The following is a 461,373-nucleotide window of genomic DNA, read 5'->3' on the forward strand; positions in this document are numbered from 1 at the left end:
TGTTATGATTTGCGTTTTCCTGAGTTGGCATTATCGCTACGTAATTTAGGTGCAAATATACTGACTGCCCCTGCTGCTTTTACTTATTTGACCGGTCAAATGCATTGGCAATTGTTATTGCAAGCGCGTGCGATGGACAGTCAATGTCAGATCTTAGGTGCAGCGCAGCAAGGTTGGCATGGTGAAAAACGTCAAACTTGGGGACATGCTGGAGCCACCAATAGTCGTGGTCAGGTGCTAGATCTTGTTCATGCTGAGGGTGCTCAATTGATTACGGTGCCTTTTGATTTAGAAGAACAGGCGAAAATCCGTGAATCAATGCCATTAATGCAACATCGAAAATTAATTCAGTTTTAAGCATTTACGCTTTGTAAAAATTACAAAATCACTGCTTATTTTATCTGCAAAATCAGCCACGATCTTAATTCATTATAATGAATTAGGATAAGTTCATGTCTTTAGAAAAAATTGCTTATACCGCAAAAGCCAAAGCCACGGGTGGTCGTGATGGTCGTGCAACATCATCAGACGGAATTTTAGATGTGCAATTGGCTGTGCCTAAAGAAATGGGTGGACCGGGAGGCGGAACCAACCCTGAACAATTGTTCGCTGCGGGTTACTCGGCATGTTTCTTGGGTGCAATGAAGTTCGTTGCCAATCGCGATAAAATCAGTATTCCAAAAGATGCTTATATTGAGGGTGAAGTGAGCATTGGTCCGATTCCTACAGGGTTTGGAATTGCGGCAACACTTAATATTCATTTGGAAGGTTTAGAGCAAAGTGAAGCACAAAAGCTCGTGGATGCTGCGCATATTGTCTGCCCTTACTCAAATGCGACACGCAATAATATTGATGTGACGTTGAATGTGATTGTTTAACGATAGGTTAACATGCTGATATGTATCGACATATTAGCATTTCTATGAACAATATATCTCTGTTATTCCCAAGTAGAAATGTCCTACCTAATAACCAAATAGAAATGTCCTATATGGAAATTTCCAAGTCAAGCACAGGATTCAGATTTCGTTGTTCAATCGCTGTTTTCTGTGCTCGTCTACGTGGCATCTTTTGAGAACGATTGCGTTTGTTTTGTTGTTCCAGTTGTTCATGCTGTTGTTGAATATGTGCCAGCACAGAACCCAAACGTTTATTCTCAACGATCTCTCGTTGATTGAGCTGACTTAATTTATCGAAGAGGCTGTAACTGATTTTTCTTCCATGATATTCAATGGCTACAGTACCATCCGGATATTCCAGGAACTCAAGATACTTGCCGATCAAACTTTGATTTTCTTCTGTGTTTTCCAACATATATACGCATTTATCATAAGTAATTGTCAGGCTGTTAGTGACCCTGCGGGGTTCACGCCAGGTAAAAATATCATCTAATTCTTCGGCTGTTTCAGTGACAGTCCGATGCAGATCCTTGGGATTAAAGGCCATCTTGGCAAATTTACGATTAAATTGCTTAATAAAGCACGGCAGCCAGGCATTCGCTTGCTCAATCGAACTAATACCTTCCAGGCGCATTTCTTTAATCAAACGGTCTTGAAGTGTTCTATTGGCGCGTTCTACACGACCTTTGGCTTGAGGGGAGTTAGCGAAGATGATATCGATATTGAGAGTGCTCAGCACACGTCCAAACTGGGTAATCTTGGTGTCTTTCTTGCTGCTTTGATTCACCCTAAAAACTGAATGTTTGTCACTGTAAAATGCCAATGGCTTACCATGCTGTTCGATATATAAACGTGTCGAAATCATATAGTCAAAGGTTGATTCTGATTCACAGAAGCGTAAATGCTGTAATTTACCTGTGGCATCATCGATAAACACCAGCAGACAGCATTTAGCAGCGCGTCCTTCAAACCAGTCATGGTGTGAGCCATCAATTTGGATCAGTTCACCAAAGCAATCCCGGTTGTAACGAGGCTGATACCGGCGTTTCAGGCGCTTGGATCGAGGAATCCATAAATCGGCTGCAATCATCCAAGAACGCAGGGTTTCTACTGAAAGATCGAATCCATGTACGGTGGTGAGCTTTTCATGCGCTAAAGTGGGTCCAAAACCATGGAGTTGGTCAGAAACAATATTGAGACACTTGAGTCTGATTTCTTCAGGAATTTTGGAATTGCTGATTTGGCCACGACCGGCATGGGCTAATGCAGCGGGACCTTGAGCTTTGTATTTGTGCAGTAAGCGTCTGATCTGACGTTCTGAGATATGAAGTAGCTGAGCAGCCTGGGATTGAGTTATGCGTTGATCACAGATTTCCTGCAAAACCGACAATCGTTTAAGTTCTTTATCCGACATAGACACCAACATATCAAACCGTCCGCTAAGAAAATTGCAAAAGTGCATATTCTAAAAGCGGACATTTTTACTTTGGAGAAACCGGACATTTCTATTTTGGGCTTACAATCTCATTTCGCATAAGAAATTTTATGTTAAATATTGCATAGTCCAAATAATCAGAGAATAACAATGGGAATAGAATATTTTATTATCGGAATGAGTAGTGATGGTGCTGCTACAAAAAAAGAAGTCTTAGAAATATTTAGTCCTTATTATACTGAAAAAGAAGAGAACTATTACTTTCTAGATTATGGCAAAGAAATTCACGACGGATACATAGTTCATAATGAATGTCACTTTGATATAGACTTTTATGAACATAATTTAGCTGTAAAGGCTGTAACAATCTTTAAACCTTGTAGTGATATTAGATTAGAAAAAGCTGTTTTTCAGTTAATACATTTATTCCCTATGATTTTTACTTATCCAGTGGATCCTTTAGTAGTTATCACCGCAAATCAGAAATGTATTGAAGTGATTAAGGAAGAACATCCTGATTTATTACCTGATTTAAAAATAATTTCATCGTTTGAAGAATATAATGATGCTATTTAAACAGCCCAAGTACAGCAGCTTAGGATTTTTTGTAGAATCTTAACGTTTCACGCTTTATTTAAAATCAACACATCATTGTTTTATTGAGATTTATTTAATAATTTTTAGATCAATTCGCCGCTTCATTCGTGACCCTTAATACTTCTTCAAGCGTGGTCTTTCCTTCTAATACTTTACGCAATCCATCTGCTCGAATCGAACCTGCTTGCTGACGCACATAATTTTCAAGTTCATATTCAGCAGCATTGCCATGAATTAAACGACGCATTTGTTCATCAACAGGTGCAATTTCATATATCGCAGTTCGACCACTAAAGCCCGTATGCGAACAATGTTCACAGCCTTTTGGATGGGGAAGTTTTAAATCAGAGTTCGAATTCACTTCTTTAAAAATTTCTTTTTCAAAACTGTCTGCTTCATGCCACGTATGGCAATGCTTACACAAAGTCCGAACCAATCGCTGTGCGATGACTCCAATCAGTGAACTTGCCAATAAAAATGGTTCAATGCCCATGTCTTTAAGACGTGTCACTGCACCAATCGCAGTGTTGGTATGTAGCGTCGATAACACCAAGTGTCCGGTTAGTGAGGCTTGAACTGCAATTTCAGCCGTTTCTAAATCACGAATTTCACCCACCATCACCACATCAGGGTCCTGACGAAGCATGGCTTTTAAAGCACGAGCAAAGGTCATATCCACTTTGGTATTGACTTGAGTTTGCCCAATCCCTTCAAGTTGGTACTCGATGGGATCTTCAGCGGTCAGAATATTTTTAGAGCCATCATTGAGGTCAGACAATGCGGCATACAGCGTGGTGGTCTTCCCCGACCCTGTTGGACCTGTCACCAAGATAATGCCATGCGGTCGATGTACCAATTGAGTTAAACGGGTGTAATCATTTTCCATTAAGCCCAAATGGGTCATGTTCAAGCGACCGGCTTGTTTATCGAGCAAACGCATGACCACTCGTTCACCATGGGAAGATGGCAATGTCGAAACACGCACATCCACTTCTCGCCCTGCAAGACGTAGCGATATACGACCATCTTGTGGAATGCGTTTTTCCGCAATATCCAGTTTCGCCATGACTTTAATACGAGATACCAACAGTGGTGCAAGCTCACGGCGGGGTTGTACAATCTCACGCAGTTGACCATCGACCCGTAAACGCACAGAGAGTTTTTTCTCAAACGCTTCAATATGAATATCAGACGCACCGACCCGAATCGCTTCAGACAATAAAGCATTGATTAAACGCACAATCGGCGCATCATCTTCTTGATCCATCAGATCTTCGGTTTCAGGCACTTGATCGGCTAGACTGAGTAAATCAGGATGGTCTTCTAAACCTGCAGCCACTTGTTGAGACTCCCCGGTCTCGCCTGCATAGCTGGAAGTCAGCATCTGATTAAAATCTTGATCGGTAAACAGCTGATGGTGTGCAGTACGTCCTAAAAAACGACGTGCTTCTTGAATGGCAATGAGTGAAGTATCTTGACGGCGCACAATAAAGGCTTGATCACCCTCGTAACGGAGCAATACGCCATGTTTTTTGGCAAAACTGTAAGGTATTTGTAGTTGTTTGAGGACTTGCATTACAACTTATTATGATGATTTAAATTGAATTGAGTGTACTCTAAGCATATGACAGCGTGAAGCCTGTTTTTTCAAAGAATTTCGTTATAGGACGCTTAAGGGTGTTTCAGCAGCAAGAATTAAAGACCAACCCTCCCGTTATGAAGTGGTGGGGAGAACAAAAATTCGAATTGAATCAAGCTAAAGCGTGGCAATTTGGCTCGCTTTTACTGAGAATTACCCGAGGCTTGCAAGAGTGGCGTTTGGAATATTATCGGCCATTGGTTCAATACGACTATGAACAAGCTTGGCATGAAATTGAGGATGTGAATTTTACCTTTCCGCAACCTGTGCATGTGGAACGCTATATGTTTCGAAAAACCGATGCCAGCTTTCAACTGACGCCACGTTTGGCCGATCGTTCGGTGGTGATTCGTCCTGTCGATCCGATTTATATTCCTGCCGGTCAGCGTGGCACGCTGTATATCAGTACTCCGCTTTGGATTTCAGGTTATGTGCAAGGTCAAAAAGATCCGTTGTTCGATATTCCTGTGATTCAGCCCAAAGATACTTGGTTTGGTCCTGACCACCGCAATGGCGATATGTGCTATGCCACCTCAGTTGATGGTCGTACCGAGCTTCAGCTGCTACGCCCTCGTGCCTTTCGTGCCGTGACTCCGATTGATTTTCATAATATCAGTGGGCATCAACTGCGTTTTGACCGAATGAATGTCCCCGTTCCGGCATTGCCTTTATTTCATAGTGAAAGTACCGAGCGACTGTGGACTTCACAGATCAAAGTCATTCATGAAGGCATGGATCGTCCAGCACGGATCAAGATTGAAAATCGCACCCCACCGCTTGCCGGTGAAGTGTCCTATGTCAATCAGGCACGTGCGCCGGCTGGGGTTTTATTTAACATGTTCGATTCATTCTTTTAAGAGGACGCTATGGCAGAAAGTATTTCCAAGACCATTACCGACAGTCTTAAAAGTATCTTTACCAATATCAATACTGAACGTGTGACTGAAATTTTAGTCGCAATTATTTTGTGTTTTATCGGCTTTTTGATTGCACGTTTGGTATCTAACACCTTTATTCGCACCATTGGCAATAAGTTTAATGCACACCAACGTTTGGTTTGGCGACGCGGGATTTTCTATTTTATTTTCCTGATTTTTGTCATGGCAAGTTTAAAAGAAGCCGGCTTTAAACTCAGTGTATTTTTGGGTGCTGCGGGAATTTTAACCGTGGCATTGGGTTTTGCCTCGCAAACCTCAGCCACCAACTTAATCAGTGGTTTGTTTTTGATTGGTGAAGGTTCGTTTGAGATTGGCGATACCATTCAATTGACCTTGATTCGGGGGCATGTGATTGAGGGGGAAGTGATTTCGATTGACCTGCTCTCGGTTAAACTTCTCACACAAGACAATGTCTATGTGCGACTCCCGAATGAACAACTGATTCGCGCCCCGGTGCACAATCTCTCCAAGTTTCCGATACGGCGGATTCCAATCACGCTGGCGATTAATTTCCATGAAGACATTATTAAAGTACGTGAAGTGTTATTGGGCGTGGCGCAAACCTATCCATTGGTATTGGCTGACCCGAAACCTGCGGTAACGGTGACCGCCTTTCGGGAATCCTCAATTGAATTGCTCTTTGCCGTGTGGTGTGAACGGCATAACTTTCTTAAAGTGCGCGATGAAATGCAAGAACGGATTCGCAATGGTTTCCTTGCCAATCAAATTGAAATTCCTGTACCGAAAATGGGCTTTGTCGATCGACCGCCGACTCAAGGCTTGGAAGATGAAGACTTAGATCGGTATGCCAATGCAAAAGATTTAAAACGTGAACCGAAAGCTTAACGCTATTTAAAGTCGTCCATAAACACAAGAAACCCGCTATTTCCGAGCGGGTTTCTTGTGTTTGGAAGCATGCCCCAAAATTTAATTCAATCAATAAACACCTTTTGAGTTAAGAGGCATCCATCGCAATGCTTTTATCGGATTCAGGCATGGGTGCAATATAAGCAATGATCAGCATCACCAAACCTGCGCCCAAGAATGAAATTACACGAGTCAAAGTCCCAACATGAGATAAATCGAGCAGCACCAATTTTAAAGTCACAATCAATAAAATACTGCCGCCTAAGATCCATAGCGAACGCAGTTGTTGACGTGTCGCAATACTCATGGTGATAAAGGCCAGACTGACCCACAGTAAAGTTAAGCTCAATTGAATGGTGGCATTGTCCCAAATCGCAACAGCGTTATACGGCGTATGCAGATACACATGTAAGCCACGCAGCACGATATAACTACTTAGCCACAGTAAGCTCAACACCATGAGCATCGCCCCCATACCGCGATCCAATCCCGTTTTCACCTGTAAGTTCAGCATCCATAGGAAGCATGCCAACATTGCTAAACTCACCATGTCGAAAGGATTCAGCACCGGTATCAAATACCCCTGAAATGCCTGCTGTGAAAACAGTTGTGAGCAGACAATCCACAGCATCATCAGCAATAAACTGCTTCGAGCTTGCCAAAACCGTTGCCAATCCAGATTCTGTTTTTGTAGATAACTAAATCCACCAAAGGCCAAAGGCAATATCACTGCGCTGATAAATGGCATACTTGGCACAATACACACGCTACTGAGGGCTAAACTCGCCAATGTGCCAAAGGCCACGCCTTCTTTTTCGGCACGTACGCCCAACATTGGACGGAACCACAACACGGCGAGCAACAGTGCACTTAGGGCAAAGCCGAACCTTTCAGTCAAACTGAACCACTCAATTGCACCCTGCTGTGTCCGATACACCACCAAACCTAAAGCAAACAGCATTAATGGAATCATGCCAAACCATTTTGGCACTAACCATGAACCTGTGGCTTGGGTACGCATCAAAGCTTCATTCAATACCGCATACATGAGGGTGACAATAAATAGGCTATACACATACTGCAATGCCCCTGAGAAATAATCCAATCCGAGCAGTAACAACATACTGCTTGCAGATAAGCTCAGAAGACTCAAGAAAATGACACTCCCCAGCGACAACTGCTGTTGGTACATTGGCTTGATATTGGACCCCACCACCACAGTCAAATAACTCAGACTTAAAACACTAAACATCAGTTGCGGAAGCTGCCCCAAGTCAACCCAATAATACAGCCCAGACAGCCCTGCCATGACCAACAGTCCCATCGCCAAATAACGACTGATATTGGATGTACGTTGCAAAGCAAACAGATAAATCACGGCGCCTTCAATCGCCCATCCCATCACGCTCCATTGTTCTTTCAACAAAATCGGTGGAATCAGTGCCAAGAAAATCAAACTTAAGCTTAAATAACTTTGTGAAATCAGACTGATCGATTGATTGGCTTTGGCAAGTTGGTATAAGGCTGCATACAGCATAGCAAACAAAAAACTGATGCCGGCTTGCCAAAGCGTATCTTCAAAATACATCAGATAGATAAAGCCAAACGCCACAATTGGTGCACCGAAAATCAGTCCGATATCTAAAGCGGGTTTAAGCTTAAATTGCGCCACATCTGCTTTGGCAAGCAATTGGCTAAAGCGGAAACTGAGCCAAATAAAAATCGCACTATGTGCTAAAACCAAGAGGGTCATCTGTTGTCGATCTTGTACATGCCCATGTACAAAGGCGTAAGCTCCACCGATGATGACCGTGGCTAAAAAAGCAATTTGATTGAGTATTTTCCATGGACGCAGTGTACTCAGAATCGCGACTGCAACATTCACCCCTAAATAATAGGCAATGAGCTCAACTGCGGTGGCTTCACGAACCGGCAAAGTAAAGGGTGCAAGATAGGCCACCATCATGGCCATCAGCGCCAATTCAATCGCTTGCTGACGAAGACTTAACAGCACCGTAATCAGCATAATCACGCCATACAGCATGGCTGCTGTGAGCAGACTCGCAATCACATGATTGTAATAGGCAAAGAATAGGGTCAAAAATAATCCTGCCAGACCCAGCCCTTCTAGCGCCAAAGCAAAACTGCGGTTTTTATTAAACGTCAGATATCCTAATGCCGTAATCACTATACTGACCACAGCAACAATCGACAGCTTCAATGCCAAACTCAATTGCCAATGCTCGGTGGCAAAGCGTAGCAATAAAATCACTCCAATCACCAACACCACAATCGCAACTTTAAGCACGGGGTTGCCTTGAAACAGCCAATGTTTAATTTGATCGATAAAACCAAGTTCTGTTGGGGTGGAGGAATGATCTAATGCACTTGGCTGAGACACTGCTTCTGACGATGAGACATGCGCTATAAGTTGAGATACAGAGTGTTGCTGAATAGCGCTTAATCTGAGGTGTAAATCGTTGAGATTATTTTCTAAACGCCTTAACCATCTCAAAAAGAAGAAAATCCAAGCGGTGGCCCCGAGCCCCACCAACCAAGACCAATGCATGACACCACCGACCACAGCCACCAAGGAGGCAATATACAACGGAATTTTAGAGGTGTATTGCACAGGATGTTGTAGCTTGAGCTGAGCATTTTCCACAACTGCTTGTGTGGGCTTTTGAATGGCGTCCACATACTGAATCACACTCACCACCAATGCGATAATGCAAAGATAGGTCAAAATAGGGGTATCTAAAAACCATGCCCCCACGGCGCTGATGATCAGCACCATTAACCAAATCATTCTGATTTCACTGTGTATTTTCAGCATATTTATTCGCCTTATCCCTGAAACTTGATCATACAACAGCTGTTTTGCCAGATGCGCTTAATTCATCAGATATTCGGTAAGCATGTGTCGCATCAAGTTTCTGCGTAAGCGCAAAAAATCACGTACAATAAACCCGTTATTTGGATTAGGAACGTTTCGATGCCACCATTTGTCTTGGTTGATGGGTCATATTTTTTATTTCGTGCTTTTCATGCACTACCACCGTTAACCACGTCAACAGGTTTACAAACCAATGCGATTCGTGGTGCGATTTCTGCCATCCAAAAGTTGATGCGTCGTGTGCAACCGACACATATGGCGGTGATTTTTGATACACCAGAACCGACCTTCCGTCATGCACTATCTCCAATTTATAAAGGGGATCGACCAAGTATGCCGGATGAGTTGTCGCAACAAATTCCGTATTTACACAACTTGATTCGTGCACTGGGTATTCCTTTGCATGTGTTGCCGGGCGCAGAAGCCGATGACATCATTGGTACATTGGCTAAGCGTGCAGAAAAAGCCGGTCACCAAGTGCTGATTTCCACAGGCGACAAAGACATGGCACAATTGGTCACAGACAAAGTGACTTTAGAAGATAGCTTTAAAGACAAGCCGATGGATGTCAACGGCGTGTTTGAAAAGTTCGGGGTCTGGCCAAACCAAATTATTGATTACCTCACCCTAATGGGCGATGCCTCTGATGGCATTATGGGCGTACCGGGTGTCGGTGCAAAAACTGCGGCGAAGTTATTAAACGAATATGGCTCGATTGGCGGCATTTTAGAAAATGTCGATAAAATCAAAGGCAAAGTCGGTCAAAGCTTAAAAGACAATGTCGAAGGCATTACCCTTGATCATCAATTGGCGAGCATTGTCTGCGATCTTGACCTCAATCTGACCTATGATGATTTGAAACTTCAAGACCCGAATGTTGAAGAACTTCGTCGCCTGTACACCGAGCTTGAGTTCCGTAATCAACTGCAATCTCTGGATCATCCCAACAATCCCAACAGTTCTGTTTATAAAAAAACATCCAAAGTCATTGAACAGACTTCAGCATCAAGTATCGTGCCTGATGATCAAGCCACAGCAACCAGTTCAGATGATCAATTGGGCAAAGCCACCTATCATACGGTATTAACGCAAGAAGATTGGGCAAGCTTCTTTCAACGTTTTAGCACGGCGAAACGCTTTGCTTTTGACACTGAAACCACCAGTTTAGATTATCGTATTGCTGAAATGGTTGGCTTCTCGGTGGCCTTTGATGCACAAGATGCCTATTACGTTCCATTAGCACATGATTATGAGGGCGCACCTGAACAACTGAATCGTGATGATGTGCTTGCACAGATCAAACCAATTTTAGAAAATCCTGAGGTTCAAAAAATTGGTCATCATTTAAAATATGATGCACATATTTTAGAAAATCACGGCATTCATTTGCAGGGTTGGTATTTCGATACCATGTTGGCCTCTTATGTACTCAATGCTGTGGCCACCCGTCATGGGATGGATGATGTTGCGCGTGTTTACTTAAGTCACTTCACGACGACCTTTGAGCAAATTGCCGGTAAAGGCGCGAAGCAAAAAACCTTTAACCAAATTGAATTAGAGGTTGCAGCGCACTATGCTGCGGAAGATGCGCATGTCACCTATCGTTTGTATGAAGTGCTTGAACGTAAACTCAAAGAAACCCCGCCACTGCTTGAGCTCTTACAAAAGATTGAAGTGCCTACAGCTACCGTGTTAACCAGTATGGAAGAAAATGGCATTGAATTGGACTTGCAATTTCTAGATCAATTGGGCTGTGAGTTTGCAGACACCATTCAAAATCTTGAACAACAGATTATTGAAATCGCTGGTGAAAGCTTTAATGTCAGCTCACCGAAACAGGTCGGTGAAGTGTTGTTTGATAAATTAGGACTCAAAGGTGGCAAGAAAACGGCGACAGGTCAATACAGTACGAGTGAAAGTATTTTAGAAAAAATCGATCATCCGATTGCGGAATTGATTTTGGAATATCGCGGTCTGACCAAACTCAAAAGCACCTATACCGATGGTTTACTCAAACAAGCCAATGAACAATCCGGTCGTGTGCATACCAGTTATCATCAAGCCCTCACCGCTACAGGTCGTTTGTCTTCCACCGATCCAAACTTACAGAACATTCCGATTCGTGAAGAGATTGGTCGTCAAATTCGTAAAGCCTTTGTCGCACCTGAAGGTCGGGTGTTGTTGGCGGCCGATTATTCACAAATTGAATTGCGTTTAATGGCGCATTTCTCTCAAGATGATGCCTTGGTCGATGCCTTTAACAATGGACAAGACGTGCATCGCCGTACTGCGGCAGAAGTATTGAATGTCGCACTTGAAGATGTCACCCATGACCAACGTCGTCAAGCTAAAGCGGTGAACTTCGGTCTGCTCTATGGCATGTCGGAGTTTGGTTTGATTCGTCAATTGGGCTTTACCCGTGAAGAGTCGCAGAACTATATCAAACAATATTTCCATCGTTATCCGGGCATTTATGAGTATATGCAACGCACCCGTCAAGTCGCATTGGAACAAGGTTTTGTCGAAACGATTTTGGGTCGTCGCCTCTATACTCCTGATATCGACGCTCGAAACATGATGGTGCGTAAAGCCGCTGAACGTGCTGCAATCAATGCACCACTACAAGGTTCTGCGGCTGAAATCATTAAACTGGCCATGATTGCGGTCGATAAAATCCTACCGAAAGATCAGGCAAAACTCTTACTGCAAGTCCACGATGAATTGGTGTTTGAAGTGGATGAAGCGATTGCGGATGAATTGGCAGTGAAAATTGCTGAAGCGATGCAAAATGTCGTGAAAATTTCAGTGCCTTTATTGGTTGAAGTCGGTAAAGGTAAAAATTGGGGTGAAGCGCATTAATTGCTTTCATTCCCTCTCCTTCTAGGACGAGGGTTAGGGAGAGGTCATAAATCTCCCTAAATCCCTCTTTACAAAAGAGGGACTTTAACGCCCTCCTTTTCAAAAGTGCGACACACCATTTTACAAGCGAGCGTTTATAAAATTCGTTCCAATAAAAAAGGACTCCATTGAGTCCTTTTTTATGATCCATCTTTAGCCTTAGCCAATCGACTTCAGCATCATTTCCGCAATATACAAAGTAAAAAATGCCAAGATTGGAGATAGATCAATCATGCCCATATTTGGCATAATTTTACGGAATGGCGCCAACATCGGTTCAGCCAATTCTTGCAACACTTCAATATACGGTGAACGAGACTGCGTAAACATCACAATCCAACTGCTAATGATATAACCAAACAATAAATATTTAAGAATGGTCACCAAAGACTGTAACATCGCCAATAAAGTCGAAACGATGAAATACACCGTCGAGCCTGTCGGTTGTGCATTTAAATACTTAAAACCAAAAACTTTAAGAAAATAAAGCAGGACCGCAAGCACCAATGCCGCAAGGTTGACACGTCCTTTGCCTACAGTCGGCAAAATACTGCCAAACACATCGACAATCTTTGTCGCTTTCACCGTAGACATCACGACTGGGTTATAAGGACTTACCCCCGCCAATTGCATCAAAAAGCGGAAGAACACCAGTAAAATCGCAACATTAATAATAATGTCAAAAAATAGCGCAGCACTTGCACCCATACTTCAACTTTCCTAATTCAATCGTTTATTTAGCGCTAGCGCTTAAGTCTTGAGCCAATTCTTGACTACGTTTTTGTGCCGCAACCAGTGCGGTCTGAATATTTTGAGATATTTGGGTTTGATCAAACACTTCAATTGCCGCTTGGGTGGTGCCATTCGGCGAGGTCACATTTTTACGCAATTCCGCCGGAGAATTGGCACTGGTGATCGCCATTTGCGCCGCACCCAATGCGGTTTGCAAAGTTAAAGCGGTTGCAGTTTTTTCATCCAAGCCCATATTTTTACCGGCTTGAATCATACTTTCCATCATATAGAAGAAGTATGCCGGACCTGAACCCGACACCGCAGTGACCACATCAATTTGCGCTTCTTCATTCACCCAAAGGGTTAAGCCTGTCGCCGCCAAAATTTGGCTCGCCAATTCACGCTTCTCAGCATCCACCACAGGATAGGCAAATAAACCATGTGCGCCGGTTTGCACCAATGCCGGTGTATTTGGCATCACCCGCACTACCAAATCAGTTCCAGTAAATTTGGAAATGGTGGCAATTTCAGCACCTGCCACAATCGACACAATTAATTTATTCTTCAACAAGCCTTTTAAAGGGGTCAATACCGATGCCAACACTTGAGGCTTAACCGCAAGCACCACCACATCTGCATCAGCAATCGCTTCGATATTGTTCTCAGTCACATGCACATCTTTGGCTTGTAATGTCTCACGGATCTGTGCCACTGGATCAGAGACTGTAATGCGTGTTGCTGGTAAGCCACGACTGATCAAGCCACCAATCAGCGCTTGAGCCATATTGCCACCACCAATAAAACAAATATTACAATTTAAAGCAGTACTCATGAATTCATCGACCTTGAATTTTTTTATAACGAAGAGACTAACTTTGGTTGCCAGCCACCGACTTCACAGTATTCAGACTGAGCCAACCAAAACCCTTTTGGCGTAAAAACACCAAGCATAACATTATCTATGCTCAATATTTGAATTGTATGTCGCATCCATGGAAAAATTTGTGCCTCTTGAATGGCTTTTTTGAGTGGCCAACTGCCGACACGTCCATAGAGATGAATCTTTTCCCCACCCTGTCGATCGTGCAAGTTCAGGTCTTTTTGAAGCAAGGCTGGGCTTAATCCCATCGCTTGCGTAGCGACTTGATAATTACCACTTACGAGCTTACATGCTTGATTCAATTCAAACTGAATCGCCTGAACATGCTTTTCGTTATGCTGTTCGGCAAGATAGATCTGTTTTTCTAAACGATGGACATAGCCTTGGTAGCGGACATAATAAAAACCATTCCAATGCAAGGCGGCTTTGGCATCAGCTTTTGCCTCAATCACCTCATGGATTAAGCGTTGCACCATATCTAAAGCCGGTCGATAGGTCGAATCCCCACGCATCCAAACAGATAACAACTGACGTTGCCGAGCTTGTGAGAGAGTATTTAAAGCATCAATCGATAAACGTTCTGCTGTGCCACAGCGATTTAAATCTTGCACCAGTACCTCTTGCAAAATTTCATTGGCATCTTGCATCAAGACACTGGTGCGTGAAATCGCTTGCTGCATTTTAGGGAACCGACTTTGCAAAATATGCCAAAGTTCATTTCGGCACCATGCCCGGTCATAATGCGTGTCTAAATTGGTCGGGTCATCCACATAAGCAATTTGATCTTGACTCACCCATTGGCAAATCTGCTCACGGGAAATATCTAAAAGCGGACGCCAAATCGTGAGTTGCTCACGTCGATCTACTTTCTTCATTGCAGACAAACCCTGCACGCCTGCCCCTGAAAGCAGACGGAGCATTAAGGTTTCGGCTTGATCTTGTTGATGATGTGCGAGTACTAAAATTTCATTTTTTTGAATATGATTTTGGAAAGCGTGGTAACGGGCTTCACGGGCTTGGTTTTCAAGATTACCCTCAGCCACGTCAACCGCTTCAATGATCAAGGGAATAGCGAGCTGTTGGCATTGTGCTTGAATAAAGTCAGCCCAATCATCACTGACTTTTTGCAGTTGATGATTAATATAAATCGCGCGGATTCGATTAGGGCAAATTTCAGCCATCAGAAACAGCAACAGCATGGAATCCATGCCGCCGCTACATCCGATTAGGAAAGTGGTGTTTTCAGCAAATTGTGAAATTTGTTTTAAGCAGTCAGACCTAAATTGTCGCTGCCAAACTTCATCAAACGTTGGTAACGTGCTTCGCATCTTGCATCAGCATCCATAGGAACAAGTTCATCAAGTGCTTGTTGTAACACGTCTTTGAGTTTTTCCATAACCTCAACAGGATGTAAATGAGCGCCTTCACCCTCATCCACCACGTATTCAACGATACCCATTTGTTGCAGCTTTTCAGCGGTTAATGCCAAAGCTTCACTGGCTTGCTCTGCTTTCTCAGCAGTTTTCCACAGAATAGAGGCACAGCCTTCAGGTGAAATCACCGAATAGATACTGTGAGATAGCATAATCACGCGATCTGCTACACCAATTCCGAGTGCACCACCTGAACCACCCTCACCCAAAACCGTTGCAATGACAGGCACTTTTAAAGAAGACAATTGAGCCAAACTGGTTGCAATCGCTTGCGCTTGACCACGTTCCTCTGCACCCACCCCTGGGTATGCGCCCATGGTGTCGATAAAGGTAAATACGGGCAGATTAAAACGTTCCGCCATGTCGAGCAAACGCTGTGATTTACGGTAGCCTTCAGGATTACTCATGCCGAAGTTATGCTGGAGTTTTTCACGGGTACTACGACCACGATGCTGACCCACCACCATCACAGGTTGACCATTAAATCGTGCTAGACCACCGACCATTGCACCATCATCTCCATAGAGACGGTCGCCATGCAGTGCATCAAATTCAGTAAAAATTTCACCGACATAGTCCAAGAACTGTGGACGTTCTGGGTGGCGCGCAATTTGTACCGTTTTCCAAGCTTTAGACTGAGCAGCTTTATTTTTCATAAGTCGATGAATGTCCCAAAATTAACTTTTAACCAGTCAATCAATAAAATTCTGTTTTTATCAATCCATCAAAATGAATCGATAAATTTTTCCGACTGAATATTCAACACAATATCCCAATGTTTAAATTGCACTTGCTCATCATGCAAATCTGCAACCAACAAAGGCCATTGTTTGGCATCACCAGAAACACTAAGTTGCCATTGTTGCGCATCTAGTACCGTTAATTCAATGGCAGGAAGCATCTCATCACTTCGACTATGATTCAGCAAAATAGCCAAACGCAAAAGCAGACTTAAATATACGAGCTTGATTCCGCCCACTTTCATCACATCATTTTTGGCTTCCGCGCGGAGTTTACGACGGTGATGAGCGACCAAATGTGACAAATAATTTTGGTCAATTTGCGAAAATCCCGGAATGTCGGAATGTTGTAACAAATACGCCCCGTGACGATGATAACCGGCATGACTGATGGCTAAACCAATTTCATGTAAATACGCTGCACGACGCAGTAAATCACTGTCATCACTGTTCAGTTTTAAAGATTTTCGTACGCTATCAAACAGTTTTTGTGCAGTTTCCACCACACGCTCAGCCTGTTTCGGGTCGGCACCATAACGCCCCATCAAGGCTTGTACACTACGATCTCGCACATCTTCATGTTGGAAACGACCCAATAAGTCGTACATGACGCCCTCACGCAATGCGCCGTCTGAATAGACCAGTTTATCGATATTCAGCACGTCAAAGACCGCATAAAGAATCGCAACACCCGCAGGCAATACCGCACGGCGATCTTCTTTCAGCCCTTCAAATTCCATTTCTGAAATGTGTTTATATTTTAAAAGTTTGTCTTTGAGTTTATCTAAGCCGGCACGGGTCAGATTTTCCTGATCATCACTCCAGCCCATATTGACTGCAATTTGACGACAGGCTTTGATGGTACCACTTGAACCGACCACGGTATCCCAGCCCGCAGCTTTATAAGTATTGACCAAACCTGAGACTTCTTTACGTGCCGCTGTCATGGCTTTTTCAAACGCTTTTTGACTGATTTCGCCATTTTCAAAAAACGCTTTGGTAAATGCCACACAGCCCATTTGTACAGATTCAGTATGAATCGGTTCGAACTCTTCCCCAATGATCAGTTCGGTTGAGCCGCCACCAATATCAATCACCAAACGACGACCTGAATTGGCCATGGTATGCGAAACACCCAAATAAATCAGACGTGCTTCTTCACGCCCTGCAATAATTTCAATGGGTTTCGGTAAAATTTCTGCAGCTTTTTGGATAAACTCATGTCCATTTTTGGCTTGGCGTAAAGCATTGGTCGCCACAATCCTTAAGCGTTTCGATTGAACTGAACTTAGACGCCCTACAAATCGTGCTAAACATGCTAAACCGCGTTGCTGTGCAGCTTCCGTTAAATTTTTATTTTCATCTAAGCCTGCAGCGAGTTGTACTTTTTCTGACATCGATGCGACTTTTTTCACTTCGCCATGATCGACACGTGCAATGGCCAAATGGAAACTGTTCGAGCCCATATCAATGGCTGCAAGTAATTCTTCATCAATCAAAAAATCAGACATTATTTAGACAAGTTTATCCAGAATTGTGCTTAGATTAATTCACATGCCTATAATTGAAAAGTCATTTGTTCGGACAATTTCATCAGATTGACATTTTTATCTAAACTGATCACTTCTGATCCTCCGATCATCGATATCGTGAGCATCAATTGGACAAATTCACAATTAAGATCGAAAATTTACGCATTCCCCTACTTTGTTAAAGAGGTCTATGTAATACTTATATTCATAGATAGACCATCTTTAAAAATATATTTGGAGCACTTTCCATGTCTGCGAACATCGTAAATACAACTGATGCGAACTTTGAAGCTGATGTTTTAAAATCTGAAACGCCTGTACTTGTTGATTTCTGGGCAGGCTGGTGCGCACCGTGTAAAGCAATTGCACCTGTACTTGAAGTGCTTTCTACCGAATACGAAGGCAAAGTGAAAATTGTGAAAGTTGACGTAACCACGTGTGAACAAATCGCTGTTGATTACAACATCCGTAACATCCCTGCACTTTTGATGTTCAAAAACGGTGAAGTGGTTGCACAACAAGTGGGCGCTGCACCGAAGTCTAAATTGGCTGCGTTCATCGAAGAAAATATCTAATTTTCGATTTCGAATTTAGATTAAAAAAGCGCTATTTTAATAGCGCTTTTTTTCATGCTTAAATTGACAAAGCCCCCCATCTCACTTATATTGCTTATTCAAGAAATACGTGGATCATTCTTCCCTCTTTCTTACAAGACACAAAACATAAGATCGCCGCTCGGCTAAAGAAATTGTTTTTACACATTTCTCCTCGAAAGAACTTACTAGATTCTGAGTTTGTTATTGTGCAACTTCAATTGCTACTCTTTTCTTGCACTGCGGACGACTTTTGCTTCTTTTCTACCGTGTACCACACATCCTTAATTCAATCTGACCATTTATGAACTTAACTGAACTCAAGAAAAAACCAATAGGCGAACTCATCAAAATTGCTGAGTTCATGGGCCTAGAAGGAATGGCACGTAACCGCAAGCAAGACATTATTTTCGCAATTTTGAAACGCCATGCTATGAATGGTGAAGAAATTTTTGGTGATGGTGTTCTTGAAATTCTTTCTGATGGTTTTGGCTTCCTACGTTCTGCAGCTGGCTCGTATCTAGCAGGTCCTGATGATATCTACGTCAGCCCATCGCAAATTCGTCGTTTTAACTTACGTACTGGTGACACCATTACCGGTACGATTCGTCCACCGAAAGAAGGTGAACGTTATTTTGCTTTACTGAAAGTCAATCAAATCAACTACGACACGCCTGAAAACTCACGCAATAAAATCTTGTTTGAAAACTTAACTCCATTGTTCCCAACAGAACAAATGATTATGGAGTTAGGCAACGGTTCGACTGAAGATTTGACTGCACGTGTAGTGGACTTGGTTGCCCCAATTGGTAAAGGTCAACGTTCAATTATTGTTGCACCGCCAAAAGCCGGTAAAACGATGTTGATCCAAAACATTGCCCAGTCGATTGTACGTAACAACCCAGAAGTGATTCTGATTGTTCTTCTGATTGATGAACGTCCTGAAGAAGTGACCGAAATGGAACGTACGGTTCGCGGTGAAGTCGTTGCATCGACTTTCGATGAATCGCCTGCACGTCACGTTCAAGTGGCTGAAATGGTGATTGAAAAAGCAAAACGTTTGGTTGAACACAAAAAAGACGTTGTAATTTTACTCGACTCGATTACTCGTTTGGCTCGTGCATACAATACTGTGATTCCATCTTCTGGTAAGGTGCTTACAGGTGGTGTGGACGCGCATGCTTTAGAGCGTCCAAAACGTTTCTTCGGTGCTGCACGTAATATTGAAGAAGGGGGTTCACTCACCATCATTTCAACTGCCTTAATTGAAACAGGCAGTAAAATGGATGAAGTGATCTATGAAGAATTCAAAGGTACAGGTAACCAAGAGATTACCCTTGATCGCCGTATTGCTGAAAAACGTGTCTTCCCTGCAATGAACATTAAGAAATCAGGCACACGTCGTGAAGAACGACTCATGTCTGAAGACAACTTGCGTAAAGTCTGGATTCTACGCAAATTGCTTCATCCGATGGATGAATTGGCAGCCATGGAATTCTTACTTGATCGTATGAAAGAAACCAAAACCAATGATGATTTCTTTGATCAAATGAAGCGTAAAGCGACCAATTAATTCATAGTATGAATTATCTAAAAGCCATCATTTATGATGGCTTTTTTATTAGGTTGACTTTTTTTACATAAATACACATTTAACGGTTTTTTCTGTAAAGTTAATTGACGATTTTTGCGAAAAATTAAATCGTTTATAAAAACATCATATCTTATAAAAGCTTAGTTTGCTTACAGGCTATTTAAAAGTCCAAATTAATTGTAATTATCTGTTAAAAAATGATCAATTTTTTGTATTTTTCATCACTTTTTTTGCATTGCCTAGTAGTATTTAAAAATGCACAGTGATAGCATGTCGGCATACCAGTTAGGCTGAACCATGCCTTATTAAGCTGACCAAAATCAGACATAATAAAAGCACACAACAGACTAACTCCGGTTTTTTATGTCTCTAATTTTTATGAGAGTGATGCCATGTTATTCAAAAAAATCGCTATTGCTGCTGCCGTTGCTACTACTTTAGCTTTCGTTGGTTGTGCTAAAAAAACTGAAGAAGCTGCTGCTGACGCTAACGCTGCTGCATCTGAAGCTGTTGAAGCTGCATCTGAAGCTGTTGTAGCTGCTGACGCTGCTTCTGCTGCTGTTGCTTCTGAAGCTACTGCTGCTGCTGACACTGCTGTTGCTGCTGCATCTGAAGCTACTGACGCTGCTGCTGACGCTACTGCTGCTGCTTCTACTGCTCAATAATAATCGCTTTAGATTATTATTCGAAAAAAGAGAACCTTGGGTTCTCTTTTTTTATGCCTAAAAATTGTGAGTTAGACCTTATAAAATAAAAACAACAAGATCTAATCACTCACACCTATACGCATAAAAAAAAGCCCCGAATAGCGAACTATTCGAGGCTTCTGATCAAATCAATTAATCAACTTGTTCTGTACCAACACGTTGTCTAAATTTTTGACCTGCACGGAATGTCACTACACGACGTGCCGAGATTGGGATTTCTTCCCCTGTCTTAGGATTTCGACCTGGACGTTGACGTTTGTCACGTAGTTCAAAATTACCAAAACCTGAAAGTTTGACGTGCTCACCCGCAATTAATGCCTGGCTAATTTCATCAAAAAACAACTCAACCATTTGCTTAGCTTCACGACGGTTTAAACTCGTCAGCTCGCTCAAATGATCAGCCATTTCTGCTTTTGTTAATGCTGTCATGAGGCCCTCAATGTCGCTTGGTAAGTGTCTTGCAACACTTGAATAATGTGATCCATACCGGATTTGATTTCAGCATCTTCAAGTGTTCGTGATGGATGCTGCCAAAGAATTGCAAATGCCAATGAGCGTTTGCCCTCTTCAACACCTTGACCCGTATACACATCGAACAACCAAGTAGAGTCTAAAAGCTCACCACCTGTTTTTTCGATAAGTTGCTGAATTTCACTAACATTAATCTTATCACTAATTAAAAGCGCAATATCACGTCTAACCGACGGAAATCGTGATAATTCTGTAAAATTAGATACATAAGTTTGCAAAACAGCCGATTGATCGATTTCTGCCACCCAAGTTGTGCTCAAGTCGAGGGTTTCTTCAAGCGAAGGGTGTAAACGACCCAAGTAACCCACAGATTGACCATCGATCAAGATTTCAGCCGATTGACCCGGATGCAACCACTCACGCTCTGAACGTACGTATTCAACTTGGACACGAGCAGAAGCAAAAATTTCTTCAACTTCACCTTTTAAGTCAAAGAAATCCATTGGCTGAGCTTTGGCATGCCAAGATTCTGCTGTTTTTGGACCTGTTGCAATCATGGCCAAAGTTGGGATTTGTTTAAGATCATGAATGCTTGCTGCATCTTGATAATCAAAACGCAAGCCCAATTCAAAGAAACGAACACGGCTTTGTTGACGGTTCACGTTGTATTGCACACATGGAATCAAGCTTGAAAGTAAAGTTGAACGCATGACAGCCAAATCACTTGAAATTGGGTTTGCCAATGCCAATGGATTTACGCTTGGGTTCAATTGTTTTTCAAGTTTCAAATCCGCGAAGCTAAAGCTGATCGCTTCTTGATAACCCAAAGTCACCAGAGTTTGGCGTAATTGTGGCAATTCGAATTGATCTTGATGTTTTGCCAATTTAACATCGATCACAGGCAAGCTGATTTGAATGTTGTCATAGCCGTGAATACGCGCCACTTCTTCAATCAAATCTTGGTAAATCGCCATGTCATAACGATGTGATGGTGGAACAACAGACCATTGCCCTTCTGCTTTGACCGTAACTGCACAACCTAAACGCTGTAGAGCATCAGTAATAAAGTTTGATTCAACTTTATAACCTAAAAGTTGATCCACTTGTGCTTGGTTCAGTTCAATCGCTTCGCGTGTCGGTAATAGCGCCGCATTTTCAGCAACCGTGATTGGACCAAACTCACCGCCTGCAAGCTCAGCAATCAACTGAGATGCACGGTGCATCGCGATCATTGGTAATTCGAAATCGACACCACGCTCATAACGTTGCGAAGCATCAGTATGCAAACCAAATTTACGTGCACGACCTGCAATTGCAAGCGGTGCAAAGAATGCAGACTCAAGGAAGATTTCAGTCGTTGCATCGGTCACAGATGAAGATAAACCGCCCATGATCCCTGCAATCGCCAATGCTTTCACATCATCTGCAATCACCATTACATCTTCAGATAATTCAACTTCTTGTTCATTCAACAACGTCAGTTTTTCAGCAGCCGTTGCTTGACGCACATGTACTGAACCTTCAACTTTACCACCATCAAATGCATGTAAAGGTTGACCGAGTTCCATTAATACGTAGTTGGTGATGTCGACCAAAATACTATGCTGACGAATCCCTGAACGTGCCAAAGCGCGTTCCATCCACTCAGGTGTCGCTGCTTTGGTATTTACATTTTTAATCACACGACCTAAGTAACGTGGGCAACCCTCAGTTTCCACCACGACCTTTTTCTCATCAGAGATCGTTGCCGTCACTTCTTTGATTTCAGGTGCAACCACAGGCAATTGGTTAATTACCCCAATTTCACGTGCAATCCCACGAATACTAAAACAGTCACCACGGTTCGGCGTGATGCTGATGTCAATCACGTTGTCATCTAGGTTTAAATATTCACGGATATTCTGACCTACAGGTGCATCGCTTGGTAACTCCAATAGACCATCGATTTTATCTTCAAGGTCAATTTCAGAAGCACCACACAGCATGCCTTGTGATTCAACACCACGAAGTTTGCCTTTTTTGATTTTGAAATCACCTGGTAATACAGCACCAATGGTTGCTACTGGGGCTTTCATACCTGCACGTACATTTGGCGCACCACAGACAATTTGTAAAGGCTCAGCTGTACCGATATTCACAGTCGTTACGCGTAGACGGTCTGCATCAGGATGTTGTTCTACGGTGAGGACTTCTCCAACAACCACACCGGTGAATGGTTTCGCCGCAGGTGCAAGTTCGTCAACTTCAAGACCCAACATCGTCAATTGGTCTGACAAAGTATCACTATCGATAGCAGGGTTCACCCACGTGCGTAGCCAATTTTCGCTAATTTTCATACATTCATTTCCTGAATCTCCCCTAGCTGTGCATTTCAACAGTTCCGCCCATTCTTGCGTGAGTTTTAAAAGCAGTGCTTTAAAACCCACTCAGGGGGATTTAGGGGGATTTTAAAATCCAAAAATAATCTATTTTCCTCTTAACCCATTTCAGGGAGAGGTTTAAAAGTCTTAAGCAAACTGGCGTAAGAAACGCACATCGTTTTGGAAGAAAAAACGTAAGTCATTCACGCCATAACGTAGCATTGCAAAACGCTCTACACCTAAACCAAATGCAAAGCCTTTATATTTTTCAGGGTCGATGCCAGCAGCTTGTAATACATTCGGATGCACCATACCGCAGCCCAACACTTCCAACCATTTGCCACGCTCATCCATAATATCCACTTCTGCACTCGGCTCTGTAAATGGGAAATAAGATGGACGGAAACGGACTTTCAAATCTTTTTCAAAGAATTCGTTGAGCAAATTAATCAACAAACCTTTCAATTCAGCGAAGCTTGTGTTTTCTGCGACATACAAGCCTTCGATTTGATGGAACATTGGAGAATGGGTTTGGTCAGAGTCACAGCGATAAACACGGCCTGGACATACGATGCGAATCGGGGGTTGTTGCGTTTCCATCGTACGCACTTGCACACCTGAAGTATGGGTACGTAGCAGATGGTTCACGTCAAAATAAAACGTGTCATGCATTGCACGTGCAGGGTGATGACCCGGAATATTTAAGGCTTCGAAGTTGTGATAATCATCTTCAACTTCAGGACCTGTCGCAACAGTAAAACCTGCTTTGGTAAAGAACTGGCAAATACGATCTTGCACTTGCGTCACAGGATGGATGCTACCCGCAGTTTGACCACGACCTGGCAATGTAATATCAATTTGTTCACTTGCCAGTTTTTGTTCTAACGCTGCTTTTTGTAATGAAGCTTGACGCTCCGTTAAAGCACCAGTGATCGCTTCACGAACCGCGTGAATTTGTGCACCGAAAACTTTACGTTCTTCAGGATCCATTTTACCCAGTGCTTTCGATTGTTCAGCAAGCTGGCTTTTTTTACCCGTAAACTGCACTCGAACTTGGTCAAGTGTAGCAAGGTCCTCTGCTGCTGCAATTGCAGCGAGCGCTTCAGTGGTCAGGGCTTCCAGTGACATAGTAACTCTCAAAGCAACGATTTTAGAAAAGAATATAACCCGTTATTCTAACAGTTTTTATGCAGTTGGATGAAGCTTCCGCGACAGTAAATCGACAAGAAAATGTGTTTGTAAATTTGATTGGTATTTTGAATTATAAAAAGGATAAGATAATGTGACTGTCACACTAAAAGAGAAGCTATGGCACTCGACCCGATTTGGAAACAACAGCTCACGCTCGTCACCTATGGTAATGAATTTTTAAGTCAAGATTTAAGCTTTAACGCATGGCTTAAACATTCGATTTTTAATCAACATTATTTTGCATTTCGTGATTTAAATTCACAGCATTTGTTGGCGCAACATTTCCAAGTGTGGCTTGAAGGCTTAAAAAAACAAGGTGTCAGCCGAATTAGTCTACATAATTCAAGCCTGTTGCTGGATGAAAAGAATCCCAACCCGAATGTAGAATTGCTTCCTTATGCGCATTTTATCGTGAGTCATTTGGGTCATCATAAAACTGCATGGATTTTTGGTAAAGAATTGGCGGAGTGGTATACCGCTGACAATGATTATGAAGTGCCTACTGCTCAAAAAATTAGTACGCGCATTGAAACGTTGTGGCGCTACGAGCTAAATACCAGCCATGCCAAACGGGTCGACGCTGACTTACAACAGCCGAATTGGGAAGACATACAGGTCTATACTGACAATGAATTGTTTGATCAAAAAATTGCACAAGGTTTAGTCCCTGCTGTGGCGTTGGGTGAGTCGTATTATGGTTATAGAACATCGAAAATGGATGAGAATCCAATTCAAAACAGCCTCGATTTACCGCTTTTGCCCAACGACTATAATGCAGCTTATGCTCATGAAACCTTAATTCGCCTTGAAGCCCTAGATCAGGCTTTAGAGAAAAAACTTAAAGCTCCTGTCAATGAATTGGGCGAAGCGCTGTCTTCAGAAGAAATTCTCAATATTCGTCACTTCAAGCAAAAGCTTGAAGATTTAACGGCGAAGTTTGTGACCAAAGTGGCGAACCACTATAAAACTGCACGTGTGCGGCCTGCACAAGTCAGTTCACCGCTAGATGAACCTGCATCACCCCAATCCAAGCAAAAACGTTTCTTTAATGATTTGGAACCTAAAAATAGAGCCGTAGCCACCAAGTCAGGCAAATCAAGCGTGTTTACTTTGATTTTAATCACAGCAGCCATTTGTATTTGTGCGTATTATTTCGGCTTATGATATTTCTCTAGAAAATGATGAATATCATTTACCGATCTTAATCGAATCCAATGAATGTGCGACCATTCATTGGATTGCATCATTTCTAGATATTGTTTTCGATTTTTTCGATGCGTCTTCATCATCCACAAAATAATAGATTCGCGGCTGAATAACTTTTTAAAGGTCTCTTGATTATTCGAACTGTTCCATAATTTTTGTTTTGATACCGCTCTGTATATTGCTCTTTTTACAGCACGATACACATTTACATGAAAAGGCAAATCCAACCAAATAATTGTATCAATGTCTTTCCACTTAATGTGTTTGGTTCGGGTGTAATTGCCATCAATGACATATCCATCTGATGCTTGATCGATTTTCTGCTGTAATTTTTTAAAAAATGCCTGATCAGACGACTCTTGCCAATCATCTAACCAAAACAAATCATCCAATTCGATATAACTTAAATTCAGCTGCTGTGCTAATGCTTTGGAAAACGTACTTTTACCTGAAGCAGATGTGCCTACCACATTGATTCTTTTCACAGCAATTCCTTCACATTAATTTTATTTTATATTCAGCCAAATAAGTCTCTTTAATCATAAAATAAATCATCTTCATCAATATTGATAAAGTTCGGCTGTGGCATTTTTTCAAATTGCACAGCAGATATTAAACTTAAATTTTGCATGTGAGCTTTCGCAACTCGATGCATCCCATCCATCACTCTTCCTTCAGGACAGAGAATAATCGGGTAAGCTAAGTTAGCCTCTTGGATTAATTTAAAATGCTCAATCAATTCAAGGGTGTTGGGATACCGTTTCGGAAACCAATAGGGCTCATGGAGCTCTTTGATCTGATCGAGTGAGACTTCAATGACAGGTAAATGTCTACTTAAAGCAATAAGTTGATCAACATCCCAAATATAGGTGTCTTCACCGACTTTTCTAAAATGATATTGCTTTCGCATCTACATATAACCTTTTATCCAAACTCATGAGCTTGCATCAGTTTAAATGAAATAAAAAAAGACCGCTAAAAAGCGGTCTTTTTTAAGTCATAAAGACTTATGCAGCTAATGCGCTTTTCGCTTTTTCAGCGATCGCAGCAAATGCAACTGCGTCATGCATAGCGATGTCTGCAAGTACGCGACGGTCGATAATCACTTGCGCTTTTTTCAAGCCAGCGATCATACGGCTGTACGACAAACCATTTAGACGAGCACCAGCGTTGATACGTGCAATCCACAAAGCGCGGAATTGACGTTTCTTTTGACGACGGTCACGGTAAGCATATTGGCCAGCTTTGATTACAGCTTGGAACGCTACGCGATATACGCGTGAACGAGCACCATAGTAACCTTTAGCACGGTCAAGAATTTTTTTATGACGACGATGCGCCTGTACACCACGTTTTACACGAGCCATTTATAAATCTCCTTAGATGTATGGGCACATACGGCGAACTGAAGCAACGTCACTTACGTGAACCATTACACAGCCGCGTAATTGACGGATACGCTTAGCAGATTTTTTGGTCAAAATGTGGCGTTTGAACGCTTGTTTACGCTTAAAACCGTTTGCAGTCGCTTTAAAGCGTTTAGCTGCACCACGGCGAGTTTTCATCTTAGGCATAACAACCTCTTTTGAACACCTGTTCGGAACGTTTGCACCATTGCAAAAACGACCTGCAGGTAAGGGAGCGAATATTCTAAAGCATCTATGTTCAAAACAAAAGCAGATAAACCAAATTAACTGATTATTCTGACGAGTCATCTTTCTCTATTCTCAGCAATGTAAATACATTCTGATGCAAATCATTTCAACGATTCAGCAGTATACTGCTGAACATCAAAACAACAGTGGACGTCTATGAACCCTGCACAGGATGCATTTGCCGCTTTACGCTATCGCGACTTTTCCATCATTACCCTCAATCAATTTTGTCTGACGCTTGCCATCCTTATTCAAGAAATTATTGTGGCTTACTCCCTCTATCAAATTACCAAAGACCCACTCACACTGGGGTTTATTGGTTTGGCAGAAGCGATTCCCTTTATTGGGTTATCGCTGTGGGGTGGTTATGTCGCTGACCGTTTTAACAAACAAACCATCATGAAAATCTGTTTGTTTTTTGCGATTCCCATGCCTCTCATTTTATATAGTCTGTTTCATTTTTATGGCTTAGGGCAGATTGGCGTCAGTACGTTGTCTTGGGGCATTTACGCCGTCATCTTTGGCTTAGGGACGATTCGAGGTTTTTACAATCCCTCTGCAACCTCTTTAAAACCTTTTCTGATTCCGCGTGAACTGTATGCCAATGGTGCCACTTGGACGACTATCGGCTGGCAAAGTGGTGTGATCATTGGGCCGATGCTCGGTGGCTTTATGTTGGCTTTTCTAGGTCGTGAATACAGTCTACTGAGTGTGGCTGTCTTGGTGAGCGTTTGCTTTATTTTGGTCAACTTATTACAGAAACGTAGTTTCCCAAGCATTGAAACTGACAATATTTTAAAGAGTCTAGGTGAGGGATTCCGTTTTATTTGGAAAACCAAGATTGTGTTATGGGCCATTTCCCTCGATTTAGTTTCAGTGCTTTTTGGTGGCGTGATTGCCCTTCTGCCAATTTTTGCTGAAGATATTTTAAAGGTTGGTCCCGAAGGACTCGGTTATTTACGTGCTGCACCTTCGATCGGTGCATTAATCACCATGATCGCACTTACCAAATTTCCACCGACGCAAAAGGCTTGGCGCAATATGCTATTGGCAGTCGCAGGCTTTGGTCTATTCACCCTGCTGTTTGCCTCTTCCAATATCATGTGGTTGTCACTATTTGCTTTGGCGATGACGGGCGCTTGTGACAGTATTTCGGTGGTGGTGCGGCAAACGATTTTACAGATTTACCCCCCTGAACAGATGCGAGGGCGTGTGGCTGCTGTGAATGGGATGTTTGTATCATCCAGCAATGAACTGGGCGCTTTTGAATCCGGACTCGCAGCTAAATATATGGGTCCGATTATGGCTACCGTGTTTGGTGGCTGTATGACCATGGCGGTAGTTGCCATCAGTTGGATCAAAACCCATGATTTATTTAGCGTAGATATTCGTGATGGATCAAAATCCGACTAATCTGTTATTTGCGAGTGGAGCAAATTCCGTCATACTCGCAGCAAAATCAAATTGATTTATTTTTTGCCGTATCAAACTCAAGAATAAAACTATGAAACCAATATTCTGCTTATCTTTATTGCTCTGTTTTGCAAGCACTGCAACGCACAGTAAAGTGAATAGCAAAGACAACGCCGCACAGCAACTTGCAGTACAACGTTCAACTGCTGAAGCTGCGCATTTGACCACCCGTATTCAATGGCTCAAATTTCCACAGCTGAAATATTCAGATGCAGATTTGAATGGGCTGGATCGTTTTGCCATTGTGCGTGTGAAGGCAGATGAATCGGGTAAAGTCATCAGTGCGACCGTAAAAGAAAGTACTGGTTTAAAAAGCCTCGATGACAGATTGGTGCAAGCGGTGTTAAAAGCCAAGACCAAGCCTGCACAGAAAAATGGCAATGCGGTTGCCATGGTGGGTTATCAGTCGTTCACCTTCAATTTAACAAAAGACCCAGCGGATCGTTGCCAGTTTAAATTTGACTCCAAAAACTGGATCAAACAACAGGCACAGCAAAAGACACCATTTAGCTATCAAACTCAGCCTGAACTCGACATCAGTAGTGAAGACTTAAATGGTTATGATCGTCGCGTCAAATTCAGCTTTAAAGCGGATAAACATGGCAATGTTAAAAAGGCCAAAATCAGCAAAGGTTCAGGACGCTATGAACTCGATCAACAGGTCTTAGAGGCCGTGCAAAATGCCAAAGTCGACGTGCCACGCAAATACTGGATCTATAAAAAATCTCATTTAAAAGATGAGATTCAATTTAAGCTAGATGAGTGTAAGCAATAAACTGGATAGATCCAAAAAAAAAGAGGCGTTAGGCCTCTTTTTTTTATGCTGAAATGTGAATACCTAGAGTCCGAATTTCTTTTTGGTTTTCTTATATTCTGAAATTGACCATACCATCGCGAGTGCCATCAGTGCATAACGCGTCAAAGAATAACGCATCGTAAGCGGTTCAACCGCTTGAGCAATAGCTTGATGGTTTTGCCCAGTCATGCTTTCCACCAACACTTGAACATGAACAGCTTCACCAACCAACAACAGTAAACATGCCACCAAACCCACAATAATGCTCGCATAAATTTTGGCATTATGTTCGATCACTTTGGCGAAATTTAAGATAAAAGCTTTCATGATGAATCCACTCATAGGCAATAAAAAAACCACCCATCAGGTGGTTTCACTGTGTTGCGCTATTTTATCACATTCACACTGTGCTTTCAGAGCAGATGCCATTACTCGGTTTATTTCAACTGAATCAAAAGTGCCTTTTGTACAGCAGGACGTGCAGTTAAACGCTCTATATAATCTTTCACCTGTGGGTAATCCTCTAAAGCAATACTTTGCCACTCATGGCGCAATAACCACGGTAAAATCGCCATATCCGCAATCGAATATTCACCTGCCACATACTTCTGTCCAATCAGGTGTTTATTCAGCACACCATACAATCGCTTGGTCTCATTGATATAACGCTCAGCTGCATAGGCAATTCGTTCAGGCGCGAATTGATTAAAATGATGGTTTTGACCGAGCATTGGCCCAAGCCCACCCATTTGCCACATCAACCACTGCTCAACCTCCACCCGCGCCAATTCGTCGCTTGGGTAAAATAATCCGGTTTTACGCCCCAAATATTGCAAGATTGCACCGGACTCAAACACCGAAATCGGCTCACCGTTTGGACCATCCTGATCCACAATGGCAGGGATTTTATTATTGGGAGAAATCTTTAAAAAATCAGCTTGGAACTGATCATCTTGCAAAATATTAATAGGGAAAATTTGGTAATCTAAGCCCATTTCTTCAAGTGCAATGGTAATTTTATGACCATTGGGCGTTCCCCAATAATATAAGTCAATCATATTGAATCCTGATTTGTTGTAAGCGTCGTTGTTGGATTTTGCAACATTTATAGCATGTTTAATGTGGTGAATGGATATAAGAATTGCGTATAAGCACTGAAACTTAATCCCCAAGCATCCCCCAAAAAAAATTAAAAAAAGTTTAAAAAATATTCTTGAAAAATTTTGAGCTATCCCGATATTAGAATCACAGCAAGGATCATTGGATCTTGCTCAAACACTGTCGGTGCCATGCACAACAGTTTAAATCTTGTTTTTATAACTTTGCTGACCTCAGGAGGTTCTATCAATGAGTAATATCAGTCTTACTCCACTGTTCCGTCGTAGTATTGGCTTTGACCGTTTAAATGATTTGTTTGACTATGCCATGCAAAGTGAAACACCGAATTACCCTCCCTATAACATCGAAAAAGCAGGCGACAACCAATATCGCATTGTGGTGGCGACCGCAGGATTTAAAGAAGAAGAGTTGGCGATTCACTTGGAAAACCAAGTGCTGACCATTACCGGCAAACCTGCTGAACAAGAAGCAGATAGTACCGTAGAGTTGCTACACAAAGGCATTGCACGTCGTTCTTTTAAATTGTCTTTAAGACTTGATGAACACATTGAAGTGCAACATGCCAACTATGAAAATGGTTTATTGAGTGTGGAATTGCAACGCATTATTCCTGAAGAAAAAATGCCGCGCCAAATTCCCATTGGTCGTAAACTCAGTCCTGCTGCAATTGAAACCGACGCAGCTTAATGTATCGCTACAATAAACAAAAAAAGACCAGCACTGTGCTGGTCTTTTTTTTATGATCGATTGAACAGTTAGTCTTTAAACCGTTAAAAAAAAGCACTGCATGATGCAGTGCTTTTTCTCACGACAAATACGTCATTACTTTTTCTTTTTAGGACCAAGTAACATACCCATTTGACGACCTTCCATTTTAGGCGCTTGTTCGATGACACCGAACTCAGCTACGTCAGCTTCAATTTTTTGCAATTGAGCCAAACCTAACTGTTGATGCGCCATTTCACGACCACGGAAACGTAGAGTAATTTTAACTTTGTTCCCATCTTCTAAGAAACGAAGAATGGCACGCAGCTTGATGTTGTAATCACCAACGTCTGTACCAGGACGTAACTTAATTTCTTTCACCTGAACTTGATGCTGCTTTTTCTTCGCATCTTTTTGCTTTTGCTTCAGATCAAATAAATGTTTGTTAAAATCCATGATCTTACAAACAGGTGGCTCTGCATTAGCAACGATCTCAACAAGATCAAGCTCAACTTCTTCCGCAGCACGCAATGCTTCAGCTAAAGAAACGATGCCCTTTTGCTCTCCTTCAGCACCAACGAGACGTACTTCTTTTGCACGGATCTCGTCATTTAATGCAGGACGATTGCTTTTAGCACCTTGTTGTTGGTTACGGTCAGGCTGTTTAATCTTTCTTACTCCACAATATACCGGCCGCGTTCGGCTACGGCTGCTTTCACTAAGTCAACGAAGGCATCAATTGACATAGTACCTAAATTTGTTCCAGAGCGAGTACGTACATTCACAGTACCTTCCTCTACTTCTCGGTCCCCAAGTACCAATAAGTAAGGAATACGCTCTAAAGTACGCTCACGAATCTTAAAGCCGATTTTCTCATTTCTCAAGTCTGAAATCGCACGAATGCCATTTTCTTTGAGTTTAGCAACCACGTGATCACACGCTTCGGCTTGAGAATCGGTAATATTCATGACGCATGCTTGGATTGGAGCCAACCATGGTGGCATGAATCCCGCGTAATGTTCAATAAGTATACCAATAAAACGTTCAAAACTACCAAGAATTGCACGATGTAACATAACTGGATGATCACGATCATTATCTTCAGTCACATACGAGGCATCTAAACGCAACGGTAAGTTGAAGTCACACTGAATTGTACCGCACTGCCAGATACGGCCTAAGCAGTCTTTCAATGAAAATTCAATTTTTGGACCGTAGAATGCGCCTTCACCGGGTTGTAAATCCCAAGATAAGCCAGCAGCATCCAAAGCATCCGCCAAAGATTTTTCCGCCACATCCCAAAGTTTGTCATCACCGACACGTTTTTCAGGACGTGTTGATAATTTCATTTGCACTTCTTCAAAGCCAAAGTCTTTATATACATCAAGCGTTAACTTGATGAAATCTGCAACTTCCTGACCAATTTGTTCAGTGGTACAGAAAATGTGTGCATCATCTTGGGTAAAGCCACGAACACGCATAATGCCGTGTAAAGAACCCGATGGTTCGTTACGGTGACATGAACCAAATTCCGCTAAACGAATTGGCAGGTCACGGTAAGATTTCAAGCCTTGGTTAAAGACTTGTACGTGACATGGGCAGTTCATTGGTTTTACTGCATAGTTACGACTCTCAGAATGCGTCGTAAACATGTTTTCAGCATAGTTTGCTGCGTGACCTGATTTTTCCCAAAGCGAGAAATCCACAATTTGTGGGGTTTTAATCTCTTGGTAACCATTGTCTTGCTGAACTTTACGCATGTACTGTTCAAGCACTTGGTAAATGGTCCAACCATTGGCATGCCAGAACACCATACCCGGTGCTTCTTCTTGCATATGGAATAGATCTAATGCTTTACCAATTTTACGATGGTCACGTTTTTCCGCTTCTTCAATACGTTTGATATAAGCCGCAAGCTGTTTTTTATCTGCCCACGCTGTACCATAAATACGTTGAAGTTGTTCGTTTTTCGCATCACCACGCCAGTAAGCGCCTGACATTTTGGTCAATTTGAATGCTTTTAAGAATTTTGTGTTCGGTACGTGCGGACCACGGCACATATCCAAATAGTCTTGATGGTAGTACAAGCCCATTTGGGTTTCTTCAGGCATGTCTGCGATCAAGCGAAGTTTATAATCTTCACCACGTTTGGTGAATTCTGCAATCACTTCATCACGTGGGGTCATTTTCTTAATGACATCGTAATCTTGATCGATGAGCTTTTTCATACGCTCTTCGATGGCAGCCATATCATCTGGTGTAAATGGCTTTTCACTGAAGATATCGTAATAGAAACCATCTTCAATGACTGGACCAATCACCATCTTTGCTTCTGGGAACAATTGCTTGACAGCATGACCCACCAAGTGTGCGCAAGAGTGACGAATAATCTCTACGCCTTCTTCATCTTTAGGCGTAATGATTTGCAGCGTCGCATCTTCAGTGATCAAGTCAGATGCATCGACCAAGCGATCGTTTACACGACCTGCAACGGTGTTTTTTGCAAGACCTGGACCAATGCTCAGCGCAACGTCCATAACAGATACGGCGTGATCAAACTGCTTTTGATCGCCATTCGGCAAAGTAATAATTGGCATAAAAAATCCTTAAGGAGTGATGCCCCGTACCATAGGGCATTTCACCGCGAGATTATGATCGAGGAAAACCTCAAAAGATAAAATCGGTGCAATAAATCTAAGTGCGAAAATTTTACACCCTTAATGATTTTTTATAAACCATTCCATAGGATTAAACACAAAACAGTGCTATTTTTTTTCGTTTAGCTTTCTAATCCTGCTGTTTTTTAAATATTGTCGCTGTTATTTTCATTTTTAAGCCCATCTTGGCATGGATTCATCGATGCTTTAAACACTCAATTGCATATTGCATATTCAAATTGAACCTATTTTTAACGCAAAGTGCTGTCATTCAATTCAAAGCAGAGCAATCTTTCATCGATAAAAGCAAATTTTAAATTTTTCAATGTAATGCTTATCACTTTTCAAATAAGCACAATTTTTCGACTAAAGGATTAAAGCATTTACTCTAAAAAGCACATATCTTTTGGGTAGGAATTATAAAAATGATGAACACGGAGTTAGAATCATGTCGAGCGCGTACGATGCATTACCTCGCACCCCTGCCAATTTTGTTGCTTTATCGCCTTTACGTTATTTAGAACGTGCTGCCTATATTTATCCCGATCAAGCAGCCATGATTCACGGCGCGCGACGTATTACTTGGCGTGAAAAATACAACCGTTGCCGTCAATTTGCAGACCAACTCACCAACTTAGGGGTCGGTAAAAACGATACGGTTTCTGTGCTTTTACCGAACGTTCCTGCCATGTTGGAGGCGCATTTTGCGGTGCCTATGGCGGGTGCTGTACTGAATACCTTAAACACGCGTTTGGATGCCAAAACTTTGGCATTTATGCTCGAACATGCCGAATCTAAAGTACTGTTGGTCGATCCTGAATTTGCAGGTTTGGCACAAGAGGCTTTGGCATTGATATCCCAAGACATCTATGTCATTGATGTTGCGGATGCTGAATACGAACATCATGCCAATGCAATTTCAATAGGTGAAATTGAATACGAAGACTGGCTCAAAGGTGGCGATGCCAATTTTGACTGGCAACTTCCGCAAGATGAATGGGATGCCATCAGTTTAAGTTACACCTCAGGCACGACCGGTAATCCGAAAGGCGTGGTGTATCACCATCGTGGGGCATACATTAACGCAGCCAGCAATATCATTGCTTGTGGGATGACCCCGCGTGCCACCTATTTATGGACACTTCCGCTATTCCACTGTAATGGTTGGTGTTTCGGTTGGACCATGGCAGCCAATGGTGGAACCAATATCTGCTTACGTAAAGTCGACCCTGAATTGATCTTTAAATTGATTGCTGAACATAAAGTCGATTATTTCTGTGGTGCACCGATTGTGCTTTCCATGATGATCAACACGCCTGAAGAAAAACGCCAAAAAATCGAACATCGTGTTGAAGTGATGGTGGCCGGTGCTGCACCTCCTGCTGCAATCATTGAAGGGATGCGTCATTTAGGCGTGAATGTGACCCATGTTTATGGTTTGACCGAAACCTATGGCCCATCTGCACTGTGTGCTTCGCAAGCTGGCTGGAGTGATTTATCCATTCAAGAACAAGCGCAACTGCATTCACGTCAAGGTGTACCATATCCACTGCAAGATGGTATGAAAGTGATCGACCCTGAAACCATGCAACCGGTCCCGCATGATGGTCAAACCATGGGAGAAATCATGTTCCGTGGCAACATCGTGATGAAAGGTTATTTGAAAAATAAACAAGCCACTGAAGAAGCCTTTGCCGGTGGCTGGTTCCATACCGGTGACTTGGCCGTGTGTCAGCCCGATGGCTATGCCAAAATCACCGACCGCTCTAAAGATGTGATTATTTCAGGCGGTGAAAATATTTCATCACTCGAAGTCGAAGAAGTGCTGTACCAACACCCTGCCGTAATGACCGCAGCTGTCGTGGCAAAACCTGACCCACGCTGGCAAGAAGTCCCATGCGCCTTTATTGAGTTAAAAGAAGGTAAAGAGGCGACGGCTGAAGAAATTATTGAATTCTGTAAACAACATTTGGCCCGTTTTAAAGTCCCAAAAGATGTGGTGATTACTGAAATTCCAAAAACCTCGACCGGCAAATTACAAAAATTCGTTCTTCGTGATTGGGCCAAAGAGCGCTCGGTGGGTGAATTTAGCTAATCTATTTTTGTTTTCCGATTTGCACCGAAAATGAAAAACAAAAAATGACCCGTATGGGTCATTTTTTATATTGGCGATGAAGATTAACAATTATAAAGCTGAAAATTCACGTCGAATCAAAATCGTTTGTTGGCAAATGCCTTCCGCGCGGTGCTGTTGTTCAAACACTTCAGGACGCATCACCTCAAAGTGGTCAAAAAAACTAATTTCTTCATTATTGATGTCATAGATCAGCGAGTGATTGCCCACACCATCTGGCATATCGTAATACACAATTGCCCAATGGTTTTGCTCAACAGCATCTTTCAATTCCACATAGCTCAATGGCGCTAAAATCGGGATTTGTAGACGTTCAGCTTCGGCATAACTCGGCAGTTCTTTCGGATCTTTATGCAAGTCTTCAGCCGTATGAAATACGACTTTGAATCCCATTTTCTTCAAGCCGACCGCAAGCCCAATGGTAAAAGTCCCATCCTCTTGATCATAGCCACAGACTTTCGCCAAATCAGCGATATCCAGTTCAATATCGCAATGTTGCAACAGCATCCACACGGCATAGATCCCGCAATTGGCAGGCAAATTTTGCAATTGTTCAGGAATATCTAAACTCATTCGGTTGGCTCATCTATGGATATTGTCAGAGAAAATACAGGATAAAAAAGCGACCTGAATAGGTCGCCTTTTTAGATTCAAGCTACAACTTACTTAAGTGTTGTCCGAGATTAAAGCCACTTGTTGAATATAATTGAACATATTCAATTTTGACTTCGCAACCGCTTCTTCACCCAAGTTTTGTTTAATGTCACGTTGTACACGTAAAATATGCTGACGAATCGGATGATGCTCAGCCGCATTAAACATTTTCATGAATTCTTTAATCGCAGGGTCACCTTGAGCAATCATACGATCGACCCAACGATGCAACTGCGCAGTTTTCTTTAACCCTTGTTTTGGGGTTAAATAAGATAAGATCACGCTTTCATCTTCATTACGCAACAGTTTACCAATGCGTAAGAATTGACGACGACGTGCTTCACCTGAGGTAATTGAGCGTACATCTTCTAAAGCTTCGATCAGACGCTCTTCCACAGGAAGATTTTTAATTTGTTTCGGACTCAATTCAGCGAGTCTTTCACCCAAAGCAGCCATGCGGTGCACAGCTTTCTTTTGTTCGGTTTTGCTTGCACGTCCTTCTAAAGACTCAAAGTCATCTTCAGTAAAACGTTGCGTTCGACGTGCCACAGTTATTCTGCCTCGTAAAATTTTGCTGCGAATAGCGCTTGAATCTCAGACGAAGCTTTTTCTTCATCTGCACCCTCAACCACCAAACGCAAAGTAGTACCTTTGCCTGCACCGAGCATCAGCAAAGACATAATGTTTTTGGCATCAACCAATTTATCGCCCTTACCAATTTGGATTGAACTGCGAAATTTAGTCGTGACTTCAATGAGCTTGCCAGAAGCACGCGCATGTAATCCTAATTTGTTAATAACGTCAACAGTTGTGTCAATCATGACCAGTGCTTCATTTCTCTATGCAAGACTTGAATAGACCATTTTGCCTCAAGTGCTTTTTTTAGTCTATCTACAATATATACAGAACGGTGTTGACCGCCCGTACAGCCAATCGATACCGTAATATAATGGCGATGCCCTTCTGCAAATGCAGGCAACCATTTTTCTAAAAACTGATTCAAATCTTGGAACATTTCATGGGTTTGTTCAAAGCTGTTGAGAAAGCGTTGAACTGGTTCATCTAAACCCGAGTATGGACGAAGTTCATTGTCCCAATGTGGATTCGGCAAATGACGCACATCAAAAATAAAATCTGCATCCAATGGAATACCGTGTTTATAGCCAAAGGATTGTAAAATCACAATCAGCTTGTCCACCTGTCCAAGCTTGGATAATAAGGTATCTTTTAAGTCATGAACACTTTTATCTGACGTATCAATCTGTACCGTGGCTTTCATCTGAATCGGACGAAGTAGTTGTTTCTCTTCTTGGATACATTGATTCAGACTTTTAAAACGATTGGCCAAGGGATGCGGACGACGTGATGCACTAAAACGTGCAATCAACTCTTGATCTTTGGTAGTGAGATAAATCACATCCACTTCGCCATGTTTTTGCAGTTGCTGAAAGACTTGATCAAACTCTTGCAAGTCGGCACGTGTGCTTCGTACATCCACACCCAATGCCAACTGCTCTAAGTTATTTTCTTGATCGAGCTTTCCCACAATTTCAGGCAATAATGCCAAAGGCAAATTGTCGATACAGTAATAACCGAGATCTTCAAGTACCTGTAATGCAGATGACTTCCCTGATCCTGATTGTCCTGTCACGATTAATATGCGCTTCATGCATGATTACCTATCATTCAATTCAAGTTAAGCGCTGTGGCTCACTTGTAAATTATCGATTAAACGGGTTTTGCCCAGTTTGGCTGCAACAAACAGCACCACATCCTGATCAAACTGTTCCACCGTTTGTAGCATAGGACTGCGTGCTTCCACATAATCCACTTCAAAACCCTGTGCTGTAAGATCAGCACGAATCTGAGCCAAGACATCAGTCAAAGCTTGACCATTTTTTAAGTCTGTTTCAGCAGCTTTCAGTGCTTTATAAATCGCAGGTGCGGTTGCACGATGCTCTTCAGACAAATAGCCATTACGTGAACTTAAAGCCAAGCCATCTTCTGCACGCGTAATCGGCACACCAATCACTTCAATGGGCATGTTTAGATCTTGCACCATTTGCTTAATCACCGCCAATTGCTGATAGTCTTTTTGACCAAAGAAGGCAAAGTTCGGTTGCACAATATTAAACAGTTTCGTCACCACCACAGCCACGCCATCGAAATGACCTGGACGCTGTGCACCACATAAGTCGTTGGTAATTTCAGACACGCTGATGGTGGTCAGTCGTTTGTTTTTACCGTACATCTGCTCTACAGAAGGTGCAAAAATGATGTCACAACCGACATCAGCCAACAAATTGCTGTCTTGTTCCAATGTTCGTGGGTAGCTATCGAAGTCTTCATTCGGCCCAAACTGAATCGGATTGACAAAGATACTGACCACCACCACATCACATATTTTGCGGGCTTCACGAACCAGATTTAAATGACCTTGGTGAAGATTCCCCATCGTTGGCACAAAACCAATGGTTTTACGAGATTGGCGTGCGCTACTCAGTGATGCAGATAAACCTTGAATGGTTGTTTCAGTTTTCATTTTTACAGCTCAACTTGTTACAATTCGACTTAACTGTTCAATATGGACTCAAATTTACAAGACTTAAATCAGACTTATAGCTCAACCTGAAACATATGCTCTTTGGCTGGGAAAGACTGATCCTGTACCGCAGCATGATAGGCTTTGAACGCATCTACAATCGCAGTTTCACCGGATTGTTCTTTCATAAAGTTACGGACAAAACGCGCCACTTTTCCGAAGGTTAAACCCAACATGTCTTGAACCACCAAGACTTGACCGTCGGTATCGGCACCCGCACCAATACCAATCACAGGTACGGTTGGGAACAATTCCGTGATTTCTTTACCGAGTTGTGCTGGCACACATTCAAGTAACAGCACTGCTGCACCGGCTTCAACCACCGCTTTACAGTCTGCAATCAATTGATCCGCTGCATCACGGGTTTTAGCTTGCAATTTATAACCGCCGAATACATGCACCGATTGCGGGGTTAAACCCAGATGCACACACACTGGAATACCATTACGAGTCAAAGTCGCAACCGTTTCACTGAGCCAAGCACCACCTTCGATTTTGATCATCTGCGCGCCGGCTTGCATCACGGTTTTGGCATTGATCAAGGCATCATTTAAGGTGGCATAACTCATAAACGGTAAATCCGTCATAATAAAAGAATGCTGATTACCACGGCGTACATTCGCCGTATGGTAAGCCATGTCCGCCACATTGACAGGCAATGTTGAGTCATGCCCTTGTACCGTCATTCCCAATGAATCACCAATGAGAATAGAATCAATTTCAGCAACTTCCATTGCTTTTGCCATACTTGCATCGTAGCAAGTCAAACATGAAAATCTGCGACCTTGCTGTTTGAATTGTCTTAAATCGCTGAGACTAATCATTAAGATGTCCTCTAACACAGTTCCTTAGAACATTCTAAAATTAAATATTGATCCAAGACGGGTCTGCAAGCACGGTCAAAGTCGACTGCTTGAGAACATCTAAATCCTTAATGGGTTGACCCCGTACAACCAGTTCAGGGTCTAAATCTAACAATGGCACCAACACGAAATCTCGCTCAAGCACACCCACATGCGGTACGGTTAAACGTTCATTTTCAATGCTGTCTTGCGCATAAATCAGTAAATCTAAATCCAGTGTCCGTTCACCCCAATGGCGCAAACGCACACGTCCTGACTCTTGTTCAATTTTTTGTAATTGATCGAGCAAATCCAGTGGTGCAAGATCGGTCTTAAGTTGCACCACCGCATTATGATAATGCGGTTGATCTTGCGGTCCCATCGGGGGGCTTTGATACAGCTTAGACGCTTTGACTTGCCCCAAGCATGCCAACTTTCGCACCGCCTCAGCCATAATCTGCTGAGAATCCCCTAAATTACTCCCTAAGCCAATATAGGTCAGCTGACTCATTGTGTTGGACCAAAAACCACTTGTTTCAAATCACGTTGTACACGTCGACGTTTTAGAATCGGATGATCCGCATGAATCGTTCCTGGTTCGACCTGTGCCACTGGCGCACGACCACCACGTGAATCTCGATTGTTCTCGTAAGGCTGTGCAGCCGGCTTACGCGAACGACGGCTACGAGATTCCGTTTCTTTCACCAAAGGCTCAATGCGTGCAGATACTTGCTCTTCAGGCACCTGTTCAGCACTGGAAGCTTTACGACGACTCTTATTGCGTTGACGGTTATATTGACCAATCGCACGTTCTTTTTCGTCATTCGACATGACTTGGTAGCTTTCCCACCAAATGCCCATGCCTTGCGTGGTTTCATCACCTGATTTTTCACGCAGCAACATAAAGTCAAAGCCGGCACGGAAACGCGCATGACTCGACAGTGCTTGTATTTGCTGTGGTTTTGGATTCAGCAAACGGGTTTGCATTTCCCACACTTCACGAATAAAGGTTTCAGCAAAACGGGGAATAATAGTGCGTGTCGCTTGACGTTTTAGAACATCCAAACCGGCTTGGGCACGTGCTTCAGCAGCTACGGTACCTTTATTGGCATAAAATTCACAACGCTCTAAAAATGGCTTCCACAACAACACCGCATAGAAAAATGCCGGATTGATGGTTTTGCCCATTTGAATCCGTTGATCGGTATTTTTTGCGGCACGTTCCATAAATGGATTGATGACCGGTGGAATATCAGCAAATAACTGCTTCCAAATCCCGAACTCGATCAACATTGGCATCACACGATTGAGATGTCCCATGGTAAACAGTTTTTGCGATTCATCATAGAGACGATGCGGTGACACATCACGCAATAACATGGTCAATTCAGGGGTAAAGACCTTGAGAATGGCAGGATCAATACTGAAATTCAGTTTTGCTGCGAAGCGCAGGGTCCGCAACATACGTACCGGGTCTTCTTCAAAACGCAACGTTGGATCACCCAAGAGGCGTAAAGTTTTGCTTTTAATGTCATCTATGGCATTACAGAAATCGAGCACAATGCCTTTGCGGGGTTGATAATACATCGCATTGATCGAAAAATCTCGACGCACGAAATCCTCTTCAATGCTGCCCCAATTGTTATCACGCAAAATCATGCCTGAAGCTGACGTCACCGCTTTCTTTGGCGGTGCTCTAAATGTTGCCACTTCAATCAACTCACGCCCTGAATAAACATGCGCAAGCTCAAAACGTCGACCAATAATACGGCAACGTCGTCCGAATACTTCTTTAATTTGAGAGGGTGTTGCATTGGTTACGGCATCAAAATCCTTGGGTTCTAAACCCAACATTAAGTCTCGTACCCCACCACCAACGATATAGGCTTCATAGCCTGCTTTTGTTAAAGAATCAATAACATCTAAAATCGAAGAAGGTAATTGAGTGGTGGATAATCCACACTTTGACGCGTGCAAAGTTTGCAAAAGACGCTGTCTCCTACGTCAGGACGTAAAAATCATAATTATGCTAATCATATCTCTAACACAATCAAAGGGCAATTTGATTATCTGAATCTTGCGGGCAAACTTACAACTTTCATGCGCATCGGCACTCTTTCATTTTTACTGCAATTGAGTGAATGCTGATTTATAAACTTAAACGTGATCGATTCTTTTCCACTAACTTTGGGCCAATGCCTTTAACATTTTCAAGCTCAGCAATGCTTTTAAATTTTCCATGCTGATCTCGATACTCAATAATCATTTGCGCTTTCTTTTCCCCGACGCCATTCAGTTGTTGCAATTCCGTCAGATTGGCAGAATTTAAATGCACTTTGTCATTTGAACTCAATGCGCCCTGTGCTTGAATGGAATTCGAAGATTTGGCTCTAGCTGACTTTAAATTAGATTTCGATCCACTTGATTTGGATAAATTGGGTTTGGAGAGATAATAATTTGGATCATTGGCTTTTAATTGAGCATCGGCCTTTTCTTGCTCGGCTTTCCATTTCAGATAAGACTGATCAAACTGCTGGGCATAAACGGTATTTGACCCGGTAGCACTGATCAAAAGAATCACAAAACACACGAAATTAAAAGTATTCAACTTCATCGCTCAGCCCTGCTTATTGTTTTTTATTGGATTAATTTTGGGTTGAATGAATAACATCCATGCAACCCGATTGTTTGATTATTTCATTCAGTTCAGTCATCACTGGATTTCCAACCAAGCTATAGTGATCACCGAACTACAGATTTCACCGTTTTGGCTTACACAAAAGAATGTCTCAAATTAAGCTTTCGATTGTGCACGAAGAAAGACTTTGGCTTGATCCCACAACTGATCCATTTCCTGCAAACTCATCTGTTCTAGATCTCTGTGCTGTAGCGCCACTTGATCTTCAATATATTTAAAGCGTGATTTAAACTTGTGAATGGTGCTTAACAATGCCATTTCACTCGATATACCGAGTTTACGTCCAACATTGATTAATGAAAATAAACAATCCCCAAATTCATCCTGCATTTCATCGGAATTATTGTGAAGTACAGCTTCATTAAACTCAGCCAATTCCTCTTCCAACTTGCCATAGGCATCTGCGACATGTTCAAAATCAAAGCCAATTTTTGCGACATTTTTTTGAATATTTTCCGCTTGAATTAAAGCAGGTGCGTGTTTGACTTGATCTAAACGAGATTTTGGCTTGCCTTGTTTTTCTGTGGCTTTAATGTTCTGCCAGAGACTCGTCACCTCTTGCTCAGTCATCGTTTCATATTGCTCAGCTTGAAATACATGTGGATGACGGCGAATTAATTTTTCACATATTGTTTCCACCACATCATTAAAATCAAAAGCCCCTTGCTCACTGTACATCTGTGCCTGAAACACCACTTGTAACAACAAATCACCTAACTCTTCTTTCACATGCTCAGCATCTCCTGAGCGCACAGCCTCTTCAACCTCATAGGCTTCTTCAATCGCATAACGGGTCAAAGATTCAGGGGTTTGTGCTTGATCCCATGGGCATTTTTCTCGAAGCGTTTGCATGATATTGAGTAAATTTTGCATAAAAAGACCTGAACGATTAAATACGAAATAAATGAGATGACTTGAAAAAGATGTTGAAATTATGCTCAACTGCAGATCATTAAAATATTAACAACACATATATCTGCAAAAAAATAAAAGGACTTAAAAACATGACACAGAGTATTTTCATTAGTGGTGCAGCACAAGGCATTGGGGCAGCGATAGCACGCTTATTTTATCAAAAAGGCTATAAGGTCGGCATCTATGACATTAACGCTGTTCAGGCACAGCAATTGGCAGAACAACTCGGATCCAATGCCAAAGCGGGCTTACTCGATGTCGCCAACTATGAAGATTGGCAAAATGCTTTGGCTGAATTTAGCACTTGGGCAGGTGAACTGAATATTTTAGTCAATAATGCAGGGATTTTATATTCAGGTGATTTTGAAAAAACCGATATTCAAGCCCATCATCGAACTATCAACATTAACGTCAATGGCGTACTGAATGGCTGTCATGCCGCACTGCCCTATTTAAAACAAGCTTCTTTCGCACGGGTCATTAATCTATCCTCAGCTTCTGCCATTTACGGTCAAGCCGATCTGATTTCCTATTCTGCGAGTAAATTTGCAGTCCGAGGCATCACCGAAGGCTTAGATGTGGAATGGCAAAAATACGGTATTCGTGTGCTTGATGTCATGCCCTTGTTTGTACAAACTGCGATGGTCAAAGACATGGATGCAGGCACTATTCAAAATATGGGCGTAAAGCTTAAAGCTGAAGACGTGGCAGCACAAATTTATAAAAGTGCCACTGCAAAAGATCGGGTGACTCTACCGACCCATCATCCTGTTGGCTTTGAAGCGGGAGTGATGTATCACTTGTCTCGATTCAGCCCGCAAGCCGTTAATCGCATCAGCAATCTTTTTTTAAGCAAAAAGAAATAATTTTTGCAACCAACATAAAAGTATATTAAAAAAAAAGCCTGCTCAAGCAGGCTTTTCTCTAGTTAAGTTCAATATCAGTTACCTTGAACCAAACGACGTGCACTAATGATGCCCGGCTGTTGCTCTAAACGTGCCAACAGACGTGATAATTGTGCCAAGCCTTTCACTTCAATCAACAACTTCATATTGGCAATACCATCCAATTCAGAAATGGTATTGACCTGTCGAATATTGATTTGATCGGAGAAAATCACTTGAGTCAGATCTTTCAACAAACCACGGCGGTCATACGCTTCCACCACAATCTGTACACTCTGACCACGTGTGGGTTGCATTTCCCAATCGGCTTCGACTGCACGCTCAGGTTCCTGACTGATCATACGCATATAGTCTGGACACGCCACTTTATGAATACTGACCCCACGGTTTAAAGTGATATAGCCTGCAATCGACTCACCATGTACAGGTTGACAGCATTGCGCAATGTGTAGTTCCACATTGTCCAAACCATCAATCAAAATACCATGTGCCGACAAGGTATGACTGGCACGCGGATTCAAAGTTGGTTTAAGCACCAGTTCAGGTTCATCCTGATCCAGATGCATATGACGATTGACCTGATTAATCAAGGCATGAAGGCTAATGTCGCCACTGACCAAAGACACCAAGATGTCTTCACCGGTTTTGACATTGAAATGCTGACAATAGTCATTCAAATCAATACTTTTCGGGTGAATCGCCAAACGAGAGAGCTCTTTGGCCAGCAGTTCACGACCGACTTCAAGATTTTTACTGCGGTCTTGTTGGCGGAACCAGTGGCGTAATTTGTCACGTGCACGTGAAGTCTTGATATAACCTAAAGAATTCACCAACCAATCTCGATTTGGTTCACGGTCTTTCTTGGTTAAAATCTCAACTTGTTCACCGGTTTTTAAGGTGTAAGTTAAAGGTACATAACGTTGATTAACCCGTGCGGCATAACATTTATTGCCGACTTCAGTATGCACATGATAAGCAAAGTCTAAAACAGTTGAATTACGCGGTAATTCTTTAATGTCGCCATCACGACTAAACACATAAATCTTTTCAAAGTCTTCAAAATCTTGAAGCTGATCAAAGCTTTCAGTTTCATCTTCATTCGGATGACCACTGGTTTCGTTGCGCTCTTGATAATGCTCAAGTACCGAACGCAATGAATGTAAGCGATGATTAAATGAATAATCCGTGGTTTTCGAGCCTTCTTTATAATTGAAGTGCGAACACACCCCTAGCTCCGCTTCATTGTGCATTTCATGGGTACGAATTTGAATCTCTAAGGATTTATTTTCCGCAATCACCGCAGTATGCAATGAACGGTAGCCATTGGCTTTTGGGTTGGTAATATAGTCATCAAACTGATGCGGAATATGACGCCAAATTTGGTGCACGATCCCGAGGGTGTGATAACACTCAGGCACTTCATCCACCAAAACACGTAAAGCACGAATGTCATAAAGCTGATCAAAGCTCAAATTCTTGCTTTTCATTTTTCGGTAGATCGAATAAATATGTTTGACCCGTCCTGAAATTTCCGCCCGAATGCCATGTTCCGACAACTCGCCACGTAATTTATCCACCACAAACTGAATATATTGCTCACGCTCGAGTCGTTTTTCATTGAGTAAAGATGCGATTTCTTTATAGCGTTCAGGAGCCAAATAACGGAAGGCTAGATCTTCAAGCTCCCATTTCAGTTGTGCAATACCCAAACGGTGTGCCAAGGGTGAGTAAATGGTCAAAATCTCACGTGCCACACGTTCTTGGCGTTCACGGGTCGAATGTGCCAACTCACGCAGGGCCAAAGTACGTTCAGCCAGCTTAATCAGCACAACACGCACATCTTCGGTGACCGAAATCAGCATTTTATAAATGCCAGTCAAATGCTCACGTTGATTGTTATTGAAATGGTCTTCTAGACGTTTATTTTTTTCTATCAGCTCAGACAGTTTACCCATCGCCAAAGTGCCTTTGACGAGGTTATAGACATTTTCACCAAATTGCTTTTTGATTTCCTCAAGTGTGGTAAACCCCTCACGCACACTCCGGTACAGCATCGCGGCTGATAAAGTATCTTCATCAACATGCAGATGCGCCAAAATATCCGCCATACCCAAGCCTGTGGCAAAGGTATTGGTTTTATGATTGATGGTGGCACTCAGTTCTTTTTGCAGAACTGTTTGAGCCACTTGTTCTAATTGTTTAAGTTCAATACCGTCTAAAATGACACGCGCACGGTCGAGCCAAGTCGCCAATCCCAATTGCGCTTCAGCGGCATGTTCTACAGTCGTTTCCTCAGATAACTCGGTGAGTCGTCCAGGTAACTGTTCACGAACTGTGACCATACCATTCTCCTTTAAATCTACTCTTCATTATATTCAAAATAATATGCAAAATATTCAAACTAAATCTTGGCTTTAACTTTTCTCAAATAAAGCAATAGATTCAACATGCCCCGTATGGGTAAACATGTCCATAACACCCGCTTTTTTTAATTGATATCCATGTTGTACTAATAGTCCAGCGTCTCTCGCTAATGTAGCAGGATTACATGACACATAAACGATTTTTTTTGCACCAAAATTAGGCACATGCTGCATAATTTCCTCTGCGCCTGCGCGTGGAGGATCTATTAATAGTGCATCAAAACCTTGATTTGCCCAAGAATGTTGCGAGAAATCTTTTGTTAAATCTTGTGAATAAAATTTAACATTGGTGATGCCATTTTTCAGTGCATTTTCTGTACCTCGCTTCACCATATCTTCACTACCTTCAACACCCACGACTTCACCTTGCGAACCGACTTGACGTGCCAATGGCAATGAAAAATTACCCAAACCACAGAACAAATCCAAAACACGTTGACCCTGCTGCAGTTCAAGCAAATCACATGCCAGTTTGACCATTTGTGGGTTCACCGTTGGATTGACTTGGGTAAAATCTGTCGGATGAAACCCAAATTCCACATCAAATTCATCTAAACGGTAATGTAATCGCATCGCAGCATTCGGATCATCCACACGATGCACACTGCTTGGTGTCGAAGGTTGCAAATACAATTGCCATTGTCTATCTAACGCAAATTGCGTCAATAGGTTGACATCAGCTTGATTTAATTTATTGATATGCCGAACCAGTAAAGCCACCTCTTGATCACCCTTAGCCAGTTCAATATGTCCAATATCCGATTTACCTTTCAAATTTTGTAAGAGCTTGCGGATTTCAGGCAATGCTTGATCAAGCTCAGCATCTAAAATTTTACAGGTGTGAATTTCAGTGAGGCGATTACTTTGCGCTTCACGAAAACCCATCAACACCTTGTCTTTATTGGGTAAATAACGCACCCCAATACGGGCTTTGTGACGGTAATCAATACGGGTTGAACGCAAGGGCTCAAGCCATTGTTCAGGCTGAATCCCGGCAAAGTGCTCAAAATGAGATTTGAGCACGTCTTGCTTTAAGCGAATTTGTTCATCCGGTTGAATATGTTGCATGCTACAGCCACCACATACCCCGAAATGCGGACAAATCGGGGCAATTCGGTGTGGATTTGGCTCGCTAATCAGTTGAATACTGTCTGCTTCTTCGAGTTTTTTGGCTTGATTGGTAATTTGAGCTTCAACCGTTTCACCCGGCAAAGCATAGCGAATAAAGACTTTTTTGCCCTGCTTATTGCTCGGATGATCCATTCCTTCGGCATAGTGTGCGATCCCTCGCCCTTCGTGTGAAAGTCTCTCAACTTTAAACATATAACGGGGAAGCTGAGATGGGCGAGATGTTGCTCTATGTTTCAAAGGAATACCTAATATTGAATGTCTGGAGGTTGAATCGTTTCAAAATCTGATGCTGTAAAATCAGTCTGTTTCGACGTGGTTTGCCATACCTGCAAAAATTCTTTTTGCTGTGGCTGACCTTGTAGATAATGAATGGTGGCTTGGATCCATAAACGATGATCTTCTGGCAGGATTTGACCTTTCAACAGTAAGAAGCGTAAATACACCAACCACGTATTGAGCACATCCCCCTCACAATAACTGGTCATTTCAAGCCATTGCTGATTGCGAACATACTCAGGGATCAAATAGCTTGCTGGACCACGTTTACCGGGATAACCCAGCAAATGGGCAATATCGTCTAACTTTTGAAAGTTGCGCCCATTAAACATGGCCATAATGTCCATCAAATCGATATGACGATGATGGTAGCGGTTCTGATAATTATTATAACGCTTTTGCGAATCAATTTCGCCTTGATCGAACAAACTCGGTGCAGATAAACCATGGTACATGGCACGGAATAAAATTACCGGCAAATCAAACTGTGAACCATTCCAACTCACCAAAGTCGGATTACGCTTTTGAAAAATAGAGAAAAATTTCTGTAAAATTTCAGCTTCCGAGTTGTGCTCGCGGCTAAAAGAGAACAGTTTCATCTCAGCTTTTTCATCAACCCAAAGGCCTGAAATACATACAATTTCATGCAGGGGCAAGCGTTGAAAATCACTGCCTGATTCTTGACGGCGCAGTTTGGTCAGCGCTTGCTCAAGATCACCTTCGGGAAGATCCAAGCCATATAAATGCGCTCCCGATTTTAGATCAGTTAAGGTTTCGATATCGAACACTAAAACAGGAAGACGCATAAATAGACTCTTATATTTAATTTAATCCTCTACAGAGAACAGCCCTGTAGACAAATAGCGATCACCACGATCACATACAATACACACAATCACCGCATCTGGATGCTGTTCTGCGATTTTAACCGACGCCCATACTGCACCGCCTGAAGAGGTGCCTGCACTGATGCCTTCTTGACGTGCCAATTGACGTGCCGTTTTTTCCGCTTCAATTTGCGGAATATCCATAATTTGATCGACACGGGCTGGATCAAAAATGGTTGGTAAATATTCGGTGGGCCAACGGCGAATACCCGCGATATTTGAACCTTCAGAAGGTTGTAAACCAATGATCTGAATATTGGGATTTTGCTCTTTCAGGTATTTGGAAATTCCCATAATTGTGCCAGTAGTACCCATAGAGCTTACAAAATGGGTAATTTTACCGCCGGTTTGCTGCCAAATTTCAGGACCCGTGGTGAGGTAATGCGCTTCAACATTGTCCGGATTACCAAATTGATTCAGCACCAAGCCCACGCCATCTTTTTGCATTTGCAGCGCCATATCACGGGCTTCTTCCATGCCTGTCGCTTCAATCAGCTCAGCACCATAGGCACGCATGGCATCTTTACGTTCTTGACTCGAATTGGCCGGCATGATGAGTTTCATTTTATAGCCACGCATGGCAGCAACCATCGCCAAAGCAATACCGGTATTGCCACTGGTGGCTTCAATCAAGGTATCGCCGGGTTTAATTTGCCCGCGCTTTTCCGCCTGCATAATCATGTTATAGGCTGGACGATCTTTGACTGAACCCGCTGGATTGTTGCCTTCCAATTTGGCCAACACTGTTGCTTGAGTATGACTCGCTAAACGCTGTAAACGCACCAAGGGGGTTTTGCCCACGAAATGGTCTAACAGAAAATCGTCCGCTGAAAAGTCAAATTGTGTATTACTCATTATTCGCACCTATATCGAGGTGCGGCTATTGTATGAAAAAATAAACTCAACTGCATTAACTTCAACGGCTTTTTATCGAATATGATTAAAGCTCAAGCATTTTAAACAAAGCATGCTAATATCCTGAGCATGGGGAATGAGCCGCTGAATACATGTCGAATTTCAACAATAAACTGTTCAAAAGATTAAAACTGAATCACGCTTATGGGCAATTGATTGCCTTGATTTTTGTACCGATTGTGGTGCTTGCCAGTGTCGGTTCTGCCTTGGTATTGACCGAAACCTCTAACTCTGCAAAATCTGAACAAAAATTTGCCGCCAATGCGGTGTTAAATCGTTACAAATTTACCGCAGAAAAGCTCACTTTAGCCTTGGAACGCAACCCCAGCATCGCGCAACAAGACCGTGCCAAAAGCATTCTGCAAAGCATGTTCAATGAAAAATATGTACTCAGCGTTGCCATCTTAGATCAGCATCAAAAAAAACATTTAGGGCTCGGCTATAACATTGACCGAGAATGGCCCAAATTCCCAACCAACGGTGCATTTTTTGGTCCGATTCAAACCGAGCATAACAACTTATATGGTATGCGCCTCAACACCCCATCAAATCATCCCAAATGGTTGGTGATTGAACTCGACAATCAACCGCTCGAAATTTCTCAATATCGGGTATTTGTGGTGCTGATCACTACGGGTCTACTGACCCTGCTGTTGTTGTTACTGTGTTTGAATTTTTATTCAAGACGGTGGATTGCACCGATGTACGAAATTCGGATGCAATTACAACGTTTAAATGCAGATACGCTTGATCAGCACATGGTGATTAACAGTACGGGTGAGCTGCGCCTGCTACAACGGGATATCGCCAATGTGGTGAAACGACTGCATTTCAGCTTCTTAGAACTCAAAGAACATACCGAACAAACCGAAGATGATTTGCGCCGCACATTGGACACCTTAGAAGTTCAAAACATTACTTATAAACAAGCGCGTGATCAGGCGATTTCATCCAATCAGGCCAAGTCTGTGTTCTTGGCCAATATTAGTCATGAGCTACGCACGCCATTAAACAGTATTGATGGTTTTATTCACCTGTTATTGCGTCAAGATAACCTCAGCAATGACCAGAGTTTGTATTTGCAAACCATTCGTAAATCTTCTGCGCATTTGTTGGCTTTGATTAATGACGTTTTGGATTTCTCAAAAATTGATGCCGGCAAACTTGAGCTTGAAACTGCACCCTTTGATTTAGAAGAAGCGATTTTCGATGTCATGGACATGCTCTCGCCTTTGGCGGCGCAAAAACAAATTGATATGGCATTCTACTTTGCTGACACCGTGCCGAAGCATGTGATTGGTGATGCTTTAAGGGTGAAACAGATTCTGACCAATCTGATTTCCAATGCGATTAAATTTACCCCCGATGGTGAAATCATTGTCCGTGCACGGATGGAGCATGATGATATTGGGCAGTGTTTATTGCATTTTAGCGTGCAAGACAGTGGTATTGGACTCAGTGGAACGGATCGTAAACGTTTGTTTGAATCTTTCTCGCAAGGCGATGCATCCGTCACTCGTCAGTTTGGTGGTACAGGACTCGGTCTTGCGATTTCCAAACAACTGGTCAATCTAATGCATGGTCAAATTGGTTTTGAAGACAACCAAGAGCGTGCGCCAACAGAAAAAGGTTCAACCTTTTGGTTTACTGCACAATTTATGGTGGATGAAGAAGAGATTGTGCATCCTGATTTCTCCGATATGCATGTTATTTCCTATTTGGCACACCCTGCCACCGCCAATGTACTGCGCCATTATTTAGAAAATTATCAGGTCGAGCATTTAGAAACCCAATCGATTTTAGATCTGTTTAGTCGACTGAATAGCAATCACATTGACCCTGAAAATACATGGCTCATTGTGGATCATAGTGGTGACACCGAAGCTCTACTGAAAGAAATTCGCGGGCGCTATCAAGGGCATATTGCGGTTTATGGCTATCAGATGGCGCTTGATTTAAACATGCTGAATGAATACAAGGCTCGTCCATTGTATCAACCGCTGAGTCGAACCTCACTGATTCATTTACTTGAAAACAAACCAATGTTTGAAGCTGAACCGCATGATGATTTAAAAGAACTGAACTTGCATGTCTTGGCAGTGGACGATCATTTACCCAATCTAATTGTACTTGAGGCTTTACTCGGGGAAATCAACGTCAAAACAACCAAAGCACAAAGCGGTCAGGAAGCCTTACAAATCTTGCAAGATCGCATCCAACAAGGGGCCAAACCCTTTGATCTGATTTTTATGGATATTCAAATGCCGGTGATGTCAGGGATTGATACCACACGTGCGATTCGCTCGCTTGAATCGACCCTCGATGGCTTAAAAATGCCGATCATTGCCCTCACCGCGCATGCGCTTGCCGATGAAAAACAAAAACTGTTAAAAGTCGGTATGGATGACTATGTCACCAAGCCGATTCAGATGGATCAAATCATTCAGATTCTAACCCATTGGACCAGCGACACATTTATCCAACCGAGCAAAGCACAAGAGAAAGTCACTAAAGCCGACAATATCGATCCGAGCATTTTAAATTGGAAGCAAAGTGTTCAGTTGGCTGCCAATAAAGAAGATTTAGCCCAAGACCTGATTAAAATGTTGGTGGATAGTTTTCCAACCGAACTCGGTGAAATTGAACAGTTGATTGAGCTTGAAGACTTTCCGCAACTTGAGCATGTATTGCATCGACTCTATGGCGCAACCCGTTATGTCGGTACGCCAAAACTGCAACAGGTCACGGGTGACTTTGAACAATTTGTTTCCACCTTACGTAAAGAACGTCGCAAAGCCGATGACAGCTTCATCCAAGAAACGCTCGACCGTTTAAATGAATTACAAGATGTGATTCATGACGTTGAACAAGCGGTTAAACAGGTTTTGTCGTAGCTAAAAAAGAGCCGTGTCAATGCTTGGATTTTTGAGTGACTGCACTGTCATCCATCTACAAATCAGCCATGCTATGCTCTATGGATGGAACAATAAATAAGAGTTGGGAAAATGGCTTTACTCCGTATCGAAAAAAATCAAGGCATTGCGACTGTTTACTTAAATCGTCCTGAAAAACGCAATGCCATGAGCTTTGCATTGCTCAAAGAATTGGTTGCGACCGCAAAAAAGATTAAAGCAGACCGCTCGATTCGCTGTGTCATTTTAACCGGTGAAGCATCAGTCTTTAGTGCCGGCATTGATTTGGCAGATTTAAACAATCCCAAGAATCGCGCCTATGCCGCTTGGGAGTTAGTGAAACCGGGGCAAAGTCTATTTCAAAAAGCCTTTCTGATTTGGCAAGAACTGCCTGTTCCTGTAATTGCAGCGATTGAAGGCTTTTGTTTTGGTGCAGGCATGCAGTTGGCTTTGGCTGCGGATATTCGAATTGCCCATCCTGCAACGCAAATGTCGATTATGGAAACCCGTTGGGGCTTGGTGCCTGATATGGGCTTAACTCGTTCAATCAAAGGCATCATTGGTGTTGACCTTGCTAAAGAACTATCTCTAACAGCACGTATTTTTGACGGTAACTATGCCAAAGAAATCGGCTTAGTCACCCATTTAGATGAATCACCATTGGTGAAAGCTCAAGCCATTGCAGAAGAGATGTTACAACGCTCACCTGATGCCTTGGCTGCGGTTAAACAAGTGCTTGATGCAATGGAGCATCAACCTAAAAAATCATTACGTTTAGAAAAAATTTGGCAACTCAAATTACTACTCGGTAAAAACAGCCAAATCGCACGTAAAAAGGATAAACATCCTGAGGTGGAATTTTTACCGCGTCAGTATAAATAATCTCTCAATTTTGAAGTGAATAAATTAAATCAAGGATGGAAAACGGTTCAATGCATTTAAATCAAGACACGCCCATTGCATTTTTAGGGATGGGACTCATGGGCAGTCGTATGAGTACTCGACTGCTTCAAGCCGGTTATTCCGTTGCGGTATGGAATCGTACCGCTTCAGCCTGTGACCCGTTGCTTCAACACGGTGCAATCTTGCTTGATTTCAATCAAATCGCTAACTATCCCCTGATTTTAATCTGCCTATCGGATGATGCTGCTGTCGATTCGGTCTTTAGCCAAATTGAAAATCAGCTACAAGCCAATCAAGTGATTGTGGATTTTTCCAGTCTGTCTGTGGATAAAACCCTACAACTTGCGGAAAAGTCACAGAACCGAAATGTGCACTGGATCGATTCCCCTGTGTCTGGCGGTACTGCAGGTGCTGAACAAGGTAATTTGGTGATTTTCGCAGGCGGTGATGCACAATTGATTGAAGAGTTAAATCCAATTTATGCAGTGCTATCACAACGCGTTACCCGTATGGGGGATATAGGCACAGGACAAGCCACCAAGATTTGTAATCAACTGATTGTCGCTGCCAATAGCACCTTGATTGCAGAAGCTGTAGCTTTGGCAGAGCGTTCAGGCGTGGATACAACTTTATTGGCACCCGCACTGGCTGGTGGCTTTGCTGACTCTAAACCTTTTCAAATTTTGACCCCACGCATGGCAACACAACAGTTCGAACCTGTGCAATGGAAAGTCAAAACCCTGTCTAAAGATTTAAATAATGCCTTAAGTTTAGCGGCGAAATTTGATCTTGATATTCCTGTGGCAAAGAAAGCGTTTACGCAACTCACAGCGCATCAAGATCAGGGACATGCTGAAGCCGATTTATCCAGTATTATCCAACAGCTTAATCATTAATTTTTAGATTGTTAAAAGCTGTGATGTTTATCCTTTGATTCAATCAAATCACACCATCACATAATCCCTGCAAGGAGTGCATCCATGATCAAACTGGCGGTCAATTTATCGATGATCTTTAGCGAAGTTCCGCTCATCGAACGCTTTGCTTTAGCCCGTCAACACGGTTTCGATCACGTTGAAATACAATTCCCTTATGAACTCAGCATTCAACAGATTCGTGAGCAGCTAAATCAACACCAACTCAGCCTGTGTCTGATCAACGTTCCCGCGGGCGATTTGATGCAAGGAGGCAACGGTATTGCAGGTATTCCGGGACGTGAAGTTGAATTTAGCCAAGCTGTCGATTTAGCCCTCGAATATGCAGTGGCATTGAATGTACCGAGCGTGAATATTTTGGCAGGCAAGCAACCGCTTGATTCAGACTTGCTTCCTTGCTTGAACGCCTTAGCGAACAATTTAAAATATGCCTGTGCTAAATTCAGCAAGCAACATATTCAACCCGTGATTGAGATGATCAATGGCACCGACATGCCCCGTTTCTTGATTCAAAATATTGCTCAAGCCCAAGACATTTTGGATGCTGTGAATCATTCTGCCTTAAAGTTGCAATACGATTGTTACCACATGGCCATGATGCAAGAACATGTGCTCGAAGCTCTTCAAGAAAACATTCATAATATTGGTCATATTCAATTTGCCGACTGTCCACACCGTCATCAGCCTGATACCGCAAATCTCCCGTATGCCGATATTTTTGAATATTTAGCACAAAGTGATTACCGAGGTTTTGTCGCGGCAGAATATAAACCCAGTCCAAACTCTGAACAATCTTTTGCATGGAAAGAAAAATACTTTAGCGAATCATGATTTAACTCAAGATTGGTTTGGCTTAAAGCTTTACACAGCGGTTAGATTTGAATTTAAACAGCAAAAGCACTATACTGAAAGATGAGTTATAGTCAGGATAAAACACTTCTCATGAATTTAGAACCATCGCCCGGCGCTTCTAATTCTCACGAACTCTCAATGAATTCTCAAAATCAAATCGTACAAGCGTGTATCGAAGTTGTACGTGAAGCATTACTCGACGTTAAAGCAAAAGATATTACTGTGCTTGACGTGAGCTCTGTGAGTAATGTTGCGGATGCTATCGTGATTGCATCTGGTACCTCTACCCGCCATGTAAAAGCGTTGTCTAACAACGTGGCTGATGAAGCGCGTAAAGCTGGCTTCCGTCCAATTGGTATTGAAGGTGAAAGTGACGCTGAATGGATCCTTGTCGATCTAGGCAATGTCGTTGTTCATCTTATGTTGCCAACAGCACGTAAGTTCTACGACCTAGAAAGCTTGTGGCGCAATGCTGCAGCAGACAGCGAATCAGTAGCGTAAAATTTTAAAAGCGACCTTAGGTCGCTTTTTTAATGTCTGAAAACTGTAGAAATTCAATTGACACTGAATCGCTTATCAATACTCGATTGTTTACAGCATGATTTAGGTTACTCATCATTTATAATACTCATCAATCGGATAATATTGATTGTGCTCTTTCCATTTTCCCTGAATCAGTTTTCGTTCAGTGACTTTTACACGCTCGCCACCGACTGCTGAAGTCGCATCCTCAATCAGTTCTTCTACTAAAACCAAACCCTTTTTTGGAAGCACTTGATATTGCAGTGTCTCGTGATAACAACAACCACCTTTGGAACAGGTCATGATTCTTTTCTTAATTGAGTCCACTTCAAACATACCCAAATTTTCACGGGTTAACGAAGCCAAGTCTTCACTATAGACAAATTGTTTTTTATTTTTGTGATAAACATAGACATCATAGGTCAGTCCCATACGCCCCACTAAAAAATCAAAATATTAGCCCTAGAAAAGCCATAGCTTATTAGAATGCATGATAGTTGCAGTATTAGATCGACTTGATTATTTATACGTTTGAAACTTGAAAATTTTTTCTGAAATCATACCAAGGGCTACAGTTTTTCCATTTCAATTGTATGTAATCTATACCCCTTTCACAGGTAAGTTTAACAATATTTTGAACAGTATCGTCTGAGCAACTGGCGCCAAATACAATACCTTTTAAAGCATATTTAAAAGGAAATAGAAGGTTTTTCTCTGCATACCCTTGCAATATAAATCTATATTCGTTTTCGTTTTTCCAATCTTCTAATTTTTCAAAAAACAATCGATCTTTAAATCTTTGAGCATGCAAGGAAGTATAATTTTCTAAACCCAATTTTTCCAACTGATCGATATTAATAAGGTAGGCTAAGTCACGCTCACTAATGAAACGATCTTTATAAGTCATACTCTGCATAAAGTGAGTACAGGAAGAGAATGTTTCTATAAAAAACTTTTCTAATAATTTTTTATCGAAAATCAAACATACACCTGAGTGGTTTTCAGCGTATTGCGCCCACATCCTCGAATGCCCATATCCTCTTCGGGTTATATCTTCCATATGATCGCCACTTAGTGGCTGATCTTTAGTAAAACAAATCATATATGTAGATGATTTAATAGATTTGTCTACCTTAGATGATATTACATCTGAATCATATTTATCAAAATCGGAATTTCGAAACGTATTTAATTCAAATGTCCAATTCTTACATTCTTTAGGGTCATTAGTATTCAGCATACTCCCAAGTTGTAAATTTTGATTTTTCAAGATGAAATTAATTGCTGTAGAAGCCTTGGTATAATGATATAAATATGTATTTTCGTCAGTTTCAAATATAGTCATTGTTTAATCTCAATTTTTTAATATTTTAATTTATTTTCACATCTATTACCATGCAGTTCAAAAAAATATCTTTTATTTATCAATTAAATAAACTCATTATAACCGCGCCACATTCACTGTGGGTTTAGCGTTTTTATCTAAATAAAAATTTAAATCTTCGGATTCGAACGCATCCACTCTTTTTTGAGTATTTTTCTGATACAAGCTCATTTTGCCAAATCCTGAACACTTATCCACCGTGCAATGCTTTATCTCAATTTTTGCATCGTACAGGTTAGAACCTTCTCGAATCATAAAGGTGTGTGCAACGACTTGAGCGCTTAACATTATTCCACTCAACATCAAAGCACATGGAAAGATAAATTGCATTAAAGGCATTATTTTTGTGGTTTTAAATAGCTTGTCTAAATTCAGTATAAATAAGAAACCACCCGAAGGTGGTTTCTTATTGTTTAAAGCTTTAGAGCAACTTAGTGACCACCGCCATTAATGGCTTTAGTCATGTCTTCCACAACTTTCTTCGCATCACCAAAGATCATCATGGTTTTTTCGTTATAGAACAAGTCATTATCTAAACCTGCATAACCAGTTGCCATAGAGCGTTTGATCACCATAATCGTACGTGCTTTATGCGCTTCCAAAATTGGCATACCATAAATTGGTGAGCTAGGATCATCTTTCGCCGCAGGGTTCACCACGTCATTCGCACCAATCACCAGCACCACATCTGTTGCAGGGAAATCAGAGTTGATCTCATCCATTTCCAAGATGTCTTCATACGCAACATCTGCTTCTGCAAGAAGTACGTTCATGTGACCTGGCATACGACCGGCTACAGGGTGAATCGCGAAACGAACCGTTACACCTTGCTCTTTTAACACTTCACACAGTTCTTTTACTGCGTTCTGTGCACGACCTTGCGCCATACCATACCCCGGTACAATCACTACGCTGTCCGCATTTGACATCAAGAAGCCGGCATCATCCGCAGAACCTGAACGATGGTTACGTTGAACTTTTTCACCATTGTCTGATGCTGCAACCGCTGCACCCCCCATCGCACCACCAAACAGTACGTTGATGATTGAACGGTTCATGGCTTTACACATGATGTAAGACAGAATCGCACCTGATGAACCTACAAGCGAACCCGCAACAATCAACATATTGTTTTCTAAAGTGAAACCAATCCCTGCTGCCGCCCAACCTGAGAATGAGTTCAAAAGCGACACCACCACCGGCATATCACCGCCACCGACAGGTGCAATCCACACCCAACCGAAAGCCAGTGCTAAAGCAGTCATTGCCCAGAATGCAGTCATATCACCTGTGGTGAAGAAGTAGACCCCACATGCGAGCATCGCAACAAAAATCAAAGCTTGTACAGGTTTAACCCATGCACCTGAAATGGTTTTCGCCCATTTTTTCGCAGCCAACTTACCATAAGCAAATACAGACGCGGTAAAGGTAATTGCGCCGACAAAACAACCGACAAACAATTCAAACTTATGCACGGTGCTCATGTGCGCATGTTCAACACCCGCAGCAGTTAAAGCCGCCTCATTGTCCGCAAACAATGCCGTCAATTGGTTGTTATGCAAAATTGCAGCAACGGCAATTAATACCGCTGCCAAACCCACCAGTGAGTGCATCAATGCAACCGTTTCAGGCATTTGGGTCATAGGGACTGTTTTGGCACGTGCAATACCCACGATCGCACCCAATACCATTGCCCCCACGATCATCCAAACCACTGGATTGTCAGCAACAAAGAAGGTGGTCATGACGGCAATTGCCATCGCAATCATACCGTAGCGATTACCTTGAATCGCAGTTTTAGGCCCTGACAAACCACGCAGGGTTAAGATAAAAAGAACAGCACCAATCAGGTAGAACCATTCTGCATAGTCTCGAATGAATTCCATGGTTTAGCCCTCTTTTTTCTTTTGCTTCGGCTTGAACATTTCAAGCATACGTGCGGTTACTGCGAAACCACCAAAAATATTGATACTCGCAAGAAATACTGCGATTGCACCCAATACGCTCACCACATTAATGCTTTGGAAATCAACACTGCCTTCCACACCCACCATCGGCAAACCCACAGTTTGAATCATTGCACCGACAATAATGATCGAGGACAATGCATTGGTCACCGCCATTAATGGGGTATGTAATGCAGGCGTAACACCCCAAACCACGTAGTAACCTACGAAAATAGCCAGGACGAAAATAGTAATTGTTTCAACCATGATTATTCTCCTTAACCACGTTTCAACAGCACTTGTCCGCTGTGCGTAACAAGTAATGCTTTTTGAATTTCTTCTTCTGGATTGATCTTGAAATTTTTCTCTTGATCAAACAGGGTTTCTACAAAGTTATAGACATTACGCGCATACAGTGCAGATGCTTCTGTCGCCACCGTTGCAGGAATATTCGGGATGCCTAAGATTTTCACGCCATTGGCCGTCACTGCAGTTTCGCCACAGATTGAACCTTCAACGTTACCACCCGATTCCACCGCCATATCCAAAATGATTGAACCCGGTTTCATCTTCGCCACAGTTTCAGCTTTGATTAAACGTGGCGCATCACGACCTGGAAGCAATGCGGTAGTAATCACGATGTCTGCATTTGAAACCGCTTTATCGACAATCACGGCTTGATCTTTAATGTATTGTTCACCCGGCATCCAGCCATAACCATTTTTGGCAGCATCGGCAGCTTTCTGCTTTTCTTCCTCAGACATCGGTACGTCTAACCATTTACCACCGAGTGATTCCACTTGGTCACGTGCAGTCGGACGTAAATCGGTCGCTTCAACCACTGCGCCCAAACGTTTTGCGGTTGCAATCGCTTGTAGACCTGCAACACCCACGCCCATGATCACCACACGTGCAGGTTTAACTGTACCTGCTGCTGTCATCAACATGGGGAACATGCGTTGATATTCTGCTGCTGCCAGTAGCACAGATTTATACCCTGCCAAGTTGGCTTGAGAAGACAACACATCCATGTTTTGCGCACGAGATAAAGTTCGTGGCAAAAGTTCTAATGCAAATGCGGACACTTGTTGAGCGGCAAATTGATCCAACTCAGGGTTGCGGTAAGGGTCAAACATTGCAACCACTGCGGTATTGGCTGCAAGCTTTTGAATTTCTTCACCTTTCGGGGAACGAACTTTCAAAATCAATTGGCTACCGGTGTAAGCATCGTCGGTGAGTGTGGCACCCACTTGCTCATAAGCACTGTCAATATAAGCGGCTTTTACGCCAGCTCCACGTTGGATAACGACGCTATGTCCTGCGCCAATCAACTTCTTTACTGTTTCTGGTGTCGCAGCAACACGCGTTTCACCAGCGACAGTCTCAGTAGGGATTCCGATCTGCATGAGCATTCCTCAAGCTAATTTTTCTTAAAGCAACATTGCATTTCGCAACGTTTCTTCTCACGATTATTCGTATGAAATTTGGATTCTAATTGAACATTTTTAAAATACTACCCAATATTTATTTAATAAATACCCTCATTTTGAACTGATCGTTCACGAATATCATTTTTAAACATGTTCAGTATCGTTTTTATTTTAAGCAAATATGCATTTTTCGCTTATCAGTTGAATAAATAATAAGAGCAATTATGAATAATTTTTTTTCATTTAAAGACTGTATATTTTTTTCAAAATGATTGCTTTGATCTTTCTGACAAAATAACAGATCAAAATGGCAACTCTGTCAGTCGATTAAAAAGAGATTTTAGCTATAAAATATAAGTTATTAGCACTAAACTTCGCCATCTATTTGCTTTTCTGACAATTTTTAACATTCATAACCAATTTCTAATTTGAATTAAATAAAAATTTATAAGTCATTTCAGCCATAAACTAGCCCAAAGTCTAACATGCAAGTGTTTAAGTTTTGAGCCATTACTCTTGCACTATTCTCTGAACTCAAAATGCTTCATTTTTTTGCATCAAATTGCAAAAATAAATGGCGGTGTATTTTCTCCGATGATATTGATCAAGATTTTTTCGATCTTCAATTTATATGCACCAAAATAAAGCACACGTAGCGCAAAGTATCTAGGTTCGTCTATTTGCCTTCACCATGAGCATGCATGAATCAGGCTGCAGCACATCTATTCTTATTGGTTATGGATTAGATCATTTTTTTGCATTTTAAGTTGTTTGAATCAGCCCCTATACTGCATGGATCGAGAGACTTGTATCGTTAAACAAGCCTGAGCTTGGCAATCCATCTTCATGAAATTATCACTATCTAGCGTTCAAATCGGTTCGATTTTAGCGCTTGGCGCAGCTTTTTTATTTAGCACCAAGGCCATTTTTATTAAACAAGCCTATGCGCTCTCGCCGTTGGTCGATGGCACAGTGCTGATGGCTTTACGTATGCTCAGTGCATTGCCATTCTTCCTTGCCATTGCCTGGTTCAACCGCAGACATAATCAAGGGTTGAAAGGCACAGACTGGGGCTTATTGGTGTTGGCAGGCTTGGTCGGTTATTACTTTTCAAGTTGGCTCGACTTTGCAGGATTGATGTACATCAGTGCTTCACTTGAGCGAATCATTTTATTCCTTTACCCCACCCTCACAGTGATTGCTTCAAGTTTCATTTATAAACTTAAGCTCAGTCTAAAAAGCATCCTCGCAATTGCTTTAAGTTATGGCGGTACTGTGATCGTGATGTTACAAGAACAAAGCAATGTATCACATGAGGGAGATTTTTGGATTGGGGTGAGTTTGGTCTTTGCCAGTGCCGTGAGTTTTGCCAGTTATTTACTGATGACCCCAAAACTGATTGCCAAATTCGGCTCATGGAATTTTACCGGCTTAGCACTGAGTATTGCCTGCATCGGAACGCTCATTCACTATGTCATTAGCACACCTGCACCGATTCAGTTACTTACGCAACTGCCGAGCAGTGTGTTGTGGTATGGCATCGCTTTAGGTTTGGGTGTCACCGTGCTTCCTACTATATTAGTGGCACAGAGCATTGCACGAATTGGTGCATCGCAGACCGCCATGATTGCATCTCTAGGCCCGATTCTCACCATTATTTTAGCCACCCTATTTTTAGGTGAAAGTATGAATACCATTCAATGGTTCGGCTGTAGCTTAAATATTATTGGCGTCATGATCATTACGCTTTCTAAGAAGAAATTGGGGCATTAATTCTGTATGATCATGCGCATGGTCGATTTAAATTAATTATTTATATACAGAATTTTTCAATATGCATGAAATGACAAATCCCCTCGATATCAGTGAAGATAAAGCACTCCTTTGGCTGATGGCGATCGCATGTGGGATTTGTGCCGGTGCAAACTACTATGCACAACCCTTAATTCATTCGATTCAATTGTACTTTCAAGCATCGCAATCTGATGTCGCTTTAACCGTCACTTTTGCGCAAGTGTCTTATGCCTTGGGCTTACTGTTTATTGTGCCGATGGGCGATATCTTAAATAAAACCAAATTTATTCCCCTACTGATGTTTTGCGCCGCAATGGGTTTATTCATCTGTGCATTCTCAATTAATCTGCCGATGCTATGGCTCGGCACTATTATTGCGGGTTTATTTTCTGTGGCTGCACAGATTCTGATTCCTTTTGCCACCATGGCGGTGAAACCTGAAAAAACGGGTGAAGTGGTGGGGTTGCTAATGAGTGGGCTTTTGGTGGGGATTTTACTTTCGACCAGCCTTGCAGGTTTGCTGTCCAACTTATTCAATTGGAAAATTATTTATATTGTCAGTGGCATTTTAATGCTGATGGTTGCTGTGGTTTTAAACGCACGTCTACCACATTTAGCCTCTCAGAAAATGAGCTATTTCGGCATTTTCAAATCGATGGGACAATTGATCAAACAGGAACGGCGTTTGGTTTACCGTTCATGTGTAGGCGCTTTTGCCTTTGCCACCATGAGTATTTTGTTCTCCACGATCGCAATTTTGATGACCCAATCCTTTCAATTGTCGGATGTCATGGTGGGATGCGTGACTTTGGTTGGGGTGTTCGGGGCATTGTCGACCAAGAAAATCGGAAAAATTGCCGATCGAGGATTTAGTAAAAGCATCACTTGGATTGGCATCGGCATTTTAGCCAGCGCATGGATTTTTCTGTATTTTGGGCAATATTATTTACTCAGTTATATCGCAGGCTTTGGCTTAATGAATTTAGGCTTGGCCACCGTACATACCAGCAATCAAAATATTATTTTCCGCTTAAGACCGGATGCCAAATCACGCATTAACTCGATTTATATGACCAGTTATTTTATTGGCGGTGCATGTGGCTCTGCTTTGGGGATTTTTGCCTGGCATCATGGCGGTTGGCTTAGCGCATGTTTGGTGGGCATTGGGCTGATTATGGCTTGCGCTGTGTTTGCCCTGCTCGATCTGAACTTTGTGAAAAAACACGTTGTTTAATAGAATGCTTTTAGGACATATGCATGATGGGATAAAACGGCTTGGTAAAATCGAGATGCTGCGCATTTTCAATCAGCACTTCCAAAAACACAGGCAACAGCATCAAAAGAATATAGCAACTATCTTTTAATTGTTGCCGATTCATTGCGCTGTTATAACTGGTGCCTCCCAATAAGATTTGATTTTTCAGTGTGAGTAAGCGCTCAAATATAGTGACAATAATCCGTTGCGTATCTTTGGCTTGAAAGGCTTCAAGGACACGTTGTTGTTCAACGGCAAAATTGGATTTCCACGTCAGCTGAGAAATTTTCTGATTTTTATAATTCCAATAGTCTTGAAAGGCGTATGGATGATCCAGCAACCACTGAATTTGCTGAGGCATTTTATTCCACACCAGATGACTGATTTTTTGACTATGATCTTGTGGGTAAAGACGTTCTAAAAAAACATGAAATTGGCTACTTGATGTTTGATGACATTGCTCTGCTGCATCGAGGTCTTGTGCATGCATGGCATTAAAACTAATCCATAGGCTTAAAAATTGGAGATCTAAATCATCTTGAATATACGCCGCCTTTCTCAGCCAACTTAAAGCACGTTGAATACGTAAGTTAAACTGCTCTGAGTTTTCATTTTTTTTACTTTTAAAGATCTCTTCTAGGACATAGACCATATCGACCTCTGCTTTTATTTTTATATTGTCTCTAACATACGCAATTTATAGCGTATTCACAATTTTTCTCGGTTTCATTTTGAAACTCTAAAATGGCTTCACTGCGTCTACAAGCAGACAAGGCTGTCGATTTTGTGCGAAAGCTCGTATAATTCGGCGCTCACCATTTTCTCTGTCACGGATTATTGTCTATGTCTGCCATCCAATCTTTAAGCCCTCGCATTTCGGTCGCTCCGATGATGGATTGGACCACCCGTGACTATCGTTTTTTTGCGCGTTTGTTTAATCCAAACGTGATTCTATATACCGAAATGGTGACCACCGGTGCGATTCTATTTGGTGGTGCAAACCGTCACTTAGACTATAACAATGAAGAACATCCGATTGTGTTACAACTTGGCGGTTCAAACCCTAAAGATTTAGCGACCTGTAGCAAAATGGCACAAGACTGGGGTTATGACGAAGTCAATCTCAATGTCGGCTGTCCAAGCGACCGTGTGCAGAACAACAAAATCGGCGCATGCCTGATGGCTGAACCTGATTTGGTGGCTGAATGTATTGGCGAAATGCGCAATGCGGTTGATATTCCTGTAACGGTAAAGCATCGTATCGGGATTGACGACATGCAGTCTTATGAAGAGATGTTACATTTTGTCGATACTGTGGCAAAAACAGGCTGCAATAATTTTATCGTGCATGCGCGTATTGCTTTACTGCAAGGTTTATCACCGAAAGAAAATCGTGATGTTCCACCCCTGCGTTATGAAGATGTCTATCGTTTAAAACAAGAGCGTCCAAATCTTTTAATTGAGATTAATGGTGGTGTCAAAACTTTTGCGGAAACCCAAGAGCATCTGAAATATGTGGATGGTGTGATGATTGGTCGTGAGGCTTACCACAACCCTTACCTGTTGGCTGAATTGGGTCAGTTGTGGAATTTAGAGATGCCGAATCGTTTTGAGATTATGGATCAGATGATGCCGTATATCGCAAAACGGATGCAAGAAGGTGCGCCTTTATCAATCATCACCCGTCATATTTTAGGCTTATTCCAAAACTTGCCGGGTGCACGTAAATGGCGTCAGGCTTTGAGCGGTGGCAATGCCAAAACGTTTGCTGATGTTGAAAATGCGATTGTGAATATTAAAGATGCAATGCAGCGTACAGAAGAGTATTTAAAAGAAAATGAGTTGAAAGCCAATCAGACTGAGGCTTAATTTAAAAAGTTAAGAATTTTAAAAGCCCCAATTTTGGGGCTTTTTGATGCGCTTCTTTTTAAGTTTTCAACATTAAACCTTTGGCTTTTTTTGATCTAACTTTTTTAACACTTCTGACACCGCCACCATCGCAAAACTAGATGTTACTACCACTGCAGAACCATAACCACCACAGCGTAAGCCTGCACTTGGGCAAACCTCTGCACTTGAGAATGGATTATCGATTGAATAAACACAGGTAATCCCAAACTTCTCTTTAGGCTTTTTACAGATGCCTTTACTACGTAATTGTGTGCGTAACTTTGCCAACATCGGGTCTTGTTCAGTTTTAGACAAATCAGCAACTCGAATTTTTAAAGGATCCAATTTACCACCTGCCCCACCTGAAACAATCAAAGGGATCTTGTTAAAGCGACAATGTAACATCAAAGCGAGCTTCGCCTTAACATCATCGATGCAATCTAAAATCAGATCAGGCTTGCCTTCTAAAATTTCAGCCACGTTGTCAGGCGTCAAATAATCATCGATCAAATTAATTTTGATACGTGGGTTGATCGAGCGACAACGCTCTGCCATCACTTCAATTTTTTCATGACCTAAGGTTGAGGTCATCGCCGGTAACTGACGGTTGATGTTCGAGGCCGCAACCACATCCATATCGACAAGGGTTAATTCACCAATACCGGTACGTGCTAAGGCTTCAACTGCCCAAGACCCGACACCGCCAATACCGATCACCATCACATGACTTTTTTCATAATGATTAAACGCCTCTTCCCCATAAATTTTGGCAACACCTGCAAAACGGCGGTCATATTCATCATCTTGGAGAAGTTCGGTCATTGCTTACATCAAATCTAATAAAAAACAGAGTTACATTTTATCAAATTCGTCCAGCTTTTTGAGGATTAATCTTCGTGGCTTTCATCGTAAGTGACATCACATTCAGATCAAAGCATCTGTCGGCAGCTTTCATGCCTTTTTATTGAATACGTCGATCTGATCTTTGCATTAGGCTTGTAGCGATTCATTGGCCTTCAATCGGAATGAAAATGATCTTCTAATGCTAAAACCGCTAAGGTATTTTTCCACACCTGTTGTGCAACATGTGTGTGTGGTAGGTTCAGGCTATGTGCCAAACCCTCCAACACATACGGTAAATTTACTGGGGTATTGCGAGTCCGATGTTCAGTCGAACTTTGACAGCACAGCGGTGTCATATCGGGGCAATCGGTTTCTAAAACCAAATGCTCAACACCAACGGCTTGCACCACATGATGCAGTTTTTTGGCCTGTGGGTTGGTAATTTGACCCGTGACGCCAATTTTAAAACCCATTTTCACAAATGCTTTGGCTTCTTCCACGCCACCGCCAAAAGCATGTGCAATCCCGCCGTGTTTAAATTGATGCTTTTTCAGCATTGCCAGTACATCGGCATGGGATTTTCGGATATGCAGTAAGATCGGCTTATCAAACTGCTGTGCTAGTTCAATTTGTGCATCAAAAAAGATTTTTTGCTTGGCAAATATATCAGACTGTTTGTGTTGCTTTAAAAAGGTGTCTAAACCAATCTCACCAATCGCAACACAGTATTGCGTTCTTAGCATCTGTTCAAGATCAAGCAAATGTTGTGGCTGATGTTGCTCGATATAAAACGGATGTAGACCCGGTGCTAAAAAGCTGTTTGGTGCATTTGTCAGTTGATTCAACTGCTGATGGGTTGAAAGCAAAGTTTGGAATCTTTCTTGCACAAAGCCAATCAAGACCAATGCCTCTACCCCAACCTGCTTGGCTTGAACAGCCAAAGCTTCACGGTCAGCATCAAAATCAGATACGTCAAAATGAGTATGCGTATCGAACAATGGAAGCACTGGCATGGACTTGGAATCCATTATTCAGCTTGGGTTTTCGGTGTAGAGGTCGTTGATACTACAGCTTCAGAAGCAGCAAGCTGGTTTTTAACAGACTCAGGTAAATACTCAGCTTTTAAAATCCCCTGTAGCTGATCATAAGGCAAAATCAAGCGCGGTAATCCCACGACATAAGGGCCAATTTCATATTCTTGATACTGCAAAATCAGCCCTTGTTTAGCCAAGTAAAAATTATCACTGAGCTTAAATTTCCATGCCTGCTCATATTCATCGACATTGTCGGCAAGCTTGGCATCCATGACCCATTTTTTAAAGGCTTCATGGGCTAAAGCTTCGAGCTTGGCCTGTTGCTTGGGCTGTAGCAATTGCGCCAACTCAACTTGCTTCTGCTGTTTTAAATCAAAATTAAAATAATGTTGTGCTGACGAACCGTGTGCCCCACCCAAATAACTACTGGTATTCAACACCACCGTTGCCAAAGGTCCATCTGAATTTAAAATTTTAGGACTGACACTCAAACTGATTTGATGACTGACGCCTAAGGTTTTCAATTCTTTATCAAGTGCAAGGAAACTGTTCACATAGGGTTGCACGCGATCCGACATTAATTGAACGGGTGTCTTTGGTGCAGCCAATTCACTGGCTGCACGTTGTTCGTCTACGGTCAACGGTTGATCTTGTTTTGCCTGATCCGTCGGGTGGGTGGTGTCGAGTATCTGGTGAAGCTGTTTTAAAATCGCATCATCAATCAAACTGTCGAGGACAAACTGATTGGTGCTGAGTCGGTCAATCGAAATTTCAGGGCAAGTGTTGCCATCACATTCAGTCACATGCACAGGCACTTGTTGGGTGCTGCCTTTCAATGTCAATTGTTCAACCACAGCTTCAGATACCGGGTTTTCATCAGCCTTTGTTTCAGTTTTTTGATCCGATTTGGGCTGACACGCAGTTAAAGCGACCGTAGCCACCACCATACTTAAACGAGTTAAACGCAGCACATCTAGACTTTTATTTTTTAACATCATTCTAACCTTTAGCTAGATATTTCATTCATTTATAACATTAGCCTAGCTCGGTCTGAGGTATGGCTCAAGTCAGTATTGTATGTGTTTAGATGCAAACTTAAGCTTTATTCACATAACGCTGTCTAAACTTACACTTTGCGTATTTAAAACATTTTTTGGAAAATATTCGGTTGCACAATCTGTTGCGTCTGCGCTTTGCTCAGATAAATATCGAGTTGTGTTCCGTCTTTGACAATTTCATTGGCACGATAATGCACACCTAAGCCCTCATCATCAAAGAACCAATCATTTTGACCCCAATATAATTTTTTCGGCGCTGACTTTCTCACTTCCGTTTTTTGTTCTGTCAACCATTCTTGATACTTGGCTTGAATAATCTCATTCATGACGTTTTGCTGCTTGCTTTCAATCACATCAAGCAAGGACAATTTTTTATGTAATTTACGGTCAACCACAAAGAAATAGCCACGATCTTTAACACTGACGTCTTCTTGCTTGGTGTTCACAATCACTTGTAATAAGACATACTGATTGCGCTGCGCCGCAATCCGAGTTTGCATATCCAAAGCATAGGCTTGATTGGCTTTAAAATCTTGCTGCCATGCATCGGAAGCTTTGACATAAGCATTAATCGCTTGCTGCAAGCTCATCGCCTGTTTTAAACCCAATTGATCTTGAATGACTTTGGCCTGACTGTCCGCAATCCATTGATTGATGAATGCATCTTGAGTATGAATGGTCTGAATTTTAACATCGATACAGTCTTTCTTCTCACAGAAAGGTAAGGCATATTTGGCCGGTTGCTCTTGAATATTTAAAAATGGTAATACTTCGGCTTTTTCAGTAGGCTGGAGTGTCTTTGGCTGTTTTTGATCATTCACTTTATCTTTGTTCTTTGGGTCACATGCCACCAACCCAGTCAAACTCAGACCAATAAACACAGCGGTCAAATGATGTCGAGTTTTATTCTTTTGCACAGCTCTATTTCCTTTTTTTACATGCATTCTGTCATACACACATGGGCATATCTATGACTTTATTTTACGTGTTTCCGAAATAAAAACAGCTTCTCTAGGAAGCTGCTTTTATTCAGTACACAGAGAATAATGATAAATTAATGTTCACGCGTCGCACGGAATACGATGTCAGGATAACGCTCTTGCATTAACTGTAAATTTACACGACTCGGTGCAAGATAGGTTAGATGACCACCGCCATCGACCGACAATTGATCATGTGCTTTTTTCTTAAATTCATTGAATTTCTTTTCATCATCACATGAGACCCAACGCACTGTATTAATACTGACAGGCTCGTAAACGCAGTCGACTTTGTACTCTTCTTTTAAACGGTATGCCACCACTTCAAACTGGAGCACCCCCACAGCACCCACGATCAAATCATTGCTGTTTTGTGGCATGAACACCTGTGTTGCGCCTTCTTCTGAAAGCTCTTTTAGACCTTTTTGAAGCTGTTTCGACTTCAAAGGATCTTTTAAGCGTACACGGCGGAACATTTCAGGGGCAAAGTGTGGAATACCGGTAAATTGAAGTTTTTCACCTGACGTAAAAGTATCGCCAATTTGAATGGTCCCGTGGTTATGTAAACCAATAATATCGCCCGGCCATGCTTCTTCTAAATGTTGACGGTCACCCGCCAAGAAGGTCAAAGCGTCACTAATACGGACATCTTTATCAAGGCGCACATGTTTCATTTTCAAACCACGTTCATATTTACCTGAACAGATACGCATAAAGGCAATACGGTCACGATGTTTTGGGTCCATATTGGCTTGGATTTTAAAGACAAAACCGGTGAAGCCTTCTTCCGTTGCATCCACTTTACGGTCTGCGGTTGGATGTGCTTTAGGCTCGGGGGCATATTGGCTGAATGCATCCAGAACGTGATCAACACCAAAGTTACCTAACGCTGTACCGAACAATACTGGGGTTTGTTTGCCTGCTAAGAATAAGTCACGATCCAATGGTTCATTGGCCATTTGAACCAATTCCAACGACTCTTCAAAAGCAGCCCAAGCCAAATCACCGACTTTTTCACGAAGGTCAGCATGATCATAACCATCACGCACTTCAATATCGGTAATCGTTGAACCAAAACCGGCTTTATAGACATAGAACTTTTCTTCGATCAGGTTAAATACCCCTGCGAAGTCACGCCCTGTACCTAAAGGCCACGTAATCGGAACACATTTAATTTTAAGAACGTTTTCAATTTCATCCAACAGCTCTAAAGGCTCACGGATTTCACGGTCCATTTTGTTCACAAATGAGATGATCGGTGTATCACGCATACGACACACGTCCATCAATTTAATGGTCCGTTCCTCGACCCCTTTTGCACCATCAATCACCATCAACGCCGAGTCTACAGCAGTCAGGGTACGATAAGTATCTTCCGAGAAGTCCTCATGCCCTGGGGTATCGAGCAAGTTAACCATCTTGTCTTTAAATGGAAACTGCATCACTGAGGTGGTGATCGAAATCCCACGCTCTTTCTCCATTTCCATCCAGTCCGAAGTCGCAGCACGGTCAGATTTACGACTCTTTACCATTCCTGCCACCTGAATTGCTTGACCCCATAACAGCAGTTTTTCTGTCATGGTGGTTTTACCGGCATCGGGGTGGGAAATGATGGCGAACGTACGTCTTTGAGCGACCTGGGCCGCTAACTCATCTTTAAAACTCATGGAAAATACCTACTGCAGAGATGCAGTGCAAAGATCAAGTGCTGATCAAATTTAAAAATTGGCGGTATTGTAGCAGATCAATCAAGATTTTGAATGCAGTGAACAGTAAAGCCCAACAAAACTGGGTTAAGTCTTAAACCTTAAAAGTCGACTCTAAACGATCTACCGGCAATGGCATACCAAGCAAATAGCCTTGGAGTTGCTGACATCCCAAGCGTTTTAAAATATCTGCTTGCTGTTCCGTCTCAACCCCTTCAGCAGTCACAATTAAACCCAAACGATTTGCCAGTTGAATAATACTTTCTAAAATAATTTCTTCTTTGGTATTCGGCGCAAGATTTTTAATAAATTCACGGTCAATTTTTAATTCATCGACTGGTAAATCTTTCAAGTATAAGAAACTTGAGTGTCCTGTCCCAAAGTCATCAATCGCGAGAGAAATACCCAAATTACGTAAATTTTCGAAGGTACGGATGCTGACATCAATATGGTGCATCGCGGTTGATTCCGTGATTTCAATAATCAAATTTCCGGCATCAATTTGATATTTCTCAATCAACTTACGCAAGGTTTCAATCAAGGGCTTATGTTCAAACTGTACCGCAGACAAGTTCACTGCAATCGGGCAAAAAGGACGATTTTGTGCCGTCCATTCTTTAATTTGCATACACGCTTGCTCAAGCGCCCAATAGCCCATTTTAATGATCAGACCGGTTTGCTCCGCACCTTCGATAAACATATTGGGTGCCAGCAAACCCAAGCTAGGGTGCTTCCAACGGATCAGCGCTTCGACCCCACAGATCTCGCGATTTACCGTAAATTTCGGTTGATAGAACAATACGAACTGTTGCTCTTCAACGGCTTTATATAAATCATTAATCAGTTTCGATTGGCTACGTGCGACTTCTTGCTGATCGAGCGAGTAATTAAAAATGCTATAGGTATTACGCCCCTGATCTTTCGACATCAGCATGGCTGCATCGGCATTGATCAGTAAGTCATGTAAATTGGTGCCATGGTCAGGGTAATACACCACACCTAAACTGGCTGACACATTGATCTCTTTGCCTGCCACATTAAAACTTTCTTGAATCTTTTGCAGCACTGAATCTGCGACCCGTTCAATCCGATCTGGAGAAAAGTTTTCGAGTACCAATAAAAATTCATCACCACCAATGCGAATCAGCTTCTGATCAGGCTCAAGTAAGGCATGTAAGCGCTGTGCGAGCTTCACCAACAACTCATCGCCAATGTGATGACCGAAAGCATCATTCACCGCTTTAAAACGATCTAGATCGATATAGATCAATGCAATTTTATGGTCTGAAAATTTGTATAGAGAAAACAGTGAACTGGTGTAATCAATCAAAAATAAACGATTTGGTAATTTGGTCAGATTGTCTTGCAGTGCCAAGTTTTCCAACTCTTTATTCATTCTTAACAGTTGTTGATTACGCTCTTCTAGACGTAACTCTAAAACCGCAACAATAAAGGTCGAAATCAGAATCAAACTGGTCACGAATACCGCAATAAATAGCAGTAAACCTTGCCCTTTTTGAAATTGTTCAAGTTGACTAACTGTGGTATGCGATGAATGGAAGGACGTGGCGGCCATACCAGTATAGTGCATTCCCACAATACTCAGCGCCAATACACTCGCGGCCACGAATTTTAATAACTTCGATTGGGTTTCATCTTGCTTGAGTTTAAACATCAACCAAAATGCCACCCCTGAGCCAAAGATTCCAATCAGTACCGAGAACACCACAAGAATGGCGTTATAGCCCAATACATAATTTGGAACGATCAAGCCCATCATACCGGTATAGTGCATACCCGAAATTCCAGCCCCCATTAAGAACGCCCCTAAAATGAGGCGACCGAGAGGCAAAGTATCACGGGTGGTGAGCCATACTGCGAATATGGAGGTTAAAGCGGCGATCACATAGGAAAAGAACGTTAAACTCGGTTCGAAACTAAAGCCTCTGGGCAAATGGCAGGCCAGCATGCCAACAAAATGCATGATCCAGACGGCAAGACCAAACACCATCCCACTGACTGCAACCAATACTTTTTGGCGGGTCGGATTAGAATTGCTAAAAATGAGTTGTTCTAATGAAATAGCAATATAGCAGGTAATCACTGCGACAATGGCAGAGCCCGCTACTAATGCATAATCATAACTCATATGAATCATATAAAAACTATTCCATTCCCGAACCTAATTATTTTTGTATTCAAACCCCAAAAGTACCGCAATATAAATGTAAGAAGGTTCAACTTTTTAATGAGCATTTGTCGCTTACAACAATATCACCATCTCCTTGAAGGTCAAGTTCTTTTTAGATTTGCACATTAAAAAATGGCATATAAAAATATGCCATTTTTAACTCAATCTTAATAACGCCTGTAGCTATTTTCTTAAATCAGCCAAATCCAATAGCACATGAGCGGCTTCCATCACAAAGGTTTCCTCCTCAGGTAATGCAGGTCTTTGATTTGCTTTCATTTTTGCCCGAGACTCAGCCAATGCATCAAGTGATGCTTGGTAGCTTTCCCAATTTGAATACGGTTTTTTGCCGGTTTCAGTACGACGTTTGTTTTCAGCCGCCAAAGTTTTCTGCTCAAGCGCAATCAGTTCAGCCTTGCGTTTGTTGATATCGAGCACAATTTTCTTTTGCTCTTTGGCGGTTTGTGCCACCGCTTTACGCGCTTCTAGATATTTAAACTGCGAGTCTGCCTCAACACGCTGTTTCGATTTTGCACTGAGCTGTTCAACATAGGCCTGAATTTCACCCTCACGCTTAAACGGTGCAGTTGGAATCGTATCCCACTCCAAAGCATTCTTCGCCTTACGTTCACCAAATTCTTCGTCATAAATGTCGACCAATTTAATGTCTGGCACCACGCCTTTATTCTGGGTACTGCCGCCAGTAATTCGGTAGAACTTACGTTGCGTTAAAGTTGCTTGACCATAAGCCAAGCTGTCTAATTGAACCTGCGCAGTCCCTTTACCGGTGGTGGTACTGCCAATAATCACACCACGACCATAGTCTTGAATCGCAGCCGAGTAAATCTCACTCGCTGAAGCAGAGGCCAAGTTGATCATCACGGCTAGAGGGCCGGCATAAGTCTGTTTACCGCCATCAGTGTCTTCAAACACACTGACATTGCCATTGCCATCACGGATCTGCACCACAGGGCCAGATTTGACCACCTGTCCAATCATTTTCGACACTTCTTCTAGTGAACCGCCCGGATTATTACGTAGGTCAATAATAATCCCTTCGACTTTTTGATCCGCTAAAGTTTTCAACGCTTTATTGGTGTCTTCAGAGACAGAACGATATTCAGCCCCTGCACGGCGGGCACGATAGTTCAAATAGAAGGATGGGATTTCAACCACGCCAAAGGTATGTTTTTTACCGTCACGGGTCAGATCGATGGTACGGCTACGTACACCGGCATCTTCTTCTTGAATCACATCACGCACAATGGTCACGGTACGCGCTTGACTCATCGACGCTCCTGTACCGAGCAGTTTGACCGTGACTTTGGTGCCACGTTTACCACGAATTAAACCGACAATTTCTGAGCTCGGCCAACCAATGACATCTACCATCTTTTCGCCGTCTTGCGCCACACCAATAATGCGGTCGCCTGACTTCACTTGACCCGTTTTACTTGCTGGCCCACCATCCACGATGGTTTCAATTTTGGTGTAGTCTTCATTGCCACGTTCCGGACGAATGGATACCCCAATCCCCTCCAACTGCAAAGTGGTTTGACGATTGAGTTCCATCGCATCGACAGGTGGGAAATAATTACTGTGTGGATCATAGGTGGCCAACATTGCGTTGAGTGTTTTTTCTAACACATCATCACTTTTAATCCGTGACATGCGCTCAAGTTGACGGGTATAACGCTTGGTCAAAGTTTGAACTGGGGTTAAATCCTCTGCCGCTGTCAAATCCTGACCATCGGCTAAAGTTGGATCATCTTTCAATGCTTTTTGCTTGGCTTGATCTTCTTCTTTTGAAATCGTGAGATTGATCAGCTGTGACACCAACATTTTACGCCATTGGGTCTCTTGCTCAGCACGGGTATTGAAATACGGCGCTTTTTCACGATCAGTTTCAATATAGCTATCCGGCTGATTTAAATTTTGCGGTTTTTTCAGCTCGGCCAACATGAAAGTATAGAACTGCTTTAAACGGGCACGATATTGCTCATGAATACTGTATGGACCTGTGAGGTTACCGGCTTTTAAAGCTGCCCCAAAAGTTGGACCGAATTTCTTTTTATAATTGGCCACTTCATCGCTTAAAAACAAACTGTGATCGGGATCTAAGCTGTCCAAATACATGTCTAAAATACGATTCGATGTATTGGCATCTAAACGCATATTTAAGTAATGCTGTCGATCGACCAAGGTTGCAAGCTGTCGAGAAACCAAGGCTTGCTCTTGTGTTGGTTGAATACTTTGAGCCACCGAAGTCATAGGCTCACTCGCCGCAATGGCTTCATTCATCGCATGAGTAAAGAATAAACCACCCGTTGCAACTGCAACTGCGCAAGCTAATGTTTGAAGTTTCATAAATACTTTGACGTTCCTTGGATTAACCAAATGCTATGCTGTTTTTCGATGAGAATGCTTCAGATTCAAAATCTTAAACAACTTTATATGTTTATGCCGTGTAGTTTTATCATAATCTGTACTGAGAAAATGTAGCAAATCATTGCAGAATTCGGGTATTGTTTTCTCTTTTTAAAAATACAACCACGGACTCCACTATGATTGGCGCTTTGATGCTTGATATTGCGGGCACACACCTTACTCAAGAAGATATTCAACTATTGCAAGCTCCGCAAGTCGGCGGCGTGATTTTATTTTCAAGAAATATTGAATCGCCTCAACAAGTTCGTGCCTTGACTGATCATATGCGTCAAGTTCGTCCTGATCTTCTCATTGCGGTCGATCAAGAAGGTGGACGTGTGCAACGTTTAAAAAATGGGTTTACCCTGCTACCGGCTATGGGCAAATTTGGTCAACTTTATTTAACAGAACCCGAACGCGCGTTGAAATTGGCGGAACAATGCGGTTGGCTCATGGCAACCGAAGTGTTGGCGGTGGGCATTGATTTTAGTTTTGCCCCTGTTTTAGATATCAATGCTATTAGCGATGTAATTGGAGATCGTGCTTTTGCCACAAATGTGCAGGACATTATCTCGCTTGCCAGTGCCTTTATGCGTGGGATGAAACGTGCAGGCATGGCCAATACCGGCAAACATTTTCCCGGTCATGGCTCAGTCAAAGCGGATTCACACGTGGCAGCAGCGGTTGATCCACGTAGCTTTGATGAAATTTATAAAAACGACATGCAAAGCTTTATTCAGTTGCAACCACAACTCGATGCTTTAATGCCTGCACACGTGATTTATGAAAACGTCGATCCGAATCCTGCTGGCTTTTCACCGTATTGGATTCAAAAAGTGTTGCGTCAGGAAATGCAATTTGATGGCGTGCTGTTTTCTGATGATCTGACCATGCAAGCGGCCTGTGTTGCCGGTGGCGCAGATGCTCGGATTAAAGCCGCATTGGCTGCCGGCTGTGACATGGGCTTGGTGTGTAACCAACGTGAAGCTGCATGTTTGGCCCTTGAAGCGATTACCGATTTACCGCTACCAAATCAACAGCGCCTAGAACGCATGCGCGGTAAAATCCCTCAGATTCAGATTGGTGAACAACTAGACCTAGGTGCCGAATGGGCTGAGATTAAACAGGCGATAGAACAGTTTAAACAGTCTGCTTAACTCACTGGTTCATTCGGTTTTAAACCAAAAGGAACATGAAAATGTTCCTTTTTTTATGGCAAGCTTGTTATGCTAAAAACATGTTACTGGCTGCGTGAAGTTTTCATGCCCTTGCATGGCGATTGCTTCAACAGCAGATAGATCAAGAATAAAATGTAAGAATAATATAAGGACGCTTATGTCTTCACACGATTTAAAAAGCAACTCTACACCCGATGTAAAAACCTCTAAGCATCGTCATATCTCATTTACGGCGCATTATACCGGTTATATTTGGTATCAAATGGGGATTTCGCACCCTGCTTTTGCCACACAAAAAGGGCATTTTTTGGCAAAAATGGTCAGCCCCATTGAACGTGTAGCGGAGCGCTATATTGGCGGCAGTATGCGCACCACGCTAAAAGCCCGTCATACCCTTTTGGATGCGCATTTAACGGGGCTGATTGAGCAATATCCTGACTTACAAGTGCTTGAAATTGCGGCAGGACTCTCCCCTCGAGGTTGGTGGTTTAGAACGCATTACCCGCATATTGATTATCGGGAGCTCGATTTACCTGCAATGGCAGAAATCAAAAACACAGCTTTACAATCGATCGATTCCAATAGCCCTGCCATGTTGTCAGCCGATTTATTTACAGACGATTTCAAGTCTGCATTTGGAGTATTCGATCCGAACCGACCATTGCTGGTGATCAGTGAGGGTTTAATTAATTACTTTGATAAAAATCTATTACAACAGTTACTCAAATCGATTGTGAACTATGGCAAAGGCTTTAAAGCCTTGCATTATTTAACGGATGTATATCCTGAACCTGTAAAAAATAAGTTGGCAAAAGTGATTTGGTCGAGCAGTAAATTACTTAAACTCATGTCACGAAGTGCGTTTAGTTTTCACTTTGTGGACCCAACTGAAGTTGAAACTTTTTTTAAAAACGCAGGTTTTCAACAGGTCAATGTGGTTCAACCGCAGCTTTATTTTAATCAGCAAGAAATAGGAGATCAGCCAAGTGCTGAACCTGAACGACAGCACAATGAAGTGCAAGAACATCAAGGTGATTTGGTTTGGATGATCTATGCAAGCCATCAGGCTTAAGTACTGACCTGCAAATTGAGCTCAGACTTTGCAACATATCACATTGAAACGTACAACAAGGCTCGAATATATAAAGCTTGGGCTTGAAGTGGGCTTAAACCCCTTCAAGCATTTCAACAGTTTGAGTTTGCGCGCAGATAAATTTAAGTAAACGATCTGCCACATCAAATGAACCGTGTTTAAATAGCGCTCGAATGCCGTTTTGGTCCGCTTCAAAAATCAAACATTCCACTTGAAACTCACCCTCTTCATCAGACAAATGCAATGCCAAATCACGTGGATGTTGCTGGACAAAATTTAAATCCTGAGCATCAATCAACTGGATATGGACACCAAAATAGTTAATATCCACCACCTCAACAGCGACTGTTTCATGACGACCACACAAACTGAGCTGAGTATGTGAATCGACTAACTGAATACGTTCCTCACCACGACGTTCCATGTGGAGCATTTCTTCACGAGTTAAAGTGATAATACCTTCGACTTTGGAAATATCCTGCTCTTTCAAGAAAGTGGTAAATAGGTTCATGGTTTCTTTACGGCGCTGCAACTGCGGGACGTGGTCGGCATTGGCAATCATGGCAAATTGCATGTCAGGACATTGCAATGCAAAATTGGCATTTTCATGCGGTAAGGTGAAGCTATCAAACTGACCACAGGCCACTAAAGTTTTGCATTGTGGAATCGGCACATTTTCAAGGCGAAGCAACCGATTACAGTTGATTTCGTAACGCTCTTGCTCTGTTTCGGTAAATTGTGCCATCTGTTTAAAGAATAAACGCTTCGCGGTGGGTGACATGCGGGTTTTGTCAAGCTTGGCATGATTAACCAAATATAGAATCACCGCTTGACCAAATTCATCCATGCGCTGTTCTTTCATCAACATTAGTGATTCTTCAAGCAGCATGCGCCAACTTTTGCGGGTCTTTTGCATCACTCCCATCAGAATCATGCGATCCATCAGTTCAGGTCGTTGTGCTGCAAAACAAGAAGCCACCACTGAACCCAAAGACATGCCCATGACTGAAACTTTGGATATCCCCACAATATCGAGCCATTGTCCTAACATTCTAGACAGTTCAGGTAACTCTAAAATCCCTGCCGACTCGCCTGTATCACGATTACGAATTTGTTGGTTAGAACCTAAAGATGGTAAATCGATCAGGATCACCGGACCTTTTTCAAACAACTGCTCGACACAATATTTATAAGAATTAAAGTTTTGAAATGCCCCACCGACAATCACAATTGGGGTGTTATGCATGGTTGCAGGGTCAGCAATCGCCATATATTCAATTTTCCAACCCTCAATCCACGTTACACGTGGCGGTTGTTTGAAGCTATTCTTGTTATACATATCGAAAAAACTAAACCCAGCATCATTGGGGTAGATTTCATCATCCATTCGTATCATGGAATTCATATCCTTATCTCCATTCTGGCTTTATTGTTTTATTTAGCTCGCCACTTGTCCTGTCGCTAATACATCGTATGGTCTTCCATCTCACCATACTGCTTTTATCTTAGGCTGTATCTTCAGTGCTTAATCTTGACTGTAAACATGGCTTTGATGAATCTTTTGACCACGTTCTCAAATATTATCATTTTAGCAACGCAATCAGCATTTGCTTTCATTCTATACAAGTGAATGTTTTCTACGCAATCATTGTATTGACCATTTATCGTGTTTCTCAGCCCAATTGAGAGAAAATTGAAAGAAAAATGGTTACAAGTTTTATCTGCGTTTGGGTTTTTTTGTTGAATAATCATAGATTGTTCAATCTCGCACTGCTACTATTTGAGTGAGATTTTTAAGTGATCAATTTAACGGCTATGCAAGTTTCAATCGAACAGTATATGCAAATGGTAGGTCAAAATGCCCGTGAAGCGTCACGCTTCTTGGCAGGTGCCTCTACATTTGAAAAAAATAATGCGTTATCGGCTATTTACACTGCATTGGTAAATAACGAATCGCAAATTTTAGCAGCCAACCAAATCGACATGACCCAAGGTCGTGAAAAGAATTTGGACAGCGCTTTACTGGATCGTTTGGAACTGACCCCCACACGCTTTAAGGGCATGCTACAAGGCCTAAAAGATGTGATTGCACTGATTGATCCGATTGGTGAAATTACTGATTTAGCATACCGTCCTTCTGGGATTCAAATTGGCAAAATGCGGGTGCCTTTGGGTGTAGTCGGCATGATCTATGAGTCTCGTCCAAACGTGACCTTAGAAGCGGCTTCATTGGCCATCAAATCCGGTAATGCGATTATTTTACGTGGTGGTTCTGAAGCTCTACAGTCGAATAAAGCCATTGCCGCAGCGATTCAACACGGTTTAAAAACCGCCGGTGTACCTGAAAATGCGGTGCAAGTGGTGAATACTGCGGATCGTGCTGCGGTCGGTCAGTTGATCACCATGTCTGAATATGTCGATGTGATTGTGCCTCGTGGCGGTAAAGGGCTGATTGAGCGGATTACCCATGAAGCCACCATTCCCGTGATCAAACACTTAGATGGTAACTGCCATGTGTTTGTGGAAGCACAAGCCGATTTACATAAAGCCCTGCCAATTGCATTGAATGCAAAAACCCATCGTTATGGCGTATGTAATGCCATGGAAACTTTGTTGGTCGATGCAAAAGTGGCGGAAGAATTTTTACCGCGTATTGCTGAACTGTATGCCGAAAAGCAAGTCGAATTACGTGGCTGTTTAGAAGTACAACGCATCTTGGGCAGTGCCGTAAAACCAGCATCAGAAGAAGATTGGTATGAAGAATACCTTGGTCCAATTTTGGCTGTGAAAGTGGTGAGTGGTATTGACGAAGCGATTCTACATATCAACAAATATGGCTCACACCACACTGACTCGATCATTACTGAAAACTTTACCCTCGCACGTAAATTCTTAACTCGCGTGGACTCAAGTTCAGTGATGGTGAATGCATCGACCCGTTTTGCCGATGGTTTTGAATATGGTCTTGGTGCTGAAATTGGTATTTCCACCGATAAAATCCATGCCCGTGGACCAGTGGGTCTTGAAGGTTTGACCTCACAAAAATGGATTGTGTTGGGTGATGGTCAAATCCGCCAATAAATTGATCTGATTCAATTTACCTGAATACTTTAATGCAATCTTGTTAATATATTAAAAATCAGCTCCATATTTGGGGCTGATTTTTTTTGGGGGAGTTTACTAAAAATACCCGATACCCTATCGGATCAACTTGATCATTTCATTTATGGTCAGATTTGAGGGGCTTTTAAAAACTTTGAACGCTAGGGTCTAGATTGTTGTTTTTCATCTTGGTGATACAAACTGTTTTGTTTTTCTCATGATTTTGATTAAATTTTGCATAAATAATCATCAAAAATTCAATATCGTGCTATTTTTAGCCATTCTAAACGTTTTAAAAGCCAACTTTTTAATAAGTTTAACCTATCGAATGATAAATTTTAATTATTATTCAAGATTAGGTCGATAGTGCTTAAGTCTAATCTGCTAAAGTCTATCTAGGACACTAAATAAACGCATGATACAAAGAACACACAGATCGCTTGCTTTGAAAAGCATCAATCTGAGGACATAAAAATTAAGTACGAGAGTTTACAGTAAGGGAAATACAACATGTCTAAGTCAGTACTGGTCATCAATTGCGGTTCTTCATCAATTAAATTTGCATTATTGCTTGAAGACCAAGAATTCCGCATCCATGGTTTAGCTGAAAACTTGGGCACACCTGAAGCACGTATCAAAGGTGTTACGGTGGGCAATGAACCTGTTGATATTCGTATTCCCAATGCAGACCACAAAGAAGCCTTAGAAGTCGGTTTGTCGCGTTTAGCCAACTATAAACCAGATGCAATCGGTCATCGTATTGTGCATGGTGGAACCTTAACCAAAGCTGAATTGATCACCCCTGAGATTATTGATCGTATTCGTGAAGCAACGCCGCTTGCTCCACTGCACAACCCTGCACATTTGGTGGGGATTGAAGCGACTCAACGTTTATTTCCAGATTTACCTCAAGTGGCCGTATTTGATACTGCATTCCATCAAACCATGCCCGCACATGCATACCGTTATGCATTGCCAAAATTTCTTTATACCGAACACAATGTACGCCGTTATGGCTTCCACGGCACCAGTCATGCTTATGTCTCTGAACGTGGTTCGGAACTTGCCGGCAGCTATAAAGAAGGCGGTTGGTTAACGGCGCATTTAGGCAATGGAAGCTCGACCTGTGCCATTTGGAATGGTGAAAGTGTGGATACTTCTATGGGCTTAACCCCACTTGAAGGGGTAGTGATGGGTACACGTAGTGGTGATGTTGACCCAAGTATTCACTCTTTCCTTGCACAAAACTTAGGTTGGGATATTTATAAAATTGACAAAATGCTGAATAGCCAAAGTGGCTTATTGGGCTTATCCGACCTATCGAATGACATGCGTACCTTGATTGAAGCCTCTGAACAAGGCAATGAAGATGCAAGCCTTGCGATTGAGGTATTCTGCTACCGTCTAGCTAAATCATTAGCAGCATTAAGCTGTGGCTTACCTCGCCTTGATGGTTTGTTCTTTACTGGTGGTATTGGTGAAAACTCGGCGTACATCCGTGAAAAAACCATGTCGTACTTACCGCACTTTGGTTTTAATTTAAGCAAAGAACGCAATGATGGCTTAAAGCGTGGAACAGAAGGTCGGATTGATTCAGGCAAGGGTCCACAAATTTGGGTGGTACCGACCGATGAAGAAGGTCGTATTGCGCAAGAAACCAAACAAGTGGCCTTTCATGAATTTGATGCTGAGCCTGAATGCCTAAAAAAGTCTGAACACGGCATCGCATTGGCATAATCGTCTAGTGCTTTGAGTCATTTGGTGATGCAGGGTTTTGTGCGATTGGCTACTGCCCTGTTTATAGATGATTGAGAACGCTCTAGGTCATTTATTCTGATATTTATTTTTTAGATTTTGAAGCTTTTATGAAAACAATCTTATTGGTTCCGACGGGCGAAGGTGTTGGTTTAACATCAGCATGCTTAGGTTTAATTTATGCTTTGGAATGCCAAGGCGTTAAAGCGGGGTTTTTAAAACCCTTTTCACAAGATGAAAAAGCCTCAGCGGAAGACCGCACGACAGCGTTGTATCGTCATTTATTTAAAAATGATACAGTAGAACCCCTTTCTTTCGCGTCTCTTACCGATCAACTCAATCAAGATCAAACCGATGAAGTGCTCGAAGAAGCGGTTCGTTTGCAGCGTGAAATTGCCAAAAAGCATGACATCATCATTGTTGAAGGTTTAGTGCCGAGCAGTCGTGATGCCTTTGCCACTGAGCTCAATGCTGATTTAGCCAAAGCGCTCGATGCCAAAGTGATTATTGTCGGGACTGCGGACGTCAACAACCCTGTTAAATCCGCCGATAAAATTGACAATCAACTGCGTAGTTTAGGGGGCTTGAGTAGCAACCGCTTGGCAGGTGTGTTGTTTATGCGTACTTTGGGCTTGCCTGAAGAATCCGCACAGATTCCGGTTACCCTCGATTCCAATCTGCGTCTAGTTGATGAAACGACACAATTTATTCAAGCCTTGCAAAAGACCCATGCTCATTTTGGTACGACACAACTGCCTGTGATTGGTTTAGTGCCGTTCAGTAACATCTTGAGTGTGCCGCGCATGTCGGATATTGCGCAGCAAATTCAAGCTGAGTGGGTGAATTTAGGCGATGCGCAATTGCGCCGTGTTTTACACAGTAGTTTAATTGCTTCAAACATTGAACATGAAATGCATAAATTTGTCGCAGGTGAGCTGATCATCAGTGCTTCTGACCGTATTGATGTCTTGCTTGCAAGTAGCTTGGCGAGTAGCAATGGCATTCCACTGGCAGGTTTAGTGCTCACTGAACACTATGCGCCAAATCCATTGGTACTGGACTTCTGCCAAGTGGCGATCAAGCAAGGGTTACCGATTTTACATACCGGTTTAAGTACTTTTGAAACAGCGCAACAACTCTCTAACTTAAGCAATGAGATTCCGGTCGATGACACCGAACGTGCTGAGCAAGTGACCCGATTTGTATCGAGTCATGTCGATCCTGAATGGATGACTGCCCTACTCAATGGTTCCTATCAGCCTCGCCTGTCGCCGTCTGCATTCCGTCATGAACTGATCCAAAAATCCGTTGCTGCGAAAAAACGGGTGGTTCTTCCTGAAGGTGATGAACCTCGTACCATTGAAGCAGCTGCAATTTGTCAATCTCGTGGGATTGCACAGTGTATATTACTGGCTAAACCCGAAGCGGTGGTTGAAGTGGCTAAAGCACGTGGCATCGAATTACCACATGATTTAGAAATTATTGATCCTGATTTAATCCGAGATCAATACGTTGAAAAAATGGTAGAGCTACGTAAAGGTAAACTCAACGCGCTTCAAGCCACAGAACAACTACAAGACACGGTTGTCCTCGGCACCATGATGTTGGCACTCGATCAAGTGGATGGTTTAGTCTCAGGCGCGGTACACACCACCGCCAATACGGTACGCCCTGCATTTCAATTGATTAAGACCGCACCTGATTATTCATTGGTGTCATCTGTGTTCTTTATGCTGTTGCCAGATGAAGTCTATGTCTATGGTGACTGTGCAATTAATCCGGATCCTGATGCTGAACAACTGGCAGAAATCGCCATTCAATCGGCCGACTCTGCGAAAGCCTTTGGTATCGACCCTCGTATTGCCATGATTTCGTATTCCACAGGCACTTCAGGTGCAGGTGCAGATGTTGAAAAAGTGGCGAAAGCGACTGAAATCGCAAAACAACGCCGTCCTGATTTACTGATTGATGGACCTTTGCAATATGACGCAGCATCAGTTGAAAGCGTGGGACGTTCTAAAGCCCCTGATTCAAAAGTCGCAGGTCGTGCCAATGTATTTATTTTCCCTGATTTAAATACAGGTAACACCACCTACAAAGCCGTGCAACGTGCTGCCAATGTAGTTAGCGTAGGTCCAATGCTGCAAGGCTTAAATAAACCCGTGAATGATTTATCACGTGGTGCGTTGGTGGATGACATTGTATTTACCATTGCTTTAACGGCGATCCAAGCGGATCAGCAAACTGCTTAATCTGATCAATAAGCCGTTTGCATAAATTCAGATTAAAGTGTCATCCGGCCTAAGTCCTATGGCACTTTTTTTGAGCATCGAAACTAAAAAATAAGCTCAATATTGACGGATTGAGTCTTTTTGAATTGAGCAATGTATAGCATAGCTATAAGCATATTTCTAAGCAGATTTTCAAGTAGTCGCCTTCAAGCTCGCATTAGACTTTCGCTTAATAAAATGGTAAATCTCGCACAAAACTCAACTTATCCCTTATAATTTAGCCCGCTAGCTATCAGCCCGCTCAAGAGATATTTGATATGACAACTATTATCAAGCAAGATGACTTGATCACATCGGTCAAAGATGCGCTTCAATTTATTTCTTATTATCATCCGCAAGACTTTATCCAAGCGATGAGCCGTGCTTATGATCGTGAAGAAAACAAAGCTGCGAAAGACGCGATTGCACAAATTTTAATTAACTCTCGTATGTGCGCGGAAGGACATCGTCCAATCTGTCAAGATACGGGTATTGTGAACGTATTTCTTGAAGTGGGCTTAGACGTTAAATTTGATTTAACCATGAGCCTAGATGATGCAATCAATGAAGGTGTTCGCCAAGGTTACCTAGAGAACTCTAACATTCTTCGTGCATCTGTACTTGCTGATCCTGCTTTTGGTCGTAAAAATACCAAAGACAATACCCCTGCTGTGATTCATTACAAACTCGTACCGGGTAACAAAGTCGATATTACGGTTGCTGCTAAGGGTGGCGGTTCAGAAAATAAATCTAAACTTGCAATGTTGAACCCTTCAGATTCAATTGTGGATTGGGTACTGAAAACTGTGCCAACCATGGGTGCAGGCTGGTGTCCTCCAGGTATGCTCGGTATTGGTATCGGTGGTACTGCTGAGAAAGCCATGATGCTTGCAAAAGAAGCATTAATGGAAGAAATCAACATGGACGAACTGCTTCGTCGTGGCCCACAAAGCAAACTTGAAGAACTACGTATTGAAATCTTTGAGAAAGTAAACGCTTTAGGTATTGGTGCGCAAGGTCTTGGCGGTTTAACCACTGTTCTTGATATTAAAATCAAAGACTACCCTTGCCACGCTGCGGGTAAACCCGTCGGTATGATTCCAAACTGTGCGGCAACGCGTCATGCTCACTTCCAATTGGATGGTTCAGGTGTTGCTCATATTCAAGCACCAAGCTTAGAAGACTACCCTGCTGTGACTTGGGACTCTTCAAGCTCTAAACGTGTTGATCTAGACAATATCACCCAAGAAGAAATGAATGCTTGGCAACCAGGCGATACATTACTACTCAACGGTACGATTTATACGGGTCGTGACGCTGCGCATAAGCGTATGGTCGACATGCTCAATAATGGTGAAGAACTTCCTGTAGATCTTAAAGGTAAGTTCATCTACTACGTAGGCCCTGTTGATCCAGTAGGTGATGAAGTCGTAGGTCCTGCTGGTCCAACAACAGCAACACGTATGGATAAATTCACACGTCAAGTGCTTGAAGCAACGGGTCTTTATGGCATGATCGGTAAAGCGGATCGTGGTCCTGCTGCCGTTGAAGCCATCAAAGACAATAAAGCGACTTACCTTATGGCTGTGGGTGGTGCTGCGTATCTCGTATCGAAAGCTATTCGTGAAGCAGAAGTGGTGGCGTTTGCTGACCTAGGTATGGAAGCAATCTACAAATTTGTCGTAAAAGACATGCCTGTATCTGTGGCAGTTGATGTAAATGGTACATCTGTACACGCAACTGCACCAAAAATCTGGCAAGCAAAAATTGGTAAAATTCCAGTCGTTGACGCTGCAAAATAATTTTACTGATTTTTAAAGTGTCCTGATCTTCACAGATCTTAAAAAAGCATCCAATCGGATGCTTTTTTCATTTAAATTGATTGAATAAAATTTTAAAACAATCCTAAAAACATAATCAGCCAAGCATGAAAATAACAACGATTTTATCCATTACCCTACTCATACTGATCAATCAGAAAAGCTTTGCCAAACAAGCCACTGAGCAAAGCGTCAATCAGCTGATTCAAGTCATGAATATCAATTCAGTTCTGCAAGAAACACTCAAGCAAATACGTCCTCAAATGGATCAAAATGCGTATGTCACGGTTAAAAGTATTATTAAACATGATCAGCTTAGTCCACAAGAGCAGATTGTTGCCAATGAGCTTGCAGATCAGATGTATCAGCAAAGTGTCAAAATACTGGCTTGGGAACAAATGAAACCGATTTATGAAAAAGTCTATCGTGAGGTCTATAGTGGTGAAGAAGTTCAGGCTCAAATTGATTTCTATTCAAGTGAGATCGGTCAATCCATTCTTCGAAAATCACCACTTGTCGCTCAAGAATCGATGAAAATTATCAATACACAAATCGGGAAAATCTTACAGACTCAAGAAAAAGACCTGCAAAAGCTCAATCTAAAATTAGGGCGTGTTCTCATTTCAAAGAATGATGGTGTAAGCATAATTCGATCAGTGTAAAATCTACTTCTTATTCATTTTATTGATATTTTGAACATGACACGCCGAGTTATAACAGATGATATATGGTTGCAATTACAAGAAACAATGCAGCTTTATGGATGTTACCGCTCTAAAAACAGTAGAAATATCATGGAAGCCATATTTTGGAAGCTGCGCACTGGAGCAACTTGGCGCGATATCCCTGAAGACTTATGTCCTTGGCAAACGGCTTATAATCGATTTAATCGTTGGGCTATTAAGGGCTTGTGGGATAAGTTTTTTTTAGCTTACGAGGAACATTGGATACAGAATGGGTATTCATTGATGGAAGCTACATCCGCGCTCATCAGCATGCAAGTGGAGCTAGGTACGGTGAAAATAGAGCAATTGGAAGCTCAAGAGGCGGAGCAACTACAAAAATACACTTGGCCACCGATGCCAATGGATATCCGCTTGATTTTGAAATCACTGGAGGTGAAGTCCACGACAGTCAAGTTGCACCGCGGTTAATTGACTTGATTGGGAGTGCTGAATATTTGGTGGCAGATAAGGGTTATGACTCTGAAAAAATTAGAGAATATGCTAGAAATCACGCCATGATTGCAGTTATTCCTAGAAAATCCAATAGCGCCAAAAGCAATCCTGAATTTGATGCTTACTTATATAAGCTACGCCATTTAGTAGAAAATGCCTTCGCACGCTTAAAGCATTTTCGTAGCATAGCAACAAGATTTGATAAATTAGCGAGAAATTATAAAGCCATGCTTAGACTCGCCTGTATATTTATTTGGTGTAAAGCCAAATGAGAACACACCCTAGATAATTTGAAAAAAGCAGCAGAACAAAAATAAAGCTTATGCATAATTTATCAAGAAAATAAAAAGAGGGATCTCTCCCTCTTTATCGCTCTTAGAGTATCTTTACCACGTTCTTGGATCATACACTTTAAAAGGTTTGTTCAAGCGAACATCATCACTGGCTTTATATTTTCCACTGTCAATTTTTTCACGGCTTTTGATAACTTTACCATCCGAAGCGACTTCAGCGACATAATTTAAACCTGGTGATTTCAATTGGGTCATCCCAATTTCTTTCAAAGCCTGTTTGGTTGGCATCTGCATCAATGGCCCAACTCTCAGCAAATCGGCATCACCATTAGGACCACCACGGAACTGTTCCTCTTCATATTTAAGGAAATAATGTTGACCTGCCTTCACACTAAAATTGGCGACCAACGGCTTTTGGAAATGCATGACGGCAAGCGGACGACTTAAACTTAAACGGTAATCGCCTTCCGCTAATTCAATCCAGTAATAATGATTACTGATGAGACTTGGAATTTTTTTACCATTTAAAAAGAAGCTGGGTGCAATAATTTCTTGTCGGTTCCATTTACTGTCAGGACGATATAAATACACCACCGCAGCATGAGGATGTTGCGGTTTTACAATTTTAAAAAACTGACCCGGTTGCTGATTGACCCAAGAGCCTGTGCTAAAACCCGCCACTTTATATTGATCTAACTTCGAACTGATCAATCCAGGCTTCTCTGAAAAATCAACAGGACCCAAAGTAGAAATGATCTGACTCTGCTGAGCTGAAGTTTCAGTTAGTACATGACCACATGCCACCAAGCCCGTGGATGCCAACAGCATAAATGCCCAATAACGCATGATTATTCCTCATCACGTATTTTTTATTTTTTCGGTTTTGATTCGATTTATCGTTCGAGCTTAACATTTCACTTTAAGATAAAAAATAAAAAAGGTGGAAAAAGTCGCACTTTTCCCACCTTTCGGATGAAATACCATTATTGATCAATAACAGTATCTCTTAGTTGAATGAATCTCTTAAGCAGATTTACTGTCTAAAATTTTCAGATCAACTTTCTCTTCCACTTTTTTTTCAGCTTTCGGTTGACGCTCAGCTTGATAGGTAGGCTCCGCTTTATCATTGATAACAGCATCATTGATAATCACGGTGCCAATATCCGTACGGCTTGGTAAGTCATACATGGTTTCAAGCAACACATTTTCCAAAATTGAACGTAAACCACGTGCACCTGTATTACGCTCTAAAGCTTTCTTCGCAATCGCACGAAGCGCAGAATCTTCAAATACAAGATCTACGTCTTCCATTTCGAACAAGTACTGATACTGACGGGTTAATGCATTTTTTGGCTCAGTCAAAATTTGCATCAACGCTTCTTCATCTAGCTCTTCAAGCGTTGCAATCACAGGCAAACGACCGATAAATTCTGGAATTAAACCAAATTTAACCAAGTCTGCTGCTTCAACTTGACGGAACAATTCAGACACTTTTTTGGTGTCATCTTTGCTCTTCACATCTGCAGTAAAGCCGATGCCGCCTTTTTCTTGACGCTGTTGCACCACACGCTCAAGACCTGAGAATGCGCCACCACAGATGAATAAAATGTTCGATGTATCAATTTGAATAAACTCTTGTTGCGGATGCTTACGACCACCTTGAGGCGGAATTGAAGCAACCGTACCTTCGATCATTTTCAAAAGCGCTTGCTGAACACCTTCACCCGACACGTCACGTGTAATAGAAGGGTTTTCAGATTTACGGGTAATCTTGTCGATTTCATCGATATAGATAATGCCTTTTTGTGCCTTATCTACATCATAATCCGCTTTTTGAAGGAGCTTTTGTACAATGTTTTCAACATCTTCACCGACATAACCAGCTTCAGTTAAAGTGGTTGCATCAGCCATAGCAAAAGGTACATCTAAAAGACGAGCCAGTGTTTGTGCCAGCAAGGTTTTACCTGAACCTGTTGGACCAATCAGCAAGATATTACTCTTGGCCAATTCAACACGATCTTCAGTCTTGCTTTCAGTTTGAGTCACTTTCAAACGTTTGTAATGGTTATAGACTGCAACAGACAAAGTCTTTTTCGCAGTATCCTGACCAATCACATACTGATCAAGCGCCGCACGAATTTCATGTGGCTTTGGCAATGGACGAGATGCCCATTCGCCTGTTTCAACTTGCTGACTCGTCTGAACCAAATCTAGGCATACATCTACGCATTCATTACAAATGTAAGCGTCCTCGCCTGCAATGAGTTTACCCACTTCAGACTGCGTTTTACCGCAAAATGAACAATGCTTATGTCCTTGAGGATTTTCAGACATCTTCACTCCAAATTTCTAATCTATGCTTATATAAGCTTAAAGTTGTGGGCGTTTTGATAATACTTCATCAACCAAACCATATTCTTTTGCAGCCTGTGCTGTCATAAAGTTATCACGGTCGGTATCACGCGCCACAGTCTCATAATCTTGTCCACTGTGTTCTGCCATTAAACGGTTTAAACGCTCTTTAATGAACAAAATTTCACGGGCATGAATTTCAATATCTGATGCTTGACCACGGAAACCACCGAGTGGTTGGTGAATCATCACACGCGCATTTTCTAAACAGTAGCGTTTACCCTTCGCACCCGCATTCAATAAGAATGCACCCATCGATGCTGCTTGCCCCATACAGTAGGTCACAACATCCGGTTTAATAAATTGCATGGTATCGTAAATCGCCATACCTGCAGTCACTGAACCACCTGGTGAGTTGATATATAAGTGAATATCTTTTTCTGGATTTTCTGCTTCTAAAAATAACATTTGCGCAACGATTAAGTTCGCCATGTTATCTTCAACTTCGCCGGTTAAAAAAATCACACGTTCACGTAAAAGACGTGAATAAATATCAAAAGAACGCTCGCCACGAGAAGACTGTTCTACCACCATCGGCACGAGTGCGTTATCAATTGTTGGAACATACATACGTTATTTATTCCTAATTTTTTGTTACTCAACACATAATCACAATATGAGGGATAATTTATGAAAATGCAAAATATTCCCCATTAAATATCAGAATATTTTTGAATACTCTATGTGAATAAAGATCATTGTGACAATGTGGCAGTCGTAAAAAAAGGCGCCTTACAGCGCCTTTTTTCAATCAAGAAGCGATTAGCCTTGTTGACGAGCTTGTTGCTCTTTCAAAAGCTCTTCATAGCTTACTTTAGTGTCAGTCACTTTAGCAGAAGCTAAGATGTGATCAACCACTTGATCTTCTAACACAACGCCTTCGATTTGAGCGCGTTGTTGTTTATCATTTTTGAAGTATTCAATCACTTCGTTTGGATCTTCGTAAGAAGATGCCATGTCAGCGATGTAAGCTTCAACACGTGCTGGATCAACTTCAATCTTAGATTCAGCCAACACTTTGCTTACCAATACGCCCAATTTAACTGCTTTTTCAGCTTGTTCTTTGAACAACTCATCTGGAAGCATGCTTGAATCAAACGCTTTAGCGCCTTGAGCACCAAACTGTTGAGTGAACTGTTGAATCATTTGTTGACGTTGACGGTCAATTTCTTGAGCCAACATAGACTCTGGAATTTGAACTTCGTTTGCTGCTACAAGCGCATCAAAAGTTGCACCTTTCACTTGGTTACGAAGACCATTTTTCACTTCGCGTTCCATGTTTTTACGAACGTCAGCTTTTAATTTTTCAACGCCTTCTTCTTCAGTTAAACCAAAGATTTTAAGGAATTCAGCATCAATTTCTGGAAGTTTTTGTTTTTCAACAAGCTTAACCGTGATTTTGAATTGAGCAGCTTTACCAGCAAGGTTTTCAGCTTGGTAATCTTCAGGGAAAGTAACATCGATTACTTTCTCTTCGCCTTTCTTCATACCCACGATGCCGTCTTCAAAGCCCGGGATCATACGACCTGAACCTAGAACAAGTTTGAAGTCTTCAGCAGCGCCGCCTTCAAATTTCTCGCCATCCACAGTACCTTCGAAATCGAAAGTCACTTGCATGTCTTTTTTCGCCATGCCTTTAGTTTCAGTCCAAGAAGCACGTTGCTTTTGAAGATTTTCGATCATTTGATCAACGTCTTTGTCGTTCACTTCAGTTGATTTACGTTCAACTTCAAGACCGTCAAATTTCACTTCAACTTCTGGATAAACTTCTACAGTTGCTTCGAAAACAAGTGCATCTTCTTTGTTTTCAACTTTATCAATGTTTGGCATGCCAACAGCATTGATTTTTTCTTGCTGAATTGCTTCGAATACTGTGTCACGAATTACATCGTTCACAACTTCTTGATAAATGCCTGCGCCATATTCACGACGTACCACGTCTAGAGGCACTTTACCTGGACGGAAGCCGTTAATCTTAACAGTTTTAGCAGTGCGTTTTAAACGAGCTTCGAATTGCTCATTCACACGGCTCGTCGGTACAGATACAGTTAAACGACGGGCTACGCCCGAAACCGCTTCAGAAGTTACTTGCATGGCTTCCTCGATATAGAAATAGTAGTTGCAATTTTTAAAGTGCCACATTATATGACAACATTGGAAGATATACAAAATACATTCATTTCTCCATCATTATTTTTATTAATCTCCTATTTTTATTAGATTTTTTTATGTAAGGATAATTTCATTTTTATGATTCTGCTGATAATAATTCAATCTATCATTTTAACTCCACCATCACAGAATTCTCATTTTTCATAGTGGATAAATTCAATCTCAAAATAAATTTAAGCTTAACTTTTGATTATACATCACAGATTTCCAAATAAAAAAAGCAACATATTGATCAAAAAATGAATTCTCAATCGCTCTCTAACTTTACATCGAATTCTTAGATTTATAATAAAAATCAGTAGATTGAGTCATAATAAATACATTATAACATTTAATAAATGAATTAAATAATTAAAGTCAATCGCTAAATCCGCTTATAATTGAATGTAATTTCAAACAAGAATCATTATTATTCGCAAACAAATTCATACTACACTTTTTGAGTAAGTAATGGCCTTCATTAAAACACGCAAAAAAATCGTATCATCTGCGATTGTGTCATCTCTCTCGGTGATGGCAGGACATGCAATTGCACAAGACCAAGTCACTCAGCTTGCAACAATTGAAACAAAAGCCGAAAAAGAACAAGGTTTTAAAGTTGATCAATCAGCCAATGCTAAATTTGTTGCACCACTTTTAGACACAGCTAAGTCAGTGTCGGTGATTTCAAAGCAAATGCTTGAAGATACCCAAGTGACAACATTAGCAGATGCATTGCGTACTGTACCGGGGATTACCTTAGGCGCAGGTGAAGGCGGTAACCCAAATGGTGATCGTCCATTTATTCGTGGTTATAGCTCAGAAAGTTCAATGTATGTTGATGGTGTGCGTAATGCATCATCACAAAATCGTGAAATGTTTGCGATTGAACAAGTTGAGGTCACTAAAGGTTCTGCTTCTGCAATGGGCGGTGGTGGTTCTGTCGGTGGTAACGTCAACATGATCTCGAAGCTTGCTAAACAAGGTAACTTTTTAGAAGGTTCGGTTGCGGCAGGTACAGACAGTTATCAACGTATTACCTTAGATGGTAACAAAGATTTTGGTAACGGGATTGCGGCGCGTGTTGCCATTTTAGGCCATCATAATGAAAAAGCAGGTCAACATGATGGTGCTGAATACAGCCGCGTGGGTATTGCACCGAGCATTTCTTTTGGTCTAGACACCCCTAACCGTGCGACCTTAAGTTACTACTATCTACAATCAGATGATACTCCAGATGCGGGTATTCCATATAACAACCCAAACAACACCACTGGCCGTGCTGGACATCCAATTGATGTAAAACCAGGTACTTATTATGGCTGGCGTGATCGTGATTTCCAAAAGCAAGAAAATCACATTGGTACACTTAAATTAGAACATGATTTTTCTGATAATCTAACCATCAGCAATACAGCGGTTTATAGTAAATCAAAGAACAATTATGTCTGGACTCAACCAGATGACTCTACAGGTAACTTTATCAATACCGCAACAGGTGAGTTACAGGACACAGGGGTTTGGCGTCGTGCCAATACGCGTATCACAGATACCCGTACCTTTACCGATCAATTGGCTTTAACAGGTAAATTAAATACAGGCTTTATTAAACACTCATTTAATCTGGGTGCTGAATTTAGCCGTGCAGAATCAGATAAAGGTTCATACAACATTGCTGATGGCTCAACAGCAGATATTACCAAAACGGCTTGTGGTGCAGGTATCACAGCATCTAACGGTTGGTGTGCTTCAACCTTCCATCCAAATGCCTATACACCATTCAATGGCACCATCACTGCAAATGCTAAAGCTACAACGACCACCAGTGAAAATACCGGTATCTATTTCTTAGACCATATGGAACTCAGCAAACAATGGATGCTTGATTTTGGTATGCGGTGGGATAATTTCGATTCAGAAGTGGTGTATAACAAAGCCACTACAGGTCGTAACCCTGTACCTGCAGGTTCAGTATTTAATGCACGAGATGACTTTTTCAGCTGGAATGGTGGCCTTACCTTTAAACCTACCGAAAATGGCAGTATCTATTTCAACTACGCATCATCAACCAATCCAATTGGTGTAGACCAAGGTGATGGTAGTGAGTCTCTTGCAACAGCTCAATTACAAAATGAATTGAAGCCAGAAAGTGCTCAAACCTTTGAAATTGGAACCAAATGGGATCTATTCCAAGAGCGTTTAAATGCGACTGCGGCAATTTTCCATACCAAAAAGAAAAATACACGTATTGAAGTTGAGCCTGGCTTAACAACCAATGCAGGTGAAAGTACCGTTGACGGAATTGAAGTTGGCTTAAACGGTAAGATTACCGATAAGTGGGATATTTCACTGGGTTATACCTACTTAGACAGCGAATTAACCAAAGCGGCTTATAATGCAACCAACGAAGGTAAACGTTTAGCCAATGTACCAAGAAACAGTGCAACACTGTGGACAACCTATCAAGTGCTTCCTAAACTTCAACTTGGTTTCGGTGCTTTAGGTATGGATCGAGTGTACGGCAGTAGCAATGATGGTAAAGAAAAATATGTACCAGGTTATGTCCGTTTTGATGCCATGGCACGCTATGACGTGAACAAAGACCTAAACGTTCAAGTCAACTATAACAACTTAGCGAATCGTCATTACTTTACCAAAGCTTATGCTTCTCACTATGCAACTGAAGCAGAAGGTGCAAATGCAGTCTTGTCTGTAAACTTTAAATACTAATTTAAAGTCAAAACAGAATCCCATAGTTAAATTATGGGATTTTCTAAAAAATAGCCTCATAATGAGGCTATTTTTATATCGATTATAATATTCAATATAGGTGCTGTTGTGATTCATCATATTCCCAATGTACTCAGCAAAGAACAAGTCCAACTTTTTCGTCAGGAAATGGATCAAGTGGAATGGGTCAATGGTAAAGTGACCGCAGGTACCCTGTCAGCGACCGTTAAACAGAATCAACAACTGCCTGAAGATCATCCGCTTACCCATCGACTTAGTACCATTATTTTAGAATCCTTAGGACAGCACCCACTTTTCTTGTCGGCTGCGATTCCACTCGATATTATTCCCCCATTGTTTAATCGTTATGAAAACAATCAAGCATTTGGTTTTCATGTAGACAACTCTATTCGTCGTATTCGTGGCACTAATGAACGTTTGCGTACTGACTTATCTTGCACGGTATTTCTGAGTGAACCTGAAGAATATGAAGGTGGAGAACTGGTCGTGGAAGACACGTATGGATACCATGAAGTCAAACTGCCTGCAGGCGATATGATTCTCTACCCATCCACCAGTTTGCATGAAGTCACTCCGATTACTTCAGGCTGTCGCATCGCATCATTCTTTTGGGTTCAAAGTATGGTGCGTGATGACGCTGAACGGCATATGTTGTTCAACTTAGATCAGAGTATTCAGAATCTACGTATGCAACTGGGGGATCAGCATGCGGAAGTAATCAAACTCACCAATCTCTATCATAATCTCATGCGTAAATGGGCTGAGCTTTAGTAGAGATAAGGCTGTAAAGATAAATCATATTCAATACTCAATATGATTTATCCCTCCCCTATTGCATCTCTTGAGTATTTAAACCAGCGACATATTTTATCATTTGTCGCTTTTTACCCACAGATCCTTTATATTTTTTAATCCACGTCTATTTTTAGAAAAATTTAAAGACAAAATAGCAATCAAACGGAAATATTTTTCACACAATAATTAATATAAGAAAATCTTTATTAACATACGACTAAAATCCATAAAAATAGGAAAAACATTTCGATTTAACTCGATTAAACTTTAAGTTATAGGTTTGCAAAGTTTTAAACATATATCTGAGTTTTCAGCATTTTATTTAAAAAGTCATAATTTGTTGCAGACTAAAATTTGTAAACCGCTTACGTAGACACAATCTATATTGGTAACCATCCATTGCCTAAATCAAAAATACGAGCAATACAGGTTACACAAGGAGTTACCTCATGATGTTGGCTGATCCAAGTAAAAAATACCGTCGCATGTACCAACGTGTGGACTTGCCAGACCGTCAATGGCCGAACAATGAAATCAATAAAGCGCCTATTTGGATGAGTACCGACCTGCGTGATGGTAACCAAGCGATTTTTGAACCAATGGACATTGAACAAAAATTCAAAATGTTCCAAATGTTGGTAAAAATCGGTTTTAAACATATTGAAATTGGTTTCCCTTCTGCCTCTCAAATCGATTTTGACTTCACCCGTAAATTGATTGAAGAAAACCATATTCCAGATGATGTATACATCGAAGTATTGGTTCAGGCACGTGATCACTTGATTCAACGTACCTTTGAGTCTTTACAAGGTGCGAAACGCGCGATTGTGCATATTTACAATTCAAACTCTCCAACGTTCCGTGAAAAAGTATTGAATGTCGATATTGCGGGTGCGAAGCAATTGGCTGTGAATGCCGCACAAAAAGTGAAGGAATATGCAAAGCAATATCCTGAAACTGAGTTTGTGTTTCAATACTCTCCAGAATGCTTTACAGCCACTGAATTAGAAGTAGCGAAAGATGTCTGTGATGCGGTGACAGAAATTTGGGAAGCTTCACCAACGAATAAAGTGATCTTAAACTTACCTGCAACGGTTGAAGTTTCAGGTCCACATGTTTATGCCGACCAAATCGAATGGATGCATCGTAATATTGAACGTCGTGATGGTGTGATCATTTCGGTACACTGTCATAATGACCGTGGCTGTGGAATCGCAGCATCAGAACTTGCAATTATGGCCGGTGCTGATCGTGTTGAAGGCTGTGTGTTTGGTAATGGTGAACGTACCGGTAACGTCGACGTTGCTGCGATTGCATTGAATATGTATACCCAAGGTGTTGCGCCTGAACTTGATTTCTCGAACATTAACGAAATCATTGCGACCATTGAGGAATGCACAGGTTTGCCGGTACATCCACGTCATCCGTATGCCGGTGATTTGGTCTTTACCGCGTTCTCAGGTTCACATCAAGATGCCATCAAGAAAGGCTTTGAGTTCCAAAAAGACCAAGACATGTGGGACATGCCTTATTTACCAATCGATCCAAAAGATTTAGGTCGTGACTATGATGCGGTGATTCGTGTCAATTCACAGTCAGGTAAAGGGGGTATTGCGTACTTGTTAGAATCGAACTACAACGTGGTATTACCGCGTCGTTTACAAATTGAATTCTCTCAAGTGGTGCAACAAGTCACTGATGAACAAGCCAAAGAAATTTCTGCACCAGACATTTGGGCATTGTTTAAAGACACCTATGTTGCCACTAAAGATGCACATTATTCTGCACAGAACTATCGTTTATCCGATGAAAATGGCAGCCAAGTGATTGAGCTTGATGTGGTCGTGAATGGTGAAACTCAGCACTTACGTGGTGAAGGGAATGGTCCAATCTCTGCGATCTTAGATGCATTACAATTGCCAATTGATGTCTTGAATTATGAAGAACGGAGCATTAGTTCAGGTGCAAGTGCAAAAGCCTTGGCATTGATTGAGCTTCAAGTCAAAGGAACCGGTAAATCTGCATTCGGTGCAGGTGTCCATGACAACATTGTGACCTCATCAATTGAGGCGATTATTGCCAGCACCAACCGTTTAATCGAGCAAGGTGTACTCAGCACTGAACAATTGGTGGCTGCTGCGGTATAAGTAATTGCGATATGCAATAACATTAAAATGACTTTAGAAGGATACCCTCAAGTGGTATCCTTTTATTTATTCATACTAAAGATTTAAGGCGAATTATTCCTGTGTCTTTTCCAGCTGACTCTGTGGGTATTGTTACGCCACAAAAGTTTCAATTTGAAGAACCACTGGCATTAGAATGTGGTCGAATTCTCCCTCGTTTCGACTTAATGGTTGAAACTTATGGCACGCTCAATGCCGATAAATCCAATGCCATTCTGATTTGCCATGCCCTCTCTGGTCACCACCATGCTGCAGGCTATCATCATGAAGATGATAAAAAAGCCGGCTGGTGGGATGCATGCATTGGCCCAGGCAAAGCGATTGATACCTCTAAATTTTTCGTGGTTGCTTTAAACAACATTGGTGGCTGTAGCGGTTCTACAGGTCCTACCTCACCGAATCCTGAAAATGAAAATCGTCCTTATGGTCCAGATTTTCCATTGGTGACAGTACGTGATTGGATCAAGACCCAAGCGATGCTGTCGGATCGTTTGGGTATTGATGTTTGGTACTCTGTGATTGGTGGCTCACTCGGTGGGATGCAAGCGTTGCAATGGTCGGTGGATTATCCTGATCGTTTAAAAAACTGTGTGATCATTGCCAGCGCACCAAAACTGTCTGCACAAAATATTGCCTTCAACGAAGTGGCACGTCAGTCAATTTTATCTGATCCAGATTTCCATCATGGCCGTTATTTGGAAAATGACAGTTATCCTAAACGTGGTTTAATTTTGGCCCGTATGGTCGGTCATATTACCTACTTGTCTGAAGAAGCGATGAAACAAAAATTTGGTCGTGACTTAAAGTCAGGCAAATTTATGTATGGCTTTGACGTCGAGTTCCAAGTTGAAAGTTATTTACGTTATCAAGGTGAGCAATTCAGCCGTAACTTTGATGCCAATACCTACTTGATCATGACCAAAGCATTGGATTATTTCGATCCTTCGCGTGAATACGAGCAGTCTTTGCAAAAAGCCATGGCCAACACGAAGTGTCGTTTCTTGGTGGTGTCATTTACCACGGATTGGCGGTTTGCGCCTGAACGCTCTCAAGAAATTGTCGATGCACTGATTACCAGTCAAAAACCGGTCAGTTATATCGATATTGATGCTGAACAAGGACATGATTCGTTCTTGTTCCCGATTCCTCTGTATGTAAAGACACTGCGTGCGTTCTTAGGTGGCCCTGAACATTTACAAGCAACACCGAAGGAGACTGTGTAATGCGTATTGATCAACAACTCGCAGATAAATGGATTAGCCCGGGATCTAGTGTGCTTGATTTGGGCTGTGGTGATGGCGAATTGTTATCGCAAATGGGCAAAAAACACCAAATTCGTGCATACGGTATGGAAATTGATCAGGAAAAGATTGCAATTGCGGTCAGTCGCGGGTTAAATATCATTCAACAAGACTTGAACCTCGGTTTGGGACGCTTTGCCGATCAGTCGTTTGACTATGTGGTTATGGCACAAGCTTTGCAAGCTGTAGATGCACCTGATGTACTTTTGCGTGATATGGTGCGTGTAGGGAAACAAGCGATTATTACTTTTCCTAACTTTGCCCATTGGAAGACGCGTTCTTTCTTGGCTCTCAAAGGAAAGATGCCTGTTTCAGAAGCTTTACCGTATATGTGGTATAACACACCGAATATCCACCTATGCACCTTTAGAGATTTTGAAGCACTGTGTGCAGAAAATCAGATTAAAATTATTGATCGACTTGCCGTAAATGGGAATCAACAAGGCAGTATGCTCAGCAAGCATCTGCCAAATTTGTTCGGTGAAGTCGCTATTTATCGAGTGAGCGCTCTATGAAAAAATTATTATTAGGCAGTACTTTATTTTTGGGTTTATTGAATTTCCAAGCCCACGCTGAATATGTACCACAGCAATCAACCACGGCTCAGGCAGCTCAGTACTCACGTATGAGTATTGCTGATTTGCAAAAAGCAGCCAAAGCGGGTCAAGCGCCTGCTCAGTTCTATTTGGCAACCTATTATCAAAAAGGCACTGGTGTTCAAAAAGATGCCAAGCAAGCGTTTAGCTTATTTAAAGCGGCGGCTGATCAAGGTCTGACGGCGGCACAACTGAATGTCGGTCGTATGCTGATGGAAGGTCATGGTACGTCTAAAAATGAAGCATTAGCGCGTTCGTATTTTGAGAAAGCGGCGAGTCATGGTGACAACCGTGCCAGCTTCAATCTTGCGATGATGGAAGAGCAAAAGAAAAATTACATGGGTGCATATCAGTGGTATGAACTATCTACCCGTGATGGCATGCTCGACAACCGTGTGATGAATTTATCTGAAACCAAGAAAACTGCTTTGGCTGCCAACTTGACCCCTGAACAAATTCGTCAAGCCCGTGATCGTGCTGATCAATGGATTCAAGCGCAATAATGGAAGCGCATTAGAATTCAAAGCTTATTACGAAAAAAGCACCTCAATTCAGGTGCTTTTTTTACGTTAAATTTTAAGCAATGAGCGACTCAGAACGTCTAGAATTTCTTTATACAGCTTGGTATGCTCATCAATATCTTCTTCACGTGATTTCAGTAACTCAATCAGATATTGCTTTTCCACGGCATTGGTTGCCAGTCCAGCAATAATTTGGGTTTTGTCCTGAATTTCTTCAGTGCCCAGATCAATTTCAGATGCCAACTCAATCAACAGGCTTTCTGCTTTATCCAAAATATAGCGTTGAGTGGCTTTCATTATGGCTGCGGTCTTAAAGTAGTATGTTGACCCACATATTTTAATAATTTTAAACTGAATAGCTACCTCTAATCGGCTTGATCCGTCTGTTTATACGACAACCTCCGCCATGATTGATCGTGCTTTCTTCTACTGGCTCATTTCGAGCTTGATCTGCCAGATATTCAAGCGTGACCGAAATCAGTTAAAATAATGTTTTTAATATTTGAGTTTTTGAAATGTCTGCACAAGATTGGCTGTCTCAAGGCACTTTGGTTTTAGCAAGCAACAACAAAGGCAAAATTGCTGAATTTGAAAAACTTTTTGCTGAACTAAATCTGCCTGTAGAAGTGGTGCCACAGGGTAAACTCAATATTGAAGATGCGATTGAAGACGGTCTTAGCTTTGTTGAAAATGCGATTATCAAAGCACGTCATGCCTCACGTATTTCAGGCAAACCTGCCATTGCAGACGATTCAGGACTCTGTGTTCCTGCTTTAGGCGGTGCACCCGGGATTTATTCGGCGCGTTTTGCCGGTGAACATGGCAATGATGCAGCCAACAATGCCAAACTTCTTGCAGATTTAAAACCATTACGTAAAGACGGCGAAGTCATTGAAGGGATGTTTGTCTGTGTTTTAGCATTGGTGCAACATGCAGAAGATCCACTGCCACAAATTTTCCAAGGCATTTGGTCAGGTGAAATTTTAGCGCAAGCCCGTGGTGAAAATGGCTTTGGTTATGATCCATTGTTTTGGGTCAAGGAACTGAATATCTCAAGTGCTGAACTAACTAAAGAAGAGAAAAATAAAATCAGTCATCGTGGTCAAGCGATGCAGCTGTTTAAAGCAAGTTTGGAAAAATAACTTACGCTTATTACGCCCTCTCCCCTTGGGAGAGGGCTGGTGTGAGGGAGCGAGTTTAAACCCTCTCCTTTTAGGAGAGGGAATTTACAGGGTGGGTATCATTAAATGCAGCAACGCCCCATAAATACTGATGATGATTGCACTGGCAAGCGTGCCTGAAGCGATATATTTGGCTGAGATGCCCGTACCTTGATAATGCGTTTCTAAAGCCACAATATTGGCCGCAGGTGGCAATAAGAAAAACATAAAAATAATCGCATAGGTCAACTGTTGATGCGGAATTGGCAAAATAAAATAAGCCAAGATACACAAGAATAATGCGATTACAGAGCGGCTTAAAATCAGGACTAAACTTAGTTTTAAATCAGCCCATCCGATTTTAACAGCACTCAGCCACATGCCTAAAATACACATGCCACTAAAGGTCACTAACACTTTATTGGCGGCATAAATGCCAGTTAAAACTGGGTTATGTTCAAAGGCATGGAAATCCCAAAAGGATAATACCCCTGCAATGCTCAGTGCCATCACCGGTGGCGAGGTCAACATATTTTTAATAATAAAGCCAGTCTCTTGCTTGGTTTGACTCACTGCCATCACCGCGCAGACATTACCAAACAATGACCCACCAATGTACATCGCTACTATGGTTGCACTGGCTTGCGGTCCAAAAAGTGCCAAGGCAAAAGGAAACCCAAGCCACGCCCCATTTAAATAACTAAAACACAACGCCCGTAATTTATCTTTTTTCCAGATATAAAAAATACTGAAGAACACGATCGAACTAATCAGACTCAACAGGATCAGCCATAAACTACCTTGCTGATAAAACACCATGTTGTAAATAATCACCAGAGGAATAAAAATCTTCGCCAATAAAGACGCCAAAATCGGACGAATGCTTTTTAAATACTGAACGCCCCAATAACCCATCAGAAAAGAGATTAAGGGCAAGATTAAAGCCATAACAATCTAAGCGTATCGATCTGAATTGAATTGATCCTATCACAGTACCGCGCTTCCCTTATTTTGAATCGCTGATATGGCTTATCTGAAATAACAGAAAGTCTTGTCTTTAAACTGACATATTTTGGTCACATGCGTGTCATCTACATCTGTTCAGATAAATGCATAAATAAAACAGGAGAACACCATGATGGGACTTTCTATTTGGCATGTACTCATTTTTGCAATTGTTGTCATTCTATTGTTTGGTACATCCAAACTGAAAAACTTAGGCAAAGATGTCGGTGGTGCAGTCAAAGACTTCAAAAAAAGTATGAAAGAAGATGAAGCTGAACAAGCACGCTTGCAAGCGCCACAAACGCTTGAAAATACTGAATCTAAATCCGTTCATTCGCATTCAGTTAAGAGTTAAAAGTCTGAGAATAACGATAAGAGAATGACATCATGCTGAATGTTGGAATGACGGAATTACTCTGCTTTGCCATTATTGCACTATTGGTTTTAGGGCCTGAAAAACTGCCTGAAGCTGCTCGCTTTACTGCAAAATGGTATGGCAAGGCCAAACGGATGATCAGTAGCATTCAAACTGAAATTGATCAAAGTTTAAAGTTGTCAGAGTTTCGGGCAGAAATGCAAAAAGAGATTGCACGCATGACTGAAATTGAACAGCGGCTTCAACAAAAAATGGATCTTTTGAATCAGCAATATCAGACGCAGGCTCCATCTCAAAGTTCTCTAAATTCTAATCCTCAGCCTACTGATGCGATGACTGATACGACTCAAGCTCATATTGAAACGGATACGTCTGCTCACCTTAGTGTGATTCCGTCACTGCACCAATGGAATTTTACATTTATGAAAAAGCATGATGCACATTATGAGCGTGTTCCATTTAAACAGGCCTTTATTCAAGTTCAACACCCCCTGTCCCCAACCTTGGCACATCCATTCACGAATAACACCAATAACCCAATGAAGATTGCCGTATGAGTGAACTGCATATAGAGACTGAAAAGTCAGAACATCTAAAACAAGAACACCTTACACAAGAACAGCTTGAACAGATGCCTGTGATGCAACATTTGGTCATCCTTAGACAGTCTTTGTTTAAAATCGTGGGCATTATCTTACTGTTATTTTTTTGCCTACTGCCCTTTCGAAATAACACGTATCAGCTTCTCTCTGATCCATTGACTCGACAACTGCCCGCAACATCCACCATGATTGCCACCGATGTAACGGCGACGTTTATGGCACCATTTAAACTCAATTTGTTTGTGGCATTTATGCTGTCTATGCCCTTTATCATTTACCAAATTTGGTCGTTTGTCCGACCTGCCTTATATGAAAAAGAGCGTCATCTGGCGATTCCACTGCTGCTCGGCAGTATTTGCTTATTCTATATCGGCATCGCATTTGCCTATTTCATTACCCTGCCTGCCATTTTGCATTTCTTTATCAGTGTTTCACCAGACAGTGTTGCTCCGATGACCGATATCAATAGCTATTTAAGCTTTTGCTTAAAGCTGTTTTTGGTGTTTGGTTTAACCTTTGAAATTCCCATCATCACTTTGGTTTTGATTCTTATCGGTGCGGTCAGTACGCAGACTTTGGTCAAGAAACGCCGTTTTATTATTGTCGGTTGTTTCTTTGTGGCGATGTTCGTCACACCGCCTGATGCGCTGTCTATGCTGATGCTTGCCGTGCCGATGTGGCTACTCTTCGAAATGGGTTTAGTCTTTGGCAAAATTTTAGAAAAACGTACACACTCGAATACTTAAAACTTTTTCATTCAAAAGCTTCATGCCATCTGGCATTGAAATGCACTGAATCCCCCTTCAGTGTATTTCTGTTTGGATCAACAGTATATCCACAATGAACATTGATCTGTCACTCATATGCGTGTCTTTAAACTGACTTCAAACTGTCAAAATACCGTCATTTACCCTGCATACAATCGTTGAAGATCAATATAAAAACTGAACTTAAACACTTCAAATTAAACAAATGACAATGGATTTTAATATGACAGCAAACACAGCTCAGCCTAGTCGTCGTGATCTACTTAAATGGTTTACCGGCATTCCTTTTCTTCCCCTTGGGGCAATGGCGACCGCAGCCTCACTGACAGGTTGTAATGAGGACAATAATAATCCGAATGTCATCACCCCGCCTGTCAAACCTGCCAACCTTAAGCATGCAATTTTTACTGCAATGGCAGCACCCATTGCACTTTCAGATCGTGCAAAAACATCGGTGAGTTCTAAACTTAAAATCGATTGGGATGATGCTTCAAGTACCGAATATCAACTCGGCTATAAAAGCTTTTTCGAGACAGGCTCAAAAGTCCCGAAATGGGGTGGCGGTGAAATCATTGCCGGTGGTTATTTCAATGCAAAGGGCGAGCCGATTATAGATGTTTCAGTTCCAACCTTACCTCGCCAATACTTTTCAGACTGCCCCGATGGTTCCTCTCTTATTCATCTAGACAATGCGAAAGTAGACGACGTCAAAAATCCGGTGTTTCATGTGGTGCAATTTGAATATGCCTCACAAAACCAAGCCGGACAAAGTGAATATGGCAACTTGCCCTCACCGATTGCTATTTTGACCTTAGATCAAGATCAAAATACCGGACACTTAGAACTGAAAAAATACTTCAATGTCGATACCTCCCCTGCGCATGGTTTGTGGATTACTTGTGGTGCCAGCATGTCGCCTTGGCATACCCATTTATCCAGTGAAGAGTATGAACCGGATGCCTTTCAACAAGGCATTGGTGGACCCAGTGTCGAGGGTTATGGTCAAAACTTTTTTGGTGATGCACGCTTAGCCAAGCCTTATAACTATGGCCACTTGCCTGAAGTGATTGTGAATCCAGATGGTTCAGGCAAAATCGTGAAGCACTTCTGTCTAGGGCGTATTTCGCATGAACTGGTGCATGTGATGCCTGATCATAGAACGGTGATTATGGGGGATGACTACACCAATGGTGGCTTCTTTATGTTTATCGCAGATAAAGAAAAAGATTTGTCTGCAGGCACACTCTATGTAGCGCAATATATGAATCTGCTGACGGAATCCACCACCGCACAGATCAAATGGATTGAACTTGGGCATGCCACCAGTCAAGAAATTGAAGATTTGGTCAATAAGCAAAATATTCAGCCGACCGATATTATGGAAAGCTTAACGATCAATCCAAATGATCCATCCTTTACTGAAATTACCTTAGCCAAGAAAAAGCTCTGGGTGAAAGTTAAACCCGGGATGGAGAAAGCGGCTGCCTTTTTAGAAACCCATCGTTATGCGGCCTTAAAAGGGGGAAGCATGGCCTTTACCAAAATGGAAGGCACCACCATCAACATTAAAGACAAAAAAGCCTATTCAGCACTGGCCAATATCCAAGACTCGATGGTCAAAGATAGTAATGGTTGGGTGGCAAGCCACAATGTCACCTTTAGCAAAAAAGTCACTGCAGGCGGAATTTTGGAACACGATTTAACTGCAGGACAAAGCACAACCGCAGGTAACCCAATTAAAAGTGAATGGGTGCCGTATCAGTCTAAAATCTTAGTTATGGGTGAAGACATTGCTGTAGACAGTTTAGGGAATACGGCGCATCCAGATAAAATCGCTAGTCCTGATAATTTAAAATTCTCTGAAACACTACGTACACTCTTCATTGGTGAAGACAGCGGTAATCACCCAAATAATTTCCTCTGGGCCTATAACATCGACAGTAAAGCCAATCCCGTGCGCTTACTTTCAACACCCTTTGGTGCGGAGTCGACTGGGCTTCATGCGGTCGACTCGATCAATGGTTGGACCTATATTATGAGTAACTTCCAACATCCGGGCGATGCCAAGGATATTAGCGGACTCAAAGCAGCAACCCTTGCCAATTACAATGGCGGCTATAGTGCAAGTGTCGGCTATATCACCGCAGATCCAATCGCCCCTTCGCTTATCAAGAAAGTAACCGAAACCCATAAAGCTTCATAAATGTTAAGTGCTGTATCTCTGAAGTACAGTAGCCATGTTAAAAAGCCGATGGAGCATCGGCTTTTGATTGTTAAATCACTCAAGCTTTTAGTGGAATCATGATTTCGATAATTTCATTTTGATGCTCGCCTTGCTGGGTTTTCTCAAGCCAAGACCAATACGGTTTTGGTACTTGATTATGTAATCTGAGTAAGTTTGAACAGCGTGTGCCATAGACTGGGCTTTGAATAAACGTAGAAGACAATAGTGCCTCCATCTCTACGCTGATGCCGGTATTGGGCAAGTGCTCTGTTAAGATTTTTCGTTCATCTTCCAAAATATCCCACGCTGCAAACTGAATATCTTTTTCAGGTGTCTGTTGATGTTGCAACATCGGCAAAAATTCTTGGGTAAAACGTTTACGTAAATGTTTGGTTTTTTCCCAATCCTCAGTCATGAGTCCATTCGACACCACATAGACTCCTTTCGGCAAAATCTGTGGCGCTTCACCTCGATTGCTCATATAAACCGCTTGCTCTGCATTGCCCAAGAACAAGTTAAAGCCTGCATAGTCACATTGTGTTTTTTCTAAGGCCTGTGTAAAACGAATCGGCGTGAGTTCAGACTCTAGGAAAGATTGAATCAATTCACCTCGAGAGGTGGCATAGCTTTTTTTATCCTGACCCTCTCGAAAATTGGTCACGATGGCCCAACGCCCTGAAGCTGTCACCCCCATCCATGTGCCGCCTGACTGTAAGTCCTGACCAGCAACAATCGGGCTATTTGACCACACATGAACTTGTGAAGCCGGACGGTGATAAAACTCATCACGGTTTGAAATTAAGCATAAGGGTACATTTTCAAGTACATGCCAAGCCAATGCCACGATACACATAATTGATTCTCTTTAACTTTACACACTGAATGTACAACATTTTTCAAATCTTTCAGATAAAATCTGTGCAAAACAGAATATCAAGGAATTGGAATGCTGACTTACCCCACTATTGACCCCGTTGCAATATCGCTGGGTCCTTTACAGGTGCATTGGTATGGACTGATGTATTTACTGGCATTTTTATGTGCATGGGGACTTGCAACCTATCGTTCAAAACAACGTGGTTGGACCCCGGAAATGGTCTCTGACCTGATTTTCTACGGCGCATTGGGCGTGGTGTTGGGTGGACGTCTCGGTTACGTGTTCTTTTACGGCTTTGATCAGTTCCTTGCTAATCCGTTGTGGTTATTCCAAGTGTGGACCGGTGGGATGAGTTTCCACGGCGGATTCTTAGGCGTGATGTTTGCGATGCTGTTATGGTGTAAAAAATACAGCATGACCTGGTTCCAAACTTTAGATTTTATTGCCCCTTGTGTACCGACAGGCTTGATGTTTGGTCGGATTGGTAACTTTATTGGTGGTGAGCTCTATGGTCGTCAAGTGACTGACCCTAATTTTGCTTTGGGCATGATTTTCCCGACTGATCCATTGCAATTGGTGCGTCATCCCTCTCAACTGTATCAAGCGCTGTGTGAAGGTTTAATTTTATTCCTTGTCCTGTGGTTCTTTAGCATGAAACCACGCCCACGTTTTGCCGTGTCTGCTTTGTTCCTCATTGGTTATGGTATTGCACGCTTTGTCGTAGAATTCTTCCGTGAACCAGACAATGGTCAATTGTTTATTGGTTGGATGAGTAAAGGGCAATTCCTCACTGTACCAATGATTTTGATCGGGATGTGGATGATGTGGTATGCCTACCAGAAAAAAATCTATGATTGGGGTCCACTTAAAAATTCTTAATCGATCCGATGGATTGAATCAATGAGCGAGGAGAAATCCTCGCTTTTTTTATGACTGAGATTGATAGATTAAAATCCCAAGACTGCTTTGAAGATTGAGCATTGAGCTGTGATTTAAGCATAGTATTTGCAAGCAATTTAAAGCCATTGCCAGTCTCTATTTCTATTCACTTCTGTGCCATGCTGAGCCCATTAAAACTATGCTAAAGTAGCTACAATATTCAATAATCATCCTTTACTACAATGCTTGAATTTTGGTTTGATCCTAAAGTTGCCATTTGGCATAAGCTAGCTTTCTTTGTTTTATTGGCTGTGATTTCAGGTGCCTTGTATTGGTATCAACCCCTAAAATTAGATTCCATTTTAATGTTTCTCGGTACAGGCGTGATTTTTCTGATTTGTCGCTATTGTAAAATCCATTTTGTGAAAAACAATACTGCAAGTTTTGCGTACCGTGTTCTGACTTGGATTCCGATTGCACTACTATTGGCATTGATCTTTATGCACATGAAAGACGGCGAAATCCTGATTCCGGGCGCACAAGGATTGGGTTTTATGGCTTTAGCTATTTGTTTGTTCTCACCGCTGTCTTTACTCAATTCCAATCCAAAGATTGAAGCCAAATAATCATGTTGGATTTTTGGTATTCGGAACGTTGTACACGTGAAATCAAACTGATCGTCTGCATCAGCACCTGTGTGACGATTTTACTATGCGGAAAAATCGCCTCACTCAGTCCTGTATTTGTTGGCTTCAGTTTGGCTGTAGGGGTTGTCATTCATGTTATTCGAATGCTCAGTTTAAAGGCTCAATCGAGCCATTCACATCAGACTGGTTTTCAAATCATCGTCTTGAGTGTGATTTTGATCGCGATGATCAGTCTGATCATCAATTTACCCAAGCCACATCAATGGGTACTTGCGGCACAATGTTTGGGTTATATTGCGATTGGCCTAATGCTCGTATCGATTTATTCAAATCGAGCTAAACGCTTCGAATAAAAAAACCTACTCGATCGAGTAGGTTTTTTTAAATTTGGGATGAACTATCGCTTAGTCTTGCATACGGTAATAACTGTAGTTCACATTTTCATTGCGATATACCGCATAACCCGCTTGTCTAAAGTCAGAGACCCAATTTGAACCGGTATAGCCTGCAATATGACCATACACATGTGAATTGGTGCGGTGAATGATGTAGATATCGCCTTTTTTCGGATTATCAAAAGACACTGGGATTTTCTTATAACCGATTTTAGTTAAAGTCCCACCCCAATCCGCTGCCGCCACAGGATGGCTATTGAAACGTGCACCAGCTGACTCTAATGCCAAGCGAATACTTTTGGCACATTTTTGTGAACTGGTACGTGCCGTGACATTTTGCAAGCGTTGAGTAAATTTACCAATATCGATCCGTTGACCGCTGGTCGACGACGTATAATTACGCTGATTTGAGGCTCTTAGTGAAGAAGTTGAAGCGGGGAAAACATCGTCTTTTGAATTATTTTTAGATTTCGACCGAATGACTATTCTCGTTTCAACAGGAGCATGAATCTCACTCATATCACTGTGTTGATCGTAAATCATTCTAAACTTAATCCTCTCAATACCAATCCATCTCTCGCACGAAAGCGTGTTCAGACTTCATTTTTCAAGCGTTGAATCATACAACCTGAACCTTTATTTTTCACACATTAAATGTAAACAAATATTCACATTTGCAACAAAATACGTCTAACTGAATATTTTTTAATTAGTTTAATTTTTTTAAATTATTTTGAATATTTTTTTAAAAAAATAAATAATGCCAAGTAGTTCTCATTTATTATCTGATTGAATCTATTCAAAAAATAAAAATCCAATAAATTATGACATGGGATCAGAGCTTGTCGCTTTAATTCAACTCGATCTCTTCAACAGTCAGTTAAAGATTAAAAAAATAGATGAATTAGTATAAACTGCAAAGCTCAAAACAGAATTTTGCCATGCTAAAACCACTTACATATGTCCATTGCTTATGCATGGATTTTCAGTGCGCGATTTGGCTATTCTTCACTCACACTTTAGGACATTTATGAAAGCGTATTTAGACCTATTACAACACATCCTAGACAACGGTGGCGACAAAGGCGACCGCACAGGTACAGGTACACGTTCTGTATTCGGTCATCAAATGCGTTTCGACCTTTCCAAAGGTTTTCCTTTATTGACCACCAAGAAAGTGCATTTCCGTTCCATCGTGATTGAGCTGTTGTGGTTCCTCAAAGGCGATACCAATGTTCAATATTTAAAGGACAATAAAGTCTCGATTTGGGATGAATGGTCGACAGCAGAACAGACTGCACGTTTTGGTCGTCCCGAAGGTGAGCTTGGTCCTGTCTACGGTCATCAATGGCGTAACTTTGGCGCAACCAAAAAAGACGATGGCTTATATGAACAAGATGGTTTTGACCAAATCAAATGGTTGGTCAATGAAATCAAAACCAATCCCAATTCACGTCGTTTAATCGTGTCGGGTTGGAATCCAAAAGAAGCTGGTCAAGTGGCATTGCCGCCTTGCCATACGCTGTTCCAATTTTTTGTACACAATGGCAAATTGTCTTGCCAACTGTATCAGCGCAGTGCGGATGTGTTTCTTGGCGTACCTTTTAATATCGCAAGCTATGCGCTACTGACGCATATGATTGCGCAAGTGTGTGATTTAGACGTCGGTGATTTTGTTTGGACGGGTGGCGATACGCATTTATATGCCAACCACTTTGAACAAGCAAAATTGCAATTGACTCGTGAACCTTTGCCACTGTGTCAGTTAAAACTAAATCCAGAAATCAAAGACCTATTTGATTTTAAATTTGAAGATATTGAAATCGTGGGTTATGAATCGCATCCAGGTATTAAAGCCCCTGTTGCGGTTTAAGTTCGATTACCCTCTAAAATCCCCCACCCTTGGGGGATTTTTTTAGCGTATTGCCTAGGATCATGGTTTCGGCTTTCGCTACAATGATGCTTAGCGCATAACAATAGACAGATTGGAAAGATTATGGCATTTCAAAATTTAGAAGTGGTTCACGTGGTTGCGATGGATCAACGTAACTGTATTGGTAAAGGCAATGATTTGCCTTGGCATATTTCCGCGGACTTAAAGCATTTTAAAGAAATTACCCAAGGCGGTGTGGTGGTCATGGGACGCAAGACCTTAGAGTCAATGGGTCGTACCTTACCCAAACGCGTCAATTGGGTCATTACCCGCGATCAAAATTGGGCTTTTGATGGCACCAAAGTGGCCTACACCATTGAAGATGCTTTGACGCAAGCGGTTGCCGATGTGCACGCCTCAGAAAAACCGAACAGTATTTTTATTATCGGTGGCGGTGAGATTTTTAAACAAACTCTTGATATTGCAGATCGCTTAGAACTGACCCATGTAGAGCTCGATGTTCAAGGCGATGCACACTACCCTGTAGTCCCTAGCGAATTTAATAAAGTCGCTTCAGAACAACACATCGATGACAAAACTGGCATTGCTTTTGAGTTTGCAACTTACCGAAAATAAAGCCCATTTCAGCCCCATAATAATGAAAACAACAGCTCATGCATAATATCGGTAAACGAGAATTTTTTGCTGCACTTGGAATGGGCTTGCTCCATTCCATTTTCAGTTTATTTGTCATCTTCTCTTCAATCTGGCTATGTTTAGCGCTTTGGATTCAGGAACCTTTCGACTGGCTCATCAGCCGAATTTTAATCGGTGCTTGGATTGCTTTTGCACTGAGTGTCTTGGGCATTTATGCCAGCCAACATGTCTTTAGTCGCCGTAAAGATGTGATCATTTACATCTTGGTGTTTATCCTAAGCTTATGTTGGTATTTCGGTTTAGCCCCGCGACACGACCGTGAATGGAATGCTGAAGTCGAAAAGTCACTGCATTATGAGCGTCAAGGTGACAAGGTCACTTTGCACAATGTGCGGCATTTTGATTGGCATGCCAATGGTCAAGCCACACCGCGTTGGGAGAGTCGTAGCTTTGATTTAAATCAAATTACGGGGGTGAATATTATTACTTCCTACTGGATGGGACCTCAAATCGCGCATACCTTAGTTAGCTTTGATTTTGCCAATACCAAGCCACTGACTTTCTCTATCGAAATACGCAAAGAAAAAACTGAAGACTTTTCAGCGATTGGGGGCTTTTTTAGAAAATTCGAACTGAGTCTGATTGCATCGGATGAAAAAGATATTATCTATACCCGAAGCAATGTGCGTGGCGAGCAAGTGTATTTCTTCCCTGTGAATATGGCCAAGCCTGAAATGAAAGCTTTATTTGAAGAATACTTACACAAAGCTGATCAACTACAACACGATGCCAAGTGGTATAACACCCTCAGCTCTAACTGCACCACCTTAGTGTTCGATATGGTGCAAGCCGTGTCAAAGAAACCCTTACCCACTGATTATCGATTATTGGCTTCGGGCTATTTACCCAATTATCTCTATGATTTAAAGGCACTTGATCAGCGTTGGGACATGAAAACGTGGTATCAAAACGCCCATGTCAATCCACGCACGCTACAGTTTGCACATTTCAAACATCAAGACAGTGAAAACTTTTCTAAAGTACTGCGCTACGGCTTACCACACAGCAACCCAGAGCATGCGCCCTGATTTTTAGCAAATTAAGCAAAAATAATTCGGTTTCTTAACACTGTGATACACAGTTAATCTAGTGATTTTACTGTTTTTTTGTTTATATAGAGGCAGGACAAACAAGTTAAATCATGGGGAATAAAATGTTAAAAAAATTAATCATCGCGAGTGCGATTGCAATGTCATTGACGGCTGTTGGCTGTAGCACCACACAGACCTCAACCAAACAACAAGAAAATCTGAATCTGTTGCAGAACAAAACTTGGATTTTGACGCATATCGGAGCAACCGAATTTAAGACTGATCCAACGGCGCATAATGTACCTAGCATTCAATTTGACAGCGCAACACAACGTGTCAGTGGTGCGGATGGCTGTAACCGTATTATGGGGGGCTACAGCATTGAAAAAGACAAACTGAGCCTGACCCAGCTTGCGGGTACGCAAATGATGTGTGTTAACACCATGGAGCTTGCAGGCAAATACAATGCAGCGCTTGCTAAAGTGGCGGCCTACCAAGTCTATGGCAAAACCTTGCGCTTACTCGATGAGCATGGCAACCCAGTTCTACAGTATGAAAGTGCGATTCAACCGCGCTAATTTAAATCAATTCGCAGCTATGGGGTCTTGGCGCAGACATTGTAATCGTGTCATATTGCCCCATATATAATGTAGAAAAGATAAGTAGGGTTTAATAAATGCAACAGGCTTTATTTGGTGGTGGTTGTTTCTGGTGTGTTGAAGCTGTGTTCCGTCAGCTCAAAGGCGTCGAACAAGTGTTAAGTGGTTATGCAGGTGGTACCACCGTAGCGCCAAGCTATGAAGCGGTATGTACTGGTGAAACCAATCACGCTGAAGTGATTCAAATCGATTTTGATGAATCACAAATCACCTACAAGCAATTACTGGAAGTCTTGTTTGCCATTCACGATCCAACCACATTGAATCGCCAAGGCAACGACATTGGTACCCAGTACCGTTCAGTGATTTTCTATAAAGATGAAGCACAACTTCAAGATGCCAATGCGGTGATTGAAAGCTTAAAAGCGATGGATTTAGACATTGTGACTGAAGTTAGCCCTGCGCCAACCTTCTATGTGGCTGAAGAGCATCATCAGAACTTCTTTGAAAAGAATCCTGCACAAGGGTACTGCAATTTCTCGATTCCACCGAAATTGCTGAAACTACGTAGCAAATTTAATGACTTGATGAAAACTGATTAATTCTATTTTTCAAGCATAAAAAAGCGACCTGAAAGGTCGCTTTTTTATTCGCTATGGATCACTTATTCTAAATCAGAAGCTGATTAGACTTAATTATCCGTTGCAAAGGCAATGTCAGAGAGCCCGGCTTCGCTCGCACGCGACATTACTTGTGCAACAGTATCATAACGAGAGTCTTTGTCTGCTTTTAAAATAATCGTTGGTTGTTGAGGCGCTTGACCCGCTGTATTCAAGCGGTTTTGCAATTCCTCTAGGGGAATGATTTTATCATCCCATGCCACTTCACCTTGAGCATTGATACTCACTTGAATGGTTTCAGGTGGCGGATCAATAATATCAGCAGTGGTCTTTGGTAAACTTAATGGAATTGATGGGTTAGCAACGGTTGCTGTCACCAAAAAGATGATCATCAAAACCAACATAATATCGATCAACGGGATGAGGTTCATCTCCGTCATACCAGTGTCGTTGTCTTCACCCAATTGAAAAGCCATTAAGCTTGACCTCCAACTAAACTTTCTTTACTTGCATTCACTGTCGCTTTAGGCGCAGATGAGTCTTGTTGCAACATGGTGTCGATCAGAAGACTATGTGCATGGTCTTGTAAATCATTGCTCAGCGTACGGTTAATACGGATACAGATGTTGTAAGCAATTACCGCAGGAATCGCCACAGATAGACCAATACCGGTCATGATAAGCGCTTCACCTACGGGTGTTGCCACTTGTGCTAAACCAGCTTGACCACTTTTACCGACTGCAACCAGTGCATGGAAAATCCCCCACACGGTACCAAACAAACCTACGAATGGTGCCAATGAAGCGATGGTACCGAGTACTGCAACGCCTTTTTCAGCTGAAGATTTCTCTAAAGCAATTTGACGTAGCAAGGCTTGTTCAGCCACAGCTTTACGTTGTTCAAAGCCTAAAGGCGCAAGTTTCGCTTTCAAGCTGTTTAAAGCTTTTGAAAGTTGAGCATAAGCTGTTTGTTTCAGTTGACGGCTGCCCATCACGCGTAAAACTACAATGGTCCATGTCGCAATCGACATCGCCAATAACACGAAATACAGTGTTTTACTCACTGCATCAGCATGCTGCCAATAAACTGAAAAGTTCATACTCGAACTCCTAATGATAGTTAGCCGTTAGAATTCAACTTTAATTCAAATGGTTGTTGCGCTTTAAATGGATACGCTACACCATTTTCCTTATAAGGTCTGAATTTTGCACCCCGCACTGCGCGGACAATCTTTTGGTCAAGGGCATCAAGGCCACTTGAACGAATCACTTTAACATTGGTGACATGACCGCTCGCATCTGCATCAATTTCAACAACGATGGTACGGTCAGATCCTTTTAAATCTGCATTGGTATAAGACGGACGTGGTGAACGTACCCAAGAAATTTGACCTGCACTTAAGCTACGCGGTTTATTGCGTGCTTCTTGGGCACGACGTTCTGCTTCCTCACGTGCCTGTTGCTCACGGGCTTGTTGTTCACGCATTTGCTGATCACGTGCTTGTTGCTCACGTTGCTCCTGCTCACGCTTTTGTTGATCTAAACGTTCTTGCTGTTGGCGTTGTTGTTCTAAACGCTCCTGCTCACGCTTTTGTTTTTCTTGCGTGTCATCGACCACAGGTTTGGGTTTTTCAACCTGAGGTTTAGGCTTTTCCGCAATAATTTTCGGCTTCACCACAGGCGGCGGCTCAACCACTTTTGGCTCAGGCTTTGGCATCACTTGAGGCTTCACAGGAGGTGGTGGCGGAGGCGGAGGTGGTGGTGCATCTTCAGTAATTTGCACAAAACGCACTTTAATTGGATCTTTTTCTATTTTTTTGAGTTCTGGGCCTGACATTTGGCTAATCGCAAACAAAACCCCCACATGTCCAATCGCTACTGCAATGAGTGCAGCAAGGACTTTCTTTCTCATGGGATTTGGATTTTGCAACGAAGAAGCAGGAGATTGACTCATTAAAATCTGGGACCTAATAAAAGCGATGTTACACCGAATCAGGTGTAATCAATCAAGCTCATCGGTTAGCACAATTAAAGTGCCTTAATAATAAATGAGAAGTGTTTTCATTTGCAACTATTAAATCGTCTGTTTTAATGAGTTTTTTGAATGCTCAATAAAAAAGGCATACTTCAAGTATGCCTTTTTTAAATCACTTTAAAAGATTCAAATATTATTGAAATACAACGGTTTTGTTGCCATCAACAATAATACGATCTTCCAAATGCCATTTTACTGCGCGTGCCAAAACGTTACGTTCCACGTCTTGACCTAGATCACGGAGCTGCTCAACGGTAAAGTCATGATTCACACGTTCAACATCTTGCTCAATAATTGGACCTTGGTCCAAATCAGCCGTTACATAATGCGCAGTTGCACCAATCAATTTCACGCCTTTTTCATGGGCTTGTTTGTACGGATTTGCACCGACAAAAGCAGGCAAGAATGAATGGTGAATGTTGATCACCTTCATTTCCCATTTTTGTACAAATTCTTCATCCAAAATTTGCATATAGCGCGCCAAGACGAGCAAATCATTGCCCTGCATCAATTCATCAATTTGTGCATAAGCTTCGCGTTTGTTGTCTTTGGTCACAGGTACCACTTCAAATGGAATACCGAAGTTTTCAACCGATTCACGTAGTGTTTCATGGTTGGACACCACTTTGGTGATTTCGCATGGTAAACCACCACGCGCGTGACGCCATAGTAGTTCAAGCAAAGCGTGATCGACTTTCGAGACCAAAATCCCGACTTTCTTGACATCGCTCACCAATGCCAAACGCCATTGCATTTCATAGCGCTCTGCCACATTGGCAGCAAAAGTTTGGGTTAAGTTCTCTTTACGGCTTTGCAAGCTGTCCAATTCAAACTCAACACGCATGAAATAACGCCCGCCCTGAGCCGCTGTTGCATATTGATCAAGCGCAGTAATATTTGCCCCTTGATGATACAAAAAGCTCGATACAGCTTGCACGATACCCGGCTTGTCTTCACAAGTAATCAGTAGACGTGCTGTGTTGGCAGTGGTCATATTCATTTTGATTTATATCACTTAACAGTTAAATTGAAAAATAGCCGAGTATTCTAACGCTTTTTAAGTCGCTTTCAAATTGTCTTGGCTCAAATTAATCTGACCGATCGGCAGATAAACTGGCAAACAATTCAGACGGTCCCAAAGTTTCCATGAGCTTTTCATAGGTCTGGCGACTTTCACCACGCAAATACGGTCCTTCTAAGAACACCATTTGACGCAAGGCTTGCCACACCCATTTTTCATCTAAATGATTGGAGTCTTTTAAATGACCCGACATATACAAGAAATTGGTCCAGTTGGTCAGCACAATCCATAAGTTAATGATCAGCGCTTCAATTTCTGAGGCGGTCATTTGCATCAAGCCAGCATCGACAAAGGCTTGATAGATTTTCTGCCCCTGTTGCATCACCTTACCGGCAAAACGAGGGTAAATTTTGCGGAAGTCATCATTGTTTTCAATCAAATGATACACATCACGATGCAAGAAACGGTAATCCCACATCTGGCTGCTGAGCACTTGGAAATAGCGAATTTTATCATTGGCATTGACTTCACGGTCATCGGGTAATGACAACAAATCCAAAGTTTCTTTTTGGTATTGCTCCATCAACTCTTTAATGATTTCTTGCTTATTGCGGAAGTGATAATACAAGTTACCCGGGCTGATATTCATCTCAGCGGCAATATGATTGGTGGTTACTGTGCGTTCCCCACGTTCATTAAAAAGTTGCAAACTGATTTGCAAAATTCTGTCTTTGGTTTTTAACGTTTTGGAATGCGACATCCTAATACCATCTGTGACCGTGTATACCGTTAGCAAACGCTAACACAAAAGTGACTTGACTTTTAGAGTAATTACTCTAAAAATGAAAAATATATTAACCCTACATTAGTGGTACTGGTCATGAACAGTCAAACAAAAACAAGCTTAATGACGACTGAAACAGCGGAAGTTCAACAAATCCATGATCTTCTTGCCTTACAGAAAGAGGCATACCGCCGTTATCCCCTGCCAACGGCCAAAGAACGTATCGAACGCTTGGCGCGTCTTAAAAAAGTTTTGGTAAAATACCAAGACCAATTTGCTGAAGCCATCAGCCAAGATTATGGTAACCGCTCGGTTGCAGAAACCAAAATTGGTGAGTTGCTGACCTCTTTAGAACAGATTAAATATTATAGCAAGCATTTGACTGAATGGATGAAACCATCGAAACGTCATATCGGACTTTTACATCAACCAGCAAAAGCATGGGTACAATATCAACCGATGGGGGTCGTCGGGATTATTGCACCGTGGAACTACCCACTGTTATTGGCGATGAGTCCGCTGATCTGTGCTTTGGCAGCCGGTAACCATGCCATGATCAAAGTTTCGAGTTCATCGAGTCAATTTGGCTTTGTATTGCAAAATGCACTGTCTGAAGCGTTTCCACAAGAATTGGTTGCAGTGGTCAATGGCGGTGGAGTGATATCTGACACCTTTAGTCATTTGGCGTTTGATAAGTTGGTATTCACTGGCTCAACCAATGTCGGTAAAACCGTCATGAAAGCGGCCTCTGAAAACTTAGTCCCTGTGATTTTAGAACTTGGTGGTAAATCGCCTGTGGTGGTACACCCCTCCATCGATCTCAAAGATGTGGCTGAACGTGTGGTGTTTGGAAAACTGTGGAATGCAGGTCAAACCTGTGTCGCACCGGATTATATTTTCCTACCAAAAGGCAAAACCGCTGAATTTGTACAACAGTTCAAAAAAGTCGCAATCAGCATGTATCCAAGCATTCGCGACAATCCAGACTATACCTCTATGGTCAATGACAAACAGAACCGTCGTGTCCAAGGTTATTTAGAGGATGCTGCGAATAAAGGTGCACAGCGCATTGAAATTAATCCAAAAAATGAAGATTTAACGGCTGTTCGTAAGATTGCACCGACACTCCTCACTGGCGTGACTGCAGATATGGAGATCATGAAAAATGAGATCTTTGGACCGGTACTTCCGATCTTAGAATATGAACAAATAGACGAAGTGATCGAGTTTATTAATGACCGACCCCGCCCTCTTGCATTATACTACTTCGACTTTGATGACTCGCGAGCTGAATATGTCGCTCAGCGAACCCATTCAGGGCATTTTGGGCAAAATGCTGTTGTGACCCATGTTGCACAAGACGACTTACCATTTGGGGGTGTCGGTGCATCGGGGATGGGTAGATATCATGGCCCTGAAGGCTTCTTCAATCTTTCAAATGAACGCTCAGTGATGTCTGTGCCTAAGCTGTTTAGCTTAAAATACATCCTACCGCCATTTAATCGGTCGATTCCAAGCATTATTCAGAAAGCCTTTCTACGTTAAATGATCAAGGCATGATCTATCACACCTCATCATGCCTTATTTTTACCAATTCCGCTTGTCTTTTAAGCGTATTTTTGGTATAAAACGCCCCTTGAAAGAATTCAATCCGTTTATTTTTGACTGGCCATACAGATTTGCTGTTGGCTGAATCAATGGAGTTACACCATGTCTAAGGTTTGCCAAGTTACCGGCAAGCGTCCAGTCGTTGGTAACAACGTCTCACACGCCAACAACAAAACTAAGCGCCGGTTCGAGCCGAACCTGCACCACCACCGTTTCTGGTTAGAAAGCGAAAAACGTTTTGTACGTCTTCGTTTAACCACTAAAGGTATGCGTATTATCGACAAATTGGGTATCGAAAAGGTTGTTGCTGACCTACGTGCTCAAGGTCAAAAGATCTAAGGAGTCTGAACCATGCGTGATAAAATTCGCCTAGTTTCTTCTGCTGGTACAGGTTATTTCTATACCACAACTAAGAACAAACGTACTATGCCGGAAAAAATGGAAATCAAAAAATTTGATCCAAAAATCCGTCAACACGTAATTTTCAAAGAAGCTAAAATTAAATAATTTTGGTTTTCTTAAAAAAACGGCCCCTATGGGTCGTTTTTTTTGCCTTTTTTTTATGCGACTTGTTACACTTAAAACAAATATTTGGCATTAATTGTGCTTTTAATAACTTTTTCTTTTTCCTCCTACCCATTTTAAGGAGTTTTTAGTGCCTCATGATGTAGATCTGATTATTTTGCTGGCAGTTGGTTTTGGTATCGCCCTTATTTTTGGTTATATCGCTGCACGCTTGCGTCTACCCCCCTTAATTGGATATTTGATTGCCGGGATTATTATTAGTCCAAATACCCCCGGTGTAGTTGCCGATTTAGCCCTTGCCAATCAACTCGCAGAACTCGGTGTCATGTTCCTGATGTTTGGTGTCGGGATGCATTTTTCTTTAAATGACTTACTGCAAGTACGACGCATTGCACTGCCGGGTGCCATTTTACAGATTGCAGTTGCCACCTTGCTCGGTATGGGGATTTCATACTTATGGGGTTGGAGCCTAGGTCAATCCTTGGTTTTTGGTTTAAGCCTCTCCTGTGCCAGCACCGTGGTCCTACTCAAAGCCTTGGGGGACAAGGGCTTACTCAACTCGGTCAATGGTAAAATCGCAGTCGGTTGGCTCTTGGTCGAAGATTTAGTGATGGTTTTAGTGCTAGTCCTTTTACCTGCAACAGCAGTCTTGCTAGGTGGTCATGCGCCTGTAGGACATGAAGCTGACGGCAACATTTGGTTGACACTCGGCATCACTTTACTCAAAGTCACCGGCTTTATTGCCTTCATGTTGATTATAGGCAAACGTCTTGTCCCGATGATCATGCAATATGTGGCGCGTTTAGGCTCTAGAGAGCTTTTTACCCTGACCGTCGTTGCAGCAGCAGTGTCGATAGCCTATGGCTCATACGCGATCTTTGGCGTTTCTATGGCACTAGGCGCCTTCTTTGCCGGCATGGTGGTCAAAGAATCTGACTTTAGTCATCGTGCTGAAGAAGAAACCCTCCCCCTGCGTGAAATCTTTTCAATTCTGTTCTTTGTTTCGGTCGGTATGTTATTCGACCCAAGCATCATCGTTGAACAACCCCTCCATATTTTGGCAGTAATTGCGATTATTATGGTGGGCAAAACCATCGCAGCCATGGCCTTGGTGTTATTCTTCCGCTATCCGCTGAATACAGCTTTAACCGTCGGTGCCAGCTTGGCACAAATTGGAGAATTCTCTTTTATCTTGGCCACTTTAGGTTTGTCATTGGGTTTACTGACCTCAGAAGCACAGAATCTGATTTTGGCAGGTGCATTATTCTCTATCACGCTAAATTCATTTTTATTTTCAGCCATCGAACCGATTCAAAACTGGATTCGTGAACGTTCACATTTGGCGCGTTTGCTTGAACGTAGTGGTGACCCACTTGCCATGCTCCCCGATGAGGTGTCACAGGATTATCTGCGTGATCAGGTGGTGATTGTGGGTTATGGCGAGGTCGGTCGACGTATTACCACAACTTTAATGAATGATGGGATTAAGGTGGTGATTGCAGAAGAAAGTCGTGAAAAAGTTGAACGTCTACGTGAAAAAGGGATTGCTGCGGTATCCGGTCGTGCAACGGAGCCAGGGGTATTGATTCAAGCGCATATTCAACATGCTCGTCTACTGATCATTTCTCCAATGGATATTTTAGACATTCACAAAATTGTGGATACTGTGAAGTTGCTCAATCCTCAAATTCAAGTTTTAGTGTGTGCCGAGAATAAAGAAGAAGCGGAAGTGATCCGTGCGGACAATATTGGTCAAGTCTATTATGCCAAAGAAGAAATGGCGAAGAATATGAGCAATCATATTTTAAATCAGATTCAATTGGCGCATCACCAACAACCTTCACACTAATCCTTACAATACATTTGTCAGCCAATAAAAAACCGCATTTCAAATGCGGTTTTTTGTGCGAAGTGCTACACCATATTAACTGAGAAACTTCGGCTTCTCCGTCACCACTTCTGCATCCCATTCATTGGCTTGTTTTTCCAGTAAGGCAAACAATGCCGCTTGAATCATATGCTGTGCAATCACCGGCATTTGATCACCCAATAATGCTTTAATGTCATCATTAAATTGAATGGTCAATAAAGGGTCTTTTTCAGAGTCAGCATTACGTAAAGCCAGCTCACCACCTTCAAGCTGAACCAATTCAAGAATCGCTTCTTGAGTCCCAAAAATTTCTTTTAACTGCTCTATAGACATACACCCTCCATGACCTTCATGGTGACAAAATGCCGAATGCACTTTGCTTCGCTTAGACTCTTGTATATAAGATCACTTTAATCAAATTTCAAGGGATTATGCAAAAAAACTGAGTCAGCTTCTACTAAAACTCAACCATTTCATTACGAAAACCATCAATCAATTGGGTCAAGTCACGATGCCATTCTCTTAAAATTTGCGTATCCGGCAACCATGCTTGTGGCGTTTGGGTGACTTTAATAATTAAGTTTGATGAGGTTTCATCTTCAGGTTCGGGCGCACTCGGTTCAGGGGCATACTGACACATCCGATACGCCCGTTTGAGTTCAGCAATAAAACCTTGTTTTGCCAGTTGCTGCATCACCGTTACTTCAGGCGACACTTGTCCCTTATCTGCCATATGCTCTTCAATCGACTTTAAGGTCGGTGCTAAATCATTTAAGCGGTAGTAACGCACCAGTTCTTGTAAAAAAGCCAATACCGCACCATGCAAATGAAACACCGCAGCTTCACGATGTGCTTGTGCTTGCTGAACATGATCGGTTCGCTCCGATTGCTGACATGCAAGACGTGCAAAATATAATTTTTGATTGGTACGATCGGCATGAAAGCGAGCAACACGAGACATATGACTATCCTAAACGGGGGCTTTTGTATCGACTTTAAGATTAAACTGTATTCAAATAAATTCACAATAAAATTTATGCATGATCTATTTCAATGAAATAGATGTTTCACCTGTGTTTTTTGACATGAATATTGCAGACTTGAATCAGATGGATTACAGAGCATTGTGATCTTTCCACATATAAAAAAAGGAGCATAGGCTCCTTTTAATTATTTGCTTTCCGCTTGGTCAGCAGGTTTATCTTCAGCTTGCTTCACGCGGATACCTTGACCATGCAAACGGAGCGTGTTCAAGCCTTTAATGGCTTTTACCGCTTCACGACCATGTGGCATTTCAACAAAGGCAAAACCTTTCGATTTCTTGGTCACTTCATCCATCACCAAAGTACATGAATCGACTGTGCCATATGCTTGAAAGAGTTTAAGTAATTCAGCTTGTGGAACCGTACGATCTAAATTACGAACTAAAATTTTCATTTTACAACCTTAAAAATAGGCAAAATCATCAAAAAGCTCTCGCCTACTCGACTTTTTGAACTTCGCAAAAATATAAACAGCGCAATGGCTATAGTCTAATCGAGATCGATGCCAAAATCTAAATTAATCGACTGACGTTCAATTAAGGCACTTTTTACCGTTTGCTGACGGGTTTTGTAATGCGTTTCGGTGGTACATAAATATCGAGTCAAATCATTTAAGAAATAACTTTCAATTTTGCGTCCTTGTTCATCGACTTGATCACGTGCCCAAAGGTTGAGATTTTGTTTGGTTAAGATCAATTCATTCTTGGCACGGGTTAAAGCCACATACAACACACGGCGCTCTTCTTCCACTTCATCAAAATCACCCTGCGCACGTGCATGCGGGTACTGCCCTGCCGAGACATTCGCCACATAACAGACTTTTTGCTCTGTCCCTTTGGCAGAGTGAATAGTAATGAGGGTCACCACATCATCTTCAGACTGACGCTCAATTTCTGAAATGGATACAGGATCGAGTACGTATTCTTCTAAAAACTCACTCAGCTGATCATGCTTGGCGGCCAATTGCTTAACCAGTTCAAAGTCACCGATGCGCTTAGTCCAATCTTTCTTAGCATAGTTTTCTTCAAGCTGTGCGATTAATGCCTCAATGCCTAAGCTGACACAGGCTTGGACTTGATCTTTCAGCACCAACATTTGCTTCATGATCAGTAATGTCTGTTCAGGAATACGTCCAAAGCGCTCGAGTTTTTCAAAGATTTTATCTTGCTCAGTTTCAACCAACAGTTGCTGCGCCAACTTACTAGCCCCGACATCCCCAACCCCGTTCCACAGCGTTAAAAAGCGCATCCAAGCAATATCATCTGCCGGATTAGCAATTACTCGAAGTAAACTCAGCAAGTCTTTGACATGCGCTGTTTCAAGTAATTTCATGCCCCCAATAAACCGATAAGGCACATTGGCTTGAATAAATGCCGCTTCAATATGTCGTGCGGCAAAACTCGAGCGCACCAAGACCATATGGTCATTCCAAGCCGCCCCTTCTAAAAAGTGACGCTCTTTAATATCAATGGCAATCCATTTGGCTTCATCAAATTCATTCGGGAAAATATGTAGTTTCGGTTTAATACCATCACCACGGTAGGCTTCTAATTTTTTATCATAATTAATCGAGCTTTGATCGAGCAGCCAATTGGATAAATCTAAAATCTCTTGAGTTGAGCGATAGTTTTTTTCCAATTTAAAAATTTCCGCATCAGGCACACGGTCTTTGAAATGATGAATATTTTCAAAGTCTGCGCCCCGAAAGCCATAAATTGACTGGGCGTCGTCTCCCACACAGAACAAACTGGTTTTGTCTTTTAACGGTTCGAGCAGTGCCCATTGCAATGGATTGGTGTCTTGCATCTCATCGACCAGCATGTGCTGGCATAAGCTCGATACATAGTCCACCAAACCCTCAGATTGCGCTAAAGCTGAAGCCACCACTGCCAAGATATCGTCATAATCTAAAAAGTGACGTGCCCGCTTGCGTGTTTCATACTCTTTCATGATCTCAGCAATTTGCGCTTTGTATTCTAAAAACTCAGGCAATTGCTTTTCTAAGGCTAAGCTGAGTTTTTGACGGGTATTCCGTGCAAATGAATATAGATCACACAGTTCTTTCGGCTTAGGCAAAGCATTTGGATTTTTCTTGTCGTCTTTGCCACGAATCAATCTAAACATCATCAGCTGATCATCACGATCAATAATGGAAAATTGATCTAAGCCAAAAGCTTTAGGCGCACGGCGTAGTAAGAACATACAAAAGGTATGAAAAGTAGAAGCACGCAGACCTTTGGCTTGATCACCCAAAGCCAATTCAACCCGCGCCACAATTTCACTGGCTGAACGACGGGTAAAAGTCAAAATTTGAATTTGATTGGCAGGCACACCTTGATCAATCAAATAGGCTGCACGTGCCACAATGGTTTTGGTTTTACCACAACCTGCTCCTGCCAAAACCAAGCTATGCTTTGTTTGAGTTGTTGCTGCTTGTTTTTGCTGAGGATTTAACTCATTAATCAGGTTGGCTAAACTCATAATTTCTCATCTATTCGTGGACACGAGTAGTTTAACAAAACTCTGCCCATAGACATAAAAACTCTTTTTAAAATACTACCTGTATGTGTTTAAAAGACATCTTAAATGAGCTTGGAAATCAATACACCATCTTTTATATCCAACCCGCGACAACTTTCTGGCAAGTTGTTTCCAAATTTTTCTCGGCATTTTTCAATGCCGTTTGTAAGTCACAATCAGGCTCATTTATGCCCATAATGTGCGAAAAGCCTTCTTGCAACAACGCTTCAACTCCCTCACCGATTCGACCTGCAAAAGCGATCACCGGCTTATTCAAAATCTTCGCGACTTGCGCCACAGCCCAAGGGGTTTTACCAAATTTTGTCTGAAAGTCGATACTGCCCTCACCCGTAAGCACATAATCTGCTTGAGCAATTTTCTCGGCCAATCCTATTTCGTGAATGATCAATGCTGCACCTGATTGAATGTGTGCACCAGCAAAAGCCATCAAGCCAAAACCCAAACCACCTGCCGCACCTGCGCCTGCAACATGTTTCACGTGAATCTTAAATTGTGCTTCGACCAACTGAGCAAAATGAGCCAAGTTTGTATCTAACTGTTTGACCATGTCAGGGCTAGCACCTTTTTGCGGACCAAATACTTGCGACGCGCCATTTTCACCACAGAGTGGATTGGTGACATCACTTGCAATGATAATGTCCACTTCAGCTAAACGCGGATCTAAATGCCTTAAATCAATCTGCTCAATTTGATGGAGTTGTCCACCACCGTATCCGATTTGATTTCCCGATTGATCTAAAAGTTTCGCCCCCAAAGCTTGCGCCATGCCTGCACCGCCATCATTGGTCACACTGCCGCCTAAACCGACAATGATTTTAGTCACCCCCGAGTCTAAAGCCTGACGAATCATTTGCCCTGTGCCATAGGTCGTGGTGAATAATGGATTGCGCTGTTCAGGTGCTAATAAATCAATGCCATTGGCTTTGGCCATTTCAATCACAGCGGTTTGACCTGCATCGACCAATCCAAAATAAGTCGAGATCTGTTGTGTAGGCAAAGGCCCCATAACCTGACATGCAATTCGAGTACCATTTAATGCAGCAATCAATGCATCCACGGTGCCTTCACCACCATCTGCCATGGGGGCATGAATACACTGCGCATTGGGCAAGATCTGATGAATTCCCCGTTGCATGGCTTGGCATGCTTGTAAAGCCGTCATACTTTCTTTAAATGAGTCTGGTGCAAGTACAAAAGTCAGTGCAGTCATCCGTGTCTATTCTTTATTGGCCTTTAAGCTCAAAGCTAACTGAAATAAATGAACAAAGCTATGCGACCAATGCGTCAACTACTGAATGCAAATTGCTTTTGATGAATGAGTGCCGTTGTGAATCGATAAACAAAAAAAATGCGGATCAATTAAAACTGATCCACATCATTTTGCTGATCTACTTTAAAGAATCTACGAGTTGACTATTTTTTCCAACCCAGTTCTCGCGCTGTAATTGGCCCAATGATCATTTGATTTAACAATTGTGGCATGACACTTTTAGAGTGATCGGTTGGAATATGCCCTGCCATCAACTCCCCTTTGGTTTGTGGAAATAATGGGCTTTGGTCTGGAAATGCATAACCCTCTGGATAGTGTGGCTGTCCGGTGACTAAATCGTATTTATCTTTAGCCCCTAAAGCATGCATCAGCTCATGCACCAAAATCACTCGATTTTGTTCAGACTGCGCTTTGGATGCAAATAGGTTAATTGAACCAATCCGACCATTTTCCAAAGCAGTTGAGTGTTTCAGAACCGTGGTTTTTTTCGGGCTATAGTAGTTTAAAAATAGCGTTACATTGGCAGAACCATCAGCACCTTGATGCTGTTGCCATGCATAGAAACGGAATTTTAAGCTCCACACAATACTGTCTAAGACGGAAGGGTTTTCAGGGACTTTCGGCGGTAATTTACTTAACTCACGCCCGAATTTAAAATACACATTCACCGGTTGTACGCGATATTGCGCAGACATATTTTTAATATATTGTTGCGCCTGCATCAGATCTCGGGTGTTTAACTGTTGAATATAGCGTGTCGTGTCCGCTTCACCATCCGCATTGATCGGATGCAGATTCACAATGATTGGACGATCCCAATTGGGATGGTAATCGCGCCAAGTATTGACCCCAACCACCAGTAAGATCGCTAACAAAATTAAAATTCTGATTTTTTTCCACATTTTAATTTCTCAACTCTTGATCGGCACAATATTTGATGCTTAACGTTATTTAGCAAAAATCCCAACACTCACATGACTTTTTAATTGATCTAAAGAATCGATTAGAAAATTATATTTTAAACTTAAAAGTGTTAAAAAATAATATTATATGAATAATATTGTGACATCAAGCACATTAAATCGGGTTTAATTTAGTGTTTTGCTCTCTCTAGATCGAGGTGTTAAATCTTTTACTCATTTCTTATTCTTGTGATTTTTATCGTTTTAAAGCGTGTAACTTTTGAGCAAAAAAAATGCTGACCGGAGTCAGCATTTTTTATTAGATCTTATTCAATTAAGCTTGCGAATTAAGCATCGACCCATTTTCCATCGCGGTAGACCATACTCCACTTGGTTTGTTTGCCTTCCGCATTTTCAGAACCGACATATTGCTCTTGGTTCTTACGGCTGAATTTCACCAAGGTTGGATTCCCTTCAGGATCGGTATCCGGTGCATTCAAAATGAACTGATATTTTGGATCGAGCTGTTCAGCTACAGAACGAAGCTCTGACACTTTCGGTGCACGAGTTTCACGGACTTTCGGGAACTTACTCGCGGCCAAGAATAATCCTGCCGCGCCATCACGAAGAACAAAGAAGTCATCATGCTTGGTTGAACGTAAGTGTTCCATTTTGATTGGATCAACACGTGGTGGTGCAGGTTGACCGTTTTTCAATACTTTACGGGTGTTATCACAACTGGTGCAGGCAAAGTAAGGACCAAAACGACCGGTCTTGAGCTGCATTTCGCCATCACATTTATCACATGGAATGCTTGGACCATCATAGCCTTTAATTTTGAACTCACCTTCTTCAAGTTCAAAACCTTCACAGTCTGGATTATTACCACAAATGTGAAGTTTACGACCACCATCAATCACATAACTGTCCATTGCAGTTTCGCAAATTGGACAACGCTTTTTCGACATTAAATCCGCAGTTTCAGCACCTTCGTCATCCGACAAGACTGCCAAAGATTCTACTGGGGTTAAATTCAGCGTACCTTTACAACGTTCTTTCGGTGGCAAGTTATAGCCTGAACAGCCCAAGAACACACCCGTCGTACCGGTACGAATCTGCATTGGGCGGTCACATTCTTTACAATGCACTGCATCCACTTCCACAGGTTGATTACGGCGCATACCGTTCTCACCTTGGGCTTTGGTCAAGCGTTGTTTGAAATCACCGTAGAAATTATTGAGTAATTCTTTCCAATTACGCTCACCGTCTGCGACTTTATCGAGCTGACCTTCAAGATCTGCGGTAAAAGCATAGTTCATCAAGTTATTGAAGTTTTCATCGAGACGATCCGTCACGATTTCACCCATCTTCTCGGCAAAGAGACGACGGTTGTCGAGCTTCACATAACCACGATCTTGAATGGTCGAAATAATCGCAGCATAGGTCGATGGACGTCCAATGCCTTTTTTCTCAAGTTCTTTCACCAATGATGCTTCAGTGAAACGCGCAGGTGGTTTAGTAAAGTGTTGAGAAGGGTCTAACTTCTCGAGCTTCAACACTTCACCGACTTTGACTGCTGGCAATAACACATCATCATCTGCTTTGTTGGCGCCACGCACTTTGGTGAAACCATCAAAGACTAAGGTGCGACCTTTGGCTTTCAGTTCAACACCATTGGCATCCACTAAAATCGTAGATGATAAATATTCTGCTGGTGTCATCTGGCACGCCACAAACTGACGCCAAATCAGATCATACAAGCGCTGTGCATCACGCTCTGCACCCACCAATTGGTCGCCCTTTAGTGCAACATTAGATGGACGAATCGCTTCGTGGGCCTCTTGTGCACCGGCTTTGTTACCATAACGGTTTGGCTTGGCAGGTAAATACTTCTCACCAAACTCAGATTCGATATGACCACGCACCATATTGACCGCATCATCACTTAAGAAAGTCGAGTCGGTACGCATATAGGTGATAAAACCACCTTCATACAAACGCTGCGCCATCATCATGGTTTTCTTTACAGAGAAACCAAGACGGGTGCTGGCTGCTTGTTGCAGGGTCGATGTGATATAAGGTGCACTCGGATTGACCTTGGTTGGCTTATCTTCACGTGCAGACACTTTGTATTCAGCATCATTGAGAATTTTTAATAAAGCATCAGTTTGCGCTTTATTTTGCAGTTTTAAGGTTTTACCACCTTGTTTGACGGCTTCTAAACGAATGTCATCTTTTTTCGACTTGGTGTCTGCAAACACTTGCCAATATTCTTCAGGAATAAAGGCACGAATTTCACGTTCACGCTCTACGACTAATTTGGCTGCAACCGATTGCACGCGACCTGCTGACAAACCACGGGCAATTTTTTCCCAAAGCAATGGTGAGATCATAAAGCCCACAATGCGGTCTAAGAAACGACGGGCTTGTTGTGCATTGACTTTATCGATATCGAGGCGAGAGGGCTGTTTAAACGCTTCCTGAATGGCATTCTTGGTAATCTCGTTGAAGACCACACGTTGGTAACGTGAATCATCCCCACCAATCACTTCTTTTAAATGCCAAGCAATCGCTTCCCCTTCCCTGTCCATATCCGTTGCGAGATAAACTTCATCGACTTGCGATGCCAGTTTTTTTAATTCTGCAACCACACCTTCTTTGCCGGGAAGCACTTCATATTTGGCTTTCCAGTCATGCTCAGGATCGACCCCCATACGATTCACCAATGCATTTTGTGCTTTTTCAGCTTTTTGTTCATCGGTTAATTTGGCACGGGTGGCTGGTTTTTTTTCTGCGGTTTTTGCTGAACCACCTGTCGGTAGATCACGCACATGACCCACAGATGATTTTACGATGTAATCCGAACCCAAATACTTATTGATTGTTTTCGCTTTTGCAGGCGACTCCACAATCACTAAGGCACGTTTTTTCCCAGCTTCAGGAGATTTCGCTGTGGTGCTTTTGGATGTGGACCGAGGAGCGTTCGCCATAATGAACCGTTATTCCTATAAAATTTTGTGTATATATTAAAGTTCAGCCAATGAATGCAAATACGCTTTAATATCTTCTAACTGTGTCGCTCTAAGGTCAGATTCTTCATCCCAATAGAGTCCAACACAGTTGGCCTGCATATCAATAGCATAAATGCCCTTTAATGCAATCGGTAAATCATTAAATTTTTCATCGCCATGTACGACACGTAATTTTTGTTCTTCGACCAAGGCACGCATTAAGGGTAGACGTGCTTCTGGAATTAAAACGCTATAGTACGCCACCATACTGGCACGATTTTCAGTTGCTTTTGGAATATTTGTCCAATCTGGTGCTGCTACAAGCCGTGGATGTAACGCTATTTTTCGTGCTTTATCACGCATGATGCCCAAGGCTTTTTCTCTCGGATTAACTCTTAATCCAAAAATCGAGCCCACCACGAAAATCACGATGACAACCGTGACCCAAATTCCAACATTATCCATAGTTCAACCTTTTGTTCCTTTATTAGAGTTGCATAAGCGCAATATAAAACGCAAGTTTGTTCGCGAAAATTAATTTAAGAACATCTCATGGCTATAAATCACGGCATGTCCATTCCAATAAATATAGCCCTTTTCAATCATCTCTTTAAGTAACAACCGTACGTCAGACTTAGGAAACAGCTCTTCCAATAAATCACGCAATGCATAAATATCTTTAGGTTTTTCGCTTTTCATTGCATTGAGCTTACGGATCACTTCCATCTGCACAGGATCAATCTGATCAAAGTTTTTAAACAAATCACTTTGTACACTTTCAATCGACTGTTGCTGTTCAATCTCCGCCAAGATTTTTTGCGGATCAATATTTAAAGTCGAGAGAATTGAATCTACTTTTTCTAAAATCGCCTGTGATGCTGTCGCCGTAGGTAAGGTATTTGCCTCACTCAAATCCAATTCAACCCATTGTTTCAGTACTTTCTTTCGGAAAGACACCTGATCATCTTGGCATTTGACGATTTTTAAATTGATCAGCATGCCCACCAAATGCGTTGCCTGTTCTGCGTCCACCTGCAAAATATTACATAAGGCATTTTTCAGTTTGGCAATAGTGTTCGGCTTACCTGAATTTTTAGATGAAATTTCACAGTATTTTTTAATCTGTAATAATTGCGGATTTGCCAAAATTGCCTGTGTTGAAGGCATACTGAATTTTGCTTTGGACTTGGACTGAGCTTGAGCGGGTTCAGCTTGAATTTGAATTAAGCTACATTGAAAACCTGAAGCTGAAATCATATCCGTTAACATCGGTGCCGTGTCTTGTGCTGAGATCACTTCAATATGCGTTTCTAACTCAATTAATGCCAATAACTGTCCAACCAACACAGCGTATTCAAACTCTTTTTCTTTGGCGGTCAGTGTATCGAGCACCACAATTTGACCACTGCTGATCCATGCGGCAAGTTCAGTCAATTCTGTAAGCGGAAATTGAAACTGTCCCAAACCATTAAAAATATATAAAGTACGATAATGTTCAATAATATCTCGGAACAATTGCGCGGTCGGAACATTATTTTCAAGATCGAGAAGGACTACTTTATTGTGCATGAATCAAAGCCAAATACTGCGACAGAAAGCAGGCATTACAACGAGCTTCTGTCTAAAGGTCAAATAAAATACAGAGAATGATTGAACCAAAGTGCATGTTAGTAATGCGGCGGTTTATCCGACAGCACATCAAAAGGTGCAATGCCTTCCGATAAATCAGAAGCTTCCACACGTTGATATAAAAACTGCATTTGTTTCTTTAAATCAATGAGTTCACGTCCCTGAATGGCGATTTGAGCATTCAGCTGATCAACTAATTCATCTAAAAATGCAATTCTTACTTGCAAATCTTCTATGGGTGCGGAAAATGACGCCTGTTCATTCAGATTTTTTTGTTTAGTCATTTTAAGTCCTCATTTGGGATTTCAGGAAACAGTATGGCCTATATTACCCTAAGGGATGTCCAACTTGCGTTTGGCGGACCTTCCCTGCTCGACGGCGCGAACTTTAGTTTGGAACGCGGTGAACGAGTGTGCTTAATCGGCCGAAACGGTGAAGGTAAGTCTACTTTACTTAAACTCATTGAGGGAAGCTTACTTCCCGATCGTGGTGAAGTTTCTCTTCAAAATGGCATTACCATTGCGATGCTTGCGCAAGATGTACCGATGGATTCGGGCCGAGTGGCAGACATCGTGGCTGACGGTGCAGGTGAAGCTGCGACTGTAATGAGAGCATACCATGAAGCCAGCGAAGCATGTGTACTTGGAGACATGGAAGCCTGCGATCGCATGGGTCATTTACAGCATAAAATGGATCAGCTCGATGGCTGGGCTTTAGAAACCAAAGTTAATTCGATTTTAAGCAAGATGGGTCTAGACCCAGAAGCGGATTTGGCTGATCTTTCAGGTGGACGTAAACGCCGTGTGCTTTTAGCTCGTGCGTTACTCACTCAACCTGATGTATTGCTACTCGACGAACCAACCAACCATTTGGACGTTGAAAGTATTGAGTGGTTAGAGAAATTCTTACTCGATCAAAACAATTTAACCCTGCTGTTCATCTCGCATGACCGTTCATTTGTGGACAGTATTGCGACCCGTATTGTTGAACTTGATCGTGGCGTCCTACGCAGTTACGACGGTAACTATTCACGTTACCTTGAGCTGAAAGCGCAACAAATGGAAGCCGAAGAAAAGCAAAATGCATTGTTTGATAAACGTCTTGCGGAAGAAGAAGTGTGGATTCGTCAGGGCATCAAAGCACGTCGTACCCGTAATGAAGGTCGTGTCCGTGCGCTAAAAGCACTTCGTGAAGAATCGAAAGCACGTCGCTCGCAACAAGGCAAAGTCAGCATGGCGACTCAAGATGCCAATCGCTCAGGTAAACTGGTGTTCGATATTGAACATCTACAAGTCAAGTTTGGTGACAATACACCGATCATCAAAGACTTCTCTGCACTGGTGTTACGTGGCGACCGTATTGGTTTAGTCGGTGACAATGGTGTCGGTAAGACCACTTTGATTAAAGCCATCTTAGGTGAGCTTGAACACGGCGGTTCGGTGAAAACGGGTACACAGCTTGAAGTGGCGTACTTCGACCAATTGCGTAATGCACTTGATCTTGAAAAATCAGTCAAAGATAACGTCTCTGAAGGGTCAGATTTTGTCGATGTGAATGGCGGTCGTCGTCATATCTACAGCTACTTACAAGACTTCTTGTTCTCGCCTGAACGTGCACGTACCCCTGTAAAAGCTTTATCGGGCGGTGAACGTAACCGTATTTTGCTTGCCAAACTCCTGCTTAAACCATCGAACTTAATCGTGATGGACGAACCAACCAATGACTTAGATATGGTGACGCTCGAGCTGTTAGAAGAAATGCTTGGTGGTTACACAGGAACATTGTTGTTGATCTCGCATGACCGTGCCTTCATGGACAATGTCGTGACTTCAACATGGGTATTTGACGGCAAAGGCAATATCGATGAATACATCGGTGGTTATCAAGATTATCTTGAACAACGCCCTGATCAAACTGTAGTTGATCAAAAAAGCGATGTGAAAAAAGCCCAAGCCAAAGCTGAGGCTGCCGCAGCCGCTGCTGCACCGAAAAAAGTCAAGTTAAGCTATAAAGACCAACGTGCTTTAGAGCAACTGCCTTTAGAGATGGAAGCTCTTGAAAAAGAACAAGCAGAAATTAATGCGCAGTTGGCAGATGGCTCAATGTTTGTGTCAGATGCAGACAAAGCCATGAAGTTATCAAATCGTTTAACCGAAATTGATGATCTATTGCTTGAAAAACTCGAACGCTGGGAAGAATTAGACGCCATGACCAAAGGCTAATTTAATCTAACCTTGTGATCAAAAAATGCCGTCAAATGACGGCATTTTTTTATATCTCATTTTTGCGATGCATTACGCTGAATGAAAGCCTTAAACTAATTAAGCCAAACCAATGAGTGCCACCACAGCTGCGCATGCAGCAACGATTTTGTTGCCCTGCGGAATATATTTTGTGATCAATGCTCCCATGCCTAAACCGACAGCATAAAGCAGTGCCATTGCCGACATCATCCCTGCAATTTGTGCCATCACATGACCATTGGCACCGAGTTCTACCCCATGTGCTACGCCATGGAACGTCGCCAAGATTGTTGCCACCATTGCCAAAGCAAGGCTAGATTTACGCCACAGCGCAACTGCCAACACCAATAACGATGCCACAATGCCATATTCAGCTACGGTTACCGCAATCCACTGCTGTGCACCCAAAACAAAGCCCAGCATCAAAGCAATCACTAGACCCAATGCACCTGTGATTTTCCATTGCTTAGATACCGTCCACATCAATACCCCAAAGCTGATGGCCATCAACAGATGATCAAGTCCTGTGAATGGATGTATAAAGCCTGTCCAAAAGCTGGCTTCATGATGATGGTGCCCCGGATGTGCCTGTGCCAACATCGGCACCAACAGTGATGAAAGTGCAATCTTGGACATCGCCATCTGTTTCATATTCATTTGTGTTCCCCTCTATGGTGTGCTTGTTGTGGCTTAGGCTTTAAACAGACCTTGTTTCTCGATAAAGGCAATAATGTCGTTTACACCGTCTTTTGTTTTCATATTCGAAAATAAAAACGGTTTATCGCCCCGCATCCGTTTCGCATCTTGATCCATCACATCAAGATTTGCCCCGACCATCGGTGCCAAATCTGTTTTATTGATGATGAGTAGGTCTGATTTGGTAATACCCGGCCCACCCTTACGTGGGATCTTTTCCCCACCTGCAACATCAATGACATACAGGGTTAAATCCGACAATTCAGGGCTGAATGTCGCTGCCAAATTATCTCCACCACTTTCAATAATGATCAGCTCAAGCCCATCAAACTTCTCACAGAGATCATCAATCGCTGCGAGGTTAATCGAGGCATCTTCACGAATAGCCGTATGCGGACAGCCCCCTGTTTCTACCCCCACGATACGATCAGGACTCATCGCTTCATTGCGGGTTAGAAAGTTCGAATCTTCTTTGGTGTAAATATCATTGGTCACAACCGCCATATTGTATTTATCGCGCAGTGCACGGCATAAATTTAAGGTCAATGCCGTTTTACCTGAACCCACTGGGCCACCAATACCTACACGAAGTGGTGAACGTTCTGTCATTTTTTATTTCCTTTACCCTCTCCCCAACCCTCTCCCATAGGGAGAGGGGGAAGCTAGAATTCCCTCTCCTTTCAGGAGAGGGCTAGGGAGAGGTTTGTTTTAAGTTTTAAGATCTAAACAATCTCGAATACTGTGTTTCGTGATGCATACTCAACATGGCATATTGAGGTAATGCACTACTGAGCTGATCATCTTTAAGCGTTAATGCCGTTTCAATGGCTTGCGGAATCAAGCCATGCAGATGCCATAAAATACGCTGTCCACTCATTTGCCCAAGCGGTACCGTTTTGACTGCGCCTAAAACCTGATTTTCCAATACCGTAAAGGTATAGGCTGTTAGCACTTCCGCAGGATCAAGTTCTAAACGTCCACACAGCTGTGCATACACAGGAACAAAACCCAACTGTTTTTTGACCTTCACTGGCATTTTGAGCACATCTCGAATCCATGCATTTAAAGAAAATGCCAACTGCTTTGACTCTGCCAATAGCTCTTTCGACTCACGACTGGCACGGTAGATATTCGCCCAATATAAAAACTGTTCTTCATCGGCATGAAAGTGCATCAGGCGTTTGAGAACCGGTAACTCGAAACGTACCAACAGCATTTCCAAGACTTCTTCAAAGTAGGCAATGCTTGAGCCTTCATCATGAATCATGCCCCGATCAATCGCACTTTCGACCCCTTGTGAATAGCAATAGGCACCCACAGGTAATGCGGTTGAAGACAACGTCAGGAGCTTGAGCAAATGACTCGCATTAGTGATGGGCATGCGCATGAATCGCTTTAATCGGACTTAAACGGTGGTCATGTGCGTGTTGTGCATACGCCCCGCTTTCAGGCTCAAACGGATGCTGCACTTCGCTGACATTTAAACCTAAGCCTTTGACCATTTCAGCCAACACATGATCAGGTTCAAAATACAATGCGGTTGGTGTCAGCATGAGCGGTACATGACGATTCCCCAAGTGATAGGCTGCCTTGAGCAGATCAAATTCAGTCGGTGCAGTGACTTGCATCAGATGTTCAGCTTTGGCTTCAACCTTTAAAATATCGCCCTGTTCAGTCGCAATATAAGACCCACTCCGCAAAATGCCTGTACGCGGTAAATCGACCCCAATATCAGTACCTGAATTTAATGTGGCACGAAATCGACTTTTTTGACGGGTATCAAAATTGAGTTGTACCGTTTCTACTGTGGAATGAACGGTTGAATCCGATGGGATCTGTTCTAATCGCTGTGTATAGATTTTCATGCTTTCCCTTTTCATGCTTAACGCACATCTCATGACATTTCACGAGATGCATCATCAATCTTTTGCATCAAAAGTAAGCATTTTTCATGCCAAATATGAATTGTATTGGTGCATGTTTATTGTTTTTTATAAACGTTTATTGTTTCTGAAAATTGACCTGACATATAAATCAACATTTTCATAGAATCAAAATTTTCTAAGTGATCTTGAAGCTTTTCAAAAAATTTTAAATAACCAGATGTAGATTCTTCAATCTGTAAAATTTCACTATTGGTTAAAATAAACAGTCTAATTTCCGAGTAAGTACCTAGATCAACCATCGTGGCATCCACAGATAAAATATCACGCCATAAAACTGTCAATTTTTCTTTATTTTGATGCTTATAAAAATATTCAAAGCCATGTAATGATATTGGGTAATTAAAACAGCCATCTTCATCATCTTTTCTATATTTATCTCTATGTTTGATACGATCCATGACATCAAAAGAGTCTTTAGCCCACACATGAGGATGATGAAAAAAGCTAATCCAACATACACTTAGAGATAAACAACATAACCACAGCACCCATGTTACTGGAATCGAAATGATGCCTAAAATAAAAAGTATCACTGTGAACCATGACTCAATTTTATAAATTGTTGCTTCTGATATTGGCAATCTAATTTTCGCAGGTACTTTTTTAGTAAAAAAACTGTCTTCAAATTCGAACCTATATCGAGCAATCATCCAAATCATCAACAATAAAACACTACTAATTGCAACAATCATGCTCGATTTTTCAACCTGCTGAAAATCATCAAAAAAAAGCAATAGAAGACATGCTCCCAATCCAAAAGAGCTATAGAGAAAGATGATATTGGAAACTGCTTTTATGATTTTCATATCTTTTTTTTATTTTCATTTATTCCCTAAAGATAACTCAAGCCACCATAATAAGTATATTCAGCATTTTAATTTTTTAATTCCACTACGCCCAAATCACCAAAATGGCAGCGATGACTACGAGTGCTAAGCCCCAATGCTCGGCTTTCGCCAATTTCTCTTTAAAGAAATATGCTGAAATGAGTAAGCTAAATAAAATCTCGATTTGCCCTAAAGTTTTCACAATCGGCACACTCATCATGCTCATGGCAGTAAACCAACCGAGTGATGCCAAAAAACTGCATAAACTGACTTTAAAGGTCAGCCCGATTCTCTCCCACATCGCTACCAAGGTTTTTCGGCTAAACAGTGCGAGATATAACAGCATGCTGATGCATTGCAGTCCAATCACTGAGACCAACACCCAAGAGGCACGATGTAGTTGCGGTAAATTGGTCAGCTCTAAACTCGCTTCACGAACCAGCAGTGAGGTAATAGCAAAACACAAGCCACTGCCAATACCGATCATTAAAGTCTTGGGAGAAAAGCCTGCAAATTGATGCCCACGACTAAGTAGAAATACAGCAAAGCCACCCAAAATCACCCCAAACCATGCATACAAAGACAGATGATCTGAAAGAAACACCACCCCAATGATGGCAGCCAAAATGGCTTCACTTTTGGCAAGCCCGACCCCAATGGCATAATTTTTTTGTTTAAACAGTTGCACCATCAGTGCAGTGGCTAAGATCTGACTGGCTGCCGCGATGGCAATATAAATCCAGTATTGCTGAGTGAAATGTACTGCCTGCTCAATGGGTGAAAACTGATAAAGCCCTTCGATATACAAAATCGCAAGTGGAAATCCAAACAGGAAACGCGCGAGGGTCACGCCCCATACATCGACTGTCGTGCTGAGTTGTTTCTGAAAGGCATTGCGCCATGCCTGCATAAATGCAGCCATGAGGGTAAAGAGAATCCAACTCATCGACATAGGACTTGCTCGCTTAAAGAGAGAGTGTATTTTAAGCGTTGATGCGTGTAATCTCTAATTAAAAAAGGCTTTGTTAGAAATAGCGGAAAGTTTGGTTATTTTTTCTTATTTAACGCTAATACATTTAGGCGTGGATGATTTGGTACTGTTATCCCATATTTTCCTTCGACCATTTCAGCCCTATACAATGGTACTTCAATTAATAATTGCTTAAGAAGATTTTTAATTCTTTCTTGATTTTCAGGTAACATCTTTACTCCTAAAATTACTGAGCACAGTAACTCATCTCTAGGATAAGATTGTATAGGTTGTTCCATATCATTCGATACTACTCGAAACTCTTCTTCATACGCCCAACTCTCATGTTTTGTTAAATAAATCTTTTTAGCAATTTCACTGTTGTTTAAACAAAATTTATCTTCTTTAGATAAAGTTGGCATATCTTTACTGTAACTAACAGGAACTGGAATAAAATCTTTCAATACTGTTTTATATTTCAATGAACTTTTTGGGAACTTAAATTCCAACAAAAAACCTTTATGATTATCTGCATAATGCGACCACATTAGTATTTCTAAAGGATTATGATTTAAACAACAAACACCTGTTCTTTGGTGAAATTTCAAGAAAAAACTACCATCAGATATTCCTATTTTTTGCTGCCATTTAAATTTTTGATTTGCTTGTAATCTTTTTGCTGCACTCAGCCTTTTACAACCATACCTAGCATGTAAATCACGTAATTCATTCGTAGTGTAGTTATAATCATCATCTATATTAAACAAGCAATCAAAAGGATCATTAAATTTACTAGGTGGTGTAAAGCTTAAAGTACCATCTTGAATGATGCAAAGTGATCCTTCAGAAAATCGGACATGCTTATATAAATAAAAATATTTCTCATCTTGATATAAAAATTTATAATCTTCTATGTTTTGCATAAAATTTAATTTTCAATAAATATCATCAATTTATCACATACACAAACAATTATCTAAGAGTCGATATATTTTAAATTCCCTCTCCTTTTAGGAAAGGTAAAATCCCTCCCAACCTCCCTTTAATAAAGGGAGGAGAAAAAAACCTAGATCATTAAAACAAGAAATACCGCTGTGCCATCGGCAAGACTTCCGCAGGCTCACAGGTCAAATGCACCCCATCCGCACGTACTTCATAAATTTCAGGATCGACTTCCATCACAGGACAGTAAGTATTCAGCTTCATATCCGCCTTAGAAATATTACGGGTATTTTTTACAGGTGAAATCAGCTTTTTTAAACCGAGCTTTTCAGCGACACCATTGTCGATTCCTGCTTGCGATAAAAAGGTAATACAGGTCTGATGCACACCACGCGCATTTGCCCCAAACATCGGACGATAATGCACAGGCTGAGGCGTTGGAATCGAGGCATTAATATCGCCCATCGGTGCCGCAGCAATCATGCCACCTTTAATAATCATCGATGGCTTTACCCCAAAAAAAGCAGGCTTCCAGAGCACCAAATCCGCCAATTTCCCTTCTTCCACCGAGCCAATCTCATGACTTAAACCATGCGTAATCGCAGGGTTAATCGTATATTTGGCGATATAACGCTTTACCCGATTATTGTCATGCACAGCATTGTCACCCGCTAAAGGCCCACGCTGAATTTTCATTTTATGTGCGGTTTGCCATGTGCGAATAATCACTTCACCCACACGCCCCATGGCTTGCGAATCTGACGACATCATCGCAATCGCTCCCAAATCTTGCAAAATGTCTTCCGCAGCAATGGTTTCACGGCGAATACGACTTTCAGCAAAAGCCACATCTTCCGAAATAGCAGGGTCTAAATGGTGACACACCATTAACATATCTAAGTGTTCATCAATGGTATTCACTGTATATGGACGGGTTGGATTGGTGGATGATGGCAAGACATTCGGCTGACCAATGGCTTTTAAAATATCAGGCGCATGCCCACCGCCAGCACCTTCGGTATGGTAGGTGTGAATGGTTCGGTTTTTAAATGCAGCCAAAGTTTCTTCCAAGAAACCACTTTCATTTAAGGTATCGGTATGGATGGCCACTTGCACATCATATTCATCCGCCACGCTTAAGCAGTTATCAATGGCTGCAGGTGTTGAACCCCAGTCTTCATGCAGTTTTAAACCGACTACACCTGCTTCAATTTGCTCACGAATCGGGTCGGGTAAACTTAAATTGCCTTTCCCCAATAATCCGATATTCATCGGCAAATCATCAATGGCTTGGAGCATCGTAGCAATGTGCCAAGGTCCCGGTGTCACCGTTGTTGCCGATGTTCCTGCTGCGGGGCCTGTTCCGCCACCAATCATGGTGGTTGTGCCTGACATCAGGGCGGTTTCCACCTGTTGTGGACAAATCCAATGTATGTGGGTATCAATACCGCCTGCCGTTAAGATCTGCCCCTCGCCTGCAATCACTTCTGTTGCAGCACCTAGCGGTATGGTGATGTTGGGTTGGATATCTGGGTTACCTGCTTTACCTATTTTCCAGATACGACCATTCTTTAAACCGACATCTGCTTTGACAATACCCCACCAATCCACAATTAAAGCATTGGTAATGACGGTATCAGCAACGTCATCGGCTAAGAGTTGCGACTGCCCCATGCCATCCCGAATGACTTTACCCCCACCAAATTTGACCTCTTCCCCATAAGTCGTAAAGTCTTGTTCGACTTCAATAAATAGTTCAGTGTCGGCTAAACGGACACGATCTCCCACCGTTGGACCAAACATTTCCGCATAAGCACGGCGTGACATTTTCATGATCTTTTTATTCCTTTAATCCAACTGTCCCATGACACGACCTGCAAAACCATAGACTTTGCGATGCCCCACCAACTCCACCAATTCCACATCACGACTTTGACCCGGTTCAAAACGAATCGCTGTGCCTGCCGCGACATTTAAGCGATAGCCTCGTGCCTGAGCACGATCAAACTGCAAGGCATCATTGGCTTCAAAAAAATGAAAATGCGACCCGATTTGAATCGGACGATCCCCCGTATTTGCCACCGTCAGCTTCAGGGTTTTACGTCCCACATTCATTTCGATATCGATGTCTGGCGTAATCACTTCACCTGGAATCATGGGAATCTCCTTATACAATCGGCTGATGTACGGTCACTAACTTAGAACCATCTGGAAATGTCGCTTCGACTTGAACTTCGGCAATCATTTCTGGAATCCCATCCATCACATCATCACGGCTCAGCAAAGTCGTGCCATAGTGCATCAGTTCACTCACCGTCATGCCATCACGAGCACCTTCAAGCAGTGCCGCAGAAATATAGGCCACCGCTTCGGGATAATTCAGTTTTAAACCCCGTGCTTTGCGCCGTTCTGCCACCAAGCCCGCAGTAAAAATCAGCATTTTGTCTTTTTCTGTGGGATTTAATTCCATCTCTTTTTCCTAAATGGTTATTTCAGTATTTCAATGTTCCAATGATGTTTAAGCAAAAAGTGTGCTCAAAAAATTTAATCTGTATCGCATTTCAGAAATGATGCTCCTCTCTTTGATAAGGGGAAACTGGGAGGGACTGTTAAAATCTCCCTAAATCCCTCTTTACTAAAGAGGGACTTACCCCCTCCCTTTTATAAAGGGAGGTTGGGAGGGATTAAGTCCGCCAAATCCTTGGAAACTCTTCATCAAGTCCAAACCAATCACGTCTTAAGCGTGCGCGAATCCCGGCAAAGGCATCATGGCATTGGCGTACATCATCTCCCAAATACCGTGCGATAATCACATAATCGAGCAGGGTTAAAGTCACAGGCAGATTCATACGCATAATCAGATCACGTAAAACATCAAGCTGTCGTTCAAGCAAATTTGAGTCACGCATTGATTGTGGTGGAACAGCCCAAAAACTCGCCATGACGGCATGACCATGCATGCCTAAGCATGAATTTAAAAAGCGATCATTGCCTTGAAAGCGCAAAGTATCTGTGACCAAGAGTTGATTGTTTTGGCTCAATTGAAAGCGATTTTGATACAAGCCATCATTGAACTGTTCTTGGCGAGCTTGACGTCCTAACACCAACATATCCCAACCAATAAAACTTGCAGATTCAGCCAGTTGAATCTTGGTTTCTGAATGTGCCAGTGCACCATTAAAGAGCATCGTTTCTTGAGGAAGCCATTCAAATATCGCCTGATCTTCCACTTGAATATCAATATGTTGAAAGGCTTTTTTTAGATTGGTTTTATACCATTTTCCTGCCCCAGGGGTAGTGACCAAGCCATGTGCATGGGCATCTACACAGATGTTAAACGTCAGATGATCACCACCTGCAATGCCTGCAGGAGGATGCACGATAATCGCGTGACACACCCCAGTCTTTTCCGGCCAGAGCATTTTTTGCACCCTGACAGGGCCATGATGTTTTCTGTGCGCTAAAATTGTGCGTTCTTGATCTTTTTTAAAACCGAGTTCGAGCTTTGCAAACCAATATTGTGCATTTTTAAGGGTTTGATCTTGCAATGCCTGATTCATAATGATTCGTTTCTTTCAACTTGTTCAATCATTGGTTCATCTAGCAATAATTGCACCAGATTAAAATGCCATGATTGAACCATGCTTAATTCCAAGTAAAGTGAAAAGCTCAAGTGAACAGCATTGATTTATCTTAAAAACACCTTCGTGTTAAACTATCGCTCTTCACCTCGCAGATTCACAAAAGCCTTTATGAGCAAGAAAAGCACCTATACCCCTGGTGAATTCCAGTGGTCGTTTTTATTACCTAAATATTGGGGTATATGGATTAGCATCGTTTTTCTTATGCTTTTGGCTATTTTGCCGTGGGCGATCCAACACCGTTTAGCCACTGCAATGGGTCAATTAGCATTTAATAAACTTAAATCACGCCGCAAAACCACGATTCGTAACTTAGAAGTCTGTTTTCCGGAATGGTCAGCAGTAGAAGTGCAACTGCATGCCAAACAGGTTTTTATCGATCAGATGCTCGGTGTATTTGAAACCTTAAATGCATGGTACTGCCCAACATGGTTTAAAGGTCGGGTCGAGATTGAAGGTTTAGAGCATATTCAAAAGGCGCAAGCTGAAGGCAAAGGCGCATTATTACTCGGCACACATTCGACTCTGCTCGATGCTGGGGGGTATGCCTGTGCGCAATATTTTGACCCAGATGTGGTTTATCGTCCACAGAATAATCCGCTGCTTGATATGCTGATTTATCGCTGCCGTGCCACCATTTATACCCATCAAATTGACCATGATGATATGCGTGGTCTGATTCGTCATTTAAAAGAAGGTCGCCCGATTTGGTACAGTCCTGATCAGGACTTTGGCTTAAAACAAGGGGTGATGGCGCCGTTCTTTGGTACACCGGCTGCGACCGTAACGGCACATCGTCGTTTACTGAAAATGACCAAAGCTGCTGCGATTCCGCTGTATTTTTATCGGGATGGGGATATTGCAAATCCAAAATATAAAATCTTGATTGAACCTGCATTAGACAATATGCCAAGTGATGATGAATTGGCAGATGCAACGCGTGTGAATAAGATTATTGAGAATCAGCTTCGCATCGCACCGACCCAATATATGTGGTTCCACCGTCGCTTTAAAACTCGCCCTGAAGGCTATGATAAGATTTATTAAGCGCTCAATCTGAAAAACAATGATCATAAGAAAGGGCTGAATAGTCCTTTTTTATGGTGATGAAATTGAGATCGGATAAATGCTAAATCGCTGACTATATCTGGCAAAGATGCATTGTTCGCTATTGAAAATGAAACATCAAAATCGGCAGTTTTGTCCTGTATCCTTCAGCGCATTGAACAGATAAACATGCAGATAATATTAAGCCCGAGTTTTACATCCTGTATAACTCGGGCTTATGAGGTTGTGCTTTTCAAAATCATATTCTTGTTTTAGTGGCTTTCCGTTCCTGCATCATCTCCATGATGTCTCTATCCATCAGCGTCGTCTTCCTTAGTGGGATAATTCCGTTCCCATTCCATGTGCCGATGAATAGATATTAAGCAAAACTAGATAAGTAAAATAGCCGTTGTTGACGGCTATCTTTGTAAGCCATAGCTTACATATAAGTTTAGCTAAATTTGTGAAATAGCCTATTATTCATCCATTAAAATGAGTCTCATAGCACTTATTTATAATCTTGAGCAATTTCATCGGTCACGATTTTTTCTTCTTTTTCAGCCTTTTCAATGCCCTCTTGAATCGCTTCTTGGGCCTCTTGTTCATCGGCATCGGTTTGTTCAAGTTCTTGTTGCACCCGCTCAAACTCTCGACCGGTTTGTAATACCACATACACCGGAAAATGGTCTGAACCGACATGCGGTAATCGCTCCATTTTCACTAAAGCAAAATCGGTACTGTGAAACACATGATCGAGTGACCAGCGTAGTAAAGGATAATCGGCATGAAACGTATTGACATAGTGCCGTCCTACACGCGGGTCGAGCAAACCACTAATACGTTGGAACAGTCGTGTCGTACGTGACCATGCCACATCATTGAGATCTCCCATCACAATGCAGCTTTCATCCAAATCTTTAATCTGATCGCCAACAATCAGTAATTCTGCATCACGCAAAGTGGAGTCTTTGGCTTCGGTTGGACTTGGGGGCTTTGGATGTAAACAATACAACTGAACCTGATGACCTGAACGCAAGGTCACCGTGGTATGAATTGACGGGATTTCATCACTCAAAATAAATTTGACTTCAGTATCACTCAACTCAAGTTTGCTATACAGATGCATGCCATACAGATTGTCTAAAGGCACAGGCACACGGTAGGGATAATCCGCCTCAATCACTGCCAATTGATTCTGCCAGTTTTGATCGGTTTCAAGGGTCAAAACCAAATCAGGTTGATGCTTTTCAATCTGTTCAATCAGTAAATGATATTTGTCATTCGGGGTCAGCACGTTCGATACAATCAAAGAAATTTGTTTACTTTCATCCAACTGATCCTCTGTGACTTGCTTGACCTGTTTTTTCCAAATCAGGGTATACGGTAAAACCATTTTAAGCTGATAGGCCAGCGCTGCGATCAATAAGGCTAAAATGATCTCACGTGCAAGCGTCCATTCACTGGGCCAAAACAATAAACCGATTAAAGCCACTGCACCCAAAAATAAGAATTGTAGTCGTGGAAAATCTGCGCCTCGAAACCACCATTCATCTCTAGGAATCAGTGACCAGAAGCTCAGCCAAATGACAACGCCTGCCAATATTTCCACCCAAATCATTGTTTTCTTCTCACTTGTATCTTTTTAATTTTTTTAGATTTAAAAAAACTTTATCAATTTTGTATGTATCATAAACAAGATATTCCGCTCAAGAATATTGATGTTTTCATTGTGTAGCTCTTGCAGTTGTACCTTCTTTTGATACACTCGAAGCCCCTATTAATTTTTAACGCACCGAGGCAAAGTGACATGAAAGTAGGTCTGGTCGGTTGGCGCGGGATGGTTGGTTCCGTCCTTATGCAACGTATGGTTGAAGAGAATGATTTTGCTCATTTTGAGCCATTCTATTTTTCTACCAGTAATGCAGGTGGTGAAGCACCTGCGTTTGGCGGTAAGACCGCCCCAGCACTTATGGATGCATCAGACATTAATAGTCTGAAGCAGATGGATGTCATTATTACCTGCCAAGGTGGCGACTACACTTCTGAGGTTTTCCCTAAACTGAAAGCTGAAGGTTGGAATGGTTACTGGATCGATGCTGCATCTACCCTACGTATGGATGATGAAGCGATTATCGTACTTGATCCAGTCAACATGAACGTGATCAAAGACGGTTTAGTGAAAGGCACCAAAACTTTTGTTGGTGGTAACTGTACCGTTTCATTGATGTTGATGGGCTTAGGTTCTCTATTCCAAAACAACTTGGTGGAATGGGCAACGTCTATGACCTATCAAGCAGCATCAGGTGCTGGCGCGCAAAATATGCGTGAATTGATTACAGGTATGGGTTACTTATACAACAACACCAAAGATTTATTGGATGATCCTAAATCTCCAATTTTAGACATTGACTCTAAAATTGCAGCCCTACAACGTGGCGAAGGTTTCCCATCGGCAAACTTCGGTGTGCCTTTAGCAGGCTCCCTGATTCCATATATCGACAAACAGCTTGAAAGCGGTCAATCAAAAGAAGAATGGAAAGGTCAAGTTGAAACCAACAAGATCTTAGGCAATCAACAAATCGTACCAATTGATGGTCATTGTGTTCGTATTGGTGCAATGCGTTGCCACTCTCAAGCGATCACCTTGAAACTGAAAAAAGATGTACCATTGAAAGAAATTGAAGACATGATTCGTCAATCGAGCCAATGGGCAAAAGTGGTGCCAAATACCCGTGAAGCGTCTATGACAGACCTTACGCCTGTTGCAGTAACAGGTACGCTCACAGTTCCTGTCGGTCGTTTACGCAAAATGAACATGGGTAAAGAATACCTTGGTGCATTTACGGTGGGTGACCAACTTCTTTGGGGTGCAGCGGAGCCTTTACGTCGTATGTTACGTATCCTCATTGACTATAAAAACGCATAATTTTTAGGGACTTTTCTCTAAAATAGAAAAGCCGATCAGATTTGATCGGCTTTTTTTTGTAACTCGAATGTTAAGGTTTTACATTCCCAATACAACTCGCTATTGTATGCATATTGCCCTGAATCCTGTCAGAACAATGGATCGAGATGCCTGTATATAACAAATTAAAAATTGCCATTTTAACCATTTTGAGTACACAAACTGTCTCTGCTTTAACCCTTGAACCGATTCAAATTCAATCAGGTGCGGGCAATCTGCTGTATGCAGAAATGAAGTTTCGCAATGCCGATCCCAATGTGCGTATTGAAGCCAGTTTAGCTGAAACTGAAGATTTAATGAGCTTAGGCATGCCACAACAAGCGCCGGGGAATCTGAACTTTTTTACTCGCCGTTCCGGTGATGGCACTGGGGTGATTGTGATTACCTCATCACGACCGATTATTGATACTGAACTGAATATTTTACTGAAAATTAAAGAAGGCAATGCCACGCATATTCAGCAGGTAAAAAGCAAACTCAGTCGTCCAAATCAATCCTCTGCCAAAGCCTCAGTGGCTACATCGACCCAAGAGAAATCACTACAACCGCAAACCGTGGTCAGTGAAAAAGATATTGCGCTGAATCTGCCGGTCAGCGCGCAATACAACGTCCCTGCGATGAATACTGTGCAGTCCACTCAAAAATCATCAGCACCTGTGTCATCTCATATCCCAAGCTCAGGCACACCTTTAGTGATTAATGTGGCACCTGTACCGCAGTTGAATTCATCATCACGCGCAGCAGTGGTTGCCGCCGCTTCGCAAAATCAAACCCAAACGGTGAAAAGTTTAAACACGGCGATTCCTCAAAAATCTGTACAGTCTTATGACACCCCTGCGATTGCTATCGTTCAGCCAATGATGGCTAAACCTGCACCTGCACCTGCACCTGCACCTGCACCTGCACCTGCACCTGCACCTGCAAAGCTAGCGCCTGAGGTCACCCAGTCAACAGCCAAAGCGATCGAAAAAGCTGGGCTAAAACTTGAGAAAGCACCAATCAAAGCGACAGAAGCCGTTCAAAAGAATGAAGTAAAACTCAAAGACCAGGCAACAATCAAAGAGAAAGTAAAAGTTCAGCCTCCTGCTCCTGCTCCTGCTCCTGCTCCTGCTCCTGCTCCTGCTCCTCAGCTTGCGCAAAATGAACATGTGGTACAAGCCAATGAGTCTTTATGGAAAATTGCTTCTCGTGTCGCGGCACAGACTCATCAATCTGTCCCTGAAGTAATGAAGCAAATCAAAGCCAACAATGAGCATGCATTTATTGGCGGCAACATTAACCAGATGCGTAAGGGCGTTGCTTTAAATTTGGCTGCACCTGTACCGACAGCAAAAAAAATCAGTAGAGTTGCGACTGAGCCAAACGACAGACCACAGAAACAATCGGTTAAAGAAAAATATCGTATCAATCAAGCTGAAATGAGTTTGATTGCTGAAAATAAACAAGATTCAGCGCAAGGTTCTGCAAAAGAAAAAACATCGCAAAATCAAACATCTTCAGAATTGTCTGCAAAAGTTATGACAGCTCGTGAAAAAACGGTTAAATTACAGAAGAATGTATCCAAATTAACACTGGCTTTACAGCAAAAGGATCAGAGAATTCAATTATTAAATGCTCGACTTGCGCAACTACAGCAACAATTGCAACAGCAAAATCGAGCAAAAAAGCCAGCTCACTAATTTAAGTTGAAGGAATAAATTTCATTGATTTCAATGAAGGGGTAAATATATGTGGTATGTCATTCCTTTTGTGATCTTGCTTGTGGTGCTTCTCATTCTGAAAAAGCGTGAAAGTGCCAACAATGATCAAGGTTCAGAAAAATCTAAAAAAACAAATCTTAAAAAATCCAATAAAAAAACTCCATCACGTACAGGACGATCTACAACATCATCCAGCGCATCTGCTGCTCCTTCAACAACAGCGGCATCGACGGTAAAAAGCCTTGATCCTGAATTAAAAACCAGCATTGAAAGTCTGATTCAGGCGGAAAATTATTTTTCTGCTGAAGCGAAAATTAATCAGGCATTGAATCAAGACAACAGTCAACATGAGCTGTATCTGTATTTACTCGATATTCATTTGGCACAAAAAGATGAGTTTGCCATTAAGCAACTGATCAATTATTTGCGCTCTTTGGGCTTACATGACATTGCTGATCAAGCCGACCAGAAGCATCGTCAAAGCCTAACTCCAAGCCAAGAGTCGCATGTTGCCCAATCATTAACTGCTTCAACTGTTGCATCAAGCCATATAGCGAAAACTGCGCCTGCTGATCGTCACGCGGCATTTGATGAACTGATGGATCTGAATACCAGTAGCAGTTCTTTTGATCAGCTTAAACAAGAGCCTACAGCCGCATTGCGTGAAACACCGGTAGTTACACCGCTGGTTGAAAACAAAGACTACGATGCAATTGAATATACCCCTGAGAAAAAACCTGCACCATCGGTGGAACAAGCTCAAGCCTTAGATTTCAATCTGAATACTGGAACTTCAGCAGAATCTGTTGCACTCAGTGAGCCTACTGCTCAAGCTGTTGATGTTGAAGTTCGCCAAGCGCCTGCGCAAGAGATCCAAGATCTTGAATTTAGTTTCACACCGAAGTCAGAACCAGCGCCATCATCCACTGCACACTTAAGCGAAGATTTTGTTTTCAATGAAAAGCCCGCTTCAACAGCAGCGGATACGGTTGAAAATGAATTCAAACTTGATTTTGATTTACCTAAAGTTTCAGAACCAAAGCCAGAGCCTGAACCAGTGGCTTTAGACCCTGTGCCAGAGTTTACTTTTAGCTTAGACACACCTATCTCTGCTGATCCGCAAATTTTAGCGTTTGAAACTCCAGCTTTTGATACATCTTCACAGGCTGCTCCACTTAGTGAAACATCAGAACTGGCGCATTCAGATGACCCATTGGCACAATCTTTCCCTGAATTATTACAAGTCAATGAAATTCAATTGAATCTAGATTTAGCGAAAAAATATATTGAATTGGGTGCATATGAATCTGCACGTCAATTGCTAAGTCAAAATGAAGCCGAGTATTCATCAGAACAACGCGATATTTCACAAAAATTACTAAATCAAATCGCTTCTTAAGCAAAATGGTTCTAACATAAAGCAGTCATCATTGGCTGCTTTTTTATTATGAAAAAAATCGCATTAATCTATATGGGTGGCACTTTTGGCTGTGTCGGTGAACCGCTCAGCCCCATGCCTGAACAAGAATTCATTCCTCAACTTAAAAAAATACTACCTTTACATTTAGAGATTGAGTGTTTTACTGCACCGAGTGTTAAAGACAGCAGTGCTTGTACCGCAAGCGATTGGTTGCTGTTGGTACAATTGATTCAAAAGTTACAATTGGAACAGTATCAGCACTTTGTGATTGTGCATGGCACCGACACCTTAAGCTATGCTGCGGCCACTTTAGCTCAGTTTTTACAACATTCTTGCCATGTCATTCTGACAGGCAGTCAATATCCGCTACTGACTGCGACAGGCACTGAAGTTCGTGGCTTTAGCGATGCCTTAGACAATTTAAATACGGCACTTGAGCATGTGATCAAAGTCCCTGCTGGGGTCTATGTCAGTTTTTATCATCAAGTGATGCATGCGTGTACGGTCAATAAAATCCATAGCACTGCCTTAGATGCATTTCGTGGATTAAAATACGACCAAGAATTACAACAGATTGAACAAGCTCAGTTTGTGATTCAAGATCAGCATATTGAGCGGATCCAAAGTTTAAACATCATCAATTGGAGTATGCTGCCGATTGAAAAAAAGCGACTTGAGGAAAATTTAAAAACACTGCAACACCATCCGCCACACTTTTTAATTTTACAGGGCTATGGCACGGGCAACCTTGCCGTCAATGCTGGCATGCTTGAACAATTCAAAGCGCTGCAAGCTTTAGGTTGTGTGGTAGTTTTAGACACGCAAGTACTGTTTGGCGGTATGGATCAACGTTATGCCATTAGTCAATGGGTAAGAGATGCGCAAATTATATTGAACGATACCCATAGCCATGCTGAACTTTATGCCAAAATTTTGAAAATCTATTTACAATACCCGAATTCTGATCAATGGCGCGACCGTTGGTATCCCCCAGTAACATGATCATTCAAAATAGAGGTGTGTATGCAGCGTTTTGCGGTTGGGATTGAGTTTAGTGGTGCACATTATAGAGGATGGCAGACCCAACAACCGGGTGTGATCACTGTGCAAGAAACCATTGAAGCGGTACTCAGCAAAATCGCAAATGAACCGATCATGTTACATGGCGCAGGTCGTACCGATGCGGGCGTACATGCGACCAACATGGTGGCGCATTTTGACACTACAGCAGTGCGTAAAATTGACGGTTGGTTATTGGGCTCAAACAGCCAACTACCGAAAGATATCTCGATCCAATGGATTAAAGCCATGGATTCCGATTTCCACGCCCGCTTTAAAGCCCAAGCACGCCGCTATCGTTATGTGGTGTATAACCATCCGAGTCGCCCTGCACTACTACATAAGCAAGTCACGCATATCTATAATCCACTTGATGTGGAGAAAATGATCTTGGCGGCAAAGAAATTCGAAGGTACGCATAACTTTGAAAGTTTCCGTGCGGCTGCCTGCCAATCCAATCAACCCGTTCGTCATGTCAAGCACTGCCGTTTAATCCGACATGGGGCTTATTTGGTGCTCGATATCCAAGCGGATGGCTTCTTGCACCATATGGTGCGTAACATCATGGGCTGTTTATTGGAAATTGGGCAAGGCATGTATGAAGTCGATCATATTGATGCCATATTTGCTGCTGAAGACCGCAAAGCGGCTGGTGTGACTGCACCACCGGATGGACTCTACTTTATTCATGCGGACTATCCTGAGCAGTATCAGTTACCGAAAGTCAATTTAGGTCCACATTGGCTGAATATGCCTGAATAATGTAATCCCTCCCATCCTCCTCTCTTTTAAAAGGGAGGCGTTTTAAAAACCCCCTTTTTTTAAGATTGGGACTCCCCTCCTTTAGTAAAGGAGGGGTTGGGGGAAGATTTATATCGTCTAACGCTGTTTACGCTTGCGATATTCCACCGGCGTTTCATTGGTCCAGCGTTTAAAGGCGCGGTAAAAGGTACTCGGCTCAGAGAATCCGGTTAAATACACAATCCGTTCAACGCTCTCATTGGTATTGGCCAACAGTTTCTTCGCCAAGCGACAACGATAATCGGAGAGGATTTGTTGAAAACTGGTGTTGGCCTCAGAAAGCTGCGTTCGCAGACGTCGTGGGGTAATGTTCAGTTGTGCTGCGACGGTTTCTAGCGTGGTTTCACCACTTTCTAAGGTTGAACCAATGGCTCGGCGAACCTCGCCCACCAAATCATAACGCGCCAATTCCTGTAATTTTTCAATCGCCAATTGTTCATGCAATTGTAGTAATTCTGGTTCAGCTTGCCAAAGTGGATAATCTAAAATCGCAGGGTCAAAATACAAACGGGTTTCTTTTTGACCTAAGCTCACTGGACATTCATAGACACGGAAATATTCGTCATCCGCTGCACCTTCAGCAAAGTTAAAGTCGATATAAATCGGCTCAAAACGCCCTTCGGTGATAAATTTAAAGAACCTTAAAATACCGGATAACGCACATTCAGAAAAATGACGATTGACCAAACTGTCTGCCCACGGTTGCACCCCGTTGGTTAAGTAGCAACGATCATCCTCAATCACCAATTTGGCATGAAAGGCATCACTGATCAGACGTTGATACGCCAAGGCACGTTTAAGCCCTTCACCGAAGTTTTCCGAGGAAATAAATAAATGCTCAATCACCTGTCCACGGTACAGCGGTAGATGTTCACCCAGGTGTAAACCAATGTCTGGGTCTTTACTGACTTCTTCTGCTGCCACCCAAAATGCGTATTGTGCACCCAAAGGCGTACGTGCATTTTGATCAACTTGATTTAATGCCACACCTGCTTTTGTTAATATTTCTTCTGTTGGCAATCCAGCACGGCGGATCGCTTGATAGCCTAGACGGAGAACCACTGAAGCATCAGTTAGCTGACTCACACAGCACCCTTCCTTGTATGTTATTAATATTTACTTAAAACTTTTAATTTAGATTACAGTCGATTGACCGAACTGACAACATAGTTAAGCATATTTTTGTTTAATTATATTATTTGTTTGTTCGTCTATTTTGACTACAGATACATTGCTGAAAACGCGTTTAACCTTGTATTTTTCCAAAATTTTGCCTATAATTTGCGCCTTTCCAATTTGATCTATCAGGTAGGCTATGGCCAATAAAGAGGAACTTATCGAGTTCGAAGGCGTTGTCACCGAAACGCTTCCTAATACTATGTTCCGTGTACGTTTAGAAAACGGTCACGAAGTAATTGCACACATTTCTGGTAAAATGCGTAAACACTATATCCGTATTTTGACTGGCGACAGTGTCAAAGTAGAAATGACACCTTACGATTTGTCTAAGGGTCGCATTACTTACCGTGCACGCTAAGTGTTAGTAAGCAAAAAGCCACATTAAGTGGCTTTTTTTATATTGATTAATTATTTTAAACGATTGGTTTTACAGCCAACGGTATTACATTCACGCAAACGCTTTCTTAACCATGAGTTGCGCTCTTGGGTTTTGCTCAATTGACAGCGTGTCGTAATGACCTGTCCCACATTCGACTGACTGGTACAACTCGCATCTCGCTCTCGGATCCATGCCAATTGCGACTGTTTTAACACACTCTTTTGTGAAGTATTGAGTTTCTTACGTCGTTATTGATACACCTTTTTCAGCTCATTGTCGGCATTGGCATAGACTTTATTGTCACAATGCACAGTATCATAGCTGTTGCGAGTCAGATCACAATTTTCAGCAAAGCTTAGGCTTAAAAGCATCAAACCTGCCAACAATACCCAACATCATTGTTTTACCTCACTTGCTGATGGCAGTATCGTGATCGTTTCATTATTGATATCAATGCATCATTCAATCAGTTTCAATAACATCTGACTAAAATGAGGTTTAAGTTTATATTCTATATAAGAATGAAACAGATCAGGTCTGATTTCGATCAAACCGACACGACATGATTTCGATTAAACCGCCTGTAAAAATGTAAGTAAAAATATACTATTCAAATTGCTTTCATCTCAGACTCGAAGCTCTACAATATTGCCCCTCGCATTAGCATCATCAACGATGCTAAGCATTGCTCGATATAACCCAAAATCCAAGACATAAAAAACGTAGCGCGAGGCTACGTTTTTGAAATCTTGATTTAGAAAAATTAGCCCAATGCGGCAACCACAGCTTGACCCATTTCCACTGTACCGACTTTATTCATGCTTTCGGACATAATGTCCGCAGTACGTAAACCTTGATCCAATACCTGACCTACAGCATCTTCAATGGCTTTTGCCGCTGCTTCTTCACGGAAAGTATAACGAAGCATCATTGCGACAGATAAAATCGTTGCCAATGGGTTTGCCAAGTTTTGACCTGCGATGTCTGGTGCTGAACCATGACATGGCTCATACATGCCTTTACCATTTTCATCTAAAGATGCAGATGGCAACATGCCAATTGAACCGGTAAGCATTGCTGCTTCGTCAGATAAGATGTCACCAAACAAGTTGGAGGTCACGATCACGTCAAATTGTTTTGGTGCACGTACCAATTGCATCGCTGCATTGTCAACATACATATGTGACAAGTTAATGTTCGGATACTGCTCTTCTTTCATTGCAGTCACGGTTTGTTTCCAAAGCTCTGTGACTTCTAATACATTAGCTTTATCCACTGAACAGACTTTACCACCACGTAAGCCGGCCAATTCAAACGCCACTTTGGCAATACGTTTAATTTCAGATTCTGAGTAAACGTCAGTGTTATAGCCTTGTTTTTCACCGTTCTCTAACTCACGGATGCCACGGGGTTGACCGAAGTAAATCCCACCAGTTAATTCACGTACGATGAGAATATCCAAACCCGCCACAATTTCAGGTTTTAAACTTGATGCATCTGCCAATTGTGGATATAAAATCGCTGGGCGCAAATTGGCAAAAAGATTCAATTCACTCCGTAATTTTAACAAACCACGTTCTGGACGAATTGAACGTTCAATCGTATCCCATTTCGGACCACCCACAGCACCGAGTAAAATCGCATCGGCTTTTTTGGCTTGTTCAGAAGTCACGTCAGGATAAGGTGAACCATGAGCATCAATCGCGGCACCGCCCAGTAAGCCTTGTTCCCACGTTAAACCTAAATTGAATTTTTCATTGACACGGGTCAGCACTTGCTCGGCTGCTTTTACAATCTCGGGGCCAATACCATCACCAGCCAAAATCAAAATATGTTTAGACATGAGTTGTTCCATTTTTAGTGTTAGTTAAGACTAACGGTGTTTAAATTTTTTCTGTTCTACAAACTCACCCAAGCCATTTAAGACGTTATAGGGTTTGCAAAAACGGCGAATGGTTCGATGCGCTTGCTTTAAATCGACACACAGAGGATCAGGTGCCGAGGCATTGAGTAAACTGCCTTTATTTTTGACCCGATTTCGAAACATATGTAATGCATAACGTTGATGCGGTTTAAAGTGATGAATCACATACAAGGTTTCGGCTTTGTCCGGTGAAATCGGATAAAAACGCAATACCAATTCATGCTGTCCTGGTGGTACTGAAAGATACAAGGCATTGGCATCTTTTAAAGATGGGGTTTGCTGACGCACAATCCCCTGCTTTATCGCTTGCTTGGTGAGTTTTTGATGTTTTGAATCAATAATCACCGTTTGATCTAAACGCTCAAACTCACAGTTTTCAGTTCCAGAACAGTAAATTAACGCATTCGATCTGGTCTGTTCAGTTTCTTTCACATCTTTGAGTGCTGTACTTTGACATCCAGCCAGAACTGATGTGAGCATTCCAAGTACAGCAAGTTGCTTCAAAACTTTCGCCATAATCTGGGCCCAACCTCACGCATATATGCACAATAATGATTTTTAATTTGCATCGATATTAGCAAGAGTTCAGCGCCACGACTAGGGCACATCATGACAAGCTATTAACCACGAATCTCTTGGAATACCCAAGGACGTGCAGCTTTGGTTTTTTCTTCATACGCGCGAATATCATCGGAAGCTTGTAAGGTTAAACCAATGTCATCCAAACCATTCAACAAACAATGTTTACGAAATGGGTCGACTTCAAATTTGAAACTTTCGCCACTTGGGGTACGGACTTCTTGCGCTTCTAAATCTACCGTTAATTGGTAGCCTTCGGTTGCAAAACATTCTTTAAACAACTGATCGACAATCTCTTCAGACAAGATCACGGGTAACATGCCATTTTTAAAGCTGTTATTAAAGAAAATGTCGGCATAGCTTGGCGCAATCACGGTACGGAATCCGTATTCTTCCAATGCCCACGGTGCATGCTCACGGCTTGAACCACAACCAAAGTTGGCACGAGAAATCAAAATGGATGCACCTTGGTATCGGGGTTGATTTAATGCAAAATCAGGATTTAAAGGACGTTTAGTGTTATCTAAACCTAAATAACCTTCATCTAAATAACGCAATTCATCAAATAAGTTTTCGCCAAACCCGGTACGTTTGATCGATTTTAAAAACTGTTTTGGAATAATTAAATCGGTATCGACATTGGCACGGTCTAATGGTGCAACGATACCTTGTTCAACGGTATATTTTTTCATTGTCTTTATTCCTAAAGAATATCATTACTTTAAATCTCCCCTACCCCCTCTTTATTAAAGAGGGGAACTTCCCCCTTTTCTAAAAGGTGAGAAGCCTTGCTTCGCAAGAGGGGGGATTTTTAAAAACTACGAACGTCAACAAAATGACCGGCAATTGCGGCCGCTGCTGCCATTGCTGGACTGACCAAATGGGTACGACCGCCATTGCCCTGACGACCTTCAAAATTACGGTTTGAAGTCGAGGCACAGTGTTCACCCGGCTGCAATTTGTCAGCATTCATTGCTAAACACATTGAGCAACCTGGTTCACGCCATTCAAAGCCGGCTTCAATTAAAATTTTATCTAAACCTTCTGCTTCCGCTTGGGCTTTCACTAAACCTGAACCCGGCACCACCATCGCTTGTTTAATGCTAGATGCCACTTTTTTACCTTGTGCAACTTTGGCAGCTTCACGAATATCTTCAATACGTGAATTGGTACACGATCCAATAAATACACGATCCAACTGGATATCAGATAAAGCCTGCCCCCCATTTAAGCCCATATATTGATAAGCACGTGTCCAGTCATTACGTTGAACATCATCTTTGGCTTGTTCTAATGTCGGTACCGCTTGTGATACTGGAATCACCATCTCTGGCGAGGTTCCCCATGACACTTGTGGCTCGATTTCTTCGCCTTGCAACACAACAACAGTGTCAAAGTGTGCGTCTTCATCAGAATGCAAGGTATTCCAATAGGCCACCGCTTGATCCCATTGCTCGCCTTTAGGGGCATATGGACGGTCTTTGACGTATTCAATGGTTTTCTCATCGACAGCGACCATACCCACGCGGGCACCGCCTTCAATTGCCATGTTGCAGACCGTCATACGGCCTTCAATTGACATATCACGGAACACTTGCCCACCGAATTCAATCGCGTGACCTGTACCGCCTGCTGTACCAATTTTACCGATGATGGCTAAGACCACATCTTTCGGTGTCACGCCTTGACCCAATTTGCCGTCAACGCGCACCAACATGTTTTTCATTTTCTTTTGCACTAAGCATTGAGTTGCCAACACATGCTCAACTTCTGATGTCCCAATCCCGTGTGCCAAGCAACCAAACGCACCATGTGTTGCCGTATGCGAGTCACCACACACTACCGTCATGCCCGGCAAAGTTAAGCCCTGTTCAGGCCCAACCACATGCGCAATTCCTTGACGTACATCATTGATATCAAACTGCACCACATTAAAGGTTTTACAGTTGTCATCTAAGGTTTGAACTTGGATACGTGAGGTATCATCTTCGATCCCTGCAATCCCCTCTGAACGTTCTTTTTTAGAGGTCGGTACATTGTGGTCAGGTGTTGCCACATTGGCACTTAAACGCCAAGGTTTACGTCCTGCCAACTGCAAGCCTTCAAAGGCTTGTGGTGAGGTTACTTCATGCAATAAATGACGATCGATATAAAGCAATGCGGAGCCATCATCTCGTTGTTTTACTAAATGGTCATCCCACAATTTGTCATACAAGGTTTTTGCAGATGCGGTATTGGAATTTTGAGTATTGCCTGCCATGTCGACGCGCTCCATAGAACTGGGTAATTCTGTCATTGTCTTGATTATAGCCTCGTGTTCACATAAATCTAATTTATCATTTTTATTAGTTTTCAAACTTTTTGGAATATTCTTTAATCGTTCTCATCATCCTCCATCCTAGTTATTTTTCAATCTAAAAAACTGATCAAAACATAAGAAATATTCGCTTTTACAGATTAAATGAGAGCTATTATCATTTGAATATCCCCCAATGCTTAACCCTTTAGAGGATTTACCCATGGCACATATTCAACACTTTGTCAGCAATAATCAACGTACCTTAAAGAAAACCTTGAGCTACTATATTATGCACATCAGCATTGCCATGTTAGTTGGTTTTATCGTTACGGGTAATATTTGGATGGCCATGACTTTAAGTCTGTTAGAGCCAACCGTACAAGCGGTCGCGTTCTTCTTCCATGAAAAAGTATGGGCTAAAAAAGACACAGTTCAGATGAGTCCAAATTTGACCAACAGTTAAAATCTTCTATTAAAGATTGGGTGAATCCTCTATATAAAGATCATGTTAAATACATGATCTTTATTGATATTAGTGATGGTAGTCTCAAAATTAGGGTGTTTGAACAAAACTTAGCAACCCAATCACATAAATTTATTTTATAATTTCAAACTTGTATCATAACTGACCGAAGATATAAATGAATCTTGCAGCATTTGAAGCCTTCGTCAAAGTCATGGAAACAGGTTCGATTTCCATGGCAGCCGATCAGCTGTTTATCACGCAACCTGCAGTGACCAAAAGAATTCACAGCCTTGAAGATTATTTCGGGGTGAAATTATTTGAGTCAGCGGGGCGTGGAGTCCAAGCGACACATGCCGCACATTCACTTCTTCCTAAAGTCAAAAATTGGCTAAATGAGTTAGGTGATATTCACCACACCTTAAGTCACGATCAAGATCAGATTAAAGGCAAACTCAAGATTGGCACCAGTCATCATATTGGGCTCCACCATCTGCCCCAACATTTGCGTAGCTATGTTCAACATTTCCCTGATGTGACTTTAGATGTGCATTTTGTTGACTCTGAACAAGCGCATGAACAAGTGCTTGCTGGTGATTTGGAGCTAGCGTTCCTTACGCTTCCACCTGTTTTAGATGATCGTTTAAGTTATGTGACGTTATGGAATGATCCTTTGGTCTTTGTCGCGGCTGCATTTCATCCCTTGGCATCGAAAGCGGATCTCAGTTTAGAAGACCTGTTGCAATACTCGAGTCTCTTGCCTGCTGCGCAAACCTATACCGCTCAAATTACTTTGGCTGAGTTTGAAAAAAATGGTTTAAAACCGAAAGTCACCATGAGCAACAATCCTTTAGAGTCGATTCGGATGTTAGCATCGATTGGACTCGGTTGGTCTGTTTTGCCAAGCACATTAGTAAGTGATGATTTGGTCACCTTAGACATTCACATTGAAATGAAACGTCAACTCGGTATGGTGTGGCATCCTGCTCGTACCCAATCCAAAGCTGCCAAAGCGTTGGTTGATTTGATGAAAGATTAAGCTTAACAACTTCAAACCTCTTGAATCGAAAATGCCGTCCTGATGACGGCATTTTTTATATCTTAGATTTTTTCAACAAAAAGCTTGAGTGCATCCAAGTTTTACAATGATGAAATAGCATTAAAGCGTTAACGTTGTTGCTTCTAAAGCAGCTTGCCCTGCCTCTGTTGGTGTAGGGACATAGAGTTCTGCCTCGCCCTCAATCACCCGCACTCCTTTTATTTCACAAATGGTATCAAACTGAATTCGTTTCCGTTCATGATCGACTTTGGTCACTGTCGCGCTCACCTCAACAGTATCTCCCACATAGACGGGTTTTAAAAAACGTAAATTATGACTGACATAAATTGCACCCGGACCAGGAAGATGTAAACCAAAAATCGGAGAGAAAAAGCTGGCAGTTAAAAATCCATGGGCAATCGGGCGTTTAAATTCAGTCTGTGCAGCATAGGTTTCATCATGATGGATAGGATTTTGATCACCACATAATTCAATATATTGATCTACCTTTTTGGCATCTATGGTACGCGTTAAGGTGTGTGATAAACCTACATGGAAATCATCTATATGAGCCAATTTCATTTTTAGTCCTTTAATAGGGTATCAGGATGCTTTGAATCATCCTGCAAATCCTTTTGATTAGAATGAGCCGAACAGCGTACCTAAGGTAATTGCCACGGCGACTGACACCATCGGAATCAAGACCGTACACATCGCCACATGACCATACGACTGTTTATGGGTCATACCACAAATCGACAATAATGTAATCACCGCACCTGAATGCGGTAAAGTGTCTAAACACCCTGCCGCTAAAGCGGCTATACGGTGCAACAACTCAGGATTAATGCCTGCAGCAGTTGCCATCGCCAAGTAATCTGCGCCCAAGGTCGATAACGCAATCGACATACCACCAGAAGATGACCCCGTAATACCGGCTAAAATATTCATGGCGATAGCTTCAGAAATTAACGGATTACTAGAGACATTCAACACCATGTCTCGAATGATCACGAACCCTGCCAATGATGCGATCACAGCGCCATAGCCCACTTCAGAAGCTGTGTTGAAAATCGGTAACATTGAGCCTAAAGCACCTTTATTTACAGTTTCTTTCAAATTGTTCCATTTACCAAGTCGCAATAGAATTAAGCTTAAGCAGGCAACCACCAAAGCAATCACCAACGCCCATAAGCCTGTTTGTTTAGCAGGGTCTAATTTTGGATAAAGTTCTGTGAATGCGCTGAAATCCATATTGGGGAAAAGCAGATAAGTGAATAGAGCATTTACCCCAATCACCAACAGCAAGGGTAAAAATGCAAGTAGCACAGGCATTTTTCCTTGAGCCGTGACCCCATCTTCTAAGCGTTCGCTTTCTTGTGTATCAATACCGTAACCTTCACCATGGTTGTGTGCCTTATTGGCGCGGCTTTGGAGCCATAAGCAGCCTAAAACAAACATGACTAAACCGGAAATGGTGCCAATTCCCGGGGCAGCGAACACATTCGTACCAAAGAATGGAATTGGAATCGCATTTTGAATTGAAGGTGAGCCCGGCAAAGCGGTCATGGTAAAAGTGAATGAACCTAAAGCAATGGCACCGGGAATTAAGCGCTTTGGAATGTTAGCGGCTTGGAACATGGACTTGGCAATCGGGTAAATTGCGAATGCCACTACAAATAAAGATACCCCACCATAAGTCAACACACCACACGCCAATACCACGGTCAAAATGGCGCGTTTGTGTCCTAACTTTTGCATGATCCAATTTGAGATACTCGATGCTGCACCTGAATCAACCATCAGTTGTCCAAATAAAGCACCCAATAAAAAAATAGGGAAAAATTTTAGAATATATCCACCCAAAGCACTCATAAAGGTTTCAGTGTACTGTGGCATCAGGTAAAGCATGTCACCCGAGAGTAAAATAGCAACGGCTGCCATAATCGGGGCTAGAATCAGAACTGAGATCCCCCGATACGCAAAAAACATCAGTAGTGCTAACGAAATAATGATGGCGAAAGTGCCCATGAGTTCTCCTTATATTTATTGTGTCGTTATCCATAACGTTTATTTTTTTAAACCTTGAATCAGTGTTATTCGATTGAGGAAACACCCCATTGAAAACTATCATCTTGATTCAAGTTATTCTCACCTTAACATACTGATTTAAAAGTGAGCAATTGATTTCATTTGATTAATAATTAAACTTATCCACTTTTATCTTTTTTAAATGATGTCGAACTTGAAAGCCGAGAATCTAAACAGCTATATCATTTCATATCTGCTCCATACCCAAACTACGTAAAAGTGTTGAGTCAATGAGTGACAGATGGACACACAATAAAAAAGCCATCTGCAAGGATGGCTTTGTTTAGAAGTATAAATAAAGCTTAAATTATTTAACCGACTCTTCATGCAAAGATTCATTCAGTTGATCGATGACTAAGGCCCATTCGCCATCTGATTTTAGCTTTTCAGAAATAAATTGACGCTGAGCATCTGTCCAAAACGGCGCATCTGAAATAAAAATATCCGCAGCAAGTTGATGTGTTTCAATAAAACTGGCAATCCCAGATTCAGTTGCATTCAAACCCAATTGTTCAAATAAATGGGTCATGCGTGGGCGAGTTTGAGTCATTGTTTTATCCCTTATTTTTTTATCTTTGATCCAACATAGCATGATCAGACACAAATGCAATGTGCCGAAATAGTCAGTTCCACGATGACAGAACATCATCAAAAAAGGATTGCCTTTAAAGACAATCCTTTTTTGATTCAATCGTTAAAGAATTAAATGCTTAAAGATATTTTTAATCGTTTTTAATCGACCAATCCTGAATATCCCAGCCTTGCTCTTTTGCCAAAGCTTCCAAACGATCGTCAGGATTTACTGCAACCGCATGATCTGCATATTCCAACAAGAAACGATCATTGATCGAGTCTGAATAGGCCCAAGATTCAGTCACCTCACGCCCTGCTAACCATTGCTCTAAACGCACCAATTTGCCTTGTTGGTAACACGGTGTATTGATGACTTTACCGGTATATTTTCCATCAACGAATTCTGCATTGGTGGCAATGATTTCAGTGATGCCAAATTCACGGAAAATCGGTGCGGTAATAAAGTCTGAGGTTGCGGTAATGCCCACCAATTGATGACCTGCATCAATGTGTCGTTGAATCGCTTTAAAGCCTTCAGGGCGCATTTGCGCACGAATCACTTTTTCCATGAATAGTTCATGCAGTTCAACAAGATACTGAGCATCATGCTGGGTTAAAAATTCAAAAACGAATTCGTTATAGGCAATCGGATCCAGTTGACCCGCTTTATAATCTTCATAAAATTGATCATTGATTTGACGATGTCGCACCGCATCGACCAAGCCTTCATTGACTAAAAACTCACCCCAAGAATGGTCGGAGTCGGTATTTAATAAGGTGTGATCTAGGTCAAATAACGCCAATTTCATGAAAATACTCGTTCAAACTGAAATTTAAGAAAAAAAATGTAAATCTATCACCGCTAATCGATAGAAATTCGTTAAGATCATAGCAATTTTAAAACATTATTACTTTGAACTTTTCGAGTTGGGCATAGAGAGTGGATGCCCCCGAACCCAAAGTCAACGAATTTAATAAATTTTTAGGTGCCGAATGATCGACTCAGAAGGTTTCCGACCCAATGTCGGGATCATTTTGGCAAATGATATTGGTCAGGTTTTATGGGCAAAGCGCATTGGACACAATGCATGGCAATTTCCACAAGGAGGGATCCAATTTGGTGAAACTCCTGAACAGGCACTTTTCAGAGAATTAAGAGAAGAAGTCGGACTATTGCCGGAGCATGTCCAAGTTATTGCGCAAACCGAAGGTTGGTTGCATTATCGTTTGCCGCTTCGATACATCCGATCTGATTCAGATCCTGTATGTATTGGACAAAAGCAAAAATGGTTTTTACTCAAACTTATCGCTTCACCGAATAACATTCGGTTGAATTTAACTGATCCGCCAGAGTTTGATCAATGGCAATGGGTCAGTTATTGGTATCCGCTTGGTCAGGTGGTGAACTTCAAGAGAGACGTTTACCGTAGGGCCATGTTGGAACTGTGTATGCAATTGCCACAGCAAAATTCAGGAAATTCAATCAAGGTGTAATGATTTTCCAAAAAAGTGCTGTTATAAAGAGTTTGATCACTACATAAATAAACACTTAAATAAATTTAAGGGAGCACATCTTCATGTCTAACATGCAACTCGACTCATTACGGCGCATTGTCCAAGAGATTAATGCGTCAGTCAGTTTGCATGAGTCTTTAGAGATTATGGTCAATCAAGTCTCTAAAGCAATGCATGTTGATGTCTGCTCCATTTATTTATTGGATGAGCGAAATCAACGTTTCGTGCTGATGGCGACTAAAGGCTTAAACCCTGATTCCGTGGGCAATGTGTCATTGCAACTCGGTGAGGGTTTGGTCGGTTTGGTCGGTCAACGTGAGGAAATTGTCAATATTGACAATGCCTTCAAGCATGAACGTTTTGCTTACTTCCCGGAAACAGGTGAAGAAGTCTATAACTCATTCTTGGGTGTGCCGGTCATGTATCGCCGTAAGGTGATGGGTGTATTGGTGGTTCAAAATACTGAACCTCAAGATTTTAGTGAAGCCGCTGAATCCTTCTTGGTGACCCTCTGTGCTCAGCTTTCAGGGGTGATTGCGCATGCCCATGCGGTCGGCAATATTGACGTCTTTCGTAAGCCCTCTAACTCTCCCAATTATAAAACTTTCCAAGGTTCGTCTGGTGCGGGCGGGATTGCGCTCGGTCGTGCCCTGATTCTCTATCCCCCTGCGGATTTGGCCGCCGTGCCTGACCGCGAAGCCGAAGACATCAGTGAAGAACTGAAACTGCTCGATCAAGCTGTGGCTTCAGTGCGTGAAGAAATCAACTATCTTGATGAAAAGATGCAAGATTCTCTGATGTCGGAAGAACGTGCCTTGTTTAGTGTGTTCTTACGCATGTTGGATGAAAATGCCCTGCCTGCTGAAATCAAAGAATTGATTCGAGACGGCAATTGGGCACAAGGTGCCGTCAAGCATGTGATTGACCGTCATATCGCCTTATTTGCGCAGATGGAAGATGATTATTTACGTGAACGGGTCTCGGACTTAAAAGACCTCGGTCGCCGTATTCTAGCCTCGCTACAAGAAGCGGATTCGAGTCATCGTGAACTGAGTGCAGACAGCATTTTGGTCGGTGATGAAATCAGTACCGCCGCTTTGGTTGAACTACCCGTCGATAAGATTGCCGCCATTGTGACATCAGAAGGTGCTGCTAACTCGCATATGGTGATTGTGGCGCGTGCACTCGGGATTCCAACCGTGGTGGGTGTTACAGAACTGCCGGTCAATACCCTTGATGATGTCGAGATGATTGTAGATGCCTACCAAGGGCGGGTCTTTGTTAATCCACCACGTCGCTTGCGTCAGCGTTATAAAGAGATTCAAAAAGAAGAAGAACAGATCGCCAAAGATCTCAAACAATACGAAACCAAAGATGCGATCACCCCGGATGGTGTGGCGGTGCGTTTGTTTGTCAATACGGGTTTGATGATTGATGTGGTGCGTGGGGTACAGCGTGGTGCCAAAGGCGTCGGACTATACCGCTCTGAGATTCCCTTTATGCTGCGTGACCGCTTCCCCGGTGAAGAAGAACAGCGTGCCATTTATCGCCAGCAACTGAGTCACTTTGCCAATAAACCGGTGGTGATGCGAACGTTAGACATTGGTGCGGACAAAGATCTGCCCTATTTCCAAATTGAGGAAGAAAATTCAGCCCTCGGTTGGCGTGGCATCCGCTTTACGCTGGATCATCCTGAAATTTTCTCTTCACAAATTCGCGCCATGCTCAAAGCCAGTATTGGGCTGAATAATTTACATATCTTGTTGCCGATGGTCACCAGTGTCAGCGAAGTTGAAGAAGCGCTATATTTGCTTGAACGCGACTGGATTGCGGTTCAAGAAGAAGAACAAGTCAAAATCAATAAGCCAAAAATCGGCATTATGGTCGAAGTGCCGAGCGTGCTTCTACAAATTGGTGAGTTTGCTGAATTGGTGGACTTCTTCTCGGTGGGTTCCAATGACTTGATTCAATACTTATTGGCTGTAGATCGAAATAATCCGCGTGTGTCGAGTGTCTACTCGCATTTCCACCCTTCGGTACTGCGTGCACTACAACGTTTAGTGCAAGAGTGTCATAAATATGACAAACCGATCAGTATTTGTGGGGAAATGGCAGGAGATCCACTATCCGCGATTCTACTCATGGCGATGGGATTCAATACCCTGTCGATGAGTTCAAGTAATATTTTGAGAGTACGTAAAGCGATTTGTCATGTGCCGATGACGGATGCGGAAACCTTACTCGATGAAGTGGTCAAAATGAGTAATCCATTGATGGTAAAGAGTTGGATGGAATACTACTTTAAACATCATGGACTCGCAGATATGGTGAAATCGAATCGTTTGATTAGTATGTGATTGGAAATGCCTAGCTTTATGCGACCATTAAAAAAGGGAGATCATCATTTGCGTATCTCCCTTTTTTATGTTTGCTATAACCGCGTTTTGCATCTTTCTTTCGATCGATAAACACTTGGCTTTTATTGACCTCATGCATATGTTTTGCCACAAAGTTGTGAACCACAACTTCTGGCAACGCTTTTTTCTTTGCCATTTTTTATCACCTTAAGTATTACCCATCCTAGATGATGGGAATGCGATATTACGCTTTTTTGTACATTTTACAAGCAAAATTTTATTCATATTTATCTGTCTGCTTTGATATAAAAAACATCTTTACTCTGCAATACAACAAAAAGGTAAAAGGGTGAAAGTATCATCACATTCACCCTGATCTGTATTGGTTTGGATCTAAATTAAGCTGCTAACACTCGATCTAAAATACGCTCTACATCAACCACTTTGGAATCTATCATCCCCACCACTTGACCATGAAAAGCTGCATAGCGGGTATTAATAAACGCCCTTGAGACAAACTCAGGCGCATACTGCTTGAGTAAAATGGCTTGCGCTAAGATCACCAAACGACTGACCAAAGAACGCGCATTAAATTGTAATTCGTCTGCACTTAATGCACTAAACATATGAAATAAAGCCTGTAACTCTTGTTGCAATACAGGTTCTTGTGTCGCCACTTCAGCTAAGGATTTAAATAATACCTCAATGGATTCTCGATCACGTTGAATCGCTCGTAACACGTCAAGGCACATCACATTGCCTGAACCTTCCCAAATGGTATTCACCGGCGCTTCTTTAAAAATTCGCGCCATAATGCCATGATCGACATAGCCATTGCCCCCAAAGACCTCCATCATTTCACCGGTCATTTCTACCGCACGCTTACACACCCAAAACTTGGCCGCAGGCGTCATAATGCGCTTCCATGCCAATGACAAAGCATCCTCATTTTCGTAGCAATGCGCCAAATGAAAACTCAATTGCACCGCAGCTTCAGTTTCTAAAGCCAAATCGGCAAGCACCGCTTGCATCAGCGGTTGCTCAGCCAGTTTTTTCCCAAAAGCTTTGCGCTGACGGGTATATGCGACACACTGCACCAATGCCTGACGGAGCATCGCACTTGAACCGACTGAACAGGTCAAACGGGTATAGTTTGCCATTTCAATAATGGTCGGAATGCCACGCCCCGCCTCCCCGATCATGATTCCCTGTGCTTCTTTAAACTCCACTTCAGAGCTTGAGTTACTGCGATTCCCGACTTTATCTTTTAAGCGCTGAATATGAATATTATTTTTGGTGCCATCCTCCAACCAACGTGGCACAAAGAAACAGGCCAAGCCATCTTGTTCAGTTTTCGCGACCACCAAATGCGCATCGCACATCGGCGCGGAGAAAAACCATTTATGTCCAGTCAGTAAATAGGCTTTGCCCCGACCTGCTTCATCCACAGGCACAGCGACCGTTTCATTGGCACGGACATCAGACCCGCCTTGTTTTTCGGTCATGCCCATGCCCATCCAAATCGATTTCTTCTGGGCAATGGGTAGGTCACGTTCGTCGTATTCAGTTGAAAGTAGCTTATCGCCAATTTTATGCCAAAGCTCAGGCTCTTTTTGAATGAGCGGGATACTGCCTAGGGTCATGGAGTTTGGACATAAGTTGCCACATTCCACTTGACCACTCAAATAAAACTTGGCTGCCCAATCCACCCATCCGGCTTGTTGCGTGAAAATCGAAAAGGGATGCGCATGCACCGCATATTTACGGTTCAGTGCCATCCATTTATGCCACGACGGATGAAATTCGATGAAATCTTGACGGCGTCCTCGGGCATCGAAGGCATGTAAAATGGGCGTATGTTTATTGGCTAAATCGGCATGTTGATAGGCCTCGGCTGTACCGACCGCATGACCGAATTCTGATAAATGTGCTTGATTTCGGCTGCCGTATCTTTGCAAAATTTCCTGTAAAACCACGTCACCATCAAATAAATTATAATCGCTTAATTCATCGAATTGATTGGAAATTTGGTGGGTCGCCCATGCTGTCATTGTGTACGTCCTATACCTAACATGATCTTAATTTGAGCACAGTATACCCTGCAATATGTTTAAAAAAACACCTACACAAACAAAATCAGCTCAATGAGCTAAGCACCTTAGATATAGGTGAGGAACTGTATATTGAGGCATAAAAAAACCACCATTCCGGTGGTTTTCGACGTGAACTAAAGGCGGTTTATTGGATTGGATTTAACTTGATTTTATTTTAAACAATCAAACGTCGACCTTCACGAATACAATAAAATGGATTCATCAGTTTTGAGCTATTTTTCATCGCATCATGCAAATCTTTTTCCGGCTGATCTCGCTCTTCATCGGTCAGTTGAAAAGTTCGATAATGAATCGCCAAAGAACGTCGAGCTTGCAGATCAATATGCGCTTGAAATGCATCTTGCGGGTTCATGTGCATATAGCGCATCAGTTCACGCGGTTCATACGCACCAATCGGCAACAGTGCAATGCGAGGACTGCCAAAGCGTTTTTGAATCTCTTTAAAGTGTGGCGAGTAACCGGTATCGCCTGCAAAGAAACAATGTCCATGTTCAGAGACAATAGAAAATCCGCCCCACAGTGCTGCATTTTGATCACGCAAGCCACGTCCCGAACCATGTTGTGCTGGGGTATAGACAATTTTTAAATTGTGCATCAATGCCGACTGCCACCAATCCATTTCAATCACATGAAACTCTTTGGGCAAATAGTAGTGGTTGCCCAAACCGGTATAGATCGGCATGGCAAACTTTTGATGCAACCATTTTAAAGTCGCAAGATCCATATGATCATAATGATTATGGCTGAGCAGCACCGCATGAATCCGTGGTAAGTCCTCTAAGGCAATGCCTGCCGGAATCACACGTTTAGGGCCACGCCCTTGTTTTGGACTGACATGCTCAGCCCACACCGGATCGGTTAAAAAGTTATACGGACCGATTTGTATCAGCACGCTGGCATGACCCACAAACCAGACTTGCCAATCACTGAGTTCTGCATGTGGTCGTTCTTCAGGTAAGGCTTTTTTCAAAGCAAAAAATTCGTGTTGCTCTTTTTGAAAGTCACCGGTCCAGGTATTCGATTTACGTGCCATTAACCATTTAAACAAATTCCAGCGGCGTGAACCTTCTGGTGGTGGCAGCAGATTGCTAAAACCCTCACCGGTATGATGATCGGTGGCAATAAAGTGAAATTTGGGCTTGGACCATGTGTGTGCAACACAGTCTGCCGTTTTCAATTGATAGTGCTTGGCAAACTTTTGCTCTAACATTTTTTTTGATGTCTGATTGATCGACACGGCATGCTGATCAATCGGATCGATTTCACTCAATTTTGGCATAATTAATCTAAACGCCCTTTCATTCGTTCTAGCCAAACCTGCTTCGTTTGCGGTTTGATAAATAAGGCCACAATTTCAGGATGAATGTTCTTAATTTCTTGTTCAATCCGATTGACACACAGTTCAATCTCATCTGAGGTCAAATTGTCTTTAAACTCTAAACTCAGTGAGGCAATCACTTGATGTGCACCCATCTGCTCAGTCAACACCCCATTGGCAGAAAAAACTGCAGGGTCTTGTTGCGCAATCGCAATCACATTATGCCGTAACTGCGGATCGGCAGTTTCACCGAGCAATAAGCCTTTGGTTTCTTTGCCGAGTAAAAATGCTGAAATCGCCAACACCACACCAATTAAAATCGAAGCCACACCATCAAGCACCGGCATATTTAAGCTATGCGCCAGAAAAATCCCGATTAAGGCAATAAAAAGACCAATCAAAGCGGCAGAATCTTCAAACAATACGGTAAATGTCGTCGGGTCTTTACTGCGTCGAAAGGCTTCAAAGTAGCCCATACGCCCTTTGCTTTTCCGAAAAGATTTAAGTGCAATAAACCAAGAGGTGCCTTCACATAAAATCGCAATCAGCAACACCACATAACTGACCATCGGAGATGACATTTCTTCAGGCTGACGAATGTGTTGTATCCCCTGATAAATCGACACAATTGAGCCGAGCGCAAACACCATCAGTGCCACGATGAATGCCCAAAAGTACAGCTCACGCCCATAACCAAATGGATGTTGTGAATCCCCCGGTTGTTGCGATTTCTTTAATCCATACAACAACAAAATTTCATTGAGTGTGTCGACCACCGAGTGAATCGCTTCACTGAGCATTGCTGAACTGTTGGTGATATAAGCGGCAACAAACTTCACTGCTGCAATCGCTAAATTTCCAAACAATGCTGCGTAAACGACAATCTTGTTAGAATCTGACATGTATTGTCCCGTTTTTTATATTCAAGCAATCAGCAAAATCATGGATTTGCTTAGCATCGCTATGCACGACCATATTAGCGAACTACGATACAACGATCTTTTACTCTTTTGTTGTTTTTCACCGTAGTTTGAGTCATTTATAACCAAAATATGGCTTTAGCTAAAAAGTCTTTTTTATCGTGCTTATATATCGCGCGACTCAATACCAAAAGCGCCGAGGAAAGGGCTAATGTCACAGTACTGATTAAGGTTGAGTCCTGATCTAAATCTTTAAAATTCAATCACTGCCCTGCTCTGATCTATTTTTATCGCGCATCATGTCACTCGGTTTAAAATAATAATCTAAGCTTTTTTTGAAAAGTAGTTCTGTTTCCACTCTTTCCAAAAATACATCACGATGCCCAACATCACCACCCCAATGCCTAAAATCGCATTAGGACTGATATGCTCATGATTGAGCGTTGCGCCCAAGATCAAGGCAATGATCGGTGTCATGACATTACTCAGTGACACGGTCGAAGCGGCTAAACGACGAATCAACCAGAAATAACACAGCATCGCCACAATCGATGACATGACCAAGGTAAAGCCAAACCCAATCCATGCCTGTGTGCTTGGCATATGGGTCGGGAAATGTTGCCAAATAAAGGGGATCATGAAAACTGAACCCAATGCGGAAACCAACAATGACCCTGTGGCTTGCGACATCGGTTTAAGGGGAGCATTAATCTGTTTCACCCAGAAGATGGAACTGATATATGACACCATGCTGATCAGCATCAGTACAATCCCGATTGGATTGACTTTCGATTCAGCAGATTCAGCAAAAACAAAACTTAAACCTGCTACTGCAACCGCCATACCCAACCACTGTAAAGCCACCAACTTATGGGTCTTTAAAATCACATGTCCAATCAAACCTGCAATCAAAGGGGAAAATCCAAAGATGAGCGCCATTAAACCTGACGTCAAATAGTTCGCTGCCAAATAGATAAAAAGTTGTGCCCCAATCAGATTCAAGCTGCCTGCCACATAGCTTTTTAAAGATGTTGAGTCATAAGGCAAAGGATTGCGCATGATGGCCAACAACATCAGTGCAATCACTGAAGCGCCAAAGTATCGAATCACCAAGACCCACATCGGATGGACTTCTTGTACGCTCCAGACAATCGCTAAAGGTGTGGTGGCCCAAATCAGCACCAAAAGCATGTAAATGCTTGCCGTAACAGGTAGAGAGGATTTTGCAGTCATAGATTCCTTTGGAGGCTGGATCAATCATTACATCGGGAAACGGCACTAGCATCTCAATTTAATCCAATACATGCTATTGGACCTAAGACACAAGCCGACTCAAGATAAAACTCAATCACAGCACTATACGCTGATCGAAAAGGCATAAAAAAACAGACCTGAGTTGCCTGAGGTCTGTTCTTGGATTTAGCCGCTTACTTTACAAGCTTACGTAAGTCTTGGCTTAAATCTAAATATTTGTCCGCTTCAAAAGGCGCATTTTTGCTGATCAGCTTTTTCAAATGACGCATTTCTTTGGCTGCATTGACAGTGATACCGCCGACGATAATACCGCCTGTTACACCAAACATCACAAATGAATTGTCTGCGCCTTTAGCCGCATCCATCTCACCACGAATTTCCCATGTTTGCGCAGTCATATCACCGACAAATTGGAAATTCAGATCCAATTGATCAGTCCAGAACCATGCTGGATTTGGCGTTGGATGTTCTACACCCATAATATGGCGTGCAAAAATCCCGGCTTGAAGATTGGCATTTTCCCAAGTTTCTACACGACGGTGATTACCACAGTCACGCAGTTGAGTGGCAACGTCACCTGCTGCATAAATATCAGGGTTTGACGTCTGGCAGTTGTCGTTGACTTTAATGGCAACATCGACATCCAAACCAGCATCCACTGCAAGTTGTACATTCGGTACGATACCAATACCGTAAACCACTGCATCAGCTCGTAGCTCTTCACCAGTCGCCAAAGTCACTACAACTTCTTCACCATCTAAACGACAATTAGCGATCGACGTTGAAAGACGAACATCCACACCTTTAGCACGATGTTGCTCAAGCAAGAACTGACTTAAAATAGCAGGTGAAGTACGTCCCATCACCATTGGACCCATTTCGATCACAGTCACTTCGCATTCTTTAAAGCGCGCAGATGATGCAAGCTCAAGACCAATCACACCACCACCGATCAAAATCAAACGGCGACCCGGTTGTAGTACAGGAACCAACGCTTGTGAATCTTCAAGATTACGTAAAGTGTAAACGTGTTTACCCAAGGCATCGAAGTTCGGTAAACGACGTGCAGCACCGCCGGTTGCAATCAGCAACTTGTCATAAGCAATCACATCGCCATTTTTCAGTTCAACGTGATGTTGTTCTGGGTTAATTTTGACAACACCGTTACCACGAATCACCTCAACACCTAACTCTGCCAGTTTCTGTTCTGACAAAATTTCGATTTTGGTTTCGGCAGGTTTCAGAATCACGTCTTTAGACAAAGGTGGGCGTTCATATGGCAAGTGTGTTTCATCACCCACCAAAATGATTTTACCTTCATACTTGTTGCCACGAAGTTCTAAAATGGCGCTCGCGCCAGCCTGACCTGCACCTACAATAACGATGGTTTCGATGTTGCTCATGCTGTTGCCCATAGTATTAACCTTTTAATTCTGCAGATACGATGCCAAAGCCCGCAATCCACTCACTAATATCTTCATAGCAGTGAGTCGTCATCTCATACTCACCAATTTCATGCAATGCAGCAAATGCAGCCATCCAAGAACGGACTTCTTGACCACCACGACCACCATCACGACGAATCTCTGCTTCAGTCATGGCTTCAAGTGTTGCGAAATCTGCTTTGGCAAAGGTATTTAACAAAGCGCGATCCCAGTCTGCATTTAGAGGCACTGCCACTGAAGTATCCCCGGCAGCCAACTTTTGACCGACAGCAATAATTTTTGATTGACGTGCATGACGTGCTTCAGGTGTTGGGTAACGACCTGCAATCAAGAACTCTTCTACTTCAGGCGGTACTGCACCCATTTGAGGTGTCGGTGGATCATGTGACAGACCCCCTGTGCCTAAAACGAGGACACGTTCATTTTCAAGATTTAAAGACTTGATGAACTGACCGACTGCACGACCTAAGGCAATGGTACGCTTTGTGGTCGGCATTGGCGCGGCTGCACCGTTAATAAATACAGGAATCGTTGGATAACGATCAAGCTCGCCACCACACAAGAAATGTAAGGGTTGCGTCACACCGTGATCTGCTTGCATACGATACGAGTATGCCACATCCACACCTTCATCCAATACACGACGTACTAACCCTAAAGCAGTGTCTTCAGGTACGTTAATGTGATCATTGTCTTTACCATAATCCCAGTCGCCTGCGGCTTTGGCACGAATACCCACGCAGAAACTTGGCATAAGGTCATAGAAGAAACCATTAAAATGGTCTGGACCAAAAGTAATGATCAACGTTGGATTATAGTCTTTAACTTCCTGCGCAAGTTTTGCAAACGCTTCACGAACCACCTGTTCTTTGCGTTTTTCTTGCGGTGAAGCAAATTCCATCAAAGGGCTGTGCGATGCACAAATCAGTTTAACGGCCATGAATGACTCCCAAACAAATGGCAGTCAAATGACTGCCATATACATCCAATGTGTTTTTTGAGCTTAAATTTCGTCGAAGAAACCAGCACGAGGTTGGCGTAAGCCACGAATACCTAAACCACATTCAGCGTTAATTAAAACACCAGTCAGTGGACGATTATTGGCACGCGATGCCAATAACACATAAGAACCTGTCATATCTTCAGGTTCAGGTAAGAAGTTCAATGGCATGCCACGCGCAATTTTCTCAGGATCACGAGCATCAAGTAAGCCAAGATTTTCTTGACCCAATGATGCTGCACCTTTGATATTGACATTCATACCCGATGGCGCAACGGCATTCACTCGTACTTTAGGCGCAAGTTCATACGCCAATTCTTTCATGATGCCTACACCTGCATGTTTCGATGCAGTATAAACTGGACCACCACCTGCAGAATAAAGCGCAGAGTTTGACAGTGTGAAAATGATTGAACCTTCAGACTTTACAAGCTCATCTAATGCAGCTTTAGCACCCAAAATTAGTGATTTGGTATTGATGCCCATGATTTCATCAAAGGCTTTTTCGAGCTGTTCGCCAGAGGTATTCACGATATCAGCATAGTGATCCCATATACCTGCATTACCCACGAAACAGTCGAGTTTACCAAAACGTTCTACAGTGGCTTTTACTGCACGGACGTTGTCTTCATAGCTAGCTACATCACCTTCAATCGCAAGAACTTTACCACCAAAGTGTTCGTTCAATGCCTCGACTTTCGCTTTTGAACGTTGAAGAACGGCAACCTGTGCACCCTCTTCCAAGAAACGCTCAACCAAAGCCCAACCTAGACCTGAACCACCACCTGTAATCAGTGCAACTTCGCCTTGTAGCCAACCCATGATTACTCTCCTGCCATTTCTACAAACAATTGACCATCTTCAACAATCACTGGGAAAGTTTTGATTGGATCAGTTGCAGGTAGACATAACGCTTCACCTGTTTTTAAGCAGAAACGTGCTGAATGTAATGGACATTCAACAGTACCGTCATCTTCAAGATAACCTTCAGACATTGAAGCATTACCATGACTGCACTTGTCATTCATCGCGAAGAATTCACCGCCATTGTTGAAAACTGCAAGCGCATCGATACCGTTTACGCCGCAATCTACTTTAAGCGCTTCGCCTTCATCTAATTCATCAACTTGGCAAACAAAAATCTTATTCATTAGAAGAATACACTCAGGTTGTGTGAGTTATAAGTAGCTTGGTCAAGCGTGATCTTACGGTTAAAGATTTGGAAGCCTAAGCCATCTTCAACTTTGCGGATCTTGTCATGACGTTTACCACAGTAAATAACCACGTCTTTCTCTTTTTGCGTACGGTACAACAGATAAGTCACGTACACGTCATATTCGCCTTCAACCTCAGTTGGCTCAACGATCACGTTGCTCACCATGTGAGTGGTACGTGATGGAGGCTCTTCAGCCCAAGCCATACCGGTTTCAAGACGCGCAACACGACGCTCTAAAAGATCTTTAGTATCGTTGAATACCCAAGTCGTAGGGGGTTCAACTGAACGACGACGGTCACGTGTTTGTGCGTTTGGTGTAGTACGTAGCGTATAAGAAATATCTTCCGCCAGTACCGCTAACCAATCACGGAATTTCCAGTCATCAAGTAGCTTTGCTTCTTTATAGAGAAACTGACTAATTTGATGATGAAGTTCTAAACTGATCTGACTCATTTCATAAGCTCCTTCTCATATTCGTCAGCGGCTTTCTCTACGTCTTCCCATTTTTCATGGATCAACAAATCTGCCCAACGGCGGTACATACCACGTGCTGCAGTTTCAGAGAAAATATAGTTGGTGATGCCAGGAATGCCATCTTCACGAACTTTTTCGTTACCTAGACCCATTTCCATGATCAATTGGTTTTTACGCGCTTTATAACCACGTAAAACTTTTTGGATCTCGATCCAGTTTTCAGAGTCATCTTGCTCTAGGAAACCCGCTGGACCAAAGGCACGTGTTGCAGAACGTTCAAATGCTTCTTTCACTTCTTGTGATGCTTCAGCATCCGCAATACAGAATGCCCAAACTTCAGTTTTGTTTGGACCACGTGGGTGCCATACGCGAAGTGTTGCAGTACCGTTCAACCAAGACAATGTTGGGAACATGGTGTTATGACCTGCAAGACGTAAAGCACGAACTTCGCCTAAACGCTCTTTCACTTCTTCGTAAGTTTCACGGAAGTAATTGGCTACTTCACCGTCTACCCATACGTTCGCATCTGGTTTTTCAGTAAAGAAGAAACCTGAACCATGACCACGTGAACCATATTGGATTGCGTCTTTCGCCGTTTCCCATACAGGACGTGCGGTTTGTGCAGCACCGAGTTTCTTAGATGCTTCGTCATCTGGTTTCGCGCCAAGCACTTGAATTGCAGATGCGTGAGAGAACAATGCGTGGTATTGGTCAGATGCAAACTGTTCCGCTGCAAATTTCCAGTTACACTCGATTTCCCACTTGTGCACACCACCAATAATTTCTGTACCACCTGGACGACGGTCTAAAACGCCATCTAAATACCAAGCGATGTCACCCATGTATTCTTCTAGATCAGGCGTGGTTTCATCCCAGCATCCGAAGACTAAGCCTTTGTATGTCGCAACACGGTTAACTTCAACCAGACCCCATTTCTCTTTACATGCACCTTGTGGGAATGCACGCTCTTCAAGTGGGATGTCTTTTAAAGAACCATCAACGCCGTATGACCAGCCGTGGTATGGGCAAGTAAATGCACGCGTATTACCACAGTCTGCAAAGCTCACGCGCATAGAGCGGTGGCGGCATTGGTTGAGTAATGCTTTAATCGATTTGTCTTTTTGACGCACCACGATGATCGGATCTTCACCCATATAGGTATTGAAGAAATCACCTGCTTTAGGAATTTGGCTTTCATGGCAGAGGAACAACCACGTACGCCCGAACACACGTTCAAGTTCTAATTCATAAAGATCTGGATCTGTATAAATAGAAGGCGAAATACGTCCATTTTGTGCATCGACTAAAGCGTCGATTTGCTGCACATCAATTTTTCCATTCATGAAAGCTCTCCTGCGACAAACGTGGGGTCACAAACAAATTGATTTAACTTGCACGATAATCGCTGTTCAGGGCTATGCTAAGGAAATATTTATTTTGTTTTAATTAAGATGTTTTAGAACTTACTCAAGCAGGTTTTGGCATTTCTTATAACATATGAAGTCAAGCAAACCATTTATTTTCTAAATACCACATCCATCTTCACCTCTGAGTTGTTTATGCTTTATACTCGAGTGATTACAAAGTAATACATATTTTGGATTACTGCTTGGACGAGTTATATGGAATTACGACACCTAAGATACTTTATTACCGTTGCCGAAGAACTGAACTTCAGTAAAGCTGCACTGAAACTTTATACTGCACAGCCCTCACTCAGCCAACAGATTAAAGATCTTGAAGAGGATGTTGGCGTTCGATTACTCAACCGCACCAAACGTAAAGTCGAACTGACTGAAGAAGGTGCAGTGTTCCTTGAACAAGCCCGTTTAACCTTAGCCCAAGCAGATAAAGCCGTGGCCATGGCACGTCAAGTGTCGAAAGCCAAACAGCAATTGCTGCGTATTGGCTTTGTGCCTGTGGCAGAAATGAAAGTCTTTCCTTTCGTTTTACCGAACTTACGTGTGCAAAGTCCAGAGCTGACCATTGAGTTGCTGAGCTTAAACAATACCGATCAAATGCGCGGCTTAAAGAAAGGTGAAATTGACATTACCTTTACCCGCAACAATTTTCACAATGAAGAAATCGAAAGTAAGTTCGTTTTACGTGAACCTTTGATCTTTTTATTGCCCAAAGATCATCCTTTGGCGAAATATGAACGTATTCCGGTTAAAGCATTAAATGGCATTGACTTCATTATTCCCTCTGAAGTGCAATCGAAGACCCTACATGACACCATTTTGGACTTTACCAAAGCCCATAATGTTGAACTGAATGTGGTACAGAAAGCCGATAACATTTTATTTAACATTAACACCATTGGTATGGGACTCGGTTGCACCATCTTGCCGGGCTACATTGCACCGCTCACCATGAACAACACCGTGATTCGTTCACTCGATGTAGAGTTGCCTTCACTGGATTTGTATGTGAGTTACCGTAAAAATTCTAAATCCCACGCGGTGCAAAAATTTATCGAGCTGCTCACCAAGATTTTTTACCTCGATATCAATCGCACAGATGAGCGAAAAATAACCGATCAATAACTGTCATATTTTTCACCATTATTTTTTACCTAAATAATGGTGGAAAATTTTACCGATTTGACACTGAGCAAAAAAAATAAATCAAGTGCTTTCGCTTGCCTTTTATCGAAATTTATCTGCTTTCAGATCAATTAAAAAATAACCAATCAGTCAGCTTTTGCTTTTTTTTCCACAATTACCACTTAAGTCTAATACAGGCTTTTTGGCTCAAATTTTCATATATTGATTTTTACGCTTAATTTGTTCTTTATAAAACAATGATTTTCCAACATTAAATGGTGACATATTCTAAAAACAGCCATTAAAACAGCACTTTCTCTAGTTCAATTCAGCCCAAAATTGATCACATATTCGACTTTTGCATGATATAGAACGTTCAAACTCACGCTTAGATGCTTTGCTTCTACGTTCAATTAATCGTTTTAAGCGCTAAAAAATAAGACAAAATTCACGCATTGTTCATTCATTCAACCTGATTCAATACGGTTAAAGAATGCTTAGATCTAAACATGAAAATTTGAGTTTTGAGAATCAATCATTCTCTTATAGTAGCTGCCTTGCTTAGGTCAATTTTTTATCCATTTTAGATTTCAGCTGGACTTTTGAATCGAACCATTTTCAATCACAAAAACAAGTCGCAAAAAAAGGGATGGTCAATGCCATCCCTTTTGCGTATTACTCAATCTTGAACAGATCGAATTAAACACCACGCGCGTTTAAGTAGTTCTTAATCACAGTATTGAATTCTTCGGCTTTTTCCACTTGAGACCAGTGACCACATTGGCTAAAGATGTGTGCATCAGCATGTGGTACTACATTTAAAATATCCCAAGTACGTGAAACCGGAATCACCACGTCTTGTGTACCATGGATTAACAGTACAGGAACTTTAATCTCTTTCATTTTTTCGAAATCAAGAGGGAATTCGAAACGGTCGCGGTCACGCGCGCCGACAACATCCATCAAACGGTTTGAAGCATAGTCATTGGCAGCAGAAGCAAAACGAACTTTAACCAATTCATCAGTGATCAAATCTTTATTCACAACGAACATCGAAAGGGTTTTCTTGATGCCTTCTTCAGTCAAAACAGGGTTTGCGTGAGCTTTAAGCGCAGCCGTTTGTTTGGCACCACCCGTACCCATTGAAATAATACCGAGTACACGTTCAGGGTAATCTAACGCCATTTGAAACGCCAACCAGCCACCCAAAGAGTTACCCACTAACCAGGTTTTTTCAATGCCCATTGCATCTAAAGTACGGACCGCATGATCCACCCATGCACGGATCCCATAAGCCGTACCTGGCGCAACAACAGTTTGACCATAACCAATGGTGTCGATTGCGATACAACGTGCTTGCTCACCAATTTGTGGCAAGTTTAACCACCAGTTCGCCGCTGCAGATACGCCAGTACCTGAACCATGTAAAAATAGGATTGGGGTACCTTCACCAATTTCATGGTAATGGGTTAACTCACCTTCAGCCGTTTCAATCCATTTGTCTTCTAAGCCAAAAAATGAATCGGTTGTGTATTCTGGAATTTGAACAGTGCTCATACTTACTCCTGGTACAGCGCAAAACCATGGTTAACACAAGGTTCAAACCACAGCGACAATGTAAAAAATATATCCACTTCTGTGCTTAATATTACCTGTTCAAGCCTGACAATCTCATACTTAATAACGATGATAAACAACAAAAAACCGATAATTTAAAACATTGCTTTAACTTCACTATAAATCTTGGATGAAGCGCAATCTTGAATGAAGCACAATCTCGGGTGAACAAAAAAATCAGCATAAAAAAAGTGCCTGAGAGTCAGGCACTTTTTAAAGCGATTGTTTCTTTAGAAGGTATGGGTGTAGCTGGTCGTCACGCGATACTCGGTGACATCACCAAAGTTTTCAACATTGGCATAGTCAACATTGATGTATTTTAATTGAAGCCCTAAGCCTTTTAGTTTTCCCTCAGGTTTGACATAGTTAATCACCACATCGACTTCATCTTCTTTACCCGAGGTGTAATTGCCATTTAAACCATTGTTATCAATGTTCCAACCATCATAATATTTAACTGAAGCGCTTAAACCTTTGATTCCGGCATCTGCAAAATCATAGGTATAACCCAAACTCCAAGACTTTTCATCTTTACGTACAAAAGCTGCCACTGACCAATTGGATAAATATGGCTGCGGCACCCACCCTGCAATAGATGGGAAATAGGGTGCATCCAAGGTATGTTCACCAAACATTTGTTGATACCCAAACTCCAGCATATGCGGACCGTGCGTCCAATCGAACTTAAATGAAACTGCTTGGTTATCAATCTCATTAAACATGGCATCGCCGGCTTCACGGTTATCAAAATAATGGACATGGCTGGCAATTTTATTTTTGGCATCCAGTTGTTTCTTATAATCCACACCCAAATAATTTTGGCGATAGATATCTCGCATCTCACCATAGAAATAGCTTAAGGCGATATTTTTCGTCAACTGATGATCAATTCCCGCGACATACATGCCATCACTTCTTTTGTCATCTTTAACGGCCACTTCATTTGGCCATAAAGTGAAATCATCAAATTGATTGTTATAACGGGCATTGATGCTCCATAAATAACCCAAAGTGACTTTGGTGTTTTTAATATCTTTTGATTCTAGCCACGCCCCTTCATAACTGGTGATCAATTGACGTGATGGGTCAAAGTACACAATCGGGGTCATGGGGAAAATTTCACCGACACGTAACTCTGTTTCAGACACTTTGGCTTTTAAGGTCACCCCCCATTTACCAAAGTCGTCTTGCTGTTTGTGTGTAGTATAGTTATAGGGCAAAACATAATCTGCATTACTGCGCTCACCATCTAAACGCCAAGCGTATTGTGCAGTGGCATCAAGACCCAGTTTTAACGGTCCAAATTCGGCATAGCCTGATTTGGCAGAGAATAAAGCCCCTTGGGTCCAACTGCCGTAATCCTGCATTTGCCCTGCTTTTAACTCATCGACTTCATGGACGTAATAAAAATTTTTCAGTTGCAGTTGTACTTTACTGTCGTCAATGAAGCCAGCAGAGGCATTGGAGTTGGCTAATGCTACGGATGCAGCACACAATAATAAAGAGAGAGATTGACGACGCACGGATGTAATTCCCCTACATTCGATTTAAGCATGCAGTCATCATGTAAAAAAATGTAAGCACAAAACATCCGACTTGAGTCTTAATTATTCTTTTCAAATGAGAATGCTTTAAAAAAGCTCAAAAATTCAGCAAAATATTTATATTTATTAACGATAAACAAAAAAATCTTCCGAATGAAACTTTAAATCTAAGTGCTTGTTCTCCAGTTTATTTTCGACAAATAAATGGGCTTTTTTGAAAAGCAGATTTTGATTGATATGTTTTTTGTTTAAGCGATGATGAAAACTCTTTTTAAAGAAACAACAACATAGACCTAAATTGTCTTATATCATTGTTTTTAAATATTAAAATATGGACTTTAGGCATAAAAAAGCACCCAAACTGGGTGCTTTTTTCAAATCAGATGAACACTTAAGGCTTAAGCATTCATTTCTTTGGCTTTAGACATGGTCAATGCCAAGTCTTCGATCATATCTTCTTGACCGCCCACCGTACCACGGCGACCGAGTTCAAGTAGGATTTCACGTGCAGATACGCCATATTTCGCTTCAGCACGTTTAGCAAACAATAGGAATGAAGAATACACACCTGCATAACCTAAAGTTGCCGCATCACGATCCGCACGAATTGGGTTGTGCATCATTGGAATCACAAGATCCTCAGCAACGTCTTGGACTTTAAACAAGTCTACACCGGTTTCCATTTGCATACGATTCGCCACCGCAACAAACAATTCAAGTGGTGTATTCCCTGCGCCTGCACCTAAACCTGCAGAAGCTAAATCGACACGAATCGCACCCGCTTCAACAGCAGCAACGGTATTGGCAACACCCATACCTAAGTTATGGTGACCATGGAAACCGATTTCGATGTTTGAATCAAAGTGTTGACGTAAAGCACCGACACGGTCTTTCACATCTTGTGGCAACATATAACCCGCAGAATCCGTCACATAAATACAGTTTGCACCGTAAGACACCATCTTTTTCGCTTCTTCAAGCAAACGTTCAGGAGACGCCATGTGTGCCATCATTAAGAAGCCCACAGTGTCCATATCTAATTTACGTGCAGCGGTAATGTGCTGTTCAGAGCAGTCTGCTTCAGTTGAATGCGTCGCAACACGAATCGTTGACACACCAATTTCGTGTGCCATTTTTAAATGGTCAACCGTACCGATACCAGGAAGTAACAATGCAGTCACTTTGGCATTTTTCATACGTGGCACAACAGCAGACAAGTATTCTTCATCTGTCGCAGCAGCAAAACCATAGTTCACTGAGTTACCACCTAAACCATCACCATGGGTCACCTCAATTAAGGGCACACCTGCATCATCTAATGCAGTTGAAATGGCAATCATTTGCTCAACTGTGGTTTGATGGCGCTGCGGGTGCATACCATCACGTAGTGTCATATCATTAATAATCACTTTAGACATGGTCTGCTCCTTAAGCTTCAGCGGTGTGTTGTGCGATTAAACGCTCTGCGAACATTTCTGCAGTACGTGCAGCTGCCGCCGTCATAATGTCAAGGTTCCCTGCGTATTTCGGCAAGAAGTCACCTAGACCTTCCACTTCAAGGAACAGTGATATACGGTTGCCATCAAATACTGGACCGTTTACAAGTTTATAACCGGGTACATATTTTTGAACTTCTTTAAGCATTGCGTGAACAGCTTCAGTGATCGCCGCTTGATCTGGTTCACCTTCGACTAAGCAATGCACAGTATCGCGCATGTAGACTGGTGGCTCAGCAGGGTTAATAATGATGATCGCTTTACCTTGTTTCGCACCACCGACTTTTTCAATCGCACTTGCCGTGGTACGGGTAAATTCATCAATGTTTTTACGTGTACCTGGACCGATCGATTTGGTTGATGCTGTTGCGATGATTTCGCCATAGTTCACCGGCTGAACGCTTGCAATCGCTGCGATCATTGGAATCGTTGCTTGACCGCCACAAGTCACCATGTTCACGTTTGGCACTTCACCTGATTCAAGTAAAGTATTTAAGTTCACTGGTGGTACGCAGAATGGACCAATCGCCGCAGGCGTTAAGTCGATCATGAGCACGCCCAGTTCATTCAACTTACGGCTGTTTTCAGCATGTACATAAGCAGAAGTCGCATCGAAAGCAATTTTGATGTCATCTTCAAGCACGTGAGGAAGAAGACCATCCACGCCTTCCGCCGTGGTTTTTAAACCCATTTTTGCAGCACGTGCAAGACCTTCAGACGTTGGGTCGATCCCCACCATCCAAACTGGCTCTAACCATTCGCTACGTTGTAATTTATAAAGTAAATCTGTACCGATATTACCTGGACCAATTAAGGCACATTTAATCTTTTTCATGATGTTTCTTCTCAATTATTCAGCAGCAAATGCAGCAACAACAGAACCAAAGCCTTCGATTTCAACTTTAAATTCATCACCCGGATGCGCAACAACCATTGGACCTAAAGCACCGGTCAACACGATGTCACCTGCAAGCAGTGGACGACCACGGCGAACCATTTCGTCCGCCAACCACACTGCAGCATTGAGTGGGTTAGAAAGACACGCTTTACCCACACCTTGAGAAACCACTTCATCACCACGCGTCATGATCATTTTGCAATTTACAAGGTCAAGATTTTCAAGTTTGACTGGCTTAGAACCCAATACGAAACCCGCAGAAGATGCATTGTCTGCCACGGTATCGATCAGTGAAATTTTCCAGTTCTCAATACGACTATCCACCACTTCAATTGCAGGCAATGCATATTCAGTCGCACTGATAATGTCTGCATAAGTGTGTTTTTCTTTAGTCAGGTCTTTGTTGATGACCAATGCGATTTCAGCTTCTACTTTCGGTTGAATCAATCGTCCCGCAGGGATTGCTTCACCATCGCCAAATGCCATGTCGGCAAATAACATCCCGAAGTCAGGTGAATCCACACCCAATTGCTTTTGTACTGCAACAGAGGTTAAGCCGATTTTACGACCGACCAAACGACGACCTTCAGCAAGGGCACGTTGAGTATTCACTTCTTGCGCTGCGTACGCGATATCCACATCCGCACTTTCACCACCGAGTTGCGGACGAATAGGTGCAATCGCAGTTTGTGATAGTTCAGCTTCTCGAAGCGCCAAAGCAACAGATTCAACACTCGTTTCAACAACAGCAGAATTTGACATCAATGTTTCCCTAAACTGCAAAAATTGGAGCTATACCTGCCTGCGATCAAGCGATTAATCCTGTACTTGGGCAAATTCAAATTGCACATCGCACGGCGTTAAGCTGATAAGGCTTTAAAGGTATATGTATAGACAGTTTAAGAATCGAGAAATTGCCGGCTTTATGCCAATACTTATTTTATTTTTTTCAATAGCTAATAGCTATAAATAGCAACTAAAGAATTAAGCCAAAACAAAAGCTTAATTGTATTTAAAAGCATCAATAGAGCGTTAAAATGCTGTTTTATTATTGTACAACTCAAATTCAAAGCGGAACTTAGACTAAAAGATAACAGCCCAAAGCCAGTCTGTTATCTTAAATGAGATCATGTCTCACTGAAGCAATGCTGAACTTCAACGGGCCAATACCGTACCTAAACCGCCTGTTTCTGTTGCACTTGATGGTTCAAGGTTTGATGCAACATCGCAACATTATCCACAATCGCAATTGGATTGTATTGAGACAAGATTTCAGGCGTATGCACGCCATAACTCACACCGACTTTCGGCATGGCTATATTGTGTGCCATTTCCAAATCGTAGCTTGAGTCACCGACCATAATCGCTTGATCTGCGCTTAGACCCGTATGCTCTAAAATCTCAGCCAACATCAAAGGATCCGGTTTAGACTTGGTTTCACTGGCTGCACGAGTAATTTCAAATAAATGTGTACTCTTGGTCTGTGCCAACACCCAATCAAGCCCTCGACGACTCTTCCCCGTTGCCACCGCAAGCTGAATCCCTTGAGACTTTAAGTCATTCAGCATTTCAGCTACACCCTCAAACCATTGATCATGCTTTGAATGCTCAACATAATGGTCGCCATAGCACTGTAAAATTTGATCGTGCAACTCAGGTACATTTGGAAATAAAATTTGTGCCACTTCAGGCAAACCTAAACCAATAATGCTTTGCGCTGCTTCATCGCTTAAAGGTTGATTAAACTGCTCTGCGGCAAATTTTAGACTGGTGACGATTTGCCCCACTGAATCAAACAAAGTGCCATCCCAATCAAAAATGATCAGTTCTACAGGTTTAGACATATGAGTTCCCTAGATTTGATTTAGGATTAAAGCATTAAGCTGATGAGGCGAATCGATTTTTTACCTCACCCCGACCCTTCTGCTTAAAGGAGAAGGAGAAACAATACAAAATAACTGAAATTTGAAATTTAGATGAGTTCCCTCTCCTGAACGAGTTTAAAGCACTGCTTTAAACGACGTGCAAGAAAGGAGACTTGCGACTCAGGGAGAGGTGTAAATTTTAAAAATTACTCATCATCTTTCGCAGACACCACAACCTTGTCCGCCTTCTGCGCACGCAGTTGTGCCACTAGACTTTGCATATCTTCAGGCAATGGCGCTTCAATGGTCGGATAACCCGGAATCTCAAGACGCATGGCATGTAAACACAAGCGACGTGGTTTTGGCCCTTTATATTCAGTTTCATGACCATATTTATCATCACCAATTAAGGGATGACCAATGCTTAAACCATGTACACGAATCTGATGGGTACGACCTGACAATGGTGATGCATAGACCAATGTGCCATGCATAAAGCGCTCAGCGACATTCCACTGAGTTTTAGACTCTTTGCCTTCTTTCGATACACGTACTCGACGCTCACCATTGGCAAGCTCATAACGGTGTAAAGGTGCATCAATCAATTGACGATCAAGTGCCACTTGACCTTTCACCACAGCCGCATACGTCTTTTTGATTTTGTGTTCACGCAGCATGTCTTGCAGTAATTTCAAAGTGCTGCGTTTTTTCGAAATCATCACCAAACCTGAGGTATCACGGTCAATACGGTGAATCAATTCCAAGTATTTTTTACCTGATGCTGCACGTAAGCCCTCGATCAAGCCATATGCCACACCACTACCGCCATGCACCGCAATGCCTGATGGCTTATTCACCACCATCAAACCTTCGTCTTCATAGATCACACGACTGAGTAAACTTTGCGCCACTTTATCAGACACAGGAACAGCCGATTCGTCTTTTTGTTCATAGCGGATCGGTGCGACACGAATCATGTCACCAATCGCGAGTTTGGTTTCTGCTTTGATTCGTTTTTTATTCACGCGAACTTGACCTTCACGAATTAAACGATAGATACGACTTTTCGGCACACCTTTTAAACGTGAAAACAAAAAATTGTCGATGCGCTGTCCCAATTGGTGCTCATCCACTTCAAACCAAGTGACGTTTTGCCATTCTTGCGTAGAATTCATACAGTTACGTTGACCTAAAAAAATACTAAATTTGATTAAAAACTGATCACTTAGACTATACTTTTCACAAGAAATATCTGTATAGCCCATAGGCAGATGATGTAAGGTTTGCTATAGTCAGCGCACGGATACCACCGTAAGTGAACAATATTTTAGAAATTTCAAAACTTTTTGAAATTAAAACTAAATTTTTGTTGTTCAGCACAAACTCGGAATGGTCCCAAAAGAATATGCCCGCCGTAGGCTTATTATATCGGCAAAAAGACAAACTGTTGCGTTTAATTGTGCTTTTGCACATAAATCAGTTTGTTTAAAAAAATATGTCGCCAGCTTTAAGTTGGTTTTTAAACGTAAACTGATACACATCAGAATAGTCGCAACCTGATTCAATATTCAGGCTAAAGCGTTTGATGCATTTGGATCTGCACATAAAGCAAAGATACGATGATAATTCCGTATCAAGACGCTCTATCGAATAGAAGGGATGATCTTCAAGCTACGTGACAGTGAAAGTTACACACATCCAATGCACCGCTTGACCGCCAGTGAATATTCAGGTGCTTTTAATCAGTGACAAGATTAAAGCCGTATTGCCATCATCAATATGTGATTCAAAAACCGAAGCCCACCAAAAAAGGCCGGTAAAAAAACTTAGATCAGCTGCTTTAAGATCTAGGGGTTGATCCATGAGGGTTGATGTTCGCTACGTGAATAGCGATTATCAGTTGTGTATCACTATTAGGTGCTACACCCATGAAACGTATGTTGATTAATGCAACACATGCCGAAGAAGTTCGCGTTGCACTCATCACTGGTCACCGTCTTTACGATTTCGATTTAGAAAACCGTACACGTGAACAAAAGAAAGCTAACATCTATAAAGGTCACGTGACTCGCGTTGAACCTTCTCTAGAAGCCGTATTTGTTGAATATGGTGCAGGTCGTCAAGGTTTCTTGTCGATGCGCGAAATTGCCAACTCCTATTACAAAGCAGACCCACGTCAAACCTCGAATATCCGTGAATTGATCACTGAAGGCACTGAGCTTTTGGTTCAAGTGGAAAAAGAAGAACGTGGCAATAAAGGTGCTGCACTTTCTACCTTTATTTCTCTTGCAGGTCGTTACCTCGTCCTGATGCCTAACAACCCGAAAGGTGGTGGTATCAGCCGTCAAATTTCAGGTTCAGTTCGTGAAGAATTGAAAGAAATGTTGGCATCTTTAAATGTTCCTCGTGGCATGAGCGTGATTGTGCGTACTGCGGGTATCGGTCGTTCACAAGAAGAACTTCAACTTGACCTACAACACTTGTTAGATCTTTGGACACGTATCCAATCAACCTCGAATTCTGGTCCATCGCCAATGTTGGTGCATCAAGAAGCGGGTGTGGTGACACGTGCGATTCGTGATTACCTACGTGATGACGTAGCTGAAATCCTGATTGATTCTGAGCAAGCCTATAACGAAGCCTATAACTTCGTGAAAGCAGTAATGCCGAACCAGTTAGATAAGTTAAAAACTTATACCTTAAACGAACCGTTGTTTGCACATTTTGCCATCGAAAGCCAAATTCAAACGGCTTATGAGCGTGAAGTCAAACTTCCTGCCGGTGGTTCAATCGTCATTGACCAAACAGAAGCTCTAGTATCGATTGATATCAACTCTGCAAAATCAACGCGCGGTCACGACGTTGAAGAAACAGCGTTGAACACCAACTTAGAAGCTGCAGAAGAAATTGCCCGCCAATTGCGTTTACGTGATATCGGTGGTTTGGTTGTCATCGACTTCATTGATATGACCAAAGAACGCAACCAACGTATGGTTGAAGCAAAACTACGTGAAGCAACCCAAAGTGACCGTGCCCGTATCCAATTCGGTCAATTGTCTCGCTTTGGTTTGATGGAAATGAGCCGTCAACGCTTACGCCCATCACTAGAAGAAGCAACAGGTTATGTCTGCCCACGCTGTCATGGTACAGGTATGGTACGTGACTTACGCTCTCTTTCACTTTCGATTATGCGTAAAGTAGAAGAAATTGCATTACGTGAACGTCAAGGTGAAGTTCAAGTTGAAGTACCTGTTGAAATCGCTGCATTCTTATTGAATGAAAAGCGTCACAGCTTGGTATACCTTGAGCAAACATCAAATGTACGTGTGACGGTATTGCCACACCCACATTTAGAAACACCGCATTACGAAATTTCGTTCAACCCTGAAGGTTTCGCACCGACCAGCTATGAACGCACTGAAGCAACCCGCAACAGTGAAAAAGAATTGGGCTATGAATCTTCTGAATGGCATTTAGAAGAAGAGCAACAACAAGCGCTTCAAGCGCAAGCCCCTGCTCAGCAAGACAAAAATGCGAAGCGTAAAAACAATGCAGCTGCTCAGCAAAATGCCCCTCAAAAAGCAGCACCCGTACAAGCGCAAGTGCCATCGACCAGCCCATGTGCATGGTTAGAAAACTTGTTTGTACAAAAACAAGCAGCCACTATTGATCAATCTCGTACTGCCAACAATGCTGCAGCAGCGATTGAACAAATGGTCAATGGCGGTGCAGTCAGCCGTGGTCAATTCGGTCAAGTGTCACATACCGCACCTGTGGCTGTTGAAACACGTCCAGTGGCAGATACCAATGCCTATCTTTCACACTCACCTGTTGCAAAACAAGAAGTGACTGCGGAACGTCAACAAGACAAAGAAGACCGTCCACAGCGCAACAACAAGAAAAACCGCAACAAACCGCGTGACAACCGTGAACAACTTCAAGAACACAATGTGATTGAAGAAGTGGTACAAGTGTCTCGCCATGAGCAACGTTTAGAGCGCAATGAAAATGGCCGCCAAGACCGTACAGAGCGTCATGACAATCCCCGTGTCGACAACCGTAATGAACGTCAAGAGCGTTCAGACAACCAACGCCCTGAGCGCAATGATCGTCAAGAACGCCAAGACCGTAACGAAAATACACGTCCGGACACGCGTGAACAAAAATCACGCAATCCAAAGCGTCAACAGCAAAATGAACAACAATTTGATGTTCAAGCTGAGCAAGCTGTACCGCGTCGTGAGCGTAATGCACAACGTCCAAATCGCCCAAATCGCCACCGCGATCCAAGCGTATTGAACGATCAAGCCGTCGCTACACCTGCTGTTGTGGCAACACAGCAACCGAAAGTTGATTTGGTTGATGTACCACGCAATGCAGATTTAACCACTGCCCTTGTTGTTAATGTGGATCAAGCGCAAAGTGAAATCATTGCCTTAGCTCCAACCCAAGCGGCACCGGTTCCTGCTCAAGTGGCACCGACAGTTGTCGCTCAACGTCCTGTTGAAGCACCACGTGCAGTTGCTCAAGCTGCGCCTGCGGTAGACGCAGTTGAAACGGTTCAAGCGACTGTTGCGCCAACAGCACAACAGCCCGTACAACGTGCCAGTAATGACCCACGTTCACGTCGTCGTAACAAACATCGTGATCAAAAAGCCAAAGTGGAAACACCAAAAATCAACCCATCACAAGTGCCGACTCTGTCTCAGCACACCGTGAGCAGTTTGATTCGTCATGTTTATGGTGATGATTGTTCAGTGTTAATTGAACAATTTGGTTTGATCCCTACTTTCAACCGTGCCTTGCAAAAATTCACCGATGCTTATGTAGCGACTTTGGTTGCGCAGTCGGCTGAACCGGTTGAAGGGAAAAAACCCGTCACTCGTGATGCGGTTATTGCGAAAGTGAAAGTTGAAGCTGAGCCTGCGCCAGTGCTTGACTTAACGCCACCAAAACCGGTATCAACCAGCCGTGTAGCCAATGATCCGCGTGAGCGTCGTCGTTTAGCAAAATTGGCAGCAGAACAAGCCAAACAAGCCAAACTTGAAGAGCTTTCTGCTGAACAAGCATCTACACAGCCTGCAACAACTGAACCTGTTATGACAACAGAAACGGTTGAAAGTGTTGTAAAACCTGTTGAAGCACCTGTGGCTGAAACGGCAGTAGCAACAACACCTGAAGCTGAAGTGGTCGCCGAAACCGCTGTTGAAGCTGAAGTTGCGCCAGCGCTTGTAACACCTGAAGCTGAAAAAACTGAAGCACCTGCAACTGACACCCCTGTGGTTGAAGTTGAAGCGCTAGAACATGCTACAGAGGTCAAGCCCGTTGCAGCAAAGAAGTCTGAAGCGGTAGATGCCAAAGACGCATCTCAGGATGACGCTGAGCTTTCAGATGAGGACAAACCTGTGCGCCCTCGTCGCCCACGTGGTCGTCCACCAAAGAAAGCCAATCCTACAGCTGAATAAGTTGCTTAAATTACAGTAAGATTTGTAAAACCTAGTCATTACGGTGGCTAGGTTTTTTTGTTATGGTCAATCTAACTTTCGAAAATTCAACACCTTAAGTTTATAATGACAAATCTATAAACATATTGTAAAAAATGAAATCGAAACAATAACTGCAATCATTATTTGATTAATTAAAAATCAATGGAATACAAAAACAAGTAGGACTGATATGAGCCAAGCAAACCACGATAATCTTATTGGAATCAAAGATGTCGCAACCCGTTTACCCAAGCTAATCAATAAACTACCCAACATTGTGGTTGGATTAAAACAAGCCTATTTAAGAACAGAATCCACCCCTGCTGGACTTGGTCTTGCTTTTGAACAAGCCGTCAAGCGCAACCCACACGGTACTGCACTAATTTTTGAAGAGCAAAGCTATAGCTACACTGAATTGAATGAATGGGCCAATCAAATTGCACATTTTCAGCTTGAGCAAGGGGCAAAAAAAGGCGATGTAATTGCGGTGATTATTGAAAACCGCTGTGAACTGATGGCTACCGTGATTGCGTTAGCCAAAATTGGCGTCATTTCTGCCCTAGTCAACACATCACAAACCGGTAAAGTGTTGACCCACAGTATTAATTTGGTCAAACCGATTGCAGTAATTGTCGGTGAAGAATGCCGTGAAGCAGTCGATGCGGTGCGTGATAGCCTAACACTGGATCAAAATCATTTTTATTGGTTTGCCGATCAAAACACCCGTCAGGATGCGGGTCAAGCACCCAAAGGCTTTATCAATCTTGCCGAAGTGATTCAAACTGCAAAGAAAACCACACCAAAGCAATTAAAATCAGTCACCGGCAAAGACGGTCTATTTTATATCTATACCTCAGGCACTACAGGCTTACCCAAAGCAGTAGTGTTTAAAAACAGCCGTTGGATGCTCGCTTATGGTACCTATGGTCATGTACTGAATTTAAAACATGATGATGTCATGTACGTGACCTTACCGCTCTACCATGCAACCGGCATGGTGGTGTGTTGGTGTGGTGTGATTGCCGGCAGTTCAATTCTAGCGATTCGTCGTAAATTCTCCACCACGCATTTTTGGTCAGATGTGCAAAAGTACAATGCCTCTGCGATTGGCTATGTCGGTGAGCTGTGCCGTTACCTGATGGATGCCCCAGAAAGTGAGATCGATCGTGCGCATCGAGTCACCAAAATGATTGGTAATGGTATGCGTCCGAATATTTGGGACAAATTCAAACAACGTTTTGGCATTGAGGAAGTGTTAGAACTGTATGCTTCAAGTGAGGGCAATGTTGGTTTTTCCAATATTTTCAATTTTGACAATACCGTCGGCTTCTCTCCTGTGCCTTATGCCATCATTCAATATGACAAAGACAAAGAACAACCGATATTGGACAAAAAAGGCTTTTGTCAAAAGGTCAAAAAAGGGGAAACAGGACTGTTAATTGGCAAAATTACCAGCCGTTCGCCTTTTGATGGTTACACCGACGCAGACAAAAATAAAAGCTCGATCATGCATGATGTCTTCAAAAAGGGGGATTCCTACTTCGTGACCGGCGACTTGGTGCGCAACATTGGTCTTCGACATGCCCAATTTATGGATCGTTTAGGTGATACCTTCCGCTGGAAAGGTGAAAATGTCTCCACTACAGAAGTGGAAAATATCTGTAGCGAATACGACAAGATCAGTGAAGCAGTCATTTACGGGGTGGAAATCCCCAATACCAATGGTCGTGCTGGCATGGCTGCGATTACTTTAAAAAATGGCGCCGAACTGAATGATGAAGATTTGGTCAATATGGCAAAAACCTTCAAAAAAGAACTGCCCTCTTATGCAGTTCCGGTATTTTTACGGGTACAAAAAAACCTCGAAACCACAGGCACCTTTAAATATCAGAAGAGCAAACTCAAAGAAGAAGCGTTCTATCCAGACAGAACATCGGACCGTTTACTGATTTTATTGCCCCAAGCAGAGGGCTATTGCGATATCAATTCTGAGATTTTAAGCAATATTGAGCAGTACAAATACCGCTTTTAAGCCTGAAAATGCTTATTTTTTGTATAAGCAAAACAAAGTTGTTGGATTTATAAACAAACATCCACAACTTTGTTATTTTTTACTTGCGTCGATTTGATAACTTGCTACAATACGCTCCATCAAACGAAGTGGTGTTTAAAAACTCTTTAGTTTTCTTGCACTACACATTCAAGCCAGTCTTGAATGCAGGTTCAGGGTCGTTAGCTCAGCTGGTAGAGCAGCGGACTTTTAATCCGTTGGTCCCGCGTTCGAATCGCGGACGACCCACCATTTTATTTGATACCCCTTGATGGGTCGTTAGCTCAGCTGGTAGAGCAGCGGACTTTTAATCCGTTGGTCCCGCGTTCGAATCGCGGACGACCCACCATCATTTCTAAAGTATCTACTTGCTTTAGAAGCGCTTCAAATTAAGCGGTTTTCATTGTTGCAATGATCACAACTTAATGATCTGAATGGGTCGTTAGCTCAGCTGGTAGAGCAGCGGACTTTTAATCCGTTGGTCCCGCGTTCGAATCGCGGACGACCCACCATTCTCTTCAAATCAAAACCATCTCTCAAAAGCTTGTTTCTGTTCTCGCACATGAAAGCAAACTTACAAAAACTCTATTAAATTTCTTCAAGCCGTTACAGCTTTATCTTTGCACTTGCCTAAATTTTGCTATACAAATGAACTTGTTTTGTTTAAATTTATTTTAAGCACATTCAGGGTTGTTAGCTCAGTTGGTAGAGCAGTAGACTCTTAATCTATTGGTCGAGGGTTCGATCCCCTCACAACCCACCAACTTTAAATTATCAATATTTTTTATCTTCAAAGTAAATTCATTTACTACATTCAAGCAATTCAGATTAGCTCATTCGAACCAGTGTATAAGCCTGCTCAGGAAAAGGGTTGCCCTCGGCAAAGAATTGTCTATTTTCAGGGGTAAAGTTGGCAATCTTGTTTAAGTCCATGGTTAAGCTACCATCTTCGCCAACATTATAATAAAACTGAATGCCACTGCCTCGAATCAAAATCACTTGATTTAAATCATGATCATAAACCCAAGCGTCTTCACGGTATTCATGACTTTTGGCATAGGTCACTTTCCCCATATGCACAAAAATACGGTGCGCTGAACCATCCGGCAATAAATTCAAAATAAATTCTGCAGTGCCCTTTTCACACTGTACAAAGGCATCTTGGCAATCAATCAAAACCCGATAACGCCCCACAATATTTTCGGCAGTTTTGGATAATTTTAACTTGTGTGAGGTCGGTTTATTGGTTGGTGGTAAGCTGGCACGACCAGCAACATCGGTCAGCTTTTTCCCCTCTTCGCTCTGTTGCAGCTCAGGCTGTCTAAACTCTTCTGAATGTTTTTCTAAATCTTGAAATTTGTTGGCATGATCACACCCCGTGATCAGACTTAGACCTACGATAGCCGTCACAACGACCCATGTTTTGATGCTGTATTTGTATAAATTGACCATCTTGTTTTGAACCTAGGTCTGAATATAATGCTTATCATCATGTGTTCAAAAATTATAACGTATGCTCTCTAGGGTAAACTACTCTAAAAAATTCGATGTGCCATGGATATTAATTTTATTTAGAGATATCATAGTTTTAAATATATAACTCTTCAGTTCAAATTACATTTATTTACTTTTTAGGGCAAGATTGGCTTTGAAATTTTTTTAATCATCTCCATAAAATATACATACATCCTTGATATGTTTAGAACTTCAAAAGATGTACCCATTTTTCAGGTTTTAAGGAGACCTCAATGGCCAATGTTGGTTTATATCGCTCAAATCGCCACAACATGATTGCAGGGGTTATGGGTGGTATTGCTGAACGTTTTGGTTGGAATGTGACATTACTTCGCATTATTTTCGTGATCGTTTCATGTATGAGTGCTGCCTTTCCCGGCATTTTAGTGTACTTGGTGCTTTGGTTGGTGATGCCTAAAAAACAAATCCAATATGATCCTTTATCAAGCTACCAAGCGCCGATCCGTACTGTGAATCAGGATCAATACCGTTAATTCATCTCAGACTCATTTAAAGCTCCACTGAGCTGAGTTAAAAAAACATCTCCGTTTTTAGCCACGATCTCTCCCCCAAGATTTCGTGGTTTTTTTATGTCTTAAATTTAGCCAGATGTATACCTACTTTGCTGAGTCTGCGTGTTGCATCAGCTGTTGGTTCAATACTGCAATCATATCTGCACGGCTGATCATACCGACCAATGTCTGCTGATCGACCACGGGAATATAATTAAAAGACCGCTCTACAAAATACGGAATTAAATCCTGAATCGGCTGCATGGGTTTTACCGTAACCACTTGACGCACCATAATGTCTTTGACCTGATGCTGCCAACTATTACGCATATCCGTAGCGCCTTTAAACCATTCCACCACCTCATACAGTGCCAGCGTGCCGACCAATGTATTGTGATCATCCACCACAGGTAGGCTCATTAAGTTCATATTCTTGAATTTGTCTAAGGCGACCAAGATGTCATCTTGGGCATTCAGTCGAATCACATCTCGACTCATGATGTCCTGACAGGTGTAGGTCTGAATGGCACGAGCTTGCGCTTTTTCTTGCGCCTGCATAATCAGTTGTTGTAAATCGTACTCACTGATATCCAACAGTTGCGTTTGCTGTTCTAACACGTCTTGAATATCTTGCGGTTGAATACTGACTTTTTGGGTTGGCGTCGGGTCTGTGGTTCGGGTATTGATTTGTGCCCGTTGCGGATAAGGTTTCCCGCATATTCGGTGATATAGCATTGCTATCAGCAACAATAAAACCGAATTAAGCAATACAGGTGAAAATAAAAACTGATAGCCCAATTGATGAATACTCTCCCCGCCGAGTACCGCAGTAATAGCAACCGCGCCACTCGGTGGGTGTAGAGAATCGGTGCTTAACATCAGCACAATCGCCAATGCCACAGCAACACTAAATGCCACGGTTAAATTGGGAATAAAGTGGTAACAACTGACCCCAATGAACGCCGCAATGGTATTACCCAGCACCACATTCCACGGTTGTGACAAGGGACTGGCCGGCACTGCAAATAACAGTACGGAGGAAGCACCCATAGGTGCGATATACCAGGTGTTGAGATCGCCTAAAATCCAGAAACTGATCAGGGAAGACAGCGCAAGTCCGAGCAATGCACCCAAACCACAGCGCAGTCTTTCTGTCCAAGACAACACTTTGAAATTGGGTTTAAGAATGTTGAGCCAGTCAGTCGTGGTATGCAACACAGAAGTGCCTGATGGTTATGTTAAGAAGCTCAAATTATAAAAGCTTTAACCCTCAAGCGGTATGTCTAATCTGACTTAAGCTGCGCTTTGCTCAGCCTTAAAAATCTTGGGTTGCATCTCGATCAGTTCAATGTCGCCATAATAAGTAGCAAAAGCCACATCACTGGCATCTATACCTGTGGCTATGCGAATCAGTGCATTGGGATTTGCCAGTCGTGTGGCATCAAACAACACCCAACCTCCATCTAAATACACTTCAAAAATCGCATGAAAATCAGGTGCAAAGTTTTCAATATGGGCATAACCGACCACCATACGGGCAGGAATACCCAGCGCACGGCAAATGGCAATGCCCAAATGTGCAAAGTCACGACACACACCTGCGCGCTGAATCAGCACATCTGACGCTAGCGTGTTTTCATCCGATGAGCCTGATTCATATTGGATCTGCATATAGATCCATTGTTCAATGGCTTTAATTCGTGCATAGCCTTTGGGCATATCCTCAAAAGTACGGGTTGCCATCCCGACTAATTTTTCTGAGTCACAATAGCGACTCGCCAATAAATAGGGCAAAACCTCATCGGGTAAATTTGCAATTTCTAGTTCTTTAAACTGACTTGGGTCGATACAGGCTTGCTTCTGAACAGTGGCTGTATAGTGCACTTTGAATACATCACACGGTTCAAGATTAAAACGCAGATGACGGTTTTGATGGGTCGCATCGGAAAACTCATGCCATGTGACCGATGGGTGAAATTCAAGGTGTTCATTCAGAATAGATTGCTCAGGATGTGGCGCTGCCTGAATCTGGAATAGCATGTTGGTGCTTGCGTTAATTTTATACTGTAGTACACAATCAATCGTGTAGAGGTTCATGGCTTTACTCATTTTTTAAATGATTATTCTGGGTAAAGATTGAAGCGATGCTGATCGCTGTTGTTTTTAATTACTCATTGAAGAATCATAAAGATTATTGAAGTTGGAATACATGATTTTTATCGTTTTATAAGCAATTGATTGTAAGAAAAAATATAGGGGATTGAATGCAATCTCAATGACAAAACAGAGACTGATGACCTCATCACCACCTCATTATTGGATAACTCAACATGAAATCGAAGAACAAAGAGGAATCACCCCAACTGTGTGAATGTTTAAATGAACTGCTCGTTCTTGAATTGTCACAAGGGAATCGAATTTCTCATTTTAACAATCAAGCCCATTGGCCCCATCCTGATACGCATTATGTTTTATTGATCAATGATCTAAGCACTGAGTTCAAAGACTTAAAATTTTCTCAGAATATTTCACATCAAATTTGCCGAGATGCTCATTACGGTTGGCATAATGAATGTGAATGCAGAATCCACCATGATCTGCTCTGTGCAGGTTCTACCCAGCCTTTTTAACAAAAAAAATTTAAGTGATGAAAAATAACGAGAGCCTTTGCCACTCCTCTGCAAAATCCTTATACTTAGAGCCAATTTTTAACTCATTTTAAGTGGATGACCATGAGTCGCGCCATATCGCATATTGATACATTTCAAGGCTTAATTCTTGCCTTACAAAACTACTGGGCTGAACAAGGTTGTGTAGTGTTACAACCTTACGATATGGAAATGGGTGCAGGGACCTTCCACACTGCAACTTTCCTACGTGCATTGGGGCCAGAAACCTGGAATGCGGCTTATGTTCAACCTTCACGTCGTCCGAAAGACGGTCGTTATGGCGAAAACCCAAACCGTCTACAACATTACTACCAATTCCAAGTGGTTTTGAAGCCAAACCCTGACAACATCCAACAGTTGTACCTCGACTCATTAAAAGCAATTGGTATTGATCCGCTTGTTCATGACATTCGTTTTGTCGAAGACAACTGGGAATCGCCAACACTCGGTGCTTGGGGTCTTGGTTGGGAAGTTTGGCTCAACGGCATGGAAGTGACTCAGTTCACGTACTTCCAACAAGTCGGTGGTGTTGAATGCTACCCTGTGACTGGCGAAATCACCTATGGTCTTGAGCGTCTTGCCATGTACTTGCAAGGTGTTGATTCTGTATATGATTTGGTTTGGACTAAGGGTCAGTTTGGTACTGTGACCTATGGCGACGTGTTCCATCAAAACGAAGTGGAACAATCGACGTATAACTTCGAATATGCCAACGTTGAAAAAATGTTTGAACTATTCGACTTCTATGAAGCTGAAGCGACACGTTTAATCGAAGCTGAACTTCCACTGCCTGCATACGAACAAGTCATCAAAGCATCACACAGCTTTAACTTGTTAGATGCTCGTGGTGCAATCTCAGTAACTGAACGTCAGCGTTATATTTTACGTGTACGTACTTTGGCGCGTTCAATCGCAACCAGTTATGTGGCAGCACGTGCGAAGCTCGGCTTTCCTATGGCAGAGCCTGCATTACGTGATGAAGTCCTTGCACAGTTAAAAGCACAAGTCGAAGCGGAAGCAAAAGCTGAATCTAAGGAGAGCAAATAATGTCTAAACATACCGTTTTGTTCGAATTGGGTTGTGAAGAACTTCCACCAAAAAGCTTAAAAAAATTACGTGATGCTTTGCATGCTGAAACAGTAAAAGGCTTAAAAGATGCAGGCCTAGCGTTTGATTCTATCGAAGCCTATGCAGCACCACGTCGTCTTGCACTTAAAATCGTCAATGTTGATGGCGCACAAGCGGACACACAAAAACGTTTTGACGGCCCTGCAAAACAAGCAGCGTTTGATGCGGAAGGCAAACCAACCAAAGCTTTAGAAGGCTTTATGCGTGGTCAAGGCATCACGGTAGATCAAGTTTCGACTTTCCAAGCAGGTAAAGTTGAAAAAGTGTGCTACTTAAAAGATGTGAAAGGTCAAAGCCTTGATGTTTTACTTCCACAAATTTTACAAAATGCGTTGGACAATCTTCCAATTGCTAAACGTATGCGTTCTGCGGCAAGCCGTACTGAATTTGTACGTCCTGTGAAATGGGTTGTATTGTTAAAAGACAATGACGTGGTGGATGCAACCATTCAAGATCACAAAGCTGGCAATGTGACTTACGGTCACCGTTTCCATGCACCTGAAGCGATTACTCTAGCGCATGCAGATGAATACCTTGCGAAGTTAAAAGCTGCGCACGTGGTTGCGTCTTTTGAAGAACGTCAAGCGATCATCGACGGTCAAGTGAAAGCATTGGCGGATGAAGTAAATGCCATTGCGATTGTGCCTGCGGATCTTCGTAACGAAGTAACTGCATTGGTTGAATGGCCTGTTGCACTTCGTGCTAGCTTTGAAGAACGCTTCCTTGCGGTTCCTCAAGAAGCATTGATTACGACGATGCAGGACAACCAAAAGTACTTCTGTTTAGTGAATAGCGACAATAAGCTTCAACCTTATTTCATTACCGTTTCAAATATTGAGTCGAAAGATCCAGCTCAAATTATTGAAGGCAATGAGAAAGTGGTTCGTCCACGTTTGTCGGATGCTGAATTCTTCTTCCTCCAAGACCAAAAACAACCGCTTGCTTCTCGTAAAGAGAAATTGGCGAACATGGTTTTCCAAGCAGAATTGGGTACGCTTTGGAACAAATCGACACGTATTGCCAAACTCGCTGTTGCTTTAGCACCAATTACAGGTGCAAAAGCGGAAGATGCTGAAAAAGCGGCGCTTCTTGCAAAATGCGACTTAACCTCTGAACTTGTAGGTGAATTCCCAGAACTTCAAGGCATCGCGGGGACTTACTACGCACGTCTTGAAGGCGAAAATGATGAAGTTGCAGAAGCATTGGGTGAGCAGTACTTACCTAAATTCGCAGGTGACGTTTTACCAAAAACCAAAACAGGTACAACGATTGCCCTTGCAGACCGTTTAGATACCCTCACAGGTATTTTCGGTATTGGTCAAGCGCCTACAGGTTCTAAAGACCCGTTTGCTCTACGTCGTTCTGCCATTGGTATCTTACGTCTCGTGACTGAAAACGAGCTTGATGTTTCGATTGAAGACCTGATCAAACTAGCACTCGCCGCTTATGGCGATGTATTGAAAGATCACGACAAGACTTTAAACGATGCTGTTGCATTCCTTGAAGGTCGTTACCGTGCGAAGTATGAAGACCAAGGCGTTGCGGTTGATGTGATTCAAGCTGTTCAGGCGTTGTCTCCAAAATCTCCTCTTGATTTTGACAAACGTGTAAATGCAGTCAATCACTTCCGTGCATTGCCTGAAGCGGCTGCTCTTGCTGCTGCGAATAAGCGTGTTGCCAACATTCTTGCAAAAGAAGCTGAGCCTACAGGTGATGTGGTTGAAGCAAACTTGGTTGAAGATGCTGAAAAAGCATTGTTCGCTACGCTTGCGAAAATTACGCCTGAAGTTGAGCCATTATTTGCTGCGAAAGACTACACTGCTGCGTTGTCTAAGCTGGCTGCTTTACGTACGCCAGTGGATGCATTCTTTGAAGGCGTGATGGTGATGGCAGAAGATGCTGAGTTAAAAGCAAATCGTTTACGTATGCTTGCACAGCTTCGTGGCTTGTTTACGAAAGTCGCCGATATTTCGGTGTTACAGCACTAATATGACCATCTATAGCAATTCTCCAATTGCTCTAGCAATTTTCGAGCTCTTTTCAGAGCTCGAAAATTGGATCCTAGAAAATCATTCTGATTTACCTAATGGTGCAGTCAAAGCATTTATTTTCGGTGGATGTGCTTTTCACATTCATACAAATGCTCGTGGCAGTAATGATATAGATGCTGAGATTCAAGCCATTAAACAGTTGCGTAAAGAAGATATATTGTTATTTTTAGAGAATAATGATGTTGAATATATTGATAATAATAACCTTGAAACAAGTCTCGAATTTGACAGTGGGTTCAATACGAGTTTGGCATCTATTGACCCTGACTATGATGAACGAATAATTCCTCTCGTTACACAGCATGTCGTTGAAGTTTATTTAGTCTCTGGGCTAGATTTAGCCGTTTCTAAGTTAGCTCGTCTATCAGACCGTGATATAGAGGACATTAAAGAGCTATTTGTTAGAAATAAATTCACTCTTGAAGAATTTGAAAAATCAGCTAATAATGCTATGGATTACTATGCAACTCCGCAACAGTTAGAATCTAACATCAGACATATGATTTCGATCTTGTCAGAATTCTGAGAGTAATTGTATGGATCAATTAGAATTTGAAAATGCTTTGAAAAAACTATTAAAACAGCCTTTAACCTCTGCAACATTTGAGGAGGTTAGACCTGTGGCTGAAGCATTATTATATTCAGAATTTCTGCCATCTCTTACAACACATCTAAATAACTTAGAAAAACGTCGTCTTGTTTTTCTGCTAGAAAAGTTTAGACGCTATTCTTGTTCTAGCGTATTTAGAAGACAACAACTCAAATCCTTTTCGCAGTCTATGAAGGTTGAGCAGACTTATCGAAATCACAATGTCAGAAGATTAGTTGACCCATTAGCTAAACAATATGGATTAAATGAAGATTTGAATCACCTAAAACCTCAGTTACTTAGTTTACAAACAAGACATTATTCTCGCGTTTAAATAAATCCACTGAGTCTTTTAAATAAGATTATTCCCTTAATCTTCCAAAATACTAAATATTTATACGTATTTAACACAGTTAAGAGTTCCATCTACCCGCTATACACTCATCTAAATTCTAAAATTGCTCTATATCAAATATAGCAAATCAAAATTAGACTAATTTAACAATCTTTAAAAAACCATTGCATAAATATCCTAAACTGTAATCTTAAACCTTTAGCAAATTTTAATATTCACTTACCCACAATAAAGAAGTAAACAATTTCTAAAATATTATTTGGTTAAGCCTCCTTTAAATAAACCGATAATTTCTTAACTTTAGGCGATTCACCAAAACTCTACCATCTAGCTATAGGCAATCTTGTTTCAAATTCATATACTTAAAATTCAAGTTCATCTAACTGTACATATGTTATGAAATTACAAACCCTCATCATCTCTGCTGTAACCGCTCTCACTCTCTCTGCTTGCGCTACAACTCCCAAAACCCTTCCATCAGGCGAACCTGCAACCGCATTTGTAATTGAACAACACAAAAACCTAGATGTCGAACCTGTAACCAAGCACAACCTTGCTCGCTTAATTAAGCAAAGCAACAACTGTGTCATCGACTTCACAGGAAATTTCGACTCAGGTAAAGCCACTGAATACTGGATTTTTAAGGGTGATCAACTGATTTCTGCTTACACCAACTTAGACACCCAAGCAGACGATCAACAAGTGATCTTCGATTTAAACGATCCAGAAAAGCAAGAAAACTTTAAATCACTGAAAAGCAATTTCTCTAAAAAGAACCTTGCGAAATGTGATTAATCCAAGCTAAAGCCCCACTAGAAAGTCCACATTGGGCTTTCTAGTCCCTGATTTCCCCTATTCCATCACTGCTATTTCGCAATATTTTGCATTTACACAAACATCACCATGTAACTCAAAAAACAGCCCCAGATTCTCTAGCCATTTAAAAACAACACATTGCAGATGAGTGTTCAAATCACGATATTCACAATACATTCATCTTTGTAACTCAGCCGTTGATGAGATGTGTGGCTTTCATCACAAATCCGATATTCGTAAGCATTAGTCTTTAAGATGCATCCTGTCTGAGCTTGATCAGTCATTTCAATGGATGACCGATCAAGTTGAATTAAACAGGAGACACACTATGAACAACGCAATAAAAACCACACTAGTTGTAACGTCACTTTTTGCTTCAGCCTCTATTTTTGCCAATACCACCACGACAGGTGCATCGGCTTCAGGTCAGGTCAGTAGCTCTGCTGAAGTACAAACCAATAATAAAGGCGTGATTAGTTCCTTAAATCAAGGCGTACATAATGCCGCAGACAAAATTGGTCATGGCATTGAGAAAGGTGTAGACAACACCAAAACCTTTACCAAAGACAAATGGCAAGACACCAAAGAATTCGCCTCTGAAAAAAATGCCGTCGCCAAAGAAAAAACACAGGCTGTAAAAGACAAACTTTCAGAGAAATCTGAAGCAACTAAAGAAGCCACCAAAGAGAAAAGCAAAACAGCCAAAGAAAAATTAGCGGCTGCAAATGACAAAACCAAACAATCTGTGAAAAACGGTTGGCAAAAAACCAAAGATGCATTAACCCCTGAATCGAAACAAGCGGGTTTAAGCTCTGACAGTAATGTTGAAGTAACTACGCCAGTCGGTAGTGCTAAAGGTAGTTTAAGCACCGATGGCAACGTGAAAACCCAATAAGCCTTGTGGCTAAAAACGAGCAGCTTTGCGTAACCTCCAATTTGCGTAAAGCAACGCTCACTTGAGTTGATCCTCCTCAAGTTTAGGCTCACAGAAAAGCTCACCTATGGTGGGCTTTTTTGAATATGGAATCGTTTTAAAAAATTTCTTGAATTGATTCACTTGTGATTCTTTGACTTTGTTTATTTTAAAGATGCCTTATAAATAATCAAATATTACAGTGACTTGCCCATGTTATTTATGTATAGCTCTAGTAAAAAAGCCACACAAGTGATGATGCTCGGATTACTATGAGCCATAGATTTGATGAGATGTAGTACCTGTGAAATGCATGTCAGCATCTCCACCTAGAAAGGGATAATTGCAATAATGAATATGACTAAAATGGCGCTAATCAGCTCAGCTTTGCTGATCACAACACCACTCTTTGCAGAGACCACAACCCAGACAACACCAAGTTATGGTGACAATCCCAATTTACTGAAAGTGTTGGCAGTCAAAACTCAAGAAAAAGTACAATCAACCGCTGAGAAAGTCGGTGCAGCGACTGAACGTGGCATCGCTAAGATCAAACCGACCATCGACAATACATGGAATGGCACCAAAGAATACACCACCGAGCAAGCGGTGATTGCGCGTGACAATACCCGTGAAGGCATTGATGTGGCAGTCAAAAAAGTTAAACAAACCAAAGAAAATATTGTAGGGAGCAGTACTCCAAACAATGTGCCGATTGAGCGTGGTAGCTTGAGCCAACAAACAAACACCGTGCAACAGTCGAATAATGTTCAGCAAGCAACCACCACGCAACAAGCTGCACCGCAGTACATTACACCTGCTGTAGCACCTGAAGCGCCAACGCCAACGCCAACGCCAACGCCAACGCTGAATCAAAACACAGCGACGGTTGAACCTGAAATTCAAAGACAATCACTGCCTACCCAAAACAGCCCAAGCACAAACAGTTCTAGTCAGAACAACACCAGCAATGATGATTCTGACGCAGGTGTGCCTCGATAAGTTTTAATAATTGGAATCGAAAAAAAGCCCACGATCTGATCCATTGTGGGCTTTTTTTAATCTCTCTATCACTATTGGTATATAGAGAATGACATCTATTTTCTGATCCGTTAATTGACCTGTCGAATCGGTGTTCCTTTCAGATAAGCTTCTACATTTTCAAGCATCTGATTCACAATCCGTTGTCGAGCATCGACACTGCCCCATGCACTATGTGGGGTAATGATTAAGTTTTGAATCTCGTCATTATTCAATGCATCAAGCAGTACATTGCCCTGTTTCGGCGGTTCCACGGTTAGCACATCCGTTGCTGCCCCCGCAATTTTGCCTTGCTTTAAGGCATCGACTAGGGCTTGTTCATTGACAATGCCCCCACGCGCGCAATTAATTAAAAAGGCCGTCGGTTTCATTGCATTTAAAATATCCGCATCAATTAAATCACGGGTCTCCTCCGTTAACGGACAATGTAGACTCAGATAATCGACTTGCCCGACCAAGTCCTGAAAAGCCACACGATCAGACTGTTGAGGACGATTCGGTAACGCACCAATTTTCACCCTCATGCCAAAGGCTTCAGCGAGTTTGGCAACCGCTTGACCAAGTGTGCCATACCCGATAATACCGAGTGTCTTACCTGCCAATTCGACAATCGGAAAATCCAGCAGGCAGAACTGTGAAGATTGATTCCATTGCCCTTGCTTTACCGCTTGGTCATAGCGCAGTACAGAAGTCGACAATGCCAACATTAACATGAGCGTATGCTGGGCAACTGCAGACGTGCCATAGGCCTGACAGTTGCAGACCACAATACCTTGGGCTTTGGCTTGAACCAAATCGACATTGTTGGTGCCGGTTGCTGAAATCAAAATCAATTTAAGCTGTGGGTTTTGTTTTAAGACTTCGGCATTGAGCAGCACTTTATTGCTGATTACCACCTCTGCGTCCTGAATCCGTTCAGCCACTTGCTCGGCGGTCGTGGTCGGATAGGTCACCCAATCATCAAAGGCTGCTGTAAGTTGGCTAAAGTCCAAATCATCTTGATCGAGTGAATCAAAATCTAAAAATACCGCTTTCATGAATCCTGACATCCTTGTTTAATACGCAAAAATTGAATCTATACCGATTGTTATGCCTGATCTATACATGAATAATCAATTATCTTTAAGTTGAAATGAACGATTATGTACCGCAACCAAATAGGCCAAACCAACACGATAGGCTTCTTGGCAAATCTCAGCTGAGATATAATGGTCGGTGTAATAGCCGTATTTCATACAGCTAAAAATCATTTCAATCAGAATGGTTAAGGTATCGGGATGTTGCGGTACATAATGATCGACTTTAAGCATGCGTAAAGCCTCTCGTACCGCCGCACTAACTTTACTCAGTTCAACCTGATACTCCAAATAGGCATGTTGCGATGCTGCACCGCTTAAGATCAAAAGCGTAGCGATGGGTGAATCATTGTGAAATTTTGCGGTATGCCGAATTAAGGCTGCCGTCAGTAATTTGGCATAGACCTGAATCTCTTGGTTCGGATGATCGGCAAAAACTTGGAGTGCAACCGCTTTAAGTTCTATAATGAGCCTGTTGAGATGAATGAGTGAAATATGACGAATCAAATCATATTTCGTCGGAAAAAATTGATAGATACTTGCCCGTGGAACCTCAGATTCTTTGGCAACCTCAGGAATAGAAATTTTTTCTAAACCTCTCTCTAACAACATTTTTTCAGTGGTTTCGACCACACGTTCCATTCTTTTTTGGCTGCGTTCTTGTTTTGGCTGATTTAAAAGTTTGCTCATTTCTTATATTCAATAGTTGACGGGCTTTACCCCATCATATAACCTCACTTAAAAATCCGACATTTGTTGGATTTTTAACCACTCTCCCTGCTATTTCCGTATCATAGATGAAAATGGATATGAATTTACCCCTTTCGGACGTAAAAATGTCCAGTCAACAAAAATTTAAATTGTTTGCCGACCCCGAAGATGAACAACGTATGCATCGCATTCGTAAGGGCATTTTGGAAGCGGGCAATCAATTCCGTGCCAAATATCCTTGGCTAGTCAAATACCAAGATCAAATTGGCATGAGTATTTTAATTGCTTCTGTGACCGGTATTCTGTTTAACATTATCCAATATGCACGTGGCAAAATGCCGTGGTATGTTGCGGTGACCTTGTCTGCATTTTGGATGTCGATTTTGCATGAATTAGAACATGATCTGATTCATCAAATGTATTACCGTAAAAATAAGAAAATCAACAATGCCATGTTGGCAACGGTGTATGCCTTCCGTCCGAGTACCATCAGTCCTTGGGTACGTCGTGACATTCATTTACATCACCACAAGTCTTCAGGCACCCCTTCAGATGTCGAAGAGCGTGGGATTAACAATGGTGACAAGTGGGGCATTAAACGCTTGATCATGACTGGCGATAACCTCTTGGCGATTGCATTACGTCCGCTTGCAACGTGGAATGCCAGCGAAGAATATGTCAAAGCGCAAAAGAATTTAAGCTTAAAGGACAAGCTGAAAATCAAAGCCAAATTGGCTTTGGGTTATACCCCTTTAGGCAATGTGCATTATGGTTTGTGGTATAGCTTCTTGTTTATGGGTGTCGCCAAACTTGGCATGAAAGCCATGCATATTCAGCCACCGACCAACCGCATTTGGCGCTTGGTCGACAAGACCACTAAGTTTTATGCGGTTGCGATTGCTGCACCGAACTACTTACGTACCTTGAGTCTGCATTTCACCAGTTCCAACATGCATTATTATGGCGATGTGGAAAATGGTAACGTGGTTCAGCAGTGTCAGATTTGGACCGATTGGCGGATGAAACCGCTACAAGCGTTCTGCTTTAACTTTGCGGGTACACATGCACTGCATCATTTTGTGGTACGCGATCCGTTCTATATTCGTCAGGCGATTGCAAAAAGCTGCTATCCACTGATGCGTGAAAATGGGGTTCGTTTTAATGACTTCGGCACCTTTAAACGTGCCAATCGTCGTTTTGAAACGGCGTAGTCAAATCGTAATAAAAAAGGCGCTTCATTAAAGCGCCTTTTTTATGTCTAGAACGTATGCCGAGTTAAGCCACAATAAATTTGTGGGCATCGCTCAAACTGTCTGATTCAAATAAACAATTGCCCTGTTCATCACAATGCATATAAAGCTGTTTATAGCTCACACTGTAAAAACCCATTCCTTTCTTAATCAGTAACGGATTCATATCTGAAGATAACTCATCTTCGGCTTTAAACAGCTTAGTGACACGGCGGTCATTCATACAAATCAGATAGGTTTGCTTTTTCACCACGACGGTTGCTAGACCTGTATGTTCTACATGCAAAGGAATGATGTATTTACCATTTACATCAATCACCTGCTGATCATAACTTTCTAACTTCTGCGTGATCACATTAAACACCAGCACTTTGCCAAAGCTGTCTTGTAACTGAGTTCGCTCTTCAAAAGGCAAATTGATCGCAATCCCGAGCTTTTGTAGATCTTGCTCATCCACCCGCTTATTGTTCAATAAAATGCGAGTAATGGTTTGCTTCAGGCTGGCATCGAAAAAACTGCTGTCGAGTTGTAAATCGATGGATTTCAGAATATCGCCCAAAGCTTCATTGTGTGCACCCAATGAATGTGCAATCACACTGCGGTAATAAAACTTGCTGTTCTTTTTGACTGCACGAATCTGCTTGTAAAAATAAGTCGAGTCAAAAGGATGTTGAATAAAATCATGCAACAGTGCTGAATTGGCCAAAACCGCAATCGCATCATGGCCAGTATAAGGCAGATGCAAGGTATGTAACTGTGGAATCAGCGGTTTGATTTTTTCGTAATGCTCACGATCCAAGTCAAAGTATGGGTCATAGACAATAATATATTCACAGTCAGCAACCACATCTTGCGCCTGAATGCGCATATCACCATTGACGTTGGCATCATAAAAATCGGTATAACGGCGGTCTTCGACCTCCAATGGATTAATCGAATACTGTGGCACCATCGCCACCACTCGATTCATACCAAAGGGTTTTGCATATTTAATCGCAGCATATCCGCCCATGGAACCGCCATAGGACACAACACGCGTATACTCTGCCAAAATTCCCTGTACCGCGTTCAATACGCCCATCATACTGTCATGAGGAAACCATGACTTTTGTTTGGGCATAATGCCAATCACACTATATTCGTACTTACTTAATGACTTTTCTGCATTGATTGAATTGCCTTTGGCACGAGTGATTAAATCCCCGAAAGACAATACCAAAGTATCAGAAGACCCTTTTAAATAAATTGCTCTGATGTGTTCGTCTTCAAATACTATTTGCTTATCCATTGCAATTCCGACAAGGCTCTCATAACGTTTGTTTGCAAAATTAATAAATAGCAACTTGCCTATTCATCACACCAAATGCCATATTTTATAGATACGACTCAGATTAGAAAGCGCAAAATATGACACATTCATTACATCCAGCTGCTGAGCAAGGGTTTAGTTCTGCCGCAGAACTTTATCAACGTGTCCGTCCAAATTACCCACAAGAAATCGTACATTGGCTGATTGAAGATTTAAAAATAACACCGCATGCCACAGCCTTAGATTTAGGTGCGGGTACAGGAAAATTTTTAGATTATTTAACCCAGGCAACGCCGAATGTGATTGCGGTTGAACCGATCGCAGAAATGCTGGAACAATTGAAAATAGTACATCCTGAAGTACAAGTCCAACAAGCCTCGAGTCATCAGATTCCACTAAAATCCAACAGTATTGACGCTATTTTATGCGCACAATCCTTTCATTGGTTTGCCAACCTTGAAACCTTGACAGAAATGCACCGTTTATTAAAACCGAATGCCAGCCTTGGTTTGATTTGGAACCAACGTGATGAAAGTGTAGATTGGGTTAAAGCTTTGGCTGATTTTCTGAAAGATTTCGAGGGAGACACGCCTCGTTTTCATAGCCACCAATGGCAAAAAGTATTTGAACAACAATCGCTGTTTAAATTTGAAGGACAAAAAGTCTTCTTTCAGCAACAGCGTGGTACGGTTGAAGAGGTGGTTTCCAATCGATTATTGTCGACCAGTTTCATTGCAGCGATGCCCGTACAGCAACAACGAGACATGAAGCGACAGTTTGAAGCTATTGTGCAGCAATATACAGGCAAAACAGCCCAAGATCAGATTGAGTTTCCTTATTTGACTTATGCATTTCACTATCAAGCACAATAAATGATGCAATATGAATAGACCCGTTGCTCAATCGGCTCAACACTCAAGATAAGAATAGGCACAATGATACAGGCAAGACGCCGCACAAGCTTAAATGCTTCATCTGAGCTTCAGCTTGCTCAATTAAACTGATCCTATCTGAACAACCGGTATTGATTTAAAATGAATCCAGATCATAAACACAATAACGCATCAAGGAGAGCAGCATGAATTTCAACCTTAACCCTCGACTGTTCATGGCAGTAGCGATCAGTAGTTGCTGCTTGATCAGCGCCTGCTCTTCTGAAAAAAATATTGCTGAACCTAAACAAGGCGCTGAGTCAGTCGATGCTTCGGATGAACTGAAACATCAAATTGAAACGAAACCCGTGAAAAAATTTGCAGTGACGCAGCAAGATGCGCATGATATTGCCTTGCTCAATGACTATGAGCAAAACTTTAATCGTATGACCAACGATTTAGAAAATGAACTCAAGCAACTTGAAGCACAGGGTAACTTGACCGATGAGATGAATCATCAACGCAAGCGTGATTTGATTCAATCCTCCTTAAATATGCTCAAAGAATTGGAATTAAAAACCGAACAAGGACGTTATATCCAAGGTTTGTTCTATCAATACTGGGAAAACCAAGCCAAAGTCTATGAAGAATTACATCAAAGTGGTTCAAATGAACTGAAAAATCCAACCGATGCCATTGAAGGCATGGGCGACTATTACACAGCACAAGCGCAGTTAAAACATTGGCAAGCACAGACCCCACAATAACCAGCCGAAGCCAAGACATCAAAAAAGGGATCATCAGATCCCTTCATTTTTTAATGTTGTCAGTCTTGCGTGATTAATTCACCCGAATACGACATTGCCATTGTTGTTCAGGTTGTTTATGGGTTTCCCATGAACGGACATGCACCAATTCTATTAACTCCTGTCCGGGTTGCTGTGCCACAAAACGGAAGGTTTTCTCTCCGCCTACACCAACCATGCCCTCTTCGGCTTCTTTTTGCTGATAGGTTTCTTCGGTTTTAAACAATTTTAACGGTTGTAACAATGTCCACTGATAACCTGTGGTTGGATTTTCAGGCACATTAAACTGTAGCACTTCGCCCACTTTCATGACCAATAAAGTCGGGCATTTTTGATTCAATGAATAATGATGGGTTTGTTCAAGTGCGTTGGTCGATGAGCTCTGACAGGCAGTCAGTCCCAAACTCAATACCATTGTTGCCAACAACACCATACTTTTCATTTACATATACTCATCATTTTTTATTGAGGGAATGCTGAATCACGCGCCATCTCGATCAACCCTCACCACCACGACATTTACACATATCCCTAAACATCAGGATGATCTAAACCTATGACCGAATAAAGTTATGAGCGATTACATGCTGTTTCGAGAGCATTTCAGTGCTGTTTTGATGGCGCTGTCATCGGCTGAAGCATAGCAGTTTTTCTAAAATCGCTCAATTTTAAATCAATATAAGATTGAATTTACTCAAGATTAAATTCGTACTGTCGGTTTAAATTAAGGGCATCCATGTATAACTTAAGACCCAATAGAATGACCTGTTAAGCATTGCCTTAAATATTCTGCTTCTCGACCCATTTGATTGAATCGACCCGCACCAATTTACATGCGCCATCGCCAACCCCATTCCAGTCCAAAGCCGATTTCCACACCAAGTCTTTGGCATTGACTTGAACCAACTCTCCTTTAATCCGTACCAAATCTCCTCGTTTCACCTTTTTGATTTCTTTTGCCACTTCAGGATTCGCTGGAATAATATGCATATTACTCACCAACTGTGTCGCTAATTTCGGTGGAATCGGCGGTTTCGCCATCCGCCAATTCAGAAAACGGTCATACTGATTAATCGAGATTTGTCGTGCAATTTCCGGCTCGGTAAAAATACCGCGTGTGACTGCATAATCGATTGGTGAGAAACGCGCTTGGGCATCTTGGGTATAAATTTTTGAACCCAAAATACGAAATTCCCCTGAAAAAGGTTCAAGCACTGAAATCTTTTGATCTTTGGAAACGGGCGGAAGTCCATTGGCAATGTTAAATTCAGGCGTTTGCTGTGCCTGTACCGCAAAGGCAGTACACGCCAAAGTGAGGGCATAGAAAAACTGCTGACTCCGCTGTTTAAGCTTTGATTTTGCTGAATAAGCCGATGTTGTTTCTACAGTGGCAGTCGCCTTGATGTGGGCTTTGATCTGTTGCTGGATGTTCATTTGCATGTTCCTTCCCCTTCAAACGCATTCGGACTTCAAAACAGTCGAATTACGATGACCTGCTTACACTTCGAAATTCACAATTTGCAATTTAAAATGACTTCAAATCTTGTCCTTTCAATATAGAAGCTAAAACGGAAATGAAAATAAGTAATACGTAACAATCTATTTGAGTTTAGTCGCTTTTTTGTCTGATGACTGACAAATTTGACGAAATATGCGCTGTGGCAAATGGAGCTGATAATGGCATCAGACTCCCTTAAACATCATCAAAATCGATACGAATAGTTTCAAAGCGCACCCGCCCCTCTCGAATCGCTTGCGCAATCGCAACTTGCCCTTTGGTCAACCGTGCGCCGCCACTTTTAATATCAATCAAGACCACTTCAATATCTTCAGCCGAACCCTCGCCATCTCGAAAGTCGCTGTAGCCATCAAACACCACGTAATCGATTGGATCGCCTAAAAACTTAGCATCGCTGGGTAAATAACGAAACTCAGGCATAATCGGTGCCAGTTGCTCTGCCATTTTTCCTTTTAACACGGCACGACTGGTATTGACACTGCGTTTTTGCGCTGCCGTTAACGCCTGCTGATGCTCCAATTCAAGTTCTGCAATATACTGTTCATATTCTGCTTTTATTTTGCCATTGCGGGTGTTGGATAAAACCATCGTGGTCAAGACCACACCGATACACGCCCCAATCAACATTGCCATCCAGATGGACATGGTTCTTCTCTTTATACTTTAGACTCAAACTGGGCTTACTCTAAACAACAACGAATCTTTTGTCATGCATCGACTCTGTGCACAAATTTAGTGCTAAGCTAGAATCGACCCTTATTGGCTTATTGATATTTTGTAGCTCATGAAAACAATACTCATCGCAAATCAAAAAGGTGGCTGCGGCAAAACAATAACAGCAATCAGTTTAGCCACCGCATTGGCACAAAAAGGCTATAAAGTCGCTTTGGCAGATGCCGACAATCAAAAATCAGCCTTGCAATGGTTGAAGCATCGACCTGCCACCGCCACACCGATTCAAAGTCTGGATTGGCGTCATGAAAAATCAATTGGTGATGCGCCAAAAAATTTGGATTATTTGATTATTGATGCACCCGGTGCGGTGACAGGTGAACATGCCGAACAGTTGATCAGTGAATGCCATGCCATTGTGACCCCCCTACAACCCTCGTTTTTTGACATTGACAGTACCAAACGCTTCTTAAAACATATCCAAGACATTAAACGGATTCGTAAAGGTAAAGTGCAAGTATTTCTGTTGGCGAATCGGGTCAAACCTGCCGGTGCAAGTGCCAAAGATATTCAACAATTTTTTGCCAAAATTGAGCAACAGCCTGTGGCATGGATTGCAGAACGCGCCGCATATGCTAATTTAGCCATGCAAGGTTTGAGTATTTTTGATAAAAATCAGAAAGTTTACTTAGCAATACAACAACAATGGCAACCGCTATTGGATGCTTTAATAGATGATCCAAGTGATTGGTTTTAAAGTAGGATCTGTATTTAGATCTATGTTTCACCAGATTTTAAGATATGATGAAAATAATATAATGCAGTCACGTTGCTTCATTTACTGAAAATGACGTGCGCTTGCTCAAAGAGATCAGAGACATCAGTGCAAGATTTTAATCCAACATTACAACGTGGCTTACTGTTTGGTTTGTTTTTCATACTCCTGTATTTGGGCTATGACATTATCAAATACTTTATTGTTCCTGTGCTGTGGGCGTGCATTATTGCCTATATGACTTGGCCAATTTACAAACGGATTTTACGCCTGTGTGGAGAGCAACGCCCATCTTTAAGCGCTTTGCTGATGACCTCAATGTTGGTGCTGATTGTCGGTTTACCGTTTACCTTCGCAATTTTCTTGTTGCAACATGAAGGACGCAATCTGTTTTTTGATTTGCAACGTCAGCTTGCATCTGGGCATTTGGCCGTACCGGATTTGATTCGTCAGTTGCCGATCGTGGGTAAAGAAATCAGTCGTGTGGTGCGTGACATCAATGCCGATCCAAGTTCGTTGTTTAGCAACATCAGTGTGTGGGTACAGGGGCATCTGAACTACGGTAAGTTTGTGTTGGGGGAAATCACGCGTAATTTGGTTAAACTCGGTTTCTCGATTATGTGTTTGTTCTTCTTTTATCGAGATGGGCAAACCATTGTGCATCAAGTCAGTAAAGCCTTAGAAAAAGTCATTGGCCCACGTATTCAGCATTATATTGACACCATTTCTGAAACCACCCGTGCGGTGGTCTATGGCGTGGGTCTAACGGCGGTGGCGCAAGCGCTGTTGGCAGGCGTCAGTTATTACTTTGCCAGTGTACCGAATCCCATGGTGCTGACCATTATGACCTTCTTGATGGCCCTGATTCCCTTTGGTCCTCCTTTGGCTTACGGTTCAGTCAGTCTATGGTTGTTCTCACAAGGGCATACCGTTGAAGCCTTTGGCGTGATGGCTTGGGGCGTGTGTATCGTCAGTACTGCCGATAACGTGATTCGTCCCTTGGTGATTTCAGGCGCAACCCAAATTCCGTTCTTGCTGATTATGTTTGGGGTCTTGGGTGGTTTGGCCAGTTTTGGCTTGGTCGGTTTATTTATAGGGCCGGTGATTTTGGCGGTATTACTTGCGATTTGGCGTGAATGGTTGAATGAAACGGTTGAGCCTGAACCGATGCCGAAAGCCAGTATGATTTATGATGCGGATGATGAACCTGAACTGAAATAATACAATGTGTTATTTAAATGTGCAGATGTTAATAAACTCATACAATCCCCTCATGATTCGGGTTGTTTCAAGAGGTTTATTTTGTTTGAATCTAAATCATAGATAAGCACAATAAGGATAGCTCATGTTCTCTCAGTTTAAATCGGTATTCACCTCATCAAATCGTTTAAAAGTATCGGCACTATGTGCCTGTGTAGGTCTCGCATTGAGTGCTTGTACCACTCCCACTCCCAATACCACGACTAAAACATCGCACGCACCTGTTCAAACCATTCACGTTAATGCGGTCAGTCCGGCAGGTGTTGGGGAAAAAATCGGTCAAATCAGCTTTCAAGACAGTACTGAAGGTCTCGTGATTAAAACCGATTTGAAAAACTTACCGGCAGGTTTCCACGGTTTTCATATTCATGAAAAAGGCTCATGTGACCCGGCTGAAAAGGATGGAAAAATCGGCGCAGCCTTTGCAGCGGGTGGTCATTTTAACCCTGAAAATGTAGCAGGACATGGCACGCCAAACGATGGTCACATGGGTGACTTACCGGTACTGAATGTCGATTCAAACGGTGTAGCAAAAACCACAGTGATCGCACCTCGTTTAACTTTGGACAAAGTTCAAGGTTTAGCGATTATGGTACATGCCGGCGGTGACAACTACTCTGACCATCCAAAACCATTGGGCGGTGGCGGTGACCGTATTGCCTGTGGTGTGATTCGTTAATTGAAGCCATTAACCCTTACTCGATGATCAGCCAATTCAAGCTAAACACCCATTGATTCACTCGCAAAACACAATCAAAAAGCCCGATTCGTCGGGCTTTTTTTATGCGCTATCGCTATTCAAATGATAAAAATAAACCTGAATTGCAGTCTATGACATGGTTATGGAATGATCTTTGTATATCAAATATCTGCTATATATATATTTAAGCTTTAGATGGGCACTCAAGAGCAAACGAAAAAGTAAACGATAAAACCGAAGGCCAAATAAAAACTGAGAATACAGGATCAATGTGAATCTAAAATCAATTGCGATTTTTAAAGCCAATTCCACTCTGCTGTACTGTTTGCAGATGCTGATTGTCCTGTCAGGCACTACGCTCGGCTTATTGTTTTTGGGTTTTGAACAACTCATTGTTCCGATCACCCTTGGCGCCATTGCAGCCGCCCTGACCGACTTTGATGATCGGCTGAGTCTTCGACTGCGTAACTTAAGCTATGTTTGCGTGTTGTTTTTTGCGGTGAGTAGCATTTTAGATCTACTGCATCCCTATAAACTTTTATTTCTGATTTATCTGTCTTTATCCAGTGCCGCTTTGATGCTGATGGGCGCACTCGGACCACGTTATGCCACGATTTCCTTTGGTACGGTGTTGCTGTCGATTTATACCATGTTCGGTTTGGGTGAATATGCCGCATGGTATCTACAACCGAGTTATTTTGTCTGTGGTGCACTATGGTATGGACTGACCTCAATCCTATTTTATCTGCTCAAGCCCACCCAAGCAGTGCAGGACAATTTAGCAGCTTGCTTCAATGAAATTGCAACCTTACTGTTTGCCAAAGCCAAGCTGTTTGACCCTGACAATAAGGCCAATGTTGAACAACTGCTCTATGAGGTGTCTTTACAAAATAGCCAAGTCGTCCACAGCTTGAATCAAAGCAAAGCGTCTTTGATGACCCGACTCAAAGCCTCACGTGCCAATCAAAACACCATTTACTGGCTGAATCTGTATTTCTTTGCCCAAGATATGCATGAACAAACCGCCTCAAACTATTTGCATTATGAACATATTCAGCACAATTTTAGTCGAACCGACCTGATCTATCGCTTTCAAAAAAACATTCGATTACAGGCATTGAATTGTCAGGCATTGGCACAGTCTATTTTAAACCAGCACGTGTTGCGCTTACCGCTCGATGATGTAGAACCTTTAGCGAATTTGGAACACTCTTTAGCGGAGTGGATTCAACAAAATCCACAGAATATGGAAGTGAAAAATCTAGGCTTGGTGCTGAGTAATTTACGCAGTGTGCATCAGCAATTTGCCCATCTTGCAGAGCAGCAAAGCCTCAGTACAGCGCATAAAAATACAGAGATACAGCATTCGATTGACCCAACACATTCAGCTCAAGATAATTTTCAACTGCTGGATGATGATCTGCACAGTGCCGAAGAGGTTTGGTACAGACTCAAACAGAACTTAAGCCCCCAGTCCGCACTGTTTCGACATGCCGTGCGTATCGCCTTTGTATTCGCAGTCGGTTATGCAATCTCACTTTTACCCTTTGCCAAAAATGGCTATTGGATTTTGCTGACCAGTTTATTTGTCTGTCAGATCAGTTATTTTGCCACCAAAAGCCGTTTAAAAATGCGGACTTTGGGTACGCTTCTAGGGGTACTGCTCGGTATTCCACTGCTATATTTCGTGCCGAGTATTGAGGGGCAATTGGTACTGACCATTGTTGCAGGGGTGTATTTCTTCTATCTCAGAGCCAAGAAATACGCCATTGCCACCCTCATGGCGACACTGATGGTCTTGTTGATTTTCAACTTAAAAGGCGCAGGCTATAGCATTATTTTGCCGAGAATTATCGACACCCTCATTGGCTGTGGCTTGGCATGGTTTGCGGTCAGTTTTATTTGGCCGGACTGGAACTTCCGCAATATTTCCAAGACCATGAGCAAAAGTACCCAAGCCACTTTGGCTTATTTCAATGCGGTGATTGAGCAGTACCAAACAGGTCGTAACAATGGCACGGCGTATCGTGCTGCGCGGCGTAATGCGCACAATGCTCAGATTGAATTGTCGAGTATGATTTCAAGTTTGAGTACTGAACCGAATCCCAATCAGGCGCTGATCCATACTGCTTTTCGCTATTTGGTCTATAGCCACAGTCAACTCAGTTATGTCTCGGCTTTGGGCAGTCACCGTGAACAAGTCAATGATGCTCAGATCCTTGAATTATTACAGGCCTGTCAAAGCACTTTGCAGCAGGCACTGATTCAGCATCAAGCTTTAGACATACCCACTCTTCAAGACACTTTAACTAAGATTCAACACCTCAGCCAAGTTACGAGTTTATCCGATAACCTGTTATTGGCACTCAAGCAGATTAGTTTACTCTTAGAAACACTACCTGAGCTGATCAAACTCAGAACCCATTTATTAGAATTAGAGATTAAATAATGCCTATAACAACTCACTTAAAGACATTAATTAGCCCACTTGTGTTGACCGTTTCAATCCAAGCAATGGCTTCATCACATGACAGTTTTAGTACGGAAAATCTCAAAAATTTAATCGAATGCAAAGCCAGTGTCGATGACTTTAGAGCATTTACAGAAGACTATGAACAACATTTCAAGCAACTCGGTTGGCAACGTAAAGACGATGCCAATCAGCCCTTTTTGTATATTTATCAAAATAAACAGCCTTTAGATGTATATGGACATCCGACTCAAGAAGTTGCGCTTGCAGGTCAAGGTGTGGTGGCGGTCTATCGCAATACCGACTATCAACCTTTCGCCAAAGCATTAAGCATTCAAGAACATCCTGATTTTGTCGGTATTCCACTATTTAGAGGAGAGAAGCTGATAAAAACTGAGCCTGCCACAGCCGATCGTTTTACGTTTTATATCAAACAAGTGTTGTCTGAAATGACTGGAAAATCTCCCATGAGCATATTGGGCTGTACCTATGAGCCAAATAAAGCTGAAGTCGATGCGATGATGGGACAATTAGACAAATAAACAACTGAATTCGATCTCAATAAAAAACCACGTGATGACGTGGTTTTTTACTTTTGCCTAGCAGATTCAGAAGATTAAAACTGCCCTACTTCAGCTCGTTGTTGCATCACTTTTTTCAGCATCTGTCTTGGGAAGCTAAACCACATCAAAATTAAAGCTAAACACGCCAAACTAAAAGCAGGTAAATGGTAGGCTTCATACAGCATACGCACCACCTCAATAATGATAAAGAAGGCAAACATCATCAGCATCGACAGTGCTGAAGCCACAGTGCCTTTGGAAACTTCTGAGGACATCAGAGCAAAGCGGTATAACACTGAAAAACTAATCCCTTCGGCAAAGCTGATACAGGTCATCCCAATAATCAACGCCCACACAAAATAGTCAGGCACAAACAGTCCTGCAAAAATAATCAGTGTACCGATGAGCATCAAAGGAATGCCAAGCAAAATGGTTTGACCGAGTGCCCATTTGTCGATGATTTTCATCAGCACGATATTACCCAAGATCAAACCGCCCAATACCGGAAACTGCGCCAAACCATATTGCATGCTAGTGAGTTTTAATTGCTCCACCAAAATCACAGGGGACAAGGCAATCCAAAGCATGAGCGGCATACAAATCATGGGAATGGATAAACTCAGCACCAAAAACTGTTTGTTCTTATAGACCTGTTTAAAGTCATCCCAGACATAGCTTAAGGGTTGTTTCGGTCGACTGATATGCGGATCGGGCATTTTGGCTTTCAGTCCAAACCAACTGAGGCTGGCTAAAAAAGCAATGCCAATAAAGCCCCAATGCCACGAGACATGATCAATCATAAATGCACCCACCACAGGACCGAGCAATGGTGCAAGCAACGATACATTGGCCATGAGTGCCATGACTTTAATCGCATCTCGTTCTTCAAAGGTTTCCTGAATGGCTGCATAACCCACTGCGCCAATGACACTCAGTCCAAAACCTTGTAAAAAGCGAAACACTAAAAAACTTTCAATGGTCGTGGTGAATAAAATCAGTAAACAACAGGCCACAAAGAACAGCACACCGCCCAACAGGACTTTTTTACGTCCTAAGCGATCTGACATTGGACCGAGTAACCATGCGACACATGCCCCACCCAACAGGAAAAAGGACATAGAAGAAGGTGCCCAAGTGCTACTCACACCAAACTCTTGGGTAATGGCGAGCATGGCAGGCTGAACCAAGTCATTGCAGATATAAACCGAAAATTCGAAAAGCACCAATGCCAATGGAAACATAAACGTGGCACGGTTTAGGGGTGTTGTTTTTGGACTTTGCATGAAAAAAAATTAAGCTCACTGCCCGATGCACATGATCAAATCGGGTCGTTATTGAAATATAGCAGGCAGTGTAGCAGAGTTGTGTTTTTTACTCTGTAAAATCAGTTGGTGGTCTATCGAACATAGACCTTTAAGATTCAATGTGCTTGTTGATTTTCAGAATCAGTATGTTCTATTTAATCCGTAGCTTTTTTAACTTTTAAAGCTTCAGCTAAAACTTTATTGGCTTCGGTCATTAATTTGATTTGCTCTAGGGTGTGTTCTCATTTGGCTTTACACCAAATAAATATACAGGCGAGTCTAAGCATGGCTTTATAATTTCTCGCTAATTTATCAAATCTTGTTGCTATGCTACGAAAATGCTTTAAGCGTGCGAAGGCATTTTCTACTAAATGGCGTAGCTTATATAAGTAAGCATCAAATTCAGGATTGCTTTTGGCGCTATTGGATTTTCTAGGAATAACTGCAATCATGGCGTGATTTCTAGCATATTCTCTAATTTTTTCAGAGTCATAACCCTTATCTGCTACCAAATATTCAGCACTCCCAATCAAGTCAATTAACCGCGGTGCAACTTGACTGTCGTGGACTTCACCTCCAGTGATTTCAAAATCAAGCGGATATCCATTGGCATCGGTGGCCAAGTGTATTTTTGTAGTTGCTCCGCCTCTTGAGCTTCCAATTGCTCTATTTTCACCGTACCTAGCTCCACTTGCATGCTGATGAGCGCGGATGTAGCTTCCATCAATGAATACCCATTCTGTATCCAATGTTCCTCGTAAGCTAAAAAAAACTTATCCCACAAGCCCTTAATAGCCCAACGATTAAATCGATTATAAGCCGTTTGCCAAGGACATAAGTCTTCAGGGATATCGCGCCAAGTTGCTCCAGTGCGCAGCTTCCAAAATATGGCTTCCATGATATTTCTACTGTTTTTAGAGCGGTAACATCCATAAAGCTGCATTGTTTCTTGTAATTGCAACCATATATCATCTGTTATAACTCGGCGTGTCATGTTCAAAATATCAATAAAATGAATAAGAAGTAGATTTTACACTGATCGAATTATGCTTACACCATCATTATTTGAAATGAGAACACGCCCTAATGAATTATCTGAAGAAGTTGAATTTTTCACATCGCTATAGAGTTCCTGTCCAAAGAAACGATCTGCTAATTGTTTTCGAAGTTCTAATCGATCCTCATCTTTGAATTCACGCACATACAGTGGAAAAGAAGCAAGCTCTGTCCCTAACATCTGTGCTTTATAAGCTACTTTCCGATGTTTTGAAGATTCACGAGTCAGATACCAAGCGGGGGTGGTTAAGCTGAATAGCATTAGAGTTTTGATTAAGCTTTCCCAACCCAATGGAATATGTATATAACTACTATCTTTTAAATGATTCCAATTTTGAATAGAAATATTCATAAAACCTAGTACGAGAATGATTCCAACTATTGCAAAAATACCTAATGCCCAATTTCTGTACAGATCTGCTAACGTCTTTTCGTCCTCATGAATTTTGTCATATAACGTTTTAATCTCGCTATTCGTTATTTCATCTGTGAGATTATTTAAAAATGCTTTCTTATCTTTTAGATCTTTTAATATATCTTCACTTTCGGTAAGACTAGAACTTAAAGAATTTTTTATTCTTTCTAAGTTGTCATTTTCTACATTCAAATTATTTAAAGTATTTGTAACTTTACTAATTTCTTTTTTAAAATCATTTAGCTCTGTTGTTAGGAATCTAAAATTTTTATATTGACGTAAATATTTTGTTAAATCAGAAGCAAACTTCAAATCATCAGAGCTAATTTCTTCTATATTCAGAGACTCTTGTATTAGCGCAAGTAATTTCCTTGAAACTAATTCTAATTTTTCTAAAATTGGTTTTAACTCTGAAGGCTTTTTAACATCAATTTGATAATAAATCTCTGACAAAACATCTAGCCAGTCTCTTAAGCCTGTCTTATTTCCTAAGTGATATAAATATTTCCATTCATTGTCAGGATTGGTAAGTTGTCGCTCTATTTTTCGAATAGTAGGATAATTTTCAAGCTCTTTTTCTAATTCCACAAATACAATAGACTTTTCATTAATCTCACGAATTATTTCGTTAATTTCTAATTGTTTCATAGAGTCCCCAAAATGCAAAAAGCGCACCAATATTGATACGCTTTTATGCGACATAATCGCTTAATTTACAAGCATTATTTCTTGAGCTTTTTAAACCAAATCAAGGACATCGATTGGTTTGGAAACCTTTATTCGAGCCACGATTACATTGGTACTCTTTCTTGGTATTCACCAACTTCCAGTCATCTTGAATATGTTTAAAACTATAGACTGTACGAATTGAACGAACCGAATCATCCAATAAACCCGTTTCTGTCACTTTCACTTCTGCGGCTGTTGGCGACTCAACATTGTTAAAGTACTGACGGATTTCAACCGTACTTAAATTCTTACGTAAATCTGAGCGCTCTTTTAAGACTTGTGCCAATGGCGTATCCGAACTACTTACTTTACTGACTAAATTCTGCGTAGTGGCACAGCCCGACAACATACCCAAACACATTGCCGACACAGCAACTAAACGAAACATCATCCTAAAATCCATTCTTTATCAAATCTATCCCCCTAGCTTGCCTTGTTTTGCACAAGAACAAAAGTGCGAGTTTGTTTGATTTATTTAGCCTCATAAAAAATAAAAAGCGCATTTCGAAAAATGCGCTTATGCGTAAACAACGTTTACGAGGTGATCTTATAGATCGAATAACTTACCTGGGTTCATAATGCCATTTGGATCGAACACTTGTTTTAAGGCTTTCATGTATCCAATTTCTTCTGCTGAACGGGTGTAATCAAGGTAAGGCTTTTTGGTCATACCGACACCATGTTCTGCTGAAATTGAACCATCGTATTTTTTCACGGTTTCAAACACGTATTTGTTCACCACCTGACATTTGCCAAAGAATTCATCTTTACTCAAGTTTTCAGGTTTTAAGATGTTTAAGTGCAAGTTACCGTCACCAATATGACCGAACCAGCAAATTTCAAAGTCAGGGTAGTTCTCATTCACAATCGCATCAATTTCTTTAATGAATGCAGGCACGTGCGTGATCAGCACTGAAATGTCATTTTTGTATGGGGTAAATGGTGCAATCGACTCAGAAATGTCTTCACGTAAACGCCATAAACTTTCCACTTGATCAAGGCTCTGGCTTAACACGCCATCAAGCACCCAACCCTGTTCCATGCAGTGCTCAAAAATTTCCATCGCCTTGTCCATAATTGGCTCAAACGGCGCTTCAAACTCAAGCAATACATAGAAAGGACATTCAGTTTCAAACGGACGTTGAACATGACCATTTGCCAACACTTTTTGCATCGCAAGTTCACCAAAGAACTCGAACGCTGTTAAATCAATTTTCGCTTGGAATGCATGTAGCAGCGGCATAATTGCATCAAAGTCAGGCACACCGAGTACCATCACTTGTAAGTCTTGCGGTTGACGCTCTAACTTGATTTCCGCTTCAGTCACTAAGCCCAGTGTACCTTCACCACCGATGAATAAGTGTTGCAGTGCATAACCGGTTGCGTTCTTGATCATGCCTTTGTTTAGACGAAGCACATCACCTTTACCCGTAACCACAGTCAGACCGAGCACCCAGTTACGGGTCATGCCATATTTGATCACTTTAATCCCACCGGCATTAGTGCCGATGTTACCGCCAATTTGTGATGAACCCGCAGAAGCAAAATCGACTGGATAATACATGCCCTGATCGGAAGCATAGTTCTGAAGCTGTTCAGTCACCACACCCGCTTGCACACGCACCATACGATCTGCTGGGAAGAATTCCAAGATTTGGTTCATCTTATCCATACTCACCACGATTTCACCATTGGCTGCAACCGCACCCGCCGATAAACCGGTACGACCGCCACTTGGTGTGACAGCGACATTAAACGCATTGGCAAGTTTAACAATCGCTTGCACTTGTTCTGTTGAGGATGGGAAAACGATCACCGATGGATTTGGATCGAAGTGCTTGGTATGGTCACGACCCCAATTTTGCAGACTGTCTGCATCAGTTTTAATACGGTTTTCACCCACAATTGCAGTTAATTGGGTAAGCAACTCAGGAGTTAAAGTGACTGGAGCATTCATCGTTTTCAGACCTTGCAAGAAGTAAACAAGTGAGGATTTGCGGTCAAATTTGCATGCAATTTAGACAAAAGAACATGAAAAATATTCAACAATTGTGGCGTTATTTTCAGCACAATTTACGCTTAAACAACCACGGCGCAATATTATAAGGCATTTTTCTGATTTTCTTTAAAAAAAAAGCGAATTTTGATAAAAACCTTTGAAAATACACAGTTAATTCAACCAAAATCAGCAATTTTATTGATAAGTGTATCTAAAATACCTGATGTGTACGCAATAAAGGAAATGTAAATCTGCTCAACTCCTATGCTATAGTATCGCCACTAAATTTGGCCTTTGTAGCGGAGCCGTAATGAGCCAACATCTTTCTCTTCCTAAAGATAAAATTCGTTTCTTGTTATTAGAAGGCGTACACCAAAACGCGATCGACACATTAAACGCTGCTGGATACACCAACATTGACTATCGTAAAACTGCGCTTGAGGGTGAAGCGCTGAAAGAAGCGATCAAAGATGCACACTTCATTGGTATTCGTTCCCGTACTCAATTGACTGAAGAAGTTTTTGAAGCGGCGAACAAACTGATTGCGGTCGGTTGTTTCTGTATCGGTACAAACCAAGTGAACTTGGATGCTGCGATGCGCCGTGGTATTCCGGTATTCAACGCACCATATTCAAATACACGTTCTGTAGCAGAACTTGTGCTTGCTGAAGCGATTCTTCTTCTTCGCCGTGTACCTGAAAAATCAACAGATACGCATGCAGGCGGTTGGAACAAATCTGCGGTGGGTTCGTATGAAACACGTGGTAAAACTTTAGGGATTGTGGGTTACGGTTCAATCGGTTCTCAACTGTCTGTCCTTGCTGAAAGCTTGGGTATGAAAGTCATCTACTTCGACACAGTGACCAAATTACCTTTGGGTAACGCACGTCAAGTCGGTAGCCTAGATGAACTTCTTGCAAATGCTGATGTGGTGTCTTTACATGTGCCAGATGTTCCATCTACACGTAACTTCATGACCAAAGAAAAATTTGCACAAATGAAACAAGGTGCAATTTTCATCAACGCAGCACGTGGTACCTGTGTGGTGATTGAAGACTTAGCGGATGCATTGAAATCAGGCCACCTTGCGGGTGCTGCGGTTGACGTGTTCCCGAAAGAGCCGAAAGCCAATGGTGAAGAATTCGTTTCTCCACTACGTAATATTCCAAACGTGATTTTGACACCGCACGTCGGTGGTTCAACCATCGAAGCGCAAGCCAATATCGGTTTAGAAGTGGGCGAAAAATTTGTGGCTTACTCTGACAAAGGCATGACCTTGTCTGCAGTGAACTTCCCAGAAATCGCATTGCCATTGACTGAAGGTAAACACCGTTTACTGCATATCCATAAAAACGTACCGGGTGTATTGTCTAAGATCAACAACTTGTTTGCTGAACATGGCATCAACATTTCAGGTCAGTCTTTAATGACCAAAGGTGATGTGGGTTACTTAGTCATGGACGTTGATGCAACGGCTTCTGCTGAAGCGCTTGATACACTTCATAACGTTGAAGGTACAATCCGTTCACGCGTATTGTTCTAAGCTACTTATAAGCTACTTAGACGAATGAATATGTCGTCTTAAGCGTCATCGCTTTAGACCAGACCACAGCTTTCGAGCTGTGGTTTTTTTATTGGGTGTTTTGCATATAGCGACTGCTCTTTCCCCCATCAACACGCAACTGTTTGAGCCTGAATTGATTCAATGTTAAATCTTAAAAACCAACCGCATCTGCATGCGTTATTGCTGTTGTTTATTGCCATGATCAGTGTGCAAAGTAGCGGCTCGCTTGCCAAAGTCTTGTTTGCGCAATTTCCGGTGCTCAGCGTTGCAGCGATGCGCCTATTGCTCAGCGCTGTCATTCTTGCAGTGATCTTTAAGATTTGGACAATCGACTTTAAAGCGGTGAAATGGAAAGCAATCATCAGTTATGGCATTGCGCTTGCAGGTATGAATGCGCTGTTTTACTTGTCGATTAAACGTTTACCCCTTGGCGTTGCGGTATCGTTTGAATTTATTGGCCCTTTAAGTGTGGCACTGTTTTATGCACGGCAAAAATTTGATTTCGTTTGGGTGGGATTGGCGATTTTGGGTTTGGTGCTGCTGTTTCCCTTTGATCAAGCCAGCCAAAGCTTAGACTGGATTGGAGTAGCTTTTGCCTTAGGGGCAGGCGCATGTTGGGCGCTGTATATCGTGGCGGGTCAAAAACCTTCCGGCATTTCAGGCAATCATACCGTCTGCCTCGGCATGTTTATTGGGATGCTGTGCTTGATGCCGATTGCACTCTTTTCCGGCATGTCGCTCAATGTTTTCCAACCATCTAATTTAGGCTATTTTATTGCCTTAGCGATTCTGGCCAGTGCCCTACCCTTTAGCCTAGAAATGATTGCACTACGTAATTTAACCGCACTGAGTTTTGGAACGCTCATGAGTGTTGAACCTGCGATTGCAGCACTGTCCGGCTTTATCTTCTTAGCTGAAGAACTGCTATGGAATCAGTGGTTGGCACTGGCGACGATTATTAGCGCATCGATTGGTTGTACATATACCACCCAACAGGCCAAGAAAAAAGCCCACGCTGAATGAGCCTAATCAACCACCTTGAAGGGTGATTTTTTATTGAAGTCGACTGCATTCAACAAAGCCTTGCCACTGTAAAAATGCTAGAATTTTAACCATTCTTTTTTTCATTCAATTGCATGCGAAATTCCCAACTCAACGCTGTGCTGTTTATGGTTTTGTCGATGCTGGCCTATCAAATCAGCGCCTCCTTTGCCAAACAGTTGATTGCCGTACTCGACCCCATCACCGTCGTCACCTTGCGACTATGCTTTGCATCGATTCTGATTGTTCTAATGTTCCGCTCATGGAAAATCATTAAACGCCTACCGCATCTAAAATGGTCAGATTTACTGCTGTACAGTGCATCGGTATGTTGTATGAATGCCTTGTTCTATGCGTCTTTGGGCAAACTGCCCCAAGGGATTGCGGTGGGTTTAGAGTTTTTAGGTCCACTGACCTTGGCATTGCTTTCTATTCAATACAAAAGCGATTATGTCTGGGTGATCCTCGCAATTGTTGGCGTTGCGCTAATGGTGCCTTGGCAAGAGGCCAATGCCAGTAACTTCTCTTTTCTCGGTGCTGCCATGGCAATAGGTGCCGGAATCTGTTGGGCGTTCTATATTTATTTTGGGCAAAAAGTGGTGCGACAAAACATTGGCATGCATGCCTTAAGCATTGCGATTGTGTTGTCAGCGTTGGTGATGTTACCGATCAGTGCGCTACATGATGCTTCAGCCTTAGTACAATTTGAATATTGGCCTCAAGCACTGACCATTGCCCTACTTGCAACAGCTATTCCTTATGCACTCGATCTGATGGCACTGAAAAACTTAAGCAAACTGAGCTATGGCACGCTTTCAAGTTTATCTCCGGCCTTAGGCGCATTGGCAGGATGGGCCTTACTAAAAGAACAGATCAGCCTGCTACAAAGTATTGCACTTTTGTGCATTATGATTGCCTCCGTGGGCGTGACCTATCGTGCACATCAACGTGCGAAAAGCTTGAATAGCAAAGCAGTGGAATAAAGCATTTAAATGCTAGACATAAAAAAAGAGGGTCGATGCCCTCTTTTTTGCTTCAGACTTAGGATTAAACCAAGCTGTCTTTTTCAATCTTTTTATACTTTTTATATTCGGCTTTGTATTTCTTGGCCAAGCTTTCTTTTTCTTTATCTTCTAAGATTTTACCGGCCTGTTGGAAAAAGCCATGCTCTTCTTCTTGCAAATGGTGATGTACGGTTTCAGAGAGTTTTTTGGCAATCGCAAGCCAACCCGGATTACTAAATTCGGTTTCAGTCAGTTGCTCTAGCAGTTCATCCATTTCATGGTGTTCAGCCAAAGCATGACGGGTAATATTCAGCCCTGAATCGGTCATCATCAGTGGGATATAAAAATAACGGTCTTCTGCGACTGCATGCGCGAACAATTCATTTTTCAGTTGATCGAACAATTCACGGCGTTCTGGTGTATCCCCTGAAGTTTTGACCAGCTTTTCAGCCAATTCACGTTGAATATCGTGACTTTCTCTGAGTGCTTCAAAAATATTCATCTTATTGTTCCTTTATTTTTGACTTGATGATTTTGGATTGATCATTTTGGCTTTGCTTTTTTTAGACGCACAAAAAAAACTGCATGATTCATGCGATTTGCTGTGTTCCATCTTAAGTAAAAATGGGCACAGCGCACAGCCTGATCATGCAGTGATTTGTATGAATAAGTTTATTATTGAGAATGACTTACATTAAAAACATCTGATAAGCCAAACGACAAATCAGCACACTGACCAAAATTAAAAACAGAATACGGATAAAACCACTACCGTATTTGAGTGCCATTTTCACGCCCAAAATCGAACCGCAAACATTGGCGACTGCCATCATCAGTCCCAAACTAAACAGCACATGCCCGGTCGGAATAAAAAAGCTGAGTGCAGCAAAATTGGTCATAAAATTACCAATTTTTGACAACGCCGATGCATGCAAAAAATCAACTTTTAAATATTTAATGAAAAAGAAGATAAAGAAACTGCCTGTGCCCGGTCCAAAAATACCGTCATAAAAGCCGATCAATACCCCGCCAATACCGGCAGTGATCAACATTTTTCGAGACAGTTCTTGTTGAAAATGCACTTGTCCAAACTGCTTTTTCATTAAGGTATACAGTGCAATCACGATCAGCATAAACAACACAAAAGGTCGTAACACATGCTGAGGAATCATGGCAACGCATGCCGCCCCACCAAAGGAGCTGATACATGCGGTGACTGCAATCACCGCCAGCAGCTTCCACTCCAATTTAACTTGGCGCATATAGGTAAATGCAGCCGATGCCGTACCACAAATCGATGCGAGTTTATTGGTGCCAAATATAGTTGCTGTCGCAGTATGCGGTAATGCCCCCATGAGTGCCGGAATCTGAATCAGCCCCCCACCACCCACCGCAGCATCGATTGCTCCGGCTGTGAATGCAAAAAAAATCAAACTCAGGATGACTTCCATTTCCATGGTTTTTTGCTCACATTAGAGGTTAAGAACACGTTTGGGCACAAGGCGTTTTTTATCGGTAATTTCAGCCATACCGAGACATACTTCACCGTCGAACACCAATACTTGTGCTTCGGCAGCATGTTCAATATTACTTTCCATCCCATTTTTAAAATAAGCCGCACGTCCTTCAGGCACTTGAATGTGTGGAAAATGTTGCACCGGTGCATAGACAGGCAGCAACAAAGCATCACGCTGTTCTAGGGTCAGACTTTCTAAATATTCAAGGGTGTATTCAGGCACAATTTCAAACAATCCGGTCTGGATGCGATGCAATGCGATTAAATGCCCTTGGGTGCCTAAGGATTTGGCAATATCTTCACCCACTACACGAATGTAGGTGCCTTTGGAGCAGGTAATATCTAAAGTAATGCTGTCCATCGTGAACGAGATCAGTTGAATCGCAGATAAATGAATCGGACGAGCTTCACGCTCAATCTCAATGCCCTGACGAGCCAACTCATACAGTGGACGACCTTGTTTTTTCAGCGCAGAATACATCGGTGGAATTTGCGTGCTATCACCCATAAAAGACTGAATCACGTTTAGAATCTTCTGCTCAGTCAATTCAGGCACTGGACTTTCCAATAGCACTTCACCTTCAACATCACCGGTGGTGGTGCTGTGTCCCAACTGAATCGTAGTTTGGTAGCGTTTGGTGGAATCGAGCAGATAATGCGAAAACTTGGTCGACTCGCCTAAACAAATCGGCAACAGGCCTGATGCCAAAGGATCGAGTGCGCCGGTATGTCCACCCTTTTCAGCCCGAAATAAACCACGTACACGTTGTAGGGCTGAGTTTGAACTGATACCTAAAGGTTTATTGAGCAGGAACACACCACTGACATGGCGTCGAGCAATTTTGGGAGATTTAGCAGACATACACAAAATTCGTGAAGGATTTAGGTCGCTATCTTAGCAAATCCATAGGTCAGTTTTTACAAAATTCCATTTGGTTTTTCATACAGCTATGGCAAATTACTTTGACATTAGAAAAATAAACCAAAGATTTCAAAGGATTTGAAATGCAATACACGCGTAAAACATGGATTGGTCTTTCTCTTGCTGTGATTGTGCTATTGATCATCGCTTTGATTTTTTGGCTGAAACCCCAAGATGCTCAAACTCAAGATGTCGAACAGACACGTGATGTCAATGTCGCAGATGCAGGCGCAAGCCCCGCTTCACAAGCGCTCAGCACGCAAAATGGGATGCCCTTTGCCAGTCCCAGTCAGCAAGATGTGCAAATCAATTGCCAGCTAAAAATGGATGCCTCTAATCGTCTGATCGTAAATGAAGGGACCAAAAACTGCTTTGAGTTTTTCATTACCCAATATGGTGAGAAAACCATTGAACAGATTAAAACGGACTTTGTGAACTATGCCAAAGCCAGCTATCAAGAGCCTTTGCTTGGACAACTGACCGATCTGTGGACACGTTATATCCAATACCGTGAACAATTGGGCAGCCTTGAAGCCCCAAATATCGACAAAGAACAAGCCGGCTATTACAAAGCGATTTTTAGCAACATGAAGAACCTACGCAAAAAGTTCTTTTCCAACTATGAAATTGAAGGCTTGTTTGGCATTGAAGACATCTATAACGATTACACCCTTGCCCGTATGGCGGTGTTAGATGACAAGAGTTTAACTGCAACGGAAAAGGCCAAAAAACTCAAAGAACTGTTTGAACAATTGCCTGAAGATTGGAAAGAAAATCTCAAACAACTGTCGCAACTTGAAGACTTACGCAAATTGACCGCTGAAATTAAAGCTCGTGGCGGTAGCCCTGAAGAACTGCGACAAATGCGCACGCAATTGGTGGGCGCAGAAGCCACACAACGCTTGGAAAGCTTGGATACTGAACGCAGCAACTTTAAAAGCAATGTCAGCAATTACCTCAATGAACGAGACAGTATTATAAAAAGCAATATGAGTGATGCTGCCAAAGAAGCAGCTATTCAACAGTTAAGGTCAAAAACCTTTAGCAATCCTCAAGAACAATTACGACTTCAAACCTTCGAAAGCCTACATGATCAAGGAGGAAAATTACCTTTTGCTGATTAGTTGGAAGTTGAGATATTGATCAGTCATTGTGTACTGCACAGATAGATTAAAAACGACTGATCGAAAAACAGCTCAAAACATTGTTTAACAAGGGCTCAACTAGCTGACCACAGCTTAAAATAAAGTATAAATGACATTAAAATTCAGGCTCTGATCATACTCAATTGAAGTCTAGTATGATCAGAGTTTGAAAACTTAAACTGTTCAAAATGGATTGAACAGCACACCCAAAAGGAAAATAAAAAATGAAATTAAAAACAATAATCACCAGTTTAATCTGCGTAGCCGGTATCAGTACGACCCATGCCAGTGGCTTACAAAGCGTGACGGTCAACAAACCCAATTCAGACTATGCAAAAACCAAATACCCGATTGTGTTTAATCATGGCATGTTCGGTTTTACCCGCTTAGGCACAACCAGTCTCGGGGTCGATTATTTTTATCAAGTGTTGCCTGATTTAGCGCGTAATGGTGCAACCGTCTATGCTACCCAAGTCTCACCTTTAGAAAGCACCGAATTACGTGGTGAACAGTTACTGCAACAAGTCGATGAAGTGTTGGCATTGACGGGGGCTGAAAAGGTCAATTTGATTGGTCATAGCCATGGTGGTCCGACTATTCGTTATATTGAAATTGTGGCACCTGAAAAAGTGGCCTCTCTCACCGCGGTTGCAGGAACCTTCAAAGGCTCTAAAGTGGCCGATGATCTATTGGGCAATGCCCCACTCAAAGCCATGTTAACGGTTTTGGGGCAATACATTATCGCCCCCTTAGAAACCTTACTTGAAGGTAATCCGAGCCTACCCAATAATCTCAACCGTTCTTTAATCAGTTTGAGTGAAAAAGGTTCTGCTGAATTTAATGCTAAATACCCAAGCGCTGCCATTCCAAATGATTGCGGTCATGGTCAAAACCTCACCAGTAATGGGGTATATCATTATTCTTGGACAGGCGTAGCTCAAGCCACCAATGTGCTCGATGCGGTCGATTTAGCCATTTCTCAACTCGCTCCATTGTCCTATAAAAACAAAGACAATGACGGTTTAGTCAGTCGTTGTAATGCCCATTTTGGTCAAGTGATTCGTGATGATTACAAGCAAACCCATCTGGATGAAATCAATCAATTACTCAGTTTACGCAGTGTATTTGCACCTGATCCGGTGTCTTTATACCGTCAACAAGCGAATCGGTTAAAGTTACAAGGCCTATAATTTCGATTTATTTTTCGCCGTTCTTTATTTTTCTACGTTCTTTATGCCCACAGCGCCATAATGAACGTGCTTTCCTACATGATTAGGCCATACGTTTCATCTGGTATTGATTGTTTTTCAATCACTACAATGCTTAATTAGATGCACAATAAAAATCATGCTGCAAAAGGATTGCTTATGAAAAATAAACTGATCATCTCTGCTCTACTCGCAACATCAGCACTGACTACCGTACAGGCCTCGAATGTCTCGCAAGTGACCGCAAAAGCCAGTAGCAGTTATGCCAAAACCAAATATCCGATTGTGTTTAACCACGGGATGTCCGGTTTTATTCGTATTGGTACGGATGACTTAGGCTTGGATTATTGGTATCAGATCCTCCCTGACTTGGCGCGTAATGGTGGCAATGTGTGGGCAACACGTGTCTCTCCATTTAACTCCACAGAAGTACGTGGCGAACAATTGGTACAACAAGTCGAAGAAATTTTGGCTGTGACTGGGGCTGAAAAAGTCAATCTCATTGGACATTCGCATGGTGGACCAACCATTCGTTATGCCACCGGTGTAATCCCCACTAAAGTTGCTTCAGCGACCTCTGTCGCGGGCCCAAATAAAGGCTCAGATGTGGCTGATTTAATTTTAAGAGTCGAAGGGACTTTTGCAGAAAATACTGTGGTATCGGCAGTGAACTTTCTCTCTAAATTTATTACCTTCGCCCAAGGCTTAGACCCCAATAGCTATCCGCATGATTCCTTGGCCAGTGGTAAAAGCTTAACCATTGCAGGTTCGAATCAGTTTAATGCCAAATTCCCAATGGGCATGCCAAGTACGGCTTGCGGTGAAGGGGCTTATCAACAAAATGGTATTCAGTTCTATTCGTTCACAGGTGTCGGTACAGCGACCAATCTACTTGATCCTGACGCTGCTTTAAAGCTGACCAGTTTACTGATCAACGGCGGTAAAGATAATGATGGTTTAGTGCCACGCTGTAGTGCCAAATTTGGCAAGACCATTCGTGATGACTATAACTGGAATCATTTGGATGAAGTCAATCAAGTGCTCGGCTTACGCCATGTCTTTGCACCCGATCCGGTTTCTGTCTATCGCCAACATGCCAATCGTTTAAAGCTACAAGGACTTTAAGGTTAAAGGAAACATGCTCTCTATGCGAAAGCATGTTTCCGACCAATAACAGCTGTTGTAGTCTCGACAATTAGCCTATTTTTCAACTTTTATTTTTTTATATCTATTTGATGTAAATAAATATTTACCCAAAAAGTAAACAAAATTATATGTAGCAGCCACTTTATGGCTATTTTTTAACCATTGTGCATCACTTCAAATTTACCTAAGTTATTCATTGCGCTAACCAATTGGACGGTTAAGCATTTTATACAGGGTAAAATAATGAAAAAAATGTTCATACTCGCAGGGCTCATCTCTGCCTTAGGAATGGGGAGCATGTCCACGCATGCCTCTCAAGCACAACAGATAAAATCCAATTTTGTTCAGTCTGATTATGCCAAAACTAAATATCCGATTGTGTTCGCACACGGCATGGTCGGTTTTATTCGTTTAGGCACTGAATCTTTAGGCATGGATTATTGGTATCAAATTTTGCCTGATTTGGCACGAAATGGTGCCAACACATGGGCTGCACGCATGTCCCCTTTCAATTCTGCTGAAATACGAGGGGAACAATATGTGCAACAATTACAAGAGATTATGGCCATTACTGGGGCAGACAAAGTCAACCTGATTGGACATAGTCACGGTGCGCATGCAGTACGTTATGCTGCGGGTGTCATTCCTGAACATATTGCATCAGTAATGACTGTTGCAGGTGCGAATAAAGGCACTGTAGTGGCATCTGACGCACTGAAAGTGGCCAATGCTACAGGCACCTCTGAATTATTGAATGTCCTGATCAGCAACTTTGGCAAAGTGATTATGTGGGCACAAGGCTTAAATGCAAATGCTTTTCCACATGATGCAATGGCAGCAGGCTTGAGTACTTCTGTCGAAGGGACCGCAGTATTTAATCAGAAATTCACCATTGGTTTACCAAAAACAGCGTGTGGTGAAGGTGCATATAAAGAAAATGGCATTTTACTGTACTCTATGACGGGCAATAAACCGCTGACCAATCCACTCGATCCCGGTGACTCAGTCATGGTACTTTTAGACAAATTATCTGCCTATAAAGCCGGGAAAAATGATGGCATTGTTCCTGTCTGTAGTGCACATTTTGGCAAGACCATTCGTGATGACTACCCATGGAATCATTTAGATGAGGTTAATCTACTCTTGGGGATTAAGGGAATCTTCGCTCCTGATCCGGTCGCAAGTTACCGCCAACATGCCAATCGTTTAAAGCTCCAAGGTCTATAAATCAAAATTTAGACATAAAAAAATGCGCCTAAAGGCGCATTTTTTAACTCGTGATAAAACTTAACTTTAAAATTAAGCTTTAACTTTACGAGCTGGTAATTTTTCGCGGATACGCGCAGCTTTACCAGACAATTCACGTAGGTAGTAAAGTTTAGCACGACGAACGTCACCACGACGTTTAACTTCGATTTTAGCAACGATTGGAGAGTGAGTTTGGAAAACACGCTCAACACCAACACCGCTCGAAATTTTACGTACTGTGAACGCAGAGTTCAAACCACGGTTTTTGATTGCGATTACAACGCCTTCAAAAGCCTGAAGACGTTCGCGATCGCCCTCTTTAACTTTTACAGATACAACAACTGTATCACCTGGTGCAAAAGCTGGGATGTCTTGTTTAAGCTGAGCATTTTCTACAGCTTGTACTAAAGGATGCTTACCGCTCATGGGGTATCTCCGATTAGTGCGGTTCAGAAGAGGTCTGATCTCCGCGGGGTATAGAGGCTAAAGCGCATGTTACCCATTTAACTTTCTCTTTATGCTTGACCACTTCAATGCATAAAGAGCCTATTTAAAGTCTCTAAATGATTAGAAACTTGAATCTTTTAGCCATTTTTTTTGCTGCTTGGTCAGTTCGACTTGTTCCACCAACTCTGGGCGGCGCTCAAGTGTACGCTGATAGCGTTGCAAAAACCGCCATTTTTCAATATTGGCATGATGCCCTGATTTTAACACTTCAGGCACATCCAACCCTTGAAAATGATCAGGCTTGGTATATTGCGGGCAATCTAAAAGACCATCCACAAAAGAGTCTTGCACATGTGATTGCTCATCAGACATTGCACCCGGAAGTCTCCGAATAATACTGTCCAATAAAACCATCGCAGGAAGTTCACCACCCGACAATACGTAATCCCCTATGGACCATTCCTGATCAACATATTTTTGGATCAAACGCTCATCGACACCCTCATAACGTCCACACAGTACAATCAATCCATCATATTCAACAAACTGTTTTACTGCAGGTTCATTTAAGGTTTTACCTTGCGGTGACATATACACCACAGGTACGTTGATACATCCCGCTTGCGTTGCAAGCTGTTTGGCATGTTCGATTGCTTGAGACAACGGCTCAGCCATCATGACCATACCCGGACCACCCCCAAATGGACGTTCATCCACTCGTTTATAGTTGCCCGTTGCAAAATCACGAGGATTAATACAAGTGACTTGTATCAAATTCGCTTTTGCTGCACGCCCGCTAATACCGTAGGCTGTAATCGCTTCAAACATTTCAGGAAAAAGCGTAATGACTGCAAAAAACATCGCAGACTCCTCTATTTTCCTGCTGCGTCTAAATCTCTTTTGAGTTTAGTAATCTACGCCCCAATTCACGTAAATACGACCAGCTTCAAGATCAACACGCTGTACCACATCTTTATGCCATGGAATCATACGCTCTTCGGCATCAACGCTATCCGGTGTTGCGTGAACCACCATCACATCGTTTGCGCCGGTCTCAAACATTTCATGGATTTTACCGAGATTTACTTCTTGTTCAGCATCATCCAAACCTAACACGGTTAAGCCTTTCAAATCTGACCAGTAAAACTCATCCATACCTGCTTTCGGAAGTTGCGTTTTTGAAATCCATACATCTGTTCCAACCAAGCCATCTGCTGCAGTGCGATCACTCACACCTTTAAGCGAAACAACCAAGCCTTTACCGTGCGGTTTCCAACGTTTTACATCGACACTTTGCCAACCGTCTTTGGTTTCAATATACCAAGGAAGATAGTCAAAGATGTTGCTCATAGGTTCTGTATTGGAATAGATCCAGAGCCACCCATTTAATCCATAGGCTGAACGTAACTGTCCAATCTGAATACGATCTTCGGGAACATTCTGTACTGGTGTCATGGGCTTCTACTACTTAATTTGTAAAAATTACGCAGCAGCTGCAGCTTTCTTAGCTTGAGCAGCTAAAGAAGCAACACGTTCAGACGGTTGAGCGCCTTGAGCAACCCAATGAGCAAAACGGTCAGCATCTAAACGAAGTTTTTCTGCTTTACCTTGAGCTGTAGGGTTAAAGAAACCAATACGTTCGATGAAACGACCGTCACGCGCATTGCGGCTATCAGTAACGATTACTTGATAGAAAGGACGTTTTTTAGCACCACCGCGTGCTAGACGAATTACAACCATGATAGAACCTTATAGTTTTTACGGATTATTCACGCACCGACCACCGGCACATTTCAAACCCCTTTCATAGAGGGCGATATTTTACGTTATCTTGCGTTTGAAAGAAAGATTAAATTTTGGTTATCCACAATTTTGAATTTAGCTTATCGGCCATCCCAATTGGATGTAAAACTCAATTCACAAGCTGTTGTTGATGCAATCCAACATTTTCGACCCTCACTATCAAGTTTGACTACACCGCGTTTTGCTTGCAATGGCGTCGCTGTTAGAGTCCAACTTTGACCTGATGCATCTAGGTCAAGTGCAATTGTATATTTTGCTTTACCCGATAGTGGATAGATTTGTTGCAATGAGCCATTATCCAAACTTGCATCATTGAAGCTATGTTTCATCAATGCATAACGTTGTAAATTTTGTGCAATTTGCATCAGTTCAGTTTGTACATCTACACGCTCTGTTCGAACTATATAGCTTTGGTAACTTGGATATGAGATAGCAGCAAGAACACCAATAATGGCAACCACGATCATCAATTCAATCAGCGTAAAAGCGTTTTCTTTCATTACCAGACTTCACTCAAATCATTGTCTCCACACTGTGCTTGTCCACTAATAACATCAGCGATTACACCTGATACTTTGCTCATACAACGTATATCTTGACTGGTCAGACCCAAATCATAATTTTTGGGTTGTTTCGGCAAATCTTTCTCAGTCGTTCGTAATACCGTCATGCCCCAAGATAAGCCAGTAACGTTAGGATTAGCTGTTGCGTAATCAGTATTGTCACCCCCCTGTTTTAAAGGTTGTTTGGTATCGAAATCAAAGAGTGATAATACAAATTTCGCATTTTCTGCTGTACTGCCGACCGGAATCAGCATTTGCCCTGTTTGCACGACATAACTGGGATATAAGTAACTTGGATCAAAGTTTTTATAACTAAAATTTTTGCCCTTAAAACGCTCTAACTCTGCTGCAATCCTTAAGGCTTCTTGCTTCGCAGTACTGAGATCTTTTCTCTCCATATAATTCATATAATTTGGAATTGCGATGGCTGCTAAAATCGCAACCATAACTATAGTAACCATCAGTTCTACGAGCGTAAATCCTATATTTCTGTTCATAACAACCCTATTGAGATTCATACCAACGAAGCTGTTTTAAGCTGACTTTATTATTAAAAATCTGACACTGTGGCAAATTTTTATTTTCAGGTTTCATACAATCCGACCCAGTGGCATCATCCCGATTAACAACCAAGCCGACTGTATTGTTTGCATTATTATAGCCTTGACCAAAGCCGGTTCCTAAAATACCTGCACCTAGTTTTACTGAGTAAGGCTTAGTGATCGTTGAAGGATAAAAATCACACTTTCCAGATGGTAAACAGAATTGATAAAGATGAGAGTCGCCTGTTACACCAGCACCACATGATCCGCCAATACCTGCTCCATCCTTATCAAAAACATTGACGTAGAGCATATTATCGAGCGCGTATAATTCATTCATCCCCTTATAACGCCCGGCAATGTCAGAATAATGATATTTCCATCCTCCGTTGTATTGACCGTTACTATTTTTACGAGAGATGCCTGTACTTAACACTAACGAGTCTAAAGTCACATTCTGTGTAATTAAAGTATTGCTATTAAGCAAATCAGCACGGGTCACATCATTATCAAATACGACAAAAACACCGTCATTGGCACTATTGGCGTGATCAACCAATGGTGAACTACGATTACCTGAACTAAATGCGGCAACAACAAAATAGTCTCCATCCTCTTTATGGACTGAAATACTTGGCATTTCATAAAAACGAGGACTAGTTCCAACATCTCGGTGCTGACTAAAAAGAAGCACTACTCTTTTTGCAAAGTTTTTAGCATCTTGTTGGCTATTGTCTAAATCTACTCGAAATGCTTGACCACCCAAGTCACCGAAATACAAATGATCGACTAGACCATCTGCATCTCGATCTATGGCATTGATTTGAGTGACTACACTATATTTTAAATCGTTGTGAAGAGTTTGTTGGTCTGCTCCTGTCGCAGCAGTCGAACTTGCCCACCACAGTAATTCGCCATTTTCAGCATCGAACATATACACCCCATTGCCTTTTGAGGTATTTGGGTTATTCAGTGCTTGTTCATATGCAGTGTCATAGCCACCTCCAACAAACATGACCAATTTTTTCTCACCTTTCCATTTAACATAAGCAAGAGTCGGTTTTGACCAACTTTGCCCCATTTGCTGTAAGGCTAAAGATGCATCTTGAGCATCCGGGTCGATATGAAATTTTAGACTCGGTTTTTCAATATCAGACAGGTCTAATGCGTAATAACTACGCCCCCCCATGCGTAAACCGCCGTAGACCCATTGTAGTCCTTTGACATTGAGACTATCACTATCATCGGTTTTTTTACGCTCTGCATCGTGCACGGTCAGCGTTCCATCAGCTTTTGAAACGTATTGAGTAAATGCAGTCCATGGCCCATCAATCCCATAAAATAAATGTTCCTTACCGCCATTGCTCAGATTTTCAGCGATAAATGCTTCCTTTTGCTTTTCCATCATTTCATGGGGAACAAAAGCAAAGACTTCCTCACCATGACCATTTAAAACATGCAAGACACCCTGAGTACTGCCAAACATTAAATAGTCTTTACGAGCATTCGTGCTTATCTCTCCATGAGCGTATTCAATTTTTCCTTCTTGGGTAAGCAACAATGGCGTAGAGTGCATCACACTACCTATTTGACGTAATTCACTTTTTCTCAATAAATCTTGCAGACTTAATGCGGTATCTTCGATATCAACTTTATAACCAAGCAGGTTTAACCAGTAGTTTTTTGCTGGATCATTAGCATAGTCAGCCTGATCATTGACACCAAATAGACTCAATAAATTTACTTCTGCTAAGCTATTTTTTTCATTCACAACACCCGCAGCATCTATGACTCTATTGGTTAAAATTCTACGCTTTGAAGTTTGAGCTAAGCTGGTGCCCAATTTGAGTTGTTGTAGGGCGCCACCGCTCCATAGACCCTCTATATTTTGATTGATTGCTCCAGTTGAGGTGATTAAAGATGTAAATTTAATGTTGCCTTCACCATCTTTAGCTGTTATTCGACCTAATTCGCCATTATAAATATCGTATTTATTTAAATTACCCACCCACAGTTGATATTTTTCTTGTGGCTTCGGTGTGAATGAAGAATAGTATCCATAGGGCTGTAGTTGAACAGGATTTAAACTATCTACAGGAATAGAGGGAGACCCGGTTGCAACAGGATCAATCGTAACTTCGGTCTTTTTTACGAAATCAATGATACTTTTTTTAATATCTTCTGAATTTTCTGCATAATAGAATCCGCCATCACCGTATTCAGAGCTTCCCCATAGACATGCATTTTTAGCATCTAGATTAGGCGCTGAATCACAATTAAAGGTGCCATCAGCATTCTTTGACATACCTGCAAATGACGATCCAAAACCGACTACTGCAGTTTTGATATTCATATCCATTTGATTTTTTTGTGTATCATTGCTACTGGTTCGATTACGCATTTTTTTTGCATATTCACCAATATATTCCCACCCCCCAGTCTCTCCAGCAAATAAACCTGATTGTAGGGTTGGGGACACCAATACTCCAGTTCCTGAAGGTTTACCTAAAAATTGATAATTGGTACCTAAAGTTTGATTCATAATGGTTTTAGCCATGTCATCTTTGGTGGAATTGGGTGCACCATCCGTTAAAAAGTAGATGCCATTACCATCACAAACATTTGTTGAGCCGCCAGCCCTATAGACTGCACCATTCTTAATATCGGTTGAGTTAGAGAAAGCAAATCCACCAATTAAACTATCTATCGTTCCACTCACCAAAAATGGATTGGTTCGATAAGATACAATGCCAATTGTACCGCCAGCATATCCTGTCCAAACAGTGCCTACGATTGGCTCAATATCTAAGGGTTCATTTGCCACTCTCATCCACCCCCCATAGCGCCAACCCAAAGGTAGTTTGCTGAAGGTCTCCCAACCTGACTCCATATTACCCACTTCGCTTTTGAAGGCATTTTGAGTATAAACCTGCAACCACCCTCCTTTACCATCAGGCTTGTACACTTTCCCTGATATCGTTCCGGTAGTTACCGTCTTATTAGCACTATCATATGCAGGCCAATTATTTACACATTGCTTTACCGTTGCACCCAATGTTGTGGTATTCGTGTTCCCTACTTCAACACAGTTAAAATAGACTTGTGATGTTCCATTTTGCATCACCATATAGCCATCATAAATGGTTGAAACTTTGCCAGTATTTGTACCAGCATTGCCTGTCCCAGCACCCATCATGTAGGCACCCGCTTCTGCATATGCGTGTGCAGTGGGTGTACCACTGGATGCTTTCGTTACATTTGGATAGTTACTACTTGATAACTTCAGATTAGCATTTGGTGTGCCATCCTCATTTGTTGTTGTGTCAAGTGATTTTATAAGCGCAATTTCTTGAGCAATTTTGATACGTTGATTGTTATCTAGAGGCTTATTGGCGACCAAAATTCGACCAGAATGTCCATCGGTTAATCGATTAGAAGCAGTACCAATAGTCAATTCAGTTTTTGAAGAAAACTGGCCCAATCCCATAATGACATTATCGTCTAACTCATTACTGGCCAGTAATGGCAGGATTGCATCTTTTAAACGTGAAAGACGATCATATTGCGTAATACCATCCTTAGTACAACCACGAACATAATATGGAATTACAGTCGTACCAATCGTGACCGTCTTTTTAATGGCTGTATGATTGGTGTTCGGTGCTTTTAAATTATAAGCCCATTCATATATTTTATACGTTGCAGATCCACTGGTTTTCTCATCGACCTCTACACGTCCGCACAGCGACTTATCAACATCGCCCGGGCTACCATATAAATTATTTTTGGGCAGAACCAAAGAGCTAATTCCCATACTTCCTGAAGTATCAAGCATAAGCAGGATAGAAGTTTTACCTTTTTGAGCATCTTTATAGATTTCAATATCACTGGCAAAGGCCAACATACTACCGCATAAACCCAAAGTCATTAGTGCGGATACAGTTGCTGAAAGTACTTTTTTATTCAAAGTTTTCATAATAAGTATTTTGATTCCTGTATAACTAAGACACTAATTCTGGTTTTCCACCCACCACATAATCTGCATGTTGTGTGTTATATGGAATACTCAGATTCGAAAAGCATACTGATACTTCAGAAGATAATTTTTTAAAACATTGCTCTATTTCAGCTGTTGAAACATGTGCGAAACTAGGAAGTGTGGATATGACAGTCACACTGATATGATTCGATACCACAGGCAAATTACTTTGACCAAGACTAGTACCTGAGGCAAAGTGTGAAAAAGGCACTGCGCTCTCTAAATTTTTCTTGATATACACTTGAGAAATAATCGCAGAGCGTCCAGTTGAAAATTGATTTGCCTTGCAAAACCCATCCAAGCCAATCTTAGAAATGTCTCCAGAATGAGAAATTGCACTGGCTTTACTCATGGAGAAAAAATTATTTTCAGAAGCCCGATAACAAAACACCAATTCATCTGTCGCATGATCCGCGGCATTAAAATAGCTGAACATGCCATCCTGTGCGAGTTGCCTTGAAATTTGATTTGGATCTTCGATATTAAATAGAGCTGCATTACTATTTTCTAAGAGTAAGATTTGAATCTGACTATTGGTGGCTAACCTTAATCCTAAAATCCCTGAGCGAACCGCCATTGTTCCAACTAACACGATGAGTAGAAGAATAATCAAGGTGACAATCAGTGTAGAACCTCTTTGTTCAATCATGAGATTGCTCCCAATGTATTTCTTAACCCCACCGCCTGACTAATCACCTGTCTTAATTGAGAAACTGAAGTCTTCATTAAATCTAATTCAATCTCAGATCCAGCCAATTGAAAAGAGACCTGCTTATTTAACTGCGCTTCTGGGGAGGCTAATGCAGAATGTGCTCTTGCTAGAAGACCGACTTCGATTGAAATCACGTTATAAAATTCAGAAGAGTGCTTAATGCTGTCCGGCATCAGTTTTATATATTGATCAATGCTCATGTAGCTCAAGTTTTTATTGGGCGCTTGTACCCCAAGTTGAATACGAAATGCATCAATGTCTCGCATCAATACTTGAGCATTTTCTCCCAAACCTTGAATCTGAGTATCATCATTGCTGTAGTAGCCATAATCACAATAAAGAGCATAACGTTTGTCCGTATTTTTTTGGATTTCAACCGTTGTTTGAGGCAGTGCCTGTAGAAAATAACGCTGCACAATAATCGGTTTTAAGGCTGATGATTGTGTATCTTCATTATTGGTTCTTTTAATTTCAAACTTAATTTCATTGCCTTCGCAGTTATAAATACCTGATTTGGTCACAATAGAACCTGCTTGACTAGCTTGCTCATCAGACGATTTGTCTAGCGTTTCCTCAACGCGATATTGCGGCATAAATTGGATAGTAATTTGGTCACTTTTGGACTGGGTTACATCTTCATCTTTGGCTTGTTTAGAGAGTAAATTGACATCTGTGCCACTTAAACGAGCAGGTAAATTATTTAAATTAAAAATAATACCAGAGCCAGTGTCTTTATTATTCACTCTTTGTTCTGTCGGCACATTTAAGTTAGCATGCCTGAGATCATGGGTAAGTTGCGACAACCCAAAATTGGCATTTTGCTGCACCTCACCAACACCGATTTGCACCCCCATAGAGCGTTGTGCATTTAGAAATACGGCAGTCCCTGCTGCAACAATAATCAATCCCAAGACCATAGCGATCATGAGTTCAATCAAAGTAAATCCAGACTGCGGTTTATTCATAATTGTAAGTCTCTACAATAATACATTGTGCTTTAGGCGCATACGCCGTCCCCTTAGTACAATCACGATCAGACTCATTATTTGTAGCCGTGGTAGTTCCCCAAGCAACATAAACACACTGACGTTTTAAAATCGCGCCTGGACAATCCAAAATCTTTATAGACATACCTAAGTCAATTGCACGTCGATTGACTTGATCAAAATCATACGTCGCCATTTGCTCAGCATTACAAAATACATTCAAACAAGACTCGACCTGTTTTTGAGTTTTTCCATAAAATTTAAAACCATCCCGATTCATTCGCATACGTTCAGATAAATCATGCGCCAAATTGGTGGCCAAGACTATTTGACTTGCTTCTGCACTCGAGGAAATTGCTCGCATCTGAAGTGCAATAAAACCGATTACCCCTATTGCCAACAAAATCAAGGAAACCAAAACTTCAATCAAACCTACACCTTGTTGATATTTAGTCATAGTTCAATCCTCAACTGAATTCTGGGCATGAACTACGCGATCGATCGTAATCAATAGCCCCATTTTTATTCACCACAATGACTGCTTTGTAGGAGGTGTCACTTTTATGTTGGATCACAAAACATTGTGAACTTTCAACTAAAGCACCGAACATATTGAAAGTGATTGTTTGAATAGGGATACTGTCCCACTCGGTATGTTTACCGAGTTGAGCTAAATGATGTATAGATTGCCCATTGAAACTAACTTGGTAGTTTTTCCTGAGCAGAATTGCTTCCGAACGGTATCCAATAAGGGATTCAACAATAGCTCTAGCATCGCTCGCAAGCTGCTGTTTTCTGATCAATTTGACCATAGAAGGGGTAACAATCGTGGTGAGTATGACGATAACACTAATCGTTACGATTAACTCTATTAGCGTAAAACCTTGAGCTCTATTCATTAAAAAAAATATAATCAATAACCGGCATGCAATATATTCATGAAAAAATTAAAATAAATAAAAAAACGATGAGTGGTAATATTTAAGGGTTAAAACAGAATAATCGCATAAAAAATAATCTCAATATTTTTATATCATTGATTAATCTTATAAGTAAATATGCAAAAGCAATCAATAAACATACTCAACCACACTGGTTTATAAAATAAATAAATCAGAATATATTTAAAAAATAGACCTCTTGCGAAAGTAAAAACTATCCTCATATAAATGTCATGAGATATCAGAAATTAAACCATTTTTCAGATTCTGAATTCAAACGCTTGGTTGGCGTACCTCGGCAAGTTTTTACTGAAATGGTCGAGGTGTTAGCAAAAGCAGAATCACTTAAAAAGAAATCAGGGCGTCCTCATACATTAGCGCTTGAGGATCAATTGTTGTTAACGCTCAATTACTTAAGAAACTACAACACTCAGCTAGAATTGGCGGCGCATTATCATATTGCTGAGAGTAACGTGAATCGAACCATTAAAAAGGTTGAGGATGCGTTGATGAAATCAAGGCGTTTTACGCTTCCGAAACGATCTATCACCACAGCAGATGAACACTTTAATTGGGTTATTATTGATGCAACAGAATGTTCAATAGAACGTCCCCAAAAAAAATCAGAGTAAGTTTTACAGTGGTAAAAAGAAGAAACATACGCTCAAAGCGCAAGTGATCTATCATCCAAAGAGCAAACAAATCATAGGTCTAGATCTATCGAGTGGTAGTCAACATGACATTAAATTGGCAAGAAAAACGATTGCAAAATTCAAGCATTGTGAATATGTGATTACTGATTTAGGGTATCATGGACTAGAGGAGCGTGGATTTAAGCTATTGACTCCTATTAAGAAAAAGAAGAATTATGCCTTATCTGATATTGAGAAAAAGTACAATAAAATCATTGGAGAAATACGAATTGTGATTGAACACATCAATCGTCAATTAAAAACATTTAGAATATTAAGTGAACGCTATCGAAATAGACGGAAAAGATTCGGTTTACGCATTAACTTAATAGCTGCACTGGCAAACCGGATAAACTTGCAATAACGACTTTCGCAAGAGGTCTATTTAAAAAATATAAGCTTATTTTGATTATATTAAAAATAAACTTTGATCAAATAACATGCTTGATGTATTTTTTTATACAGGGTGAACTATTTTAACTTAAGAAAAAAAATATAATTTAACCCGAATCGCGGATAAAAAATTAACTTGCAAAATAAGAGGACTAGAGCCATCAGTTGAGTTACCACACAAAACTTAAAACTCTAATCCCGATGTTTAATAGTATAGCTAAATAAAAAACATAAGCTACATCATTTTAAAGACGATATCTAAAACTTCCTGAAGGGTTTTATTATTCTGAGTAATCGTGTGTCTGAGTTCACTTTTTAACCTGAATCGCGGATAAGAAATTAACTTGAAAAATAGAAGGGCTAGAGCCATCAGTTGAGTTACCACACAAAACTCACAACTCTAGTCCCGATGTTTAATAGTACCGAATTATTCTGCTTAATTGATGATTTCTTTCTCAAATTTGAAGCAACCTATTGGAATTTTCTTAAGCAAAGTAATCGTTCCTTAAGAATCAGAACTGCTCATTTAACCATTTCAGAAATCTGTTTTATCGCTATTTGGTATAAATGTTCTCATTTCAATAATTTCAAAGCATTTTTCATTTGGTTAAAAGAAGATAAAAACCATTTATTTAAGTATTTGCCTTGCTATCAAAGGATGATTCATCTGATCAATATGCACCAATTGGCTCTACACGCTTTACATGTAGTGCTGATGAAAGACCAAGGTACACAATATTTATGGATTGATTCAACGACTTTGCCAGTTTGTAAAAATCAACGTATTCAACGCCATAAATCTTTAGCTAAAATTGCATCTCGTGGTAAAAGTTCAATGGGCTGGTTTTATGGCTGTAAATTGCACATTGCAATGAACCAATTTGGGGAAATTGCTTGTTCTGCTTTATCCAGTGGACATGTTGCTGACATAAAAATGGTTGAGAGACTCGTTAAAGAGATGGAAGCAAAGTTATATGGAGATCGTGGCTATATAGCTAAGTATAAAATATAAGCTACATCATCTTAAATGCAATATCCAAAGCGTCGGGAAGTGTTTGATTGCTAAGGGCAACCATATGTCTGACTTTGCTTTTTAGGACAGACCATGCTCTCTCAATAGGATTTAGATCAGGACTATATGCCGGTAGATAAACAATTCTTATCTGATATCGTGCTGCCAAGTCATCAATTACTCGACCTTTATGAATGGATGTATTATCTAGAATCAGCAAATAACTCTTAGTCTGATCATCCTTTTGCTTTAAATCCTGCAACAAATATTCCAACCAACAGACAAAAATATTCCGATCACACGAACCGTGAAAAACTAAAGGTTGAGTAAACTTGAATGGTGCATTTGATCTGACCGCACTGATCATACTGAGTCTCGTGCCATGCCCACCTGACTTAAATGCATGACAACGTTGACCTTTTGGAGACCAACCGTATTCTGCGGTTTCATTGGTATTGATGCCTGATTCATCGATATAAAGAATGTGATCTTCACCATATTGCTGCTTCCACTGAGGCAAACACCATTCAAATACAGCACGGCTTAACTTGCAGGCTTGTTTGTAGAGAAAACTCTTTTTTTACGCGTCCAACCCATCTTATTTAGAGCTTTTAAAATGACATGATAGCCAACGCTATAACCGAATTTCTGTTCAAACAAAGGAATAAGATCTTTAGCTTGGGTAAATGGCGTTGTTTTTACAAATGCATCAAAAGCTTGCAGGTCCAGAATCTTTGAGGGACGTCCTACATTTGGAGACTTAGGTTGTTTGAGTTGACCAGTCTGCTGTTCGATCAGGATCCAATCATCGAGCGTGGTTCTGGCAATATTAAATATTTCGCACGTCTTCGATTTATGCTTTGACTCTTTATAAAACTGCATGGCTTTTTCGCGTAAATCGACAGAATATGTTTTTGGCATGATCTTAAAGATTAGAGTTTTTTCTATTGTAGCTCATCTTAAGTTTTTAGCTATATTAGTCAAGAACTGAAGATTAGATTAAAAGAGCAAGGCATTGATTTAATTACCTATCATCGAAAAAATATGCAGGCTATACAACTTTCTGAGTCAGATAAATATCACTTAAAACAGCGCAATAAGATAGAGACTTTATTCAGTTTATTGAAAGGTCAGTACAATTTAGTGACAAGCAAAGCACGTAGTGTTCATGGATTTCTAGGAGGGATTTACGCGTCCTTGTGTGCATATCAACTGATCCATAAAAATAAGCCAACAATTCAAATTATGGAGTCATCGGCTTAAACAGGATTCGGGTTAAAATAAAAAATTTCCCTCTAAAACGATCAATGAAACATTCCATGAATAGCCACCAAAATTCTAGACACACATAACCATCTTTTGATGGGCCTTTTCATAATCTAATGGAGAACGCTGACCATTGGAACCATGCCTGCGTTTTGAATTGTAGAACATCTCAATATATTCAAAGATATCAGACCTAGCCTCAGTTCTTGATGCATATATTTTCTTTTTGATCCTCTCTCGTTTTAACAGTTGAAAAAAGCTCTCGGCAACAGCATTGTCATGGCAATTTCCTCGTCTACTCATACTACTTTCAAGATTATGATGCTTGAGAAATGTCTGCCATTCATGACTGGTGTATTGGCTGCCTTAGTCAGAATGGATCAGCACTTTGTTCTTTGGATTCCTTCGCCACAAAGCCATCAGTAGTGCATCTAAAACTAGATCTGTTGTGATTCTAGATTTCATTGACCAGCCAACAACAAGACGTGAAAACAAGTCAATCACAACTGCAAGATATAACTATCCTTCATGAGTACGGACATAAGTGATGTCAGTCACCCACAGTTGATTGGGATGAGTTGGGTTAAACTGTCGGTCTAAAGTGTTTGCGGCAATGACAGATGGCGTACCAGCATGAGCTCTAGGTTTACGATAGCCACGCTGCGATTTAAGACCATTCGCCTTCATGAGTCGATGTACTCGATTAATCCCACAACTTTCGCCAACATCTTTCAAATCACAGTGAATCTTGCGATAGCCGTAAACTCCACCAGATTCCAGCCAGAATTGTTTAATCAATCCTGAAAGCTGTTGCCGTTTCTTGGCAGTTTTACTGGTAGGTTGCTTTAGCCATGCATAGTAACCACTGTGATGAACATCCAGAGCTGAACATAAACGACGGACAGGCCATATGTTCTGATTGTCCTGAATAAAGGCGTACCTCATTTGGACTGGCTTGCGAAGTACACCGCGGCCTTTTTTAGAATATCCCTTTCTTCAGTGACCCTTTGCAGCTCTTTTTTTAATTTCGCTAATTCTGTCCTTGGATCACTAGATTCTATTGTTTTTGGTTGCTGTGGATCATAACGTTTAATCCAGGCATACAGACTATGAGTGGTGGTTCCTAAACGTGCAGCGTAAGCGTCCGCTGAGCCCCACTTTTCCTGACTCATTAATACCGCGATAGTGTCCACTAAAATTTAAGTGGACACCTATTTATGGATTTAAAGACAGTTATAGACACTGCACCAACGCTAAAAAAGCCCCGTCGAACCTTCACGGCTGAATTTAAACATCAACTTATTCAGCAATGCCAGCAGCCAGATACATCGGTGGCTAAGGTCGCAATGCAACATCAGATCAATGCCAATCTGTTGCATAAATGGATTCGTCAGTCCAGATCAATGGTTCCATCATTAACAATCTCATCCATTCCACAGACCGACTTCCTTCCCGTCATTCTTCACCCGACGCCAGTCAAACAAGAAGCACCTCCGCCACCTGTGCCAGAGAAGAAAGCTACCGCTCATATCAGGATTCCATTACATGATGAACAAGGTTCCGTAAGGGATCAGATGATCGAAATCGAATGGCCGGTGGAGTCTGCAACTGAATTACTGCTTTTACTTCAGGGCTTGATCAAATGATCCGTATCGATGAAATCTGGTTGTCTACCCAGCCCATGGACATGCGTGCGGGTATGGATACGGCCATGGCGCAGATTATGAAAGCCTTTGGCTCAATCAAACCGCATTGCGCCTACCTGTTCTGTAATAAACGTGGTCATCGTATGAAAGTGCTGGTACATGATGGACTGGGCATCTGGCTGTGTGCCAGGCGGCTGGAACAGGGAAAATTCCACTGGGCTAAAGTTCACCAGGGTGAAAACGTAGCTCTCAGTCCAGAACAGTTACAGGCACTAATTCAGGGTTTGCCCTGGCAGCGCATTGGACGACAGCAAGTGGTAACAATGCTCTAAACTAGGCTGCTACATTCTGCTATTCTCCAAACGTTCTATTTCCTCTGCGTCATGACCTCAGGCATACTGCGGTCATGAAAATGCTGCCTGATTTAAGCCAACTCACCCATGAACAACTGCTGGAATTTACCCGGCAGTTGGCGATGCAGCATAAGTCTCTGGCACAATCAAATCAAGAATTAGAAAAATCAAACCAGCAATTGGATGCCAAAGTTCAGCATCTTTCTATTCTCAATCAAAAATACGAGCATGAACTGGCGCTGTTTAAAAATCATAAATTCGGCAGTAAAAACGAACATCTTACCGCAAAACAAATCCATCTATGGGACGAAGCGGTCGAAGAAGATATCGCAGCGCGTTGATCTAGAATTAGAACGATTAAATGCAGATAAAACCGATGCAGTGACACAGAAAGCCACAGTCAACAAACCTAAACGTCGACTGCTGCCAGATCATCTACACACCATCCGTATTGAGCATGAACCTGCATCAACCCAATGCAGTTGTGGCTGCCAGTTACGTCGTATCGGCGAAGATATCAGTGAAAAACTGCATTTCAGACCGGCACAGTTCTACAAGGAACAGCATGTCCGTGGCAAATGGGTCTGTGATCAGTGCGACACTCTGACTCAGCAAGCGATGCCTGCCTATGTGATTGATAAAGGCATTGCTTCACCTGAATTGCTCAGCCATGTGCTGGTATCGAAGTATGCCGATCATTTGCCGCTGTACCGTCAGCGCCTGATCTATCAGCGGGCGGGCATTGATCTGTCCAGATCTACTTTATCTGACTGGATTGGTCGCTGCGGTGTGGAACTGGAACCTCTGGCCAATGCCTTAAAACAGGTGGTGCTGCAACAGCGGGTGATCCATGCCGATGAAACGCCGGTCACCATCATGCGGATGGGTGATGATGAGAAAAAACCGAAGAAAGGTTATGTCTGGGCCTATGCCACTACACAGTACAATCCAGTTCAGGCAGTGATCTATGACTTTCAGGATAGTCGTTCAGGTCAGCATGCTGAAGCGTTCCTGAATGGCTGGCAGGGTCATCTGGTCTGTGATGATTACAGTGGTTATAAAGCACGCTTTAAATCAGGCCAGGTCATTGAGGTGGGCTGCATGGCACATGCACGTCGTAAATTCCATGAACTGTATGTGACCGGGAAAAGTCAGATCGCTGAACAGGCATTAGTGCTGATTCAGAAACTGTATGCCATAGAAGCAGAACTCAGGAAAAAGACCGATGGTACAGCAGAACATCGCCGCGAATACCGGCAACAGCATAGCCAAACGGTGATGCAACAACTGTATGAATGGCTCAGCCAACATTATCTGGCGGTGCCATCGAGTTCTCCAACTGCCAAGGCGATCAATTACAGCCTAAAACGTTGGCAGGCACTCTGCCGCTATCTGGATGATGGCAATTTGCCTATAGATAATAACTGGATTGAAAATCAGATGCGCCCCTGGGCGTTGGGACGTAAGAACTGGCTGTTTGCTGGCTCGCTGCGCAGCGGCCAACGAGCTGCCAATATCATGACTTTAATCCAGTCAGCAAAGCTGAATGGACTGGATCCGTATGCCTATTTAAGTGATGTGCTGAAAAGGCTGCCGACGCATAAAGTCACCCAAATAGAAGAATTACTGCCACACCGCTGGAAATCCGACCAAAATTAAAAAATAGGCATGGGATTCAGCGGACGCTTACCGTGCAGCAACTTCAGCCACACTATGACCTTTCTCAGTGAATTGTTTTACTGCTTCAATTTTGAATTCTTCAGGATATCGTTTACTGCTCATAAGCACCTCGTTAATTAGCCATTTTATCTAACTAAAGGGTGTCTACGAAATCGGTGGCTATTCACCACTAATGTTTAAATAGAGCCAAACTTAAAATTAGAACTACTTTGTTTTTAAATTAGAACAATTAATAGAGCTCTTTCATAAGTCATTTTTCACTCAGTTCCATGTTGTAGATTCCAGCAATTAAATTGAATCTTAAGCCTAGTCTTTTGCCTCGATTACGATATCGCTCAGCAAGGATTTTAAAGGTTTTCAAACTGCCAAATACATGCTCAATTCCAATTCTTCTTTTATTGATTTCTTGATTGTAAATTTTTAGCTCGGGATCTAGTTTGCAGTGCTTCTTTGCTTTTAGAGGCAATAAGCTATTCGGATATACTGCATAAATCCCTTGATAGCCTTTATCTGCAAGGATAAAGGCACCTGCCGGAATCTGATGCAAGTTTCGCTTGAAAAGTTCGAAATCATGTACAGCACCACGACTTGTGCATAAACTCAGAACTTGCTGAGTTCTATAATGAATGATGGCCTGTACTTTGAAAGTATGTGCCTTCTTCTTCCCACTATAGCTTTTCTTCTGTTTTTTTAGGTCTTTGTATTGGGATTTCTGTGGCATCTACGATTGAACCGTACCGGGTTTGTCGGAGACTTTTTATTTAAGTTAGGCCACCTGACCTAACGGGTTAATCTTATCATAGTAGATTACTTCAAAATCAAAAGGTGATACATAACCCAGTGCACTATGTACACGTTCTTTATTGAACCAATCTACCCAATTTAGTGTCGCAAGTTGTACATCCGCTAAACCTTGCCAATCTGCTTTTAAATATTCAATCACCTCTGTTTTGTATAAGCCATTCATCGTTTCAGCCAAAGCATTATCGTATGAATCACCGGTCGTACCGACTGATGCTCGTAAATTTGCTGCTTCTAAACGATTGGTATAACGAATGGAAAGATATTGCACGCCTCTGTCACTATGATGAATCACGTTCTTTGGCATGCCTCGATCATGCAATGCTTGCTCCAGTGCATCGAGCACCATGTCTGTATTCATACGTGTTGATACTTTCCATCCAACAATTGCTCGTGAGAACACATCAATAATAAAGGCGGTATAGACCCAGCCTGAATTTGTTTGAATATACGTGAAGTCAGCGACCCACAGCTGGTCAGGCTGATCAGCACTAAAATTGCGTTTCACCAAGTCATCTGCTCGTTTTTGATCATCCCGGCTACGGGTCGTTTGTTTATTCTTACCTCGCCAAACACCTTGTATACCTAGCTTTTGCATCAATCGAGCAACTGTACAGCGCGCAATAATATAGCCTTCACGTTTCAGTTTTTGCCAAACTTTACGTACACCATATCGACCTGAACTTTCCTTCCAAATTCGTTTAATTTGTTCAGCATGATGCAAGTCATGTAAATCTCGTTTCGCTCGATGTTCTGGATTGTCCGCGAGGTCTAAAGTTCGGTAATAGGTTGAAGGTGCGATAGGTAAAATTCTACAAATCGCCTCGACTCCGTACAGCTCTTTATTATTATGGATAAAATCCACCATTATTTGTGTGGGCGGTCGAGCTCCGCCTGGGCGAAAAAAGCGGCTGCTTTGCGTAGAATTTCATTGGCTCGTTGCAGTTCTTTATTTTCGCGTTCAAGTTGTTTAATGCGTTCTTGGTCTGAAAGCTGCTGTACTTTGATTGGATTCTGTTGATTCAAATACTTCTGATGCCAGGAACGTAGTGTTTCAGGAGTACAGCCAATCTTAGGTGCAATTGCTGTGATTGCAGCCCAAGTAGAAGGATAATCTTTTTCAGATTCAATCAATAATTGAACCGCTCTTTCTCTGATTTCAGGGGTATATTTTGGTTTTGTCATTGGGACATTCTCTCAAGAAAGTTGGTCTCCGACAAACCCGGTACGGTTCATGTTGAAAATATCAATAAAATGAATAAGAAGTAGATTTTACACTGATCGAATTATGCTTACACCATCATTCTTTGAAATGAGAACACGCCCTAGGCTTATTTATATGCATCCCGGCCATCACCCTAAAAGCTTTTCAAATGATTTATCAGAAACCCTATGTATAGCCAAACGCAAACTTAGAGCTACTTTTTTTAAATTAAAACATTTAATATCAGTGATTTAAGTGTTTTTAAATATAACCTAGAACTTTAATCTAGCTATATTAACTTGGCATCAAATCTCAGATGTTCAATAAAAAGCTGGCAATTTAATATCAACCAAAATGAAAAGATAAATGCCCTAATATCATTTCCCATCCCAGTTCGATGTGGCTGAAAGTGTGCAAGTCGTTTGAGCCTTAACCCAACATTTTTCGCCCTTATTATTTAATTTCAATACACCATTTCCCGCCTGAATCGTATTGGTCATCGGTATTGCCGTTAGAGTCCAACTATTTTGTGTTACATCAGACAATGTCACGCTGTATAGCGAATCTCCACTAGCAGGAATTTGAGTGGAATGACCAACATCTGATAACTCTATAGGAACCCGTGTTCCACCTAAATTTTTTAAAAAACTAAAATTAGCAATTTTATAACGTTGTAGTGTGCCTGAGAGCTCAACAAGCTCCGTTTGAGCTTCTACCCTTTTGGTTTTAACCACATATTGTTGATATGAGGGATAAGCAATCGCCGCCAAAATACCAATTACAGCCACCACAATCATCAATTCAATCAATGTAAATCCTTTTATTATTTTTACCATTGCTCAGCCCCAGCACAATCTAATGCAATTGTTGTTCCTTTCTTTTTACATTTTAAATCTTTGCTATTCATTACATAACTGTGTAATTGTGGGTCAGTTGCTACTGCTCTCATCACCCAACTGTGTCCTGTTGCAGTCGAATCTTTCAAGGAAACGGCGTTATTGTCACCATCATAGACGGATATCTCATATTTTATTTCCGTACCCGTTGCGCCTTTAGGCAATACAGTTTGATCGGTATTAATACTAAAGCCCAAATAGTTAAAGTTTCTTGACTTATGACGCTCGAGATTTGTCGCAATATCTTGCATCATTTGTCTTGCTGTGGCTTCGCTGTTCCTACGGATATAGGTTTGATAGCTCGGAATTGCAATCGCAGCTAAAATTGCAAGAATAACGACCACAACCATTAACTCAATCAGCGTAAAGCCTTTAGAAAATTCATTGTTATTTTTCATATCTAGACTCTACTTAAATGCTTGATACCAGCGTTGTGGGATTAAACACATTTTTGAATCTACTTTGCCTGTTACACCTGTTTTATGGGTTAGTCCTATTTGACCCGCCGATAAACAATAATTACCGTTATCTTGTGAACTGGTAGTAGGGTTAGCACCACCTACATCTGTGCAGGACTCTCCTACACATTTGGTTGGTACCACTGCAGTGGCTTGCAAACCTGCCCCGATTGAACAACCATCTCCGGTTGTACATTCAACTTCATTGTTGTTCTGATTAGGTTCTTCGCCCACTGGCGTTGCATATTTTTTACACTGACCATATGGCATGCAGAAAGTATTTAGGAAACTTTCACCTTTAATGCCCGCACCACACTGCCCACCAATCCCCGCTTTACTTGAATCGAAAATTGACACATATAATCTATAATTGGCTACAACCGGCGAAGAAATCACTTTTGCACTTTGTATAGCTGTGCCATTTTTAAATTTGTAATACCAACCATTTGCCGTATAAGGAGCAACTGAAGTTGTATCATCAATACGATTTTCTTGAGTAATTTCATTAAGATCTGTTTTTCTCAAGATGGTTTTTAAGGTATAGCCTTGCGTATATAAACCACTTGCGGTGACATCTTTATCGTAAATATTATAAATTGCATCGTAGTCATAGCTCGAACTCGTTGAATACTCTTGCATAGGTAGACTACGGTTACCACTGCCGATCGAAACTACTGCAAAACTTTTACCTGCTTCATCATAAATGGAGAAAGCTGGCATTTCATAAAAGCGTGGACTTTTAGCCCCATCATGTAAATCCAATAGCGTGTGAACATTCTGAACAAATGCGCCAAGTGTGCCAGCTTGATTATTCAAATCTATTCTAAAGACTTGCCCACCTAAATCACCAAAATAAAGATGATCTGTTAAGCCGTCACTATTGCGATCTTCCGTTCGAATCTCACTGACCACACTGTATTTTAAATTTGGACTCTCGGTACCAATCACACCTGAATTGGCTTCTTTTGAACTCGTAACAGCAGATGCACTTGTCCACCACAGCAAATCACCATTTTCGGCATCAAACATATACACACCAGCACCTTGCGCAAGTGTCGGGTTATAGTTCGGATTTTCATAACCCGCATAAGCAAGCTTGTTTCCGAAACTATCACGAGCATCCCCATCTACGCCACCTGCATCATAGCCGCCACCCACGAACATAACACGTTTACGTGAATTGCCCCACTTCACCCAAGCAATGGTAGGTTTAGACCAACTCTGTCCCATATAGTGCAGCTCATTAAAAGTTTTACTACTACCGTTGTAATAAACTTTTTTATCTGCAGGTGAAATATGGAACATCAATTTTGGGGCATTCATATTTTGTAAATCAAGTGCATAATAGCTGCGCCCACCCATCCTTAAACCACCATAAACATGCTGTTTACCTGACTTATTTTCTTTACCCTTCGCTACCGTTAAACTACCATCTGTTGCAATGACATATTCAGTATAGGACGTCCAAGGGCCATCAATTCCATAAAAAAGTTTATCCAAACCACCAGTGGTTAAATCAGATTTAAGAAATGCCTCTTTCTGATTTTCAACCATTTCATTCGGAACAAAGGCAAATTTTTCTTCACCAGTCTCAGCATCAACCACATGTAAAAGACCTTGGGTTGAACCAAATAAAATATAATCTTCACGTTGTTTTGTCGTAATCAACTGTTGATCATAGTCATAGACAACTTCACCCTTATTGGTCAGCAGCAAGGGAGACGAATGCATCACCGCACCAATCTGCCTAAGTTCAGGATTCGGTTGACTCAAGTTTATATTGTTCAAATTTGTTGGGTCTACGCTATAGCCCAATAATGAAATTAAATGAGCTCGGCTAGGATCAGCTTTATATGCTGAATCTAGAGCATTTAAGTCACTTACGCGTATTTGTCGGAGTGTCGTTCCCCCTTTAAATTGAGCTGCATCTTTTGAATCAACAATTCGATTGGTGAGGACTTTACGATTTTCTGTATTTTTATCATTCAGCTTTAATTTAAGCTGCGACCAAACACCACCCTTTAAGGCAAATTTTCTGCTCCCGATAGTATTTTCGTCACCATCTGCGGCACTTGGGCTGATGGATGTAGACCATAAATCAAAATGATCTATTAGATTTCCATGGGTATCTAAAATTGTATTTTTATTTTTATCGATTAATTGACCATTATCATTAATATCGTATTTTTTAAGATTTCCAATCCACGTTTGATAGCTTTTATCAGGGGTCGGCTGAAATTGAGGATAGTAGGCGGTTGACTGTAGAACAGACGGGTTGAGTGAGTCTTTTGCGACCGTCGGTGAGCCTGTGGTTACAGATGGAATATCTGCAGAAATCGAATCGATAAGCGCTTGAATACTATTAACAATATCTTCTGATTTACTGCCTGAATACCATCCGCCTTTACCTCTAATACCCAGCTTAGCTGCATTTTTTACACTTGCACTTACGCCTGTGACAGCATCTACTTCTTGCTCAGTAGTAACAGAGGACGGTATTCCATTGAAATCATTACCAAAACCGACCATCGCCGTCTTAAATGAAACTTTCGCTGGATTACGCGAGGCGTCAACTAAAATCTCAGCTAGCTTTAAACTACAATCACTGCCTGAATCACTATCAGTACACATTAATTCTGAGGCTTTATTCCCAAGAGCTGATCTGATCACATAAGAACTATCCGAACCATTATTCGGCTCTCCATCTGTAAGCATATAGATGGCTTGTCCATGACAAGCTTTATCAGAATCCTCGTAATCTAATTGTTTATTAATAGAACTAGGATTTGAATACCTTGATTTATCTGTAACTTTTGCAGTATCGGTGGAGTAAGCAAATCCTGAGATTACATCAATGGCGTTGCGCTGTCTTTCAGTTGGATCGAACCAAAGTTCGCGTCCTGACGAAGCGTAATCAGATAATCTAACCAGAGGCGGATTATAAGAAGATGCTTGTGGGTTCCAACTACTGTTTGGTCCATCTTGACACCATGCAATATCAATGTTCTGACCTGCTAAAGCACCGTCTGTCGCTTTATAGGTTCTATAATCATTCGCAGTATTGGTTAATGGAGATTTACAAGACCATGGATCACTTCCATCTAATTTCCTATTCCCCATACTCTGATAATATTTGCGCATCAATATATTTGAATTCGTATTTGTACCTAACAAATACGCTGCAACTTCTGCAAAAGAGCGGGCTGTAGGTGTTGCAGAAACACCTTTAAGTTTTGCTACCTCCTCAACCATCAAATCACGTTGAGTTTTGCCTGATGTTGCATCAATAATTTCGTTAAGAGGACGTGCAGGCACGACTACCACACCCGCCCCCCCTTTGGAATGACCTAATGTTGATAGCCCTATAATATATTTACCATCTAATGCCGTAATTTTTTTTTGGGTATTCCCTAATAGCACATCAATCATTGCATCTTTAACACGTGTTATTCGATCATAATATTGTTTTTGGTCACTTCCTAGACAGTGCACTCGATTCATCGATGTGACAAATTTATTATCTTTGCCATGTGTAATATTAACGGTATTGGTAATTCCCAATCCTGTATCTGTAACCCCCTTCGGTAAATCACAGGCATACCCGGATCCACTAACTGTATCTACAGATCGATCCATGGATGTTGAAACGTCCAGCAAAAACATCAGCGTACGATCGCCCTCTTTGGCTTTTTGGTAGATTTCAATATCACTGGCTTGTACAGCACTGGTTAAAACTAAACCAGATAAAATAGCACTCATACTCGCAACTAAGACTTGGCGGGGTAAAAGTCTAGTCATCGATTCTAAAGTTAATTTTTTTTTCATATTCTTCCCCATTAAGAAAACTCTTGAGTAATGGTGTATTCAGTGACATGTGTTGTAAAAGGAACGTTCAGTTCTGTAAGGCATTGGTTCACATTTTTTCTTGTAACGGATGAGGCTGAAACCGTAGTCCCCTGAGGAATGCTCACTTCACTCATTCTTTCTTGCAAACAGGTATTCAGTTTTGTTCGATCACCACTGTACAAACTCGGGATCAAAGAAACAGCAAAAATTTTTACGCGTTTTGCTTCTTCGACTTTACTTTGTTTTGGATCTGAACCTCGTTGTCGATCACTAAAAGGTTCATTACGACCGGATGTAGAAAATTTCACAGAAACTTGGGTCATGACTACTTTACGCATACTGGTAAAGAAATTTGATCCAGTATTATTTGCATCACAATATCCATCTTTACCAATAGAAGCATTGGTTGGTGCTTGCTTACCCGGTTCCCACTCAATTAAAGAGGCTTTGCCTAATTTAAAGAATTCCTTTTGATCCCCTCTAAAACAAAAAACTAATTCTTTATCAATATCATGGTCATTATTAATATAACCAAACATACCACTCGTGCTTAAACTCTGTACAAAATTTTCTGTATTTTCTACATTGAAAAAAGTAGCATCTGAGCTTTGATTGAGTAGCTGTTGGGCTTGACTGCTGGTTGCAATATTGAGCACCATTGAACTTTGTCTCATTGCCAATGTTCCAATCACCGTTAGAATCAACAGTACGAATAACACCACAATTAAGGTTGCGCCTTTCTGTTTAAACATCATTTTCCGCGCTCCCCAATTGCATTTCTTAAAGCAACATTTTGTGTGATAACACGTCTTATATATTTTGTTGTGACTTCTGGGTCTGTTTTTATGACGACATTTTGATCTAGAACTTTGAAATTTTGGTCATTTTTGATCACCTGCTCTCGACCTACAGTATCCAATGACCGAGCAAGGATCCCCAGTTGAACCGCAATGATTCTCGGTCGAGGACTGGCCAATTTCATATATTCGTCTACAGAGATATACTGACGTGTATTGTCATGATGTTGAATACTTAACAGAAAATGAAAATGATCCACACGACTCATAATCACTTCACCAGCATCCCCATAATTATTAATGGCTGTTGGCTCGCCAGATTTTGAGTAGTAGCCCGCATCACATGCCAATGCCAGAGCATCATTAGGCTCATTAGATTGTTTATTACTGGTTCTTAAAAAATAGCGTTGAACTACAACTTGTTCACCAAAATCACCTTCGTCTCGTTTAAGTAAAGGGAAATTTAAGCTATTGCCTTCACAATCAAATCCACCAATCAACTCATCATCGTTCTGATTTGCAGTGCCTTTATCATCTAGTTGATATTGTGGTAAATATTGAATCACCAATTGATCACTTAACACATCAGTTGAACTCGAGGCATCTTTAACATTCGATTTACCTGTCCATTCAGGAGCACTCCCTTGCTCAGCTGCACCATGACTTCTAGAAAGCAAATTGACTGAAGCCGTTGCTCCTGTAATGGTTTGATATAAATTACTTAAAGGTGTTGAAATCTCATCCTTAACATCCATCGTGGCATTTTCAGAAGAGGTTAAAACAATGCCACCATATGCTGTTTCATCATTAATCACTGATTTTTGCGTATTTAAGTTCGCCAATCGAATATCTTTAGTGATGTAGTTCAAACCAAAGTTAGCGTTATCCTGTAAGTTGGCAAGACCTTGTTGCATTGAATAGCTTTTTTGCCCCGTCATCAGCATTAATATCGCTGCAGCCGAAACCAATAAACCTAATGCTAAGGCAAGCATCAACTCAATTAAGGTAAATCCAGCATTATGTTTCATCCTCAATATGCCTCCATAATCAGGCATGTTGAATTATTATTGTAAGCATTATCATGTGTACAATCGCCAGTGCCTTCGCCATTGGTTGCACTGGTATCCCCCCAAGCCACATAGATACATTGTAAATCGTTGGTGTTATTTGGGCATTTCATGATGTTCATAGACATCCCCAAGGCTTGCGCCTTAGTCACCACTTGTGCCACATCGAAGTCAGCCATAGCTGTTTGATTGCATTTTGCTGAGTCACAATCGGTTTCAGAACGAGCTTGGCTTTGAGGGTCAGCCAATTGTGTTTTATAGGTATTAAAAGCGGTCCGATTGACGCGTATTCTTTCTGCTAAGTCTCGTGCTAAAGACACTGCCTCGACTCTTGAAGCTCCTTCTTCAGTGGCATCTAAGGCTTTATATTGCAAAGCAACATATCCCAATACCGCTATAGCCAACAGCAATAAGGCAACCAGAACTTCAACTAAACCTACCCCTCTTTGATCTAGCATGAAGCGTTCTCCTTAATCGCATCGACTCCCCCTAAAACACTGACCGTTAATACTTTTTTTAAGGCGTTGTCTGATTTATGAGTAATAGCAATACAACCATTTGTTGGACGTGTCTTTAAACGCCCCAACATATCGAATTGAATACTACTCGGTGACTTTATTTCAGCCTTTTTGGCATCCCAAAAAAAATGGGTTGTTGTTGTCTCATCGTTATCTGATTTATTGAAATTCAATGTGACGTCTTTTTTTAAAATAATCGCTTGTGTTCTTGCCTCGGCCATAAGTGCGAGTACATCTTTAGTTTCATGATTAAACTGAATTTTTGAGATTTGACTATTAAAATTGGGCATTGCGATGACTGAAATAATAGCCAAGATACTGATCGTGACCATCAGTTCAATCAGTGTAAAACCCCGATTTATTGAATTCATCTTCATATTCTTCTGAATTTTTATTTTATAAAAACAATATACTTGGCAATCAGATCAAATCAATTCAGTCTTGATAAAGCGTCTTAAACAGCAGATAAACGGGATACAGTTAACACTAATCATTGTTTTTGTGTAATCATTTGTTAAATTTATTTATAAATCATTAAGATTTGGTTTACTTTTCACCTTTTTTTATTTTTTAAGAAAAATTAAAACAAGGTCATTAAGCCATCTCTAGAAGTTCGTTTAAAATTTTTTATATTTCATTATTAAACACTTAGATTTTAAAAGATTCCGTGAAATAAAATATCTAACAATTTTCTAAAGATGCTCGAGCCAATATAAAAAGTTGAAAAAATACGAAAAAAGTAACGTTTCATTGCTGCTTAAATTTAACTTTGATAATAAAAAAGCCAAGGCGTTGGCCTCGGCTTTTAAAGTCTTTCCAGATTAAGCTTGGATTACATTAATCCGTAATTCTTTCGGTAAACTAAAAGTAATATTTTCTTCGCGACCATCAAGCTCTTTAGGTACATTGGCACCCCAATCTTGAAGACGCTGTAACACTTGTTTAATCAAAATTTCTGGGGCAGAAGCACCTGCTGTTACACCCACTTTTTCAACATTTTCAAACCAAGACAGTTGCAACTCATCGGCATTATCGACCAAGTGCGCTTGTTTACCCATGCGTTCAGCCAATTCACGTAGACGGTTTGAATTAGATGAATTTGGCGAACCCACCACCAACACTACATCACATTGATTGGATAAATCGCGTACTGCATCTTGACGATTTTGCGTTGCATAGCAAATATCATCTTTACGCGGGCCTTGAATATGCGGGAACTTGCTCCGCAGTGCATCGATCACTTTAGCGGTATCATCAATCGACAAGGTGGTTTGAGTGACAAAAGCCAATTTCTCAGGATTATTGACCACAAGATTTTCGACATCTTGTTCATCTTCCACCAAATAAATATCACCACCATTCTTTTTATCATATTGACCCATGGTGCCTTCCACTTCAGGGTGCCCTTCATGACCAATTAAAATCGCTTCAGTGCCTTCACGGGCATATTTGGTCACTTCAATATGCACTTTGGTCACCAATGGACAGGTCGCATCAAAGACTTTTAAGCCACGACGCGCAGCTTCTTGTTGAACCGCTTTCGATACCCCATGGGCGCTAAAAATCACAATATTATCATCCGGCACTTCATCCAGCTCATCGACAAAAATCGCGCCACGCTGACGTAAATCATCGACCACAAATTTATTATGTACCACCTCATGGCGAACATAGATCGGTGGATTGAAGCATTCAAGCGCACGATTGACAATCGCAATGGCACGGTCTACACCTGCACAAAAACCACGGGGGTTGGCCAATACAATTTCCATAAGATCCTCAGTTCACTTCATTTGAATGGACGATATACAATAAATTTGCAAACTAAATGCGAATTGCTATTTAGTTTAAAACTCGTCTGCTCTAAAATAGAGAAGATATTTTATCATATCAGGAAAAATATCATGTCGGGTCTCTTGTTTGTCGTTTCAGCTGCATCTGGAACAGGCAAAACATCATTAGTTAAAGCCCTACTTGAGCGCGTAAGCAACTTACACGTTTCTGTGTCGCATACGACACGTGGACAACGTCCAGGTGAACTTGAAGGTGTTCACTATCATTTTACCAGCAAAGACACATTCTTAGAGCAAGTGCAACAAGGTGGTTTTATTGAATACGCTGAAGTATTTGGTAACTACTATGGTACCTCTCAAGAAACAGTGCAGAAGCAACTTTCCAAAGGTCACGACGTTTTACTGGAAATTGATTGGCAAGGTGCTGAACAGGTTCGTAAACTTTTTCCTGAATCTAAACAAATTTTTATCTTACCGCCAACACAGTTCGATTTGCGCCAACGTTTGTCAAATCGAGGCACCGACTCAGTCGAAGTGATTGAACATCGTTTGAGCTGTGCGGTCGAAGATATGCAACAATATGTAAACTTTGATTACATCATTTTAAATGATGATTTTAATAAAGCGTTGCATGATTTAGAGTCTGTGATTAACGCCAATCGTTTGTCTTTGGCACAACAGGCCGTACGTCATCAAGAGTTGATTCAAAAATTAATCACACCGAAAGCGTGATTAAACTTGAGTCTATAGGCGAAGCAATTTATACTGCGCAGTCTATTGAAATAAATTTTATTACTGAGAAGTCTTATGGCACGCGTAACCGTTGAAGATTGTTTAGACCATGTAGACAACCGCTTTGAGCTTGTACTAGTGGCAAGCAAGCGCGCGCGTCAACTGGCTCGTCAAGGTATCGAACCAACTGTAGAGTGGGATAACGACAAACCGACTGTTGTCGCTTTACGTGAAATCGCTGAAGGTCATGTCAGCAAAGATATTCTTAAACAACGTGATCAAGATTACCAAACGTCAAGCTTGGATCTTGCACTTTCTGCAAACAGCTTAAACTTAGATGGTTTTTCTTTCCAATAAGTTTGAACTGTTTTAAAAAAGCCTAGTTTACATACTAGGCTTTTTTATTCTTTATTTTTAGAGAATGATTCGACAAAAATCGAAAAATTTGTTAAAAAAAATAATTGTTTTTTTATTAGAAAATTTACACATTAAACGATATGCTTTTTTAAACAAAGCCGATGGTTTTTTCTGTAAATTGAGCAACATCTAAAGGTGTCATATGCCAGGCCCAATGGTCAGCCAAGCCAAGCAACAATTGAAAGCGATTATCGACGCATATTTAGCAGAATCTGATGTCGAGCGGGTGCTTGTGGCTTGTGATTATGCTGACATTGCGCATGATGGCATTACCCGTAAAAGCGGTGAACCCTATATTCTTCACCCGATTGCGGTGACATGTATCCTTGCACATATGCGACTCGATGCAGAAACCTTAATGGCTGCCTTGTTGCATGACGTGATTGAAGACACTGACTTTAATAAAGAAGACATCGCTGGCAAATTTGGCATCACCGTTTCCGAACTGGTTGATGGTGTGACCAAACTCAGTCATTCAAGCGATAAAGAATATAATAAAGCCGCTTCATTCCGAAAAATTCTGCAAGCGACCTTACAAGATCCTCGTGTCATTATTATTAAATTGGCAGATCGCTACCATAACATGACCACACTGGAAGCTTTGCGTCCAGATAAGCGCGCGCGTATTGCCCAAGAAACTTTTGATATTTTTGTACCGATGGCGCGTCTAGTTGGTATGAATGAAATGGGTGATAACTTAGAACATCTGTGTTATCAAAACCTTGACCTGGATATGTTTAACGATGTGCAAGAAGCCCTGTTACAAACCAAACCTGAACGTTGCAAATATCAATCCACGTGGGAACAGAAGCTTACCAACTTACTAACCGCATATAGTGTTCCAGGTCGAATCAAAAAGAAAAACAACAATATTGAACTGCTTCGCCACTTTGTTAAAAATGAAATCGACTTACAAGAACTCACCCATAGCCACGCCTTTGAAATTATTTTACAAAGCATTGCCGACTGTGATCGTTTGGTCGACATTTTAAAAGAAAATTTCCAAGTCCTCAGTTATCAAGATCATATTCGTCGCCCGCTTCCGGGAGGCAACCAGTCTTTAATGTTGCGTTTAAAAGGTGAAAAGACCACGCTGTCTTTAACCATTCAAACCGAACTGATGCGTAAAGCGGCACGTTTTGGTGTGGTGCTGGGAGAAAATGCACCGCAAGCCTGCCGCTCTGCCATTCAAGCCTCGATGCAAAACTTAAATACTTTGGTCGGTGGCGATTGTGCCAAAACTACCTTTAGCGATTTATTGGATTATTTACATCAAGAAAAAATTTGGGTGTATACCCCACATGGTCAGTTGCATGAACTTCCACAGGGAGCAACCGCGGTTGATTTTGCCTACTCTGCCAGTTTGTTCTTGGGCAATCATGCAGTCGGTGCCAAAGTGAATGGGGAAACCAAACCGCTTTCTACCCCACTTATGAGCGGTCAAGTGGTGGAAGTGATTACCGATGTTCTCGCCTCTCCAAACCCAGATTGGCTTAGTTTCATTAACACCCAAAAAGCCCGTCGCTCCATTCAAAATATTTTAAAAGATCAAGATATTGAAGAACAGCGTTTGGTCGGACAGCAAGCCTTAAATCGTGCTTTAAAATTGTTTAATCTTTCAATTAAAGACTTGTCTGAAGATGATTGGATTGAGCTGTTACAATGGCGTCATATTCCAACTAAAGATCGTCTATTTGAACAAATTGCGGTAGGTGACTTACTTCCGCAATTGGTGGCAAACCACTTATTTGCTCAAGATCAGAATGAGCAAAGTGTAGTATCTAATCGCCTAATTTTGGGCACAGACGGCATTGATGTAAAATATGCACATTGTTGTAACCCTGTATTTGGTGACCCGATTCAAGGGCATTTATCGCGTCGTGGTTTGATCGTGCATCGTGCACGTTGTCACAACTTACTACATGAGCAAAATCTTCATCCCGAAAATATTATGGCTTTACATTGGTCGAGCGAAGAAGATGATGAAATCAACTTCAATGCTTTCCTCAGCATTGACCTTTTACTCGATGATGAACAAGTCTCTGAAATGATTTATATTTGTCGTAAATCTAAGATCGGCATTGAAAATGTACGTAAACACGAGCAAAAAACCTATCTCAATATCGTGGTGAATAATCGTAAGCAAATTGCCAAAATCATTCGAGAACTGCGGATGCAATTTGGTTTCCCGCGCATCTCACGTATGGCAATGCCGCTCACGGTTGAAGAAGTCTCAAAAGCGGGCTAAAAGTTTTTCTCTAATATGACTTTCACGATGCGATCTCATCCTTTATGATGAAATGAGATGAAATAAAGGAGAAATCGATGTCCCGCCAAGTGATTCATACTGAAAATGCACCTGCTGCAATTGGTACTTACTCTCAAGCAATTTTAGTAAACGATACACTTTATCTTTCTGGTCAAATTGGTTTAGACCCATATAGCATGGAATTGGTTGAAGGAATCGAAGCTCAAATTCGTCGTGTATTTGACAACCTTAAAGCAGTATGTGAAGCAGCCGGTGGAAGCTTAGCAGATATCGCAAAACTCAATATTTTCCTGACTGACCTGTCCCATTTCCAATTGGTCAACCAAATTATGGGCGAGTATTTTGCTCAACCTTACCCAGCTCGTGCAGCCTTAGGTGTGGCAAGCTTGCCAAAAGGCGCATTGGTTGAAATGGATGGCGTTGTGATCATCTCAAAATAATCCATTCATTGAATTACTTTACTATCAAATAGATAGCTAGATAATTAATCAGACCACCGAATGCGCAAGTTTGAGCAAAACTCATTTTTCCGCTTAGGTGGTCTTTTTTAATTAAAAAACTCAATCGGCTTAAATCGAATTTTAAATGAATGTCATTGACAAACGATAATAATTATCAATAATATCAACTATCGCATTTACTTTGTGGTTTAAAGCTCTTATGTACGTTTGTTTATGTCGCGGGATTACCGATCAAGATATTAAAGATGCTATGGCAAATGGCGCTGAATCCTACCGTGAAGTACGCGAATTATTAGACTTAGGCACATGTTGTGGTCGATGTGCACCTGAAGCAAAAAGCATTATCAATGAAGAGTTAGCTCAAATCGCTGCACGCATCTCCATCGCTGCATAACTTTTTACCCTCTAAATGGCTTTTTTAAGCATTCATACATAATAATAGGTTTAATCCAGTTACTCCCCCCGCTCAGACTCAAAGCGGGGATATTTTTTTATTCTTATTTTTTCTTTTATTTAAGCACTTAGTCGGGTTAAATCCCTTAATTGTATTTGATTGCGATTTTCATTTGCCGTTCAATAAATCACTCGTCAGTTTTGCCATGATTCAGGTAAGATAGTGCTTAGGATCGCCTTATTTGAAAGGCAAAAAACAGATTTGGAGCATGACAATGAAAGGCAACCGTGACGTGATCAATCAACTCAATCAAGTGCTTTATCATCATTTGACCGCGATTAACCAATACTTCTTACACTCTCGTATGTTTAATGATTGGGGCATTGAGAAATTGGGTTCTGCTGAATATAAAGAATCGATTCGCCAAATGAAGCATGCCGATAAAATCATTGAACGTATTTTATTTTTAGAAGGTTTACCGAATTTACAACATTTGGGTAAATTGTATATCGGTCAACACACGGCTGAAGTACTGAATTGTGATGTACGTAAAGTTAAAGAAAATATTGAGGCACTACAAAAAGCAGTCGCGCTTGCAGAACAACAGCTCGACTACGTAACACGTGATTTGGTTCAAGAAATTCTGGAGAAAGAAGAAGAGTATTGGGACTGGACCACGACTCAACTCGATTTGATTGAGAATGTCGGGATCGAAAACTATATTCAAAGCCAAATCTAATAAAGCCAAATATTTGATATAAAAAATCCCTCCATTTGAGGGATTTTTTATGTTTTAACATCTACCAAAATTAATCTTTGAATAAACCATCATAACTATTCTTTTGACCATGAAGTTTTTCTAGAATCCACAGTTGATGTTCTGCTTCTTGCTTTTTACCGTTAAAGGCGAGGACTTGCGCATATTTATACAAGTCATATTTAGAAGCTAAATTTGCCACCATACGACCTACATGCACCAATTGCTCATCTGTCATTTTGGTTTTCGGGTCTAAATCAATCCACCACACTCGTTCTTTAAATTGAGTCAGTAAAATAATCTGTTGATTCATCACCTGTTGCTGTTGGCTAGACAGCGCATGTTCTTGACTCGCAATCGCACTTTGTTGTTTATACAATAGATAATCACGTACTGTGATCCCACAACCCACGATGCATAAAATCGCAATAATACTGGTGATTTTTGAGCTGATTTGTAGGCTTGGTAAATTGCGATATTGTGCTTGTATAATGCCAAGCAAAAAACCTGCTGGCAACAAAAAGTAAGCATAATGCAGTGGAAACTCAAGCATGCCATGTATCAATATGGCACAGACCATCAGCGTTGCGACGATGGATACCGTGTCTTTCACGCCTTTATTCAGCCAATACAGCCAAGCGATCACATACAGAATAATCAAACTGCCGATTGGAATACCGTTCCAAACCAATAGGTCAAGCAGCATGTTATGTGCGCTCTTGTACCAGAGTGGCACTTGGTAAGCATCAAAGACCATGTACTGTGCAAACCCTGTCTGATTCCAACCATAGCCAAACCATGGCTGTTGCTGAATCGCAACCCACATTTGCTTCCACATCTCGAGGCGAATATCTCCACTGCCCTTCGCTACACGGTCTGCTGTAGAAATAATGGTACTTGCACCATGACCACTGATTTGTGCTACCCATGCACTTAAAGTGGAAAGACTATAGGCTAGCCCAACAAATAGACCAAACCAGGTGAGTAATTTGATCGTGTTAAAACGTACCGGCTGCTTCCAAGTCTTAATGACGTAATACAGCACGATAAAAGGTGCGACCAAAATGGTGGTTCTTGACTGTGCCAAGACAACACCAAAGAGAATGATCAGAGCAATCGGAATGAGTACGATATTTTTAAGCACCCGTTTTTCAAAAAGATATAAACATGCGAGCAAAGACATGATCAGTAGTGTTGCCAAATTATTCGGTTGTGCCATATTGGCATAAGGACGACTACTTTTCAGAGGGTACATCAGTGGTGAAAAATACTGACTTAAGTTTAACCACTGTAAAATCGCAATGATGCCTGAAACAAAACCCACCACAAGCATCACAGTGCTCAATTTTTTAAAGAGATCTTCTCTTTTATTATCGTTTAATGAGAGCGAATACCCTGCCACAATCATGAGCCAAAACATTACGATATAGGTCAGGCTCAAGATAAAATTACTGAAATAAATGATCTGTCCTAAAGCAAACTGTACAATTGGAATTAGAACGATAGGCAAAATGATCAGTTGCGGACGAGCAATTTTTATTTTGGTTTTATAAAGGGCTAACAGCAAAAATGATGCTGAGACTATGGTCAGAATTTCAGAGCCGAAAGTGGGCCATGGGGAGCGGTGGTAGGGTAAGAGCAGTGACAAGACGAAACTCATCACTGCGAGAAGCGCGAAAAATGCTTTCATAAAATTAGGAAATAGGAATTTTAGAAATTATACACTGTGCTTTGTATTTGAGCGAAAAAGCTAGCTCTACCACGGTCTAAGATTAACAATTTTAATAGCATTGCCATTTTCATCTAGTAGCACTGTCATATCCACTAGTTTAGATTTCAGAGGTAAGTACTTTGTTGCTTCAGGAATCGTTTGTAAGATCGATACATCTTCATTAAATCTAGATAACTCTTTAATGGCAATTGATTTATTTATAATCGTCGATTTCGCATGCCTGATATCCGTATATCTCTCAACTTTTTGCGCAGTTGATACATGATTAAACACAGCATCAAAAATATCATTATTTTTTTGTGTGATATTTTTCGCTGGAGTCGTGGATACCCATTGTGGTCCAAACCATGAACTTTCTTTATATTTTAAGTTTGATTTATTCGCAGGTAAAATTATTTCATTTTTTAAAATGAGTTCAAACTGGTTTAAGTTAAAAACAATCCATGCGGGTCTTGCTTTTTCTAAGGAAATTAAACCAAAAATAAAGGCTGAGAACTGAAATAAAACAACAATAAATAGATCAAATTTCAAGTTTTTTTTTGATTCTTTATAGACTAAAAATCCTAATATCGGCCCGATAATAATATCAATACCGATAAACATTAAAAATATTTGATCAACACCTACAGCAATATTCAACGGATAAGGATACCAAACATAATAAATTAATAAAGCGGTTAAAGTCCCAATTAATGCTGATATCAAAAAATGTTTACAGGCAAACTTTAGACGTTTCGACACAGAAGGTCATCCTCATTAAACGAAACATTAGTGCTATAAAAATAAAAAAGAGTGCAAAAGCACTCTTTTTTAAACTTAAAATTATTTACATTCAGATGGAACATATTTCGCTGGCATAGTACCAACAACACTATTAGCAGTTAAACCACGACCTACTGCAGTTGCTGTTCCAGCAGAAGCACATGCCCATTGAAGCGACTCGCCATCGCTTACAGTAGTAGCTGTTAACTGTGCTGTAGCGCCATCTTCACCGCCAGTTGTAATATAAGGAACCAAGTTAATTGTTTTCTTTTGAGCCTCAGTCGGTAAGCTACCATCTTCAGAAGAGGTTACTGTAATTACACCTGTGTCTGCTGTAGCTTTTACACTTTCTACATATTTACTTGCTACTGTAGCAGCATTGATGCTGCCAACAGCCCCATTCATGCCAACGATTCCACCGCTTTGGAAACCTTCGCTAATTTCAGCTTTTGCTGCAGAACCAGCTGTAACAAGTTCAGTGACTTTTGCACGCACTGTATAGTTTTGATACGCAGGAATCGCAACTGCAGCCAAAATACCAATAATCGCAACAACGATCATTAACTCAATTAATGTAAAACCCTTTTGAGCGTTCATAACATTTCTCCAATCTTTTATGTTTATTGCTTTTTTAAAAGCGTTTATATAACTGGCAGTTAAATTAAAAATACATTACCAATTAACTTAAGCTCATTTTAGGTTTAATGTGACGCAATACAAGTTTTATTTTTCTAATTGTATTTAAAGGTAATTTTTAGTAAAAAAGTGACATTTTTTGTCACTTTATACCTTTTCCTAATTCAATATAATTGGTGAGTTTTTGAGTTCATTGGCTTGATCTTCAAATTTATGATCATAGTAAAGATTTAGAATAGTGCCAATTTCTGTCACCCCTTGAATCACGGCTTCCCGATATTTTTTATTTTTTAGCTCACCGACCATCTGCTGACAGATATTTTGCCATTCTTGTTGTTCTGTGGCTTGATTAATCCCCCGATCAATCACAATTTCCACTTTTTGTTCGCATAAGTTTAAGTACAAAAGCACCCCACTGTTTTGTTCAGTGTCCCATACTCCAAGTTCAGCAAAGAGTTGCTGTGCGCGTAAGCGGGTATCTTGATGGTAGGCTTGCCCGCAAGGAATATAGCCTTCGATCACCACCTGAATTTCACCGACATGCCCTTCTTCAGCCGACTTGACCGCTTGTGCAATGGCAAACTGATCTTGTTTAGTAAAATAGCGTTTTGATGCTGGCATATAAAAGAAATGCTTGAGCCAACGCTTAAAACTCGGTTGTACCTGTTCCTGAAGTTTTGGTTCAGTAATAATTTCTGTTGTATCGGTTGTTGTTACCATGAGCCTGATGCTCCTCCCCCACCAAAGCCGCCACCGCCGCCACTATAACCACCGCCACCACCAAAGCCACCGCCGCCTCCACCACGGCCTGCACCTGATAAAAATGCACGGAAGATCAGTTGGGCAATAGAAGTAAACAATAAAAAGAACACCCCGAAGCCGAGCATTAAGCTCATCACAATGCCTGAGCCATACATCAGTCCTGCACCTACTGCGGTTGCACCTGCCACTGAAGCACTGAGTCGGTTTCCAATAATGAAAGAACCAATAATCCCTGCAATCAGAATAAACAACACCGTACTGAAGGTTTTTTCTTTGGCTTGTTGCTCTTGTAAGGCTTGTGCTTGACGTTCTTTGAGTTCTTCAGCAGCCTTTTGTGCTGTTTCTGGGTCTTGATTTAAAATACGTTCAATTTCAGTCACCCCTGAAATTAAGCCTTGACCATATTGGTTCTGCTTAAAATAAGGCGTGATTTGATCACGAATAATACGACTTGCAATGATGTCTGGAATCACGCCTTCTAAGCCATACCCTGTCGCAATGTGTAATCGATGATCATTCACCGCTACAGCAATCAGTAAACCATTGTCTTGCTTGGCCGAACCCAACTTCCATTGCTCTGCAGAACGCATGGCAAAATCAAAAATACTTTCTTGACCCGTCGTCGGAACAATAATCACCCCAATTTGCGTTTTGCCTTGTGCATGCAAAGCACGAATTTTGGCATCTAGCTGTAATTTTTCAGCACTCGACAAAACATTGGCTTGATCAATCACCGGAGCATTTAATGTCGGCAATTGGCGGATGGATTCCCCCTCCGCCAGATCATTTTCAACATTTAAGCTTTCAGGCTGCGGTTGGGCAGATGCTGAATGATTTGGGTTTGGCTGTGTTTGTTGATTCGGCTGTATGATTTTCTTTGCGATAATGACATCTTCAACATCATCCGCTGTAGCAGTGGCGGTCTCTGCCATGCTTACAGATGAAATTGATAAAGTTAATAGCATCATTAAAAATAAGATGCATAAGCGCATACTCATTTTTAAATCCCCCAACCACCATCGACTCAACATAGCAACGCTCCCAATCATCGATTTCAATGTCACTCTTTAAAAAGAGGATTAATTAAATGAAACCGTTGGTGCTTTTTGTGCACTTGATTCAGCACTGAAGTTTTCTTTGGTTTTCATACCAATCACTTTTGCAGTCATGGCTTGTGGGAACTGGCGCACATAGGTGTTGTAGTCTTGAACCGTTGAAATGTAACGGTTACGTGCAACAGCAATACGGTTTTCAGTCCCTTCAAGTTGCACTTGTAGATCACGGAATTGTTCATTGGCTTTTAAATCAGGATAGTTTTCTGTCACTGCCAATAAGCGTGACAATGCACTGGTCATTTGCGATTGCGCTTCTTGATACTTTTTAAACAGTTCAGGATTTTCTAAAACTTCTTTATCGACTTTTAAGCCAGCCACATTGGCACGTGCTTCAGTGACTTCAGTCAATACTTTTTCTTCATGGGTGGCATAGCCTTTCACGACATTGACCAAATTCGGCACTAAATCAGCACGACGTTGATATTGGTTTTGTACTTCAGACCATGCTCCAATCACTGTCTCATCTTTGGCTTGTAAGGTGTTATAACCACAACCAGATAAAGTCAGTGTGCTCGATAGAGCCAAAGCAAGCATCGATTTTTTAAGCATATTCATGAATCTTATTCCTCGGTATTTATTTGTAATTGTTCATATATAAATCATTTTAAACAAATTTCTTTCAATATTTGTATTTTTATTTATCTTTTACTAACCAGCCTGTCAAATAATCCTGTATTTGCATCCACATACGCGCCAATGAAGTTGAACTCAACATGCGAATACGTTTTTCTATCGTAGCATCTTTTTGTAAACCTAAAGCGCTTGAAAAATCAATTAATTCATTGGCTTCTATATTGTAGCTCATTCGATTCAGCCAATTATCAAGTCTTAAACTTTGCTCAATATTGGCAAGATCATAGTACACACGTGCGAGTATTGGATCTTGTCCAAATACAAATTTTTTTCTTTCGATCAACTGCAACTGCGTCTGATCAAAAATGCTTTGAAGTTGTTGCTGTGTGATCTGATCTTGATCAATATGATTCGGCTTTGGAAAATAACCTTGACCAAATGTGAGATCGAGTAATGGATGCTGATTCAGCCAATGTACATTGGCACGGTTGTGCTTGGCATTCAGGATATTCAGATGAATCCATTCACTCCCCTCATGAATATTGGGATCACGTTGCATGCCGATATGAATCCATTTTCGAGCTTGAGTGAGATCACCCTTTAACTCATAAGCCGTGCCCAAATTGACTGCGGTTTTGGGTAAGTTCGGATTAGATCTTTCTAAGCTTTCAAGAACTTCAATCGCCTGTTGGTATTGCCCTGTGAGAATCAACAAAACCGCATAGTCATTTCGCACCTGTACTGAATAATGTTTTACATGCTTTGCTTGAAAGGCTTTTAATTCATTTTGATAATAATCAATTCGTTGCTGTGCTGAATCAAAATGATCAGGACTCAACTCCATCGTATAGCTATTGATACACGCAAAGACAGGAACTGGGAGTGTGCTTCCTAATAGCAGTGTCAACATTAACCTTTTCATGATTCATCTTATTAGTTTTATTAAATTATTTTTTAAGATTGTATTTTATAGACGTAAAAAAAGCCACCATTTGGTGACTTTCTTCACATTTTATGACTTATTCTTCGTCTTTTTGCTCAGGCAAATCTTTCACTGCTTCAGCAATCAAACCAAACATATAGTTACCATAGGCATTGGTTTTGTCGTAATGGAAACGTAAACGCGGTGTAATACGTGTCTTAATACGACGACTCAGCTCGTGGCGTAAGAAACCTGATGCTTTGTTTAAAACATCTAAAGTTTCTTTGTTTGCCGCTTCGCTTTGATCATCACCGAGTTCACGTCCCATGACGGTCACATAAACTTCAGCATATCCTAAGTCTGGGCTTACCTTCACCGCAGAGATGGTCACAAGACCACCTAAGCGTGGATCTTTCAGCTCCTGACGGATCAGTTCTGACAACTCGCGTTGTACTGTATCCGCCATACGCTTCAGACGTTGACTACCCGCCATTAAAGACTCCGTTTAATCAATTGAACATCGTACACTTCGATCTTATCGAGTGCTTTGATGTCTTTATAGCCTTTGACTGCAAGACCACATTCCATACCCGCACGAACTTCTTCAACCACTTCTTTGTAGCGACGAAGAGATTCAAGCTCACCTTGGAACACAACCACGTCATCACGTAATACGCGAATTGGTTTATTACGGAATAATTGACCTTCAAGTACCATACAACCTGCAGCTGCACCGAATTTACTTGAGTGGAATACTTCACGTACTTGCGCCACACCCAGAATCGTTTCACGATGTTCAGGTGCAAGTTTACCGCTCATCGCTGCTTTCACGTCATCGATCAATTGATAGATGATTGAGTAGTAACGAATATCGATACCGTCTGCATCCGCTTTTTGACGCGCAGTTGTATCGGCACGTACGTTAAAGCCGAGCAAGAATGCTTCAGAAGATTCAGCAAGGGTAACGTCAGACTCAGTGATTGCACCCACACCTGAACCGATTACACGTACTTTAACTTCGTCGGTAGACAACTCAGCAAGCGCAACATGAAGCGCTTCCAAAGTACCGCGTACGTCAGTTTTCAAGACAACATTGACAATCGGCACATCTTTCTTGCCCATTGACGCCATCAAGTTTTCTAAACGCATTGCAGATTGACGTTCAAGACGTTTTTGACGTTCACGATCCATACGTGCATCGGCAACTTCACGTGCTTTTTTCTCGTCATTCACAACAAGAACTTCGTCACCCGCCATTGGTGCTTCTGGAAGACCCAAAATTTCCACTGGAATCGAAGGACCTGCAGATTTGATACGTTGACCATTTTCGTCAACCATCGCACGTACACGACCGTAAGATGCACCAGCAAGAACCAAGTCACCCACTTTCAATGTACCGTTTTGAACCAAGATCGATGCAACTGCACCACGACCTTTGTCCACACGTGCTTCAATGACAACACCTTGTGCAGCACCTTCTTCAGATGCTTTAAGCTCAAGAAGCTCTGCTTGAATTGAGATCAAGTCTAGAAGCTCATCGATCCCTTGACCAGAATGCGCTGAAACCATGGCAACGGGTACGTCACCGCCCCATTGTTCAGGTACGATTTCTTTGGTGGTCAATTCGTTCAATACGCGATCTGGATCTGCAGATTCTTTATCCATCTTGTTGATTGCAACAATGATTGGTGTACCTGCAGCACGTGCGTGATCAATGGCTTCCGCAGTTTGTGGCATAACACCATCATCTGCTGCTACAACCAATACCACGATATCGGTCGCTTTCGCACCACGTGAACGCATAGAGGTAAACGCAGCATGTCCCGGTGTATCGAGGAAGGTAATGATGCCTTTCTCAGTCGTTACATGGTAAGCACCGATATGCTGAGTGATACCGCCCGCTTCGCCTGCAGCCACTTTGGTGCGACGAATACGGTCAAGAAGCGATGTTTTACCATGGTCAACGTGACCCATGATGGTCACAACAGGTGCACGTGTAGATTGTGCACCACGTGCTTCTTCAGCCGCTTCAAGTAAGTTATCTTCTGCTTGTGTATCCGATACAAGAACAGGGTTATGACCCATTTCTTCTACGATCAACGCTGCAATTTCTTGATCAATGGCTTGGTTCTGTGTAACCAATTCACCCATTTTCATCAGGGCTTTGATGACTTCACGAACTTTGATCGCCATTTTCTGAGCAAGGTCAGCAACAACGATTGTTGAACCAATTTCAACATCGTACACTTGTTTCTTAACCGGTTTTTCAAAGCCATGCTTATTTGAAGAACTTGTTTTCAAACCACGTTTGTGTTGATTTGAGCTGAACGATTGCTCTTCTTGACCGCGACGTCCACCTTTCTTCGGTGCACGTGTGCTTGGCGTATTGGTACCGCGTTTAATTTCACGGTCTTCTTTAGCAAATGAATCTTCATACGCCTGACCCACAAGACCCGCAGCAAGCGGAGAATCGTCGACCACACGAATGGTTGCAGTTGCATCATCATTTGAATATTTAGATGCCATCTGACGCATTTGCTCAAGCGTACGCTGTTGCGCTTCTTCAGCCGATTTACGACGTGCTGCTTCTTCCACTGCTTTTAATTTTGCAGCTTCTGCTTCACGTGCTTTTTTCTGTTCAGCTGTTTCAGTTGGTTTAACCGCTTGTTTAACGATTGGTTTATTCGTTGACTTACGTTTTACCACCACTGCAGCTTTAGAGACTTCTTGCTTGTCGCTGGTTTGTTTTGCTGCAGCACGCATTGCATTTAAAGCTGCACTTGCGTTGTTGACCGGTTGAGCTTTCGCTTCAACTGGTGCCGCTGCTTTAGTTTCAGCTGGGGCTGGAGCAGATGCAGCAGCTTTCGCCAATGCTTCAGCTTTAATTTGTTCAGGGTCTGGCTTGGTAAACGTATGCTTCTTACGAACTTCTACGTTAATGGTTTTTGCTTTACCTGAAGTACTCGCAACTTTTGCGGTACTGGTTGTTTTACGTTTCAACGTGATTTTTCCTGCGCTGCCGCTGTCTTGTCCATGCACTTTTTTCAAGTGAGAAACCAGGCGGTCTTGCTGTTCAACCGAGATTGTGTCTGATGCTTTTGCTTGAGGTAAGCCCGCTTCACGCACCTGATCCAATAATTTTTCAACTGGAAGACCTACGTTGACCGCTAACTCTTGTATTGACTTATCTGTCATGTATGACCTCCTAGTTAAACCATGATTCACGTGCTTTCATGATGAGTTGACCTGCTTTTTCAGCACCTAAACCGTCAATATCAGAGATATCATCAGTGGCTTGGTCAGCCAAATCATCGACTGTGATTACACCGCGAGCGGCTAAAGCAAAAGCAAGTTCAGATGTCATCCCTTCCATTGCTAGAAGTTCTGCACTCGGCTCTTGAATATTTTCTTGCTGTTTTAATGCATCTGCCAACGCCACTTCTTTGGCACGGCTTTGCAATAATTCAACGGTTTCAGCATCAAGTTCGATTTCGTCAAATGTTTCAGCTGGAACATAAGCAATCTCTTCAAGTGAAGTGAAGCCCATTTCAACCAATGCCATTGCCAAGTCTTCTTCAATATCAAGACGACCCACGAACATATCTAAATACTGTTGTGCTTCATTTTGTTGACGTGCACGGTATTCATCTTCAAGCATCATATCGAGCTTGTAACCGGTCAACTCAGAGGCTAAACGAACGTTTTGACCTTGCGAACCAATCGCACGTGCCAATTGATCGCTGGTTGCGAAAATGATGTCTGCAGTTTTTGCATCTTCATCAATCACAATACCCGATACATCAGCAGGCTCTAAAGCACTTGCGATGTATTGTGCTGGATCATCAGACCACACCACAACATCAATACGTTCGCCATTCAACTCAGATTGTACTGCTTGGATACGTGTACCACGCATACCAATACAAGCACCTACTGGGTCAATACGGTGGTCATTGGTTTTCACTGCAATTTTTGCACGAACACCCGGCTGACGCGCAGCAGCTTTAATTTCAATGATTTCTTCAGAAATTTCTGGAATTTCTTTCTTCATCAATGCAATCAGCATTTCAGGTTTAGCACGTGATAATTGTAGTTGTGCACCACGACCTTCACGATTGACATTGAATAGGATTGCATTCACACGTTGTTTAGGACGTAGAATTTCTTTGGCAATCATCTCTTCACGAGCAAGGTAGGCTTCCGCATTTTCACCTAGATCGATAATAAAGCCATCTTTGGTTTGTTTTTTCACTTCACCGTAGATGAGTTCACCGACTTTAGATTCGTATGCATCTGCAATTAAAGCACGTTCAGCTTCACGAATTTTTTGTACGATCACTTGTTTTGCAATTTGCGCAGCAATACGACCAAACTCAATCGATGGTACTTCCAATTCACGCACATCACCAATTGACCATTTTGCTGGGTCAACGTCTGAAATCGCGTCTTGGCAAGCAGGCATTTCATGATCTTCATCAGCCACAACAGTCCATTGACGGAAAGTCAGGTATTCACCTGTTTTACGATCAATTTCAACACGTAACTGTGCTTCTTCAGAATTTGTGCCTTCGTAGAATTTTTTCTTCGTTGCAGCCACTAAAGCTTGTTCAAGTGCTTCGAAGATCGCTTCACGACTAACACCTTTTTCATTACTAACCGTTTCTGCAACGGTAAGAATTTCACGGCCCATAAGTCACCTACTATTCAAATTCTTCTTAATTAAAAATTAATTTAGTCCTGATAGATCAAGTTGGCTTTATCGATATTGTGACTATCGATCTCAAGCACCTGTTGATTTTCCACTTCGACTTGAACTAACTCGTTTTCTACATCTACAGACACAAGTTTTGCTTGGAATTTACGACGATTATCCACCGCTGAAATTAAACGCAAAGCCACGGTTTGACCAATATATGCTTGCATTTGTTCAAGATGGAAAAACGGACGATCCCAACCCGGAGAAGAGACTTCTAAAGCATACTCGCCAGAAATGGGATCATGTACATCTAAAATTGCACCGACTTGCTGTGTCACACGAACACAGTCTTGAACGCCAACACCACGTCCTAAGTCGACTTCGCCGTCTTCGACAACAACAGCGGGTTGTGTTTCATCGACTGGCTTGTCAATAAAAATACGTAATAGTGAACGTTTACCTTGAGGTGTGAATTCTAAACCCCAAAGTTCAACATCACAGGCTTGCACTGCAGGGGTAATTAACTCTAGGAGTGCTTGTGTTTTATTTGATAACTTCATTTACTCTCGTCATTTTTGTGCGATTCAATCGGCCATTCGACCGAAACAAACTAACTATAGTGATAGCATGATAAATTGACCAATTGATGTCCACACTACACGATAGATAACAAAAAAGGGCGAAATCGCCCCTATTATTGCACAGAAAACCAAAGTCCACTGTGCAAAAAGGCCCACCTAGTTGTGAGCCTCTTTTAAGAAACTTGGTAGCGGGAGCTGGATTTGAACCAACGACCTTCGGGTTATGAGCCCGACGAGCTACCAGACTGCTCCATCCCGCATCAACGTGCAAAATTATATCCAAACATGAATCATTTTTCAACCAAAACTCTCATATTTGCTGATTAAGTCGCACCTTAATCAGATTCATCTTCATCGTTGGCTTTAAACCTGTTATTCAGCTTTTATCAAAAGCCATGAATAACACTCGAAGAAAAGTGGTAGCGGGAGCTGGATTTGAACCAACGACCTTCGGGTTATGAGCCCGACGAGCTACCAGACTGCTCCATCCCGCAACAACATGCTGATTTAAATTCAACTTAAGTAGTCTAAGTTGCTTTTTTAAGTTTGCTTCTTAAAAAGATTGGTAGCGGGAGCTGGATTTGAACCAACGACCTTCGGGTTATGAGCCCGACGAGCTACCAGACTGCTCCATCCCGCAACAAAAACTGCGTGTACACCTATGATCTGGAAATCATTGGTGCGGAAGGGGGGACTTGAACCCCCACGCCCGAAGGCACTACCACCTCAAGGTAGCGTGTCTACCAATTCCACCACCACCGCAGCTGTGTCGCATTCTAGTAGCATCAACAGCAAATTGAAAGGAAAATATTCAATTATTCTGATGTTTTTGGTGCAGTTGTCGAAGTTTCATTCGATTGCTGCTGTACTTGACCTGAAGTCTGTACTGTTTTTAAACCGTAGGCATCAGAGGTTTGTTTTTTTGCAAAAACCGCCAAGCTAATACTGGTGATAAAAAACAGTGCCGTTAAGATTGCGGTGACGCGGGTTAAGAAATTGGCTGAACCTGATGCACCGAACACAGTCGCTGCACCGCCACCGCCAAATGAAGCACCAGCATCTGCGCCTTTACCATGTTGTACAAGAATCAACACAATCATTAATACAGCCAAGATGATATGTACTACCAGCACAAACGTTTGCATGCTGAACTCCTATTATTTTGTTTGAGCAAATGCGCGAGCGATTTGATAGAACGACTCGGCATTTAAAGATGCACCACCCACCAGTGCACCGTTAATATCTGGGCAAGCGGCTAACTCTACTGCATTCTCAGGTTTTACACTACCACCGTAGAGAATCGCCATAGTTGAACCAGCTGGGGTAATTTGAGATAAACCTTCACGAATTTTCGCATGCATATTTTGTGCATCTTCAGGTGACGCGGTTTTACCTGTGCCAATCGCCCAGATCGGTTCATAAGCAATGGTAATATGGGTCCACTGATCTGCATTTACAACAGTGCTGATATCACAAATTTGTTCTAACACCACCTGCTCTGCTTGACCACTTTCACGTTGTGCCAAACTTTCACCGACGCAATAAATAATATGCAAGCCTGCAGCTAAGGCATTTTTCACTTTATCAGCCACCACTTTAGCCGAATCACCGAAAATTTCACGGCGCTCTGAATGACCAATCAGTACATATTCAATCCCGCTGTCTTTCAAGAGTTCTGCACTGACTTCACCGGTATAAGCACCTGTACCGGCAATACGCGATAGATCTTGTGCCACAGTGAACACTTCAGAAGCTGCATCACTAAATTGCGCTTGAGTTGAAAGCAATGCCAGCGTGGTTGGCGCAACACCAATACGACACGCTTCAGCAGGAATATTATTTTGCTTGAGCTGTTGTTTTAAATCTTGAATTAACTGTTGAGCATTAGCCTGCATTGGGTTCATTTTCCAATTGCCTACAACCCACGGAGTAATTGTCAAACCCGACATACATCTAACCTTCTTTCTAAAATGCGCACATTCTACACGGATTTTTTTAATTTAAAGTATATTTTCACTGTGATGTGATGCTTGAAAACTTTTTGTTCAGTTCATATAAATCTAGATTTAACTGAATATCATGAATAAAGATTCGAATAGATCATTCTTTTTATAGATAATCTGCCGACATTCATTGTTTTAAGTATAGAATTATTTAACAAGAAACGTATAATTTTCGTATTCAAATTATAAAATGATTTTAAGGCGTATTGGGGATGAGTCTAGAACCACATGTACCAAAATTTTCGGGGATCAATCGTCGCTTGGTCGATGAAGGGGTTTTGACAGCCCAACAAATGCAAACGGCTGTCGAAAGCGCAAGAAAAAGTCAAAAAAAATTAATTCCTTATTTAATTGAACATCTTAATCTTAAATCATTGATTATTGCTGAACTGACTGCACAAGAGTTTGGTGAACCACTGTTTGATCTCGATGCATACAATCCTGAGATGCTACCCAAAGAGATTGTCGATAAAAATTTGGTTTATCGCCACCAAGTAGTTCCGCTGTTTCAACGGGGTAGCCTGCTTTATGTGGCCACCAGTGATCCAACCAATATGGAAGCCTTGGACGCGATTCGCTTTAACAGCAAGCTCAATGTGCATCCGATTATAGTTGAACAGCATAAACTGGAAAAATTGATTGAAAAGCATTTTCAAGAAGAAACCCAGTTTAATTTTGGTGATGAAGATCTTGATGTCGATGTCGTAGACACAGATCAAAATACCAATCAAGAAGATGACGATCCCTCAGGTGATGATTCACCGATCGTTAAATACATCAACAAACTTTTGGTCGATGCGATTCGAATGGGTGCATCGGACTTGCATTTTGAGCCTTATGAAAAATCCTATCGAGTGCGTTATCGCGTCGATGGTGTGTTGCGTCATATTGCCAATCCCCCACTCCAATTGGCCAATCGTTTAGCCTCACGTTTAAAAGTGATGTCACAAATGGACATTTCTGAAAAACGTACCCCGCAAGATGGTCGTATTAAACTCAAACTATCAAAAACCAAAGCCATTGATTTCCGTGTCAACTGCTTACCGACCTTATTCGGTGAAAAGTTAGTGCTGCGTATTCTCGATCCGTCTAGTGCCATGCTGGGCATTGATGCACTCGGTTATGAAGAAGCGCAAAAACAACTGTTTATGGATGCGTTGGAAAAACCGCAAGGCATGCTGTTAATCACAGGTCCAACCGGTTCAGGTAAAACGGTGTCCTTATATACCGGTCTAAATATCTTGAATACCGAAGACACCAATATTTCGACCGCCGAAGATCCGGTAGAGATTAACTTGGAAGGGATTAATCAGGTCAACGTCAATCCTAAAGTGGGACTGACCTTCTCTGCGGCATTAAAAGCCTTTCTACGTCAAGATCCAGATGTGATCATGGTCGGTGAGATTCGAGACTTAGAAACTGCTGAAATTGCGATTAAAGCGGCTCAAACCGGTCATATGGTGATGTCAACGCTGCATACCAACAGTGCGCCTGAAACTTTAACCCGTTTACGTAACATGGGTGTGCCTTCGTTTAACATTGCCACTTCGGTCAATCTGGTCATTGCCCAGCGTTTGGCACGACGCCTATGCAGTCACTGTAAAGCCCCTGCTGAGATTCCGAAAAACAGTTTGCTTGAAATGGGCTTTACCGAACAAGACTTGGCTGATCCTGAATTTCAGATTTATCAACCGGTGGGGTGCCCTGAATGTCGTGAAGGCTATAAAGGCCGTGTCGGGATTTATGAGGTCATGAAAGTCACGCCTGAAATTTCTAAAATTATTATGGAAGATGGCAATGCCCTTGAAATTGCTCAAGCCTCAGCCAGATTGGGCTTTGATAATTTACGACGTTCAGGCTTAAAGAAAGTGATCAGTGGTTTAACTTCGCTCCAAGAAGTCAATCGCGTGACCAGTGAATAATTAAAAAGAAAATAAGGATAAAACTATGGCGGTCAAGAAAGCACAGATGATGCCGACATTTTCTTACGATGGGGTGGATCGTAAGGGCGTTAAAGTTAAAGGGGAATTGCCTGCACGTAATATGCAATTGGCAAAGGTTACACTGAGAAAACAAGGCATCACCATCAAGAGTATTCGAGAAAAACGTAAAAACATTCTCGAAGGCTTAATGAAAAAAAAGGTATCAACACTCGATATCACAATTTTTACCCGTCAGTTGGCGACCATGATGAAAGCTGGTGTGCCCTTGGTACAAAGCTTTGAAATTGTCGCAGAAGGCTTAGACAATCCAGCCATGCGTGAAGTGGTGCTCGGCATTAAAGGTGAAGTTGAAGGCGGGAATACCTTTGCTGGAGCGTTAAAGAAATACCCACAGCATTTCGACCAATTGTTTTGCTCACTGGTAGAATCGGGTGAACAATCCGGTGCGCTTGAGACCATGCTCGATCGTGTTGCGATTTATAAAGAAAAAAGCGAAATCCTTAAACAAAAAATTAAAAAAGCCATGAAATATCCAATGGCTGTCATTGTGGTCGCATTTATTGTCACAGGCATTTTGATGGTCAAAGTGGTGCCGGTATTCTCTGAGATGTTTGCATCCTTCGGTGCAGAACTGCCTGCCTTTACCCAAATGGTGGTCGGCATGTCAAATTGGACACAAAAATATTGGTTTATTCTGTTGTTAGTGATCATTGCCATGATTTATGGCTTTCTTGAGACCAAAAAACGCAGTAAAAAATTCCGTGACACCTTAGATAAGATGGCACTCAAAGCCCCAATTTTTGGGGATTTGGTCTATAAAGCGATTATTGCCCGTTATAGCCGTACCTTATCCACCACATTCGCAGCAGGCGTACCACTGATTGATGCACTGACCTCTACCGCAGGGGCCACCAACAACGTGGTTTATGAAGAAGCGGTGCTACGAATTCGCGATGATGTCTCGACCGGTCAGCAACTGCAATTTGCCATGCGTGCGACCAATCTTTTTCCATCGATGGCGATCCAAATGGTCGCCATTGGTGAGGAATCGGGTGCCCTCGATGCCATGCTCGATAAAGTCGCAACGCATTATGAAAGTGAGGTCGACAATGCGGTCGATGGTCTCACCTCAATGATGGAACCCTTAATTATGGCGGTACTCGGTGTCTTGGTCGGTGGTCTTGTGATTGCCATGTACCTTCCAATTTTCCAAATGGGTTCTGTGGTGTAATGAACGAACTAATTGCGTATTTTATTCAAAACCCTATAGCCCTCTACATTGCTGTGGGTGTGCTCAGCCTATGTATCGGTAGCTTCCTGAATGTGGTGATTTTCCGCACCCCAAAAATGATGGAACAAGAATGGCAGCAAGAGTGCCAAATGCTACTCCATCCTGAACAACCGATCATTGATCACTCAAAACTCACCCTCAGCAAGCCAGCATCGACTTGTCCCAAATGTCACACTGAAATCCGCTGGTATCAAAATATTCCAGTGATCAGTTGGCTGATGCTGCGTGGTAAATGTGGCACTTGCCAAAATCCAATCAGTGCACGTTATCCCCTGATCGAACTCCTGACTGCACTATGCTCACTGATTGTGGTGGCAGTATTTGGCCCGACCATGCAAATGCTATTTGGTTTGATTTTGACTTGGGTATTGATTGCACTTACTTTTATCGATTTCGATACACAACTTTTGCCGGATCGTTATACCCTACCCTTAGCTGCACTGGGTCTCGCCATTAACAGTTATGCGCTATACACCTCTCCAACTTCTGCGATTTGGGGCTATGTAATTGGCTTTTTGTGTTTGTGGGTGGTGTACTACTTATTTAAAGTGGTCACAGGCAAAGAAGGCATGGGCTATGGTGACTTTAAACTGCTTGCCGCTTTAGGGGCGTGGATGGGGCCGTTCATGTTGCCCTTAATTGTGTTGTTGTCTTCATTGGTTGGTGCCATCATTGGCATTGTGCTACTAAAAATCAGAAAACAGAATCAACCTTTTGCTTTTGGTCCTTATATTGCCATTGCCGGTTGGATCGCTTTCTTGTGGGGCGACCAGATCATGCGGGTTTATCTCGGTAACTTTTAATTATTTCATTATTTTTGAATGCGCGTACAGGAGCAGTGATGTCTTTTATTTTGGGTTTAACAGGGGGCATTGGTAGTGGCAAATCCGCAGCAAGCCAGTGGTTTGAAACCCAAGGCATTACTGTGGTGGATGCTGATATTGTGGCACGTAAAGTGGTACAACCCGGTCAAGCTGCGCTTGCTCAAATTCGACAGCATTTTGGTGATTGGGTGATTCAAGCCGATGGTGAACTCGACCGTAAAGCGCTACGCGAACATATTTTTAAAGTCCCTGAAGCCCGTCAAGTATTAGAGGGCATTACGCATCCTGCGATTCGTCAGGCCATCATTACACAACTCAGTGCTGCCACCAGTGCTTATGCGATTTTGGTGTCACCCCTGCTGTTTGAGACCAATCAACATTTACTGACACAACGCAATCTGTTGATTGATGCCTCGGTTGAATTACAAATTCAACGTGCCAGTCAGCGTGACGGTCAAAGTATTGAACAGATTGAAAAGATCATTCAAGTGCAAATGTCGCGTGAGGAAAAATTGCAACGTGCGGATGATGTGGTGATCAATGATGGTCATTTAGATCATCTCTACAGCCAACTTGAAACTTTACATCAGCAGTATCTAGCCCTTGCTCATTCGTCTTAAAAAAACAGTGATGAAATACTTCTACTTCAATAAAAAAGCAGTCGATTAAGACTGCTTTTTTTGTGCGGATAGTTGTTGCGCTAAACTGTCTTTTCGAAACCAACGCCACGGTTGTAGCGCCCCCACACCCATACCAAGCAAACCACAGACGATGGCTAGACTTAATGGCTCACCTAACAATGGAACGGCAATGATCGCGGCGATAAATGGCGCAAGCGTGACGATACTACCCGCCTTAAATGCGCCCAGTCGCTTAATCGCTTCAATATAGGTTAAGGTCGCCACAATCACCACAAATATGCCGTGGAAAATCGTTTGCATCATCAGATGTGGCAATTCAACCTCTGCCAAATGTTTCGGGAAAAACAGTAAATAAATGGGTACATAAACAATCGCCGACCAAATCGCTACACCCGACATGGCATGCCATGCGGAGATTTTCCATTGTCTAAGTAAAACCGTGAAAATTCCCCACCACATTGCACTGATAAAAAACAGCGCATCACCGAAGCTAAACGCCACACCCGTCGCCTGATACATCAGCACACTCATCAGCAGGATTGAACAAACCATGATGATGAGGCTGAGCCAAGTATGTCGGTCAAAGGGTTGTTTAAACAGAATCCAAGCCGCTACAGCGGTACATAAGGGAATACAGCCATTCAAAAAAATCGCGGCATGGGCTGCAGGCACATAATGAAAAGCGCTGTAGCAGGTGAGGCAATATGCCACACCACCGAGCATCGCCAAGATAAAAGGCTCTTTCTTAAATAGGAATGCGGTGTCTTTTTTATAGAGCAGAATCGGCATTAAAATACAAAATGCCAAAAGAAAGCGTAACGCCGTGATGTCCCACGGGCTGATATGCCAAAGCGCATTCAGCCGTGAGGTAATGGTGAATCCTCCCCAAATACACATGGTAATTGCAACGAAGGCATACCCTTGGTACCGAGCAGGAATCATCATGTATATCTCTTTTTTAACTTAAGCTTGGTGGTCGTTTTAAACCCAAGTTATTTGACGTTACGTTGACGGCAGGCTTCATACAGCGCCATACCCGTTGCCACACTAACATTCAGACTTTGCAAATTACCATTCATCGGGATATAGACTTTCTGGTCACACTGCGACTGAGTGATCGGACGTAACCCGGTATCTTCAGCCCCCATAATAATCGCGATAGGCCCAGTTAAATCACAGTCTTGGATTGGTAGCGCTTGTTCATCCAACATGGTACCGATCACGCGCACATTAAATTCATCTTTAATGTTGCTGAGTGTACGTGCCAAATTGGTCACTTGAATAAACTTCACTTTTTCTGCACCACCGGCTGCCACTTTACGTGCAGTTGGGGTTAAGCCCACTGCGCGGTCACGAGGCACAACCACGGCATCAACACCCATCGCTGCTGCGGTACGAATACATGCGCCCAAGTTATGTGGGTCGGTAATTTGATCGAGCGCCAGCAACATCACATTGCTGTTGGCTTTCAATAAATCTTCTAAATCACGTTCATTCAAAGTCGGATGCGGACGCACAGCTGCCACCACGCCTTGATGGAACGGTTGACCGGCTAATTTTTCCAAGCTGTCACGACTGGCTTTCTGAATGCTCACCCCAAACGGATCAGCCAATTCAAAAATACGTTTTAAACGCGCATCATCACGACCTTTTAAAGCAAATAATGTTAAAACGCGTTCAGGTTCTAACTCCAATAATGACTCCACAGAATGAATGCCATAATAATATTCGGGCTTCGCCATGAACGACCTCAATTGATTTGATTTAAAAAATGAAGAAAACAGAAATGAAAAATCCCGCAAAGCCAACTTTACAGGATTTAAGATGAGGTCTAGTTTAACCGATTTGGCTTAAAATTTCTTGACCTAATTCAGTCTAGACGACTTAGCCTTCTAAATGGCACACGTAATCTAAAACATCATCGGTTTCAATTTTGAATTTGCTGTTGCCCGGTACATAAAAAGACTGACCTGCACGGAACAATTCACTTTCTTCGCTGTCGGCGATTTTCACGCGACATTCACCTGAAATAATTTCCATACGTTCAGGCACATGCGTTTCAAAAGTTAGCGCTTGCTCAGTTGGCAGAATCACACCCAATGTCTTTTTTGTACCGTCTTCGAATTGCACGGTATGACTAATACATGTACCGCCAAAATATACATTTGATTTTTTTACTACAGATACATGGTGAAATTGTGAATTCATGCGTATTCTCCAAATAATGCGCATTGTTTAAATTTTAACGACTGTAGTTTAATTGTGCAGATCAAACTAATCAATCAATGTTTTCAGTTGCATAGATATGCAGAGTATAGGTCTTGGCTTCGAGTTTTTGGGCATAGCTACGGGGCAATTCCACCTCTATTGTTCGATTTGGTAACACCTGACTGCGATAACGACACATATCATTCCCCTGCTCATCTCTGAGCACCCATTCCACCTCTGAGACCTCAGGCAAGCTGACATCGGCCAGCACCTCAGAAGAACCCTCATTCATCCCGACATGAAACTGACTCAAATTTTCATACGCTTTGCTCTGCTTCGCTGTTGGAAATGGCAAACCCTCAAGATCAAAACCCTGACTATCATGGATCATCACACTTTGTGAAAGCGTTGGCCAAATTTGATTTCTCAGATAATGCTGATCGGCAACGCGCTTGCTCAAATAGTTGCCTGAAGCAACATAGTCTTGAATATCTTGTGCCAAGTCTTGGAACACGCCATTAAAACCGCCCCACATGCCTGCCAATACCAGCTCAGTATGCGAATAGAAGTCATGCATACAATGGAACCATTTGTCACTCGCCAACCATTCATCTACGGCGGCACGCTCACGATAAGACACCAATGAATCGGCATCCCGCACCAAGAAGCAATTGACTGTGGGATCATTCATCACCCAAAATCGCCAAAATAGTCCAGATACCGCTTTCTGTGCGTCATTGACTTGAATCACCTGCGCACCTTTGTCTTTTAAACGTTGCTGAATATTTTGCGGCACCGAATCATCGACATAAAAACGACAGGTCCATTCTGGGTAAATTTCTTGGGTTAAATCCAAATTCAGCACAGCGGTTTCACAATAACGGGGTAAAGCCCCAAACAACGAATAGGCAATGATATTTTCTTGAGGATGATTCGGATTAAAACGCGGACGCAACAATGGAATCGGTTGTTTGGGTTGATGGGCGACCTGTTGTTTTTTTGCGTTTAAGGCCAAATGACCATATTTTTTCATCTCTTCAGTTTTAGTCAGAAAATGACAGGTTTCAGTTAAGCCATCATAAATATTCGGATCGACCTTGCCTTGACTATATTCAATCGCTTTTAAATAACGCTGATAGGCTTTCTCATAACGCTTTAACTTCAGTTCAGTGTAGGCCATATCCATTAAGATCGGCGCATGCGTGGGCACCAATTTAAAGGCAGCTAAGATCTGTGCATAGGCCGCTTCATAATCCTGTTTGGCCAAAGCCGCCCGAAAACCTTTGGAGGCCGCATCCAACTTTTTATTCAAGTTCACTGAAGCTTGTGCATGTAGATTTTTTTTATGGGGCGCTACAGGGAGCGGCAGTTTCATTTTCATGGTCATTTTACGTTAGAATTATTGGTATAGACTTATATTAGAATATTTAGTGACTTGTGACAAAAACAAAAGTTCACTATCTTAGAACCTCACTTTCGCAGCTTGGATGCGTTTATGCTGACACACTTAAATCTGATCAATTTTGCTTTAGCCGATAATCTTGCAATTGATATTGAACAAGGCTTCAATGTCCTGACAGGTGAAACCGGTGCAGGTAAATCGCTGCTACTCGATGCTCTGTCGGCATGTTTAGGCGAGCGTACGGACACCAATTATGTCCGTTATGGATCAGACAAAGCCGATGTCACTGCCGTGTTTAGCTATCAAGAACATAGTCCTGAAGCAGAATGGTTAAAAACCCATGAACTGGATGATGAATCCGGTGAGATTCATTTACGTCGGGTGATTTTTGCCACCGGACGCAGCAAAGCATGGATTAACGGCCGTCCAAGCAGCTTATCTGAACTCAAAGAACTCGGACGCTTGCTAGTACAACTGTACAGTCAGCACAGCCAACAGCAACTGTTAGAACCGCCTTATCCCAAACATTGGCTTGACCGTTACAGTAATTTTGGCGCGCATACCCAAGCGGTGAAAGACAGTTATACCACTTGGCAAAGCCATATTCGACAGCATCAAGCCGCTTTGGATGCGCAAGCCACCCGTCTGCAAAAAATTGACAGCTTAACGCTACAACTTGAAGAACTCGAGGATGTGGTTCAGGTCGATTATAAAGAGATTGAGCAAGAGTTTGATCGGCTCAGCCACCATGAACACATCATGTTGGACTGTGGTTATGCCGTGAATGCCTTGGACGAAGCAGAGCAAAACATTAATCAAGAAATTTCAGCCATCATTCGTCGCTTAGAAAGTCATGCCGGACGCAGTGAACAACTGTCTGAAATTTACAATTCATTGGTCAATGCACAAAGTGAGCTCGATGATGCCAGTGCTAATTTAAAACAATTTATTGATCGTCAAAGTTTTGACCCAGAGCGTATGGAAGAACTGAACGGGCAGTTGGAAATTTTCCATCGTTTGGGACGTAAATACCGCGCGCAACCGGAAGATTTAAAACAACTGTTTGAAGACTGGCAAGCAGAACTCGAACAACTGAATCAACTCGAAGACCCTGAAACCTTGGCGGAACAAGTACAGCAGTCGCATCAAGTGTTTTTGGAAAAAGCCCAACATTTGGATGAGATTCGCCGTGAAGCCGCTGAACCTTTGGCGAAAAAGCTCACCGAACAAGTCAAACAACTGGCGCTTCCTGAGGCCTATTTCGAATTTAAGTTTGAGCCATTGGAGCAACCTTCTGCGGAAGGCTTTAGCTTTATTCAACTGCTGTTTACCGCCAACAAAGGTATTCCTGCACAGCCTTTAGGCCGTGTCGCCTCAGGTGGTGAGTTATCGCGAATTGCGCTCGTGATGCAAGTGATGAACGCGGAAAAAACCGAAGCGGAAGTCTTGGTCTTTGACGAAATTGATGTCGGGATCAGTGGCGGGACGGCTGAAATTGTCGGTCGTCTTTTGGCGGGATTGGGTCAACATGTACAAATTCTGTGTATTACCCATCAGGCGCAAGTGGCAGCACAATCGGATCAGCATTTATTGGTGAAAAAACTGCAAACCGATCCTGCCAGCAGTACCATTTTTGCCTTGGAAGAAGATGGCCGTATTGATGAATTGGCACGTATGACTGGAGGGGTTGAAATCAGTGAAACCACCTTGCAACATGCCAAACAACTGCGTCAATTAAAATTTCAAAGTGTGAATAGCGGCTCTTAAGCTTGTTAAACCATCTGTTCTTAAACGACAGTGGATTCATCATGCGATTCACCTCTCTTGAATTCACCCCTCTTGAATTCACCTGTCTTGATCAAAGAAGGAGAGCGGTTTAGATTTAAATGCGCATGATGCTTGTTTTAAACCGATAAAGCCCACAAATAAAGATTGTTGATTCAAGATCAGTGACGTATGTTATAACTGTAACATTCAATAAAAAACTAAAAGCATGATTTAAAATTCGTTTTATTGACGATTCATTCACGAGAAGGAGCAGCCATTCGGTGAGCAAACAATTTCTGACCCATCGTTGTCTAATCGCCCCACCTGACTTGGCAGATGATTTCTTTGCCAATACTGTGGTTTATATTGCTCGACATGATGAAGAAGGTGCTCAAGGCATTATTATCAATCGCCCAACCAACATCCAAGTCAAAGAACTGTTAAATGATCTCGACATTGAAGCCGATCATGTCAATCCGCATGCGGTGTTACAAGGTGGGCCTTTACGTCCTGAAGCTGGCTTTGTGCTGCATACCGGTCAACCGACATGGCATTCCTCCATTGCAGTCGGGGAAAACCTGTGTATTACCACCAGTAAAGATATTTTAGATGCAATTGCTCAAAATCAAGGCGTTGGTAATTATCAAATTGCTTTAGGCTATACCAGTTGGGGCAAAAACCAACTCGAAGATGAGATGGCTCGTGGAGACTGGCTCATTTGCGATTCCGACATGGATTTAATTTTTAACTTACCTTATGACGATCGCTGGGATGCAGCCTTTAAAAAAATTGGCATAGATCGGACTTGGTTATCTTCAGAGATTGGACATGCCTGATACCCAGCCACAACTGATTATGGCTTTTGATTTTGGTACACAAAAAACCGGCATGGCGGTGGGCTCTTCCCTCATTGAAAGTGCCACCCCACTTGCGTTACTCCCAATGAAAGATGGCATCCCGAATTGGGATGAATTGCTGAAAATCGTGAAACAGCATCAACCGAATCTATTCTTGGTCGGTTTGCCACTGAATATGGATGACAGTGAATCTGAATTGTCGGCACGGGCACGCAAATTTGCGCGTCGTCTACGTCATCAGACCAACATCACCACCTGGATGGTCGATGAACGTCTGACCACACGTGAAGCGCGTGATGAACTGGATCATTATCAAGCGCAAGGGCGTGGCAGGAAACTCTCTGCCGACAGTATTGCCGCAGCCTTATTTATTGAAAGTTGGTATCGCAACTCTGAAGGGATTAGCCCTTAATACCTATATCCAAATACGCACATTTAATTTGATGCTCGAATCACTCAGGATTCAACATCAAGAGCACAGGTCTAAGCATAAAAAAAGCATCCACGAAGGATGCTTTTTTTAGCTCATGAAAATGGCTTAGTCATCATGTTTGGTGAGTACATGCACAGTCGCAGTACGCCCTGCCACAAAGGCCAATTCATTCTTCGGTGCTTCATCCAATACAATACGTACAGGTACACGTTGCGCCAAACGTACCCAGTTAAAGGTTGGATTGACGTTCGCCAATACACCATTGGTTGAAGTACGTTCACGGTCTTCAATACCCGGTGCAATCCCTTGTACATGCCCTTTAATGGTTTGCGTATCGCCCATTAAACGGATGCTGACTTTGTCACCAATGTTAATACGGTTGAGTTTGGTTTCTTCGAAATAACCCACGACATACAGTTTTTTACGATCCAAAATACCGGCAACGCCTTGACCCACTTGTACATAGTTACCGACACGAAGTTCGAAGTTCGACAAGGTGCCATCTTCAGGTGCCACCACTTCAGCACGGGTACGGTTCAATTCAGCCAAGTGTAGTTGACTGGTGGCTGCTTTAATCAACGCTTTTTGCTCGATGATTTTTGCTTTCGCCTGTTCTACCGCAGCTTCAAGTTGATGATGCTCAGCATGCTCTTGCTCAACAGTGGTGTTCGCCAAATCTTGCTCTTGTTTCGAAATTGAACCATCGTTAAATTTCGAATAACGCTCAGCAGTACGTTGAGCAAATTCAGTAGTGACATGGGACTTTCTGACATTAGCTTCAGCAGCAGCTAATTCAGCCTCTGCCGCCTCTAAAGTCGATTTGTATTTGGCAATCTCAGCTTTGGCATTTTCAACGGCCAATTCTTGACGCGCCAAATCGACACGGAACAACACCTGACCTTTTTTCACGGTTTGGTTATCATGCACCAACACTTCTGTCACCAAGCCGGCAATATCTGAAGAAATTTTCATGACATCGCCACGCACACGTGCATCTCGAGTCCAAGGTACTGAATTGTAATAATTCCATAGATTGAACACAGCAAAAACTGCGATGAGTGCTGTCACCAGTAAAACCAAGGGCCGAATCATTTTACGTGAATCGATAACTTTCATACGGTTACTCACTCATACTCAAAAAATAACTCATGGAACTGCTACGCATTAGAAACCACTCCAAACAAAGCCCCAATGCACGAGCAACAACAGCACGAGGTAAAGACAAAAATTAAATAGACCTAAAAATGCATCTGAACCCTGATCCATCCATTTATCGGTGTATCGAATCACGATCAGCATCAGGATATAGGCCACCAAGCCTTGGATTAACAGTGTCGGGACATAGACACCATAAACGTTAAACTCACCCATGTTACGCCACCTGAAGCGGTTGATTCACAGGTTCAGCACGAATAGAACGGCATAAACTACTACGAATATTGTTTAAAGAAATCTGTAAGCGTTGCGCAATATCGGCATCTTCATAGTTGCTCGATTGCGCTAAGATCAGACTCATCTGATCAATCAAATTTTGACGTAACATTTCATGTTCTAGGTGAAGTTGTTTAGAGCGGAAGTAATCATCGAGCAACTGTTGTAGGTGCGCTAGATTTTGCGTCAGTATATGCTCTTGTGGCATCTTTATCAGCAATTCATTCAATCGCGTCAGATCAATCACCGCACTCACCTCGATCAATGATAAATTAATTTCACGCTTCAATTCTTCAGACTGCACTTGTTTGGTGTTTAAAATCCCAATACGGTCGAGCATGCTGCACAGTTGGGTTTTAAATTCTAGACCAAAGGGCAAATACATGGTTTCGCGTACTGACTTGTAATGCAAGGTTAAAATCCGAGTTGCGGTAATATCCGGCGACATGGCGCGAACAAAATAAATCACCACTGCAGCAATAAACGGCCCAAAGAAATTGGCAATTGAACCATCAAAAGATGCAATCTGATCCAGCACATACTCATTTTGCAAGTTTAATTCCATAATCGTACACATCAACAAAGGCAGTGCCAATGACGACAAGGGCGGATGTGGAAATAAACTCACACAGAAAATGATAAACGGCGACAACACCAATGCCAGTTGCCAAAACTCAGTCACATAAGGCAACACGCCAAAGGCATAAATAAACACCACCACCGCCGTATAAAACGTCGCACGAATAAAGATTTTCAGTGCCGGTACTGGGTTATCCATCGCTGCCATGATACACACGCAGATCGAGGTCAGTGATGCCACCATATAACCGTACTTCCAACCGGTGATAATCCACATCGAACCTGCAATAAAAATCGCAAGGAATGCCGAAATCCCACCACGCACCGCCACACCATAGTCACGGTGCAAACTTGGGTAAGAGGTACTTAAGGACACAATATGTGGCGGTAAGTGCTTCTCACCTTTTTGAATCAAATACCAAATAATTTTTACGGTTTGCACATTTTGAATGAAATGGCGAATGTCCATTTTCAAACTGTGCAACATCACTTGCTGTTCAGGCAAGGCCGCTTCAAATACCGCTTCAAAGTCATCATCAAACTGCTGTGGCAACACATTTAAATAGTGTTCAGGCAAGGTGGTACTTTGCAATAGAAAGTGATCGACATCTTGCTGTAACACCGCCAATGCCGGACGATAACCTTTATCCATCTCATCCAACTGGGTGAGACGTTCCGAAATCGCCACCAAGTTGGTGGTCAAAATCGACAACTGATGCAGCAATTCCTGCAACGGTTTGGTCATGCCTCTAAATTTGGATTTTTCATACCACAGATGCACGGACAATGCGTGAATCTCGGAGGCATCACTGTTTACCCGCGCCAACAAAGTGGTGTAATTGGTTTGATGGGTTTCATCACTTAAAATAATACGAAAAAGTTTCTCGGTATCTTGTAAGGTTTTCCCCACCCGACTTTGCAGTACCGGCCCAATATGCACGGGGAAAATCGTAGCAGACACCACTGCACTACACACCACACCAATGGAGATCTCAATAAAGCGACCCAGCGCCATATCAAAGATACTCTGCTCATTCATATACAGAATGTCATTAAAGGTAATAATGACGACTGTATAACCCGCCAACATAAAGAAATAACTTCGTGCGGTACGGTCAAGCAAAGAAATGTATAAACAAAAACCCACCCAAGCCGACATGCAGAAAGTAAATAACCACGGCATGTGAATCAAACGTGGGGTCAGAATCACCGCCACTGCAGCACCGGTCATGGTGCCCATAATGCGGTAGAAACTTTTGGATGACACCATGCCCGAGTAGGGATTGGCCAACAAGAACACCGTCGCCATTGCCCACAAAGGATTAGACAAGTCCAATGAAAACGCGATATACAATGCCAAAAGACTGGCAAAGCACGTTTTAGTCGCAAAAATCATGTCCATTTTACGTGGACGTAATTCGAGCAATTGCTTGGTTAACAACATGGAGTCATCTCAGCGCTACAGCTTTAGGTTTAAACAATATCTTTTTTCAATGACGACTAAAGCACCCGACGAACGCTTAAGCTTCATCGCGTGCTTGAGTGAGATATTTGCATGTTTAACTATGCTATCAGCAATGGATCGTCGATCGAAGGAATTGCAGAAATTACCTTGAAAATTTGTTAAAATCCGTCAAGGCCATTCAAAATCATCAATTGGTCGAGTTGACAATTCATCATTAGATATTTAGGTGGGGTATTTTTTCAAACAATCCCTCATTAGTCAATCTAAATATCTTAATATGATAATTTATAAAATTTTATTTATCTAATGGTAGTATTTTTACCATCTATTCTCAATCCTTCTGATTGAATTTAGCCAAATAAAATAACCGAGCGCTTGCTCTTTTTCGAACCATATCTGGTCGTTTTTTGATATAAACTACAGATGATTCTCTTTCATCTCTCTTTTCTTTTTTGCAGGTAATTATGGCGCTTTCTAGTTTTGGTAAGATTCTCACCGTTTTAGATTTATTTTCGGTCGACCGTCCTATCATAAATGTAGATCTGATTAGCCAAGAATTGGGCCTTTCTACACCAACAAGCTACCGTTATTTAAAAGAATTGGTTTCTGCTGAATTACTACAACGCATCAGCGGTACCTCAGGCGACTACACTTTAGGCTCTAAAATCGCGGTTTTAGATTATATTTCTCGCAGTACCGACCCCTTGGTGCAAATCAGTATTCCGTTCATGCGTCAAATTGTGGAACGCACTGAATTTAGCTGCATTTTAAGTCATCTCAATCATGACTTCTGTATTGATTTACATCACGAATACTACAAAGACGTGAAACTGCTGTCTTATGGTCGGGGTTCACCGCGTCCGATTTTTATGGGGGCTTCACCAAAAACCATCGTGTCGCATTTTTCCAAACAAAAGTTACTGCATTACTACGGTCGTTTTTCCAACCATCTAAAAGAGATCGGTTTTGCTGAAGATGAGCATGAATTTTTCATCAAAATGAAAAAGATCAAAAAACAAGGTCATTATTTTTCCAAAGGTGAACTTGATCCCAATGTCGCGGCGCTATCTGTCCCTATCAAATACTCACCTAAAGAAGCGCCACTGGCTTTGACCTTACTCGCCACCAAAAACCGCTTTGAATTTGTTAATCAAGAGAAGTTAGTAGAAATCTTGCAAGAAAATGCAGCATTGATTGAAAAAGAATTCGCTGCGTTATCTCAGGATTAGGTCAGAAAGTGAAATGACCCAAACCTCATCATGGTTCAGTATTGTTCATGCATGGTTGGTATCTTGGGCATCCTGTTAGCTTTCAGCCCTTTTGGCATCTTGATAAAAATAGCGAAAGGTCAGATTAATTCTAGGCGCTAACACGCGGGTAGATTTGGCCAACATATGTTTCCAATAGCGCTGGGTCTGCCCTTTCATCACAATCAATTGACCACTGTGCAACATTAAATCGACCGTTTGCTTTTGAGTTTTATGTTTAAAACGAAATTTACGGCTTGCGCCTAGGCTTAACGATGCAATCACGGTTTCACGCTCAGGCGACCTTAAACTGGCTTCATCATCACTGTGCCAACCCATAGCTTGCTGTCCGTTTTCATATAAATTGGCTAAACAAGAATTAAAAACCTGTCCGGTTTCAGCTTCCACCTGTTGTTTTAAGGCCAATAGCAATGGATTCCACAGATGCGCTTGTTTGGCCATGCCTGAATAATGGTAGTGATAGTCTTGATCGCCATACCATGCGATTTTGCGCGCTGTTTTAAAATATTTACCATACAATAAGACTTCATCCTGTTGCCATGCCAAATACCGGTAAAAATAATCAAAGTACTGCTGTGCCTGATCAGCATCTAAAATCAAACCACAGTCTTCTACCTCGCCATCAAACGGCAATAGATTTGGATTCGGTTCAGGGGCAAATAAGTCGAAATTCATAGTCATTTTCGTGATCAGCAAGCATTTATTTTAAAGCAAATCTAAAGTTCACAATTTGAAACATTGTATATGCTTGTGAGCCTGCCTTTACAGGCATAGACTGTCACTCATTCTCACAATAAAAACAAACGCTTATGAACCTATGGCAATTGTTTCAAAAACTTAAACCCTTTGTACGTCCCTATAAATTGTTGGTCATCGCCACCTTATTGTTAACCCTTGTTGGCTCACTCACCGCACAGGTCAATGCACTGACCTTGCAATATGCGGTAGACAGCATCAATAAACTGGTAGAAGCCGGCAAAGGACTCGATGCTGGTTGGCATATTTTAATCACCATTACCGCGATTTTATTGGGTAAAGAAATCATCAATGCCATCGTGCAATTTGGGCAAAAATTTTATGGTGAAAAACTGCGCATTTTGGTGTCTCAAGACTTGGCGCAAGACATCATTGAGAAATTCCTCAAGTATCGCTTGGCGTTTTTCAATCAAGACAACAACCAAGCTGGTAAATTGCAAACCCGTATTGACCGAGGCATTGGCTCTTTAACCCGTTTGGTGCAAATTTTCTTTATCGATATTTTGCCGTTATTTACCAGTGCCCTTGTGGCTTTGGGCCTGATGTTTTATGCCAATGTCTATGTCGGTTTAGTGGCTTTAAGTATCGTGCCAATTTACTTCTGGTTGACCTATAAACAAGCACAAAAACTGGGCAGTTGGCGCCGTAATCTGCGTGATGGTCGTGAGAAAAAAAGTCAGGGTATTTTGGGCATCATTAACTCAATTACTGTGATCAAATCGTTTAACCGTGAGTCGATTGAATCTGAAAAACAACTCAAGTTACAACGCGAGTTAACCCACAATCAAATGCAAACCCGCCAAACCAGTTTTGTTTTTGACGGCGTCAAAACCTTTATTGAGCAAATCGGGATTGTACTGATCATTATTTTGACGGCGTATTTCGTACTCGATGGTCAGATGAGTATCGGCATGATCATGTATCACGTGTTGTTATTCAACAACGTGTCTGCGCCGATTCGTTCATTACATCGCATTTATGATGAAATTAACGATGCCATGATCTATTCAGAAAGCTTCTTTCAAATTTCAGAAGCCGATCATGAAATCGAAACCAGTGGTACGGAAAAACCACAAGTTCAGGGTCGTTTTGAACTGAAAAATGTCGACTTCACTTACCCGAATGGCTTTAAAGCCTTGCACGATATCAATATGAGCATTCGCCCCAATAAAATCACTGCATTGGTCGGTTTATCTGGTGCCGGTAAATCAACCTTGATCAGTCTGTTAGATAAATTCTTTGAGCCTGATTCAGGACAAATTTTATTGGATGGTGTCAATATCCAAGACATGGACACGCAGTATTTACGTGATCATATTGGTTTGGTGTTGCAAAAAAACCATATTTTCCAAGGTTCAATCTTTGAAAATATTCGCTATGGTAAAACCGATGCCAGTTTGCAAGATGTGCAAGAAGCAGCACGTAAAGCCTCGATTCATGAGCAAATTTTACAATTGCCTCAAGGTTATGACGCCGATGCATTGATGCTCTCCGGCGGTCAACAACAGCGTATTGCGTTGGCCCGTATGTTCCTGAAAAATCCACCGATCATTTTCTTGGATGAACCGACTGCAAGTCTCGATGCGATTGCCTCTGAACAGATCAAACAAAGTTTGGATCAAATCAAACAAGGTCGTACCGTGATTATGATTTCACATAGCTTGTCGCAAATCATTGATGCGGACTACACCTATGTGATGAAAGAAGGTCGGATTGTGGAGCATGGTGAACATGATGCGCTGTATCACCAAGAAGGGACCTATAAAGAAATTTTCGATGCGATGGCGAAGAGCCTAAACATTGAAAAAATCGCGCGTACGTTTGAGGATGATGCGGAGGAAGAAACCCATAGCTAAAAATGACTTGTGCAATGAAGAACAAAACAAGGGTTTTGGAACTCCATCCAACCTAAAATCTTAACCACAATTCAATTCACAATAAACCTTCCCTCTCCTTAAAAAGGAGAGGGTTAGGGAGAGGATGTAATAAACGTTCAGCCATAAAAAAAAGCCCCAATCTCGGGGCTTTTTTTTATGGCCTGATTAAGGCTGTTTTAAATACGGCCACGCCGCTTTTAAATAAATAAACATCGACCACAGGGTCAGAATCACAGCAGTATATAGCAGTGCATAAGCCAACATTTCAAGCGGTTGCCAGTTCAACAAGAACACTGAAATCGCAATCATTTGAAAGGCCGTTTTATATTTACCTACAGTCGATACTGCAACATTAGTCCGCGCACCCAGTTCAGCCATCCATTCACGCAAAGCGGATACGGTAATTTCACGTGAAATAATCACAATCGCAGCAAAAGCCATCGAAATTGACGGTTGCCATTGCACCAAAACAATCAGCGCTGCTGCAACCATTAACTTATCGGCCACGGGGTCTAAAAAGCGCCCAAAAGCGGAAGTTTGATTTAATGTTCGTGCCAAATAGCCATCAAACCAATCGGTAATCGCAGCCACAACAAAAATGCCAGTCAAAATAATATGACGGGTCATACTGCCTTCATGACCACTCACGCCGATTGCCGGTGGCCAATAGGAAATAATCAAAAAAACAGGAATTAACGCAATTCGAGCTAGCGTCAAGATATTTGGAATATTCAGGATACGACCTGTAGTCATAGACACCGCCAGTTTGTCCCCTATTGTCTCTAGATCGACAATAAAAACTTGAGCTTTAATTGGGTTTAATGCGCTTACTTTAAACGATTCATACCCAACTGTCGACTAGGCAAATACGGTAACTGTTTGCCTAGAAATCGCAATTAATTGATTATTTTGATCCCAAATATGTGCATATTCAGTTGCATAGCCATGTTCAGCATAATCGGTGAATACTTTATATTTAAACCAATCTAAACGTTGAAACTTCACAGAATCCAATAGTGTCACATGCCATGACAGTGAGCTACCCGGCGCAGGCACCTTCAATACTGGAAATGCACCTGCCGGCCAAATATCTAACAGCGCTAAAAACTCAGGCGTAGACATTGCCCCTTGACCAAATTTTTCAGTAAATCTAAACCATCCACCAAAGTCAGGCTGTACACTGCCTGAACAGGGATACGCCCCTTCCGCCCATGCCAAATCAAAATTTTGGTAACACTGTGGCATCAATTGGTTATGCGGAATAATCAGCAACTCTTCGGGCTTTGGATAATCCGGTGCAGCACGTTGCTGTTGAATATTCAGCACCGATTCCCGCTCCAAACCAAAGCTCGCCAATAAGATACTCATCACGGCGTCATCTTGCCAAACCCGAGCTTCAACCGTGGTCACCGACTTACCCTGTCTTAAAATTTCCACCGTAACTTTCACGGGTTTTTCTTGTACCGGTGCGACAAAACTCACACTGGTACTGAGCAAGCGTTTACTCGGATCATTGACCGCCAAGATCGCTTTATGCAACATCATGGCGGTAGACAGTCCACCAAAAATGGTGCGTCCTTGTAACCATCCTTTGGGAATATCCACCCACTCTTGTTGTTCAAGATCTGCAAATAATTGCGTCAAAGACATCCGGCTTACTCAGTTTAAACTTTTGCTTCGAGCATGCAGATTTTTAATACAGAGGTAAATGATCAATGACCCATCGGTCAATGAGCATTTTAGCAAATCGTACCTCGTTCATGGTTAAAGAGACTTGTCAGCATGAGCCACGCCGTTATTTAAAATAAACTAGAGCGACACTTACTCATGCAACACTTTATAAATGGTTCTCGCCATCACGTCGCCTAAGCCGGGCACCAGTTTCAAATCATGTTCTGAGGCTTTCAGCACGCCTTGAATCCCACCAAAATGGGTCAATAAATCACGCCGACGTTTTGGGCCTAAACCGGGAATCGCCTCTAACACCGATTGTCCACGGCGTTTATCTCGTTTGGCACGATGTTTGGTAATCGCAAAACGATGTGCTTCATCTCGAACTTGTTGAATCAGATGCAAGGCTTTATGGTCTTCAGGCAACTGAATCTTGGTACCATCGGTAAAATGCAAAGTTTCTAAGCCGGGTTTACGCCCCTCACCTTTCGACACCCCAACCATAAATGCTTCAAGCCCCAAGTCTTTCATCACATCCATCGCCATATGTAATTGCCCTTTACCACCATCGATCAACAGCAAATCAGGCAACATGGCTTTTTTATAACGGCGGGTTAAGGCTTGACGCATGGCCGCATAGTCATCGCCACCGGTAATGTCTTCAATCGCAAACTGACGATAATCCCGTTTACGAATGCCGCCACTGTCAAAGACGACACAAGAGGCAATAGTCGCTTCCCCCATGGTATGCGAAATATCAAAACACTCGATCCGATCTATCGGACGCCCCACCACTTGTTCAAGCTGATGAAAGCGCTCATTCAGCTCAAAATGATTGGCCAACTGCCCTTTAATCGAATGTTGGACATTCATGCTGGCAAGCTCAAGCCATTCCGCACGCGTTTCACGGACTTTGTGTTTAATCTGAATTTTCTTCTCAAAGTGTTGTTGTAGTGCCTGTTCTAAATCAGTACGATCCGGCACCTCAACATTCACAATCAGCTCGGTCGGAATCTCATCGGCGACTTGGAAGTAAAAATTGGCGATAAAGTCCGACAGCATCTGCCCCAAATCATCCCCAATCATATCGGGGAAATAGCTTTTGCCACCGAGCATTTTCCCGTTACGCACATGCATGATTTGTACACAAGTCACACCGGCTTGATGCGCAATCGCTAGAATATCCGCTTCACCTTTGAGCTTATAAATCGCCTGCTGCGCCTGTACATCACGAAGTAATGCCATACGGTCACGGAAAAACACGGCTTTTTCAAACTCTAAAGCTTCGGCTGCCGCTTCCATTTTGGAAATCAGTTCTTGATTCAACTCTTTGGTATCGCCCTGCAAAAAGCGAATCGAGTTATCGACATCTTCTTTATAGTCTTCTGGAGAAATCAGCCCGACACACGGCGCTGAACAGCGTTTGATTTGATACTGCAAACATGGACGCTTACGCTGAGCAAAATAACTGTTTTCACATTGGCGTACATTAAACAATTTTTGCAGCACGAGTAGCGTGTCTCGCGCATTATACGCACTTGGATAAGGTCCAAAAAACTTACCGACTTGATGCTTCCCTTTGCCCCGACCCGACGCAATGCGTGGATAAGGTTTATCCGCTGAGACAAAAATATAAACATAGGATTTATCATCCCGCAGCATAATGTTATACGGCGGACGATGCAGTTTAATCAGGTTTTGTTCGAGCAATAATGCTTCGGTTTCAGAACGCACCACCAAAGTTTCGATGTCGTAAATCCGTGCCACTAAGGCTTGGGTTTTTGGGTGCTCAAGGGTTTTGACAAAGTAACTCGAGACACGATTTTTCAGATTTTTGGCTTTCCCGACATACAACAATTCACCGTCTTTGCCGAGCATGCGATACACCCCCGGCAAGGTGGTCATATTGGCTAAAATCTTTTCAATATTGTCTCGTGCGTTTTCGTTCACATTGATCCTAAATCAAAGCAGAAGGGTTGTCTCATAATGTGATGGTTTATCGAACATTTTCAAGGTAATTTGAGTCTTATTGTGCATCAGAACATTGCAACGATCATTTTATTGCTAAAAGCTCTCAATTCACGCCAATGATTTTGCTATGCTGAAATCATCTGCTGATTTGAGATCGAAACGGATGACCACCAATCCAGCACTTCATATCGTGAAGCCTCAGACCTCCTCACAACACCCTGCTGAACGTCAGCGCTTGATTGGACAGCCACGTTTTCATTTCGATCCGCAACAGGTCATGCAACTTTTGAAACAACGCATTATTGGACAAGATGCAGCATTGGCTGAAATTGAAAAAATGCTGAATGTGGTCAAAGCTGATTTCTCTAGTCCCGAACGTCCATTGTCCGTGACCTTAATGTTGGGTCCAACTGGAGTCGGTAAAACCGAAACGGTGCGTTTAATTGCTGAAGCGATTTACGGTCGCCCCGATGCCTTTTGCCGTATTGATATGAACACCTTAGCGCAGGAGCATTATGCCGCGGCTATCACCGGTGCGCCTCCCGGTTACGTGGGGTCTAAAGAGGGTCATAGCCTGTTTGATGAAACCGCCATTGCAGGCTCACATACCCGTCCGGGTATTGTGCTGTTTGATGAATTGGAAAAAGCCTCTAATGAGGTCATTCGCGGTCTGATGAATGTCTTAGATCGTGGCAAACTGACCCTGACCTCGGGTACCAAAACCATCGACTTCACCAACTGTATGATCTTTATGACCAGTAATGTCGGTGCGCAAGCCGCACAGCAATACTTAGATAAATTGAATTTCCTGCCGAAAAAAATGCAGGCTCTGTGTCTAAAACGCGTGCCGACCCAAACCATTATTGAAAAGGTCATGCATCGTAAATTCGACCCTGAATTTATCAACCGTATTGATCGAACATTGCATTATCAAGCCGTTCAGGATGATGCTTTACCGCGTTTAGTCGAGATTGAACTCGAGAAATTGAATCAACGCTTACAACATCAAAAACGGACTGTGCATTTGACCGATGCAGCTAAAGCACATTTTTATCAAGGACATGATATTCGTTATGGCGCACGTCATTTGGCGAGAAAGATGCGGACAGAGTTGGAGCCGATTTTAGCGGTATATTTCTTACAGCAGCCCGAGCAAACTGATTTATATATTGATTTTCAACATAATGCATTAAAGATCAAAGACTAAAACCTAATAGATTTGTATTGGTGCAGTAGTGATCCATTCGAAAATTTGACCTTGAGTCACCAAGACATAACTCGAAAGTGAATCTGCATAGATCGACTCACTTTCCTGATTAAAATAGCTTAAGAAATGCGTATGCTCTACTTTCATTAACCATGTTTTACCGTCAAGATTTTGATTGGCTAAGGTATGAAATGCACACCCCTCTTCAATCATTTTAAATGCCAATACAGCTTCGCACCTTACGGTTTTTTGATCTGCATGAAAGTCCAATACAATATTTAGCACAGAACCATCATATTGAAACTCATCGATAGAGGGGATGCGCTGCGCTACATTATGCTCTAATACCGTCCAAGGAGATTGGGTTGTACGCTTGGAATATAAATAGTCCCGTTCAGGATCGACTCCATCTAACCCCCAACGCTTCAAGAGGCAGATCAAAGACTTGTGCCTGTTGATGCACTAAAGACATCACTTCATACATGGCCATCGAATAGCCCAATTCATAGTCATCTTTAAACGCGCCTTGACTTGAATGATCTGCCTTTTCTTTCAGATGAAAACAAAGATCGATAAGAAAAGCATCCCTTTGCAATGTCGAATTCATCTTTTGTATTCACCTCAAGTATGTGTTCTGCGTACTAAAACTTGTTTAGTTCTTTAAATAACGCTCAAAAATTTCACTAAAATCATAATTCTCAATTTCTCTTATTCTTTGATTGGCGTAGTCTTCCACTTGTTGTGCCGTTTGGTTAATGATTTCAGGTAGATTTAAAATCACCTGTTCACTCAGTTCACGCAAATTAAACATCTTCTGCACGTTTTCATTACTTTGCAAAAGTAGATTGCGTCGACGGTTAATCTCTTTAAAGCTTTCTCCAATCGTAAACAGCGCTTTATACAGATCTCGAATTTTCTCGATTTGCTTTTTATCAATATCAATTGAAAAGCTTTGCTCACCCAATTGGAATTTAATTTCGGCATCTAAATCGACGGAACCTGCAGTTTCCAACATCACATGCTTGATCGGATGATGTCGGTATAAATAACGATACAACATGCGCTTTTTACTCATGGCACTTTTACCATCTAAGTGCATAAATGCGACATTGGTAAAACAATATTCATCGGTCTTACTTTTAATCACAAAGAAGATTTTTTCGTTATCTTCATGAAAAATATAGTCATCAATATCAGTTTTATTAAAATCTTGGGGTTCAATAATCGTCCCAATATCACTGGTACCCATCATTTCTGAAGCTAAGTTTTTAAACATTATTCTGACAAGCTCTTTTATAGATTATCGACACAAACTAAAAAACTAACCGCAACAACTCAATATGACATTTGTTATAAAAAAAGCGCCCTCAGGGCGCTTTTCATTGAGCAGACATCGATCTATTTAAAACACATAAGGACGGATAAAGATCAGGAAGAAAATCCCCAGCATCAGGAACCATTTTAAAAAGTAATATAACTGACGATTGGTTTTCTTTAAGGCTTTGGCCTTAATCCGGAACTGATACACATAACCAAATACCTTGTTTAAACCACCGGTTTGATCGCCGGCTTCATTCGGTGAACTGGCTGCGGTCATCACGTTTTTACCAAACCAATGATTAAAACGCGCCATTAAGCGAGATTTAAGTGGACGTTCTACATCGGCAAAGAAAATGATCCGGTTTTGGTCGGTGGTGTTTTCTGCATAGTGAATATAGGTTTCATCAAACACCACACTTTTGCCATCACGCCATGAATAACGCTGACCATCGACATCGATAAAACAACGGTCATCATTCGGTGTCATCAGCCCCAAGTGATAGCGCAATGAACCTGCATACGGGTCACGATGACGAACCAAACGACTGTCAGGCGCGAGCTCGGTAAACATCGCGGCTTTAATGCTCGGTAAGGTTTTCAGTAAAGCTGTGGTTTTAGGGCAAAGCTCTGCCGCAGACGGATGTGCAGAGTCATACCATTTTAAATAAAAACGTTTCCAACCGGTTTTAAAAAATGAGTTAAAGCCCAAGTCGTCATAACTGCTTGAGGCTTTAATACCCCCCTTTTCATACAGGGCTTTGGCTTCGTCGCGAATCATTTCCCAGTTTTCATCGAGAACCTTGAGATCTTTAAATTCTTGGGTGTCGATATAGGGTTGGTTGGGAACTTTGGAGAAGAGATACATCAAAAAATTGATGGGTGCCAAAAGGGTCGAATGATCGAAAAATTGACGATAAAAAGAGTGTCGAACTTTACCGCGATTTTGGATATACAAGGCAGAAATCACAAATATCGCGAGGATAATCCACTTCATCATTTGGGAGCTCAGCTGTCAGTAAAGTTTATAAGCCGCTATAAACCTGAATGGTAGGAAAGACAAACAAAATAACAAGCGCAATATTTTAGCAACATTTGTCTGTTTTTTGCCAACCTGTTTCAACCCCAAAAGCTATATTGCTTATAGCGCTAAGGCCATATTTTTCACGATTGACTTTTCTGCCTAAAATTATTTAATTTTCTTGGCATTGAAATCGCCTTAAAAACCCCTATATTCAATCAGCGAGACGATTAAAAATTTGAATTGAAACAAAAACTTCATAACGAGCATCAGCAACACTCAAGTCGTGCGCTTAAAATTCAACAGGCGATTATCGAAAAAAATAGATGACCCTTGCGTCACGGCTTGATACAACTTGTTATGTTCTTTTTGGATATAGTTATCGTAAGATTAGCGAAGCATCGATGTGCGCAGGATTGGCGTACACGCTTCAAAACATCAACTTAGAAGTCCTCCAAAATAAGGAGATCAGGGCATGATCCACGCTGGCAATGCCATTACCGTCCAAATACTTTCGGACGGAATTGCAGAATTCCGCTTTGACTTACAAGGTGAGTCGGTTAACAAATTCGACCGTGTAACAATTGAAGACTTTAAAGCAGCCATCGCTGCGGTTAAAGCAAACGCTGAGATTAAAGGTCTTATCGTGACTTCAGGCAAATCTACGTTCATCGTGGGTGCCGACATCACTGAATTTGGTGAAAACTTCGCGCAAGGCGCTGACAAAATTGTGGAATGGGCAATGCCTGTTCATGACATTTTCAACAGCTTTGAAGATTTAGACATTCCTAAAGTTGCTGCAATCAATGGTATCGCATTGGGCGGTGGCTTTGAAATGTGCATGGTGTGTGACTACCGTGTCATGTCTGACAAAGCAACCGTCGGTCTACCAGAAGTTAAACTCGGCATCATCCCTGGTTTCGGTGGTACGGTTCGTTTAAGCCGTGTGATTGGTATCGACAATGCGGTGGAGTGGATTGCCACTTCTGCCAACAAACGTCCAGATGCAGCGTTGAAAGACGGCGCAGTTGACGCTGTTGTGCCTGCTGACAAACTGACCGATGCAGCGATTGACTTGGTAAAACAAGCGATTGCAGGTCGTTTAGATTGGAAAGCAAAACGCCAAGAAAAATTAGACCCGATCAAGTTAGGTCCATTAGAACAAATGATGGCATTTAACTCGTCTAAAGGTGTGGTGCTGGCGAAAGCTAATCCTGCGCAATACCCTGCGCCAAAACTATTGCTTGATTCTATGCAAGCAGGTTCTAGCCTTGACCGTGCAGGCGCACTTCGTCAAGAAGCTGAACACTTTGCTAAAGCTGCGGTGACGCCACAGTCTGGTGCATTGATTGGTCTATTCTTAAATGACCAAGTGGTGAAGAAAACTTCGAAGAAATATGAGCAAGGTGCGCACCCTGTCAACCAAGCGGCTGTTCTAGGCGCGGGTATCATGGGTGGCGGTATTGCTTATCAAGCGGCAAGCAAAGGCACACCAATCATCATGAAAGATATTGGTAACCCACAACTTGCACTGGGTATGAAAGAAGCGAATGGCTTGTTAACTAAACAAGTTGAACGCAAAAAAATGAAACCCGCTCAAATGGGTGAAACCCTTGCACGTATCCGCCCAACTTTAAGCTATGACGAGTTTAAAGAAGTGGACATCGTGATTGAAGCAGTCACTGAAAATCCGAAAATCAAAGAAGCGGTACTTGCGGATACTGAAAAATCAGTCCGTGAAAACACCATCATTGCATCAAATACCTCTACGATTTCAATCACACGTTTAGCGAAAGCATTACAACGTCCTGAAAACTTCGTGGGTATGCACTTCTTTAACCCGGTACACATGATGCCATTGGTTGAAGTGATTCGTGGTGAGAAAACTTCACCTGAAGCGATTGCAACGACTGTGGTACTTGCACAAAAAATGGGTAAAACACCAATCGTGGTAAATGACTGCCCGGGCTTCTTGGTAAACCGTGTCTTGTTCCCTTACTTCGGTGCATTCGACCTTCTTCTTAAAGACGGTGCTGACTTCCAGCAAATCGATAAAGTGATGGAAAAATTCGGCTGGCCGATGGGTCCTGCTTACTTGATGGACGTTGTCGGTATTGATACTGGCGTTCACGGTGCAGAAGTGATGGCTGAAGGCTTCCCTGACCGTATGAAACCGGACTATAAAGGTTCGATTCAAACCATGTATGAAGCAAAACGTTTGGGTCAAAAGAACGACGTTGGTTTTTACAAATACGAATTGGACAAAAAAGGTAAGAAAGCCAAAACTGTTGATCCAACCGCGTATGACGTGATTGCTCCGGTCGTGACTGGCGAAAAACGCGAGTTTGATGCGCAAGAAATCATTGACCGTATGATGCTTGCATTCTGTAACGAAACGGTTCGTTGCTTAGAAGACAACATCGTGGCAACGCCTGCTGAAGCAGATATGGCAATGATCATGGGTGTGGGTTTCCCTCCATTCCGTGGTGGTCCAGCACGTTATATCGATCAAACAGGTGTGGCTGAATACGTTGCGCTTTGCGACAAATATGCACATTTAGGTAAAGCTTATGAAGCGCCACAATTGTTGCGTGACATGGCTGCTAACAACAAAAAATTCTACGGTTAAGGAGCAACGTGAATGGCTAATTTAAATCCACGTGACGTTGTCATCGTTGATGGCGTTCGTTCAGCAATGGGTAAAACCAAAAACGGTATGTTCCGTAACGTACGTGCCGACAATTTATCTGCTGAGCTCGTTCGCGCATTGGTTGCTCGTAACCAGTTTGATACGAATGAAGTTGAAGATGTGATCTGGGGCTGTGTGAACCAAACTCTAGAGCAAGGTATGAACATTGGTCGTAACATTGCGTTATTGGCTGATCTTCCTAAGACTGTTGCAGGTCAAACTGTCAACCGTCTATGCGGTTCATCTATGCAAGCGATTCATACTGCTGCGGCGCAAATCGCAACCAACCAAGGTGATATCTTCATCATCGGTGGTGTTGAGCATATGGGTCACGTTGGGATGATGCACGGTATCGACTTAAACCCTCAAGCATCTAAACACTATGCTAAAGCGTCTAACATGATGGGCTTAACCGCTGAAATGTTGGGTCGTATGAACGGGATTACTCGTGAAGAACAAGATGCGTTTGGTGTTGAATCTCACCGCCGTGCTTGGGCTGCAACTGAAGCGGGTCGTTTCAAAAACGAAATCATTGGCATTGAAGGTCATGATGCTGAAGGTAAACTTCAACTGTGTGACATCGATGAAGTGATTCGTCCTGATGCGAACCTTGAAGCGTTCAAAGCATTACGTCCTGTGTTTGATCCGAAAGGCGGTACAGTGACTGCGGCAACCTCTTCAGCATTGTCTGATGGTGCATCTGCAATGTTGCTTATGTCTTATGAACGTGCGCAAGCTTTGGGTCTTAAACCTCGTGCAGTAATCCGCTCTATGGCGGTTGCAGGTTGTGATGCTGCGATCATGGGTTACGGTCCTGTTCCTGCAACGCAAAAAGCGCTTAAACGTGCTGGCTTAAGCATCGGCGACATTCAAACGGTTGAATTGAACGAAGCATTTGCTGCGCAAGGTTTGTCTGTACTTAAAGGCTTAGGTCTTTATGAGAAACAAGACATCGTGAACTTGAACGGTGGTGCAATTGCACTGGGTCACCCATTGGGTTGTTCAGGTGCACGTATCACAACAACATTGTTGAACGTGATGGAACAACAAGATACACAAATCGGTCTTGCGACCATGTGTATCGGTCTAGGTCAAGGGATCGCAACTGTGATCGAACGTGTTTAAGTTTTAAATACGTGACCAAAAGAAACCCCGCTATTGCGGGGTTTTCTTATGCTGATTTAGTCATTTTTAAATATTCACATAATTTTTGTATTTCATATTTAACAAATGTTGGTGTCTTATTGGACGTTATAGCACCTTCTCTAATTCTACATAAAAGATCATATGTCACAGGTTCATGGAGAAGTAATCTACCATTTTGTACACCTCTTTTAATAGGTTCATATTCTTCGTATCTTAGGCGACTATAATTTACATAACTTTTATGTGTAATAAAAGAATGGTCACCAGGTTCAACAATACATGTGGAATCGTAATTCATTCCTGAACGCACGGATGTAAAATTCACTTGAGCTAAATGAAGTTTTTTTCCAAAACTTATATCTATTGGTGATTGCGGATCAAATAAAACTATAAATAAATGATTTCCTGATGGACCTGATGGAACTAATAAAGTATCTCCCGCTTTTGCATCCCAACTTGTATTATCTTTAATTTTATCTTCATATCCCTCATCATCCCCTGAATCGTGATTCCCAACCATAAAAAATCAAATCCTACGTTAAGCTTGCAAAAAAATCATCTATTTCCACTTCTTCATTGAGATACTCTTCAATACTTGAAGCTGTATCATCATCAAAATCTAATGCTTTAAACAACTCTTTGTAACTGATTGGCACACTTGATCCATTAGGATCAGTCCATTCTGGGCATCCCCCATTGTGTGTGTAATCTCTTATTTCCCATTTCCCCATATGACCGAATTCATTCCATACGCTTTCTAAAACTTTTACTTCGTCATAATTTAAATACTTCAAATCACTATCTATACAGATATCTTTTTTCAATGAAATGTTGTAATTTTCCTTATCTGATAAGAGTTCACTCATATAAGTATTTCTGCAATTACCATTTAAGCGGTCGTATGTCAAAGATAGAACTGGACCATGCGGCATAGATACAAGTAAATCACCTATAATAGGCAAATGATTTTTTTTAAAAGACTCCCTCTCTGCTAAATACATCAACTTCATTAATTTAAGAACAGGAAGTTGACCATCAGATTTAGTAAGAAAATAAGCAGCTACTTCAGTAGCCTTGAGATCACTAAACAAATTCATTACAACCACCTTTGAATCATCTCATTATTATTAGTATTAAAATATAGAGATATAAATTTGAACTATTTTACCATTTTTGTTTAAAAATTATCTACATTGATACAATAACTCATTAAGATAATTTCAGAGATTTAATTCATCAGCTTTATTTAAACCTACTCTGCCATTTATCCCCCAACAACTGAGTCAGGCGTTGTTGATCTAAATTAATTTGAATCGCACCGCCACCACTTTGCACGTGATTCAACGCTTTTTCACGGTCTATGCCTAAAGGCTCAAGCATCTTAAAAATACCTGAGCTTGGGTCAGAGGACTGTAAGCCTGCTGCGACTACCAAAACATACTCTTGTTGCAAAGGCGACAAATGACTCATATCCGGCATAGCCGTTTGCGGTGCAACGTTCAACACATGAGCTTGATTGCCAATCTCGTAATTTTGAATACCCTGCTCTTTCTTAATAATATAGTGCTGTAAGGTCTTACGCACTTTAATGTCTTCCTGAAACGGTTGCACCGTGGTCAACACTTCATCTCGCAGTTCAGCATCCGCCATGACTTTAATGGTCGGTAAAGTTGCAGCTTCTTCTGCATAGACATGGGTCAACATACTAGAGGTGATTAAGCTGGCAAACACACACACTTTGGCAATATTCATAAGCTGAACTCGAACAAGACCTAAGCGCACAAGAAGCACTTTAGGGGGAGAAAAAAAGGATTCAATGAATAGGCTACAACAATCAATCTTCGGATTCATCAACCCTCAGACAAGCGGTTAAACTGCACACATTGACGATAGATCAGCCAGAAACTGCCTAAATGTTACCCGTTTGTAATTTTAGAACACAATTCAATCAATAAAATCTTATTCATCAACATCTTATATTTTATAGGCGTATTATACGGCGCTTGAAATGTTTCACATCCGAAGAGTTAAGGATTTTCCAATGAAAGCGCTTAAAACTGCGATCGCTGTTACTTTAGTAGCAGGTACCACTTCAGCTATGGCTGCCAATTCTGTAGAAGCAAACGAAGTTCTTGCAATTGCAAATGCTTCTATGCCTACAGCAACAAATGCTGTAGAAACTACAGTTGCAGCAGCACAAGCAGATGCTCAAGCAGTTAAAGATGCCGCTGTTGCAAACGTTGCTGCAGCTCAAACAGCCATCCAAGATAAAGTTGCGGTTGAAGCAACTGATGCACAAGCTCAAATGATTGCAGCGACTGAAGCAGCCGCGCAAGCTAAACTTGAAGCAGTGCGTAAAATCATTGCTGAGAAAGGTTTGACTGTAGATGACATTCCTGCAATCCGCATCTATGAATCAAAAGACGCTGCGCTTGCAAACGTTGCAGCAGTGAAAGAAGCCGTTGCTGAAACTGTAGCAGACCAAGTTGAAACAGCTCAAACAGCATTGGTTGAAAACACCACTGAAGTGGTTGCTGATGCACAAAATGCAGTCGTTGAAAAAGTTGAAGCGGCTGAAGCTGATGCGGCTAAAGCAGAAACCAAAGCGAAAAAAGGCTGGTTCTCTTGGTTTAAAAAGAAAGAAGCTGCTGTTGTAGATACAACTGCACAAGCAGAACAAATCGTTGCTGATGCAAAAGATACTGCGAATGAAAAAGTTGAAGCTGTCGCTGAAGCGAAAGATGCTGTAGTTGAACAAACTCAAGCAACTGTTGCAGATGCACAAGCTACTGCTGTTGAACAAGCTCAAGTTGCTGAACAAGCACAACAAACTGTAAACAACACTGTGGCAAACGCTGAAAATACAGTGATTGCAGCAACAGAACAAACTCAAGAAACAGTAGAAGGCGTAAAAGAAGCGGCTACTGAACAAGTTGAACTTGCGAACAAAGCAGAACAAGCGGTTGAAGCAACCACTGAAAAGAAAGGTTGGTTCTCTTGGTTGTTCGGAAAAAAAGCTGCATAAGTTTTGACTGATGCAATAAAAAGGATGCCGCTTGGCATCCTTTTTTTATCTACATTAGCCTTTAAGCACATATTGTTTTTTGCCTCTTGCTTTGGCCTCATACAGACATATATCCGCTTCATGTATCCAATGCGCATAGTTCACCAATGTGAATTGACCAAAAGTGGTCGCTCCTATACTCACTGTGACATTAATTTGACAGTCTTTATATTGAAAAGGCGTTTCATAACAAGCTTTTAAAATGGTTTCACATACAGCTCGACATTGTTCGACGGGTGCATAAGGGACCAAAATTAAAAACTCTTCCCCACCCCAACGTATGGTCACTTTATTGGATATCTTAAGCTTCATTAAAATGTGCGTGACATGTTGAATGACCAAGTCCCCCACATAATGACCATGCACATCATTCACTTTTTTAAAGTCATCAATATCGAGCAATACAAGATAGCCATTTTCAAACTTGGCATCATTTAAGATTTTTTCACGCACATAACGACGGTTTTTCAGTCCGGTCAATTCATCTCGAAACATCATCCGCTCATAACTGGCACTTAAGCGTTTATTGTTGAGGTAAATCTCGCAAACAAATAAAAAGATGATTAAGTAACAGCCCAGTGCCAAGCGATAAGAACTGAGTCGTGACAAAATATGCACATCTTCTGCGGTCCAATATTGCCCGACTAGTGGCAAGGACACATAGACACTACAGATGAACACCAACAAGCCTGCCAAAAAGCTAAAGGCTTTTAATTTATACTTTAAAGCGAAGTAACACAGCAAAAATGGAAAAATAAAACAGGCATAAAAAATTGGATCTTTAGAAATATAGTATTGTGCAGCCCACGCCACTAAAAGTGCCAAATAGTCCCGCAACTCAACCTGATTCCAATGCCTCCATCCGTAGAATACGCAAATCAAACTGGCACATGTCACCACTTGTTCAAGAAAATAATCAAAAAATTCATAATGATTCAGACCAATTTCGAACATGAGCATAAAGATCAGACCGCCCACTGCTGCACTGATCATGCTTGGAATCGCAATCGAACGGGTTTGAATATAGCGAAATTTAAACTGGCTTGTCCGAATCCAATAATAGAGTTGAATAAACAAACTCACTTGAACGCCATTGATGCCACTTAAAACAAGGATGGTTTTCAGATCCTTAACGGGATCGAACAATACCGACACCGAAAAAATAATGCTGAAAACAAAACAAAAATGAAATGTAGCACGGTTAATGGTATGCCGAAGCTGAATCAGATAATAGCCCAATACAGCATTGATGACCCAAATGGGACTGACCACCCAACTGAAGGTATATGCAACAGAAAAACTGGTAATAACAAAAGCACATACCCATAAAATGGCTAAATTTTTCATGCAATTTGATGTCTGAATAAATGAACGTTGTAATGTTTTTATTAAAAAAATTATTACTTGAGTAATTCAATTATTGTACTTGTTATTTATAGATCAATCATTTATTGAACATGGTTAATTTTCAAAATGGTCGACATTTACGCTATTTTTTGATGAATAAAACACCTTTATGATAAAAATTTTATGCGACAAAACATGTATGCTGAATCGTGGTTGCCACACTTTGATTTTCAATTATTCATCTTCTTCAAAGAAACGTGCATTCTGTTTTTTCAGTTCATTGATCTGCTGTTGAAACTCTAAAACCTCGGCATACAAAAGATTGAACTTACGCACTTGCTCGTCTTTTTCAAACAAGAACATGTCATTTTTATTGACCCATTTATACTTTTTCAGCATTGCAAACATCTGTTCAGCTTTTTCTAAGATCTGCATTTCGATGTGCAACAAGGCAATTTCATCATTGTCTTGACGGGTTGCTTCGAGTTTTTCTTGCATCGACTCGCGCATGTTTTTATTGACGTCTAGCGTGGCTAAATCTTCGAGTGCTTTCGTGCCAATCTGTTCATGCTTGGTTTTGTATTCTGCGGTGGCTGTTTTGACTATGCTCAGCATTTGCGTGGTTTGTTGGTAGGCTGCTTTACGGTCTTGTTCAAAGCGTGTCGCACTTAAAAAATGATCCCAATCGGCACGATCCAGTTGTCTTAAATAACTATTGCGCGCTTCGATATTGTCCATCCAATATTTTAAAATAAACTCAGACATCACTTTGTAATCGCCTTCTAGACGATTATCTTCGATCTGCATATTCAGCGGTTTTTTCCAATTTCGCGCTTGCACATACAGTTGTTCCATTTTTTCAGACATGACTGTGTCAAAAGCTTTGCGATTGAGCTTGTCGCTATCGTTTAGATCCAAATAATAAACATAGCCACAAATGGACAATACCAAGATCGTGATGAGTATCAAGATACGGCGCATTCGCACCTCCACATGCTGAACTTATTTATAGTTGGACTTAGATGAAGATCTAAACTTAATTTATGCTTATAAATTATGCTGTTTATATCATAAAGTTATGACAAATTTAACATTTTTTTGTTTTATTTGGTCTAAAAACACTATTTTATAGTTTCTATTTCACATTATTAATCAAATAAACCGATGCTGTTTTTCTACTTCAATTGAGTTTTAGCAATCAATAATCACTCAAACTTTAATCGAAATATTAAGAACCCAAGCTCAATTTTAAACATACCCCCCATAAAAAACGCCGTTTATTGTGCTAAAAGACCTGATCATGCCCATAAAATTGATGCTAAAAAAGCGATAAAACAAAGCGTTTTATTTTTGTGACTTTAATTCTTTCGTCATTGCCCACACTATAATATGCAATGAAAGATTGTTAGAGAAAGCATATGCGTGTTGATATTTGGTCAGATGTGGTTTGCCCATTTTGCTACATTGGTAAAAAACGTTTAGAAAAAGCCGCAGAGCAAGCAGGCATTGAGCTTGAAGTGTTTTGGCACAGTTATGAACTTGACCCAAATGCACCTGCACGCCAAGAAGTTTCCAATACTGAACGACTGGCTGTGAAATATGGTCGTACAGTGGCTGAAGTTGAAGAAATGCAACGCAATATCGCAGACATGGCGAAGCAAGAAGGCATTGAGTTCAATTGGCAAAAAGCCAACTCAGGCAATACCTTCAATGCACACCGTTTGATTCATTTGGCACAAAGCTTAGGTCTAGGCAATGAAGCCAAAGAAGCATTATTCTATAGCTATATGACTCAAGGTCTAGCGATTGGTGAGCGTGAAACACTCGAAGACGTGGCTTCTCGTATTGGTTTAAACCCAGTACAAGTGGACGATGTTTTAGATTCAGACGAATTTGCTGAATTTGTAAAATACGATGAAGAAGTGGCCAATGAACAATTGAAAGTTCAAGGCGTACCATTCTTTGTATTTGACCAACGTGTGGCTTTGGCGGGCGCTCAACCGGTTGAAGTAATGAAAGAAGTGATGGAAAAAGCTTTCTCTTCGATGAAAGATGAGTCTGACCTCGATGCAGCACCAGAAGTCCCTGCTTCTGACGATGCTGCAATCTGTACAGATGATGCCTGTGATGTCCCACAAAAACCGCATTGATCTGTCAAAGATGTAATCAAAAAATCCCGCAAATCTGCGGGATTTTTTATGATTGATCGGGTTTGAATGATTCAGTCCCCGCTTAATCGAGTAGCAACTCAATACAATACCCATTCAATGCATTGATCTCGGTAGTCAATTCAACCCTTAGTCTATTCAACCACTTTGGCACTGACTGTCTCAATGCTGGTCTGTGATTGATCTCAGAATTTCATCATCAAACTAAATCGATAAAATTGAATTTGAAAAAAATAAAGCATATAAAACGACAGGATATACACTTTAAACAGCCTCATATTACGTAACCAAGAAGAACTAAACTTTGCTTTAAAAATAAGCAAAATATAGGATACAGCGTTGCAAAAATGAGACTTTTTAAGCCAATTTATTTTGTTAAAATGCTTGCATAGATTCAAGATTCTTTTAATCCAAGCGCTGTAGTTTCTTCTTTTATTTTTATTTGTTTGTTCAATTTTCTTATTTTATAAGATAAAAACACCTCCTTTGGGAGGTTTTTTTATGCCCCCTTTTTGAGTCAACAAAATATCGGCTCGTGTATGTTTCACGGAACTATTGAGTTTATTCAAACTTTTGCCCTATATGCATAAGCTTTGCCCTATATAGATAAGTAATGTTACAGCGGTCTTACATCTCTGCCACAAACTGCCTGTATAAGCTGAGCGTGATCTTTGATTAGATAGTTATGGGCTTGTTTTAACGACAAGCTGCGTTCTCACAAGCTCAAGCCATCCATTAAACAAATTTACTGCACGTATTTAACAAGCTCAGATCGGTTTGTGTGTACTTCAATTGCTTAAGTTTAAATACACAGAGCGATTAAGCCATGATGCTTTTAAATATGTGAAGTGTATTGTGTTTATTGAGCTTAAATGTAGCGCTTATATTTTTTTATTTATTGTTATTATTCCGAGGTAAGCATATGTCAGACGTTTCAAATAATACCTATACCCCTGATACTTCAACAACATCGGCACCGAAGAAATCTAAATTTACCCCAACCTGCAAAGGCATTCTGATTGGTGCGGTGGCAGGAAGTGTCCTGCCCGTATTTGGTACGATCAGTGGTGCGGTGATTGGTGGTATTGCCGGTAAAGTCTATGAAAAGAAATGCGCGTCTAAACTTTAACGGGTTTTACCCTTTAAACGCATCATCTCTCGTTTTCTCTACTGTACGAGCAATAAAAAAAAGCAACAACTGAAACCGTTTAGATAGAAACGGTTTTCTAAGAAGGTCTTGGTGCAAAAGCATCAAGACCTTTTTCAATGCTTATGGGTTCGGGTTTGAGTTTGAGCTTGGTCTAATATAAATTTTCCAAGTTTAAATGAATGCTTATTTGCTCAAGTATTTAATGGATGATCTTATATATTTACCCTATCTAACGTCCTGATGAACACCTTTGATTCCATCCTCCACTACGGCGTTTTTTGAGTTTCCTCTCATCGCATATTGTTGTTTTGTTCTTTTTCAGCCCCTTTTTAATCCTCATACATTGGATTTTTAAGGGTTAATGCTGCTTTTCGCTCTTACTTTACCGGCTAAAACTACAATTTTATTCTTCTATTTTTACCCTTATTTTGCTTAAAATAAATCCAATGCTTTATTTAAGCTTTAAGCATAGTTGCTTGAAAAAAATAATGAATAGTTCGATTCCATCAGGATTATTCCTCAAATTAAAGATGAAGAATGAACAAAAAATCCATGATCAATCTTAGAAATTGCCTGCTTAGCCCTTTATCTTTGAGCTTGCTTTGCCTCATGGCAACCGCTTCTGTGCACGCTGAACAAAACATTGATCTACCTGTTGCAGAAACAACGCAAAATAACAATGGCGTGAGTCAATCCAATATCGCAACAGCAGCGCCTTCACCGTTTAATTTTGATGACCCAAATCTTGATAGCAACAATAATTTAGGCTGGATCAATTACCTACCCCGCATGATTGATGCCACACCCACACTATTTCCGGAGCAATCCAACCAAAAACTGCTTCCACCGACTGAGCAAACCGAAGAACTGAGTTGGATTGACCGCAAACAAAAGTCCGTTCGAGCTTGGACAGATCGTACCGCACAGCGCATTGATGGCTGGTTTGGCGAAACTGATCCGAATAAGCCCGCGACCGCAAGCTTACGTATTTTGCTCGATAACGATTGGGATGAACATGATGGTTATGAATTTAAGCCGCGTATTCGCGGGAAAATTGATTTACCCACGCTTGAACGTCGCTTTAGTCTGGTATTTGGTGATGACTCTTTAGACAATGAATTAGATGATAATATTGCCATTACCAATGAACACCCCGCGCATCAAGCCGATAAAAAAGTCGATGGCAAACGTATCCGAGAGGACAACAGTTCAATTGCATTACGCTGGTCACAAATTTCGAAAAGCCTGCCCTTTGATCTCGATGCCGACCTCGGGATTCGCTCAGGTGATGATGTCTATGCCCGTTTAAAAGCCAAGAAAGATTGGTCACTGGCCAATGATTTTAGTTTTCACGCTGAACAGATTTATCGCTATGGCATCGACAGTGAACACTATCTTCGAACCAATTTAGAACTCACCCATGCACGCCCCAATGAGCCTTTCATTTCCAACCAGTTCTATTTAACCTATGCCGATGAACAAGACGATGACTTAACTTGGGATAACCGTACCTATCGTCAACATCAGTTTTTCCATGAAAATCGTTTTAACTATGGTATTTATACTGGTGGCTATTACCACAATGATCAGCTGCGTTTAAACAGTTGGGGGCCTTTTGTGTCATGGCGTCAACCGATTTGGCGTGAGTGGTTTTATGTACAAGGTGATTTGAACTATTTTGATGATCAACGTGAAGACCGAGATCACTATGTCCGTGCCTTAGTTCGTTTAGAAGCGCTGTTTTAGGCGTATATGCTTTAAGCGTCTGTCTTTTAAAGGGATTGTTTTAAAGGCATGTGTTTTAAGGTTCGTGGTCTTAAAAGCCGGTTGTCTTTAATTGAGTGACTTTAATGGAGTTAATTTGGATTGATCAACTGTTGATCCAGCACAGGGACAATCTAAAAAATGGCTGAATAGATGACGCACATAGAAATCTTGAAGCCTGACATACTCGTCAGCTGTGTCTGCTTGGTTGTTAAACCTAAAGCTGTATAGTTATGCCTGTGTTTATACCTATGTTTATGCTTCTATTTAGAGTCCTAAAGCCCTATTAAATCATGCTTGCGCTTTGTCTAGGCGTAAAAAAACCCATCGCAACAGATGGGCTTTGAACACAGCAAAACATGTTATTTAGTAATGGTGACACGGTCACTACGCACATAACGATGTTTTTGCACAGCCACAGTTTCAGTCGCTGTTTCAACATTGGGATGTGAATAGCTTACGCGGTCATTACGAATCACACGTTTGCTGTCTGTAAATGGGTTAACGTCAAATTGTTGAATGCCTTTAGACACAGATACACGGTCATTACGAACTTGATGATCTGAATTGCTCGCCATTGCAGGCATAGCCATAATTAAAGCGATTGAACAAAGACCCATTTTCAATACGGTTTTCATAATTGAATCTGTCGGAAGAATTTATCAATCTTTATTATATGCTTATTAGTGAATTAGATTTAGATAAAATAGCTTAAAAGTTATACATTATTTTTATAATTCACATTCATTTTCTCATTATATGAAAATAAAAACCTCCTTTACGGAGGTTTTTATTAAGAACTTTAGCTATTTAAACTTACTTCAAAAGTAGGCTATTGATGCGTTTTAGGTACGCAGCTGGATCTTCAGGTAAGCCACCTTCAGCAATCACGGCTTGGTCAAAAATCACATTGGCCAAGTCATCAAACTGTGCTGAACCATCCAATTTTTTCACCAATGGATGCTCAGGGTTGATTTCAAGTACAGGTTTGCTTTCAGGCACCGCTTGACCCGCTTGTTTAAGCATACGGATCAATTGTGGTGACAACTCACCTTCTCCTGTGACCAAACATGCTGGTGAATCCACCAAACGTGTGGTGACACGCACTTCTTTGGTTTTGTCTTTAAGTGACTCAGACAATTTTTCAACCACAGGTTTAAATTGCTCTGCTGCTGCTTCCAATGCTTTTTTCTCTTCAGCATCTTGCAAGTCACCCAAGTCAACCGCACCTTTAGAGACGTTTTGCATTGGTGTGCCATCAAATGAATGGACAAATTCCATCGCCCATTCATCGACACGATCCGTCATGAGCAACACTTCAATGCCTTTTTTCTTAAACAACTCAAGCTGTGGCGAGTTTTTCGCAGCGGCTAAGCTGTCAGCTGTGACATAGTAAATGGCTTTCTGACCTTCTTTCATATTGGCTTTATATGCCTCTAAAGAAGTGCTGACTTCATCATGAGTTGAGGTTGCAAAACGAAGTAGTTTTAAGATGCGGTCACGGTTACCCATGTCTTCGCCTAAACCTTCTTTCAGTACTGCACCAAATTCACTATAGAAAGTTTTGAATTTCTCTTGATCTGCGGCATCTTCAGATTTAGCCAACGCATCCAGTGTAGTCAGGATACGACGTGCGTTCCCTTCACGGATGGTTTTTACATCACGGCTTTCTTGCAGTAATTCACGACTCACGTTCAGCGGTAAATCAGCACTGTCCACCACCCCTTGTACAAAGCGTAGGTAGTTTGGAATCAGGTTGTCTGCATCATCCATAATGAACACACGTTTCACATATAGCTTAATGCCTGCTTTGGCTTCACGAGTGAAAATGTTGTGTGGCGCTTTACTTGGAATATACAGAAGTTGCGTATATTCAGTGCTACCTTCAACACGGTTATGCGCCCAAGTCAGAGGTGCTTCAAAGTCATGGCTTAAGTTTTTATAAAACTCAATATATTGCTCTTCAGTCACTTCAGACTTGTTGCGTGTCCATAGTGCGCTTGCCGAGTTAATCGCTTCCCATTCATCGGTTTTGACGTACTGACCTGGTTTCGCTTCTTCACCTTCAGCGGCTTCTTCTTGTTGCCACACCTCTTTTTGCATCTCGATTGGTAAGCTGATGTGGTCAGAGTATTTATTGATGATTTGCTTTACTTTATACGACTGTAGATAGTCCAAAGCATCTTCACGTAGGTGCAAAATAATGTCTGTTCCACGTGAAGCTTTTTCGATCTGTGCAACTTCGAAATCACCTGTGCCCCCACTGATCCAACGTACGCCTTCAGCAGTATCTGTGCCTGCACGACGTGATTCAACCGTGATTTTGTCTGCCACAATAAAGCCAGAATAGAAACCCACACCGAACTGACCAATCAATTGCGCATCGGCTTTTTGATCTCCTGACAGTTTCGACATAAAGTCTTTGGTGCCAGATTTTGCAATCGTACCTAAGTTATCAATGGCTTCTTGTTGGCTTAGACCAATCCCGTTGTCAGAAATGGTGATGGTTTTGTTGTCTGAATCGAGGGTGACACGAACATGCAGTTCAGGGTCATTCTCATAGTATTCAGGATGATTGATCCCTTCAAAACGAAGTTTGTCGCATGCATCTGATGCATTGGAAATTAATTCACGTAAGAAAATTTCAGGATTTGAATAAAGAGAATGCGTCACTAAATGTAATAGTTGAGCCACTTCTGCTTGGAAGCTATGTTTTTGTGTAGTGTTCTCAGTCATAAAATTACTCCTTAAATTCAACAACACATTATTCTTGAATGCTTAATGAATGGAGTATGTTCAGCAATTTTCAATAGGAAAATTTAAAAAAAAGATCATTTTGCCTATTTTTTAAAAGGGTCCTTGCCGATAAATGCGTTCCATATGCTGATCAAGCTTTTGCTGCCGCATATCATAGGTTTGTTTTAAGCACTGCACATTGTCCTGACATTGATCGCGTAAATTCAGCCATTTGACTTGTTCGGTTTGAATCACAGAACGTGTTCCCATTGGCACCAAACGCCTGACGATATTATAGGTGGTGACCATTTTAACATCGGCATCATTGAGGCTGAGATTTTCACAGATGCGACGTTCAGTTTTGGTTTCAGTACGGGCACAATTAAAACTTGCTGCCGTAGCCTCAGCACTGATGTAAGTGCAAGCAATTACCGAGCAGATTTGAACACAGGTTTTGAGCCAAATTTTCATTCTTTGCATTATTTGAGCACTCAATAGCATGATGATTGAAAGTTTTTGATTTTTTTAGTACAGGTCCATTGTTTTTAAGTTTTTAATTGCTGTTGATCAGATGCTTTTTAAGCATGCATTCAATGACCTACTTATCTTTTAATCTATTGAATCTTGACCTTAAACAACAGCTTATTTTTGTAGATTTGTGGTTATTTACATTTTTCTGTTTCTCGATAGATTGAAAGGGTCGTGATGACCTTCAGAATATCGCGCATAAAAAAGCCCTATCCATAGATAAGGCTTCTTTGTATTTGCATATGCTTAGAACTTGTAGCTCAGACCAAATGAATACACCAACGGATCGATATCCAAATCAAATTTATCAACTAGGCTTGAATCCACTTTAGGATCAAGCTGTGCATAACGAACATCTACATATGCGCCCCAATTGTTCCATGCTTTCGGTTGGTAACTCACACCCACTTGACCGGCAAAACCGATGTCTTCTTGAACTTTCAGTTTAGTGCCTTTTAAAATGCCATGTGTACTTTCATCCCATGGAAGAAATGCAATTAAACCAATCCCTGCATAGGGCGTAAAATCAGTTTTATTTTTAAAGTTATATTTGACTGTCCATGTTGGTGGCAAATGTTTCAAACTCGCCGCACTTTTACCTTCCACTAAGACATCGTGATTGATGGGTGTTGCCAACAATAATTCAGTAGAAATATGGTCGTTAAAGAAATATTCAACCGCCGGTGTAAATGCCCACTCATTGTCCGCCTCTACCGTCAATGCGCCACCCGCCACTTTCGAATCGGATGTCGGTGCAACCACAGAGGCACCCACTTTCGCTTGCCAGTGACCTGCCATCGCCGACGCAGACATGCCCAATAAAACAACAAGAGAGATTTGTTTTAACATTTTAAATACACCTTTATTCTGGATGAGAATTATAAATATCAACCCTTGTTTTTATAATAAACATGAGAATTAATAATGCGCAATAGCGATTAATTTATAAATTTTTACATTATTTATAAAACATTGTTTTTTATATTTATTTATTTTAAACATAGTATTTTAGTTGGTTTTAAAACCAAGTATTTTAATCAGATTTATTTTCCATTATTTAACTATATTACGCATATTAAACCAACCATTTTAATCAGAATAAAAAAGGCATTATTGTATCAATAATGCCTTTTAAAATAGCCAATGATTTTCAATTTAAGCCTTAGAGTACCATTGCAGCAATCCAACCAAAGACAATCATAGGGATGTTGTAATGCACAAAGGTCGGAATCACACTGTCTTTCATATGGTCGTGCTGACCATCAATATTTAAGCCCGAGGTTGGCCCTAATGTTGAATCAGACGCCGGTGAACCTGCATCCCCTAAAGCGGCTGCCGTACCAATAATTGCGATGGTTGCTGCAGGGCTAAAACCAAATTGGATACATAAGGGGACATAAATAATCGCGAGAATTGGAACCGTCGAGAAAGAAGAGCCAATCCCCAAGGTAATCAACAAGCCAATAATCAGCATTAAGAAAGCTGCCAGCGGTTTACTGTTACCAATCCACTCTACAGAAGCCTGTACCAATGCAGGCACTTGATTGGTCGCCTCAATCACCGAGGCAAAACCTTGTGCTGAGATCATGATAAAGCCCACCAAGGCCATCATGCGCATCCCGCTAATGATCACGTCATCCGCTTCACGCCATTTGAAAATCCCTGCACAACTTAGGATCGCAACCCCCACTAAACCTGCAAGAATCATCGAATCTGAATACAACTGAACAGCTAAGGTTGCAAGCACAGCAAAGCCTGCCATGTACAAAGTAAATGGCGCAATTTTAGGTGCTTCATTGACAGGATCGACCATTTCACCTGAAATGCTTTGCACTTTTTCGACTACCGCCATATCGACATAGTCACGGGGTTTACGGTAGCTGAAGAACACCGCAATCAGTAAACCCACAAACATGCCCGATACCGGAATCGCCATCGCTTTTGGAATCTGATCATAGGTAATTTGGAAACCATAGGGCTTACCAAAGGTATTGATGTTCTGACCCAAAATATCATTCAGGAAGATTGCACCAAAACCGACAGGAATCAGCATATAAGTCGCACATAGACCAAAGGTCAACAGGCATGCCACCAAACGACGGTCCAATCGCAAATGGTTAAACACATTCAGTAGCGGTGGAATCAACACCGGAATAAACGCGATATGTACTGGAATCACGTTTTGTGATGCCACAGCCGCCAAAGCAATGGTCGCAAAAATAATGTATTTGACTTTATTTTGCGCTTTTTTATCAGCATCCCCTTTCAAGGTTTTGATCAATTTATATGCCAATAAATCAGGTAAACCTGAACGTGCCAAAGCCAAGGCAAATGCACCGAGTACACCATAGGCCAAGGCAATTTTTGCACCGCCGCCGAGGCCTTTGTCAAATGCTTCCAAGGTGCCTGCCAAGCCAAGCCCAGCCAATAAACCACCTGTTACTGCACCAATAATCAGTGCAAAAACAACAGGCACACGGGCTAAAGATAGTCCGAACATGACTACGATAGCAGCGATAATTGCAATCATAAGAAGAGAGGATTAGAAAAAAAAACGCATTTTAACAGAGATTAATCTTTAAAATGTCTTCACTCATCTAATTATTTTTTATTCAAAACTGCGCATATTTGGCTCATTTGATTAGGCAAGCTAAAGCTTAATCGCTTGTCAGTGCTGATGTTTTGATGCAAAAGCTGCAATGTACGCCGCTATTTCCTGCGGTCGACTCAACACCGCCCAATGGTTGGCATCAACATCGACACGTTCAAATTCACTCGCCCATTTTGGAATTTCATCAATCAATTCAGGACTCACAAAATTATCACGCTTCAGCACCACCGCTTGTACAGGACACACTGCATGACGTTGACGCGGTTTGAGTAAACGTGGAATAAAGTTGGCACGGTATAAAGCAATGCCGTGCTCACCATCTTTGGCAATATTGTGATTTAAGGGTAGATCTTTCTTTTGTTCTAATTGATTTAAAACTTTGCCCCAACGTTCAGGATTAAACAGATGCCAAATGGTCGGTGCCAAGATGGGCAGTTGAAAAGCCACGATGTACCAAGACTTAAACAACTGCTTAAAGAATTTAGGTTTTTGATGTTTAAACTGATCTCGCATCCAAAACGCGGCATGGTCTAAGCAGGGTCCTGAAATGGTGGTATAGGACAACATGCGATCTTTAAACTTGGCTTCTGTGACCGACTCCCACGTTTGGATCGAACCCCAATCGTGCGCGGCAATATGAAACTGACGATTCGGCAACAACTGATTCACCACCGCTTCTAAGTCTAAGGACAATTGCGGCAAAGCATAGGCACGAATCTTTTTTGGCACTGTTGATTGCCCTGCGCCACGGACATCGTAAGTCACCACATAAAAGTCTTGGATCAAATGCTGAATAATCGGTTCCCAAACCTCTTGATTATCCGGATAGCCATGCACCAAAACCAAAGCGGATTTTTGACTGTCGCCCCATGTTTTGGCGAAGAGTTTTTGTTGATCTGTTGTTTCAATCCAATGCGTGACAAATTGCATAACCGCTTTACCTTTTTGTTATTTTATTGACCCATTTACAACTTTAAAAAACATTAGGATCAATGTCAGGATGATTTTTGTACTTTAGTATGAATTCACTCCCGATAAAAATAATTGACCCAAATGAGTATTTTCAAAAAAATTGCAACCATTCCTTTTGTGTCTAAATACATGATTAATCACTTTGCCCCCTACCAAGGTGCAGGCATTGTGGTGGATAAAATTGATCTGAAGAATTATCACATTCGCGTCAAAATGCCCCTGACCCGAAGTAATAAAAATATTGTTGGTGTGCATTTTGGCGGCAGCTTATATGCCATGGTTGACCCCTTTTACATGACTTTACTGATGTATCATTTAGGCTCGGAATATATCGTGTGGGACAAGGCAGCCAATATTGAATTTTTAAGTCCAGGTCGCAGTACGGTGTATGCGGACTTTCGCTTAAATGCTGAAGAAATTCACACCGTTAAAACATTGGCTGACAATCATGCGCCGGTGTATCGCAATTACGATATCGACATTATGGATGAGTCAGGCTTACGTGTGGCACGGGTCAATAAAACCTTATATATCCGCCGTAAAAAACCCAAAGGTACCCGCCTAAAATAAAAAAAGGCGCTGAATACAGCACCTTTTTTTATGTGTTAAATCAGCCTTGATGGCTTAAGAGCTTACTGAGAGACTTAGCTAGCGGGTTATTTACGTTGCTCAATGGCTGCACCTGCACCGCCACCAATCGCCCCCCCAATGGCTGCGCCAGTATTGCCACCAAAGATGCTTTTCCCTACAGCTGAACCGACTGCACCACCGACACCACTATATGTGGCATTTCGGTTGGAACCATTAGAGACTTTACTCCCCGCTGCTGCGCCTGCACCACCACCAATCGCCGCGCCGACACCATTACCGACATTATTACCGACGCCGCCACCCAATGCACCACCGAGCGCCGCTGCGCCTACGCGTTGATCGTTGGCTGACATATTTTCACAACCGACCATCATCAAGCCAGATAGTGTTGCGATAGAAAGGGTTGCCATTACTTTTTTCATGATCCTTCACCTTGTTGATTGATTGCTTTAAGCATAACGTCAATACAGTGCTTAAATCATAAGTTATTGTTAAGTTAAGCGAGGGTTTCATTTCCAATTGTAAAAAAGCGCTCATTGAGCGCTTTTTTGTTGTTGAGTGAAATCTCAATCAATCATCTTATTCCGCAGGTTGAGCTTCATCAAATACCACAATGTCTTTGGTCACTGTGCCATTTTCTGACACCACGGCATGGCTCATTTTTTCATTGGCTTCAGGATGACTTTGCTGATCAAGCAAAAGCTGACGTTTAACCACTTCACCATCTTTTTTAATCTCGACACCTGCCGCGTCAATCACTTTTTTTTGTGATAAGACTTGTTCATCTTGTTTCAAGGTTTGAATCACTTCAATTTTAGAGGTCGGTACAATCACCCCGCCTTGCTTCAATACAGGAACAGATAAACCTTTGTCTGAGAATGTTGCTTCATTGTCTTGAGAGACTAATTCACGCGCCACGATGTCTTTACCTTGATTGGTTACTTCAAAAACCGTCGCTTCTACCGTACGTACCGGTGCCTGACCTTCAACACGACGAATCACTTGGGTTTTCACTACAGGCACCACCGCTTTGTCATCGACCACAATGCTGTTCGGCATGGGTTTCGCCATAGTTGCTGTTGAAGCGAGCACCAATAAAGATAAAGAAACTTGTTTAGCTGTCATTTTCATGCTTATTTCCCCTGATGAATCATTTGAATTTTAAAATTATCGTTGCTTATTCAACCACTATATAAAAAATAGGCGCTTTATTAAAGCGTTCTTTTTCTTTTAATTTTCTCAGTTAATTTGACGTTTAATTTTAGGTGGCATAAAAAAAGCCACCCGAAGGTGGCTTTTTTATTTCAAGCTAAACTTAGAATTGATCTTCGTTTAGTGCTTGAGAGAATGCTTGGTCAACTTCAGAGAAGTCATTTACAAGCTCATGCTCTGCAGCTTCAGCTTCTTGACGACGACGTTCTAAGTGGTAAGCCAAACCTGTACCCGCTGGGATCAAGCGACCTACAACCACGTTCTCTTTCAAGCCACGTAATTCGTCTTCTTTACCTGTTACAGCCGCTTCAGTTAACACACGCGTAGTTTCCTGGAACGATGCAGCAGAGATGAACGAGTCAGTTGAAAGCGATGCTTTGGTAATACCCATCAATTGACGTTCAAACTTCGCTGGGAACTTGTTCTGAGCTGCCACAGCTTGGTTTTCTTGAACCACACGGATGTAGTCAATTTGCTCGCCTTTGATAAAGCTTGTATCACCACCGTCAGTGATATCAACTTTACGCAACATTTGACGTACGATAACTTCAATGTGCTTGTCGTTGATTTTTACACCTTGGAGACGGTATACGTCTTGAACTTCGTTCACGATGTAATTTGTAAGCGCAACTTCGCCTTTCAAACGTAAGATGTCATGTGGGTTTTGTGGACCATCAGAAATGGTTTCACCACGGTTGACATGCTCACCCTCGAACACGTTGATTGTACGCCACTTCGGAATAAGCTCTTCGTAGATCTCAGAGCCATCATCTGGAGTGATGACAAGACGGTTCTTACCCTTGGTCTCTTTACCGAAGCTGACAACACCCGAAATTTCAGCAAGAATTGCATGCTCTTTCGGTTTACGTGCTTCGAACAAGTCCGCTACGCGTGGTAGACCACCGGTAATGTCACGTGTACGTGAAGTTTCTTGTGGTACACGACCAATAACGTCACCCACACCAATGGTTTCTCCATCACGGACAGTCACAATGGTGTTTTGTGGTAAGAAGTAGAACTGTTCACCGCCATCCACTGTGTCTAACACAATCGCTGGACGTAAATCTTTACCTGAAGCAGGACGTGCTGTTACAGGCAGGATTTCAACAGTGGTCATACCGGTTGCATCATCAGTTTTCGATGTTGCTGTCACACCATCAGCGATTTGGCTGAAACGTGCTTTACCTGCAACTTCTGTTACCAATGGATGTGTATGCGGATCCCAAGTCGCAACAATACCACCCGCTTCGATCGTTTCGCCATCTTTCAACAAGATTGACGCACCGTATGGAAGTTTGTAGCGTTCGCGTTCACGACCGATGTCATCAGCAATACCGATTTCACCTGAACGAGATACAGATACCAAGTGACCTTTCGCGTGTTGTACTGTTTTCACATTGTGGAAACGTACTGTACCGCCGTTACGAACTTGTACGCTGTTTGCAGCAGAAGTTCGGCTCGCAGCACCACCGACGTGGAACGTACGCATGGTTAACTGTGTACCTGGCTCACCAATCGATTGAGCAGCCATTACACCCACAGATTCACCTGGATTCACCAAGTGACCGCGAGCAAGATCACGACCATAACATTTCGCACATACACCGAAGGTAGAGGCACAGTTTACAACTGAACGTACTTTCACTTCATCGACACCGCTGTCTTCTAGGAAGTTGGCAAGTTTCTCATCGATCAATGTGTTACGTGGAAGAACAACTTCGTCAGAACCTGGTTTCTTCGCATCTTCAGCCAGTACACGACCCAAAACTCGTGCACCCAAGTTTTCGATAACATCGCCACCTTGAATGAACGGTGTCATCACAAGACCGTCTAAAGTACCGCAATCTGGCTCAGTGATCACCAAGTCTTGCGCTACGTCAACTAAACGACGTGTCAAGTAACCTGAGTTCGCTGTTTTCAGTGCTGTATCGGCCAAACCTTTACGCGCACCGTGTGTTGAAATGAAGTACTGAAGTACTGTCAAACCTTCACGGAAGTTTGCTTTAATTGGGGTTTCAATGATCGAACCATCTGGTTTCGCCATCAAACCACGCATACCCGCCAACTGACGAATCTGAGCTGCCGAACCACGGGCACCCGAGTCAGACATCATATAGATTGAGTTGAACGATTTTTGTTTCTCGTCTTCACCCTGTTTGTTTTTAACAGTGGTATAAGACAAGTTGTCCATCATCGCTTTCGCGACTTGGTCATTGGTACGTGCCCAAATATCGACAACTTTATTGTAACGTTCACCTGCAGTTACGAAACCTTGCTCGAATTGTTGTTCGATTTCACGAACTTCAACTTCTGCTTTTTCAATAATTGCATATTTCGCAGGTGGAATAAGCATGTCTTCCATACCAACCGATACGCCTGAACGTGTCGCTTGACGGAAGCCTAAGTACATCAATTGGTCAGCAAAGATAACCGTATCTTTTAGACCCAACTTACGGTAGCAAGAGTTGATAATCTTAGAGATGTTCTTTTTGGTCATCTCAACGTTGATCTGTTGGAAATCCATACCTTCAGGTACAACTTCCCAAAGTAGGCAGCGACCTGGCGTCGTATCTACAATGATCGTTTGTTGTTCACGATTACCGTTGTCATCAATCACAGTTTGGTGTACACGTGCTTTAACACGAGCGTGTAAATCAACTTGACCAGTTGCCAGTGCACGGTTTACTTCATCAGTATCCGCGAACACCATGCCTTCACCTTTAGCATTGATTGCATCACGAGTGATGTAATACAAGCCCAATACAACGTCCTGAGAAGGTACGATGATCGGTTCACCATTCGCTGGAGACAAGATGTTGTTGGTCGACATCATTAACGCACGAGCTTCTAATTGAGCTTCAAGTGTTAATGGAACGTGTACCGCCATTTGGTCACCGTCGAAGTCGGCGTTGAACGCAGCACATACGAGTGGGTGTAGACGGATCGCTTTACCTTCAATTAGGGTTGGTTCAAATGCTTGAAGACCCAAACGGTGAAGTGTTGGCGCACGGTTCAACATCACTGGATGTTGACGAATCACAGATGCAAGAACGTCCCAAACTTCTGGTGTTTCACGCTCAACCATTTTCTTCGCAGCTTTAATGGTTGTTGCTTGGCCAGAGGCTTGTAGTTTAGCGAAAATGAATGGCTTGAATAATTCAAGTGCCATTTTCTTCGGAAGACCACATTGGTGAAGACGTAAAGTAGGACCTACGGTAATTACCGAACGACCAGAGTAATCGACACGTTTACCCAACAAGTTTTGACGGAAACGACCTTGCTTACCTTTGATCATATCTGCCAAAGATTTCAATGGACGTTTGTTCGAACCTGTAATCGCACGACCACGACGACCGTTGTCTAGCAATGCATCTACAGATTCCTGCAACATACGTTTTTCGTTACGTACGATGATGTCAGGTGCTGAAAGATCAAGAAGACGTTTCAAACGGTTGTTACGGTTGATCACACGACGGTAAAGATCATTCAAATCAGAAGTCGCGAAACGACCACCTTCAAGTGGTACTAACGGACGAAGATCTGGTGGAAGTACTGGAAGTACAGTCAACACCATCCATTCTGGTTTGTTGTTCGAGTCGTTGAATGCTTCCATCAACTTCAAACGTTTCGATGCTTTTTTAAGCTTCGTTTCTGAAGTTGTTTGTGGAATCTCTTCACGAAGACGTGCAATTTCAGCTTCAAGATCGATGTCTTTCAACAAATCTTGAATCGCTTCCGCACCCATTTTCGCGCTAAATTCATCACCGTGTTCTTCTAACGCTGTGAAGTATTCTTCATCGTTAAGAAGTTGGTATTTCTCCATTGGAGTCATACCCGGATCAGTTACAACATAAGATTCGAAATACAATACGCGTTCGATATCACGTAGCGTCATGTCTAAAAGAAGACCGATACGAGATGGTAATGATTTTAAGAACCAAATATGCGCAACTGGCGAAGCCAATTCGATGTGACCCATACGCTCACGACGAACTTTCGCAGTTGTTACTTCAACGCCACATTTTTCACAAATGACGCCTTTGTATTTCATACGCTTGTATTTACCACACAAGCATTCGTAATCTTTGACTGGACCAAAGATTTTGGCACAGAAAAGACCGTCACGTTCTGGCTTGAACGTACGGTAGTTAATGGTTTCAGGCTTTTTAACTTCACCATGAGACCATGATTTGATCATTTCTGGTGACGCAAGACCAATACGGATACGATCAAATTCAACTGGTGCATGACCATCTGAATCCGTCTTTTTGCGCATGATATCGAGCAAATCTTTCAATTTTTTTCTCCGTGTGTTGTGGAGATTTTCACTTCACAACTGGGTCACAAATATTGTTTTTTAACTGAGTAATCCCCCTCAATCCCGCCTGATTTAAGCGGGAAACTCCCCTTAAAGTAAGAGGAGTAAATCCCCCCCTTTACAAAGGGGGTTGGGGGGATTGAATGGTTACTTAGTCACCATTTTTCAGTTCAATGTTGATACCTAAAGAACGGATCTCTTTAGTCAATACGTTGAACGATTCAGGCATGCCCGGATCCATATAATGGTTACCATCTACAATGTTCTTGTAGATACGGGTACGACCTTCAACGTCATCCGACTTAACAGTAAGCATTTCTTGAAGCGTGTAAGCTGCGCCGTATGCTTCAAGTGCCCAGACCTCCATCTCACCGAAACGCTGACCACCGAATTGAGCTTTACCACCCAATGGCTGTTGCGTAACAAGAGAGTAAGAACCGGTAGAACGCGCATGCATCTTGTCATCAACCAAGTGATTCAGTTTCAACATGTACATGTAACCTACAGTTACAGGACGGTCAAAACGCTCACCTGTACGACCATCATACAATACAGTTTGACCTGTACGTGAGATGCCACCAAGTTCTAGAAGCTCTTTAATTTGTGATTCGTCAGCACCGTCGAATACAGGTGTTGCAAGTGGAACACCCTTACGAAGGTTACCTGACAATACCAAGATCTCTTCATCAGTTAAGCTATCAAGATCTTCTTGCTCGCCACCAACTTTGTTATAAATCTTGTCTAAGAATTCACGAAGCTCAAGTACAGTACGTTGCTCTTTCATCATCTTGTCGATTTGATCGCCAAGACCTTTCGCCGCCATACCCAAGTGAGTTTCAAGAATCTGACCCACGTTCATACGTGATGGTACACCCAGTGGGTTCAACACGATATCAACTGGAACACCGTTAGCATCATGTGGCATGTCTTCTACTGGTAAGATGTTTGATACAACACCTTTGTTACCATGACGACCCGCCATTTTGTCACCCGGTTGGATGCGACGTTTAACAGCCAAGTACACTTTAACAACTTTCAATACACCCGTTGTCAGCTCATCGCCTGTAGAAAGTTTGCGTTTTTTCTCCGCAAATTTCTCATCAATTTCAATGCTCTTCTCTTTCAAGAACACTTGAATTTGAGTTAAACGCTCTGCAATACCTTCATCAACAGGTTGGATATCCAACAAGTCAACAAGTTCTAAACCTGACAACACTTCTTCAGAAAGTTTGTCGCCACGTTTAGTGGTACCACCACCGTTCGATTCTTGACCTTTCAACAAGCGAACAATACGTTCACGTGCTGCTTCTTCAAAGATTTTGAATTCTTCTTTCAAGTCTTTACGGTACGCATCAAGTTGAGCTTTCTCAATCGCTTGAGCACGTTCATCTTTCTCAATGCCGTCACGTGTAAACACTTGAACGTCAATTACTGTACCTTTTACAGATGAAGATACGCGTAAAGATGAGTCTTTAACGTCAGCCGCTTTTTCACCGAAGATCGCGCGAAGCAGTTTTTCTTCAGGTGTTAATTGCGTTTCACCTTTAGGTGTTACTTTACCGACAAGGATATCCCCTGCAGATACTTCAGCACCGATGTAAACAATACCTGATTCATCAAGCTTAGAAAGTGCAGCTTCACCGACGTTAGGAATATCGGCAGTAATTTCTTCTGCACCTAACTTAGTATCACGCGCTACACATGACAATTCTTGAATATGAATCGAAGTTAAGCGATCTTCTTGAAGAACACGCTCAGAAAGTAAGATCGAGTCTTCATAGTTGTAACCGTTCCACGTCATGAACGCGACACGCATGTTTTGACCCAGTGCCAATTCACCGCCATCTGTCGATGGACCATCAGCAAGTACGTCACCACGACCAACTTTATCGCCTAGGCTTACGAGTACTTTTTGGTTAATACAGGTGTTTTGGTTCGAACGCGTGTATTTGATCAAGTTGTAGATATCTACACCTGCTTCACCTGCGATCATTTCGTCTTCATTCACACGAATAACCACACGCGACGCATCAACGAACTCGATACGACCACCACGTTTCGCGATTACACATACACCAGAGTCATGCGCTACATTCGCTTCCATACCTGTACCAACAAGCGGCTTGTCAGCAATCAGGGTAGGAACTGCCTGACGTTGCATGTTTGAACCCATCAATGCACGGTTGGCGTCATCGTGCTCAAGGAATGGAATCAATGATGCAGCTACAGAAACAACCTGCTGAGCAGAGACGTCCATATGCGTTACTTTTTCAGGAGGCATACGTACGAAGTCACCTTGGTGACGTACAGATACGAATTCTTCTGTTAAGTTACCTTCAGCATCTACTGCAGAATCGGCCTGTGCAATGACAGTACCGACTTCTTCAATTGCAGAAAGGTATTCAACGTCCATGGTGACACGGCCGTCTACAACTTTACGATATGGTGTTTCCAAGAAACCAAAATTGTTGGCTTTTGCATACACAGACAATGAGTTGATCAAACCAATGTTTGGTCCCTCAGGTGTCTCAATTGGGCATACACGACCATAATGCGTTTGATGTACGTCACGTACTTCGAAGCCTGCACGTTCACGTGTTAAACCACCTGGCCCTAATGCTGATACACGACGTTTATGCGTGATTTCAGACAACGGGTTATTTTGGTCCATGAACTGTGACAATTGGCTTGAACCAAAGAATTCTTTGATTGCAGCAGCAACTGGCTTCGCATTGATTAAATCTTGCGGAGACAAGTTATCTGTTTCAGCTTGGCTTAAACGCTCTTTAACAGCACGTTCAACACGAACCAGACCTACACGGAATTGGTTCTCAGTCATTTCACCAACTGAACGAACACGACGGTTACCCAAGTGATCGATATCGTCGACTTCGCCTTTACCGTTACGGATTTCAACCAACGTTTTCAATACATCAATGATGTCTTCGTTTGAAAGAATACCTTCAATCTCACGAGATTTTTGATCTGTACCGACTTCGTAAGGACGACCCAAACGACGGTTGAACTTCATACGACCGACTGGAGACAAGTCATAACGTTCAGAAGAGAAGAACAAGTTGTTAAACAAGTTTTCTGCTGCTTCTTTTGTTGGTGGCTCGCCTGGACGCATTACTTTGTAGATTTCTACAAGCGCTTCTTCACGACCAGAAGTCGTGTCTGCACGTAAAGAATCAGCGACGAATGAACCACGGTCGATGTCATTGGTATAAAGTACGTTGAATTGTTTAACGCCACCTTCAGCCAATTTCACCATAATGTCATGGCTAAGTACGGTGTTTGCAGGAACGATTTCGCCGTCACGTAAGGTGATATCTTCAGCAGTAATACGCTCGTACAAGTATTCATCTGGAACAGCAAGCTTGGTTAAGCCAGACGCTTCCATTTGACGAACATGACGTGCATTAATACGTTTACCTTGTTCAACAATCGCTTTGCCGTCAGCATCGAGAATGTCGAATTGAGCCATTTCACCGCGCAGGCGTTCAGGCACAAGGTCAATTTGGTAACTGCCCATGTCGAGGTATACAGGAACTTTCTCATAGAACATGTCTAGAATTTGTTCATTTGTATAGTTCAACGCACGAAGAATCACAGTCGCAAGTAATTTACGACGACGGTCAATACGTACGTAGACAAGGTCTTTTGCGTCAAATTCGAAATCTAACCATGAACCACGGTAAGGAATAATACGTGCTGAATAAAGCACTTTACCGCTAGAATGCGTCTTACCTTTATCGTGGTCAAAGAACACACCTGGTGAACGGTGTAACTGAGATACGATTACACGTTCAGTACCGTTGATCACAAAGGTACCGTTTTGTGTCATAAGTGGCATTTCACCCATGTACACTTCTTGTTCACGTACGTCTTTGATCGATTTCGTTTCGCGATCTTTAATGATCAGACGAATTTTAACGCGCATTGGTGCCGCATAAGTTGATCCGCGTAGAATACATTCGCGTACATCAAACTCGGGTTTACCAAGGCTATACTCAACGAATTCTAAAGCAGCATTCCCAGAATAACTTTCAATTGGAAAAACTGAACGAAATGCGGCTTGGAGACCGATATCTTCGCGGTTTTTTGGTGTTTTGCCGTCTTGAAGGAACGTTCTGTACGAGTCGACTTGAATCGCGAGCAAGTACGGAGCATCCATAACGCTAGGCAATTTACCAAAATTCTTACGGATCCGTTTCTTTTCGGTATATGAGTATGCCATCTGGAGTCCTCGGAAAGTAAACTAAACCCGCCTGCAGAACGGGTCTAGAAGGAATTACGCAGGTCGATATGACCACCACTTTGTTCAAATGCTGCAATTTTCAGTGGTATTAAAACGCTTAACAATATTTTTAAACATGGAAAAATATTGGTAAGCATTTGATATCTTACAATTATTATAAAATTTGGTGCTTTTTACACCAAGATAACAAAAATCGAGCCGATAATTGTAACGCAAAAAGGCTGATGACCCAAGAGCCATCAGCCAATTTTTGGGGTCAAATTAAAACCTGACCCCTACAGAAATTACTTAACAGTAACTGTAGCACCAGTTTCTTCAAGTTTTTTCTTAAGTTCTTCAGCTTCTTCTTTAGAAACACCTTCTTTAAGGATTGAAGGAGCGCCTTCAACCATGTCTTTAGCTTCTTTCAAGCCAAGACCAGTGATTTCACGAACTGCTTTAATTACAGCAACTTTGTTCGCGCCGAAAGAAGTCAATTCTACGTTGAATTCTGATTGTTCTTCAGCAGCAGCAGCAGCAGGACCTGCAGCAACAGCTACAGCAGCAGCAGATACGTTGAATTTTTCTTCGAATGCAGAAATAAGTTCTACAAGCTCAAGAACAGTTTTTTCAGCAACAGCGTTTAGGATTTCTTCGTTTGTTAAAGCCATGAGAGTAACTCCAAATGGGTATTGAATGGTGTGAAATTAGTGTTGAGCTTAAGCAGCTTCTGACTCGTTTTTCTCGTTGAGTGCTGTAAGTAAGCGACCCAATTTCGAAATAGGAGCTTGAAGAACGTTTGCAAGCATAGTAAGCGCTTTCTCTTGGTTCGGAAGGTTCGCGATAACGCTAACTTCAGCACCTTGATACACTTTGCCATCAAATGCAGCAGCTTTAAGTTCAAATGCTTTATTAGTTTTAGCAAATTCTTCGAACAAACGAGCAGCAGCGCCCATGTCGTCTTCAGAAGTTGAGAAAGCTAAGATTGTTGGGCCAACAAGGTTGTCGTTCAAGATGCTGAATTGAGTATCTTGAAGAGCGCGTTTAGCCAAAGTATTACGTACAACACGTGTAGCAACACCTAACTTACGAGCTTCAACACGAAGAGCAGTTAATTGCTCAACAGTTAAACCTTGGTAGTCAGCAACAACAGCAGCAAATGCAGTAGAAGCAACTTCAGCTACTTCAGCTACGATCTGTTTTTTGCCTTCGATAAGAAGAGCCATTGTAAAACCTCCTAACGGTGATTTATGTGCTTACGCGAAGCACACTCCCAATTCGTAAATCTATTGCTAGATTTACACGCGGAGGATGAACAAATCACACCACCGCGTCTACTCGGACTGGACTATTAAGAAAGGAACTCCGAAGAACTCCCCTCGCCCGAGGTCTTTGACGCTGATAAACAAATATTTATCAATTCAAAGTTTGCCTGAGGGGCGACTCAGCAAAGCAACGCTTTGCCGACACGCAAGACGGGAAGCTATGCTTCGAGTGAAGCTTACTTTCTATCTTGCGTAAGTTTTAAAGCAGTGCTTTAAAACTTACTCAGGGCTTTAAAATTCTTTTATCGTTTTGCGATTAAGCAGTAACGTTTGCTACATCAATAGTAAGACCAGGACCCATAGTTGAGCTCAAAGTGATCTTTTTGATGTAAACACCTTTAGAAGTCGCAGGTTTTGCTTTCTTAAGGTCAGCAACTAGTGCTTCAACGTTTTGACGAACAGCAGCAGCCTCAAAGCCAACTTGACCGATCGCAGCGTGGATGATACCCGCTTTGTCTACACGGTAACGTGCTTGACCAGCTTTTGCATTTTTAACTGCAGTTGCTACGTCAGGAGTTACAGTACCCACTTTCGGGTTTGGCATTAAGCCACGTGGACCAAGAATCGTACCTAATTTACCAACAACGCGCATTGCATCTGGAGCAGCAATTACTACGTCGAAGTCAAGGTTACCCGCTTGGATGCTTTCAGCAAGATCATCAAAACCAACAACGTCCGCGCCTTCAGCTTTAGCAGCTTCAGCAGCAGCGCCTTGAGCAAACACAGCTACACGTACAGTTTTACCAGTACCTGCAGGAAGTGTAGTCGCGCCACGAACAACTTGGTCAGATTTACGAGGGTCAACACCTAGGTTTACTGAAACATCCAAAGATTCTTTGAATTTAACAGCAGGAAGGCTTGTTAACACTTGTACAGCTTCTTCCAAAGTATAAACTTTGTTTGCTTCTACAGCGGCAGCAATCGCTTTTTGACGTTTAGTTAATTTAGCCATGTCTTAAAGCTCCACTTCCAAGCCCATAGAACGCGCAGAACCAGCAATGGTACGTACACGTGCGTCTAAATCAGCACCAGTTAAATCTGGTTCTTTAGTAGTCGCAATTTCTTCCAATTGAGCACGAGTCAACTTACCAACTTTAGTTTTGTTTGGTACAGCAGAACCCTTTTGGATACCCGCAGCTTTCTTAAGAAGAATCGCAGCAGGAGGAGTTTTCATGATGAATGTGAACGACTTATCGTTGTACACAGTAATCACTACTGGAATTGGAAGACCAGCTTCAAGTTTTTGTGTCGCAGCATTGAATTCTTTACAGAATGCCATGATGTTCACACCACGTTGACCTAGTGCAGGACCAATCGGTGGAGATGGATTTGCTTTACCAGCTGGAACTTGCAGCTTGATATAGCCGTCAATCTTCTTAGCCATTTCAAAATACCTCTGGGTTCAAACGCCGCTAGGCTCCCCAAAAATTCAAGTAACGAAAACCGTTACAACAACAATGCCTGATTTGCATGCAAATCAGGCGTTTTCAACCCACTTAAATTAAATTGATTTTTCGACTTGGCGAAATTCCAATTCAACTTGCGTTGGTCGGTTAAATACATTAATCGTCAATGTTAGACGAGATTTTTCGTACTGAACTTCTTCCACCACACCTTTAAAGTCTGTGAATGGACCGTCAGTAACAAGTAATTCTTCGCCTGGTTCAAACATCGTCTTAGGACGTGGTGCTTCACCAGTATTGCGTACACGTGCAAGAATCGCATCAGCTTCTTTTTGCGTAATTGGCGCAGGTTTTTCAGCCGTACCACCAATAAAGCCGAGTACTTTTGGACATTCTTTAACAATGTGCCAAGTATCGTCATTCATTTCCATTTCAACTAACACATAGCCTGGAAAGAATTTACGCTCTGACTTACGTTTCTTACCATCCTTCATTTCCACAACTTCTTCAGTTGGGACAAGGACTTCACCAAAGCTATCGGCAACAGCGCTACGCTGGATTCGATCATTAAGCGAACGCATCACTTGTTTTTCATAACCTGAATAGGCATGAATAATGTACCAACGTTTCATAGCTCTTTTACCCGATAATAAACTTCATCAACCAACCAATTATATAGTCGAAACACCATAAACTGACTGATGTGACAACAACGACAAGTACAACTTGCCAAGAGGCGGTTACTGTTTCTTGCTTTGTAGGCCAAACAACTCGACGCAGTTCAATGCGTGAATCTTTCAGCAATCGAACAAAGCCTTTGCCTTGATGGGTGGCGTATAATAAACCTAAAGCCACAACGATACAAGCCAAAATTACCCCAACGCGCACCCAGACATTATTCGCCGGCGCCCAATAAGCTGGAAGTTGTTGATTTACCAAGAGTGCACCAGCAAATAATGCTAATGCAATAATCCATAAAACCACGTCCACTGGCGAACCAGTTTTAACGACCTCAGCGGAATTGTTTCTTTGGGGAATTGGCGCTTCGCTTAATGCGTCACGCGATTTATCATTCGACATTTTTGTACTCGTCGTAGGATTCGCGACTTATTATATGACCAGTTTAGCCAGCATCAAGCTTTTTATTAAAAAATAAACTGGCAGGTCAGGAGGGACTCGAACCCCCAACATTCGGTTTTGGAGACCGACGCTCTACCAATTGAACTACTGACCTATATGAAAACCGAGAGTCTAGACTCTCGGTTTGAATTTCTAATTCTATTATGCAGTTACTTTAGCAACAACACCAGCACCAACTGTACGACCACCTTCACGGATCGCAAAACGTAGACCTGGGTCCATTGCGATTGGGTGGATCAATTCTACTGACATTTCAACGTTGTCACCTGGCATAACCATTTCAACGCCTTCTTGCAATTGGATTGCACCAGTTACGTCAGTTGTACGGAAGTAGAACTGTGGACGGTAACCGTTAAGGAATGGAGTATGACGACCACCTTCTTCTTTAGAAAGTACGTATACTTCTGCGTCGAATTTAGTATGCGGTTTGATCGCACCTGGTTTAGTCAATACTTGACCACGTTGAACGTCTTCACGTTTAGTACCACGTAGAAGAACACCACAGTTCTCGCCTGCACGACCTTCGTCAAGCAATTTACGGAACATTTCAACGCCAGTTACTGTAGTTTTAACTGTGTCTTTGATACCAACGATTTCAACTTCTTCGCCTACTTTCACGATACCCGATTCAACACGGCCAGTTACTACTGTACCACGACCAGAAATAGAGAATACGTCTTCGATTGGCATCAAGAATGCTTTATCGATTGCACGTTCTGGTTCTGGGATGTAAGAGTCAAGAGCAGCAACCAATTCAATTACAGCTGATTCGCCATATTGACCGTCGTTACCATTTAACGCTTGAAGCGCTGAACCACGGATGATTGGAGTATCATCACCTGGGAAGTCATAAGTAGAAAGAAGTTCACGAACTTCCATTTCTACCAATTCAAGAAGCTCTTCATCATCAACAAGGTCACACTTGTTAAGGAATACAAGGATGTATGGTACACCTACTTGGCGAGAAAGAAGGATGTGTTCACGTGTTTGTGGCATTGGACCATCAGTCGCAGCACATACAAGGATCGCACCGTCCATTTGCGCAGCACCAGTAATCATGTTTTTAACATAATCGGCGTGACCTGGGCAGTCTACGTGCGCGTAGTGACGAGTTGGAGAATCGTATTCTACGTGTGAAGTATTAATGGTAATACCACGTGCTTTTTCTTCTGGTGCAGAGTCAATTGCTGCGTAATCTTTCGCTTCACCGCCGTAAGTTTTTGCACAAATCGTTGCAATTGCAGCAGTTAAAGTAGTTTTACCATGGTCGACGTGACCAATTGTGCCCACGTTAACGTGTGGTTTATTACGTTCGAACTTAGCCTTAGCCATGAGATTCTCCTCGTTTACGTCGACACAATTCTAAGATTGCTTAGTATCGACTCATTGCTTAAAAATTAAGCACCCTTAAATACTTGAAAAGCAGACTAAAAAGCCTGCTTCTTTAAAACTGTGTGATCTAGTCACTAAACTGTATACTGGAGCTCTTATCGAGATTTGAACTCGAGACCTCTCCCTTACCAAGGGAGTGCTCTACCACTGAGCTATAAGAGCAAATATTAATTCTTCAAACTAAATGGAGCGGGAGACGAGGGTCGAACTCGCGACATGCAGCTTGGAAGGCTGCCGCTCTACCAACTGAGCTACTCCCGCACGATGTTGGTACATCCACTTCTTGAAGTCTTAAAAATTGGTGGTGAGGGAAGGATTCGAACCTTCGAAACTTTCGTAGCGGAGTTACAGTCCGCCCCCTTTGACCGCTCGGGAACCTCACCATTTTTACACTTACATCAGTGTCATTCTCTTACTTAACCACTCCAACTCTAAGATGGTGCCGGCACACGGATTCGAACTGTGGACCTACTGATTACAAGTCAGTTGCTCTACCAACTGAGCTATGCCGGCGTTTCTTAGTGTTTCGTACGTTTCGTATCGGAACGGTGTGCAGTTTAGCAAAACTTAGAATCCGTGCAAGTGTTTTTTTCAAAAAAAACGTGAAAAACTCATAAAATCAATCCATTTGATGATAATTCAACCGCTTTGATCACTGCGCGAGCTTTTATTTGGGTTTCATTCCATTCAGATTCAGGATTTGAGTCATAAACCAAGCCTGCACCCGCCTGAACATAGACCTTATTTTCACGAATCACACAGGTTCGAATCGCAATCGACATGTCCATTTCACCATGCCAGCCTAAATAACCCACAGCGCCACCAAAAATGCCACGTTTTACCGGCTCAACTTCGTCAATAATTTCCATGGCACGAATTTTTGGTGCACCAGAAAGTGTTCCAGCAGGGAATGTTGCTTTAAAAACATCCAAAGCATCCACATCATCTAAAACTTCACCCTGCACATTCGAGACAATATGCATCACATGCGAATAACGTTCGATCACCATTCGATCAGTCACTTGTACTTTGCCAATTTTTGAGACACGACCGACATCGTTTCGGCCCAAATCGATCAGCATCAGATGCTCCGCAATCTCTTTTTCATCAGAAAGCAAATCTTTTTCAAGCGCTAAGTCTTCTTCTTTGGTTTTACCACGTGGTCGTGTCCCTGCAAGTGGACGTACCGTGGCAATGCCATTTTCTAAACGAGATAGAATTTCCGGTGAAGAACCGACGATATGGAACGGCGTACCATCTCCTAGAGTCTTACCCTGTACCAAGAATAGATACGGTGATGGATTGAGATGACGTAAAGCACGGTAAACCTGTAAAGGATCCCCATCAAAGTCAGAGACCATACGATGACCGGGAACCACCTGCATGACATCCCCTGCGCGGATGTATTCTTTGACCGTTTCAATCGATTCAAGGAATTTGTCTTTACCGGTTAAAGATTCAAACTTCGGTGCAGTATGTTTCTTGGCTTGCAAGCTGACAGGAGTTGCCAATAAGGCTTCGATGGCATCTAACTGTGCCTGTGCTTTGGCATAGGCATCTGTGTCTTGCGTATCGGCATGCACAATAATGAATAACGTGTCTTTTAAGTTGTCGAACACGATCACGGTTTTAGATAGCATGAGCCATAGATCAGGCAAACCGACCGGATCGGCTTGCGGAACATTTTTAAGGCGTGGTTCGATATATCGAACTGAGTCATAACCCAAGTAACCCACCAGCCCACCAGTGAAGCTTGGCAAATCAGGCAGCTCTTGCTTAGATGGCACTTTAAATTGCGCTTGGAAATCTCGAATGTATTGGAATGGATCGTGACAAGCTTGGGTCGTAACTTGACCATGAACATCTTGAATGGTCAGTTGCCCTGCATTACATGAAAATACTGTAGATTCGCCTAAACCAATAATGGAGTAGCGTGCCCAATTCTCTCCACCCTCTACAGATTCAAACAAATAGGCTTGTTCATGTGCTTTTAAGCGTGCAAAGACGGATAGCGGCGTATCAGTATCTGCCAAACGTTGGCGATACACTGGAATCAGATTATAGCCTTGAGATTGTAATTGTTGAAATTGACTTTGCGTTGTCATGAGGAATTCTCTTCTGTTTTCGATTAACTAAGTTTTAAACATGCTGTATTCACTTAGTGTCGCCATCGAAAAACGCATTTAATGTTCATCCCTCTTCCTTTCATCAACGTTTTATATCTATATTTTTAAAACATATTAATTCAGCAATTCACATAAATCATCAACCACTTGCTGCGGCTGACACAACTGAATGTCTTCGCCATGATTATAGCCATAGCTAACCACAATACAATCGATACCGGCACGGCGTGCAGCTTCGACATCGTTACTTGAATCACCCACCATGAGCGTCTGTGAAAGGCTTGAATCAAATGCCTCTACGCAGTGCAACAATGGTTTTGGGTCAGGCTTACGCACTTCAAAGCGATCTCCACCCACCACATCGGCAAAATAATGACTCATGTTGAGGATATCTAAAATTTTACGTGCAGGCAGTTCAGGCTTATTGGTGACGCAGATTAATGTTTTAGCTTGTGCCTTTGCCCAATCTAAAAATGGTAAAACGCCAGCAAAAGGCTGCGTATCAACACAAGGGTCGGCATTATAGATTTCAAGAAAAGTATTAAGCAGCAATTGATGTTGCTTGGGATCAACCTGTCCTGTGAGATGTTTTAGAACGCTTTGACAGAACAATGAGGTTCCCTTACCAATCCAAACCCGCACTTGTTGCTCGCTCACTAAGGGCAACTCAAGCACGTTCAAACTCATATTCATCGCACGATACAAATCAGAAGCGGAGTCGACCAAAGTGCCATCTAAGTCAAATAAGATCAGATTGCGTTGTGCTAACTTTGCAACATTCATGTGGGATCCTTTTTATTTCATCAGTCTAAAATGCAAAAGTGCTGTGCATAAATACAAAAGGCATGCGATTGCATGCCTTGATTTGTGAAAATCCATCAAAGCTTATTTAAAAATCAGCCAAGCGATAATCGCAATAATGATCAATGCAATCAGTGACATTAAACCAACTGTGGCATTTTTTTGCTCTTCGACTTTTTGCTCAACAATCGACACCGGTTTTTCCACTGGAATCGGCGCAGGTTCAGGTTTGACTGAACTTAAATCTGTACCTTCTGGAATTGGTGCAGGTTTAGGAATTCCAACATTTTGTGGCATTCCTTCACGACTGAGTTGCACGCTGGCATCACGCTGTTTTAAATCTGGCATACCTTGATCATTCATTTGCTGTGCCGGAGTTTTATCTACAGGCGCAGCTTGTGCTGTTTCAGATGCCGCAATCGCTTCAGAAGGTTGTTGAATGCTGTCTTCAATAGCAGGCGTAGTAGACGCAACAACTGGCGCTTCTTGCTCAACAACCATTGGTGCTGCAGGCTCTGCTGTCACGTCAACTGCAGGGGCTAAAACTGAAAATTTATGACTGGCAAATTGGACAATATCGCCATCTTTAAGCAAAGTTTCATGCTCAATCCGTGCGTCATTGACGAATGTGCCATTGGAAGATTTCAAATCTTGCACATATAAAGCATCTTCTTTGACCAAGAATGCTGCATGACGACGTGATACATCGGCTGATTGCAACAACAGATCGGCATCTTGATGACGCCCAATCAACATGTCACGCTCAACACTCACTTCTTTGCCCGTAAACTCACCGGTAATGGCTTCTAATTTCCAAGTCATGATGATCTACTCATTTTAAATTTCAAAATATCTTAACATGTTGAACTCAAATTTCGATGTTCGTCTATTAAGGCGTCGGTCGTACGGTTGTGGTGGTCACGGTATTTTTGGTTTTTTCCACCACAGGATTCGGCACCACCACCGTTTTCGGCAAAATCACCGGCTCAATCGCAACAGGCGTGGTGACGACATTTGACGACTGAATCGTGCCACCTGATGGCACTTGTTGATACAACGTCGGTTCAGCAGGCTTGGCAGTGTTAGACACAGGCAAACGTTGTTGGAATACATCTTCCACCTGATCAGGCAATTTGGCAAAAGAACCATCTTTATCCATCGCCAACTGTAGGCTGTACAAACGATCATAACGCTGTTGAGCAATACGGCGAACGTCCGCGCTATCACCAATAATGGTCGGATGGATAAATACCAATAAATTGCGTTTTTCACCTGATTTATTGTCCGCTCTAAACAAGCGCCCAATACCGGGAATCGAACCAAGACCCGGTACAGACTGTTTAGAGTGGATACTGTTGTCTGAAATCAAGCCACCCAATACTACGGTTTGACCATGCTCCGCCAACACCGAAGTTTTGATGGCACGTTTACTGGTCACCAAATCGGACGCCTGACCTTTATCTTGTACCGCAGACACTTCTTGTTCCACTTCTAAGCGAACCGTCCCTCCCTCACCAACGTGTGGAATGACCTTTAGCGTTACACCGACGTCTTTACGTTCCACTGAGGTATAAGGATTGATATTACCGCCAGTGGTCGCAACCGAACCCGTCACAAAAGGCACGTTTTGACCGACCACAATATAGGCTTCTTCATTGTCCAAGGTCACAATAGACGGCGTAGAAAGCAGATTTGATTTGGTGTTGGATTTCAAGGCTTGGATTAAAGCGCCATAGAGCTTACGGGAACCATTGGCACCTTCTTTATAATCACCCAAGACCACAGAAGTGCCTACCCCGTTTTTACTGCCTGCCAAAGCCGCGCCTAAACCAACCTTACCACCGCTTAGATAGCCTGCGGCTAAGTCAGCAATCCCCGCACCCACATTGGAGAAATTCACTAAGCCAATCCCACTGGAAATATCCCCTAAGGCCCACTGCACGCCGAGTTGATCGGCATCATCACCTGCGACTTCAATAATGGCCGCTTCAATCAGCACCTGTTCACGGCGCATATCGAGCTGTTGAATCGCCGATTCAATCTCGCGCATCAGTTGAGGCTCTGCTTTCACCACCAAAGCATTTTGCGAATTATCTGCAATAATACTGACACCTTTGGCATTAAAACTGGTGACGTCATTTTTATTGTTATTGGATGAGCCAGCTAAGTTGATCGAAGGTGTGGAAATCGAAGAACTGTTTGAATTGCTATTGGATGAATTATTATTCAATGTGTTGTTCAAATTGCTGCTTGAACTTGAGTTTGATGAACTGGTATCGGAACTCGAATTAACCGCTTGACCCGTGACCAAACCTTGTAAAATTTCCGACAAACTTTTGGCACTAGCATATTTCAGCTTAAAGACTTTTAACCCACCCAAACGATCTGCTGATGGTACATCGAGCATCTCCACCATTTGGCGAATACGCTTACGGGTACCGGGGTCGCCTTTAATCAAAATACGATTGGTTCGTGCATCGGCAATAATGCGAACTCGTGAACCCGACACATCTTTAGAGGCACCTGTCGAAGACATCGATTCCAATAAGGCAATTATCTCTTCCGCCTGACTCGATTGTAAGCTCACCGCTTCAATGTCATTTTGCCCGGTGCCATCTAAGTTACGAATCAAGGTTTCAAGTTGATAAATATTGCTGGCACGATCTGATACGATCAGTGCATTGGTGCCTTGGATTGCCGCTAAATGTGCAAATTGCGGCATGAGAGGACGTAAAGCCGGAATTAAATCATTGGGATTGGTATTTTCCAACCAAATCACCCGTGTAACGACTTGATCACCTCGCGCATTGCGACTTGGATCATAAGGCACACCTGAATTTTTAACATTGCTGTCTGGCACCAAGCGAATGGTATTGCCTGATGGAATCGCCACCACGCCATTGACATTTAACACGCCTAAAAACAGGTCATAGACTTCAGCTTTGTTTAAGGCTTTATTCGAAATGACGGTAACATTGCCACGTACCCGTGGATCAACCGCAAAATTTTTGCCAGTAATATCCGCCACTTCGTTAATAAACGCAGTCAGATCGGCATCACGTAAATTAATTTTCCAAGTTTGCGCTTGAACCGATGTGCTCATGACCGCCAATACCGGTGCTGCTGCAACCCAAGCCCAAACTGAACGGTGATGATTCAAAAAATCCATGATTTATTATCTATCCTAATGCTGTTCGTAATGTGTCACACTTACAAATCTTGTTGGAAGGTCATCACTTGATCACCTCGTTTGACCTCAATTCTGACTTTGCCTTCTCGCTTAGCTTGTTCTAACAGTTGTGCCTCGGTTTGTCCTTGACCCACAGTTTGCCCATTTAAAGAAAGAATGCGATCTCCAGACTTTAAGCCCAGTTTATTTTTGAGTGCTGCAGGGGTTTGATCCGTAATTTCATACCCTTGCCCCCCTGAGGCATTCACCCCCATATTTTTTAAATATTGCTCTCGATTCTCTTGAATTTGATCGATGGCTTGTCCCAATGCACGTTGGGTTGGATTCATCCCTGTCGTGGAATTAGTGTTCGCCGTATTAGCTTGTGCATTGCTAGTACCATTTGATCCAGCACTATTTGATGTAGAAGCATTGCTATTTTGCGCTGCATCGGGTCCTAATGGCTGATACAGGTTTTCTAGCCCTGAAAATTCAAGCACTTTCTGCTCACCATTGTTTTGACGCAGAATCACTTTATCCCAATACACTTCCGCCAATTGATAGCCGGTATTGTCCAGTGTTTCACCGACCAAATATCGATCAGCAACATCATTGACTTTAATCACCGCAGAAGAATTATAACTTGGGGAAGCAACCACCACCCCTTGCAGTTGTAGCACTACATTTGATTCAGCCGCCTGTGCGGTAGACCCCACTTCTTGAAACAAGGCAAAATTGGAAATATTCGGGACTGAGGGCTGCTGTGAGCCTAAACTGACCTGTTCGGGCTGAATCGCTTGTGGTGGTGCCATGATCCACCAAAACAGCGCTGCCAAGGTCCAACACAACATCAAAATCAGAACCGCTAAAACAATCGGGGCAATACGATCTGCTTTACCCTGAGCCAAGCTTTGTACTTGATCTTTTACACGCTGTAAGCCTTGCATCAGAACGCCCCACTAAACAGCGGTTGTCTAGAGCTGATCACATAAGTATCAAGCCCTGCCTTACCGGTATACGAAGCGGTGTTTTGCAATAAACGCTGTGTCAGCTGCACATCGAGCATCAGGCTCGGATCAAGATTCAAATTGGCAATTTTTTGATTGCGCTGATCTTGGATATCGAGGTTGAGTTTGCCATTTTCATCTTTGATTTGACCCAGTAAGGACGGAATGTCCATACGGTCTTGGCGCTGTGCAAATGTATAAATTAAAGCCCCACCACCCCACTGCATTTTACCGTCTGCTTTGGAGAAGCCTTGTTCAGGTTGGAATTTAAATTCCAGATCGGAGAGTTGCACGTTATTGCTTGGCCATTGCCAATTCACCACATTTTTTAAAGTATCGGCAGCCACTTGCCCGCTCATATTTTTGATGGTGATGGTTTTACCCAAGCCATAACCGACAATGCCTTGCATTTGGGTCTGACCACTATGCAGCTCAATATCAGCCCCTAAACGCATTAAAATCAGGTCTAAGGGGCGGGTCTTCCATACCACCGAACCGCTTAAATGGCCTTTTTGCCAATCCGCCTGTCCTTTCCAAACATTGCCACTGACATTTTTGAACATCTGATTATTCTTATAAAATTTAGACATTAACCAAGATGCAGGCACCTGCAACAATACAAAAATAACAAAAGCAACCCCGGCAAATCCCCACCAAGCCGTTTGCTTTGATTTTATATCCATGCTGTCGCTACCCACATTTTTATCATTTATATATCCGTGCGAAAAATCATCGCTTATCCCATGACATTATGCATATATTTAAGCATTCTCCAATTCACAGACATAAAAAAACCAAGCAAAAATGCTTGGTTTCTCAATTAAAACAAATTTAATCGCATTTTAAATGCTTAGATTAAGAAATCTTCTAATTTTGCGCCTTTTTCAAGCTGAGCCACCAACCAACGCGGTTGTTTACCACGACCCGTCCAAGTCTCATCTTTATTATCTTTGTTACGATAGCGAGGTTCAACCGATTTACGGGTGGTTTTTTTACGTTTATGCGAACCGTATTCAATAAATTGCTCTAAAGTTAAACCCGCAGATTCAGCAATTTTAAGAATTTGATTATAAGCATCTTCAATCGCTTGGTCTTTTTTAGATTCAATTAAAGCTTCCGCTTCAGCGGTTAACTTTCTTAACTCTTCAACCGACAGATTACTAATGTCTGGCATGACATACTCCAAAATATTTAAAAATAATAATTATTAGAAATTTGATTCACAATAACTGCGAGATAATCATATTTTTATTTTGTTTATTTAGCAATCTCAGTTTTGCTTAATATACACAAATAAACATAATTATTTAAATCATCATGATTAAAACAGCAGATTATGCACTTTATTTTCAAGATGAATAATATCGCTTCGGGTTAATGCGGGAATTTGGGTTTTGGTCATTTTGATTTTATCAACAAAAACCACAACGGCTTCCCCTGTTGCCACCACTTGCTGTTGCGATTCACTATATAAGCTATATTCCATACGCATGGCTGAATTACGCAATTCAACCACTTTTGATCCAATCCATAAGGTATCAGGGAAAAAGATCGGCTTAATATATTTGCACTGACTCGATGCCACCACGGTATTGACGTCTAAATCAAATATATTCAGTTGATTAAAATATTCAATACGCGCGCTTTCCATATAACGATAGTACATGACGTTATTGACATGACCAAAAGCGTCCATATCTCCCCACGCCACACTTTGTTTATAAATGACCGGGTATTGTTTTAAATCATCCATGCTTTGACTCATATTTTAAGGTGGATAAAATCGGCGTCTTTTTCAAATACAGAATTTAACTGCTGAATCAGTACTTCATCGCCATGAAAGGTCGATTTAATTCGCAGATAATTCATTAAGATATTATCAGGATATAATAATAGAAGCTGTTTTGCGGCTTGCTCACGCTGTGTTGACATATACACATGCCACAGTGCAAAAGCAAAAATCGGCATACTTGGGTATTTATTTTCCAAGGTATTAATCTGCTGTTCCACCACAGCATAATCAGGATTTTGTTTTAACAGTTGTTGTTGAAACCACAAATAAAATACATCTTGATCAAAACGTTCATTCAATAGTTCAAGTGCCAATAGGCCGTGTTGTTCTGCCATTTCTGGAATACGCGATAATAATTTTAGCCACAGCACTTTGGTTTCAAAAGATAAGCTTTGAATCTGCTGTTGCTGCTGCTGATAACGATCAATCACCCGTTGAATATCATCAGTCGAGGCTTGCTCAAACTGTAGCAACAGTTGGGTTAACCAATTTTGTTTAGTATCTGCTTGTAAATGACCATAATGGGTTGATTTCAAATACAGCCAAGGAAATTGTGTGGCAAACTGTCCCCATAATGTAATTAATCTTTGCTTATAACTCGGTTCAAGTGCATTCAACCAAGGCGACAAAGCATGACCACTAAGAAACTCTAAATGGGTTAAGGCTTGCTCTCCATCTTGCTGCGCCAAATAAATTTCCACCCGCTGAATTTCAGCCAGCTCAAATGCATCGGCAGGGCTTTTTTCCAATACCTTGAGTGCATCGTTGTACAAGCCTTGTTGGACCAACACTCTCGATTGCATGACTTGTTGTAACAAGCCAGAGTGTGCATAGGAGGGCTGTAAGTATTCTGCTTGTTGACTCTTTCCGCCCAACAACCACAGTACCCCGAGCTGTTCATAACTATGCAATTCGCTGAAATTGACCACGTGTTGAATTTTACGTTTTTCCCGATTCACATAGCGCTTTAACCACATCCATGCGATTTGAAATACCAACCCCACCAGCAGTGCACCCAAAACCAAAAACCACATATTGGTTTGAATTTGAATACCATGCCAAAGCACATACACATACCCACTGCCTGCTCCATAGCTGAGGACACTCAGCAGTGCAATCAAAATCAACGCAATAAAGCTATACACCAACACAATATGCTTCATCGACTTACTCCAAAATCGCTGAACTGCTCAGCTTTGGAATCGGGTTCAGTTGTTTCTGTTTCACTTGCACAATGGTCTGACGGAGCTTTTGGCTATAGGCATCAGGCAAGCTTTGCAGTTCAATATCAATCAAATTCAACATTGATTGATACGCGACAAAATCACCCCGCAATAAAGCTTGTTGGGACAACAACACACGCAATTGCACTTCTTTCAGAATCAATCTCCGGTTCACTAAACTTGAATCGGTCTGATCCACCACATCAATTTTGAACCATTTTTGCCAAAAATGCGTTTGCTCAGGCGCACCGACATTTAATTGCATTTGGCTCTTTTGATTTATTAAGCTTTGATCGACTTGTTCCAACACATTATTCAGTTGCGACAAATGTGCAGTACGCTCAGTGACATAGTGTTGAATCATCTGTTTGTCTTTTGAAACCGCTTGATGCAGTCCCTGTCTTAAAGTATCCGCCAAATCATACTGCTCAATATCCAGATCAAGCTGATTCAGTTGATCCACAGCATAGACAAATTGCTGTTGCTCTAAGGCAAATTGAACCAAGGCGATTTTCTGTTTGATTAATACCGTGGGCTGAATCCCGACAACTTTCTCAGGTACGGCTTGAGTAAGGGCAGTTGTATTGACGGGTAATGATTTATTGGATTGACGCTGCGCTGCGACCAACTGATCATTTAAATTGGCAATGCTTTGTTCACTTTTATGAAGTTCATCTTGTATAGCTGTCAGCTGAGCTGAAAATATATAGCTGTCATAACTGAGTTTGACCAGCCAAATCAGTCCAAGCACTGCCAATACATATAGAATCTTCTTCATACTTCCCTTTTTAATTGTTCAAGCTTGTGCAACACCACATCGGGTTTAAGCTGATGTAAACAGCTCACCTTGAAAGCTAAATTTAAACTTTTTTGATCCTGCTTCAGCAATTGCTCTAAACGCTCACCCAAGACCCAATAATGACAAGCTGCAATGACAGTCTCATGTCCTGAGAGGAGTGTCAGCCAATTTCTCCAGCTGGCTTCACTACTGATACAGACCACATAAGGCGGTCGATGCTGATTGAGCGCTTGCAGGAGTTGCGGAAGCTGTTGAACACTACTTATTGGACAATAGCGTTCATACAACACCACATTCAAAATTTCGATGCCACGCTGTTGACACTGTTGCATCATAAACTGTCGACCACCTTCACCGCGCCAAAAGGCAATGGTCTGCAAATTTTGTAGCTGGTCAAAAATAGGTAAATTCAGCATCCCCTCAGAGCTTTCCACTTCAGGTATGAGGCTAATAAGCCCATATTCACTTAAGGCATGCGCTGTGGTCTGCCCGACTGCAATCCATTGAATATGCTGAAGCTGATCGAGGGTGATGCCAGTTTCAGCCAAATAACGCATCCCGACTTCAACCGCTTTAGGACTGACCACCACAATCACTTGTGCAGACACCAATGACTGAAATAAGCTGATGAGTTCCGCATCTAAAGCCTTATCACGCAAAGCTAAAACAGGCAAATCGATCACAGCATAATTGGCTTGCAACAAGCATTGGGTTAAAGCTTGGGCACGCTCAGGGGGACGTGTATTGATAAAAAGCATCGAAAATGAATATCAGAAAACTTATTGATATAAAGCTTTCAGTAAATCACCTGCGCCTTGATCAAGCAGGGCTTTGGCAAGTTCTACACCCAACTGTTCCGCTTGCTCAGGCTGACCTGTCACCACGGCACGAAGTAAGGTTGAACCATCAACACTGCCCACTCGCCCTTCTAGGTTCACTTGATTATTTTCAAGTGTCGCAAAACCTGCGATTGGTACTTGGCAACCGCCTTCCAAATACGCATTAAAAGCACGTTCAGCACGGACACAGGCATTAGTTTCCGCATGCATTAAAGGCAAGATCAAATCTAAAACATCTTGGTCTTGGCTTCGACACTCTAAGCCTAAGGCACCTTGACCCACCGCAGGTAAACTGACTTCAGGCGCAAGCGTATGACGAATACGTGCTTCTAAGCCTAAACGTTTTAGACCTGCACTCGCCAAAATAATCGCATCATATTGACCAGCATCGAGTTTAGACAAACGTGTCCCGACATTACCACGCAAATCAATCACGTCTAAATCCGGGCGTTGTTTTAAAATTTGACTTTTACGACGTAAGCTTGATGTGCCGAGTTTTGCACCTTGGGGTAAATCTTCAAAACGTGCATAAGTGTTTGAGACAAAGGCATCAAAGGGATCTTCACGTTCACAAATCACCGCAAGCTCTAAGCCTTCTGGCAGTTGCATCGGTACATCTTTCATTGAATGTACCGCTAAATCTGCACGACCATCGAGTAAAGCAGCTTCAAGCTCCTTCACAAACAAACCTTTACCGCCGATTTTGGCCAATGGCGTATCTAAAATCTTGTCGCCTTGGGTCACAAAAGTCACCAATTCAACTTGAAGACCTGCGTGTAAAGTTTCAAGACGCTCGCGAATATGCTCTGCTTGCCAGAGTGCAAGTGGGCTTTGACGGGTTGCGATTTTTAAGGTTTTGATCATTTCAGCACTGCCAAACTTTAAACATCCTAAACTTACCCTGCTCGACTAAAAAAGCAAGTAAATTATTTCATCGCCTTAATACTGTATATGTATTAGAAGTTTTGCATTCGCTCACGCAGCATAGGTAAATGACGACGACTCACGGCCAATTTTTCTTCAAGTTCACGGCAACGGACTTGATATTGCCCCGATGCGACCAGCTCTAATCCATCAAGATAATCCAAAGAAATAAGAGCATTACGATGAATTCGAATAAATTTATTGGCAAACTCTTGCTCTAAATCTTTCAAGGTTTCATCGATGAGGACACTGCCATTTTTATGTCTGACCGTGACGTACTTCTGATCCGCCAAAAAATAATAAATATTTTCGATTGGAATCAGCTCAATCCCGCGATAGGTCTTTGCAGCAATTTGCTGTCTTTGTGCTTGTTTTTCCATATTTTCTTTTTGTTCTAGTTGTGACACTTGTGCTTGTGTCAGTTTGGTTAAGTTATCCAACACTTCTTGTAATTCTGCTTTTGCGATCGGCTTAAGTAAATAACCTTTGGCTTGAGACTGTATCGCGGTTAATGCGTGCTCATCATAAGCAGTGCAAAACACCACCGCTGGCATCGGATTCAGCGCACTCAAATGCTGCGCACAAATCAAACCGTCCATTTCAGGCATTTTAATATCGAGCAACACCACATCGGGTTCATATTGCTGCACATAATCAATCGCCTCTATTCCATGCTGTGCCGTCGCGACAACCTGATGCCCCAATTGTGTGACCATGCGAGATAAACGTTCAACCGCTAGGGGTTCGTCATCACAAATTAGGATGTCCATTGTTCCTCCTTGATTTAGGCTAACGGTCGTTATTTTAATAAAGCTTAACTCAATTGTTCTATTTATACTGATACTGAATTACGGTGGTGAAAATTCCATTTCCTCCATGCGTCCTAAACAGAACGCCATAACCAAAATGTGCCTTGAGTCGTTGCTTCACGTTCTCTAGGGCAATGCCGTTGCTTTGTCTCGCTGATATTCTATCTGCAATAAAAGGGTTAGTAATGACTATAGTGACTTGATTTTGCAATATTTCAACCAGTATTCCTATCTTAGCATTGATCATTTTTTTCTCAACCCCATGAAAAATACTGTTTTCAATCAAAGGTTGTAAGGTCAAAATCGGAATCGAAACCTGTTGAATCAATTCAGGTTGTTGAATGTTCCATTCCACCTCTAAACGCTCGCCTAAGCGTAGTTTTTCAATGGCTAAATAATACTGACATAAGGCGATTTCTTCTTTCAAACTGACCAATTTTAGCTCTTGAAAACTGGCTCTAAACAGCCTTGAAAGATCGATCAACATTTGTTCAGCCTTATCTGGATCTGTACCAATCAGACTGACCACACTGTTTAAACTATTGAATAAAAAATGCGGATGAATCCGTGCTTGCAACGCTTGAATTTTTGCATTCAATTCGCTGTTTTGTTGCTTTAACCATTCATCTCGCACATAAATATAGCGAAAGCAAAATGCACCCAATAACACCCCATAACTACAGTGTAAAACCAAGCCTTGGAATAAAATTTCCTGCGATAAATTTTGTAAGGAAAAATTACTTCCCCAGTAAAACAGCAAATTCAGCACCGTAGTGGTGACCAAGATGATCATTTGCAATAAACAAAAGCCCATGATCGAGGCGAATACAGGACTGGCTTTATTCCACAGTCCTTTAAATTGCTCAATGATGGCGATGAAAGCCAGTACCACCCAATTAATATAGAGAATCGATTGAATCACATGACTCAAATTCAAATTCGACCACGACTGCGCTTCAGCGAGGGACAACAACAATGCCAATACAATGCTGGCAATAAACAGCTCAACAAAATATTGCCACTGCCCCATTCGAGTAAAAAAATTTGAATGCATAAAATCCTTTTGATTTTTCAATCAGAATCATTGTGCGAGGCTTCGGCAAGTGAAGCTGAATTTGCTATACTCATGCCAAATGACTGCTTTTAATTTTATTGAGCCGATATGACCACTTCTTCTAATTCCTCAAATCCTTCACAAGCCCAAACTTCAGGTATGTGGGGCGGTCGTTTTTCTGAAGCGACTGATGCTTTTGTTGCTGAATTTACAGCATCTGTTCAATTTGACCAACGCTTTTATAAACAAGATATTGCAGGTTCAATTGCGCATGCAACCATGCTTGCCAAAGTGGGCGTACTGACCACGCAAGAACGTGACGACATTATTGAAGGTTTGACTGCAATCAAAGCCGATATCGAATCTGGCAACTTTGAATGGCGTATTGATTTAGAAGATGTGCATATGAACATTGAGTCGCGTTTGACTCAACGTATTGGCATCACAGGTAAAAAATTACATACCGGTCGTAGCCGTAACGACCAAGTGGCAACCGATATTCGTCTGTATGTTCGTGATGAAATCGATGCCATTTTAGAATTATTGAAAAAATTACAAAAAGGCATTTTAGGATTGGCTGCAAAAAACACCAATACCATTATGCCGGGCTTTACCCATCTTCAAACCGCTCAGCCTGTGACCTTTGGTCACCATTTGATGGCTTGGTTTGAAATGTTGGTACGTGACTCAGAGCGTCTAATTGACTGCCGTAAACGTGTCAATCGTTTGCCACTCGGTTCTGCTGCACTTGCAGGGACAACCTATCCAATCGAGCGTGAATACACCGCTGAACTTTTAGGTTTTGAGGCGGTTTGCGAAAACTCGCTTGATGCAGTTTCTGACCGTGACTTCGGTATTGAGTTCAATGCAGCGGCATCACTGATCATGATGCATTTATCACGTATGTCTGAAGAAATGATCCTTTGGACTTCGGCTCAGTTTAAATTCGTGAACATTCCTGACCGTTTCTGTACTGGTTCTTCAATCATGCCGCAAAAGAAAAACCCAGATGTGCCTGAGCTCATCCGTGGTAAAACGGGTCGTGTCTATGGCGACTTGATGAGCTTGCTTACACTCATGAAAGGTCAACCGTTGGCGTATAACAAAGACAACCAAGAAGACAAAGAACCCTTGTTCGATGCGATTGATACCGTTCGTGGTTCACTCATGGCCTTTGCGGACATGATTCCTGCACTTGTGCCAAACATCGAAGTGATGCGTGAAGCTGCGCTTCGTGGTTTCTCTACCGCAACTGACCTTGCTGACTACTTGGTTAAAAACGGCGTGGCATTCCGTGATGCGCACGAAATTGTCGGTAAAGCGGTTGCGCTTGGCGTACAAGAAGGTAAAGATTTGTCTGAGTTGACTTTAGAACAACTTCAACAATTCTCAGACTTGATTCAAGCGGATGTGTTTGAAAAAGCATTAACACTTGAAGCTTCTGTAAATGCACGTAACCACATTGGGGGTACAGCACCTGCTCAAGTAGAAGCTGCGATTGAACGTGCACATGCACGCTTAGAAAAACTTTACGCTTAAGGATTTAAACAGATGTCTCGACAAGTATTTTGCCGTAAATATCAAGCAGAAATGGAAGGCTTAGACTTTGCACCGTTCCCAGGTCCTAAAGGTCAAGAGTTCTTTGTAAATGTCTCTAAACAAGCTTGGAGCGAATGGCTTAAACACCAAACCACGCTGATCAATGAAAAGCGTTTAAACGTGTTTGAACCCGATGCGAAAAAGTTTCTTGAAGAACAACGTGAGAAGTTCTTTAGCAATGACGAAACACTAGAAAAAGCTGAAGGCCTAAAGCCTGAGTGAGGATTAGTGGAGCACTGCTCCACCCGAACGCAAGGCGAAGGCTGTGCCTGAGCAGAAAAATAAAGCGCCGCTTTAAGTTTTACTCAAGTCAAACACCGAATGTGTGCGTAGGCTTTAATCTAAAAAGAATCTCCATTTTTGGGGGTTCTTTTTTTTGCATTGCTTTAAACTTTATCCAAGATAAGCACCTAAGATGCGCACAGGCTTTTACCTCAAAACCGCCAAAACAATAACTTTTCTTTGCATATTATTCTTACTCAGTACAGCTCCATCTCTTTTTAGAATTTTCATTTACCCATATGCCAACGAGAAGAATAATGTTTTAGTTATACGCTACCATTAAACCGAGTATTTCAATCTAAGCATCGAGTTACATGTCACCTCATGTTAAACGATTGTAAATAACAGCTTATATACTCTTAAATTCGATAGCCATTTTTATTGAATAGAATGAATAACTTAGATACTTATAAACTCAAAGTACGATATGAATAATTATTTTAGATTTTGCATAATTAACATTCAGACTTTAGAACGTTACATAGCCTCACAAGAATAGAGCTGAACATTACATAGAACATGGATATATTAAATTCATCACAACTGATTGAGTTAATGCAATATTTAACACAATTGATAATATTCTACTGATGTCTTGATTTCAGATTCAGTTTTCCTTCCTAGATTTCCCCCAAAATCTAGGAATTTTTTTGTCTGTATCTTTTTATATAGCGAATATTTAATGGTGATAAATACTGAATCAGACCCAACCATGCCATTCTATTTAAAAAAACAGTCACAAAAAAACCTCACTGATGAGGCTTTAATTCAAAGAACAGATGGATGCATGGATATGTTAATGCGGATGACCTTGCACTTTCTCTTCAATTTCTTCAACACTGGTATGCCGTACATCAAAACCTTTCGCCATATAAATCACCTGCTCTGAAATATTACGGGCATGATCCCCAATCCGCTCTAAAGCACGTAACACCCACATCACATTAAGCACACGTGAAATATGGCGTGGATCTTCAATCATATAGGTCATTAAGGTCCGCATCGCTGACTGATATTCACGATCGATATCGGCATCGGCCAACAATACGCGGAGGGCCTGCTCTGCATCTACACGGGCAAACGCATCTAATGCATCATGAATCATCACACGGACTTGGTTGCCAATATGCCGTGTCTCCATATAGCCACGCGGTGATTCCCCTTCATCGCAGAGATCTTGGGCAATGCGGGCAATCTTGGCTGCTTCATCTCCAATCCGCTCCAAATCAGTATTGGCTTTGCTCATGGCAATCACCATCCTTAAATCACTGGCAGCAGGATGACGGCGCACTAAAATCAGCGTCAAACCTTCATCAATCTCCCGCTCGTATTGATTCACGGTATTGTCTTGGAACTGCACATCAATGGCGAGACTGGCATTGGTATCGAGTAATGCATGAATGGCATTGGCAACCTGTTGTTCCACCAAGCCACCCATGGTCATAAATTTGGTATGCACATCCTGTAAGTCTTCATTAAATTGAGACGAAATATGGTGGCTCAGTACAGGATTGGTCGGGCTCAAGGCAATGACTCCAATTGAAAATGCTGTCGTTGTGATGAGATAGAATGCGAATCGTTCACAGCAGCGTTATGATGATTTTTATAAGTTCACTGAATATTAAAACACAAGCATTGTGAAGATTTGATGACAGCATTTTGAGCGAATATGGGCTTATCACAGCAATACACGTTATATGTCTTGTTTACTTCTGTACGCATTAATCAGGGCAATAAAGTCATTCATGCGATAAAACTATTTATAAATCAGCCAAGCGTTCATTTGCGCCAATTCTGCTTCATTTAACTGCCCTACCGATGCTTTGAGTCTGAGTACATTGAGCACATAGTCATATTGCGCATTGACGAATTCTTGTTTGGTGGAAAAGGCATTGCGTTGTGCCAGCAATACATCGACCATGTTTTTCAAGCCTTCACTGTATTGCGCTTGCGAGGCTTTCGAGACTAAAGCAGAGGATTCCATTGCGGCTTTGCGAGCTTGTAAAGTCGCCTGATCCGTTTCTACCTGTAGATAGGATTTTTTAACATCGGTATTGGCTTTACGCAACGCAGCATCAAACTGTGAGTCGCTCTTTTTGACATTCAAACTGGCTTTATCAATATTGCGTTTGGTGCGTCCACCATTAAACACATTCCAATTCAGTTCCACGCCGACTTGGTCGAATTGTCCATCATTGGAAATAATCGTTTTGGGACTTTGGGTGTTATAGCCATAACTGGCAACGGCATCAATTTGCGGATAAATCGCAGCTTGCTCAACCCGTTTTTGGTCATTGGCATATTGCTGCTGTAAGCGTGCTTGTAACACATCTAAGTTCTGACTGCGCGCTAAGTTAGTCCATTCCTCTAGCGAACTTGGAATCGGTTTTTGATATTGAAAGTCATCACGAAGCACCGCCAATTTTTCTTGATAGGGTCCGATCAACTGCGCCAATTGTTCCTGTGCTAAAATCAGTTGCGTGCCTGTGGCAATGCGATTGGCTCTGGCATTTTGATACTGTGCATTGGCTTCACTGACATCACTTTTCGCCACCAAGCCCTCACGTAACTTGGCGTTCATCATGTTCAGTTGTTCAAGTAAGGCTTTTTCTTCTTGCGCGTTGGTGAGCGTCAAGGCTTGTTGACGCAGTACATTAAAATAACTTTCAGCGACATTGAGTAAATGCTGTTGTTGTTGCAGCTTTAAAGTCACCTCACTGAGTTGAACTGAGGTTTTGACCTGTTTATAGCCCTGCCATGCATCCATGCGAAATAGCGGTTGCCGTGCAGTGATCGTGGCTTGTTTGGTGGTCGATGTCGATGACATTAAATCCGATGAGTTGAAAATATTGCCTGAACCCATGTCACTTTGATTCAAGTCTTGGTGTTTTCGCGTGATGTTACCTGACACGGTCACCGTGGGTAATAAATTGCCTTTAGCGATGCCTAAATTGAGTTGATCTGCTTGATATTGATACACATTGGCTTGCCAATTGGGATCTGTCGTTTTGGCACGTTGGTAGGCTTCAACCAAGTCCAAAGCCAAACAATATGGACTCAATAACAATAGACTGGACGCAATGAAGGTTATTTTCATCATATTTTTTTACATAGCCTTAAGCAATTGAATAAAATAATATTTAGGAATGTATTGAAACTGATATTAAAGGCATTCGAAGCTTTTTCCGTATGCTTTTTATTATTTTCAGTTGAAACCTATGTTTTATCATCAAAATTAAACAATTATCTGGCAATGAATGCAAATTTCATTGTTGAATTAACGGTTTATTGCCAATCAGTAACAATTCATTGCACTCTGATGTGCTTAAATCAGCAAAAATATTCACTCTTCCTTTGATGCTGTTCCACTCTATTTTGATGAGCGAATGAATTTCTTTTTGAGTTTTAAAAATCTGTTGTTGTCTTCCACTTGTATTCTGCTAAGTGCATCACTGAGCGGATGCCAAAAACCTGCATCTGAAATCTCAAAAGAACAGCATGCTGAGCAAAAAGTTGAAGTCATTGTGCCCGATTTAAATCAAATTTGTGAAAATCTCAAAAAAGAGATGCGTGAAATGACGGCGCAACGCACCACCTTTGCGCTCGAACAGATTAATCAAAATATTCGAGTCTGCTTGCCGCTGATCTCACATGCTGAACAAAAGAAACTGATGGATTTATCCAATCAGATGTATGCCCAATTTTTACAGATTGATCGCACACCTGAACAGCAAAAAGCCTTTGATGAATATGCTTTAGATGAGTCGCAATACCCAACCATTCAACAAAGTCATTTTGAAAAATTACATATTCGTGATCAGTATTTATTACGTCATAAAGGTCAGGCGTATATTGAATTAAGTGACTTAAATATTCATAACATTAGCTATAAACGCAATAGCCAATACTTAGCCAAAGTGTTTGCACCGTACTTTCCTGAAGATGAAAAGGAATTTATGCAAAATTTGGCAGATCAAAATGAAGTGCCTTTCTTTAATCGCAATACCTTACTGATTTCACCTGAAGAGATTGCGCAGCGTGCTTTATTTTGGGAAAGGTATCTCAAGAAATTTCCGAAAAGCAGATTTAAATCAGACGCGCAGTATATCTATGACACTTATCGCACGCTGCTGTTTATTGGCTTAAAAGATTCACCGGTGTCGACAACTTATGAAGACAGGCTGGATGTTCAACCCTTAACCCTAAGCACCATCGAACAATTAAGTACACAAAAAGACAGCGCTTTGGCCGTGCAAGCAGGACAGTTTTTAACATTTATTGATATGCCCCCTGAGCAAAGAATGAAGCTGAGCCATGCCCAAGAATCGGACAATGCCCAAGCCCAACTTATGAAAATGCTCAATTTAAAAAGTGTGGATTTGAGCCAAAAACAAAAGCGACATTGTTTTGAAGATGCGATTTGTTATGTTTCTTAACTAACCAATAAAATTAAACCTTAACAGGGTTTAAAACAGCACAACAATAAAAAGTGAATTGCAATGAAAAAAATCATCATGGTCTTCTCGCTCTGTGGATTTGGTTTTAGTCTGATCGGCTGCGATAATTCTAAAAGTGCTGAGCAAAAACAAAAAATAAGCACAGAAACACATCAGGCAAATACCTTTTCCGAACAAGAAACGGTCATCCCGAGTTTTCCAAACCAGTGCTCCAGCATTGAAACTGGTATTCAAACGTTAAAAACAACTTTTTCACCAAAAGATTTATTACAACTGAATCAACTTTTTAAGCGCTGTCTAAACGACGTTCCCCTTGAAACACGTTATCAATGGTTAAAGTCAACCGATACAATTTACGCCTTTCAAATTTCGCATTTGCCTAAACGCGTGGTCGCCTATATCACTGAGCTTTCTGAACAAGGTACTTTGTCCTCATCAGATTTAAAACAACTCAAAAACAAAATGAATGCAGATGAAAAGTTTGTAATTGAGCATCTCAATGATCTGTATTTAGAACAATTTAATTTGGGTGAAGGCGATTATGATGTCGCACAAAAGTCCAATTATGCCTTGGATATATTTGCACCCTTTTTACCGAAAGATGATCAGGTTTATTTAAAAACACTGAATCAGCAAGAACAAGAAAGCGGTGGCAGTTTAGATCGCGATGCGGGGATTACAGTGTCTTTCTCAACCTTATCCAATTGGATTCAAGTCTGGGAAAAATATCTTAAACAATATCCTCACAGTCATTTTAGTCCTCAAGTCAAAGCACTGATTACGGACTATCAACGTGCTTTGTTCTTAAGTTCAGAAAATACGCCTGTTTTTGAAATCAATGATCTAAATGTCAAAATGGATCCCGATGCCCGTAAGGCCATTCAACAATTGGCTAAAACCGATTCAGCATCAGCAGAAAAAGCACAGAAACTTTTGGATTATTTTGATAATTATGTTTTTGCTGAAACAAATTTTGATGAAAAGACAAGTACCCAACAAGAATATGATCTGTTTATGAATGAAACACGTGAAGGCGTGAAACGTTTTAGTGAACAATACCACCAAGATTTGATCAAACTGCTCAACTTAGCTACAGATTGAAAAGATTTTTTGGATCGAAATATTTCAAGATGATTAGCCTAAAGATTTAACACAATGTAAATGTTTGTTGATTCAAACATGCTAATATCAAGGCATCGCTTGACGGAGCGCGAGTAACAACTCGCTGAGATCAGCTAAATTAGACCCTGTCCAATTTGAAGCTGAGTACCGTTGAACCTGATCAGGTTAGTACCTGCGTAGGAATCAAGCCATCTAAACACTCAGCCTCACTCTATCTGCTTTTTAGCAAGATAAATCCGCCTGCGTTTTTGGTCGCTTGATTCGTTGATATCATTCATAAGGATCATTGCAATGAGCCCATTAACGAATCTCACCGCTACAACTTCAGCCTCCCCATCTGCGCTTCATGATGTTGCCCATCATGAACAAGAAGCCAAAGATCTGACTCGAATTTTACCGGCATCTCGTAAAGTTTATATCGAAGGATCACGTCCTGACATTCTAGTGCCTATGCGTGAGATTGCTCTCACAGAAACCCCTACAGGCTTAGGTGGAGAATATAATCCGCCGATTCATGTCTATGACACCTCAGGTGCATATACCGACCCGAATATTCAAATTGATCTGAATCAAGGTTTACCGAATGTCCGTGAAGCATGGATTGAAGAGCGTAACGATACCGAAATTTTGGATCAATTGAGTTCTGAATTTGGTCAAGCTCGTTTAAGAGATATTCGCACTGCAGAGTTTCGGTTTAAACATATTTCAAAACCTCGCCGTGCCAAACGTGGGCACAATGTCACGCAAATGCACTATGCCAAGCAAGGCATCATTACCCCTGAAATGGAATACATTGCAATTCGTGAAAGTCAGCGCCAACTTGAAGGCGTAGATCAGCGTCAGCATGTCGGACAAAATTTTGGCGCACATAATCTTCGACACATTAGCCCTGAATTTGTGCGTCATGAAGTGGCTGCAGGTCGTGCCATTATTCCCGCCAACATTAACCATCCGGAAGCTGAGCCGATGATTATCGGGCGTAATTTTTTGGTGAAGATTAATGCCAACATTGGCAATTCGGCGCTCGGTTCAAGCATTGATGAAGAAGTCGCAAAAATGACCTGGGCCACCCGTTGGGGAGCCGACACCATTATGGATTTATCAACAGGTAAAAATATTCATGAAACCCGTGAATGGATTATTCGTAATTCTCCTGTTCCGATTGGAACAGTACCGATTTATCAAGCTTTGGAAAAAGTCGATGGTGTGGCGGAAAATCTGACTTGGGAGATTTTTAAAGACACGCTGATTGAACAAGCAGAACAAGGCGTAGATTACTTTACCATCCATGCAGGCGTGTTATTGCGTTATGTACCCATGACAGCAAACCGTTTAACGGGCATTGTTTCTCGGGGTGGCTCGATCATGGCACAGTGGTGTTTGGCGCATCATCAAGAGAATTTCCTCTATACCCATTTTGATGAGATCTGTGAAATCATGAAAGCCTATGATGTGTCATTTAGCTTAGGCGATGGCTTACGTCCCGGCTGTATTCAAGATGCCAATGACGAAGCGCAATTTTCTGAACTGCGTACTTTAGGTGAGCTGACTCATCGGGCTTGGCAACATGATGTGCAAGTGATGATTGAAGGCCCCGGTCATGTGCCGATGCATATGATTAAGGAAAATATGGATCTGCAACTTGAGGTGTGTCAAGAAGCGCCTTTTTATACTCTAGGACCACTCACCACCGATATTGCACCGGGCTATGACCATATTACCTCAGCGATTGGTGCTGCGATGATTGGGTGGTATGGTACAGCTATGCTCTGTTATGTCACCCCCAAAGAGCATTTGGGTTTGCCGAATAAGAAAGATGTCAAAGACGGGATTATCACCTATAAAATTGCTGCGCATGCTGCAGATTTGGCCAAAGGACATCCGGGAGCCCAAGTACGTGATAATGCCCTATCAAAGGCACGTTTTGAATTTCGCTGGGAAGATCAATTTAATTTAAGTTTAGACCCAGATACCGCCCGCTCGATGCATGATGAAACCTTGCCTAAGGAAGCGCATAAATCCGCACATTTTTGTTCCATGTGTGGTCCAAAATTCTGCTCGATGAAAATTAGTCAAAATGTGAGAGAGTATGCTCAAAATCATCAGGATGAGAACAATTCCGAGCAAAATACTCAGGAAGTTGAAATGGGTCTAGCACAGATGAAAAGCGAATTTCAAAAACAAGGGCAAAAGTTGTATCACACTGTGTAAATTGACAAAAAATTCGTTTGTCTTTCTAAATTTCTCAGTTAGGATGAAATGAATCATTTCATCCTAACTTATGCGAATGAAAATTCTCGAAAACGCCACGTATAATAAAAACGATTTTGAAATTACTCAGCGTGAATACCTGTATCAAGGATTTATCAAAGTTGAGAAAATCAGTTTAAAACACCAATTGTTTAATCAACTCGCATATACCTCGACCATTCAACGTGAATTGATTCGCCGTAAAGAAGCAGCTGGCGTACTTCTGTATAACGATCAACAACAGCGTTTTGCTTTAATTGAACAATTTCGGGTCGGTGCAATTGATGACCCTGTATCGCCTTGGCAGCTGGAAATCATTGCAGGGGTTTTGGATGATGATGAATCGCCTGAAAGCTGTATTCGCCGTGAAAGTGTCGAAGAATCAGGCTGTGAAATCCAAGATTTAGAGCATCTCTTTAGCTTTTATCCTTCTGCGGGCGCATGTGATGAAGTATTTCATTTGTATGTCGCTCAAGCCGAATTACCTAAACACGGCGGTGTGTTTGGTATGCCGGATGAAGGTGAGAATATTCAATTGCATATTTTGAACTATGCCGACCTTCAGCCTTTATTGGCTTCGGGACGTTTAAGAAATGCACCGGTGATTATGGCCTTACAATGGTTAAAACAACACATCGTCCCGTTGGGTCATGCTTAAGGAGCGGTGGTTGTGAATGCATTGATGCCATTAAACCCGAATGAAAAGATTATTATTCAGATCACTGATTCACATTTGATGGATCGTGCTGATGCTCAGTTTGTCAAAATGAATCCTGAGCAAAGTTTTCATGCCGTGATTGAAGATATGCTGTCGCAGTATCCGCATATTGATGCGATTATTCATACCGGTGATGTGGCACAAGTGGCAAAACCTGAAACCTATGCGCGCTATCAGCAATATATGCAACGCTTAGGTATTCCTTTTTACCAAATTCCCGGCAATCATGATGACGTTGCGCATTTCCCTTTTGCCGCACCCGATCCGATTCCGGCGGTACTGAGTTTTCACAATTGGCGCTTTATTTTGCTCAACAGTGCCGTGCCTGATCGGATCGATGGTTGGATTGGTAGCGAACAATTGGTGCATTTAGAGCGTTTATTAGAACAACATCAAACTCATGATGTGGTGCTGGCCTGTCATCATCATCCTTTAGAGATGCAATCGCATTGGATTGATCAGCACAAACTGAAAAATACCAAACAATTGACCGAAATTTTACAACAATATAACAATATCAAAGCAGTGATTTGTGGTCATGTGCATCAGGACTCATTAAATCTGTGGAATAACATTCAGTTCCTGTCGACCCCTGCCACTTCGGTACAATTTAAACCAAAAAGCCAAGATTTTGCCCTCGATGACTTAGCCCCGGGCTATCGGAGTTTCCGTCTAAAAGAAAATGGTGAGTTTGAGACCCAAGTACACCGTTTGACGGACTTTACTCAACATATAAATAAAGATATTTCAGGCTATTAGCTTTTCTTTTCTGCCATTTTGATTTAGTTTATCCATCCAAAAGGATTTCTACAAAGACAAAACCCGATATTCATGGCTTTCATCTTTGCTAAAAAATCTATATGATGACGCCCCCGATGGCAACATTCTATCGGAAGCGATAAAAATACTTGCATATCACCATATTTTTTACGTATCGATATACGTATATGATGAGGATTGCCCTTTATGGCGAATGAAAACCAAACTCAAGTGTTGGAAGAAACAAACGGTTTAGTGGAAGAAAAAGCTAAACGCGTGCGCAAAACCAAGCCAAAGACGACTGAAGGCGGCACCACAGCGAGTCTATTTGGCATCGAGCCTTATCAGCCGAAGAAAAACGAAGAATACATGTCTGAAGGACAACTTGAGCATTTCCGCAAAATTTTGTTGGCGTGGAAAGAAGAGTTAATGTCTGAAGTGGATCGTACCCTAAACACCATGCAAGACGAAAATACCGCTTTGCCAGATGTCAATGACCGTGCGACCCAAGAAGAAGAATTTGCAATTGAATTACGTACCCGTGACCGTGAACGTAAACTCATCCGTAAAATCGAGCAATCTGTTGAAGCGATTAAAAACGATGACTATGGTTTCTGTGAAACCTGTGGTATCGAAATTGGCTTACGTCGTTTAGAAGCACGCCCAACAGCAACGCTTTGTATTGATTGCAAAACTTTGGCTGAAATCAAAGAGAAGCAAAATAACGGTTAATATGTTATTCAATAATCCTCCCCTCTCCGCGCCTGTCTCTCAGGAACGGAATCAACAGGTGGTGGCTTATCGGGGTCGGTTTGCGCCATCGCCAACCGGCCCTTTGCATTTTGGCTCTTTGATTACCGCGGTTGCGAGTTTCTGTGAAGCCAAATCTCAAGGCGGTGAATGGATTGTTCGGATTGAAGACACCGACATCCCGCGCATCTACCCCGGCAGTGAAGAACATATCTTAAAGTGCTTAGACGCTTTTGAATTTGAATCTGATGCCCCGATCATTTTTCAAAAAGATCGTTTAGATATTTACCAAGCCGTCTTAGAACATCTGCATACACAAGGCTTGGTCTATGCCTGCCAATGCACTCGCAAAATGCTCGGCTCCAATCATATCTATCAAGGCACCTGCCGAGATTTAAACCTGCCCTTTCAAGATCAAGCCATACGATTAAAAATTGATGATCAGCCGATTTGTTTCAATGATCTTTTACAAGGTCAGCATTGCTCCAATTTAAAACAGGATTTAGGCGACTTCGTGCTGAAACGCCGTGATGGCATTATCAACTATCAATTGGCTGTGGTGGTTGATGATTATCTGCAAGGCGTGACCCATGTGGTGCGTGGTGCAGATTTACTCGACAACACGGAACGACAAATTTGGTTGGGACAATGCTTGGGCTATCCGAAGCTAAGCTATATGCATCTGCCGTTGGCGATGAATGACCGTGGCGATAAACTCTCTAAACAAAACCATGCTATGGCTTTAGATATTGCACATGCACCAAAACTGTTGGCACAAGCCCTACAAGCCTTAGGGCAACCCCCTGTCGATCTTGATCGACCAAGTATCATGCTTCAACAAGCGGTACAACAATGGCAACGTGATTTGATTCCCAAAGGCACGTCTATTCAAGGGATTTTTCAGTAAGCCTGAGCATGCTCTTAAATTGGAGATGTATAACGATTCCACTCACACAATTGATCTTGTCTTTAACATCAAAAGTGTCCAATAATGACAGCCGAATTAGACTTATAAAATTAAAATAATCGGGAGTATCAGCTTATGTTCTTTATTTTTGGTGTTGGACCCAAGACCGTCAAAACCGCCCAAGGTCAATTTAAATGTCCGGTCTGTCGCAGCTATAGCGGTTATGAAATCAAACAACAACGTAATTATTTTTCATTGTTCTTTATTCCTTTAATTCCACTGTCTAAGCCCAAATCGGGACAAGTACAATGCTTACACTGTGGTACCTTTATGCCGACCCTCGTGTTACAACAAGTAGAAAATGATGTCCGTCCGAATGAATAAATAATCAAAACATCAGAACACAGAAGATTAAGAGAGATAAGGAAGGAACATGATTGGTGATGACTCACCAATCATGTTGGAACAGATGTTAGAAGCTAGACTCTTCTTTAGCGCTGTTTTTCACTTGGGTGGTGGCATCAATTTTAAGCATTAAGCTGACCATCACCGCACACATAATCAAAGAGGAACCACCATAACTAATAAAGGGTAAGGTCAAACCTTTGGTTGGGAGCATGCCCATGTTCATCCCAGCATTCACCATGATCTGTAGCAAGAAAATGATACTGATGCCGTAAGCCAAGTAACCTGCACGCAAGTATTGGTTTTTCAAGGCACGATGACCAATTTTGATACACATCACCACCATGGTAAAGGACAGAATCATCACAGTTGTGATACCAAAGAAACCAAATTCTTCTGCCAAAATCGCCAACATAAAGTCGGTATGTGCTTCTGGCAAATACGACATTTTTTGGATACTGTGTCCAAGTCCGACCCCAAACCATTCGCCCCGACCAAAGGCCATCAACGCATTGGTCAGCTGATAACCGGTACCGAGCGGGTCTGCCCAAGGGTTGGTAAATGACACCAAACGTTCAAAACGATACGGTTCAAACACCACCAAGAACACGAATGCAATCAGGATCGCACCGAGTGCAATACCAAACTGAATCAATGGCGCACCGGCAAGGAAAAACACCCCAAGCATGGTAAACACAATCACCACGGTTGCCCCTAAGTCAGGCTCCGCAATGATTAAACCGACCGTGAGCAACATGATAATCCCGAGTCGCACCAAGCCTTTGACATTGCTGCGCACTTCTTCAGCACGGCGCACCACATAATCCGCAGTAAAAATCGCCATCATCAGCTTCGCCGCTTCAGTCGGTTGGAAGGTAAAACCCGCCAAACGAATCCAACGGGTTGAACCATTCACCTCTGATCCGATCGCGAGCACTGAAAGCAACAGCACAATGGTGATCAGCCACAAGGGAAAAGTATTTTTAAACCATGTGTTCAGTGATACCCGATAGGCAAACACCGCTGCCACAAATGCCACCACAATCGAAATCAAATGTCGGGTCACATAATGAAACGGATTTTCCAGTAAGCGTTCTGCATAGGGCATGGAGGCAGAACCGACCATGACCGTGCCAAGACTTAATAATGCCACCACACAGAAAATCAGTACATTACGTGGAGTAATCTCGCTCGGCACTTTCGGTGCAAAGCGATCATAGACCTCAGAAATTTTAGTGATTGTTGTCTGAGTAAACCCAGCCATAAAACTTTCCTTATTGTTTTTTTAGTTCAGTGCATTGACCAAAGCAACGAACTGACGTCCTCGCTCTGGATAACCTGAAAACATATCGAAACTGGCACAGGCAGGTGACAACAGCACCACATCTTGCGCCTGAGTACATTGTTGGCACAGCGCCACGGCTTCTTGCAAGGATTCAGCATGTAGCAGTGTGGTCGTGCCTGCAATGGCTGTTTCAATGATCGGACGATCTTCACCAATCAGCACTGCAACTTGAGCGAATTTACTTAATGAGTCACGTAAGGCTGTAAAGTCCTGCCCTTTGCCTTGACCACCTAGGATGATTGCGACTTTACCGCCTTGTGCTTCAATGGCAGCGCCTAAACCATCCAATGCCGCCAAAGTTGCGCCAATGTTGGTGCCTTTCGAGTCATTGTAATAACGTACGCCATTCACTTCTTTGACGAACTCACAACGATGCTCCAAGCCTTTAAAGGTTTTTAAGGTCTCTAACATGCCCTCAAGTGGCAAGCCAATCGCTTCACCTAACGCCAAACATGCCAAAGCATTCGCGACATTATGTGTACCTTGAATATACATCTCGCTACTTTTCAGCAAGCGTTCACGACCACGTGCCAACCAAATCGTGCCATCAGTATCTCTAAGTACCCCATATTGATTGATATCTGGTGCATTCAAACCAAAGCTTTGCATTGGGGTTGCATCAGGCACCAACGGACGGGTCAATGAATCATCTCGGTTATACACCACCTTTTTTACACCTTGGAAAATACGGTGTTTCGCAGTGTGATAACCCATCATGTCACCATGACGGTCTAAATGATCTTCACTCATGTTGAGGACAACCGCCACTTCAGCATTTAAGTTTGACGTGGTCTCTAACTGAAAACTAGAAAGCTCAAGAATGTACAGCTCAGGATCATCTTTGGTTAAGTCCAATGCCGGACGACCCAAATTACCCCCAACTGCGACTTTTCTGCCTGCCTGTTCAGCCATGAGTCCAATTAAGGTGGTCACGGTGCTTTTGGCATTTGAACCCGTGATCCCCACAATCGGCTTATCCGTCGCACGGCGTAATACTTGAATCTCACTGATCACTGGAATGCCTTTGGCAATCGCCGCTTGGATTTCAGGCAGTTTCGGATCCAGCCCCGGACTGATAATAATTTCTTCAGCGCTCAGTAATAAGTCTTGATCCAACACACCAAAATGGGTCTGGACCTCGCTTGGAATTTTGTCATGCCCGGGAGGAACGGCACGAGAATCGGTTACAGCAACACGGTAGCCTTTTTCATATAAGAAATTTACGGCTGAAACCCCTGATATTCCGAGTCCAGCGACCACTTTTAATCCACCGCGTTGTATCAACATTTTGCCTCACCAGCATCATTTTTTTAAACTTGCAAAATGTTAGCACTTTGCCGTTTTTATTGCTTTTTTTGTTTTAGATTTCTCAGCGTTTTTTTGTGACTGAGCGTAAAAAAGCCGTCACCATGATGACGGCTGTTATTCGATAAAATCATTTGGAAAATAAATGCTTTATTTCCATTTCACCGACTGAACTTCAACTTTGGCTTTCGGTTCTGTTGCGGAACAGCCACAACTACCACCACAACCACTGACTTCAGCTGGTTTGAACCATTTGGCTAAGCCATGCCAACCCAATTGTTCACATGCCTTGGATAAGCGTAGGAAAACTGAATAGGCTGATTTTGGAAAGACCTTTTTGAATACGACAATCGCACTCCAAATCACCAATACCGCAACAATCAATACTTCAATCATGTTCAGTCTCCTACACTTTAGACTTGATCAGTCCCATTAACCCAAATAATGGCGGGCGATGTTATAGGCCAAGAACGACATTAAATACGCCAAACCAAATAAATAAATCGTCATAAAACTCACGGTTTTCCATGAGCCTGTTTCACGACGTACCGTTGCCAAGGTAGCTAAACAATGCGGTGCATAGATAAACCACACCAACAGTGAAATTCCGGTGGCCAATGACCAACCTAAATTACCATCACTACTGATAATCGATGCCAAACCATTGGCCATAGCATCTTCATCCACCGCCGATAAGGCATATACGGTACCCAGTGCTGCCACCACCACTTCACGTGCCGCCATGGCAGGAATCAAGGCAATACAAATCTGCCAATTAAAGCCGAGCGGTGCAAAAATCGGTTGCATTAAATGACCAAGCATCCCAGCAAGTGAATAATCAATCGCAGGCAAGGTCGCGCCTTCAGGTGGTTGTGGGAAAGTACACAAGAACCACAGCAAAATCGACAATGCGAAAATAATCCCACCGACACGTTTTAAGAAGATTTTGGCGCGATCCAACAGACCAATCCAAATGCTCTTTAAGTCAGGAAAACGATAGCTTGGCAATTCCATCAATAACATGTGTTGATGTTTGTCCTTGTTAAACAACTTCAACACAAATGCCACCACCAAGGCACTTAAAATCCCTGCCATATACAAAGCAAACAATACTAAGCCTTGTAGATTGAAAAAGCCCCACACGGTTTGCTCGGGAACAAAGGCAGCAATCAGCAAGGCATACACCGGCAAACGTGCCGAACAGGTCATCAGCGGTGCCACAAAAATCGTGGTTAAACGGTCTTTCGGATCACTGATACTACGCGTTGCCATAATGCCGGGAATCGCACAGGCAAAGCTCGATAACAAAGGAATAAAGGCACGACCTGAAAGACCGGCTTTAAACATCAGTTTATCGAGTAAGAATGCCGCGCGCGGTAAATAACCCGATTCTTCCAGCACCAAAATAAAGAAGAACAGAATCAAAATCTGTGGCAAGAACACCACCACACCGCCTGCACCAGCAATCACACCATCCACGACTAAACTGTTCAATAGTGGATGTTGAATGTATTGCCCGACATATTCTCCAAGCCATGCAAATAAAGCTTCAATGCCATCCATAAATGGTGCCGCCCAAGTAAACACGGCTTGGAACACCACAAACATCATCACCGCAAGGCTGACTAAGCCCAAGACAGGATGCAAAAAAATCTTATCGAGAAAATCTGAGCGTTTGTCTTCATGATCAACCGAATGCACCACGTCATTTAAAATGGTGGCAATCTTTTCATGGTTGTCACCTTTTAAACCACTCAGTTCAGTATGTGGCACTGCATATTTGCCCTGATCGAGTGCACTCATCAAGTTTTCAATGCCGGCATCACGTACCGCTACGGTTTCCACCACCGGAATACCGAGACGTTGTGAGAGTTTTTGAGTATTGATTTGCATGCCACGACGGCGTGCTTCATCCATCATGTTTAAAACCAACAGAATCGGGCGTCCCAATTCAATCATTTCAAGCACAAGACCCAAATGCAGTTTCAGGTTGGTGGCGTCGACCACGCACAAGAACGCATCTTGCTCGCCTTCTTCTGCAATTTTGCCTTGCACCACATCGCGGGTAATCGCTTCATCAGGGCTGGTTGCATTAAGACTATACGTGCCCGGCAAATCCAACACGCGAACAGGCTTAGCTGAAGGTAAGACAAATTGACCGACTTTACGTTCAACCGTTACCCCGGCATAGTTGGCAACCTTTTGACGAGTTCCGGTTAAATGATTGAACAGTGAAGTTTTACCGCAGTTGGGGTTACCGACAAGCGCAATACGTAAGGCATCACCACTCATGCAGATGCCCCTTGTTGTACGATATCGATTTTTTCAGCTTCAACTTTACGCAGTGCAAATCGTGTGAATCCTAATTGAATCAAAATCGGGTCACCACCAAAGATTCCCTTGGTGATCACCTGAACTTTGGCACCCGGAATAAAGCCCAGTGTTTCGAGTCGACTTGCGACCACATCATTTTGATTCATATCGCCATTTTGAGTACGATGAACGGCACGAATGACCGCTGATTGTTTAACTTTTAAATCAGATAAACGCACTGCATCCAATCCTTAACTATTTTGTACAGTATACAAACAAATGAGAATAATTACCAATTAAGCTTTGTGCTGAGAGCCATGCCGCCATTTATTCATCGACAGTTAAAATATTTTGATCTACAGTGACTTTATCCCATCTTAGTATGGGTAAAAGGATTAAATTTATACCCTCATGTTAAATAAAAAACCTCGTACACCTGCACCTGTCGTGATTCCCAATACGCTTTATTTTCTACACGGCTTTAAAGATTATTTGGTGGCGCAAACCGTCAGCCCGCATACCCGTAATGCTTATTTATCCGATCTGATTCAGTGCAGCGAAGCATCAACCAAATCCATGCAAGAGTGGACGCATGATGATATTTCTGATGTGCTGATTTATCTGACCAAAGCCGGTAAAAGTCCACGCTCGATTGCCCGTAGCTTATCGGCATTGCGTTCTTTTTATAAATTTCTACGTGAGCAAAAACTCAGAACAGACAATCCGGTTGCCTCACATAAAACCCCAAAACTTGGCCGTGCCTTACCGAAGGACTTATCTGAGCAAGATGTTGAGGCTTTAATTCATGCCCCCGATGTCAGCACCGCTTTGGGCTTACGTGACCGTGCCATGTTCGAAGTGTTATACGCCTGCGGTTTACGGGTCAGTGAACTGATTAATTTACGTATTGATTTTTTAAACTTAAATCAAGGCTATCTACGTATTTTAGGTAAAGGTAACAAAGAACGCTTGGTGCCGATGGGGCAAGTCGCCTGTGAATGGATTGAAAAATATATCCAAGAGGGTCGTCCTCATTTGTACAAATCTGCCACGGATTATCTATTTCTGACCCAGCATGGTGGGATTATGAGTCGGCAAAATTTTTGGTATGCGATTAAACGTTATGCTTTACAAGCGGGTATTCAAAGTGAATTATCACCGCATACATTACGCCACGCCTTTGCCACACACTTACTCAATCATGGCGCAGATTTGCGCGTGGTGCAGATGCTGCTTGGGCATAGTGACTTGTCCACCACACAGATTTATACCCATGTCGCACAAGTACGCATGCAACATTTACATGCCACGCATCATCCACGTGCTTAGTGCTTGTAAACGTCATTTCTAATATCGTTGCACATGTCGCGATGAATCTAGAAAAATGCCATTAAATCAGCGCAGCAGAGGGTTGTCGGTCAGGATTTTATGAATCGGCTGATTTTTTTGCTATGCTTATTCACCTCAAAATAATGTCAAAATTTAAAAGGGTTGTTTATGCCATTTACCCGTTCAAAATTAGTAATGATGTCTGCACTCACTGCCAGCCTAATGCTCAGCGCATGTGGTCAATCTGACAATGCAAAGAAAGATGACGGCACACTCACCGCCACCGCACCAGCCACCGGTCAAGCATCCAACATTACTGAACGCAATGCTCAACAGCGCCTGATTCAGACTTTAGAGAAGAATTTTAAAACTGCCAATATCAATGCCAAAGTCATTGAAGTCAAACCGACTGAAGTGCCGAATATCGTTTGGGTCAATTTAGAGGGTATGTCTCCGATCTATGCCACCGCTGATGGAAAATATCTGATCCAAGGCGATTTACTGCGTTTAGGGGATAAAACCATTCACAATGTCGGTGAAAACTTACAAGCAGCCAACAATAAAAAACTGCTGTCTAGCCTGAAAGTTGAAGACCTGATTGTGTACCCTGCCAAAGGCAAAGCCAAACATGTGGTGTATGTGTTTACCGATGTGAGCTGTCCGTACTGCCACAAACTGCATGAACATATGGGTGAGATCAATGCCGCGGGTATTGAAGTGCGTTATATCGCATGGCCACGTGGCGACCAATTTATGCCAACCATGGAAAGCGTGTGGTGTAGTGAAGATCGTAAAACCGCCTTTGACCAAGCGATTTCAGGTGCGCCACTTGCGCCAGCATCGTGTCAAAATCCTGTTAAAGATCAATACGCATTGGGTCAAAGCATGGGCGTGAATGGCACCCCTGCCATTTACAGTCAAGACGGTATTTACCTCGGTGGATACATGACGGCAGAGGAAATTTCTAAGCGTTTAAATAACTAATATTTATGGCTTTAATTCCCGTTTTTTATACAACAAGATAAAGTTTTAGATATGCTAGAGATTGGCTTGCTTTTTAGCTATGATCTAGCATGAACAACCTTTTTATATATATTTGGAGTGTGACGTGAAACCAGTTCGTCTGGCTATACTCGGTCTAGGAACCGTAGGTGGTGGTGCCCTTAAACTATTACAAGAAAACGCTGCTGAAATTAGACGTCGCACCGATCGTGAAATTCAAATTACCCATGTGGGGACTCGTCGTCCTCGCCCTGATTTAAATCTCCCTGATTCAGTCAAGCAAAGTGCCGATTTGATGGACATCGTCCGTCAACCTGATGTCGATGTCGTGGTGGAAGTCATGGGTGGCATTCATCCAGCTTACGAATTGATTATGGAAGCGATGAAGCACGGAAAACACGTGGTCACTGCCAATAAAGCGTTATTGGCTGAGCACGGTACAGCACTGTTTAAAGCCGCAGATGAATACAAAGTACAGATTGCCTATGAAGCCGCTGTTGCTGGCGGTATTCCAATTATTAAAGTGATCCGTGAAGGTCTTGCTGCAAATCGTATTGATTGGTTGGCAGGCATCATCAATGGTACAGGTAATTTCATTTTATCTGAAATGCGTGAAAAAGGTCGTGCCTTTGCCGATGTGCTGAAAGAAGCGCAAGAACTCGGTTATGCCGAAGCAGATCCAACCTTTGACGTGGAAGGCATTGACGCTGCACATAAGCTGACTTTGCTTGCTTCCATTGCTTTTGGTATTCCACTTCAGTTTGACAAGGTCTTTACCGAAGGCATCAGTAAAATCACCGCTCAAGATGTCAAATATGCCGAAGAACTCGGTTTCCGTATCAAGCATCTAGGCATTGCACGTCGTGCGGAAAAAGGCATTGAGCTCCGTGTACATCCAACACTTATTCCAGCAGAAGAACTGCTTGCCAATGTAAACGGCGTGAAGAATGCGGTCTTGGTTCACGCCAATGCTGTCGGTCCAACACTGTACTACGGTGCAGGCGCAGGTGCAGGTCCAACTGCTTCTGCTGTAGTGGCTGATGTGGTGGATATCGTGCGTGACATTATCTATACCGAAGATGGTGCAGGAACCATTCCACAATTGGCTTTTGAAAACTTAACCGATCTACCGATTTTGACACGTGAACAAATGACCACTGGTCACTACATTCGCATCAATGCTGAAGATCAAACCGGTGTCTTGGCTGATGTAACGACCATTTTAAGTCGTGCCGGCATTAGTATCGATGCCATCATGCAACAACCACGTCTTAAAGATTTGATTCCAATCGTGATTTTAACCGATCCGATCGTTGAATCTGTGATGGATGAAGCTTTAGCACAAATTCAAGCGTTGCCTGCTATTCATGGCGAAATTGTGCGAATTCGTTTAGAATCGCTTGATAATTAATCGGGTTGAGGGGATGATTCCCCTAGCCAAGCTCTACATACAATTGGAACATCATCATGTCGAATCCAACTCGTTATACTGGTTTAGTTGACCGTTATCGCGACCGTTTACCGGTGTCTGCTACAACTCGTGCAATTTCTTTGGGCGAAGGTAACACCCCACTGATTAAGCTTGAGAATATTCCAGGCATTATTGGTAAAGATGTTGAAATTTATGTGAAGTACGAAGGTTTAAACCCGACGGGTTCATTTAAAGACCGTGGTATGACCATGGCGGTAACAAAAGCGGTTGAAGAAGGCTCGAAAGCGATTATCTGTGCATCGACAGGCAACACTTCGGCAGCGGCTGCAGCCTATGCTGCACGTGCAGGCATCAAAGCATTTGTGTTAATTCCAGAAGGCAAAATTGCCATGGGTAAAATGGCGCAAGCGATGATGTACGGTGCGATCACTATGCAAATCCGTGGTAACTTCGATGACGGTATGCGTCTAGTGAAAGAAGTCGCGGATCAAGCACCGGTGACGATTGTAAACTCAATCAACCCATACCGCTTACAAGGTCAAAAAACCATTGCTTACGAAATCGTAGAAGCGTTGGGTCGTGCACCTGATTACCACTGCTTGCCTGTAGGCAATGCAGGGAACATCACAGCACACTGGATGGGCTATACCGAAGCGGTTGCCAACCAACCGAAAGACCAGTTTGAGCAAGTGGTTTACGATGCTGAAACAGATCAGTTTACTGGTCCAAAACCAGCGGGCTTGCCAATCATGGCAGGTTATCAAGCGTCTGGCGCTGCGCCATTCCTACGTGGTGCGCCTGTAGCAAACCCTGAAACCGTTGCAACTGCAATCCGTATTGGTAACCCACAAAGCTGGAACCATGCCAAAGCAGTGGTACGTGATTCAAAGGGTTGGTTTGATGAATTGACTGATGCTGAAATCTTAGAAGCACAACGTTTGCTTTCGATGTATGAAGGCGTATTCGTAGAACCTGCTTCTGCGGCGTCTGTGGGTGGTGCAATCCGTGATATTAAAGCCGGTAAAATTAAAGAAGGTTCTGTGATCGTATGTACCGTAACGGGTAATGGTCTAAAAGATCCTGATACTGCAATCAAACAATGTTCTGATGCAGTGATGCTGTCAATCGATGCAACGATGGAACAAGTAAAAGGTTCAATTCTGTCGAATATGTAATTTGATTGAATCAAAAAAAGCCCTGCAATCGCAGGGCTTTTTTTGTCTCTCGAAAAAAGATCAAATAGGATTAAACACGTTTTGGCAATTGGCTTGCCCAATTCATTAAACGAATTGCATCATTGGTACGTGATTGAGAAGAGTCTGCGCCCAATAATACCACCACCGCAGGACGGTTATTCAAAGTGGTATGCATCGCTACGCAACGACCAGCTTCATTGATATAACCAGTTTTTGACAAGTTAATGTTCCAACCGCCATTACGAACCAACGCATTGGTATTATTCGATTTCAACACACGGTAACCGAGATTAAAATCGTAGCTCGCTGTGGTTGAAAACTGACGAATCAGACCATACTGAGATGCTGCACTCACTAAAATTCCTAAATCACGTGCAGAAGAGACATTGCCAGGGTGTAACCCGGTTGATTCAACATAATGGGTTGCACTCATGCCCAGTTCACGAGCTTTTTTATTCATGGCTGCAAAAAATGCCGGACGACCGCCTGGGTAAGTACGTGCCAACGCAGATGCTGCCGGGTTTTCAGATTTCATTAAAGCAAATAAAAGTACTTCAGCACGGTTCATGGTATCACCAGCACGTAATGTCGAGCTGGAAGTTTTACAACCTGAACATGAAAAATCACCCTGTTGTAGCGTGATTTTTTCTGACATATTCAGTTTTGCATCTGAAGTGACGACCGCCGTCATTAACTTGGTTAAAGAGGCAATCGGCATCGCGGTATTGGTGTTTTTGCTATACAGCACTTCACCGGTTTGTGCATCCATGACCAATGCAGCACGGGCACTCACTGATGGTTGGTTGCTATAATTATTGGTGTCTAAAATTCGAACCGTTTGCGCAGGTGGATTATTGGTGACTACACCATTGGATTTACGAATCGTGGTGGTGACTGTGGTGGTGGCTTGTGGGGTTGGTGCTTCACCACTATAAGCATTGTCATTTTCAAGTAATTTACTGACGTCTTCCGATGACCAACTGATCGACCCTTCACCTGGGTTCGAAGAATGATTCACAAGCTCTGCAAAGCTAAACGAACTTAAACTGAGTAGTACCGATGCGCTCAGTACATTCATTAACGTTTTGGTGGACTTTTTCACGATAACTTACTCATCTTAGGGAGGTTTCTTTGCAGCATTGCGAATCACCTCAAATATAACTTACATTTACAAGCAAACGTGATTAATATTAAACCACGTGATTATGCACATTATTTTAGTAACGATTGGGAATAGGATTGCTATTTTTGTTAGTCCTTTGCAAGTATTTTTTGCATGATGTAACAAAAAAATTGCTTTTAGAAAAAGTATAGGAGGTCTTTGTGATCACGGTTTTAGTGGTAGATGACCATGAATTGGTTCGTACGGGCATTTGTAGAATGCTTGAAGATCAAGCGGATATCCAAGTGATTGGACAGGCTGAGTCTGGGGAAGAAGCGATTAATATCGTGCGCCAACAGCATCCCAATGTGGTGCTGTTAGATGTCAACATGCCGGGGATTGGTGGGGTCGAAACCACACGTCGTTTATTACAAACCGCACCCGATACCAAAGTCCTTGCTGTCAGTGGTTTGGCTGAAGAACCTTACCCTTCTTTATTGCTGAAAGCCGGTGCGCGAGGTTATATCACCAAAGGCGCACCGATCACAGAAATGGTGCGTGCCATCAATAAAGTCATGCAAGGCGGTAAGTATTTCAGTGCCGATATTGCAGAACAATTGGCGAGCTCGTATTTATCCGACACCCAAACTTCACCTTTTGATGCATTGTCTGAACGTGAAATGCAAGTGGCGATGATGGTGGTGAACTGTATCAGCGCACAAGAAATTTCTGACAAGCTTTTTGTCAGCGTGAAAACAGTCAACACCTATCGTTACCGTATTTTTGAAAAATTGGGTTTAGACAGTGATGTCAAACTGACCCATCTTGCCATTCGTTATGGCTTAATCAAACCCTAAACGCTGCTGATTTTTATAGCCAACAACTATGCCAATGACGCCTAAGGTTTCGATCCCGCACTATTTGACGATCTATCGCTTAGGCACATTGTATGCAAATTATCGTTTAATCATTGCGCTGAGCTTGACCCTGATTTTCTTTATCACCATTGAAAATCAAGGCCTGCAATATGAATACCCGAATCTCTATTTTTATGCCTTGATGTTCTATGTCGGCTCAAGCTTGGCACAACTGTTACTGCTGAAATATTTTCAACATGCGATTAGTGCTCAGATCGTTGGGCTATTTGCGGTGGATCTGGTTTTCTTAAGCAGTCTGACCTTTGCGCTGGGTGGACCGAATATTTCGATTGGTCTGTTGTTTGTCATATCGGTATTTGCTTCCAATTTTTTGCTGAGCAAACATCAAGCACTATTTATGACCTTGGTGGCAGTGATTTGCGTGGTCTACCAGCAGTTTGTTGGTAGCTTGTTTAACCATACCGATCTGAACAATATTGGCAACAGTGTCTTCCTCGCCTTTTTGTTTTTTGTGGTCTATGGGCTAGGACAGTTTTCCATTCAGCGCTTTCAATTGTTGGAATCCTTGACCACCTATCAATCCAATGAATTATTTAAATTCCAAAATATTAATCGTTATATTTTAGAACAGATTGAAGTGGGTTATTTGGTCTTGGATGAAAACTGCAAAATCATTGTCAGTAATCCCGCCGCTTGCACCCTACTCGGCATTTCCCCCTTATACGCGCATGAGCAATTTCATCTGGCGACCTTTCAGCCGGACCTGTTCCATATTTTAAAACGCTCTTTGCTTGCCGATGGTGAACGCTTTCAATTTGAATCACCACAGTCGACTTATGTAGTCGATGTTCGGGTACAAAACTTAATTGTGCCGCAGCAAGCCCTCACGCTCTTGATTTTAGAAGATGCCCAAAAACTCAATCAAAAAGTGCAACAACTAAAATTAGCTGCGCTGGGTCAGCTTTCTGCCAGTATTGCACATGAAATTCGTAATCCCTTGGCGGCGATTGTACAGGCCAACGAGTTAAATCAAGACAGTGATCAAGCGCAGCGTGAGTTACTGGGACAAATGATTGCCAAACAAGCCAAACGTATCGACACGATTATTCAAGATACCTTGGCTATGGCAAAGAATAAAAAAACCCAAACCATTCGCATTCACCTGCTGAGTTTTATTCAAGATTTAATCCAAAACGATTTGTCCGATGTGGCTCAGCAGATTCAGTTTGAGATCCCAGCATCCTTTCATCTGTGCTTTGATGAATCTCAACTCCGACAAGTACTGATCAATTTGATCCGCAATGCGATTCGGCACAATGCTAAAGATGCTGAATTTATTTTGATTCAAGCACAACGACAAAATGATATAATTCAAATTGATGTCATCGACTTTGGGCAAGGCATTGATCAAGCGGATATTGCGCAATTGTTCAAACCTTTCTTTAGTACGGAAATTAATGGCACCGGTTTAGGCTTGTACTTATCACAAAGTATGTGTGAAGCGAATCAAGCCAAACTGTCTTATATACAGCAAAAACAACAAGGCGCTTGCTTCAGAATGGAGTGCGCATTTTTAGACTAGTTTAATTTGGGTTTTTTGGGGATATGGCAAAACAGCAACCATTGGTCTTATTGGTCGATGATGAGCCTGATTTATGCATGCTGATGCAAATGACGCTTTCGCGTATGGGCATTAAAACGCATATGGCACACCATCTCAAACAAGCGCAGCATTTTCTTGGGGAATATCACTACGACGCCTGTATCACCGATTTCAACTTGCCCGATGGCAATGGCTTGGAACTGGTCAAATACGTCACTCAACATTATCCAAAGACCCCGATTGCGGTACTGACCGCTTATGCCAATATGGAAATTGCCATTGCGGCATTAAAAGCTGGCGCTTTCGATTTTGTCAGCAAGCCGATTAATCAACAGCATTTGCATCAGTTATTGCAAAAAGCCCTGCATGTACCGGTCGTTGATGAATCCGAAAATCAACTTGCACTGGATGAACGCCTGTTGATTGGGCAGTCTGAAGCCATTTGTAAACTCAGAGCATCGATTCGAAAAATTGCCCGCTCACAAGCCCCTGTCTTTATTACCGGTGAATCTGGCACAGGTAAAGATGTGGTGGCCAATCTGATTCATCAGTTAAGCAATCGTCAGGAAGGTCCCTTTATCGCCATCAATTGTGGTGCGATTTCTGAAGAGCTCATGGAGCGAGAGTTATTTGGTCATGTCAAAGGCTGCTTTCCAAGCGCTGATGAAGACAAACTCGGTTTAATTCAGGCAGCAGACGGCGGCAGTTTATTTCTCGATGAAATTTCTGAACTGTCGATGCCAATGCAAGCCAAATTGCTGCGTGCAGTGCAAGAAAAGAAAATCCGTCCCCTCGGCAGTGACAAAGAAATCGAAGTGGATTTTCGTATCATCAGTGCCAGTCACCAAAACATTGAACTTTTGGTACAACAAGGTAAATTCCGCCAAGACTTGTTTTTCCGTATTCATGTCATGGATTTATTGATTGCACCTTTGCGCGAACGGCAACAGGATATTCTGATTTTGGCCGAGCATTTTATAGAAAAGGTTTGTGCTGAATGGCGGATTGAACCCAAACAACTTTCAACACACGCACAGAAATTTTTATTGTCGCAATATTATGCAGGCAATGTGCGTGAACTGCGCAATATGATTGAACGTGCGATTACCTTAAGTGATGAACAATCGATTGAGATTGAACATTTACAATCGCATACGGCACAGCAAAACATCGAATTTAATTTAAGCTCGGTGCCAACTCAAACGCCACAAGCTTTGGCAGCAACAGATGCTGTGAGCTTATCGACTTCGCCAACGGCCCCCTTAAGCAATGCCAAATTACCCGAAGAAGGCCTAGAGCAATATCTAGAAAAAGTCGAAAAAGAAGTACTGATCAATGCATTGAATCAAACCCATTGGAATCGAACCTTGGCGGCCAAGAAGCTGGGCATGAGCTTTCGTTCGCTACGCTATCGTTTGAAGAAATTTGGCTTGGATACTGAAGATGAAGCTTAAGGCTTCATTCTTGGTAAAAACTTAAAAATTATCACTCAAAACCTAAGCTTAAAATTTAAAGTTTAGCTTTCAGCAGTTGCTCGGCGACATGATTGATGTAGTTTTCTTCTTTCATCTCGCTCGGCCATGGATAATCTATGTTAGGACGAATACCGACACCATCAATGGCGATACCTTTCGGGGTGAGATAATGCGACACGGTCATTTGGAGCGCTGCCCCATTTTCTAAAGGAAATAGTTTTTGCACCACGCCCTTGCCATAACTTTTTTCACCCATGACCAATGCACGTTGATGGTCTTTCATCGCAGCGGTAAACACTTCAGCCGCTGAAGCGGAACGCCCATTAATCAAAATCCCGATTTTTAAATTAGAAAATTCATTGCCGGGTAAGGCTTGGAATTGTTGATCGCCCTCAGAGCGACTTTGGGTCGACACAATGAGGCCCTGATTTAAAAATAAATCCGCGCTTTCCACCGCAGATGACAACAAGCCACCTGGGTTATTTCTTAAATCAATCAACACTGCTTTTAAACGATTAGTCGGGACGTCATCAATAAAGCGTTTGATTTGGGTGGCGGTATCCTGCTGAAACACTTTCACTTTCAACACCAACACGCCATTGGGCAGCAAATTAGATTGGATATCCGCCACATCGAGTTTCTGATTACGAACCAGTGTCATCGGGGTACTCAGTGGACTCAATTGCAGTTGCAAGGTCGAACCCATTGAACCATTTAAGGCATCTTCAACTTGTGCGGCATTGAGATTTTTCAATTCTTGTTGATCAATTTTATAAACCGTTTCACCGTTTTTTAAGCCGAGCTTGGCTGAATCTGAATCTGGTCTTAAATTTTTGATTTGCCATTGGGTTTTGCTGGCATCGAGGGCTAAGCTGAAATCAATGGTGGCCAAATCACCTTCGGTATATTCTAATAATTGTTGGTAATCTTCATGACTTAAGTAGCGTGAATAGCGGTCTAATCCGCCCACTAAACCTTTAATGGCTTGTAGAAACAGATCATCATCCGATTTTTCGCTGACATAGTTTTCTTTGACTGTGCCATAGATTTGCACAAACTGTTGAATCGAATCGATCGGAACTTCAGAGACTTGATCAACTAAATCATCTTGAAAAGCAGAAGATACGGATGCCTTAGCACCCGCCGCATGACTGAAATGAATCGAACTCAACCACAAGGCTGAAACTAAAACGCCACAAGTCCAAGTTCGATTCATTCAACCATCCTCATCTTATTATTTTATTCTATGCGCTAAAAAAATTGCAGAGTTTAAAGCGACATGGTGATCTAGCTTTAAGCGGTTAAGGTTACCAAATTACGACCTTTCATCTCTGCAGGTACTGGCAATTTCATCAAGTTTAATAGGGTTGGCGCGACATCTGCCAATACGCCACCTTCCGCAATGACGGCTTGCGTTGGGCCGACATAAATGAACGGCACATGCTCAGTGGTATGTTGGGTATGGACCTGACCACTCACGTAATCCTGCATTTGCTCGACATTACCATGATCGGCTGTGATCAGCATATGACCTTTATTCGCCATCACTGCTTCATAGACACGACCTAAACTGGTATCCACCGCTTCTATTGCTTTGACTGCAGCATCAAATACACCGGTATGTCCCACCATATCGCCATTGGCATAGTTCACCACCAACAAGTCATATTCACCTGAATTGATTGCAGCGACCAATTCATCAGTCACTTCAAATGCACTCATTTCAGGTTTTAAATCATAGGTCGCAACATTTGGCGATGGAATCAGGATACGTTTCTCACCTGGGTATTCGTCTTCACGACCGCCACTGAAGAAGAAGGTTACGTGGGCATATTTTTCAGTTTCAGCAATACGTAACTGAGTTTTACCCAAGTTAGATAAGTATTCACCAATCGAGTTCACCAATGCTTCAGGCATATAGGCCACAGGTGCATCAATGGTGGCTTGGTAACGTGTCAACATCACAAATTTCGCCAAGTTTGGAACCACTTGACGTTCAAAGCCTGCAAAGTCTTTTTCGACAAAAGCTTTAGTAATTTCACGGGCACGATCGGCACGGAAATTCATAAAGACAATGCTGTCGCCATCTTCAACTTTAGCAAAGTCGCCAATGCGGGTCGCTTTAACGAATTCATCAGACTCATCTGCTGCATAAGCAAGCGCTAAGCCTTCAACAGCAGAGTTTGCAGTACGTGCTGCTTCACCTTCGGTCAATAAACGATAGGCTTGTTCCACACGGTCCCAACGGTTGTCACGATCCATGGCAAAGTAACGACCGATCATGGTCGCAATACGACCTTGACCCGGATATTGCGCAAAGAGTGCATCCAGTTTTTCTAAAGATGGTTGTGCACTTCTTGGTGGTGTATCACGACCATCCAAGAACGCATGTAAATACACTTTCGCACCACGTTTCAATGCCAATTCAGCCATGGCCACGATGTGATCTTCATGCGAATGCACGCCGCCTTCAGACAATAATCCTAAGATGTGAACGGCTTTAGCATTGGCTTTGGCTTTTTCAACGGCATCGACCAAGACTTCATGCTCAAAGAATGCACCAGTACGGATGTCTTTGGTAATACGGGTAAAGTCTTGATACAGCACACGACCCGCACCGAGGTTCATATGACCGACTTCTGAGTTCCCCATTTGACCATCTGGCAAACCGACATCTTCACCTGAGCCTGAAATCAAACCGTGCGGATGGTTCTGTTTCATTGCAGTCAGATTTGGTGTTTTTGCAGCTAAAAATGCATTGTCTTGTACTGCTTCACGATGTCCCACACCGTCCATAATCACCAATACGTGAGGGATTTTGCCAGAAGTTGCATCCGTCATGATGTACACTCTTTATTTGTTTACAAATTAATCGCCACATCTTACCGTTTTTTCAAGTAAGACTCTATCTGAAAGGAGGGTTTTGACCCATCTCCACCCTCATATTTTCATTTTAAAACATTCAATACATTCAACTTTACCCGCTTAACGTGCGCGGTAAAGTAAATAACTGCCTGCCCCGAACATCACAGCAATCGGTAAGAATACAAACCATGCTGGAGAGGGTGAGTACACCAAACTTGCATAGCCCAAAAAGTCTTGGATGTAATAAAACCCTAAGCCAATAAATAAGGCAATCACCAAGCGAAAACCCATCGATTGTTGACGCAGTGGTCCAAAAATAAACGAACACGCCACCAAAACCAATGCCAATAAGGCAAATGGCGAGCCGACTTTCTTCCAAAACGCCAATAAATAGGTTTTAGGAATCGCGCTGTACTGATCCATATAGTTCATAAAACCGACCAATTGACTTGGGGCCAAATCTTCAGGGTCAATCGTCACCATATGCACATACTTCGGTTGTAGAGCCAAAGCCAAGCCTTGTTCAGAGGTCTTAATTAAACGAGAAATACCGGTGTTGGCAATATCCAATTGTTGGGCGTTTTTGAGTTCCCATTGACCATTTTCAACAAACTTGCCTTGATCAGCATCCAAAATAGAATTGATTCGATACTGCTGATCGAAGTCAATCATCTGTACGCCTTTTAACTCCCCTTGCGAGTTGGCATAGTCAATATAAATATAGCGTTGACCTTCACGGGTCCAATAGCCTTTGACTTCACCCATTTCAGCGACAGAACGATGACTCTTGACACTTTTCGCCTGCTCATTGGTCACTGGCACCACAAATTCACTCAAGGCAAAAGACATGATGACCAAAATCATGGCTGAACGCATCACCCAACCCACAATTCGCCATAGACTAATCCCGGCAGCACGCATCACAATCAATTCACTGTTGGATGCCAAAGTACCTAAACCTAAAATCGCACCAATCAAAGCGGAAATCGGCAGAATTTCATAAAGATACTGTGGCGCACTCCAAATCACATATAAAAATGCCTGCCAAGCGCCATAGCCTTCTTTTAAGCTACCCAGTTCACCCATGTAGGTAAACAGCACTTGTAGTGCAGATAAAATGGCTGTTGCACCCAACATGGCAAGCGCAGTGGTTTTAGTCACATGTTTTGCGACAATTCGACGTGCTAACATTATGATTTCACCTGCTCAATACGTTTTTTGATTTTCGGTGCAATTTTCTGCTTTCTTGAAAATAAAGCAGCCGCAATCGCATAGATTGCAAGAATCGCAGGATAAGCCCAAATACCAATTTCACCTTTAGAAATACGGGTTTTAATCGCCATCAGCGCCACAATCAAACTGGCAAAAATCATTAACGCAGGAAACAGTTTTAAGTAACGCCCTTGGCGCGGGGTCACTTCAGACAAGGCAGATGCCAACATAAGTGCCACGATCATGGTGAAAGGCACAAATAAACGCCAACCCAATTCACTTGCCACCACCGGATCATCACGCGTTGCAATCACTTTGGACATGGTCAAGCCTTCAACTTCACCACTGTCAAATTTTGCTTCTTTGTCACTTTCTAGACGCAGACGATAGGTTTCAAATTCAGTTTGAGTATATTTGGCACTGTTTGGAAAAATTTCGTAACGGCGACCTAAAGTTAAATCGACCACACTGGCTGCATCGGTGTTCATTTCGACCCGCATGGCTTCTTTTGCCAAGATCATCACATCGGGTTTGCCCGGTTTTTCAGCACGTTGATAAAAGAAAATCTCTGTGAGGTTTTTGCGGTCTTCAGACAATGAGCCTGCGTAAATCGTATAGGGTCCTGACGAGATAAATTCTTTCGGTCGCACCAAATCAAAACCAGAACGCACTGCCTGACTGGTGGTTAGTTTTTCAAACTCACGCACCCCCCAAGGTGACAACCACACCATCAATACCGATTGCACCACCAAATAACCGATGGTCAGCGGTAACAGTAAGCGTGCCAATTGATTGCGACTGACGCCACTGCCGTTTAACACCGCCATTTCATGATCGACATACAGACGACCAAAGACCAGCATTAACCCAATGAAAAACCCGAGTGGAAGAATCAGTGTCAGGAACTCAGGAAGTCGATAACCGATAATGCTAAACAGGATTCCAGCATCTAAACGACCTTGCGCCGCCACACCGAAATACTTGATCAAACGCCCACCCATCATGATCAGGGTGAGTAAAGATACAACGACCAAAGAAGTCGACAGTACTTGTTTGACGAGATAACGTCTGATAATCAAAGTAATCTTCCAAAATGGGGTGAATTGGGCTACCGTTAGTTTACCCAAATGTTAAAAATATAAAACCACATTGAAATTCTATCATTGGTAGTGTTTCAATGGTTTAATGATTCGAAACGTCTCAATAGGCCGACAACAAGCATATGAAACTTACTATTAATACGTCATTTCCTGAAAACACGTCTAGCCAACATTTGTTGATTTTAGTCAATTCAGAAAACATTCAGTCTAACTATCAAATCAATGGTTTAGATAAAGCGATTCAAGCGACTCAGTTTAAAGCAGCATTCAATGAGAGCTTGCCGTTGATTGGTCAGGTTGCCGGACAACCGAACAGTGCCCTGCTCGGCTTAGACAAAACTGAAGAATTAAAACCAGCGAAACTTGCAAAAATTGCACAGAGCATTATCAAAGCATCACAAAAAAAATTCAAACAGATCAGTGTGGACATTTCTGCCCTTCCGTCGGAATTTCATGCACTTTTTGCTTTGAGTCTCACGCAGGCCAACTATGGTTATGATGCTTACAAATCGAAAAAGAACGAAAATACACTCGAACAAATTGATTTAATTGCAACACAAAGTCCATTGGATGATGCACAGCTCGCTTTAATCGCGGCAATTGAACAGGGTCAAAGTACGGCACGTGACTTGGGCAACTGCCCACCGAACATCTGTTTCCCAGAGTATTTAGCTGAACAAGCATTACAGTTGGCTAAGGAGTTTCCAGAACTTCTGAAAGTCACTGTATTAGATGAACAACAATTGGCAGATTTAGGCATGAATGCCTTCCTTGCCGTGAGTAAGGGATCAGAACGTCCAGGACGTGTCATTACCATTGAGTATTTAGCCAATGCGAATGATGCGCCTGTTGTCCTCGTAGGTAAAGGGGTGACTTTCGATACTGGTGGTATTTCGCTCAAACCGGGTGCCGGCATGGACGAAATGAAGTTCGATATGTGTGGTGCAGCCTCTGTACTGGGCACGATGCGTGCGCTATGTGAATCTAAGCTTCCGATTCATGTGGTCGGTGCCATTGCTGCGGCTGAAAACATGCCATCAGGCCATGCGACACGTCCGGGCGACATCGTGACCACCATGAGCGGTCAAACGGTTGAAATTTTGAATACCGATGCTGAAGGGCGTTTGGTGCTCTGTGATACATTGACTTATATCAAGCGCTTTAACCCGGCACTGGTGATTGATATTGCAACTTTAACCGGTGCATGTGTGGTGGCATTGGGTTCTGTCCTCAGCGGCATGTTTACTTCAGATGATAAACTGGCTGAAGAATTACAACTTGCAGGCGAGCAGTCTTTTGACCGTGTATGGCGTATGCCAGTGATTGATGATTATCAAGAACAACTCGACTCACCGTTTGCTGACATTGCCAATATTGGTGGCCCTAAAGCAGGTGCAGTCACTGCTGCATGTTTCTTGCAACGCTTTACCCGTGAATACCGCTGGGCGCATTTAGACATTGCTGGCACTGCATGGAACTCGGGTGCAGCCAAAGGTGCAACCGGTCGTCCGGTACCCCTATTGGTTCAATTCCTAGCAAATCGTGCGAACTTGAATGGCTAAAATTAGCTTTTATCTATTTGAGAAAAGCCCTGAACGGCAAGTGGAAAGCACTTGCCGTTTATGCCGTAAAATATTACGGCAAGCGGCCAAAATTTGGATTCATTGTCCTGAACCAAACATTCAACATGAACTCGATCAACGACTGTGGAGCTTTGACCCTGAAAGCTTTTTGGCACATGGTATCGATCAACTCGATGCACCAATCTGTATTTCAGCGACGCTGCCTGAATCAAGTGAATGGATTGTCTTTAATTTTAACAATCAGCCTCTTGATCGTGCGACTGAATTTAGTCACATTATTGAAATCGTTGAGAATGATGAGCAGGCTAAGCAAATCGGACGAGAAAAATTCAAGTTCTATCGAAGCTTAGGCATTTCACCTCAAACGCATAAGCTATAATGCCAGAAAAACAGTAATTGAGAGAATATCCTGCTGTCATCGCTTTGCCATAGATAAAGCTTTATCACAGATAGCATTTACATAAGGCTTAATACATAACGCTCCACCAACAGCGTTTAACAAGGAGATGCGTGGTGACATTAAATGTCGGTCAAGATTTTAAAAAACGCTGGCTTAGTGCACCCGATGCGGTCCGTCAGGCTTTTTTAGATGATCTCACACGAGTCACAGATTTACTTCAACCTGAATCGAATCTACAAACATGGTTAGACAATGATCAGCGTGCCCAACAAGTGGCACAGCTCAAAGTTGAACAAGCCTATGCCGATGAAAAAGCCCGACTCATTGAAGCGGCTCGTGTCCGCCGTCAGTTGGCTTTGGAAAAATCGCTTGCGCAAAAGCGTGCCCAACAACAGGCGTATAACCAACAATTATTGCAAGATGAACAGCAACAGTTCATTCAACAAAATGAAGTATTACATGCTCTGAATCAGCAGATTGCGGTCGAAACTGAAGCGTATGCTGAACGTTATACTGAAAACCCTGCGCTACCGAGTATGGATTTTTCTGGCACTCAATTTTTAGTGTCTGATCAAGAGATTCATTCGGAATTAGACAGTGTGCGCTTACGTTTAGAACTTGAAGCAGAAACGCATATCGAGCAAGCGGTAAATGCCTTCCGTGCTCAACTTCAAGCTGCTGCTGAAGAAGAAATTGCTTATATTTTGAAAAATTCAAGATTTAGTGCTGCAGATGTCACAGCACAATCCAGCTAAAGCACTTTAAAACAAAAAAAGCCCTTTTGGGCTTTTTTTATAGGTGGTATCTCGCTGTCATTTTGCTATAAGATGGCGATTTTTTATTCAAAAAATGAAAAAATCGCTGAGACCAAGTTACCCATGCCATAACCTAAACCGAGCAACACACTGATCCAGATCCAAGCACTTAAAATATTATAAAACATGAAACTGCCATATTTCATATAACCTGAACCAGCGGCAAAGGGCGCAAAAGAACGCACAAAGGGAATAAAGCGTGCCATTAAGATGGTCTTACCGCCATGTTTCTCAAAATAATTGGTGGTTTTTTTGACGTATTCAGGTTTAAACCAGCGACTGTGCTTAGTGAAAAATTTCAGCCCTAAAGCTTTGCCGGTATAGTAATTGATCAAATATCCAATGGTGCCTGCTGTCATCAACAAGATGCCCATATAGTGCAAATGAATCAATTCGGTGGTGGAACACAGTGCACCGGTGGCGATCAGCAAACTGTCCCCCGGTAAAAAAAACAGAAACACTGACCCAGTTTCACCTAAAATAATCACAAATAAAATAGCATAAATCCAAAGGCCATACTGCTCAAAGAGCATCGGAAGAAGCTGTTCAAGGTGCAATAAAAAATCAAGCATTACCACGGATCCGTTTCATGTTGTTTCCCCCTACACCTACTGATTAAAAGCCCAAACATTCACAATTCATCAAAATAAAACAGCCTAATAAATTAGGCTGCGCGCTATTTTAGTCCCTTTTTACCGCAAAAATCCATTCGCAGCTAAAAATTCCATACTCAACTTCGATTCCGGCTTATGTTCAGCGGCTTTATCACCGAGCAATAAACGTTCGATATAACGGGCCAGTACATCGACTTCTAAATTGACTTTTGTGCCTGTTTTCCATGTACTGATGTTGGTTCTTTCGGCCGTATGTGGAATTAAATTCAGGCTTAAAATATTGCCACGTAAATGGTTGATGGTCAGGCTAATCCCATCCACCGTCACAGAACCTTTTTCCGCTAAATATTTGGCAATTTCAACCGGAGCCGTCACTTCAAAATACAGTGAGCGGGCATCTTGGCGTACTACGGTAATTTCACCGACTGCATCGACATGACCACTGACAATATGTCCGCCAAAACGTGTGGTCGGCAACATGGCTTTTTCAACATTCACCGGCTGCCCCACTTTCCAATCGGCAATGGTGGAGCGATGAATACTTTCACGCGATACGTCTGCGCTATACCAATTTGATCCCCAATCGGTCACCGTCAAGCAGATCCCATTGGTGGCAATCGAATCCCCCAAATGCACATCAGACATATCCAAATCGGTCTGAATACGTAGACGAATATCACCACCTACACTTTGTAAACTCTCGACCTTGCCTAAACTTTCGATGATGCCTGTGAACATAATGATGCAATCTCTTTAAATTCTGTCTTTTATTTACCACAAATCGAGTTGTTCTGCGACACCTGTGGTATCTACGCCCCCAAGTTCAGCATAGTGATGCAATTGCCCCAATAACTGACGAATCGGGGGTCCTGACTTGGCATGCGTGTCAGTAATCACGATAAACTCAAGCACACGTGCACGTTCCGACTGACGTTGTTTACTGACCCGATAACGGGGTACATCTTGAGTCAATAACGTCACCCGTCCACGTTCTAAATTGGCTTTGAGTAAATCACCAGCTTCGATATTGCCATCAGTTGAATAACTGGTCAGGATATAGCGAGCATTGATGGTACTCAGCAGTTTCTCATACGCTTCTTTGGCATATTTTGAAGAGTTATAAGGACTTGGTCGTTCCTTACGCCACGCACGGTCAATTCCGCTCTTGTAGCCCTTGGTATCTGGCGTTGGTAAATCCACCTGATCCCATAGGGTTAAAGCATTTAACACATGGTAATTACTGCTATAGGCATGTTGATTATATGGCGGATCCAAATAGGCAACATCCACCTCAAAACCACTCATTTGATTGGCCAAATGCTGTGCATCGACACACCACATTTCCGCCATAGGCACTTTAGGATCGCCAATTTCACAGAAACGGCTTGGCGTAAGCCACAGCAAAGATTCGATTCGCTCTAAAGCCGTTTGGGTTTTACCGCCCCAACCATGATGGAAGCTTTTAAACACGCCACTGGTATTGCTGACAAAACTGGCTGAATAGAGTAATGGTGACAAAAGTGCACTCATTTCCACATCATCAATCGCACCTTGCGCTTGCCACGTGGCAATCTGCTGACGAATGGCATCAATGCGCATCCCATTGCGGCGTTTGAAGAACAAACGGTCACGGCTCGGATCATAAATTTCGTCATTACGTGGACATAAATTATGCGTGACCCAACCTTTGACTTCAGGCAAACGGTTTAAATAATCAAGGGCTTTTTGATAACCTCCCAATTCTTTAAATGCCGGTGCATCGGTACAGGACAAAATCGCATTGTTTAACGCATGGCTGTACGGTTCCCAGTCATTGGCAATCACACGGTAGCCATTTTGACGTGCCAAGCGAGAAACCACACCACTGCCGGCAAAGAAATCGGCAAAAATTGGCGCACGTCCCTTGCCTGAATTGTTCAGTGTCCCGGTACTTTCGAGTGCTTCTAAAATCAAATGCAGTAAACGACGCTTATTGCCTAAATACGGTACAAGTTGATTAAACAAATATTCGTCTGTGGTACGTGCCGCATGACGACGTTTATGGTAAACCGTAGACTCTGAATTCATAGTGACTCTTGAGAAGGAATAAGTGTTAAGCGAATGTCATCACCCAATTGGGTCACCTCTTTCAGCTTAAAACGGAGTTGTTCTGCCATGCTGATCAACTCAGCATTGAACATGGCACGCGCCGATTGACCTAATAAAGTCGGTGCAACATAGCTGATTACTTCATCGACCAGATGTTGTTGTAAAAAGGCGGTCGACAAGGTGGCACCGGCTTCGATCAATACATCATAAATTTGAAAATCTTTCAGTGTTTTTAACAGTGCATCTAAACTTTGCACTTCAAGTTGAATCACACCGAGTTTCGCTAACTCTGGACGAAAAGGTCCCATCACCATGACGGTATCTGGTACATCTAAAATTTTGGCATCCAAAGGTAAACGCCCTTGCCGATCCAAAATAACACGCTTCGGCTGCACAATCTGTTCGACATTGGCATCATCAAGTTGGCGCACATTGAGCTGACAATCATCCGCCAATACCGTATCAATGCCGGTAATCACGGCACCGGAGATCGCACGCCAATGCTGAACATCCTGACGCGCTGCAACACCGGTAATCCATTTGGATTCACCTGAAGCCATGGCAGTGCGCCCGTCCAAACTTGAGGCAATTTTCAGACGTACATAAGGCAGACCGGTTGCCATGGCTTTTAAGAAACCTAAATTCAGTTGTTTGGCTTGCGCTTCACAAATCCCAACCTCAACCTCAATGCCTGCTTGACGTAAAATTTCAACCCCTTTGCCCGCGACTAAAGGATTGGGATCAGAACAAGCCACGATCACTTTGGCTACGCCTGCTTCGACCAAGCCTTTAGCACAAGGTGGGGTACGTCCATAATGTGCGCAGGGTTCTAAAGTCACATAAGCGGTTGCACCTCGTGCGCGTTCACCCGCTTGGCGCAGCGCAAATACTTCAGCATGCGGTTGTCCGGCTTTGGGATGAAAACCTTCACCCACCATGTGTCCATCTTTGACAATCACGCAGCCCACATTGGGATTGGGACGGGTTGAATATTGTCCTTGCTGAGCCAATGCAATGGCACGTTGCATCCACACTCGATCCTGTTGAATGCGTGATTGATCTAACTCAGACATAGTGTTCCTAAACGAATCTTTTTTGAGAATAATTAATCTTGTTCACGATGTTGCATCTGCTCAATCTGACGTCGAAAGGCTTCTACATCTTGGAAATCTTGATACACCGAGGCAAAACGCACATAAGCCACATGATCTAAAGCAAACAAGGCTTTCATCACAATTTCACCAATGGTGCGAGAACGTACATCACGTTCACCCAAACGGCGAATTTGCAATTGAATATCACTGACCACAGCTTCAATCTGTTCTTGGGTCACGGGACGCTTTTGTAAAGCATGCATTAAAGAACGACGAAGTTTGGCTTCATCATAAGGTTCGTTTTTACCATCAGATTTGGTCACACGAGGCATAACCACTTCAAAACTTTCAAAGGTTGTGAAGCGCTCATTACAACTAATACACTCACGACGACGACGAATTTGACAGCCTTCGGCAGCTAAACGTGAGTCAATCACTTTACTATCAGCGGCGTTGCAAAATGGACAATGCATAGCGGTTTAATTGAACAATTTGTATTTGAGCTTAGTGTAGCAAAAAAAGTTTCGATTGTTGAGTTTTCACCAATATATAGAAAAAAAACAGCCCATATGGGCTGTTTTACACAATATATTGATTTTATTGTTTTCAGATTAATCGACACGTTCGCCATGTTGACTTAAATCTAGACCCATCCGTTCATCATCAGATTCAACACGGATGCCAATCACCAGATCAATCACTTTTAAGATAATAAAGGTCAACACTGCAGAGTAAGCGATGGTCGCCAATACACCTTCAACTTGCACCCAAACTTGGTGAAGTAAATCAGTCGGTGCATTGTCGCCCATGATAAAATCGCTAGCAAAGAATGCGGTTAAGATCGCACCCACAATACCACCCACACCGTGTAGACCGAATGCATCTAATGAGTCGTCGGCTTTCAGCGCACGTTTTAACGCAGTAATGCCCCAGAAACAAACCACACCACCAATTAAGCCCATTGCCAACGCACCGCCGACCGTTACAAAACCTGCTGCCGGTGTGATCACCACTAAACCTGCTACTGCACCTGATGCACCGCCCAATACAGAGGCTTTACCACGCACGATTTTTTCAGTCACTAACCAAGAAATGGCTGCTGCGGCTGCTGCAACTTGCGTTACCACCAACGCATAGCCTGCTGAACCGTTAGCACCCAAGGCAGAACCACCATTGAAACCGAACCAACCGACCCACACTAAACTCGCACCAATCACGGTTAAGGTTAAGTTATGCGGTGCCATAGACTCTTTGCCCAAGCCCATACGTTTACCGAGCATATACGCTGCAATCAGACCTGCCACACCCGAGTTGATATGAACCACCGTACCACCGGCAAAGTCGAGTGCACCATCGTTGCCTAACCAACCGCCACCCCAAACCCAGTGGGTAATCGGTGCGTAGACAACAATTGACCAGACGGTAATGAAAGCCACAAAAGCACCAAATTTCATACGCTCAGCAATGGAACCGGTAATAATGGCTACAGTAATGATCGCAAAGGTCATTTGGAAAATAACGAATAAAATTTCAGGAATCGTGCCTGTTAAAGCGTCTGTGGTAATGCCTGACAACATAAATTTGTCTAAGTTACCAATAAAGGCATTGCCCTCACCAAAAGCTAAGGTATAACCCACAACCACCCATGTAATACTGACCACGGCTGCGGCTACAAAGCTATGTGCCATAGTGCTGAGTACGTTTTTCTTACGTACCATACCGCCGTAGAACAATGCTAGACCCGGAATGGTCATGAGTAAAACAAGTGCGGTCGAAACTAAAATCCAAGCGGTATCACCTGTGTCTAATTTTGCTTCTTCTTCGGCAGGTGCTGTTGTTTCAGCTGGAGCAGATGCCGCAGCTTCTGTGGTGTTTTCTAAAGAATCTAAAGAATTTGGAGTGGATGCTTCAGTTTCAACAACTGTAACACCTTCAGTCGTAGTTGGTTCTGATACGGCATTTTCAGCCCAAGCAGCAGAACCCCCTAAAAGTGCGCCAGACAAGCTCAGCGCAAGTAGCATTTTTTTCATTCGTATCCCCCAACCTAGTTTTTGTGAGTTATTAGGTACTCAGCAAACTTCGTGCCAAATTAAATTTAGACAGCGTCTGCACCTGTTTCACCAGTACGGATACGGATGACTTGCTCTAAATTGGTTACGAAAATTTTTCCGTCGCCAATTTTGCCAGTGCTTGCAACACGAGTAATGGATTCGATCACTGAGTCCACCATGTCATCGCTGATTGCGATTTCAATTTTTACTTTAGGTAAAAAATCAACCACATATTCAGCACCACGGTATAGTTCAGTGTGCCCTTTTTGACGACCAAAACCTTTCACTTCAGTGACGGTAATGCCTTGAACGCCAATTTCAGAGAGTGCTTCACGCACGTCATCTAATTTGAATGGTTTTACGATTGCTGTTACAAGTTTCATGTTGTTTTCCTTCGGCTTTTCTCACCAGTAAGGTTTTATGTTCAAATTTCATGCCAAAACAGACCAATGGTTGGGGGGTATTGATCTGTTTCATCATGACATCATCTTTATACCCTATTTTATACATCAACATGGCTGACGGCATGATAAATTCATACAAAAATTGATGGTTTTTGCTGATATTGTTATTGGATTAATTCATTGTGCTGAGTTAATACTAGGGACAAAATAAAAGCGATGTTACACTGTAAAAACAACATGATATATTCTGGATACCCCATGATTGAAACATTATTACAAGCCATTTTGGAACAAGTCGATCAACCTAAAAAAGACTTGGAACATAATTTACGTGCGCTTTTAAATGAAGCGGTCAGCAAAATGGATTTGGTCTCTAAAGACGAAATTGAGCGCCAAAAAACAGCATTATTGAATGCCAATGAACGTTTAAGCCAACTTCAAGAGCAAGTCAAAGCCTTGGAAGTGTTAATTCAAAAACAAAATTAATAAAACGCACATTTTCTGTGCAAAAATCTAAAAATAATGATTAAAAATAAAGCAATCTAAAATAAGATTAATAAGAGTAGAACCTGATGTCTTTCGCGAAAATTTATACGCGTGGCTTGCTCGGCTTACATGCACCACAAATCGAAGTTGAAGTTCATGTCAGCCAAGGTCTGCCTTCGCTGACCATTGTGGGCTTGCCTGAAGCCGCTGTTCGGGAAAGTAAGGATCGTGTTCGCTCTGCCATTATTAATAGTGGTTTCTTATTTCCCACCAAACGCTTAACCATTAATCTTGCACCTGCTGACTTACCCAAAGATGGTTCAAGGCTCGATCTACCGATTGCTTTAGGTATTTTGATTGCTTCGGGACAACTGCCTGAAAATAGTACCGATGATTTTGAATTTATCGGTGAATTGGCACTCGATGGCATGCTCAGACCGGTTACAGGGACTCTGACCATTGCTATGGCATGTCAAATGGGCAAACATCAATTGATGTTACCAACGGCCAATGCAGAAGAAGCCGCTCAACTTCCTGATTTTAAAGTTTATGCAGCAGAAAGTCTCAAACAAGTCTGTGAACATTTTTTAAAAACGCACCAAATTAACGCAACACCCTCGACACAGCCGCAAAATACAAATCACGCTAAATTTGATTTGGCCGATGTGAAAGGTCAGCTGCGTCCTAGACGTGCTTTAGAAATCGCTGCTGCGGGCGGACACTCTATTCTATTTAAAGGTCCACCGGGAACAGGGAAAACCTTATTGGCTTCTCGACTCTCCAGTATTTTGCCACCTTTAAATGCACAAGAAAATTTAGAAGTCGCGAGTATTTATTCGATTGCCAATGCCCAGCACAGCTTTGGACAACGTCCTTTTCGTGCGCCGCATCATACTGCATCAGCCGTAGCTTTGGTCGGTGGTGGTTCACATCCAAAACCCGGTGAAATTACCTTAGCCCATTTAGGGGTTTTATTTTTAGATGAACTGCCTGAATTTGATCGCAAAGTATTGGAGGTTTTGAGACAGCCGCTTGAGTCAAAAGAAATCGTGATTTCTCGTGCATCAAGGCAAATTACCTTTCCTGCCAACTTTCAATTCATCGCAGCCATGAACCCATGTCCCTGTGGTTATGCCTTTAACCAAGACAGTCGTTGTCAATGTTCAGCCGAATCGATTAAACGTTATCAAAACCGAATTTCAGGCCCTTTACTCGATCGGATTGATTTACACATTGATGTCCCACCACTCAAAGCGCAAGATTTACAAGACCATAAGCCTGTAGAAAATTCCGAGACGGTGCGTGCTCGGGTGATTCAAGCCTATGACATTCAAATGCATAGGCAAGGTTTTCTCAATCAAGCCCTTACACCACAGCAGCTCGAGCAATTTGTTCAGCTCGATGCTGCCGCTCAACAGATTATGGCAACAGCACAACAACGGTTAAATTTATCGGCACGTGCTTACCATCGGATTTTAAGAGTGGCCCGTACCATTGCCGATCTTGCCCAAAGTGAACATATTCAAACAGCGCATTTAACCGAAGCTTTATCCTATCGAAGCCAGCAACAATAATTTTTCACTTCAAATACAAATCTAAGATATAAAAAAGCGACCTGATGGTCGCTTTTGAGCAAATCAATTGAGCTTAGAATTCATATTTCAAACCAAAGACCACTTTATTTTTCAAGGATGTATCATCACGTAATTTTCCGCCAACCACAAAATCCATTGCCACACTTGCGCCAGTATCACCCAGTGGATGACTCAAACCAATATTGAAATGACGGAAATTAAAGTCTTCAGTGGTATTGAGTGCTGCTTCATGGTCTCCACTGTCATTGTTATAATACAAACCGACTGAAGTGTTCAAAGTGAAATCTTTCGGCAATGGATAACTGTAGCTACCTAGAATATAAGTATCCCCAGTATTGCCAAAAATCGAATCATCCAGAACCGTTTGTGCTGTTAAAGAAAAATCTTTGTAGTTCAGACCAATGATACTTTCAGGGAAATCTGAATCGACATCTGACTCAGTGTATAAATAATAAATTGCACCAACGGTGAAACCTAAGTCGTCGTTAATTTTACCGTTATAGCCCAAGTAAAAATCATGCTCAAAGGCTTTACTGCCCTCTAGCGATTCTGTCACCGGATTATAATCGGACAATGAATATCCTAAAGTTGAACCCCAGTATCCTGCATAAAATCCAGAGGCGTGGCTGTAGTCTAAGCCCCCTTGAACAGTTGCATTATCATTTTCAGGGCTGATGGTATTACCACGTAAAATATATTGTGAAACCACACCAATATTGCCAGAGATGCTATGTTCTGATGTTGGCTCATCGGCTGCAAATGTCAATGTTGAAGCCGATGCTGCAACGGCTAATCCGAGTAATTTGAGAGTCGATTTCATTGTTATCCCCTGCATGATCTATTGCATTTTTTTGTTGATACTTAAACTCCTGAGTAAGTTTGCAATAGCTGTGCCAAAGTCTGAGCAGAGAGTTAAGAATATTTTTTAAAACATTTAAGCTATTAATTTTTGTTATTTTTTTATTTTATCTTTTGAATCTACCTGATACTGAATCGGCCTATTTATTAGAATAGCTCAGCATATTTACAATAAATCACAGTCTTATAAATGTTTACATATCGCACTATTTAAAGACTATTCTTTAATCAATCGATTTATTCTTGTTCAAAAAAAGTGCACTTTATTGCGTGCACTCTTTTTTAGCGTGTTCGATGCCTATTGGGCTGTTAAATGTGGATTGGTTTAGAAACTATAACTGACACCGAATACCAAGTGATCGTCTAAATTGCCATTTTCACGGTCCTTACCGCCCCAAATATAATCAAGTGTCATATCGACGCCCACATCGGGAAAGGATTTACCCACACCGAAACGTAGTTCATTCAACACCAAATCTTCCGTGGTCGAGATCATGGAATCATCTTGGCTACTGTTAAAGATATTCACGCCCACCAATGTATTTAGGGCAAAGTCATACGGGAGTGGATAACTATACGCTGCGCTTAAGTAGACATCACCGGCATTGCCATAATTCACATCAGACAATGCCACCCCCAAGTTCACAGCGAGGTTTTTATAAGCCACTTCAGATACCCATTCCGTACCGGTGGTACGGCGCTTTTCACTGCGATCATCGTTATATACTGAACCACCACGATGATAGAAATAAGCAGCCAATTTGGTATTGAAACTTAAGTTTTCTGTTAGCTCACGCCCATAACCAATATAGAAGTCATTTTCAAAGCTGTTGTTTCGGCTTTCATCAGATGGATCGTAATCTAAAGTTGAACCCCAATATTCAGCTAGGAAACCACTCTTATGGACATATCCTAAGCCCCCTTGAATCGACAGATCATGATTTTCAACGCTGCCTCGATACACGTATTTAGATACTACACCAATATTTCCGGAGAACGTATGTGTCGGTGTGGCCTCTTCAACTTCCGCCCAAACAGCTGTGCTAGAGAGCATCATCATGGTTGCTAAAATTTTTTTATACAGAGCACGTGGCATGAGCAAATAACCGACTGAAAGAGAATCGAAAGTTTACCGATTTTAAAAAAAAATGCTTAAAATTAATCAGAAAAAAGTGCATTTTGGTGAAAAAAAAGACAATTAAAAATAAGATTAAAAATAATGTAAAAAAATAATTATATGAATAATATCAATTTATAAATGAAATCGAATCTATTTATGTTTAAAAAAACCGCAATATTCCAATAATGTATAACTTTAATCAAAAATAATTTTAATAAACCAGTCTTTTTTGTTATACATTATGTATACAATTTCCCCATGTTTACTTTTTATTGATCTAATTTGATATAAGGCTTCTTACCAATGCAAAAACCAAAAAAATTTACATTGGCAGTACTCATACAAGCTGCACTCATTTCTACAGCTTATGCTAGTGAACAAAGCGAAGCCAAAGGATTTATCGAAGATGCCGAAGGATCGGTCCTGTTGCGTACAGGTTTTATCACCCGAGATCGAGATAATGGTCGAACAGACACCAGTTCTTTAGGTCAAACCGCGATTTTTGATCTTGAATCTGGCTTTACCCCAGGTGTGATCGGCGTGGGTGTCGATGTGGTCGGTGATGTTGGTTTTAAAATTGGTAAAAACCGTCACGCAGGTAATGGTATGTTGCCACTGAAAAACGATGGCAAAGTGACAAATGGTTTAGTTGATCCATATGATACTTGGGGTCGTGGCGGTGGTCGTGTCAAAGCCCGTATTTCAAATACCACCATTTCTTATGGTACGCATGTATCAGATTTACCTGTGTTAGCGAGTAACACTGCACGTTTGGTGCCTGAGTACTATACGGGCTTTATGGTCAAGAGCCGTGAAATTAAAGATCTAGAATTAGTGGCAGGTAAATTCACCAAGAACCAATATTCTGACCAAATTTCATCTGACCAAATTGGTTTAGACCGTGCGGTGTTCTGGGGTGCATCTTATAAATTCAATGATCAACTCAATGCATCTTATTATGGTGTTCAAGTCAAAGACCTGATAGACCGTCATTATTTAAATACCTCTTATAAACAAAATTTCGCCGATGACAGTTCTTTAACTTACGATTTCACCGGTTATTACACCAAATTTGATAAAAATGCCTCGACGGCTTCTGCAACCGGTTATGTTCAAGAAGGATACGATAATGACAAACATGATAATTACGGTAAAGCAGGCGTAGATAAATCTAACAGCATTTGGAGTATCTCTGCGGACTATAACAAAGGCAATCATGATGTCTTAGCAGCCTACCAACAAAATACCGGTAGTGTTGGTTATGACTATGGTTCAAATGGTGATGGTTACCAAAGTATTTATATTGCGAACTCCTACCTATCTGACTTCGTAGGTAACCATGAGAAGTCAGTGCAACTACGTTATAACTATGACTTTAAAGGTTGGAATATTCCAGGGCTAACCTGGACCACGGCGTTTGTTTACGGTTGGGATATTGATGCTCGTGTGAAACAAGCGGATGGCAGTGTAAATATTGAAGAAGGTCGTGAACACGAATTCTTTAACCAAGTCAAATACACAGTGCAAAGTGGTTTTGCTAAAGGGGCAAGTTTACGTCTACGTAATTCAATGCTGCGTTCAAATACAGCCTACAACAGCCCATACATGGGGAATGTTGAAGAATGGCGTATCTTCCTTGATGTACCTGTAACCTTGTTCTAAGCGAATGTTCTCATCTGAACGTTCTAATGAGTATCAGTCATAAAAAAACCTGCATTGAATGCAGGTTTTTTTATTGCAGTGTCGCCACCGTTAAAATGGCGGAGACACTCAAAATAATCTTATTTGTTTGCTTCTTGGTAAGCCGCAATTGAGCTCAATACTTCTTGTTTCGCAACATCAGCACCTTCCCAACCACTCAATTTTACCCACTTGCCTGCTTCTAGGTCTTTATAGTGCGCAAAGAAGTGTTCTACTTGCTTGATCAACAAGTCAGGAAGATCGGTATATTCTTGAACATCTTTGTAAAGCGGGGTTAATTTGTCGTGTGGTACCGCGATTAATTTCGCATCTACACCACCGTCATCTTCCATGTTCAATTTACCCACAGGACGGCAACGAATTACAGAACCTGGTGCAACTGGGTGTGGTGTTACTACAAGTACGTCTAATGGGTCACCATCCAATGACAATGTGTTTGGTACATAACCGTAGTTTGCTGGGTAGAACATTGCAGTACCCATGAAACGGTCAACAAACAACGCATCAGAATCTTTGTCGATTTCGTATTTGATTGGCGCTGCATTTGCAGGGATTTCAATGATCACGTAGATGTCGTTTGGTGCATCTTTACCCGCAGGGATGTTACTGTAGCTCATAGGAAACTCTTTAACAGTGAAGTGTTTAATATTGTCGATTATAACGCTTTATCAAGCAATCTTAACCCGATTATACAATTTCAATGATATTTTTTGGTATGTCAAAGCATGCCTTTTTAGATGGTTCGAATCACGATCACCAACAATAAGATCGGACATGCCATCGATAAAAACCAAATAATCGATCTTAAGGTCGACAGATTCGCTAAATAGCAAATGCCATACACCACACGTAAAACCAAGTAAGCAATGCCAAGCATCATGGTAATGCCCTGTGGAATCACCATATATTCTGCCATTAAAATCGCAGCAATAAATAAAGGCAGACTTTCGAAACTGTTTTGTTGTGCTGCGTTGGCACGTGCTGCAAGCCCTGTCGACTTTGCCAAAAATTCACGTGGGTTCTGATTGTCTTGCGCTTTAAAACCCGCAGCGATTTTTGCAATCATGGTAAATGCATACGGCATTAAACAGGCAATTAAAATTAAATAAACGATGCCATCAATCCCATGCATGAATTTTCTATCCAATAAATTCTTATTGGGCATATCATAGCATGCGGTATATGCGATAATTTTTGTTTAATTATTGCCTTTTTGAAATTTTCACTGGAATCGCCATGAAAAATCTTGATCAGTCCGATCAGAAGCAATTTCTTGATGTGTTAGATCAGCAGAAAATCCATCAACGAAAAGTCGATCGTGTGCTTTATATTGTTCTCCCGATTGTTGCATTTCTGCTTTGCGTGATATGTGCCAATTACAATTGGCAATCGACGGCAGGCACCTTCTTTATGTTATTGATTGCTTTTATTGCAGTCGGTATTCGTCGTTTAAATCTAAAACTGTGGTTAGTGATCGTGGCTGTCTACAGTTTGGTTGACATTTATTTCACCTATTCAGGTCAACTGCCGATTCAAGCAGTCGGTCGTCAAATGGGCACCATGCTGACCTTTGTCGGAATTCTTGGGATTGGTCGTCCTTACTTTGACCGTTGGCTGATGAAATAAGCTTGCTCAAAACTGCTCCTTCTATTGCATAAAAAAAGCGCCATAACGGCGCTTTTTTTGAAGTTCTGAATTATTTACGTAAATCTTTACGCAGGATTTTACCCACATTGGATTTTGGTAATTCATCCATAAACTCAACATAACGTGGGCGTTTATAACCGGTTAAGTTTTGTTTCGCGAATGCCAAGATTTCTTCTGTGGTTAAAGATGGATCTTTTTTCACCACAAACAGTTTTGGCACTTCACCTGATTTTTCATCCGCAACACCAATCGCCGCCACTTCCAATACTTTTGGATGGGTTGCAATCACTTCTTCGATTTCAGATGGATAGACGTTAAAGCCAGATACCAAAATCATGTCTTTCTTACGATCGACGATTTTAAAGTAGCCGCGTGCATCCATAATTCCGATGTCACCGGTACGGAAGTAGCCATCAGCGCTCATCACTTTTGCAGTTTCATCTGGACGGTTCCAATAGCCTTTCATGACTTGTGGACCACGAATCGAGATTTCGCCTTGTTCACCTTGAGACAAATGATTACCTTCGTCATCCAAAATCGCAACATCAGTCAACGGCAATGGAATACCAATGGTACCACTGAATTCTTCAGATGCAGGCGGATTCGCAGTTGCAATTGGTGAGGTTTCAGATAAACCATAACCTTCAATAATGTTGGTGCCCGTGATTTTTTTCCATGCCGCAGCCGTTGAAGGCAATACAGCCATACCACCGCCCATCGCCATTTTAAGGTTGCTGTGATCGAGTTGTTTAAACTCTTCGTTATGCACCAATGCATTAAACAACGTATTCACTGCCGGGAAGAAACTTGGTTGATATTTACGAAGTTCTTTAATCACTGCCGGCAAATCACGTGGATTTGGAATCAAGACATTGGCTTGACCTTTATACATGCCGTATAGCGCACAGACCATAAATGCAAAGATGTGGTACAGCGGTAAAGCACAGAAAATACGGTCGTCTTTGCTGCCATCATGGTTGCCAAATTTACTTTGGAAAATACCATCGGCCTGCATTAAATTCGCCACCAAATTGCGATGCGTCAGTTCAGCACCCTTCGATACACCTGTAGTTCCACCCGTATATTGAAGTACCGCGGTATCACTCAAGGTCACCGTTGGGCGTTTATAATTGTTGGCATTGGCTTTGGCCATTGCTGCATTAAAAGTGATGTGCCCTGGAATATTCCATGCTGGAATTTGTTTACGTACTTTACGTAAAACAAAGTTCACTAACGTACCTTTAAGCACACCGAGCATGTCACCTACAGAGGCAATAATCACATGCTTCACAGGCGTTTTACCAATAATAGTTTGGTAAACAGATGCAAAGTTTTCAATAATCACCAAAGCTTCAGCACCTGAGTCATTCAATTGATGCTCAAGTTCACGTGCGGTATACAGCGGATTCACGTTGACCAAGACAAGCCCTGCACGGAATACGGCCAATGCCACCACAGGATATTGCAAAACGTTCGGCATCATGACCGCAACGCGCGTACCTTTGGCCAAACCTAAGCTTTGTAGGTAAGCAGCAAATTGGCGGCTCGCAACGTCAAGTTCATTGAATGACAAGGTTTTATCCATGAAGATAAAAGCATCACGTGAACCAAATTTCTGGAAATTACGCTCAAAAATATCAATGAGAGAAGTGTTTTCCTGTGGCAATTCTACAGTTTCTGGAATCCCAGTCTTTTGGTATTCAGCGAACCAAACCTTTTCCATAATGCCATATTCTCCAATTAGTAATCCTTGGTTTTAAACTGTTCTTTTCATCATTGAGCTATTATTAAGATGTTGGTGCTCAATGACGCATCCATATCCATTTACGCAATCATATATAACGTATTTTGAACTATGGATGCTAGTTTTATCTTTGAATGAACAGTTTATTTGCTTTTTGATAACCGCGTGGTAAAAGTTGACCTTTGGTCGCACGTTTCGCCACGTATTTGTTCAGGTCATCACCTTTCAGTTTTAATTGTTGTTGTCCCGCAACCACTTGAATTATTTCAGTTAAATTAAGCGTTGTCATGGACAAAATCTGTTCACTTGTATCAAGTTGTATCAACTTATTGCCTTTACCTTTATTTAGCATTGGCAATTCTGACAACTCAACAATGAGTAAACGACCAGAGGAACTTAACAGAGCCGCATGGGTATGCCCTTCGATTAACTCAAGTGGCATCGCTTCTGCACCCTCACTTAAGCTCAAGAAGGCTTTACCGGCTTTAGCATTGGTGTCCAATTGCTTGGCTTGGGTTTTAAAACCATAACCATTTGAACTGACTGCTAATACTTCAGCTTCATCTTCCGCAATCAAGATTTGTTTAAAGCCTACACCGTTGGCAGGTGCAAGTTTTGAGCTTAAAGGCTCACCTAAACCACGCGCTGACGGTAACGTATTGATCGCCAGCGCATAACTCCGACCAGATTCATCTAACACATAAACTTTCTGATTGGACTTGCCTTGTGCATGGCTTAAGTATTGATCCCCGGCACGGAAGTTGGCATTGGCGGCATCCACATCATGGCCTTTGGCACAGCGAATCCATCCCGCTTCTGACAAAATTACCGTGACTGGATCGGCTGGCATCAAATCTTGTTCGCTGATCGCGGCAGCTTCGGCACGTTGTACAATTGGAGAACGACGTTCATCACCGAATTTTTTCGCATCATCTTTGAGTTCAGTGATGATGAGATTTTTCAATGATTCAGGATTTTCCAATTGTTCACGAATAACCGCAGCTTTGGCTTCAAGTTCATCTTGCTCACGGCGCATTTCCATTTCTTCAAGCTTGGCCAAATGACGAAGTTTCAGTTCTAAAATGGCTTCTGCTTGAATCTCATCGATGCCGAAACGTTCCATCAGAACCGGTTTCGGCTGATCTTGTTCACGGATGATTTCAATCACTTCATCAATGTTCAGATACGCAATAATCAAACCGCCCAAAATATGCAGACGTTTTTCGATTTTGTTTAAATGATATTGCAAACGACGTGTCACGGTCTGCTTACGAATCTCAATCCATTCCAACAAAATACGACGAATCGATTTCACTTGTGGACGACCATCCGCACCGATCATGTTCATATTGACACGATAGCTCGACTCTAAATCAGTCGTGGCGAATAAATGGCTCATCACTGCTTCGGCATCAATACGATTTGAACGTAGGACAATCACCAAACGGGTTGGATTTTGATGATCCGATTCATCACGCACATCACTAACCAAAGGCAGTTTTTTTGCGGTCATCTGGTCGGCAATCTGACTGATGATTTTGGAACCTGAGACTTGATACGGCAAGTCACTGATCACGATTTCATTTTTTTCAATCGTGTAGACCGCACGCATACGGTAGCTGCCACGCCCTGTTTTTTGCAGTTTAAGCAGTTCTTCCGGTGGTGTAATAATTTCTGCTTTGGTCGGTAAATCCGGCCCCGGAATATATTCTACTAACTTTTCATCGCTGACATTTGGGTTACGAATTAAAGCAATCGTGCCTTTAACCACTTCACGCAAGTTATGGGGCGGAATATCGGTGGCCATACCCACGGCAATACCGGTTGTACCATTTAAAAGAATATTCGGTACACGTGCAGGTAAATTCACAGGTTCTTTCATCGAACCATCGAAGTTGTCCTGCCAATCACAGGTGCCTTGACCGAGTTCAGACAGTAACACTTCACTGTATAAAGATAGTTTCGCTTCGGTATAACGCATTGCGGCGAAAGACTTCGGATCATCCGGTGAACCCCAGTTGCCCTGTCCTTCAATGAATGGATAGCGATAGCTGAAAGGCTGTGCCATAAGCACCATTGCTTCATAACACGCAGAGTCGCCGTGTGGGTGGTATTTACCCAATACGTCACCGACTGTACGTGCAGATTTTTTCGGTTTACCACTGTGTTTTAAACCAAGCTCACTCATTGCATACACAATACGGCGTTGAACCGGTTTCAAACCATCACTAATGTGTGGCAAAGCACGATCCATAATCACGTACATGGCGTAATTGAGATAGGCTTGTTCGGTAAATTCTGCTACAGAACGATTCTCTGTCGCTTGATGCGCAAGGCTTGTCATAAAACCTTTCGTCCTTATCAAATATTTTTTGTGTCTAAAGTAGTAATGCTAAGTCGCAGGATGCCATGAAACAAGTGCATGGCGTAACACACTGCGACAATTTGTGTCTTATGGCGTAAAATTATCCATTTTTAATGATATGTTCAATCAGAAAATTGAATATTCACGTGGTTATTACAATCCAATCGATTCTAAGGTTTTACCTTTGGTCTCTTCACCCAATACCACAATCACCAAAGCCACCGCCAGTAAAACCGCTGTAAACATGATAAAGACATGGCTAAAGCCATTTTCAGCCACCATCATGTGCGTGACGACTAAGGGCGCAACAATCCCGCCCATGCGTCCTATGGCACTGGCCCAACCTGAACCAAAGGCACGAATATTGGCAGGATACTGCTCAGGCGTATAGGTGTATAACACGCCCCAAGCGCCCAAGTTAAAGAATGACATTAGACAACCCCAAAACATAATCATGCCCACAGATGTCGCTTGTCCAAAGAAATACGCCGAGATTGCACAAAAACCAATAAAACCAGCAAGTGTCGCTTTACGCCCAAGCTTTTCAACCAGCCATGCTGCCACCACATAACCCGGTAACTGTGCCAAGATCATGCCGAGCACATATTCAAAGGATTGCACAATGCTATAGCCTTCTTTGACCAATAAGCTTGGTAACCAAGTGAAAATCCCATAATAGGAATACACAATACCGAACCAGATCAGCCATAACATTAGGCTACGTTTGGCAAAACCACCTGACCACAGTTGACCAAACGACACCCCTTGTTGTGTTGCTACAGGTTTGACCTCAATCTGCTCAATGACTTCTACACCACACTGTGCTTCAAGTTTCTGCACCAAAGCATGCGCTTCATCAATGCGTCCACGATTGATCAAATATGGAATTGATTCAGGGACTTTTTTCAGTACCACAAACACATAAAGCGCAGGTAAACCACCAATTAAAAATGCCACGTGCCAATCAAATGACGGAATCACAAAATACGACACCAAAGCGGCAACCAACCACCCCAGTCCCCAAAAACTTTCCAGCAACACAATAAAGCGACCACGCACTTGCGCTGGTATATATTCACTGACCAAAGTCACGGCAACCGGAAGTTGCCCGCCTAGACCGAGCCCCACCACAAAACGAAACAGCAACAGCCAAGTCAAATTCGGTGCAAAGGCACAGGCAGCGGTGGCAATACTGTAGATCACCAATGTGCTGGCAAAGACTGCTTTACGTCCAAATTTGTCTGCCAAAGCACCTGAACAGACCGCACCCAAAGCCATACCGACAAAGCCGATGGAGACCACCCAACCTTTTTCAGTCGGTGACATGGCCCAATCTTCAGCCATTTTGGCCAAGATAAAGGAAATCAGTCCGGTATCCATGGCATCAAACATCCAACCCAAACCAATCACCCACAATAAAGTGTAGTGAAATTTACCAATCGGAAGACGTTGTACGCGTGAGATTAAATCCATAATCAGATCTCTAAATCGATGCAGTCAAAGTGTGGGAAATGAACTACTGTCTTCGCAACAGTTATTATTATTGTCGCTATTTTTTATCGCAACTTGTAAAACACATGCTCAGTAGAATCACCGGATCGCTTGCCTGTGATTCTACACGCTTCTTAACAATATTGTTTTTAAATGATGAGTCGACTTTAGCGCTTTAGTCAGTCAAACCTTAAGAGGCATCTTTAGACGAGGCTGACTGTTCATCGTCATCTTTATAAATAAACTTCGGCATTTCCAAGCCAAAATAAATCGCAATACAGCGCAGTGAAAAGCCGAAAACCAGCGTTGAAATAATGGTGATTTCCTGAGAAAAATTCAGTGTGGTGCAGACCCAATAGAAAATCACCGCCACAAAGGCAATGCTGGCATATAGTTCACGGCGGAACACCAAAGGTACATCATTACATAGAATATCACGCAAGATCCCACCGGATACCCCAGTCAACACTCCTGCCACTGCAGACACCACAAAGCCTTGTCCCATGTGCATGGCAATCTGACAGCCAATAATGGTAAAGCCAATCAAGCCCAGTGCATCGAGCAAAAGGAAAATTGAACGCAGTTGACGCATCCATTTCGCAATAAAAATGGTAAATAATGCTGCACAACAGGTTAAGACTAAATATTCAGGGTGCTTGACCCACGTTAATGGATAATGCCCAAGCAATACATCACGAACCGAACCACCACCCAATGCCGTCACACAGGCAATAATGATCACGCCAAACCAATCCATACTTCGCCTGCCTGCCGACAGCGCTCCTGTCATGGCCTCAGCCGTAATTGCGATAATATAGATAACCGTGAGTAACATCGCCCTGCTTCCATTGAGGGTAATTGATGCGCAACATTCTATGTGAAATCCAAAAAAATTCTACAAAAATTGAGCGCAACATTGCTTAAATTTCTTGTTTGAACCACAAATACAGGGCTGCTTCATGGTGATTTGCTGATCTGTAGTGGGATCGAGGAAATACCAAGCATCTTCAAACTTCACAAAATGCGAAACTTCGTGATGAACCTGTGCCTGTTTGCCATCATGATAGTGTGCTTTAAACTCAACTTGCGCATGATGCTTATCCAGTTTTTCTTGGGCTTGCACAATGTCCAATTTTAGCCATTGGTTTGACTTGGCCCAATCTGCAATCGCAGCCACATCCAAATGCGCCTGCTGTCCCAATGCGGTGGTGCCCACAATATAATCGATTTGTTGTTTGGCAAAGGCACTATAGCGTGAGCGCATGAGTTGTTGTGCGCTCTGCGCGTTTGCATGTCCGAGATGTAAAGGCTGACAACAGTCAGCATAGTGTCCAAGCCCACATGGGCAAGCCAATTCAGACATTCATTTTTCCCAAAAAAAATAGCACTCAATTGAGTGCTATTTTAACCAAACTTGGCTCACCATGCTGAGTTTAATCTCATACATGAGCCGTGTTCAGCAGCGGATTATTCTTGCGCCACAGGCAGGATATGCACTTTTTCAATCTTGTGCCCTTCCATCGTTACCACTTCAAACACATAGCCTTCTGCTTCAAACTTTTCACCATTTTGGGGTAAATGTCCGAGGTGGAATAAGATATAGCCTGAAAGGGTTGAATACTCTTCAGCGTCATCGACCAAATCACGATTCAACAGCAACGACAAATGACGAATATCGGTTGAGCCTTCTAAAATCAATGAACCGTCTTCTAAGCTTTCCGCCGCAGCATCGAGTTCATTTTCATTCGGGAATTCACCGGCAATGGCTTCAAGCACATCAATCGGTGTTGCAATGCCCTCAATTGAACCATATTCATTCAGTACAATCGCCATCTGTAGCGGTGCTTGACGCAGTTCTTCCATCACCATCAACACTTGCGCACTTTCATGCACAATCACCGGCTCACGAATGTGTTTTTCAAAGTTAAATTGGCCGAATTCGATATAGTCGTTCAACACATTGTGGGTTAAAACAATACCAGCGATGTTATCCAACTCACCATGCGCCACGATTAAACGTGAATGTTTCATCGACAAAATTTGCGCTTTGATTGAGGCTTGGTCTTCATTCAAATCGACCCATTCCAATTCTGGACGTGGGGTCATCACCGATTTCACCGGACGTTCTGACAGCCCCAATACGCCTTGTACCATTACGCTTTGATAGGCACCGCTTTCATCATTGCTAAAGATTTCATCTGCCAAGGCTTGTGTCGCCAACACATCTTCAGCTTGATTGTTTTGACCTTCAGCCGAAGTATTGGTTTTGCCACCTAACATACGAATCACCGCTGATGCAGTTCTGAAACGTAAATCGGTCGTCGTTACTGTTTTCTCTTGGTTACGGCGCATGAGTTGGTTCAAGAACTCAATCAAGACGGAGAAACCAATCGCTGCGTACAAGTAACTCTTCGGAATATGGAAGCCTAAGCCTTCAACGATCAGTGAGAAACCAATCATCATCAGGAAGCACAGACACAGAATCACCACGGTTGGATGCTTATTCACAAAGTCCATCAGTGCTTTCGATGCCCACAGCATAATCGCGACCGCAATCACCACTGCAATCATCATCACCGACAGTTGTTTCACCATCCCCACAGCGGTAATCACACTGTCGAGCGAGAACACGGCATCGAGTACCACAATCTGTACGATCACCATCCAGAATGCCGCATGTACCGGATTGTCTTCTTTGATTGCCGGTTTGCTTTCAAGGCGCTCATGTAATTCAAGCGTGCCTTTCATCAGCAAGAATACCCCACCAAACATCAAGATCAGATCACGTACCGAGAACGGGTGCTCAAACAGGTAAAAGAATGGATTGGTTAGGGTCACAATCCACGCAATCGATGCGAGCAAAATCAGTCGCATACCTAAGGCCAACAATAAGCCGACGACTCGAGCCTTATCGCGTTGTTCAGGCGGTAATTTTTCCGCCAAAATCGCAATAAAGACCAGATTATCAATCCCCAAGACGATTTCTAAAATCACCAGTGTCGCTAAACCGACCCATGCCGACGGGTCTGACATCCATTCAAAAATCATGCGCGCTGCTCCTGCTTCATTTTTGTTGTTTTTAATGTCAGGTCGAGAGGGTTAAAGCGAGTTTCAGCCGGATGCTGAAGGGTGAAAAGATTTAAAAAATATCGATTGGGGTGAGGACAATCACTACTCATATTGGTTCATTTGTTATAAAACTTAAGCTCAGTATAGGAAAGATTTTATTCAAATTCACGCTTTTTTCATGACAATAAAGACTGAGTTTTCGTAATTTTTCTCATTTGCTACAAATCATTGCAAAAGTTTTGTTTAAACACCGACAGTTGTCACTATTCTTGCTTAAGATCACAGTGAAAAAGACCCGATAAAAGTCGAGAGGACGAAATAGAAAGATGACTCACAATGCACTCGAAAAACCGATAAACACAGAACCTTCAGAACACGATTTAAATCACACCATAAAAACCGCATCTCCGACAAATACCACTCATAAAACAGCCAGCCAGAAATTAATTGCACTGTACTGCGGTTCACGCTTTGGCAACAATCCCATTTATAAAGAAAAAGCCATTCATTTGGCAGAAAGTATTGCCCAAAAAGGCTTTGGGATTGTGTATGGCGGGGCCAGCATTGGTCTGATGGGTCAAGTGGCAGACAGTGTGATTGAACAAGGCGGTGAAGTGGTCGGTGTGATTCCAAAGTTTATGTTGGATTATGAAGTCGCCCACAACACCCTAACCGAACTGCATGTGGTGCGTACCATGCATGAACGCAAAGCTATGATGGCAGAGCGTGCCAGTGCTTTTATTGCACTACCGGGTGGATTGGGCACCTTTGAAGAAATCTTAGAGATCGCCACTTGGGGACAACTCAATCAACATCAGAAACCGATGATTCTGTATAACGTCAATCGTTTTTATGATGCTTTGATTGCACAACTCGATCATGCCGTCAAAGAAGGTTTTTTACCGCCACAGCATCGTGCCAAGATTATTGTCTGTGATCATGCTGAACAGATTTTAAATGCGATTCGTAACCTGAATAGTCCGGCTGAATTTGTAGTTTAATCTTTGAGGTGGATATCAACCGCTATTGATCGACAGATCAATGTTGTTTATTTTCACCTCGTTTAACGTATTACGAAACTGATCAACAGTAAAATCATCGCACTGCCTAGAAGTACCTGGTATGCAATGACAAATTTTCGCGCTTTGCCTAGATCTTCGTGTTTATGCCTTGCTGAACTCAACATCATCCGATAATTTTTTGCATTTCTTTTGCCCCAGTTATAGGCCATAAAATCCAGATAACCGCTTACTTTTGCTGTTTTTTTTAGATAAAGATAAAAATAATAATTTGAAAAACTCAGCGCCGTCATACTCAACAAAAACAGCAACAGCATCAATACGCCCAATATGATGTCCTTATCCAAAATAATGTCCCTTTAATCTATTGATGATGCTTTACGCGAATGATTGAATGACGTGTACAAACGCCAATACATCAAAATATTGTTACAACTCTTTCAGCCCGCATCTATTAAACTATCATTAAATCAAACAGAAACAACCCTAACCCCATGAGCCAAGTCGCAACCCACCAAGCCCTACAACCTGAATTCCGTTTATTGGTTTTTGTGGTGTCTATTGGTTTCTTTATGCAGGGTTTAGACACCACCATTATCAACACGGCGATTCCCGCCATTGCCATCAGTTTAAATGAAGCGGCACTGGATTTGCACAGTGTGGTGGTGGCTTATGTGCTATCGGTGGCTGCCTGTATTCCTTTAAGTGGTTGGTTGGCAGACCGTTTTGGGGTGCGTAATATTTTCTTTGCTGCGATTGTGATTTTTACCCTCGCTTCATTAGGCTGTGGACTCTCTACCAGCTTAAATCAACTGCTGTTTTTTCGAGTAATTCAAGGCATCGGCGGTGCGTTTCTATTGCCTGTCGGTCGTTTGGCGATGCTGAAAATCATTCCCCGAAGCCAATTTCTCTCTGCTATGAGTCTGATGAGTTTGGCCGGACTGATGGGACCGATGATTGGCCCGACACTCGGCGGCTGGTTGGTGACCTACATGAGTTGGCATTGGATTTTCCTGATCAATATTCCGATTGGCATTCTCGGTGCGTTGGTGATTTTCAAAGCCATGCCCAATGCCAAAGAGACCAGCGTTAAAGCCTTTGATTTATGGGGTTTGATTTTACTGGCTACGGCGATGATTGGTTTGTCACTAGGCATTGAAAACTTTGCCAATAAACACAATGCAGCGTGGTTCAGTTGGACACTGATTGCAGGGGGACTCATTGCGAGCATCATTTATGCATTTCATGCCCATCTGCATCAAAATGCCCTGTTTCGCTCTAAATTATTTGAAAATAAAATCTTCACCGTGGGCATCTTAGGCAATTTCTTTGCCCGTTTTGGCGCCAATGCGATTCCATTTTTACTGCCCTTAATGTTGCAAGTCGCTTTTGGCTTTGACCCTTTTGTGACGGGTTTATTGATGATCCCGACTGTGGTCGGCTCTTTGGCCTCTAAACCTGTGGTACGTTGGATTATTCAACGCTATGGCTATCGTAATGTGCTGTTGGTAAATTCGCTCTTGGTGGGGGCATGTATCGCCAGTTTTGCCTTACATCAAGTCGATACCCCGCTGTGGATTCGCGTTGCACATTTTTTCTTTTTTGGCATGATCAACTCCTTGCAGTTTGTGTCGATGAATACCTTGACCTTAAAAGATCTTCCGCAACAAGATGCCAGCAGCGGCAACAGTTTTTTATCGATGATCATGATGCTGTCGATGAGTCTAGGTGTGGCATTGGCAGGCACATTGGTGAATGTATTTACCACGCATTTGGGACTCGATCAGACCTTAAAAGCTTTTCATCTGACCCTGCTGTGTTTAGGTAGTATTAACATTATTACCGCTCTGATTTTTTGGCAAATTCCGAAACAAGCTGATGACGACACTGCTTAGATCAATCTAATCTATCTATGTTCATCAACGTTCATCAACATCGACCTTTAGCAATGTGAATGGTGCATAATCCCCATTCACGCTATGATAAAACCCAAACCTTAAGCACTGAAGCCCCATGTCGAAAGCTACAAAAAAAACACCGACGCAGAAAAATCCCCCTCAACAAAACCATCATGCCCTGTATGCCTCTGGCATCGGCTTGGCGGTACTGGGTGTGATGACGGCTGTGTGCTTTTTTTTGTTTTTCCCTCATCCATTTGCGTCGGCACAAGATTATCCGATCAAGGGTTTTGATGTATCGCACCATCAAAAAGACATTCAATGGGCAAAAATTTCCCCGAAAGAATTCCAGTTTGTTTATCTCAAAGCCACGGAAGGCGGGGACTTTAAGGACACCAAGTTTCAGCAAAATTGGCTACAAGCCCGTGAACGTGGATTTCGAGTCGGGGCATATCATTTCTATCGTTTATGTCGTGGCGGTGATATTCAGGCACAGAACTTTATTGAAACCGTACCCAATAAAGCCGATGCCTTACCGCCGGTGATTGATTTGGAATATGAAAGCAATTGCATCAATCAATTCACCAAGGAGCAACTGCTCAAAGAAATTCAAATTGTACATGATCGCTTATATCAACATTATGGCAAGCAGCCGATGTTCTATATTTCAAAAGCGTTTTATAACATTGTATTGGCAGGTGAATTTAAACAGACCCCGCTTTGGGTGCGTGAATATCAGGGCAAACCCCATTTAAAAAATGATCCTGAATGGCATTTTTGGCAGCATACCAATCAAGGTGCAATTCAAGGGATTTCAACCGCAGTCGACTTGAATGTCTTTAATGGTGATCTCAAACAATGGAATGCTTTTTTAGTGCAGAATAAATTACAGCCTCAAGCAGTTCAAGATGCCAAGTCTGCTGTTCCAGCCGCAAAAAAATAAGCATCAACAGCCTCTAGGCATCTTATCCATCCACGCCTCAGACAGATATTGACGCATTGATTTTATTGGCAGTGAATAGCTCTGCGCATTCGGCTTAATTTGGGCTAAAATTCATTCATTAACATGCACCTTCACCCTTAATCCAAAGCTATATATCACCGATAGATGAGAAAAATTATTCATATCGATATGGACGCATTTTATGCCTCCGTCGAACTGCGTGATCGACCTGAGCTACAGCACTTACCTGTGGTGATTGCCTCACATCATCCACGTGCTGTGATTGCTGCAGCATCCTACCCTGCACGAGCATTTGGGTTACGTTCTGCGATGTCGATGACCCAAGCCAAAAAGTTATGTCCACAGGTGGTGGTGATCGAACCCAATTTTCAAAAGTATCATCAGGTTTCCGAGCAGATTCATGAAATTTTTCAGCAGTACACCGATCTGATTGAACCCTTGTCCTTAGATGAAGCCTATTTGGATGTCACAGAAAATTTTAAAGGTCTGCCCAGTGCCACAGAAGTGGCGACACAGATTCGTGCCGATATTTTTGCTCGCACTGGACTAACCGCTTCGGCAGGCGTAGCACCCAATAAATTTCTTGCCAAAATTGCGTCCGATTGGAATAAGCCGAATGGCATCTGTATTGTCAAACCGAGTCAGGTTCAGCATTTTATACAAGATTTAGCGCTGAAAAAAATCCCGGGAGTGGGCAAAGTCACACAGGAAAAACTTAAAGCCCTAAACTTAGAGACTTTAGGTGATTTACAACAGGTTGAAGAAACGGTGCTGATTCATCACTTTGGTAAATATGGCAAACAACTGTTTTTGTATGCACAAGGCATCGATGACCGTGCTGTACAAGCACAGCGCAAACGTCAGCAGATTTCCAAAGAAACCACCTTTGACCAAAACTTTAGCCTGAGTCAATGCCAGCCTTTTTGGGGCAATTTAATTGAACGGGTCTGGGGCACTTTAGAGAACAAACAACTGACAGCGCGTGGTGTCACGGTTAAATTAAAACTGAAAAATTTCCAAGTGTTACAACACAGTAAGAGCTTTAAACAGCCTTTACAGTCCCCTGCTGAAATTCAGCAAATTTTACAATTACTGCTCAGTGAAATGCAGATTTCTGAACATGATCAATTTCGTTTGATTGGTATTGGGGTCTATCAATTGGCAGAGAAAACTCAGGAATCGCAATTATCCCTGTGGTAACAATCACTCAACCCAGCTTATTTGAGATTATTTTTCAAACAAAAGAATAAATTCTGCTCAAAATGGGGTGGCAAATTGATTTTTTTAGCGTAATCTAATCGGCGCACAACATTATCCATGTTGCTGCAAGAGATGCTAAAACGATGATCTATTTTTAGCATTCAAGTCCTGTGATTGGCGTGATGATCCATCCGAATATGACAGGGCCCTCTGACCTCCTGCTATGTTTAATCCCCTCGTTTTACGCTTATCGCCTCCAATTTTCACGCTCTACCGTCTTGGTATTTTCGAGCTAATTTAGACACTTTTCTGTCTTTAAAATAGTGCATTGCCTCATCTTATCCGTATCACTGCACAAGCCATGATTTAAAACATCGGATTCCGCTGCGCTTAATGTACGCTCAGCGTTGATCACAGCTTTGCACTCGATTGATCATCACGTAGACTAGAGCCATCTTATCGAGCTAGAAGAAAACCAATGACTGTTCAACGTCTACACGTTCAAAAACGCTTCTCTGAAATTGCCATTTCCGGCAATCTGATTCATTTAGCGGGTCAACTTGCCTCAGACACCAGCCTCGATATTCAAGGTCAAACCCAACAAACTTTAGACTATATTGACCAATTTCTAAGGGATGCCGGTTCAGACAAAAGCCACATTTTATCGGTGATGATTTTTTTAAAAGACATTGAGCAAGATTATGCGGCAATGAATGAAGTTTGGGATGCATGGGTGTCTGATATTGAAGCACTGCCCCGCACCTGCGTGGAAGCAAAACTGTATGACCCGAATGTGTTAGTTGAAATGACGGTGGTTGCGGTCAAGGCCGATTCAAACCCAGCTTAAAGTAGCTTGGCTTTTTTTAAATAGTTTTTCTTTTATAAAATAGCTTGGCTTTGATCAAGCAGATCGATGTTTGAATCTGTCATAAAAAATGCATGTGATCACATGCATTTTTTATTTAAAATCAATATTCCGCATCGGTCTTAGCCATATATCCTCATCTTAGTGAATCGTTCTTCGGAATACAGATCGAACTTCCCCACATCACGCTCCGGCATACTGTTTAAGGACTGCATGTCGATATATTCTGTTAAAAAGTCATCGCGTAATTGCTGATATTCGGGCACACCCTCATAGCGAATGACCCGATAGCCTGCAGCTTCTAACAGTAAATCTTGTTGCTGAGCCAACTTTGAACGCTTGGCCGATAACAACTCACCCAAAGCGATCACCGCAATCACACGGCAGTCTTTATTTAACACCACAAAGTCGGCAAATAGTTTTTCATATTTACGGCGGGTACGTGGCAGTTTAGTGGTCAGCAATGCATCAAAAGACACATGCGCCAAGATATTGGCTTCAGGTAGAATTTCTTTTAACCGTGTAAATGTCAGTTGCTCATAGGTGTTAAACACAGCCCTTTGGCGCAGTGCACTGTCGCTGGGTTGTTTCTGTTTTAGTCCTTTATAAGCAACAAGCACCACGATGGCGAGCGTGATTACACTCGCAATAATCATCAGGTTCATTGTTGTAATCCTTGTTCCTATTTTTATAATTCATTGTTTTTACACTGTCAGTCTTGCAGCGTTTTATTGTTTGGGCTATTGAATTGAATCCGTTCAACCCATATTCATTCAAATTCAAATGATCCCAGCCTATTGGTGTTTTCTTGTGAAAGCGCGTTTCAATTTTCAAATAAAATCACCGTCCAAAACCATACAACTAAACGCATGTGAAAGGTCGCATCATTACTTGAAAACAACAGGATGACTTCATTTAAACACAATCAAATGCAGCTTGAGCATGATTTTTATGCTGTAAATGACAGTTTTCTTGAAGCCTCTGTCAAAAATGACAATGTTCAGCATAAACATCAACCCTTACTTATAGCTAATCGACTCAATCAAAACAAATTTTTCCCGATCAAAATCACTTGAATCGATCTATTTCCGACCAACATCTTTTTTACACAGCTCAGCTTGATATTGTAATAAAAGGTATCAGCGTATGAAAACATGGGATTTTAAATAAAAAAAGGATGCCGGAGCATCCTGTTTTCTTGACTCTAAACCTACACCACACAACATCGATCTCGCTCAAATAGGTTCAAGATCGATGCTATGTTTAAAGGTCAATTAAGCGCGTGATTTCGATTTAGGCTTTGCTTTGCCCTGATATGGTTTTTTCGCATCACCTGTTTCACGTGGTGGTAAACCGGTATGTTGCGTTAAGATTTGACCACGTTCAGGACGCTTTTTGGTATTTGAAGGACGTGATTGCGCCGCTTTGGTACGATTACCTTGTTCACCGGTACGTTTTTGCGAATCCCCATCAACCGTCGAGTTCTTCTTACGTGCAGACTGATACTGACCTTCACCGCCTTGTGGTTGATAGGTTGGAATCAAATGCTGTTTCGAGTTACCAATCAAATCTGAACGACCCATTTCTTTCAAGGCTTCACGTAGCAATGGCCAGTTGTTTGAATCATGGTAACGTAAGAACGCTTTATGCAAGCGACGGCGTTTCTCGCCTTTGACAATATCCACATTTTCAGTATAACGCGCCACTTTCGCCAACGGATTTTTACCGGTGTAATACATGGTGGTCGCAGTCGCCATCGGTGATGGATAGAAAGTTTGTACCTGATCGGCACGGAAACCATTCTTCTTCAACCACACGGCAAGATTCATCATGTCATAGTCAGTGGTGCCCGGATGCGCCGCAATAAAGTACGGAATCAGGTACTGCTCTTTACCCGCTTCTTTACTATAACGGTCAAACATCTGTTTGAAACGGTCATAGGTTCCGATACCCGGTTTCATCATCTTCGACAATGGACCTTTTTCGGTATGCTCAGGGGCAATTTTTAAATATCCGCCCACATGGTGCTGAACCAACTCTTTGACATATTCAGGGTTCAATACCGCCAAGTCATAACGCAGACCTGAACCAATCAGAATCTTTTTGATGCCCGGTAATGAACGTGCTTTACGGTATAACTGGGTCAAAGGTGCATGGTCAGTATGTAAGTTTTGACATACGCCAGGGAATACACATGACGGCTTACGACAGTTCTTTTCAATTTCAGGGTCTTTACACTGCAAACGGTACATGTTTGCCGTTGGACCACCCAAATCCGAAATAATGCCAGTAAAGCCCGGTGCTGTATCACGAATCTTTTCCACTTCACGTAAAATAGATTCTTCAGAACGGTTTTGAATGATACGACCTTCATGTTCCGTAATCGAACAAAAGGTACACCCGCCGAAACAACCACGCATGATGTTGACAGAGAACTTAATCATGTCAAATGCAGGGAAGCGCGCTTCACCATAAGATGGATGTGGCAGACGTGCATACGGCAAGTCAAACACATAGTCCATTTCTTCAGTGGTGAGTGGAATCGGTGGTGCATTCAACCACACATCACGCTCACCATGCTTTTGCACCATCGCGCGAGCATTCCCCGGATTGGTTTCCAAATGCAAAATACGGTTGGCATGTGCATACAGTACCGGATCATTGGCCACTTCTTCAAAGGCCGGTAAACGAATCACAGCCAACTCACGTGGCGGTAATTTATGTTTAATCGCTTTAGAGATCGGCTGTAATTGCACGATTTGCGTATCAGGATCTAAATCGTCCCCTTCACGCACAATCGGATTGGCAACAGGTTCTTTTTGGAAGCCCTGATACTGCGCTAAAGAGTTGCCTTTGTCTTTTTCAATTTCACAGCCATCGAGATCTTCAGTCATCACATAAGGATTGATAATCGGATCAACACGACCGATCGCATCGACATCATTCGATGCAATTTCGACAAACTTGGCTTTTGATGCACGATTGTGTTTATTGACAATAAACGCAGTACCGCGAACATCGGTAATCTCATGAATTTTTTCACCACGCGCCAAACGATGCATCACTTCCGTGATTGAACGCTCACCATTACCATACATCAGTAAGTCGGCTTTTGAGTCCATCAACACTGAACGGCGAACTTTGTCTGACCAATAGTCATAGTGCGCAATACGGCGTAAAGATGCTTCAATACCACCCAAAAGTACAGGCACATCAGGGTACGCTTCACGTACACGTTGGCAATACACGGTTGCTGCACGGTCAGGACGTTTATTCGGTACATTGTCCGGAGAATAGGCATCATCCGAACGGATTTTACGGTCAGCCGTATAACGGTTGATCATCGAATCCATATTACCGGCAGTGACACCCCACGCAATATTCGGTTTACCCAAAACACGGAAGGCATCCACATTGGTCCAATCTGGTTGTGCAATAATCCCGACACGGAAACCTTGTGCTTCCAAAGTACGCCCAATAATCCCTGAACAGAATGATGGATGGTCGATATACGCATCACCACAAACCAAAATAAAGTCACAGGAATCCCAACCGAGTAAATCCATTTCCTCGCGTGACATCGGCAAAAATGGCGCAGGTTCAAAGCATGACGCCCAATATTTGTCGTAATCAAACAACGCAGTCGGCGCGGTCTGAGCAGTATAAGCTGTAGACATGGTGTGTTTCTCGATTGGCAGATGGCGATCGGGAGAGATCTAAGATGAAAGCCGAGCATTTTAACATGAATTATGCGCATCTTGCTTGATTAAAAAACACACTAAAATAAAGTCTTAACATTGTCATTTATAGCGTATTGAAATCGATGCACCCTTTTTGATGTGTTGCTTTTGTGAATATCCTCAATATTCCGACCAATGGAATTGCTTTCATCGCAGTGAGAAGATCTTTTAAAATCATGCCGCTAGCCAGCAGAAATGTGATGAAATTGACTTAAATATTACCCCTCGCGTCATTTCGGATATTTCATCCTCAGCTCGTCCTGATTAGGCTGAAAACAAAACAACAATAAGGTGATCGAGATGCGCATATTTAAAGGTTTTTTGGTTTCATTGATGCTACTGCTGCAATCCTTTGCATGGGGCAATCCCCCAAAAGAAAAGTCTTATGCTGAGCAAGACGCATGGAAACAATTGCAAAAACAGTTTCCGCTTGAGTATCAATGGCTCACTTCCGCCGCCATTCCTGAAGAATACTTTTGGCAATGGCAAAATAACCAAGTGCATGTCGATTACTACCGTCGTCCCAATGCCCCTGCCAAAGTGATTTTATTGCATGGGGTGGGCACCAATGGTCGCCAAATGAGTTTGGTGCTGGGTCAACCTTTGGCACAAGCGGGTTATGAAACCATGGCACTCGACTTGCCCGGTTATGGAATGACCCAATATCCGGCTAAAAGTAAAATTCGCTATGACGACTGGGTTAAATTGGTCAGTGACTTTGTCGATGCTGAAGCACAAAAAGACAATCGTCCTATTTTTCTGTACGGGCTTTCCGCAGGGGGCATGCTGACCTTGCATGTCGCGATGCAAAACAAACATGTTAAAGGCATCATAGGGATGACCTTTTTAAATCAGCAAGATATAGACGTTAAAAAAGGCATCATGCGTTTTAGCCCACTGAGTCCGGTGTTATTGCCCGGTATGAAAATCACTGCAAAAACGCCTTTTGGCAGTGTGCCTGTACCCATGTCTTTGGTGTCGAAAATGTCAAAACTGACCAATGACCCAAAAGCTTTAAAAATCATGCTGAATGATAAAACTTCGGCCGGCAATACCATGCCCATCAAGTTCTTAGACAGTTATATGAATTACACTCCGCCTTATCATATTTCAGCATTTGTACAGTGCCCGGTTCTGTTGACCCAACCTGCCGAAGACCATTGGACACCGCTTGAGCTGAGTCAGGACGTCATGAAACGTCTCAGTGTGCCGCATCAAACCGTGCTTTTGCCTCAAGGTGGGCATTATCCTGTTGAGAAACAAGCCCTCGACCAACTGCGTGCCAGTAGCATTGCCTTTATTCAAAAAAATCTAAAATAGAATAATCCATCCGATAGATCAGCAATTGGATAGGTCATTGGAGCGCTGTTTACTGATCGGATGTTGAATCCAAGCGAGATTCACTAGGCATGCTGTTGAGCTTATATGCAATCGCAACTCCAACGCCTAAAATGAAACTAATACAGAGGGTTAAGCCTAACCAACCAAAGGCTTCCCAAATCAGCCCACTGCTACTACCGAGCACACTTGAACCGAGGTAGTAAAAAAATAAATACAGGGCTGAACCCACTGCACGATATTGCAAGGAATGTACCGAGACCCAACTGCTTGAGGTGGAATGCGCGGCAAAAAAGGAAAAGGTGAAAATCAGCAGTCCAATCAAGACAAAAGTCAGCGATGGAATCAACATGATCCATAGCCCCAAAATCATGCTACAGAGCATTGCCTGTAACACCTTACCTCGACCAAACTTCTGTGACCATGCGGCAGCGCGTGGTGAACTATAGATCCCAGACAGATAAGCAATCGAAATCAGTCCAATCCATGCCTGTGACAATTCAAAAGGCTGTTCCAACAGGTGATAACTCATATAGTTAAACACCGTGACAAAGCAGCCCATCAAAATAAAACCTTGTGCAAACAGTAGCCGTAATTTAGGGTCTTCAAAGTTCTTGATAAAGGATTGTTTAAAGCGATCAAAACGAATTGGATAGGCTTTAAAATGTTTGGAATTAGGCAGTTTAAAATAGAAAATCGTGGCAATACTCAGATTCAATAGCCCAATCATCAGCATGGCAGTTTGCCAAGACATACTGTCAATCAGCACCCCTGCAATCACACGCCCGCTCATCCCACCAATCGCTGTGCCTGAAATGTACAGTCCCATGGCAAAGCCCACATCTTTAGCAGCGACTTCTTCCCCGATATAGGTCATCGCCACCGATGCCACGCCACTCACCGCAAGCCCGATCAACATGCGGGTGATTAAGAACACTTCCCAAATCGCCAGTCGAGAGCTCAAAATCAGTAAACTTGCAGTCGAAAAAAGTGAAATCACCATCACCTGCTTGCGCCCATAACGGTCTGAAATCAATCCTGCAAACAGTAATCCAACCGCCAAAGCACTGGTCGGAAACGACAATGGAAAGCTACTATGCGTGGGTGTCACTGCAAAGAACTGCGCAAAAATCGGCATCATCGGTTGTACGCAATACAACGACGAAAACACCGCAAAGCCTGCCAGAAATAAGCACAGTAAAATCGCGTAGAATGGCTTGGTTCCATAGCTGATGTAGCGGTCAGACATACACAATTCGAGGATATTTTTGGGGGAAGATTTTGGATTATACGCCCATTTCTGTGCGGAGACTCGGCATCGAGATATTTTGAAATTCGGTCAATTTTAAGCTTTTAAGATCGTCAATTATGCGTAAATATGCTTGAAAATAAAAGACTCGGCTTCCGCTTTTCATGAGCCTGTTGAATTATTTTCACAAAGCATATTCAAAAACTTACACAGCGCACCCATGGTCATTGCTAAGTTATTTATTCATTTAAAAACAAATAAAAGGTGTACGACATGTCGAAAAAAGCCTTATTTATTACCTCGAACCAAGGCATAGAACAGGATGAACTGATTAAACCCTTTGAATTTTTGCAGTCTAAAGGGATTGAGGTGATTCATGCCGCCGAAAAAAATGAAGATGTACAAACGGTAAAGTCCGATAAAGAACCTGCCAGTAAACGCACCCCACATACCAGTTTGGCTCAAGTCGCATATCAGGATTACGACATTTTGGTCATTCCGGGTGGCACGGTAAATGCGGATACCCTACGCATCAATACCGACGCACAAAAAATCATTCAGTACTTCACTGACAACCATAAACCCATTGCGGCCATTTGCCATGCGCCTTGGGTGCTGATTAATGCAGAACGCATCAAAGATAAAAACTTAACTTCCTATCACAGCATTCGATTGGACTTGGAAAATGCCGGTGGAAAATGGGTGGATGAAGAAGTCCATCGTTGCAATACCAATGATTGGCCACTGATTACTTCACGTAATCCAGATGATATTCCGGCCTTTAATCAGGCCATTCTTAAAGAATTAGGCACTTAAGTCATTTTGTACGTATATGCTTACATGCATAGCTACTTTTAGCTGCTTTTCGGACTTCGATTTTTTTACTATTCTTTAATCATCAGGAGACAGGAAGTTTCCCAAACAGAAAACAACAATAAAACGTTTGAGCACCAGGAGCGTGAGATTAGACAGGAGTCAAATCTAACCAACCGATACGAAGAAAAGCCCATCAGGAAGATGGGCTTTTCTTTATTTAAAATTCGTATTTTCAACGCCAAGTTAAACTCAGCACTGAATCAACTTATAGTGATTTTAAGTAATCTACCACTGCACTATTACCTGCCATTTCAGCAAGTTGTAATGCCGTATACTCGCCTTCGTAAGCGACATTTGCACCTTTCGCTACAAGTAACTTTACAACCTCTAAATTGTCGTTTTCAGCAGCCGCTTGGAGTGCACTATAGCCTTCGTCATCGGTTTGATTGACGTCTATACCTTGCGCTAAAAGTTTTTCAACTTCTTCGACTTCACCAAGGGATGCCCAGTACACAAGTTCAGGAAGATGCAGTTCTTCATCATCTTCAGGGATTGGGGAGAATGAGTTGAGTTTCATATTTTTTGCCTTTGACCATACTAAAAAGTGAATTCAATATAATTAATATTCAAAATTTGAAATTACATTTTCAATAATTTTAGGAAATTTAATGGGCTTCGCAAGAATATTTTTTTTGCCATTTTGATCTAGTTCTATATACACGATAGAATCGTTTCTGATTAACCCTTTATTTAAATTATTCATGAGAGCCGACTTAGCCTGACCGATTGCACCTGCTGAAAATACAAAACTTATAGAAATAACATAAAATATTAGTAATGTTGATATTGAAGATTTATTGGCTTTAAGTAAAGGTATAATAAAAAATGAACTTACTATAAATATAATAAATAACCCGAATCCTGTTTAAGCCGATGACTCCATAATTTGAATTGTTGGCTTATTTTTATGGATCAGTTGATATGCACACAAGGACGCGTAAATCCCTCCTAGAAATCCATGAACACTACGTGCTTTGCTTGTCACTAAATTGTACTGACCTTTCAATAAACTGAATAAAGTCTCTATCTTATTGCGCTGTTTTAAGTGATATTTATCTGACTCAGAAAGTTGTATAGCCTGCATATTTTTTCGATGATAGGTAATTAAATCAATGCCTTGCTCTTTTAATCTAATCTTCAGTTCTTGACTAATATAGCCACGATCTCCATACAACTTTGCTTCCATCTCTTTAACGAGTCTCTCAACCATTTTTATGTCAGCAACATGTCCATTCGATAAAGCAGAACAAGCAATTTCCCCAAATTGGTTCATTGCAATGTGCAATTTACAGCCATAAAACCAGCCCATTGAACTTTTACCACGAGATGCAATTTTAGCTAAAGATTTATGGCGTTGAATACGTTGATTTTTACAAACTGGCAAAAGCGTTGAATCAATCCATAAATATTGTGTACCTTGGTCTTTCATCAGCACCACATGTAAAGCGTGTAGAGCCAATTGGTGCATATTGATCAGATGAATCATCCTTTGATAGCAAGGCAAATACTTAAATAAATGGTTTTTATCTTCTTTTAACCAAATGAAAAATGCTTTGAAATTATTGAAATGAGAACATTTATACCAGATCGCGATAAAACAGATTTCTGAAATGGTTAAATGAGCAGTTCTGATTCTTAAGGAACGATTACTTTGCTTAAGAAAATTCCAATAGGTTGCTTCAAATTTGAGAAAGAAATCATCAATTAAGCAGAATAATTCGGTACTATTAAACATCGGGACTAGAGTTGTGAGTTTTGTGTGGTAACTCAACTGATGGCTCTAGTCCTTCTATTTTTCAAGTCAATTTTTATCCGCGATTCAGGTTAAATAAGTAATTAACATAAATTTTAGATTCAGAGAAAACATATGTATCGAAAGTTGATGCAACCCAATAAATTATAGAAATTATAAAAGCTAGTCGAGCCGACCAAATTTCATTATTGAGTTCCGTATTTTCTAAACGTTTGTTAATCAGATCCCAATCGTCTTTATCAATGTCTTTACTAAAAAATTTACTAAAATGACTTATGATCATCAGTATAAAAACTAGAACGCCAACTTGGTAAAATCCACTTAAAATGTAGTGGCGTAAACTTAGGAAACTCACGGCATTCTCATGCAAAGCCTGAAAATATGAGCACTCATATACAAAACCACACCACCCAAAAATAATTAATAAAAAAATTAACCATGTGAGCAATTTCTTCGATAAATCCATAATCATTCTTCAATATATTAAAATTTCTAATAATTTTAAATATTTATCAGCATTTAAAGAAAATAAAAAGCCCCCTTATAGAGGCTCTTTAAAACAATCTAAATTTAAGCTTTAGCAATTGCTGGCTTTACAATACCAATCTGCTCAGGCTCATCTTCACGAGCAATTAACGCAACCGCAATTGCGGTAATCAATACAGGTAAACCCACCACCATAAAGTTAATATACGCAGGTAAACTCATGCCCAAAAGCGCACCTATCAAAATTGGCCCCACAATCGCACCCATACGACCAATCGCAGATGACCAACCGATCCCAGTCGAACGCACCGCCAATGGATAGTACTGCGCCACATAGCTATACAACAACATTTGCGAACCAATAGACGCAGCACCCGCCAAGAATACCAATACATACAATACAGCTTGCGGAGGGTTAAAGCCCATTAAACTCATCACGATTGCACCCATGATGCCTAAACACATCAAGACAGGTTTTAAATGGAAACGATCTGCAAGAACACCACCACCCACGATTCCAACAACCGCACCCATATTCATCGCAAGCATGAACATCAGGCTATTATTCATCGAGTAACCTGCTGCCATCATTAACTTTGGCAACCAACTGCTCAGTGCATACATGGTTAAAAGACAAGTGAAGAATGCAACCCAGAACAATAAGGTATTCGCCATACGACCACGTTTAAACAAGCTCACAACACTTGCAGACTCAGGCACTTCAACTTTATTCAGCTCAAATTCAGTCTGTTCAGAAATTTTAACTTCAGGCGCTAGACGACGCACAATTTCACGCGCTTCAGCATGTTTACTCTGCTGCACAATGAATGTTAAAGATTCAGGTAAAAACTTCCAGATCACAGGCAATAAAAACAGTGGAATGCCCGCAATAAAGAACATGATTTCCCAACCAAAATTTGGGGTAAATTGCGCACCCAAAAGTGCAGCCATTACACCACCCACCGCATAACCACTAAACATGGTGGTCACTAAGGTGCTGCGTTTGGTTGCAGGTGCATATTCCGAGGTCAACGCGACTAAGTTCGGCATCACACCGCCAATCCCTAAGCCTGCCAAGAAACGTAGAATGCCAAATTCAGTCGGATTTGAAGCAAATCCACCGGCAAAGGTCAGACCGCTGAACAACACAATACAGATCATAATGACTTTCTTACGACCAATCTTATCGGCCAAAGAACCGAAAATCATCGCCCCAAACATCATACCTGCCAAAGCGGTACTTGCCAGCATCCCAGCTTGAACTGCGGATAATCCCCACTCCTGCATCAATAGGGGTAATACCACACCATTAATTGCTAAATCATAACCGTCAAAAAGAATAATCAATAAACACCATGCCACCACCTTAAAATGGAAAGAGGTAAATTTCGCATGATCAATAATCTTATTTACATTCATTGTTTCCACATTCATCAATGCTTGTCTCCATTTAAGCATGTCTTAACAATCACACTATTTTTGTAGTTTGATGCGTATTTCAGCAGAGTAAATGAATGTTCTATAGCATCGCTATAAGACTAAAGATGGACAGAAAATTTACTTATAAGCAATTGTTTATTAATAATATTTAACATAAAAATTTAATGATATTTTTCAACTTTTGAATGGCATTAAATTCAATAATTCAGGAGGTATTAAATCATTAAATATCAGTTTTTAATGTTCAAATTATTGGATGGTGACTATTGCTCATAGAATGAAAAAATGATTTAAGTCTGTAAAACAATCAAAATTTAAATCATATAAAGAAATTAAGACTTAATAACGATTAATATAGGATTTAAATTAAATATAATATTTTGTAATGCTGGTTTAATTATCTTTATTCTATTCAAATATCGCTTATTTAATATTCATAGTGAAGAATAATTAATATATAACACTCAAGCGTAATTGTTTTTTATGGCCAAATTTATTCTTCCAAATAGCCCAATAGGACTAGATCAATGGTGTCTTCAGTCAATCATTAATTAAATACATTTAGATATTGTGAACATCAAATCGGCTTAATTTTATAAACAAAAACAGATGAATTTGTGGAAAATATTGAAAATTAAGTTTATTAAACCAATTCTACCGCTTAACTAACGGATCTGAATGAAAATAGCCTTGTTATTATAACGAGATTAACGCATACAAGATCGTTTTAATTAAATATTAGCTTTTGTTTAAGCTTAGACGTTGAGTTTAAGCTTGGTTTTTTCTTTCATCTTTATGTTGATTTAATTCACGCATAAAAAAACACCCTGATGCTTGATCAGGGTGTTTTCGAATTAATGAGCTGGCGATGACTTACTCTCACATGGGTAACCCCACACTACCATCAGCGCTAAGAGGTTTCACTTCTGAGTTCGGGAAGGGATCAGGTGGTTCACTCTTGCTATTGTCGCCAGCACAACTGTTTATGGACTTGTTCGGGTCTTATCTAACTGCTTTGCAGTGTTTGCCGTACTTTGTACCAAATGAGTTATTAACAGAAGTACTTGAATTGAATTAAGTTTGCTTAGTTTAACTAGCTTGATCACTAAATCAAGATGTTTTGCAGAATATCGAATCAACTGATGCTTTATACAACAACTGTTTGGGTGTTGTATAGTCAAGCCTCACGAGTAATTAGTATTGGTCAGCTTCACATATCACTATGCTTCCACATCCAACCTATCAACGTTGTAGTCTTCAACGGCTCTTTAGAGGACATATAGTCCTAGGGAAATCTAATCTTGAGGTAGGCTTCCCGCTTAGATGCTTTCAGCGGTTATCCCTTCCGAACATAGCTACCCGGCGATGCGACTGGCGTCACAACCGGTACACCAGAGGTTCGTCCACTCTGGTCCTCTCGTACTAGGAGCAGATCCTCTCAAATTTCCAACGCCCACGGTAGATAGGGACCGAACTGTCTCACGACGTTCTAAACCCAGCTCGCGTACCTCTTTAAATGGCGAACAGCCATACCCTTGGGACCTGCTTCAGCCCCAGGATGAGATGAGCCGACATCGAGGTGCCAAACACCGCCGTCGATATGAACTCTTGGGCGGTATCAGCCTGTTATCCCCAGAGTACCTTTTATCCGTTGAGCGATGGCCCTTCCATACAGAACCACCGGATCACTAAGACCTACTTTCGTACCTGCTCGACTTGTGGGTCTCGCAGTTAAGCGCGCTTTTGCCTTTATACTCTACGCGTGATTTCCGACCACGCTGAGCGCACCTTCGTACTCCTCCGTTACTCTTTAGGAGGAGACCGCCCCAGTCAAACTACCCACCAGACATGGTCCTCGCTCCAGATCATGGAGCAGAGTTAGAACCTCAATATTACCAGGGTGGTATTTCAAGATTGGCTCCACTAGAACTGGCGTCCTAGTTTCAAAGCCTCCCACCTATCCTACACAAGTAAGATCAAAGTTCAATGTCAAGCTGCAGTAAAGGTTCACGGGGTCTTTCCGTCTAGCCGCGGGTACACCGCATCTTCACGGCGAATTCGATTTCACTGAGTCTCTGCTGGGAGACAGCGCCCCCATCATTATGCCATTCGTGCAGGTCGGAACTTACCCGACAAGGAATTTCGCTACCTTAGGACCGTTATAGTTACGGCCGCCGTTTACTGGGGCTTCGATCAAGAGCTTCGCTTACGCTAACCCCATCAATTAACCTTCCAGCACCGGGCAGGCATCACACCCTATACGTCCACTTTCGTGTTTGCAGAGTGCTATGTTTTTAATAAACAGTTGCAGGGGCCTGGTTTCTGTGGCTGTCAATAGCTCAGGAAGCAAGTTCCATCACCGTCGACAGCGTACCTTCTCCCGAAGTTACGGTACCATTTTGCCTAGTTCCTTCAGCAGAGTTCTCTCAAGCGCTTTGGTCTACTCGACCTGACCACCTGTGTCGGTTTCGGGTACGATTCCTGTGTAACTGAAGCTTAGAGACTTTTCCTGGAAGTATGGTATCAGCCACTTCGCTGTACAAGTACAGCTTGCTATCAACTCTCAGCATAGAGCACCCCGGATTTGCCTAAGATGCATGCCTACTGTCTTTCACCTGGACAACCAACGCCAGGCTGACTTAACCTTCTCCGTCCTCTCATCGCATTACACAGAAGTATTGGAATATTAACCAATTTCCCATCGACTACGCCTTTCGGCCTCGCCTTAGGGGTCGACTCACCCAGCCCCGATTAACGTTGGACTGGAACCCTTGGTCTTTCAGCGAACGAGTTTTTCACTCGTTTTGTCGTTACTCACGTCAGCATTCGCACTTCTGATACCTCCAGCAGACTTCTCAATCCACCTTCATCGGCTTACAGAACGCTCCCCTACCACTTGCAATAAATTGCAAATCCGCAGCTTCGGCATGTAGTTTTAGCCCCGTTACATCTTCCGCGCAGGCCGACTCGACTAGTGAGCTATTACGCTTTCTTTAAAGGGTGGCTGCTTCTAAGCCAACCTCCTAGCTGTCTATGCCTTCCCACATCGTTTCCCACTTAACTACAATTTTGGGGCCTTAGCTGGCGGTCTGGATTGTTTTCCTCTTGACTACGGACGTTAGCACCCGCAGTCTGTCTCCCGGATAGTACTCATTGGTATTCGGAGTTTGCATCGGTTTGGTAAGTCGGGATGACCCCCTAGCCGAAACAGTGCTCTACCCCCAATGGTATTCGTCCGAGGCGCTACCTAAATAGCTTTCGGGGAGAACCAGCTATCACCAGGCTTGATTAGCCTTTCACCCCTATCCACAAGTCATCCCCTGGCTTTTCAACGACAGTGGGTTCGGTCCTCCAGTTAGTGTTACCCAACCTTCAACCTGCTCATGGATAGATCGCCTGGTTTCGGGTCTACACCCAGCAACTAAACGCCCTATTAAGACTCGATTTCTCTACGGCTCCCCTATGCGGTTAACCTTGCTACTGAATGTAAGTCGCTGACCCATTATACAAAAGGTACGCAGTCACCGAACAAGTCGGCTCCCACTGCTTGTATGCATGCGGTTTCAGGATCTATTTCACTCCCCTCACAGGGGTTCTTTTCGCCTTTCCCTCACGGTACTGGTTCACTATCGGTCAGTCAGGAGTATTTAGCCTTGGAGGATGGTCCCCCCATATTCAGACAAGGTTTCACGTGCCTCGCCCTACTCGACATCATCATATCAGCCCTTTCGTGTACAGGACTATCACCCACTATGGTTGCACTTCCCAGAGCATTCCACTAAAACTGATATGACTTAATGGGCTTTTCCCCGTTCGCTCGCCGCTACTAAGGGAATCTCAATTGATTTCTTTTCCTAAGGGTACTGAGATGTTTCACTTCCCCTCGTTCGCCTTGCAACACTATGTATTCATGTTGCAATACCTACCTTATGGTAAGTGGGTTTCCCCATTCAGAAATCTCCGGATCACAGGATATTTGCCGCCTCCCCGGAGCTTATCGCAGGCTATTACGTCTTTCATCGCCTCTGACTGCCAAGGCATCCACCACATGCACTTAATTACTTGACTATACAACCCCAAACAGTCGTTAACCCTTACAAGCGGGGTTAGCAACAGAACATGTCTTTCAACACGCTCATACAGTTGGCGTCTGTGCATTTAAGCACTGTACAGCTTCAATTAGATTCATATACCAAAACGCTTGATTCAGTTAATTTCGCTAGTTCTCATTTCAATCACTTCAACAATCAATCTTACGATTTCTTGTTTCCGCTTTTGGAATAAGTTAAACAATTAATTTCAACTCAAATATATTCTGTTAATGATTGTCTACGTCCTCATCGGAGCGTAGCAACTGTGATAAATCACAGAAGTTAACAAGACGCGCATTATACGCAGTTTCTTACTAATTTCTATAATCTAACCAACTGATCGCTTACTCAGTGCTCGAAGTATAACTTCTCGCTTAAATTTTAAGGAAAAGCAGTGCTTTTCTGATCTTAAAATTTGGTGGAGACTAGGAGAGTCGAACTCCTGACCTCCTGCGTGCAAAGCAGGCGCTCTACCAACTAAGCTAAGTCCCCAGCTTATCATATAGATTCGATATATCTTCTGTTCTGTTCGCTTCAGTATTTTCATACTGCGTTAGTCAGATAGTGGTGGGTCTGACAAGACTTGAACTTGTGACCCCACGCTTATCAAGCGTGTGCTCTAACCAACTGAGCTACAGACCCTCAGATACATCTTCATGAAGAACAACTTGTTGTGGATTCTTACCGATCGTCAATCTTTCGTTAAGGAGGTGATCCAGCCGCAGGTTCCCCTACGGCTACCTTGTTACGACTTCACCCCAGTCATCGGCCACACCGTGGTAAGCGTCCTCCTTGCGGTTAGACTACCTACTTCTGGTGCAACAAACTCCCATGGTGTGACGGGCGGTGTGTACAAGGCCCGGGAACGTATTCACCGCGGCATTCTGATCCGCGATTACTAGCGATTCCGACTTCATGGAGTCGAGTTGCAGACTCCAATCCGGACTACGATCGGCTTTTTGAGATTAGCATCCTATCGCTAGGTAGCAACCCTTTGTACCGACCATTGTAGCACGTGTGTAGCCCTGGTCGTAAGGGCCATGATGACTTGACGTCGTCCCCGCCTTCCTCCAGTTTGTCACTGGCAGTATCCTTAAAGTTCCCGGCTTAACCCGCTGGCAAATAAGGAAAAGGGTTGCGCTCGTTGCGGGACTTAACCCAACATCTCACGACACGAGCTGACGACAGCCATGCAGCACCTGTATCAGAGTTCCCGAAGGCACCAATCCATCTCTGGAAAGTTCTCTGTATGTCAAGACCAGGTAAGGTTCTTCGCGTTGCATCGAATTAAACCACATGCTCCACCGCTTGTGCGGGCCCCCGTCAATTCATTTGAGTTTTAGTCTTGCGACCGTACTCCCCAGGCGGTCTACTTATCGCGTTAGCTGCGCCACTAAAGCCTCAAAGGCCCCAACGGCTAGTAGACATCGTTTACGGCATGGACTACCAGGGTATCTAATCCTGTTTGCTCCCCATGCTTTCGTACCTCAGTGTCAGTATTAGGCCAGATGGCTGCCTTCGCCATCGGTATTCCTCCAGATCTCTACGCATTTCACCGCTACACCTGGAATTCTACCATCCTCTCCCATACTCTAGCCAACCAGTATCGAATGCAATTCCCAAGTTAAGCTCGGGGATTTCACATTTGACTTAATTGGCCACCTACGCACGCTTTACGCCCAGTAAATCCGATTAACGCTCGCACCCTCTGTATTACCGCGGCTGCTGGCACAGAGTTAGCCGGTGCTTATTCTGCGAGTAACGTCCACTATCTCTGGTATTAACCAAAGTAGCCTCCTCCTCGCTTAAAGTGCTTTACAACCAAAAGGCCTTCTTCACACACGCGGCATGGCTGGATCAGGGTTGCCCCCATTGTCCAATATTCCCCACTGCTGCCTCCCGTAGGAGTCTGGGCCGTGTCTCAGTCCCAGTGTGGCGGATCATCCTCTCAGACCCGCTACAGATCGTCGCCTTGGTAGGCCTTTACCCCACCAACTAGCTAATCCGACTTAGGCTCATCCATTAACACAAGGTCCGAAGATCCCCTGCTTTCCCCCGTAGGGCGTATGCGGTATTAGCAGTCGTTTCCAACTGTTGTCCCCCATTAATGGGCAGATTCCTAAGCATTACTCACCCGTCCGCCGCTGAATCCAGTAGCAAGCTACTTTCATCCGCTCGACTTGCATGTGTTAAGCCTGCCGCCAGCGTTCAATCTGAGCCATGATCAAACTCTTCAGTTTAATATTGCTTAGCGCCTTAAAGGGCGCCAATCTTGGCTCATCAATTTTCTGACAAATATTTCTCAAATAAACTTCGAGTAATTTCTACCATCAATCAATGAAAATAATTTCGATCAATCAACCAGTAAAAATCCACACAAGTTGTTCTTCATAATCTCTTAATGATCTTCTCAATGCTTCGTCAGCATCAAGCTAGGTCGGCTATATTACTCTAAATCTCTAAAGAGTCAACCAGTAATTCAAATTATTTTCAAACTTTCTTTCTAAAACCCAACTCAACCAATCTTAGTTAAGTCACTGTTTTATCAGAAGTTTTAATCTTCATCACCGCCGATGGATGTGCATTCTACAGGATTTCAGAGGGGTTGCAAGCCTTTTTAAAAAATTATTATTCTGCATGCCTACTTAACAATCAACACAAATATTAAGTATTTGAAAAATAATGAATATTTATTTTAAAAATATTTGATTATTCATTTTCTTTTTCTAAGTAAGCCAAAATCATGGCACTCAATTCTTTCTTAAGTTGTTGTTCTGAAATAAGAAAATCATTATTACTCACATAGCGCATCATGGTGAATAAGGTACTGTTGATAATGACAAATGATTTATGTTTCAGCGTTTCGAAATTCCAATGCGGATAAAAGCGGTTAAATACATACAATCCAAGCTCGACAAAATGCTTCTGTAAAATTTGCGCGGCTTCAGAATGGTTATAACCATGCCAGTGTTTGAGTACTTCTATATAGAAACCATTATCTTCTCGCATCACATCAAAACCGAATTGGAGACTCAGTGTTACCAACTCTTTTAAACTGAGCTGTTCTTGGGTCATCGCCATTTGTTTTAAGGTCAATCCCAATTGATCGCTTTTACGGCGCAGTAATTCCAAGATAATTTGATCTTTATTTTCAAAGTACTGATAAATCGAACCGACACTGACCCCTGACTTTTCCGATATTTTCGGTGTGGTCACCTGCATTAAGCCCATTTCAGCCACACAAAGTTGGGTCGCTTCTAATATGGTATCGACAATCAGTTTCGCGCGTTGTTGTTGGGGTTGTTTTCTCATTGGCATTAATCTCATAGCCATTGGTTTTGGCTGTTTATTTTTATCGTTTCAACCCTTGGTCACTCATTACAAAAATGCGAATTGAATGCGAATAAATATTCATATTAGTCTTTGGTTAAACCATAATCAGGCGAGCATTAACATGTCAAATATAAAAACTCCAAAACGTATGGCCTCGTTTGAAAAGATGAGCCAAAGTGATCTGTTATCCAAACTACTGAATCGTTTTACTGATCAAAACCTCATTCCCACTTACGCTGAATATCTAGCGTTAAATGACAGTATGTATCAAGGCGATGAACCGATGGATAAAGTAATGACTTGGGTGATGACCAACCCGCGTCAAAACCGTAAATATTTTGAAACAGCGCTGTATCAAGGTTTAGATCATTTACCGCATGAGATTCCTGAACTGACTGCATTTTTTAAACTGGTGGAATCTCCGCCTGAATGGCTTGATCCACAAAAGATGAAGACCGCCATTCAATTTACCCATCGTTTGGGCGCTAACAGCACTTTTGTACTACGAGATGTCGCATTGATGACCGGTTATCAATTTCCGGGCTTTAACCAACCGCTAATTTTGACAGGCGCCCTCAGCAAATATGCAGGTAAACGCTTGGCTGAAACCCATAAATGGTGGCTGGATGTGAATCAAGAAAATAGCTTTGACCGTTTTAATGCGGGGTTCACTTCCACCATTTTCGTGCGCTTTATTCATTCATTAGTACGTTACCAACTGAATAAATCTAAAGAGTGGGATACAGACACTTGGGGCATCCCAATTAATCAATTTGACCAAGCACTGACCAATGTGGCCTTTAGCGGTGTACTGTTATTAGGCATACGTGGCTTGGGCATTTTCCCCAATAAAGCCGAAGTCGATGCGATCATGCATTTTTGGAAATATGCTGGTTGGCTCATGGGCGTGAGTGAGCAATGGCTGATTGATAAAGAACCAGAAGCATGGAAGCTATTACAATGGATGAACTATGCCCACCCTCAAGTAGATGACAGTAGTCGTGCTTTAGCCGTGAGCTTGTCGAAAGAACCATTTGAACGCGAATACAAACATTTTAATCGCTTCTTACAAAAGAAAGCCTACCAGAACCATTTGGATATTACCCAGTTGTTCTTAGGGCGTAAAAAAATGAAAAATCTCGGTTTAAAGACTCGCCCTGTGGCGTGGTATCCGTTTTATCTGATGGCCAAAAATACCGTGATTTATAATAGTGCAAAGCATATTGATCGTTTAAATCAGTATTTACAGAAAAAAGGACGTGCCGAACAAGAATATGCGCTAGAGCTGTATAAGAATGCAGGCAAACAATTGGCGAGTATGCATCAGTAAGTCTTGAAAAATGCGTATTTTAAAAACAATACAGCCCAATCAAATTGGGCTGTATGTTGGATCAGATTCAAGCTTGATCTCTACATCAAGCAACTGTTCAGCATTAACGCTTCACAGGCACTTTTTGCTTTTCACGCTGACGGGTAATTTTCTCTACCTTATCACGCGCACGTTGACGTTTTAAAGGCGATAAATAGTCCACAAATAACTTACCATCTAAGTGGTCCATTTCATGTTGAATACACACCGCCAATAAGCCATCTGCTTCCATTTCAAAGGCTTTACCATCTAGACCAAGTGCGTTGATTTTCACACGTGACGGACGTTCAACTTTATCGTATATTTGAGGAACAGATAAACAGCCCTCTTCATACGGTTGAGTTTCTTCCGTTAATGGAGTGACTTTGGGGTTAATAAAAACCATCGGTTGATTTTTATCTTCAGACAAGTCCATGACAATCAGCTGAATATGATGATCGACCTGCGTTGCTGCTAGACCAATACCTGGCGCTTCATACATGGTTTCAAACATGTCTGCTGCAAGCTGACGAATTTCGTCATTTACTTCAGCGACAGGTTTTGCAATGGTACGCAAACGGGGATCAGGAAAACTTAAAATAGGTAATAAGGCCATGCTGCTCCTCACTGGCTATGCCATTGATCTTAAAAACTAAATGAAGTGGGTGCTTCATTAAATAATACGTGTAATATAGGTATTATAGCGCAAATAGATACATAATTTTAGGAATTATGATAATGAAAAAGCTTTTCACTGGCACACCTCCTTTACGTGCCTCGGGGTTTAAAAAACACTGTGTTGCGCTGGCAATTTGCATGAGCGCTGGACTGTTCACTACTCAAATAATACATGCCAGTCCAAACAACACACCTCCTGCTTTAAAAGCCAGTGCACCGAATGTGTATATCGTGAAAAAAGGCGATACGCTTTGGGATATTTCAGGCAAATTTTTAAGATCCCCTTGGCGTTGGAAAGAGATTTGGGCGAGCAATCGTCATGTGAAAAACCCACACTGGATTTATCCAGGTGACCGCTTGTTATTGTGTACTTTGGACGGTCGCCCGCTGATTGGTAAAGATGAAGGCGATGGCTGTGAAGGTGTGATTCGTCGTCATCGTGGTGGGACATCATTGCAACCGCAAGTACGTGTCGAGTCACTCAACAACACCATTCCGATCATTCCACTGTCACAAATTGAACAATGGCTGGATCATGGTCTGATTTTGTCACCCGAGTCGATTCAAAGTACGCCCTATATTTTAGGTTCAGCGGATAATCGTGTGATTACTGGCAAAGGTCAAACGGTATACGTGCGTGGGAATGGCATCGAGGTTGGACAGAATTACGGCGTGTTCCGCGAGTCTGAACCGTATACCATCATCGACCATACCGGCAAACGCCCAGTGAAAGTGGTAAAAGCAGTCGAATTGGTGGAAGTGGCAGCCGGCACTGCGGTTGCGAGCGAAAATGATGTCACCACCTTAGAACTCACAGATAGCTTTAATGCTGAAGTGCGCAGTGGTGATCATGTCTTGCCACGTTATAACCCAGAATTGCCAAGTCTGTTTTTCCCGACCGCAACCAACGATATTGTTGAAGGTGGTCAAATTGTCCGTGTCATGGGCTCAATTGGTACAGCTGCACAGCGTAGCGTGGTGACGCTCGATCGCGGTGCAGTGCACGGTGCAAAAACTGGGCATGTGTTAAGTATTTTCCAACAAGGCGAAGTGGTGCGTGACCCGAAAACCAAAGAAGCGATTAAGTTGCCCAATCAACGTGTTGGTAATTTGATGATCTTCAAAACTTTCGATCAATACAGCTATGCCTATGTACTGGATAGTTCATTGCCGATTAAAGTCGGTGCATCAGTACAAGCCCCTGCCATCGCAGAAAATTAATCAAGCTAAAGCTTGGGTTTAACTATGGACAAACACTATGTTGAATGAGATCTCTGAAGTTCATTTGAATCACATCAAACTTTGGTATCTCGTTCAACATTCGTTGTCTTCTTTTCAAAAAATGATTCAATATTTTGGTTCTGCGCAGCAGGCAATTCAACCGAAAAATATTGCCAATTGGCCCAGCTTAAAACTGCATAAAAATCATTTGGAACGTGCCAAAGAATTCTACACAGATGCTGGTCAATTTAAATTTCAACAATGCCTCGATAAAATTCAAAGCCATAGCGATTTTATTTTAATTGATACTGATCTGTATTATCCCAAACAATTGCTTCCTTACGCCGATCGTCCTCCGATTCTGTTTGGTAAAGGGGCGTTGCAAAATTTAAGTCAACCCCAAATTGCCATTGTCGGCAGTCGCAAACCCAGTCCACATGGCAAACAAGTCGCCTACGACTTTGCTTATTATCTGAGTGAAAAAGGCTTTTTCATTAGCAGTGGTTTGGCACAAGGCATCGATGAAGCTGCGCATTTGGGGGCGCTGAAGAACCATCGCACCATCGCGGTGATCGGCACAGGGCTGGATCAAGTTTACCCGAGCCAAAATCAGCAGTTACAAGCGCAAATCTTGCAAAAATCAGGCACCATTATTTCCGAATTTTTACCTGAGACCAAACCTCTACAACACAATTTTCCACGGCGAAACCGTATTGTGAGTGGTCTAAGCTTAGGTGTTTTGGTGGCTGAAGCCAAGTTAGACAGTGGCTCACTGATTACCGCCCAAGCCGCTGCCAATCAAGGTAAAACCACCTTTGCCATTCCGGGGCATATTTACAGCGAATACCATCAAGGTTGCCATCAATTGATTCGTGAAGGCGCAATATTGGTGGATCACCCTGAACAGATTATTGAAGATTTAGCGTTACCGACCCAATGGCAACACAATCAAAACCTTGAAACGCAATTACAGCCGAATACTTCTGTTTCTACACATACACATACCGCTCAAGCCACGGCCAATGTCGTGCAAGCAAGCTTGCTGACGCAAAGTCTAGATTTTCAACCGGAGCTGCCTGAGCATTTGTTTAAGTTGTATCAACAACTCGATTGGATTGGACAAGATTTAGATGTGCTTGCCTCAACCCTCGATCAAGACGCGGCAGAACTGACCAGTGCCTTAATGGAATTGGAACTCATGGGCTTAGCAATTCAACAGAATGGGCTTTATCTGCGTTGCCGACCAAGCCATTAAGGTTCACAATAGAATTTTTAGTCTTCCAAGGTGAATCCGCATGATTACAACCTCAGTTGCCGAGGCTGCTCAATGTCTAGCTCAAGGTCAGGTGCTTGCATATCCAACAGAAGCAGTATGGGGCTTAGGTTGCGACCCATTCAATGAGTCTGCATTTTTAGAAATTTTACGCTTGAAACAACGCCCGATTGAAAAAGGCGTGATTTTATTGGCCGGGCAAGTGTCTCAAGTTGAGCATTTACTAAAAAATCTTGATCCTGAGATTCGTGAACAAGTGATTGCCACTTGGAGCAATCAAGGTGTGAGCGAACGTGCCACCACATGGTTACTTCCTGCCGATGAATCCATTCCACATTGGATCAAAGGCAATCACCCCAAAGTGGCGGTTCGCGTGACCAACCATCCGCTATGTATTGCACTGTGTAATGCCTTTAATGGTTTTATTGTGTCGACCAGTGCCAATCCTGCCGGATTACCATCGGCGCGTTCAATTCAAGAAGTCAGTCAATATTTTGGTTCAGAATTGAATTATTTAAATGGTGATTTAGGCTTAAGCCAAGATGCCAGTAAAATTATTGATGCCGTTAGCGGTGAAGTAATTCGTGCATAAATTGCTGCGATCAACACCCATCCGTTAAGGCTTTCATTTCAGTCAAATGCTGAAAGTGGTAGCCATACACACAAGATTAAGCGTTTTTAACGCTTAATCTTTAAATAAAAGACAAAAAAAAGCTCAGCCATATATAGGTTGGCTGAGCATTGAAAAGGATGTGTATAAAGCACATCCAGAGGGTTCTTAAAACTGGAAGCTGTATAAAACCGTATGTCTCAACGTCTTTATTTGCTATGCTGATATTATGCAATAAAAAAAGTGATTACACAAACATACAAAAATGCTAACCGCATCACACAATGACTCATATAAAAAACATCTGAATAAAGCGGTTATAATTAAGTGTTTATTTTCGCGTATTAAAAATAAAAATGGCTTTTTTGATCAATTGCTTATCAAGACGTACACAGCCTCAAAATATTTAAAAAAAATTTGAATTATTTTTTAATCGTTCAAATATTCAACAAAATCTGTTTCTATTCGGTCTTTATAACCCTGTCTAAGGCTTTATCCTCAGAATTAACTTAATCAATAACCCTTTCAGCCTGATTTGCCTTGGCTTTAGGCAGCAATTTCTTCTGCGCTAAGGCAATGCCCAATAAGATAATCACCCCGCCAATGCTGTGATAGACCGTCCATGCTTCATTCAACCACACAAAAGCGATCATTGCAGTCGTGATCGGCATGATATTCATAAAAATACTGGTGCGATTTGGTCCTAAATACTGCACCGCCATCATCCACACCAAAGGTGCAATCAGTGAGGGGAAAATCCCGGCATATAAGACACTGGAGAAATTATCTGCATCGATTGGGTCTAGCCCTAAAGCAATCACAAAAGGCAAATGAAACATGATGGCAAAAGCAATTTGTACATATAAGCTGAGTAAAAGCGGAATTTTTAACTGCCACTTTTTAAAGAACACCCCATAGAAGGCATAGCAAAACACCGCAATGACCATCAGCACATCGCCCCAATGCCCGGCCAGATTCATCAAGCTTGCCCAACTGCCCTGACTGATTAAATACAGCAGGCCAATAAAGGATAGAATGCTACCGATCACCGCAAAACGATTGGGGATCTCGTGCAAAATCAGCATCGAGATAAAGATGGTAAATACTGGAATAAAGGCATTGATGATGCCCATGTTGGTGGCACTGGTATAATGTGCAGCGGTATAAGCTAAGCCTTGATACAGCACCATGCCACAGGCACTGAGTACCGCCAATTGATGCCAATGTGCTTTGATCAGCGCGCGTTGTTTCCAGACTTTGGGCAACATAAGCGGCGTTAAAATAACAAACGCCAAAAACCAACGATAAAAACTGATACTGACTGGCGAAATGTAGTCTGCTACATAGCGTGTAATCGCAATATTTAAAGACCAAATTAATACCGCAATTAAAGGCAAAGTGAATGCCCACCACACCTGTTTTGTTTCTACATTCATTTATTCTATTGTCCTTTACAACCCTGCTGGATAGAGCCCAATGATTCAGTCATTCCTTTGATTTTTTTGATACTCATTCGCTGAGTCCAGTATAAGCTTCTCTGATGATATTGCTTCAAAAAGCATAAAAATTTAAGTACCTACGCTTAGACTCTAATCGATGTAAAGCATGGATCAAAGCACTTGCACATTAAAACACTTTTCTAATATTCACCTAAGTTTATCTACAAAATGACAATAGAAGTCAAATGGGGGCTATGCCAACCTTGTGACTTAGCGCGCTTTTTACTTTCGTTTCTTTAGACTGTACTGTTTATACTATTGAAAAGTATCTGTGAAATTGCGTCTTGAGAACATAGCAACGCTCTATTTTACTATGCGTTATTTTTTGAGCTTATAAAGCGGCTTATCACCAGCCTTAGAGTGTTGATGCTCTAAGCCTCTGAGTTTTGGTTTTCCCAACACTCAACTGACATAATAAAAGGACAACACATGAAAAAATTATTACTTGCATCTTTATGTATGACGGCTTTTACACTAACGGCGTGTGACAAAAAACCGAATGAAGCAACACCAACCACCACTGAAAATACCACTGTAACCACCAATGCTCCTGCAACGACTGCAACCAGCGCAGCGCCAGCGGGTGTGCTGAGCAACAATGTGGTTGCCGACATTCGTAGTGACTTAGATCAACTCCAAACCTTGTCGAATACCAAAGCTCAAGAAGCATTAAAATTCCAGAATGAAGTGACCCAAGCTGCGCAAAAAGGCGATAAAGCGGCTTTAGATCAAGTGGTTGATCAAATGGACAAATATGTCGATGCGTTTAACGATGAGCTTGAAGCACTGAATCTGAAAAGTGCTGAAGGCGACGCATTACGTGACAAAATGAAAGATTCAAATGAATTGGGCTTAGAGTTGGCTGAAGAAGGCGTTAAAACACCGCCGAATACCGATAAAATCAATGCGCTTCAAAAGAAAGCCACTGATTTACAACAGTCCTTGTTACAAGACATGCAATCACTTCAAAGCAAAGTCAACGGTAAATAATCTATTCGATTGAGTTGAGTACTCGACATTTAGATTCAAAAAAAAACAGGCAGATTGCCTGTTTTTTTTATGTGCTTAATCTACTTATGTATAGCAAATTAGCTTTAAAAAATAATTCATCGTTTATCTGACGAACCTTATGAAAAAACTTTACTTGTAGTTCAGTTCAATACCCGATAAAACAATCACACATCAAATACTTTTATAAGGGAATGGAATGGCTTCTGTATTTAATATTCCAGTGAAGACGATTCAAGGCGAATCAATTGATCTCAATCAGTATGCGGGTAAAGTCCTTTTGATTGTCAATGTCGCATCCAAATGTGGACTTACCCCGCAGTACGAAGGTTTGGAAAAACTCTATCAAGACAAAAAAGCACAAGGTTTAGAAATTTTAGGCTTCCCTGCCAACAACTTTTTGGCGCAAGAACCGGGTTCAGATGATGAAATTCAACAGTTCTGCTCTTTGACTTATGACGTTAAGTTTCCGCTGTTCTCTAAAATTTCAGTGGCAGGCGAAGACAAACATCCACTGTATCAAACCTTGATTCAAGCGATACCAGAACGTACCGGTGAAGGCCCTTGGTGGAAAGACTTGGTCGATTATGGTTTGACGCCAAATCCGAAACCTGAGGTGTTATGGAACTTTGAAAAATTCTTGATCAACAAGCAAGGTGAAGTCGTGGGTCGTTTTGCACCAGATATCACTGCAGATGATCCACGCTTATTGGACGCAATTGAAGCGGAATTGATCAAATAAATTTAACATTCAAATTAAAATCTGCATTCCATAAGTATCTGCTCAAAGAGTAGATACTTATATTTTATTAAAAATCATTATTTTCAGAAAACTAAAGTTCTTTCAAAAATCAAAAAATGGAAATACAACCACAATCTAAATGATCAATTAAATTTCCTTCTCCCTCTGGGATGAGAAGCACTGCTTCGCAAGAGGATGAGGGTACTTTAAACTAAAAATAACCTCTCCCTAGCCCTCTCCTAAAAGGAGAGGGAATATTCATTATTAAATTTTTATAGGATAAAAATGAATTTATGAAAGAAGTTTAATGACGATTTAATATTCCTCCACAATTCACACATTATTTTTATATTTCTACAACACTTCATCCACTCTTTTTCAATGACTTAGGACTATTCTGACTTTATCCAAACAGGGTATCGAAGATAAGGTGAAGTCATGAACACATTTTTAAAAGCAATGGTACTGTCTATTTCGACTGCTATCGTGGCTGCACCGGTGATGGCTGCACCACAAGATCACGGTTCTCAACCACATTTCAATCAAAAAACTGCACATACTCAACATAACCTAAAACAGCATGAACAAACTCGTCAAACACATAAAAATGTGAATCCGCATCAAGCTACTCACGCTAAAGTGAATACACAGCATTGGAAAGTGGGCCAAAATATTCCCAAGCAATATCACGGTTCAAGCTATAAAGTAGATTCGTCTAAATATAAAAAATTAAGTCAGGCAGGTCGTAACCAGCAATGGATTAAAGTGAATGGCGATTATGTACTGATGAACACCAACAATCATAAGGTCCTAAAAGTGATTCGTGGCTAATGCCCTTGACTGCAAAAAATGAGCACGATGTTGCTCATTTTTTGTGTTTCAAGCCTGATTTAAGCGAACAACAGGCAAAAAATTGTTATACGTTTGCAATAATCGACATTTTCTCCACATTTGTTCTTTATATTGAACGCATTGTTGTCATAAAGCATTTAGAACGCGATGAAAAAACTTCTACAAGGGATGTTGATTCCTTTCACTCTGTTTTCATTCATCATAGTTGTGATGGGTTGTGATCCGAGTCTGAGCAATAAAGTTGAAGATGAATCAAGTCAGCAAGACCGTACTCAAACAGAGCGTGATGCTCAAGATGCGGATGGTTTAGATTCTGAGTTTCAAGTTGATCAAGAGAGCCAAGTTGATGACACTGATGCGAAGCACGATTCTTCTTTAGCACAACAGCGCAATACATCCGAGCTGAAAAGTGGCAATGTATTCTATATCGCGCGTGATGTAGCCAGTATGCAGATGAATGCCGGTGATTATGTCTCTGAAATACAACAGTCCCAAGAAAATCTGCAACATGCCGTTGATAGCAAGGATCAACAGCAATTGCAAACGACAGCAACCGCTTTGCAGAAACAACTTCAAGGGTTTAACCAAGCTTTGATCAATTTAGACCTTAAAAGTGAAGAAATACATCACATCCGTGAAAATGTAGTGGCTGCCAATACGCAAGTGTTGAAATCTCCACTGATGAATGGCGATCTAGATTTTTCTAAAGTGGATTTTAACAAGTTACAACAGCAGATGAGCTCTGTGCAAAATGAGATGTTAAAACTGGCAGCAATGGTGATTCCGAAAAGCAACTCTGATTCTTCTCAAGAGAATGAATCGAACTAACACGTCACACCTGCATCGAATCCAATAAACAGCGACTCCAAGTCGCTGTTTTTATCTAGGCTTTAAGCCTTACAGTATTTGTCCTGTCCCAATGCCCTTTTAACGTCTTGCTTAAAGCGAGTTTTGGCAAATGGATAACCCTCTGGCAAATACAGCGTCATTCTGGTTTTGTTATTTCTTAGTTTTTCAAGCGTAGTCTTATAAACATACACCTTCCCTTCTGAACGCCCAAACAAGGTACCCATTTTGAGTTGGGTATTCAGCTCATTGTCGGTAAATACCAATTCATCTTCTCGAGTAAATGCAACACAAATGCGATACGCCGTTTTTAAATTTTCAAATGCCGTTTCATAAGGAATGTCGAGTTCAGTTGAGAGTCCATTACCAATGGCATTGGCGACCAAAGCCGCTTCTGTCGGCTGCGTTGGACCTACCACATACTGTTGCTGACAGGCTGATGTAAAAATTGATATAACAAAAACCAGTAAAAATGAAAAATAGCCTTTTAAATTCGACACATGCAAACCTTTATTGTTGTTCAATTGATGATATTAGAATGCTTATTCTGTATTGCGCTGCATCCATTGTGAGGCAGTATAGCGCATGTTTTAATGGGCTTATATTTCAATTGGTGAATGAGTAAAAAAGCATGCAACTGATTATTTTTACAGGTGTTCAAGCCTCAGGTAAATCGAGCTTTTATTTGCTGAATCTGTACCACAGTCATTTGCGCATTAATTTAGATATGTTGAAAACGCGTCATCGAGAAAATATGATTTTTGAGGCAGGGCTTAGCTCTAAAACTAAAATGGTAATTGATAATACCAACCCGACACGTGCAGATCGTGAGCGTTATATACAGCGTGCCATCGACGCGGGATTTGAAGTGATTTCTTATTATTTTGAGACTGAATTGAATAGTACTTTAAGCCGCAATGCTCAGCGAGCGGGTAAAGCCAATATTCCAGAGGTGGGTGTTCGAGCGACTTTTAAAAAATTACAAGTCCCCAGTTTCGATGAAGGGCTTAGTCAAATATTTCGGATTCGTATCATTGGAAATGGGGAGTTTTCAGTGCTCCCCGTCTTACGGAATTAACCCAGACTAGATTTAGCCAATACAAGCTTTAACTCATGGTTTGTGCTTGTACTTCTTTGGCTTTTTTCAAAGCACGTTGCATGGCATAACGCTCATAGGGTTTAGCCAAGCGACTTTCTATCGCTGAAAAGTCACCACGATGTGCGGTATCAAGTAATTCATTGGCCAATGAACGAATACTTGCTCTGCCACGATGTTCATAGCTTTGCACTTCTTCTTGATTCAAGACCAAGTCCCAGCACGATGTTCCTGCGCTAAATTTAACTTCAAGGCTTAAATAGTAGTGGTCACAATCTTGATAAAGTTCCCAGACATGGGCTTCTTGATCGATGAGGTTCATTTCAAATCTTAAAACATATTTCAGTTTGGCTAACATACACCTCTTTATTTTAAGAATATATTCTACTTTAGATAATCATTTTGGCTTATATACGTGAAAAATATTGTTTTAGTTTTAAAAGGTCTAGCTCTCTTTGTCGAATACGTCGCTTGTGACTTGTACACCATAAAGTATTGCCATTGACCACTTGATCAAAACACTGATCTATAAAAAAACCACCCTTTCGGGTGGTTTTTTCAATCTCAAACCGTCTCTTATTGAGCGCGGTTTTTGATTTTGCGGATGGTATCCAACTGTGCAGCAGTTTCTGCAAGTGCAGCCAATGCAGCAGCTGTGTCCAACTCGCTCTTTTGATTTGCAAGCAATGTTTCAGCATTTTTACGTGCTTCAATAATTGCGGCTTCATCTAAGTTTTCAGCACGGACTGCAGTATCTGCAAGAACCGTAACCACATGCGGTTGAACTTCTAAAACACCACCTGATACATAGATTAACTCTTCTGTACCATTTTCAAGCATAACGCGAATCGCGCCTGGCTTAAGCAAAGTTACCAATGGTGTATGACCCGGCATAATACCAAGTTCACCACTTGCACCTTTAGCAATTAGCATAGTTACAGTGCCTGAGTACAAAGACTCTTTAACACTTACAACGTCACATTGCATAGTCGCCATGAGAATCTCCTAAATTAGGGAACTAATTAAAGTTTCTCAGCTTTAGCAAGTACTTCGTCAATGCCACCAACCATGTAGAACGCTTGTTCTGGAATATGGTCGTATTCACCAGCTAAAAGACCTTTAAAGCCACGAATCGTTTCTTTAAGTGGTACAAGTTTACCAGGAGCACCAGTAAATACTTCAGCTACGTGGAACGGTTGAGAGAAGAAACGTTGGATCTTACGTGCACGGTATACAGTAAGTTTGTCTTCTTCTGCCAATTCGTCCATACCAAGAATTGCAATAATGTCTTTCAATTCTTTATAACGTTGAAGAACGTTTTGAACTGAACGAGCAATTTCGTAATGCTCAGCACCGACTACAAGTGGATCTAACTGACGTGAAGTAGAGTCAAGTGGATCGATCGCTGGGTAAATACCAGAAGATGCGATGTCACGGCTCAATACAACAGTTGCGTCCAAGTGAGCGAACGTAGTTGCAGGCGATGGATCTGTTAAGTCATCGGCAGGTACATATACCGCTTGAATTGACGTAATAGAACCAGACTTAGTTGAAGTAATACGTTCTTGTAGAACACCCATCTCTTCTGCAAGAGTTGGCTGGTAACCTACAGCAGACGGCATACGACCTAACAATGCTGATACTTCAGTACCTGCAAGTGTATAACGGTAGATGTTATCTACGAACAATAATACGTCACGGCCTTTACCGTTTTCGTCTTTCTCGTCACGGAAATACTCAGCCATCGTCAAACCAGTCAACGCTACGCGTAAACGGTTACCTGGTGGCTCATTCATCTGACCGTAGACCATCGCTACTTTGTCAAGAACGTTAGAGTCTTTCATCTCGTGATAGAAGTCATTACCTTCACGAGTACGCTCACCAACACCAGCAAACACAGATAAACCTGAGTGTGCTTTCGCGATGTTGTTGATCAACTCCATCATGTTTACAGTTTTACCAACACCGGCACCACCGAACAGACCAACTTTACCACCTTTAGCGAATGGGCATAGTAAGTCGATGACTTTAATACCAGTTTCTAAAAGGTCAGTAGACGCTGCTTGTTCAGCATAAGAAGGTGCTGCACGGTGAATTGGTAAACGCGCTTCAGTTGCAACTGGACCAGCTTCGTCGATTGGGCGACCAAGAACGTCCATGATACGACCAAGAGTCGCTGTACCTACTGGTACAGAAATCGGCGCGTTAGTGTTAGTTACGTTCAAACCACGCTTAAGGCCTTCAGTAGAACCCATTGCAATAGTACGAACTACGCCATCACCAAGTTGTTGCTGAACTTCTAAAGTAGTTTCAGTACCGTCAACTTGGAGAGCGTCATAGATCTTAGGAACGCTGTTGCGTTCAAACTCGACGTCGATTACCGCGCCGATGATCTGAATGATACGACCGCTACTCATTGCTGTCTCCTCAATTCAAAATAATGTTAAACGGCAGCGGCACCACCAACGATCTCAGAAATTTCCTGAGTAATCGCGGCTTGACGCAGCTTGTTATAAATAAGTTGTAGGCTCTTGATGATTTCACCTGCGTTGTCGGTTGCAGCTTTCATTGCCACCATACGTGCAGATTGTTCACAAGCGATGTTTTCAATAACACCTTGATACACCACAGACTCGATGTAACGAACCAACAAACCATTTAAGAGCTCTTCAGCTCCTGGTTCGTAGATATAATCCCAACCGTATTGACGGTTTAGATCCTCGCTCTCTTCAGCTGGTGCTAAAGGAACAAGTTGTTCGATTTTTTGGTTTTGAGTCATGGCGTTGACAAAGCCGTTAGACACAAGATAAATACGATCTAACTCGCCTTTATCGAAAGCGTCCAACATCACCTGTACAGAACCAGACAACTGTTCAAGACTCGGCGCATCACCTACGTTTGTAGTCGCACCCAGCACTTTACCGCCGTAGTTTTTAAAAAACGAAACCGCTTTTTGACCAATCAAAGCAAATTGAACTTCAATTGACTGCTCTTGTTGCTGTTGAATGTGTTTAACCACTTTCTTGAACAAGTTAATGTTCAAACCACCAGCAAGGCCGCGATCTGATGACACAATGATATAGCCAACGCGTTTTACAGGGCGTTCAACCATATAACGGTGTTTGTATTCAGGGTTCGCTTGAACCAAGTGAGCAATTACACGGTGCATATTTTCGGCATACGGACGGCCTTGAGCCATGCGCTCTTGCGCACGACGCATCTTAGAAGCTGCTACCATCTGCATCGCGCGAGTAATTTTCTGCGTGCTTTTGATACTAGCTACTTTGGCGCGAATTTCTTTTAAATTTGCCATACGCTTAACCTAGTATTCGAAAGCTCTTTCGAGCTTCCGAAGGTTGATTCCGTGAACCAAACCAACACTAAATTTCAACAGGTTGAAAATTAGTAAGTTTGAGTCGCTTTAAAGCTTTCAACACCTGCTTTGATTGCTGCTTCGATTTCTTTGCTGTAGTTGCCAGTGTTATCGATGTCTTGCATTAACGCAGCATGTTCTGAACGGAAGTAAGAAATTAACGCAGTATCAAAGTCTACGATTTTCTTAACGTCTACGTCAGCCATGTAACCTTCGTTAGATGCATAGATTGACACAGCTTGGTCAGCAATTGAGTATGGAGCATATTGTTTTTGCTTCATTAACTCAGTTACACGTTGACCATGCTCAAGTTGTTTACGCGTTGCTTCATCAAGGTCAGAAGCGAACTGAGCAAACGCAGCCAATTCACGGTATTGCGCCAAAGCAGTACGGATACCACCAGACAATTTTTTGATGATCTTGGTTTGCGCAGAACCACCAACACGAGATACAGAGATACCCGCGTTCACAGCAGGACGAATACCTGCGTTGAATAATGATGTTTCTAGGAAGATCTGACCATCAGTAATTGAAATTACGTTCGTTGGTACGAATGCAGATACGTCACCTGCTTGAGTTTCAATAATTGGCAATGCAGTTAATGAACCAGTTTGGCCTTTAACTTCACCATTAGTGAATTTCTCAACGTAGTCAGCAGATACACGAGAAGCACGTTCAAGTAGACGACTATGAAGATAGAATACGTCACCTGGATAAGCTTCACGACCTGGTGGACGACGTAAAAGCAATGAAATTTGACGGTAAGCAACTGCTTGCTTAGACAAATCATCATAAATGATCAGAGCATCTTCACCGCGGTCACGGAAGTATTCACCCATTGTACAGCCAGAGTATGGAGCCAAATACAACATTGCTGCTGGATCGGCTGCAGCTGCTGCTACAACAGTTGTATACGCCATAGCGCCAGTTTCTTCTAGCTTGCGCACAACGTTAGCGATAGTCGATTGTTTTTGACCAATTGCTACGTATACACATTTAATGCCAGAGTTTTTCTGAGCGATGATCGCATCGATCGCCATTGCTGTTTTACCAGTTTGACGGTCACCAATGATCAACTCACGTTGACCACGACCCACTGGAATCATTGTATCTACTGATTTATAACCAGTTTGTACAGGTTCATCCACTGATTGACGCCAAATTACGCCTGGTGCTACTTTTTCAACAGCATCAGTTAATTTTGCATCGATCGGGCCTTTACCATCAATTGGGTTACCCAAAGCATCGACTACACGGCCTAAAAGTTCTGGACCAACCGGAACTTCTAATACACGACCTGTGCAACGAGCTTTTTGACCTTCTTGAAGGCTCAAGTAGTTACCTAAAACAACGACGCCCACTGAATCCTGTTCTAGGTTCAGTGCCATACCATAAAGGCCGCCGTCGAATTCGATCATTTCACCGTACATTGCATCAGCAAGGCCGTGAATACGCACAATACCGTCGGAAACCATAACAATGGTCCCTTCGTTCTTAGCGGTTGCGCTGGTGTCCAGATCGCCGATACGCTGTTTAATGAGCGCACTGATCTCGGATGGATTCAGTTGTTGCATTGCGCTATACCTCAATCTTTAATAAGTTTCAGTCTTCTTCTTATGCAAATTATGCAAGAAGACGAGTCCGCATTTTTTCAAGCTTGTTAAGCGCAGAATCATCTATCACTTGGTCACCTGCCCGAATAACAACACCTGCGATTAATGCAGGGTTTACTTCAACAGTTGCTTTCACTTCTGCGTTAAAACGTTTTTTTAACGCGTCAACAAGCAATTGCTCTTGAACTGAAGTGATTGGTAACGCAGTTTCAATTACCACATCAACCACGTTGTTATTCTGTGATTTAAGCAGTTCATACTCAGCTTCAATCTCAGGTAAAAGTGACAAACGATCATTTTCAGCTAAAAGTGTCAAAAAGTTAGACACTTCAGCAGTTTGACTTTCACCTAAAACTTTTGCAAAAAGATTCACTTGCTCTACAGGAGTAAGCTCAGGGCGACTCAAGTAAGCGGAAAATGCTTCATCTTGCACCGCAGCACTAAGCACTTGTAACACATTAGACCAATTGTCAGTCGCACCTTGCTCAGAAGCGAAAGCAAATGCTGCTTTGGCATACGGGCGTGCTAACGTCAAGAGTTCAGCCATAATCGCCTCGCTTAAAGTTTAGCAGCCAGCTGAGTCAGCATGGCATTGTGAGCTTCTGCATCAACTTGTTGGTTCAGAATTTTCTCTGCACCAGTTACTGCAAGAGCAGCCACTTGTTGACGTAATTCTTCGCGAGCAGCATTGATTTCAGTATCAACAGCGTCTTTAGCTTGTTGACGAATACGTTCACCTTCAGCAGATGCTTGAGTACGCGCGTCTTCAACCAATTGTGCTGCACGACGGTTCGCTTGTTCAATCAATTGAGCCGCTTGTGCTTTCGCTGCGTCTAATTCAGCTTTCACCTGAGCTTGCGCATCCGCAAGATCAGCTTTTGCCTTCTCAGCCGCATTTAAGCCATCAGCGATTTTACGCTGACGCTCACTAATCGCATTGATTAGTGGTGGCCAAACAAACTTCATGCAGAATGCAACAAAAATCGCAAACGCAATCGCTTGGCCAAACAATGTGAGGTTGATATTCATTGCAAATTCCTCAAATAGTGAATTTCGGAATTAAGCTGATTAACCTACAAGTTGAACGAATGGATTAGCAAATAGAATGAATAAGCCAATACCAACGCTGATCATTGGGATCGCATCTAGAAGACCCGCTACGATGAACATACGTGTTTGAAGTTGTGGAGCAAGTTCAGGTTGACGAGAAACAGCTTCTAAGAAACGGCCACCTAGTAGAGCGAAACCGATGCCTGTACC

At 42.0% G+C, this 461,373-nt stretch carries 419 protein-coding genes, 15 tRNA genes, 3 rRNA genes, 8 pseudogenes, 1 riboswitch and 1 other annotated feature (2 of these 447 running past the window's edge); of the genes and pseudogenes, 166 read left to right on the forward strand and 279 right to left on the reverse strand.

Annotation, left to right across the window (positions count from 1 at the left end; genetic code table 11):
• Both G8D99_RS12535 and G8D99_RS12540 read left to right on the forward strand, forming a co-directional pair.
• Window positions 1–357 carry the 3' portion of a carbon-nitrogen hydrolase family protein gene (locus tag G8D99_RS12535; RefSeq protein ID WP_166326431.1) on the forward strand. Its footprint begins 468 nt before the window's first position, so only the last 357 of its 825 coding nucleotides appear in the window; its start codon lies off the left edge, out of view; it ends in the stop codon at window positions 355–357.
• Window positions 358–452: 95 nt separating this feature from the next.
• Window positions 453–878, forward strand: a complete 426-nt coding sequence (locus G8D99_RS12540) for an organic hydroperoxide resistance protein (RefSeq protein ID WP_166326433.1) — start codon at window positions 453–455, stop codon at window positions 876–878.
• Between the two features lie 109 nt (window positions 879–987).
• Here the strand turns inward: G8D99_RS12540 and G8D99_RS12545 are convergent, their stop codons facing one another.
• Window positions 988–2,313, reverse strand: a complete 1,326-nt coding sequence (locus G8D99_RS12545) for an ISNCY family transposase (RefSeq protein WP_171522758.1) — start codon at window positions 2,311–2,313, stop codon at window positions 988–990.
• 171 nt (window positions 2,314–2,484) lie between these two features.
• Here G8D99_RS12545 and G8D99_RS12550 point away from each other — a divergent pair, with 171 nt between their 5' ends.
• On the forward strand, window positions 2,485–2,910 hold the full coding sequence (locus G8D99_RS12550; protein WP_166326435.1) for a hypothetical protein: 426 nt from the start codon (window positions 2,485–2,487) through the stop codon (window positions 2,908–2,910).
• 109 nt (window positions 2,911–3,019) lie between these two features.
• On the opposite strand, the gene gspE is transcribed toward G8D99_RS12550, so the two are convergent.
• A complete protein-coding gene (gspE, locus tag G8D99_RS12555) occupies window positions 3,020–4,507 on the reverse strand; it encodes a type II secretion system ATPase GspE (RefSeq protein WP_166326437.1) in 1,488 nt (495 codons plus the stop codon).
• A gap of 140 nt (window positions 4,508–4,647) precedes the next feature.
• Here gspE and G8D99_RS12560 point away from each other — a divergent pair, with 140 nt between their 5' ends.
• Both G8D99_RS12560 and G8D99_RS12565 read left to right on the forward strand, forming a co-directional pair.
• Entirely contained in the window at window positions 4,648–5,427 is a 780-nt protein-coding gene (locus tag G8D99_RS12560) for a hypothetical protein (protein ID WP_166326439.1), read from the forward strand.
• Window positions 5,428–5,436: 9 nt separating this feature from the next.
• Window positions 5,437–6,354, forward strand: coding sequence for a mechanosensitive ion channel family protein (locus G8D99_RS12565; protein ID WP_166326441.1), 918 nt, complete (start codon window positions 5,437–5,439; stop codon window positions 6,352–6,354).
• A gap of 109 nt (window positions 6,355–6,463) precedes the next feature.
• On the opposite strand, the gene G8D99_RS12570 is transcribed toward G8D99_RS12565, so the two are convergent.
• Window positions 6,464–9,211, reverse strand: coding sequence for a DUF2339 domain-containing protein (locus G8D99_RS12570; RefSeq protein ID WP_166326443.1), 2,748 nt, complete (start codon window positions 9,209–9,211; stop codon window positions 6,464–6,466).
• Window positions 9,212–9,370: 159 nt separating this feature from the next.
• Here G8D99_RS12570 and polA point away from each other — a divergent pair, with 159 nt between their 5' ends.
• The gene (gene polA / locus G8D99_RS12575) at window positions 9,371–12,130 is read left to right on the forward strand and encodes a DNA polymerase I (protein ID WP_166326445.1); all 2,760 of its coding nucleotides are present in this window, start codon (window positions 9,371–9,373) and stop codon (window positions 12,128–12,130) included.
• Window positions 12,131–12,328: 198 nt separating this feature from the next.
• Here the strand turns inward: polA and G8D99_RS12580 are convergent, their stop codons facing one another.
• From G8D99_RS12580 to ppx, 5 genes are all read right to left on the reverse strand, one after another.
• A complete protein-coding gene (locus tag G8D99_RS12580; RefSeq protein ID WP_166326447.1) occupies window positions 12,329–12,877 on the reverse strand; it encodes a YggT family protein in 549 nt (182 codons plus the stop codon).
• A 25-nt stretch (window positions 12,878–12,902) separates the two neighbouring features.
• Window positions 12,903–13,733, reverse strand: a complete 831-nt coding sequence (gene proC / locus G8D99_RS12585) for a pyrroline-5-carboxylate reductase (protein ID WP_166326449.1) — start codon at window positions 13,731–13,733, stop codon at window positions 12,903–12,905.
• 23 nt (window positions 13,734–13,756) lie between these two features.
• The gene (gene tilS / locus G8D99_RS12590) at window positions 13,757–15,109 is read right to left on the reverse strand and encodes a tRNA lysidine(34) synthetase TilS (RefSeq protein WP_166326451.1); all 1,353 of its coding nucleotides are present in this window, start codon (window positions 15,107–15,109) and stop codon (window positions 13,757–13,759) included.
• On the reverse strand, window positions 15,046–15,870 hold the full coding sequence (locus G8D99_RS12595; RefSeq protein WP_166326453.1) for an acetyl-CoA carboxylase carboxyltransferase subunit alpha: 825 nt from the start codon (window positions 15,868–15,870) through the stop codon (window positions 15,046–15,048). The genes tilS and G8D99_RS12595 overlap by 64 nt, the downstream gene beginning before the upstream one ends.
• Before the next feature lie 68 nt (window positions 15,871–15,938).
• Window positions 15,939–17,465, reverse strand: a complete 1,527-nt coding sequence (gene ppx / locus G8D99_RS12600) for an exopolyphosphatase (RefSeq protein ID WP_166326455.1) — start codon at window positions 17,463–17,465, stop codon at window positions 15,939–15,941.
• Window positions 17,466–17,734: 269 nt separating this feature from the next.
• Here ppx and trxA point away from each other — a divergent pair, with 269 nt between their 5' ends.
• From trxA to G8D99_RS12615, 3 genes are all read left to right on the forward strand, one after another.
• Window positions 17,735–18,061 carry a thioredoxin gene (gene trxA, locus G8D99_RS12605; RefSeq protein WP_166326457.1) on the forward strand — a complete coding sequence of 109 codons (327 nt, stop codon included), beginning with the start codon at window positions 17,735–17,737 and terminating at the stop codon, window positions 18,059–18,061.
• A gap of 322 nt (window positions 18,062–18,383) precedes the next feature.
• Window positions 18,384–19,652, forward strand: a complete 1,269-nt coding sequence (rho, locus tag G8D99_RS12610; RefSeq protein ID WP_166326459.1) for a transcription termination factor Rho — start codon at window positions 18,384–18,386, stop codon at window positions 19,650–19,652.
• Window positions 19,653–20,065: 413 nt separating this feature from the next.
• Window positions 20,066–20,338: a hypothetical protein gene (locus tag G8D99_RS12615; protein WP_166326461.1), complete on the forward strand. Its 273-nt coding sequence runs from the start codon at window positions 20,066–20,068 to the stop codon at window positions 20,336–20,338.
• A 174-nt stretch (window positions 20,339–20,512) separates the two neighbouring features.
• Here G8D99_RS12615 and G8D99_RS12620 read toward each other — a convergent pair whose 3' ends face one another.
• From G8D99_RS12620 to pheS, 3 genes are all read right to left on the reverse strand, one after another.
• Window positions 20,513–20,809 (reverse strand): integration host factor subunit alpha, encoded by a 297-nt coding sequence (locus G8D99_RS12620; RefSeq protein ID WP_035265376.1) that lies wholly within the window; start codon window positions 20,807–20,809, stop codon window positions 20,513–20,515.
• Window positions 20,806–23,187 (reverse strand): phenylalanine--tRNA ligase subunit beta, encoded by a 2,382-nt coding sequence (pheT, locus tag G8D99_RS12625; protein WP_166326463.1) that lies wholly within the window; start codon window positions 23,185–23,187, stop codon window positions 20,806–20,808. Before pheT ends, G8D99_RS12620 begins: the two co-directional genes overlap by 4 nt.
• Window positions 23,188–23,358: 171 nt before the next feature.
• Window positions 23,359–24,339, reverse strand: a complete 981-nt coding sequence (gene pheS, locus G8D99_RS12630) for a phenylalanine--tRNA ligase subunit alpha (RefSeq protein ID WP_166326465.1) — start codon at window positions 24,337–24,339, stop codon at window positions 23,359–23,361.
• 180 nt (window positions 24,340–24,519) lie between these two features.
• On the opposite strand from pheS, the gene G8D99_RS12635 reads away from it, so the two are divergent.
• Complete coding sequence (locus tag G8D99_RS12635; RefSeq protein ID WP_166326467.1) at window positions 24,520–25,566, forward strand: hypothetical protein; 1,047 nt, start codon at window positions 24,520–24,522, stop codon at window positions 25,564–25,566.
• On the opposite strand, the gene G8D99_RS12640 is transcribed toward G8D99_RS12635, so the two are convergent.
• The 4 genes from G8D99_RS12640 to rpmI all read right to left on the reverse strand — a co-directional run bounded on the left by G8D99_RS12640 (window position 25,551) and on the right by rpmI (window position 27,182).
• A complete protein-coding gene (locus G8D99_RS12640; protein WP_166326469.1) occupies window positions 25,551–26,093 on the reverse strand; it encodes an AAA family ATPase in 543 nt (180 codons plus the stop codon). The genes G8D99_RS12635 and G8D99_RS12640 overlap by 16 nt on opposite strands.
• A 50-nt stretch (window positions 26,094–26,143) precedes the next feature.
• Window positions 26,144–26,518 (reverse strand): hypothetical protein, encoded by a 375-nt coding sequence (locus G8D99_RS12645; protein ID WP_166326471.1) that lies wholly within the window; start codon window positions 26,516–26,518, stop codon window positions 26,144–26,146.
• 97 nt (window positions 26,519–26,615) lie between these two features.
• Window positions 26,616–26,975 carry a 50S ribosomal protein L20 gene (gene rplT / locus G8D99_RS12650; protein ID WP_166326473.1) on the reverse strand — a complete coding sequence of 120 codons (360 nt, stop codon included), beginning with the start codon at window positions 26,973–26,975 and terminating at the stop codon, window positions 26,616–26,618.
• Window positions 26,976–26,987: 12 nt separating this feature from the next.
• Window positions 26,988–27,182 (reverse strand): 50S ribosomal protein L35, encoded by a 195-nt coding sequence (gene rpmI / locus G8D99_RS12655; protein ID WP_004278281.1) that lies wholly within the window; start codon window positions 27,180–27,182, stop codon window positions 26,988–26,990.
• Window positions 27,183–27,419: 237 nt separating this feature from the next.
• Between rpmI and G8D99_RS12660 the strand changes: the two genes are divergently transcribed.
• Together G8D99_RS12660 and G8D99_RS12665 are read left to right on the forward strand one after the other, a co-directional pair.
• Window positions 27,420–28,676 (forward strand): MFS transporter, encoded by a 1,257-nt coding sequence (locus G8D99_RS12660; RefSeq protein WP_166326475.1) that lies wholly within the window; start codon window positions 27,420–27,422, stop codon window positions 28,674–28,676.
• Between the two features lie 91 nt (window positions 28,677–28,767).
• Window positions 28,768–29,511, forward strand: coding sequence for a TonB family protein (locus G8D99_RS12665; protein ID WP_166326477.1), 744 nt, complete (start codon window positions 28,768–28,770; stop codon window positions 29,509–29,511).
• A 63-nt stretch (window positions 29,512–29,574) separates the two neighbouring features.
• On the opposite strand, the gene G8D99_RS12670 is transcribed toward G8D99_RS12665, so the two are convergent.
• Both G8D99_RS12670 and G8D99_RS12675 read right to left on the reverse strand, forming a co-directional pair.
• Window positions 29,575–29,859 carry a hypothetical protein gene (locus tag G8D99_RS12670; RefSeq protein ID WP_166326479.1) on the reverse strand — a complete coding sequence of 95 codons (285 nt, stop codon included), beginning with the start codon at window positions 29,857–29,859 and terminating at the stop codon, window positions 29,575–29,577.
• 110 nt (window positions 29,860–29,969) lie between these two features.
• Window positions 29,970–30,590, reverse strand: coding sequence for a glutathione S-transferase N-terminal domain-containing protein (locus G8D99_RS12675; protein ID WP_166326481.1), 621 nt, complete (start codon window positions 30,588–30,590; stop codon window positions 29,970–29,972).
• Window positions 30,591–30,879: 289 nt separating this feature from the next.
• On the opposite strand from G8D99_RS12675, the gene G8D99_RS12680 reads away from it, so the two are divergent.
• Window positions 30,880–31,338, forward strand: a complete 459-nt coding sequence (locus G8D99_RS12680) for an Hsp20 family protein (protein ID WP_166326483.1) — start codon at window positions 30,880–30,882, stop codon at window positions 31,336–31,338.
• A 135-nt stretch (window positions 31,339–31,473) separates the two neighbouring features.
• Here G8D99_RS12680 and infC read toward each other — a convergent pair whose 3' ends face one another.
• Together infC and thrS are read right to left on the reverse strand one after the other, a co-directional pair.
• Window positions 31,474–32,025 (reverse strand): translation initiation factor IF-3, encoded by a 552-nt coding sequence (infC, locus tag G8D99_RS12685; RefSeq protein WP_166327769.1) that lies wholly within the window; start codon window positions 32,023–32,025, stop codon window positions 31,474–31,476.
• 5 nt (window positions 32,026–32,030) lie between these two features.
• Window positions 32,031–33,953 (reverse strand): threonine--tRNA ligase, encoded by a 1,923-nt coding sequence (thrS, locus tag G8D99_RS12690; RefSeq protein WP_166326485.1) that lies wholly within the window; start codon window positions 33,951–33,953, stop codon window positions 32,031–32,033.
• Window positions 33,954–34,461: 508 nt separating this feature from the next.
• Here thrS and G8D99_RS12695 point away from each other — a divergent pair.
• Window positions 34,462–36,108: an acyl-CoA synthetase gene (locus tag G8D99_RS12695; RefSeq protein ID WP_166326487.1), complete on the forward strand. Its 1,647-nt coding sequence runs from the start codon at window positions 34,462–34,464 to the stop codon at window positions 36,106–36,108.
• Between the two features lie 90 nt (window positions 36,109–36,198).
• Here the strand turns inward: G8D99_RS12695 and G8D99_RS12700 are convergent, their stop codons facing one another.
• From G8D99_RS12700 to mazG, 10 genes are all read right to left on the reverse strand, one after another.
• Complete coding sequence (locus G8D99_RS12700; protein ID WP_166326489.1) at window positions 36,199–36,720, reverse strand: cysteine peptidase family C39 domain-containing protein; 522 nt, start codon at window positions 36,718–36,720, stop codon at window positions 36,199–36,201.
• Between the two features lie 93 nt (window positions 36,721–36,813).
• Window positions 36,814–37,350: a ribosome biogenesis factor YjgA gene (gene yjgA / locus G8D99_RS12705; RefSeq protein WP_166326491.1), complete on the reverse strand. Its 537-nt coding sequence runs from the start codon at window positions 37,348–37,350 to the stop codon at window positions 36,814–36,816.
• A gap of 2 nt (window positions 37,351–37,352) precedes the next feature.
• Window positions 37,353–37,622 (reverse strand): HPr family phosphocarrier protein, encoded by a 270-nt coding sequence (locus G8D99_RS12710; protein ID WP_166326493.1) that lies wholly within the window; start codon window positions 37,620–37,622, stop codon window positions 37,353–37,355.
• Window positions 37,619–38,470: an RNase adapter RapZ gene (rapZ, locus tag G8D99_RS12715; protein ID WP_166326495.1), complete on the reverse strand. Its 852-nt coding sequence runs from the start codon at window positions 38,468–38,470 to the stop codon at window positions 37,619–37,621. The genes G8D99_RS12710 and rapZ overlap by 4 nt, the downstream gene beginning before the upstream one ends.
• Before the next feature lie 27 nt (window positions 38,471–38,497).
• The gene (panC, locus tag G8D99_RS12720; protein ID WP_166326497.1) at window positions 38,498–39,343 is read right to left on the reverse strand and encodes a pantoate--beta-alanine ligase; all 846 of its coding nucleotides are present in this window, start codon (window positions 39,341–39,343) and stop codon (window positions 38,498–38,500) included.
• A 74-nt stretch (window positions 39,344–39,417) separates the two neighbouring features.
• Window positions 39,418–40,227: a 3-methyl-2-oxobutanoate hydroxymethyltransferase gene (gene panB / locus G8D99_RS12725; RefSeq protein WP_166326499.1), complete on the reverse strand. Its 810-nt coding sequence runs from the start codon at window positions 40,225–40,227 to the stop codon at window positions 39,418–39,420.
• A 40-nt stretch (window positions 40,228–40,267) separates the two neighbouring features.
• Window positions 40,268–40,756: a 2-amino-4-hydroxy-6-hydroxymethyldihydropteridine diphosphokinase gene (gene folK, locus G8D99_RS12730; protein ID WP_166326501.1), complete on the reverse strand. Its 489-nt coding sequence runs from the start codon at window positions 40,754–40,756 to the stop codon at window positions 40,268–40,270.
• Entirely contained in the window at window positions 40,753–42,231 is a 1,479-nt protein-coding gene (gene pcnB / locus G8D99_RS12735; protein ID WP_166326503.1) for a polynucleotide adenylyltransferase PcnB, read from the reverse strand. The genes folK and pcnB overlap by 4 nt, the downstream gene beginning before the upstream one ends.
• A 163-nt stretch (window positions 42,232–42,394) precedes the next feature.
• Window positions 42,395–42,859 (reverse strand): ComEA family DNA-binding protein, encoded by a 465-nt coding sequence (locus G8D99_RS12740; RefSeq protein WP_166326505.1) that lies wholly within the window; start codon window positions 42,857–42,859, stop codon window positions 42,395–42,397.
• Between the two features lie 180 nt (window positions 42,860–43,039).
• Window positions 43,040–43,816, reverse strand: a complete 777-nt coding sequence (gene mazG / locus G8D99_RS12745) for a nucleoside triphosphate pyrophosphohydrolase (RefSeq protein WP_166326507.1) — start codon at window positions 43,814–43,816, stop codon at window positions 43,040–43,042.
• A 131-nt stretch (window positions 43,817–43,947) separates the two neighbouring features.
• On the opposite strand from mazG, the gene G8D99_RS12750 reads away from it, so the two are divergent.
• Entirely contained in the window at window positions 43,948–44,724 is a 777-nt protein-coding gene (locus G8D99_RS12750) for an SDR family oxidoreductase (RefSeq protein WP_166326509.1), read from the forward strand.
• A 74-nt stretch (window positions 44,725–44,798) separates the two neighbouring features.
• On the opposite strand, the gene G8D99_RS12755 is transcribed toward G8D99_RS12750, so the two are convergent.
• The 4 genes from G8D99_RS12755 to cysM form a co-directional block, all read right to left on the reverse strand.
• Window positions 44,799–47,105, reverse strand: coding sequence for a RelA/SpoT family protein (locus tag G8D99_RS12755; protein ID WP_166326511.1), 2,307 nt, complete (start codon window positions 47,103–47,105; stop codon window positions 44,799–44,801).
• Between the two features lie 72 nt (window positions 47,106–47,177).
• On the reverse strand, window positions 47,178–48,554 hold the full coding sequence (gene rlmD / locus G8D99_RS12760) for a 23S rRNA (uracil(1939)-C(5))-methyltransferase RlmD (RefSeq protein ID WP_166326513.1): 1,377 nt from the start codon (window positions 48,552–48,554) through the stop codon (window positions 47,178–47,180).
• A gap of 8 nt (window positions 48,555–48,562) precedes the next feature.
• Entirely contained in the window at window positions 48,563–49,399 is an 837-nt protein-coding gene (locus G8D99_RS12765; RefSeq protein WP_166326515.1) for a 3'-5' exonuclease, read from the reverse strand.
• A gap of 21 nt (window positions 49,400–49,420) precedes the next feature.
• Window positions 49,421–50,335, reverse strand: coding sequence for a cysteine synthase CysM (cysM, locus tag G8D99_RS12770; protein ID WP_166326517.1), 915 nt, complete (start codon window positions 50,333–50,335; stop codon window positions 49,421–49,423).
• A gap of 152 nt (window positions 50,336–50,487) precedes the next feature.
• Between cysM and G8D99_RS12775 the strand changes: the two genes are divergently transcribed.
• The 5 genes from G8D99_RS12775 (at window position 50,488) to rsfS (ending at window position 56,498) form a co-directional block, all read left to right on the forward strand.
• A complete protein-coding gene (locus G8D99_RS12775; protein WP_166326519.1) occupies window positions 50,488–53,289 on the forward strand; it encodes a GacS-like sensor histidine kinase in 2,802 nt (933 codons plus the stop codon).
• Between the two features lie 111 nt (window positions 53,290–53,400).
• Window positions 53,401–54,189, forward strand: a complete 789-nt coding sequence (locus G8D99_RS12780; protein ID WP_166326521.1) for a crotonase/enoyl-CoA hydratase family protein — start codon at window positions 53,401–53,403, stop codon at window positions 54,187–54,189.
• A 50-nt stretch (window positions 54,190–54,239) separates the two neighbouring features.
• The gene (locus tag G8D99_RS12785; RefSeq protein ID WP_166326523.1) at window positions 54,240–55,106 is read left to right on the forward strand and encodes an NAD(P)-dependent oxidoreductase; all 867 of its coding nucleotides are present in this window, start codon (window positions 54,240–54,242) and stop codon (window positions 55,104–55,106) included.
• Window positions 55,107–55,190: 84 nt separating this feature from the next.
• Window positions 55,191–55,976, forward strand: a complete 786-nt coding sequence (locus tag G8D99_RS12790; protein WP_166326525.1) for a hydroxypyruvate isomerase family protein — start codon at window positions 55,191–55,193, stop codon at window positions 55,974–55,976.
• Between the two features lie 111 nt (window positions 55,977–56,087).
• Entirely contained in the window at window positions 56,088–56,498 is a 411-nt protein-coding gene (gene rsfS, locus G8D99_RS12795) for a ribosome silencing factor (RefSeq protein ID WP_166326527.1), read from the forward strand.
• A gap of 114 nt (window positions 56,499–56,612) precedes the next feature.
• Here the strand turns inward: rsfS and G8D99_RS12800 are convergent, their stop codons facing one another.
• From G8D99_RS12800 to G8D99_RS12825, 6 genes are all read right to left on the reverse strand, one after another.
• Window positions 56,613–56,951, reverse strand: a complete 339-nt coding sequence (locus G8D99_RS12800; RefSeq protein WP_166326529.1) for an XAC2610-related protein — start codon at window positions 56,949–56,951, stop codon at window positions 56,613–56,615.
• 91 nt (window positions 56,952–57,042) lie between these two features.
• Entirely contained in the window at window positions 57,043–57,864 is an 822-nt protein-coding gene (locus tag G8D99_RS12805; protein ID WP_166326531.1) for a DUF2971 domain-containing protein, read from the reverse strand.
• 96 nt (window positions 57,865–57,960) lie between these two features.
• Window positions 57,961–58,191, reverse strand: a complete 231-nt coding sequence (locus G8D99_RS12810; RefSeq protein ID WP_166326533.1) for a hypothetical protein — start codon at window positions 58,189–58,191, stop codon at window positions 57,961–57,963.
• A 143-nt stretch (window positions 58,192–58,334) separates the two neighbouring features.
• Window positions 58,335–59,789, reverse strand: coding sequence for an NAD(P)(+) transhydrogenase (Re/Si-specific) subunit beta (locus G8D99_RS12815; protein ID WP_166326535.1), 1,455 nt, complete (start codon window positions 59,787–59,789; stop codon window positions 58,335–58,337).
• Window positions 59,790–59,792: 3 nt separating this feature from the next.
• Complete coding sequence (locus G8D99_RS12820; RefSeq protein ID WP_166326537.1) at window positions 59,793–60,116, reverse strand: proton-translocating transhydrogenase family protein; 324 nt, start codon at window positions 60,114–60,116, stop codon at window positions 59,793–59,795.
• A gap of 11 nt (window positions 60,117–60,127) precedes the next feature.
• Complete coding sequence (locus G8D99_RS12825) at window positions 60,128–61,255, reverse strand: NAD(P) transhydrogenase subunit alpha (protein WP_166326539.1); 1,128 nt, start codon at window positions 61,253–61,255, stop codon at window positions 60,128–60,130.
• An 870-nt stretch (window positions 61,256–62,125) separates the two neighbouring features.
• Here G8D99_RS12825 and G8D99_RS12830 point away from each other — a divergent pair.
• Entirely contained in the window at window positions 62,126–63,052 is a 927-nt protein-coding gene (locus G8D99_RS12830; RefSeq protein ID WP_166326541.1) for a DMT family transporter, read from the forward strand.
• Between the two features lie 70 nt (window positions 63,053–63,122).
• On the forward strand, window positions 63,123–64,307 hold the full coding sequence (locus G8D99_RS12835; protein ID WP_166326543.1) for an MFS transporter: 1,185 nt from the start codon (window positions 63,123–63,125) through the stop codon (window positions 64,305–64,307).
• A gap of 10 nt (window positions 64,308–64,317) precedes the next feature.
• On the opposite strand, the gene G8D99_RS12840 is transcribed toward G8D99_RS12835, so the two are convergent.
• Window positions 64,318–64,980, reverse strand: a complete 663-nt coding sequence (locus G8D99_RS12840; RefSeq protein ID WP_166326545.1) for a HEPN domain-containing protein — start codon at window positions 64,978–64,980, stop codon at window positions 64,318–64,320.
• A 191-nt stretch (window positions 64,981–65,171) separates the two neighbouring features.
• On the opposite strand from G8D99_RS12840, the gene dusA reads away from it, so the two are divergent.
• Complete coding sequence (dusA, locus tag G8D99_RS12845; protein ID WP_166326547.1) at window positions 65,172–66,197, forward strand: tRNA dihydrouridine(20/20a) synthase DusA; 1,026 nt, start codon at window positions 65,172–65,174, stop codon at window positions 66,195–66,197.
• 72 nt (window positions 66,198–66,269) lie between these two features.
• Here dusA and G8D99_RS12850 read toward each other — a convergent pair whose 3' ends face one another.
• The 7 genes from G8D99_RS12850 to G8D99_RS12880 all read right to left on the reverse strand — a co-directional run bounded on the left by G8D99_RS12850 (window position 66,270) and on the right by G8D99_RS12880 (window position 76,397).
• Window positions 66,270–67,040, reverse strand: a complete 771-nt coding sequence (locus tag G8D99_RS12850; RefSeq protein WP_166326549.1) for a tRNA threonylcarbamoyladenosine dehydratase — start codon at window positions 67,038–67,040, stop codon at window positions 66,270–66,272.
• 194 nt (window positions 67,041–67,234) lie between these two features.
• Window positions 67,235–68,074: a TatD family hydrolase gene (locus G8D99_RS12855; RefSeq protein WP_166326551.1), complete on the reverse strand. Its 840-nt coding sequence runs from the start codon at window positions 68,072–68,074 to the stop codon at window positions 67,235–67,237.
• A 14-nt stretch (window positions 68,075–68,088) separates the two neighbouring features.
• Window positions 68,089–69,090, reverse strand: coding sequence for an RsiV family protein (locus G8D99_RS12860; protein WP_166327771.1), 1,002 nt, complete (start codon window positions 69,088–69,090; stop codon window positions 68,089–68,091).
• Between the two features lie 146 nt (window positions 69,091–69,236).
• Window positions 69,237–70,070: a hypothetical protein gene (locus G8D99_RS12865; protein ID WP_406741493.1), complete on the reverse strand. Its 834-nt coding sequence runs from the start codon at window positions 70,068–70,070 to the stop codon at window positions 69,237–69,239.
• Between the two features lie 137 nt (window positions 70,071–70,207).
• On the reverse strand, window positions 70,208–71,800 hold the full coding sequence (locus tag G8D99_RS12870) for a peptide chain release factor 3 (protein ID WP_166326554.1): 1,593 nt from the start codon (window positions 71,798–71,800) through the stop codon (window positions 70,208–70,210).
• A gap of 133 nt (window positions 71,801–71,933) precedes the next feature.
• Window positions 71,934–73,997: a bifunctional diguanylate cyclase/phosphodiesterase gene (locus G8D99_RS12875; protein ID WP_166326556.1), complete on the reverse strand. Its 2,064-nt coding sequence runs from the start codon at window positions 73,995–73,997 to the stop codon at window positions 71,934–71,936.
• A gap of 216 nt (window positions 73,998–74,213) precedes the next feature.
• Window positions 74,214–76,397: a carboxy terminal-processing peptidase gene (locus G8D99_RS12880; RefSeq protein ID WP_166326558.1), complete on the reverse strand. Its 2,184-nt coding sequence runs from the start codon at window positions 76,395–76,397 to the stop codon at window positions 74,214–74,216.
• Between the two features lie 197 nt (window positions 76,398–76,594).
• Here G8D99_RS12880 and nagZ point away from each other — a divergent pair, with 197 nt between their 5' ends.
• Complete coding sequence (gene nagZ / locus G8D99_RS12885) at window positions 76,595–77,614, forward strand: beta-N-acetylhexosaminidase (protein WP_166326560.1); 1,020 nt, start codon at window positions 76,595–76,597, stop codon at window positions 77,612–77,614.
• A gap of 178 nt (window positions 77,615–77,792) precedes the next feature.
• Window positions 77,793–78,707, forward strand: coding sequence for a class I SAM-dependent methyltransferase (locus tag G8D99_RS12890; protein WP_166326562.1), 915 nt, complete (start codon window positions 77,793–77,795; stop codon window positions 78,705–78,707).
• Window positions 78,708–78,801: 94 nt separating this feature from the next.
• Here the strand turns inward: G8D99_RS12890 and G8D99_RS12895 are convergent, their stop codons facing one another.
• Entirely contained in the window at window positions 78,802–80,133 is a 1,332-nt protein-coding gene (locus G8D99_RS12895) for an alpha/beta fold hydrolase (protein ID WP_166326564.1), read from the reverse strand.
• 410 nt (window positions 80,134–80,543) lie between these two features.
• Between G8D99_RS12895 and G8D99_RS12900 the strand changes: the two genes are divergently transcribed.
• From G8D99_RS12900 to G8D99_RS12925, 6 genes are all read left to right on the forward strand, one after another.
• Window positions 80,544–81,809, forward strand: coding sequence for a glutamate-5-semialdehyde dehydrogenase (locus G8D99_RS12900; protein WP_166327773.1), 1,266 nt, complete (start codon window positions 80,544–80,546; stop codon window positions 81,807–81,809).
• A 531-nt stretch (window positions 81,810–82,340) separates the two neighbouring features.
• Window positions 82,341–83,567 carry an acetate/propionate family kinase gene (locus G8D99_RS12905; RefSeq protein ID WP_166326566.1) on the forward strand — a complete coding sequence of 409 codons (1,227 nt, stop codon included), beginning with the start codon at window positions 82,341–82,343 and terminating at the stop codon, window positions 83,565–83,567.
• Window positions 83,568–83,695: 128 nt separating this feature from the next.
• Complete coding sequence (pta, locus tag G8D99_RS12910; protein ID WP_166326568.1) at window positions 83,696–85,837, forward strand: phosphate acetyltransferase; 2,142 nt, start codon at window positions 83,696–83,698, stop codon at window positions 85,835–85,837.
• Between the two features lie 296 nt (window positions 85,838–86,133).
• Window positions 86,134–87,657: a fumarate hydratase gene (locus G8D99_RS12915; RefSeq protein ID WP_166326570.1), complete on the forward strand. Its 1,524-nt coding sequence runs from the start codon at window positions 86,134–86,136 to the stop codon at window positions 87,655–87,657.
• Between the two features lie 125 nt (window positions 87,658–87,782).
• A complete protein-coding gene (locus G8D99_RS12920; protein ID WP_166326572.1) occupies window positions 87,783–88,337 on the forward strand; it encodes a DUF2059 domain-containing protein in 555 nt (184 codons plus the stop codon).
• 36 nt (window positions 88,338–88,373) lie between these two features.
• Window positions 88,374–89,125, forward strand: a protein-coding gene (locus G8D99_RS12925; RefSeq protein ID WP_166324527.1) for an IS5 family transposase whose coding sequence is annotated in 2 segments (ribosomal slippage) — window positions 88,374–88,596 and window positions 88,596–89,125 — 753 coding nt in all. Because the reading frame shifts where the segments join, the coding sequence is not laid out codon by codon here.
• A gap of 114 nt (window positions 89,126–89,239) precedes the next feature.
• On the opposite strand, the gene G8D99_RS12930 is transcribed toward G8D99_RS12925, so the two are convergent.
• From G8D99_RS12930 to tig, 4 genes are all read right to left on the reverse strand, one after another.
• A complete protein-coding gene (locus tag G8D99_RS12930; protein ID WP_166326574.1) occupies window positions 89,240–89,992 on the reverse strand; it encodes a DUF2846 domain-containing protein in 753 nt (250 codons plus the stop codon).
• Between the two features lie 177 nt (window positions 89,993–90,169).
• Complete coding sequence (gene clpX / locus G8D99_RS12935) at window positions 90,170–91,480, reverse strand: ATP-dependent Clp protease ATP-binding subunit ClpX (RefSeq protein WP_166326576.1); 1,311 nt, start codon at window positions 91,478–91,480, stop codon at window positions 90,170–90,172.
• A 36-nt stretch (window positions 91,481–91,516) separates the two neighbouring features.
• Window positions 91,517–92,128 carry an ATP-dependent Clp endopeptidase proteolytic subunit ClpP gene (gene clpP, locus G8D99_RS12940; RefSeq protein ID WP_166326578.1) on the reverse strand — a complete coding sequence of 204 codons (612 nt, stop codon included), beginning with the start codon at window positions 92,126–92,128 and terminating at the stop codon, window positions 91,517–91,519.
• Window positions 92,129–92,320: 192 nt separating this feature from the next.
• Window positions 92,321–93,652 (reverse strand): trigger factor, encoded by a 1,332-nt coding sequence (gene tig, locus G8D99_RS12945; RefSeq protein WP_166326580.1) that lies wholly within the window; start codon window positions 93,650–93,652, stop codon window positions 92,321–92,323.
• A gap of 528 nt (window positions 93,653–94,180) precedes the next feature.
• On the opposite strand from tig, the gene G8D99_RS12950 reads away from it, so the two are divergent.
• From G8D99_RS12950 to G8D99_RS12975, 6 genes are all read left to right on the forward strand, one after another.
• Entirely contained in the window at window positions 94,181–96,439 is a 2,259-nt protein-coding gene (locus tag G8D99_RS12950) for a TonB-dependent receptor (protein ID WP_166326582.1), read from the forward strand.
• A gap of 108 nt (window positions 96,440–96,547) precedes the next feature.
• Window positions 96,548–97,231 carry a Fe2+-dependent dioxygenase gene (locus G8D99_RS12955; RefSeq protein WP_166326584.1) on the forward strand — a complete coding sequence of 228 codons (684 nt, stop codon included), beginning with the start codon at window positions 96,548–96,550 and terminating at the stop codon, window positions 97,229–97,231.
• A 473-nt stretch (window positions 97,232–97,704) separates the two neighbouring features.
• Window positions 97,705–99,402: a 2-isopropylmalate synthase gene (leuA, locus tag G8D99_RS12960; protein WP_166326585.1), complete on the forward strand. Its 1,698-nt coding sequence runs from the start codon at window positions 97,705–97,707 to the stop codon at window positions 99,400–99,402.
• A 101-nt stretch (window positions 99,403–99,503) separates the two neighbouring features.
• The gene (gene metX, locus G8D99_RS12965) at window positions 99,504–100,664 is read left to right on the forward strand and encodes a homoserine O-succinyltransferase MetX (protein ID WP_166326587.1); all 1,161 of its coding nucleotides are present in this window, start codon (window positions 99,504–99,506) and stop codon (window positions 100,662–100,664) included.
• The gene (metW, locus tag G8D99_RS12970) at window positions 100,664–101,257 is read left to right on the forward strand and encodes a methionine biosynthesis protein MetW (RefSeq protein ID WP_166326589.1); all 594 of its coding nucleotides are present in this window, start codon (window positions 100,664–100,666) and stop codon (window positions 101,255–101,257) included. Before metX ends, metW begins: the two co-directional genes overlap by 1 nt.
• Window positions 101,254–101,841 carry a tetratricopeptide repeat protein gene (locus tag G8D99_RS12975; RefSeq protein ID WP_166326591.1) on the forward strand — a complete coding sequence of 196 codons (588 nt, stop codon included), beginning with the start codon at window positions 101,254–101,256 and terminating at the stop codon, window positions 101,839–101,841. The genes metW and G8D99_RS12975 overlap by 4 nt, the downstream gene beginning before the upstream one ends.
• Before the next feature lie 66 nt (window positions 101,842–101,907).
• On the opposite strand, the gene G8D99_RS12980 is transcribed toward G8D99_RS12975, so the two are convergent.
• Window positions 101,908–102,156: a hypothetical protein gene (locus G8D99_RS12980; protein ID WP_166326593.1), complete on the reverse strand. Its 249-nt coding sequence runs from the start codon at window positions 102,154–102,156 to the stop codon at window positions 101,908–101,910.
• A 218-nt stretch (window positions 102,157–102,374) separates the two neighbouring features.
• Here G8D99_RS12980 and rdgB point away from each other — a divergent pair, with 218 nt between their 5' ends.
• Window positions 102,375–103,001, forward strand: a complete 627-nt coding sequence (gene rdgB, locus G8D99_RS12985) for an RdgB/HAM1 family non-canonical purine NTP pyrophosphatase (RefSeq protein ID WP_166326595.1) — start codon at window positions 102,375–102,377, stop codon at window positions 102,999–103,001.
• An 84-nt stretch (window positions 103,002–103,085) separates the two neighbouring features.
• On the opposite strand, the gene G8D99_RS12990 is transcribed toward rdgB, so the two are convergent.
• Window positions 103,086–103,967 (reverse strand): AEC family transporter, encoded by an 882-nt coding sequence (locus tag G8D99_RS12990; protein WP_166326597.1) that lies wholly within the window; start codon window positions 103,965–103,967, stop codon window positions 103,086–103,088.
• A 190-nt stretch (window positions 103,968–104,157) separates the two neighbouring features.
• Between G8D99_RS12990 and tatA the strand changes: the two genes are divergently transcribed.
• The 4 genes and pseudogenes from tatA (at window position 104,158) to G8D99_RS13010 (ending at window position 107,972) form a co-directional block, all read left to right on the forward strand.
• A complete protein-coding gene (gene tatA, locus G8D99_RS12995; RefSeq protein ID WP_406741523.1) occupies window positions 104,158–104,379 on the forward strand; it encodes a Sec-independent protein translocase subunit TatA in 222 nt (73 codons plus the stop codon).
• Window positions 104,380–104,411: 32 nt separating this feature from the next.
• Window positions 104,412–104,613 (forward strand): annotated as a pseudogene (gene tatB / locus G8D99_RS15735) (Sec-independent protein translocase protein TatB); the annotation flags it as partial.
• A 340-nt stretch (window positions 104,614–104,953) separates the two neighbouring features.
• Window positions 104,954–105,748 (forward strand): twin-arginine translocase subunit TatC, encoded by a 795-nt coding sequence (tatC, locus tag G8D99_RS13005; protein ID WP_166326603.1) that lies wholly within the window; start codon window positions 104,954–104,956, stop codon window positions 105,746–105,748.
• Window positions 105,749–105,992: 244 nt separating this feature from the next.
• Window positions 105,993–107,972: a PhoX family protein gene (locus G8D99_RS13010; protein ID WP_166326605.1), complete on the forward strand. Its 1,980-nt coding sequence runs from the start codon at window positions 105,993–105,995 to the stop codon at window positions 107,970–107,972.
• A gap of 79 nt (window positions 107,973–108,051) precedes the next feature.
• Here G8D99_RS13010 and G8D99_RS13015 read toward each other — a convergent pair whose 3' ends face one another.
• Window positions 108,052–108,846, reverse strand: coding sequence for an NRDE family protein (locus tag G8D99_RS13015; protein ID WP_166326607.1), 795 nt, complete (start codon window positions 108,844–108,846; stop codon window positions 108,052–108,054).
• Between the two features lie 93 nt (window positions 108,847–108,939).
• Here G8D99_RS13015 and lgt point away from each other — a divergent pair, with 93 nt between their 5' ends.
• The 3 genes from lgt to G8D99_RS13030 all read left to right on the forward strand — a co-directional run bounded on the left by lgt (window position 108,940) and on the right by G8D99_RS13030 (window position 110,749).
• The gene (gene lgt, locus G8D99_RS13020; RefSeq protein ID WP_166326609.1) at window positions 108,940–109,749 is read left to right on the forward strand and encodes a prolipoprotein diacylglyceryl transferase; all 810 of its coding nucleotides are present in this window, start codon (window positions 108,940–108,942) and stop codon (window positions 109,747–109,749) included.
• A gap of 242 nt (window positions 109,750–109,991) precedes the next feature.
• Window positions 109,992–110,375, forward strand: coding sequence for a hypothetical protein (locus G8D99_RS13025; protein WP_166326611.1), 384 nt, complete (start codon window positions 109,992–109,994; stop codon window positions 110,373–110,375).
• Window positions 110,376–110,377: 2 nt separating this feature from the next.
• A complete protein-coding gene (locus tag G8D99_RS13030) occupies window positions 110,378–110,749 on the forward strand; it encodes a hypothetical protein (protein WP_166326613.1) in 372 nt (123 codons plus the stop codon).
• 51 nt (window positions 110,750–110,800) lie between these two features.
• Here G8D99_RS13030 and G8D99_RS13035 read toward each other — a convergent pair whose 3' ends face one another.
• Window positions 110,801–111,334: a peptidoglycan amidohydrolase family protein gene (locus tag G8D99_RS13035; RefSeq protein ID WP_166326615.1), complete on the reverse strand. Its 534-nt coding sequence runs from the start codon at window positions 111,332–111,334 to the stop codon at window positions 110,801–110,803.
• A gap of 487 nt (window positions 111,335–111,821) precedes the next feature.
• On the opposite strand from G8D99_RS13035, the gene thyA reads away from it, so the two are divergent.
• From thyA to msrA, 5 genes are all read left to right on the forward strand, one after another.
• On the forward strand, window positions 111,822–112,664 hold the full coding sequence (gene thyA, locus G8D99_RS13040) for a thymidylate synthase (RefSeq protein WP_166326617.1): 843 nt from the start codon (window positions 111,822–111,824) through the stop codon (window positions 112,662–112,664).
• A gap of 123 nt (window positions 112,665–112,787) precedes the next feature.
• Window positions 112,788–113,300 (forward strand): dihydrofolate reductase, encoded by a 513-nt coding sequence (locus tag G8D99_RS13045; protein WP_166326619.1) that lies wholly within the window; start codon window positions 112,788–112,790, stop codon window positions 113,298–113,300.
• A gap of 38 nt (window positions 113,301–113,338) precedes the next feature.
• Window positions 113,339–114,409 (forward strand): Lnb N-terminal periplasmic domain-containing protein, encoded by a 1,071-nt coding sequence (locus tag G8D99_RS13050; RefSeq protein WP_166326621.1) that lies wholly within the window; start codon window positions 113,339–113,341, stop codon window positions 114,407–114,409.
• A 125-nt stretch (window positions 114,410–114,534) separates the two neighbouring features.
• Entirely contained in the window at window positions 114,535–114,990 is a 456-nt protein-coding gene (locus G8D99_RS13055) for an META domain-containing protein (protein ID WP_166326623.1), read from the forward strand.
• Window positions 114,991–115,088: 98 nt separating this feature from the next.
• Window positions 115,089–115,613: a peptide-methionine (S)-S-oxide reductase MsrA gene (gene msrA, locus G8D99_RS13060; protein ID WP_166326625.1), complete on the forward strand. Its 525-nt coding sequence runs from the start codon at window positions 115,089–115,091 to the stop codon at window positions 115,611–115,613.
• A gap of 89 nt (window positions 115,614–115,702) precedes the next feature.
• Here the strand turns inward: msrA and G8D99_RS13065 are convergent, their stop codons facing one another.
• The 5 genes from G8D99_RS13065 to G8D99_RS13085 all read right to left on the reverse strand — a co-directional run bounded on the left by G8D99_RS13065 (window position 115,703) and on the right by G8D99_RS13085 (window position 119,446).
• On the reverse strand, window positions 115,703–116,107 hold the full coding sequence (locus tag G8D99_RS13065) for an ExbD/TolR family protein (protein WP_166326627.1): 405 nt from the start codon (window positions 116,105–116,107) through the stop codon (window positions 115,703–115,705).
• Window positions 116,107–116,730, reverse strand: a complete 624-nt coding sequence (locus tag G8D99_RS13070) for a MotA/TolQ/ExbB proton channel family protein (protein WP_166326629.1) — start codon at window positions 116,728–116,730, stop codon at window positions 116,107–116,109. Before G8D99_RS13070 ends, G8D99_RS13065 begins: the two co-directional genes overlap by 1 nt.
• Before the next feature lie 20 nt (window positions 116,731–116,750).
• Window positions 116,751–117,584, reverse strand: a complete 834-nt coding sequence (locus G8D99_RS13075; RefSeq protein ID WP_166326631.1) for an energy transducer TonB — start codon at window positions 117,582–117,584, stop codon at window positions 116,751–116,753.
• 214 nt (window positions 117,585–117,798) lie between these two features.
• The gene (gene purU / locus G8D99_RS13080; protein ID WP_166326633.1) at window positions 117,799–118,665 is read right to left on the reverse strand and encodes a formyltetrahydrofolate deformylase; all 867 of its coding nucleotides are present in this window, start codon (window positions 118,663–118,665) and stop codon (window positions 117,799–117,801) included.
• A gap of 88 nt (window positions 118,666–118,753) precedes the next feature.
• Window positions 118,754–119,446, reverse strand: a complete 693-nt coding sequence (locus G8D99_RS13085; protein WP_166326635.1) for a TetR/AcrR family transcriptional regulator — start codon at window positions 119,444–119,446, stop codon at window positions 118,754–118,756.
• A 120-nt stretch (window positions 119,447–119,566) separates the two neighbouring features.
• On the opposite strand from G8D99_RS13085, the gene G8D99_RS13090 reads away from it, so the two are divergent.
• The 4 genes from G8D99_RS13090 (at window position 119,567) to G8D99_RS13105 (ending at window position 123,452) form a co-directional block, all read left to right on the forward strand.
• Entirely contained in the window at window positions 119,567–121,015 is a 1,449-nt protein-coding gene (locus tag G8D99_RS13090) for a coniferyl aldehyde dehydrogenase (protein ID WP_166326637.1), read from the forward strand.
• A gap of 165 nt (window positions 121,016–121,180) precedes the next feature.
• Window positions 121,181–121,417, forward strand: coding sequence for a 50S ribosomal protein L28 (gene rpmB / locus G8D99_RS13095; RefSeq protein WP_000048256.1), 237 nt, complete (start codon window positions 121,181–121,183; stop codon window positions 121,415–121,417).
• A gap of 12 nt (window positions 121,418–121,429) precedes the next feature.
• Complete coding sequence (gene rpmG / locus G8D99_RS13100) at window positions 121,430–121,585, forward strand: 50S ribosomal protein L33 (protein WP_001205031.1); 156 nt, start codon at window positions 121,430–121,432, stop codon at window positions 121,583–121,585.
• Between the two features lie 148 nt (window positions 121,586–121,733).
• Window positions 121,734–123,452, forward strand: coding sequence for a cation:proton antiporter (locus G8D99_RS13105; RefSeq protein ID WP_166326639.1), 1,719 nt, complete (start codon window positions 121,734–121,736; stop codon window positions 123,450–123,452).
• A gap of 75 nt (window positions 123,453–123,527) precedes the next feature.
• Here the strand turns inward: G8D99_RS13105 and G8D99_RS13110 are convergent, their stop codons facing one another.
• The 10 genes from G8D99_RS13110 to G8D99_RS13155 all read right to left on the reverse strand — a co-directional run bounded on the left by G8D99_RS13110 (window position 123,528) and on the right by G8D99_RS13155 (window position 134,153).
• Complete coding sequence (locus tag G8D99_RS13110) at window positions 123,528–123,806, reverse strand: hypothetical protein (RefSeq protein ID WP_166326640.1); 279 nt, start codon at window positions 123,804–123,806, stop codon at window positions 123,528–123,530.
• A gap of 124 nt (window positions 123,807–123,930) precedes the next feature.
• Window positions 123,931–124,434 carry a DUF6586 family protein gene (locus G8D99_RS13115; RefSeq protein WP_166326641.1) on the reverse strand — a complete coding sequence of 168 codons (504 nt, stop codon included), beginning with the start codon at window positions 124,432–124,434 and terminating at the stop codon, window positions 123,931–123,933.
• A 209-nt stretch (window positions 124,435–124,643) separates the two neighbouring features.
• Window positions 124,644–124,910: an RNA recognition motif domain-containing protein gene (locus G8D99_RS13120; RefSeq protein WP_166326642.1), complete on the reverse strand. Its 267-nt coding sequence runs from the start codon at window positions 124,908–124,910 to the stop codon at window positions 124,644–124,646.
• 95 nt (window positions 124,911–125,005) lie between these two features.
• Window positions 125,006–126,997: an ATP-dependent helicase gene (locus G8D99_RS13125; RefSeq protein WP_166326643.1), complete on the reverse strand. Its 1,992-nt coding sequence runs from the start codon at window positions 126,995–126,997 to the stop codon at window positions 125,006–125,008.
• A 133-nt stretch (window positions 126,998–127,130) separates the two neighbouring features.
• Window positions 127,131–128,267 (reverse strand): glycerate kinase family protein, encoded by a 1,137-nt coding sequence (locus tag G8D99_RS13130; protein ID WP_166326644.1) that lies wholly within the window; start codon window positions 128,265–128,267, stop codon window positions 127,131–127,133.
• A gap of 203 nt (window positions 128,268–128,470) precedes the next feature.
• A complete protein-coding gene (locus tag G8D99_RS13135; RefSeq protein WP_166326645.1) occupies window positions 128,471–129,229 on the reverse strand; it encodes a hypothetical protein in 759 nt (252 codons plus the stop codon).
• Between the two features lie 347 nt (window positions 129,230–129,576).
• The gene (gene topA / locus G8D99_RS13140) at window positions 129,577–132,219 is read right to left on the reverse strand and encodes a type I DNA topoisomerase (protein ID WP_166326646.1); all 2,643 of its coding nucleotides are present in this window, start codon (window positions 132,217–132,219) and stop codon (window positions 129,577–129,579) included.
• Between the two features lie 36 nt (window positions 132,220–132,255).
• Window positions 132,256–132,705 carry an ammonium transporter gene (locus G8D99_RS13145; RefSeq protein WP_166326647.1) on the reverse strand — a complete coding sequence of 150 codons (450 nt, stop codon included), beginning with the start codon at window positions 132,703–132,705 and terminating at the stop codon, window positions 132,256–132,258.
• Between the two features lie 69 nt (window positions 132,706–132,774).
• Entirely contained in the window at window positions 132,775–133,809 is a 1,035-nt protein-coding gene (locus G8D99_RS13150) for a hypothetical protein (RefSeq protein ID WP_166326649.1), read from the reverse strand.
• A 98-nt stretch (window positions 133,810–133,907) separates the two neighbouring features.
• The gene (locus tag G8D99_RS13155) at window positions 133,908–134,153 is read right to left on the reverse strand and encodes a SlyX family protein (RefSeq protein WP_166326651.1); all 246 of its coding nucleotides are present in this window, start codon (window positions 134,151–134,153) and stop codon (window positions 133,908–133,910) included.
• 33 nt (window positions 134,154–134,186) lie between these two features.
• On the opposite strand from G8D99_RS13155, the gene G8D99_RS13160 reads away from it, so the two are divergent.
• Entirely contained in the window at window positions 134,187–136,091 is a 1,905-nt protein-coding gene (locus tag G8D99_RS13160; protein WP_166326653.1) for an ATP-binding cassette domain-containing protein, read from the forward strand.
• 99 nt (window positions 136,092–136,190) lie between these two features.
• Here G8D99_RS13160 and G8D99_RS13165 read toward each other — a convergent pair whose 3' ends face one another.
• The 11 genes from G8D99_RS13165 to G8D99_RS13215 form a co-directional block, all read right to left on the reverse strand.
• Window positions 136,191–136,763: a HupE/UreJ family protein gene (locus tag G8D99_RS13165; RefSeq protein ID WP_166327775.1), complete on the reverse strand. Its 573-nt coding sequence runs from the start codon at window positions 136,761–136,763 to the stop codon at window positions 136,191–136,193.
• 39 nt (window positions 136,764–136,802) lie between these two features.
• On the reverse strand, window positions 136,803–137,417 hold the full coding sequence (gene ureG / locus G8D99_RS13170) for an urease accessory protein UreG (protein ID WP_166326655.1): 615 nt from the start codon (window positions 137,415–137,417) through the stop codon (window positions 136,803–136,805).
• Between the two features lie 106 nt (window positions 137,418–137,523).
• Window positions 137,524–138,189 (reverse strand): urease accessory protein UreF, encoded by a 666-nt coding sequence (locus G8D99_RS13175; RefSeq protein ID WP_166326657.1) that lies wholly within the window; start codon window positions 138,187–138,189, stop codon window positions 137,524–137,526.
• The gene (gene ureE / locus G8D99_RS13180; protein WP_166326659.1) at window positions 138,176–138,673 is read right to left on the reverse strand and encodes an urease accessory protein UreE; all 498 of its coding nucleotides are present in this window, start codon (window positions 138,671–138,673) and stop codon (window positions 138,176–138,178) included. Before ureE ends, G8D99_RS13175 begins: the two co-directional genes overlap by 14 nt.
• A 116-nt stretch (window positions 138,674–138,789) precedes the next feature.
• Window positions 138,790–139,560 (reverse strand): hypothetical protein, encoded by a 771-nt coding sequence (locus G8D99_RS13185; protein WP_166326661.1) that lies wholly within the window; start codon window positions 139,558–139,560, stop codon window positions 138,790–138,792.
• A gap of 85 nt (window positions 139,561–139,645) precedes the next feature.
• Window positions 139,646–140,533, reverse strand: coding sequence for a DMT family transporter (locus tag G8D99_RS13190; protein WP_166326663.1), 888 nt, complete (start codon window positions 140,531–140,533; stop codon window positions 139,646–139,648).
• A gap of 95 nt (window positions 140,534–140,628) precedes the next feature.
• Window positions 140,629–141,474 (reverse strand): DUF2971 domain-containing protein, encoded by an 846-nt coding sequence (locus G8D99_RS13195; protein WP_166326665.1) that lies wholly within the window; start codon window positions 141,472–141,474, stop codon window positions 140,629–140,631.
• Window positions 141,475–141,625: 151 nt separating this feature from the next.
• Window positions 141,626–143,326, reverse strand: a complete 1,701-nt coding sequence (gene ureC, locus G8D99_RS13200) for an urease subunit alpha (protein WP_166326667.1) — start codon at window positions 143,324–143,326, stop codon at window positions 141,626–141,628.
• A 15-nt stretch (window positions 143,327–143,341) separates the two neighbouring features.
• Entirely contained in the window at window positions 143,342–143,650 is a 309-nt protein-coding gene (locus G8D99_RS13205; protein ID WP_166326669.1) for an urease subunit beta, read from the reverse strand.
• A gap of 10 nt (window positions 143,651–143,660) precedes the next feature.
• The gene (gene ureA, locus G8D99_RS13210) at window positions 143,661–143,963 is read right to left on the reverse strand and encodes an urease subunit gamma (RefSeq protein ID WP_166326671.1); all 303 of its coding nucleotides are present in this window, start codon (window positions 143,961–143,963) and stop codon (window positions 143,661–143,663) included.
• Between the two features lie 214 nt (window positions 143,964–144,177).
• Window positions 144,178–145,053, reverse strand: a complete 876-nt coding sequence (locus tag G8D99_RS13215; protein ID WP_166326673.1) for an urease accessory protein UreD — start codon at window positions 145,051–145,053, stop codon at window positions 144,178–144,180.
• 192 nt (window positions 145,054–145,245) lie between these two features.
• On the opposite strand from G8D99_RS13215, the gene G8D99_RS13220 reads away from it, so the two are divergent.
• The gene (locus G8D99_RS13220) at window positions 145,246–146,181 is read left to right on the forward strand and encodes an LpxL/LpxP family acyltransferase (protein WP_166326675.1); all 936 of its coding nucleotides are present in this window, start codon (window positions 145,246–145,248) and stop codon (window positions 146,179–146,181) included.
• A gap of 508 nt (window positions 146,182–146,689) precedes the next feature.
• On the opposite strand, the gene G8D99_RS13225 is transcribed toward G8D99_RS13220, so the two are convergent.
• A complete protein-coding gene (locus G8D99_RS13225) occupies window positions 146,690–147,799 on the reverse strand; it encodes an endonuclease/exonuclease/phosphatase family protein (RefSeq protein ID WP_166326677.1) in 1,110 nt (369 codons plus the stop codon).
• Window positions 147,800–147,988: 189 nt separating this feature from the next.
• On the opposite strand from G8D99_RS13225, the gene asd reads away from it, so the two are divergent.
• The 5 genes from asd to truA all read left to right on the forward strand — a co-directional run bounded on the left by asd (window position 147,989) and on the right by truA (window position 154,087).
• Entirely contained in the window at window positions 147,989–149,107 is a 1,119-nt protein-coding gene (gene asd, locus G8D99_RS13230) for an aspartate-semialdehyde dehydrogenase (RefSeq protein ID WP_166326679.1), read from the forward strand.
• A gap of 146 nt (window positions 149,108–149,253) precedes the next feature.
• The gene (locus G8D99_RS13235) at window positions 149,254–150,825 is read left to right on the forward strand and encodes a FimV/HubP family polar landmark protein (protein ID WP_166326681.1); all 1,572 of its coding nucleotides are present in this window, start codon (window positions 149,254–149,256) and stop codon (window positions 150,823–150,825) included.
• A gap of 49 nt (window positions 150,826–150,874) precedes the next feature.
• A complete protein-coding gene (locus tag G8D99_RS13240) occupies window positions 150,875–152,245 on the forward strand; it encodes a hypothetical protein (protein ID WP_166326683.1) in 1,371 nt (456 codons plus the stop codon).
• Window positions 152,246–152,293: 48 nt separating this feature from the next.
• Window positions 152,294–153,268, forward strand: coding sequence for an asparaginase domain-containing protein (locus G8D99_RS13245; RefSeq protein ID WP_166326685.1), 975 nt, complete (start codon window positions 152,294–152,296; stop codon window positions 153,266–153,268).
• Between the two features lie 21 nt (window positions 153,269–153,289).
• Entirely contained in the window at window positions 153,290–154,087 is a 798-nt protein-coding gene (gene truA / locus G8D99_RS13250) for a tRNA pseudouridine(38-40) synthase TruA (protein WP_166326687.1), read from the forward strand.
• 117 nt (window positions 154,088–154,204) lie between these two features.
• Here truA and G8D99_RS13255 read toward each other — a convergent pair whose 3' ends face one another.
• Window positions 154,205–155,212, reverse strand: coding sequence for an AraC family transcriptional regulator (locus G8D99_RS13255; protein ID WP_166326689.1), 1,008 nt, complete (start codon window positions 155,210–155,212; stop codon window positions 154,205–154,207).
• Between the two features lie 229 nt (window positions 155,213–155,441).
• Between G8D99_RS13255 and infA the strand changes: the two genes are divergently transcribed.
• Window positions 155,442–155,663: a translation initiation factor IF-1 gene (infA, locus tag G8D99_RS13260; protein WP_004692529.1), complete on the forward strand. Its 222-nt coding sequence runs from the start codon at window positions 155,442–155,444 to the stop codon at window positions 155,661–155,663.
• Between the two features lie 50 nt (window positions 155,664–155,713).
• On the opposite strand, the pseudogene G8D99_RS13265 reads toward infA, so the two are convergent.
• The 5 genes and pseudogenes from G8D99_RS13265 to leuC all read right to left on the reverse strand — a co-directional run bounded on the left by G8D99_RS13265 (window position 155,714) and on the right by leuC (window position 160,447).
• Window positions 155,714–156,055 (reverse strand): annotated as a pseudogene (locus G8D99_RS13265) (lysozyme inhibitor LprI family protein).
• A 392-nt stretch (window positions 156,056–156,447) separates the two neighbouring features.
• The gene (gene leuB / locus G8D99_RS13270; protein WP_166326691.1) at window positions 156,448–157,527 is read right to left on the reverse strand and encodes a 3-isopropylmalate dehydrogenase; all 1,080 of its coding nucleotides are present in this window, start codon (window positions 157,525–157,527) and stop codon (window positions 156,448–156,450) included.
• A gap of 30 nt (window positions 157,528–157,557) precedes the next feature.
• Window positions 157,558–158,124, reverse strand: a complete 567-nt coding sequence (locus G8D99_RS13275; RefSeq protein WP_166326693.1) for a hypothetical protein — start codon at window positions 158,122–158,124, stop codon at window positions 157,558–157,560.
• Between the two features lie 104 nt (window positions 158,125–158,228).
• Window positions 158,229–158,879: a 3-isopropylmalate dehydratase small subunit gene (leuD, locus tag G8D99_RS13280; RefSeq protein ID WP_166326695.1), complete on the reverse strand. Its 651-nt coding sequence runs from the start codon at window positions 158,877–158,879 to the stop codon at window positions 158,229–158,231.
• Window positions 158,880–158,998: 119 nt separating this feature from the next.
• A complete protein-coding gene (gene leuC, locus G8D99_RS13285) occupies window positions 158,999–160,447 on the reverse strand; it encodes a 3-isopropylmalate dehydratase large subunit (protein ID WP_166327777.1) in 1,449 nt (482 codons plus the stop codon).
• A 259-nt stretch (window positions 160,448–160,706) separates the two neighbouring features.
• Here leuC and G8D99_RS13290 point away from each other — a divergent pair, with 259 nt between their 5' ends.
• Window positions 160,707–160,949, forward strand: a complete 243-nt coding sequence (locus tag G8D99_RS13290) for a DUF2061 domain-containing protein (protein WP_166326697.1) — start codon at window positions 160,707–160,709, stop codon at window positions 160,947–160,949.
• A 178-nt stretch (window positions 160,950–161,127) separates the two neighbouring features.
• Window positions 161,128–161,988 carry a LysR family transcriptional regulator gene (locus G8D99_RS13295; protein ID WP_166326699.1) on the forward strand — a complete coding sequence of 287 codons (861 nt, stop codon included), beginning with the start codon at window positions 161,128–161,130 and terminating at the stop codon, window positions 161,986–161,988.
• Between the two features lie 120 nt (window positions 161,989–162,108).
• Here the strand turns inward: G8D99_RS13295 and G8D99_RS13300 are convergent, their stop codons facing one another.
• From G8D99_RS13300 to G8D99_RS13315, 4 genes are all read right to left on the reverse strand, one after another.
• Entirely contained in the window at window positions 162,109–162,570 is a 462-nt protein-coding gene (locus tag G8D99_RS13300) for a MaoC family dehydratase (RefSeq protein ID WP_166326701.1), read from the reverse strand.
• Between the two features lie 57 nt (window positions 162,571–162,627).
• Window positions 162,628–164,019, reverse strand: coding sequence for a GntP family permease (locus G8D99_RS13305; RefSeq protein ID WP_166326703.1), 1,392 nt, complete (start codon window positions 164,017–164,019; stop codon window positions 162,628–162,630).
• Between the two features lie 367 nt (window positions 164,020–164,386).
• The gene (locus G8D99_RS13310; protein WP_166326705.1) at window positions 164,387–164,629 is read right to left on the reverse strand and encodes a DUF2789 domain-containing protein; all 243 of its coding nucleotides are present in this window, start codon (window positions 164,627–164,629) and stop codon (window positions 164,387–164,389) included.
• Between the two features lie 172 nt (window positions 164,630–164,801).
• A complete protein-coding gene (locus G8D99_RS13315) occupies window positions 164,802–165,461 on the reverse strand; it encodes an HAD family hydrolase (protein ID WP_166326706.1) in 660 nt (219 codons plus the stop codon).
• Between the two features lie 184 nt (window positions 165,462–165,645).
• Here G8D99_RS13315 and G8D99_RS13320 point away from each other — a divergent pair, with 184 nt between their 5' ends.
• Both G8D99_RS13320 and ptsP read left to right on the forward strand, forming a co-directional pair.
• Window positions 165,646–166,146 carry an RNA pyrophosphohydrolase gene (locus tag G8D99_RS13320; RefSeq protein ID WP_166326708.1) on the forward strand — a complete coding sequence of 167 codons (501 nt, stop codon included), beginning with the start codon at window positions 165,646–165,648 and terminating at the stop codon, window positions 166,144–166,146.
• An 83-nt stretch (window positions 166,147–166,229) separates the two neighbouring features.
• Window positions 166,230–168,524, forward strand: coding sequence for a phosphoenolpyruvate--protein phosphotransferase (ptsP, locus tag G8D99_RS13325; protein ID WP_166326710.1), 2,295 nt, complete (start codon window positions 166,230–166,232; stop codon window positions 168,522–168,524).
• A gap of 16 nt (window positions 168,525–168,540) precedes the next feature.
• Here ptsP and G8D99_RS13330 read toward each other — a convergent pair whose 3' ends face one another.
• The 11 genes from G8D99_RS13330 to hcaE form a co-directional block, all read right to left on the reverse strand.
• Window positions 168,541–168,720, reverse strand: a complete 180-nt coding sequence (locus G8D99_RS13330) for a DUF7230 family protein (protein ID WP_166326712.1) — start codon at window positions 168,718–168,720, stop codon at window positions 168,541–168,543.
• A 202-nt stretch (window positions 168,721–168,922) separates the two neighbouring features.
• Window positions 168,923–170,575: an acyl-CoA dehydrogenase family protein gene (locus tag G8D99_RS13335; protein WP_166326714.1), complete on the reverse strand. Its 1,653-nt coding sequence runs from the start codon at window positions 170,573–170,575 to the stop codon at window positions 168,923–168,925.
• Window positions 170,576–170,792: 217 nt separating this feature from the next.
• Window positions 170,793–171,848: an MBL fold metallo-hydrolase gene (locus G8D99_RS13340; protein WP_166327779.1), complete on the reverse strand. Its 1,056-nt coding sequence runs from the start codon at window positions 171,846–171,848 to the stop codon at window positions 170,793–170,795.
• A 71-nt stretch (window positions 171,849–171,919) separates the two neighbouring features.
• Window positions 171,920–172,858, reverse strand: coding sequence for a cation diffusion facilitator family transporter (locus tag G8D99_RS13345; protein ID WP_166326716.1), 939 nt, complete (start codon window positions 172,856–172,858; stop codon window positions 171,920–171,922).
• A gap of 342 nt (window positions 172,859–173,200) precedes the next feature.
• Complete coding sequence (locus G8D99_RS13350; protein ID WP_166326718.1) at window positions 173,201–174,109, reverse strand: DMT family transporter; 909 nt, start codon at window positions 174,107–174,109, stop codon at window positions 173,201–173,203.
• Window positions 174,110–174,303: 194 nt separating this feature from the next.
• Complete coding sequence (hcaD, locus tag G8D99_RS13355; protein ID WP_166326720.1) at window positions 174,304–175,533, reverse strand: 3-phenylpropionate/cinnamic acid dioxygenase ferredoxin--NAD(+) reductase subunit; 1,230 nt, start codon at window positions 175,531–175,533, stop codon at window positions 174,304–174,306.
• Window positions 175,534–175,549: 16 nt separating this feature from the next.
• Window positions 175,550–176,515: a 3-carboxyethylcatechol 2,3-dioxygenase gene (locus G8D99_RS13360; RefSeq protein ID WP_166326722.1), complete on the reverse strand. Its 966-nt coding sequence runs from the start codon at window positions 176,513–176,515 to the stop codon at window positions 175,550–175,552.
• A 63-nt stretch (window positions 176,516–176,578) separates the two neighbouring features.
• Window positions 176,579–177,397, reverse strand: a complete 819-nt coding sequence (gene hcaB, locus G8D99_RS13365; protein ID WP_166326724.1) for a 3-phenylpropionate-dihydrodiol/cinnamic acid-dihydrodiol dehydrogenase — start codon at window positions 177,395–177,397, stop codon at window positions 176,579–176,581.
• A 2-nt stretch (window positions 177,398–177,399) separates the two neighbouring features.
• The gene (hcaC, locus tag G8D99_RS13370) at window positions 177,400–177,726 is read right to left on the reverse strand and encodes a 3-phenylpropionate/cinnamic acid dioxygenase ferredoxin subunit (protein ID WP_166326726.1); all 327 of its coding nucleotides are present in this window, start codon (window positions 177,724–177,726) and stop codon (window positions 177,400–177,402) included.
• Window positions 177,726–178,244, reverse strand: a complete 519-nt coding sequence (hcaF, locus tag G8D99_RS13375) for a 3-phenylpropionate/cinnamic acid dioxygenase subunit beta (RefSeq protein WP_166326728.1) — start codon at window positions 178,242–178,244, stop codon at window positions 177,726–177,728. The genes hcaC and hcaF overlap by 1 nt, the downstream gene beginning before the upstream one ends.
• The gene (hcaE, locus tag G8D99_RS13380) at window positions 178,241–179,608 is read right to left on the reverse strand and encodes a 3-phenylpropionate/cinnamic acid dioxygenase subunit alpha (RefSeq protein WP_166326730.1); all 1,368 of its coding nucleotides are present in this window, start codon (window positions 179,606–179,608) and stop codon (window positions 178,241–178,243) included. The genes hcaF and hcaE overlap by 4 nt, the downstream gene beginning before the upstream one ends.
• Window positions 179,609–179,887: 279 nt before the next feature.
• Here hcaE and hcaR point away from each other — a divergent pair, with 279 nt between their 5' ends.
• Window positions 179,888–180,811 (forward strand): DNA-binding transcriptional regulator HcaR, encoded by a 924-nt coding sequence (gene hcaR / locus G8D99_RS13385; protein ID WP_166326732.1) that lies wholly within the window; start codon window positions 179,888–179,890, stop codon window positions 180,809–180,811.
• Window positions 180,812–181,510: 699 nt separating this feature from the next.
• Here the strand turns inward: hcaR and G8D99_RS13390 are convergent.
• The 7 genes from G8D99_RS13390 to G8D99_RS13420 all read right to left on the reverse strand — a co-directional run bounded on the left by G8D99_RS13390 (window position 181,511) and on the right by G8D99_RS13420 (window position 189,406).
• Entirely contained in the window at window positions 181,511–182,368 is an 858-nt protein-coding gene (locus G8D99_RS13390) for an alpha/beta fold hydrolase (protein ID WP_166326734.1), read from the reverse strand.
• 290 nt (window positions 182,369–182,658) lie between these two features.
• Window positions 182,659–183,951, reverse strand: a complete 1,293-nt coding sequence (locus G8D99_RS13395; RefSeq protein ID WP_166326736.1) for an OprD family outer membrane porin — start codon at window positions 183,949–183,951, stop codon at window positions 182,659–182,661.
• A 419-nt stretch (window positions 183,952–184,370) separates the two neighbouring features.
• Window positions 184,371–185,390 (reverse strand): 4-hydroxy-2-oxovalerate aldolase, encoded by a 1,020-nt coding sequence (dmpG, locus tag G8D99_RS13400; protein ID WP_166326738.1) that lies wholly within the window; start codon window positions 185,388–185,390, stop codon window positions 184,371–184,373.
• A gap of 10 nt (window positions 185,391–185,400) precedes the next feature.
• Window positions 185,401–186,303 (reverse strand): acetaldehyde dehydrogenase (acetylating), encoded by a 903-nt coding sequence (locus tag G8D99_RS13405; RefSeq protein ID WP_166326740.1) that lies wholly within the window; start codon window positions 186,301–186,303, stop codon window positions 185,401–185,403.
• Window positions 186,304–186,318: 15 nt separating this feature from the next.
• Complete coding sequence (locus G8D99_RS13410; protein WP_166326742.1) at window positions 186,319–187,128, reverse strand: fumarylacetoacetate hydrolase family protein; 810 nt, start codon at window positions 187,126–187,128, stop codon at window positions 186,319–186,321.
• A 413-nt stretch (window positions 187,129–187,541) separates the two neighbouring features.
• A complete protein-coding gene (locus G8D99_RS13415) occupies window positions 187,542–188,210 on the reverse strand; it encodes an HAD family hydrolase (protein ID WP_166326744.1) in 669 nt (222 codons plus the stop codon).
• Window positions 188,211–188,437: 227 nt separating this feature from the next.
• A complete protein-coding gene (locus G8D99_RS13420) occupies window positions 188,438–189,406 on the reverse strand; it encodes an RluA family pseudouridine synthase (RefSeq protein ID WP_166326746.1) in 969 nt (322 codons plus the stop codon).
• 753 nt (window positions 189,407–190,159) lie between these two features.
• Here G8D99_RS13420 and G8D99_RS13425 point away from each other — a divergent pair.
• From G8D99_RS13425 to G8D99_RS13450, 6 genes are all read left to right on the forward strand, one after another.
• Window positions 190,160–193,696, forward strand: coding sequence for an Rne/Rng family ribonuclease (locus G8D99_RS13425; protein ID WP_166326748.1), 3,537 nt, complete (start codon window positions 190,160–190,162; stop codon window positions 193,694–193,696).
• A gap of 211 nt (window positions 193,697–193,907) precedes the next feature.
• Complete coding sequence (locus tag G8D99_RS13430) at window positions 193,908–195,749, forward strand: long-chain-acyl-CoA synthetase (protein WP_166326750.1); 1,842 nt, start codon at window positions 193,908–193,910, stop codon at window positions 195,747–195,749.
• Window positions 195,750–195,943: 194 nt separating this feature from the next.
• Window positions 195,944–196,019: transfer RNA gene (locus G8D99_RS13435), tRNA-Lys, on the forward strand.
• A gap of 21 nt (window positions 196,020–196,040) precedes the next feature.
• Window positions 196,041–196,116, forward strand: a tRNA-Lys gene (locus G8D99_RS13440).
• An 87-nt stretch (window positions 196,117–196,203) separates the two neighbouring features.
• Window positions 196,204–196,279, forward strand: a tRNA-Lys gene (locus G8D99_RS13445).
• A gap of 175 nt (window positions 196,280–196,454) precedes the next feature.
• Window positions 196,455–196,530: transfer RNA gene (locus G8D99_RS13450), tRNA-Lys, on the forward strand.
• Window positions 196,531–196,595: 65 nt separating this feature from the next.
• On the opposite strand, the gene G8D99_RS13455 is transcribed toward G8D99_RS13450, so the two are convergent.
• Complete coding sequence (locus G8D99_RS13455) at window positions 196,596–197,219, reverse strand: hypothetical protein (RefSeq protein ID WP_166326752.1); 624 nt, start codon at window positions 197,217–197,219, stop codon at window positions 196,596–196,598.
• A 296-nt stretch (window positions 197,220–197,515) separates the two neighbouring features.
• On the opposite strand from G8D99_RS13455, the gene G8D99_RS13460 reads away from it, so the two are divergent.
• Window positions 197,516–197,776: a PspC domain-containing protein gene (locus G8D99_RS13460; RefSeq protein ID WP_166326754.1), complete on the forward strand. Its 261-nt coding sequence runs from the start codon at window positions 197,516–197,518 to the stop codon at window positions 197,774–197,776.
• A 123-nt stretch (window positions 197,777–197,899) separates the two neighbouring features.
• On the opposite strand, the gene G8D99_RS13465 is transcribed toward G8D99_RS13460, so the two are convergent.
• Window positions 197,900–199,012, reverse strand: a complete 1,113-nt coding sequence (locus G8D99_RS13465) for an HPP family protein (RefSeq protein WP_166326756.1) — start codon at window positions 199,010–199,012, stop codon at window positions 197,900–197,902.
• A 75-nt stretch (window positions 199,013–199,087) separates the two neighbouring features.
• Window positions 199,088–199,891 (reverse strand): transglutaminase-like domain-containing protein, encoded by an 804-nt coding sequence (locus G8D99_RS13470; RefSeq protein WP_166326758.1) that lies wholly within the window; start codon window positions 199,889–199,891, stop codon window positions 199,088–199,090.
• Between the two features lie 233 nt (window positions 199,892–200,124).
• On the opposite strand from G8D99_RS13470, the gene G8D99_RS13475 reads away from it, so the two are divergent.
• The 8 genes from G8D99_RS13475 (at window position 200,125) to G8D99_RS13510 (ending at window position 207,317) form a co-directional block, all read left to right on the forward strand.
• Window positions 200,125–200,424 carry a hypothetical protein gene (locus tag G8D99_RS13475; protein WP_166326760.1) on the forward strand — a complete coding sequence of 100 codons (300 nt, stop codon included), beginning with the start codon at window positions 200,125–200,127 and terminating at the stop codon, window positions 200,422–200,424.
• A gap of 102 nt (window positions 200,425–200,526) precedes the next feature.
• Window positions 200,527–201,510, forward strand: coding sequence for a glycine--tRNA ligase subunit alpha (glyQ, locus tag G8D99_RS13480; protein WP_166326762.1), 984 nt, complete (start codon window positions 200,527–200,529; stop codon window positions 201,508–201,510).
• Window positions 201,510–203,579: a glycine--tRNA ligase subunit beta gene (gene glyS, locus G8D99_RS13485; RefSeq protein WP_166326764.1), complete on the forward strand. Its 2,070-nt coding sequence runs from the start codon at window positions 201,510–201,512 to the stop codon at window positions 203,577–203,579. Before glyQ ends, glyS begins: the two co-directional genes overlap by 1 nt.
• Before the next feature lies 1 nt (window position 203,580).
• On the forward strand, window positions 203,581–204,168 hold the full coding sequence (locus G8D99_RS13490) for a DUF6036 family nucleotidyltransferase (protein ID WP_166326766.1): 588 nt from the start codon (window positions 203,581–203,583) through the stop codon (window positions 204,166–204,168).
• A 10-nt stretch (window positions 204,169–204,178) separates the two neighbouring features.
• On the forward strand, window positions 204,179–204,565 hold the full coding sequence (locus G8D99_RS13495) for a hypothetical protein (RefSeq protein WP_166326768.1): 387 nt from the start codon (window positions 204,179–204,181) through the stop codon (window positions 204,563–204,565).
• Between the two features lie 417 nt (window positions 204,566–204,982).
• Window positions 204,983–205,381, forward strand: a complete 399-nt coding sequence (locus G8D99_RS13500; protein WP_166326770.1) for a hypothetical protein — start codon at window positions 204,983–204,985, stop codon at window positions 205,379–205,381.
• Between the two features lie 349 nt (window positions 205,382–205,730).
• Entirely contained in the window at window positions 205,731–206,297 is a 567-nt protein-coding gene (locus G8D99_RS13505) for a hypothetical protein (protein ID WP_166326772.1), read from the forward strand.
• Window positions 206,298–206,666: 369 nt separating this feature from the next.
• Window positions 206,667–207,317: a hypothetical protein gene (locus G8D99_RS13510; protein WP_166326774.1), complete on the forward strand. Its 651-nt coding sequence runs from the start codon at window positions 206,667–206,669 to the stop codon at window positions 207,315–207,317.
• Window positions 207,318–207,427: 110 nt separating this feature from the next.
• On the opposite strand, the gene G8D99_RS13515 is transcribed toward G8D99_RS13510, so the two are convergent.
• Both G8D99_RS13515 and G8D99_RS13520 read right to left on the reverse strand, forming a co-directional pair.
• A complete protein-coding gene (locus tag G8D99_RS13515; protein ID WP_166326776.1) occupies window positions 207,428–208,393 on the reverse strand; it encodes a 2-hydroxyacid dehydrogenase in 966 nt (321 codons plus the stop codon).
• A 75-nt stretch (window positions 208,394–208,468) separates the two neighbouring features.
• On the reverse strand, window positions 208,469–209,122 hold the full coding sequence (locus G8D99_RS13520; protein WP_166326778.1) for a TetR/AcrR family transcriptional regulator: 654 nt from the start codon (window positions 209,120–209,122) through the stop codon (window positions 208,469–208,471).
• Between the two features lie 146 nt (window positions 209,123–209,268).
• On the opposite strand from G8D99_RS13520, the gene G8D99_RS13525 reads away from it, so the two are divergent.
• The gene (locus G8D99_RS13525; RefSeq protein WP_264821714.1) at window positions 209,269–210,354 is read left to right on the forward strand and encodes a fatty acid desaturase; all 1,086 of its coding nucleotides are present in this window, start codon (window positions 209,269–209,271) and stop codon (window positions 210,352–210,354) included.
• A gap of 64 nt (window positions 210,355–210,418) precedes the next feature.
• On the opposite strand, the gene G8D99_RS13530 is transcribed toward G8D99_RS13525, so the two are convergent.
• Window positions 210,419–211,681, reverse strand: a complete 1,263-nt coding sequence (locus G8D99_RS13530; RefSeq protein WP_166326782.1) for a hypothetical protein — start codon at window positions 211,679–211,681, stop codon at window positions 210,419–210,421.
• A 119-nt stretch (window positions 211,682–211,800) separates the two neighbouring features.
• On the opposite strand from G8D99_RS13530, the gene G8D99_RS13535 reads away from it, so the two are divergent.
• Together G8D99_RS13535 and G8D99_RS13540 are read left to right on the forward strand one after the other, a co-directional pair.
• The gene (locus tag G8D99_RS13535; protein ID WP_166326784.1) at window positions 211,801–212,574 is read left to right on the forward strand and encodes a class I SAM-dependent methyltransferase; all 774 of its coding nucleotides are present in this window, start codon (window positions 211,801–211,803) and stop codon (window positions 212,572–212,574) included.
• A 206-nt stretch (window positions 212,575–212,780) separates the two neighbouring features.
• On the forward strand, window positions 212,781–213,341 hold the full coding sequence (locus G8D99_RS13540; RefSeq protein ID WP_166326786.1) for a hypothetical protein: 561 nt from the start codon (window positions 212,781–212,783) through the stop codon (window positions 213,339–213,341).
• A 73-nt stretch (window positions 213,342–213,414) separates the two neighbouring features.
• On the opposite strand, the gene G8D99_RS13545 is transcribed toward G8D99_RS13540, so the two are convergent.
• The 3 genes from G8D99_RS13545 to G8D99_RS13555 all read right to left on the reverse strand — a co-directional run bounded on the left by G8D99_RS13545 (window position 213,415) and on the right by G8D99_RS13555 (window position 215,544).
• On the reverse strand, window positions 213,415–213,822 hold the full coding sequence (locus G8D99_RS13545; protein ID WP_166326788.1) for a protease inhibitor I42 family protein: 408 nt from the start codon (window positions 213,820–213,822) through the stop codon (window positions 213,415–213,417).
• A 338-nt stretch (window positions 213,823–214,160) separates the two neighbouring features.
• On the reverse strand, window positions 214,161–214,820 hold the full coding sequence (locus G8D99_RS13550) for a hypothetical protein (protein WP_227554329.1): 660 nt from the start codon (window positions 214,818–214,820) through the stop codon (window positions 214,161–214,163).
• 253 nt (window positions 214,821–215,073) lie between these two features.
• Window positions 215,074–215,544 (reverse strand): Holliday junction resolvase-like protein, encoded by a 471-nt coding sequence (locus G8D99_RS13555; RefSeq protein WP_166326790.1) that lies wholly within the window; start codon window positions 215,542–215,544, stop codon window positions 215,074–215,076.
• A 139-nt stretch (window positions 215,545–215,683) separates the two neighbouring features.
• On the opposite strand from G8D99_RS13555, the gene G8D99_RS13560 reads away from it, so the two are divergent.
• The 5 genes from G8D99_RS13560 (at window position 215,684) to G8D99_RS13580 (ending at window position 221,318) form a co-directional block, all read left to right on the forward strand.
• Complete coding sequence (locus tag G8D99_RS13560) at window positions 215,684–216,328, forward strand: ParA family protein (protein ID WP_166326792.1); 645 nt, start codon at window positions 215,684–215,686, stop codon at window positions 216,326–216,328.
• Between the two features lie 126 nt (window positions 216,329–216,454).
• A complete protein-coding gene (locus G8D99_RS13565) occupies window positions 216,455–217,567 on the forward strand; it encodes an AI-2E family transporter (protein ID WP_166326794.1) in 1,113 nt (370 codons plus the stop codon).
• 124 nt (window positions 217,568–217,691) lie between these two features.
• Entirely contained in the window at window positions 217,692–218,285 is a 594-nt protein-coding gene (gene sodC / locus G8D99_RS13570; RefSeq protein ID WP_166326796.1) for a superoxide dismutase family protein, read from the forward strand.
• Window positions 218,286–218,571: 286 nt separating this feature from the next.
• Entirely contained in the window at window positions 218,572–220,755 is a 2,184-nt protein-coding gene (gene yccS / locus G8D99_RS13575; RefSeq protein ID WP_406741524.1) for a YccS family putative transporter, read from the forward strand.
• Window positions 220,755–221,318: a hypothetical protein gene (locus tag G8D99_RS13580; protein WP_166326798.1), complete on the forward strand. Its 564-nt coding sequence runs from the start codon at window positions 220,755–220,757 to the stop codon at window positions 221,316–221,318. The genes yccS and G8D99_RS13580 overlap by 1 nt, the downstream gene beginning before the upstream one ends.
• Before the next feature lie 74 nt (window positions 221,319–221,392).
• Here the strand turns inward: G8D99_RS13580 and craA are convergent, their stop codons facing one another.
• From craA to G8D99_RS13605, 5 genes are all read right to left on the reverse strand, one after another.
• Entirely contained in the window at window positions 221,393–222,622 is a 1,230-nt protein-coding gene (gene craA, locus G8D99_RS13585) for a chloramphenicol efflux MFS transporter CraA (protein WP_166326800.1), read from the reverse strand.
• Between the two features lie 263 nt (window positions 222,623–222,885).
• A protein-coding gene (locus G8D99_RS13590; RefSeq protein WP_166324527.1) for an IS5 family transposase occupies window positions 222,886–223,637 on the reverse strand; the annotation gives its coding sequence in 2 pieces (ribosomal slippage) (window positions 222,886–223,415 and window positions 223,415–223,637; 753 coding nt in all).
• A gap of 36 nt (window positions 223,638–223,673) precedes the next feature.
• Window positions 223,674–224,762 (reverse strand): hypothetical protein, encoded by a 1,089-nt coding sequence (locus G8D99_RS13595; RefSeq protein ID WP_166326802.1) that lies wholly within the window; start codon window positions 224,760–224,762, stop codon window positions 223,674–223,676.
• Window positions 224,763–224,862: 100 nt separating this feature from the next.
• Entirely contained in the window at window positions 224,863–225,231 is a 369-nt protein-coding gene (locus G8D99_RS13600) for a hypothetical protein (protein ID WP_166327785.1), read from the reverse strand.
• 159 nt (window positions 225,232–225,390) lie between these two features.
• Complete coding sequence (locus G8D99_RS13605; protein WP_166326804.1) at window positions 225,391–226,800, reverse strand: FAD-binding oxidoreductase; 1,410 nt, start codon at window positions 226,798–226,800, stop codon at window positions 225,391–225,393.
• 352 nt (window positions 226,801–227,152) lie between these two features.
• Here G8D99_RS13605 and serA point away from each other — a divergent pair, with 352 nt between their 5' ends.
• From serA to G8D99_RS13620, 3 genes are all read left to right on the forward strand, one after another.
• Window positions 227,153–228,385 carry a phosphoglycerate dehydrogenase gene (serA, locus tag G8D99_RS13610; RefSeq protein WP_166326806.1) on the forward strand — a complete coding sequence of 411 codons (1,233 nt, stop codon included), beginning with the start codon at window positions 227,153–227,155 and terminating at the stop codon, window positions 228,383–228,385.
• Between the two features lie 162 nt (window positions 228,386–228,547).
• On the forward strand, window positions 228,548–229,429 hold the full coding sequence (locus tag G8D99_RS13615; protein WP_166326808.1) for an EamA family transporter: 882 nt from the start codon (window positions 228,548–228,550) through the stop codon (window positions 229,427–229,429).
• A gap of 113 nt (window positions 229,430–229,542) precedes the next feature.
• A complete protein-coding gene (locus tag G8D99_RS13620; protein WP_166326810.1) occupies window positions 229,543–230,430 on the forward strand; it encodes an EamA family transporter in 888 nt (295 codons plus the stop codon).
• Between the two features lie 64 nt (window positions 230,431–230,494).
• Here G8D99_RS13620 and G8D99_RS13625 read toward each other — a convergent pair whose 3' ends face one another.
• From G8D99_RS13625 to truB, 3 genes are all read right to left on the reverse strand, one after another.
• A complete protein-coding gene (locus G8D99_RS13625) occupies window positions 230,495–230,953 on the reverse strand; it encodes a hemerythrin domain-containing protein (RefSeq protein WP_166326812.1) in 459 nt (152 codons plus the stop codon).
• Window positions 230,954–231,140: 187 nt separating this feature from the next.
• On the reverse strand, window positions 231,141–231,908 hold the full coding sequence (locus G8D99_RS13630; RefSeq protein ID WP_166326814.1) for a sulfite exporter TauE/SafE family protein: 768 nt from the start codon (window positions 231,906–231,908) through the stop codon (window positions 231,141–231,143).
• A gap of 15 nt (window positions 231,909–231,923) precedes the next feature.
• Window positions 231,924–232,829, reverse strand: a complete 906-nt coding sequence (truB, locus tag G8D99_RS13635) for a tRNA pseudouridine(55) synthase TruB (RefSeq protein WP_166326816.1) — start codon at window positions 232,827–232,829, stop codon at window positions 231,924–231,926.
• Between the two features lie 143 nt (window positions 232,830–232,972).
• Here truB and G8D99_RS13640 point away from each other — a divergent pair, with 143 nt between their 5' ends.
• The 4 genes from G8D99_RS13640 to G8D99_RS13655 all read left to right on the forward strand — a co-directional run bounded on the left by G8D99_RS13640 (window position 232,973) and on the right by G8D99_RS13655 (window position 237,615).
• Window positions 232,973–234,013 carry a lipase secretion chaperone gene (locus G8D99_RS13640; protein WP_166326818.1) on the forward strand — a complete coding sequence of 347 codons (1,041 nt, stop codon included), beginning with the start codon at window positions 232,973–232,975 and terminating at the stop codon, window positions 234,011–234,013.
• 245 nt (window positions 234,014–234,258) lie between these two features.
• Entirely contained in the window at window positions 234,259–235,224 is a 966-nt protein-coding gene (locus tag G8D99_RS13645) for an esterase/lipase family protein (protein ID WP_166326820.1), read from the forward strand.
• A gap of 177 nt (window positions 235,225–235,401) precedes the next feature.
• Window positions 235,402–236,367, forward strand: a complete 966-nt coding sequence (locus G8D99_RS13650) for a lipase family alpha/beta hydrolase (protein ID WP_166326822.1) — start codon at window positions 235,402–235,404, stop codon at window positions 236,365–236,367.
• A gap of 273 nt (window positions 236,368–236,640) precedes the next feature.
• A complete protein-coding gene (locus G8D99_RS13655; protein WP_406741525.1) occupies window positions 236,641–237,615 on the forward strand; it encodes an esterase/lipase family protein in 975 nt (324 codons plus the stop codon).
• Window positions 237,616–237,687: 72 nt separating this feature from the next.
• Here G8D99_RS13655 and rplS read toward each other — a convergent pair whose 3' ends face one another.
• The 11 genes from rplS to G8D99_RS13710 form a co-directional block, all read right to left on the reverse strand.
• Window positions 237,688–238,062 (reverse strand): 50S ribosomal protein L19, encoded by a 375-nt coding sequence (rplS, locus tag G8D99_RS13660; protein ID WP_166326826.1) that lies wholly within the window; start codon window positions 238,060–238,062, stop codon window positions 237,688–237,690.
• Window positions 238,063–238,203: 141 nt separating this feature from the next.
• Window positions 238,204–238,944, reverse strand: coding sequence for a tRNA (guanosine(37)-N1)-methyltransferase TrmD (trmD, locus tag G8D99_RS13665; protein ID WP_166326828.1), 741 nt, complete (start codon window positions 238,942–238,944; stop codon window positions 238,204–238,206).
• A gap of 45 nt (window positions 238,945–238,989) precedes the next feature.
• A complete protein-coding gene (gene rimM, locus G8D99_RS13670) occupies window positions 238,990–239,538 on the reverse strand; it encodes a ribosome maturation factor RimM (protein WP_166326830.1) in 549 nt (182 codons plus the stop codon).
• 27 nt (window positions 239,539–239,565) lie between these two features.
• Entirely contained in the window at window positions 239,566–239,823 is a 258-nt protein-coding gene (rpsP, locus tag G8D99_RS13675) for a 30S ribosomal protein S16 (RefSeq protein ID WP_068912833.1), read from the reverse strand.
• A 143-nt stretch (window positions 239,824–239,966) separates the two neighbouring features.
• The gene (locus G8D99_RS13680; protein WP_166326832.1) at window positions 239,967–240,386 is read right to left on the reverse strand and encodes a type IV pilin protein; all 420 of its coding nucleotides are present in this window, start codon (window positions 240,384–240,386) and stop codon (window positions 239,967–239,969) included.
• Window positions 240,386–240,946, reverse strand: coding sequence for a type IV pilin protein (locus tag G8D99_RS13685; protein ID WP_166326834.1), 561 nt, complete (start codon window positions 240,944–240,946; stop codon window positions 240,386–240,388). Before G8D99_RS13685 ends, G8D99_RS13680 begins: the two co-directional genes overlap by 1 nt.
• Before the next feature lie 7 nt (window positions 240,947–240,953).
• Window positions 240,954–244,967: a pilus assembly protein gene (locus G8D99_RS13690; RefSeq protein ID WP_166326836.1), complete on the reverse strand. Its 4,014-nt coding sequence runs from the start codon at window positions 244,965–244,967 to the stop codon at window positions 240,954–240,956.
• Window positions 244,968–244,992: 25 nt separating this feature from the next.
• Window positions 244,993–245,679 carry a pilus assembly protein PilX gene (locus G8D99_RS13695; RefSeq protein ID WP_166326838.1) on the reverse strand — a complete coding sequence of 229 codons (687 nt, stop codon included), beginning with the start codon at window positions 245,677–245,679 and terminating at the stop codon, window positions 244,993–244,995.
• Window positions 245,676–246,707, reverse strand: a complete 1,032-nt coding sequence (locus G8D99_RS13700; protein ID WP_166326840.1) for a PilW family protein — start codon at window positions 246,705–246,707, stop codon at window positions 245,676–245,678. Before G8D99_RS13700 ends, G8D99_RS13695 begins: the two co-directional genes overlap by 4 nt.
• On the reverse strand, window positions 246,700–247,185 hold the full coding sequence (gene pilV / locus G8D99_RS13705; RefSeq protein WP_166326842.1) for a type IV pilus modification protein PilV: 486 nt from the start codon (window positions 247,183–247,185) through the stop codon (window positions 246,700–246,702). The genes G8D99_RS13700 and pilV (G8D99_RS13705) overlap by 8 nt, the downstream gene beginning before the upstream one ends.
• Window positions 247,186–247,195: 10 nt before the next feature.
• Entirely contained in the window at window positions 247,196–247,627 is a 432-nt protein-coding gene (locus G8D99_RS13710; RefSeq protein ID WP_166326844.1) for a pilus assembly FimT family protein, read from the reverse strand.
• A 275-nt stretch (window positions 247,628–247,902) separates the two neighbouring features.
• Between G8D99_RS13710 and G8D99_RS13715 the strand changes: the two genes are divergently transcribed.
• Window positions 247,903–248,725, forward strand: a protein-coding gene (locus G8D99_RS13715; RefSeq protein WP_166326846.1) for an IS5 family transposase whose coding sequence is annotated in 2 segments (ribosomal slippage) — window positions 247,903–248,280 and window positions 248,282–248,725 — 822 coding nt in all. Because the reading frame shifts where the segments join, the coding sequence is not laid out codon by codon here.
• A gap of 438 nt (window positions 248,726–249,163) precedes the next feature.
• Window positions 249,164–249,754: pseudogene (locus G8D99_RS13720) on the forward strand (IS982 family transposase); the annotation flags it as partial.
• A gap of 13 nt (window positions 249,755–249,767) precedes the next feature.
• Here G8D99_RS13720 and G8D99_RS13725 read toward each other — a convergent pair.
• The gene (locus tag G8D99_RS13725; protein WP_166326848.1) at window positions 249,768–250,286 is read right to left on the reverse strand and encodes an IS630 family transposase; all 519 of its coding nucleotides are present in this window, start codon (window positions 250,284–250,286) and stop codon (window positions 249,768–249,770) included.
• A 23-nt stretch (window positions 250,287–250,309) separates the two neighbouring features.
• Window positions 250,310–250,687, reverse strand: a complete 378-nt coding sequence (locus tag G8D99_RS13730; protein ID WP_166326851.1) for an IS630 transposase-related protein — start codon at window positions 250,685–250,687, stop codon at window positions 250,310–250,312.
• A 51-nt stretch (window positions 250,688–250,738) separates the two neighbouring features.
• On the opposite strand from G8D99_RS13730, the pseudogene G8D99_RS13735 reads away from it, so the two are divergent.
• Window positions 250,739–251,029 (forward strand): annotated as a pseudogene (locus tag G8D99_RS13735) (transposase); the annotation flags it as partial.
• A gap of 75 nt (window positions 251,030–251,104) precedes the next feature.
• Here the strand turns inward: G8D99_RS13735 and G8D99_RS13740 are convergent.
• Window positions 251,105–252,204: pseudogene (locus G8D99_RS13740) on the reverse strand (IS3 family transposase).
• Window positions 252,205–252,249: 45 nt separating this feature from the next.
• On the opposite strand from G8D99_RS13740, the gene tnpA reads away from it, so the two are divergent.
• The 3 genes and pseudogenes from tnpA (at window position 252,250) to tnpC (ending at window position 254,690) form a co-directional block, all read left to right on the forward strand.
• On the forward strand, window positions 252,250–252,678 hold the full coding sequence (gene tnpA, locus G8D99_RS13745) for an IS66-like element accessory protein TnpA (protein WP_004783683.1): 429 nt from the start codon (window positions 252,250–252,252) through the stop codon (window positions 252,676–252,678).
• Window positions 252,675–253,010 carry an IS66 family insertion sequence element accessory protein TnpB gene (gene tnpB, locus G8D99_RS13750; protein ID WP_004783682.1) on the forward strand — a complete coding sequence of 112 codons (336 nt, stop codon included), beginning with the start codon at window positions 252,675–252,677 and terminating at the stop codon, window positions 253,008–253,010. Before tnpA ends, tnpB begins: the two co-directional genes overlap by 4 nt.
• Before the next feature lie 74 nt (window positions 253,011–253,084).
• Window positions 253,085–254,690 (forward strand): annotated as a pseudogene (tnpC, locus tag G8D99_RS13755) (IS66 family transposase).
• A 30-nt stretch (window positions 254,691–254,720) separates the two neighbouring features.
• On the opposite strand, the pseudogene G8D99_RS13760 reads toward tnpC, so the two are convergent.
• The 11 genes and pseudogenes from G8D99_RS13760 to ispH form a co-directional block, all read right to left on the reverse strand.
• Window positions 254,721–254,813: pseudogene (locus G8D99_RS13760) on the reverse strand (transposase); the annotation flags it as partial.
• Between the two features lie 148 nt (window positions 254,814–254,961).
• Complete coding sequence (locus G8D99_RS13765) at window positions 254,962–255,432, reverse strand: transposase family protein (RefSeq protein ID WP_166326853.1); 471 nt, start codon at window positions 255,430–255,432, stop codon at window positions 254,962–254,964.
• Between the two features lie 45 nt (window positions 255,433–255,477).
• Window positions 255,478–256,697 (reverse strand): IS3 family transposase gene (locus tag G8D99_RS13770; protein ID WP_166323496.1). Its coding sequence is split into 2 segments (ribosomal slippage): window positions 255,478–256,421 and window positions 256,421–256,697, totalling 1,221 coding nucleotides; the frame shifts between segments, so codons are not numbered across the junction.
• Window positions 256,306–256,422: a sequence feature (AL1L pseudoknot), on the reverse strand. (Overlaps the previous gene by 117 nt.)
• Window positions 256,698–257,093: 396 nt before the next feature.
• The gene (locus G8D99_RS13775) at window positions 257,094–257,552 is read right to left on the reverse strand and encodes a type IV pilin protein (RefSeq protein ID WP_166326855.1); all 459 of its coding nucleotides are present in this window, start codon (window positions 257,550–257,552) and stop codon (window positions 257,094–257,096) included.
• On the reverse strand, window positions 257,546–258,010 hold the full coding sequence (locus tag G8D99_RS13780; protein WP_166326857.1) for a type IV pilin protein: 465 nt from the start codon (window positions 258,008–258,010) through the stop codon (window positions 257,546–257,548). Before G8D99_RS13780 ends, G8D99_RS13775 begins: the two co-directional genes overlap by 7 nt.
• 9 nt (window positions 258,011–258,019) lie before the next feature.
• Window positions 258,020–261,895, reverse strand: coding sequence for a pilus assembly protein (locus G8D99_RS13785; RefSeq protein ID WP_227554331.1), 3,876 nt, complete (start codon window positions 261,893–261,895; stop codon window positions 258,020–258,022).
• A gap of 11 nt (window positions 261,896–261,906) precedes the next feature.
• Entirely contained in the window at window positions 261,907–262,671 is a 765-nt protein-coding gene (locus G8D99_RS13790) for a pilus assembly PilX family protein (RefSeq protein ID WP_171522767.1), read from the reverse strand.
• The gene (locus G8D99_RS13795; RefSeq protein WP_166326859.1) at window positions 262,668–263,741 is read right to left on the reverse strand and encodes a PilW family protein; all 1,074 of its coding nucleotides are present in this window, start codon (window positions 263,739–263,741) and stop codon (window positions 262,668–262,670) included. The genes G8D99_RS13790 and G8D99_RS13795 overlap by 4 nt, the downstream gene beginning before the upstream one ends.
• Before the next feature lie 2 nt (window positions 263,742–263,743).
• Window positions 263,744–264,238: a type IV pilus modification protein PilV gene (gene pilV / locus G8D99_RS13800; protein WP_166326861.1), complete on the reverse strand. Its 495-nt coding sequence runs from the start codon at window positions 264,236–264,238 to the stop codon at window positions 263,744–263,746.
• Window positions 264,232–264,669, reverse strand: coding sequence for a pilus assembly FimT family protein (locus tag G8D99_RS13805; RefSeq protein ID WP_166326863.1), 438 nt, complete (start codon window positions 264,667–264,669; stop codon window positions 264,232–264,234). Before G8D99_RS13805 ends, pilV (G8D99_RS13800) begins: the two co-directional genes overlap by 7 nt.
• Window positions 264,670–265,119: 450 nt before the next feature.
• Window positions 265,120–266,070, reverse strand: coding sequence for a 4-hydroxy-3-methylbut-2-enyl diphosphate reductase (gene ispH / locus G8D99_RS13810; protein WP_166326865.1), 951 nt, complete (start codon window positions 266,068–266,070; stop codon window positions 265,120–265,122).
• Between the two features lie 132 nt (window positions 266,071–266,202).
• Here ispH and gmk point away from each other — a divergent pair, with 132 nt between their 5' ends.
• The 6 genes from gmk to bfr all read left to right on the forward strand — a co-directional run bounded on the left by gmk (window position 266,203) and on the right by bfr (window position 271,103).
• Complete coding sequence (gene gmk / locus G8D99_RS13815; RefSeq protein WP_166326867.1) at window positions 266,203–266,823, forward strand: guanylate kinase; 621 nt, start codon at window positions 266,203–266,205, stop codon at window positions 266,821–266,823.
• Between the two features lie 75 nt (window positions 266,824–266,898).
• The gene (gene rpoZ / locus G8D99_RS13820) at window positions 266,899–267,180 is read left to right on the forward strand and encodes a DNA-directed RNA polymerase subunit omega (protein ID WP_166326869.1); all 282 of its coding nucleotides are present in this window, start codon (window positions 266,899–266,901) and stop codon (window positions 267,178–267,180) included.
• Between the two features lie 202 nt (window positions 267,181–267,382).
• Window positions 267,383–269,488: a RelA/SpoT family protein gene (locus G8D99_RS13825; RefSeq protein ID WP_166326871.1), complete on the forward strand. Its 2,106-nt coding sequence runs from the start codon at window positions 267,383–267,385 to the stop codon at window positions 269,486–269,488.
• A gap of 77 nt (window positions 269,489–269,565) precedes the next feature.
• Entirely contained in the window at window positions 269,566–269,949 is a 384-nt protein-coding gene (locus tag G8D99_RS13830) for a RidA family protein (protein ID WP_166326873.1), read from the forward strand.
• 220 nt (window positions 269,950–270,169) lie between these two features.
• The gene (locus G8D99_RS13835) at window positions 270,170–270,364 is read left to right on the forward strand and encodes a bacterioferritin-associated ferredoxin (protein WP_166326875.1); all 195 of its coding nucleotides are present in this window, start codon (window positions 270,170–270,172) and stop codon (window positions 270,362–270,364) included.
• 274 nt (window positions 270,365–270,638) lie between these two features.
• Entirely contained in the window at window positions 270,639–271,103 is a 465-nt protein-coding gene (gene bfr, locus G8D99_RS13840) for a heteropolymeric bacterioferritin subunit Bfr (protein ID WP_166326877.1), read from the forward strand.
• Between the two features lie 70 nt (window positions 271,104–271,173).
• On the opposite strand, the gene G8D99_RS13845 is transcribed toward bfr, so the two are convergent.
• From G8D99_RS13845 to tpiA, 17 genes are all read right to left on the reverse strand, one after another.
• Window positions 271,174–272,811, reverse strand: a complete 1,638-nt coding sequence (locus G8D99_RS13845) for a PglL family O-oligosaccharyltransferase (protein ID WP_166326879.1) — start codon at window positions 272,809–272,811, stop codon at window positions 271,174–271,176.
• Between the two features lie 66 nt (window positions 272,812–272,877).
• On the reverse strand, window positions 272,878–273,594 hold the full coding sequence (gene tfpZ, locus G8D99_RS13850) for a TfpX/TfpZ family type IV pilin accessory protein (RefSeq protein ID WP_166326881.1): 717 nt from the start codon (window positions 273,592–273,594) through the stop codon (window positions 272,878–272,880).
• A gap of 81 nt (window positions 273,595–273,675) precedes the next feature.
• Entirely contained in the window at window positions 273,676–274,212 is a 537-nt protein-coding gene (locus G8D99_RS13855) for a pilin (protein ID WP_166326883.1), read from the reverse strand.
• A 198-nt stretch (window positions 274,213–274,410) separates the two neighbouring features.
• Entirely contained in the window at window positions 274,411–274,971 is a 561-nt protein-coding gene (locus G8D99_RS13860) for a TPM domain-containing protein (RefSeq protein WP_166326885.1), read from the reverse strand.
• Window positions 274,965–275,981 carry a TPM domain-containing protein gene (locus G8D99_RS13865; RefSeq protein WP_166327791.1) on the reverse strand — a complete coding sequence of 339 codons (1,017 nt, stop codon included), beginning with the start codon at window positions 275,979–275,981 and terminating at the stop codon, window positions 274,965–274,967. Before G8D99_RS13865 ends, G8D99_RS13860 begins: the two co-directional genes overlap by 7 nt.
• A gap of 111 nt (window positions 275,982–276,092) precedes the next feature.
• Window positions 276,093–276,683, reverse strand: coding sequence for a LemA family protein (locus G8D99_RS13870; protein WP_166326887.1), 591 nt, complete (start codon window positions 276,681–276,683; stop codon window positions 276,093–276,095).
• 79 nt (window positions 276,684–276,762) lie between these two features.
• Window positions 276,763–277,611, reverse strand: coding sequence for a tetratricopeptide repeat protein (locus tag G8D99_RS13875; protein ID WP_166326889.1), 849 nt, complete (start codon window positions 277,609–277,611; stop codon window positions 276,763–276,765).
• A 109-nt stretch (window positions 277,612–277,720) separates the two neighbouring features.
• The gene (locus G8D99_RS13880; RefSeq protein ID WP_166326891.1) at window positions 277,721–278,116 is read right to left on the reverse strand and encodes a ribosome-binding factor A; all 396 of its coding nucleotides are present in this window, start codon (window positions 278,114–278,116) and stop codon (window positions 277,721–277,723) included.
• On the reverse strand, window positions 278,116–280,818 hold the full coding sequence (infB, locus tag G8D99_RS13885) for a translation initiation factor IF-2 (RefSeq protein WP_166326893.1): 2,703 nt from the start codon (window positions 280,816–280,818) through the stop codon (window positions 278,116–278,118). Before infB ends, G8D99_RS13880 begins: the two co-directional genes overlap by 1 nt.
• A gap of 10 nt (window positions 280,819–280,828) precedes the next feature.
• Window positions 280,829–282,313, reverse strand: coding sequence for a transcription termination factor NusA (gene nusA, locus G8D99_RS13890; RefSeq protein ID WP_166326895.1), 1,485 nt, complete (start codon window positions 282,311–282,313; stop codon window positions 280,829–280,831).
• Window positions 282,314–282,354: 41 nt separating this feature from the next.
• The gene (gene rimP, locus G8D99_RS13895) at window positions 282,355–282,879 is read right to left on the reverse strand and encodes a ribosome maturation factor RimP (RefSeq protein WP_166326897.1); all 525 of its coding nucleotides are present in this window, start codon (window positions 282,877–282,879) and stop codon (window positions 282,355–282,357) included.
• Window positions 282,880–283,083: 204 nt separating this feature from the next.
• Window positions 283,084–283,160, reverse strand: a tRNA-Met gene (locus G8D99_RS13900).
• 157 nt (window positions 283,161–283,317) lie between these two features.
• Window positions 283,318–283,394, reverse strand: a tRNA-Met gene (locus G8D99_RS13905).
• Window positions 283,395–283,463: 69 nt separating this feature from the next.
• Window positions 283,464–283,540: transfer RNA gene (locus tag G8D99_RS13910), tRNA-Met, on the reverse strand.
• 37 nt (window positions 283,541–283,577) lie between these two features.
• Window positions 283,578–283,662: transfer RNA gene (locus G8D99_RS13915), tRNA-Leu, on the reverse strand.
• Window positions 283,663–283,715: 53 nt separating this feature from the next.
• The gene (gene secG / locus G8D99_RS13920) at window positions 283,716–284,045 is read right to left on the reverse strand and encodes a preprotein translocase subunit SecG (RefSeq protein ID WP_166326899.1); all 330 of its coding nucleotides are present in this window, start codon (window positions 284,043–284,045) and stop codon (window positions 283,716–283,718) included.
• 12 nt (window positions 284,046–284,057) lie between these two features.
• On the reverse strand, window positions 284,058–284,849 hold the full coding sequence (gene tpiA, locus G8D99_RS13925; protein WP_166326901.1) for a triose-phosphate isomerase: 792 nt from the start codon (window positions 284,847–284,849) through the stop codon (window positions 284,058–284,060).
• A 266-nt stretch (window positions 284,850–285,115) separates the two neighbouring features.
• On the opposite strand from tpiA, the gene pilB reads away from it, so the two are divergent.
• From pilB to coaE, 4 genes are read left to right on the forward strand one after another with little or no spacing between them, the layout of a single operon-like run.
• A complete protein-coding gene (gene pilB, locus G8D99_RS13930) occupies window positions 285,116–286,825 on the forward strand; it encodes a type IV-A pilus assembly ATPase PilB (protein ID WP_166326903.1) in 1,710 nt (569 codons plus the stop codon).
• Between the two features lie 25 nt (window positions 286,826–286,850).
• Complete coding sequence (locus G8D99_RS13935; RefSeq protein WP_166326905.1) at window positions 286,851–288,077, forward strand: type II secretion system F family protein; 1,227 nt, start codon at window positions 286,851–286,853, stop codon at window positions 288,075–288,077.
• Window positions 288,077–288,940 (forward strand): prepilin peptidase, encoded by an 864-nt coding sequence (locus G8D99_RS15820; RefSeq protein ID WP_166326907.1) that lies wholly within the window; start codon window positions 288,077–288,079, stop codon window positions 288,938–288,940. Before G8D99_RS13935 ends, G8D99_RS15820 begins: the two co-directional genes overlap by 1 nt.
• A 38-nt stretch (window positions 288,941–288,978) precedes the next feature.
• A complete protein-coding gene (coaE, locus tag G8D99_RS13945) occupies window positions 288,979–289,581 on the forward strand; it encodes a dephospho-CoA kinase (protein WP_166326909.1) in 603 nt (200 codons plus the stop codon).
• A gap of 45 nt (window positions 289,582–289,626) precedes the next feature.
• Here coaE and G8D99_RS13950 read toward each other — a convergent pair whose 3' ends face one another.
• The 4 genes from G8D99_RS13950 to G8D99_RS13965 form a co-directional block, all read right to left on the reverse strand.
• On the reverse strand, window positions 289,627–290,544 hold the full coding sequence (locus G8D99_RS13950) for a DMT family transporter (RefSeq protein WP_166327793.1): 918 nt from the start codon (window positions 290,542–290,544) through the stop codon (window positions 289,627–289,629).
• A gap of 50 nt (window positions 290,545–290,594) precedes the next feature.
• A complete protein-coding gene (rlmB, locus tag G8D99_RS13955; RefSeq protein WP_166326911.1) occupies window positions 290,595–291,344 on the reverse strand; it encodes a 23S rRNA (guanosine(2251)-2'-O)-methyltransferase RlmB in 750 nt (249 codons plus the stop codon).
• 142 nt (window positions 291,345–291,486) lie between these two features.
• On the reverse strand, window positions 291,487–291,810 hold the full coding sequence (ppnP, locus tag G8D99_RS13960) for a pyrimidine/purine nucleoside phosphorylase (protein WP_166326913.1): 324 nt from the start codon (window positions 291,808–291,810) through the stop codon (window positions 291,487–291,489).
• A 70-nt stretch (window positions 291,811–291,880) separates the two neighbouring features.
• Window positions 291,881–293,191: a tetratricopeptide repeat protein gene (locus G8D99_RS13965; protein WP_166326915.1), complete on the reverse strand. Its 1,311-nt coding sequence runs from the start codon at window positions 293,189–293,191 to the stop codon at window positions 291,881–291,883.
• Between the two features lie 114 nt (window positions 293,192–293,305).
• Here G8D99_RS13965 and recN point away from each other — a divergent pair, with 114 nt between their 5' ends.
• The 3 genes from recN (at window position 293,306) to ruvX (ending at window position 296,248) form a co-directional block, all read left to right on the forward strand.
• The gene (gene recN / locus G8D99_RS13970; protein WP_166326917.1) at window positions 293,306–294,979 is read left to right on the forward strand and encodes a DNA repair protein RecN; all 1,674 of its coding nucleotides are present in this window, start codon (window positions 293,306–293,308) and stop codon (window positions 294,977–294,979) included.
• Between the two features lie 281 nt (window positions 294,980–295,260).
• Window positions 295,261–295,815, forward strand: coding sequence for a YqgE/AlgH family protein (locus tag G8D99_RS13975; protein WP_166326919.1), 555 nt, complete (start codon window positions 295,261–295,263; stop codon window positions 295,813–295,815).
• Window positions 295,808–296,248 (forward strand): Holliday junction resolvase RuvX, encoded by a 441-nt coding sequence (ruvX, locus tag G8D99_RS13980; protein WP_166326921.1) that lies wholly within the window; start codon window positions 295,808–295,810, stop codon window positions 296,246–296,248. The genes G8D99_RS13975 and ruvX overlap by 8 nt, the downstream gene beginning before the upstream one ends.
• Window positions 296,249–296,374: 126 nt before the next feature.
• Here ruvX and G8D99_RS13985 read toward each other — a convergent pair whose 3' ends face one another.
• Genes G8D99_RS13985 through G8D99_RS13995 form a run of 3 tightly spaced genes read right to left on the reverse strand, consistent with a single transcriptional unit; the run spans window position 296,375 to window position 299,723 of the window.
• Window positions 296,375–297,385 (reverse strand): HlyD family secretion protein, encoded by a 1,011-nt coding sequence (locus G8D99_RS13985; protein ID WP_166326923.1) that lies wholly within the window; start codon window positions 297,383–297,385, stop codon window positions 296,375–296,377.
• Window positions 297,386–297,433: 48 nt separating this feature from the next.
• Window positions 297,434–297,640, reverse strand: coding sequence for a DUF1656 domain-containing protein (locus G8D99_RS13990; protein ID WP_166326925.1), 207 nt, complete (start codon window positions 297,638–297,640; stop codon window positions 297,434–297,436).
• 1 nt (window position 297,641) lies between these two features.
• Window positions 297,642–299,723: an FUSC family protein gene (locus tag G8D99_RS13995; protein ID WP_166326927.1), complete on the reverse strand. Its 2,082-nt coding sequence runs from the start codon at window positions 299,721–299,723 to the stop codon at window positions 297,642–297,644.
• A 485-nt stretch (window positions 299,724–300,208) separates the two neighbouring features.
• On the opposite strand from G8D99_RS13995, the gene G8D99_RS14000 reads away from it, so the two are divergent.
• A complete protein-coding gene (locus G8D99_RS14000) occupies window positions 300,209–300,973 on the forward strand; it encodes an IclR family transcriptional regulator (RefSeq protein ID WP_166326929.1) in 765 nt (254 codons plus the stop codon).
• A gap of 75 nt (window positions 300,974–301,048) precedes the next feature.
• Here G8D99_RS14000 and G8D99_RS14005 read toward each other — a convergent pair whose 3' ends face one another.
• Window positions 301,049–301,687 (reverse strand): alpha-ketoglutarate-dependent dioxygenase AlkB family protein, encoded by a 639-nt coding sequence (locus G8D99_RS14005; protein WP_166327795.1) that lies wholly within the window; start codon window positions 301,685–301,687, stop codon window positions 301,049–301,051.
• A gap of 134 nt (window positions 301,688–301,821) precedes the next feature.
• Here G8D99_RS14005 and G8D99_RS14010 point away from each other — a divergent pair, with 134 nt between their 5' ends.
• Complete coding sequence (locus G8D99_RS14010; RefSeq protein ID WP_166326931.1) at window positions 301,822–303,624, forward strand: ABC transporter ATP-binding protein; 1,803 nt, start codon at window positions 301,822–301,824, stop codon at window positions 303,622–303,624.
• A gap of 186 nt (window positions 303,625–303,810) precedes the next feature.
• Here the strand turns inward: G8D99_RS14010 and pgsA are convergent, their stop codons facing one another.
• The 3 genes from pgsA to uvrC form a co-directional block, all read right to left on the reverse strand.
• A complete protein-coding gene (pgsA, locus tag G8D99_RS14015) occupies window positions 303,811–304,398 on the reverse strand; it encodes a CDP-diacylglycerol--glycerol-3-phosphate 3-phosphatidyltransferase (RefSeq protein ID WP_166326933.1) in 588 nt (195 codons plus the stop codon).
• Window positions 304,399–304,503: 105 nt separating this feature from the next.
• Complete coding sequence (locus G8D99_RS14020) at window positions 304,504–305,295, reverse strand: acyl-CoA thioesterase (protein ID WP_166326935.1); 792 nt, start codon at window positions 305,293–305,295, stop codon at window positions 304,504–304,506.
• A gap of 171 nt (window positions 305,296–305,466) precedes the next feature.
• On the reverse strand, window positions 305,467–307,266 hold the full coding sequence (gene uvrC / locus G8D99_RS14025; RefSeq protein WP_166326937.1) for an excinuclease ABC subunit UvrC: 1,800 nt from the start codon (window positions 307,264–307,266) through the stop codon (window positions 305,467–305,469).
• A gap of 148 nt (window positions 307,267–307,414) precedes the next feature.
• Here uvrC and G8D99_RS14030 point away from each other — a divergent pair, with 148 nt between their 5' ends.
• Window positions 307,415–308,494: an AAA family ATPase gene (locus tag G8D99_RS14030; RefSeq protein ID WP_406741494.1), complete on the forward strand. Its 1,080-nt coding sequence runs from the start codon at window positions 307,415–307,417 to the stop codon at window positions 308,492–308,494.
• 3 nt (window positions 308,495–308,497) lie between these two features.
• Here the strand turns inward: G8D99_RS14030 and G8D99_RS14035 are convergent, their stop codons facing one another.
• From G8D99_RS14035 to lpxO, 4 genes are all read right to left on the reverse strand, one after another.
• Window positions 308,498–308,923 carry a hypothetical protein gene (locus G8D99_RS14035; protein WP_166326939.1) on the reverse strand — a complete coding sequence of 142 codons (426 nt, stop codon included), beginning with the start codon at window positions 308,921–308,923 and terminating at the stop codon, window positions 308,498–308,500.
• Window positions 308,889–309,101 carry a hypothetical protein gene (locus G8D99_RS14040; RefSeq protein ID WP_166326941.1) on the reverse strand — a complete coding sequence of 71 codons (213 nt, stop codon included), beginning with the start codon at window positions 309,099–309,101 and terminating at the stop codon, window positions 308,889–308,891. The genes G8D99_RS14035 and G8D99_RS14040 overlap by 35 nt, the downstream gene beginning before the upstream one ends.
• A 45-nt stretch (window positions 309,102–309,146) precedes the next feature.
• On the reverse strand, window positions 309,147–309,770 hold the full coding sequence (locus G8D99_RS14045) for a PH domain-containing protein (RefSeq protein WP_166326943.1): 624 nt from the start codon (window positions 309,768–309,770) through the stop codon (window positions 309,147–309,149).
• Between the two features lie 126 nt (window positions 309,771–309,896).
• On the reverse strand, window positions 309,897–310,811 hold the full coding sequence (lpxO, locus tag G8D99_RS14050) for a lipid A hydroxylase LpxO (RefSeq protein WP_166326945.1): 915 nt from the start codon (window positions 310,809–310,811) through the stop codon (window positions 309,897–309,899).
• A gap of 496 nt (window positions 310,812–311,307) precedes the next feature.
• Between lpxO and fadB the strand changes: the two genes are divergently transcribed.
• Window positions 311,308–313,461, forward strand: a complete 2,154-nt coding sequence (fadB, locus tag G8D99_RS14055; RefSeq protein WP_166326947.1) for a fatty acid oxidation complex subunit alpha FadB — start codon at window positions 311,308–311,310, stop codon at window positions 313,459–313,461.
• A 12-nt stretch (window positions 313,462–313,473) separates the two neighbouring features.
• Window positions 313,474–314,646 carry an acetyl-CoA C-acyltransferase FadA gene (fadA, locus tag G8D99_RS14060; protein WP_166326949.1) on the forward strand — a complete coding sequence of 391 codons (1,173 nt, stop codon included), beginning with the start codon at window positions 313,474–313,476 and terminating at the stop codon, window positions 314,644–314,646.
• A 46-nt stretch (window positions 314,647–314,692) separates the two neighbouring features.
• Here the strand turns inward: fadA and G8D99_RS14065 are convergent, their stop codons facing one another.
• From G8D99_RS14065 to G8D99_RS14075, 3 genes are all read right to left on the reverse strand, one after another.
• Entirely contained in the window at window positions 314,693–315,187 is a 495-nt protein-coding gene (locus G8D99_RS14065; RefSeq protein ID WP_166326951.1) for a hypothetical protein, read from the reverse strand.
• A 13-nt stretch (window positions 315,188–315,200) separates the two neighbouring features.
• Window positions 315,201–315,764, reverse strand: a complete 564-nt coding sequence (locus tag G8D99_RS14070) for a Panacea domain-containing protein (RefSeq protein WP_166326953.1) — start codon at window positions 315,762–315,764, stop codon at window positions 315,201–315,203.
• Window positions 315,765–315,909: 145 nt separating this feature from the next.
• A complete protein-coding gene (locus tag G8D99_RS14075) occupies window positions 315,910–316,518 on the reverse strand; it encodes a hypothetical protein (protein ID WP_227554332.1) in 609 nt (202 codons plus the stop codon).
• Window positions 316,519–316,708: 190 nt separating this feature from the next.
• On the opposite strand from G8D99_RS14075, the gene G8D99_RS14080 reads away from it, so the two are divergent.
• Complete coding sequence (locus G8D99_RS14080; RefSeq protein ID WP_166326955.1) at window positions 316,709–317,692, forward strand: hypothetical protein; 984 nt, start codon at window positions 316,709–316,711, stop codon at window positions 317,690–317,692.
• Window positions 317,693–317,746: 54 nt separating this feature from the next.
• On the opposite strand, the gene G8D99_RS14085 is transcribed toward G8D99_RS14080, so the two are convergent.
• A complete protein-coding gene (locus G8D99_RS14085; RefSeq protein WP_166326957.1) occupies window positions 317,747–319,078 on the reverse strand; it encodes a GGDEF domain-containing protein in 1,332 nt (443 codons plus the stop codon).
• Window positions 319,079–319,312: 234 nt separating this feature from the next.
• Complete coding sequence (locus G8D99_RS14090; protein ID WP_166326959.1) at window positions 319,313–320,059, reverse strand: hypothetical protein; 747 nt, start codon at window positions 320,057–320,059, stop codon at window positions 319,313–319,315.
• Window positions 320,060–320,496: 437 nt separating this feature from the next.
• Between G8D99_RS14090 and G8D99_RS14095 the strand changes: the two genes are divergently transcribed.
• The 3 genes from G8D99_RS14095 to G8D99_RS14105 all read left to right on the forward strand — a co-directional run bounded on the left by G8D99_RS14095 (window position 320,497) and on the right by G8D99_RS14105 (window position 324,142).
• Window positions 320,497–321,228, forward strand: a complete 732-nt coding sequence (locus G8D99_RS14095) for a DsbA family oxidoreductase (RefSeq protein ID WP_166326961.1) — start codon at window positions 320,497–320,499, stop codon at window positions 321,226–321,228.
• A 940-nt stretch (window positions 321,229–322,168) separates the two neighbouring features.
• Window positions 322,169–322,375, forward strand: a complete 207-nt coding sequence (locus tag G8D99_RS14100; RefSeq protein ID WP_166326963.1) for a hypothetical protein — start codon at window positions 322,169–322,171, stop codon at window positions 322,373–322,375.
• A gap of 630 nt (window positions 322,376–323,005) precedes the next feature.
• Window positions 323,006–324,142: a hypothetical protein gene (locus G8D99_RS14105; RefSeq protein ID WP_406741495.1), complete on the forward strand. Its 1,137-nt coding sequence runs from the start codon at window positions 323,006–323,008 to the stop codon at window positions 324,140–324,142.
• Window positions 324,143–324,522: 380 nt separating this feature from the next.
• Here G8D99_RS14105 and G8D99_RS14110 read toward each other — a convergent pair whose 3' ends face one another.
• The 6 genes from G8D99_RS14110 to G8D99_RS14135 form a co-directional block, all read right to left on the reverse strand.
• Entirely contained in the window at window positions 324,523–324,798 is a 276-nt protein-coding gene (locus tag G8D99_RS14110; RefSeq protein WP_166326965.1) for a hypothetical protein, read from the reverse strand.
• 178 nt (window positions 324,799–324,976) lie between these two features.
• Entirely contained in the window at window positions 324,977–326,896 is a 1,920-nt protein-coding gene (gene htpG / locus G8D99_RS14115; protein ID WP_166326967.1) for a molecular chaperone HtpG, read from the reverse strand.
• 111 nt (window positions 326,897–327,007) lie between these two features.
• On the reverse strand, window positions 327,008–327,367 hold the full coding sequence (locus tag G8D99_RS14120; RefSeq protein ID WP_227554413.1) for a lysozyme inhibitor LprI family protein: 360 nt from the start codon (window positions 327,365–327,367) through the stop codon (window positions 327,008–327,010).
• A gap of 303 nt (window positions 327,368–327,670) precedes the next feature.
• On the reverse strand, window positions 327,671–328,273 hold the full coding sequence (locus G8D99_RS14125) for an OmpW/AlkL family protein (protein ID WP_166326969.1): 603 nt from the start codon (window positions 328,271–328,273) through the stop codon (window positions 327,671–327,673).
• A 313-nt stretch (window positions 328,274–328,586) separates the two neighbouring features.
• A complete protein-coding gene (locus G8D99_RS14130) occupies window positions 328,587–329,954 on the reverse strand; it encodes a Na+/H+ antiporter family protein (protein WP_166326971.1) in 1,368 nt (455 codons plus the stop codon).
• A 138-nt stretch (window positions 329,955–330,092) separates the two neighbouring features.
• Window positions 330,093–330,965, reverse strand: a complete 873-nt coding sequence (locus G8D99_RS14135) for an alpha/beta fold hydrolase (protein ID WP_166326973.1) — start codon at window positions 330,963–330,965, stop codon at window positions 330,093–330,095.
• Window positions 330,966–331,088: 123 nt separating this feature from the next.
• Between G8D99_RS14135 and G8D99_RS14140 the strand changes: the two genes are divergently transcribed.
• Window positions 331,089–331,577, forward strand: a complete 489-nt coding sequence (locus G8D99_RS14140; protein ID WP_166326975.1) for a PaaI family thioesterase — start codon at window positions 331,089–331,091, stop codon at window positions 331,575–331,577.
• An 86-nt stretch (window positions 331,578–331,663) separates the two neighbouring features.
• Here the strand turns inward: G8D99_RS14140 and G8D99_RS14145 are convergent, their stop codons facing one another.
• From G8D99_RS14145 to G8D99_RS14290, 30 genes and pseudogenes are all read right to left on the reverse strand, one after another.
• Window positions 331,664–332,020 (reverse strand): DNA transfer protein p32, encoded by a 357-nt coding sequence (locus tag G8D99_RS14145; protein WP_166326977.1) that lies wholly within the window; start codon window positions 332,018–332,020, stop codon window positions 331,664–331,666.
• Between the two features lie 157 nt (window positions 332,021–332,177).
• Window positions 332,178–332,729, reverse strand: coding sequence for a hypothetical protein (locus tag G8D99_RS14150; protein ID WP_166326979.1), 552 nt, complete (start codon window positions 332,727–332,729; stop codon window positions 332,178–332,180).
• Between the two features lie 184 nt (window positions 332,730–332,913).
• Window positions 332,914–337,107: a DNA-directed RNA polymerase subunit beta' gene (gene rpoC, locus G8D99_RS14155; RefSeq protein WP_166326981.1), complete on the reverse strand. Its 4,194-nt coding sequence runs from the start codon at window positions 337,105–337,107 to the stop codon at window positions 332,914–332,916.
• A 172-nt stretch (window positions 337,108–337,279) separates the two neighbouring features.
• Window positions 337,280–341,368 carry a DNA-directed RNA polymerase subunit beta gene (gene rpoB / locus G8D99_RS14160; protein ID WP_166326983.1) on the reverse strand — a complete coding sequence of 1,363 codons (4,089 nt, stop codon included), beginning with the start codon at window positions 341,366–341,368 and terminating at the stop codon, window positions 337,280–337,282.
• 305 nt (window positions 341,369–341,673) lie between these two features.
• Window positions 341,674–342,039, reverse strand: a complete 366-nt coding sequence (gene rplL, locus G8D99_RS14165) for a 50S ribosomal protein L7/L12 (RefSeq protein ID WP_166326985.1) — start codon at window positions 342,037–342,039, stop codon at window positions 341,674–341,676.
• A gap of 48 nt (window positions 342,040–342,087) precedes the next feature.
• On the reverse strand, window positions 342,088–342,594 hold the full coding sequence (gene rplJ / locus G8D99_RS14170; RefSeq protein ID WP_166326987.1) for a 50S ribosomal protein L10: 507 nt from the start codon (window positions 342,592–342,594) through the stop codon (window positions 342,088–342,090).
• Window positions 342,595–342,949: 355 nt separating this feature from the next.
• On the reverse strand, window positions 342,950–343,645 hold the full coding sequence (gene rplA, locus G8D99_RS14175) for a 50S ribosomal protein L1 (protein ID WP_166326989.1): 696 nt from the start codon (window positions 343,643–343,645) through the stop codon (window positions 342,950–342,952).
• A gap of 3 nt (window positions 343,646–343,648) precedes the next feature.
• Window positions 343,649–344,077, reverse strand: coding sequence for a 50S ribosomal protein L11 (gene rplK, locus G8D99_RS14180; RefSeq protein ID WP_004813566.1), 429 nt, complete (start codon window positions 344,075–344,077; stop codon window positions 343,649–343,651).
• A 117-nt stretch (window positions 344,078–344,194) separates the two neighbouring features.
• The gene (nusG, locus tag G8D99_RS14185) at window positions 344,195–344,728 is read right to left on the reverse strand and encodes a transcription termination/antitermination protein NusG (RefSeq protein ID WP_166326991.1); all 534 of its coding nucleotides are present in this window, start codon (window positions 344,726–344,728) and stop codon (window positions 344,195–344,197) included.
• A gap of 7 nt (window positions 344,729–344,735) precedes the next feature.
• Entirely contained in the window at window positions 344,736–345,176 is a 441-nt protein-coding gene (secE, locus tag G8D99_RS14190) for a preprotein translocase subunit SecE (RefSeq protein WP_166326993.1), read from the reverse strand.
• A gap of 78 nt (window positions 345,177–345,254) precedes the next feature.
• A tRNA-Trp gene (locus G8D99_RS14195) sits at window positions 345,255–345,330 on the reverse strand.
• Between the two features lie 47 nt (window positions 345,331–345,377).
• Complete coding sequence (gene tuf, locus G8D99_RS14200; RefSeq protein ID WP_166326224.1) at window positions 345,378–346,568, reverse strand: elongation factor Tu; 1,191 nt, start codon at window positions 346,566–346,568, stop codon at window positions 345,378–345,380.
• Window positions 346,569–346,715: 147 nt separating this feature from the next.
• Window positions 346,716–346,790, reverse strand: a tRNA-Thr gene (locus tag G8D99_RS14205).
• A 23-nt stretch (window positions 346,791–346,813) separates the two neighbouring features.
• Window positions 346,814–346,889: transfer RNA gene (locus tag G8D99_RS14210), tRNA-Gly, on the reverse strand.
• Window positions 346,890–346,927: 38 nt separating this feature from the next.
• Window positions 346,928–347,011 (reverse strand) — tRNA-Tyr (locus G8D99_RS14215).
• Between the two features lie 54 nt (window positions 347,012–347,065).
• Window positions 347,066–347,141 (reverse strand) — tRNA-Thr (locus G8D99_RS14220).
• Between the two features lie 98 nt (window positions 347,142–347,239).
• On the reverse strand, window positions 347,240–348,733 hold the full coding sequence (trpE, locus tag G8D99_RS14225) for an anthranilate synthase component I (RefSeq protein WP_166326995.1): 1,494 nt from the start codon (window positions 348,731–348,733) through the stop codon (window positions 347,240–347,242).
• Window positions 348,734–348,868: 135 nt separating this feature from the next.
• Window positions 348,869–349,537 carry a phosphoglycolate phosphatase gene (gene gph, locus G8D99_RS14230; RefSeq protein WP_166326997.1) on the reverse strand — a complete coding sequence of 223 codons (669 nt, stop codon included), beginning with the start codon at window positions 349,535–349,537 and terminating at the stop codon, window positions 348,869–348,871.
• Window positions 349,538–349,639: 102 nt separating this feature from the next.
• A complete protein-coding gene (locus G8D99_RS14235; RefSeq protein ID WP_166326999.1) occupies window positions 349,640–350,377 on the reverse strand; it encodes an FHA domain-containing protein in 738 nt (245 codons plus the stop codon).
• Window positions 350,378–350,444: 67 nt separating this feature from the next.
• The gene (gspD, locus tag G8D99_RS14240) at window positions 350,445–352,724 is read right to left on the reverse strand and encodes a type II secretion system secretin GspD (RefSeq protein ID WP_166327001.1); all 2,280 of its coding nucleotides are present in this window, start codon (window positions 352,722–352,724) and stop codon (window positions 350,445–350,447) included.
• A gap of 41 nt (window positions 352,725–352,765) precedes the next feature.
• Complete coding sequence (locus G8D99_RS14245) at window positions 352,766–353,671, reverse strand: type II secretion system protein N (RefSeq protein ID WP_166327003.1); 906 nt, start codon at window positions 353,669–353,671, stop codon at window positions 352,766–352,768.
• On the reverse strand, window positions 353,671–354,414 hold the full coding sequence (gene gspN / locus G8D99_RS14250) for a type II secretion system protein N (protein WP_166327005.1): 744 nt from the start codon (window positions 354,412–354,414) through the stop codon (window positions 353,671–353,673). The genes G8D99_RS14245 and gspN overlap by 1 nt, the downstream gene beginning before the upstream one ends.
• A 167-nt stretch (window positions 354,415–354,581) precedes the next feature.
• Window positions 354,582–354,905, reverse strand: a complete 324-nt coding sequence (locus tag G8D99_RS14255) for an H-NS histone family protein (RefSeq protein ID WP_166327007.1) — start codon at window positions 354,903–354,905, stop codon at window positions 354,582–354,584.
• Between the two features lie 147 nt (window positions 354,906–355,052).
• On the reverse strand, window positions 355,053–355,484 hold the full coding sequence (locus G8D99_RS14260; RefSeq protein WP_166327009.1) for an acyl-CoA thioesterase: 432 nt from the start codon (window positions 355,482–355,484) through the stop codon (window positions 355,053–355,055).
• A gap of 8 nt (window positions 355,485–355,492) precedes the next feature.
• Window positions 355,493–356,686 carry a YfgM family protein gene (locus tag G8D99_RS14265; RefSeq protein WP_166327011.1) on the reverse strand — a complete coding sequence of 398 codons (1,194 nt, stop codon included), beginning with the start codon at window positions 356,684–356,686 and terminating at the stop codon, window positions 355,493–355,495.
• Window positions 356,687–356,690: 4 nt separating this feature from the next.
• A complete protein-coding gene (locus G8D99_RS14270; protein ID WP_166327013.1) occupies window positions 356,691–357,524 on the reverse strand; it encodes a hypothetical protein in 834 nt (277 codons plus the stop codon).
• Window positions 357,521–358,303 (reverse strand): uroporphyrinogen-III synthase, encoded by a 783-nt coding sequence (locus G8D99_RS14275; protein ID WP_166327015.1) that lies wholly within the window; start codon window positions 358,301–358,303, stop codon window positions 357,521–357,523. Before G8D99_RS14275 ends, G8D99_RS14270 begins: the two co-directional genes overlap by 4 nt.
• Before the next feature lie 21 nt (window positions 358,304–358,324).
• Window positions 358,325–359,245: a hydroxymethylbilane synthase gene (gene hemC / locus G8D99_RS14280; protein WP_196782911.1), complete on the reverse strand. Its 921-nt coding sequence runs from the start codon at window positions 359,243–359,245 to the stop codon at window positions 358,325–358,327.
• Between the two features lie 95 nt (window positions 359,246–359,340).
• Window positions 359,341–360,078 carry a LytR/AlgR family response regulator transcription factor gene (locus G8D99_RS14285; RefSeq protein ID WP_166327019.1) on the reverse strand — a complete coding sequence of 246 codons (738 nt, stop codon included), beginning with the start codon at window positions 360,076–360,078 and terminating at the stop codon, window positions 359,341–359,343.
• Between the two features lie 58 nt (window positions 360,079–360,136).
• Window positions 360,137–361,265, reverse strand: a pseudogene (locus G8D99_RS14290) (sensor histidine kinase).
• 14 nt (window positions 361,266–361,279) lie between these two features.
• On the opposite strand from G8D99_RS14290, the gene argH reads away from it, so the two are divergent.
• Both argH and G8D99_RS14300 read left to right on the forward strand, forming a co-directional pair.
• A complete protein-coding gene (argH, locus tag G8D99_RS14295) occupies window positions 361,280–362,710 on the forward strand; it encodes an argininosuccinate lyase (protein ID WP_171522768.1) in 1,431 nt (476 codons plus the stop codon).
• 12 nt (window positions 362,711–362,722) lie between these two features.
• Window positions 362,723–362,992, forward strand: a complete 270-nt coding sequence (locus G8D99_RS14300; RefSeq protein ID WP_166327022.1) for an oxidative damage protection protein — start codon at window positions 362,723–362,725, stop codon at window positions 362,990–362,992.
• 856 nt (window positions 362,993–363,848) lie between these two features.
• Here the strand turns inward: G8D99_RS14300 and phoU are convergent.
• Entirely contained in the window at window positions 363,849–364,577 is a 729-nt protein-coding gene (gene phoU / locus G8D99_RS14305; RefSeq protein WP_166327024.1) for a phosphate signaling complex protein PhoU, read from the reverse strand.
• Window positions 364,578–364,808: 231 nt separating this feature from the next.
• Window positions 364,809–366,149, reverse strand: coding sequence for a multidrug efflux outer membrane protein AbuO (abuO, locus tag G8D99_RS14310; protein WP_166327807.1), 1,341 nt, complete (start codon window positions 366,147–366,149; stop codon window positions 364,809–364,811).
• 289 nt (window positions 366,150–366,438) lie between these two features.
• Here abuO and G8D99_RS14315 point away from each other — a divergent pair, with 289 nt between their 5' ends.
• From G8D99_RS14315 to G8D99_RS14350, 8 genes are all read left to right on the forward strand, one after another.
• The gene (locus tag G8D99_RS14315; RefSeq protein WP_227554333.1) at window positions 366,439–367,488 is read left to right on the forward strand and encodes a hypothetical protein; all 1,050 of its coding nucleotides are present in this window, start codon (window positions 366,439–366,441) and stop codon (window positions 367,486–367,488) included.
• A gap of 63 nt (window positions 367,489–367,551) precedes the next feature.
• Entirely contained in the window at window positions 367,552–368,610 is a 1,059-nt protein-coding gene (locus G8D99_RS14320; protein WP_166327026.1) for a hypothetical protein, read from the forward strand.
• A 93-nt stretch (window positions 368,611–368,703) separates the two neighbouring features.
• Window positions 368,704–368,831: riboswitch (TPP riboswitch) on the forward strand.
• A 91-nt stretch (window positions 368,832–368,922) separates the two neighbouring features.
• Window positions 368,923–370,842 carry a phosphomethylpyrimidine synthase ThiC gene (thiC, locus tag G8D99_RS14325; protein ID WP_166327028.1) on the forward strand — a complete coding sequence of 640 codons (1,920 nt, stop codon included), beginning with the start codon at window positions 368,923–368,925 and terminating at the stop codon, window positions 370,840–370,842.
• A gap of 76 nt (window positions 370,843–370,918) precedes the next feature.
• Window positions 370,919–371,539, forward strand: coding sequence for an NUDIX domain-containing protein (locus G8D99_RS14330; RefSeq protein WP_166327030.1), 621 nt, complete (start codon window positions 370,919–370,921; stop codon window positions 371,537–371,539).
• A 24-nt stretch (window positions 371,540–371,563) separates the two neighbouring features.
• Window positions 371,564–372,358, forward strand: coding sequence for a 3',5'-cyclic-AMP phosphodiesterase (gene cpdA / locus G8D99_RS14335; protein WP_166327811.1), 795 nt, complete (start codon window positions 371,564–371,566; stop codon window positions 372,356–372,358).
• Window positions 372,359–372,565: 207 nt separating this feature from the next.
• Window positions 372,566–373,090 (forward strand): RNA polymerase-binding protein DksA, encoded by a 525-nt coding sequence (dksA, locus tag G8D99_RS14340; RefSeq protein WP_166327032.1) that lies wholly within the window; start codon window positions 372,566–372,568, stop codon window positions 373,088–373,090.
• A gap of 1 nt (window position 373,091) precedes the next feature.
• Window positions 373,092–374,015, forward strand: coding sequence for a tRNA glutamyl-Q(34) synthetase GluQRS (gene gluQRS, locus G8D99_RS14345; protein WP_166327034.1), 924 nt, complete (start codon window positions 373,092–373,094; stop codon window positions 374,013–374,015).
• 135 nt (window positions 374,016–374,150) lie between these two features.
• On the forward strand, window positions 374,151–374,399 hold the full coding sequence (locus G8D99_RS14350) for a zinc-ribbon domain-containing protein (RefSeq protein WP_166327036.1): 249 nt from the start codon (window positions 374,151–374,153) through the stop codon (window positions 374,397–374,399).
• 88 nt (window positions 374,400–374,487) lie between these two features.
• Here the strand turns inward: G8D99_RS14350 and ftsW are convergent, their stop codons facing one another.
• The 5 genes from ftsW to G8D99_RS14375 all read right to left on the reverse strand — a co-directional run bounded on the left by ftsW (window position 374,488) and on the right by G8D99_RS14375 (window position 379,622).
• Entirely contained in the window at window positions 374,488–375,684 is a 1,197-nt protein-coding gene (gene ftsW / locus G8D99_RS14355; protein WP_166327038.1) for a putative lipid II flippase FtsW, read from the reverse strand.
• Window positions 375,685–375,705: 21 nt separating this feature from the next.
• Window positions 375,706–377,052 (reverse strand): UDP-N-acetylmuramoyl-L-alanine--D-glutamate ligase, encoded by a 1,347-nt coding sequence (gene murD / locus G8D99_RS14360; protein WP_166327040.1) that lies wholly within the window; start codon window positions 377,050–377,052, stop codon window positions 375,706–375,708.
• Between the two features lie 168 nt (window positions 377,053–377,220).
• Window positions 377,221–377,466, reverse strand: a complete 246-nt coding sequence (locus tag G8D99_RS14365; RefSeq protein WP_166327042.1) for a DUF6587 family protein — start codon at window positions 377,464–377,466, stop codon at window positions 377,221–377,223.
• Between the two features lie 36 nt (window positions 377,467–377,502).
• On the reverse strand, window positions 377,503–379,362 hold the full coding sequence (gene feoB / locus G8D99_RS14370; protein WP_166327044.1) for a ferrous iron transporter B: 1,860 nt from the start codon (window positions 379,360–379,362) through the stop codon (window positions 377,503–377,505).
• On the reverse strand, window positions 379,359–379,622 hold the full coding sequence (locus G8D99_RS14375; protein WP_166327046.1) for a FeoA family protein: 264 nt from the start codon (window positions 379,620–379,622) through the stop codon (window positions 379,359–379,361). Before G8D99_RS14375 ends, feoB begins: the two co-directional genes overlap by 4 nt.
• A 172-nt stretch (window positions 379,623–379,794) precedes the next feature.
• Between G8D99_RS14375 and xerD the strand changes: the two genes are divergently transcribed.
• The 4 genes from xerD (at window position 379,795) to thrC (ending at window position 384,321) form a co-directional block, all read left to right on the forward strand.
• Entirely contained in the window at window positions 379,795–380,712 is a 918-nt protein-coding gene (gene xerD, locus G8D99_RS14380) for a site-specific tyrosine recombinase XerD (protein WP_166327048.1), read from the forward strand.
• A 168-nt stretch (window positions 380,713–380,880) separates the two neighbouring features.
• Window positions 380,881–381,696, forward strand: coding sequence for a DsbC family protein (locus tag G8D99_RS14385; protein WP_166327050.1), 816 nt, complete (start codon window positions 380,881–380,883; stop codon window positions 381,694–381,696).
• 124 nt (window positions 381,697–381,820) lie between these two features.
• On the forward strand, window positions 381,821–383,125 hold the full coding sequence (locus tag G8D99_RS14390; RefSeq protein WP_166327052.1) for a homoserine dehydrogenase: 1,305 nt from the start codon (window positions 381,821–381,823) through the stop codon (window positions 383,123–383,125).
• A 56-nt stretch (window positions 383,126–383,181) separates the two neighbouring features.
• Window positions 383,182–384,321: a threonine synthase gene (gene thrC, locus G8D99_RS14395; protein ID WP_166327054.1), complete on the forward strand. Its 1,140-nt coding sequence runs from the start codon at window positions 383,182–383,184 to the stop codon at window positions 384,319–384,321.
• Between the two features lie 70 nt (window positions 384,322–384,391).
• On the opposite strand, the gene G8D99_RS14400 is transcribed toward thrC, so the two are convergent.
• Window positions 384,392–385,444 carry a D-alanyl-D-alanine carboxypeptidase family protein gene (locus tag G8D99_RS14400; RefSeq protein ID WP_166327056.1) on the reverse strand — a complete coding sequence of 351 codons (1,053 nt, stop codon included), beginning with the start codon at window positions 385,442–385,444 and terminating at the stop codon, window positions 384,392–384,394.
• Between the two features lie 221 nt (window positions 385,445–385,665).
• Here G8D99_RS14400 and gacA point away from each other — a divergent pair, with 221 nt between their 5' ends.
• From gacA to G8D99_RS14415, 3 genes are read left to right on the forward strand one after another with little or no spacing between them, the layout of a single operon-like run.
• Window positions 385,666–386,301 (forward strand): response regulator transcription factor GacA, encoded by a 636-nt coding sequence (gene gacA / locus G8D99_RS14405; protein WP_166327058.1) that lies wholly within the window; start codon window positions 385,666–385,668, stop codon window positions 386,299–386,301.
• Window positions 386,302–386,329: 28 nt separating this feature from the next.
• The gene (locus tag G8D99_RS14410) at window positions 386,330–387,904 is read left to right on the forward strand and encodes a sensor histidine kinase (protein WP_406741497.1); all 1,575 of its coding nucleotides are present in this window, start codon (window positions 386,330–386,332) and stop codon (window positions 387,902–387,904) included.
• A gap of 23 nt (window positions 387,905–387,927) precedes the next feature.
• The gene (locus G8D99_RS14415) at window positions 387,928–389,379 is read left to right on the forward strand and encodes a sigma-54-dependent transcriptional regulator (protein WP_166327060.1); all 1,452 of its coding nucleotides are present in this window, start codon (window positions 387,928–387,930) and stop codon (window positions 389,377–389,379) included.
• Between the two features lie 55 nt (window positions 389,380–389,434).
• On the opposite strand, the gene G8D99_RS14420 is transcribed toward G8D99_RS14415, so the two are convergent.
• From G8D99_RS14420 to lptF, 4 genes are all read right to left on the reverse strand, one after another.
• Window positions 389,435–390,616, reverse strand: coding sequence for a S41 family peptidase (locus G8D99_RS14420; RefSeq protein ID WP_166327061.1), 1,182 nt, complete (start codon window positions 390,614–390,616; stop codon window positions 389,435–389,437).
• Window positions 390,617–390,693: 77 nt separating this feature from the next.
• Window positions 390,694–392,241, reverse strand: coding sequence for a 2,3-bisphosphoglycerate-independent phosphoglycerate mutase (gene gpmI / locus G8D99_RS14425; RefSeq protein ID WP_166327063.1), 1,548 nt, complete (start codon window positions 392,239–392,241; stop codon window positions 390,694–390,696).
• A gap of 144 nt (window positions 392,242–392,385) precedes the next feature.
• The gene (lptG, locus tag G8D99_RS14430) at window positions 392,386–393,456 is read right to left on the reverse strand and encodes an LPS export ABC transporter permease LptG (protein WP_166327065.1); all 1,071 of its coding nucleotides are present in this window, start codon (window positions 393,454–393,456) and stop codon (window positions 392,386–392,388) included.
• Window positions 393,456–394,556, reverse strand: a complete 1,101-nt coding sequence (lptF, locus tag G8D99_RS14435) for an LPS export ABC transporter permease LptF (RefSeq protein WP_166327067.1) — start codon at window positions 394,554–394,556, stop codon at window positions 393,456–393,458. Before lptF ends, lptG begins: the two co-directional genes overlap by 1 nt.
• A gap of 143 nt (window positions 394,557–394,699) precedes the next feature.
• Between lptF and G8D99_RS14440 the strand changes: the two genes are divergently transcribed.
• The 3 genes from G8D99_RS14440 (at window position 394,700) to blhA (ending at window position 397,315) form a co-directional block, all read left to right on the forward strand.
• A complete protein-coding gene (locus G8D99_RS14440; protein WP_166327069.1) occupies window positions 394,700–396,139 on the forward strand; it encodes a leucyl aminopeptidase in 1,440 nt (479 codons plus the stop codon).
• Window positions 396,132–396,539: a DNA polymerase III subunit chi gene (locus G8D99_RS14445; protein ID WP_166327071.1), complete on the forward strand. Its 408-nt coding sequence runs from the start codon at window positions 396,132–396,134 to the stop codon at window positions 396,537–396,539. The genes G8D99_RS14440 and G8D99_RS14445 overlap by 8 nt, the downstream gene beginning before the upstream one ends.
• A 134-nt stretch (window positions 396,540–396,673) precedes the next feature.
• Window positions 396,674–397,315: a cell division protein BlhA gene (blhA, locus tag G8D99_RS14450; RefSeq protein WP_166327815.1), complete on the forward strand. Its 642-nt coding sequence runs from the start codon at window positions 396,674–396,676 to the stop codon at window positions 397,313–397,315.
• A gap of 83 nt (window positions 397,316–397,398) precedes the next feature.
• Here blhA and G8D99_RS14455 read toward each other — a convergent pair whose 3' ends face one another.
• The 7 genes from G8D99_RS14455 to glnK form a co-directional block, all read right to left on the reverse strand.
• The gene (locus G8D99_RS14455; protein ID WP_166327073.1) at window positions 397,399–397,947 is read right to left on the reverse strand and encodes a VTT domain-containing protein; all 549 of its coding nucleotides are present in this window, start codon (window positions 397,945–397,947) and stop codon (window positions 397,399–397,401) included.
• Between the two features lie 120 nt (window positions 397,948–398,067).
• A complete protein-coding gene (locus G8D99_RS14460; RefSeq protein WP_166327075.1) occupies window positions 398,068–398,727 on the reverse strand; it encodes a riboflavin synthase in 660 nt (219 codons plus the stop codon).
• Between the two features lie 33 nt (window positions 398,728–398,760).
• A complete protein-coding gene (locus tag G8D99_RS14465) occupies window positions 398,761–400,056 on the reverse strand; it encodes a DNA adenine methylase (RefSeq protein ID WP_166327077.1) in 1,296 nt (431 codons plus the stop codon).
• Window positions 400,053–401,150: a bifunctional diaminohydroxyphosphoribosylaminopyrimidine deaminase/5-amino-6-(5-phosphoribosylamino)uracil reductase RibD gene (gene ribD, locus G8D99_RS14470; protein WP_166327079.1), complete on the reverse strand. Its 1,098-nt coding sequence runs from the start codon at window positions 401,148–401,150 to the stop codon at window positions 400,053–400,055. Before ribD ends, G8D99_RS14465 begins: the two co-directional genes overlap by 4 nt.
• 32 nt (window positions 401,151–401,182) lie before the next feature.
• Window positions 401,183–401,644: a transcriptional regulator NrdR gene (gene nrdR / locus G8D99_RS14475; protein ID WP_166327081.1), complete on the reverse strand. Its 462-nt coding sequence runs from the start codon at window positions 401,642–401,644 to the stop codon at window positions 401,183–401,185.
• Window positions 401,645–401,782: 138 nt separating this feature from the next.
• Complete coding sequence (locus G8D99_RS14480) at window positions 401,783–403,201, reverse strand: ammonium transporter (RefSeq protein WP_166327083.1); 1,419 nt, start codon at window positions 403,199–403,201, stop codon at window positions 401,783–401,785.
• A 65-nt stretch (window positions 403,202–403,266) separates the two neighbouring features.
• Entirely contained in the window at window positions 403,267–403,605 is a 339-nt protein-coding gene (gene glnK, locus G8D99_RS14485; protein ID WP_005094485.1) for a P-II family nitrogen regulator, read from the reverse strand.
• Window positions 403,606–403,884: 279 nt separating this feature from the next.
• On the opposite strand from glnK, the gene G8D99_RS14490 reads away from it, so the two are divergent.
• Window positions 403,885–404,112, forward strand: coding sequence for an accessory factor UbiK family protein (locus G8D99_RS14490; RefSeq protein ID WP_166327085.1), 228 nt, complete (start codon window positions 403,885–403,887; stop codon window positions 404,110–404,112).
• 86 nt (window positions 404,113–404,198) lie between these two features.
• Window positions 404,199–405,686 (forward strand): YifB family Mg chelatase-like AAA ATPase, encoded by a 1,488-nt coding sequence (locus tag G8D99_RS14495; protein ID WP_166327087.1) that lies wholly within the window; start codon window positions 404,199–404,201, stop codon window positions 405,684–405,686.
• Window positions 405,687–405,759: 73 nt separating this feature from the next.
• On the opposite strand, the gene G8D99_RS14500 is transcribed toward G8D99_RS14495, so the two are convergent.
• The gene (locus G8D99_RS14500; protein WP_166327089.1) at window positions 405,760–406,527 is read right to left on the reverse strand and encodes a TorF family putative porin; all 768 of its coding nucleotides are present in this window, start codon (window positions 406,525–406,527) and stop codon (window positions 405,760–405,762) included.
• 363 nt (window positions 406,528–406,890) lie between these two features.
• A complete protein-coding gene (locus tag G8D99_RS14505; RefSeq protein WP_166327091.1) occupies window positions 406,891–407,661 on the reverse strand; it encodes a TorF family putative porin in 771 nt (256 codons plus the stop codon).
• A gap of 327 nt (window positions 407,662–407,988) precedes the next feature.
• Here G8D99_RS14505 and G8D99_RS14510 point away from each other — a divergent pair, with 327 nt between their 5' ends.
• Window positions 407,989–409,347 carry an OprD family outer membrane porin gene (locus G8D99_RS14510; protein WP_166327093.1) on the forward strand — a complete coding sequence of 453 codons (1,359 nt, stop codon included), beginning with the start codon at window positions 407,989–407,991 and terminating at the stop codon, window positions 409,345–409,347.
• Between the two features lie 119 nt (window positions 409,348–409,466).
• Here G8D99_RS14510 and ppa read toward each other — a convergent pair whose 3' ends face one another.
• Together ppa and G8D99_RS14520 are read right to left on the reverse strand one after the other, a co-directional pair.
• On the reverse strand, window positions 409,467–410,003 hold the full coding sequence (ppa, locus tag G8D99_RS14515) for an inorganic diphosphatase (RefSeq protein WP_166327095.1): 537 nt from the start codon (window positions 410,001–410,003) through the stop codon (window positions 409,467–409,469).
• 116 nt (window positions 410,004–410,119) lie between these two features.
• Window positions 410,120–410,518: an MAPEG family protein gene (locus G8D99_RS14520; RefSeq protein WP_166327097.1), complete on the reverse strand. Its 399-nt coding sequence runs from the start codon at window positions 410,516–410,518 to the stop codon at window positions 410,120–410,122.
• 104 nt (window positions 410,519–410,622) lie between these two features.
• On the opposite strand from G8D99_RS14520, the gene G8D99_RS14525 reads away from it, so the two are divergent.
• Window positions 410,623–411,012: a hypothetical protein gene (locus G8D99_RS14525; protein WP_166327099.1), complete on the forward strand. Its 390-nt coding sequence runs from the start codon at window positions 410,623–410,625 to the stop codon at window positions 411,010–411,012.
• 70 nt (window positions 411,013–411,082) lie between these two features.
• Here G8D99_RS14525 and G8D99_RS14530 read toward each other — a convergent pair whose 3' ends face one another.
• The 6 genes from G8D99_RS14530 to G8D99_RS14555 all read right to left on the reverse strand — a co-directional run bounded on the left by G8D99_RS14530 (window position 411,083) and on the right by G8D99_RS14555 (window position 419,681).
• A complete protein-coding gene (locus G8D99_RS14530; RefSeq protein ID WP_166327101.1) occupies window positions 411,083–412,756 on the reverse strand; it encodes a long-chain-fatty-acid--CoA ligase in 1,674 nt (557 codons plus the stop codon).
• Between the two features lie 145 nt (window positions 412,757–412,901).
• A complete protein-coding gene (gene parC / locus G8D99_RS14535) occupies window positions 412,902–415,121 on the reverse strand; it encodes a DNA topoisomerase IV subunit A (protein ID WP_166327103.1) in 2,220 nt (739 codons plus the stop codon).
• Window positions 415,122–415,295: 174 nt separating this feature from the next.
• Complete coding sequence (gene niaP / locus G8D99_RS14540) at window positions 415,296–416,615, reverse strand: niacin transporter NiaP (RefSeq protein ID WP_166327105.1); 1,320 nt, start codon at window positions 416,613–416,615, stop codon at window positions 415,296–415,298.
• A gap of 208 nt (window positions 416,616–416,823) precedes the next feature.
• Window positions 416,824–417,468: a trimeric intracellular cation channel family protein gene (locus G8D99_RS14545; protein ID WP_166327107.1), complete on the reverse strand. Its 645-nt coding sequence runs from the start codon at window positions 417,466–417,468 to the stop codon at window positions 416,824–416,826.
• A 60-nt stretch (window positions 417,469–417,528) separates the two neighbouring features.
• Entirely contained in the window at window positions 417,529–417,996 is a 468-nt protein-coding gene (locus tag G8D99_RS14550) for a YchJ family protein (RefSeq protein ID WP_166327109.1), read from the reverse strand.
• Window positions 417,997–418,100: 104 nt separating this feature from the next.
• Window positions 418,101–419,681, reverse strand: coding sequence for a TerC family protein (locus G8D99_RS14555; RefSeq protein WP_166327111.1), 1,581 nt, complete (start codon window positions 419,679–419,681; stop codon window positions 418,101–418,103).
• A gap of 347 nt (window positions 419,682–420,028) precedes the next feature.
• On the opposite strand from G8D99_RS14555, the gene G8D99_RS14560 reads away from it, so the two are divergent.
• Entirely contained in the window at window positions 420,029–420,703 is a 675-nt protein-coding gene (locus tag G8D99_RS14560) for an LOG family protein (protein ID WP_166327113.1), read from the forward strand.
• A gap of 62 nt (window positions 420,704–420,765) precedes the next feature.
• Here the strand turns inward: G8D99_RS14560 and G8D99_RS14565 are convergent, their stop codons facing one another.
• Complete coding sequence (locus G8D99_RS14565; protein ID WP_166327115.1) at window positions 420,766–421,068, reverse strand: hypothetical protein; 303 nt, start codon at window positions 421,066–421,068, stop codon at window positions 420,766–420,768.
• Window positions 421,069–421,215: 147 nt separating this feature from the next.
• Here G8D99_RS14565 and mdtD point away from each other — a divergent pair, with 147 nt between their 5' ends.
• The 4 genes from mdtD (at window position 421,216) to G8D99_RS14585 (ending at window position 425,630) form a co-directional block, all read left to right on the forward strand.
• Window positions 421,216–422,616 (forward strand): multidrug transporter subunit MdtD, encoded by a 1,401-nt coding sequence (gene mdtD / locus G8D99_RS14570; RefSeq protein ID WP_166327117.1) that lies wholly within the window; start codon window positions 421,216–421,218, stop codon window positions 422,614–422,616.
• A gap of 118 nt (window positions 422,617–422,734) precedes the next feature.
• The gene (locus tag G8D99_RS14575) at window positions 422,735–423,562 is read left to right on the forward strand and encodes a glycoside hydrolase family 25 protein (RefSeq protein WP_406741498.1); all 828 of its coding nucleotides are present in this window, start codon (window positions 422,735–422,737) and stop codon (window positions 423,560–423,562) included.
• A 165-nt stretch (window positions 423,563–423,727) separates the two neighbouring features.
• Window positions 423,728–424,783 carry a DNA polymerase IV gene (dinB, locus tag G8D99_RS14580; protein WP_166327119.1) on the forward strand — a complete coding sequence of 352 codons (1,056 nt, stop codon included), beginning with the start codon at window positions 423,728–423,730 and terminating at the stop codon, window positions 424,781–424,783.
• 478 nt (window positions 424,784–425,261) lie between these two features.
• Window positions 425,262–425,630 carry a RidA family protein gene (locus G8D99_RS14585; RefSeq protein ID WP_166327122.1) on the forward strand — a complete coding sequence of 123 codons (369 nt, stop codon included), beginning with the start codon at window positions 425,262–425,264 and terminating at the stop codon, window positions 425,628–425,630.
• Between the two features lie 140 nt (window positions 425,631–425,770).
• Here G8D99_RS14585 and G8D99_RS14590 read toward each other — a convergent pair whose 3' ends face one another.
• Window positions 425,771–426,313, reverse strand: a complete 543-nt coding sequence (locus G8D99_RS14590) for a DUF2726 domain-containing protein (RefSeq protein ID WP_166327124.1) — start codon at window positions 426,311–426,313, stop codon at window positions 425,771–425,773.
• Window positions 426,314–426,922: 609 nt separating this feature from the next.
• Complete coding sequence (locus G8D99_RS14595; RefSeq protein ID WP_166327126.1) at window positions 426,923–429,325, reverse strand: YgiQ family radical SAM protein; 2,403 nt, start codon at window positions 429,323–429,325, stop codon at window positions 426,923–426,925.
• Window positions 429,326–429,688: 363 nt separating this feature from the next.
• On the opposite strand from G8D99_RS14595, the gene G8D99_RS14600 reads away from it, so the two are divergent.
• Window positions 429,689–430,708 (forward strand): alpha/beta hydrolase, encoded by a 1,020-nt coding sequence (locus G8D99_RS14600; protein ID WP_227554334.1) that lies wholly within the window; start codon window positions 429,689–429,691, stop codon window positions 430,706–430,708.
• Between the two features lie 49 nt (window positions 430,709–430,757).
• Here the strand turns inward: G8D99_RS14600 and G8D99_RS14605 are convergent, their stop codons facing one another.
• Complete coding sequence (locus tag G8D99_RS14605; protein ID WP_166327128.1) at window positions 430,758–431,975, reverse strand: MFS transporter; 1,218 nt, start codon at window positions 431,973–431,975, stop codon at window positions 430,758–430,760.
• A 273-nt stretch (window positions 431,976–432,248) separates the two neighbouring features.
• On the opposite strand from G8D99_RS14605, the gene G8D99_RS14610 reads away from it, so the two are divergent.
• Entirely contained in the window at window positions 432,249–432,791 is a 543-nt protein-coding gene (locus G8D99_RS14610) for a type 1 glutamine amidotransferase domain-containing protein (protein ID WP_166327130.1), read from the forward strand.
• 265 nt (window positions 432,792–433,056) lie between these two features.
• Here the strand turns inward: G8D99_RS14610 and G8D99_RS14615 are convergent, their stop codons facing one another.
• From G8D99_RS14615 to G8D99_RS14655, 9 genes are all read right to left on the reverse strand, one after another.
• Entirely contained in the window at window positions 433,057–433,368 is a 312-nt protein-coding gene (locus G8D99_RS14615; RefSeq protein ID WP_166327132.1) for an ankyrin repeat domain-containing protein, read from the reverse strand.
• A 348-nt stretch (window positions 433,369–433,716) separates the two neighbouring features.
• On the reverse strand, window positions 433,717–434,586 hold the full coding sequence (locus G8D99_RS14620; RefSeq protein WP_166327134.1) for an IS982 family transposase: 870 nt from the start codon (window positions 434,584–434,586) through the stop codon (window positions 433,717–433,719).
• Between the two features lie 588 nt (window positions 434,587–435,174).
• The gene (locus G8D99_RS14625; protein WP_166327136.1) at window positions 435,175–436,524 is read right to left on the reverse strand and encodes an aromatic acid/H+ symport family MFS transporter; all 1,350 of its coding nucleotides are present in this window, start codon (window positions 436,522–436,524) and stop codon (window positions 435,175–435,177) included.
• A gap of 866 nt (window positions 436,525–437,390) precedes the next feature.
• A 5S ribosomal RNA gene (gene rrf / locus G8D99_RS14630) occupies window positions 437,391–437,505 on the reverse strand.
• A gap of 198 nt (window positions 437,506–437,703) precedes the next feature.
• Window positions 437,704–440,598: ribosomal RNA gene (locus G8D99_RS14635) — 23S ribosomal RNA — on the reverse strand.
• Window positions 440,599–441,037: 439 nt separating this feature from the next.
• A tRNA-Ala gene (locus G8D99_RS14640) sits at window positions 441,038–441,113 on the reverse strand.
• 73 nt (window positions 441,114–441,186) lie between these two features.
• Window positions 441,187–441,263, reverse strand: a tRNA-Ile gene (locus tag G8D99_RS14645).
• Window positions 441,264–441,324: 61 nt separating this feature from the next.
• Window positions 441,325–442,861, reverse strand: a 16S ribosomal RNA gene (locus tag G8D99_RS14650).
• Together the 16S, 23S and 5S rRNA genes with 2 tRNA genes alongside form the textbook arrangement of a ribosomal RNA operon.
• A gap of 469 nt (window positions 442,862–443,330) precedes the next feature.
• Entirely contained in the window at window positions 443,331–443,933 is a 603-nt protein-coding gene (locus G8D99_RS14655) for a TetR/AcrR family transcriptional regulator (RefSeq protein ID WP_166327138.1), read from the reverse strand.
• A gap of 142 nt (window positions 443,934–444,075) precedes the next feature.
• On the opposite strand from G8D99_RS14655, the gene G8D99_RS14660 reads away from it, so the two are divergent.
• Entirely contained in the window at window positions 444,076–445,284 is a 1,209-nt protein-coding gene (locus G8D99_RS14660; protein ID WP_166327140.1) for an oxygenase MpaB family protein, read from the forward strand.
• A gap of 103 nt (window positions 445,285–445,387) precedes the next feature.
• On the opposite strand, the gene def is transcribed toward G8D99_RS14660, so the two are convergent.
• Window positions 445,388–445,918, reverse strand: a complete 531-nt coding sequence (gene def / locus G8D99_RS14665; RefSeq protein WP_166327142.1) for a peptide deformylase — start codon at window positions 445,916–445,918, stop codon at window positions 445,388–445,390.
• Between the two features lie 122 nt (window positions 445,919–446,040).
• On the opposite strand from def, the gene G8D99_RS14670 reads away from it, so the two are divergent.
• Genes G8D99_RS14670 through G8D99_RS14680 form a run of 3 tightly spaced genes read left to right on the forward strand, consistent with a single transcriptional unit; the run spans window position 446,041 to window position 449,066 of the window.
• Window positions 446,041–447,201 (forward strand): LysM peptidoglycan-binding domain-containing protein, encoded by a 1,161-nt coding sequence (locus G8D99_RS14670; protein ID WP_166327144.1) that lies wholly within the window; start codon window positions 446,041–446,043, stop codon window positions 447,199–447,201.
• Window positions 447,202–447,238: 37 nt separating this feature from the next.
• Window positions 447,239–448,456, forward strand: coding sequence for a DNA-processing protein DprA (gene dprA, locus G8D99_RS14675; RefSeq protein WP_166327146.1), 1,218 nt, complete (start codon window positions 447,239–447,241; stop codon window positions 448,454–448,456).
• Window positions 448,457–448,496: 40 nt separating this feature from the next.
• Entirely contained in the window at window positions 448,497–449,066 is a 570-nt protein-coding gene (locus G8D99_RS14680) for an L-threonylcarbamoyladenylate synthase (protein ID WP_166327148.1), read from the forward strand.
• A gap of 527 nt (window positions 449,067–449,593) precedes the next feature.
• Here the strand turns inward: G8D99_RS14680 and G8D99_RS14685 are convergent.
• A complete protein-coding gene (locus G8D99_RS14685; RefSeq protein ID WP_166327150.1) occupies window positions 449,594–450,520 on the reverse strand; it encodes a DMT family transporter in 927 nt (308 codons plus the stop codon).
• Between the two features lie 492 nt (window positions 450,521–451,012).
• On the opposite strand from G8D99_RS14685, the gene G8D99_RS14690 reads away from it, so the two are divergent.
• The 4 genes from G8D99_RS14690 (at window position 451,013) to G8D99_RS14705 (ending at window position 454,013) form a co-directional block, all read left to right on the forward strand.
• Window positions 451,013–451,573 (forward strand): hypothetical protein, encoded by a 561-nt coding sequence (locus G8D99_RS14690; protein WP_166327152.1) that lies wholly within the window; start codon window positions 451,013–451,015, stop codon window positions 451,571–451,573.
• 217 nt (window positions 451,574–451,790) lie between these two features.
• The gene (locus G8D99_RS14695; RefSeq protein WP_166327154.1) at window positions 451,791–452,333 is read left to right on the forward strand and encodes a glutathione peroxidase; all 543 of its coding nucleotides are present in this window, start codon (window positions 451,791–451,793) and stop codon (window positions 452,331–452,333) included.
• A gap of 438 nt (window positions 452,334–452,771) precedes the next feature.
• Window positions 452,772–453,164: an RcnB family protein gene (locus G8D99_RS14700; RefSeq protein ID WP_166327156.1), complete on the forward strand. Its 393-nt coding sequence runs from the start codon at window positions 452,772–452,774 to the stop codon at window positions 453,162–453,164.
• Window positions 453,165–453,332: 168 nt separating this feature from the next.
• Entirely contained in the window at window positions 453,333–454,013 is a 681-nt protein-coding gene (locus tag G8D99_RS14705; protein ID WP_166327158.1) for a hypothetical protein, read from the forward strand.
• A 62-nt stretch (window positions 454,014–454,075) separates the two neighbouring features.
• Here G8D99_RS14705 and G8D99_RS14710 read toward each other — a convergent pair whose 3' ends face one another.
• A complete protein-coding gene (locus tag G8D99_RS14710) occupies window positions 454,076–454,531 on the reverse strand; it encodes a hypothetical protein (RefSeq protein WP_227554335.1) in 456 nt (151 codons plus the stop codon).
• Between the two features lie 131 nt (window positions 454,532–454,662).
• On the opposite strand from G8D99_RS14710, the gene G8D99_RS14715 reads away from it, so the two are divergent.
• Window positions 454,663–455,109: an AAA family ATPase gene (locus G8D99_RS14715; protein ID WP_166327160.1), complete on the forward strand. Its 447-nt coding sequence runs from the start codon at window positions 454,663–454,665 to the stop codon at window positions 455,107–455,109.
• 28 nt (window positions 455,110–455,137) lie between these two features.
• On the opposite strand, the gene G8D99_RS14720 is transcribed toward G8D99_RS14715, so the two are convergent.
• The 8 genes from G8D99_RS14720 to atpE form a co-directional block, all read right to left on the reverse strand.
• Window positions 455,138–455,449, reverse strand: coding sequence for a hypothetical protein (locus tag G8D99_RS14720; RefSeq protein WP_166327162.1), 312 nt, complete (start codon window positions 455,447–455,449; stop codon window positions 455,138–455,140).
• 254 nt (window positions 455,450–455,703) lie between these two features.
• A complete protein-coding gene (locus tag G8D99_RS14725; RefSeq protein ID WP_166327164.1) occupies window positions 455,704–456,123 on the reverse strand; it encodes a F0F1 ATP synthase subunit epsilon in 420 nt (139 codons plus the stop codon).
• 26 nt (window positions 456,124–456,149) lie between these two features.
• A complete protein-coding gene (gene atpD / locus G8D99_RS14730) occupies window positions 456,150–457,544 on the reverse strand; it encodes a F0F1 ATP synthase subunit beta (RefSeq protein WP_166327166.1) in 1,395 nt (464 codons plus the stop codon).
• 26 nt (window positions 457,545–457,570) lie between these two features.
• Window positions 457,571–458,440 (reverse strand): F0F1 ATP synthase subunit gamma, encoded by an 870-nt coding sequence (atpG, locus tag G8D99_RS14735; RefSeq protein WP_166327168.1) that lies wholly within the window; start codon window positions 458,438–458,440, stop codon window positions 457,571–457,573.
• Between the two features lie 89 nt (window positions 458,441–458,529).
• Complete coding sequence (atpA, locus tag G8D99_RS14740) at window positions 458,530–460,074, reverse strand: F0F1 ATP synthase subunit alpha (RefSeq protein ID WP_166327170.1); 1,545 nt, start codon at window positions 460,072–460,074, stop codon at window positions 458,530–458,532.
• 49 nt (window positions 460,075–460,123) lie between these two features.
• Entirely contained in the window at window positions 460,124–460,660 is a 537-nt protein-coding gene (locus G8D99_RS14745; RefSeq protein ID WP_166327172.1) for a F0F1 ATP synthase subunit delta, read from the reverse strand.
• 11 nt (window positions 460,661–460,671) lie between these two features.
• A complete protein-coding gene (locus G8D99_RS14750; protein WP_166327174.1) occupies window positions 460,672–461,142 on the reverse strand; it encodes a F0F1 ATP synthase subunit B in 471 nt (156 codons plus the stop codon).
• A gap of 39 nt (window positions 461,143–461,181) precedes the next feature.
• On the reverse strand, window positions 461,182–461,373 hold the 3' portion of the coding sequence (gene atpE / locus G8D99_RS14755) for a F0F1 ATP synthase subunit C (RefSeq protein WP_166327176.1). It continues 63 nt past the right edge of the window; 192 of the gene's 255 nt are visible here — the last part of the coding sequence; its start codon lies off the right edge, out of view; the stop codon is at window positions 461,182–461,184.

The organism is Acinetobacter lanii (assembly GCF_011578285.1).
In the GTDB taxonomy this organism is placed as follows: domain Bacteria; phylum Pseudomonadota; class Gammaproteobacteria; order Pseudomonadales; family Moraxellaceae; genus Acinetobacter; species Acinetobacter lanii.

What these genes read in the sequence shown, in the direction of transcription:
- G8D99_RS14385 (WP_166327050.1), top strand. Translation starts at nt 380,881, where the DNA reads ATGCCATTTACCCGTTCAAAATTAGTAATGATGTCTGCACTCACTGCC.
- G8D99_RS12710 (WP_166326493.1), bottom strand. Translation starts at nt 37,622, where the DNA reads ATGATTGACACAACTGTTGACGTTATTAACAAATTAGGATTACATGCG.
- G8D99_RS14555 (WP_166327111.1), bottom strand. Translation starts at nt 419,681, where the DNA reads ATGATTTTTGAATGGATGTCAGACCCGTCGGCATGGGTCGGTTTAGCG.
- G8D99_RS13730 (WP_166326851.1), bottom strand. Translation starts at nt 250,687, where the DNA reads ATGCCAAAAACATATTCTGTCGATTTACGCGAAAAAGCCATGCAGTTT.
- hcaD (WP_166326720.1), bottom strand. Translation starts at nt 175,533, where the DNA reads ATGAGCAACATCGAAACCATCGTTATTGTAGGTGCAGGTCAGGCTGGC.
- G8D99_RS13065 (WP_166326627.1), bottom strand. Translation starts at nt 116,107, where the DNA reads ATGGCTTTTCAATTGGGTGAAGACAACGACACTGGTATGACGGAGATG.
- mazG (WP_166326507.1), bottom strand. Translation starts at nt 43,816, where the DNA reads ATGCAAAATTTACTCAATATCATGCAAACGCTTCGAGAAAAATGCCCA.
- G8D99_RS14590 (WP_166327124.1), bottom strand. Translation starts at nt 426,313, where the DNA reads ATGAACCTGATGATTATTGCGAGTGTAATCACGCTCGCCATCGTGGTG.
- leuD (WP_166326695.1), bottom strand. Translation starts at nt 158,879, where the DNA reads ATGAAAAAATATACCGTTGAACAAGGTATCGTTGCACCATTAGACCGT.
- G8D99_RS12755 (WP_166326511.1), bottom strand. Translation starts at nt 47,105, where the DNA reads ATGGTCACAGTTCGTGAACAGTTACCTGGACGACTCACCGAGTTATCT.
- G8D99_RS13225 (WP_166326677.1), bottom strand. Translation starts at nt 147,799, where the DNA reads ATGATTTGGGTGGAAATATTGGCAGGCGTTGTCATTTGGCTGAGCTTC.
- asd (WP_166326679.1), top strand. Translation starts at nt 147,989, where the DNA reads ATGAAAGTAGGTCTGGTCGGTTGGCGCGGGATGGTTGGTTCCGTCCTT.
- G8D99_RS13315 (WP_166326706.1), bottom strand. Translation starts at nt 165,461, where the DNA reads ATGAAATTGGCGTTATTTGACCTAGATCACACCTTATTAAATACCGAC.
- murD (WP_166327040.1), bottom strand. Translation starts at nt 377,052, where the DNA reads ATGTTGATACAACGCGGTGGATTAAAAGTGGTCGCTGGACTCGGAATA.
- G8D99_RS13965 (WP_166326915.1), bottom strand. Translation starts at nt 293,191, where the DNA reads ATGAAAATGAAACTGCCGCTCCCTGTAGCGCCCCATAAAAAAAATCTA.
- G8D99_RS14110 (WP_166326965.1), bottom strand. Translation starts at nt 324,798, where the DNA reads ATGAAAACCGTATTGAAAATGGGTCTTTGTTCAATCGCTTTAATTATG.
- rplL (WP_166326985.1), bottom strand. Translation starts at nt 342,039, where the DNA reads ATGGCTTTAACAAACGAAGAAATCCTAAACGCTGTTGCTGAAAAAACT.
- secE (WP_166326993.1), bottom strand. Translation starts at nt 345,176, where the DNA reads ATGTCGAATGATAAATCGCGTGACGCATTAAGCGAAGCGCCAATTCCC.
- G8D99_RS13695 (WP_166326838.1), bottom strand. Translation starts at nt 245,679, where the DNA reads ATGATTGAACAAAGAGGTTCTACACTGATTGTCACCTTGATTATTCTT.
- G8D99_RS14005 (WP_166327795.1), bottom strand. Translation starts at nt 301,687, where the DNA reads ATGAATTTCGACTTATTTGCCCCTGAACCGAATCCAAATCTATTGCCG.
- G8D99_RS14245 (WP_166327003.1), bottom strand. Translation starts at nt 353,671, where the DNA reads ATGCAAGGCTTACAGCGTGTAAAAGATCAAGTACAAAGCTTGGCTCAG.
- abuO (WP_166327807.1), bottom strand. Translation starts at nt 366,149, where the DNA reads ATGAAAATAACCTTCATTGCGTCCAGTCTATTGTTATTGAGTCCATAT.
- G8D99_RS12595 (WP_166326453.1), bottom strand. Translation starts at nt 15,870, where the DNA reads ATGAAAAATAAAGCTGCTCAGTCTAAAGCTTGGAAAACGGTACAAATT.
- G8D99_RS14030 (WP_406741494.1), top strand. Translation starts at nt 307,415, where the DNA reads ATGCTGAAATCATCTGCTGATTTGAGATCGAAACGGATGACCACCAAT.
- tatA (WP_406741523.1), top strand. Translation starts at nt 104,158, where the DNA reads ATGGGACTTTCTATTTGGCATGTACTCATTTTTGCAATTGTTGTCATT.
- G8D99_RS12860 (WP_166327771.1), bottom strand. Translation starts at nt 69,090, where the DNA reads ATGTTAAAAAATAAAAGTCTAGATGTGCTGCGTTTAACTCGTTTAAGT.
- rplJ (WP_166326987.1), bottom strand. Translation starts at nt 342,594, where the DNA reads ATGGCTCTTCTTATCGAAGGCAAAAAACAGATCGTAGCTGAAGTAGCT.
- gluQRS (WP_166327034.1), top strand. Translation starts at nt 373,092, where the DNA reads ATGTTATTCAATAATCCTCCCCTCTCCGCGCCTGTCTCTCAGGAACGG.
- G8D99_RS12810 (WP_166326533.1), bottom strand. Translation starts at nt 58,191, where the DNA reads ATGTTAAGCGCTCAAGTCGTTGCACACACCTTTATGATTCGAGAAGGT.
- ureG (WP_166326655.1), bottom strand. Translation starts at nt 137,417, where the DNA reads ATGACAGAACGTTCACCACTTCGTGTAGGTATTGGTGGCCCAGTGGGT.
- polA (WP_166326445.1), top strand. Translation starts at nt 9,371, where the DNA reads ATGCCACCATTTGTCTTGGTTGATGGGTCATATTTTTTATTTCGTGCT.
- rpmI (WP_004278281.1), bottom strand. Translation starts at nt 27,182, where the DNA reads ATGCCTAAGATGAAAACTCGCCGTGGTGCAGCTAAACGCTTTAAAGCG.
- G8D99_RS13935 (WP_166326905.1), top strand. Translation starts at nt 286,851, where the DNA reads ATGGCGGTCAAGAAAGCACAGATGATGCCGACATTTTCTTACGATGGG.
- G8D99_RS13605 (WP_166326804.1), bottom strand. Translation starts at nt 226,800, where the DNA reads ATGAATGCTCCAGTCACTTTAACTCCTGAGTTGCTTACCCAATTAACT.
- ruvX (WP_166326921.1), top strand. Translation starts at nt 295,808, where the DNA reads ATGCCTGATACCCAGCCACAACTGATTATGGCTTTTGATTTTGGTACA.
- G8D99_RS14530 (WP_166327101.1), bottom strand. Translation starts at nt 412,756, where the DNA reads ATGGAAAAGGTTTGGTTCGCTGAATACCAAAAGACTGGGATTCCAGAA.
- G8D99_RS13490 (WP_166326766.1), top strand. Translation starts at nt 203,581, where the DNA reads ATGACCATCTATAGCAATTCTCCAATTGCTCTAGCAATTTTCGAGCTC.
- G8D99_RS14575 (WP_406741498.1), top strand. Translation starts at nt 422,735, where the DNA reads ATGTCGAAAGCTACAAAAAAAACACCGACGCAGAAAAATCCCCCTCAA.
- G8D99_RS13700 (WP_166326840.1), bottom strand. Translation starts at nt 246,707, where the DNA reads ATGAATAAACCGCAGTCTGGATTTACTTTGATTGAACTCATGATCGCT.
- G8D99_RS14480 (WP_166327083.1), bottom strand. Translation starts at nt 403,201, where the DNA reads ATGAAAAAAATGCTACTTGCGCTGAGCTTGTCTGGCGCACTTTTAGGG.
- G8D99_RS13245 (WP_166326685.1), top strand. Translation starts at nt 152,294, where the DNA reads ATGAAAAAAATCGCATTAATCTATATGGGTGGCACTTTTGGCTGTGTC.
- G8D99_RS13390 (WP_166326734.1), bottom strand. Translation starts at nt 182,368, where the DNA reads ATGAGCACTGTTCAAATTCCAGAATACACAACCGATTCATTTTTTGGC.
- G8D99_RS14705 (WP_166327158.1), top strand. Translation starts at nt 453,333, where the DNA reads ATGAAAAAACTTCTACAAGGGATGTTGATTCCTTTCACTCTGTTTTCA.
- G8D99_RS13405 (WP_166326740.1), bottom strand. Translation starts at nt 186,303, where the DNA reads ATGAAAAAGATTAAATGTGCCTTAATTGGTCCAGGTAATATCGGTACA.
- G8D99_RS13785 (WP_227554331.1), bottom strand. Translation starts at nt 261,895, where the DNA reads ATGAAAAAAAAATTAACTTTAGAATCGATGACTAGACTTTTACCCCGC.
- clpP (WP_166326578.1), bottom strand. Translation starts at nt 92,128, where the DNA reads ATGTATGTTCCAACAATTGATAACGCACTCGTGCCGATGGTGGTAGAA.
- G8D99_RS14320 (WP_166327026.1), top strand. Translation starts at nt 367,552, where the DNA reads ATGAAAAAAATCATCATGGTCTTCTCGCTCTGTGGATTTGGTTTTAGT.
- G8D99_RS14120 (WP_227554413.1), bottom strand. Translation starts at nt 327,367, where the DNA reads ATGAAAATTTGGCTCAAAACCTGTGTTCAAATCTGCTCGGTAATTGCT.
- rpmB (WP_000048256.1), top strand. Translation starts at nt 121,181, where the DNA reads ATGTCTAAGGTTTGCCAAGTTACCGGCAAGCGTCCAGTCGTTGGTAAC.
- pheS (WP_166326465.1), bottom strand. Translation starts at nt 24,339, where the DNA reads ATGTCACTGGAAGCCCTGACCACTGAAGCGCTCGCTGCAATTGCAGCA.
- G8D99_RS13510 (WP_166326774.1), top strand. Translation starts at nt 206,667, where the DNA reads ATGAATATGACTAAAATGGCGCTAATCAGCTCAGCTTTGCTGATCACA.
- G8D99_RS14085 (WP_166326957.1), bottom strand. Translation starts at nt 319,078, where the DNA reads ATGAAAAATTTAGCCATTTTATGGGTATGTGCTTTTGTTATTACCAGT.
- G8D99_RS13415 (WP_166326744.1), bottom strand. Translation starts at nt 188,210, where the DNA reads ATGTCTAAACCTGTAGAACTGATCATTTTTGATTGGGATGGCACTTTG.
- G8D99_RS13045 (WP_166326619.1), top strand. Translation starts at nt 112,788, where the DNA reads ATGGCATTTCAAAATTTAGAAGTGGTTCACGTGGTTGCGATGGATCAA.
- leuA (WP_166326585.1), top strand. Translation starts at nt 97,705, where the DNA reads ATGATGTTGGCTGATCCAAGTAAAAAATACCGTCGCATGTACCAACGT.
- hcaE (WP_166326730.1), bottom strand. Translation starts at nt 179,608, where the DNA reads ATGAATGGAAAAATTGATGTGCAGCAAATCGACGCTTTAGTCGATGCA.
- G8D99_RS14605 (WP_166327128.1), bottom strand. Translation starts at nt 431,975, where the DNA reads ATGTCTGACCGCTACATCAGCTATGGAACCAAGCCATTCTACGCGATT.
- G8D99_RS13135 (WP_166326645.1), bottom strand. Translation starts at nt 129,229, where the DNA reads ATGTGGAAAAAAATCAGAATTTTAATTTTGTTAGCGATCTTACTGGTG.
- G8D99_RS14495 (WP_166327087.1), top strand. Translation starts at nt 404,199, where the DNA reads ATGTCTTTCGCGAAAATTTATACGCGTGGCTTGCTCGGCTTACATGCA.
- nusA (WP_166326895.1), bottom strand. Translation starts at nt 282,313, where the DNA reads ATGGGCCGTGAAATTCTTACCGTTGCAGAAACGGTTAGTAATGAAAAA.
- G8D99_RS12775 (WP_166326519.1), top strand. Translation starts at nt 50,488, where the DNA reads ATGTCGAATTTCAACAATAAACTGTTCAAAAGATTAAAACTGAATCAC.
- tuf (WP_166326224.1), bottom strand. Translation starts at nt 346,568, where the DNA reads ATGGCTAAGGCTAAGTTCGAACGTAATAAACCACACGTTAACGTGGGC.
- G8D99_RS13830 (WP_166326873.1), top strand. Translation starts at nt 269,566, where the DNA reads ATGTCCCGCCAAGTGATTCATACTGAAAATGCACCTGCTGCAATTGGT.
- gmk (WP_166326867.1), top strand. Translation starts at nt 266,203, where the DNA reads ATGTCGGGTCTCTTGTTTGTCGTTTCAGCTGCATCTGGAACAGGCAAA.
- G8D99_RS13195 (WP_166326665.1), bottom strand. Translation starts at nt 141,474, where the DNA reads ATGCAAAACATAGAAGATTATAAATTTTTATATCAAGATGAGAAATAT.
- G8D99_RS14600 (WP_227554334.1), top strand. Translation starts at nt 429,689, where the DNA reads ATGCGCATATTTAAAGGTTTTTTGGTTTCATTGATGCTACTGCTGCAA.
- G8D99_RS12875 (WP_166326556.1), bottom strand. Translation starts at nt 73,997, where the DNA reads ATGATTCATATGAGTTATGATTATGCATTAGTAGCGGGCTCTGCCATT.
- G8D99_RS14070 (WP_166326953.1), bottom strand. Translation starts at nt 315,764, where the DNA reads ATGAATTTGTTTAGTGATCTCAAGGCTACTGAAGTAGCTGCTTATTTT.
- G8D99_RS13825 (WP_166326871.1), top strand. Translation starts at nt 267,383, where the DNA reads ATGCCAGGCCCAATGGTCAGCCAAGCCAAGCAACAATTGAAAGCGATT.
- G8D99_RS13530 (WP_166326782.1), bottom strand. Translation starts at nt 211,681, where the DNA reads ATGGATAAGCAAATAGTATTTGAAGACGAACACATCAGAGCAATTTAT.
- G8D99_RS13240 (WP_166326683.1), top strand. Translation starts at nt 150,875, where the DNA reads ATGTGGTATGTCATTCCTTTTGTGATCTTGCTTGTGGTGCTTCTCATT.
- G8D99_RS14695 (WP_166327154.1), top strand. Translation starts at nt 451,791, where the DNA reads ATGGCTTCTGTATTTAATATTCCAGTGAAGACGATTCAAGGCGAATCA.
- argH (WP_171522768.1), top strand. Translation starts at nt 361,280, where the DNA reads ATGACCACTTCTTCTAATTCCTCAAATCCTTCACAAGCCCAAACTTCA.
- G8D99_RS14415 (WP_166327060.1), top strand. Translation starts at nt 387,928, where the DNA reads ATGGCAAAACAGCAACCATTGGTCTTATTGGTCGATGATGAGCCTGAT.
- G8D99_RS14655 (WP_166327138.1), bottom strand. Translation starts at nt 443,933, where the DNA reads ATGAGAAAACAACCCCAACAACAACGCGCGAAACTGATTGTCGATACC.
- recN (WP_166326917.1), top strand. Translation starts at nt 293,306, where the DNA reads ATGCTGACACACTTAAATCTGATCAATTTTGCTTTAGCCGATAATCTT.
- G8D99_RS13030 (WP_166326613.1), top strand. Translation starts at nt 110,378, where the DNA reads ATGTTGGATTTTTGGTATTCGGAACGTTGTACACGTGAAATCAAACTG.
- G8D99_RS12740 (WP_166326505.1), bottom strand. Translation starts at nt 42,859, where the DNA reads ATGAAGTTGAATACTTTTAATTTCGTGTGTTTTGTGATTCTTTTGATC.
- G8D99_RS12750 (WP_166326509.1), top strand. Translation starts at nt 43,948, where the DNA reads ATGACACAGAGTATTTTCATTAGTGGTGCAGCACAAGGCATTGGGGCA.
- G8D99_RS14315 (WP_227554333.1), top strand. Translation starts at nt 366,439, where the DNA reads ATGAATTTCTTTTTGAGTTTTAAAAATCTGTTGTTGTCTTCCACTTGT.
- dprA (WP_166327146.1), top strand. Translation starts at nt 447,239, where the DNA reads ATGTTGAATGAGATCTCTGAAGTTCATTTGAATCACATCAAACTTTGG.
- fadB (WP_166326947.1), top strand. Translation starts at nt 311,308, where the DNA reads ATGATCCACGCTGGCAATGCCATTACCGTCCAAATACTTTCGGACGGA.
- trxA (WP_166326457.1), top strand. Translation starts at nt 17,735, where the DNA reads ATGTCTGCGAACATCGTAAATACAACTGATGCGAACTTTGAAGCTGAT.
- G8D99_RS14745 (WP_166327172.1), bottom strand. Translation starts at nt 460,660, where the DNA reads ATGGCTGAACTCTTGACGTTAGCACGCCCGTATGCCAAAGCAGCATTT.
- G8D99_RS13110 (WP_166326640.1), bottom strand. Translation starts at nt 123,806, where the DNA reads ATGTCTATAGAGCAGTTAAAAGAAATTTTTGGGACTCAAGAAGCGATT.
- nusG (WP_166326991.1), bottom strand. Translation starts at nt 344,728, where the DNA reads ATGAAACGTTGGTACATTATTCATGCCTATTCAGGTTATGAAAAACAA.
- gspD (WP_166327001.1), bottom strand. Translation starts at nt 352,724, where the DNA reads ATGGATTTTTTGAATCATCACCGTTCAGTTTGGGCTTGGGTTGCAGCA.
- G8D99_RS13775 (WP_166326855.1), bottom strand. Translation starts at nt 257,552, where the DNA reads ATGGTAAAAATAATAAAAGGATTTACATTGATTGAATTGATGATTGTG.
- G8D99_RS14105 (WP_406741495.1), top strand. Translation starts at nt 323,006, where the DNA reads ATGGCAACCGCTTCTGTGCACGCTGAACAAAACATTGATCTACCTGTT.
- G8D99_RS13520 (WP_166326778.1), bottom strand. Translation starts at nt 209,122, where the DNA reads ATGAGCAAACTTTTAAATCAGCCAAAACAAGAACGCAGCCAAAAAAGA.
- G8D99_RS12665 (WP_166326477.1), top strand. Translation starts at nt 28,768, where the DNA reads ATGAAACCAATATTCTGCTTATCTTTATTGCTCTGTTTTGCAAGCACT.
- G8D99_RS14020 (WP_166326935.1), bottom strand. Translation starts at nt 305,295, where the DNA reads ATGTCTTTGACGCAATTATTTGCAGATCTTGAACAACAAGAGTGGGTG.
- G8D99_RS12835 (WP_166326543.1), top strand. Translation starts at nt 63,123, where the DNA reads ATGACAAATCCCCTCGATATCAGTGAAGATAAAGCACTCCTTTGGCTG.
- G8D99_RS13990 (WP_166326925.1), bottom strand. Translation starts at nt 297,640, where the DNA reads ATGGGTGAGTTTAACGTTTATGGTGTCTATGTCCCGACACTGTTAATC.
- rpsP (WP_068912833.1), bottom strand. Translation starts at nt 239,823, where the DNA reads ATGGTTGTAATTCGTCTAGCACGCGGTGGTGCTAAAAAACGTCCTTTC.
- G8D99_RS14625 (WP_166327136.1), bottom strand. Translation starts at nt 436,524, where the DNA reads ATGAATGTGGAAACAATGAATGTAAATAAGATTATTGATCATGCGAAA.
- G8D99_RS14620 (WP_166327134.1), bottom strand. Translation starts at nt 434,586, where the DNA reads ATGTTTAATAGTACCGAATTATTCTGCTTAATTGATGATTTCTTTCTC.
- G8D99_RS14420 (WP_166327061.1), bottom strand. Translation starts at nt 390,616, where the DNA reads ATGAATCGAACTTGGACTTGTGGCGTTTTAGTTTCAGCCTTGTGGTTG.
- truA (WP_166326687.1), top strand. Translation starts at nt 153,290, where the DNA reads ATGCAGCGTTTTGCGGTTGGGATTGAGTTTAGTGGTGCACATTATAGA.
- G8D99_RS13855 (WP_166326883.1), bottom strand. Translation starts at nt 274,212, where the DNA reads ATGAACGCTCAAAAGGGTTTTACATTAATTGAGTTAATGATCGTTGTT.
- G8D99_RS14510 (WP_166327093.1), top strand. Translation starts at nt 407,989, where the DNA reads ATGCAAAAACCAAAAAAATTTACATTGGCAGTACTCATACAAGCTGCA.
- G8D99_RS13865 (WP_166327791.1), bottom strand. Translation starts at nt 275,981, where the DNA reads ATGATGCTATTAACTTTATCAATTTCATCTGTAAGCATGGCAGAGACC.
- atpG (WP_166327168.1), bottom strand. Translation starts at nt 458,440, where the DNA reads ATGGCAAATTTAAAAGAAATTCGCGCCAAAGTAGCTAGTATCAAAAGC.
- G8D99_RS13350 (WP_166326718.1), bottom strand. Translation starts at nt 174,109, where the DNA reads ATGACTGCAAAATCCTCTCTACCTGTTACGGCAAGCATTTACATGCTT.
- truB (WP_166326816.1), bottom strand. Translation starts at nt 232,829, where the DNA reads ATGTCTGCTAAATCTCCCAAAATTGCTCGACGCCATGTCAGTGGTGTG.
- G8D99_RS13805 (WP_166326863.1), bottom strand. Translation starts at nt 264,669, where the DNA reads ATGAATTCAATAAATCGGGGTTTTACACTGATTGAACTGATGGTCACG.
- G8D99_RS12930 (WP_166326574.1), bottom strand. Translation starts at nt 89,992, where the DNA reads ATGCGTTATTGGGCATTTATGCTGTTGGCATCCACGGGCTTGGTGGCA.
- G8D99_RS12615 (WP_166326461.1), top strand. Translation starts at nt 20,066, where the DNA reads ATGTTATTCAAAAAAATCGCTATTGCTGCTGCCGTTGCTACTACTTTA.
- G8D99_RS13205 (WP_166326669.1), bottom strand. Translation starts at nt 143,650, where the DNA reads ATGATTCCAGGTGAAGTGATTACGCCAGACATCGATATCGAAATGAAT.
- G8D99_RS13835 (WP_166326875.1), top strand. Translation starts at nt 270,170, where the DNA reads ATGTACGTTTGTTTATGTCGCGGGATTACCGATCAAGATATTAAAGAT.
- G8D99_RS13420 (WP_166326746.1), bottom strand. Translation starts at nt 189,406, where the DNA reads ATGAATTCTACGCAAGAATGGCAAAACGTCACTTGGTTTGAAGTGGAT.
- G8D99_RS14455 (WP_166327073.1), bottom strand. Translation starts at nt 397,947, where the DNA reads ATGCTTGATTTTTTATTGCACCTTGAACAGCTTCTTCCGATGCTCTTT.
- G8D99_RS13470 (WP_166326758.1), bottom strand. Translation starts at nt 199,891, where the DNA reads ATGAACCTCTACACGATTGATTGTGTACTACAGTATAAAATTAACGCA.
- G8D99_RS13625 (WP_166326812.1), bottom strand. Translation starts at nt 230,953, where the DNA reads ATGAATATTTTTGAAGCACTCAGAGAAAGTCACGATATTCAACGTGAA.
- G8D99_RS14275 (WP_166327015.1), bottom strand. Translation starts at nt 358,303, where the DNA reads ATGCTTTTTATCAATACACGTCCCCCTGAGCGTGCCCAAGCTTTAACC.
- trmD (WP_166326828.1), bottom strand. Translation starts at nt 238,944, where the DNA reads ATGTTTTTTGCAGTCATTACGCTTTTTCCTGAAATGTTTGAAGCGATT.
- G8D99_RS12830 (WP_166326541.1), top strand. Translation starts at nt 62,126, where the DNA reads ATGAAATTATCACTATCTAGCGTTCAAATCGGTTCGATTTTAGCGCTT.
- G8D99_RS14725 (WP_166327164.1), bottom strand. Translation starts at nt 456,123, where the DNA reads ATGGCGACTATGCAATGTGACGTTGTAAGTGTTAAAGAGTCTTTGTAC.
- rpoZ (WP_166326869.1), top strand. Translation starts at nt 266,899, where the DNA reads ATGGCACGCGTAACCGTTGAAGATTGTTTAGACCATGTAGACAACCGC.
- G8D99_RS12785 (WP_166326523.1), top strand. Translation starts at nt 54,240, where the DNA reads ATGCATTTAAATCAAGACACGCCCATTGCATTTTTAGGGATGGGACTC.
- G8D99_RS13545 (WP_166326788.1), bottom strand. Translation starts at nt 213,822, where the DNA reads ATGAAAAGTATGGTGTTGTTGGCAACAATGGTATTGAGTTTGGGACTG.
- lgt (WP_166326609.1), top strand. Translation starts at nt 108,940, where the DNA reads ATGCTGACTTACCCCACTATTGACCCCGTTGCAATATCGCTGGGTCCT.
- metW (WP_166326589.1), top strand. Translation starts at nt 100,664, where the DNA reads ATGCGTATTGATCAACAACTCGCAGATAAATGGATTAGCCCGGGATCT.
- G8D99_RS13330 (WP_166326712.1), bottom strand. Translation starts at nt 168,720, where the DNA reads ATGGCAAAGAAAAAAGCGTTGCCAGAAGTTGTGGTTCACAACTTTGTG.
- G8D99_RS13640 (WP_166326818.1), top strand. Translation starts at nt 232,973, where the DNA reads ATGCAATACACGCGTAAAACATGGATTGGTCTTTCTCTTGCTGTGATT.
- cysM (WP_166326517.1), bottom strand. Translation starts at nt 50,335, where the DNA reads ATGAGTAATACACAATTTGACTTTTCAGCGGACGATTTTCTGTTAGAC.
- G8D99_RS13650 (WP_166326822.1), top strand. Translation starts at nt 235,402, where the DNA reads ATGAAAAATAAACTGATCATCTCTGCTCTACTCGCAACATCAGCACTG.
- G8D99_RS12580 (WP_166326447.1), bottom strand. Translation starts at nt 12,877, where the DNA reads ATGGGTGCAAGTGCTGCGCTATTTTTTGACATTATTATTAATGTTGCG.
- G8D99_RS14260 (WP_166327009.1), bottom strand. Translation starts at nt 355,484, where the DNA reads ATGGATGATTTAAAACAATACCCGGTCATTTATAAACAAAGTGTGGCG.
- G8D99_RS13190 (WP_166326663.1), bottom strand. Translation starts at nt 140,533, where the DNA reads ATGTCGATGAGTTGGATTCTCTTTACCCTCATGGCTGCATTTATGCAG.
- G8D99_RS13115 (WP_166326641.1), bottom strand. Translation starts at nt 124,434, where the DNA reads ATGTCTCGTGTTGCTCGCTTTCATGCCGATCGTACCAATCAAAAATTA.
- glnK (WP_005094485.1), bottom strand. Translation starts at nt 403,605, where the DNA reads ATGAAACTTGTAACAGCAATCGTAAAACCATTCAAATTAGATGACGTG.
- G8D99_RS14685 (WP_166327150.1), bottom strand. Translation starts at nt 450,520, where the DNA reads ATGAATGTAGAAACAAAACAGGTGTGGTGGGCATTCACTTTGCCTTTA.
- cpdA (WP_166327811.1), top strand. Translation starts at nt 371,564, where the DNA reads ATGCCATTAAACCCGAATGAAAAGATTATTATTCAGATCACTGATTCA.
- ureE (WP_166326659.1), bottom strand. Translation starts at nt 138,673, where the DNA reads ATGAAAATCTATACACAGCGATTAGAACAGATCCCATCGGATTCAACC.
- G8D99_RS13010 (WP_166326605.1), top strand. Translation starts at nt 105,993, where the DNA reads ATGACAGCAAACACAGCTCAGCCTAGTCGTCGTGATCTACTTAAATGG.
- G8D99_RS14615 (WP_166327132.1), bottom strand. Translation starts at nt 433,368, where the DNA reads ATGAAACTCAACTCATTCTCCCCAATCCCTGAAGATGATGAAGAACTG.
- rpmG (WP_001205031.1), top strand. Translation starts at nt 121,430, where the DNA reads ATGCGTGATAAAATTCGCCTAGTTTCTTCTGCTGGTACAGGTTATTTC.
- G8D99_RS12805 (WP_166326531.1), bottom strand. Translation starts at nt 57,864, where the DNA reads ATGACTATATTTGAAACTGACGAAAATACATATTTATATCATTATACC.
- G8D99_RS13985 (WP_166326923.1), bottom strand. Translation starts at nt 297,385, where the DNA reads ATGAAAGTTATCGATTCACGTAAAATGATTCGGCCCTTGGTTTTACTG.
- G8D99_RS12790 (WP_166326525.1), top strand. Translation starts at nt 55,191, where the DNA reads ATGATCAAACTGGCGGTCAATTTATCGATGATCTTTAGCGAAGTTCCG.
- G8D99_RS12890 (WP_166326562.1), top strand. Translation starts at nt 77,793, where the DNA reads ATGTCTTCACACGATTTAAAAAGCAACTCTACACCCGATGTAAAAACC.
- tnpA (WP_004783683.1), top strand. Translation starts at nt 252,250, where the DNA reads ATGGATTTAAAGACAGTTATAGACACTGCACCAACGCTAAAAAAGCCC.
- G8D99_RS13120 (WP_166326642.1), bottom strand. Translation starts at nt 124,910, where the DNA reads ATGAAAATTTTAGTTCGTAATTTAGATCGTACGGTTCCACAAGCTGAA.
- panB (WP_166326499.1), bottom strand. Translation starts at nt 40,227, where the DNA reads ATGATTAGTCTCAGCGATTTAAGACAATTCAAACAGCAAGGTCGCAGA.
- G8D99_RS13075 (WP_166326631.1), bottom strand. Translation starts at nt 117,584, where the DNA reads ATGAGTCAATCTCCTGCTTCTTCGTTGCAAAATCCAAATCCCATGAGA.
- rapZ (WP_166326495.1), bottom strand. Translation starts at nt 38,470, where the DNA reads ATGAAGCGCATATTAATCGTGACAGGACAATCAGGATCAGGGAAGTCA.
- G8D99_RS13515 (WP_166326776.1), bottom strand. Translation starts at nt 208,393, where the DNA reads ATGAAAGCGGTATTTTTAGATTTTGATTCACTCGATCAAGATGATTTG.
- G8D99_RS12545 (WP_171522758.1), bottom strand. Translation starts at nt 2,313, where the DNA reads ATGTCGGATAAAGAACTTAAACGATTGTCGGTTTTGCAGGAAATCTGT.
- ppnP (WP_166326913.1), bottom strand. Translation starts at nt 291,810, where the DNA reads ATGAATTCACAATTTCACCATGTATCTGTAGTAAAAAAATCAAATGTA.
- htpG (WP_166326967.1), bottom strand. Translation starts at nt 326,896, where the DNA reads ATGACTGAGAACACTACACAAAAACATAGCTTCCAAGCAGAAGTGGCT.
- G8D99_RS13685 (WP_166326834.1), bottom strand. Translation starts at nt 240,946, where the DNA reads ATGAACAGAAATATAGGATTTACGCTCGTAGAACTGATGGTTACTATA.
- G8D99_RS14150 (WP_166326979.1), bottom strand. Translation starts at nt 332,729, where the DNA reads ATGAAAATGACAGCTAAACAAGTTTCTTTATCTTTATTGGTGCTCGCT.
- def (WP_166327142.1), bottom strand. Translation starts at nt 445,918, where the DNA reads ATGGCCTTATTACCTATTTTAAGTTTTCCTGATCCCCGTTTGCGTACC.
- G8D99_RS12820 (WP_166326537.1), bottom strand. Translation starts at nt 60,116, where the DNA reads ATGGTTGAAACAATTACTATTTTCGTCCTGGCTATTTTCGTAGGTTAC.
- hcaC (WP_166326726.1), bottom strand. Translation starts at nt 177,726, where the DNA reads ATGAATAAGATTTTTGTTTGCCAAGTTGATGAATTAGATGAAGGCGAA.
- G8D99_RS14410 (WP_406741497.1), top strand. Translation starts at nt 386,330, where the DNA reads ATGCCAATGACGCCTAAGGTTTCGATCCCGCACTATTTGACGATCTAT.
- lpxO (WP_166326945.1), bottom strand. Translation starts at nt 310,811, where the DNA reads ATGATGAAGTGGATTATCCTCGCGATATTTGTGATTTCTGCCTTGTAT.
- G8D99_RS14460 (WP_166327075.1), bottom strand. Translation starts at nt 398,727, where the DNA reads ATGTTCACAGGCATCATCGAAAGTTTAGGCAAGGTCGAGAGTTTACAA.
- thiC (WP_166327028.1), top strand. Translation starts at nt 368,923, where the DNA reads ATGAGCCCATTAACGAATCTCACCGCTACAACTTCAGCCTCCCCATCT.
- hcaR (WP_166326732.1), top strand. Translation starts at nt 179,888, where the DNA reads ATGGAATTACGACACCTAAGATACTTTATTACCGTTGCCGAAGAACTG.
- G8D99_RS14500 (WP_166327089.1), bottom strand. Translation starts at nt 406,527, where the DNA reads ATGAAATCGACTCTCAAATTACTCGGATTAGCCGTTGCAGCATCGGCT.
- G8D99_RS14040 (WP_166326941.1), bottom strand. Translation starts at nt 309,101, where the DNA reads ATGAATTCGACATTGCAAAGGGATGCTTTTCTTATCGATCTTTGTTTT.
- G8D99_RS13290 (WP_166326697.1), top strand. Translation starts at nt 160,707, where the DNA reads ATGGCACATATTCAACACTTTGTCAGCAATAATCAACGTACCTTAAAG.
- G8D99_RS12565 (WP_166326441.1), top strand. Translation starts at nt 5,437, where the DNA reads ATGGCAGAAAGTATTTCCAAGACCATTACCGACAGTCTTAAAAGTATC.
- G8D99_RS14140 (WP_166326975.1), top strand. Translation starts at nt 331,089, where the DNA reads ATGAGTATTTTCAAAAAAATTGCAACCATTCCTTTTGTGTCTAAATAC.
- G8D99_RS13085 (WP_166326635.1), bottom strand. Translation starts at nt 119,446, where the DNA reads ATGTCGCATTCCAAAACGTTAAAAACCAAAGACAGAATTTTGCAAATC.
- ppx (WP_166326455.1), bottom strand. Translation starts at nt 17,465, where the DNA reads ATGTCTGATTTTTTGATTGATGAAGAATTACTTGCAGCCATTGATATG.
- G8D99_RS12670 (WP_166326479.1), bottom strand. Translation starts at nt 29,859, where the DNA reads ATGAAAGCTTTTATCTTAAATTTCGCCAAAGTGATCGAACATAATGCC.
- G8D99_RS14560 (WP_166327113.1), top strand. Translation starts at nt 420,029, where the DNA reads ATGACTCACAATGCACTCGAAAAACCGATAAACACAGAACCTTCAGAA.
- G8D99_RS13430 (WP_166326750.1), top strand. Translation starts at nt 193,908, where the DNA reads ATGAGCCAAGCAAACCACGATAATCTTATTGGAATCAAAGATGTCGCA.
- clpX (WP_166326576.1), bottom strand. Translation starts at nt 91,480, where the DNA reads ATGTCTGAAAATCCTCAAGGACATAAGCATTGTTCATTTTGCGGTAAA.
- G8D99_RS14045 (WP_166326943.1), bottom strand. Translation starts at nt 309,770, where the DNA reads ATGTTTAAAAACTTAGCTTCAGAAATGATGGGTACCAGTGATATTGGG.
- rplA (WP_166326989.1), bottom strand. Translation starts at nt 343,645, where the DNA reads ATGGCTAAATTAACTAAACGTCAAAAAGCGATTGCTGCCGCTGTAGAA.
- rplS (WP_166326826.1), bottom strand. Translation starts at nt 238,062, where the DNA reads ATGAGCGGTAAGCATCCTTTAGTACAAGCTGTAGAAAATGCTCAGCTT.
- feoB (WP_166327044.1), bottom strand. Translation starts at nt 379,362, where the DNA reads ATGAGTGGTGATGCCTTACGTATTGCGCTTGTCGGTAACCCCAACTGC.
- G8D99_RS12780 (WP_166326521.1), top strand. Translation starts at nt 53,401, where the DNA reads ATGGCTTTACTCCGTATCGAAAAAAATCAAGGCATTGCGACTGTTTAC.
- dusA (WP_166326547.1), top strand. Translation starts at nt 65,172, where the DNA reads ATGTCTGCCATCCAATCTTTAAGCCCTCGCATTTCGGTCGCTCCGATG.
- pgsA (WP_166326933.1), bottom strand. Translation starts at nt 304,398, where the DNA reads ATGACTACAGGTCGTATCCTGAATATTCCAAATATCTTGACGCTAGCT.
- G8D99_RS12560 (WP_166326439.1), top strand. Translation starts at nt 4,648, where the DNA reads ATGAAGTGGTGGGGAGAACAAAAATTCGAATTGAATCAAGCTAAAGCG.
- G8D99_RS13055 (WP_166326623.1), top strand. Translation starts at nt 114,535, where the DNA reads ATGTTAAAAAAATTAATCATCGCGAGTGCGATTGCAATGTCATTGACG.
- parC (WP_166327103.1), bottom strand. Translation starts at nt 415,121, where the DNA reads ATGACAAGCCTTGCGCATCAAGCGACAGAGAATCGTTCTGTAGCAGAA.
- G8D99_RS14660 (WP_166327140.1), top strand. Translation starts at nt 444,076, where the DNA reads ATGTCAAATATAAAAACTCCAAAACGTATGGCCTCGTTTGAAAAGATG.
- G8D99_RS13050 (WP_166326621.1), top strand. Translation starts at nt 113,339, where the DNA reads ATGCATAATATCGGTAAACGAGAATTTTTTGCTGCACTTGGAATGGGC.
- proC (WP_166326449.1), bottom strand. Translation starts at nt 13,733, where the DNA reads ATGAGTACTGCTTTAAATTGTAATATTTGTTTTATTGGTGGTGGCAAT.
- G8D99_RS12680 (WP_166326483.1), top strand. Translation starts at nt 30,880, where the DNA reads ATGAGTAATATCAGTCTTACTCCACTGTTCCGTCGTAGTATTGGCTTT.
- hcaB (WP_166326724.1), bottom strand. Translation starts at nt 177,397, where the DNA reads ATGGGTTGGCTACAAGGCGAAGTTGCACTGATTACAGGTGGTGGTTCA.
- G8D99_RS13320 (WP_166326708.1), top strand. Translation starts at nt 165,646, where the DNA reads ATGATCGACTCAGAAGGTTTCCGACCCAATGTCGGGATCATTTTGGCA.
- glyS (WP_166326764.1), top strand. Translation starts at nt 201,510, where the DNA reads ATGTCTAAACATACCGTTTTGTTCGAATTGGGTTGTGAAGAACTTCCA.
- niaP (WP_166327105.1), bottom strand. Translation starts at nt 416,615, where the DNA reads ATGGATTTAATCTCACGCGTACAACGTCTTCCGATTGGTAAATTTCAC.
- purU (WP_166326633.1), bottom strand. Translation starts at nt 118,665, where the DNA reads ATGAATATGACCACTGCCAACACAGCACGTCTACTGATTACTTGTGAA.
- G8D99_RS13615 (WP_166326808.1), top strand. Translation starts at nt 228,548, where the DNA reads ATGTTAAATCTTAAAAACCAACCGCATCTGCATGCGTTATTGCTGTTG.
- thrS (WP_166326485.1), bottom strand. Translation starts at nt 33,953, where the DNA reads ATGCCAATTATTACTTTGCCGAATGGCGATCAAAAGCAGTTTGATCAC.
- coaE (WP_166326909.1), top strand. Translation starts at nt 288,979, where the DNA reads ATGTCTTTTATTTTGGGTTTAACAGGGGGCATTGGTAGTGGCAAATCC.
- G8D99_RS14715 (WP_166327160.1), top strand. Translation starts at nt 454,663, where the DNA reads ATGCAACTGATTATTTTTACAGGTGTTCAAGCCTCAGGTAAATCGAGC.
- G8D99_RS12550 (WP_166326435.1), top strand. Translation starts at nt 2,485, where the DNA reads ATGGGAATAGAATATTTTATTATCGGAATGAGTAGTGATGGTGCTGCT.
- G8D99_RS14270 (WP_166327013.1), bottom strand. Translation starts at nt 357,524, where the DNA reads ATGAAGAAGATTCTATATGTATTGGCAGTGCTTGGACTGATTTGGCTG.
- G8D99_RS13880 (WP_166326891.1), bottom strand. Translation starts at nt 278,116, where the DNA reads ATGGCGGGTAGTCAACGTCTGAAGCGTATGGCGGATACAGTACAACGC.
- G8D99_RS14100 (WP_166326963.1), top strand. Translation starts at nt 322,169, where the DNA reads ATGTCAGACGTTTCAAATAATACCTATACCCCTGATACTTCAACAACA.
- bfr (WP_166326877.1), top strand. Translation starts at nt 270,639, where the DNA reads ATGAAAGGCAACCGTGACGTGATCAATCAACTCAATCAAGTGCTTTAT.
- infB (WP_166326893.1), bottom strand. Translation starts at nt 280,818, where the DNA reads ATGACAGATAAGTCAATACAAGAGTTAGCGGTCAACGTAGGTCTTCCA.
- atpD (WP_166327166.1), bottom strand. Translation starts at nt 457,544, where the DNA reads ATGAGTAGCGGTCGTATCATTCAGATCATCGGCGCGGTAATCGACGTC.
- G8D99_RS13425 (WP_166326748.1), top strand. Translation starts at nt 190,160, where the DNA reads ATGAAACGTATGTTGATTAATGCAACACATGCCGAAGAAGTTCGCGTT.
- ureC (WP_166326667.1), bottom strand. Translation starts at nt 143,326, where the DNA reads ATGAAAATGTCACGCCGTGCTTATGCGGAAATGTTTGGTCCAACGGTG.
- folK (WP_166326501.1), bottom strand. Translation starts at nt 40,756, where the DNA reads ATGAGTCAGCTGACCTATATTGGCTTAGGGAGTAATTTAGGGGATTCT.
- G8D99_RS12905 (WP_166326566.1), top strand. Translation starts at nt 82,341, where the DNA reads ATGTCTAAGTCAGTACTGGTCATCAATTGCGGTTCTTCATCAATTAAA.
- G8D99_RS12765 (WP_166326515.1), bottom strand. Translation starts at nt 49,399, where the DNA reads ATGCGTCTTCCTGTTTTAGTGTTCGATATCGAAACCTTAACTGATCTA.
- G8D99_RS13310 (WP_166326705.1), bottom strand. Translation starts at nt 164,629, where the DNA reads ATGACTCAAACTCGCCCACGCATGACCCATTTATTTGAACAATTGGGT.
- G8D99_RS13870 (WP_166326887.1), bottom strand. Translation starts at nt 276,683, where the DNA reads ATGAATATGCTTAAAAAATCGATGCTTGCTTTGGCTCTATCGAGCACA.
- msrA (WP_166326625.1), top strand. Translation starts at nt 115,089, where the DNA reads ATGCAACAGGCTTTATTTGGTGGTGGTTGTTTCTGGTGTGTTGAAGCT.
- G8D99_RS13235 (WP_166326681.1), top strand. Translation starts at nt 149,254, where the DNA reads ATGCCTGTATATAACAAATTAAAAATTGCCATTTTAACCATTTTGAGT.
- G8D99_RS12855 (WP_166326551.1), bottom strand. Translation starts at nt 68,074, where the DNA reads ATGCCAGTGCTTCCATTGTTCGATACGCATACTCATTTTGACGTATCT.
- G8D99_RS14550 (WP_166327109.1), bottom strand. Translation starts at nt 417,996, where the DNA reads ATGTCTGAATTGGCTTGCCCATGTGGGCTTGGACACTATGCTGACTGT.
- G8D99_RS14490 (WP_166327085.1), top strand. Translation starts at nt 403,885, where the DNA reads ATGATTGAAACATTATTACAAGCCATTTTGGAACAAGTCGATCAACCT.
- G8D99_RS13185 (WP_166326661.1), bottom strand. Translation starts at nt 139,560, where the DNA reads ATGAAAATCATAAAAGCAGTTTCCAATATCATCTTTCTCTATAGCTCT.
- G8D99_RS13550 (WP_227554329.1), bottom strand. Translation starts at nt 214,820, where the DNA reads ATGCAAATGAACATCCAGCAACAGATCAAAGCCCACATCAAGGCGACT.
- G8D99_RS13690 (WP_166326836.1), bottom strand. Translation starts at nt 244,967, where the DNA reads ATGAAAACTTTGAATAAAAAAGTACTTTCAGCAACTGTATCCGCACTA.
- tpiA (WP_166326901.1), bottom strand. Translation starts at nt 284,849, where the DNA reads ATGTCGGGTTTGACAATTACTCCGTGGGTTGTAGGCAATTGGAAAATG.
- G8D99_RS13860 (WP_166326885.1), bottom strand. Translation starts at nt 274,971, where the DNA reads ATGGTAACAACAACCGATACAACAGAAATTATTACTGAACCAAAACTT.
- G8D99_RS14065 (WP_166326951.1), bottom strand. Translation starts at nt 315,187, where the DNA reads ATGGTTGGGAATCACGATTCAGGGGATGATGAGGGATATGAAGATAAA.
- lptG (WP_166327065.1), bottom strand. Translation starts at nt 393,456, where the DNA reads ATGTTAGCACGTCGAATTGTCGCAAAACATGTGACTAAAACCACTGCG.
- G8D99_RS14585 (WP_166327122.1), top strand. Translation starts at nt 425,262, where the DNA reads ATGACTGTTCAACGTCTACACGTTCAAAAACGCTTCTCTGAAATTGCC.
- G8D99_RS14285 (WP_166327019.1), bottom strand. Translation starts at nt 360,078, where the DNA reads ATGGACATCCTAATTTGTGATGACGAACCCCTAGCGGTTGAACGTTTA.
- G8D99_RS12990 (WP_166326597.1), bottom strand. Translation starts at nt 103,967, where the DNA reads ATGGCTTTAATCTTGCCCTTAATCTCTTTTCTGATGGGTTATTGGGGC.
- dinB (WP_166327119.1), top strand. Translation starts at nt 423,728, where the DNA reads ATGAGAAAAATTATTCATATCGATATGGACGCATTTTATGCCTCCGTC.
- pilV (WP_166326842.1), bottom strand. Translation starts at nt 247,185, where the DNA reads ATGACTAAATATCAACAAGGTGTAGGTTTGATTGAAGTTTTGGTTTCC.
- G8D99_RS14445 (WP_166327071.1), top strand. Translation starts at nt 396,132, where the DNA reads ATGGCTAAAATTAGCTTTTATCTATTTGAGAAAAGCCCTGAACGGCAA.
- G8D99_RS14520 (WP_166327097.1), bottom strand. Translation starts at nt 410,518, where the DNA reads ATGCATGGGATTGATGGCATCGTTTATTTAATTTTAATTGCCTGTTTA.
- G8D99_RS12570 (WP_166326443.1), bottom strand. Translation starts at nt 9,211, where the DNA reads ATGCTGAAAATACACAGTGAAATCAGAATGATTTGGTTAATGGTGCTG.
- G8D99_RS13580 (WP_166326798.1), top strand. Translation starts at nt 220,755, where the DNA reads ATGCCTATAACAACTCACTTAAAGACATTAATTAGCCCACTTGTGTTG.
- G8D99_RS13555 (WP_166326790.1), bottom strand. Translation starts at nt 215,544, where the DNA reads ATGTCCATCTGGATGGCAATGTTGATTGGGGCGTGTATCGGTGTGGTC.
- G8D99_RS14700 (WP_166327156.1), top strand. Translation starts at nt 452,772, where the DNA reads ATGAACACATTTTTAAAAGCAATGGTACTGTCTATTTCGACTGCTATC.
- G8D99_RS13090 (WP_166326637.1), top strand. Translation starts at nt 119,567, where the DNA reads ATGAACAGTCAAACAAAAACAAGCTTAATGACGACTGAAACAGCGGAA.
- G8D99_RS14330 (WP_166327030.1), top strand. Translation starts at nt 370,919, where the DNA reads ATGAAAATTCTCGAAAACGCCACGTATAATAAAAACGATTTTGAAATT.
- G8D99_RS14135 (WP_166326973.1), bottom strand. Translation starts at nt 330,965, where the DNA reads ATGCAATTTGTCACGCATTGGATTGAAACAACAGATCAACAAAAACTC.
- G8D99_RS14525 (WP_166327099.1), top strand. Translation starts at nt 410,623, where the DNA reads ATGAAAAATCTTGATCAGTCCGATCAGAAGCAATTTCTTGATGTGTTA.
- G8D99_RS13220 (WP_166326675.1), top strand. Translation starts at nt 145,246, where the DNA reads ATGAGCAAGAAAAGCACCTATACCCCTGGTGAATTCCAGTGGTCGTTT.
- nagZ (WP_166326560.1), top strand. Translation starts at nt 76,595, where the DNA reads ATGATTGGCGCTTTGATGCTTGATATTGCGGGCACACACCTTACTCAA.
- G8D99_RS12915 (WP_166326570.1), top strand. Translation starts at nt 86,134, where the DNA reads ATGACAACTATTATCAAGCAAGATGACTTGATCACATCGGTCAAAGAT.
- G8D99_RS13275 (WP_166326693.1), bottom strand. Translation starts at nt 158,124, where the DNA reads ATGGCGAAAGTTTTGAAGCAACTTGCTGTACTTGGAATGCTCACATCA.
- G8D99_RS13645 (WP_166326820.1), top strand. Translation starts at nt 234,259, where the DNA reads ATGAAATTAAAAACAATAATCACCAGTTTAATCTGCGTAGCCGGTATC.
- G8D99_RS13540 (WP_166326786.1), top strand. Translation starts at nt 212,781, where the DNA reads ATGAATTTCAACCTTAACCCTCGACTGTTCATGGCAGTAGCGATCAGT.
- G8D99_RS12695 (WP_166326487.1), top strand. Translation starts at nt 34,462, where the DNA reads ATGTCGAGCGCGTACGATGCATTACCTCGCACCCCTGCCAATTTTGTT.
- gpmI (WP_166327063.1), bottom strand. Translation starts at nt 392,241, where the DNA reads ATGACGGATGCAACTTCTGGCAAAATCCCTCACGTATTGGTGATTATG.
- xerD (WP_166327048.1), top strand. Translation starts at nt 379,795, where the DNA reads ATGTTAAATAAAAAACCTCGTACACCTGCACCTGTCGTGATTCCCAAT.
- ureA (WP_166326671.1), bottom strand. Translation starts at nt 143,963, where the DNA reads ATGGAATTAAATCCCACAGAAAAAGACAAAATGCTGATTTTTACTGCG.
- ftsW (WP_166327038.1), bottom strand. Translation starts at nt 375,684, where the DNA reads ATGGCTGGGTTTACTCAGACAACAATCACTAAAATTTCTGAGGTCTAT.
- topA (WP_166326646.1), bottom strand. Translation starts at nt 132,219, where the DNA reads ATGGCGAACGCTCCTCGGTCCACATCCAAAAGCACCACAGCGAAATCT.
- G8D99_RS13160 (WP_166326653.1), top strand. Translation starts at nt 134,187, where the DNA reads ATGGCCTATATTACCCTAAGGGATGTCCAACTTGCGTTTGGCGGACCT.
- G8D99_RS14010 (WP_166326931.1), top strand. Translation starts at nt 301,822, where the DNA reads ATGAACCTATGGCAATTGTTTCAAAAACTTAAACCCTTTGTACGTCCC.
- G8D99_RS12920 (WP_166326572.1), top strand. Translation starts at nt 87,783, where the DNA reads ATGAAAATAACAACGATTTTATCCATTACCCTACTCATACTGATCAAT.
- G8D99_RS12850 (WP_166326549.1), bottom strand. Translation starts at nt 67,040, where the DNA reads ATGACCGAACTTCTCCAAGATGATGAATATGACCGCCGTTTTGCAGGT.
- G8D99_RS13495 (WP_166326768.1), top strand. Translation starts at nt 204,179, where the DNA reads ATGGATCAATTAGAATTTGAAAATGCTTTGAAAAAACTATTAAAACAG.
- G8D99_RS14075 (WP_227554332.1), bottom strand. Translation starts at nt 316,518, where the DNA reads ATGAATCCGAAGATTGATTGTTGTAGCCTATTCATTGAATCCTTTTTT.
- gph (WP_166326997.1), bottom strand. Translation starts at nt 349,537, where the DNA reads ATGAATGTTGCAAAGTTAGCACAACGCAATCTGATCTTATTTGACTTA.
- nrdR (WP_166327081.1), bottom strand. Translation starts at nt 401,644, where the DNA reads ATGCATTGTCCATTTTGCAACGCCGCTGATAGTAAAGTGATTGACTCA.
- G8D99_RS13155 (WP_166326651.1), bottom strand. Translation starts at nt 134,153, where the DNA reads ATGACTAAACAAAAAAATCTGAATGAACAGGCGTCATTTTCCGCACCC.
- rlmB (WP_166326911.1), bottom strand. Translation starts at nt 291,344, where the DNA reads ATGGCGAAGCCCGAATATTATTATGGCATTCATTCTGTGGAGTCATTA.
- panC (WP_166326497.1), bottom strand. Translation starts at nt 39,343, where the DNA reads ATGAAAACTGAAACAACCATTCAAGGTTTATCTGCATCACTGAGTAGC.
- ispH (WP_166326865.1), bottom strand. Translation starts at nt 266,070, where the DNA reads ATGGAAATTGTATTGGCCAACCCCCGTGGTTTTTGTGCAGGTGTAGAC.
- G8D99_RS13525 (WP_264821714.1), top strand. Translation starts at nt 209,269, where the DNA reads ATGTCCAGTCAACAAAAATTTAAATTGTTTGCCGACCCCGAAGATGAA.
- infA (WP_004692529.1), top strand. Translation starts at nt 155,442, where the DNA reads ATGGCCAATAAAGAGGAACTTATCGAGTTCGAAGGCGTTGTCACCGAA.
- G8D99_RS12840 (WP_166326545.1), bottom strand. Translation starts at nt 64,980, where the DNA reads ATGGTCTATGTCCTAGAAGAGATCTTTAAAAGTAAAAAAAATGAAAAC.
- G8D99_RS13335 (WP_166326714.1), bottom strand. Translation starts at nt 170,575, where the DNA reads ATGACAGCATGGGCGACCCACCAAATTTCCAATCAATTCGATGAATTA.
- G8D99_RS13630 (WP_166326814.1), bottom strand. Translation starts at nt 231,908, where the DNA reads ATGGAAATGGAAGTCATCCTGAGTTTGATTTTTTTTGCATTCACAGCC.
- G8D99_RS13360 (WP_166326722.1), bottom strand. Translation starts at nt 176,515, where the DNA reads ATGGCCGTTAAACTGATTTGTGCATCGCACAGCCCTTTGATGGAATTT.
- G8D99_RS13025 (WP_166326611.1), top strand. Translation starts at nt 109,992, where the DNA reads ATGCTTGAATTTTGGTTTGATCCTAAAGTTGCCATTTGGCATAAGCTA.
- G8D99_RS12950 (WP_166326582.1), top strand. Translation starts at nt 94,181, where the DNA reads ATGGCCTTCATTAAAACACGCAAAAAAATCGTATCATCTGCGATTGTG.
- G8D99_RS12975 (WP_166326591.1), top strand. Translation starts at nt 101,254, where the DNA reads ATGAAAAAATTATTATTAGGCAGTACTTTATTTTTGGGTTTATTGAAT.
- ppa (WP_166327095.1), bottom strand. Translation starts at nt 410,003, where the DNA reads ATGAGCTACAGTAACATCCCTGCGGGTAAAGATGCACCAAACGACATC.
- G8D99_RS12675 (WP_166326481.1), bottom strand. Translation starts at nt 30,590, where the DNA reads ATGATTGACTTATATTATTGGGGAACGCCCAATGGTCATAAAATTACC.
- G8D99_RS14750 (WP_166327174.1), bottom strand. Translation starts at nt 461,142, where the DNA reads ATGAATATCAACCTCACATTGTTTGGCCAAGCGATTGCGTTTGCGATT.
- G8D99_RS14545 (WP_166327107.1), bottom strand. Translation starts at nt 417,468, where the DNA reads ATGTTACTCACGGTTATCTATATTATCGCAATTACGGCTGAGGCCATG.
- G8D99_RS14365 (WP_166327042.1), bottom strand. Translation starts at nt 377,466, where the DNA reads ATGATTGAAGTATTGATTGTTGCGGTATTGGTGATTTGGAGTGCGATT.
- rsfS (WP_166326527.1), top strand. Translation starts at nt 56,088, where the DNA reads ATGAATTTAGAACCATCGCCCGGCGCTTCTAATTCTCACGAACTCTCA.
- secG (WP_166326899.1), bottom strand. Translation starts at nt 284,045, where the DNA reads ATGCAAACGTTTGTGCTGGTAGTACATATCATCTTGGCTGTATTAATG.
- G8D99_RS14720 (WP_166327162.1), bottom strand. Translation starts at nt 455,449, where the DNA reads ATGAACCTCATCGATCAAGAAGCCCATGTCTGGGAACTTTATCAAGAT.
- G8D99_RS13655 (WP_406741525.1), top strand. Translation starts at nt 236,641, where the DNA reads ATGTTCATACTCGCAGGGCTCATCTCTGCCTTAGGAATGGGGAGCATG.
- G8D99_RS13620 (WP_166326810.1), top strand. Translation starts at nt 229,543, where the DNA reads ATGCGAAATTCCCAACTCAACGCTGTGCTGTTTATGGTTTTGTCGATG.
- dksA (WP_166327032.1), top strand. Translation starts at nt 372,566, where the DNA reads ATGGCGAATGAAAACCAAACTCAAGTGTTGGAAGAAACAAACGGTTTA.
- G8D99_RS13345 (WP_166326716.1), bottom strand. Translation starts at nt 172,858, where the DNA reads ATGTCAGATTCTAACAAGATTGTCGTTTACGCAGCATTGTTTGGAAAT.
- craA (WP_166326800.1), bottom strand. Translation starts at nt 222,622, where the DNA reads ATGCAAAGTCCAAAAACAACACCCCTAAACCGTGCCACGTTTATGTTT.
- G8D99_RS14125 (WP_166326969.1), bottom strand. Translation starts at nt 328,273, where the DNA reads ATGTTAAAACAAATCTCTCTTGTTGTTTTATTGGGCATGTCTGCGTCG.
- ribD (WP_166327079.1), bottom strand. Translation starts at nt 401,150, where the DNA reads ATGTCTGAGTTAGATCAATCACGCATTCAACAGGATCGAGTGTGGATG.
- G8D99_RS12660 (WP_166326475.1), top strand. Translation starts at nt 27,420, where the DNA reads ATGAACCCTGCACAGGATGCATTTGCCGCTTTACGCTATCGCGACTTT.
- G8D99_RS14440 (WP_166327069.1), top strand. Translation starts at nt 394,700, where the DNA reads ATGAAACTTACTATTAATACGTCATTTCCTGAAAACACGTCTAGCCAA.
- G8D99_RS13070 (WP_166326629.1), bottom strand. Translation starts at nt 116,730, where the DNA reads ATGAACTTTTCAGTTTATTGGCAGCATGCTGATGCAGTGAGTAAAACA.
- tatC (WP_166326603.1), top strand. Translation starts at nt 104,954, where the DNA reads ATGAGTGAACTGCATATAGAGACTGAAAAGTCAGAACATCTAAAACAA.
- G8D99_RS13680 (WP_166326832.1), bottom strand. Translation starts at nt 240,386, where the DNA reads ATGAAAGAAAACGCTTTTACGCTGATTGAATTGATGATCGTGGTTGCC.
- G8D99_RS12815 (WP_166326535.1), bottom strand. Translation starts at nt 59,789, where the DNA reads ATGGAATTCATTCGAGACTATGCAGAATGGTTCTACCTGATTGGTGCT.
- leuB (WP_166326691.1), bottom strand. Translation starts at nt 157,527, where the DNA reads ATGTCTAAACATATTTTGATTTTGGCTGGTGATGGTATTGGCCCCGAG.
- G8D99_RS13150 (WP_166326649.1), bottom strand. Translation starts at nt 133,809, where the DNA reads ATGCACAATAAAGTAGTCCTTCTCGATCTTGAAAATAATGTTCCGACC.
- tig (WP_166326580.1), bottom strand. Translation starts at nt 93,652, where the DNA reads ATGCAAGTAACTTCTGAAGCGGTTTCGGGCGTAGCCCGTCGTTTAACT.
- G8D99_RS13175 (WP_166326657.1), bottom strand. Translation starts at nt 138,189, where the DNA reads ATGCCCATCACTAATGCGAGTCATTTGCTCAAGCTCCTGACGTTGTCT.
- sodC (WP_166326796.1), top strand. Translation starts at nt 217,692, where the DNA reads ATGTTCTCTCAGTTTAAATCGGTATTCACCTCATCAAATCGTTTAAAA.
- G8D99_RS12980 (WP_166326593.1), bottom strand. Translation starts at nt 102,156, where the DNA reads ATGAAAGCCACTCAACGCTATATTTTGGATAAAGCAGAAAGCCTGTTG.
- tnpB (WP_004783682.1), top strand. Translation starts at nt 252,675, where the DNA reads ATGATCCGTATCGATGAAATCTGGTTGTCTACCCAGCCCATGGACATG.
- G8D99_RS13600 (WP_166327785.1), bottom strand. Translation starts at nt 225,231, where the DNA reads ATGTTTCGTTTAGTTGCTGTGTCGGCAATGTGTTTGGGTATGTTGTCG.
- G8D99_RS14505 (WP_166327091.1), bottom strand. Translation starts at nt 407,661, where the DNA reads ATGCCACGTGCTCTGTATAAAAAAATTTTAGCAACCATGATGATGCTC.
- G8D99_RS13505 (WP_166326772.1), top strand. Translation starts at nt 205,731, where the DNA reads ATGAACAACGCAATAAAAACCACACTAGTTGTAACGTCACTTTTTGCT.
- G8D99_RS13795 (WP_166326859.1), bottom strand. Translation starts at nt 263,741, where the DNA reads ATGAAACATAATGCTGGATTTACCTTAATTGAGTTGATGCTTGCCTTA.
- G8D99_RS13950 (WP_166327793.1), bottom strand. Translation starts at nt 290,544, where the DNA reads ATGATTCCTGCTCGGTACCAAGGGTATGCCTTCGTTGCAATTACCATG.
- G8D99_RS15820 (WP_166326907.1), top strand. Translation starts at nt 288,077, where the DNA reads ATGAACGAACTAATTGCGTATTTTATTCAAAACCCTATAGCCCTCTAC.
- G8D99_RS13460 (WP_166326754.1), top strand. Translation starts at nt 197,516, where the DNA reads ATGGCCAATGTTGGTTTATATCGCTCAAATCGCCACAACATGATTGCA.
- G8D99_RS14350 (WP_166327036.1), top strand. Translation starts at nt 374,151, where the DNA reads ATGTTCTTTATTTTTGGTGTTGGACCCAAGACCGTCAAAACCGCCCAA.
- G8D99_RS14235 (WP_166326999.1), bottom strand. Translation starts at nt 350,377, where the DNA reads ATGACTTGGAAATTAGAAGCCATTACCGGTGAGTTTACGGGCAAAGAA.
- G8D99_RS13130 (WP_166326644.1), bottom strand. Translation starts at nt 128,267, where the DNA reads ATGACTGCACTGACTTTTGTACTTGCACCAGACTCATTTAAAGAAAGT.
- ptsP (WP_166326710.1), top strand. Translation starts at nt 166,230, where the DNA reads ATGTCTAACATGCAACTCGACTCATTACGGCGCATTGTCCAAGAGATT.
- pta (WP_166326568.1), top strand. Translation starts at nt 83,696, where the DNA reads ATGAAAACAATCTTATTGGTTCCGACGGGCGAAGGTGTTGGTTTAACA.
- G8D99_RS14145 (WP_166326977.1), bottom strand. Translation starts at nt 332,020, where the DNA reads ATGAAAAAAGTAATGGCAACCCTTTCTATCGCAACACTATCTGGCTTG.
- G8D99_RS12635 (WP_166326467.1), top strand. Translation starts at nt 24,520, where the DNA reads ATGGCACTCGACCCGATTTGGAAACAACAGCTCACGCTCGTCACCTAT.
- G8D99_RS13500 (WP_166326770.1), top strand. Translation starts at nt 204,983, where the DNA reads ATGAAATTACAAACCCTCATCATCTCTGCTGTAACCGCTCTCACTCTC.
- G8D99_RS14255 (WP_166327007.1), bottom strand. Translation starts at nt 354,905, where the DNA reads ATGCCAGACATTAGTAATCTGTCGGTTGAAGAGTTAAGAAAGTTAACC.
- G8D99_RS13300 (WP_166326701.1), bottom strand. Translation starts at nt 162,570, where the DNA reads ATGAAATTGGCTCATATAGATGATTTCCATGTAGGTTTATCACACACC.
- G8D99_RS13790 (WP_171522767.1), bottom strand. Translation starts at nt 262,671, where the DNA reads ATGATGTTTAAACAGAAAGGCGCAACCTTAATTGTGGTGTTATTCGTA.
- G8D99_RS13535 (WP_166326784.1), top strand. Translation starts at nt 211,801, where the DNA reads ATGACACATTCATTACATCCAGCTGCTGAGCAAGGGTTTAGTTCTGCC.
- G8D99_RS13035 (WP_166326615.1), bottom strand. Translation starts at nt 111,334, where the DNA reads ATGATTTACGATCAACACAGTGATATGAGTGAGATTCATGCTCCTGTT.
- tilS (WP_166326451.1), bottom strand. Translation starts at nt 15,109, where the DNA reads ATGCGAAGCACGTTACCAACGTTTGATGAAGTTTGGCAGCGACAATTT.
- G8D99_RS14300 (WP_166327022.1), top strand. Translation starts at nt 362,723, where the DNA reads ATGTCTCGACAAGTATTTTGCCGTAAATATCAAGCAGAAATGGAAGGC.
- G8D99_RS13215 (WP_166326673.1), bottom strand. Translation starts at nt 145,053, where the DNA reads ATGAATCAGGCATTGCAAGATCAAACCCTTAAAAATGCACAATATTGG.
- G8D99_RS12880 (WP_166326558.1), bottom strand. Translation starts at nt 76,397, where the DNA reads ATGAAACTTCAAACATTAGCTTGCGCAGTTGCAGTTGCAACGGGTGGT.
- serA (WP_166326806.1), top strand. Translation starts at nt 227,153, where the DNA reads ATGAGCCAACATCTTTCTCTTCCTAAAGATAAAATTCGTTTCTTGTTA.
- G8D99_RS13595 (WP_166326802.1), bottom strand. Translation starts at nt 224,762, where the DNA reads ATGAAACAATTAGAAATTAACGAAATAATTCGTGAGATTAATGAAAAG.
- leuC (WP_166327777.1), bottom strand. Translation starts at nt 160,447, where the DNA reads ATGGCAGGCAATACTCAAAATTCCAATACCGCATCTGCAAAAACCTTG.
- G8D99_RS14690 (WP_166327152.1), top strand. Translation starts at nt 451,013, where the DNA reads ATGAAAAAATTATTACTTGCATCTTTATGTATGACGGCTTTTACACTA.
- G8D99_RS13125 (WP_166326643.1), bottom strand. Translation starts at nt 126,997, where the DNA reads ATGAGTTTAGCCAACCTGATTAATGAGTTAAATCCTCAGCAAAAACAA.
- G8D99_RS14000 (WP_166326929.1), top strand. Translation starts at nt 300,209, where the DNA reads ATGGCGCTTTCTAGTTTTGGTAAGATTCTCACCGTTTTAGATTTATTT.
- G8D99_RS12870 (WP_166326554.1), bottom strand. Translation starts at nt 71,800, where the DNA reads ATGAGTTTTAAAGATGAGTTAGCGGCCCAGGTCGCTCAAAGACGTACG.
- glyQ (WP_166326762.1), top strand. Translation starts at nt 200,527, where the DNA reads ATGAGTCGCGCCATATCGCATATTGATACATTTCAAGGCTTAATTCTT.
- gspN (WP_166327005.1), bottom strand. Translation starts at nt 354,414, where the DNA reads ATGGATATAAAATCAAAGCAAACGGCTTGGTGGGGATTTGCCGGGGTT.
- dmpG (WP_166326738.1), bottom strand. Translation starts at nt 185,390, where the DNA reads ATGTCTAAAGTGATTATTAATGATATGACACTACGTGATGGTATGCAC.
- G8D99_RS13875 (WP_166326889.1), bottom strand. Translation starts at nt 277,611, where the DNA reads ATGTTGACACTGCTATTAGGAAGCACACTCCCAGTTCCTGTCTTTGCG.
- rpoB (WP_166326983.1), bottom strand. Translation starts at nt 341,368, where the DNA reads ATGGCATACTCATATACCGAAAAGAAACGGATCCGTAAGAATTTTGGT.
- rho (WP_166326459.1), top strand. Translation starts at nt 18,384, where the DNA reads ATGAACTTAACTGAACTCAAGAAAAAACCAATAGGCGAACTCATCAAA.
- G8D99_RS13710 (WP_166326844.1), bottom strand. Translation starts at nt 247,627, where the DNA reads ATGAATAGAGCTCAAGGTTTTACGCTAATAGAGTTAATCGTAACGATT.
- G8D99_RS14265 (WP_166327011.1), bottom strand. Translation starts at nt 356,686, where the DNA reads ATGAAGCATATTGTGTTGGTGTATAGCTTTATTGCGTTGATTTTGATT.
- rimP (WP_166326897.1), bottom strand. Translation starts at nt 282,879, where the DNA reads ATGAAGTTATCAAATAAAACACAAGCACTCCTAGAGTTAATTACCCCT.
- G8D99_RS13765 (WP_166326853.1), bottom strand. Translation starts at nt 255,432, where the DNA reads ATGCCACAGAAATCCCAATACAAAGACCTAAAAAAACAGAAGAAAAGC.
- G8D99_RS13995 (WP_166326927.1), bottom strand. Translation starts at nt 299,723, where the DNA reads ATGTTGTTAACCAAGCAATTGCTCGAATTACGTCCACGTAAAATGGAC.
- G8D99_RS14080 (WP_166326955.1), top strand. Translation starts at nt 316,709, where the DNA reads ATGAAAGCGCTTAAAACTGCGATCGCTGTTACTTTAGTAGCAGGTACC.
- G8D99_RS12825 (WP_166326539.1), bottom strand. Translation starts at nt 61,255, where the DNA reads ATGCAGATCGGAATCCCTACTGAGACTGTCGCTGGTGAAACGCGTGTT.
- hcaF (WP_166326728.1), bottom strand. Translation starts at nt 178,244, where the DNA reads ATGAGTCAGATCAGTTTAGAACTTCATCATCAAATTAGTCAGTTTCTC.
- G8D99_RS13845 (WP_166326879.1), bottom strand. Translation starts at nt 272,811, where the DNA reads ATGAAAGCATTTTTCGCGCTTCTCGCAGTGATGAGTTTCGTCTTGTCA.
- G8D99_RS13455 (WP_166326752.1), bottom strand. Translation starts at nt 197,219, where the DNA reads ATGGTCAATTTATACAAATACAGCATCAAAACATGGGTCGTTGTGACG.
- G8D99_RS13295 (WP_166326699.1), top strand. Translation starts at nt 161,128, where the DNA reads ATGAATCTTGCAGCATTTGAAGCCTTCGTCAAAGTCATGGAAACAGGT.
- gspE (WP_166326437.1), bottom strand. Translation starts at nt 4,507, where the DNA reads ATGCAAGTCCTCAAACAACTACAAATACCTTACAGTTTTGCCAAAAAA.
- pilB (WP_166326903.1), top strand. Translation starts at nt 285,116, where the DNA reads ATGAGTCTAGAACCACATGTACCAAAATTTTCGGGGATCAATCGTCGC.
- G8D99_RS12800 (WP_166326529.1), bottom strand. Translation starts at nt 56,951, where the DNA reads ATGGGACTGACCTATGATGTCTATGTTTATCACAAAAATAAAAAACAA.
- thyA (WP_166326617.1), top strand. Translation starts at nt 111,822, where the DNA reads ATGAAAGCGTATTTAGACCTATTACAACACATCCTAGACAACGGTGGC.
- G8D99_RS14130 (WP_166326971.1), bottom strand. Translation starts at nt 329,954, where the DNA reads ATGATTGCAATTATCGCTGCTATCGTAGTCATGTTCGGACTATCTTTA.
- G8D99_RS14095 (WP_166326961.1), top strand. Translation starts at nt 320,497, where the DNA reads ATGCGTGTTGATATTTGGTCAGATGTGGTTTGCCCATTTTGCTACATT.
- G8D99_RS13015 (WP_166326607.1), bottom strand. Translation starts at nt 108,846, where the DNA reads ATGTGTATCGTGGCATTGGCTTGGCATGTACTTGAAAATGTACCCTTA.
- pilV (WP_166326861.1), bottom strand. Translation starts at nt 264,238, where the DNA reads ATGCTAGATCAAAGAGGGGTAGGTTTAGTTGAAGTTCTGGTTGCCTTA.
- G8D99_RS13410 (WP_166326742.1), bottom strand. Translation starts at nt 187,128, where the DNA reads ATGTCAAATTCTGCTGTTGTTGAAACGAGTGTTGAATCTGTTGCTTTG.
- G8D99_RS13340 (WP_166327779.1), bottom strand. Translation starts at nt 171,848, where the DNA reads ATGTTAGAGCAAAAGTTTGCCAAGCACTATCAATTGAAAACGGCAGAC.
- G8D99_RS14680 (WP_166327148.1), top strand. Translation starts at nt 448,497, where the DNA reads ATGATTACAACCTCAGTTGCCGAGGCTGCTCAATGTCTAGCTCAAGGT.
- G8D99_RS12895 (WP_166326564.1), bottom strand. Translation starts at nt 80,133, where the DNA reads ATGAATTCCATGATACGAATGGATGATGAAATCTACCCCAATGATGCT.
- pheT (WP_166326463.1), bottom strand. Translation starts at nt 23,187, where the DNA reads ATGAAAATTAGCGAAAATTGGCTACGCACGTGGGTGAACCCTGCTATC.
- G8D99_RS13780 (WP_166326857.1), bottom strand. Translation starts at nt 258,010, where the DNA reads ATGAAAAATAACAATGAATTTTCTAAAGGCTTTACGCTGATTGAGTTA.
- G8D99_RS12700 (WP_166326489.1), bottom strand. Translation starts at nt 36,720, where the DNA reads ATGAGTTTAGATATTCCTGAACAATTGCAAAATTTGCCTGCCAATTGC.
- G8D99_RS14090 (WP_166326959.1), bottom strand. Translation starts at nt 320,059, where the DNA reads ATGCGCCGTATCTTGATACTCATCACGATCTTGGTATTGTCCATTTGT.
- G8D99_RS14465 (WP_166327077.1), bottom strand. Translation starts at nt 400,056, where the DNA reads ATGAATTCAGAGTCTACGGTTTACCATAAACGTCGTCATGCGGCACGT.
- rdgB (WP_166326595.1), top strand. Translation starts at nt 102,375, where the DNA reads ATGTCTGCACAAGATTGGCTGTCTCAAGGCACTTTGGTTTTAGCAAGC.
- G8D99_RS14610 (WP_166327130.1), top strand. Translation starts at nt 432,249, where the DNA reads ATGTCGAAAAAAGCCTTATTTATTACCTCGAACCAAGGCATAGAACAG.
- atpA (WP_166327170.1), bottom strand. Translation starts at nt 460,074, where the DNA reads ATGCAACAACTGAATCCATCCGAGATCAGTGCGCTCATTAAACAGCGT.
- G8D99_RS12645 (WP_166326471.1), bottom strand. Translation starts at nt 26,518, where the DNA reads ATGCGAAAGCAATATCATTTTAGAAAAGTCGGTGAAGACACCTATATT.
- rimM (WP_166326830.1), bottom strand. Translation starts at nt 239,538, where the DNA reads ATGACACCAGTACAGAATGTTCCCGAAGATCGTATTCAGATTGGACAG.
- rplK (WP_004813566.1), bottom strand. Translation starts at nt 344,077, where the DNA reads ATGGCTAAGAAGATTGACGGCTATATCAAGCTGCAAGTTCCAGCTGGT.
- trpE (WP_166326995.1), bottom strand. Translation starts at nt 348,733, where the DNA reads ATGACAACGCAAAGTCAATTTCAACAATTACAATCTCAAGGCTATAAT.
- G8D99_RS13145 (WP_166326647.1), bottom strand. Translation starts at nt 132,705, where the DNA reads ATGGATAATGTTGGAATTTGGGTCACGGTTGTCATCGTGATTTTCGTG.
- G8D99_RS13305 (WP_166326703.1), bottom strand. Translation starts at nt 164,019, where the DNA reads ATGGGCACTTTCGCCATCATTATTTCGTTAGCACTACTGATGTTTTTT.
- G8D99_RS14595 (WP_166327126.1), bottom strand. Translation starts at nt 429,325, where the DNA reads ATGTCTACAGCTTATACTGCTCAGACCGCGCCGACTGCGTTGTTTGAT.
- G8D99_RS12620 (WP_035265376.1), bottom strand. Translation starts at nt 20,809, where the DNA reads ATGACAGCATTAACAAAAGCAGAAATGGCTGATCATTTGAGCGAGCTG.
- G8D99_RS13475 (WP_166326760.1), top strand. Translation starts at nt 200,125, where the DNA reads ATGAAATCGAAGAACAAAGAGGAATCACCCCAACTGTGTGAATGTTTA.
- G8D99_RS12900 (WP_166327773.1), top strand. Translation starts at nt 80,544, where the DNA reads ATGCAAGTTTCAATCGAACAGTATATGCAAATGGTAGGTCAAAATGCC.
- mdtD (WP_166327117.1), top strand. Translation starts at nt 421,216, where the DNA reads ATGAGCCAAGTCGCAACCCACCAAGCCCTACAACCTGAATTCCGTTTA.
- G8D99_RS14670 (WP_166327144.1), top strand. Translation starts at nt 446,041, where the DNA reads ATGAAAAAGCTTTTCACTGGCACACCTCCTTTACGTGCCTCGGGGTTT.
- G8D99_RS12540 (WP_166326433.1), top strand. Translation starts at nt 453, where the DNA reads ATGTCTTTAGAAAAAATTGCTTATACCGCAAAAGCCAAAGCCACGGGT.
- G8D99_RS13560 (WP_166326792.1), top strand. Translation starts at nt 215,684, where the DNA reads ATGAAAACAATACTCATCGCAAATCAAAAAGGTGGCTGCGGCAAAACA.
- fadA (WP_166326949.1), top strand. Translation starts at nt 313,474, where the DNA reads ATGGCTAATTTAAATCCACGTGACGTTGTCATCGTTGATGGCGTTCGT.
- thrC (WP_166327054.1), top strand. Translation starts at nt 383,182, where the DNA reads ATGTCGAATCCAACTCGTTATACTGGTTTAGTTGACCGTTATCGCGAC.
- G8D99_RS13165 (WP_166327775.1), bottom strand. Translation starts at nt 136,763, where the DNA reads ATGAAACAGATGGCGATGTCCAAGATTGCACTTTCATCACTGTTGGTG.
- rplT (WP_166326473.1), bottom strand. Translation starts at nt 26,975, where the DNA reads ATGGCTCGTGTAAAACGTGGTGTACAGGCGCATCGTCGTCATAAAAAA.